Raw genomic sequence first — 461,373 nt, forward strand, 5'->3', positions numbered from 1 at the left:
CATTAATAAGGACCAGGATCTGAATCAGATAAGTCAGAGCCAGAACCTCACTGCCGTATTGTGGGTTGTCCAAAATTGCAATTAAGCGGTAGGCAAGGGTCGTATACTCTGAAAGCAGTGTTTCATCCATTTGCGCGAGATTTTGCTCCCCGGGCTGACGGTTCTGGAAACAAGCGAGCAGATTTGTGGTTGCAGTGCAGAAGGGATATATAAGTGGAGCTTTGAAATGGATTGTTAAGCGTTCATAAGGTTCTGGAGATAAATTGATGATTTTATGTATTTCGTGATTGTTAAATAAGAGCACATTGCCCCGCTGAAGCGGATAGCTGTACTGATCCACAAATCCGTTCACCGTGCCGCCAAGAAACAGGAAGATTTCGTAGTGGTCATGAATGTGAAAATCTCTGGTGGGTGAGATCGGTGAATTGCCGATGCCCGCCAGTATGTCGCCTTCGAAAGGCTGATAATACTGGGCATGTTTCATCCGGATGGCCCCTTTCAGATTGATAGCAATAAACGCAATAAATGATCATTAATCGCAAAGACATTGCAATAATACAACACTAAACTATAGAAGAAGATTACGCAATAAAACAAGATAGAGCTGGTCAGAACAAGAGTAGTAGGAGAGTCTGTACCTGCTGAATAGACGCAATTGGAAGGGTGGATTGTGTATGACTGGTACGAAACACCGTAAATATTGGCTGGATACGATGTTACAGATCGGGAATCCGGTTCTTGACGCTTTATCGCAGAGAAAATTAAAGGAACGGCTGCCTGCGGAGTTTCATGGTGATAGGAGCAAGTTTGCGTATTTGGAAGCGTTTGCTAGATTAGCCTGTGGAATGGCCCCATGGCTAGAGCTTGAAGGGCTGGAGGGTGAAGAGGAAAAGCTTAGAGCCCATTATGCCGTACTGATGCTGGAATGCATTGATGCCGCTGTCGATCCATCTTCGCCTGACTATATGGATTTTAAGTCCGAAGGCCAACCGCTGGTCGATGCGGCATTCCTCGCCCACGCGTTGGTGCGCGCGCCGAAGCAGCTTGCCGGGCGGCTGAATGCGCGGGTCAAAGTTAATTTAATAACAGCCTTGAAGCAAACGCGCCGGACTGCACCGAGCGGCAGCAACTGGCTACTGTTCAGCGCAATGGTGGAAGCGGCTTTGTATATCCTCAACGATCCTGAATATGACCGGATGCGTGTTGGTTATGCGATTCATATGTTTATGGATTGGTATAAAGGCGATGGCATATACGGTGACGGCAAGGACTTTCACTGGGATTATTACAACAGCTTTGTTATTCAGCCGATGCTGGTGGATGTGGTGACACTCTTTGAACGGGAGTCGGAGCAATATTCCCAATTGCGGCCGTTGATACTGGAACGGGCACAGAGATACGCAACTGTTCTGGAACGGATGATTGCACCGGATGGAACTTATCCCTTTATCGGGCGCTCTATTGTCTACCGTTTTGGTGCTTTTCAGCTGTTGTCGCAGGCGGCGCTCCAGCATTTCCTTGAGGAATCGCTTTCTCCTGCGCAGGTACGCTGCGCCTTGACTGCTGTAATTACACGGACTATGGAATTTCCGGGCACCCTGGATGAGAACGGGTGGCTACGTCCGGGAGTATACGGCTACCAGCCAGAGCTTGCTGAGAGCTATATCAATACGGGCAGTCTCTATTTATGCGCATTTGTATTTCTTCCTTTGGGGCTTCTTCCTTCAGATCTTTTCTGGGCAGGAGCAGAATTGAAGTGGACGGCACAAAGGATCGCAGCTGGTGAGGATGTTATGAGAGATCATGCCTTGAGCAATTAGGAAGATCTAAGCTGGTGGGGCAAAAGGAGGAAGAAAGCATGAATAGACAGGAGCTTTTCGGAATGATCGAAAGGATGAAGCCGGTAAATCTGAGCTTGTATTATCCTGATGGAGATTCGGATGTTTTTTGGACACAAGCATCATTATCCGAGCTATTGAAGGAAGATATCTGCGAAATCCGCGCAGAGGCTCAGAGATTAGACGGCCAGCCTATACCGGAGCTGACGGATACGCTTTTTTCAATTTATGCGCGCACGGGTTCGAGGCTGGAATATGAACGGGTCTATTTCGAACGGAGAAGAAGGCTGAACACATATGTATTTATGACCTTGCTTGAGCCGGATAATGTCAGACTTCTGGAGAACCTGGAAAATACACTATGGTCTATATGTGAAGAGTACACTTGGTGCCTACCAGCCCATCTTCCTTCAGATCATAATGCAGAGAATATCGATCAGTTTATTGATCTGTTCTCCTCGGAAACTGCTTTTACACTGAGTGAAATTTCACTACTACTGGGAGAACGACTTCCACAGCTTCTTCGATTTCGAATCAGACATGAAGTAGAGCGGAGAATATTTCGACCATTTATTGAATGTGGTCCTTATGAATGGGAGACTGCAAGGCATAATTGGTCGGCAGTTTGTGCAGGTTCGATTGGGGCAGCTGCCTTGCTGATGTTGGATGATCCTGCTGCGCTAATGGATATCCTGCTGAAGACAGAACGAAGCATGAGTTACTATCTGGAAGGCTTCGGGGATGATGGGGCCTGCCTGGAAGGTCTGAGTTACTGGAACTACGGATTTGGCTATTTTACGTATTATAGTGATCTTCTCCGGGTTAGAAGTGAGGGGAAAGTAGACTGGTTTGCAACAGACAAAGTGCGAAGTATCGCTCAGTTCCAACAAAAAATTTTCATCGGTGGCAATTTTGTCGCCAATTTCTCAGACTCAGAGCCTCAAATTCACATACATATGGGCTTGTCCCATTATTTAGCTGATACCTATCCAGAAGTAGAATGTCCTCCGCCTGTGCTTCGCGCTCCTTACGCTAAGGATCACTGCAGCCGCTGGGCTCCGGCTTTTCGAAATCTCATCTGGAGAAGGACCGGCGATGAGAAACAGGATCAGGATTGGGGAGCCGCCAGTTATTATCTTCCTGATGCGGGATGGCTTGTCTCGCGTTATCGGTCCGGAGGAAGTTCGTTCGGCTTCGCGGCTAAGGGAGGGCATAACGCTGAACCTCATAATCATAATGATCTTGGGCAGTTCATTCTGTTAGGTGAAGGCGAAATCTATGCAGCGGATCTCGGCAGTGGAGAGTATACGTCTGAATATTTTGGGGCTGGCCGTTATCAATATGATTGCAATGGCTCGCAGGGACATTCGGTTCCTATCATCAGCGGCCAGTATCAACAGGCTGGCAAGGAGCATAGTGCTACAGTTCTGTATGCGTCAACTGCTCCGGTGAGGGATGAACTGACGCTGGAGCTGTCTCAGGCTTACGAAGTGGAAGAGCTTCAATCTTTGATTCGTTCTATAGTTTGGTACAAGGAGCGGCGTCCTCGCTTGGAGTTAACGGACGAGTACCGGTTTAACGGTAAGTTAGTGGGCTGGACGGAGCGGTTCGTAACCTGGTGTCGGCCGAAGATCCTTCGTACTGGCGTTGTGTTGCTGCCGGGAACTGATGTCGGCGGAGTTGAAGTGATCTATGATGCCCAGATTGTAGAGCCAGAGATTACCGCTCGTGAGTACAGGGATCATTTCGGCAGGGAAACGGCCTGGTATACTCTCGACTTTCATTTGCTTCAGCCCGGTGCTGTAGGGAAATTAGCATTCACCTTTCAATTTATATAAATGATGAAGGAACTAGAGAACAATTCGAAGAAGGCGGTGTTTGATATGAATATTACGGAAAACCAAACTTGGCTGGATGAAGCTTGGAGCAAGGCTCTTGAAAAGACAAGATGTAACAGTCGAAAGATCGGCGCAGAATTTCCACATGCAAGTCAAGGGGGGAAATATTTGCTGGAGGCGCCGAATTGGTGGACAGCAGGGTTCTGGCCGGGAATGCTCTGGCAGTTTTATTCTGAGAGCGGGGATGAAAGTCTAAAAATGATCGCGGAGCGCTGCGAAGAGAGACTCGACGAGGTGCTGGATGGCTATGTTAAGCTGGATCACGATTTAGGCTTCATGTGGATTCTTACAAGCGTGGCAAATTACAAGTTGACGGGTAGCGAGGCGTCGCGAATTCGGGCATTAAAAGCGGCCAACTACCTGGCAGCCCGCTTCAATCTGAAAGGACATTATATCCGAGCTTGGAATCCATGGAGTGTAGGGGAAGATAACAGCGGAGTTGCTATTATTGACTGCTGCATGAATACCAGTCTGTTGTTCTGGGCTTCTGAGACATCGGGAGATCCACGCTATCATCATATCGCTGAGGCGCATATGGATACTGTTCTTGAGCATTTTATCCGACCGGACGGCTCCGTGTACCACATCGTCAAATTCAACCCGGAGACGGGTGAAGTCGTGGAAAAGCTTGGCGGGCAAGGTTATTCGCCCGAATCTGCTTGGTCGCGCGGCACGGCTTGGGCCATTTACGGTTTAGCGCTTGCCTATCATCATACGAGCAAGCAGAGCTATCTGGATGCAGCCAAGCAGGTAGCACATTTCTTCTTGACCCGTTTGCCGGACGATCATGTTCCGCATTGGGATTTCCGCGCGCCCGGTGAAGTCGGCGAAATTCGTGATAGCTCCGCCGGTTCCTGTGCGGCGAGCGGTTTGCTTCTGCTAGCGGACCAGGTGGATGATTCGGAGTCCCATGTGTACCGGAACGGGGCTATAAGAATCGTGGAATCGCTCTACAGGAATTATGGCAGTTGGGACAATGCGGATGAGGAAGGGTTGCTGCTTCACGGTACGAGTAACTACCCTGAGAACCGGAATATAGATGTTCCTCTTATCTACGGTGACTTTTTCTATGTCGAAGCACTAGCCCGGATTAAGGCCGCAGGTCCGTTCTATTGGGAGTAGGGGGTGATTAGGATGAATACAAATAAGACATCTTTCCGGATTAGTGATAATCCGTTAAAGACTCGGGTGGATCTGGTGATCGCCCTTGAGCAGCTTACGGATCCGCTTCGGGCGCACTACAGCAAAGGCGGCGCAAGGCTTGAAATCGGTAAAACAGGGGCGAGCTATTCGGCAGCAACTGCTGAAATGGAAGGTTTCTCGCGGGTGTTGTGGGGTTTGGTACCCCTGCTCATTGGTGGTGGAGACAGCGAACTCTGGGACATCGTGCTGGATGGCGTTCGGCATGGCACTGATCCTTCTCATGAAGAATATTGGGGAGAGGTGAAGGATTACGACCAGCGTTTGGTCGAAATGGCGGTCTTTGGTTTCGCATTAGCAGCCATTCCGGAAAGGATCTGGTCGCCGCTTGCTCCGAAGGAGCAGGATCAATTATACCGCTGGCTGAATCAAATAAACGCTCATCCTTGCTATGACTGCAATTGGCTGTTCTTTAACGTTCTAGTCAATGTCGGATTCCGCAAAATCGGTCGTCCCTACGACGAAGGGCAGTTAGAGAACAATTTGAAGCGCATGGACGATTTCTATTTGGGCGAGGGCTGGTACAGTGACGGAATTAACGGCCACAGCGATTATTACGTACCTTTTGCTATTCATTACTATGCACTGCTGTACGCAAAGCTGATGGAGCAGGAAGACCCCGAACGTTCCCGTGTGTTCAAAGAACGAGCTCGATTGTTTGCTGCCGATTTCATCAGCTGGTTCGCACCCGACGGATCCGCACTTCCTTATGGGCGCAGTTTGACTTACCGTTTTGCCCAGTCGGCATTTTGGAGCGCCCTTGCCTACGCAGACGTTGAAGGATTCCCTGCCGGTGTGGTAAAAGGTCTGGTGCTGCGGAACCTGCGCTGGTGGTTTAGCCAGCCGATTGTTGACGCCGATGGTGTACTAACCATCGGATACGCTTACCCAAATCTGGTCATGGCGGAGAATTACAATGCTCCCGGATCTCCGTACTGGGCGTTGAAGACTTTCCTGCCGCTGGCTCTCGGCGAAGAGCATCCGTTCTGGAAGGCAGAAGAACTGCCGCTGCCAGTCCTTCCGGATGTCATGATTCAGAAGCCTGCACACCTTGTCATCATCCGCGAGCCTGCTTCCGGTCATGTGGCGGCCTTCAACAGCGGACATTTATATACGAATGAACATACCCACACCTCGGCCAAGTACGAAAAATTCGTGTATTCAACAGGCTTTGGCTTCAGCGTGCCCCGCTCCGAATGGGGGCTCTCTCAGGGAGCATACGATTCTATGCTTGCGCTGAGCGAGCACGGAGACAACTTATATCGGGTAAGACGCCAGAATATAGAATCTGAGATTATGGACAACGTGCTTCGCTCTGTCTGGAAGCCGTGGGCCAATGTCGAGGTTCAGACCTGGGTTGTCGCCGGACTTCCTTGGCATATTCGGATGCATCGAGTCGAAACTGGACGGTCACTGGATACTGCCGAGGGCGGATTCGCACTTGGTCATGACAATGAATTCATATCCAAGAGCGATTTGGCTGGTGTGATGGCCTCCACTGCTTGGGGAACCAGTGCAATCAAGGATTTGCTAGGTTGTCGGAAGGGCGAGTTGGTCTGGCCGAACGCCAATACGAACCTGCTTCGCCCTCGGACGGTGCTGCCAATGCTGACGACTACCCTTCAGCCAGGAATTCATTGGCTCGTTTCGGCCGTATATGGTTCCCCTTCAGAGGGGGCTTTAGATATTCAGGCTGATCAAGCTGATAAGGTCCTCAAGCATTCACCTGAGCAAGATTTGAAAGTTAAGTTCAGCGAGGGAACGGTAACCATTGTTACTCATTCCGGGAGAGAAATCGTCCTGAATTTACAATAAGTTGATTGAATTTGCTCATGCTAATTGAAGAATCGCTGCAACAGCTCTAAAGCAGAACTACTGCATTAGAGCTGTTGTTCGTATGTCAAATTTTATGGTCTCATCTTTTAATTATTGGGTTTTTTATCAAATGTTTTCTTAGATGGACAATTATGCTATAGTACTCTATCTAGTCATTTACAGAAGTATTGATTTATCAGACGATGGACAAACTGACTTGTGGCAAAACTAGAAATACTGACATCAATAATAAGATAAGAAAGGCAGGAACTCCTTATGGATAGCAGCAGCTTGGTAACGACGACTCTTTCACTTGTTATAATAATAAACATATTGCTCTCTGCAGGTTTTTTATTTTTTGAGAGGAGAGATATTGGTTATACATGGGCATGGCTTATGCTTTTTTATTTCATTCCCATTTTGGGATTTATTATTTATCTCTTCCTTGGTCGAAACTTAGCAAAGAAAAATTTCTTTGGTCTATCTTCTGAAGAAAGGAAATATCTACAATCCGCTGTAGATCATCAATTAGCTACATTAAACGATCAGCGCGAGGATCATAACCCTTTGCTCACGAAATATGCTGATTTGATCCATATGAACCTTGTTTCATCGAATGCCCTAATGACAACAGACAACGAAATATCTATTTTCAACGATGGTAATCAAAAATTCGATGCTTTGTTTGATGATATTAGACATGCCAAGAAAGAAGTTAATATTCAATATTACATAATCCAGCCTGACGCCTTGGGAAAAAAATTAAGAGATGAATTAACCATAAAAGCCAAAGAAGGCGTAAAAGTGAGGGTTCTTTACGACGAAATCGGCTCCAAAAGGCTTTCTCTTAAGTTTTTTAAAGAACTACTCTCTGCTGGTGGAGAAGTGGAGGTGTTCTTTCCATCACTGCTTAGACCGATAAATTTCCGTATGAATAATCGAAATCATAGAAAATTATGTATTATCGATGGAGAAGTCGCTTATATTGGTGGATTTAATGTGGGAAATGAGTATTTAGGTATAGATAAAAAGTTTGGGTATTGGCGGGATACACATTTTAGAATGAAGGGAGATTCCGTTAATCAGATTCAAGGAAGATTTATTCTGGATTGGAAACATGCCCGGAAAAATGAGCGCGTAAGCTTCGATCAATTTTCTTTTAATACGGAAGCACATGTCGGATCAAGTCCTGTTCAAATTGTGTCTAGTGGTCCTAACTCGCTAGTGGAGCATCTTAAAAATATGTACATTAAGCTCATCTTGAATGCCAAACGGAGTGTATATATTCAAACGCCATACTTTATTCCTGATAGCAGTTTTATGGATGCTTGTAAAATTGCACTTCTATCAGGTGTTGATGTCCGGATCATGATCCCTAATAAGCCTGATCATCCTTTTGTTTATTGGGCCACTTGGGCATATGCCGGGGAATTATTGAAATATGGAGCGAAGATTCTGTTATATGAAAATGGTTTTTTGCATGCTAAGACGATTGTAGTTGATGATGAAGTAGCGTCCGTAGGAACAATGAATATTGATTCCCGGAGCTTTAGACTCAATTTCGAAGTGAATGCAATTGTGTATGATGAGCAAGTTGCTAAACAACTTCAAAAATTGTTTGATGAAGATAGCCAGTTGAGTACAGAGCTTACCCCTGAACGCTATAAAGAAAGATCCTTAATAATCAAATTTAAAGAGGGCATTTCGCGTCTTTTTTCGTCCATCTTATGAACCCCGAAACTATATCCTCGGTACAAAAGGCGAGCTGTAGATTGTGAATTCACAGTTCGCCGCTGTCTATGGATTCTTCTGCGCTTCACACCATACCCTGTTTTGATTTCATGCACTTGAGATTGTATGTGCGACCGTATACCTTGGCATATCTGACAATTCGGTCAATCATACGGGTATCTTTTAGTTTAGTAAACGGGCACGGATCGGGAGCCGTATTCACTTCCAAGATCCATGGCTTAAGACGTTGATCTAAGGCAATATCCACACCGATTTCCTGAAGTGCGGGATAGACAGTGCTAAGCTGCCTTGCGGACTTCACTCCAATTTGCTTCAGGGATCGGATCAATATTTTACAATTTTCTGCGCTTGTGTAGCCTTTTAATAATTCCTCAATCGGATAAATTGTTCCTCCTTGACTCCCGTTTGTAACCACTTTGCGAGGATACGCAACGCGTCCTGCAACCCCTGTTGCTTCCCACCCACCCTTAGAATTTCGCTGCACCATCACCCGAATATCGAAAGGGCGTCCATCGTAAACCAACAGCCTGATCCCCTTTTGTACTAAATAGGCCTTTCCTTGAGCCTCTCGTAAGATGGCCCGATAGGCCGTGTCGTAATCAGAAAATTTGTGTACGTGGGTACCGGATTGATAGCTGAATTGTGCGCGTGTGAGTTCAACCCGTATTACGCCCTGTCCTAAAGAGCCGCAGCAAGGCTTAATGTACACCATCTTATATTTTTGTAGCATTTCATAGAGCGTGTTCTTATCCATTTTTTTCGTAAGCGGGACATGTTTATTTAACTCTTGGTTTCTAACCAGCACCCTTGTCTTCGTCAGCTTATTGGATATACGGCTTATCTGCTTCATCATTGTGTCCCTCCGTCTCAATAGATCCATAGGCTATATTACGAGTATGCCTCCGCTTTTGATTGGGCGAACATCGAACAGTAGAACACACTGAAAGAAATCTACATATAATTATTGTAGGTATTCATCTATGGGCTGCAGCTTGCGGTCAACAGGAGGCGGCCATCATGCTGCTCGACAAAGAGAAATTAAAGGATAAACTGCTTGAAGTAATCGAGGTATTTCCTTGGTATAAGGAGCTGATCGGTGGCGAAAGAACGAATTATAGCTTAGAGAAGCTTCCGCTAATGACATCAACAACGCTAGATACCTATTATTATAATCAACCCATTGATCCTTCTTGGATCGTATACAGGACGTCGGGCACAAGCACAGGCCGTAGAAAAGCCATACTTTACTCTAAGGAAGACGATAAGCACTATATAAATATTAAAACGAAGCTGTTTGGTGATCTTATTGCGGGAAGCGGATGCGTTAGAGCTTTGGCGGATATGGGGACTGGGCATGCAGCGAATACTGCATTGTCCATTTTTGAGGAATTAGGATTGGAACCTCGTTCAATTCCCTTTGAATTGCCGATTGAACAGCATATTGAACAGCTTGAAACCTTCAAGCCTGACCTACTGTACACAATGCCTTCCATTCTTGATCATATCGTACATGCTGCTGAGAATCCGCGCGCTTTCGGAATCCGCAAGATTATTCTAGTTGGGGAAATCGCTTCACTAGGGTGGCAACGGAATATAGCCGGACTGTTCGGTCTTGAACCACGCGACATTATAGATACGTATGGCTCCATTGAAATGGGTACGATCGCTTATTATTCCCATGATTTTGACAGGTACATTTTTGCCGATGGAATTTTTGCGGAAGGGATCGGGGCACAGGAGATAGGCGAAGAACTAAGTCCACTAAGTAATGACGAAAGTGTTCTTGTTCTAACCTCAACGGTTCGCAAAATGCTGCCAGCTATTCGTTTTGTTACTTACGACGTTATAAGGGACTTTAGATCTGTGATGATAGATGGTGTGGAGAAGCAGAGCTTTAGTTCTATCGTGAAACGAGTAGGCCGGGAACTGAAGCACGGAGAGAAAATCAGCCTGTACGATATCGAGCAGGTTGTTTACCGTCATATAGAAGATGCGATTATCCGGGTCAAAGTAAGGCAAAATGCACTGACCGTTTATCTCAAAAGTAAATCTGCGGATAACACCATTGTCCCGAAAATCAAAGAGGAAATTAGAGAATGCATTCCGGAAATCGGCATGATGATTCGAAACCATCTGTTGGATGATATTGAGGTCATTATAGTAGGCAAAGACGAGCCGATGGACAGCGGAAAGGTTAAGAACAAAAAGCTATATTACCAGAAAGATAAAGATCGCATAGAGATGGACTTCACTGACGGTATTTTGTCGACTATCGGAAATACACCCTTAATCAAGCTGAAGAGCTTGTTCTATAAAAGTGAGTTTGACGTCTATGCAAAAATGGAGCTGATGAACCCGGGGGGGAGCGCCAAAGATCGTCCCGCCCTGCGGATGATCCATGAGGCATGGAAGGAAGGAACCATAGGTCCGGGAAGTATCATCATTGAATCGAGCTCTGGAAATATGGCAATCAGCTTGGCCATGATTTGCAAATATTTAGGAATGCGTTTTATCAGCGTTATTGATCCTAGAACCACAGAAACGAATCTGCAAATTCTGAAGGCGTTGGATGCCAAAATCGATTATGTCGCCAATCCCGATCCTGTAACAGGTGAGTTTCTTCCTGCTAGGCTGAACCGTGTACAGCAGTTATTGACGGAAATACCTGGCAGCTACTGGCCGAATCAGTATGCGAATGCAAATAATTATTTAGCCCATTACCATACGACAATGAAAGAAATCGTGACTGAACTTGAACGAGTGGATTATTTATTTTGCAGTGTTAGTACATGCGGCACCATTCGGGGCCTTGCGGAATACGTAAGAGATCACGGACTTCGGACTAAGATCGTGGCTGTGGATGCAGAGGGAAGCGCGATTTTTGGTGGAAATAAGAGTACACGACGCTTCCCGGGACTGGGTGCCGGCATCGTGCCACCCTTTTGCAGAACAGATCTAATCGATCGTATCGTACATGTCTCGGATTCCGATATCGTAAAAGGTTGCCGGATGTTGGCACAGGAAGAATCTATCCTGGCAGGCGCATCCTCCGGTGGAATCATTGCCGCCGTGAAGCAGATGGAGCCGGATTTGACCCCGGGAGCTGTCTGCGCTGTCATTCTGCATGATAAGGGAGAGCGCTACCTCGATACTGTATACTCAGACTCATGGATTCAGAGCCAGTTCGGCCGGGAGATTTGGACTGAAGTTAGCGATAACGCTGAGTTGTAACAACAAAGAATCTATTTCGCAAGGAGGCGACGGTATGCTGTACTTAAATGATCGAGATATACAATCAGTAGGTGTAGATTGGCCTGCTCTTGTGGAGTCGATAGAAACTGCTGTGGGTATCATCGATTCAGGCGATTATGTGCAGCCGGTAAAGCCGTACCTAAGGTATAAGAATCCACAAAACCGGATTATTGCAATGCCTGCTTACGTAGGGGGAGAGGTGAACACCGCAGGGATAAAGTGGATTTCTAGTTTCCCAGATAATATTCAGGCTGATCTTCCCCGCGCGCATAGCATCATTGTATTGAATGACCCAAGTACAGGTCAGCCTTCAGCCGTCTTGAACTCCCCGCTTCCCAGTATTATAAGGACTGCTTCCCTTAGCGGAGTAATGATCCGTTACTTTTTGCAGGCGCATTCTGTGGAACAGATTCATCTCGGGATTATCGGTTGGGGGCCAATAGGGCAGTATCATTGTCAAATGGTTACGGCTCTGTACGGAGATCGTATCGAGCGTATCCGAATTTTTGATATCAAGGGTGTTGATTTATCAGCGGTCACATCACTTTACAGAGATAGGATGGAAGTGGCAGAGACGTGGACAGACGTTTACCAGCATTCGAATATCTTTATTACTTGTACCGTATCAGAACATCGGTATATCAATCTTCCTCCTGAAAAAGGGAGTCTTCTGCTGAATGTTTCACTGCGTGATTATAAGCCTGAGGCGTTAGCTTTAGTAAAAGCCATAATCGTCGACGATTGGGATGAAGTGTGCCGCGAGAATACTGACATCGAACAGCTCCACCTGGAACAAGGACTGACCCGTGCCGACACCCGGATGATTACCGATGTCGTCTTACGCCACAGCCTGGCTGAATTCGGCGAAGATGAACCGATTCTCTTCTGCCCAATGGGGATGGCCGTCTTCGATATCGCTACAGCGGTGTACTATGTGAATAAAGCGAGAGAAAACGGGATTGGAACTGAGCTAGAGTGAGAGCAATTCTGTCCATATGACAGCGATAACCCGCTTATTGAGCGGGTTTTTCATTATGTTATGCACTAGCATATGGGTTTCATATGGATATGTTTGCAACGTGGATCGCGGTTTATTGTGACTGGTTGATCAAAGGTGCTTTGTTTATTTGACGGTATATCAGTGGGAAATGGACAAAATTCCAAGCGATACAATAAAAACAGCCCCGATGAAGAATACATCGGAGCTGTCTTGTGACTGGTGCAACTGATTAAAGGGTATAACCGAAGCCTAGTATAGTAAAACACTTCTCCTGATCTTCGGGCACCATTCTGATTTCTATCTGATGCTCACCGCTAGCTTCGTTTTGATATAGAATTACCGGATTGCAATGTGTCCAGTTGTTCACGTGAGGATCAGCAGTAACGGCAAGGCTGCCGTCTACGAAAATATCCGCCTTGCCGAATTCGCTGCTGCCGGAATCCTTATATACGAGGATGAGATTTCTACTCGTTATTGTCAGCTTGAAGCTTTGTTCCCCTGATGCCCTTGAATGCATCCAATTATGAGGGAATTCCGGAGTGCCGTGAGAGTCGGTATCCATTTCTACCCGCTGCAAATCGGTATCGATCCCCGAAAATCCGCCTACTTCGATCTTACCTGCGTCAATATAGTTTGTTCGATCCAGCAGGAGGGTTCCGGCAAAATCATTCCCGATGACCGGGCGTTGATCCAATAAGATCTCATCTTCATTCATTAGTGATTTATGGGTTTCGGTGAATAAATAAGCGAGACAATCAGCCATTACCCGGTGCCCCTCATTTGTCGGATGATAGATATCATAGAAAAATTGCCGTTTAGAGATGATGTTGCCTTCAGCTTTACTCAGGCGGAACTGCTCGGATACGGCATCCTTTACACTAACCATAGGAAGATTATAATGTCGGCCAATGGGGGAGAGCCGATCCTGCAGGTTCCAGTCATTCATAAACACACTGAACAGAAGGATTACGGCTGGCTGATGATCGGCGGAAAGTATTTTTAAGCATAGGCTTTCAAAACAATTGCCCTTCGTTTCATCTCCTTCATCGTTTACGGCAAATTCCACGACCACGATATCCGGTGTTACGGAACCGTCTCTAAGAATATCTCTTTCATAACGGATGACGCCAAGCTCGGAGGGTGTTCCGCCGACCCCAGCCTTCACAAAATGGATGTTCTCGCCACCATTTGTGCCGAATAAGTCTTTAAATCTTAAATACGATTGATAGGCATAACATTCTGTGTGTATCGGCTTAGCACCGGCTCCTTGAGTAATGGAACCTCCAATATAAGCGATCGTGACTTCCTCGCCCTTTATAGCTTTATTTATGGCAGTTTTTAATCTTTTATTATTGCCAGCGTGCAGCAAGGATTGTGTAATAATCTTTTGGTACTCATTCGATTCAAAAGCAACTGGTGGTTCAAGGATTAGCTCTGGAACAGAATAACCGTCATGCAAATAAAAAATAACACTCGCAATCGCCAGTTCGCCTGCGAGATTAAATTCAAAAGCAAATTTTCCGAGCACATCATCTTCTTCAGAACCCGGACAATCTGCTAATCTCAAAATAATCTCTGAACCGTCGGCTGGGCAAGGTACACGTAAATAACTGCCGGTTTCATATTTACTAGTTTTGCCCCAGTGCTGCAATAAAAAAGTGACTGGATCTTCCTGCGCGTTAGTCCTTCTTACGGATACACCGATACTGTGGACTAATTTGCGAAAGCCTGCACTGCTCCCCAGAAGCTCCAGAATTGCATCATCTGTGACGCCGCCTATAAATCTGGTCTTGTCGATCAGATAGCTACCTTCCAGATAAACTTCTTGAGACGGTTTGCCTTCAGCTCTTGCTGTTGCTTCAATTGCTGTTTCATACAGTACAAAAAAGCCGTTTCTACGATCAGCCGGGTCCTTTGGAGCCTTCGGACCTTCAATCTGTTCGCTTGCAATGAAATCGTTATTCTTTTCCATATGGATCATCCTCGCTTTGTAAGGTTCACTTATTATGGATGCGCTTGCAAATGAAATGATTGTGCTACAGGGAGATACCTGTTAACAGTAACACCAAATATCTAGATTGTTCAACCAATAAACAAAGTTTCGTTTAATAATTACAAAAACTTGCTAGTTTACACATGGAAGTTGAAATTGCTTACTTATATAATGTGCCTAGTCATACGAAAATAGGATGCTTAAGGGGAGAATAATCATGCCTACGCAGGAATTAAACCTTGTGAAGCAGGGCAAAGCTGCTAAGATTTACTTGGATCCCAAAGGGAAGGATTATGCCGGTTTGCGCCGCGTGGCTCAGTCTTTTGCAGCAGATGTTAAACAGGTAACGGAGGTAGAACCTGAGATATATACACAATTGCAGGAATTGGATGGAACCGTTATAATCGCTGGATCGATCGGCAGTAATGAGCTTATTGATCGTTTAATTGCGGAGGGAACAGTGGACGTGTCCGCCATTCAAGGGAAAAGGGAATGTTATAAAATTCAGGTAGTTGAAGAACCGACAGCAGGAGTGGACAAGGCGCTCGTCATTGTGGGGAGCGATAAACGCGGGACGATGTACGGGATCTATTCCATCTCTGAAAAAATTGGCGTTAGTCCGTGGGAATATTGGGCAGATGTTGTACCAGAGAAGAAAGCAACTTTGATCCTGTCCGATAACCAGCTACATATGATCTCCAAAGAACCTTCGGTTAAATACAGGGGGATTTTTTTGAATGACGACTGGCCGTCCTTGGGCTCTTGGGTAACTCAAAGATTTGGTGATTTTAATGAAGATTTCTATGACAAGGTGTTTGAACTAATTCTTCGATTAAAGGGGAATTATTTATGGCCAGCGATGTGGAGTGCCGAATTCAGCCTTAACGGTAAAAGCAATCCAATCGCCAACGCCCAGCATGCACAGGAATACGGCATTATAATGGGAACCTCCCATCATGAACCTTTATTTCGGGCAGGCAGTGAATGGCAGAAGGTATACAACCAATATGGAACAAGTAACCTATGGGATTTTGCCCGAAACAAACAGGCCATTACAGATTTCTGGGAAGATGGAATCAAACGGAATCGGGACTTTGACAATTTAATCACATTAGGGATGCGGGGAGAAAGTGATTCTGCGCTGGAGGGCTCCGACCAGGAGAATATTGACTTGCTGAAGGACATCATCCTTACGCAAAAAGACTTATTAAAGAAATATAATCTTGAGCACTCGCCCCAAATTCTAGCCGTATACAAGGAAGTGGAGAAGTATTGGTATGGCACTGCTGAGGTTAAAGGCTTAAAGGACTGGGAAGTCCTGAATGATGTTACGATCCTGCTGGCAGATGATAACTTTGGCAATCTCCGCAAAATCCCAACGGAACACGAACGCGATCGGAGTGCAGGGTGGGGGATGTATTATCATTTTGACTATCATGGTGGTCCGCATTCCTATGAATGGTTAAATACGATTCCGCTGGAAAAGGTATGGGAGCAAATGTGTATGGCATTCGACTATGGCATCCGTGATGTATGGATTGTGAACGTCGGGGATTTGAAGCCTATGGAATTGCCCATTTCTTACTTTATGGATTTGGCCTATGACTTTGAAGGTTGGGGTACCGGAGCGATTAATCGGACTGAGGAATATACCAAACGATGGGTAGAGCAGCAGTTCGGATATGCACTGGAACAAGAGACATGCCTGGGCATTGCGCAATTGCTGAGTGATTATACCCGAATGAACGGCCGCCGCAAGCCGGAGATTATTTATCCGTCAACCTTCAGTCCAATCCATTACAATGAGGCACAGACAGTTCTGGAACAGGCGATTAGGATGGAGAATGCCGCTGACCAATACCTTGCTCTTATTCCTGAATCATTAAAAGATGCGTACTACCAGCTTGTATATTTCCCTGCTGCTGCCTCAGCCAATGTGCTCAAAATGCAAATATATGCTGGGCTTAACGAGCTATATACTGGACGAGGCAGTGTATTGGCAAACACTTACGCTACTCTGACTCATGAAGCCATCAATAGGGATAAACATCTGGAGCAGTTTTATAATAACGAAATTTCAGAAGGAAAATGGCAAGGAATGATGAGTTCCCCTCATGTCGGGTATATTCACTGGAATGCAGAAGGGTGGAAATATCCAGAGGTGAGCACGTTGATTCCCGCTAAAGGCTCAATATTGATTGTTGATGTTGAAGGTACGGAGCAAGCGTATGTTGCGGGTACGGCAAAGCTACCGGTATTTACAAATCTGCAAAAAGAAAACTATTGCATTACTATCAGCAACGGTGGAGAAGCGGGCTTTGAATATCAGGCAAGAAGCAGTGTAGCTTGGGTCAAGCTTGAGAAAACATCGGGTTGGATCAAGGCTGGGGAGAGCTTACAGGTTTCTGTAGATTGGGAAAAGGTTCGCGAGACATCGAAGGGTGAAATTACGATCTCTGGTGCCGGGGGCACCGTTAAGGTGAATGTAGCTGTGGACTGGACTGACATTCAGGATATGCCAGCGATGACCTTTATCGAGGCGCATAATAGACTGGCAATTGAAGCGGAGCATACCTCAAGCCGTGTTGCACAATCAGGGGTGGAATGGAAGACCATTGCTAACTATGGGCGTTCTTTATCCTCGGTTAAAATGTTTCCAAATGCTGTATCGTTTGAACAACCGGAGTGTGCACCTTATCTGGAATATCGGGTTTTAGTACAGCAGGCTGCAGATTACAGCTTAACGGCGTACATTGCCCCAACGAACAACCTGTCACAGTCCAGTGGATTAAAATATGCGATAGGCTTCGATGCACAGACACCAGTGATTACGGATGCTCTACCTACGGATTTTGCGGGCGGCAATCATGATAATGAACCGTGGTGCCGCGCAGTTATGAATAATATCCATACCGTGACCACCATTCATGCTTTAACGAAGGGTATCCATACCCTCCGCTTTTACGGATTGGATGCGGGCCTGGTCCTGCAAAAGCTTGTGTTGTCCGCTGCGGAGCTGCCGTATTCCTATTTGGGCCCAGAGGAGAGCTTCTATACTAGGGGGACGCACTAATTCATAGTTAGAGCTAATTAAAGGGTTGAATCCCCGAATGGTTCAGGATCCTCCGTTATTTCAAGGCAGATGACGGAGGATAACCCTTGATATTTTTGAAAACATTACTGAAGTAGGCGACATCTTGATAACCACAATGCTCTGCTACTTCGGACACATTGAAGCCACCTGCGGACAGAATCATCTCGGCATTGTTCACCCGTACTTTATTTATGAATTCTTTATAGGTGGAACCGGTGTTTTGCTTGAACAGCTTGCCAAGATATACTGGGTTTAAGGCAACCAAATCAGCTAGTTCCTTGATCGTAACTTCCTCCGAATAATGATCCATAATATAGGTCATTACTTTTTGGATTCTCAGATCGATCAGAGGTGTCTCTTGATGGTGGGTTATGCTTAACAGACGATACACGATCAGTTGAAAAATGGCTCTGGCCTTCATTTTATAAAAAGGCTGTTTGCCCATCCATACATGCGAGAAATCTTTGATGTCCGCTAGGATCTCTTTAGTTCTCAAGTTTTTGGTTACGGTCTCAAAAGGGAGCCGCACATGATTGTCCTCCCCCTCCCAGAAGAAATTAAACGCAAAAGAACGCATGGGTGCCTCCTTAAAGGTCTGCGCTTCCCGAATACTTCCGGAAGGTGCATAGAGCATATCACCAGCTTCAACCGTAAATTTCTCCCCATTAATAAAATAGTTCGATTTCCCTTCCACAATGAAGGTAAGGTCATGGAAATCAATTTTGCTCCTCGTTATCTCCCAATCCGGGAAGGATCTGCGGTCGACGAACAAAAAAACATTTGGAACTAGATTCTCATATTTGCCAATGTCCATTTCAGCCATTGCTCCTTCCATTAACTAGAGCCGCACTAATACCGATTGGTATATTATACCGAAATGAAACCTATTACGAAAAGACTCTTTTAATCATCGGGAATGCCGTACGCCATGCATAATAAAATCCTTGAATTGTCGGTCCGTTGCCCGGTCTTCCTCCGTAACCACACCACCTCGCTGATGCGTAATAATAACAGCTTTTTGTAAATACATGAAATACAGGTGGGTGGATTTCTGTAGAATACCTAGCCACTTATTTTTTTCCTCGGGAGCCACTGCAGTTGTCTCAAGCAGTATAAGTCGTGAATACCAGCCTTCCATAGCCTTCTTAAAGTCAGGCAGCTCCGCAGGATTCTTAGAAAGGGTGCTGTAGTAAACTCCAAAAATGGCATCATAGTAAATCAGTGACTCCTGATGATCTCTCAGCGCCAAATATTTATCCAGAATGTTCTCAAGTGATTGTACCGGCTGTTCAAAATCAAAATCAAACAGCAGCTGTCCAAACATCCGCTCCAGGTTCTCAACATAAATTTGAGCAGCTAATTCTTCTTTGTCCTTATAATGATGATACAAAGTACGCCGGGAGACACCGGCTTGTTCCGCAATCTGAGCCATATCTGTGCGCTCAATACCTTGAGCACAGAACAAGCTCAGCGCTGCATCCTTAATGATCTCCCTCGTCATTTGCATCTGCTTTTCACGCAAATTCATTAATTTTCTCTCCTGCCTTGTGCGAGTATTTCGCTAATTCTGTGCTATTTCTGAGCTGGCTTCGAAGTCGTGAGGAACTTGCTGCCCACGGAATAGGGTTTCTGCTGTTTGACCGCATCACCGAGCCATTTTAGAAGCTTCACGCCATCCTGCTCAGCCTGAAAGAAGGTCTCTCTGGTGGCAAAAGTGTGCGGAGTTGTACCCGTCTTAGCGTTCAGCCCAAAGTCGGTCAGATAGTAATAATAATTAGGTAAAGTGGCAGCCAAAGAAGATACAGATTGGCGCATTTCCTGTGACCATTCATTAATAATGCGTTGATCTCTAGGCCCCGTGTAATCGTTGATGTTGTTCTGAAAGTGGATCAGAATCTCGTCAAATACCGAGTAGGATTGCAATATTACCGCATTCTCAGGCAGTAGATGACCGTTCGCTTTAAATGCTGCCCCGATGATATCCGCTTCGGGGGTATACCCAAAGTTCTTAACGAAGTCTGCCTGCCATTCCTTATTCACAACATTTGGCCACTTGTCTGATTTCAGGAAGGAACTGTCTGAATATTGGAAGAGCTCGGAGTCTTTGTAATGAGAGGCAATCTCCGGAGCCCAGAAGGCGGACCCGAATCCACCAGCGCTTTCGCCGGCAATCAGTAGTTTGTCGGGTTTATCTACGTTGGTATATATCCAATCAAGGCTGCTTCGCACATTATTGCTGCCGTTATAACGCATAGTAAAGGTGCTGCCGTCTTCTTTTTTATATTCAACTGTGCGGTTGCCGATATGGAAATCACCGGTCGAATAGGGAAGGTAGACCACATTCCAGCCATGAAAAGGATTGTCAGGGTTATCCGTATCCATCATGCCTCTCAGCAATGTCAGCATATAGAAGGGGATGTTCGGGAAATAGTTGCCCGTATCTCCACCTTTAATGAAGTTCATTAGCTTGATGGGGTGCGCGGCGCTTTGGGCATCCCAACTGGCCCCTCCCCCGGAAAAGAAGATGATCCAGTTATTAGTCTCCCCCTTTTTATTCCAGATAAAATACTCTGATCCATCACTTGAAATGACATTTCCGTCCAGCTTGACTTTATTCCACTGATAAGGCTTCACTTCCGTGATTACGGGGGTGGTGGTCACCGGTCTCTTGATCACAAAAGCGCTAATCGCAAGAATAGCAATCAAAGCAAGACTCAATAATCCAATGCCTGTGAATATCGTAATTTTCCCCATTCTTCTCATATACATCTCTCCCTTAATTGGAGTATACGCTACGTTAACTCATTGCGCAACGTGTATACTTAAAATGCGAAAGAAACAATCATACTCGAAAAACGGGGTGTCCTCGCAGCCTTTTATACATGGCTACAGGGACACCCCGATTTTGTATGTTACTTCATTTAATTAGGATCTACACTTCGATTTCAAATGTTCTAATTTCGTAAGGTTCAAGTACAAAGGTAATAACAGGTTCAGTATGAACCTCACCTTCAGGACGTTCCATTAGATTGCACTCTTGCCATGAAATAATGTTCAAGTCGCTCGTCATATCAATTTGCTGGCGGCTTCCGGAATAGTCGTGAACACGAACGATTAATTTGTGTCCATCCTCAGATTTCTTAAGGGCAGATACCATAACCGTATCCGTTGAAAGACGAATCATAGACTTAGCTTCCACTTCAGCTTGCCCCTTGGTGCTACGCAGTGGATTGTTGATGGACCAGGCTTGACGGACTGTGTCACCTTGTAGCCAATCACCAGTATGCGGCAGGATAGAATACATGAATGTGTGCTCGCCTTGATCCGCTTCAGGGTCAGGGTGCGTTGCCGATTTGATTAGGGATAAACGCATCACATTATCCTTGATGTCGTAGCCATATTTGCAGTCATTCAGCAAGCTAACGCCATAACCACGATCAGATAAATCTGCCCACTGGTGACCCACAGTCTCGAATCTAGCGTAATCCCAGCTAGTGTTCCAGTGTGTTGGACGCTTAACATTACCGAACTGGATATCATAAGTGGCTTCGGTAGCTCTTATCGCAACAGGGAAGGCTACTTTCATTAGCTGTTTTTTCTCATGCCAGTCTACGTTCGTCACGAAGTCGATACGACGATGCACAGCGTGTAAGATCATTTGCTGTTTAATCGTGGAATCCATATAGCTCCATGTGAATTGCACAATACAACGCAATGAACCATTTTCTATGACTTCAATGCTAGTGCAGTCGATCACTTCGCGCATTTTTTGCTGATAGTAGATGTCAATGTCCCAAGCTTCATGTGCTAATGGTTTATCCTCAAACACTTGGAACACGTTACCGTGACTTCCATTAGCTAATACTTGACGCTGTTCGTGTTTATCATAGATGGATGACAATTGACCTTGCTCGTTCCACGCTATTTCAAGGTGAGGCGTTGAAATTCCTGATTCATTCAGCTTGAATGGAGAGCTGGATGGCTCAGTAATTACATCTTCTACAAAGGAGATGGTGGTGTATCCGAGAGAAGGAATGTCGGACACTTCAATGATCCAACGGTCACCTTCACGCTGAGCTTTCAACGGTTTACCTTCTATGTTTATCCAATGTCCTGTTTCCATGCCAGGCTCTATAGTAATTTCTACGAGCTCAGTCAATTCCCAAGAAGCATTGTTCCAGATAGTATATTTACCGGCTTCACTTCCGTTCACTAGTGCCTTCGTAGATTGTTCCCATACAGATTGACCAATGGCTTCAGCTTGAGCATATTCAATCGTACTGTCTTCATACACTTCACGAATCGAAGAACCTGGAATAATATCATGGAATTGGTTCCGTAGAATAATTCTCCAGCCTTCATCTAGATCGGTCTGACGATAGTTCGACCAATCTTCAGACACTACACTTTGCAGTGCGTTTAGCCATTCCGCCTCGCGGTATAGCAGTTCAAGCTTGCGGTTCATCCGCTTATTGTAGGCTTGGCTAGTGTACGTGCCACGGTGATATTCTAAGTAAAGCTCGCCATCCCACACATGGACATAACGATCTGTATTTGCAACGGTGTCTTGCAGGTTACGGAAGTAATCTCCCGCTGTTCCTGTTTCAATCTTCGGAAGCCCTGGGAGGTCATTGAGTCTGCGGCGCATCTCTAGCATTTCACGGTTAACCCCGCCGCCGCCATCACCATATCCGTAAGAAAGTAACAGATTACGATTCACTTCTTTATCCCGGTACGTATCCCAAATGCCTTTTACAGTCTTAGGAATGATGCGGCCATTATAAGTATAGAACCAAGAATCTTCTTCAGACCAAGGCTCTGGCGTTGTAATGAAATGGGTTAATACTTCAGTGCCATCAATACCACGCCATTGGAAGGTATCATGTGGCATGCGGTTGTATTGATTCCAGCTAATTTTCGTGGTCATAAACGTATTGATTCCTGATTTTTTTAGAATTTGCGGCAAGGACCAGCTATAGCCAAATACGTCCGGCAACCATAAATAATCACATTCAACACCAAATTCATTACGTAAGAAGCGAGTACCATACAGCAATTGACGGACAAGAGACTCACCTGAGGTCAAGTTACAATCTGCCTCGAGCCACATGCCACCGCCAGCTTCCCAGCGTCCTTCAGCTACACGTTCACGAATCTTCTCATAGATTTCCGGATAATCATTCTTGATGTATTCATAAAGCTGAGGTTGAGTCTGTAAAAAAGTATAGTCCGGGAACATTTCCATCAGACGGAGTACGGTCGAGAAGGAACGCGCACATTTCTCACGGGTATGCTTCAATTGCCATAACCAAGCTACATCAATATGGGTATGACCAATACAGGTAACAGTAACTGGCGAAGACTTCTCCATTTTATTAATTTCATCACGCAAATAATTACGAGCTTCCTCGATGGAAGCGTAGAAGAGCTCTGAACCTGGACGAGACCAGTCAATCAGAAGAAACGAGCGGTCAACTGTACTTAGTAGCTGTGTATACTCTGGTGTTTTGGAATCAAGTACGTTCAGCGTCTCAACTACAGCAAGCGCGGTAAAATAGAAATCATCCGTTGCTTCGTCCAGCCAACAAATTTCAGCCATACGAATGCCATGGGTTTGATCTTTCTTTGGGCCGCCACCTTCTAGTCCAGACCATAACCGGAAGGTCAGTGGAAGCTTCGTACCTACCGTTTCATCTGGCAAAAACACTTCTGTATGATTGGAATCTACACCTTGATAGGGCTTGCCGTTGTAAAAGAACAGGGATTCAAAGCCGGAGTTGTTTCCAGCACCCGTCTCGCCAAAATCAAATCGACCCAGTACCCTGCGTCCTGCCCAAGAGGCGGGTACGTCTATCTGTGTCGTTAGCCATAAATACAAATCGCGGCCTTTCCAGGTATCGCCAACCTGTAGCTTAGACCATTCTCCATCCACAGGTGGTTCCGCCGCAATTTCACCTTGTTCGTCAATCATGGAATTGAAAAAAGGAATGTGTATTCGATCCCGGTAACGATATTCGGAAATCTCGTTTAGTTGGGAGTTGAGTTTACGTTTGGTTAGAAACATGAGTAATAGCCCTCCATAATCTTGATGGGGGACGAGGATGATAAGACTTATAGGGTGATTACAGGTTTGTTTGGGGGGTAGAAACCAACTATAGACGATTTTAAGCGATATGTAAACTCATGATAAAGAAAAAGGTTGCAAGGAGGAAAGATTTACATCTAAAAATGAATGCGCTCCCATTGCACAAAAAGAAAGGTGGTGTTAAGCTTCTAATCCTAAAGGTTAGATTTTGAAGGAAGGTGAATTTGTTGAATATAAAGAAATTTTATCAAAATCATTTACGGAAAAAACTGTTTAATAAAATTTTAGCTATATATTCATCCATCATCATTATTACGCTCATTGCCTCTTCCATTACCGTTTATAAATACTATGAACAGACGATCACGCGTCAACATGTTGATGCTAATCGAGAGGTATTGGATTACGTGAGTTTATATATGAATCAGCAGTACGAAGGGATCCAATTGGCCATTCAGCAAATTTATAGTGATGCTTCTGTAAGTGAGGATTTGTCCTACTTTTTGCAACATGATTATGGAGATTATCTCAAATATCGTTTAGATCAGTTTGCTGAAATTGGGAGCTTTGTACCCCATACGTTCGATACTTATTTCAAAACGTATTTGAATCAAAAAAGCGGCATTTCTGACGTTATCTTATATAGCACTGAAAAAGAATTTTATTATTTATATAAAAATAATACACGACAACTCTACAAGAGAGATATAGATATTTCTGAGCAAAAATCACCCTTACCCAAGAATGGTTGGATTTCGCATGAAAAAAAATTATTACTTAAGGAAATAAGGGAAGACAATAACAATTTGTATACGATGACCAGGGAACTTAAAGATCCGATTTCGTTGAAAACGATAGGTATGCTCATAATTGATTTTGACGCTGAACTTATTTCAAAATGGCTGGGTACGAAAGGCACCGAGAGTAATGGCCAAGTGTTAGTTCTAACACCAAGCGGAGACGTCATATATGATTCCTTAGGCAGGTATATGGGACAGCAGTATCCACATATCGCTGGTCTTTATTCAGACGGCTGGACGGCACTGGATGGCATATCCAAGGTTAACTTAAATACAACGAATAGCTCAGGTCTTATCGTAGCAGGAATCATTCAGAAGTCGCAGGTCAATAAAGAAATGCTTGTTGTACGAAATTGGATTATCGGGATTACGGCCGCATTAATTGTTGCGGCAATGGCGATTACATACGGAATCATTTTACGTTTCTCTAAAAAAGTGAAGATCATTGTCAAATCTATGAAGCGCTTACAGGAAGGCGACTTAAGCACACGGATTCACCTTAATCGGGAGGATGAATTGCAGCTCATTGCAAACAATTTTAACTATATGTGTGAGCGATTAGAGTTATATATTAATAAAGTTTACATTTCAGAAATTACGCAAAAAAATGCAGAGCTTGTGGCTCTCCAGTCGCAGATTAATCCGCATTTTTTATATAACACGCTTGAAGCTATAAGGATGCGGGCCATCTCGCAAGGTGCGAAGGACGTAGGTCAGATGATTTACATTTTATCGACATTATTCCGAACGATGATTAAGAAGAATATGGTTGTTACCATCGCGGATGAAATTGAATACTGCAATCTGTACCTTGAGTTGTTTCAGATTAGACATCAAGATAAGCTTCAAATCGAGTCGCGGATAAGTCCAGTGGCCATGAATTGTTCTATCGTTAAATTGCTCATCCAGCCGGTCATAGAAAATTATATTGTTCACGGATTCAGGCCCGAGCGTTTCGATAACCTAATACGGATTGAAGTTACTGAAGCAGACGGGGAAATTCAAATCGCTATCAGAGATAACGGAAACGGGATTATTCCAAGCAAGCTTATGGAACTACAACAAACGCTTCAAGTCAGTATGCGAATGGATGCACCACCGTCCTCGCTCGGACTATGTAATGTGAATGAGCGGATTAAACTTTATTACGGGACTGAATATGGGTTAACGATTGCTAGTGAACTAGGTGAAGGAACAACAGTCATCATGAATATACCAGTGGTAAGGGAGAGTACTAAATAATGCACAACATACTTATTGTGGATGATGAACCTCTTATTCTTGAAGGATTACGTTCAGTGATCGAATGGGAAGATTATGGACTTAGAATCGCAGGTCAAGCGGGTAATGGGGAAGAAGCTTTAGAATTTCTGCATCGGCATAACGAAGCCATAGACATATTAATTACAGATATTACGATGCCAAAGCTTACGGGTCTTGAGTTGATTCAACAAATCAAGTGTTTTGATTCAAAAATGAGATTTATTATCCTAAGCGGCTATGAGCAATTTGAGTATTTAAAAGCCGGAATGAGTCTAGGCATTGAGAATTATATTCTTAAACCCATTAATATAAAAGAATTGGAATCGACCATCGAACAAATTGTTGAAGTCCTCAATCAAGAGGATGTTGAACAATTTCATGCGAAGGAGGATCAGCAAGTTTTACGTAACAATATTCTAAATCGCTGGGTCACTGGAAATATAGATCGACAGGAGCTTATGCATCGTTCAAAAGTGTTGAATATTTCGCTGGACTGCTCTTTTTTTACGGTGGCTGCGATTCGGCTTATTACGGAGCATGAAGGGGAGGAGGGTCAGCATCAACTGCACCCTAATCAACTTGTGGAAGAATGTTATCGTATCGCTGTGCAGTCCGTATCTAAGCGAGGAACGGTTATTGTATTTATAGATATGGAAGGTGATCTTGTTCTTATTGTTGCGGAGTCAGCTGAAGATGAGAACAAAGAAGAGATGTATTGTATGCTGGAACAGATTCAATCTGAGATTATGCATGAATTAGGAAAGTCTGTCTGGATCACGATAGGAAGTAAGGAATATACGTTTCAAGAAGTGCCACAAAGCTATAACAAAGCGAAGAGTTTATATGTGGATCATCTGATGCTGCCGAGCTACCCGATTATAGATGTGGATAAACTATCGAAGATGATGTTACACGAGGAAAAGCTTGAAATTGATTATGAAGCCTTTACGAAATTGTTGTTATCTGGTGAACGTGAGGCGGCCAATCAATTTATCGCGGAAACCTTCGAAAAGCTATTTGGTTGTGGCATGATCACCCGCATGGATAATTACAACGTGGCGATTGAATTAATGTTGATCGCTAAGAAAATGGAGAAGAACTCTAATTTTAGTGCTGTATTTAATCCTTTACTACGTATCCATACCATTGAGCAGCTGCTTCATCATGTGCAGGAAAGTGTGAATGAAACGCTGGATCAATTATCGTTAGTGAGTGATGAACTAAGCCCGAATATGAGATATATGGTGGATCAAGTAAGCAAACATTATAGAGAAGAGCTATCTCTGAAGACGCTCAGTCAGCGAATGAATATGCATCCTACTTACTTGGGACAGCTATTTCAGAAGGAGATGGGGCGAAGCTTCTCTGATTATGTAAATCAATTCCGAATTGAAAAAGCAAGACAACTGCTGCTTCAAACTACACTATTAACCAATGAGATTGCAGCTGAAGTAGGGTATTTAGATCCAGCATATTTTTATCGCCAATTCAAAAAATCAGTAGGCATATCTCCAACCGAGCTTCGAAAGATGTATATAAAAGAAAAGTCGTAGCATAAAGGAAATGTTCCCGGGTATCACGTTCAAGTGTTGGGTTCACGAACGTTGGTCACGAGAATGTTTCCTTTTTTTTATGTTTAAATTATTAGGAATTTTAAGCCTCGGAATGGTCGTTTATCCTAGCGATCTTTAATTTTTACATATCATTCTGGAGTTTTTCAACTTTATGAAACCGCTTTTATAGCGCAGAATTAAAGATAGTTAAAGGGGCAAGGAAATAAGAACGAAAGGGAATTACGGGGATTGTTTGGGGATAGAGAAGGGGGATGTAGAATAGTGTCTGCATTTTTCAAAAGCTTAAATAAGGATAAAGTGCTGTGGTTTATGGTATTACCAGGGACAATATGGTTCCTAATCTTTTGTTACTTACCTATGTTTGGAACGATCATTGCCTTTAAGGATTTCAAGATTCACCGGGATGGATTTTTTGCAAGCGTTTTAAATAGTAAGTGGGTTGGACTTGAAAATTTCAATTTTCTGTTCTCAACAGAAGACGCCTATCTTATTACAAGAAATACGATTCTTTATAACTTGGCTTTGATCTCTCTCGGTCTTGTTCTTGCGGTGGGCATTGCGATCACCTTGAATGAACTTGTGAACAAACGGATGGCCAAAGCGTATCAAACGGCGATGTTTATGCCTTACTTCCTTTCTTGGGTTATTATTAGTTTCTTTACGTTCAGTTTCCTAAGTGTAGATAAAGGGATCTTGAACCAAGTGATTGTGTACTTCGGAGGCGATCCTGTTTCCTGGTATGGGGATACTCGCTTTTGGCCATATATCCTTATTTTCATGGGGATATGGAAATCTATCGGATATTCGAGTGTGGTTTACTTAGCAGCTATAGCGGGGATCGATAAGTCCTACTATGAAGCAGCTATGATTGATGGGGCTAGCAAATGGCAGCAAATTAAGTTTATTACGCTTCCTCTGCTTAAACCTTTAATGGTTACGCTTACTATTCTAGCGATTGGTGGTATTTTTAGATCGGACTTCGGGTTGTTCTATCAAATTCCTCGAGATTCCGGTGTTCTATACTCCGTAACGAATGTTATCGATACTTATATTTATCGAAGCATGAGTACGACAGGAAATCTAGGAATGAGTACAGCAGCTGGTTTATATCAATCGATCGTTGGATTTATCATGGTGCTTGTAACGAACTCCATTGTGAGAAAGATCAGCAAAGAAAACGCGATATTCTAGAAAGGAGTCATTGACGTTATGGAAGTATTTAAACGTAAGCATAAGGAAATCGACAACAACGCCATTACTCCTTTTTGGAATGTGGTACTCAATATTGTGATTGGAATCTTCGCCTTTACTTGTGTGTTTCCGTTCTTGTTTGTTATAGCTATTTCTTTTACGGATGAGAAAGTCCTTGCTTTAAATGGATTCAGCTTAATTCCAGAAAAATTTAGTTTGGCGGCGTATCAGTTTGTTTTTAACACAGGTGATCAGTTGTTTCGGTCCTTTGGTGTTACCTTAGTGGTTACTGTACTAGGTACGCTCATTAGTTTGTTTCTAATTACAACTTACGCCTATGTTCTTTCTCGAAGATCATTTCGCTATCGTAATTTCTTCAGCTTCTTTGCCTTCTTTACGATGTTATTCTCAGGCGGAATGGTTCCGAACTATATTGTGGCTACGCAGTTTTTACACTTGTACAACACGATTTGGGCTTTGATCTTACCAATCGCAATGAATGCATTCTTTATTCTAGTAATGCGGACCTTCTTCCAGACCACCGTACCTGATGCGCTAATTGAGGCAGCAAAAATAGACGGTTCAGGGGAGTTCCGGACATTCTTACAAATTGTACTTCCGATCTCTTTGCCGGGGATTGCAACGATTGGACTGTTCTGTACGCTGGGTTATTGGAATGATTGGTTTAATGCGCTGCTGTATATTGATGATGCGAGTCTTGTGCCGCTCCAAGCGATGCTGATGCGAATTCAGAATAATATGGAGTTTGTCATTCAGAACAGTATGCAGATGGGATCAAGCTTTGAGATTGCTGCGACCTTGCCGACAGAAACGGTTCGAATGGCGATGGTTGTACTGGCAACCTTGCCTATAGCACTAGCGTATCCGTTCTTCCAAAAGTATTTCGTACAAGGCTTAACCGTAGGTTCTTTGAAAGAGTAACACTACTAAGATGTATTTATTCGAGTCGCTAATATAGGAAACGATATAAATAAAAAGTAAATTAATCTAAAGGGGGAAAATAGAAATGAAAGCGAAAAAAAGTTTAACGCTCGCTCTTGTAGGAACAATGCTTTTGTCTGGCCTTCTTGCTGGATGTGGTTCGAATAATAATACAAATGCTGCTAAAGAAACAAACAATTCAGCGGCAGCGGGGAATTCAGCAGGGAATTCATCGGAATTAAAGCCGTATGAGCTGAAGATGTATTTAATTGGTGGACCTCAAAAGGATCTGGATCTTGTATTAAAAGAGGTTAACAAATATACCAAAGAAAAAATTAATGCGACGTTGAACATTACGATGTTCGATTGGGGTGATTACGATAAGAAGATGCAGGTCATCACCGCTTCTGGTGAGCCTTATGATATTGCCTTTACTTCTTCTTGGACAAATGATTTCCGCCGTAACGCAGCGAACGGTACCTTCTTGGGACTGAATGATCTGCTAGATAAGTATGGAAAGGAAACGAAAGAAGTTTTGGACCCGCGTTTCTTAGAAGGAACTAAGATTAAAGGTGAAATCTATGGTGTGCCTGTAAATAAGGAGCTTGGACAGCAATGGGTATGGCGCTTCAATAAAAAATATGTTGATAAATACAACATGGACATTTCTAATATTCGTACATTGGATGATCTAGAGCCGCTTCTTAAAACGATTAAAGAGAATGAGCCTGCGGATATTACACCGCTAGCTGTTCCTAAAGGCTTTAAACCATTTATGCCATTTGACTATGTACTAGGTGATGAACTACCTATCGGGGTCTACATGGATTCCACAGATGGCAAGGTTGTTAATATTCTGGAGACACCAGAACTTGCAACATCGTTAGATACGATGCGTAGACTTTACACAGCAGGTTACTTACGCCCAGACGTTGCAACACTTGAAGGTATCGATAACATTAAGACCGGTAAATGGTTTGCCGATCGCGAAATTACACAGCCTTATGCAGAAAAAGGTTGGTCTCGTTCAGCAGGTTATGAAATTGTAACTTCGCCTATGCATGAGCCTTATGTGTATACACAGTCCGCCGCAGGTTCGATGCACGCGATTTCCGTAACCTCAGGTGATCCTGAACGGGCTATGATGTTCTTGAATCTTTTGAACACAGATAAGTACTTACGCAATTTGCTCAACTATGGTATTGAAGGCACTCATTATAAGAAAATCTCCGACAATGTCATTGAAGATCTGCCAGCTATGCAAGATAGCTATGCTATGCCAGGCTTCACGCTTGGAAATATGTTACTGACTTATCTGCATGCTGATGACCCTGCTGATAAATGGGATGCTTTTAAGAAGTTTAATGATTCGTCTAAAGAAGCTCCTACCTTCGGTTTTGCATTTGATCCTACACCTGTAAAAACAGAAGTAGCGGCCATCAACAACGTAACTAAAGAATTTATGCCAGCTCTATACACAGGTTCTGTTGATCCTAAAACATATCTGCCAAAAGCAACCAAGAAATTTAAAGAAGCTGGACTGGAAAAAGTCATTGCAGAAGTTCAAAAGCAGCTTGATGAGTGGAACCAGACAAAGAAATAAGGCTTTAAACTTTACAACACGCCTACGATTAATCACTAAAGGATAGCACAAATAGGATTAGTGGAGACGGGCAGCTATGCTGCCCGTCTCTCTATCTATACTCATTTTTATCAAGAGGAGTGAGGATATGGAACAATTCAGACTGCCAGCCATCTCTATGCCGAAGCTGCCACTGCCACAAGCGATTCAAGAAGTATTAAATGAAGCAGAGGAGAAATTAGCTCATCGGCCTAAACTATTACAGCTCTTCAAGAACTGCTTCCCGAATACACTTGAGACAACGACTAAACTCATGGATGATGGAACAACATTCATCATTACTGGTGATATCCCTGCTTCTTGGTTGCGTGACTCTGTGGAACAGGTTATGCACTACGTGCCATTTGCGAAGAATGATCCAGATCTTCAACGTATCATTAGCGGTCTAATTAAACGTCATATTCAGTATATACATATTGATCCGTATGCTAATGCGTTTAATGAAACAGCGAATGACTGGCATTGGAGCACTAGCGATATTACGGAAATGTCCCCTTGGGTGTGGGAACGTAAATTCGAGATCGATTCGCTCTGTTTTTCCATGCGTCTGGCTTATGCCTATTGGAAAGAAACGGGGAAGGCTGATATCTTCGACGCTGGATTTAAGGAAGCAATGGTCAAAATATACAACTTATTTAGAACAGAGCAACGCCATGCTGAATTATCTCCTTACCGCTTTATGCGTAATAACGGGATACCTGAAGATACGTTACGCAACAACGGCCTTGGTATGCCTGTTAATTATACGGGTATGGTCTGGTCCGGGTTCCGATCAAGCGATGATGCGTGCGACTTCCATTACAATATCCCGGGGAATATGTTCGCCGTTGTTGCCTTACGTCATATGCAGGAATTCGCAGAATGGGTATTCCGTGATCTTGAATTTCTAAAAGAGCTTAAAGCATTAGAAGCGGACATTGATCATGGAATCAAGCTATATGGTATTTATCGTCATCCGAAATTTGGACCTATCTACGCCTATGAAACCGACGGCTACGGCAACTACTGCTTGATGGATGATGCGGGAACACCGGGACTCATGTCGATTCCTTATCTCGGCTATGTTACGGCAGAGGATGAGATTTATCAGAATACACGCCGATTTGCACTGAGCCAGGAGAATCCTTTTTACTTTGAAGGAACAGCAGCGAAAGGGATTGGCAGTCCACATACTCCGAAAGATTATATCTGGCATATGGCATTGTCTATGCAAGGTTTGACGGCTTCCACGAAGGAAGAGAAGCTGGAGATGCTTACGATGCTAGAGGCAACGGATGCGGGGACTGGTTTTATGCATGAAGGATTTCATGTCGATGACCCGAATATATTCACTAGAAAATGGTTCGCTTGGTCCAATAGTCTATTCTCACAACTAGTCTATAAATCGATGAAGGAAGGACTACTATGAGCAGGCCTGTAATTATATTCTATGATTCTGATTTTCCAATTTCGAATTCGATTCCTAGCGATGCGATTGTATCCATGCGTGAGTTCGGTACGATCGTGAATGCGAATCAGCTTGCAGCAACGCTTAAGGAAACCGAAGGCGGATGTTTCATTAATCTGCATGCACCCTATTTTCCAAAAGCGGCATGGATAGACATTCATGGATATTTGCAAAGAGGTGGTGGGCTGATCAGCATTGGAGGTGCCCCCTTCAAACAACCCGTTCGCTGGCAAAATGAACAATGGCATGTGGAAGCGGAGCAGACCTCTTATCATCAAGAGCTATATATTCATGAGGCATTACGTGTTGAGTGTTCTCGCAATCAATCCTTGCTAGCATCGGATGTTATTCCTCTGCTTAAGGGTCAAGAAGCTCTTTTTCTAGCGAGTGCAGAGACATGGAACCTTGTGCCACATACGACGAAGACAAGTGATTTACCCCATCAAATGGGATCAGCAGGGCCAATGAGCACAAGGATTTACCCGCTTTTGAAGGGAATTACACATGAGGGTCGGGAAACTGCTGCTCCAGTAGTTCTTTGGGAGAATACGATTGGTTTATTTGCAGGCTCACGCTGGCTGTTCGTAAATACGGCTGCAACGGATTCTTTATGGAAGGACGAAGGGCTGTCCGCGATATCCAAGTGGGCTCTGTTCTGCTGCAAGGGTGTTACGGAGATGTGGATTAAGCCCAATTACGCATCTTATGAGTCTGGCGAACGTGCTTCTCTGACACTTCAGATTCAGCAGCTTGAGAGGGCAAAACCTTCAATAAGTAATGAAGAGACATGGAATTTTACAATTCATGTTGAGCATGAATCAGATTCGTCATTACACTGGTCTCAGGAATTAGAGTTGAAGGCTAATGCTGAGCTTAACATCGTTCGGGTGCCTATTCCTCTGGAAATTAGGAGTGGTCTGTTCCAAGTAGTCTGCGAATCGGAAGCCAGTGATGGTGAGGTCCGCATTCTACGTCAAGGGTTCTGGGGGCATGCCCCTGAACTTCTGGCAGCAGGTGGACCGATAACAAGTGGAAGAGATTATTTCATAAAAGATGGGCGTCCGCTACCTGTTGTGGGGATGACTTATATGACGAGTGATGTGGCACGGAAATTTCTATTTCTGCCGAACGTTGGGGTATGGGATCGCGATATGGGTCAAATGAGGAAGGCAGGGATTAACTGGATCCGAACAGGAATCTGGACTGCTTATCGTAATGTGATGCAAGATGACGGTCATGTTTCAGAAGAGGTACTGCGAGCGATAGATGCCTTTATCATGACAGCGAAGAAGCATGATCTGCAGGTAACCTTTACGTTCTTCTCCTTCACACCGGAAACATGGGGAGGGGTAAATCCTTATTTGGACCCACAAAGTGTAGAAGCACAGAAGCGGTTCATTCGTTCTATTGTATCTCGTCATAAAGCGTCTTCGAATGTAGATTGGGATCTTATTAATGAACCGTCAATGTTTGATCCGGCACGTATTTTCTCGGAGGGTCCGAGTGCATGTCATGATCGTTTTGAGCAACAAGCTTTTGTAGAATGGCTTCAACATAGACATGGTGAAATCGAAGTGCTACAGGAACGCTGGAATATGACACCTGCACAGCTTCCGAACTTTGCATCGGCAAGGCTGCCAGAAGCAAAAGAGATAAACTTCGATGTGCAGGATATGCACAGCGCTAAAAGAGGGACGCGTTGGCTTGATTATTGCTTGTTCTCCATGGATATGCATAACCGGTGGGTGAAGCAGTTATATGACACCATTAAGGAGCAATGTCCAGATCAGATGGTTACGGTTGGGCAGGATGAAGGGCTAGGAGCGCAGCGTCCTTCACCGTTTTTCTATGAAGAAGCGGTAGATTACACCACTGTACATTCCTGGTGGTTTAATGATTATCTGGTGTGGGATGGCATCTTTGCCAAGACGCCTAATAAGCCAAACTTAATTCAAGAGACTGGCGTCATGTATGTAGAAACTCCTGATGGACGAGCCAAACGTTCAGAGCTAGAGCTGCGAAATATTCTTGAACGCAAATATGCCTATGCGTTTGGAACTGCTGGTGCGGGGGCCATACATTGGATCTGGAATACCAACTTCTATATGGATAATGCGAATGAGTCCCATATTGGGGCATTAAGAGCAGATGGAACCGAAAAACCAGAGGCGGATGTCTCCTATGATTTTGGAAAGTTTATAGAAGGCATTCGTGACGTATTTGGAGATAGGAAGCTGGAAGAGATTGCTGTGGTGTATCCGTATTCGAATGATTTCTCTAACCGGAAGCTGGCTTTCGCTGCTACAACAGAGCTTACCCGAATTCTTTCGTATGATCTAAAGATGCCTTTTAGAGGGGCTTCTGAATACCAGCTAGATGATTTGGAGAACCATCCTGCGAGGCTTATTATGCTGCCAAGCGCACATAACTTCGATGATGCAGCGATGGAAAGGTTGTTGCACATCGTTGAAGATACAGGTGCGGTATTACTTGTTACTGGCCCACTTGGTATTGATGCTTATTGGCATTCTTCAGAGCGCTTGAACGATATTCTTGGCAAGCGTGAATTGCGTAATGTGCGCCGTGAAGAAGTGCTTAACCTTCAAGGTCAAGAACTACCTGTCTCCTTCGGTCACCGCCGGATTGCTGAATTATCGAAGGAAATAATGATTCATGAATCTGCTGGAAGCGGAAGTTCAATTATAGATTCGGTCATTAACATTCCGCTTGGTAAGGGACGGCTCATCTGGAGCCCAGTCCCAGTTGAAATGAGCAGTCGAAGTGAAACTACATCCGCACTGTACCGCTACGCATTGAATGCTGCTCATGTGGAATGTGATTTTGAATGGATTAACGGAGGAGACTTAGCGGGTATTTATGGACGGAAATTGAGCTTTGATAAGGGGGCTCTCTTCACCTTCGTGTCGGAATATGCGCAGGATGCGAAGATCGAGGTGAAAGATTTAGTTACTGGCCGGACCTACACATTCCTGTTGGAACAGGAACGTTCTGTCCTCTTCGCTACGGATACTAAAGGTGATCTGCTAGGCGTGTATCGCCAGCAGGAAGTTGAGATTCATGTATCTTATCCGTATCTACTGCATTAAGTATCTTAGTAGAGAGAATGTATTGCATATAAGGAGGTCTTCACCTTGAAAAGTTCAGATCAATCTATTAAACCTCAGACAGCCCATATCATTTCACATACTCACTGGGACCGGGAATGGTATCTTCCATATGAAAAGCATCATGTACGCCTTGTTAAATTGGTCGATGAATTGCTGGATCGATTGGATGAGGATGGTGAATTTAAAAGTTTTTATCTTGACGGGCAGACGATTATTCTGGAAGATTACCTCCAAGTTCGTCCTGAGAATCAAGAGCGTCTACAGAAACATATAACGGAAGGCCGTCTTCTGATCGGGCCTTGGTATATTCTGCAAGATGCTTTCCTTACGAGCGGAGAAGCAAATGTACGTAATATGCAGATTGGTCATCAGGACTCGAAGCGTTACGGTGAACCTTCTAAGATCGGTTATTTTCCGGACACCTTTGGTCTAGTTGGCCAGACTCCACAATTAATGAAGCAATCGGGCATCAATAATGCCTTTTTTGGAAGAGGGGTAAAGCCGACTGGTTTCAACAATACAGTATCGGACGGAGGATATGAATCTTCCTTCTCCGAGCTGATATGGGAAGGTCCAGATGGCTCGAAAGTGCTTGGAATTCTATTTGCGAATTGGTATTCGAACGGAAACGAAGTGCCAGTGAATGAAGCAGAGGCAAAAGAGTTCTGGGAGAAGAAGTTAGCAGATGCACGGAAATTCGCCTCTACTGGCGAGCTGCTATTCATGAACGGCTGCGATCATCAACCAGCTCAACTGAATTTGCCGGAGGCTATCGAAACTGCGAAGCGGCTCTATCCAGATATGGAGTTTATCCATTCGAACTTTCCTGATTACCTTAAAGCTGTTGAGAATGTCATGGATCACAACAAATTGTCGACCGTAAAGGGAGAACTGCGGAGCCAACATACGGATGGATGGGGGACGTTAGTGAATACCGCGTCTGCTCGCGTCTATTTGAAACAGATGAATCAGGAAGGGCAAGTCTTGCTTGAAAAGGTGGCCGAGCCACTCGCTTCATTCGCACATGTATTGGGCAAAGCTTACCCTCATCATCTGTTCACTTATGCTTGGAAGACGCTAATGCAGAATCATCCTCACGACAGCATTTGTGGCTGCAGCGTGGATGAGGTACACCGAGAAATGGTAACCCGGTTTGATAAAAGCCGTCATGTAGCAGAGACCATTGTTGAGGATAGTAAGCGCATGATCGCTGAAGCCGTGGATACGACCGGTTTTGCAGCCTATGGAGAAGAAGTGCTTCCTTTAGTAGTCATGAATATGACAGGTTGGAGTCGTACGGGTACAGTGAGCGTAGAAATTGATGCGGCACGTCTGTATTTGCGAGAGGGTTTCACTCTAGAAGAAACGGCCAGCCGTATGAAGGATATTGACTTAAACGGTCGTGAATTAGTAGACGATCAAGGGAATCCTATTGCATGCCAGATGAAGGATTTAGGTCTTCAGTTTGGCTATGATTTGCCTGACGATAAGTTCCGCCAGCCCTATATGTGTCGCCGAGTAAGACTTACCTTTGAGGCCGCACAAGTTCCGGCACTGGGTCTTCGTGCATATGCGTGGGTTCGCCGTGCAAACGCAGAGTTGCCTATAGCTCCTGAATCTTTGCTTCAAGGGGATCGGGTGCTGGAGAATGAGGCCGTCAAAGTAGTGATCCATGATAATGGTTCGTTTACGCTGAGTGATAAAGCCAGTGGCATGAACTACCGGGATCTTGGTGTATATGAGAACACAGGTGATATCGGGAATGAATACATGTATAAACAACCAGAGGGTGAACAAGCTTTAACGACCAAGGGGCTACAGGCGAACATTTGCGTTCTCGAAAATACACCTTATCGAGCATCTGTGGAAATTAAGCATGACTGGGAGATCCCAGCCTCAGCAGATGAGAAGCTGGATGAGGAACAGCGTGCTCTTGTGTACTACCCAGAACGGAAAGCGCAGCGCAGTAGTGACACAGTCATTCTTAAACTTCGTACCGTAATTAGTCTGGAGCGGGGCGGGAAGGGGCTGCATATCGAAACGACGATAGATAATAAGGCTAAGGACCACCGGATCCGTGCGTTATTTCCGACAGATTTGAACACCGCCACACATCAAGTGGATTCGATGTTCGAGGTTGCGGAGCGGAATATTGAGCCAGCTGCAGAATGGATGAATCCGAGTAACACGCAGCATCAGCAGGCCTTTGTTGATATCAGTAATGAAAAAGCTGGTCTAACCGTCGCTAACTTTGGATTAAATGAATATGAAGTGCTAAGAGACGGTCGTAACACCATTGCGATTACACTACTCCGTAGCGTGGGTGAATTGGGAGACTGGGGTTTGTTCCCAACTCCAGAAGCGCAGTGTCTCGGAGAGCATGTAGTACGTATGGAGCTCATCCCACACACAGGAGATGGTATAACCTCTGGTGCTTTTGCTGAAGCTTATCAATTCCAGATTCCTTGGGTCGTATGTCAGACTGATGTACATGAAGGACCGATTGCTCCGGTGTATACTCCATTCGAATGGGAGAGTCAGGAGCTCGCATTTTCCTCTCTGAAAATGAACGAGCAGACTGGAGACCTACTGCTTCGCTGGTACAACATGAGTCAGCAGAGTACCGATCTGACCATCCGTACAACGATTCCGCAGCAGTATTTCTATAAGACGACAATTCTAGAAGAGAAGAGCGAGCCACTCTCCAATAAGGATAAGGGGAGTGTGTCCTTACCAATTGGTCCATGTGAAATTGTAACGATGGGTATTCGGAGATAGAGTTAACTTGTTTTTTCGTATAATCTAAAAAAAAGGACGATATCCAGAGAGTCGAATGACTTTTGAATATCGTCCTTTTTAAGTTTTAAATTTGAGCTTCAAGAAGTAGATTTACTTCGCGTTGATGAACTGAGACGATCAATCTGCTCTTCTAAAACGTTGCTTGCTTTACCTAAAAATTGCGAAATAAGTGCAAGTTCTTCATCCGTATAGGAAGCAGCCAATTTGACCATAGCGGTATGAAGCGGCTGATAGGTGTCAATAACATCCTCTTTATTTTCATACAACGGAACAATAATCACTTTACGCCGATCATTAGGATCATTTTGTCTGCGAACATAGCCGTTTTTTTCGAGTCGATCTATTAATGCTGTAACGCTGCCTGTGGCTAGTCCAGTTAATTTGGACAGTTCTCCAGCAGTGATAGGTCCCTTTTCACGCAAAATATCCACGGATAAGAAATCATTATTGTATAACCCTAGAGAGGCGGCTACGTTCTGCTGATATACGACCGTTCGGGTACCCAGGCCACGCATGAGTAAGGTGAATTGTTCTTGCTCTGGTGTAGGTTGAGCTTGTTCTTGGCTTGACAAAGAATAACGCCCCTTTTAAAATCTGTATATCTCGTCAATCGAGATATTCGATTATGAAGTTATTAGAAAGTATGTTATTTTACAAATACATTCTATCGAAATCAGTATGCTTTTGCAAAAAGAAAAGTAATACGGCAGTATTGTGATTGGATAAATTGAGAGGGGAATCGTTGTGAAAGAAGCTGTTGTTATTAAAGGTGCACGAGAGAACAATCTAAAGAATGTCTCGCTCACGATTCCAAAGTATAAGCTAGTTGTCCTGACGGGACCTTCGGGATCAGGAAAATCGACGTTAGCGATGGATACACTTCAGCGGGAATGCCAAAGACAGTATTTGGATTCTATGGGCATGACATCAGATACGATCAGCAAACCGAAGGTCGAGTCCATCGTTGGATTGTCCCCATCCATTAGTGTTGGACAGCATGTTACGAATCGTAATCCACGCTCGACAGTCGGGACTGTAACTGACATCTATACGTTTGTCCGGTTTATTTTTTCTAGATTAGGAGAGAGGGTTTGCCCTTCCTGCAGTGGTAGTATTCCACCTTCTTTTGAAGCGAGGGGGCTACTAATAGAGGAAGACGAGGAAATGGATGGCCAGTCGATGGGCTGTCTGCATTGTGGAGCTGAGCTTGAGAAACTGGGTATGTCACACTTTTCCTTCAATAAGCCGGAAGGGGCTTGTGAAGCTTGTGGTGGACTTGGGTCTGTGGCGACTATTAATGAAGCAGCGGTATTTAATCCTGAGCTTAGTATGAAAGAGGGGGGAGTAGCCTCTCTGAATGGCGTTCATCGGGATATACAGATGAGGATATTAGTAGCGGCGGGAAAACATTTTGGATTTGAGTTTGACCCGGATCTGCCGTTGAAGGACTATAGTGAGATACAGCGTGATTTGTTGTACTACGGCGTGGATAATGAGGCATTTAAACGTCATTTCCCTAATATTAAGCCAATCCAAGGAACTAAATTTGAAGGCGTTATACCGGGTTTGTGGCGGCGTTATAAGGAGAAGGAAGGGGAATCCGGTGGGCAGGAGAAAGGTGGAGGATTTTTTCATGAGCAGCAATGCCCGGAATGCCTTGGTGCTCGTCTGAAAAAAGAAGTTCGTCTAGTGCAAGTAGCTGGTGCTTCGATAACGGAAGTATCAGATTGGTCATTAAGCGATGTATATGAGTGGACGAAAGGGCTGGAGGCGGCTTTGCCTGCTGAAGGGCTTCATCTGCTAGAGCCGATCTTACATGATATGCCTACTAGACTAAAGCGGATTATCGATGTTGGTCTGGGTTATCTTTCGATGAACCGGCAGACAGTGTCTCTATCAGGTGGGGAAGCACAGCGGCTGCGTCTAGCATCACTGCTGGGTTCAGGGCTGACCGGTGTGTTATACATTCTGGATGAACCGACGACAGGTCTTCATCCTCGGGATACGGTTGGCCTTATTCGTGTGCTTCAGGAGCTGCGGGATCTGGGGAACACCGTGCTCGTTATTGAACATGATATTGAGATGATGCGTGCTGCGGATCATATTATTGATATGGGTCCGGGTGCTGGATTGCATGGTGGAACCGTTGTGGGTGAAGGTAGCTTGGAAGACTTGATGGCAAGTGAGCTTTCAGTTACTGGAGCTTATCTCAGAGAAGAGCGTCTTGAAGCTCCCGGACGCGTTCGCCGGAAAGGGAACGGAAGGCAGATCACCATCCGGCAGGCACAGTACCGGAACATTGATATTCCGGAAGTCTCCATCCCGCTGGGCTGTCTTGTATCGGTAACAGGGGTTTCGGGTTCAGGTAAATCTACACTTATATTTGATATCCTTGCACAAGGAAGTACTAAAGAACATGAGCAAACAGGCTGTAAGGAGATTACGGGTCTAGATGAGGTCGGAAACATGGTGATCTTTGACCAATCACCCATGGGTAGAATGCAGCGTTCGAATGTGGCGACCTATACCGACGTATTTACACATCTGCGTCAGTTATTTGCGGCTTTGCCGGAGGCGAAGAAAAGAAAACTGACCTCCAAACACTTCTCCTTTAATACACCGGGTGGACGGTGCGAAACCTGTCAGGGACTGGGTGTATTGTCCGTAGACATGAACTTTCTGCCTGATCTAGAAGTGAAGTGTCACGACTGCAAAGGCAGAAGGTTTACGGATGAGGTCTTGCAGGTGAAATATGATGGTTTCTCTATTTCAGATCTATTGGACATGTCTATACAGGAAAGCTTACCGGTCCTTAACTCGGAGGCCAAAATGGCCGGTATTATTGAGACGTTATGTGAGGTGGGTCTTGGGTACCTTAAATGGGGACAATCTGTCAAAACCTTATCAGGCGGCGAGGGACAACGGATCAGGCTGGCCAAAGAGCTGAGCAAACCATCTAAGAATCACACGCTGTATCTGCTCGACGAACCAACGACAGGTCTTCACCCGTCAGACATCAAGAAACTCCATACCTTATTGAGTAAATTGGTGGATACGGGAAATACGGTTGTTGTTGTGGAGCACAGCCTAGAGCTGGTTCGGGAGTCTGACTGGGTGATTGACATTGGCCCTGAAGGGGGGACAGTCGGAGGTAAGCTTGTAGCTGAAGGCACACCAGAGCAGGTCGCAGAAGTGCTGGAATCTTACACGGGGATATTCTTGAAACGAATTCTGGCTGAAGGGCTTTAATAAAAAAGGTGAGAACAGACAATGTTCTCACCTTTATTAATTTAAACGCATCTTAATAATCTAAAAGACGTCCATGATCATGCCATTGACCGAACATTTTATTATCTTTAGTATTTGTTATAAATTTATCTAATTTACTCTTAAATAATTCTGGTTGATGTTTATTGCTTTGTATTGTGTCGATACGGATTCTTCTATAAAGAGCTGGAAAGGCTAAGAAATTTTCGTATATTTGCTGTTCCTCTTTTAGCCTTTCTTCTATAACCTTATCGATTAAAAAAGAATCAGGGTCCATATCAGGAAGCACCCTTCTTCCTTCAGCCGTCATTAATCCTAGCTTTTCGAGGCGGCGGACGCGCTCTTTATTCAACTCTGTCCAAGAGCTTCGTTTGCTTCTGGGAGACAGCCGCTGCGCCAGCTCCGTTTCGGAAATTTTCTTTTTCACACCATCGATCCATCCAAAGCACAAACATTCCTCTACCACGTCTAAATATAGCAATGTTTCTGGGTTTAGCGTCATACTTGCGAGTACCCAACAAGATTTTTCAGTCATACAATTCTCCTGCAGCCAACCCCGTAAATCCGCTCTCGTTTTTACTAGAATTAGATTTTCTATCTCCATAATTAAAATACAATGTCCTTCCCAGGCGTGGAGCATATTGCCCATTAGTGATTAAATAGCTTCCGTAGGCACCTGATACCAAAATAAGGAGTAGTCATTCATGGTGGAAGCGTGACCTAACTGACGTAACATAGTAGATATATTACCTCTATGATAAGTCCCGTGATTGACGGCATGCAACACAATTTCTGATAGACGTGTTTGGCGGATTCCGGCGAATGGATTGTCAAGCAGAATGGTTTGCTCCAAATCGGATTGGTTTTGTAACCATTCTTTATATAGTTCCGATAGCTGGGTAAAGATATTAGCGTATTCATCCACAGAACTTAGAATGCGCATATTTAGCGGGATAGTTTTTTGAAAAGCCTCAGGCATACCAGTGCCTGTTAAAACAAGATACCACATCGTATCAACTGCATAGATATGACTAAGAGCATGAGCGATGGTGGGAAAAGAGTTGTTCACTTCTTGACTCAGCACAGAGGGAGAGAGTTCCCCGATTCTCCCTAAGATGGTATGGTTCGCCCAAGTGTTGTAATTAAACATTTCTACCGGATAATTGGTCATTCGAATAATCTCCTTTTGAGTTGTGATAGGTTATTTTGTAGCTGTTGTTAATATAAAAGAAGAAGTATGACAGCAGACTGTCATACTTCTTCATAAAGTTTCAGGGTATTTTGCAGCTGCTTTTTTAAGATACTTCGCAGTGCAAGAGGCTCTAGGACTTCGGCGCCGCTGCCGAAGCTTAGGAGAATTGACCAAAGCCAGCGGGCTTCCAATGGTCTATACACTGGAATGCGCATCGTCATACTTTCATCGGTATGGAATTCCTTATCCATTTGGTGAAACTGATCCAGCGCTTCTGCCAAAGCCTCGGGTCGCACCCGGATTACCACTTCCTCAACCTGATCTATCCTGTTTGAACAATCCACCTCGATGGGTACCTCATGTTGTGATTGAAAGGTATCTTGAGTCAGAATTAAATTCATCATTCGGGATAACCGGAACTCTCGATATTCCTGACGTGCCCGGCAATAACCATAGATGTACCAGTTGCTATATTTAAAATGAAGCTTTACTGGTTCTAAATCACGGGTTGTGCGTTCATTTTTTACATTGATGTAATCAAAACGGACGATCATTCGTTCCGTAATAGCCGTACGTAAAAGAGAAAGTGCGTCGGGATCCATACGGCGGGTCTCAAAGTCCACAGCTAGACTAGAAGTCTGTTGCTCCGTTCCAATCGTTTGCAACCGTTCAATGGTTCCTTGCGCATGCTCGTCTTCGAACACGGAAGAAAGGCTGTTCAGCACGGTAATCAGAGAAGTGACATCATAAGAACGGAGCAGGCTTTTATCCATTTTATATCCGTCCATGATGCCATATCCGCCTTTAGTTCCCTGATACGATACGACCGGGATACCGGCGGCACAAATGACATCGATATCTCTATAGATAGTTCTCTGGGATACTTGAAACTCTTCAGCCAGCTTGGAGGCAGATAAAACTTCGTGGTTCAACAGCTTGTAGATCATAGAGATCAATCGTTCCAATTTCATTTGTGCATTCCCACCCATTAGTCCTTTTCGTGTTACTGCATGATTATAGCATAGATTTTTTCATGCTAGTTTTGGGAGTGGGGATTATTGTAGTGACGTACTGGGGACAAATGTGTGAAGCTTACAGAAAATTAGATTGACAAAATATGGATTAAAGAGTTATCTTGTGAATATAAAATAAAATTATTCATAAAACCATCAAAAGCGAGATGACTTGTATGCCCAAGAAATTCACGGACCAAGAAAAAGAATGGATCAAACATAAATTGTTGACAGAAGGCCGCCGCTGTTTTGAAATACATGGCATTAAGAAAACAAGCGTTGAAGAATTAACGAAAGCTGCCGGGATTGCGCAAGGTTCGTTCTATATGTTTTTTGGATCGAAAGAGGAATTGTTCTATCACATATTGCTTGAAGAAGAACAACGAATTCGTAGTGCAATGTTCGATTCATTTAGCGTTGGCGTACCTGTTGGCAAGGAAGAGATCAGATTATTTTTACTGAAATCTTTCCGCATGATGGAAGAAAGTCCGATCGTACGTCAGATGTTCGTAAGGAGCGAAATGGAGCAGTTATTAAGAAAGTTACCAAATGAGTTGTTGGAGCAAAATTTTACAGAGGATAAAGACTTTTTTGTCCCTTTCATTAAATCCTGGCAGGCTGAAGGAATCATGGCTGGGATCGACCCGGAATTAATCGTGAGTATGATTCGCTCCATAGTCCTTCTGACTCTGCATAAGGAAGAGATTGGGGATGAACGATATCAGGCAACGATAGAGCTTTTGATCGGGGTTCTGGCTGAGGGGATGACTTCCTTGAAGAACAATAAGATTGGGGGAGCATGAAATGATCGAAGTGAAGGAGCTTCATTTTACTTACCCAAAAATAAAGGAACCAACCCTTAGTGGACTGAATTTTTCCATAACTCCAGGAGAAGTATTTGGCTTTCTCGGTCCTTCGGGAGCAGGTAAAAGCACAACACAAAAAATTCTAATAGGCGTCTTAAAGAATTATTTGGGTAGCGTTAAAGTAATGGGCAAAGAAATAAGAAATACCGGACCGGAGTATTTTGAGCAAATAGGGGTAGCTTTTGAGTTTCCAAATTTCTATTCGAAGTTTACTGCGCTGGAAAATTTGCAATTATTTCGGTCTTTGTATTCAGGGAGAACAGCGGAACCAGGATTTCTGTTAGAGCAAGTAAATCTCACAGAAGCGGCTAATCTGAAGGTCTCCCAGCTATCGAAGGGAATGAAGATGAGACTGAATTTCTGCAGAGCACTCTTAAATAACCCACAAATTCTATTTCTGGATGAACCCACTTCTGGGCTGGACCCCGTTAATGCTAAGAGAATGAAGGATTTAATTCTGGAAAAGAAGGCAACCGGAACAACAGTCATCATAACAACACACAATATGCAGGCCGCGGAGGAGCTCTGCGATAGAGTCGCTTTTATTGTAGACGGTCAAATTAAGTTGATTGATTCTCCTCGTGAGCTTAAGCTTCTAAATGGAAAAAAGCGAGTGCGGCTGGAATATCGCCTTCATAATGAAGTTAGAAATGAGGAATTCTCACTTGCTGATATAGGGGAGAACGAATATTTCTTAAAGCTTGTCCGTGAGCATCCAATAGAAACCATTCATTCGCTGGAGGCGTCTTTGGAACAAATATTCATTGACGTTACTGGGAGGCAGTTAACATGAGATTCAGATCTGCGTTTGCCTTTGACATCCGGTTTCAATGGCGGCATGGGTTTTATTGGATCTACATCATTATCTGTACGTTCTATCTGGTATTGCTACATCTTATTCCTAATCATTATCGGGAACAAACGATGCTGTTATTGACCTTTAGCGATCCTAGTGCCTTGGGGCTTATTCTGGCTGGTGGAATTGTGCTGCTGGAAAGAGACCAGGGTGTCCTTGATCCTTTATTCGTTACTCCGATTCGTGTTAGGGAATATTTACTTTCAAAAGCGGGCTCATTATCTGTACTTTCCCTCTTAGCCGCATGGGTTATTCATGCAGCAGCGAGTGGAGTTCCGCAATCCCCGATAGGATTTTCTATTGGAATCATTCTTACGTCAAGCTTTATGACGCTATTGTCGATTGGAGTAGTGGCTCGTTGCCAGACGATTAATGGTTTCATTTTACTCTCACAAGTATTCGTACTACCTTTCATACTGCCGTTACTTGGTTTTTTTAAGATATGGAACTCCAATGTTTTTCTATTATTACCTACAGAAGGAACACTTCGCTTGTTGAGTTCGGAAACCTCAGCTATGTCACTTGCCAATTACATGTACTCCATATCGATATTACTGCTCTGGAATGTTGTGATATATGTCTGGGCAAAAAGGTCCTTCGAGCAACATGTAATGATGCGCATAGGCAAGGGAGGAGTCAAGAGATGAAGAAGTATCATACGCTTTTTCTAAGCGATATCCGTCATGCTGGGTTGGACCCGGTGCTTATGGTCGGCATCTTTGCTCCTTTAGCACTTTTAGTCGTCTCAAGATTTGGATTTCCAATAGCGGCAGAGTGGCTTACAAACGGTTATGCTTTCGATTTAAATGAATACAGTAGCTTTGCTGCGATTTTTTTAGTAATGACCTTTCCCATGCTGACCGGTATGATGACAGGTCTTTTAATGCTTGATGAACGTGATGAGAACATCATCTCTTATTACGCGGTTACGCCATTAATGCGTAAGGGGTACATGGTGTATCGTCTAGTTCTTCCATCTGTACTTTGTACACTTCTATCACTGGTGTATTTTATAGTTTCAGGCTTATCTAACTTCCAATTGGAGCATATATACATTCTTTTATTATTAGCAATTGAAGCCCCTTGCTTTGCTTTATTTCTTGCTTCTTTTGCTGCAAATAAGGTAGAAGGCTTAGCTTTATCTAAGATAGGTGGTTTGTTTATAGCAGGGCCAATCGTAGCGTATTTTATTCCATCACCATGGCAATTTGCAGGTGCGTGGATTCCTACGTATTGGCCTGCTAAGTTGTTTTTTGCTATAGAAGATGCTAGTGGTTTTAGTATGATTGCATGCTTTATGGTGGGGCTTATATTTCATTTGAGTCTTCTGAGTATTTTGGTCAGGATTTTTATTAAAAGAATCGATTGAATTATTTACAAATCAGATCCGCAGTCTTGTTTGATAACTCATTAACAGAAATAATAGCATCATTCTTTTTCACAGGAGGGGTCCAATATTCCTCATTTCCGGGCAGGTCATCAAACCATTCTGCATCCTTAGGGCAATCTAGAATCATGAACTTTCCGTATTCCTGATCTCTGGATTGATGATATTTAAGATAGGCTTTTCCGTTATCAATGGCGAGAATTTCTATCTTTCCGGAGGTGTGTGACATGGATAGGCGTACTCTTTTGCCAAGTCCTGAGGTTCTGGCTTTGGCTTCTTCTACAATTTGATAGACTTGCTCAAGAGGTAATACAAAATCTCGATTTCCGGCAACGGGACGATTCACGAAGAAGTAGTAAGGTGTTACGCCAGCCCATGAGAGTCGGTCTAGCAATTCTCCCAATATAACGGGATCATCATTGATGCCTTTAAGGACGGGGGTCTGATTTACGACAATTGCCCCAGCGTTGTGGAGGGCTTTAAATGCTTTTTTGGCTTCAGGTGTGATTTCACGAGGATGATTGATATGCGCCATAACATAAATTCGCTTGTCTTCGGTAGAGTAAGTACGAATCAGCTCCAACAGCTCTTCGTCTTCAGAGATCCGCATCGGATTAAATACGGGAATCTTCGAACCTAATCTGATAATCTTGACATGCTCAATGCTTCTTAAGTTTTCAATAATGGATCTTAGCTTTGGTGTGGAGAGAATTAAACTGTCACCGCCCGTAAGAAGAACGTTGTTAATCTCAGGGTGGTTTGCAATATACTCCAGTCCCGGAGAGACATCAGACATCGCTTCTTTCACGTCATTTCGGAACAGGCGTTTACGGAAGCAGTAACGGCAATAGGCTCCGCAGACCTCGGATACAATCAGTAATGCTGTTGTTTTATACTTGTGCTGACAACCCGGCACCACATAATTCGTGTCTTCATCCGAAGCATCCCAACGTCCATATTCCAGCAGTTCACCTTCGTTAGGGATAACCAGTTTACGAATGGGATCATCTGGATCGTCCCAGTTGATCAAAGACAGATAGTAGTCATTCACACGAAAAACAAATTTGTCCGTGATTTCTTTCAAGTTCTCTTTTTCCAGATCAGACAACATAGCAATTTTGTTAATATCCGTGATGTACTTTACCTTTTGCACTTACATCTCTCCTTTGTCCCTTTGTGTGAGAAAAGAGGAAGCCTTAGTGTCAAAGGCCAATCTACTGCCAGCAGGGTCCAAAAAAACACAAAAAGAGACCCTTAGCAAGGGTCTCTGGTTATGTAAATAACATGAAAAGCAGACCCATCCACTGCTGACGAGGTTAGCTGACGGACTCGGGTAAGATGGTACCCTACATTCTAATGCTCAATGATTCGCCCCAATTAACTGGTTCCCCCGCTTTTCAACTGTAAAAGTTGGAAATTAAGCGTAGGTAAAGTATACCCCATGAAGTTTTGAAAAGTCAAAAGAGAATCCTAGATTCACCTTCAATTACTAGGGGGGCTTCCACCGAGCAGTTTAGGTAGCAGCGTTAGCAGCTTCTCCCGAGTTAACGCATCACTAGAGTTCCATTTGCTTCCGTCGAGCAGATAAACATGTCCCTGACGTACTGCTGGAATACTTTTCCAAAGTGAACTGTCTAGTAGTCGCTCCATAGCAGCCCTTGAGTCTGGACGCTCAGGAATGAGCATGAAGATATGATCTCCAGTATAGGCAGGCAATCGCGCTGGATCAACTTCAGCGAACCCTAATTCTTCATCCAGTATGGCTTGAATCTCCTCTGTCGGTTGTAGACCACATGGAGCATAAAGCGCTGTGGAGAATCCGGACATTCCCATAGCATACAGATGATTTCCGTGGTCATAGACCAAAGCAGAGGCAGTCTCTCCGGCTTGGAGACTGGTCTCGTAAAGATGCTGCCACATAGCAGCATTTTTGATTGTAAATGACTCCAGCCACGCTTCGGCTTCGCGTTGTTTACCGAGCCAGCTGCCTAGTGTTCGCATTCGACTTTCGAGTGGTGCAAAGGAATCAAAGGTGAGTGTCGGGGCGATGCCGGAAACGGTTCTATAGGCTCTTTCATCACTATTGGCCAAAATAATCAAATCTGGATTAAGTGAAGCGGTCAGCTGCGGGTCCAGCGGAAAACCAACATTGGCGAGCTTTTTAAGCCGATGTTTATAGACGCTGTTCCGCACGAATGCTTCATCTCCTCCGATGGGCTTCACGCCTAGTGCGAGAAGGTCGCCAAGTGTCTCTCCATGATAGACAATGCGTCTCGCTTGCTCTGGAATCTCCACTTCATGGCCTGTCCAATCTTTGACGGTAAGCTTACGACCTCGCTGATGCGCATATTGTCCGGGGGTAACTCCGGTTTTTTGCCGAAAGCGGCGGCTGAAATAATATTCATCGGAGAAGCCTACCAGTCTGGCGATTTCACGCAGCGGTTCCGTCGATTCCTGCAGGAAGCGCTTGGAATGACTAATGCGCAGATCGGTCAGGTACTCAAGTGGCTTTTTGCCGGTAAGCTGTTGAAAGATCGGTGTATACTGCCAGAACGATATCCCCGCAAGCTCAGCCAACTGCTTCACGCTGATGCTCTCTGTATAATGCTCCTCTATGAATTGTATAGTCATTTCTACGGATTCTGTGGGACTTGGTAGATGCTTGGAAGGATAATTATGCTCAAAAAATAGCAGCATCAATTCCTGGAATTTCAATTGTCGCTTGAATTGCTGCACATCATCGAAGCTATTCTTGTTCATAAGCAAATCTTCCACAAGACGGATTACCTTAGTGAACGGGTGGACAATTAATTCGCGTCTGCCTGAAAGTAGTTCGCCAGAATAACGTTCTGGATGCTCTTTTGTATAAATTGCTGAAAAGGTGATGAGATAATAATACATGGTCATTTCCTGATTGCTCGTACAATAGGAGATTCCGGGAGCTAGTAGATAACATTTATCTGTACTCAGCGTCACGCTCTGATCATCGAGGTTCAGTTGCCCGTTCCCCCCGGTAAATACGAGAAGGGTGTAGTCATGAGTTGTACGTGATACAGGGCTTGAATCGGCAGCTTGAAGTATCAGTTCGGCATCAATCAGCTGAAACAGCAGGGAGTGGAGCGGGGGGCAGGACGATGATGTTTGCAGCATAGGTTCAGCCTCCGTTCTTTTAGTGAGAATGATTATCAATGAACTTATTGTATATAAAACAAAGAAGCATATCAACAGCTGTTGATATGCTTCTTAAAGTTTTCTATCAGCCGTGTGCTAAACACTCGATCATGGAGGGTTATTTCATATTCAATAGCTGAGGAATCTCGCCGAGCAGCCATTCTCTTGTTGTTGCATCACTGGAGGTCTTCATGATGTCCTGCGTATAGACATATCCGTTCTTAACGGCAGGAAGGCTCTTCCAAATAGGGCTCTTTAATAGATTTTCTGTGGATTGTTTTGCTTCATCCGCAACTGGAGTCAAGATGAATATCCGGTCTCCGGCATATTCTTTAAGCACTTCCATAGATACTTCCTGGAAGCCTTTACCTTCATCGAGTATCTTCTGAATAGCTGGAGTTGCCTTGAAGCCATTCTCCCCATAGAGTACCTGTGAAAGTCCAGTCGCCGCCATTATAAACAGTCTGTCTCCCGGATAATAAGTGAAGACCGAAGCTGTCTCACCTTCTTGCATACCAGCGGACTTCAATTGTTTCCACATAGCTTCTTCAGCGGTTTTATATTGAGCTAGCCATGCTTCTGCTTCTGTTGTTTTACCAAGAATTCCACCAATGTCCAGCATACGTTCTTGTAATGGGGCAAAGGTATCAAAAATGATTGTAGGTGCGATTTTGGACAGCTGCTCAAAATCAGCTTCGTCTGTGCCCGCATAGATAATTAGGTCAGGTTGAAGCTCTAATGTTTTCTCCAGATTGATAGGGAAGCCTACATCCTCGACACCTTGTAACTGATCTTCAAAGACCTGGCCTTCACCCATGGATAGAGGATACCCTACCGCTTGCACGCCGAGAGCGAGCAAATCGCCATATGTTTCTCCAGAGTAGATTATTCGCTGTGGTTTCACAGGGATTTCTACAGTATGTCCTATGTAATCCGTGTAGGAGCGGGTAGTCGCTGCGGATTCATTCGTACTGCTGTCGGAGGGCTCCGTTGAAGGTGCCGTGCTCGCAGCAGAAGAATTTCCAGTTGCGTTGGTCGTACTATTACCAGAAGATGATTCCTTTGAGTTTCCGCATGCTAGCAGCAATGTACTCATCAAAAAGAGTACGCATAACACTGCGAAGGACTGTCTTGCCTTGTTCATTTTTTATTGCCTCCCTAAAATATATAACGATTACCAATAATGATAATCATTCTCGATTGAATTCATCATAATTTATAGACTCTTTTTACTCAATGGACAAAACATAATTCAGTCATTAGATTTGTACAATCATGCAAAAAGGTGGTGTTTAAAATTTTTTTTGAATTATTTTCAGATGATTGGAAAAATACTCTAAATACCGGGAATGAGAGAAGAAGGGAGGGCTTGTCTTCATGACAAACATGGAAGGAGAAATCCCTTGAAGCACATAGGATTGTGGTGTTTTTTTGAATCTGATTACTGTTATAGATTAAGTCATTTATGTGATCAAAAAATTCAGGATTGTCCTCATTGATTGTAATCGTTATCATACCGTGGCATGTTATCTACCGCCCTTGACGTCAGTGGAAAGCCTTTGTTATGGTTTTTATAGTCAAACGCAAGCTGAAATGACAATTTGTAGAATTTATAGACGGTTTTGCGTAAGATATTCTAACCAAACATAATACGAGGGAGATGGTTGATTGTGATCAAAGGCATTATTTTTGATTTTGACGGAACGATTATCGACACGGAGACTGCTTGGTACACCGCTTTTAACGAGGCTTATGCTGAATATGGAGTGGATTTGACGCTTGAACAGTACTCCACCTGCATTGGCACAAGCTTAAACAGCTTTAATCCTTATGAGTACTTGATGACTGATCTTAAGCTTGCCATTGATAAAGAGGCTTTCAGTAAGGCTGTTAAACAGAGACATAGCAAACTTATGGAATTGGAAACGATTCGGCCAGGTATACAGCATTATCTGGATTCTGCCAAAAAAGCTGGACTACGCATAGGGCTGGCCTCAAGCTCTTCACTGGAATGGGTGGAGAAATACTTGAATCAATTGGGCATACGCGATTATTTCGAATGTATTCGGACGGCCGATCATGTGGCAAAAGTGAAACCAGATCCAGAGCTATATAACCAAACATTAGCTTGTCTTGGAATCACCTCTAATGAGGCAGTTGCCATTGAGGATTCACCGAATGGTTCTAAGGCAGCGGCAGCAGCTGGTATCCGTTGTATTGTGACTCCTAATGAGATTACCAATTTCCTTGAATTCGATAAACAACATCACAAAATAGATAATCTAAGTCTTCTTGATTTTGACCATGTAATTACTCAGCGTTGCTTCGTATAGAGAAACTGAGAAACAGAGTTAAAATTAAAGGGGGATACCAAATTGAGAGCCGTACATTTTGGAGCGGGCAATATTGGCAGAGGTTTTATTGGACCTATGTTGTCGGACTCCGGTTACAATGTTTGTTTCGTCGGAAGGAATAAGAGCAAGATTGCGCAGTTGCAAAATCGCGGACAATATCCCGTTACCTTGGCTAACAAGGATCGGGACAGCTTTATCGTTGATAATGTTACTGCGATCAATCTGAATGATACTGAGGACGTTACTAAAGCTATAGCAGAGGCTGAGATAGTAACCACTGCAGTTGGAATATCCGCTTTAAAAGATATTGCTGGTACTATCGCGCAGGGAATCGAACGAAGACTTATCAATCACAGGAACCTCAAACCTCTCCATATCATTGCTTGTGAGAACGGTATTGGAAGCAGTCAAAAGTTAAAGAAATCTGTATATCGGCATATGAAGCAATCCTTCAAGGAGCTTGCGGACCGCAATGTCGCTTTTCCAAATGCGATGGTTGATCGGATCGTGCCTGTGCAGAAAAATACAGATTCGCTTGAAATCCTCGTTGAACCCTTCAGTGAGTGGGTGATTCCGCGCAGTGGAATGATTGGTAATTACAACGAAATTAAAGGTGTCCATTATGTGGATTCGCTGGCACCATACCTCGAACGGAAGCTATATACTGTGAATACAGGCCATTGCAGTGCAGCCTATTTCGGATATCTGGAAGGTTATACTAGCATTCAGGAAGCGATGTCTGATCCCGCAATCAGAGCTCGTGTTCGTGGGGTACTCCAGGAAACAGGGACCTTACTGGTACATTTGTATGGCTTCGAGCCCTTAGAACATGCAAGGTATATAGAAAAGATGATGGAACGATTCACTAACCCCAACTTTAACGATAAAATCACACGTGTCGCCCGATCCCCGCTTCGTAAGCTTTCACCTAATGATCGACTGATAAAACCAGCAATGCTTGCCCATGAACTTGGCTTTGAGACTTCACACCTTGTTTTAGCTATAGCTTCAGCGCTTTATTTTGATTATGAAAAAGATCCAGAAGCCGTAGAGCTTCAAGCAGACATCCGAAATCTTGGACTCAGTGAAGTCATTGCGACGCATTTAAAAATCCCCACGGAGCATCCGCTTCATGGTCGTATTATTTTAGAGTACAACACCATGTGTATAAAATATCCCCATTCGAATGGCCAAACCGTCAATTGCAAAACCCCATACTTTTAATATAAATCAGGCGTGACCTCCGGAATTCAGGCAAGAGTAGTGGCGAAATAATAGGAATAAAGGCCGTCACTGATTGGTTTTTTCCAAACAGGACGGCCTTTTCATGTCGTTACTTTAGAGCAAAGTTAAGGTGAAACGGAAAGCATATGGTCGATTAGCCAGCAGAGTGAACTCTTCGTGGGTTGGTGCACCCCAGCTGTCGTCACCCCCAACTCCCATTTGCTTGTAATTGACTCTCAGTACGGTTTTGTTCGAGACTGGCAATTTATATACGTGATCATGTGCTTCCAGTTCCTCGGGTTTCCAAGGCAGAGCATTAATCTCCATAGGGATTGCACTATCAAAATAAAGTCCTGATCTGTCGTTGCCATCTGAAATCGAAGCAAATCTGACATCTGTCTTATTGCCACACTCTTGCGGTCTGAGATAAGGGATGAACTGATCACTGACTTTACCCGTATAGCGGCCAAGTGGTGCTCCGGTCTGTCTGTCCCAATAATTCTCATGGGGTCCACGGCCGTACCATGAAAGGGTATCGAGTCTTCCATCCAGCACGAACATCATTCCGAACTCAGGAATTTCTGGAAGATCGCTACTACCCGGATTCAGTTCTTGCAGAATCTCTAATGACCCGTCAGGGCGAATCTCATACTGAACAAGGAGAGTGGAATACGGATTCGTTGGCAAAAGGTAAGTGGTGGCGACGAAACATAGATTTCCTTCGGTTCTATAGGTCATGTTTACTAGGTTCCGTTCATTAGAGGCTTGCTTCCACACTGCACAACGCTTTGGCAATCCATTGCCAAGATCATTATCTGTGACCGCTCTCCAGAAGTTAGGTCTTACAGGCTCAAGCAGATATTCTTTACCGGAAGCATAGTATGAGCATAACTCACCAGTTGTCGTATTAAAGGTCAGAGTGAAATTTCCACCCTGTACGGTCAATGCACCTTCAAGTTCCTGCACATGTAACGTTCCATCCGTTGTCTTTGGAGCCTTTATCACGATACGCGGGGATAGAATAAACTGTTCCCAAGCGATTTCGTGGTTAGCATCAGCCCAAGAAGTTTCTGAACGCTGAATAAAGGAGAGATTCAGAATAGCTTCATGATCACCTCTATGTGAAATCAGTTCATAAGGGATAGTGCATTCAACGATTTCTCCTGGTGCAGCAGAGATTTGCAGCAAACCTTCTTGCGCAGTTACTCCGTCTAAAGCAACTTCCCATTTAAGTTCGTACTGTTCAATGTCGGTAAATAAAAAGTTATTACGAATCTGAAAGAGACCTTCACGGATATTTAAAGCCGTTACTTTAATGTTTTGATAGCATTTTTTGACCTCAAATAGCTTTGGAGTAACCGAACGATCGGCAAAAAGTAATCCGTTTCCGCTAAAGTTTCCATCATGTGGCGACTCACCAAAGTCACCGCCATATGCTAAATATGGGACACCTTCGGATGTTTTAGTTCGGATAGCCTGATCCACCCAATCCCAAATAAAAGCACCTTGAAATACATCGTACTTGTCAAACATATCGGTGTATAGGTGTAGTCCACCGCAAGAATTCCCCATTGCATGACTGTATTCGCAGATGATATAAGGCTTCTGAGGATGGCCAAGCGCATATTTTTCAACATCGTACGGTTTAGCATACATAGTCGACTCTATATCACTAGCTGCTTCCGACTCTCTGCAATGGAAGATCCCTTCATAATGAACAGGTCGTGTTGGGTCAGCTTCTCTGAGATAGTCATGCATGGCGATGAAATTATCGCCGCCGTAGGACTCATTCCCCAGTGACCAGATGATAACCGAAGGATGGTTCTTGTCTCTTTGCATCATGGAGTTGCAACGGTCAATGACATTGGCCCGCCATTCCGGTTTACTTGCAGGTACATTTCCCTCATGTATTCCTTGTTGCCCATATTGCCAAGTGCCGTGCGTTTCCAGATTAGTTTCATCGATAACATAAAGTCCGTATTCATCACAAAGCTCATACCAAACAGACTGATTCGGGTAGTGAGAGGTCCGAACCGCATTAATATTATGTGTTTTCATCAGTTTGATATCTCGGATCATGTCATCTTTGGATAGCGCACGTCCTGTGTCACAAGAGAACTCGTGCCGGTTAACGCCTTTAAGTACAATTCTTTTGCCGTTGATCTTCATAAGTCCGTCTTTGATCTCAAAGGTGCGGAATCCGACCTTACAGCTGACGGTTTCAGTAGTGTTTCCGTTATTGTCAATCATGGAGAGAGCTAATGTATACAGATACGGTGTCTCAGCACTCCACTTATATGGATCTTCTACATGCTCAGAAAGCTTGAAATGCTGAATACCCTCTTGATCAAAGGAAGTAACTGCAGATACTGGAGCCTCCCATACAGGCTGATCTTCTTTATTGTATAGCTGCATTTGGAGTGTATAAGGGTTTAGCTTCTGATTAAAGTAATTTTCCACTTTGATATCTACGTTTAAATTCGCATGTACGAAATCTTCGTCTAACACGGTATTAACGAAAAAATCGGCAACATGAACAGAAGGGGCGGTGTACAGATAGACCTCCCGAAAAATACCGCTAAGCCGCCAAAAATCTTGATCCTCCAGCCAACTGGCATCACACCAACGATAGACCTCGACAGCTAGTTTATTATCACCGGCAATTAAATAAGGGGTAATATCGAATTCCGAAGGTGTAAAGGTGTCTTCACAGTAACCGACCCGTTCTCCGTTTACCCATACATAGAAAGCGGATTCAACCCCCTGAAAGCTAAGGTATACAGGTTGACCGTTCCAGGATTCAGGTACAGTAAAGGTTCGTATGTACGAGCCTACTGGATTATATTTTGTCGGAGCAAAAGGTGGCTTGAGATCAGGTTCCGATTCTGCCCATGGATATCGCACATTCGTATATTGCGGGTAATCATAGCCCTGGAATTGCCAGTGAGAGGGTACAGGAATCGTAGCCCAAGTACTGCAATCGAAATCTGCTTTATAGAAATCTACGACCCGTTGATCCGGTGTTTCGGAAAAGGAGAACTTCCAAATACCATTTAGCGTTTTGTAATATGGCGAGGCTTCTTTATCCCCCGCCAAGGCTTGCGATAAATGGCTATAAGAAATCATGGAAGCATGGGCATCCAATCGATTTAGTTCAAAAATTTCCGGATTATTATTCCATTCTGGATAACCGTTTGCAGGAGGCTGATAAACAAATTTTGCTCGCATGAGTAAAACTCCTTTATAATAGTGATGTTATTATATTCATATTATAAATTGGAGTAATGTTAAGAGATATAAAAGATTTTTCATCAGATATAACAAAATATGAAACGAGTGATTAAATGGATAGCAAAATAATCTTTTGCCAAACGGAAGATACGATTATGCTGCCGCTGTATGCTACAACCATTGGATTTTGGGAGCATCAGGCAGAAACCCTACGCCCCACCGGATTTCCAGATTATCAATTGCATCAGATCCACGAAGGAAAAGGTGAGCTTGTCATTCAGGAGAAACGATATATTGTGGGCGAAGGGGATGTCTTCTTTTTGTTTCCGAATATTACACATTCGTATGCGCCAATCAGCAGTAAGTGGAAGCTGTCATGGATTTCATTCAATGGTAGAGAAGCTGGACAAATGCTGTTGTACGCAGGAATCCGTGAATCAGGACCAGCAAGATTGAAGGAGGATAGGTGGCTAAATCCTTTAAAGGAAATGCTCCACTTGCCAGATAGTAATGAACTGGAAACGAATCTGGAACGATCCAAACAACTTTATGCGCTGCTGCTAGATTTAAAAAGAAACCTAGTCTCTCCTCTAAATGAGGCTCTTGAATTGGAGCGAATTAAACCTGTGCTTCATCATATAGAAAGCAATTTACATAGGACGCTCCCATTAAAGGAGCTTGCGGAGGTAATCGCGGTATCGCCACAGTATTTATGCAGGCTTTTTCAAAAAACAATCCATGATCGACCTGTAACCTATATCAACAAACAACGTATAAACTTGAGTAAACAACTAATGTTCAATGAACGAGATAAAAAAATGTATGAAATTGCTCAGTTAGTAGGCTTCGAAAATGCCAGCTACTTTTGTTTAGTGTTTAAGCGGTTGACTGGAATGAGTCCAGAGCAATTTAAACAGCTGCATGGTTTGGACTAGAGCCAATAGAGAATGCCTCTAAGCCCTATGCTAAACGCTTACTTGTTAGCGTCTAGCACTCCATGATATAGTTTAATTGAGTTCATATGTTGTTTATTTCACGAATTCTATCATTCTTTTGTATAATTAGTATGTTTACCTGAATTCCATACATAGAACCAAATTCACGATCAGATATCCAGTTGAGCATCAGGAAGGAGTCATCAATTTGAATGAGAAGTTAAAAGAGGCTTACGAACGTTTGGACTTGCCTGAAGACATTACCCGGGAGGAACTGAATAAAAAGTTTGATTTGCTCTTAAAACGCCGTAAATCAAATTCCTCAGAGACTGAGGCTGCAGCCTATGAAGAAGAGTTTCTAGCTTTCAAAACAATCTTAGACGGCTTGGATCAGAAGGAAATTCAGGAGGCAGAGGACAAGCGGCTAGAGAAATGGGGAGCCTTTTCCGGCATAGCGCGTAAATCAGAGAATTTCTTTAGGCTATACAAAGTCCATACTTTTGTATCTATCATCGTGCTGTTGGTACTAATCTTTGGAGGCAATGCACTCTATAATCAATATCAAGCTAAAAAATATGAAGCTTCACTCCCGCCAGTGGATGTAACTATCATGTTCCTAGGAAACTATGAATCCCAAGATCCATCAGGTAAGGATGAAGAGCTTAAACAAGAGATTGTCAATCGTTATCCAGCTTGGAAGCGGGTAAAGACGGAAGTCGTATACCTTCCCTCAACAGGTGGTGAGGGTGGAGGCGCGTTAGACATGACTTATATCCAGCGCGCGATGGCGATGCTGGCGGCGGATCGTCCGAATATTCTTATTTTGGATGATGCTACTTTTGATTGGATTGGGCAGCAACAAGGACTTAAGAATCTGGAGCCGTTCGTAAAATCAGCTGGACTACCTTTAGATGATATTCGTTTGAAACGTATTAAAAATACGGAGAACGGTGAAGAGTGGATCACTGGCGTAGATATTACAGATACGAAGTTTGCTACAGACCTTCCTATTCATTCTCGGAAGATGATCATAGGGGTGTTTGGAGAAGGTGAAGATAAGAACAAATCAACTGACTTTGTCGAGTTCTTAGTAGGGCAAATGACTGCCAAATAAATAAGAGTATTAATGGACCTGTGTTATAAAAGGCTGATGTTGTATGGATTTTCATACAATATCGGCCTTTTTGTTATTCATTCAAAGCATCTGAATTGACGAATGTGAAGTAAACTCACTATAATGATTTATATAGATATGAACTAAGTAATATAAATATAAATTAAATTAATTTGACAAGGAGTGATGAACTAATGAAGACGGAAGGAACTCTGACAATACATACACAGCAGCGTGGTGCAGCATTAGGTGATTTATTCGGGATCTTCTTCGAGGATTTAAATCATGCGGCAGATGGTGGGCTTTATGCTGAGCTGGTTCAGAACCGATCTTTTGAATTTGATCCGATTGATCGGGCGGATTATCATGCGTTAATGGCTTGGGAGCCTGTAGGTCGTGGAGGTGGGAGGGCCGTCATCACGGTGGAGGATAGCAATCCCTTGAATGATCGTAATCCACATTATGTAGCTATTGATATTGTGGCTGAAGGTGACGGCGTTGGGCTGATGAATCTTGGATTCAATAGTGGCATTCCTGTAAAAGAAGGTGAGAATTATAAGTTCTCGGTGTATGCTCGCCGGGAAACAAGCTTTGATATGCCACTTACCATAACCATTGAAAGTATAAATGGCACTATTTATGGTGAAGCGAAAATAGCCGTGAATAACTACGAATGGACTCGATACGAAGCAGTTATTAAGGCTAATGCTACGGATACTAGCTCACGTCTTGTAATCGTTACCAAAGGGAGCGGCAAGGTATATCTGGACATGGTTTCTCTGTTTCCAGAGAAGACCTTTATGAACAGACCTGGGGGCATGCGTGAAGACATTTCACGATTACTCGCCGATTTAAAGCCTAAATTCATGCGGTTTCCGGGAGGCTGTCTGGTGCATGACGGTTCCTTGAATCCAGACGACAGAGATTCCATGTACAGATGGAAAAATACAATCGGGGATGTGGCACAAAGGCCGGCAAGGCGGAATAACTGGTCCTATAATCAGACGCTTGGGTTAGGTTATTTTGAATATTTTCAGTTCTGTGAGGATATTGGAGCCAAGCCGATTCCCGTTATTCCGGGCGGCTACGATCCACATCATAAACGTATGGTGCCGCTGGACGAATTAACGCCCTGGGTAGAGGATGCACTGGATTTGATCGAATTTGCAAATGGGGATTTATCAACGGAATGGGGAAGTATACGTGCGGAGCTTGGTCACCCGGAACCTTTTGGATTAGAGTATATCGGCATCGGCAATGAAGAGGTAGGCGCACCCTTTTTCGAGCGATATCCTTACTTTCATCAAGCCATTAAAGAGAAATATCCGCAAATCAAGGTCATTAATTCGAGCGGTCCATTCTCAGCAGGTAAGGAATATGATCGGGGCTGGACATCGGCAAAAGAGAATAAGTCTGATTTTGTAGACGAGCACTATTACTGTACACCAGAATGGTTCCTGGCGAATCATCACCGTTATGATGACTTTAAGGCTGATGAACCGAAAGTGTTCTTAGGCGAATATGCTTCATGGGGCAATACGTATTACAACGCGCTGGTGGAAGCGGCTTTTATGACGGGGCTTCAGAATAATGCGCATGCGGTTGGCTTGGCATGTTATGCGCCTATGCTCTGCAATGTGGATTATATCAACTGGAAGCCGGATCTAATCTGGTTTAATAATCATGAGGTGTATGGAACTGCGAACTACTATGTTCAAAAGCTATTCATGAACCATCAAGGAGATCAGCTACTCGAGATAGAAGCGAACGACTTCACAGCACCCGAGGAACGTACAGTTGAAGCGATCACTGGGGCGATTAGCTTGGGCGTGGATGCATCCGCTGCCCGGTTCTCCGAGATCACTTTGGTTAACAATGTTACTGGAGAAGTGAAGTCGTATTCTGATCTGTCAGAAGAGATATCAAATCTCCCGGACCCTGCTCAGAACGGAACGACCAAACGAATATTAGACCTTGGTGAGGCTGGGTGGGATAGCTATACCTTGAATATCAAGGCTACTAGAACTGCAGGGAATAAAGGGTTTGTGTTCTATTTTGGCAAAGCGGATGATCAGAATCATTTGTATTGGGAACTAGGCGGCTGGCAGAATCAGGATTCCATAGTGGCTTCTATCATTAACGGGAGAAACTCAGTTCTGACGCATTCGATGTTTTCGGTTGAAACAGACGTAGAATACGATCTGAAGCTAGAAGTATCAGGCAGACATATTCGTACTTACATTAACGGAGAGCTAATCAATGAAACAGAGGACAAACCTCCGGTCATCGAACCGCTGTATTATACAGCAAGTGTGGAGGATGCCACAGGGGATATCATTCTTAAGACAGTGAACGTACAAGAGAACAGCGTTTCTGCTGACATTGTATTTGAAGGGCTGGCAACAAAGGACTTGTCCGTCGAGGTGTATGAACTGTCGGGCTACCAGCTTGAGGACGAAAATAACTTCGAGAATAAGGAGCTTGTCTCCCCTAAGCAATCTATTTTCACAACAGTGGGAAGCACCTTTTCTTATGAGTTTCCAAAGCAATCCGTAACGATTTTTAGAATAAAATAAAACTACAAACGCCCCTCTGAATCTTTAGTGTTACATAGATTCAAGGGGCGTTTATGTGCGCTTATCTAGCTGTTCACCCGGAGACGGATCACGTTCCAGGATGCTTTTGCGAGAAGGGCCTTCACATGTCCACCTTCAAATGTTGCATTTCCTTGGCTAGGTATTACATTATGGGGGTTGGATTTGGTATTTACAGCTTTAATCTCTTCATGTTTCAGCACAATATGCTCTATGATGTTAACGGAATTAAAGCTGCGTAGGTCCACGTCCAGTTCAAGTCCCTCGGATAAATGACGATTTACAGCAAAGACAGTAACTTCATTCTGCTCCTCGTTGTATACACTAATGGCTTCCAAGTATGGCACATCACTAAAATCTTTAGAATCGTATTTAGGGCTGGAGATCAACGGATGAAGCACGGTTCCACGGCCATATAGGGATGCATGCAGATATGGATAATAAGTGGTCTGAAGCCACAGGGGACCGCCATTTTCAGTCATAATAGGGGCAATAACATTAATAAGCTGAGCGATGCAAGCCATCTTTACACGATCCGCATGTTTTAGTAATGTAATGAGACAGCAGCCCACGACCAGTGCATCTTCTAGTGTGTATACATCTTCAAATTCGGGTGGAGCGATCTGCCAATGCTTTTCGGCACGACTGCTACCTTGCGACTTCCACACATTCCACTCATCCAAGGAAAGATTAATTTTCTTCTTGCTCTTTTTCTTAGCTTGAATATAATCACAGGTAGCAGCTACACTGTTGATGAAGTGATCCATATCCATTGAGCGGGCTAGAAAATTAGGAGTATCATCTTCGTTGTTGTTGTAGTAAGTATGCAGTGAGAGGTAGTCTACGTTCTCATAAGAAAGATCTAGCACGGTAGCTTCCCACTCTGCAAAAGTGTCCATACCGCTGCCGGAACTGCCGCATGCCACAAGCTCTAGGGTTGGATCTACCCAGCGCATCGCCTTCGCTGTTTCGTTCGCTAATCGACCATATTCAGCCGCTGTTTTAGCGCCAATCTGCCAAGGGCCGTCCATTTCATTACCCAGACACCAGGTCTTGAAGGCATGAGGTTCTTTATATCCATGGGAAATTCGCAGGTCACTATAGTAGGAGCCGGAAGGATGGTTGCAGTACTCTACTAGGTTTCTAGCTGCGTCAATGCCGCGAGTGCCCAGGTTAACCGCCATCATGACTTCAGAGCCAACGAGTTTAGCCCAATCAGCAAATTCATTAGTGCCCACTTGATTCGTTTCTGTTGTCCACCAAGCTAGTTCTAGGGAATGCTTGCGTTCGTTCTTAGGCCCAACACCGTCTTCCCAGTTGTAACCGGATACAAAATTTCCGCCGGGATAACGAATGATAGGAACATTTAGTGCTCGGATAGCTTCAATGGCATCTCCTCGAAAACCATTGAGATCTGCAGTAGGGTGACCTGGATCATAAATACCACCATATACGGCCCTGCCTAAATGCTCGATGAAGGAGCCGTAGATTCGGGTGTCTACTTCTGATAGTTTAAAATCCTTGTCAATAATCATTGTGGATTTAATCGTCATGAATACATATCTCCCTTAAGTAGAATTAATATTATCATTAACTGATAAAGCGATTTATGATTACATAGTACTTAGAATAAGATATGATAAGCAATCAAATAATTTAGGATTCGTAAAAATACTAATTCAAAGGCATAGGGGATAACGGAATGCACTTAACTACAGATACTGAATCGCTTCGGGTCTACGAAGCACTAGCAAGTGAAGTCAGGCTAAGGATAATCGAACTACTGGACCGCAAAGAAATGCATATTAAAGAGCTGGCAGCCGAACTCTATCTAAGCAGTGCGATAGTTAGCACCCATGTTGCCAAGCTGCAAAAAGCAGGTCTGATTAGCTCTAAAATGAGACGTGTGGATGGAGGGACATATAAGTACTGTTCATTGTCTACCAACTACCTGCAGATTAAATTATCAGGTTCTCGGGGAATCGCTAGAAAGGTTGTTGAGGTTTCGATTCCTGTAGGACAGTATACTGATGTTCAGGCATCACCTACTTGCGGAATTGCAACTACAGACAAGTTAATCGGATATTATGATGATCCACGTTATTTCCTGGACCCAGAGCGAGTGAACGCTGGTATTTTATGGTTTGCTAAAGGGTATATCGAATATAAGGTTCCTAATTATCTGTTTAAGGATCAGGTCGTGCAGGAGATAGAAATTTCTATGGAGATCGGTTCTGAGGCTCCGCATGTAAATGAGAAATGGCCTTCGGATATTGCTTTTTCTATGAATGGACGGGATTTAGGGAAATGGACAAGTCCAGGAGATTTCGGCCTAACTAGAGGACGATTAACCCCTCCTTGGTGGAATTCAGATGTTAACCAATATGGTTTGCTGAAGGTGCTGCGGATTAATGCAGGTGGAACATTTATAGATGGGCAGCAAATATCAGCGGTGACACTTGATGATGTACTTGTAGAACAGGACCAGTGGACATTTCGTTTAAGTGCAGAGGATAGCGGACGTAGAAGAGGTGGATTAACATTATTCGGACGTGGATTTGGGAACTATGAGCAAGATATGGTGTTCAGAGTCTATTATGAATAATTCGAAATAGAAAAATAAAAAAAATAAAAAAACATATTGTAATGAAAACGTTTTTATGTTAATTTAAATCTATAAAAACGTTTTTATTCGTAAAGGAAGATTGAATCATTATGGAAAAGGTAACTATTAAAGATGTTGCCAGAGAGGCAGGAGTCTCCATTTCTACGGTCTCTAACGCATTAAATGACGTAGATGTATTAAACCCGGAGACGAAATCACATGTTCTTAAGGTCGCGAAGCAATTAAATTATGTTCCGAACCTAAATGGCAAGCTCCTAAGGAACGGAAAAACTAAAATGCTAGGTTTTTTTACGACGAGTGTATCGGGTCCATACTTCTATAAGCTGGTGGAGTCCATGTCTCGTGAATGTGATCGGTTAGGTTATGGGCTAAATGTATTTGTTACAAAGGATAAACAAGTCATTATGAGCAATATTCTAGGCCGGCGTGTAGATGGTGTCATTATCTACGAAGAGATGAGAATTGATGAAGAAGAAATAGCTGCAATGGTGAAAGATAAGATCAAAGCAGTGTTTCTGGATCGACCGCTTAAGAATGATACGATGGGAAGCGTGATCTTCGATTCCTTTGAAGCGGGGTACGAAGCAACCAAATATTTAATCAGTCTGGGACATAAGAAAATTGCTTACATATCTGGTGTGGATGAGATGTATGACAGTGTTCAGCGGAAAGAAGGATACTTGGCCGCCTTGCGGCAATATCAGCTTCCAACGAACGAAGAGTATATTATACAAGGATATTTTGAAGAAGAGAGCACCTATAACGCTATCAAGTCTTTAGTTCACTTGAGTCCTGATAAAATACCGGATGCTTTTCTAGCAGGGAATGATTTGAGCGCTATTGGATGTATTCAAGCTTTGAAATCGCATGGATACGAAGTCCCGTTAGAGATAAGCGTTATGGGATTTGATGACATTGATATTGCACAGTATTTCTCACCGCCATTAACTACAGTAAGAAATCAAATTGCCAGACAAGGTATTCTATCCGTTAATCACCTGGTTCGCATGATTCAGAAGAAGGAACAAGGCGAAATGATGAAATTGACAGGCGAATTGATTGTACGTGGTTCTACTCAAGTAAAGATTGATCGGTACTAATGCTTTCAAGAAGGGCAACAAGAGGGTATCCGATCTTTTTTTAAATATAAGAAAGTATAAGTTTGCACCTATACTTTATATCTTATATTTCTCGCTTAAACGCATATCGTCATGATAAAGACGCTCAAGGCGTTTATGCTTGATAATTTTGTTGCTTTTAGGAGGTTTTTTTTTCGAAGAAATAAAAACGTTTTTATTGTTTTGGGGATCATGATTTGGAGGGGAGAAGAAAAACGTGGATAAATTAGCCGTAGTGCCAGTGAACGGGAAGAATCCAATGAGTAGTAAGAAACCTATGGGACAGAGGGTCAAAGAATTTGTGATTGATTATAAGAGACAATGGGAAATCCAGTCCATGATCATTCCAGGAATTATTTTTATGATTATTTTTTGTTTCATTCCTATTTACGGATTGACGATTGCTTTTAAGAGTTACACCGTAATTGATACGCTCGATTCTGCACCATGGGTTGGGCTTGATAATTTCAGAATTATATTATCAGACAAATATTTTTGGGATGCTGTAGTAAATACCTTGGGGATCAGCTTTCTGAAATTAGCCATAGGTTTTATTATTCCTATTATTCTATCCGTTATGATTTACGAGTTGAGCGCTGGACGCTTTAAGAAATTAGTACAAACGATCTCTTATTTACCCCACTTTTTGTCATGGATCGTTCTGGGCGGGATGTTGATTGCTTGGTTCTCTTCATCCGGAATGATTAATGAAATCCTGCTCAATTTAGCAATCATTTCGAAACCGGTAAATATTTTACTCGATGCGAACAAGTATTGGTGGATTGCAACGTTATCGGATATTTGGAAAGAGGCGGGTTGGGGAACGATTTTATACCTAGCCATCATGTCGAAAATTGATCCTACCTATTATGAAGCTGCCAAAATAGATGGGGCCAGTCGTATGAGACAAATTTGGAATATTACCCTCCCTAACATGAAGCCGATTATCAGTTTAAACCTTATTCTGACTGTAAGCGGTTTATTAGGATCGAATCTAGATCAAACCTTGGTCTTGATGAATTCTCAGAACCGTGAAAAAGCAGAAGTAATTAATTCTTATGTGTATCGAATGGGTATGACGCAAGGTGACTTCTCTTATGCAACCGCTGTTGGTTTAGGTGTCTCCATCGTATCAGTGATCCTATTGATTAGTGCCAACAAAGTATCTAGCAAATTAAATGATAATCAATCAGTTCTGTAAAAGGAGGCATTTCTGTGAATCGGACGGTAGCTAAAGAAGATCTCGACAGTCGAATCTTTAATACCATAAACATTATCTTGCTCTGTATTTGTACTGTAATTATCGTTGTTCCTTTATGGAATGTGGTCATATCATCCTTAAGTTCAGGGAAGGCTCTCGCGGAAGGCGGATTTATATTTTGGTCTCCTGAGTTCTCCTTAGAAAATTATCGGGCTGTATTTAAAGACGAGACGATTGGTCTAGCATTCCTGGTCTCGATTGCCAAAACGTTCATCGGTGTCATTACCCACGTATTCTTTTGCGCGATGATCGGTTATGGGTTGAGTAAAAAATACATACGTGGCCGCAAGCTGTACGTTGCCATGGGTGTTGTCACCATGTTCTTCTCGGGTGGTATGATCCCTACGTATTTATTGATTAAGTCACTTGGTCTATTGAACAGCTTTTGGGTTTATATTATCCCGGCCTTATTCAGTTATTATGATGTGGTTATTCTAATGAACTTCTTTAGAAACGTTCCGGATTCACTTGAAGAGTCAGCCAAAATCGATGGTGCAGGTGACTGGCGTATTTTCCTAAAGATATTTATCCCTCTTTCTATGCCGGCTATGGCTACTATTGCGTTATTTAACGGGGTTGGGCAATGGAATGACTTTATGACCACCAAATTATACATTACCGATCAAGCACTCTATCCGCTGCAGATGAAGCTCTATGAAATCATCGTTCAGTCTCAAACGCAATCCATGCAAAATGTCGGTGGATCTGCCATTATCGAAACTACGACTAAAGGGGTTCAACTAGCAACAATTGTCATTACAACTTTGCCGATTGTTGTGATGTATCCAATATTACAAAGGTACTTTATTTCAGGAATGATGATGGGGGCGGTTAAAGAATAGAAAGTTAGGAGGTTTTTTTATAGCAAACACTTATGTGCGAAGTGATCCATCGGAAGTGTAGCTAGCACAATTAGATCTACACTTCCTGTACTTACAAAACTTTTTAGGGGGAAACAAGAAATGAACAAAGCATTTGGGAAAAAAGGACTCAAACTTTGTACTGCGCTTATGGCTGTTGTATTGGTATTTACCGGTTGTGGATCGAAGGGGAGTTCTGATAATTCCAGCAAAGAACTGAGCTCCATTGAAGGTCGTTATACGATTGACCCGGAAACACCGGCTTGGAAGCTGGATACAAAAGAAGAGACTACAGATCTTACTTGGTACGTGAATGCAGATTGGTGGAATACTGATTTCGGCAAGGATCTCGTTACAAAGAAAATTAAAGAGGATTTAAATATCAATATTAAATTTATTACTGGGGACGACACGAAGTTAAATACTATTTTTGCTGGTGGCGAAATGCCTGACTTGTTGACTGTACTTGATTCCAACTCTCCTGTGGTACAAAAAGCTTCAACATGGGCGCTGCCTTTGAATGATCTGGCAGATAAATACGATCCTTATTTCAATAAAGTAGCTGCAAAAGATACAATGAACTGGTTCCAATTAGCTGATGGAAAGACTTATGGCTATCCTAACTACTCGAATACTCAAAACGATTATGACAGCGGTAACATTCCTGCGAAAACAGCATTTGTCATCCGTAAGGATGTTTACGAAGCGATTGGAAAACCAACCATTGGTACTCCGGAAGAATTCAAGAGTGCTATGCAACAAATCAAAAAGCAGTTCCCAGAAATGATTCCGTTTGGATTTAACTCCATTGGTACAGGTACTGGTTCCTTGGGAGATGTACTACAGGACTTCATCGGCGTACCGATGGAAACTGAAAATGGTGAATTCTACAACCGTAACCTGGATGAGGATTACTTGACTTGGTTAAAAACGTTAAATGAAGTCTACAGAAATGGTGACATCAGTGATGACAGTTTTGCTGATGACGGAACAGGCTTTGAAGAAAAATTAAAATCAGGTAAATATGCAACGCTGCTGCTGGATGGAACGCCTCAACAAAGTGGTAACCTGCAGATCTTCATGACTGGAAATCCAGGCAAAGAATATATCGCTATTGATGGACCGCAAAGCACAGTAGGACATGAGCCAACGTTGAATCAGTCAGGAATTACTGGTTGGATGATCAGTTTCATTACTAAAAAGGCTAAAGACCCTGCTAAAGCCATTCAAGTATACACGTATTTGCTTAGTGAAGAAGGACAGAAGCTTATGAACTACGGTATTGAAGGAGAGACCTATAAAGTTAACGAAGCCGGTAAAATTGAATTCTTACCTGAAATCAAAGATCTTCAATTGAACAATGCGGATAAATTTAAAAAAGATTACCGGATGGGCGAATTTATGTTCTTCGGACATGACCGTGATAAAGCATTGAGTAATGATGCATTCGCAGAGTCGATTAAACAAATGCAAGAATGGGGCAAAGGAAAGATGAAACCTCACTTCATTCTGGAAAATATCAACCCTGCTCAAGGCACGCCTGAAGCGCGCAGTCTCACTGCAATTGATGCTACTTGGAATACTACTCTTGTAAGTTTAATTCGTTCAAAGGATGATGCTACATTTGAAAGCACTTTGGCTGCTTATAAAACATTCTTGAATGAAAACAACTGGGATAAGATCGTAGAAATTCGTACTGAAAAAATGAAGAATAACAAAGAAAAATTAGGTCTTAAATAAGCAGCAGTCGGACGGGGCCTCTTTGCCGGGGCCTCATCATTACAGGAGTGATCAACACAGCAAGATATATAGAAAAGTGGAGGGAAACAACATGACAAAACTGAAAATTTATCAATCTACAGGGGAGAACGAATTGTTTGTAGAGCAAACACTAGAACAATTAACTCCAATAGCTTCAGATGAGACAGTCACCACTGTAAACCTTGATGAGAATCAAACCTTTCAGGAAATGGATGGGTTCGGGGCATCCTTTACAGATTCATCCGCCTATTTGATTAACCAAGTGCTAGACAATGAACAGAAAAAAGAAGTCATGAGTAAGCTTTTTCATTCCCAAGATGGAATCGGCTTGTCGGTACTAAGAAATCCAATGGGAGCATCGGATTATGCCAGATCTATTTATAGCTATGACGATATGCCTGCACAGGAAACCGATACGGAATTAACTCGGTTCTCCATCGCACACGATGAAGCTGATATTATCCCTTTGTTACAACAAGCACTGGAACTTAACCCTGAGATTAAGCTGATGGCTTCGCCTTGGAGTGCACCAGGCTGGATGAAGACTAGCGGATCGATGATCGCCGGTGAACTTAAACAAGAATATTACCAGGCTTATGCCGATTATTTTGTACGATACATTCAAGCATTTGAAAAGCACGGTCTGCCAACTTATGCGGTAACCCCGCAGAACGAGCCTCTTTTTGAACCAAAGCACTATCCTAGTATGTTAATGTTGCCAGAGGCGCAAAGAGATTTCATTAAAAACTATCTGAAGCCCAGCTTCGTGAAACATAACATTAACACAAAAATTCTCTGCTATGACCACAACTGGGATCGTCCGGATTATCCACTAACCGTGCTGAATTATGCAAAAGATGAAGTAGACGGTGTAGCTTGGCACTGGTATGGTGGGAATGCGTCAGCACAATCAGAGGTTCTGAAGGCGTTTGCAGATAAAGAAGTGCATTTTACAGAAGGTTCTGGTGGAGAATGGATTCCTCCGTTTGAACAAGCCTTCTCGAATGTAATGAGAACAGGGATTGATATTCTTAGAAACCATAGTAAATCCTTTGTCTTGTGGAATATGGCCTTAGATAAGAAGAACGGTCCAACTGTACCGGGCTTTGGCAAAAGTACCTGTCGCGGTGTTGTGACGGTTAACCAAGAGACTAAAGAACTTACGTATACGCTGGACTACTATGCACTGGCACACTTCAGCAAATTCATTCGTCCTAAGTCTGTGCGTATTGATGCTTCCACTAATCAGGAAGTAATTCGTTCCGTAGCTTTTAAGAATACAGATCACTCAATTGCGGTTGTTCTGTTCAACGATAGTGAGAAGGATGAGAATGTAACAGTGAGCTTGCAAGGTAAAGAAGATTTATCGTTCCGTTTAGCCTCAAAAAGTGCCTTATCGATTTTAATAAAATAATGTGCATGAAGTGCTCGGATTTTAATTCGAGTACTTTTTTTTGTCAAAAAACGTATAAAAAATCAGTGTTCGTAAAATCTTAAACGCATCCCTATAGCGAGGAGACATGAGCATTGAACCGAAAGTTTGTACTGACGCTGCTAGTTCTGTGTTTGATGATTACTGGTGGTTCTAGTATTTTTGCTGTTAAAAGTGTGCTACCTATAAAGAGTGAAACAACCAAATGGGCGGTGGAGCTTCATAAAAGTAAATTGCCTTCTCCACAACCGGAAAAATATAAGAGCTACGAGCTATTAGTCACCAACATAAGTGAAGATACGATGGGTGTAACTTTCGAGTTGTATCGACCCGTGCAAGAGCCTCTTCAAGAACAAATCATCTTAACAGATCCATTTAGCTATGATATGAGACCGAATGAAACGGTTAGTTTTAGCCATTTTTTTGTGAAGAATGGGGCTAAAGAATTGGAAGTCGTACTTTCGTGGAATGATCAGAATGGACGAAAGCATAAGCAGAGTTTTAAGTTTACCAATTTTGAATAATGGATCATAGAAACGCTGAATATTACAGGGCATACTCCAATGGAATGTGCCCTTGTTGGTTTGCTCCAACCCTTGTTTTACTCTATAATGTGCTTTATATAATTGCAGTTGAAAGGGGAGATGGGGCATGAGTACAGCTAATCGTGGAGTGAACATCGGACCTCCCCGTTTTAAAATAGCGGTACATTCGATCGTTTGGCTGGCTAAAAGCGGAAGCATCTTGTCTAGTGCAATGATTGCAAGCCAAGTCAATTCACACGCGACCTTTATGCGTAGAGTGATGCAGTCTTTGGCAACTGCCGGAATCGTAGAGTCCAAAGGTGGAAGAGAAGGTGGGTATGTGCTTCTGAAATCTGCCGATGAGATTACATTAGGTGAGATTTATGAGGCAGTTAGTACAACGGTGGAGGAGCCTGAAGTGGATCTGGCGTGTGGAGCAAGTGCCTTACTCGATGTCGAGTTAGAAAGGATTCTCCAGGAGACGGAGCTACGGACGATTGAGTATTTACGTCAATATACGATTACTAATGTGATGGAGCGGGTAGAGTTTTTTTCTTAATATTTTTATTTAATAATAAAACAGCTGGTTTATTTTTTTATTTAGCTACTATAATTAAGTGAGTTGCAGTCAGCAGCACTGCAATTTTATTTTGTAGGTATTGTGCTTAAGGTAAGCACATATAATAACAAGGGGGAACTAACGAAGCGGAGTAGCATAGGTATCCACTGTCTTATAGCAGGGAATTCTTTTGCATTAATATGTGCTTGTCATTGTTGCAAATATATTTTGGGGAGAGATGACAATGAATATTGTAGCCATCGTTTTGCAAAGCTTGCTGGTACTTGCTTTCGTTATGGCAGGATCGGGAAAAGCAGCGGGTTCAAAAATGCATGTGGACAACTTTAAAAAATGGCGTTTACCACAATGGTTTCGGGTGGTAACAGGACTCGTTGAGCTTGTCGCCGCGGCAGCTTTGGTTGTTGGTTACTGGGAGCCGAGTTGGGCAGCGGCAGGAGCACTTTTACTTGGAGTTACTGCTATTGGTGGAGTTCTGACTCATATTCGCGCAAAAGATTCGTTCAAACAATGCTTTCCGATTATTTTGCTTGGTGTGTTAGCTTTTATCGTATTTTTCATCCGTCTTTCCGATCTGAGTGACTTTCCAGGGTTTAATTAATTATCCTTACACCATAAAAAAATGGCAGTTCAGTGCTGAATTTCAGCATCTGGACTGCCATTTTATGTTTCTGGAGCTTAAGCTCAGAGGTTCTAGCGCTCTAAACGGTAGCCACCATGAAATACAGGTCCTACATATTCATTGAATGCAAATCCATTACGGATGGCTGCAGAGACAAAATCCTTAGCTTTTGCTACAGCTTCATGAACGGATAGACCGTTAGCTAAACCGCCTGTAATGGCTGCGGCGAAGGTACATCCGGCTCCATGATTGTGAGCGGGTTCGATTTTGGCTGTTTGAAATACGGTGTACTCAGAACCGTCAAAGAAGACATCAATCGCTTGATCGCCCCCGAGTGCTTTGCCGCCTTTAACCACGACATTACGTGCACCGAGCTTATGAATCAGACGAGCAGCTTCTTTCATGTCCTCTAGCGTAGAAAGCTTGCCAAGACCTGAAAGAACGCCAGCTTCAAACAGATTTGGAGTAACCACAGTAGCTAGTGGCAGCAGTAAATCGCGAATAGCCTCCGCGCTGTCTGGGTTTAAAACCTCATCTTCGCCTTTGCAGACCATGACCGGATCAATCACTACATTGGTCTGTAGATTTTCTTTAATCGCTTGCTCAGCAACACGCACGATTTCAACGCTTCCCAGCATACCTGTCTTCATGGCATTTACCGGGCCGCCTGCGAAAATAGTTTTTAGCTGCTCAGCAACAATGGAGGCGTCAATTGGATAAACATTATGGTGCCAGCCGTTGTCCGGGTCCATTGTAACGATAGTTGTCAAGGCACTGAAGCCGTAGGTACCATACTCTTCAAATGTTTTTAGATCCGCTTGGATGCCTGCGCCACCACTGGAGTCGCTGCCTGCAATAGTTAGAGTTTTAATAATTTGAGTCATGGTAACGTCCCCTTTATATATGTCTGAATTCATAAACAACGCATTGCTTTGATTATAACAAAAAATAGCACCTACGTCTTTCTAAAAAGCAAGTGTAGGATTCCATTTCACTAACCCTGCATATCAATATAGAAAGAAATCTTTAATAAAACGCTTAGGAGGGCGAGTATGGTCACGATTAGTTTATGTATGATTGTACGAAATGAAGAAAAAAGCTTGCATAGATGTTTATCTAGCGTTGCAAGTCTTGTAGATGAAGTTATTATCGTGGATACAGGCTCGACGGATAAGACAAAAGAGATCGCATTGTCCTTCGGAGCTGTGATTTATGATTTCGAATGGATCGATAACTTTAGTGCCGCGCGTAATTTTGCCTTCAGTAAAGCTACACAGGAATACATTTTGTGGTTGGATGCGGATGACTATATAAAGGTAGCGGATCAGATTCTGTTTAAGAAGCTGAAAGAGATTCTTCCAAAACATATCCATAGTGTGAACATGCAATATAATTTGGCTTTTGACGAGGCGGGAAATGTCACAGCCAGCTTGCGTCGGAACCGGCTTGTTCGCCGGAGCTGTAATTTTCAATGGATTGGCCCAGTACATGAGTATCTAGAGGTAAGTGGCCCTTCCTTTAGTAGTGATGTCTGTATTACCCATGAGAAGGATAAGGAATATACAGACCGTAATTTGCGGATTTACCAAAAAAGAGTGGCTGAGGGTGAAACATTCTCTCCAAGGGATCAGTATTATTATGCGAATGAATTAAGGGATCATGCTATAAATGAAGAGGCTTGCAAATACTACGAGCTGTTTTTGGCGGGTGGACAGGGCTGGATAGAAGATAATTTTCAAGCTTGCTTAAGGCTTGCCGAATGCCGGGAACGGCTGGGGGATAAAGACGGCGCATATGAAGCATTATGCAGAACGTTACAGTACGATAAACCACGTTCAGAGTTCTGCTGCCGACTTGGGGCCCTTCTTTTGGAAAAGGGTCAATTGCAGCCAGCAACATACTGGTATGAGCTTGCGATACAGCTGCCACGGGATAACGATTCGATGGGGATGAAAAATGGGATTTTTTATACCTGGCTGCCGCATCTCCAATTGGCACTCTGTTACGATCGCCTTGGCCAACACGAGTTAGCAAATCATCATAATGAAACGGCGCTTAACTTTTATCCGTCCCATCCTAGCATGTTATATAACCGCACTTATTTTAAAAATTTGCTTGGCGACAAATATGTAGCGTTTCAAGCTTAACAAAAATGCCCCCAGTCGTCATGATTTTGACTCTGGGGGTTTTCGTCGTTAAGACATCCTCTTTTTAATATGCTGGATTGTATTGCTGTTCCTTTTTATAATCGTTGGGAGGAAGACCGACCTCTTGTTTGAACAGCTTGGAGAAATAGGAGTAGTTGTTATAGCCAACCTTGTTCGCGACGGTATAAACTGACATATTTGTAGTTTCTAATAGATGCTTCGCTGCTGCGATTCTGACTTGGATGATGTAGCTGCCTAATGAAACACCTGTTTCTCGTTTGAATATTCTTGCCAGATAATCAGGATTGAGGTAGACAACTTCGGCCAAATCATTTCGGGTCAGATCATCTCCATAATGCGAATGAATGTATGCTTTGATTTCTTCTGCGACGGATTTGGTCTGAGCAGCAAAGTCGCGATATTTCATGGCTGTTGTGACTAGATATTTAAGATATTCTTCCATATCCTCGATCGAGTTTAGAGAGTGCATGGATAATTTATCGTTAGTTTTGCCGGAGTATAATTTGTGCGACCGTATCCCTTTAAGGTTGAGAAATGAATAGACTAGCTGAACAATATCTAAGCGGAACAAGCTAAGGACAGAGGTCTCAAGTGTTCTATTGTTCAGCATAACCTTTAAATATTGCGTAACTTCCTCAAGAAACGTAGTGAATTGATTTTGGTTCAGCAGCTCTTCCAAATGGGCAAGATCCGGTGGCGTGTAGCCTGTTTTATTTTGATAGAGATAGGCTTCCACTAAAAAGGTCTGATTTCTGCATCTCGTAATTTCCTCATCCATGCGCAAGGATTGTTTCAGAACATTCCCTACATTATTCAGTTTATCGTATAGACCGATATTGCAGCAGACATCACATTTTAAATAAGGATTCGCCTTTTGAATAAAGGAAGAGCATAATTCTTCAAGCAACGGAGTGTCCGGTGTCTGGTTCCATTTTAATAAGGCGATCCAATTATAATCTTTATATTCCAGAATGCTCTCGATAGTAAAGCAAGGACTCTGTAACAATTCGTATAATACGTTCAGCAGCGCAAAATCAAAAAGATCCTTCTCTTCTTTTCCCATACTGCCGTTGTAAGGAAATAAGTTGAAGATCAAAGGCTGCAGGGTGTCGCTCATTTGATAGGAGAGGTTCTGTTCTTCAATGGCATGGGTGATGTCCGCTAATTTAATCGGAAATGATGTGCTTCCACTAACCAGCTTACGCCAAAAATGCTCGAGAATCTTCGCCTGGTTTTTTTGCCAAAAGTAACCGCCTTGAATGGCTTTTTCATTTCTTTGCTGCTCTTTTGCCTGTGTGACCGCCTTGTGGATAATCAGCATCAGCTTATCAAATTCGATGGGCTTCAGAAAATATTCAAAGCTTTGCAATTCGATCGCTTTCTGCGCGTAGTTGAAATCTGCATAATTGGTAAGAAGTATAGTCTGAATGCTATAATTCCCTTCGCGAATCCAGGCCAGTAATTCCAGTCCGCTACCCTGCGGCATTTCAATATCCGAAATTAGAATTTGAATAGAATGCTTTTCTATTATTTCACGTGCCTGTGCGACATTATTTGCTGTATAGACCGTATCAATGTGTAACGATTCCCAGTCTATTCTCTTTTGCAATGCGGCAATAACATAAAAGTCATCATCAACAAGCAGTACATTCATAGTTAGCTCTCCATTCCTTTAGATTTTTTTAGGAAGCTCCGGAAGAGATAAAATTACACTAGCGCCGCCGCTCTCCAAATTGGAAAAGGCGATGGTTGCTCTTTTTAAATAAAGGTATTCAAGTCTTTTAAGCGTATTCATAATGCCGATCTGCGTACCTTTGCTTTGATCCAAGGGCTCTCCAAGATTAAGCTTCTCTAACACTTGCGGTGGAAAACCGGGACCGGTGTCGGTGAGCTGAATAACAAGCATGTCTTCCTCTTCAATCCGTAATCGTCGGACTGTAAGCCTAATTTCTACTTCATGTTCTCGTGAAATCGCATATTTAATAGAATTTTCGATGAAGGTTTGCAGCACTAATGGCGGAATTTCCACACAGCTTGCCTGATCCTCTTGCTCAATATTGTAAATAAATGCATCCTGATAACGTTGCTTTTGAATCTCTAGATAGGTTCGGACATGCTCGATTTCATCCTCCAGCCGGACAAAATTCTCACCATTTTGAAAAATATAACGGAAATATTTCGACGTAGACAACGTCATATTCTCAATTTCTTTATACATTTCAATTTGGGCCATGCTATAGATGCTAGTCAGGCAATTTAAGAAAAAGTGGGGCTTGATCTGTAGCTTCATATAATCCAGTTGTATCCGCTGCTTCTCCAGTTCCTGCTCGTACATAGCGATTTTGAAGGTTTTGATTTGTTCAACTAAGTCTTTAAACTGTGTGTTTGCCTGTTCCAGCTCTATAATCTCACTGCTTTTAAAATCTGCGGGCTGCCCTGCCTCATTAATGAAAGCAAGGTTCTCAGAGAAGCTTTGAATCGGGCCCAGTACTCTTTTTTTGAAAAACAGCAGAACGATGCATAAAGTGGAAGTCACAATGAAGAAGAGCAGCATTATAAGCAGCTGAGCAATCATGATTTTTTCAAAGATTCCATATTTAATGACCATTTTGGTGCTGAAATTAGTGTCCGAGAAGGCGCTGTTGATTGTTGTACGCGATTGCAAAAGATTAGAGAATCCCCCATCTTCCGTTACCAGCTTGCCGCTGTTCGATATAGGACTTGATAAAGGCTGTTCATTCTCATCCACTAGAGAAACGTAACCATTGGCACCCAGATTAATTTGGCGTAGAGGGCGGATCAGATTATCAGCGGAGATCAACCCAATTAAATACCGATTGTAATAGGGAACGATATTTATTACATAATAGTGGTTGTTTACAAGGATAGGCGTCCATTTGGAATAAAACTTCTCATACATCTCCTTATCATTAATATAAGAAATAATCTTCGTTTTGAGCATCCTGTAGTCCGTATAGGTTACGCTGATCGGTGCACAGTTTAAAAAATAGTTCTCATTTTTCAAATAATAGAAGAAGTTGTACTCATGTCCGTAGTTTTTTTGCAGCTCGGTAAAGCGCTTATGCAGATTATCATTTGCCTTTAAGAACTCGATGCTGTTGACCCCGTAAGTATTCATCGCAAGCAAGCTCTCATCGTTTCCAAGCGTCCAGCCCATATAGTGATTAATGTAGGCAAAATCATGATTAATACGATTGATGTAGAGTGCCGCGGTATCCTGCAAATTTCGAGTGGACTGCTGCTTAACAATGGAAATGGAAGCGATACTGATCGCTAAATCCAGAATAAGGACTGTGAACGAAACCAACATCATGACTTTAATATAATGACGAATGGGGTAGGTTTTATGTTCCGCTGTTTTTTTGGTCATAGAATCATTATAAAACCTCTGCATGAAAAAAACATAAGAACTGGCCGGTAATTTACCTCAAAGTCCGGAAAGCACATACAGAAGTCGGAATACTGTTATGAAATCTCTTTAAGCGAAGAGTTTTGATTTTGTGTTTTTTGTAAGCGGATTCAAAGGTCTGGATAACCGTCTTAAAGGGTCCGGAATACGAAAAAATAAGACGTTATGATTAAGCTATTCAGATGAACTTTGATTAATTGAAATGGGGGATTAAGAGGATGAGTCAACACAGTAAGAAAAAGACGGCAAAGAAATGGACGGTGGGTCTGCTGGCAGCGGCTATGGTATTTGGTATTGCTGGCTGCGGGGGAAAAGACGGGAATAATGCTGCGACTAGTGAGACGAGCAGTTACAACAAAGAAGGGCTGCCAATTGTTAATGAGCCTGTAACACTAAAGGTACTGACCGTACGTTGGGGAAGCATGGGAGACACGTTTACGCAGAACCAATGGTTGAAGGATCTAGAAAAAAATACAAATGTCAAAATCGAATGGCAAGTGATGTCCTCTAATGACTGGGCCGAACAGAAGTCCATTCTGCTGGCTAGCGGTACACTCCCTGATATTATTCTAGGAAATCAAACCTTCGGTGATTCCGATATCGTTAATAATCTAAGTTTTTTCCGCCCTTTAGATGATTATATTGAGAAAAATATGCCAAATCTTAAAGCAGCAATGGAAGAAACGCCAGAGTTGAAAAAAATCAGCACATTTCCTGACGGAAAAATCTACTCACTGCCAACAAGACTTCCATCGCGTCCAAAAAGCTCACGTCAGCCTGTAATTAACAAGACCTGGCTGGACAAATTGGGCTTGAAGGTGCCTGAGACGATTGACGAGCTCTATAACGTGCTAAAAGCTTTCAAAGAACAAGATCCGAACGGAAATGGAAAACAAGATGAGATTCCATTTATTGAAATCGGTAATGACTTGATCAGTCCCTTCGGAATTGCCGACTTGAATAACAACAATATGATCATCAAGGACGGAAAAGCGATCTATTTCCCTGTTTCGGAGGAGTTCAAAGAAGGTCTTAAATGGGAAAATAAATTGTATGCGGAAGGATTGTTAGATAAAGAGGTATTCACTCAGGATGATACGATGAGATCGGCGAAGTTCCAAAATCCGGATGCTCCAATCGTAGGCTTTACGTATCAGTGGACCCCGGACGCTGTGTTTGGTAAATGGAGCGATCAATATGTGACAATTCCACCGATTGCCGGACCGGATGGTAAGCGTTATACAATCGGTAATCCAATTGGGATGAGTCTTAATCGTAATGAACTGCTGATTACTACTTCTAGTAAGTATCCAGAGGTTGCTGCACGTTGGGCAGATCAGTTCTACACGAACGAAGCGAGCATTCAGAACTTTTGGGGCGCGATTGGAACTGTAATTAAGAAGAATGATGACAGCACCTATACATTGATGGATCCACCGGCTGGAACCAGCGCAGATGCCTGGTATTGGGATCAGTCTCTACGTGATTTCGGACCGAAATATGTGAGCCCGTCCTTTGAACAGAAAATCGTTCTTAATCCTGAAAGTGGTGATGGACTGAAGCTGCAGCTGGATAAGCTGGGTAGTGAATATGTTACAGAGCCTTTCCCTAACGTTATGTACACCTCCGACGAGTTCGAGGAGCTGCCAACCTTGACCACGGATATCGACGGTTATGTGAATACAATGCGCGCTCAATTTATTAGCAAAGGTGGAATTGACGAAGGCTGGGATGATTATGTCAAACAGCTTAATAAAATGGGGCTTGAAAAATTAGTCAAGATTCGCACAGATGCTTACAGTCGTTATATGAGTGTGAAATAACCTATTCGTCTTTCGAAAAAGGTGCTGCCCTACATAAATTTGTGGGGTAGCATTCTCTATTTTTAATAAGGAGGGGATGTTATGAAATCTGATCCAATTCATTTGAGTCGGAAACTCGGACAAATCAAACAAAACTGGGGTCTTTATCTATTGCTTTTTCCAGCTATAGTTCTGACGTTATTATTCGCGTATAAACCCATGTATGGGGTACTCATTGCATTCAAGGATTATAGCCCAGCCTTGGGTATAGGCGGCAGCCCGTGGGCCGGATTCAAATACTTCGAGAAGTTCTTTAATTCCTATCAATTTTCTGCCACGATCAAAAATACGCTAATCATCAGTGTGTACAGTCTGATTACGTTTCCGATTCCGATTATACTTGCGCTGATGGTTAACCAGATGAGACCTAACCGTTTTAGACGGTTTTTCCAGACAGTATCCTATATGCCTCACTTTATCTCTACGGTAGTTATGGTGGGCTTAATGATGATTCTGTTCTCACCTAGCACCGGACTGCTGGGCAATATCTATAGTCTTTTTGGAAAAGAAGCTCCTGATCTAATGGGCTCTGCGGGATTATTCAGCAGTGTGTACGTCTGGTCGGATGTGTGGCAGCATGTCGGCTGGGACAGTATTATCTTTATCGCTGCGCTCTCTGCTGTTGATCCTAGCTTGTACGAGGCTGCAACCGTGGACGGCGCTAGTCGAATGCATAAAGTTCGTTATATCGATATTCCGATGCTGATGCCAACAGCGATAACTTTGCTTATCCTGAGGGTCGGGGGACTGCTTGGGGTTGGATTTGAAAAAGTGTATCTAATGCAAAATGACTTAAACATCACCTCAAGTGAAATTCTCTCTACTTATGTCTACAAAATTGGTCTGCTCAGCAGCCAGTATAGCTTTTCGTCAGCGATCAACCTGTTCAACACGGTCATTAATTTTATTTTATTAATCATGGTCAATCAGATTTCTAAAAAATTAAGTGAAAATAGCTTGTGGTAGAAGGGAGGAGCATTGAAATGGGCGTATTAGAGACAGCGACTAAAGGAAATGTAGGAAAAATAAAGAAGAATCGCTCTTCGGATACTATAATGGAAATTGTGATGTATGTAATCTCGGCAATTTTTCTAATCATCCTGATCTATCCGTTGTATTTTATCGTTATTGCTTCGTTCAGTGATCCTTCCGCAGTGGCAGGCGGGCAGGTTTGGTTATTTCCTAAAGGCTTCACCTTCGATGGTTATAAAGAGCTGCTGCGTCATGAAAATATTTGGATCGGCTACTGGAATACCATCCTGTACACGGTGGTTGGGACTGCAATCGGCTTAGTAGTAAATATCTCAGCAGCCTATGCTTTGTCGAGAAAGGACCTTGTGGGACGGAAATATATTTCGCTGTTTTTCATCTTTACCATGTTCTTTAACGGTGGGTTGATTCCTACTTTTTTAACGGTTCGTGATTTCCATCTCTATGATACTTTCTTGGTTATGGTACTGCCTTTTGCAGTTGGAGTCTTTAATATCATAGTGGCACGAACTTTTTTCCAGACTAGTATTCCGGGCGATTTATGGGAAGCAGCACAGATTGATGGTTGTGGCAATCTCCGTTATTTTGCACAGATAGTTCTACCGTTGTCGAAGGCTATTATTGCAGTGTTAGGTTTATGGATCGCTGTAGGTTATTGGAATTCATATTTTAATGCCTTGATTTATTTGAAAAATCCTAATATGTATCCGCTGCAGCTGATCCTGCGAAATATTCTGATTACCAATCAGATGCAGTCTGGTATGGGGACCGGTGAAGCCGCACAAATCGCGTTACGGCTCGCCAATATGATGCGGTATTCGGTGATTATCGTAGCAACTGTTCCAATTATGTGTGTATACCCATTTGTGCAAAAATACTTTAACCAAGGGGTAATGATCGGCGCAGTGAAGGAATAAGTTCTTCTACTTTTCTACTAACATTTGTGAGGGAGCAAGACCGTAATGAAAAAGCAACCCAAAAACAGTATCAATAGAACAATCACCGTCATTCTTCTAGTGACAACGTTGCTTGCTGGCCTTACAGCCTGTAAAGGGGATAAAGGGGTAAACTCTGTTGAATCTGATCCGGGTCAATTTCATAAAGAAGGTTTGCCAATCGTGGATAAGCCCATGACGCTGAAGGTTCTAACGGTTCGGTGGGGAAGCATGGGAGATAACTTTATCCAGAATCAATGGCTGAAGGATTTGGAAAAAAATACGAATGTCAAAATCGAATGGCAGGTGATGTCTGCTAATGATTGGAGTGAGCGTAAGTCCATTATGCTGGCAAGCGGTACACTTCCAGATATCATTTTAGGGAGTGAGACCTTCGGAGATTCGGATATCGTCAATAATTTAAGCTTATTCAGGCCGCTTGATGACTATATCGAAAGCTATATGCCTAACCTCAAAGCAGCCATGCAGGAAGAGCCTGAATTGAAAAAAATCAGTACTTTTCCTGACGGGAAAATCTACTCTTTGCCTGCAAGATTACCTTTACGTCCTAAAAGCTCGCGCCAACCCGTGATTAACAAAACCTGGCTGGATAAATTGGGATTGAAGGTTCCCGATACGATAGATGATCTATACAACGTGCTAAAAGCATTTAAAGAACGCGACCCTAATGGGAATGGAAGGCTGGATGAGATACCAGTTATCGAAGTAAGTAATGATCTCATCAGTCCCTTCGGAATCACGGATCTGAACAATAACTTTATGGTCGTCCAGGATGGAAATGCGGTATATTACCCTGTTTCAGAGGCGTACAAAGAAGGGCTCAAATGGGAGCATAAATTATTTATCGAAGGTTTGCTTGATAAAGAGTTATTCACGCAAGATGAAACGATGAGATCAGCCAAGTTTCTTAATCCGGATGCTCCTATCGTAGGGTTCTCATATCAGTGGACACCGGATGCCGTGTTTGGCAAATGGAGTGATCAATATGTCACGATTCCCCCGATTGCAGGTCCGGATGGTAAGCGCTACACCATAGGAAATCCGTATGGAATGAATCTGGAGCGTAACGAGCTGCTAATTTCCACTTCTTGCAAATACCCAGAGATTGCTGCCCGCTGGGCTGACCAGTTCTATACCAATGAAGCAAGTATTCAAAATTTCTGGGGAGCGATAGACACCGTTATTAAGAAAAATATTAACGGTTCTTATACATTGATGGACCCACCGATGGGTACCAGTGCTGATGCCTGGTATTGGGATCAATCACTCCGGGATTTCGGGCCGAAATATGTCAGTCCAGTGTTTGAAAAATCCATCTTTCTAAACCCAAAAACCGGAGATGGACTGAAGCTGCAGCTCGATAAGCTGGGTAGTGATTATACAACGCCCCCTTTCCCTGATGTAATGTATACCGCTGAAGAGTTTCAGCTCCTGCCGACTTTGACAACGGATATCGATAGTTACGTCAATACAATGCGTGCTCAGTTTATAATTACAGGTGAAATTGACGAGGGCTGGGCTGATTATGTAAGACAGCTGCGGGGAATGGGACTGGATAAGCTGGTTAAAATTCGTACCGATGCTTACAGTCGTTATGTGAATGTAGAATAGAAAGAAGAGAGGGTCACCCGATGGAACATACGATGAAAGAGCCAAATCCTTTGGCGATCTCATTAAAGCTGCAAGCTGAACCATGCGGTAGAGCTGACGCGATCATTCAGGGGGAGCGCTATCGATTCACTGTACTAACTCCGGAGCTTATCCGGATGGAATACAGTGAGGAGGGGTGTTTCGAAGATCGGGCGTCGCAGACCGTTGTGAATCGCAATTTTCCTGTTCCGAAATTTCGCGTAATTGATCTGGGAAATAAGCTTGAATTGATAACGGATCGTCTTCATTTAACCTATGATAAGAAGCCCTTCTCCCGGCATGGCCTCAGCATTCGAATAAGAAACGAAGCGGGTCACCTAATGAGTGTCTGGAATTACGGTGATCCAGTGCAAGACTTGAGAGGGACGGCACGTACATTGGATAATGCTGATGGTGCTATTCCACTTGAGCACGGACTGCTCTCGCGTTCCGGGTTTACGTTAGTGGATGACAGCAGCTCTCTTATCCTTGAAGAGGATGGACGGGTTGAACTGCGGTTGCAAGAAGCCCTCGACTTTTATTTTTTTGGTTATGGCCATGATTATTTGAAGTGCTTAAAGGATTTCTATCATCTTTGCGGTAGTACCCCTCTATTACCACGTTATGCTCTTGGCAACTGGTGGAGCCGATATTATCCATATTCAGAAGTAGAATATAAAGCTCTAGTGGAACGGTTTGAAAGTGAGCAAATCCCTTTTTCCGTCGCAGTTATGGATATGGATTGGCATCTTGTCCATATTGATCCACAGTACGGCAGCGGATGGACGGGCTATACATGGAACAGAGATCTGTTCCCAGACCCGCAGAGGTTTTTATCATGGCTACATGAAAGAGGACTTCGTGTGACGCTCAACGTGCATCCTGCTGATGGCGTAAGGGCGTTTGAAGATCCTTATCTAGCTATTGCTGCGGAGTTGGGCTTGGACCCGGAAAAAGGTGATGCTGTGGAATTTGATATCACGGATCCGAATTTTTTACGGGCATACTTTAAGTTTCTGCATCATCCGCTTGAGGATGAAGGTGTGGATTTCTGGTGGATTGATTGGCAGCAGGGGGGAGTGACTAAAGTACCGGGACTAGATCCGCTCTGGATGCTGAACCATTATCACTATCTAGACAGCGGTCGGCGAGGGAACAGGAAGCTTACTTTCTCCCGTTATGCAGGTCTTGGCAGCCATCGTTATCCTGTAGGATTCTCTGGCGATACCATTGTCACTTGGGAATCTCTGGATTTCCAGCCTTACTTCACAGCTAACGCCGCAAACGTCGGTTATGGTTGGTGGAGCCATGATATCGGGGGCCACATGAATGGCTACTTAGACGATGAATTGGCGATACGCTGGGTGCAATTCGGTGTGTTTTCGCCTATTCTGCGGTTACATAGCTCCGCAAGTGCCTTCAACAGTAAAGAGCCATGGCGGTTCAATAAGATTGCCGCGGACGTAATGAAGGATTACCTGCGCTTGCGGCACAGTTTACTACCCTATTTGTACACAATGAATCGTTATGCCAGCCGCGATAGTCTTCCGCTAGTCCGGCCCATGTATTATCATCATGCGCAGCGGAATGAAGCCTATGAAGTGCCAAATGAATATTACTTTGGTACTGAAATCATTGTGTGTCCGATTACTCAGCCGGTCAACTCCAAGGTAGGCGTTGCCGAATTTAAGGCTTGGCTACCAAAAGGAATCTGGATAGATTTCTTTAACGGAAGAGTGTATGACGGTGGAAGAAAACTTTCACTCTATCGTAATCTGGAGAATATTCCTGTATTAGCAAAAGCGGGTGCTATCGTTCCTCTGGCGGATCTGACGGAATATACCTCATTAGTGGATAATCCGAGATCTATGGAGGTACGTGTGTTTGCTGGAGGCAGTGGTCATTTTCATCTCTGGGAGGATGAGGGCGATACTGCAGAGGATCGGGATGAGCAATGGTGCGACACGGAAATGATTATGGAGATAGGCGAAAAAGCCAGCTTCAAGATACTCCCTGCTAAGGGAAACACAGAGGCTGTGCCTGAACGACGGTCATGGAAGCTATCCTTTGTCGGCTTTGCGGATACCAAGGTCCAAGTACTCGCTTGCGGCACAGTAATCACAGCAGAAATGGGATACAACGAAGCTACGCATACACTAACGATCATGATCTCGGATCTAGCGGTCGACCAATCACTGGAGGTAATGTTCGCAGATGCTAGGATAGCTGTGAATTCAGTTGATGAAGAGGTGTTCAACCTACTGAATCGTGCGCAAATTCTTTTTCAAATGAAAGAACATATTTACCGCGTAATCCAAGAATCATCAACACCGACGGCAGCATTAAGCGCTCTTAGCTCAATGGATCTTGAACATTCGTTGTATGGAGCGTTATGCGAAATACTGACGGCCAGGTTATAAGCAATTGTTGTCTCTTAATTAAATTAAGGAGGTTCTCTCTATGCGCTTCGCATAAAGAGAACCTCCTTATCTTTTTACTTTATTAGCAGTGTCTGAATGGCATGAGCCGGAATTATGTTCTCAGCTAAGCTGTCATGGAAGCGAAGCGTGAACGGAAGCTCTTGTTCCGTGCGGTTCATAACGATAACAGCAATAGTACCATCAGGATTACGGAAAGCTGTAGTTTCAAGCTTATCAGTATATTTGGAATGTCCAATGCGTTTAGCACCTGGACGAATATATTTACTGAAATGCCCGATGTAATAGAAGGAGCTCTCAAAAGTAATTTCATCGTTTTTTGTATCCCCGATAATTGGAGCATCGCAGTAGTTACCTACATGGTTAGGTCCGCCTTGCTCGTCCAAAACAATATTCCAGTCGGTCCAGCTCGACATCCAGTTGTTCAGATTGCCAATGATATCATGACCGTAACGTTCACCGGTGTTCCACGAGCCGAGATGAACGCCACCTTCTTGGCAGCCCTCGCTGAAGAACAGCTTTTTATCTGGAAAACGATCATGTACGGCTGATAGGGCTTCGAAGTGATCGCCGGAGTACCAGTGGAAGCAAATTCCCCAAATGTACTTGGAAGCCTCTTGATCTTCAAAAGCAACCTTGGCACGATAATAGACGCGTTCCTTGTTATGATCCCAGATCATAACCTTTACATGAGCCAAGCCGGCTTGTTCCAAGGCTGGTCCTAAGTAATCCCGAACAAAATCCTTTTCTTCTTCGGCGGTATAAAGGCAGGAGTCCCATATTTGAACAGCTTTTGCTTCGTTCTGAACACTAACGGCCCAAATATCAATGCCTTCAGCAGCATAAGCCTGAATATATTTAACGAACATGTTGGCCCAAGCCTCACGGTATTCAGGCTTAAGAGCTCCGCCTCCGTTCATTTGCCCGTTTGTCTTCATGAATGCTGGAGGACTCCAAGGAGAAGAGAACAAACGGAAATCTTCACCGACAGCTGCTGCAGCATTTTTAATTAGAGGGATAATTGAGTCTTGATCTCTGGAAATATCGAACGAACGCAGCTCAGCATCGCCTTCTTCTACATAAGCATAGTTGCCCAGTGAGAAGTCGCAGCTTTGGATATGCGAGCGGCATAAAGTATATCCAATGCCATGCTCAGGATCAAAATAAGCTTTGATGATTTCATTCTGTTTGGCTTCACTTAGTTTAGCAATGGTAACAGCAGATGCCTCTGTCAGTGCACCGCCAAAACCTTCAATTTCCTGATACTCCAGATCATCATAGATATTGATGAGCTCTGATTCGACACCCGACGTATCCGGCAGGAAGATCAGAGGGTCTTTTTCTGTTAAACGGTCGGTAGTTTCTTTTGCTGTTTGAATGACGCGAACGATTTTACTCATAAGGGTTGGTAACCTCCTGTACATATAAATTCTGTCTTTATTATAGAAGGAGATCAACCGTTCTTTGAAGAAACTATATGGCTAAGAACCTCAACAATCTGGTCATCGACTACTAAGAGTAGAGGAGTGATGCTATGGAAACTAATAGTGTCCAAATAAGTCTTTGTGGATTTATCCGCCATATTCAGCCTTTTAGGCAATTATATCGCAGTGGGCTTGATACCTATATCATCAGGCTGCAAGCAGAAGGGGAATGTGAGGTTCTCATCGATGGAGACATGGTAACCGTGGTGCCTGGTGATCTGTTATTATTTAAGCCCCAGGATATATATGATCTGAGAATCGGTGAAAAGAAAAGCCCTCTGGGACATAGTGTGGACTATTTTGTAATGTGTACAGGAGAATGGGTGGATCACTGGTGGAACCTGCGCGAAAGACCGAAGAAAGTTAGAATTGCGGATGATGGCAAGCTGCAAAGTATATGGCAACAGCTTGATCTGGAGCATAGAAGACTTGATGGAGGCAGTCCAGAAATACTTGAAGCGTTATTTAAGGCTTTATGTTTACTGCTGGATCGGGCGATTGAAGAGGCGCCTGCTTCATCATCGGCCTCGCTTCTACACGGACTCAAAATGAAGAGTTATGTGGAGGAGCATGCTACATCAGAGATCAGGCTAAAGGACGTAGCTGCTCATGCCGGAATTAGTGTAACGAGGGCCGTGCATTTATTCAAAATTCAATTTGGCTATTCTATTATGCAATATGCAGGGCAAATTCGGCTTGCTATGGCACTGCGGTTAATGGACAACACTAATTACACTTTAGAGCGAATCGCAGAGGAGACCGGGTTCGGAAGCTACACCTATTTCCACAGGGTATTTCGGGATCGTTATGGGGTGTCGCCGGGCATCTATCGAAAGAGAGAGTAGTAAACTCCACTTTTGAGTTAGTCTTTTTTTACAAGAAATCTCTAATCGCTTGTTCAAATAATCGCACACTATTTGCCCAAGTCCATTTATGTGAGGATCTTTCGCCCTGTGCAGCTAATTTAGTTCTTAAGTTTGGGTCTCGGATTAAGCGGATGACATCTTCACCAAGCCGATTCTCATACCGATAGGAGAGCAGACAGTTCTTCTCGTGATTTGCGTATTCCATATTTCCACCTGAATAAACACAGACGAGTGCTGCGCCACACCGCATGGCTTCAAGCCCCGGCAAAGAACCTGTATCAAAAATACTAGAACTAACAAAGATATCTGCACCGTTGTAATGGTAACAGAGTTCCTCATCATTCGCTGGGGTGAAGAATCGATATTTTCCGGTGGCTTTTAACTTTTGTAAAGCTTCTGAGCTGTTGAACTCGTCGGGTGGACTAATAAAGTTAATATTCACATAGGGGTATTGTTCTTTTACATCATCGAGCTGCTCTATAAGATAATCTTGCTCCCGGTGCCAAGAGAAGCCTGGTTCTGTTTTTCTTAATATTGCTGTTATATTTAAAGGCTCCTGAAGACTGTGACGGATTTTCATATTCTTAAAAGAGGAGCTGATACCAACGGGTACAATGTTTCCTGTGATCCCATGATTTAAACGAATCAACTCCTGCTGCCAATGCGATAAAACAATCAGATACTCTGTGACATGATATGAAGGAAACGATAGCGAACTATCCGGTAAGAATGGGGGTTCGTAACATAATGATAATCTTACATGAATTCCTTTTCCTTGGTTGCTCGCTGCTTGCGAAGTAGGAACTGTTGTATGAAAATTAGAAACAATCACATCACCTGAGGGATAGTCTTGTTCCTGAAGATCCATATATGCGGAGCGGATTATGGTGGAACGGATATCATAGGAAACAACGCCATCCACAGGCATGAGGATAGTGACTTGATGCCCCATAGCTGTCAGTCCATTGGTGAGCTCTACCAGCATGCGTTGTGCTCCGCCGTGAGATAAGGTCAGAATAGGGAATGTGAGTCTCATTGATAATCCAGTCCCTTCCAAGTTAGGGCTATAATCGTTAAACGCTGTGATTCAATCGTTATGTTTCTTATTGTATTCAACTCGCATAGAAAGGTACCATTTATCTAGTTTAATATTAAAGTAGGGTGAGGGGTGCTTATGAGTGAAATTATTATTAGCATTATTGTTCCATAGAAGCAAGCTTCTTTAGTAAAGCGACGGTATCATTAATCTCTAAATCTTTGATATCTTCTAATGATATGTCGATCATCGGTTTGAATTCTTGGAGTTTGTTCAAGAAAGCTTCGGTATGAAACTGACCTCCACCAGCCTTTCCGTGGTAAATTGTCCCTCCATTTGAATAGATGTCTTTTAAATGCGCTAAAATAATCCGGTCCCCGAACAACCTAAAGGAGTCATCGACAATTTGATCCTGAATATCTACTGCGTCACCAATAAAATTGCAGGGGTCCAAGACAACACCAATATTGCTTGAGGGGACTTCATCTAGGATGCGGCGCATCTTGTCTGGTGTAGAAAGTGTATGCGTGCAGACTCCCTCCAATCCCAGAAACACCCCCCATTTTTCAGCTTCTTCCACAAGCTCTTGTACAGTGGCTCTTAATATGTCCCAGCCGATAGCTTCGTAATGGAGCGGATCTTGTGCTTGAAAAGTAGTCAGAGCGCCTGTCTCCGTTGCCACCATAGGTGCTCCGAAATGGCGGGCATATCGAAGATGTTCCTTAAATCGATTGATCTCCGCTCTTCGTATAACAGGGTCTGGATGAATAGGATTGATGTAACAGCCTAACACGCCGATACGTATACCTGCTCTGTCAAAATGTTCGCCAATATAGTTTGCGAGGCCTGGACTTAATTTACCTGTGGAGGTATCGATATCCTGAATAGCTTTGGATAAAGCCAGTTGAACAAAATCGATATCATAATTCTGAAGCGTTGCAGTCAACGATTTGAGGGGTAAACAACCAAATGTATGCGCTAATGTTCCGTATCTGATGGTAATCATCTCCTTATCTAAGATGGGTATGTGTAATTACAAACATAATAGTAGCGCTTTCATCTGGATGCAAGTGATTTATCCTTATCGTCTGTCAGGAAATTGATGATCTCAGTGTTTACTCTATCCGGTTGCTCGTGATTAATCCCGTGTCCCGCATGGGGGATGACTTGGTAATGGAACTTTCCATCTTCTAAAATACCTATGAAGTCCTTCGATTGCTTTAACGCGTGCTCACCGATTAAAAAATAGAGCTTGTCTCTGATTGCAACCGCGGCGTTCTTATCGTATGGATGAAGCTTATGCACAAACATAGCTTGCTGATTATGAGTCCGCATTAAAAGGATCAGATGAGCCGCCAATGCTGGATGGTTATCAAATAAAGGGGAGTTAGGTGCGCTTAACTTCTTTAGAACTTTTAGTAAATTACGATCTGTTGGAATTAGAATCTCCGGGAACATCATCATTAAGGTTTGGATCATGGCTTTGATCGGTGCAGTGACCATTCCGCCCTCCAAACAAACGACACGCTTTACTTTGTCCGGTTGCTTAGTTGCATAATTAAAAGCAATATAGGCGCCGTTGGACACTCCCGCGATATGAAAGACGCCTATACTCAAATGCGTCGCTATTTCATTAATCCATTCTATTTGCTCAAACTTCTGTTTGTTAAAATGCTCGTTAGGGATGCTTTTTCCGGGTCCGCCCAAAGTATCAACTGAGATGCAATAAAAATGCTTCGATAGTTCCTCGATGTTTAAGATCCACATGACCGCCGAATTATCACCCACGCCATGGAACAGTAATAAGGGGGGATTATTCTTTTGTCCAGCAAGGATACAATGCGTCAGTCCATATGTGGTTGGAACATCAATCTCCTCAAGCGGAATGGGCCACTGCTCAACTAGCTGCTGATAGGAGTGCCACACTCGTTCTTGCGCTTTTACATTCTTGAAGCTATTTACCATCAGAAACCTCCTTATCCAAAATAAAACATCTGTATCTTATGCCAATAAGTATACTATGAGTGTTCGCAAGGCGGAGAGAGAAATAGAAACATTAGTGTGAAAAAGAGGGTGGGAGCAGATAAGTGTACTATGTACAACTAAAAAGCTACTTTACTCCCACTAATGTGATATAGGTGTACTTTGTGCAACTATATCTCTGGAAATCAGCCGATACAGCTTGATTGGGGGATTTTAGTTGCACAAAGTACACTTAACGATAGACAGGCGTACTGAAGGTGATGTTAGTTGTAGAAAGTGCAATTAAGTAATGCGGTGGGCTCTTTTTTGCGATAGAATTTTTTGATACGGTAAGCAATTTTTATGTTTTAGGGGGGATTATGATGTTAATTGAGCTAAAGGAAGCCAGTTTGTCAGATGGACGCGATATTTTTGAAATGATTATGGAGATAGGCCCTGGGGAGAATGGATTCGTTAACAATGGGTTTGACTTGGCTTACAGTGAATTTCCTGATTTCATCAGAGATCGGATCGCACTATCAAGAGGCGATAATCTCCAACCAAACTATGTCCCGCAAACCAACTATTGGTTATTGATTGACTCTTATCCTGTTGGTGTTGGAAAGCTAAGACATTCCTTAAATGATCAATTAAGAAAATCAGGTGGACACATCGGATATAGCATCAGGCCTAGTGAGCGAGGAAAGGGCTATGGCAAAATTTTTTTGGCAGAGTTGTTAAAAAAAGCTGCGGATCTGGGGATTGATAAGGTCATGCTGACCTGTGAGCCGAGCAATGTATCTTCGAGAAAGGTCATTGAAGCGAACAGAGGAATACTTAGCCGTATTGAGGATGGAAAATGTAGCTACTGGATCAGTCTATGAGTCGGTGAGCTGAATAGTGGAGGTGAAGGAGTTGCTAATTGGCAACTCTTTTTTTGTTTTTGGCAATGTAATTTCAGTTCATCCAAGGAGGATTCGTCTAAATTGTGAAATAAATTTTAAATTTTGTTGAAAACGCTCTATTCAAACACAAACAAATAGATTAAAATCAAAACAAACAAAAATAAACAAAAAAATAAACATTCAAAAACGGAGGTATTCACAAATGGTACAAAGTTTATGGGATTCAGCACGGGAAAAAGACATCCACGGAGGTCTGGATTCACTAGTCTATCGCTCCAATCTGTTGGGTGAAGATCGCAGAGTTTGTAATTTTGGGGGCGGGAATACCTCCAGTAAGACGATAGAATTGGATTTTCGCGGGCGTGAAGTAGAAGTGATGTGGGTGAAGGGTAGCGGTTCGGACCTTGCTACAATGAAAGCAGGCAATTTTACTGGGTTACGTCTTCAGGATATTGCCCCTTTGTTTGATCGGGAGGAAATGCCTGATGAGGAAATGGTGGCTTATCTCGCGAATTGCATGATTGATCCTAAACATCCGCGTGCTTCGATTGAGACACTGCTTCATGCTTTTTTACCATTTAAACATGTAGATCATACGCATCCAGATGCGATTATCAGCTTGTGTTGTGCGCATAACGGTAAAGATATTGCACGAGAAATTTATGGGGACCGCTTCGTGTGGGTGCCTTACATCCGTCCAGGGTTCACTTTATCTAAAATGATTGCTGAAGGAGTACTTGCTAATCCACAAGCAGAGCTGGTGTTGATGGAGAAGCATGGACTGGTGACTTGGGGAGATACACCGGAAGCCTGTTATGCCAAGACGATCTCTATCATTAATGAAGCGGAGCGTTACATCGAAGATCGAATGGAAGATGAGAACCTGTTCGGAGGCCGCAAATCGGAAGCACTTTCGGAAGAAGCACGGCGGGCTGTAGCAGCAGCTGTAATGCCACTGATCAGAGGCGCAGTCAGTGATGAGCGTAAAATGATACTGACCTTCGATGATGCAGAGGATGTTCTGCGTTTTGTAGGTGGAGTTAACTCGGAGAAATTATCCAGTGTAGGTGCAGCTTGCCCAGATCATTTGGTTCATACTAAAATGCTGCCGCTTTTTGTGGCTTGGGAGCCAAATGCCAGTGACATTGATGGTCTGAAGGCTAAGCTGAACGAAGCGATTTCCGCTTATAAAGAGCAGTACAAAGCTTACTTCGACCGCAATAAGCATGAGGGGGATGTAATGTTCGAAGCCGCGCCGCGTGTGATTCTGATTCCCGGAGTGGGAATGATCAATACAGGCAAAAGCTGGAGCAACTCCAAGATCAGCGGAGCCTTGTATCATCGGGCAATTGCAGTTATGCGCGGAGCTACCGCACTGGGAGATTTCGTCTCTCTTAGTGAGAATGAATCTTACAACGTGGAATATTGGCCTTTGGAATTATATAAATTATCGCTTGCACCAGCAGAAGCAGAATTCTCGCGTAAAGTTGCGTTCATTACAGGTGGGGCAGGAGGAATCGGAAGCGAAACCGCTCGCCGTCTAGTGTCCGAAGGGGCGCATGTTGTGCTGGCTGACCTCAATCTAGAGGGTGCACAGAAAATTGCTACGGAGATTAACGATAAATACGGTGAGAATCGTGCGTTCGCTGTTAAAATGGATGTAACGCAGGAGGAGCAGGTTACCGCAGCTTATGCGGATACAGCCCTTTTCTATGGCGGAGTTGATATTATTGTGAATAACGCCGGGCTTGCGACCTCCAGTCCTTTTGACGAGACTTCATTAAAAGAGTGGAACTTGAACATTTCCGTATTAGGCACAGGTTATTTCCTCGTTGCACGCGAAGCCTTTAAGGTGATGAAGGAGCAAAAAATCGGTGGTAGTATGGTATTTATCGGCTCCAAGAACTCCATATTTGCTGGGAAAAGCGTATCGGCTTACAGCTCTGCCAAAGCGCTCGAAGCACATTTAGCTCGCTGTATTGCAGCTGAAGGCGGAGAATTCGGCATTCGCGCCAATACCATTTTGCCGGATGCCATTCTACAAGGTTCTGCCATTTGGAATTCGAACTGGCGGAATGAACGCGCGGCTGCTTACGGCATTGAGCCGGATCAACTAGAGGAGCATTATCGTAAACGCACAACACTGCTGGTAAATATTTATCCACGTGATATTGCTGAAGGCGTTGCCTTTTTCGCTTCATCCAAGTCAGAGAAGACTACGGGCTGCATGCTGACGATTGACGGTGGCGTGCCGGCAGCTTTTACTAGATAACAGGAAGATAGAATATAGATAGGGATAACGGAGGGAAGCCATGCTGATTGCAGACAGATATGAAAGAATCGTAGAACTAGTGAATGAACGCGGCAGCATCCGTGTCTCGGAACTAAGTACCTTATGCCAAGTGACGGAGGAGACCATCCGGCGAGATCTTGATCGCTTGGAAAAGGCGGGGAGGCTGCTACGCTCTCACGGCGGTGCAGTTAGTCTGCGTGAGCGTCAGCCAGAGACACCATATGCCGAACGTGAAATTATGAACGCAGCGGAGAAGCAGCGGATTGCCCGTGAGGCTGTGTTAATGATAAAGCCAGGAGATCGAATTTTGCTGGATGCCAGTACGACTGCATGGTATATGGCCTCACATTTGCCGGATATGCCACTGACTGTACTGACGAACTCTATCAGAGTAGCTGCGGAGTTAAGTGGGAAAGAACGAATAGATGTGATCTCAACAGGGGGGCAGCTGAGCCGCAGATCGATGTCTTTTGTTGGACATTTAGCGGAGCGTTCGCTTGAGTTATATCACGTGGATAAGATGTTTTTTTCCTGCAAAGGATTTCATCTCGAACGCGGCGCCAGTGAATCGAATGAGCTGCAAGCGATGGTGAAGCGAAAGATGATTGCAATAGCGGAGCAGGTAATCCTACTGTGCGATTCTAGTAAGTTTGGAATTCAAGCGTTTACTCATGTTGCCACGACTAGTGAACTGGATGTTGTGATTACGGATTACAGCCCCGAAACAGAACAGGTAAAGCAGCTACAGGAGCTGAACATCGCAATCACAACCGTGTAGAAAATAGTGTTGCAGGAGGTGAAGACATGAAGGTGTCGATGTTTATTACTTGCATCAGTGATGCTGTGTATCCAAAGGTCGGAGAAGCGATGGCACGTCTACTTGCCAGATATGGCGTACAGCTTGAATTTCCTGAAGTGCAGACCTGTTGCGGACAGCCAGCGTATAATAGCGGCTATTGGAATGAGGCACGTCAAGCTGCGCTTACGATTTTGCAGGCCTTCGAAGACAGTGATTTTGTCATTGCTCCTTCCGGTTCTTGCACCGGGATGCTTCATCATTACCCGAAACTGTTTCAGGATGATCCGATTAATTTAGCCAAGGCACAGAATTTACAACTTAAATCCTATGAATTCAGCCAGTTTATGGTACAAGTGCTTGGTGTAACGGATTTAGGGGCAGTGTTTCCGCATAAAGTTACCTATCATCCTTCCTGTCATGGTACCCGAATTCTAGGAATTCGTGATGAACCAATGCAGCTTATGCAGAATGTGAAGGCGATGGAGCTAGTACCACTACCTTTTGCTGAGGACTGCTGTGGGTTTGGCGGAACCTTTGCCGTAAAAATGTCTGATATCTCCGGGGCGATGGTCACCGAGAAGTCTGATCATGTGCTGGAGTCAGAAGCAGAGGTCTTAACGGGTCTGGATATGGGCTGCCTCATGAATATTGCTGGGAATTTGCGTTATCGTCATAAGCCTGTCCGAGTCATGCATTTAGCAGAGCTACTGTATGAAGGGGTGATTGGACAATGAGCCAGAATGCCACTCAGACCAAATCGGAATCGAATCATGTGAAGCCAGCTTCGGTAAAAGAGCGTGCCCACTTGGCGTTGAATAATGATTTTTTGCGTAAGGCGGTCCGCTTCACCACGGAAAGGCTGCGTGACGGGAAACAGAAAGCGGCGAACGACCATGGACACTGGGAGGAATGGCGCGAACGAGGGCGGCAAATTCGCCTGCATACGATCGCTCATCTCGATTATTATTTGAATCTATTTGCGGACAATGCAAGAGCGAACGGCACGCATATTCATTTTGCGGCAACGGGTGAAGAGGCAGTGAAGATTGCATTAGAGATTGCGCAGCGAAAACAAGCGGCTTCCGTGGTCAAATCCAAATCGATGGTGACTGAGGAGCTGCATTTGAATTCGGCGCTTGAGTCCATTGACGTGGAGACGATTGAGACAGATCTTGGCGAGTATATTATCCAGCTTGCCGGAGAAACTCCGTCTCATATCATTATCCCAGCCATCCATAAGAACCGCTATCAGATTGCTGAGCTGTTGTCCAAGGAGGCAGGGGAGGAGCTTTTGCCTGAGACTACAATCCTTGCAGGATTCGTACGGCGCAAGCTACGGGAGAAATTCCTAGAAGCGGATATTGGGATGACGGGATGTAATTTTGCGATTGCAGAGACAGGTTCCATGGTGCTGTTCGAGAATGAGGGCAATGCTCGCATGGTCACCACCTTGCCGAAGACGCAAATCACGTTGATGGGGATGGAGCGGATTATTCCTTCTTGGAGCGACCTTGAGGTGATGGCTACGTTACTGCCTCGTTCAGCAACTGGCCAGAAGCTAACAGTGTATATGTCCGGTATTTCAGGACCCCGTAGAAAAGATGATGGGGACGGGCCGGAAGAGCAGCATATTATTATCCTTGATAATGGTCGATCTGAGCAGCTCGGCGATCCAGAATTTCAGGAGCTGCTGAACTGTATCCGCTGTGGAGCTTGTCTGAATGCCTGCCCTGTCTATCGTCATATTGGCGGTCATGCCTATGGTGGAACTTATAGCGGACCGATCGGAGCGGTGTTGACCCCGGCGCTGAACAAAAATGTAGAGCAATGGGATGATATCGCAGGTGCATCGAGTCTGTGCGGCGCTTGTTATGAAGCTTGTCCAGTCAAAATCCCTCTGCATGATATGCTTATCTATTTACGGCGACGTAAGGTAGAGAGAGGTTATGGAGACAAAGCGGAAGGGCTCGGCATGAAAGGTTTTGGAGCGATTATGGCAAAGTCACAGCGATTTAGTAGTGTGATGAAAGTAGGCAGAATCGGACAAAAGCTGCTTGTGAGAGACGGAGGAATTCCATCAAAGCTTGGGCCGCTGAAAGGCTGGAATAACTACCGGATCGCTCCGAAGCTGGCGGATGAATCCTTCCGTGAGAGCTGGAAAGGGCTGCAGGAGGAGTTAGACAAGAACAGTCGAGAGATGGACCCAGCCATTCAGAAGCGAATGGAAGATTTATTAGCGAAGCGGAAGCGGAAAGAGCTGGAAGGAGGAGCCGGACATGACTGAGGAAACGCACAATGAATGGCTGGATCGTATGGCAAATGAATCACGTGACAAACAGCAGGCGTTCATGAACGATATCGCTCGTCGTTTGAAGCGTCCAAGAACGACTATGGCTCCTGTACATCCTTTTCGCGGTGCTCCAGATTATTGGCAAGAATTCCAGTGGAGTCCAGAAGAACGCATCGATCAATTTACTGCGAATTTTCAAAGTGCAGGTGGACATGTGTTTCGCATGGCAACGATGGATGAAGCTAAAGCTTTTATTGTCAATAAAGCGAGTGATATGCTTGCCCGTTATATTCTTCGGCAGAATGTAGCTGAGCTTGCGGCACTTCGTCTAGAAGAAGAACTTGTAGATACGCAGGTATCTGTCTGGAATACGGATATGCAAGAAGCATGGAAAGCTAGGGCAGCGGAAGCCGATATTGGGATTGTGATCGCGGATTATGCAGTTGCTTATACAGGCTCTATTACAGTGTTATCTTCTGCGGATAAAGGGCGTTCTGTCAGTCTTTTGCCAACCGCATTAATTGCTATCATTCCGCTTGAGCGGCTGAAGACTCGTCTGGGTGAGGTGCTTATTGATTTTGATGAAGCGGGACAATCGGGTCTCCCCGCAGGTATTCACTTTATTTCTGGACCGAGTCGTTCAGCGGATATTGAGAATGATCTGACGATAGGTGTGCATGGCCCAGGAATCGTATTCGCCTTGCTGGTAGGCTGATGAGGAGATAAGGAGTGTTGTTTAAGAATGAATGCTGGGGCACATAAACAGGGTCAGAATCATATTGCTATTGATATTGGAGCCTCTAGTGGGAGAGTCGTTTGTGGAACCTTGCAAGAACCGGAGGAAACCTTATCATTAACAGAAATTCACCGTTTTAGTAATGGATTCACTGAGATGAAGGGTAATCTTTATTGGGACGTCGATTATTTATTTGCTGAAATTGTAAAAGGCTTGCAGAAGGCGAAGTCAAAAGGAATTGAGCATTGTACCGTCGGAATTGATACTTGGGCTGTGGATTACGTACTTCTAGATCAGAAGGGGACACGAATTCATGAAGTTTTTTCTTATCGTGATTCCCGAACGGATGGAGCGGTAGAGAGTTTGCATCGCAATATATCAACTGAAAGCGTTTACGGAAAGACGGGGATACAAGTTCTCCCGATTAATACGCTGTACCAGCTGTATGTGCATGATCAGGTAGAGCTGGAAGCAGCACATTCCATCCTTTTAGTCCCTGATTATCTCTACTATCGGCTTACGGGACGAAGAATTAGCGAAGTCACTAATGCTTCAACCACAGGTCTGCTGAATCTGCAAACTCGGGATTATGACGCTGATCTCCTGGCACTGCTTGGTCTTTCAAAAGAACAATTTCCCCCCTTAACGGAACCTGGGGAACATATTGGCGGATTGACTGATGACTTGACGGCACGCGGTGATCTTCCAGTTTGTGAGTTCATAGCAGTAGCCACTCATGATACAGCATCGGCTGTACTAGGCGTTCCTGCAAGTAGCGATAGTTGGGGATTTCTCAGTAGTGGTACTTGGTCACTCATCGGGGTGGAACGGGATTCAGCAATTACAAGTCCAGAGGCGATGGAGCGCAATTATACAAACGAATGGGGAGCCTTCGGCTCATTTCGTTTTCTTAAGAACATTATGGGGATGTGGCTGATCCAAAAGGTTCGTGAGGAATATGGCGGGCAGTACAGCTTCGGCGAACTGGTGGAATTGGCAGCGCAAGAAATTCCTTTTAGATCCATCATCTACTGCAATGATGAACGATTCATGAATCCATCCAACATGGTTAGCGTGATACAGAGCTATTGTGCGGAAGTCGGACAGTTGGTACCAAAGACACCAGGGGAGATTGCCAGATGTGTGTTTGACAGTCTTGCTCTTTCTTATTATTTCTACGTTCAGGATCTTCAGCTATTGACCGGTGAAAAATGGGAGCGGCTGCATATCGTAGGTGGTGGAGCGAACAACGGATTGCTATGCCAGATTGCGGCCGATTTGCTAGAGATGGAAATTTACGCTGGACCAACGGAATCAACCGCATTAGGTAATGTGGTTATGCAAATGATCAGTGTAGGCGCGGTCGCAGATCTTAAAGAAGCAAGAGAAATTATTTATCGTTCATTTGATGTAACAACTTATCTTCCACAAATGATGGATTCCACCCTGAAAACCGCAGCATTAGCAGAATTTGCTCGGCTACAGGTCGTATAAGAGTAACTAATAAAGTAACCGAGAATATATGGGATGACTATTAGATAGCTATGGATGAGCCAAAGAAGGGTATAAATCCCCCTCATTGAGCGCAAAAAGCGGAAAACGAGCCAAAGAGGGGTATAAATCCCCCTCATTGAGCGCAAAAAGCGGAAAACGAGGAAAAGAGGGGCATAAATCCCCTACATTGAGCTCAAAAAGCGGAAAACGAGCCAAGGAGGGGTATAAATCCCCCACATTGAGCGTAAAAAGCGGAAAACGAGCCAAAGAGGTACAAAAATACCCTACATTGAGCGCAAAAAGCGGAAAACGAGCCAAAGAGGTACAAAAAAGCCCTACATTGAGCGCAAATAGCGGAAAACGAGCCAAAGAGGTACAAAAATCCCCCTAAATGAAATCACTAAGACAAGATCAGGAGGCTTAAGCATGGAGCAGAGTACAGAAAGCTTAAAGAGCATTCAGACGAGCTATAATGAAGCGAAAAAGCTCTACGCACAGCATGGCATTGATGTAGATAAAGTATTAGAACAGCTTGAGGTAATCAAAATTTCATTGCACTGTTGGCAGGGAGACGATGTAAAGGGCTTCATGAATAAGGAAAAGGAACTCAGCGGCGGGATCGCGGTCACGGGCAGTTACCCGGGGCGTGCAAGGAATCCGGAGGAACTACGGCGTGATTTGGAGCGGGCCTTAGCGCTTATCCCAGGCCGTCATAAAGTTAATCTACATGCTATTTATGCCGATACGGAAGAGACAGTAGATCTTGATGCACTAGAGCCTAAGCATTATGAAAGATGGGTGAACTGGGCTAAGGAGCAGGGACTTGGATTAGATTTCAATCCCACTTGCTTCTCTCATGAAAAAGCTAATGATGGCTTCACACTAAGCCACCCGGATCCTGAAATACGCAACTTCTGGATTTCTCATTGCAAGGCTGCACGCCGAATCTCAGAATCTTTCGGTCAGGCACTAGGTCAGCCTTGTGTAACCAACTTCTGGGTTCCAGATGGATATAAAGATACACCGATCGACCGTCTGTCACCGAGAGTGCGACTTCAGCAATCACTGGACGAGATCTTCAGTGAGGAGATCGATCAGCAATATAACATTGATGCTGTAGAAAGCAAGCTGTTCGGAATTGGTTCAGAAAGTTATGTGGTAGGTTCGCATGAATTTTATATGGGTTATGCACTAAGTCGGGGCAAAGCAGTTTGCTTCGATGCTGGGCATTTCCATCCGACCGAGACCATCTCGAATAAACTATCCTCTTGGCTGCTGTTTGGTGATCAATTGTTGCTGCATGTTAGCCGTCCAGTACGCTGGGATAGTGATCATGTGGTGACTATGGATGATGAACTGCTGGAGATTGCTCGTGAACTAGTTAGAGGTCAATTCCTAGAAAGAACTCATATTGGACTCGATTTCTTTGACGGAAGTATTAATCACATTGCCGCTTGGGTGATCGGAACACGTAACACAATCAAAGCCCTGCTACGTGCGATGCTGGAACCTATAGAGCTATTGAAGCAAATTGAACTGGATGGGGATTACACTACTAGACTTGCACTGGTAGAGGAATTGAAATCTTATCCGTTCGGAGCTATTTGGGATTATTATTGTGCGACGAGTGGTGTGCCTGTCCGAGAAAGTTGGCTGAGTGATGTGAAGCAATACGAAGTAGATGTTTTATCAAAGCGATAAAGTAGTTGTAATGGCGGTTACCACACGGTAGCCGCTTTTTATGTTCATGATTCGTACTTATTTGAAAAGGCTTCCGATCTCTGCTATGTTTTATCAAAAAGAGAGAGAGGCGTTACTATGGAGAAATATGGACCGAATCCGAATACACTCTATCCAAATGAACAGATCAAAAGCATCTGTTACATCAAAAATGTGATTACTAGAAACAATATTCTGGTTGGCGATTATACGTATTATGATGATATAGACGGTCCGGAAAAGTTTGAGGAGCATGTGACGCATCATTATGATTTTATTGGCGATAAGCTTATTATCGGGAAGTTCTGCGCGATTGCCAAAGGCGTTGAATTTATCATGAACGGTGCGAACCATCGAATGAATTCGGTTACGACCTATCCTTTTAATATTATGGCTAATGGCTGGGAGCATGCAGCTCCAGAACTATCAGATCTACCTTATAAAGGAGATACAGTGATCGGTAACGATGTGTGGATTGGGCAGAATGTTACGGTTATGCCTGGTGTACATATTGGAAATGGAGCGGTCATCGCGGCTAATTCAACGGTTGTGAAAGATATCCCGGCTTATAGTGTGGCTGGAGGAAATCCCTGTAAAGTGATTAGACAACGCTTTGATGCTGAATTGATCGAATATCTTGAAGGGATTAAGTGGTGGGATTGGGATGCCGAGCGAATCTTTAATAATCTTGAAGCGTTATGCAGCAGTGATTTGAATAAAATTAAAGAAATCAAATGATATTGTGTAAGTTTCATAGAACAAGCTATAGTTTATTTAAGAGATATATATTATAGCTGAGGGTATACTGACAGTATGTACTTCATATGAACCTTACGGAGGGACAATTTAATGAAGAAAGATGATGACATGAACACTGCGGAGCTCACAGCAGAGAGGTTTCCATACAGCAAAAAAAATGAGGAATTGGTAACTCGGAATTTTTGGACAAAAACTAAAAAGTTCGCAGGTAAGATTCCATTTACTAAAGATGCTATCGCGATGTATTATTGTGCTGTCGATGCGAAGACCCCTTTGTGGGCAAAAGGAATTGCTTTCGGTGCATTGGCTTATTTTATTTCTCCTATAGATGCGATACCAGATGCGATTCTCGGCCTTGGATTTACAGATGATGCAGCGATCATTGCAGCAGGTATTAAAGCGATATCCGGTCAAGTAACCAACGAACATAAGGAAAAGGCTGAAGCGTTTTTTAATGATGGAAAATAAAAGGTGCAGCTGTGAGCTACACCGTAATATCTGTACCTTCAGGACAGCTTTCTATGGGAAGCTGTTTTGTTTTGTAAACCTCGCCCCAGTCTTTCATGAGTTTTATAATGGGAATGAGTGTCTCACCAAATTCAGTTAACGAGTATTCAACTTTCGGGGGAACCTGATGGTAAACCTCGCGGTGAACAACCCCATCTTCTTCCAGCTCTCTAAGCTGCAGGGTCAGCATACGTTGAGTAATGCCTGGGCAGATTCGGCGGAATTCGTTAAAACGTTTCGTTCCATCGATCAAGTGATAGATGAGAATGCCCTTCCATTTCCCTCCTATAACATCAAGCGTAAATTCCACAGGGCAAGCTTCCTTATTGCTGTCAGGGTAATTTCCGAAGCCACCTTTTCGGTCACGCATTGTCGCTCAACTCCCATAGTATCATTTTGTATACTACATAACATTAATGTGCGTACTTTTAAAGAAGTAATATATATTCTAATATTAAGCATGTGATCGGCAAACAGTCAAATGGTCGTCGATTCTAACCAAGTAAAGGGAGTGTGACTCATGGATACTTTGTCTTTAAACAAGAATGAAATCCTGTCTGCCTACCAGTTCAGACATGCAACTAAAGAATTTGATAGTCATAAAAAAATAAGTGAGTCAGACTTTCAGTTTATTCTAGAAACAGGACGTCTGTCACCAAGTTCATTCGGATTCGAGCCTTGGCGTTTTGTCGTAGTACAAAGTCCAGAAATTCGCGAGAAATTACGTGCTTATGCTTGGGGAGCACAAAAGCAATTGCCAACCGCAAGTCATTTTGTATTGATTCTTTCACGTCTTCCTAAAGATATGGCTGCTGATTCAGATTATATTAAAGGGGTCATGGAGCATGTACAGGAGCTACCTCCAGAAGTGAGGGAAGGGAAAGGTAATATGTACGATAAGTTCTTGAAGGTTGATTTCGGATTGATGGAGAATGAACGTGCAATGTTCGAATGGAGCTGCCGGCAGAGTTATATAGCCCTTGGTAATATGATGACATCAGCGGCTTTAATCGGAATCGATTCTTGCCCAATGGAAGGTTTTGATAAAACAAAGATTGAGCAGCTCCTTGCAGAAGAGGGGATTATGGCTGCTGAGCATTTCGGAATCTCCTGTATGGTAGCCTTTGGATATCGTTTGAATGAACCACGTGGCAAAACAAGACAAGTCGCTGAACAAGTCGTTCAGTGGGTTTAATTAAACTAGAATCTCATTCTTGAGCTGCAAATGAACAGACCTAACCTGCAAAGTCTCCGGCGTTTTGGAGATCATGCAGGTTATTTTTGTTTATTTCTTACAAGATTCGAAAAGTAATTGAAATTTTCATGAAAACTCTGATACTCTTATTAAGGTGACCTATTTTTAAGCTTTACCGAGTTAATTTAATAATGAAGGGATCCTGCATCATGAAAATCATTCGCATTATTATTCAAGTGTTCGTGCTTTATTTATTCTATTTGGCTGGAGACTTTCTGCAAAAGCAGCTGCATCTCCCCGTTTCCGGGAGTATCGTCGGATTACTGCTGCTCTTTGTTTTATTGTTATTCAAGATCGTACCTGTGAAATGGATTGAAGAGGGTGCAACAACAATATTAGCTTACCTTCCGTTATTTTTTATTCCAGCGACGGCTGGGATCGTGAAGCATATGGATATTTTCAGTGGAAGAGGTTTGCTATTAATCCTGATTCTTATCGTTAGCAGCGTCCTCACAATTGCAGCGGCAGCACATACCAGTCAATGGCTTTCAACCTTGAAAGGCAAGAGCAGAGCGGGCTGGAGCAGCAAGAGCTTAGGCAAAGAGGGGAAGGAAATATAATGTTTTTTATCGCGACAGGAATTGTCCTGCTTAATGTTGCTATTTATTTGATGATGTCCGTAATATATAGACGTTTTCGCTTTCCTGTACTGATTCCCGCGTTAACAGCAACAGCCCTTGTTGTAGCCATACTTTTATATTTTAATATTCCATATGATACATATATGATAGGCGGTCAGTGGATTAATAAGCTGCTCGGTCCAGCTGTTGTAGCGCTAGCTTACCCATTGTATAAGCAACGTAATGTATTAGTGGAGAACCTCCCGGCCATCCTTGGGGGAGCGATTGTAGGTCTGTTATTAGGGATGTTTAGTGGTTTGCTTTTAGCAGCTGGCCTAGGATTCTCTGAAATGTATGTTCTGTCCATATTGCCAAAATCCATCACAACGCCTGTAGCGATACAGATCTCAAATGGTTTAGGTGGGGATTCTTCGCTAACTTCTGTATTTGTAATGATTGCCGGATTTACGGGCGCGATTGGCGGTCCTTTCATCATAAAGCTGTTTAAGATAAGAAGTGAGATCGGCATTGGAATCGGTTTAGGTACTGGCTCTCATGCGCTAGGAACTGCAAAGGCGCTGGAATACGGTGAAAAGTCAGTTTCAATGAGCTCCGTAGCGATGACCGTTTGCGCTATTGTCGGTTCATGTATCGGTCCGCTGGTAGCTTGGATCATGTACCCTTAAATTCATTCATCGTTACTATGTTTGCAAAACACTCCATCGGGTAACTATAACTAAGGAACAAATAAAGCAAAGCACCTGAGGAGGATTTCACATGTCAGATTATTCTCAAGATGAAGCGGAAATCCGCAACAAGGAAAATAAAGACGGCGATTCATTAGCTGAAATTAAGAAGATGGAGAATGGTGTGGACATCGAGCCAGAAGCAGACGATTGGGTAGCCAAGCCTGCAGAGTCCTCGCATCCTGATCCGCTTCCTAACGATTTGGACTAAATGATTCGGAAGACAGGCTGTCCTTCATTGGGCAGTCTGTTTTTCTTGAGATCATTTTAGCAATTATTGTATAATGAATTCAGGTACAACCTCATCAGAGAGTTTTCTCCAAGTTCTTAGTAGCATTTTCGCAAATTTCACAGATCTCAGCCATTCTTGTAGCAGGGAGGAAATGAAATGCGTAGTCGGAATGAGAACAGCCGATATCGGCAAAAACGCGGTGAGGCGCTAGCAGGCAACTTTGAGAAAAAGTATGGTTCAAACTTTGGCGTGCGTAGTGAAATTACGACGGATACGTTAAAGAAACAAGACAACAATCAGCCGCTGATACCGGCTCAGAATCCTGAAGAACAGCTTAAACCATAAGCGTGGAAGGATAGAGAATCCGCTTCACTCTTTATATTTTGTAATGAAGACATAACCCTGGGGTTATGTCTTTTTTGCGTGCATATCTTCTGAAGGATTAAGGCATAATAGGGCCGGATGGATATTTAAGAAAATAATGACAACTAGGAGCGGTGTATAAACATGATGACTTCTATATTTTCTTCAAGCGGAGATACTGCGATGGCAGTGGCGGGTCAGTATTTTTTTTATTTTATGGTCTACTCTTTTTTAGGTTGGGTATTGGAAGGTACATATAACTTATATAGCAATGGAAGCTTTCGCAAAGAGGGGTTTCTAAAAGGTCCCTTTAAGCCCATGTATGGATTCGCACCACTGCTTCTACTGATTGCCAGAGACTTAACTCTGCCTTTCCCAATGTTCCTTCTTCTAGCGTTAGTCATTCCTTCAGCTGTTGAATACATAAGTGGTTGGTTGCTGAAGAGCGTGTTTCAAAAGCAATGGTGGGATTATTCAGGAATGTCTTATCAACTGCAAGGGCATATTTGCCTTCGTTTCTCTCTATATTGGTGGGCGTTATCGGTAGCTTGTGTGTATGGGATTCAGCCGTTTATGGAGCGTTTATATTCTCTTGTCCAAAATGTTTGGGGAATTATATTTCCTTTGGCGGGTCTTTACCTTATGGCGGATTTATTATGGACTTGCTGGAGTCGGTATCGGAGTGAAAAGAGCCCCCAATATCAAGATTAAACTGAGTTCTATATGGACATTGTGAGCATTCTTTTGTGTATGAAGCACAAACATTTCAAGGACAAGCCTCTCAATCTTGCATATCAGTTTTGTGTCGTAAATAATATAGCCATATATTAAATACTAGACGGACTGGTGGAGATAACGATGACAGGGAAGATTCTAGTAAGCGCATGTCTGTTAGGACATAAAGTACGTTATGATAATGGTGATGTGCCGTGTCTAGATGCCCGTTTCCTGAAGTGGTATGAGGAAGGACGTTTTGTCCATATTTGTCCTGAGGTAGTCGGTGGGTTACCAACGCCTCGCCCCGATGCTCAGCGGCAAGGTGAGCGGGTAGTGACGGGTGCAGGTGCAGATGTTACAGAACCCTTTATGAAAGGTGCTCAAGCAACGCTGAAGCTGGCTACAGAACATCAAGTTGCATTAGCGATTTTGAAACAGGATAGTCCTTCTTGTGGTAGTCTGTATATTTATGATGGAACATTTATGGATACGAAGATGTCAGGAGAAGGTACAACTACGGAGTTATTACGGCAGTATGGGTTTAAGGTGTTCGGTGAAGATCAACTAGATGAAGTGGAGAAAGAACTAGCCCGGATGGATGGGTAAGTCATTCTTAAAGTCATAAATGGAACTCATGCTACATAATGTGTATAAGGGAAACGAAGCAGTGTCCTTGGGAGAGGAATTGCCGTCCGAAGAGCCATCCTTTATTTGGGATTGGAGGCGGACGCAGATGAGTATTGATCAGCTCATTTCATTGCTCGTTCTTGTCATCATGATCGTACAGCTTGCCGGCTACAAAGGGAAACATTAAGTTCAAAGTCTCACCTCATTGTAACTGCTTCCGGACCTCAGAAACTATTGAGCCGTTCGGAAGCTTTTTTTGTTCCACGCTAAGCATATTGCCGAATCTAAAGGATTCCATCACAGAGATGTCTAATATATACATAATGTGGGTTTTTGGGAAGCTGGAGGAAAATAGGATGATGTTCTACTAAACGGTGTGAAAGGATGGATGAATAGCGTGCCGATGTCTGAGTATTATCAGGAAATCCGAGGAAAAGTGGGATCAGAGTTATTAATGATGCCCTCCGTAGCTGCAGTAATAAGAAATAAAGAAGATGATATTCTATTTATCCGCAAACCTGAAGAGTCCTTGTGGGGATTGCCAGCAGGAGCCATCGAGCCAGGGGAACGTCCGGGAAGAACTTTGCGCAGAGAAGTATATGAAGAGACTGGATTAATGGTAAATCCTACTTCCATTCTTGGGGTTTTTGGTGGAGGGAAATATAGATACGAATATAACAATGGAGACCAGGTGGAATATACAGTTATCGTATTTGAGTGTTCTATCATCCGTGGAACGCTGAGAGCAATGGATGGAGAAGTCGAAGAATTTAAGTTCTTTAAAGAGAGTGAGCTGCCCGAGATGGCCATTCCCTATCCAGTGGAGATTTTCAAGAAAGACCGTGAGGCAGCAAAAACGATATTTGAATAAGCAGGAGAGGAGTTACTCATGAAGACTTTTATTTATATGATTAGGCACGCAGTATCACCTTTTGTGCTTGGAGATGAGAGGGAACGAGGATTATCTGATAAAGGGCATGAGGATGCTTATAGAATTAAAGAAATATTGGCAGAGGAGGAGATCACACATTTTATCTCCAGTCCTTATAGACGAGCCATAGATACGGTTAAGTATTTGACTGAGGCTTCGGATCATGAGATTGAGCTGTATGAGGAGCTTAGAGAAAGAGCTATCGCAAGCATGGAGATTGAGATCAGTGAACAAGAATATCTTCAGGGAATACGGACCTCATTCACAGACTTACAATATAAAATGCCGGATGGAGAGAGTACTCAGGAAGCTCAAGAGCGTGCGATTCCAATCATAAAAGAATTGATCCGGCAAAATAAAGGCAGTAAAATCGCACTTGGTACGCACGGGAATATCATGACCATTATCCTGAATTACTTCAATAAAGAGTATGGTTATGAGTTCTTTGAACAGACTTCCAAACCAGATATTTATAAGTTGGAATTTGATGAATTAGAGCTTACTAGTGTGGAACGAATGTGGAATCCCGAAGCGCTGAGTAAATGAGATATTTTATTAAGCTCAATGGATTAAGCGCATTTTATGCCTTTATGTTGTTTGTCGTCATAGAGCTACTAGTGAATATTTATCGAATCAGTAGAATTTCGGGCTTGGAGCTGGGTAAAGTAGATAACTTGCTGCTTATCTTCATGCTTGTATTATTTATATTTTCTTCTATAGGGTTTGTTTGGATTACAAAAAAATATTTCAACGGTAAAAAATCCAAATATTTCACTGCGATCCTGTGGTATCCCTATTTGTTTCTGTTCGTTAATTTATTTGCAGCATGGTTCCCAATTACAGAAGCTGCGGATAAACCAGCACCGGTAACTGGACTGATCATAATAGGGGCCATGATTATTTATCCGTTTTATATCGTGATCATTAATATTATCGCAAGCATAAACTTCAAGTCAGACGCTGGATAGAGGATGGAAATGAGAGTTAATGCTCTGAAAGAAAGACTTTTTTATGGATGCATCTGCCTAATTGTTATTGCACTGGGTTTAAGCTCTAGAGTATTCTCGGAACATCTGCCTTTGTTTGTATCGAGACATTTTGGAGACGCACTTTGGGGCAGCATGGTTTACTTTATGTTTCGCGTACTGCTAGTGAACAGGAAGCTGTGGATTGCTTTTATGTGGAGTCTGATTTTTAGCTTCAGCATAGAATTCAGCCAGCTATATCAAGCGGAGTGGATCAACAGCATCCGGGCTACTGTACTCGGCGGATTAATTCTCGGAAAAGGGTTCCTATGGATTGACCTTGTTAGATATGGCGTTGGAATTATACTTTCTTATGGATTGGATCAATACTTTCAGCCAAAACAGTACCAAGTTGATAAATAGCTTTCTCATTGGAGATGAACCTACAAATGGTTAACAGTTTGATTGTAGTATGCTTGCTTACAATGATTATTCATACTGCAGAAACCTTATCGTATTCGGTAAGATACGCCGGAGTGAAGCTGAACAAGATAGCTATTGCTTTGTCTCTGACAGGCATTATTGTTCTCGTGTCAAGAACCGCAAACATGATTCAAGCTCCACTGACGGCTAAATTCGTAGACTATGCCAAATTGCATCCTGATTTTCCGCTTATTAATTATTTGAGAATTATTCTGTTAGCTTCATCATTAGGCACTTTAATTGCAATTGCCGTGTTTCCTACCTTTGTGGGTCTTTTTGGTAGAATCATATCTAAGCTAGAGATCGAAGGTTCTATTCCCAAGCTGCTTACGAGCGTAACCATTGGGCAGTTAAAGAATACAAGAAAATACATAAGAAAACCAAAAGTGAACCTATATAACTTTAGATACCTGGGAATTCCTAAACGGTTTATTGTCATGAATGTTTTTGTTACAGCATTCTATACGGTCGGTGTATTGGCTTCTCTGTATGCTGCCAAGTTAGTTCCTGAATTCAGCACCACTGCCTCTCAAGCTTCTGGACTAATTAACGGATTAGCAACCATATTGCTCACCGTATTTATCGACCCGCAGCTTGGTCTTATTACTCATAAGGCTACTGAAAATATAGAATATCGCAACCAGCTTGGAAAAATATATGTCGTCTTGATGGGCTCCAGATTTCTAGGGACATTGCTAGCCCAATTGCTGATCGAGCCCGCAGCCGGTTTCATCAGTTTACTGGTAAAACTGATTTAAGGAATGGCGAACCGCTCTACTTATGGAAGCTTAGATTCTGCGGCGCGCAAAGCTAGTGCTATCTTCTGCTCCCAGCTGTAAATATTTTGCTGCATGGCATGAACTCGTATCATTTGATCATAGGATGCTCTCAATTCTGTTGCTGCTGTAATCGCATCTCCTTGTTTTACAGCCGATTTGTAGTGTTTATCTGCTTCTGATCGAACTTTCTGTGCTGCAGCGATATTCTTGTTCTCGTCGGTGATTTGCTTCTTCAAAGCTGTGATCGGTGCCAGCGCATCTTTGATAGGTTTGAGCTTAGTAGCGGTTTGCTTACGGGCGGTTGCCAACGCGTCTGTCTTTGCCTTGATTTCAGTTCTAGCGATGGTTACCGCAGCCTTGAGCTTATTGCGTCTCAGGTCAAGGAGAGTGGCGGTCTTAAAGTCTTTAGCTTTCTTCGCTGCAGCAGACTGCTTACTGAGTGTACTGTATTGTTCCAGGAGGGGAGCGTGCTTCTTTTGAACAGTTGTGGCTTCAGAAGATAAACGACTCAGCAGAGCCTTATCTGTTGACTCTATGACAGTGTGAATAGATTTCAGTGTTTCATTGTTCTGCTTGCGCAGTATCTGGATTTTAGAGCTATCAGACTTGAGGGCAGCTTGAAGAGAGGTATAATTACCATGGAGACCGTTAATGTCATTTAACGCAGAATCCCAATCTGTACCTCCAGCAGCCATCGGAAGGTTGCTAATGAGGAGAGCTACTACAAGGATGAATTGGACGAACCTTTTAAAATAACTAAATTTGTGAATTATCAATCGTTTCAGCTCCTTAATTAGTTTATGCGCGCAAAAAAGCACCTCCAAGATAGGCATGATTGCCTGTCTTGCGAGGTGCTTCTCCCGCACAGAATATAAATGATGCAATCACTATAACTTGAAATTAATGGATAGTCAACCCCGAAATAGAACGTTAGTTTGCTTTTTGGAATAATGAAACATGAGGAGAGTCAAATATGAATTCACAACTAGATCGAATGCAGGATCGAGTGGCCTTAATAACCGGAACTTCTAGTGGATTTGGACTGCTCACAGCCCTCAAACTAGCTGGACAGGGATTCAAAGTTGTAGCAACCATGCGCGATTTGAGTCGTAAAGGTGAGCTTGAACAGCAGGCAGAGCAAGCAGGACTCTTAAAGCAGCTTCATTTCATGACTATGGATGTAACTGATAGTGATTCTATAGAGGCGACTATATCCTCAGTGCATGATACATTTGGAAGAATTGATGTTCTGGTTAACAATGCAGGTTTTGCTATAGGCGGCTTCATAGAAGAGATAACTATGGAGGAATGGCGCCAGCAAATGGAGACGAATTTTTTCGGATTAGTGGCGGTGACAAAAGCTGTGCTGCCAGTGATGCGAGAACAGAGAAGTGGTACGATTATTAATGTGGGGAGTATAAGCGGGTTGTCCGGGTTTCCGGGGTATGCTCCATATGCAGCTTCCAAATTTGCAGTAGAAGGATTCAGTGAAAGTCTACGTCATGAAATGTCTCCTTATGGAATACGTGTAGTATTAATTGAACCTGGCTCTTTCCGTACCCCGATTTGGGGAAAGGGAATAGAACAAATCCGTCGAAGCGAGAATTCTCCTTACAGAAAACGTCTGGATGCAGTGCTACGATATTCCAAACATACCGCTGAAACTGCACCAGATCCAAGTCAAGTCGCAGATCTTATCGGTCGTATTACTGAAATGAAGTCACCAAGGCTTCGGTACCCTATCGGCAAAGGCACCCGGATCTTGATCTTAGGCAAAACGCTGCTCCCGTGGAAATGGCTGGAGAGAATTATTGCGAAAGAATTGAGGTGATGGAATGGAGCAATCCATAAACTTAACAATCATTAAACTCATTGGATATGTATCCAGTTTGATGACCGTTTTTTTATGGTTTATATTTATATTCATTAATCCTTATGCTGAGGTTACGAATCAATCCAGTATTATAATGAGTATGGTAATGCTGGTGTTGCCGGCCGGATTACTAGCGATAGGCATCTCTTTAAACAGAAGTCTTCTCATGCTTCTCGCCTTTATTTGGAGTTTTCCCTACAGTCTGTATATGTTTTTGACGCCAGGTATCTTCAGATTGTTTGGGGTTACAAGCTTAATGTATTTATTGTGTTTTGTGTTATTTAGAATCATCAAGATCAGACTTTGATAAGAATTGAGGTGTGCCGATGCTAGATTCGTCAGGACTGCATATTTGTTTCGATCCAGCAGGCCGTGAAATTGAAATCCTTGATGTAACTCCAGTTGGTAAAGATAAATACCGCATCGAAGAGACGCCGATTTTTAATCCAGGTGTTACAATGGGTGATATTATACGAGTGAAGGAAGAACAAGGAATCTTTTATTATCAGGAAACGGTACAGAAATCTCATTTTAAAAGGTACGCCTGGCTCCTCAGTAAAGAAGCTGTTGATTCAGCAGCCATTTCTGCTTTTAAACAACGGATCACGGATAATGAAGGGAAATGTGAACAAATCTTTGGTGGTTTGATAGTCATTCATATTCCTAAGAATACTTTGATTGATGTGGATGGGGAAATGAATCGAATCATTGAGCGGTTTGAGAAGTGAAGGTACGTAAATATAAACGAAGGATGAATAAGAAAAAATACTGCGGCATGAAATGCAAGGTAGCTTGCACATGATGCAGCAGCATGGAGATTAGGTGAAACGGTTTAGACAATCTGAGCGATACAATCTATACTTATTTTATTTCTTTCATAAATGTCTTAAAATTTTCGGCGATTTCTTTTGATTTGGTATGGTGCAGATAATGTCCTGCATCAAGTTTTACCAATTTTCCTTGTACGGAATTTTTGACTTGCTCTTCATGCAATGATATCCAATCTTTTAAGAGAGTATCATCCCCTTGTACAAAGAGCAATAGGGGAATATCCTTTGGAAAAGTTGAATTTAGAGCCCCTTTATAATTAGAAGACATATGTTCCACTTCATTTAAATTAGTGTAATTATAAGTGTTTCTAAGTGTAAGCAATCTCAATTGTTCTTTAGTTTCATCATCAAACGGCAATTCAGCATAGGGATTTCCACTTGATTTAAATAACAATCTGCCCAATCCTGATTTTCTAAGTAGTTTTAATTTTCCTGTTGGTATTTTAACACCTATTCTGTCTTCCGTTGCAATACTATTATCAATCCCGACAAATGCACTCACTTCGTTTGGATATTTGTTCACATAATTCAAACTGTACATACCGGAAATAGAGTGTGCCATTAGAATATAACGGTCAATCTTAAGCTGCTTTACAGCTTCATGAATCTCACTTACAATATTTTCCGTGGTTCGTTCTTTTTCAGTTCTATCACTTAATCCATAACCGAAAGGCTCGATCACGACAACTTTGTAAAATGGAGATAGTTCATCTACTAGCAGCTTAAAATCAAGTCCCGGTGCCACCGTTCCATAACCAGGTAATAGCACGACTGTCTCTTCGCCTTGTCCTTGAATCAAAACATTCATATTTTTACCATCAACGCTTACAGACTGACCATAAGGTTTTATTCTAGCTTGGTCCGATTTATTGAAGAAAATATTAGCGACAAAAACAGTCACTAGAAAAAGTACTATTGCGGTAGCTAAAGCCCCTAAGGAAATAAGTGTAATTCGAAGCGGTTTATTCATCCTTTTTTTCGTAGCTTCTTCTTTTGGTTTCACGCGTATCTTCACCTGTCCTCATCAGTTATTATGGCTATCCTAAAGACTCGCCAAAGAAAGCTTACCCGATGAAGGTGAACCCTACATGACGACAATATGAACTGAATATGAATGAGCGAAAAAAGCTACAGCACCGATCAAAGAGTCTATAAAATGAATATGAGGTGAGCGATTATGTTGAAATTTATCAAACAATATTTGCCTAGTATTGCTATCGCCGTGGTCATTTCTTTGTTTGTAAGAACTTATGTTGCTGAAGCCATGAAGGTTCCCACGGGCTCTATGATCCCTACAATTGAAATTAATGACCGACTAATCGTTGAAAAAATGTTATGGATGACCACACTTGATCATGGAGATATCGTTGTGTTTACGCCGCCGGTAGCAGGCGATGAGAATAAAAGATATGTGAAGCGGTTGATAGGGCTGCCAGGCGATACCATTGAAATTAAAGATGGAGCACTTTACAGAAACGGAACGGAGATCAATGAACCCTATCTTAATGAGCGGATGGACTATACTTTTGGACCCGTTACGGTTCCGGCGGACCATTACTTTTTTCTCGGAGATAACCGGAATATAAGCTATGATGCTCATCTTTGGGCTACTCCTTTTGTAGCGAAGGATCAGTTGATCGGAAAAGTGATCGCGGACTTTAGTATTCCTTTTTAGGTGAAGCCGCAGGGGTCTTTTGAACTAATTATGAGCGTTAATGAGACTTTAACCATATTGTGACTTTGGAAGAATTTAGCTATCCTTAAGGTAAAATATACCTATACATAGGAAGGGTGCTGAATTTTGAAAGCTCATGTCACAGATCTAAAACATGGCGATTGTCTTATGATGGACACTTTCAATAGTGTTGGCCTACATGTGCTCCCGAAGGGGACCATTGTCTACAAAGAAGAAATCACCCTCCTGATGAGACATCGTATCGATTATGTCGATATTGAACCTCGCAGCATAGCGATGGATAATGAAGGGATGAATTTGGAGCAAAGTCTGAATGGAAATTTTGATCTTGTGATCCAAAACTATGAGTCTATTTTTCTAGAAGCACTCAGCAAGGGCAGTTTCACGCAGTCAGATGTAGATCTTACGCTGCAGCCCTTGCTGGAAAAAATGGATGAGCATAAGGATGTAGTGTCCTTATTACTGTTGCTTGAGCGGGAGGACGTTGGTACATACAATCATTCTTTGCAGGTCGGACTGTTATCTTTTTACATAGCGACTTGGTTAGGTTATACCAAAGAAGAACGTTACGAGATTAGCCGGGCTGGGTATCTACACGACATAGGAAAAAGTCAGATCGACCCTTCTATCTTGAATAAGGCAGGAAACTTAACCTCTGAGGAAACGGAAGAACTAAAACGTCATACTACATATGGATACGATATTATTCTTAAATCTATGAATGACGAGAAGACTGCACTGGTGGCGCTTCAGCATCATGAATTTGAGGATGGGACAGGTTATCCTAATATGCTTCGTAAGACGGACCTGCACCCGTATACACTGATCGTGGCTGTCGCTAATGCTTACGTCGGGATGACCTCAACAAGAGCGAATCAACCAAAACAGGGGCTAATAACCGTTCTGCGCAAGGTGCATGAGCTAGGCTTTGGTAAACTGAATGGAAATGCGGTACAAGCTTTGATTGGACATTTATTGCCGAACTTTGTAGGTAAAAATGTTCAGCTTAGCAATGGAGAGCAAGGTACGATTATTATGAATAATCCTTTGGACATTTTTAAGCCGTTAGTGAAAGTAGATGAAACTACGTTTAGGGATTTATCCAAGGAGCGTAATTTGACTGTTGAAGAAGTATTTATTTAATGAATAATTTCGTTGCAAAATTAGGCTATCCACTTGGTCGCTAAGATCGAGAGATAGTCTTTTTGTGTTATAATCGAAGCTGGGTTCAAAACCCATAGTAACGAATAGGAGAGTGCTTATCGTGATTATCAAGTTCATTCGTTTGCGTTAAATCGAGGTACAATTCAATGATACCATCATCCATTTATTTTAAAATGTGACCGGTCTTATTTAAGTGTGCAATCTTTGATTACCAAATTCGAATGAAATGAGGATTAACAATGAGCGAAAAGATATTTAAAGTAAACGGTATTGAACTATGTTCGGAGAGTTTTGGAGACTCCAGCAATCCTGCAATATTACTGATTATGGGTGCCACATGTTCTATGGTTTTTTGGGATGAGGAGTTTTGTCAACGATTAGCGGATACAGGACGATACGTTATTAGATATGATAACCGGGATGTAGGACGTTCTGTTGTTTATGAACCTGGGAGTTCCAATTATACAGTGCTTGATATGGCCGATGATGCTGCTGGGTTACTTGACGCTTATAATATAGAACAGGCAGATATCGTGGGGATGTCCTTAGGGGGTATGATTGCACAAGTTCTTGCTATTCGCCATCCTCAGAAAGTTCTAACCTTAACATTGATCGCATCTAGTATTTTTGAATCTGATGATAATGATCGGAACTTGCCTCCAATGGATGAGAGGATTCTCGCTTTTCATGCGGATGGAGCTACTCTGGATTGGTCAGATGAAGAAGCGGTAGCAGATTACTTGGTTTCCGGTTCGAGCATACTTTGTGGTTCAAAACATAAATTCGATGAGAAAAGAGCGTATAAACAAGTTAGGATGGAAATAAAACGTGCAAATAACTTACTCAGCATGTTTAATCATGCTCTTCTAACAGGGGTAGATGACTACGAAGGTAAGGCGAAAAATATCGTAGTTTCTACATTAGTTATCCACGGTACAGAAGACAGCGTACTTCCTTTAGAGCATGGCTTGGCGCTTGCCGAAGAAATTCCTAATGTGTCACTACTAACCTTAGAAGGAACGGGTCACGAAGTTCACCCTGATGATTGGGAAACCATAATTAAAGCTATTTCGAATCATACTCTAAGCGGTAAAGCTTAACGAGGTTTAAATATATAAAAAGGGTTACAAATCGGTGATGCCGATTGTAGCCCTTTTTCTACATCTACTTAGGAATTAAATCGTTTCACTAATTTTTCTTTATGCGCAGTAAATACCTCTTCTAAAGTGATGCCATACAAATCGGCTAACAATGCGATATTTCCTAGCACATCTCCGATTTCCTCAATCAAGTCGTTTCTCAGTTGCTCTGGTGGAGGGGTAGATTCATCTGGACGATCTCTTCCGATTTCATAGGACCGTACTGCCCGTGCAACCTCACCGGTTTCTTCCATAAGAAATCCAACCCTTATAAAAGGTCCGTAATCGGCCCAGCCTCTTTGCCCATAAAAGCTTTTTATCCATTTCTGCACTTCATTGATCTCCATATTATGTAGCACTCCTTAATCTTTAACATGATTTATTCACCAACATATAGTATATTAGATGTCGGATATTATCAATATATAGTTTGGGGATGAGGATTTGAAATCAATTTGCGTTTTTGCAGGGTCGAATTTAGGGGTACATGAGGAATATAAGGATAAAGCTGTTGAACTTGGAAACTACATGGCGATGAATAATTATCGCTTAATTTACGGGGGGTCCAGAATCGGATTAATGGGTGAAGTCGCCAATGCTGTGTTGAAAGGTGGAGGTGAGGTGATCGGGGTTATGCCTAGGGGGTTGTTTAATGGAGAGATGGTACATAGAGAATTAACGCAGTTGATAGAAGTAGAAGATATGCATGGACGTAAAGCAAAAATGGGAGAATTGGCGGATGGTTTTATTGCATTACCCGGTGGTTTTGGGACGTATGAAGAGCTGTTTGAGGTTTTGTGCTGGTCACAAATTGGTATCCATAAGAAACCGGTGGGTGTTCTAAATATCAGGCATTACTTTGACCCTCTGATGAATTTAATTCAACATAGCATTAACGAGGGATTCTCTAATGCTTCACATCTCAGTCTGCTAAACCTATCAGATGAGCCGCAGGAGCTCTTAACGTTACTGGAGGGTTATATTCCCCAGACGTTAGAACAAAAGTGGAAACAGCTTAACTAGAAAAGTTCAAGCGTATTCTTAAGACAACATGAGTTTGAAAAATGGCGGTAGGTTAATCTTGCTGTCTTCTCTAAATTAATAAGTGAAATCCACTGAATTTGAATTTCACTAGTGGATTGGCTATGATAAATATAGAGAATCGCTACAAGAGGAGAAATGGATTATGACCCCCGAGAATCAAATCGAACAATTTAAAAAGCTAAAGCACGAGGTTACCCGTTTTATGTTGATTTATAAATTTGCATTGGATGAGATGGAGACGAAGATTGAGATCCTGAAACAGGAGTTTCAATCACTTCATGATTACAGCCCGATTGAACATACCAAATCGCGGATCAAGTCTCCAGAGAGTATTATGAACAAAATGCTGCGCAAAAATGGCGAATTATCACTGAACTCAGTGCGAAATTGTATTAAAGACATTGCTGGTTTGCGGATTACCTGTTCTTTTATCTCAGATATTTATCATGTTAGTGAAATGCTTCAAAAGCAGGACGACTTAACGGTTCTTGAAGTGAAGGATTATATTAAGAATCCCAAGCCTAACGGATATCAAAGTTTGCATTTGCTGATTCAGGTACCGGTATTTATGTCAGATCGTCAGGAGCTAGTGTGCGTTGAGGTACAAATTCGTACCATTGCTATGGATTTCTGGGCAAGTCTCGAACATAAAATCTTCTATAAATATAATAAATCGGTACCTGAGAGTATGACACGTGAGCTGAAAAATGCTGCGGATGCCGCTCATGCCCTTGATCTACAAATGGAGCGTCTGCACCGAGATATAAAGGAAATCAAAGACGATGATGAAGATGATCTTAGCTCCTTCGAGGAGGAGCTTCGCCGTATAGTGGTTCATAATAAGCAATTCACACTTCCAGCTAACTTTATTAAATTGCTTGACGGCAAATAAGCTGTGTTTATTTCCTAGGGTTATCCGTTTCGTTTCGGATTAGCTCTAGGTTTTTTCTTGTATACATCATTGCCAGGGATAACTAAAATAGAGTATTCTCAACTTGAAAGAGAGACTTATAACTTGTAATCATCAGCTTCATCAAATTGATATGAAGGAGAATGAAGATGAGCGAGCGTACACTCCGAACCATTACTGTTAATCAAATTGGATATCCGGTGGATGGAGAAAAGATTGCGGTATTTTCTGGTTCTGGACATGACTTTAGGATCGTTAATGTGGACAGTGGTGATGTAGTATTCGAAGGGGTATCGGGTGCAGAACGGTTTGATGAGGCAAGCGGAGTAACTGTACATACAGGTGATTTTTCTGAGGTTAGTGCTACAGGTAGATACCGGATTGAGCAGGGTGAGGGGATAGCTTCGGCATCATTTATAATCTCAGATAAACCTTATCACGAGCTTCAACAGGGCTTGTTGAAGGCCTTTTATTATTATCGTTGCGGGGTTGAGTTGACTGAAGAGTATGCTGGAGATTGGAAGCATAAGGCATGTCATACAGCAGAGGGAATTGTATATGGTGAAACGGAGCGTCGGCTAGATTGTTCTGGAGGCTGGCATGATGCAGGTGATTATGGTAAATATAGTGGACCTGGAGCCAAGGCCATCGCTGATCTATTACTAGCCTATGTGTTATATCCATCTGCTTTTGTAAGCGCTATCCCGATTCCTGAAAGTGGGGGGATAACTCCAGATGTTCTGCTGGAATGCAAAGTGGAGCTGGATTGGTTATTCAAAATGCAAGACTATAGAACAGGTGGAGTGTATCATAAACTGACTACGCTGAGCTTTCCAGATTTGGATGTGATGCCAGAGGCTGATACAGCAGATCTATATTTCTCACCGGTGTCAGCAACCGCCACTGGAGATTTTGCTGGAGTCATGGCCATGGCAGCGCGGATATATGAGCCCTTTGACTCAGCTTATGCGAAGAAATGTCTGGATGCCGCAACACTAGCTTGGGAATGGCTTGTTCAACACCCAGATGCGCCAGGGTTTATAAATCCGCCAGAAATTAGCACCGGTGAATATGGAGATGGGAACGACAAGGATGAGCGGTATTGGGCAGCTGCGGAGCTCTATCGTACGACGGGGAAAGAAGAATACCATCAAGCTGTTCTGCAACTGGTGCAGTTGTCTTTTTCAAAATACAGTCTAGGATGGGCAAATATGGGGGGATACGGCACACTTGCATATCTCTTAAATGGTGAAGATCTAGCAGACCGTGCTTTGTATGCTTCCTTAAGAGAAGGACTTCTGGCTGAAGCGGAACGTTTAGCAGAAGTGAGTCGTAAGGATGGTTTTAGAATCTCCTTGAAAGAGGAGGATTACATTTGGGGAAGTAACATGCTCGTAATGAATAACGCAATGCTGCTGCTTGCAGCTGAATATTTTAGTGGTGATTCGAGTTTTGCGGACTGTGCGCTAGATCATTTACACTATCTGATGGGGCGTAATGTACTTGATATCAGTTATGTTACCGGATATGGCGATCGTCCTGTGAAACATCCTCACCATCGTCCATCTGTTGGTGATCATGTGGCTGATCCAGTCCCGGGTCTAGTGTCTGGGGGGCCAGATCGTGGGCTCCATGATGAATATGTAGTAGAACATCTGCAAGGCAAACCAGCCGCTCAGTGTTTTGTAGATCACGAACTTAGCTACTCTACGAATGAAGTAACGATCTATTGGAATTCACCGGCAGTGTTCGTTACAGCTCGATTTAATCAATAAATTGTAGGGGAAGGCGTGTCTCTTAGAGGAGATGCCTTTCTCTTTTTTTATGTTAAAATGCTATAATACGTGGTGGTATGTAATTTGTACGTGTGGCAATAGGAGGTAAGGCATTGGGCCGTATTTTTGAAATTCAAGGAATTGCAAAACTGAACTGGAAAAGCAGCGAACAGGCTTCGAAATATCTATTCTCGGACATCTCCGCAGAAATAACTGAATCGGACCGGATCGCTTTGATCGGCGCCTCAGGTCAAGGTAAAAGCACACTGCTTAGAATAATGGCTCTGTTGGATGCTCCGGATGAAGGGGATATGCTTGTTAATGGCACTTCATTCAAAAGCATGGATTCAAGGCTGTGGAGAATGAAAGTAGGGTTTGTGGCTCAACAAGCGGTTATGTTGCCTGGCAGTATGGAGGATAACCTAAGAACCGTCAGTAAGCTGCATGACAGACCGTATGACCTTAAACTAGTACAGCGACTATTGGAGCAGCTAGGGCTGGATCAATTGGATTTAAGTAAAAAAGCGGCAGATTGCTCTGGCGGTGAGAAGCAGCGGATTTCCCTAATTCGGTCATTGTTGCTGCGACCTAATGTTCTATTACTCGATGAAATCACAGCATCACTAGACATTGACAGTACTCAAAGGGTTGAGGATCTGCTAGTTCAGTGGCATAAAGAAGAAGGAACTTCAATGATATGGGTGACTCATGACCTTAAACAGGCTAGCCGAATAAGCACTACCACATGGTTTATGGGGAATGGTAAGCTAGAACAACACTTGAGTGAATCTTTTTTTGCTGAATCTGCGGAAGCTTTGGCCAAAAGGTTTATTCGACCGTTAGAAGGAGCGTCATTATTATGAGTTATACTGCACTGAGTTTTACGCTTCTGTTTGTATTAGGAACGATGTTAGTCTCAGTATGGCAAAAGCTCGGACAGGAAAAAGATATTATTGTAGGCACTATAAGGTCGGCGATTCAATTGCTAGCGGTCGGATATGTGCTGCAATTTATTTTTAAAACCGATCAGATGATCTACGTCATTTTGATTATAATCTTCATGATAAGTGTTGCCGCATGGAATGCAGCGAAAAGAGGGAAGGGACTACGTGGATTAGTCTGGAGAATTGGACTTGCGATCGCCTCTATGGAACTTCTCATGATGGGCATTCTGCTTGGCTTACATATTATTGAGGCGACTCCACAATATATCATTCCGATTAGTGGCATGACCATTGGCAGCGCCATGGTTGTCTCGGGGTTGTTCATTAACCACATCAAGCACGAAATACAGCAGAGCAAAGGGGAAATCGAGACCCTGCTGTCACTCGGTGCAACGGTTCCACAGGCGATCCATGAAGTTAGAAAAAGATCTGTGAAATTCAGTATGATCCCAACCATCGACGGAATGAAGACAGTAGGCTTAGTCCAGCTTCCAGGGATGATGACGGGTATGATTATTGCAGGTGCTGATCCAGTAATCGCAGTCCGCTACCAGATTCTGATTGTGTTCTCATTCACCGCTTCTGCGGCCATAACAAGTATACTGCTTAGTGTAATGAGCTACCGGCTCTTTTTCACACCGGACCTACGGCTTAAGCAAACGGTAGAACTATAATAGAATTTTATTTCTCACAAGCGATTCCGTCATTGTCACGGTCGCTTTTTTTGTTGGCATTATAGAGCTCTTTGGATACATAGGGTTTATATTTTGTTTTGCCGCCCTTGTTCTTAGTTGAACTGGAAAGAGCAACACCGCCTTTGTAATCTTTATTTAATTCTGTGCAGTTCTTGTAAGTTTTGGCTTTGGATTCAGCGTTTACCGTGCTCATGGTACCGATGGATAAAGTGAGTAGCAGCCCTGTTGCTATGCATATACTTATCGTTTTTTTCAAGGGAAACATCTCCTTTGGATGAAAAATTCAAGCTAGTACTTTCGTTTATGCACTAGTCCTAGGAATATAATACTATAGAAATGGCACTTGGGAAGTGGAAAGTGACATAATTATTGTTGTTAAGATACATAGAAATTAGCGATAACGGGGAATAATTAGAATTCAATTCACATGAGGTGAAAAGCTTTCTATGAGGTGATTCTGATTAGTAAAAAGAAATTGGCGGCTACTCTGATCGCAGGTGTATTGCTTCTGCCGGGAATCGCAATAGGTGCACCTGACACCGGAACGGTGTTTCATTCTAATGGAAAGCTGCTCTCAGCCATGCCTTTGCCAGCCCCGGAGTCTAAACGGATCTTATTACCAACTGCATTTCAAGCAGCTGAGTTATACGGGTTCGGTTTACAGCACCGGAATGCATCGATTCAATATTCGATCTTTTCCAAAGAACTCAAAAAGGTTATGTATCCGCAGTTTGTTGAACTGAACTGGGTAACTGGCGTATCCAGCCCATGGATCACAAAATACGAGGTTACTAAAGAAACAGTAATTAACCCAAATTCAGAGGTTATAGAAATGCGCATAGATTCCGCGACCTCAAATGGTCCGGAACCATCCATGCTTCTGACGATCTCACTTGTTAAAGATCATAATAGCTGGGTGATTACCGGCGTGAAGCCGAATTCTTAAAAGTATGGAGAATTGGAAAAGAGCAAGCGTAATAGGGAACATTCCCGTACGCTTGCTCTTTTTTATAAGATTCGAAAGCATAAACAATCAGTGTACGCTGGGGGCTATACAAAAAGTATCGCTTCACTCGATCATTGCTGACCGTATAACTCTTATTCTCCTTCAATTCGCATTATTAGAGCAATTTTGGGTGAACAGCTGCATCTGAGTCCGATAGCTTCGCTGATTTGCTATTTTCTAGTCTCTTCCCGCCTTGACCATTAATTCCGCCATCATTTTTGGCTCGGTTCTGACAGTGGTCATATGATCTCCTTTACCCTCTATGAAGCGAAAGACGCCTAAATGACTGGACTGAGTTGGATGAAATCCATATGGACCTTGTGGGATAGCCGTGTCTTCCGTCAGATAAAGATAACTTTTAGGGATTTGGAGACTGTAGAATTTCTTGAGATCTAGCTTTTCGAATAGTGGGGTAGCCGGTTCAGGTGGTGCTTGTTTATAAAAGGCTTGTGCTTGCGCAAGACTTGCAGTGTTGACGAATGTATCCCGGAAGAGCGGGAAAGGGAGTGTGATGGTGTTATTGCCGGATGCGTCTTTAAGCTGTTCAAAGGCTTTAAGCGTATCTGCCGGAAACTGATCCGCCACACTTTGTCCGTCTAGCGGCGCGAAGGCATCGAAGAACACGATCCGTTTGATCCGATCAGGGACTTGCTGGGAAACTGTTTGGATGACTGACCCTCCAAAGCTATGTCCAAGGAGAATAAAATTCTTCAAGTCTTTTTGTTTGATATAGTCGACAACGGACTTTGTGATTTGCTCATGCGTTACGTTATTATTCTTATCCGCACCGTGTCCGGCATATTCCGGCGTGTAGACGGTGTGCCCTAATTTGCGGAGCTCGGCTGTAGTTTCATCCCAAAAGCCTGCTGTAGCCCAAGATCCATGGATCAGAACAAAGGTTAATGGAGTCTGTTTGGAAGAGGATTTGTGGTCAGCGGCTGCAACAGTGGAGAGTTGATTCATAGATTGCATGCCCATCATGGTGAAAAGCGTAATACATAACGCTAAAACTATTTTAGTGTGAATCGATTTCATACTTTGCCTCCTGTGTAGTGTGAGATTTTAACACTATAGAGGGTGCCCTGTTTAACAGTGAAAGATGAATTTTAAATGGAGTCAGTGAATCTCCGGCACCTAGGCATAGGCAAACGCATATCTTGTTGTTAGGGAATTCAAAAAAAATATAGTAACAGAAGGGTAGGAATAATCAGTGACTTCATACATGGACTACACGTCCCCAGATACAGAATTTACTTTTGATGTGAACACTAATACTCTCTTTAAAAAGGATGCCAACAACTTTATTAATTTGCTGTCCGTTAAGCAGTTGAACACACTGGAGAATACTTCGCTCCTTGATATTTTTCTTAGTAAATCGAATGTGGTAGAGCCACATTATCATCAAAATGCGGCAGAGCTTGTCTATTGTATCTGCGGTTCAGCGGTAGTGTCCTTAATCAATCCGTTTACAAATGAACTTTTGCATTTCCCAATTTGTCCAGGTCAAGTGGCAAATGTCCCGCAAGGCTGGTGGCATTATGAAGTAGCAACGGCCGATAATACTCATTTGCTCGCGATTTTTGACGCACCTATTCCTGAGGTTATCTTAGGTTCGGATATTCTAAGCAAAACTCCGGCGAATGTATTAGCTCATACTTACTGTTTGAACGAAGCCTTGGTAAAGGAAGCCTTAGCGCCTATTAAACCTGGAACCTTTATCGGCCCACCTGCCGACTGCTGTGAGGAAGATAAAGTAAAGGGAGTTAGCAATATGGCTCCAAATATGGCTCCAAATATGAATATGCATGCAAATATGAAACCGAACATGCAACCGAATATGCACCCACACATGCATCCGAACATGCAGCCATACGCTCATATGCAAGCTCAACCCATTCCCATCTCTTCACAAATGCCTCCAGCGACGCAAGCATTTAATTACCAGCCTTACCCGATGCAAGGATACTACACGCAAGGCTATGAACAGCACTATCGTCAACAGCCTTATGTACAACAACAACCGAATTATCAATATTCAAATAATCAAGAGTAACTACAAAAGACCTCCCGAGATCATTTCTCGGGAGGTCTACTTGTTATGGCTTAAGAAATACGGACAAGCACTCTTCCTCGTGTGTTTCCTTGCAGAATATCATTCAATGCCTGCGGCAATTCATTTAAGGTTACTTCACGATCTACAAGGTTCTCAAGCTGTGCAGGCTTCAGATCAGTTGCCATCCGTGTCCACACCTTTTCACGAAGCGAAGCAGGGCACTCTACGGAATCAATGCCTAGCAGATTAACTCCCCGAAGAATAAACGGAAGGACAGTAGTCGGAACAGAAGTGCCGCCGGTCAAGCCGCTTGCTGCAACAGAACCTCTGTAGGAGATTTTACTCAAAATCGCGGCAAGTGAGTTACCCCCAACGGAATCTACAGCAGCCTGCCATTGCTGTTTCTCTAAAGGCTTGGTCGAACTGCCAGTAACCTCTTCGCGTGAAATGACTTCTTCCGCACCAAGACCTTTTAGATAATCGTTAGCTTCGGCATTACCAGTACTGGCCACAACGCTATAGCCCTTTGTGCTAAGCATAGCGATAGCAGATCCACCTACACCGCCGGTCGCTCCAGTTACGAGGACTTTACCTTTGTCTGGTACTATGCCGTTGTCCTCCAGTGCTTGAATGGACAAGCCAGCCGTCAGTCCAGCGGTACCATAGATCATAGCTTCTCTTAGTGTAAGTCCTTCCGGGAGCGGGGTGATCCAAGCAGCAGGAATACATGCGTATTCGCTATATCCTCCAAAGTGAGACACGCCAATACCATACCCTGTCGCAATGACTTGCTGACCTTCATGAAACCGCTCGTCTGTGGAAGACACCACAATACCGGATAAGTCGATGCCAGGAATAAAAGGGTAGGATCTTAAAATCTTTCCGTTTGGGATACTGGCTAGTCCGTCTTTATAGTTCACACTGGAGTATGCAACCTTAATTACAACTTCTCCTGCGGGTAGTTCTTCTAAGGTAACCGGCTTAACAGCGACGGAGAATGATGATTCTGTTTTGTCGACAACCAGTGCTTGAAATGATTCTGTCATAATTGTAAGCTCCTTCAACTACGTTATAGGTAAGACATATATATAATATTTATTCTGCCCAGTCAACTTGTCATTGTCTATGATATAACGCAAGTGAGACTCCGTGGATCGCACTTTAATTGTGAATTGTAACATTATAATCAAACTAGATAGAAAGAATCCTGAGCATGACCTATGCAGAAGATTTTGATTATTTTAAGGTGAAAACGGCTTTGTGCCCGTCGCTACGATCCCTGATGTATTTGGTCCTGGTGCCTAAGGGAATACTGTATGAAGAAAAATACTAAGGTGATCTATTCAATAGGATGAAAGTTTGTTTAAATGGTATAGTATAGTGTATTTGAAATCTTAGGATTGCAGAAAGAGAGGCTAATTCATGGCGATTGCAACAACGATGATTGTAAGGCTCGAAATTCGGAAATCGGTTGCTTCTTTTGGTGATGTTGCTTCAGGAATTGCCACTGCTGGCGGAGATATCGTTGCGATTGACGTGATTCGTGCAGGTAAGGACGTAACAACTCGAGATATAACAATAAACGTGCAAGATGCCGCGAATGGAGAAATCATGTCTATACTATCGAAGATGCCAGGGGTCAAAGTAATCAACGTGTCAGATCGAACATTTTTAGCTCATCTAGGCGGGAAGATTGAAATCACACCTAAAATGCCTATCAAGAATCGTGAGGATTTATCGCTGGTGTATACGCCGGGAGTTGCCCGAGTGTGTACGGCAATTGCTGAAGATCCGAACAAAGCCTATTCATTGACGATGAAGCGGAATACTGTAGCTGTAGTTACGGACGGTACGGCTGTGCTTGGACTAGGAGATATTGGTCCGGAAGCGGCTATGCCTGTTATGGAAGGTAAGGCTATGCTGTTTAAACAATTGGCGAACATCGATGCCTTTCCACTATGCTTAAATACCAAAGATCCAGATGAAATTATTAATATTGTAAAAGCAGTATCTCCTGGATTTGGGGGAATAAACTTAGAGGATATCAGTTCTCCGCGTTGTTTCGAGATTGAACGTCGGCTTGCTGAAGAGCTAGATATTCCGGTATTTCATGATGACCAGCATGGTACATCTGTAGTAGTTTTGGCAGGTCTTCTGAATGCTCTTAAAGTAGTAGATAAATCTATTGGAGATGTTCGAATTGTAGTTGTGGGGATAGGTGCAGCAGGGGTATCCATCTGTAATATGCTTCTGGCAGCAGGAGCACGTAAGATCTATGCGGTAGATCGTGAAGGTGTTCTTAGAAAAGATCTTCAGTACGATAATCAGGAATGGCGGAAGCTTGCTGACGCAACGAACCCGGAAGGCATTGAAGGTGGACTGATGGAGGTTATGCAGGGAGCCGATGTCTTTATTGGGGTGTCACGCGGCGGGATTCTATCCGTCGATCATCTCAAGAGCATGGCCAGCGATAACATTGTGTTTGCAATGGCGAATCCGACACCGGAGATTGAACCAGAATTGGCTGAGCCTTTTGTTCGTGTATTAGCGACAGGTAGAAGTGACTATCCGAATCAGATTAACAATGTGCTGTGTTTTCCTGGGATCTTCCGTGGTGCACTGGATTGCAGAGCAAAAACAGTGAATCTTGAAATGAAGCTGGCCGCGGCAAAAGCGATTGCTTCCGTCGTCCATCCGGATGAAGTTAATGAGCAATACGTAATCCCGAGTATTTTTAACGAAAAAGTAGTAGAGCTTGTGCGTTTGGCAGTGATCCACGCAGCTATCGCAACAGATGTTGCCCGCCGGATTCCTAAGGATATTGCTAAGGATTTGGAATAAAGGTTAACTATAAATGGACTGCTTTGCTTAGTGAAAGCAGTCTGTTTTTTTATACATTGACACATAAATGGGTGTCGTATCATAATTAGGGCTAAAAGTACCTATTCCCATTTTAATAAAGTGACTGATATAATTACTATAATGTATAAAATGAATTAAATAAGTTTGATGCAATGATATGTAGAAAGGGCATCCAAGTGGGTGCCCTTAAATTTTTCCTCTAAAAAGGGTGTTTTTCCAAAAGGGTTAAATTAATTTAGAAGTGGTGAATTCATGAAAGAGTTCTACAGTCAGGTGAATCGGAAAATTTATTATATTGTTATGTTATTAATCATTATTCTTATGATATCTGGATTAATACTATCTACAACAGAGTTGAACGGGATTAATTTTGGATACATTGTACATTTTTTGTGTGTGATGATTCTATCCATTAGTTTATGGATCTATCCTAAGTATGAGACATATACCTTTAGAAAGATTATCATTCTTTTTGGATTTGCTTACTTCTATACGCTTTTCTTTTTATATCCGCAAACTTGGACCACCTATATATTGATTTGTCTTATTCCCGCACTTTCTATTCTATTTTTCGATTTAAAACTGTTCTACTTTTCCTTTATCATAAATGGATTGTTAATGGTAATCACTTTTAGTTACGTCATTTTTATTGATAAAGGTGAATTATATACTTATTTACATCATGATATTGTAGGCAACATTATTAATATAATAGCTGTTCAAGCGTTGTTATTTTTCATTTTCCATTTATCATTTAAGCGGGTGAAGAAGCAGCAACTGTATTATGAACAATTACAGCAATCCGAGCGGTTAAAGATGGTAGGACAATTAACAGCTGCTGTTGCGCATGAAATTAGAAATCCAGTAACAGTGGTCAGAGGCTTTTTGCAATTGTTTAAAGAGGACACTTCATTTGATGATCCTATGAAAGGTAAGTTCAACTTGATGATTGATGAATTAAACACAGTAGAACAGATAATCTCTCAATTTCTAACCCTTTCAAAACCAAATGGAGATCAAAGACTAGAGAAAGTAGATGTGAAGGAAGTTCTTCAAAGTGTAACAGGTCTGCTTCATTCCTATGCCATGCTGTCTGATAATCAAATCGATATAAAGGTAGAGGAAGATTGCTTTATTTCTATTAATAAAATAGAGTTTAAGCAGTTACTCATTAATATTATAAAAAATGCACTAGAAGCCTCAGATGTTGGGAAATCCGTCTCAGTCACAGCAAATAGAAATAATCATTTTATCGAGATAACGATCATGGATGAAGGCAGTGGAATGTCCGAAGTAGAGATTAAGTCGCTCGGCACACCTTTTTATTCATTAAAAAGTAATGGAACGGGTTTAGGGTTAATGATTTGCTTTAATATTGTAGAAAAATATGATGGGGAAATCTTTTATAATAGCTCTAAAGGTAAGGGGACTACCGTTACTATTCGCTTTTTAGCTACGAATGATCAATAATATTCCAAAAATGAAAAAGTTAATACTGGAGGGAATATATGCGAAGAATTCACATCATGGGTGCATCTGGAGTAGGAACTAGCACATTAGGTCAGCAATTAGCCAAGGTGTTACCTCATATTCAGTTGGATAGTGATGACTATTTCTGGGAGCATAAGTTCACTAAACAGCGCGAAATCAACGATAGATTAACTAGAATTAAGCAGGATTTAGCCCATAAGGAGCCATGGATTCTGAGCGGTGCAGTTTGCGGCTGGGGGGATGGGCTTCGGCCCTATTTTGACTTGGTCATTTTTTTATGGCTTCCGCAGGAGATCCGTTTGAATCGATTAAGAGTTAGAGAATACGAGAGATATGGTGACGAAATTTTACCTGGTGGAAATAAATACGAAGCGAATCAGACTTTTATGGAGTGGGCCGCTTTATATGATACTGCAGGAGTTGAAGTCAGAAGCAAGGAACTACACGAGGAATGGATGTCCGCGTTGAAATGTCCTATTTTACGAATAGAAGGAGATTTAACTCCTCAAGAACGTGTTGAAGTCGTGCTGAATTATTTAAAGTTTATGGAATCAGGAGGAACTCATGATGATTAAGAATCTGGGTACGCTGTTGCTGGCTGGGATGTTGTCAGTTCTTCTTGTTGCCTGCAATACAACTACATATAAGCATAATTACACCTTTACAGGTGAAGGAGAAGTATGGTCTGCAGCATATGTTCAAAAGGCTACGGAGAAGTTCATCGATAAAAAGGGTGAAAGACCAGATTATGAAACTTCGCAGCAATCTACATTTGAGCTTAAATATAAAGGAGAACAAACGGATCTCGATAAAATAAAAGATTTTAAATATATCTTCAAGGGAACCTCGGGTGAAGAAAGTAAAACCTTAGAAGATGTTAATGGAGTAAGAAGTGAGTTGAAGTCCGAGAGATCCGGGAGTGGGGCGTACGAGCAGGAGGACTCTATCATTAAGGTAGTAGTGGAGTGGGATGGAAAGAAGGAAGAATTTGATCTGGAGGTTCGTAAATAGTGGGGCATATATGAAAATTGGTTTAGTGAGACATTTTAAAGTGGCGCATCAACCGGTGAGTGGGCGAATGTCGGGAAAGCAATTCAACGCGTGGGTTGAGGCGTATAATCAATCTAATATTGAGTCTGGGGTGTTCAGTAATTCAGAGCTTGTTTGGGAGGTATGCCTTAGCAGTGATCTTCCTAGAGCTATTCATACGGCGACTCAGATCTACTCAGGCGATATTATCTATACTCAGCAGCTAAGAGAAATCGAGATCGTCGCAGCCTCGCAGACTGAAATTAAGCTACATCATTCGATTTGGTTAGCGCTGGGACGGATCGCTTGGTACATAGGTCATTCCTCGCAGCGTGAGAGTAGAGGGTCAACGTTACTTCGCACACAAGCAGTTATTGAGCGCTTAGAACGCGACTTTGGATCATCCAATGTACTCATAGTTACTCATGGCGCTTTTATGAAGGTATTAGCACAACAACTGGCCCTCAGAGGTTATATTGGAAAACGGATATTTTATCCACGGAATGGTGAACTGTATTTGTATGAAAAAGATTCTTAAATTAAAGAAGGTAGGTTGAACATTCATGGTTGTTATTAAAGAAATAGAATGGGAGTCTCTCCATGAACTTGGTGATTTATACCAGGAGTTGATGGATCATCCCTCGGATCCTAATAAATTTGAACAAGTATTTAAAGTGATTAAGGCAGATAGTCGGTATATATTGTTGGGCGCTTTTGTGGATGGGGAGTTGATGGGGTCTTTGATGGGGATTGTCTGTCATGACCTAGTAGGGGATTGCAAACCGTTTATGGTGATTGAGAATGTGGTAGTGTCATCGCGTGCCCGTCGTCAAGGTGTGGGCAAAAAACTGATGCTCGCCATCGAAGAAATGGCTCATGAGAGAGGCTGCTTTTATATCATTTTAGTCTCAGGAGAAAAGCGGAAGGAAGCGCATATTTTTTATGAATCCTTAGGGTATAGAGATGAGAAGGTAGAGGGGTACCGGAAACATCTAAGTTCCCATTAAAAGGAGGTTATTGATTTGCAAACATTTTTTCAATATAACTGGATGGTTCGTGAACAATGGTACGAGTGGTGTGAGAGTATTTCTGAGGAAGAGCTACTTGAGGCACGTATTGGCGGTGTAGGCAGTATATTGAAGACACTCTTCCATATTGTTGATGTGGAATGGAGCTGGATTCAAGTATTGCAAGGGAAACCGGATTTTCAGGAGGACTTTGAGCTTTACAAGTCTTTGCAGCAGGTTAGGATGCTGGATGCGAAGTTCCGGCCCGATGTGGAACCCTTTGTACTGTCTTGGCATGAGGGTTTAGAACGGAATATTTTTGAGGATCACTTGGCGGATGGACGGATCGTGACGGATACTTGGGGCGAAGTGATGCGCCATGTGATCGCTCATGAGATTCATCATGTCGGACAGTTGTCCGTTTGGGCAAGGGAAATTGGGAAGGAGCCAGTTTCTGCTAATTTGATTGGGAAAGGGCTCCGATGATTCGTGAATCGAATGGGTATTGTGTATATCATGTAGTGCTGTCACTGGAGAGCAGCGGCGGAAACCACAAATGGCGAAGATCAACCCAGCCTTGACTATTGAAGCTTACGCCTCGGACAGAGGGCAAATAAGCAGTCTGAGTAGGTTTTTCATACAAGATGTACAAATGATGCTCCTCAAGAAGACGGTTCTCGATAATTCTAAAGCTCTCCGATCTAGCTTCAGGATTAGGTTCCCTTGCAATGGTATAGAGCCAGCCTTCAATATCCGCCCGGGTATGCGGTTCTATATGCTGGGAGAGCGTGAGGTATAAATCAAATAAGCGAAGCTGTTCATCCTCGTCGCGAAATAATGAGAAAACAATCAGGTCAGACTCCAGTCGAACCGGGCCTTTGAATTCCTCTGGAGATACAGAAACAACCGTACATGAATAGCCTTGCCGCCCTAGCTTGGTAGCAATAAATTCAGCATCGCTAGCATATTGCGGAATAGTGGATATTTGCAGCGAGATTTCTTGGTCTTCTATTGAATTATGCGATACAGATATTGAATCGTCTATTAAACAGGATACAATCTTTGCCCTAAGAAGGGGGTCGCTAAGCGGTCCTTTTTTTTGTGTATTGCAGGTCACAAATTTACGAATGTAGGACTCCGAATGAATTCGGCTCCAAGACGAAGAGTTGGTAGATGATGGGTTCTGAATCACATGAAAAGCCGAACCTGTATCTGAGGAATCTGTCTCGGTATCCCATGGAACATAGAGTATTTCGACCCGATCTAAATGAGCTCTTCCTTGAAAATAATAAGGAAAAACCTCCAGCACACAGGTGTCCTCGTTCATGTCCACAACCTTGAATGGCCCCGTCCCCACCGGTCTGCGACCAAAGTTAGATTCGTCCATTCCTTCTAAATCACGCGGTACAATAGCGGCTCTGCTCGTACACAAAAATGGGAGAAATAGCTCGTTAGGCTGCTTAAGAGTAATTTGTACGGTAGATGGATTTAGTGCGTGAACCTGCTGGATTTCTTTGAAAATATAACTATAGAGCGTCCGCTTAGAGGTTCGCATTAACCGTCCTAAGGAATAGACTACATCTTTGGCAGTCAGTACTTTTCCGTGATGGAACAAGACTTCCTTGCGCAGAAAAAAAGTCCAGATCGTACGGCTTTCATCCACTTCCCAGGCATGAGCAAGACTAGGTACAATCTTATCCCGTTCCCCGCTGCGTCTCACTAGTCCGTCGAAAACATGACTGGAAACAAAGGACTCCGCCAATAGATTCATATGGAGTGGATCGAAGGTGTGCAGCTGCTGGGTGATGGGAAGTCGAAGGGTATCAATCTGTTTATCACTACGTATTTCGGAATGATGCCCAAAATAGGTCAACAGCCAACCTTGCAATGTATCCTGCAGTGAAGATGAGCTGGCATGGGTTTTGATGCCTTCAATCGCTTTGTGAACATCTTTACGGCTAATGGCCTGCATCATGGATTGCAGTGCAATTTCTTCAGAGGGGACAAGGAACTGTAATAAGGAACGACTTCCCCGTCCTCGCTTAGGTGTCCATTGTACCCATTCGAGCTGTATCATTTTATTCACAATATGCATGGCATTTCGATGTGTACATCCGAAGGTGAATGCTAGTTCATCCATTGTAACTGAGATTTCTGCCGCTCCCCCAAACTGAGAGTGAAGTTTTAAATATTGGTTATGCAGCTTCATGGTTTAGTTCCCTTCAGAAAATAGGAAATTATTAATTAATTCTTTCTCTTTTTTTTCTTATTTTATCATTTAGAATAAGGATAAGAAAGTAAGAATATGGGGGTGTTTACCATGACCGATGAAACGGAGCTTAAGCTTAATCGATCACTTTCCGCTTTAATTGTTGCCTTCTTACTAGCGATTGTTCATCAGTTGTTGTTCTACGGAAAGTTGCCGGGGGTATCTTATCCTATTTTTGTTTGTCTGTTTTATGCATATATGCTTTATTACGCTAAGGCTAAACTGCGTAAACTCACCAAATTCAGTTACTTCTGGTTCGGAGCGATTTTTTTACTTTCGTTGACCTATGTATTCTTTCATAATCTATTTTACTTTGGGTTGAACCTGTTAGTAATCCCGGTGCTGATTTTATTACATATGACTTATCTCCTAAGTGATAAACACCCCTCTTGGAGCAAGTTCAAAGTGCTTTGGGATACACTTGAGCATGTGATTCCACAGAACTTTCGTCACTGGGGTACTGTGTTTAAGGACATCAAAAGTAGCAGTGATCGTAAGGTGAAGGATGAGCGCAAGCAGGTGTTGGGGAAAGTGTTTACTGGGCTTGCGATCTCTTTACCGATACTGCTTGTTGTGATTACCCTGCTTGCCTCGGCCGATGGCGTGTTTCATCATGTGCTAATTTGGCTGCCAAATATGCTCGATCGGATTTCATTTGGTGAAATTATTGTTCGGGCGCTCTGGATATTCCTAATGGGGATGGGGTTTTTCGGGTTAGTATGGGGCTTTGTAGATTCGAAGATCTATGACTGGGAGGTGCAGCCTAAGGAGTATGGCCCCGTGCTTGCGCCTCTCACCTTTAAGGTTGACCCAGTAATTATGACGACAATTCTTATAGCCATTAACACGGTATATGTTCTGTTCGTAATCGTGCAGTTTACTTACTTGTTTGGGGCCTGGGAAGGTATTTTACCAGAGGGGAGTTCCTATGCTGATTACGCTCGTAGTGGATTTTTTGAGCTAATTATGGTGACCGCGATTAATTTCATTATTTTAATGCTGGCATTGGGATCGGAAGGAAAAAGGGGCGGGATGCTCCAAAAAGTCATTAATATCCTATTGTATATCTTGGTCGGTTGTTCAACTGTAATGTTATATTCCGCCTTTACTAGACTGACTTTATATGAAGAGGCGTATGGCTATACTACGATTCGATTCCTAGTACATGCTTTTATGATTTTTATGGGATTGCTGTTGATTCTTGCAGCAATGCGGATAGCTGTTCAGCGTTTGCCACTGGCTAAATGTTATATTGTGCTGGGTATGGTCTCTTATGTTGTAATGAACTATATCGGGATGGACGTTATTATCGCTAATAAGAATATGGAGCGTTATGAGGTAAGCGGTAAGCTGGATGCAAATTATTTGGTGGGCTTATCACCAGAGGTTATTCCTTCACTGATTAAATTCAGCCGTAAGGAAGACGGGATGCTGGATCAATTTTTGAAAAATGAACGCTGGGACGGTGCTCAAAGAGAGCGGAAGTGGCAGTCTTTTAATATCCCGGAATATCGAGCACAGCGCGAGCTGGAAAAATATTTTGCACAGTAAAGGTTATAAGAAGGTGTGAGGACAGTGAGAAGGAAGCCATTTAATAAGGGCTGGTCATTTATCGTCATTTTTATTACGGTAGGTTTAAGTTATGGGATTTATCATATTTATTTATATAATGCACCAAGGCAAAGTCATTACTCTCGCGTATCCAGCAGCAATCTAGAAACGGAATATCTGGGAGATATTCAGCTGCTTCAGAGCCTCAAATCGCTCACCAAGGCCCCTAAACCCCGTGACGATATTGAACGGTATCAATACTATAATTTGGATAACGAGACAACAGTAGCCACAGCACGTGGTGATGATAAAATCATTCTAATCAGCATCTATTCCGAGCTGAAGATGAACACTGCCAGAGGTATTCATGTCGGGTCATCTGCCGACGAAGTGATTGAAGCTTACGGCTCTTCTTATTATAAAAGAGGGGAACAAGGGGCTGATATTATCGGGTATGTGGATAAAATCAATCATCGGAGTTTAGAATTTTGGTTACAAGATCATAAAGTGAATATGATCCGATATAGTGTGGACTCTGTTGTGACGTAAGGTGATGTGAACTTATACTTTCTATATTTTCAAAAAGGACATATGTCCTTTTTTTTGTGGGGTATTCTAAATTACAATTATTTGAGCAAACAATAGAGGGGGCACCACATGCAAACGATAAATGACCGTGAAGCTGTCCGTGCCTTGGCAGTGAAGAACGGTCTGGACGGAATTTTTAGCCCAATGGTAACTCACAAAATGGAACTGAGACGTTATGCAGATGAAGAGAAGCTGTGCTTGGTTGGCGATCAATTAGATGGGATGTTCCTTTTGGTCGAAGGCAAGCTTAAAATTCAAACGCTGCTGCCGAATGGAAAATCTATGCTGGTACGTTTTACAAATCCGATGTCTGTGATCGGGGATGTGGAGCTGCTACACCGATTTCCTGTCAAAAACCAGGTAGAGTCCGTTGGAGAGAGCCTGATTCTTTTTGCCGGGAGGAGACTTCTGCTTAGGGAGCTTGAGGAAAATACAGCATTATTGCGTTTTTTAGTTGGAGAGCTTAGTCATAAGCTGCATACGCTCGGCCAAGCCTCTGCACTTAACCTGTTATACCCAGTGGAGAATCGGTTTGCTAGTTATTTGATGTCTTTATTCGCAGATCATAGCGGAGGACGACGAGTAGAGGAGATTCGGACCTCAAGCCTGATTGAGACAGCTGAGCTGCTAGGAACAAGTTATCGTCATCTTAACCGGATTGTGCGTCGTTTCATTGATGAAGGAATCATTACACGAAATCGTGGGCGCTTAAGCGTACTGGATGAAGGAAAGCTGGCAGAGCTGGCGAACGGGAATTTATACGAATAAACAGATGTTTGAAGACCATTATTTCCTGCTTAGGCCGGAAGTAGGGTCTTTTTGTTTTTTTAAGCGAACATTCAGTTTAAATTCAGAGAAGCTTAAGGGAGCAATAGTAGGATAAAAGTACCAAATAGAGGCCTACTATACATATAGAGATGAGGAACAACGATGTTCAGAAATATTCGTGGAAAAATAGTATTGGGATTTACTGCTGTGATTATAGTCTTTCTAGTGGCAATAGCAGGAAACACTTTGTTTCAGGGAAAGGCTACGATGCTGACAGATCAGGTCAATCGCAACTGGAACAAGCTGTCGCTTGTTCAGGGATTAACGGATAAAATTCGTACAGCAGATGAGCTAGGGGCTCGTTATGTGATGAGCAACACAGATGCTGAACGGAAATCATATCTGTCTAAGTATGAAGAGACGCTTCCATTAATTGAGAATGCTTTTACAGAGCTGGAGAGTGCTAGATTAAGTGAAGAAGACTTAAAGGGTGTAACGGAACTGAAGGGGAAATGGAATGATTATTTGATCGTTTTAAAGGAAGCCTTCGCGTTAGCCAAGGATGGAAACTTCCCGGAAGCGCAGAAGAAATTCACAAATTTATCTTTAGATTCAATGATTGAATCTCAAATTGTGTTTCAGAATATGCTTGTGGAGGAAATACAGATTGGGCAGAGTCAAGCAGAATCCCATCGTAGCAACGCATTGATTACTAGCTTTGGTGTGACCGGATTATCGGTAGCTCTTGCCCTGATCCTTGCGTTAATCATATCAGGACGAATTATTAAACCCCTCCGTGATGTGAACACACAGCTTAGGGAGATTGCAGATGGAGATGCTGATCTAACGCGTAAGTTAAAGGTCCAGTCTAAAGATGAGATCGGAGAACTGGCTTTTAATTTTAATAAAATGACAGAAAATTTGGGATCAATGATTGAACAAGTGAAGCTATCAGCGAATAGTCTCGCGAATTCCTCTACAAATCTTACCTCAGATAGTGGAGTGACAGCAGGTGCCACAGAACGAATATCGGATATTATGGGTGAAGTAGCTTCAGGAACAGCTAAACAGATGAATGATTTACAGACCAATACAATTACAATCTCAGAAATATCGTTAGGAATCGGTCAAATTGCCTCCAGTGTTCAGGATATTTCTGAAGCCTCGCATCGTTCTGCATCTTTTGCTATTGCCGGAGATGAATCACTTCAAGCAGCAGGGCAGCAGATGGAATCCATTAATCGATCCATACAATCTTTGTCACAGCAAGTGCAAGGCTTTGTGAATCGATCACAAGAAATTGGCAGTATTGTTGCTGTCATAAAAGGGATTGCTTCGCAGACGAATATGTTGGCGCTAAATGCGACAATTGAGGCAGCCCGCGCGGGTGAGCAAGGTAGAGGTTTCGCTGTAGTTGCCGATCAAGTTCGTAAACTGGCAGAGCAATCCGCAGAATCTGCGAATCAAATTGCGGAAATGGCGAGCGGAATTCAAAGTGAAGCAGATGATGCCATGAAGGTTATGGTGGGTAGTATGAGTGAAGTTAGGGGAGGCACGGAGATTATTCAGCAGGCTGGACGTTCTTTTAGTGAGATTCGGTTATCTATAGATTCACTGGCCGAACAGGTTCAGGAAGTATCCGGAGCTGTGGAAGAGATCACAGCGGCAACGGAAGAGATTGTGGAATCTCTTCGAAATGTTACGGAAATTGCAGAAACTACTGCAGCAAGTACACAGCATGTGTCGGCAGCATCGCAAGAGCAAATGGCCTCGGTGGAACAAATTGCTTCCTCTGCAAGTGAATTGAACTTAATGGCTCATGGACTACAGGGGTTGGTAGCTAGATTTAATGTATAGTGCGAGCTTCAGAGAGTTAAGAGGGAATTTCCCGCTGCTCTCTGAAGCTTTTTTTGTTTGGTTGAACGTAATATCCCACATACTAAGCATAGAAATCGCCATCGACGTCAACCTACCTATAACTTATATTATTACCATTATTAGTTAGTTAGTGGTCAACCTCTGGATATAGATCGGAGACTTGAAAAGTGAGAGTTAAGGAAACAAGAGGATGACTGGCAGCTAATAATGGTGTGATTGTTAAGTCTCGTCGAAACACTATCAGATCTATTTTAGGAGGCGGATGTCTATAATAATACTATTTTGAAAGCGCATTCTTAATAGCTGCATAGCTTCACAAATCTTTGGGAGGTGGTTCTCTAATGATAGCAGCTTCTAAAAAATTTACAGGTAAACCGACAGTAATGTATTTTTTGATTGTAATCTTATTTTTAGGTCAGTTAGCGTTATATCCCTCAGTGAGTTTAGCTGCGGGAAATTTAGCCCAAGGGAAGAGTATTACTTCAAGCTCATTCGGCGATGTTTATGTAGCAACTAATGCCAATGACGGCAATCAAGGAACATATTGGGAAAGTGTAAGTAACGCATTCCCGCAATGGATTAAAGTGGACTTAGGCGAAGTGAGCAGCGTCAATCAGGTTGTTCTAAAACTGCCGGCGAACTGGGAATCTAGAACCCAAACATTGTCGGTGGAGGGAAGCTCTGATGATTCTACTTACACTAACTTAGCAGCCTCTGCCAATTACACCTTTAATCCAGCAAGCGGTTCTAATACTGTGACCATTAATTTTACAGCTGCGAGTGCTAGATATGTTAAATTGAACTTCACGGCAAATACAGGCTGGCCGGCAGCACAGCTATCGGAATTTGAGATTTATGGTAGTACAACTACACTCCCAACGACAGGATATGAAGCGGAGAACGCTGCCTTATCCGGTGGAGCAAAAGTCAATACAGATCATACTGGTTATACCGGAACCGGATTCGTAGATGGCTATTTGACACAAGGAGCAACGACTGCCTTTAGTGTTAATGTTGCCTCTGCTGGAAACTATGATGCCGCCTTAAAATATGCAAATGCTTCAGGGAGCACTAAAACAATAAGTATTTATGTCAATGGGACTAAAATAAAGCAATCTTCTCTTTTAAATCTGGCCAACTGGAATACATGGTCTACAAAGGTTGAAACGCTAGCCTTGAATGCTGGTGCTAATACGATTACTTATAAATATGATGCAGGTGATACTGGAAACGTGAATCTGGATAACTTGATCCTTACTCCGTCTTCAGCACCGACAGCAACACCGACACCGACACCGACACCGACACCGACACCGACACCGACACCGACACCGACACCGACACCGACACCGACACCGACATCGACACCAACACCAACACCAACAGCAACACAAACACCGACACCAACGCCAACACCAACGCCAACAGCAACGCCAACAGCAACACCGACACCAACGCCGACAGCTACTCCAACACCCGGGACAGGTTCTAATCTGGCATTGAACAAAAGTATAACTGCGTCCTCTTCAGTCTTTACTTTTGTACAGACGAATGCGAATGACGGGGATGTAACCACTTATTGGGAAGGTGCGGGAGGAAGTTATCCGAACACATTAACGGTTAACTTGGGTAGCAATGCTGATGTTACATCAGTAGTTCTAAAGCTGAATCCTTCATCGGCTTGGTCCACACGTACTCAAACCATTCAAGTGCTTGGACATAACCAGAATACAACGGCTTTTACTAGTCTTGTACCCGCTACCGTCTATACCTTTAATCCGGCAAGCGGCAATACAGTGACGATTCCGGTAACGGCTACAGCTAGTGAATTGCAGCTGAAGATCACCACTAACTCTGGTTCAAGTGCTGGACAAATTGCCGAATTTCAGGTAATTGGTACACCATCTGCGAATCCAGACTTGACGGTGACTGGTCTTACATGGACTCCAACATCTCCCATTGAGACGGATGCCATTACTCTTAATGCAACAGTTAAGAATATCGGGACTCTAGCATCTGCTGCAACTAATGTGAATTTTTATTTGGGCACTACACTTGTAGGTACTAGCCCAGTAGGTGCTCTAGCTGCTGGCGCATCAACGAGCGTATCTCTTAATATGGGGGCAAAAGATGCGGCAACCTACTCATTAAGTGCAAAGGTCGATGAGAATAATACTGTTATTGAATCAAATGAGGGAAATAATAGCTTCACTAGCCCGACTTCCCTTGTAGTTGCACCTGTATCGAGTTCTGACCTGGTTGCTTCCTCCGTCAGTTGGACACCTGGAAATCCAGCAGGCGGCAACACTGTAAGCTTCTCTGTTGCCATTAAGAACCAGGGTACAGCAGCTTCCGCGGGTGGGGCGCATAACATAACTTTGACGGTTTTAGATGCTACTACGAATGCGGTAGTTAAAACTCTTACAGGCACCTATAACGGCGTGATATCAAGTGGGGTAACCACAGCACCTGTAGCTCTCGGTAATTGGACAGCAGGAAATGGCAAATATACTGTGAAGAGTGAAATTGCAGTAGATGCTAATGAGCTGCCTGTGAAACGGGCTAATAATATTCAGACGCAGTCACTGTTCATTGGTCGAGGAGCGAATATGCCTTACGACATGTATGAGGCTGAGGATGGGGTGATTGGCGGCGGAGCTGTGAAGCTTTCAGCTAACCGGACCATCGGCGATCCTGCAGGTGAGGCTTCAGGCAGAAGAGCAGTCACGCTGAACACCACAGGCAGCTATGTTGAATTCACGACAAAAGCCAGCACGAACACTCTGGTTACTCGTTTCTCAATTCCTGATTCTGCGAGTGGTGACGGCACAAATGCTACGCTTAACATCTATGTTAATGGTGTCTTTAGCAAAGCTATTAACTTAACTTCTAAATATGCATGGTTGTATGGTTCTGAGACAAGTCCTGGCAATTCGCCAAGCGCAGGTTCTCCACGGCATATTTATGATGAAGCTAACATTATGTTTGACAGCACGATTCCGGCAGGAAGTACGATCCGTTTACAAAAGGATAGCGCTAACACCTCTCAATACGCCATTGATTTCATCAGTCTAGAGCAGGTTTCACCGATCGCTAATCCAGATCCGGCTAAATACACTGTTCCAGCAGGCTTTACGCATCAGGATGTTCAAAATGCACTTGATAAAGTGCGCATGGACACCACAGGAAATCTCGTAGGTGTGTATTTGCCACCAGGTAACTATCAGACCTCTAACAAGTTTCAGGTCTACGGCAAGGCAGTGAAGGTAATCGGTGCGGGTCCTTGGTATACAAGGTTTATTGCTCCAACTAACCAAGAGAATACCGATGTCGGCTTCCGCGCCAGTGATACAGCCAATGGATCTACCTTTGCGAATTTCGCTTATTTCGGAAACTACACATCACGAATCGACGGCCCTGGTAAAGTATTTGATTTCTCCAATGTGGCGAATATTACGATCGATAACATTTGGACCGAACATCAGGTATGTATGTACTGGGGAGCTAACACTGATAATATGGTGATTAAAAACTCCCGTATCCGTAACACCTTCGCTGACGGCATTAATATGACTAATGGCAGCACGAACAACCTCGTGTCTAATATTGAAGCCCGGGCAACCGGTGATGATAGCTTTGCATTGTTCTCGGCGATTGATTCCGGCGGTGCAGATATGAAGGACAACGTCTACGAGAACCTCACTTCAATCTTGACTTGGCGTGCTGCCGGTGTAGCTGTCTATGGCGGATATGCAAATACCTTCCGTAACATTTATATCGCGGATACGCTTTGCTACTCCGGGATTACGATTAGCTCGTTAGACTTTGGATATCCGATGAACGGTTTCGGAGCTTCACCGACTACGAATTTTGAGAATATTTCTATTGTTCGTGCAGGCGGGCATTTCTGGGGCGCGCAGACTTTCCCGGCGATTTGGGTATTCTCGGCCTCCAAGGTCTTCCAAGGTATTCGAGTTAATGATGTGGATATCATTGATCCAACCTATCATGGCATCATGTTCCAGACCAACTATGTAGGTTCCACTCCACAATTCCCAGTAACAGATACCATCTTTAATAACGTTACAATTACCGGTGCACAGAAGAGCGGCGATGCTTTTGATAGCAAATCCGGGGTGGGTATCTGGGTGAATGAAGCTGCTGAGGCAGGTCAAGGTCCAGCCAGAGGCTCAGCAACCTTCAACAATCTGAAGATTACGAACACAGTAACGAATATTAAGAATAATACATCTACCTTTACCATTAACGTGAATCCGTAAGTTGTAGACCAGCATTCAGTTATGATGAAGCCGCCTACCCATAAGTATGGGAGGCGGCTTTTTAAGGTTCTTTAAGTTAGGACTGCAAGTTCCAGAATCGACAGGAGATGCCGCTCAAGTTACAATAATGGGAAGTACAGAAATGAAGGAGGCTCTAGGATGACACCCCTTGTTGTTAACAATATAACAGAGCTTATTGGGAATACACCGGTTGTGCGGCTGAATCGGTTGACCACACCCCAAGATGCAGAACTATATGTGAAGCTGGAACGCTTCAATCCCAGTGGCAGTGTAAAGGATAGAGCAGCTTATAATCTGGTCCTGCAAGCGGAACTAGACGGGCTGCTGAAACCTGGAGGAACCATTATTGAGCCGACAAGCGGAAATACAGGCATTGGATTGGCTATGAATGCCGCTGCAAAAGGCTATAAAGCGATTCTTGTCATGCCTGACAATATGACGAAGGAACGAATCAATATTCTAAAAGCTTATGGAGCTGAAGTTGTGTTGACTCCTGCAGCGGAGCGGATGCCGGGGGCTATAGCAAAAGCAATCGAGCTAGGGAAAGAAGTGGCGAATAGCTTTATTCCACAGCAATTCGAGAATAAAGCGAATCCTGACATTCACCGAACAACGACAGCTCTTGAAATTATGGAGCAAATGGAAGGGAAGCTGGACGTGTTCGTTGCATCTTCGGGAACAGGAGGCACAATTACTGGAACTGGGGAAGTGTTGCGTGAGCAGCTTCCGGATATTCGTATTCTTGTTGTTGAACCGCAAGGCTCGCCAGTGTTATCCGGTGGAAAGCCCGGACCGCATAAGCTGGTTGGAACCAGTCCGGGCTTTATACCCGCCATTCTGAATACGAAGGTCTATGATGAAATTGTTCAAGTTTCGGATGAAGATGCACTGAATACCGTGAGAATGCTGGCAGCACAGGAAGGGATTCTGCTTGGCCCATCAGGTGGCGCCGCAGTATGGACAGCATTGCAGGAAGCACGGCGCCTCGGGGCCGGCAAGCGAGTGCTATGTATTGCACCTGATGCGGGGGAACGTTACCTGAGCATGGGAATATTCTAACTTCGTTTGGAGGAATAAGAATGAATAAGCTCATGGTAAGTTTCTTTATTGTTCTTATGTTGGTGGGTTGTTCTAGCAACAACTCTTTGACCAGTGATGGGGATCATGCTGAGTCTACACCTGAACAAAGTGCGGAAACTGTACTGCCTTCTCCAACTCTTCCTTCAAGCGCAGAGCCATTACCGACTCCAAGCAAGCAGAAGACTGATGCTTATCTAGACACTGATAAGCTTAAGACGAGTTTTGGCTTTGCGGATGCAGAGGGGCGGAATATTCTAGTCACGGGGCATGAACAAGGGCTGGATCAGGAAATGGCACAATTAAATGAAGCCATTGGTGATCAGGGTAAAGTGTTAAAAGTGAAATTTAACAAGTGGCAGGATGGAACAGCGGATAGCAATGGCCGGGAGATGGCGCATAATTTTGTGAATCTGGCGGGGTATCTTTTTACGGTGGAAGAAGCAAGTGCGACCCCGGATGAAACCTATTATTTGACGGATCAAGCAGACTTTAAGGTTGATGCGCTTTTGCCTATTGAATCTATGAAGGGCCAACAAGCTTCCACTGTAGAAGTAAGTGTTCGGCAGCGTATTGTAGATACGAAAAACCGTGAAATTCAGAACATATGGAAGCTTGCAGAGCTGTCTACAGATCGGCAGTTGTATCTTGTTCAATTCGTGAGGCTGGATCAGGATATGTTATTTAGTCTCGTCTGGAAAGAAAAAGATGAATTTACCTTTATGGACTATCCTGCGGTGATTCAAGGGGATGAATATTCAGTCTGGCGGGTGGATGATGGCGGAGAGGTTATGCCTGAAATGTTCTCCATTCTTTTTGCTGCCGAAACCTTAAATGGTCCTCTTCTTGGATTAAATTGGTGGGGATCAGAGGGAGTAAATACTTTTTTTCTGAAAAAAGAAGGAGATTTGTTTAAGGAAATGGACATCCAATATGGACGTTATACTTCTCCAATATAGGTAGGGCTTCACGTAAAAGTAGAAATGATTGGGTACATCGTGAGATGTATCTTTTTTTTGCTACAATATAAGAAAGCTTGCTTGTGATATTATAAATGACAGCATTCACCTTTTAAAATACTTAAATTTGTAACATTAACAGCTTTATATAGCCCGATCGAGTCATGCAGCTGGGATGAGACGGTGATAATGTTAAGCATAAGATGTGCGGGAGGGGACGGCAACGTATAAACGAATAAAGTACATGATCCTGTTACTGCCAACGTTTATGGTAGGAATCTGGGAAGTCGTACGCCATCAGTTTCTAATGCCTTATATTTCAATGGATTTAGGGAACTACTTGACACCGGTTCTCGTGTTTTTAGTCAGTCTTGTATTACTCGTCCCATTGTTCTCTCTTATGGAGAGGAATCAGCGGGAGTTGGAGCAGGAACGTGCGCTTAAGGAAGCAATGAAGGCCCGGGAAGGTCTAGCCAAGGAATTGCATGACGGGATGGCGCAATCTTTATTCCTTTTATCTGTCAAAATCGACCGTCTAGAAGCAAACCGCAAGAACGGTGAAGTCAGTGAGGAAAGTGTGAATCAGATTAAAAAGACGGTCCATGAGGTGAACCGTTATGTGCGGCAAGCCATCGCTAATCTGAAGATTCCGGTCTCTGAGCAGAGTTCTTTTTCATTGGAACAGTCGGTAAAAGACCAGCTAGCCCAGATGGCTAATGAGATTATGATCGAAGCCTCGCTCGATTGGAGTCTGGAAGATGATGCGCTCTCTCCTTCGGAAAAATCAGAATTGTTATCCTGTATCCGTGAAGCGATCATTAATGTTCGTAAGCATACACGAGCGGGGCTGGTTTCAATTACTGGCACTGGCGATGAGAAGAGCTGGAGAGTAGTTGTTGCAGACAACGGAGAAGGATTTCGGCATGATCCATTTGAAGGGAGTGGCAGCTACGGACTTCAGATCATGAAGGAGCGTGTCGAGGGGATGGGATGGAAGCTTAGGCTGATATCCGGTGACACAGGCACCCAGGTTGAAATTACGAAGGGGGATGTCAGTCCATGAGCCGATACCGAGTTTTAGTTGTGGATGATCATGCGCATGCGCGTGAAGCGATGTGTGAGATTTTGTCCATGGATGATAGTTTTGAGGTTATTGGTGTGGTGGAGAGTGGTGCTGAGGCGATCGCTTTCACAGCGCAATGGATGCCTGATCTCATTCTAATCGATATTCAGATGCCGGTGATGGACGGGCTAGAGACGACTCGCCGGATCAAGCAGGAATATCCCTATGTCAAAATCGTTATCGTTACGGTATCGGATGAGATTTCCCATCTCCTCGAAGCGCTGAAGCAAGGAGCACAGGGGTATTTGCTAAAGAATCTGGCACCTTCCACCTGGATTCAATATTTGCAGGCTATTGTTAATGAAGAAGCACCGCTTAGTCGGGAGCTGGCTTTTCAAATCTTGAAGGAGTTCACCGTGCCCTCTGTAACAGATGAAGGGGAGTCGTTGACGGCAAGAGAGAAAGAAATTTTAAGCTGTGTATCTTCTGGATCCAAGAACAAGGAGATTGCCGTGAGCTTGGGGATTTCGGAGCATACCGTAAAAAATCATCTGAAGAACATCCTCCAAAAGCTTCAACTCCAAAATCGAACACAGTTGACGCGTTATGCCTTGGAACAAGGGCTTGCTTCGCGTAAACGGGATTTTCCCAAGGAGATATAGTGGTTTGTTAAATGACGAAATTTATAGGATTACTTATGAGAAGGGGCTAATTATGAACAGATTATCTCGCAAAATAATGACTTTATTCGCACCAGCTGCCGCCACACTATTGTTGTTTGCAGCCGTAGCTAGTGCGCACGTAACTGTGGCACCAGCACAATCCAGTACCGGAGCATGGGAGACCTACACGCTTAAGGTTCCTTCGGAAAAAGATGTGGCAACTGTACAAGTTGATCTGCGCGTTCCAGCAGGTGCAGAGTTTAAACAATATGAGGCTACACCCGGATGGGATGTTACCATTGAAGGGAATAAGGTTAGCTGGATAGCTAATGGTGAGGGCATTCAGAAGGGGCAATTCCAACGCTTCTATTTTACGGCCAAGAACCCTGATGCCGCTGGCGACATTGCATGGGATGCTTATCAGCACTATGCCGATGGAAGCTTGGTGCAATGGTCCGGCGAGGCCGGAACAGAGAATCCACACTCTGTGACCTCGATTGTGCAAGCCGCAGCAGGGGATGAACATTCTCACGGTGCTAGTGCCGTGGGAGATTCCATGAGTATGGAAGAGCACAACGCTATCATGAAAGATGAAGAGAAGTCAAACAGTGTCAACCCAATGGTCTATATCGCAGTCGGGATATCATTACTAGCTTTTTTAATAGCGGCCATTAGTATATTACGTGGGCGGAAAGAGTAAGAACTAGTTGTATTCCGTGATCATTGTTGGAGATTTTGATAAGAAAAAAGTTTGAGATGAAAACCGAGAACAGTTCCGAGCGAGATATGGAACTGTTCTCAGTAGTTTGTATGTGTAGATTTGGAAATATGATCTTTAAGACATGAAAGAAGCCCCCGTCAATTAACGCCGGAGGCTTCTTCATGTCTTTTTTGTTGAGGATAGTTTCTTGCTTTTCTATAACCGTTTGCGTTTATAGAAGGTTACAAAGATTGCGGTTAGTAGCAGAAGCAGGATTGCGACCCCAGTAGTGATGGCTTCACTCGTGCTGCCTTTTTGCTGCATGGCCCCACCGCCACCAAAGTCGCCTCCACCCATACCACCAGGCATGCCGCCACCAAAGCCGCCACCGCCAGGACCGTTTCCGCCTTCAGGGATAGTTGGACCACCCATGGCACCAGGCTCACCGCCTGCGCCTCCATTAAATCCGCCTTGAGCAGCTTGCCCGTCAGTGTTGTCTTGCCCACCTTGAACGGCCTGCCCGTTGGCGTTGGTCTGTCCACCTTGAGCAGCCTGCCCGTTAGTGTTGGTCAGATCACCCTGAGGCGCTTGACCGCCAGCTGCTGCTTGCGTGTTACTGCCAGGACCTGCACCGGCATCAGGAATAGCGGGTCCGCCCATGGCGCCGGGCTCACCGCCTGCACCCTGAGGCGCCTGCCCATCAGTAGCTGCTTGCCCGCTTACGGCGTTCGGCGCAGTAGCGCCATCAACAGTGGTAGTGCTCTCGGTCTCCGCGCCAGCCACTTGCCCGTTACTCGCGGCGTTCGCGCCTTGTCCGGCACCAGTGGCACCTGCAGCTGCACCATTTCTAGCGCCACCGCCAAAGCCGCCGCCGCCCATGCCGCCACCCATACCACTTCCCGATCCGTCACCGGAGGAAGGGATGGTGCCATCGAGCTGCTGCTGGATATTTTTCGCCATATTCGACATGAAGGTCTTAACAGATTTAATCCCTTCTTCATATTGCTCGAAGGTGTAGAAAGCTGAAGGATCCGCTTTGACATAGCTGGAAATCATCATGTCCAGCTGGTCCATCCGAGTTTGGAACGTGTCGTCCGCTAGATAACCATTAATCATCTCGCTGACAATCTCGTGATATTTCGCTTTATATTCATCATTAGCCAGCAGCTTGGCAATCAGTGGCCGTTCTGCCAGTGCGCCTTGAGTAGGCTCATCAATCAGCACATCTGCGCTGCCCATGCCGCCAAAAGCCATATTATAATCCCACGGCAGGATGGAGAAGACCCCATCGTCTTCATATAAGTAATAATTTTGCTTATTACCACCTAGATAACTGTCCATATTAGCTGTTACCGCATTTAGAGCGATATACTTCAGCGACTCCTCTACGTCGATGTATTTTTCATAATCGGTGCCGTTATTAAGCTCATTCAGCATATCGATCAGAATATCATCGTTGGATTTATCCGACTTCATTACCAGTCCAGTATAGAGAGATGGATCATCACCAAGCCAAGTCAAGTCACTGCCTTGACCAGTCATTACTCCTTTATAAAGTGCACCGTAAGAGTTCCCAAAGTTACGTTCCAGATAAGCGTCGCTGATCTGTTCCACCGCGAGGTAGAAGCCCTTCAGTTCATCGTTGACGTACACATTGACGAAGGAGTATTTCGGTGTAGGGAGACCGACACTCTCAGCGAGCTCATAGGTCAGGAATTCACGCATATAAGAAGCATCGCTGTAATTGTTATTTAGGTTGATCTTAGTGATGCCGAATAAATTCTGGTTCACATATTCATCAAAAGAGATTTTGAAGCTGTAGCGATCAGAATCTGTCATCTGTACTACACTTCTCAGGCTAAGATTTCCTTTGGTTCGAACGGCTACGTTATCGAATTTGATCCCGTTATACTCAACAGAAGCCATTTTGTATTCTTCAGCACTGGCATTGTCCAGCATATCCTGAAAATCGTCCGGGTCCAGGGTGATTTTGACATCCACGACCTTATCTTTAGGAAAGACCTGCTCATCTAGATTTTTTTCATCGCTCGAAATGACCTTCTCCTGATTATCAGATGTTGACTCGTTTGTTGCAGATGGACTTGCGTTCTGGCACCCAGCTACAGCGATGACCAGCAGCAGGCAACAAAGAGTCAGCAGGATAGACTTACCTCTTGCTTTCATCTGGGGCACCGCCTTTCATCATATTGTGTTTAGGATACATAGTCGCCGCTATAGCTGATTAGAAGTGCATTTTTGACTCCTTTTAGATCGGAGACTGTATTGACAAAGCCACCTACTTTATCATCCAGACGAAGCTCCAGTGTCAATTCAATATTGTTTGCGGAAACGGTTTTCTGCTTTACATTATAGCGTTTTACTGAGTTGGTGATATGGTTGTGTACTTCGCGTTCACTTTCATCACCATCACAGTTAATAACTAGCAAGTATGGAGTTTCGATAGAAGAATGTTTGATGAACAGGAACAGAATTAGACCGATGATGATTGAACCAACAATTGCTAAAGTGAAGAAGCCTGCTCCGGTTACGATGCCTGCGACTGCTGCCCAGAACAAAAAGATCAAATCAGTTGGATCTTTAATAGGCGTTCTGAAACGAACGATAGACAATGCACCGACCATACCGAGGGACAGCACAAGGTTAGAATTGATCGCGATAATAACAGTGGCAGTAATCATGGTCATGCCTATGAGCGAGACGTTGAAGCTTTTGGAATATAACACTCCGCTAAAAACACGTTTGTAGAGAAGATAAATGAAATATCCGATTAGGAAAGCTACCCCCAAGGTGATGAGCATCTTCGAGATGCTTATGTCGGATACAAAGTTGTCGATCACCGAGCTTTTAATAATATCTGTAAAAGTATTTGTGGTTGTATCTGTTGTTGCGGTTGCTGCTAGCGTTGCTAGTGATGCATTCATAATCAATAATCCTCCCAAGTGTTGGTTTTTAAGAATTTGCGGCAGATTACATATTTTGAAGCGGACTGTCTGTTCAACCCTTCTAACTGCAGCGCAATTTTAATGTACTCCGGAATGTACTCATCGAATTTCACTTCAAAAATAATGAAGTTCTCATCAATCGCTCGAATCGGATGTAAATCCTTATCAAAAATATCCGTCGAATGCAGACCGGTACGTAATTCCTTATCGAATGTAATCCGCACGTTACCGTTCTGACAAACATAAGGCTCACGAACGTAATCGACGATGACCTTAGGCCGCAGTAGGTTGTGACGCATCTGATGGTATAGTTCCATGAACAGCGGACTGTCCGGGACATTCAGGACCTCATAGTTGCCTGCCATGATCTCGTCGTACATTTGACGGGTCAGCGGCTCTTTGATTTTGGCGATATAATCGTCCATTTTGATTTTTTTCTCAAAGTGAATAATGTTGTCTTGAATGTTGTAGATGCGAATACGGTATTTGGCGCGTTCTCTGAGACCACCGAGTTTGTCGGCAAGCGCCGAGTTGTTGATGTCGTCAAAATATAAACTGCGAATATGATATTCGCCACTCTCATTGGCGTGCTCGTCTGTATCAATCAAGCTCTGCAATCGCTGGCGCAATATAAGGTATTGATGATAGTTAATGAAGAATTTCAGCTCATGCCGGAATTGAAGCTTGTTACTCATTTTCCCACCTCGTTTCTATCTCTTTCTCTGTCGTTGGTTGACCTTCTTGCACAACTAATTCTAGGAGACAGACCTTATGCTTAACTTAAAATAGACTGAATGTTAGCTGAATGTTTTACACTGCGTTAACAAAAGTATGGAGGTATAGATTTGACTTCTGACTTTCTGGAAGGCTATCTTAGTTAGAAGACTAGAGAGAGAAATGAAGGAGGAGCCGTGATGAAAGACTATAAATTCGCCATTATCCTAGGGCTAGTAGTGATTGTATTGATCTTGGTGGCTGTTGGGATGGAGTGGTCCAAATCCGGGAGCTCCGCGAAATCATCAACCCCGTATGATCTTGTTACCACCTTTAAAGGAGATGCTGGAACGAGTCGTGCTTTCACTTGGTATACTAACGATTCCAACACCGCAGGAGTTCTGGAGTTGGTCAAGGGACGGAGTTCTTCTTTTGCAAATTCGGATGTATTAAGGGTAGAAGCAGATAGTAGCTCAATAAAAACAGACAATGGTACTAGAGGTGTTCATAAAGCGGAGGTTACGGGACTTGAGCCGGGGGCAATGTATTCTTACAGAGTGGGTAGCGGTGTTGAGGGGGAATGGAGTACAGTTTCGGAATTCACCACGGAAGAGAGAGGACTAGACAGTGCTACATTTATCAACGTTACGGATTCCCAAGGGGATAGTGCGAATGATTTTAAACTGTGGGGGAAGACATTGAGCAAGGCTTTTCAGACCTTTCCAGAGGCCAAGTTTATTGTTCATAATGGTGACATAACGGAGAACCCGGAGGATTCGGCGGGCTGGGATCAATTTTTTGGGAACGTGCAAAGCTTGATTTCTGGAATACCCTTAATGCCTGTTACAGGAAATCATGATGAGGTGGATGGCGATGCGACAGACTTTACTTCCCATTTCAACCTGCCTGATAACGGGGCAAAGGGTTCCATTGCAGGCACTTCTTATTCTTTCGATTATGGTCCTGTGCATGTATCTGTATTGAATACGGAGAGTAATTTAAAAAAGCAAGCCGAGTGGCTGAAGCAAGATTTAAAGGGCACGGATAAGGAATGGAAGATCGTTGCGATGCACCGTCCGGCTTACGGGGGGAATTCATATAAGAAGGTTGAAGATTGGACGGATATTTTTGACGCGTATGAGGTTGATTTGGTACTACAGGGTCATAATCATGAGTACTCCAGATCCTACCCGTTACGGGCTGGAAAAATCATTCCTGAAGGTGAGAATCCGGTAGGTGCTAAAAAAGGTACGGTATATGTGGTAACCAATGCTTCTGCTGGGAAGTTTAATGAGAAAAAAGAAGATCAGTTCTATCATGCGGTGCATTTTCAAAACTACAAGCAAATGTTCGCAGGGATTAGTGTTGCCGGTAATACTCTGACCTATCAGGCTTATGATGTGGATGGGAAGATGCTGGATGAATTTGTGCTCACGCATTAAGCAATAGCAGCTTTCTTCGCCCTTAGGGTGGAGAAGGCTTTTTTTAGATTCTTTTGATTTGAGCGGCTATTCCTTAGTTGGTTTTGAAAGCAAACGTAAGTGAGAAGATGGCTGTGTTTGTGAAATGTAATCTGTAGTGTGAAAATGGTACGATTTTTAAAGACAAACTTCATAAAAATACAACCATTTTCTCTCGATAATGAAAAACATTACCATTATAATGAAAGCGTTATCAGTAAATTTTAAATAGTCATGTTTAGGGGGGAGGGAAGAAGCAGGGATACAGAGTAGGAGGAAAGCAAAAGCAAACCAATAAAATTGTAGGAGGCGTAAAACGTGATTCGTAATCGTATCCGAAAAACTGGATTGTTAATCCTGCTTGGCGCGATGGTAGGCTCTTTATTCTCTGCATTCCCAGCTACTACTCATGCGGCTGCAAGTGAACCTTACAATTGGAAGAGTGTTGTAACGGGGGCAGGCGGTGGCTTTGTACCCGGTATTATTTTTAATCAGTCCGAACCCAATTTAATCTATGCCAGAACAGATATCGGGGGTGCCTATCGCTGGAATCAGGCTACCTCTAGCTGGACTTCAATTAGTGACTCCGTGGGCTGGGTCGATTGGAATAAGAATGGTGTAGATGCCCTTGCTACAGATCCTATTGATCCGAACAAAGTGTATATGGCAACAGGTACTTATACTAACTCTTGGGATAATAACGGTCAGATTATGCGCTCTAATGACCGGGGTAACACTTGGCAAACCACTCCACTGCCTTTTAAAGTAGGTGGAAATATGCCGGGCCGATCTGCGGGTGAACGCCTTGTGATCGACCCGAATAAGAATAATATTTTATTCTTCGGAACAAGAAGTGGTAATGGGCTCTGGAAAAGTACGGACTCCGGTGTTACTTGGTCGAAGGTAACCTCCTTTACGAATGTAGGAACATATATTCAGAACCCGACATTGGATTATGGAAATGATCTCGTCGGCTTATCCTGGATTACATTCGATAAAAGTACAGGAACGCTTGGCAATGCGACTCAAACGATATATGTAGGGGTTGCCGATACAGCAAGCAGCGTATATAGGAGCACTGATGGAGGCGCGACTTGGACAGCTCTGGCTGGACAACCTACAGGATACTTGCCACATCATGGTGTGCTTTCCTCTACAGGTGATCTGTATATAACTTATAGCAATGGTGTAGGTCCTTATGACGGAAGTAAAGGTGAAGTTTGGAAATTCAATAAAACAAGCGGTGCATGGACGAACATCAGCCCTTCAACCGGAACGGATAATTGGTATGGCTTCGGTGGTTTGGCGGTGGATGCTCAGAATCCTAACACAGTGATGGTATCCAGTTTAAACGCTTGGTGGCCTGATGAAGTGATTTTCCGCAGTACGAACGGTGGTGCAACATGGAGCCGAATTTGGGATTGGGGTAATTATCCAGAACGAACTTATAAGTTCAGTATGGATATCACAGCAGCACCTTGGCTCGATCATGGAACGACTTCGACCTCTCTTGATCCATCACCAAAACTGGGCTGGATGATGGGCGACCTGGAAATTGATCCTTTCAACTCTAACCGGATGATGTATGGTACGGGGGCCACTATTTATGGCTCAAACAATTTGACCTCATGGGATACCGGAGGCAAGGTAAATATCTCTGTTATGGCAAAGGGTGTGGAGGAAACTGCAGTATTAGGCCTGATAAGCCCGCCAACTGGAACGTCCCATTTGATCACTGCGCTTGGTGACGTATCTGGTTTCCGGCATGAGGATTTGTCGGTAGCTCCAACTAAATTCCAGACCAGTCCTTCATGGGCAACAACGATGAGTATTGATTATGCTGAGCTGAGCCCCTCCTACATAGTTCGGGTAGGGAGTGCGGATAAAGAAAAATCCCCAAGCATGAAGTCTATCGGTATCTCTAATGATGGTGGAGTGAACTGGTACATGCCAAATTCCGAACCGTCCAATGGAACCAAAACAACGGTGGGGCATGGACAAGTAGCTGTATCTGCGAGTGGTAACTCCATTCTGTGGAGCACCTCGGATATTGGTGTGTACTACTCCAAAACTTCAGGTAATTCTTGGACAGCAAGCGCCGGTTTACCTGCTGGAGCAAAAGTAGCATCTGATCGAGTGAATACAAACAAATTCTACGGATTCTTTGCTGGAATCTTCTATGTTAGTGTGGATGGCGGAGCTACATTTACGGCCACTTCAGCTTCAGGGTTCCCAACCAATGATGTGGCTGGATTACAGCCGAATGAAGCTCAGATCAGCATGAAGGCAGTACCGGGCATTGAAGGCGACATCTGGTTTGCTGGAGGGAACACGACAGAGAATAAATATGGTTTGTGGCACTCCACGAACTCTGGTGCGAGCTTTACGAAATTAACAAATGTACAAGAAGCTGATCTGATCGGTTATGGAAAGGCTGCGCCGGGTCAAACTTACATGGCGCTGTACACGGTAGCGAAGATTGATGGCGTGCGGGGCGTCTTCCGTTCTGATGATGTTGGCGCAACATGGGTTCGTATTAATGACGATGCCCACCAATATGCCAAAATCAATATGGCGATTACTGGTGACCCAAGAATTTATGGACGTGTGTATCTAGGAACGAATGGCCGAGGTACCTTGTATGCAGATCCTGTGAATGCACCCGTTACAGGATCAACCATTACGCCGACAGCAGCAAGCTTCGATAAGAAAACAGCGAATCAAGCAGACGTTGCAGTAACTATGACGCTCAATGGAAATACGCTGAGTACGATCAAGAACGGAACAGCAACATTGGTTGCTGGGACAGATTACACGGTCAGCGGATCGACAGTGACGATTAAGAAGTCTTATCTAGCTACGCAAGCGGTGGGAACGACCACGCTGACGTTCAGCTTTAGCGCGGGAGCTACGCAATCCTTAGGGATTGCGGTATCGGATACAACAACACCTGTATCCAACTCCACGATAACGCCGACAGCAGCAAGCTTCGATAAGAAAACAGCGAATCAAGCAGACGTTGCAGTAACTATGACGCTCAATGGAAATACGCTGAGTACGATCAAGAACGGAACAGCAACATTGGTTGCTGGGACAGATTACACGGTCAGCGGATCGACAGTGACGATTAAGAAGTCTTATCTAGCTACACAAGCGGTGGGAACAACAACGCTGACGTTCAGCTTTAGCGCGGGAGCTACGCAATCCTTAACGATTGCGGTATCGGATACAACAACACCCGTATCCAACTCCACAATAACGCCGACAACAGCAAGCTTTGATAAGAAAACAGCGAATCAAGCAGACGTTGCAGTATCTATGACGCTCAATGGAAATACGCTGAGTACGATCAAGAACGGAACAGCAACATTGGTTGCTGGGACAGATTACACAGTCAGCGGATCGACTGCGACGATTAAAAAGTCGTATCTGGCAACGCAAGCGGTGGGAACGACCACGCTGACGTTTAGCTTTAGCGCAGGGGCTGCACAATCGTTGGCGGTTGCGGTATCGGATACGACAACACCCGTATCCAACTCAACGATAACGCCAACAACCGCAGGCTTTGACAAGAAAACAGCGAATCAAGCAGACGTCGCAGTAACGCTGACGTTGAACGGAAATACGCTGAGCACGATCAAAAATGGAACAGCCAATCTCGTAGCGGGAACTGATTATACGATCAGCGGATCGACTGTGACGATTAAAAAGTCGTATCTGGCAACGCAAGCAGTAGGGACGACTACATTGACTTTTGAGTTTAGTGCAGGGGCCACACAATCCTTGATTGTCACCATTTCAGATACGACAGTAGCTCCGTCAGCAGCACTAAAGGTACAGATGTATAACGGATCATTGTCTGCTTCCGGAAATACGTTGAATCCAAAGTTCAAGCTGGTGAACACGAGCACAAGCGCAGTTACGCTCTCTGATGTGAAATTAAGATACTATTACACAATTGATGAAGAAAAGCCGCAAAGCTTCTTCTGTGATTGGTCGCAGGTCGGAAGCGCGAATGTAACCGGAACGTTTGTGAAGCTGCCAACCGCTAAGTCGGATGCGGATTATTATTTGGAGGTCGGATTCACAAGTGCAGCGGGTTCACTTGCTGCTGGTGCAAGTATCGATATTCAGGTGCGTGTGTCTAAAAATGACTGGACGAATTACACTCAAACCGGTGATTACTCCTTTAATGCGGTGGATACCAATTATGTGGACTGGACTAAAGCGCCAGCTTACGTCTCAGGAAATCTGATTTGGGGTAGTGAACCTAACTAATCTATTTTTTAAATCATTTGAGCAAAGACCGAACAAGTTATTCCTTGTTCGGTCTTTGCGTTTCATTGAACCTTGAACATGCATTATTAGTTCTCCAAATAAAGTAACACCTTACCAGTGCTGTTTCTATTTTCAACGAATTGATGTGCTAAGGATGCTTCGCTTAAAGGGAATCTTGCACTAATTTTAATGTCTAGCTGTCCATTTTCTAACAAGCTGAAGATTTGAACGGCTGTGTCTTTTAAAATTTCAGGACGTTCTTTTCTAATAGTTCCTAAACTAAATCCAAGAACGGAGCGGCAACTTGCATGAAGGTCATTGGTTTGTACTTGTCCATATCTGCCACTAGAATTTCCGAATATAACTAGGCGACCCATAGGGGCAAGGCATTTCAAACTCTGTGCAGTGATATCCCCACCAACTGAATCTAAGATGATGTCTACACCTTTTCCATCTGTTAATTCATTTACCTTTTCAGCAAACTCGCCATTTGCATAACAAATCGTATGGTCTGCTCCTGCATTTAATGCCATGGGTATTTTCTCTTCATTTCCTACGGTTCCAATTATATTTTTTGCACCTAATGCTTTTGCTATTTGGATTGCAGTAGTTCCTACCCCGCCAGAAGCAGAGTGGATGAGAATATTTTCTCCTTTTTGCAACTTAGCAATATCCGCTAGGAGTTTGTAGGATAAGAAAGATACAATTCCACAAGCCCCAGCAATCTCAAAAGGAATACCATCAGGAATTGCGAAAGTTAAGTTCTCGTCGGCAACCACATATTCTGCATACGATCCATGATGAGGAAAAGCTAATACGCGTTGACCTATATAAAAAGACTTCACATCATTGCCGATTTTTTCAATAATGCCGGATGCTTCTAAGCCTAGTATAAATGGTAGTTTTCCTTCTCCCTTATTTCCCAATCTGGCTTTAATATCGGCAAAATTGACACTTGTTGTTTGTACACGAATCAGGATTTGATTCGAGTTTATTGAGGGCATCTCAACATCTGCATACTTCATATTCTCTATTGAACCGAACTTATCGACAATAACTGCTTTCAAAATTCACTCCTCCTTTGTTTCATCTTGTGAAACTTAGTTTTGTTTTATATATAATCATATAACTTAGAGGAAAAAATATCAAAATGAAATATATATCATGCAAAAGACCAAAACTGACGGTTTTCCTTGCTAGACTCGTATAAAAGCCCTTTTAGTTGTTATAACGTTTGACCACTATCTACCGTGATGATCTGTCCGGTCATTGCTTCCTGTTCCAGTGTTGAGCAGACGAATTGAGCGATATCCTCAGTGGATGAAATACGCCGGAGCAGTAAATTAGGCGCTAATTTATGCATTTGTTCTTCTCGACCAGACCACCATCTGGTAGCAACAGCTCCCGGAGCGACACAGTTAACTCTAATATTAGGAGCCAGGGCGTGGGCTAAAGATTTCGTAAGACCATGAACAGCAGCTTTGGAGACCGCGTAAGGAAGGGAAGAGCCTAAGCCAGTTTGTCCGGCGATACTGCCAAGATTGACGATGGCGCCTGACGTACTTTTGTTCATATACGGCGCCACTGCTCTGGCGCAGAAGAACATGCCTTTCACATTTACATCATAGAGTTCATCCCATACCTCTTCCGTAGCTTTTTCCAGATCACCTAGCGCAATATGTTTAGTAATACTAGCGTTATTCACCAGCAGATCTACCGTTCCAAAATGCTGAATGATCAAATTCACCATACTCCGTACTTCCTGATCCTTAGAAACATCAGCTTGTACTGCTATGGCTTGCCCCCCTTGATTTACAATCATATTCACCGTTTCTTTGGCCTCTACCTCGGATTTAGAATAGTTCACTGCCACACGGGCTCCGCGTCGGGCTAATTCCAAGCTTACAGCCTTGCCAATTCCAGTACCTCCACCAGTTACTAATGCTACTTTATTGTTAAGAACCATCTCATTCACTCCTTAGGTTGGCATATGTGTTTGATATAGAGTATTCTATAGTGAATATTGGATTTCGTATAATTGAATTAAATGAAGGTTTGGTTCAATTTATTTGAACTGAATGGCGGGGGTCACTAGAATGGATCTAAAAACAATAAAAACCTTTCAAACCATCGTGATTTCAGGAAGCTTTAACCGTGCAGCAGAAGAATTGAATTATGCCCAATCGACTGTTACGATGCAAATGCAGAGGCTTGAATCCGACTTAGGCTGTCAACTGCTTGAGCGTGGAAAACAAATTAGCTTAACCGATGCGGGTAGATTGTTTTATGAACAGAGCTTACATATTGTTAAGGATATGGAGCGGCTTCAGAGTCAGTTGGCTGATTTAAAAATAGGCGAGGCTGGCAACGTCCGCATAGGGGTAACGGATCCTACGGCGAGCTATCGGTTGCCGCAGCTGTTAAGCAGTTTTATGACGCGGTTTCCGAAAATAAAAGTTTCTGTGGAGATTGCGGGAACCGGAGCACTCAGTGAACTACTTTTGCGAGGCGAAATTGATATGGCAGTTTGTTCCGGACCAGAGCTGGGTAAGGAGCTTTATTTTGAACCCTTATTTGCAGAGGAATTTGTGTTACTTATGCCAGAAGCGCATCCCCTTGCTTCCAAGGAGAGTATCACGCCAGAGGATTTACGGGATCATCGATTACTTATAACGGCAGTGAACTGTCCTTATCGCAAAAAATTAGAAAGTGTGCTGCAGGAATCAGGCGGAGCACCATTAGATACTATGGAGATTGGTAGCATGACGGCTCTGAAATATTTTGTGGAAAGTGGTTTAGGTGTCGCTCTTGTCCCTGAGATTGTGCTGAAACCGGCACTTGCAGGAACGGTGGTACGGAAGCTGGAGGGAAGGGTGATTGATATGACCTGCGGTATCCTATGTAAACTTTCGGATTATCCACTCAAGCTTGCGAGCTCCAGATTGTATCATTTTTTAAAGCAGGAATTAACCTCGACAAGGATATTTTGAATTTTAAACGAATTGTATGTATTAGGAAAAAATAGAAAGGGCGGTGCTTGATGTTTTTAAGGAGAAAATTCAGTTTCTGGTTTTCGATTATTAGTATCATCATCTGTCTGTGCGATTATTTGGGGATTGAGATCGCAAACATCATTCTTGTACGACTTAATCCCATTATAGATACGCTGATTTTTACGAAGCCCTTTGCAAACTGGATGGTTGATGTTAATAATACAGAATGGGCTGCCAGCAGTATATTAATTAGCGTCAGATTTCCCACGTATCTCATTCATTTTGGAACGTTCCTAATTTTAGGACTTCTTATAGATTATCTTATTCATATATTTAAACAGAAGTAAAAAGTGAGCCTATTAGCCGAGATGAGGAAAGGTGAGATGAGATGAGCGGAGCAGAGGGAAAGCTTGAGTTGGAGAGGATTGTTTTTATAGGAAGGACCTTTGAGGAATATTTGCAGATGTTCAATTTGAAAGAGGCGGATCTTATGGGCGGGCGGATTTTGGACTGTCCTGCGGGTGCCTGTTCTTTTACAGCGATATCGAATCAGCTCGGGAGTGAGGTAACGGCTGCCGATATTGCTTATTATTACTCTGCGGATGAGCTTGCAGACAAAGGTATTCAAGATATCGAGCATGCTATGTCTGAACTGGAAAAGGTACAAGGTAACTTTGTGTGGGACTACTTCGGGTCTATAGCGGATCTTACACAAGCGAGGAATAGGGCTTTGAACGATAACACCAATGATCGGAGACAAACCCCGGAGCGATATATTCCTGTGGTTTTACCTGATCTGCCTTTTAATGATGAGGCTTTTGATCTGACGTTGTCTGCACACTTCCTGTTTATGTATAGTGATCGGCTGGACTATGATTTTCATCTAAGGACCGTTAATGAACTTATGCGGGTGACGAGGGGAGAGCTTCGTATTTTCCCTTTAGTTGATCTGTGTTGCAAAAGATATGAGCATTTAGATCGCCTTATCGTTGAGATGGTTCACCAAGGTTTCGCTGTGGAGGAGATGGAGGTTCCTTATGAATTTCAAAAAGGGGCAAATCAGATGCTAAGCATTAGAAGAATGAAGCCACAAGATAATAGATAGCTATAGTTTGTTAAAATAAAAACGAGGGCATCCCTAAGCCATTTTCATCGCTTGGGAGACACCCTCGTTTTTAAATATAGTCCTATAAAAAATTTACGCCATTTTCTCTTTACGTTCTGCTACATAACAAGCAATACCAAGTACCAGACCGAGTCCTACCAGAACCGCACCGACCCATGGCAGCGAAGTAATTGCCAGATGAGAAATGACCCATCCACCAATGAAGGCACCTGTTGCGTTTCCGAGATTCCCTGCCGAGTGGCTGGTTGTAGAAGCAAGTGCAGGAGCGGCTTGAGCCAGACTCATGATTCGTATTTGTAATCCTGGCATGACCGCGAAGGACACCATACCCCAGAAGAATATTGTGATGACCGCAGCTACTGGACTATGCATTGTGAAGGAAAAGATCGTAAGAATGACACTAACCGCGAAATAAAGTCCCACAATAGAAGGCATCAGCTTCCAATCTGCAAGCTTCCCGCCAACGATATTCCCGATGGTAACACCACAGCCGAAGAGAACTAGAATCCATGTCACATTATGCTCGGCAAAGCCGGTAACTTCCATTAGCAGTGGCGCTATATAAGTGAATACCGTGAACAAGCTGGCGTTACCAAGCGCACCGATCAGTAAGAATAGAAGCAATTTAGGATTAGCTAGCGCAGAAATTTGTTGGATTACACTAGCAGGTTTGTCTTGTTTAATCTTTGGTATGAAAATAAGAATGCCGATTAGCGCAGCGACTCCCATGACTGCAATCGCAGCAAATGAGGCGCGCCAGCCCATATTTTGCCCAATAAATGTTCCTAGAGGGACACCGACGATATTAGCAATCGTTAGACCAGCCATCATAATGGATACGGCTCCGGCCCGCCTATTGGGCTTGACCAGATTAGAAGCGATCACTGCCCCAACGCCAAAGAAAGTCCCATGTGTTAAAGCTGTAATGATACGAGCTACCATAAGAACGGCATAGTTTGGAGCAAATACAGAGATTCCGTTGCCTAGAATAAATAATACCATGAGCAGGCATAACAGTTTCTTTTGCGGGATTCGTTGTGTAAGGATGGTTAGGATAGGGGCGCCGACGGCTACCCCAAGGGCATACATCGTGATAAGCTGACCTGCAGTTGAAATACTAACCTGTAAATCCTTGGCTACATTTGGTAAAATACCCATGATGACAAATTCAGTCATTCCAATCGCAAAAGCGCCTACCGTAAGCGAAAGAATAGAGATGGGAAAAGGTTCTTTGCGTGTTTTTTCCACACGGGCTGGTTCCTTGTTGAGGTTTGGAATTGCGTTCATGGTGCCGATGTTCAACCTTTCTTCTGTCTGTAATGAAGCTCCACCCTTATTAAGATGATAGATCCGACATGTAGTACTGCTTTATATTATTTAGTTTTCTGAAAATATTTTCAAGAGAAATATTTATTTCAAATATTTTTCATTTTAAATCATCATTGAAGGGATGGATTATTCATGCTGGTTGAAGGCCAAGTCCGAGTACTCGAATTACCGGAAATGAAGCTGGTGGGTTTAAGTATTACTTCTTCTTTTGTAGGACACGATCCGGAAAGAGTAGAGGCGATGAAGCAAGAATTTAATAGAAGAAAAGATGAAATCAGCCATATCATTCACGCTGAACGTTATCTTAGCCCACATTTTTCTACCGAAAATTTATTTACTTATATGATCTGTATGGAAGTGGAGGAGCTCACAAATGTTCCTGAGGGCATGCTTGGTTTTGCAATCCCGGCTCATCAGTATGCTCATGTAAGATCCAAAGGTGATCCCTATGATGAACTTCATAGTTATGTGAGGAATAATGATTTGCAGAGTAATGATCGTGCATTGGCTATAGAAATCTACCAGTTTGCTAATTCTACGTGGCCTGATGAGGTTGATGTGTACATTCCATTGCGATGAGAAATAATTATAAGCAAGCAGCTTTAATGGCGCTCCAGCACTTTGATCTCGATTGGACGCAGATTCGTTTCAATCAACGATCGGACACTTGCACTTTTGTAATAGAGACTAATAAAGAGGGAACTTTCTTGCTGCGTCTTCATTCGGGGAGGTCAAAAGAGGAAATTAACTCTGAAATCGCGTGGCTGGAGCTTTTGAAGAGCAAAATGGATGTACCTCTGCCAAAAGGCGTGCATGATCGCACAGGTTCTGTCACGTTCAAAGTGGAGCAAGGTAATGGGGACGGCGTATATGCATCGTTAATGCGCTGGGTTGAAGGTGAACATGCGAATGAAGGATTTAATGAAGAACAAATTTATAAAGAAGGTGTATTATTAGCGAAGCTACATAAAGCGGCGCAAGAGCTTGAGTTACCCCCAGGCTTTAATCGTCCTGTTTGGGATGAACATAGTTTTAGAAAAGCAATGCTCCGTTTAAAACTGCACTACCATAGTTTTCTTACAGAGGAAGAGTTCTTGCTGTATCAGTCTGCGGCTGAGAAATTATACGTCTGGTTAAGCAAGCAGCATAAATATAAGAACAGAAGAACTTATGGAGTCATCCATGGTGATTTACATCAAGGGAATATCATTTTTAAAGAGGGGGAACCTCGACCGATTGATTTTGGAAGATGTGGCTGGGGATATTATCTTTATGACGTGGCACACACCATACTAGGACTGTATCCCTTACAAAGAGAGCTGGTCATTAAGGGCTACGAGAGCATTGGCAAGCTTGATGGGGAGTGGTTGCAGACTTTAGAGCATTTTACGGTCATGGTCATGATCGAGAATTATTGCCATCACGCACCCGATCCTAGAGAAACCGAGGGACTGAAAGCAGAACAACCGTATGCACTGGCGATTCTAAGGAATTATCTGAAGGGAGATCCCTTTCTTTTTAATACAATTGAGATTTAACGTATAAAAATAGGGCCTCTTTGGAGAATTTATAAAAAGTTCCCTAAGGAGGCTATTTTGATGAAAAAAAGCTGGATTGCACCTCTTCTTATCGCAGTTTTGCTCTTGCTGGGGCAACAACCTTGCTCCGCTAATGGGTTGGTTCAATCGCAAGCCGAGGCTCCTTCCAGATCTGATTCGGGACCGAAGCTTCCAGATCAGGATTCGCGCGAACTTATGTTTCAAGATATGTTAATGACATTTCTATCACCCTATATTGACAAAAAAATCGCTGAAATTTATGCGCCACTTTTGAGAGAATCGCCAATGGTTTATCCTTACTTTGTGGATGTGACTGAGGTGAAGCGGATCAATGGTTTTCGTGGGTTTGATTTCTTGATTACACTTAACGTATATCCTACAGTAGGTCCACATATTTCAGTTGGAGAAGATACCATGACTTTTAGAATTTCTTCTGGTCCTAAGGTAAAGCTTGAATCGTTCAAGCATCTAAAAGACCCTAATAAGTCAGACTTCCCGCAAAATTATCAGAATATCTTAAGATAGTGCGGTTGTGAGGTAAGATATTATCATGAGTAGGGAGTTCTGGGATAAAGATGATCGGAACAGTAGGGAAGGGAGTCCTTGGGAGATGGTGAGTGAGAGGGAATAAGGTGCTTAGTCACTTTTAGTTGCAGAGAATACACTTACATCGCTCAGGCAGCACAATGTATAAATATAGATGTATAAAGTGCAATTCACACACTCCGATCTTGGGGTGTTTTTTTATGTTTCGAATGATGGTGGAATAAGGGCGATTATGATATTATGAAAATAGCAGGTATATTGATTTAAGTTACTAAAATCAAAAAAAGAAGGTGCGAGGGAATGAGTGATTATAAATTCGAAGATGAGGATAAAGTCAAAGTAGGTATAGCTACAAAAGACGGGCAATTAGGGTTTCTTTTTACAAGGGGAGGTCTTCGGGAAGGAGCAGGTAGAAAAAGCACCGGCATAACTAAAAAGGTATCTTTGACGTTATCTGAGGACGTTTGGCAGGAGATAGAGCAGGCTTGTGAGGAACAGAACGCATCTCGCTCCCAAGTATTTCGGAACATTATTGAGGCGCATTTTGTAAAGGAATCTAAGGAGAGTTAGGTGAAGTCTTTGCTAATCCATGTATCAAAAGATTCTCTTAGTACCGCATTACAGGCAGTATCAAAAGCCATATCCGCGAATAGCTCCTCACGTGTTCTATCAGGAATACTTATTCAGGCGCAAACTCAGGGGCTGATTATAACGGCGAGCAATATAAGAATGACCATTGAATATAAGCTCCCTGTGAAGAGGGATTCGGTGGTTGTACACAACACAGGTGAGATCGTAGTTCCCGCGCGTTATTTTTATGAGATCATTCGTAAGCTTGATCCTGGACTTATTAGGCTGAGAATCGCAGAGTCATTGATGCTAAACATTCAATCTGGGAACACTCAATTTCGTTTATGTGGAATGGATGCGGCAGAGTTTCCGAGAATCCAATACATAGATCATCCAAACATTCAAAGGATAAGTATGAATAACACTCTTTTGAAGCAAATATTTAAAAGAGTGGTTTTTGCGGTCTCTTCATCGGAAACCAGACCTGTGCTCACAGGAGTATCTCTTCAAATTGATAGGCGAAATATTCGTGTAGTCGCCACTGATGGCATCCGTCTCGCCCAGCATGTTGTTGAAAGCGTAGAAGATTACGGTGCAATTCATTTGGATGTTGTAATTCCGGGCAGCACCCTGGAGGATCTTTTAAAAATATTAAACGATGATGCAGGCGGCAGCACCGAATTAGAAATAGGGCCTAAGCAAATCAGATTTATTTCTAATGGATTGAGGGTTCAGTCTGCCCTTCTAGAAGGAACCTATCCCTCTGTCAATAATTTAATCCCGAAAGCATACCTTTCCGAAGTGATTGTTAAGACAGAACGTTTGTTACATGTGGTTGAACGTATTTCTATATTGGCTGGTGAGAGTGTTATGCTGAGCGTACTTCCTTCTCACATGCTAAGTTTAGTGTCCAAGACTGCAGAAATTGGGGATGTAAAAGAAGAGATTCCTTTAGAGTATCTAGATGGTGATCATTTTCGAGCAGCATTTAACGGAAAGTATTTCCGGGAAATCCTTCGGGCGATTGATAGTGAGACGCTTAGAATCAGGTTCGCGGGCAAAGAAAGGCCGCTGGTGATCCTGCCTGTAGACGCATCTACGTCTACACTTTTTTTAATTACTCCTGTGAGGACGCACGATTGAGTATATGATTATGCACTATAATCCCACTTCAACTTCACAGCTTTCTTTGCTGGGGATGAGGTATATTTGCTCTGGGAGGGGATGGCATGCATAATGCGAAGACGGCTATATTTTATTTCTCAGGTACTGGAAATACGGAGATTATTGCTAAGCAATTTACTGAAGCACTCAGAAGTAGCGGACAAGACGTAGATTTGTTTAGAATGGAAGATGTTCTAAAAGGTACTCGTTCTGTCGAATATGAATCCTACGACCTTATTGGGATTGGTCATCCGGTTCTAGGTTTTGGCGCATCCGGATTTGTCGAACGTTTTGTAGAACAGCTACCTGATTGTAATGGAACTCCGGCTTTTGTATTCAAGACAGCCTCTTCTCCACACTATATTAATAACGGTGCTTCGAATACTGTACTTCGTTATTTACGTAAGAAGGGATTTACACCTTTCCACAATTCCATTTTGGCGATGCCATGCAATTTTTATATAAAATATGATGATAGATTGAATAAGCAGTTATATCAGGTCGCTCAGCGTAAGGTGAAGTTATTTGCAGAGGAAATCATGAATCGGATTCCACGGAACCTGCGGATTCATCCTGTGCTGGAGGGAGTTCTGAGAACGGTATATTATTGTGAGGAACATCAAGGGGGGAAATACTTCGCCAAAGGATTGCGAACAACAGACTCTTGCACACGATGTTTGAAATGCGTTAGAAGCTGTCCAACTTCTAATATTAGCAATAGCGCAGATGGGATTATATTCGGTCAAAATTGCTTATTATGTATGCGTTGTGTTTATTCTTGTCCTCAGAAGGCGATCCAAGCGACACGGCTTAAGGCCAGTGTTGTAGATCCCTATACTGGAGGTTCAAAACTTCATAATCTAATGAAGGATTCTGAGAATGATGGACGGTTTATAACTCCAAAGTCCAAGGGTTATTACAAGCATTTTATTAAATACTTGGAGGATTGAATGATGAATCTGTTTAAGATAGGATCGAAACCGCTGGGGATAGAGCTGATGGCTGCATTTTTGGAGGATAATTATGTGAGTATCGGCTACCCGGGAATAGGGGATTTGGAGAACATCAGTATAGAAGAGCTGCGTGAACGGTTGCTTCGTACTTATCAATACAGTGAGCTGGAGCTTACAGAACATTTGCAAGCCATTCACCTGTTCGTAAATACAATGCAGGATGGCGATTATGTGCTGGTGTGTGATGGAGACTGGGTACATCTAGGTGATCTTGGCGATTATTTTTACAACGAATTATATGACACGCCAGACAACGGCACATGCCATCGAAGAGGTGTAACTTGGCTGAATAGTCTTCCGATAATCGACCTAAACGCAGAAGTGAAAGAGTTTCTTAGCGATAGTGGATTAGCTGAGCAGTATAAGGGGCCAATACCTAGCGCTCGTGTGGATCTGTGGATTAAAGGGTCTTATGCTTCAGAGCAAGCGGTGAATCATCAAGTGCTTGTGGATGATGAGACACTCTCTATTGCGCTCGGTATTTTGAAGAAAGCTCTAGTCAGTGAAGATGTAGAACGACAAGAACGAGCTGCGATTGCAATTCTTCAGTACGCTAAGCAGTGAAGAAAGGTTTCAGATCCACAGCCTCATTAAAAAGCGTTCCATCCGTTATTCAAACCTCGGATGGAACGCTTTTGTCATAATATTGTTATGCTTCTATAATACTCAGATAAATTCAACGAATTCATTGACCGGTTTACGATAGCCGCGTGGTCTGATTTTATGTTTCTTGTCTTTGCCGATAGTGATCAGCATAACAGGTACCATATGATCGGGTAGATTTAAAGTGGATTGAATGGCTTCCGGATCAAAGCCGATCATCGGGCAGGTATCCCAGCCTTTATCTTTGGCAATCAGCATGAAGTGCATGGCAGACAGAGAAGCATTCCGTATAGCTTCATCTCTTTGAAAAGCATCATTTCCTGAATAAGCATTGTTAATTGTTTCTATCTCTGCATCATAATCCTCTTGGCTCATCGCCCCTAAAGCTTTGAGTCCTCCGTAAATTTCTGGAGCCTTCAGATAAGCATTCTTATCTCCGAGCACCACAATTACCGCTGAGGAAGAGTGTATTTTATATTGACCGTAAGCTGCCTTACGAATCTCTTCTTTCAAATTCTCATCAGAAACGACTTTATAGTTTGTATGTTGAAGATTATAAGCCGATGGTGCCAATCTGGCGTAAGAGAACATTTCCTCTAGTTCATTCTGAGGGATCTTTACCCCTTCAACAAAATTCATCGCAGACCTACGGGATTCAATCAAATCTGTAAAAGTGCTCATGAGTTATTCCTCCATATGTGTATGTATTTGCTTTTTAATTATAAACAAGTGACATTTATAAATAAACTAACTATTTGTTACTAACTCAAAATAGCACAGTTAATTATTTTCGTCAATGATTAAATTCTCACTTCATGTAGCTTAAGTCTTCTAAGTACTTGGAGTGTATGAAGAATAAATACTATGTTGTAAAATATTAGGATGTAAATTAGGATACTAGGATATGCAAAATGCTTTTATAAATGAAAGGGTGGGAATGTTGAACGATACTAGAGAGCAGTTGATCATAGACCTGCAAAGAATTGAAGAGAACGATTATGAGCTTAGAAGTGGAGAGCAGCTAAGGGATTATGTGAAGCTGATGCTTGAGTACATAGGAGATCCACAGCCGGAGCTGCGAGATAATTTGATCTATTCCACCTTCTACAAATGGACGAACGAGAAACAATGGTTTAGTGATGCAGAGCTTCGTGAACTTCTCTTGATTCTCCTTGACGAGCAGCATTTGTTCTATCACATTGGCAGCAAAGAGGATCAGGCTGTGTTCACAAGAACGTTTTCTGTTCTGGTCGTTGCACTTATTCTTCAGCGGCATAGGGAAAAGGCTTTTTTAGATAGCGCTGAGTTTACAAATGTGAAGGAAGCTCTGATTAGATATTATGAGGAAGAACAGGATTTACGAGGATTTATGCAAGAAGAAGGCTGGGCGCACGCTGCAGCGCATGGTGCAGATGCCTTGGATGAACTGGTATTGTGCTCGGAGAGTGATGCTGCAATCAGGGAAGAGGTTCTGGCGGTCATCCAAAGAATGCTTTACAACAATCATCAGTACATTTTTAGCGATGAAGAAGATGAACGGATGGCTACGATTGTAGCTACAATCATAGATCATCATTTACTTCCGCAGCAGTCAATTGTCGACTGGGTCAGCAGCTTGGAGCAATGTGGTGGGTGGCCAAGAAGTCGCAACAAGTATGTTGCTCGTGTGAATACAAAGAATTTCCTTCGTTCTCTTTACTTTAGGTTGCTTCCAACAATGAAGAATCAGGATATGGTGAACGCTTTATTGAAGTCGGAGATGAAATTAAATGAATTTACACAATAAGTATTTAATCACCTAAGCGTATATAAAAAATATCGAAAATTTTAATCAATCGATTTTAATGTAATAAAAATCACAAAACTTTAGAAAAATTCAAAAACTTTGTGACATTTATAACTTGATAAGTGCTATAATAGAAATATGGCGTTAAAAGTTATTATTTTTTATTACTATTAAGCAGCAAAGCTTATTTGCAGAGGAGATTCGGATATGTCAGAAACAATCACTCAAACAACCCCTGAACAAGAATCACCAAAATTAGTTGTTACTCAAGAACAAATGAATGTTCTTGAGCAGCTATTGAAGCCTGAAGTTCAGGAATCGTTAACTGTCTTAGTAGAACAGTTGCCAAAATTAACAGAGCTTGTCGGCGTGCTCACAAAGTCATATGACTTTGTTCAAACTGTCGCTGCGGATGAAGTCTTGAAAAGTGATACGGTAAGTGCAATTAAAGAGCTTGCTGAACCTGTGGTGCATTCTGCGAAGAATATGGCAGCTACAGTGATCGAAGCGCAAGATCGTGCGAATGAAAGTAGCGATGTGATCGGTGTATTTGGTCTAATGAAGATGATGAAAGATCCACAAGCACAAAAGCTTTTCCGTTTTGTAAATGCTTATCTTCAAGTTGCCGGCGAACGCAGTCAGCAGAAATAATATTTTTTATATCTCATTCGTAAGGACGGAGGAAACATCATGTCTAAACATATTGTCATTCTAGGAGCAGGTTATGGTGGTTTACTAAGCGCCTTGACTGTACGCAAGTACCTAAAGAAAGACGAAGCTAAAATTACAGTCGTTAATCAATATCCTACTCATCAAATTATTACAGAATTGCATCGTCTTGCAGCAGGTAGTGTTGCAGAAGGTGCTGTTGCTATGCCGCTAGCTAAGCTTTTTGCAGGTAAAGATATCGACCTGAAAATTGCAAAAGTTAATTCTTTTTCTGTTGAGAACAAACAAATTACACTATCTGATGGTGTGACATTATCCTACGATGCTTTGGTTGTGGGTCTTGGAAGCACAACAGCTTATTTTGGCATTCCAGGTCTTGAGCAATACAGCATGGTCTTGAAATCTGCAGCGGATGCTAACAGAATTCATCGTCACATTGACGAACGTATCCGTGAATATGCAAAGTCTAAAAATCCAGCGGATGCAAGCATTCTAATCGGCGGCGGTGGCTTAACAGGTGTTGAACTGGTTGGTGAAATCGCTGATGTGTTGCCAACACTCACTAAGAAATATGGTGTGGATCCTAAAGAAATTAAACTGATGCTGGTTGAAGCAGGTCCTAAGATTCTTCCGGTATTGCCAGATGCACTGATCGAACGCGCAGTGGCAAGCTTAGAAAAACGTGGTGTACAATTCTTGACAGGTCTACCTGTGACGAATGTAGCAGATAATGTAATTGACTTGAAAGACGGTCAAAAAATTGTTGCTAACACATTTGTATGGACGGGCGGCGTACAAGGAAATCCACTGATTGGTGAGTCCGGTCTTGAAGTGAACCGTGGTCGTGCAACGGTAAATGAATTCCTGCAATCCACCTCACACAAAGACGTATTCGTTGCTGGTGACAGCGCCGTAGTCTTTGCTGAGGATGGTCGTCCATATCCACCTACTGCACAAATCGCTTGGCAAATGGGTGAATTGATCGGTTACAATCTTTATGCGTACTTGAAGGACAAATCTTTTGAATCCTTTAGTCCGATCAACTCAGGTACTCTTGCGAGCTTAGGCCGTAAAGACGGTGTGGCCATCGTTGGTGCAAGCTCTACTCCGCTAAAAGGATTACCAGCAACCTTGATGAAGGAAGCCAGTAATATTCGTTACTTGTCCCACATTAAAGGATTGTTTAGCTTAGCTTATTAATTTATGATTGGAAAACCTGCTCTGAATTGAGCAGGTTTTTTTGTTGATCTCTAGTGGTTTCTACCATGAATTGTAAACGTTATCCTAGTACGCAGTATTCGTTTTTGCTATAATAGATTGGCTAATATTAACAAAGGGAAATAGAGGAGGATTACGTGATGTTATTCCGGCAAAACGATGTCATTCTGTTTCAAGGCGACAGCATAACGGATTGGGGTCGTAATTATGAAGATGCTTCATCGCTTGGTGTAGGTTATGCATTGATGATCGCCGCTCGTCTGGGGCATTTATATCCTGAGAAGAACCTTACATTCTATAATCGCGGAATTAGCGGCAATCGTGCTGTAGATTTGCAGGAACGCTGGGATAAGGATTGCCTGAATCTAAAGCCGACTTGGGTGTCCATATATATTGGTATTAACGACACTTGGCGCCGCTTTGATTCTGGTCAGGAAACAACGCCTGAACAATTTGAAGCTGCGTATCGTGACCTGATCGAGCGCACGCAGCATTCGCTCGCTGCTAAATTAGTCCTAATAGAGCCATTCGTGTTGCCTGTTCCTGAAGATCGTAAAGCTTGGCGCCAGGATCTGGACCCGAAAATTCACATTGTACGGGAACTGGCGCGTGAATATGGTGCATTGCTTGTTCCACTGGATGGCCTGTTTGCTGCGGCATCTGTAAAAGCAGAACCTGCTTATTGGGCTCCGGATGGAGTACATCCATCACCTGCAGGCCATGCCCTTATTGCAGATGCTTGGCTTAAGACGGTAGGAGCTACCGATAAAGCTTAAGGGTCTGATCGTATTTCTAAATAATTCACTTGATTCTATAAGACTAGAACCACTCATTAAAGGAGCAGGTTATAGTCTTTTTTTATAACTGCTAGGAAAGTCGTTTCGTTATATTTATTGACACTGTTATAATTGGGTTATGTTTCTTTTATTGGAGGCGGTTCGTATTCGGCGTTTATTGTGTGTTGTATCTTTGGTAGTAGTTACGCTGTTAAGCGGATGTAAGAATGACGTGGGATTCATTAATGCTAGGTGGATCACCGGAGTGTCTTTAACTCCTGTAACAACTAGTGATCAGAACCAAGTTGATCGACCCGAACATTTTGAGACCCTAATACTGAAGGACTCTACTCTGATTAAGACGCTTGCGGAGGCTATGAACAAGAGCAATAAATTATCGGGGGAGCTGGATTGGGCCCCTGAATTTAAAATGGAACTTGTTTATGGTGATGGCTACTCGAAGGATTATTACATAGCAATAGGTGATGAGCCCGGCTATAGAGGAGTATTTACTACAGCTGAGAATGGTGGTCAGGGCTACTCTATTCCGGTGAAGAATTCGGACCAATTAAGGAAACTCATTTTTGGGACAGTAGATCAGGCGAACATAGAACAGACGGAGTCGCTGGAGTCTTCTGTTAAGGTTACAGGTCCAGTAACGATATCACATAATGATCTCTATCCCTTAACGAATAGAACTGGATTCTTGAATCTGCAGCTTTTAGATGGAACCTACAGTGAGGATTGGACAATACCAGGTCCGTTGATGGGAAGGAATTGGAGCGGCAGATTTGGGCTTGTTCTTATTGATAATCAAGGGAGAACTTTGAATAGCTTTCCACTCAGTGAACATTTTGAGGATCCCATAATATTTAAAGATTTTTTTCAAATTCAGTTTGAGGACTATAATGGCGACGGCGATCCGGATTTTACTTTGGGGCAGTACGGGTCAAGTAACGGTTACTTCTACAAGTTGTTTACGCTTAGAAAAAATAACGTTATAGAGGAACTACCAATCCAATCCGGTTCTGATTTATTTATCAGCAGTCCTAAGGGGTATTCGATAAAGCTTGATAAAGTGGATGACCATAGCTTCAAGAGAAGTTATTACGATAATGTAGCGGGTAAACAGATGGAAGATATTTTTCAGTGGAATGGAAGTGCATTTCAGAAGTTAGACAAGTGATTCATACCAGAAGTGAGAGGAATGTGTGATAGATGACGAGTGATACCATACAAGATTTAGAAGGACTAAAAGCCATAGGAAAAGTGGTAGGACATACCATCGCCGAGATGAAAAAGAAAGTTACTCCCGGCATGACAACAGCAGAGCTTGATAAGATTGGAGCTGGCATTCTAGCGGAATTCGGAGCATCCTCAGCCCCGATGAAAACGTATAATTTTCCAGGCAGCACCTGCATCAGTGTAAATGAAGAGGTTGCTCATGGGATTCCTGGTCCTAGAGTGATTAATGCCGGTGATTTGATCAATATTGATGTATCTGCTGAGTTGAATGGTTATTATGGGGACGCGGGGGTTTCTTTTCAATTGCCACCCTACAATGAGGATATTTTACGTCTGTGCCGGAGTACTGAGGAAACTATGATGAGCGTAATCAATCATCTGAGAGCTGGGATGAAGGTCAATGAAATTGGCAGAATGATGGAGCTCGAAGCTCGGAAACGCGGCTATAGAGTGGTTCGTAATCTGTGCAGCCACGGGATTGGCAAATCACTGCATGAGAAGCCATTTGAAATCTTACCTTTCTATAATCCTAGAGTGACTACAGTGTTAAAAGAGGGACAGGTGATTACCGTTGAACCTTTCCTCTCTACTGGAGCAGATTACGTGGAGCAGCAGTCGGATGGATGGACACTGAGCGTTGTAGACAATGGCCGGGTAGCGCAGTTTGAGCATACGATTATCGTGACGAAAGGTGAGCCTATTATCCTAACCAAACCATAAAGAGGAGAGTGCGAGTGTGAAAATCGCCTTTATACTTTTTGACGGGATTACGTTCTTAGATTTTGCGGGGTTCTATGATGTTATTTATCGATTAGGGCAATTTGAAATCGGCAAAGGGTTGTCGTGGGATATATGTGCAGCTTCGGAAGAAGTGACGGATGAGTTAGGATTCACTGTAAAAGCAGAGAAAGTGCTGCCTGAGCTTTCGGAGTATGACATGATATTTGTACCTGGAGGGATGGGGACACGGAAACTCCGTTATGATGAAGCATTTGTCTCATGGATTGCGGGTGCCCGCAATGTTCCTTATAAGGTGTCGGTCTGCACTGGATCACTGCTGCTTGGGGCTGCGGGGTTGTTAGAAGGGAAAAAAGCCACTACCCATCCATCTGCCTATGATTTACTAAGACCCTATTGTGAAGAAGTTGTGGAGACCCGTATTGTACATGATGGAAATGTAATTACAGGTGGTGGAGTTTCGACTTCTATTGATCTAGGTTTATATCTGATTTCATCTTTGGCTGGTGAATCAGCAATGAATTCGGTGAAGAAGCAGATTGATTATCCGTATGAGATGCAGGGGATCGTTCGAATCTGAAGATAGATACCGGAGGGACCAGAGATGGCTGGACAAAAAATGACGGTTATGCTGTTTCAACAATGGGTGAGCGATAAGGAACAGTGGGTACAGCTTAGAGATTTACTGATGAAGGAGAGCAACCTTCCCGGGCAACGAGTGAATTTGGAGCTCTCAGGAGATTTTGCCAAACATTTTGCCCATCCTAAACTAACAGAAACAGACTGGGAGTTTCTTAATTCCTGGGCTAATCTTACAGAGGCAGAAGCTGGGGTGAATGATCCCCGTGAGTTTCTGCCGTTTTGTGCGGTTAGAGCGCTGGGCGCTTATTACAGCTACGCTAATGAAGAACAGAAAATTACGATTCAGAGCATTATTAAGACAGCTATGAACGACTCCAGATGGAGGATGCGTGAAGCGTCTGCTATGGCGCTGCAAAGTATAGGGGAGGATGGTTTTGCCATTGTCAGGCAGCTGATCGACTTGTGGGAAGAGGGTGCGAACGGGCTTGAACAAAGAGCTTTTGTAGCAGCGTTAGCGCATCCTCCTCTTTTAAAAAAGAAAGAGAATACGCTTTATTGTCTTCAGTTGGCTACTCGAATCATGGAAAATATGGGTAGTGGGGAAGTGCAATATGAGGACGCTGAGCATTTTCGTGTATTATCTAAGGGGCTTGAATACAGCTTAAGTGTATTTGTGGCGAGTGAACCTGAATCGGGCTTTGCCATGCTGGAGAAATTCGCTAAGAGCCCTGATAAGCGAATTATTAAGATTGTGAAGAGTAATCTTGGTAAGTCACGTTTGAGTAAGAAGTATGCTCTACAGGTTGCTGAGATCCTCAAGAGTTTGACAATACAGGAGAGGACATGAGGATCAGCTTTCCATTGGAATTATGAAGTATAGTTTTACATACATTTAACATGCCACATACGCTTAAGTGATATAACAGAAAGAACTAGGTGAAAAGGTGGCTGTTAGATGAAACTAAGTAAAGAGGAAAAATCATGGATTCTTTATGACTGTGGAAATTCTGCGTATTCGATGGCGGTTACAACGGCATTACTGCCCATTGTTTTTGGAATGTTTACGAATGTGAACAGCAGTATGGATTTGGGGTATTTTAATTCCATTGCGAGTATTTTGGTGGCGATCTTAAGCCCGATTTTAGGGACGATGGCAGATTACAAGGATAAGAAGAAACGCTTCTTCATATTTTTCTCATTGATCGGTGTGATAGCTACAGCTTCACTGGCTTTCGTTGCGCCTGCAAGCGGACAATGGCAGCTATTGATTGTATTTTATATTTTGTCGGTAATAGGTTTTGCGGGAGCTAATATTTTTTATGATTCTTTTTTGGTGGATGTAACCACGGACGAAAGAATGGATAAGGTATCTTCAAAAGGTTTTGCTTTTGGATATATCGCCAGTGTCATTCCCTTCGGTATCAGTCTACTTCTGATTCTGTTTATGGGGATGGACAAATCGATTGGTTATCAGATTGGATTTATAATCACAGCCCTTTGGTGGGGACTGCTGACCATGCCTATGATCAAGGATGTGCAGCAAAGATATTACATAGAACCTGAACCCAAACCGATCATTAATAGCTTTAAAAGATTGGGAGACACGTTTAAAAATGTCAGACAGCATAAAGTAGTATTTGTATTCTTGATCGCCTACTTTCTCTATATTGATGGGGTAGATACGATTATTAAAATGGTAGTGCCATATGCCACATCGGTACTGGGTGCGGATGCTTTTGATACCTTTACTTTACTGGGGATCTTATTAGTTATCCAGATCATCGCATTTCCGTGTGCTATCCTGTATGGTAATCTCGCCAAAAAATACTCAGCTAGAACGATGATCATCGTAGGGATTTTTACATATATCATTTCCTGTATCGCGGCTTACTTTATTACTTCAGTGTGGCATATATTTATTCTGGGAGCGCTAATTGGTTCCGCCCAGGGAGGGATTCAAGCACTCAGCAGATCTTATTATGCGAAGATTATTCCTAAGGAAAAATCCAATGAATTCTTTGGGTTTTACAATATCTTTGGTAAGTTTGCGGCGATTGTTGGTCCTGCTGTAATGTCATTAACAACTACCCTAACAGGCAACGCTAAATTTAGTATTTTAGCCATTATCCCACTATTCATTATTGGATTCTTCGTATTTATAACTTTACCTAAAGAGCAACTTGAACAAGATGAACCGAAGGGACTTATCCTATGAAGTCAAGCAAAGATCAAACGGCAATGGCCAAACATCTGATCGTCATCTCTTACGATGCCTTTTCAGAAGACCAATGGGAAATGGCCAGCCGTCTTCCGAACTTATCGAAATTGATTAAGAACGGAGCGCATAGTAATCAATTAAAAAGTGTATATCCCACGCTCACTTATGTGGTGCATACTACGATAGCAACCGGTGTATATCCAGATAAGCATGGTATCCACCATAACAATCCATTTCAGCCGTTTGTGAAGGAAAAGGAGCAAAGCTGGTTCTGGTTCAGAAATGCGATAAAGGTGCCCACGATTTACGATGCTGCGCGCGAGCATAACATGAGTACCGCTGGAATTCTCTGGCCAGTATCAGGGAAATCCTCAATCCAATACAATATCCCTGAAATCAGAGCTATCAAAAAAGAAAATCAAGCACTGAAGGTGTTAAAAAGCGGGAGCCCATTATATTGTATCGAGATGGAGTTGAAATACGGACGGCTTCGAAAAGGGATTGAGCAGCCCTATCTGGATGACTTCACGACAAAGTGTGCGATAGAAACGATTAAGCGTAAAAAACCTAATCTTCTGATGATGCATTTGATTGATCTGGATGACGCCAAGCATATTTACGGCACTGACAGCGATGAAGTGAAGCAGGTAATCACACGCATGGATAAACGGCTAGGCGATATTATGCAAGCAGTGGATGAAGCCGGAATAAAGGATGACACAGTTTTTTTAGTTTTGGGTGACCATGGCCAGTTCAATGTTAGATACAAAGTGCATTTGAACAACCTTTTACAGGAAAAAGGGCTGATCTATGAAGAAAATGGTGAGATGAAGTGGAGAGCTTACTTTCAGTGCGGGGGCGGAGCCGCTTATCTACATATCAAACAAGGTGATGAAGAAGCTGAACAATTAGCATTAGCTGCGATTCGGGAGGATATGAAAGATGACGCTTCTGGCATAGAGGAATTGTATGCAAGAGAGGAGCTGGATCATCTACATGTGGGCCAATCTACTAGGTATATGCTTGAAGCTAAGAAAGGCTATTGTTTCGATGAAAGCATGGATGAACCAACCATTGTTGATTTGGACAAACAAGGAATTAAATATGCTACTCATGGCTACTCTCCCGAAAAAGAGGATTACAGATGCAACTTGGTGATCTCAGGGACTAAGGTGAAAAGTGATTTTCCCATAGGGGATCTCAGAATGGTAGATATAGCTCCTACGATGGCAAAGATTTTAGGAATTGACTTTAATCCTTGTGACGGAAGACCTTTAGATGAAATTTTCATTTACTAAAGCAAGCTGTGAGAAAAACATTCATTATTTACTAAATAACGCGTTGGTAGAGAAGATTCGTCTCTTGCCAGCGCGTTCTTTGTTTACCTAGAAGGAGGAGGGCTTGTACTTGGTATAGATTAAATATAGATAAAGTCGGAATACTCACTAGAACAAGATCCATATACAATGGAATTAAAATGTATTGTGAGGAAGAGGGGAATTGGATATGGATGCTGATATTAGACAAAAAATTTTAAATAAAAATGACAGACTTATTAGTATGGTTATTGAACGTGCTAAGAGAGATTTTCCTGATGACATTGCAATCATTGGGCTTACAGGTTCTTTCAGTACCGGAGATTTTCATGAAAAAAGCGATCTTGATCTAATCATAATTAATAATACAGCCCAAGGCTGGGGGATATCTTCGTGTTTTATTCTGGAGGATGTTGGATACGACATCTATTGTACGCCATGGGAAACAAGGATAGAAGATCAAGCGAATCTTGAGAGCCCAATGATTTCGTGTCTGATAGATTTAGAACTGTTATATTGTGCGAAACCCGAATATCTGGAAAAGCTAAATTTATATAAACAGAGAGCGCTCGATGCTTTGGCAAAGCCTATTGGGAGTGAATGTATTAGCAGAGCGAAAAAGAATATAGACATAGCAAAACAAGAATATACGAATACATTACTTTCTGAGGATATCGGAGCAGTGAGGTATGCTTCATGCGAAGTAGTGTACAATTTGGTAAATGCTTTAACACATTTGAACAATACCTATTTTAAACGGGGACTTAAGAGATATCTGGAGGAAATAGCTACATATCGTTACATTCCTGATGATTTTGAAATGAAATATATGGCTGTGATCGATGCGAAGACTGTCATTGAAATCAGAAGCGCATCATATAGATTTTTAGAAAACGTTAATGATTTATATAATAAAATGTATAAGGATTTTGTGATTCAACCTGTCCCAACCTATGATAATCTTGGCGGGACCTTTGAGGAACTGTGGTGTAACAGCCGCAATAAGGTTATAGCAAGTGTAGAATTAAATGATAAATCTTATGCTTATTATGTAGCGATGGGCATACAAAATTTTCTTGATGAAATGACAGAATCAAGGGGAACCCAAAAGTTTGATCTTATGCAGTATTTTGATTCTGATAATCTACATTTATTTAAAGAGCAATTTTTGCAGGTCATGGATGAATATCTGGAAGAATACAATAAGTTAGGCAGGAAAGTTGTACGATACGATACTTTTGAGCAATTATATAACGAATATATGAGGGTATAGCTGATTTAGCGGATAATGAAGATTACCAGATTACGAATTTTCGTAGTCTGGTTTTTTCATTTTTTTATGGAGCGATAAGATTATTTTAAGTCATATGGGTAGAATAATAGATATTATACTAGTGGCGTCTGATTTGCCAAAGTGGTGACATTTATTATAGACTATTTTTTGTCGGCTTTTGTCCAGTGAATATTGTTCACTTGTAGTGATATAAAAAAACTAATTTGAAGCGGGGAAATGGAATGCATGGTATGAGACAGCATCAAAAATCAAATAAGCTGAAGATATTTTCAAAAGTCATATTAATTATTATAGGGGCACTAATTACTTCATATGGTCTGGAATCGGTATTAATACCCAACAATGTCTCAGATGGTGGTGTAACAGGGCTGAGTATCGTTGGTTCACAGCTGTTTGGATTGCCGTTAGGACTGCTAATTGTTCTAATTAACATCCCTTTTGTATGGCTAGGATATAAGCAAATTGGTAAAAGCTTTGCTGTTTATTCCATTATCGGTATTGCGTCACTTGCCATTGGTACAAGCCTTATGCATCATGTGCCAACGATTATTGAAGGAGATACATTGTTAATTACTGTTGTCGGCGGGATTATCATCGGTTTTGGTATGGGGTTAGCGTTACGTAATGGCGGGGCGTTAGATGGGATAGATATGTTGGCCGTATTACTTTCAAGAAAAATACCTTTTGGGACTAGTGATCTAATCTTGTTCCTAAACATGTTTGTCTTTATTGTTGTTTCAACAGCGTTTGGTCTACAAGGGGCGATTCTATCCGCACTTGCTTATTTTATTGCTTCTAAAGTGATTCATATTGTTGAAGAAGGATTGAGCGGTTCTAAAACTTTTAAAATCATTACAGTTCAACCGGAAATCATGGTAGAGACGATTCGTGACCGATTGGGTCGTGGGGCAACCTATACAGATGCTTATGGCGGCTACTCTAATGAACAATTCAAAGAAATCACCTGTGTAATTAACCGTCTGGAAGAAAGCAAAATCAAAGATATCATTCATGAAATTGACCCTAACGCTTTTGTTGTAGTATATGATGTAGCAGAAGTTAAGGGCGGTAATTTCAAGAAGCACAATATTCATTAATTGCGATCTTGAAGTTTTATCTCCTCAAGTGTTTGACAAATGCATAAAATGTAACTATTATTGTTGCATCTGAATAATGCACTTGTTACTAGCACGTCAGTAAGGCAGAAGGAGAGATTTCCAATGAACATCAGCACCCGATTTGCGGTAGCTATTCATATATTAACGTTAATCGACAGTAATAAAGAGGGCAAAAGCACCTCGGAGTGGATAGCTGGTAGCGTGAACACAAACCCTGTAGTTATTCGCCGGCTAACGAGTATGCTGCAAAAAGCAGGGCTGGTAACCGCCCGCCCGGGAGTCGCAGGAGCTTCGCTTTCACGTAGCAGCGCTGAGATTACACTACTTCAGATTTATAAGGCAGTAAACGCGGTGGAAGAGGATTCACTGTTCTCGGTTCATGAGCACCCTAACCCGGAATGTCCAGTCGGCAAAAATATTGCCAGCGCTATTGTACCCGTATTCTCGAACGCGCAAAAGGCGATGGAGAATGTCCTTCAGGAGGTTACTTTGGAGCAGATTGTCAATGAAATGCCGGAAATATAATTACTCCATATCTCAACGTAGAATGAAGACCACAACATGTGCTAACGTGATTGTGGTCTTTTTTTTGCAGAGACTAAGGGGTTTTATAAAAAAATAGAAAAGAGGCTGATTTTTTTGAATACTACTATGGTTGATGTCTTAAAGGGTCAGTTTGAGCCAACGTTAGAGATGCTTACTCGATTAGTAGAAGAATGTCCTGATGAGCTTTGGTTTGACCGACAAACGAACTATTGGAAGCATATCTTTCATGCCATTACGGGGATTCAATTTTGGTTTAGAGAAGGAAGTGAAGTATTTCACATACCTACCTTAAATAAAGATATCACACCTGATTTGGATAAGGAATGTACGGAGGATCCGACGAAAGCGGAAATGGGTGCTTATGTGCAAGAAATGATAGAAAAGTCTCACTCTTTTATAGAACCATTAAACGACCAGTCTATTTTCGAACCTTGTGACGTATATAACGAATTCACTAAGGCTGATGTTATTCTAATGCAGATCAGGCACATCCAACATCATGTTGGTTATTGCAATCATATTTTAAATTCTCATAATCATAAGGCTGTTCAATGGCTTGGTTAGGGGACTAATGACTCAAAGAAGGGAAGTAAGACATAATTATAGAATCTGTATTTAGAAGGTAGGTAACAAAAGATAGAGGGTATAATACAATCTATATAGTTTACAAAGCTGAAGTGGAAAAATGAACGGAGGATCTACAGTGGAACAAATCGCATTAATCTCAGATATACATGGAAATATCCCGGCTTTGACAGCCGTACTGGATGATATTAAGCAGCGTGGAATTAGCAGGATATTTTGCCTGGGAGATATTGTTGGAAAAGGGCCGAATTCAGATCTAGCCGTTGATATCATTAAGAACAATTGTGAAATCAGTGTTATGGGAAACTGGGATGATTTAATGAATCAGGATGTTGATTTTGAAATGGCCCGGTGGAGCCGGAAATTGTTAGGGAAAGAACGTCTTGCTTATTTGGGTACATTACCGTTCTCGATTGAGTTTATGATGAGTGGTAAGTTTATTCGGTTATTTCATGCTTCGCCGCGAAGCTACTATGAACGGATTCAGCCTTGGGACGATTACGAGAAACGACTGTCTATGTTTGGTTGTTCCGATCTGTGCCAGGAGAAGCGACAAGCGGATATCGTTGGTTATGGGGACATTCATAATGCTTTTATTCAACATATAGAAGGGAAGACTTTATTTAATGTAGGCAGCGTGGGGAATCCTCTGGATGTCACTCAGGCATCTTATGTGATTTTGGAGGGGGAGTATGGAGGAGTGACAGGAGCTTCTTTGAACATACAATTTGTAAGAGTCCCTTATGATATTGAGTTGGCCATTCAACAAGCCGTAGACGCGGTTATGCCAGCTACAGAGCCATATATACGAGAGCTTAGAACTGCGCAATACAGGGGAAATGTGCGGGGATAGAAATACCAAAAAAGTAACGGAGGGAACAAATTGAAGCTTAGTCACGTATTTGAGCATTTCCCTACTTTAGAAACTGAACACTTAACACTAAAAAAGATTGAAGTTAGTAACCTCGAAGAGGTATTTGGAATTTATAGCAATGATCAAGTGTTTGAGTACTGTGGTATTATTCCGAAGCATAATAAAGATACAGTGAAAAATATGATTGGACATTTTGAGCGGGATTTTAACAAAGGGGTAAGAGTGAAGTGGGGGATTTTCCGCAAAAATAATCCGTACATATTGCTAGGTATCATCGAAGCTATGGATTTTAATCAAAAAGTGGATATGGTTACGATTGGGTATTTTTTAGCGGAATCTTATTGGGGAAAAGGGATTGCAACTCAGGCGATTCAAGCAGTGAAAAAATATTTATTTGAAACTGCAGAGGTCAATCGAATCCAAGCAGAGGTCATGCCTTTTAATGAGCGGTCCAAGCGGGTGCTCCTAAAAAGTGGCTTTATGAAAGAGGGAACGTTAAGGCAAGCTCATGTATGGTCAGGTAAAGGTCTCGTTGATTTGGAGATTTACAGCATCCTTGCAGAGGAATACGGAAAGGGAGAAAGTGGATCCTAGTGAAAGTAGGGGAGATTATGGGGACTATCGTGGTCATAGGTGGGGGAGAGCTAATCGATCTGGAAACGCTAGAAATGGATCGTGAAGTTGTGAAGTTAACCCAAAAAGCTAATCCGAAAGCATTATTTATTCCAACAGCTAGTAGTGATGCTCCAGGTTATTGTGATACGTTCAACAAAGTGTACGGCGAGATTCTAGGCTGTGAGACAAGTCATTTATTACTTGTGAGTCAAACCTATACCCATGAAGAAATCGTTGAGCTTATTACGTCCGCTGATCTGATTTATGTTGGTGGAGGCAATACCCGAAAAATGCTGGAGATTTGGAACAATACCGGTGTGGCTGCTCTTCTAAAAGATGCTTACACCTCTGGGACCGTATTAGCAGGGCTGAGTGCAGGATCTATTTGCTGGTTTGAATATGGGCATAGTGACTCTGAAGCGTTCGACGACCAAGGGGAATGGCAGTATATTAAACTTGAAGCAATGGGTATTCTGCCTGGTATTCATTGTCCGCATTATAATGAGGATATTCGGGTTGAGGATTTTTCGCGTATGGTTAAAGGTGGAGGGTTGCCTGGCATCGCAGTGGATAATAACTGTGCCATCATCTACAAGGATCATGAATTTAAGGTGATGTCGACCAGAGAAGAAGCCAAAGCCTACCGTGTGATGGACACCGAGCAAGGGGTTGTCGTTACGGAAATCGAAGAACATCTAAGCTACAGACCTCTTAAAGAACTGTATGGTGCGCTATGATTATTTTTGAGCAGCAAGAGATCAGGCTAAGAACACTCGAACCGGGTGATGCTGGGTTGCTTATGAAATGGCTCTCAGATCCTGTTGTACTGGAATTTTACGAAGGTCGTGATCGACCGCATGATCTGGAGCTGGTTAGGAAGCATTTTTATGAGGATCGAGATGAAGTCACGCGGTGTATTGTGCAATATAGGGAGCAGGATATAGGATACCTCCAGTTCTATCTGATTGATGAAGAAGAAGTAGAGGAATACGGTTATACAGAATTTAAAGGTAAAATATTCGGGATGGACCAGTTCATTGGTGAGGCGGAGTGGTGGAATCAAGGCATAGGCTCGCAGCTCATCAAAAAAACAGTTAACTATCTTATTGAAAACAAACAGGCTGTTAAAATCGTAATGGACCCGCAAGCTTGGAATAAGAGAGCGCTGAGGGCATATGAGAAAAGTGGCTTTGTAAAGAAGAAATACCTTGAGAAGCATGAAATGCATGAAGGAGAACTAAGAGATTGTTGGTTGATTGAATATGAGGTGTAGAGAGGAGGGGGCCATGAAAACAAATCAGATTTATATCATCCTAGCGAGTTTTATTCTTGGGATTTCATTTATTATTGGATGTTCATTTATTAATGGCGATAAAGAAACGAAAGTCGATCAAGAACAGACTCCATCGATAACAACAGCGGATAAGCTGCTTATGGATATTAAAGAGACGGCCTTATACCTGAATTTGACTGAAGCTCAGGTGATGAATATTATTACAACGGAGCATAACAGTTTAAAGCTTGGGTCTTTTCCTGGTACTCCCTTTCCTTATATAAATGTAGACAATAAATATCTTTTTAACAAAGACTTATTATCAAAATGGGTTGCGGAAGCCTCCTTAAATAGGAGAGTTTATCTGAACGGACAAACAAAATAAGGTTTTACTCGGATAAGGAAGGTGCGCTCTATTAAACTACTGTTCGTCTGCAGCCAGAATCGTTGGCGGAGTCTAACTGCGGAGAAGATATTTCAAGGAATCGACGGTCATGAAGTGAGATCTGCTGGAACAGAGGATCAAGCCAGAATCAAACTTTCTGCGGGGCATGTGGGCTGGGCGGATGTTATTTTTGTGATGGAGAAGAAGCATGTTCGAAGAATTCAAGATAAATTTAGAGACATTGTAATCGGCAAAAGAATAATTTGTCTGAATATATCAGATGATTATAAGTATATGGATGAAGACTTAATTGGACTTCTGGAGTCCAGTGTGTCTGAATATTTACAGGAATAGCTCTTCTAAGGATGTTATGAATCATGTTTGGCTGTGAATCAGTCGGCATGATTTTTTTTATTGGTAATTGACAAACATATAGAAGGTAACTATACTAAAGATAGTTAATTTGTAACTGAACAAGTTACAGGAGATTGGGAGGAAACATTATGACAACTAAAACAACACTTCATCCGGACGTAGCAATTGGTCTGGTACAAATTAGGGTAAGTAATTTAGAGCGTTCGCTCACTTTTTATAAGAACGTTGTGGGACTAAGTGTCTTGCGGCAATCTGGCCGTGAGGTAGAAATGACTGCTGATGGCGAGAATGTGTTATTGATTCTGCGGGAGATTGAGAACGCAAGGGTGCTTCGCCCGAACTCTGTGGCTGGACTGTATCATTTTGCCATCCTTGTTCCGGATCGTCCGAGCCTGGGACTTGTTGTTCGCAACTTGATTGCTTCAGGGATTGAAGTAGGTCAGGGGGATCATTTGGTGAGTGAAGCGCTGTACATTCAGGATCCAGACAACAATGGAATCGAAATTTATCGAGATCGTCCTAAGGATACATGGAAGTATGATGCAGAAGGTCATGTAGTGATGACAACGGATCCAGTAGATGTAGATGGATTGTTGGCAGCTTCTGAAGGTTTACAATGGAACGGGTTGCCTGCTGGAACAGTAATCGGCCATGTGCACTTTCATGTAGGTAATTTAACTAAGGCGAAGGAGTTCTACGTTGGTTTGCTTGGATTTGATCTAGTAGCTAATTATGGCAGTGCGGCAATGTTTATCTCCGCAGGTGGGTATCATCACCATATTGGGTTGAATATTTGGGCGGGGCAAGGTGCACCTGCGGCTCCTGCTGATGCAGTAGGAATTGATTATTTCACCTTACTTTTCCCGAATGAAGAGGAACGTGCGGCTGTCGTTGAGCGTGTTCAGCAGGCTGGCTACACTGTTGTGGAAGAGAACGGGGACCCTACATTCAAAGATCCTTGGAACATTGGGATCAGACTCATCGTGAAGAGTCACACGAAATAACTAATCTTTGGGAAAATAAACCTTTATATGGATAAAAAGAACTATTCATTCTCGTCCATTTATTTTATAATATTTGGAAATAGATGGTCGGAAGGGTGAAGGTTGTTGGAATCATTCAAAATGGCGTATGTGATCCTTTGTCACAAAAATTCTGAACAGATCAATATGCTAATCGATAGTTTAACTAGTGAATCCGTCGAGTTTTTCCTGCATGTCGATCAGAAAAGTGATATTGAAGCTGACATTACCCATCGTGATGATATCCATTTTGTGGAAGATCCTATTGATGTACAGTGGGGACATTATAGTCAGATTGAATGTATTTTGAAGTGTTTTGCGCTGATCAAACAACATGGGAAGTTCAGTTATATTCACATTATAAGTGGTCAGGATATGCCCCTTGCTTCCAATGAGGTTATTCTTGAGTTCTTTAAGGAGAATCAGGGGGATGAATTTGTGAAGTATCTCCAATTACCGAACGTTTCTGAAACGTGGGGATGTTATGAGCGGGTATCGGTTTATTATCCTAGATTCTTGATCTCAAGGACCAGACGTATGGCAGCTATTAGAATGAGGTATATTAAATTAGTAATGAGTGTTCCGTTCCTGCAAAGAAGGTTGGACGCTCTCCCAAAAGCACTATACAAAGGCTCGAACTGGATGTCCATTACAGGTGAATGTATGGAATACATCATGGAGTTCATTTCTACTACTCCGGAGTATGTTAGATTTTTTAAGAACTCACTATGTGGTGATGAAATCTTCTTCCATACGATTATTTTGAATAGTACTTTTAAGAGCAATGTACGGAGTGAAATTAAAAGGTATACAGACTGGGAAACAGGACCGGATTATCCTCGAACGTTAACGCTAGAAGATTATGAACGGATCACTCGTACCGCTGGTACAGAATGCTTTTGGGGTAGGAAGTTTGATCTGGATATTGATAGAGCCATCGTTCAGAATCTCCTTAATATAAATTCTAAAATAAAAATATCGTAAACACATACAGGAGGACAAGCTTATGAAAATCGCAGTTGTTGGAGCAAGTGGAAAAGCCGGAAGCCGAATCACTCAGGAAGCACTAGATAGAGGCCATGAAGTTACAGCCATTGTACGGGATGCATCGAAAGTTACAAATAAGAAGGCAAAAGTTATTGAAAAGGATGTATTTGCGCTTACCGCTGAAGATTTAAAGGGTTTTGATGTGGTGGTAAATGCTTTTGGAGCACCGTTTGGACAAGAGCATCTGCATGTGGAGGCCGGAAATGTGCTTATTGAAGCGTTGAAGGATGCCCCTAACACAAGATTGATTGTAGTTGGAGGTGCGGGAAGTCTATATGTAGATGAAGCTAAGACGCTTAAAGTGATAGATACCCCTGATTTCCCTGACTTTATCAAGCCAACGGCTACGAATCAAGGGAAGAACCTGGAGATTCTGCAAGGTACAGATTCCCTGTCTTGGACTTTCGTTAGCCCATCCGCTAATTTTGCTATAGGGACAAGAACGGGGTCTTACGTAAAAGGTAAAGATAATCTGCTTGTGAATTCCAAGGGTGAGAGCTATGTGAGCTATGAAGATTATGCGATTGCTATTGTAGATGAGATTGAACAACCACAGCATATTCGCGAGCGCTTTACAGTTGTTTCGGAATCTTAAGTGAGTATAACGAGTAGGGATCAACTATGAATAAGAAGGCAGAGCCATCCGGGCTCTGCCTTCTTGTATATACTTATTCTTTTTCTTCAGCAATTTCAGCAATTCGTTTCTTTGCATCACCGCGATAAATCCCGCCATGATAGCAAATGACCTTCTCAATTTCATACTCAGAGAACTTAGCCAGAGAGGATAAGGCTAACTTCATGTCAGGCGTTGCCGAAGGAGTGGGCCCATGCAGCTCACCGTCTTGAACCGTTAGCGCATCCGCGGCAATCAGCGTACGGCTATTATGATGGTACAGACTCAGATGCCCAGGGCTATGTCCTGGTGTATGAATAATCGTAATTCCCCCGGCAAGAGGCAGCATTTCCCCATCCATGAGGGTTTGATCTACTCTTCCCTTAGGGGGATGGGATAACACGGATAGGAAAGCGTGGCGCCATTCCTCTGGTACATGAGGGGGGATCATGGCTTCTGCCGCTGCTAAAGCTTCAGGGGTGTGTTTAAGGAGCATCCGCTCTCCTTCAATATAAGGCTTTTCGATTTCATGAGCCAGAACAGTAAGGCTTAGGCTTTCATCTGATAACAGGGCAGGTAAGCTCCCAATATGATCTAAATCTTGATGTGTGATGATTACAGTACGTAGTTGTTCCCAAGGTACGTGGGCTTCTTTTAGAGCCTCTTTGAACATGGGGAGCAGGCCCGGAAATCCAGTGTCGACGAGTACAGCTGAATTTTGATCCCAGAGCAATGTGGGGTAAATGGTGTCACTGCCACCCATAACCTGTGCTGTAATCTCTAACATTTCTATTCCACTAGCAATATGCATAAGATCCCTCCATGATTGGTAATAAGAGCGATGCCGTTAGGCTAATGCATATAATACTCAAAATAAATTATGATTTCAATAGTGTAATTTATTATTATAACACATAAAAATATTTTTGTCAATATTCATTTGATGTATTTTTTGTGGAATTTCTAGATGAAAATGATCTTTAGGATCGCCTTACGCTTGATTTTGCCCTCAACTAAAAATTTGCGATATAATAATCAAATAAAAATGGGAGCTGATGTGGTTTGGAGACTTTTCTAGTTGTACTCGTCCTACTGGGGCTTATCGCAATATCCAATATCATAAACCGATTCATTCCCTCTGTACCGATACCGTTAATTCAGATTGGTCTGGGTGTAATGGCTGTGTTAATGCCTTTGGGAATACATATGACACTGGAACCGGAGCTGTTCTTCGTGTTATTCATTGCTCCGCTTTTGTTTAATGATGGGAAACGAACACCAAGAAATGAATTATGGAACTTACGTGGCCCGATATTAATGCTGGCACTGGGTTTGGTTTTTGCCACGGTGCTTATTGCTGGTTATTCGATTAACTGGATGATCCCAACGATTCCACTAGCGGCTGCATTTGCTCTGGCAGCAATCTTATCGCCGACAGATGCAGTCGCAGTCAGCGCCATCGCTGGAAGGGTGCATCTTCCGAAGAGTATTCATCGCATTCTAGAGGGTGAATCATTAATGAATGATGCCTCTGGGCTTGTTGCCTTTAATTTCGCCATTGCCGCAGCAGTTACGGGTGTGTTTTCTTTACCGAAAGCCTCCATTAGCTTTGTAGTTATAGCTGTAGGCGGGTTGATTGTCGGGGCATTATTGGCTTTTCTTCTGATCCGGCTAAGTGTAATTATTCGCAGGCTGGGGATGGAGGATATCACGGTGCATGTGCTGCTGCAGATCCTAACCCCTTTTATTATCTATCTGATCAGTGAAGAGATAGGGGTATCTGGCATTTTAGCAGTGGTTGCAGGAGGGATTATTCATGCGGTGGAGAAGGACCGTGCTGTATCTCCGCAGTATAAGCTGCAACTGGTATCCGCCAGTACATGGTCTGTTCTACTCTATATATTGAACGGTCTGGTCTTCCTTATTCTCGGTTTATCTATTCCAGACGTTATTGAAGTAATCTACCGTGATACGGCCGTGGATAATCTTATGGTCGTTGGTTATGTATTAGCCATTACCGTGCTGCTGTTTGTACTACGGTTTCTATGGGTGTATGTGTTCTCTCTAGTGGGATCTCGTCTGCGGAAAATAGAAAAATCGTCAGTTAAGTCACTATTAATCCTCACCATTTCAGGAGTGCGTGGAGCGGTTACCTTAGCAGGTGCTTTCTCGATTCCTTTTGTTCTAGGGGATGGATCGCCATTTCCTGAGCGTGATTTAATCATCTTTATCGCTGCAGGTGTTATTCTTATGTCGCTGCTGATCGCCAGTATCTTTTTGCCAATTCTAGCAGGTAAAGAAGAGCCGGTTGCCGAATCAGGTGATACAGGAGCCGAGCAGGCGGCCAAATCTAAGGTTATTGCTGCCGGTATAACCATGCTGCAAAGTATGATGACAGAAGAGAGCAAGGAATCCGCATTGCCAGCTTTGAGTGAATTTAGAGATAAGGTTTATAGTCTAAACCGTGAGGACCAAGCGAATGATCCAGCACTCGAGGACTTCCGCCGCTTGGGGGTTGAAGCAAGGATTGTAGGTCTGCAAGCCGAGCGCAAAGAGCTGAACCAATTGCTGGAGAACAATGAGATTCCCGCCTCAGTTGCTCAGAAGCTGGAAGAATTCCTGGATCATAGTGAAGTCTTTCTAGCTAGGAGTCTGAATTCTCAAATTAGAATATCGATTACCGAGATTAGACGGCTGTTTGCGGGGATGTTCTCAGGACAGAATGAAGGGGAAGCTAGCCAACAAATGCTGCGACAGGCTGAATGTGCAAGAGAAGCGAAAATTGCTATGGCCCAAGCAGCTATAGCTGCTGTTAATGCGAGTAAGAACGAGAATAACCGAAAAGCAGTAGAGAAGATTGCAAGCAGTTATGAGCAGCTAATCTCACGTCTAGAGCAGGGGAAAGGCTGGACTAAGGATGGTCTTGTGGATGATCAAAAGCTTGAAATGAAGCTGAAAGCCATTCAAGAGCAGCGGGATAAGGTGCAGCAAATGTACCAGGATGGAACCATTAACCGCAAGCTAGCCGGCAAGTTACGCAAGTTCGTAGATCATTTGGAGACATCGATTTGGGAGGATTAGCTGTGTTAAACAAAGTAATGGGAGAGAGCTTGTTATTTACTGAAATTCGTGAAGAACATCTGGCAGATGTACTTGATATTTATAACTATTATGTGCTTAACACCACGGTATCTTTTCACACGGAGCCCTTAGGTTTGGATGAAATGCGTCAATCCGTGATGAATGATGATCCGCGATTCAAATCGTACGTGATTTTATCCTGGGATAATATCATTCAGGGTTATGTACTGATTGCTAGACATAAGAGCAAACCGGCTTATGATACCTCTGGGGAGATCAGTGTGTATTTGAAACCGGCTTGTGTGGGTAATAGAATAGGACAGCATGCCTTACGCTTTATTGAAAAGAGGGCTGCCGAGCTGGATTTTCATGTATTAGTAGCTACTGTATGCGCAGAGAATGAACGCAGTCGCCAGCTTTTTTTGAATAATGGATATGAGCAATGCGCTTACTTTAAGGAGATTGGCTGTAAATTTGGTCGAAAATTAGATATCGCCAGCTATCAGAAAATCTTAGGAGGAATTCAGATATGAAACTCGCGGAAGCGTTAGTGAATCGGAGTGATCTTACCCGTAAAATCGCGCAGCTAAAGCAGCGCCTGGAGCGAGTCGTTAAAGTTCAAGAGGGTGAGGAGCCGGCTGAACAGCCAGAGGTTCTTTTACAGGAGTTAGAAAGAGCTGTGAATGAACAGACGATTTTGATCCGAGCGATTAATCGAACGAATTCATCTGTGGCTTTCAATGAGAACTGGAGTATTGCCGATGCGCTAGCGGAACGGGACAAAATGCTACAGCTGCGGAAGCTACTTAGCGATTTGCTTGAACAGGCTTCCATTACTCAGGACCGTTATAGCCGCTCAGAGGTTCGTTTTCAGAGAACGGTGGATGTCGTTCAGATTCAGAAGCAGATGGATGATCTATCGAAGTCTTACCGTGAGTTGGATTTTAAGATTCAGGAGAAGAACTGGACGGTATCCTTAACTATACCGCAATAAGAAATACCACAGCAGAAGGTAACTGGTCTTCATAAAGGTGAGCGCAACCCGCCAACAGGGGAAGTTGGAAAATTGACAGATGCCGGGCCATATCTGACCAAATGATAATTTAGCCCCGTACTGTAACAAATGTAAAGTGTACCTATTAATGTAACTACCAAGCGCTGATTTATGGAAGAACGGTGAGGGCGGGGACGGGGATATTTTACTGTGGTTTAGCTTTTTCATAACATGAAGTGAGTCTTTTAGGATAGGTATATTTGTCATATATAATGTGAAATAATGTCGAATAATGTTGAAATAAATTGAATAAAATTTGCATGAACGGCCTGTTTTGCCTATATTAACGCTTGTTATCCTGTATAATTTACGAATACGCGGATTACTTAACCGCTGTTCAATTTTCAAGTTGATTATTCAGGATGAGCGTGTGATTCACTGGTCTGAAATTCGTGGCCCTTGTCTCCTCATTCATTCTACTATTCCCTTTATGAAAGAGAGAAGTGACAAGTGACCATGAAATCAATTGCCTGGGTAACCGACAGTACAAGTATAATAGATCCGGAATTCGCCAAGAACAATCATGTGTATATTATTCCGTTACGAATTATTATCAACAACGAATGTTATAAAGAAAATATAGATATTACAATCGATGACTTCTATGAGAAAATGCGTCAGCATGAAAAGGTAGGCAGTTCACAGCCTCCAATCGGTGAGTTTATCGAGCTATACGAACGGTTGAAGGAAGAATACGATGAAATTATCGCTGTACATCTATCGTCAGAACTCAGTGGCACCTACAATGCTTCGATGCAAGGCGCCGAAATAGCGGAGGCCAATGTAATTGGAATTGATGCCAAGGTAGGCGCTTATCCGATCAGAGAAATGATCATGCGCGGTATACATTGGCAGAAGAAGGGCCTTTCTGGACTGGAAATTAAAGCGAAGATTGAAAATATTATTCAGAATATGTCCTTTTACTTAATTCCTGCGAGCTTGACACAGCTTCATCGCAGTGGACGTGTTTCTGGATCACAATTTGTACTTAGTCAATTGCTGCGCATAAACCTGCTGCTTCGTTTTGACGAAGGGAAGGTCGTTGTTGTGGAGAAGATTCGCACGATGAAGAAGACGCAACAGACGCTTTTGGATATATTTAAACAGGATGTAGGGCTTGTTAGTGATGTATGCATCATGCATTCTAATAATTTAGAGATGGCACTTAAGCTGGAAGAGGACATCAAAGCGATGGCCCCTGACTTACGTACAGAGATTATGACATATATTCCTGCTGTGGCTGTTCATGCGGGTGAAGGTACTGTAGGGCTGTCCTGGATCAAGAACACTAGCATCAATAGTATTCATCCGGATGTTACACCCGCAGCCTTTCCGGAAGCAGCACTTGTATAGAGATGGAATCAAGTATAGTGTGAAACTTATACTTTCTTATATTTGAACAAAGAAATCGCTCCTTGGGAGATGGATGGGTGACCACCATTGTACCAAAGGGCGATTTCTTTTTGTTGAAAATATGTTGTTATTTGATTGCGCGGCGCCGGAACATTTGTCCAATTACATCACTTAGCACGAGTCCAGCTGCAATGGCTCCAGAGAGCATTAATGCCCGGACAGCGATTTCTACAGCCAGAGTATAGTCCTCTTCCACAAATTTACGCATAGCATCGTAAGCGAGGCCACCCGGAACAAGTGGGATAATACCACCTACACTAAAAATAATAACCGGCATTTTGAAGGATCGCGCAAAAAACTGGCTGACGATGCCCACTATTACACTAGCTGCAAACGTAGCTACAACAGGTCCGAACTCTACATTAAGAAGCACATACACCATCCAGCCCACCATTCCGGCAAAACCACACTGTAGTAGTGAGCGCTTAGGCGCATTAAATAGAATACAGAAGGTTGCCGCGGCGATAAAACTGGTTATAAGTTGCAAAATCATGAAGGGCTAACCTCTTTCACATGGATATTAAAATAGTGATAGTACAAGCCCGATACCTGTACCGATCGCAAATGCAGTTAGAAAGGCATCGGCACCCTTGGATATGCCTGAGACAAGATGACCGGCCATCAGATCACGAACGGCATTAGTAATGAGTAGTCCGGGTACTAGAGGCATAACGGAGCCGATAATGATTTTGTCCATCTCTTGACCAATTCCCAGCTTTACAGAACAGAAGGCTAGAAGTCCGATCAGGAAGGAAGCAGAAAACTCTGCGAAGAATTTAGTCTGCACTAAACGATGCAGATAAATGACCGCAGCGAAGCCTAGTCCGGAAATCGGCAAGGCGGGGAGAGCATCCCACAAACTGCCTTTAAACATAACGGTGAAGCAAGCACCTGTAAGGGCGGCTGCTAAGATCTGCAACCATACGGGATAGACAGGTGAGGCTTCATCGACTTCTCCTAATTTTGCACGGGCTTCCTCAGCTGTAATCTGACGTTCGCTCAGACGCCGAGAAATGTCATTGACCTCCGATACCTTCTGCAGATCTGTTGTTCGTTCCGCAATCCTGTATAACTTAACAGGCTCTATTCTATTTGTGGTGAACATAATTACGGTTGGCGTCACATAACTGTGTGCTCCCGGGAACCCGAGAGATCCAGCCATTCGCGTCATCGTATCTTCAACTCTGGATGTTTCTGCACCATTCTGCAGCATGATCTTGCCAGCAAGAAGACAGAGATCAACGATTTCATAATAGGTAGTGTTACTCGTACTATCCAACTTCTCCGATCCTCCCCTGGAATGTTATATCTATAATTCCACATATCCGATTGTCGCCTTATTGATTGAAAATATCAAGCCTAAAATAGTATTACCATGAATAAATCTCATACTTAAAATGCTCGAAAAAGATACAATTTAGAAGAGTTGGCATTACATCCAGTTCCTACCAATTGTACATGCATAAAATATAGTGAATAGGACAGGTTGGGCTTGTCTTATATTTTTGCAGGTATAAAGGAGGAGTGATCATGACTTTCGGCATTGGAATAACAACCTTTGTCTTCATAATGGCTATGCTAGTTATTTTTATGAGACCGGGAGGCATTAATGAAGCATGGCCAGCATCAATCGGGGCTGGGATTTTATTGTTAACGGGAATTGTGTCTGGTAGTGATATTGCTGATATTATCGGGAAAATAGGTGGGGCGTCTATCACTATTATGGCCACCATCGTCATGGCGGTAATACTAGAAAGTTTCGGTTTTTTTAACTGGGCGGCTGCACGACTTGTGATTTTGTCAAAAAGATCGGGACATCGTTTATATTGGTATATTCAATTATTATGCTTTTTGATGACTCTTTTATTCAATAATGACGGAAGTATCTTGATCACGACTCCAATCTTAATATTACTCCTAAGAAATCTTCATCTAAAACCTCATCAAAAGTTCAGAAGGTGGAAGAACTTCAATCGCTATAGAGAGGTCTTGAACGACATGGAAAACGCAAAGATCAAAATATGCCAAGGGACTTTTTTAAGAAATTTTCGCTCATTTATAGTGTCCGCCGATCTTTCCAGACCTGTCCTTAAGCTGCCCGGCGTCTGTGAAAGAAGCTGCCCGTCCAATGATCGTCTCCCCGTATTTATTTTTGAGAGCATCGGTGGCCCGCTCGAGTTCACGATAGCGAGGGCGAGACTCAAATAGCGTTAGCTGGTACTGGCTTTCGTCAGATAGATTGGACAAGCTTAAGTGAATTCTGCGTACAGGCTGGCCGTCCCAGTGTAGCTTAAAGAGCGAAAGAGCAGCCTCATATACTAACAGGGTGGCATTCGTAGGGTCACTCATTGTAGTCTGTCTTGAGAAGCCTGTTGGGTCATCAAAGCTGGCACCTTGGCAGCCGACAGACACGACTGCACCATGTACTTTCAATTTGCGGCAACGTCTACATACAAGCTCAGACAGCTCTAGGATGATGGTCTTGATATCTTGCAGCTTATAGTAATCCCGTGGCAGCGTCATTTGGTGCCCAACACTTTTGGGTGCGACTTCATAGGTGCTGGGGCTCACGGGGCTGTCATCGATTCCATTGGCTATCCGCCAATATAGCTCGGCATCGATATCACATTTTTTGTGGAATTTCTCCCGCATGCGCCATTTTAGCTCGCTTAACGGCATCTGTGCCAAATGGCCAATCGTTGTGATACCCATACTCTGGAAGTGAACAGACATGCGGCGGCCTACCATGAATAGCTCGCTAATGGGGAGGGGCCAGAGTACATCGGGAAGTTGTTCTTTAGTGAGGGTGAATATACCCGCTTTGTTCTTCTTGGCCCACAGGTCGCAGGCCATTTTGGCGGTAACCTTGGAGTATCCAATGCCAATGCGCGCACGTACGCCTGTATTTCTGAGAATTAGATCTTGAATGGCGGTGGCAATCTCGCTTGGGCTGCCAAATAAACTGAGGCTACCGCTGACATCTATAAACTGCTCATCGATAGAATAGGGTTCTACCTGGTCACTAAATTTGCGCAGAATGTCTGTGATTTGAGAGGAGACGTCGATATATTGCTGCATATGCGGTCTGACCACGATGACCTCGGGGCATTTCGCCAGCGCTTCTTTCAACGTCTCGGCAGTAGTAATGCCAAAAGATTTGGCTATAGGACAGGCAGCAAGTACAATACCGCTCCGTCGAGCGGGGTCTCCAGCGACGATAAGTGGCTTGTTGCTGTACTGCGGATTAGAGGCTTTCTCCACGGAGGCATAGAAGCTTTGGCAATCGGATAGCATAATGACACGCTCTTTATTCATAGGTTCACACGCTCCAGGTGAGGTAGAGATACATTAGATTTTTTCTTCTTATTATAATACGAACATATGATCGTGTATATTCATATTTATTTCCATTATTTTGTTTCGAGTGTGCACAGACCTGTAGCCACCCCTCCAGAGACAATCGTGAGGATGGAGTGGAAGAAGGTTTCTTTAGAAATCAGGAGTCCCCCAGCGCCGATAATCATAAAGTCAGTTAAGAAGATGATAACTCCAAGGTTGAGCGGTACATACTTTTTAATAAATTGAGCAAGCAGATCGGTTCCACCCGTACTTGCTTTAAACCGCAGCATGATCCCAAGCCCCGTTCCCATCAAAAAACCGCCAATAATGGCGCTAGAAACGGAACCAAACTCAAAATAATACAGAAAGTAATATTGAAAAGGACCAAGAAGTTCGATTAGAAATGATGAGGTCAATAGACCGAGTACACTGTTGTAAAAGATATCGCGTTCCTTTAACCAAGCGAGCAGGAAGATAGGGAAGCTGCAGAGAATTATAGCTACGCCAATTTTAGCGTCGGATAAATAATTGATAATGAGGGCTATCCCTATTATTCCCCCATCCAGGATTTTATATGGGACGAGAAAAAAATTAGTTCCCGTAGCAATGAGTAAGCTTCCTAAAAGAATGATTAGGTATCTTAATGGCTGCATATTTAACATCTCCACATTAAAGGCATGTCTATAAATATGCTTGTCACTTCCAAAAAATTGCAGTTGAACAAAAAAACCTGATTAGAAATCAGGCTTAGAAAGTCTTATGTTACATAGTGTGTGAGGGATAGGGCACCTAATGCTCAATAGATACCAAGTAAAAGTGAGTAATGCAATAGAGTCCGATACGTACAATAGATACCAGTACACGAGACCAAGTAGAAGCTACCAAGTTCACAAGACCAAGTAGTCCGCTTAACGGGAGTAACGCTTGCGGAAGCGAAGCGGAGAGATTCCGATCTGCTGAGCAAACCGACGCGAGAAGTAGGCGGTGCTCTCGAAGCCGGTACGTTCTGCGATTCCGGCTATAGATATCTCTGTCTTGAGCAGCAGCAGCTTGGCTTGTTCCAAACGATAGTCTGTTAAATACTCCATTGGAGTCAGTCCGTATACCCGTTTCATGCAGCGAGCAAGGTAGTTATAGTGAAAATGCAGCACATCCGCCAGTGAGGTATTGGAAAGAGGCTCCGCATAATGATTGCGGATATAAGTCTCCGTCTGCTCGGCGATTTCCACCGCATGACTTTCTGAAGTATCATGCTGTGCTAGATCCATCATCCGCAGCATTTCTTCAAATATACGTTGCTGCTGCCAAACTGCGCTGGAACGCCGACCCGTAGACAGCTGCAATAGCATCTGGGCTTGTCCGCTCCGTTCAAAGGGGTCAGGAAGGGGACCAAACTGTGGCACGCGAATGGTATATGGATGAGTAAGAAACTGCCGAAAATGTGTTTCACGGTTAATATACACGGGTTCACCCTCAGAGCTAGACCAATCTGCAAGGGTATGAAAATGAATCCATATGAATGAAGTGATCTCTTCGCACGGCTTAACGGAATAATGATAGCGATCGGGCAGCAGTAGCAGTGTATGGCCAGCCGAAACCTCCCATTGATTACGCTCTTCGCCGATAAATAGACAGCCCTGTTCTACAATAAGCAGATCAAATACCCCAATATGGCTTCTATTCGGATGCTGATCTCCGGGTTGATAAACGGTGTGATTGCATTCTAGAAAATAAGGAAATGGCGGGGCAGCGAAATGTATAAATGAAGGGCCCACTGTGTAATTTATCGCTCCTTTCTATATTCGTTCAAACTTAAATCAAACTTCGAAAGTGAAGTGTGAAATAGTACAAAAAAGGGGTTGCTTCTGATCGTATTTTTTATCTATTCTACCCTCTATAATTGTAATTAGCGAGTATGAAATAAGATGAGGGGAAGATGAGAATGAACAAAATTATACAAGATCAGCAAGTTGCAAAAGATCAAACGGTTAACATTAAGGATGATTTCTGGGGCGGGTATATTCGGCTGGTTCAGGATGTTGTAATTCCGTATCAATATGAGGCCTTGCACGATAGAGCACCGGGTGCTGAGCCCAGTCATGCCATTGCTAACTTTGAGATTGCTGCGGGCCGGAAGACTGGGGAGTTTTACGGCTGGGTATTTCAAGACAGTGATGTGGCCAAGTGGCTGGAAGCCGTAGGTTATTCTTTAAGCATCAAACGTGATTCCGATCTGGAGCGTCAAGCGGATGAAGTGATTGACCTCGTTGGCGAAGCACAGCAGGAGGATGGATACTTAAATACTTATTTTACGATCAAAGAACCGGGTAAACGCTGGACCAATCTGAACGATTGTCACGAGTTGTACTGCGCGGGACATTTCATTGAGGCCGCTGTTTCTTACTATGAAGCTACCGGAAAAAGAAAACTGCTCGACATCATGTGCCGAATGGTTGATCATATCGATTCTGTGTTTGGCCCGGAAGAAGGTAAAATGCGGGGCTATGATGGACATCAGGAGATTGAACTCGCACTCGTTAAGTTATACCGGCTTACAGGTGAGGAACGATATTTGAAGCTCAGCAGCTTTTTTATTAATGAGCGAGGACAACAACCAAACTTTTTAAAGGAACAATGGGATAATCTGGGGAGTATCAATTTTTTCACGGGTCAGAAGGAGAAATTAGATTTAAAATATTACCAGAGCCATCTTCCGGTAAGAGAGCAGGAAGTGGCTGTAGGGCATGCTGTACGTGCGGTTTATATGTATACTGCTATGGCAGATCTAGCTGCTATTACAGGAGATGCTACACTTCGTGAGGCATGCGAGAGACTGTGGAATAACATAACTAACAAGCAAATGTATATTACTGGCGGGATCGGTTCTACGCATCGAGGTGAGGCGTTCACCTTCGACTATGATTTGCCTAACGATTCGGTGTACGCAGAGACCTGTGCCTCTATTGGATTGATCTTTTTTGCACAGCGTATGCTGAGAATATCGCCGGATGCACGTTATGGCGATGTTATGGAGCGGGCACTTTATAACAATGTGCTGGGCTCGATGGCACAGGATGGCAAGCACTATTTTTATGTGAATCCACTGGAAGTATGGCCACAGGCATGCAGCTGCAACCCGGATAAACATCATGTGAAGTCTGAGCGTCAAGGTTGGTTTGGCTGTGCCTGCTGTCCTCCGAATGTGGCGCGTCTGCTGACTTCGCTCAATCAATACATTTACACGGTTCATGGGGATACGCTCTACACGAATTTGTATATTGGCAGTGAGCTGACAACTAAGCTGGGTGGAGCGGAGGTTACAATTCAGCAAGAGAGTAACTATCCATGGAAAGGTACAGTCTCCATGAAGATTAATCCGGCCGTGGAAGCGGAGTTTGGCATTGCATTGCGGATTCCGTCGTGGAGTCAAGGGATGGAGATCAGAGTCAATGGTGAAGCCTTGAATACAGCTGAGAACATTGAACAGGGGTACCTCGTTATTCGGAGAGAGTGGAGAGCCGGAGATGTCATCGAAATGCATGACCCAATGGAGGCACATCGCGTCTACGCTCATCCAAATTTGCGTGCCGATGCTCAAAAGGTAACAATTCAACGCGGGCCGTTTGTGTATTGTCTTGAAAGTATCGATAATGGTGAGCCTTTAAGCTCTATTTCTTTAAAAGAAGACTGTGAACTTACGGCGGCGTTCAATGAGACTTTGCTTGGCGGCGCGGTTGTTGTCGAGGCAGACGGACTGCGTATTGATCAAGAGGGCTGGAGTGGAGGACTTTACAGCAGAGAGAAAGCACCCCTTCAACCGGTTAAGGTTAAGGCTGTTCCATATTACTTATGGGGGAATCGTGGCAGTGGTGAAATGAAGGTGTGGATTCCTGAAGCCAGCGTTTAAGGTATAGGATAGACATAGACTTCGGGGAATGGTTACTGTTTAGCAATCGGGGCAGCTGGATTATTCAGCCTGTCCCTTTTTTTGATTAAGATGTACGGTGATGCTCGTCGCCCCTATGTCCAGCCAATTTGATCTATTCTTACGCTCGGATTCATACGCCTTAATACTCCTAACAGCATTCCATCCACGCTGTTCACCAAATCAGAGGAATCTGTATTTAGGATAGCTGGGATTTGCGCTTTATTGTATGCTATATTTGATTGATCGGGATAAGGTAGCTGATTATTTTACAGAAAATATTGGAGGCATCACAATGAGCAAACGTTATCGAATTACAAGAGCTATGCAGAATGATGGGGATTCAGTACAAACCATATCTTTAGAAGAGTGTAAGCAATATTTCGCGTCCAAACCTGATTTCACCTATACATCAGTTTATACAGTAGTAGGCGCCACTACGATGTCGATTGAGGGAGAGTTCTTTATGTGGAGCTTTGGCGATGCTACAATCCCGTTTAGGTATTATGAAGGCGATATTTACGTTTCTGGCAGCAATGAAGCTGTGATCCCGAGAATGCTTGAGGTTGCGAGTGATTTAAGAGCAGATATTATCGAAGGGTAAAAAAATGACCCCTGAAGGGTTCAGGGGTCATCTAGTGTTATTTATAGATCCGCCCAATCGTTCAAGCGAACGGTTGAGCGGATTTTTTTTAACCCAGTTCTACAACTACTTGGTGTACAGCACCGTCTCCAACAGGAGCGATGATGTTACCTTCTACAGCTACGCCATCCAAAGTAAGACTAGCTACACCTTTAGATACATGGTTCGGGTTCTTGATTTGAATCACATAAGTATCTCCACGGAAGACACGTGTGATTTCAAAGCTGTCCCACTCTGTAGGAATACAAGGATCGATCTTCAGACCATTGAAGTCGGCTTGAATACCAAGGATAGATTGTGTAATGGCTACATAGTTCCAAGCAGCAGTACCAGTCAACCAGGAGTTTTTAGCTTCCCCGTGACGAACGGCATCTTTACCTGCGATCATTTGGGAGTAGACATAAGGCTCTGTGCGGTGAATTTCGCTGATATCCTCCAAATAAGCCGGAGCAATTTTAGCGTAAATTTCAAACGCTCTGTCGCCATGTCCAAGTACCGTTTCAGCGATCATGATCCAAGGGTTGTTGTGGCAGAAAATACCGGCATTTTCTTTGTAGCCCGGAGGGTACGTAGAAATTTCACCCAGGTTCAGATAGTACTTGGAATATGGTGGTTGTTGCAATACAATACCGTATTTAGTGTCCAAATGTTCTTGAACGGAAGACAGGGCTTTTTCAGCTTGACCATCTTCTACACCGATACCAGCCATAACACAGATTCCTTGTGGCTCGATGAAGATTTTACCTTCTTCGTTTTCTTTGGAACCGATCTTGTCGCCATAGTGGTCATAAGCGCGTAGGAACCAGTCGCCATCGAAGCCGTGAGTCAGTGTGATTTCACGCATGTTGTCAATTTTAGCTTCGGCATCCACAGCTACATCGTCAAGTCCACGCATCCGGCAGATTTCAGCATAGTCCGGTCCAACGAAGACGAACAGACCTGCGATAAATACGGATTCCGCTACGCGACCTTCGATGTTGGCAGTGGTTTGGAAAGATTCACCTGGCTCTGTAGAGAAGCAATTCAGGTTCAAGCAGTCATTCCAGTCCGCACGTCCGATCAGCGGCAAGCCGTGAGGTCCGAGATTGTTAGTTACATGCTCGAAAGAGCGTTTCAAGTGCTCGAACAGAGTAGCCGTGTTATCCGGGTTGCTGTCAAAAGGAACCTGCTCATCGAGAATTGAAGTGTCGCCAGTTTCTTTAATGTAAGCAGCCGTTCCTAGGATCAACCAAAGCGGATCATCGTTAAAGCCGGTGCCGACTTCGTTGTTACCTTTTTTGGTGAGCGGTTGGTACTGGTGATACGCACTGCCATCTTCAAATTGTGTAGCCGCGATATCGAGAATACGTTCTTTAGCACGTTCAGGGATTTGGTGCACAAATCCGAGCAAGTCTTGGTTGGAATCACGGAAGCCCATACCACGGCCAATACCGGATTCAAAGTAAGAAGCGGAACGGGACATATTGAAGGTAACCATACATTGATATGGATTCCAGATGTTAACCATGCGATCTAGTTTCTCGTCGCCGCTTTGGATTTGATATTTAGACAGCAGGTTATCCCAGTGAGCAGCAAGTGCGGCAAGTGCAGCATCTACTTGAGCGTCTGTAGCAAATTGTGCGATCATCGCTTCTGCTGGTTTTTTGTTGATTACGTTCAGGGATTCCCATTTATCTTCTTCAGGGTTCTCGATGTAGCCGAGTACAAAGATGAAGCTTTGTTCTTCGCCTGGTTCAAGTGTAATGTTCAGTGCGTGTGATCCGATAGGGGACCAGCCGCTAGCTACGGAGTTAGTAGGTTCACCTGCAACTACAGCTTGCGGGCTTTCCAGACCGTTGTACATGCCTACGAAGGCTTCACGGTCAGTATCGAAACCAGCGATTTCTTTATTTACGGAGTAGAAAGCATAGTGATTTCTGCGCTCACGGTATTCGGTTTTGTGATAGATAACGGAATCCTTCACTTCAACTTCACCGGTGCTGAGATTGCGTTGGAAGTTGGTCATATCATCTTGTGCATTCCAGAGACAGAACTCTGCAAAAGAGAACAGTTTCACGGATTTTTTAGCGGAGCCAGTATTCTTCACTACAAGACGGTGTACTTCAGCATTATGACCCATAGGTACAAAAGCAAGCTGGTTCACAGAGATGCCATTGCGTTCGCCAGTAATGGAAGTGTAGCCAAGACCGTGACGGCATTCGTAGAAGTCTAGATCACGTTTTACCGGCATCCAGCCTGGGGTCCAGAAATCACCATCGTCATAAAGATAGTAGTAGCGGCCGCCAGTATCCAATGGGATATTGTTATAACGGTAACGGGTCAATCTTCTGAGACGAGCGTCTCTATAGAAGGTGTAACCACCAGCTGTATTAGAAATAAGTCCGAAAAATTGCTCATTACCAAGGTAGTTAATCCAAGGGTAAGGTGTTTTAGGTGTGTTAATTACATACTCTTTACGAGTGTCGTCAAAGGTACCGAATTTCATGTGAGAAAGTCTCCTTTCGATTGTGAACGCGCGTTTATAAGTTTCAGAAAAAATTCCCTCGAGGGAAGGGAGTTTTCTCAATGGTTTTCAAGCAGGATAACTAAAGCAGTAGTTTCGATACCGAATCATAGCAGCTTCACAGAAAAATATGTAGATTTCTTCAGCGAAGGATGATCTTAAGCTACTTCTTCGGTGGTTGACAGGAATCTCTCTCCACTAAACGAGCTGGAAAGCTGATCGTACTAAACGTCGGCTGCTGTGAATCACACAGCTCGATTACTTTTTCGACTGCGGCCTTGGACATTTCATAGATCGGCAAGCGTACAGAGGTCAGCTTAGGCTGAATACGAGATGCTAACTGAATGTCATCAAATCCGGCAATGGAGATATCCTCGGGGATAATAATTCCATGCTCAGAGAACGCTTCCATCGCTGATATAGCCATGTCATCGTTGGAGGAGAAGAAGGCTGTTGGCAATGGCTCGCCAGAAGCGAGAAGCTTCTTAACCTCTTCGTAAGCGGTCTCCTTCAGAAAATCACCCTTCAGGATAAATTTCTCATTCATAGGTAGGCCATGCTTCTTCAGCGTATCCTCATAAGCAGTATAACGCTCTCGACCAGAGTACGTATTCATTTGCCCACAGATGATGCCGATCTCTTGATGACCTTGAGAGATCAAATATTCAATCGCTTCTGTGGTGCCCTCGTAATCCTTGGAGTTCACAATAGCCAGATGATTGCGATCTAGGTGCTCCGACATAATCTCAGAAATATCATAATCAATTAATACGAGAGGAGAGTCTAGCCCTACCATTTCTCGGACGATATTAATATCCTTCTGAGTGCCGACAATTATACCGCCGTCAATCCGTTTCTGAAGAAAAGCTTGCTTTACCTTGATAAAATCGTCGGGAGAGTAAACCGTATGAATCAGTACATAACATCCGCGGGCATTCGAGGTGTCGACTACGGCATCAACGAATGGAGCAAAGTAATTGTTCTGATAAATTCGGGTAGTATTCTCCTTCTCGTTCATACTGATGGCGAAGAGTCCGATTGTATCGGTCTTCTTACCGGCTAAAGCCCTTGCAAAGCTGTTCGGTTCGTACTGATGTTGCTCAATCACCCGCAGCACCTTGGCACGGGTCTCTTCAGGGACGTTGGAATAGTTGTTGATCACGCGGGATACCGTGCTTCGGGAAACCCCGGCCAACTTAGCTATATCTTCGCTGCGCATGTTTCCCCTCTTTTCATAAACGCGCGTTTATGAGTTTATTGTAAGCGAAAGCATTATATAAATCAATCGTAAATAAAAAGAAATTTGAGAAGGCGTGAAGAAACTAGTTAATAGTTTGTATAAGATTTTTACGGAGAAAGTGCATTGAAAGCTATAAAAGTCATGCTACTATTGTGATAATGATTATTGAGAATGATAATCAATGAAAATATAGCATTGGAGTGAAGGGATAATGACAAGATGGGGTCGGAAGTTTTTGTGGGCAGCAGTACTTATTATGGCATTGACCGCGCTGGCGGCGTGCGGAACGAACAATACTGCAAAAGATAACGTTGCTAAAACAGAGAATGCAGGGGAATCAACCTCTGCTAGCAACAGCACGCCAACCGAAGGAAGTGGAAATGCCCAAGAAGAGGGTGCAACTCGGACGATTACAGGGGAATTTGGGGAAGTAGAGATTCCAGTTAGCCCTAAACGGGTGGCCGGGATCTATGTTGAAGACTATTTGAAGGCATTGGGTATTACCCCTGTGGTGCAGTGGTATCATCCAAGCTGGGGTAAACAGGATTATTTAAATCTGGATGTGCCAGAATTTGATATCACCGGAAGCATGGAGGTGTTGCTGGAAAAAGACCCCGATTTGATCATTGCGGACGGAGGCGCTGATGCGGCGAGGTATGAACAGTATTCCAAGGTAGCACCAACCTATCGTCTCCCAGAAGCGGTGCTGCAGGACTCAAGACAAGTGCTTACAGCCATTGCTGATGCGCTCGGGATTCCGGAGAAGGCTGAGGCTGTGCTCACCGAGTATGATCAGAAAGTGACAGATGGAAAAGCTAAATTGCAGCAGGCTCTGGGCCAGGAGAAGGTGGCTGTGATTCGGCTTAATGTAGCGGATAAGACCTTTGCTTTGTTCGGTGTTAAAAACCGTTTTATCGGTGTGATTTATTCTCAATTTGGCCTGACACCCGTGCCTATGGCTGCAGAAATGACCGAATATCAATCTATTATTTCCGAAGAGCTTATTCCTCAGCTCGAAGCGGATCATATCATCGTATTCCCTGACAATGGGGGCTGGGATACTGAAGGAAATCAGGAAGCGATCCAAATTCTTGATGGGCCGCTGTGGAAGAGCCTGCCCGCAGTGAAGAACGGGAATGTTTATAGAATGGAACGTTCCCACTGGCAGACGGGTGCCATCACGGCAAATTCGATGAAGCTTGATGACCTGCTGGAGGCTATGGTGAAATAAACGGCAGCCGCCTATAAGGAATAGCAAAAAGAAGGTCTATCAGCACCCTTGATAGACCTTCTTTTTTGTTTTAAACTGAAGTGAATGAAAATGGTTCTCAATTGGGGGTGGGAGAATGGCAAAAGATTTGCAAGACAGCAATAGAAGGAAGCTATTCTATAGCTTGATAAATATAGAAACCCAATCCGTGTCAGGAAGCGGACAGAGTGAGGTGTTTCAAGATCACACCCTACTCATTGTATCGGAAGGACAGGGGTTTGTTGAGGCTGAGATGAGGCAGTTTCCACTGGAAAAAGGTGCGGGGTTCTTATTCGAACCAGGGCTATTAAGCAAAATCCATGCCGAAGAGCGTGGACTTAGCTTTTATCGGCTTACTTTTGAAATCATCGAAACCGGGGGAAACAGGCAGAGTGAAATAGAAGGAAGGACTAAAGAGGACATCCTTCGATCTGGTTTGCTAAGCTGTAAACCCTTTTCACAATGTAAATTACTGCTAGAGGCTATCAGTCATAGCCGTAGAAGCGCAGATGAGATCGAATGGTTCGCAGGCCATACGCGCTTTCAGGAGCTGCTACTGCTAATCATGCGTGCAAATTCCTCTGTCGTTCAGATCACAGCTGATCATGAGGCCATACAACGTTCCATTCACTATATGGAGGAGCATTATAACCAAGCCGTAACCGTTGATCAGTTGGCTGAAGTTGCAGGCATTACACGTGCTCGCTACACACAAACTTTTAAAGAAGTGACAGGGCGGATTCCCTTGGAGCATTTAAACGGGCTTCGTATTGAAAGAGCGCAGCAGCAGCTACTGCTAACGAATGACCGTATGCATGATATCGCGTTATCAGTCGGATACAGTAATGAGTATTATTTTAATCGGCGTTTTAAAAGATCGGTTGGTGTTACTCCAGGTCAATACAGAAGCTTCCATCAGGAGGGATTGAGGGTGTTTGCTCCTTTTCTGGAAGATTATCTATTGGCTCTGGATATTACGCCTGTGGCGCAATATTCTCACGCCGAGTGGGGGAAACAAGAGTACCTGGCTCTCCACAATGTGCCTGAGGTAGATATTTCGACTCGTAATTGGCAGGAGCTCTCCCAGTATACGCCCGAATTGATCTTGCTGGATAATGGCTTTCATCGTTGGCATCTGGAGGAGTGCAGCCGGATCGCTCCGTTGTTCAAGCTGCCTGTTCATCAAGAGGATTGGCGTGCCACATTGTATTCCGCAGCAGCGGTCTTTGGCAGAACGGAACGTGTCCAGGAAGTGATCGGCAATTATGAGCATCAGGCACAGCAAGCCAAGCAGTTACTTACCCGTTACGTCCATAGTCAGACCGTAGCTTGTTTAAGAATCTCAGTCTACGGAATCACTCTCTATGGATGTGAGCATTTGGGGTATACAGGAAGCGTGCTTCATCATGATTTGGGTTTGCAGCCCCATAGCTTGGTTCGGAAGTTGACCCGTGGAAAGAATCGGGTAAACCTGACAAAAGAAGAGCTTGCAAATCTGACTGCGGATCATTTGTTCATTACTTTTGATCGGCTTGAAGGAGGAGGACGGGAACTGCTGGATACACAACTCTGGCGCAGCTTGCCTGCTGTGCGTAACGGCTGCGTATATGAGGTGGATTTCATGGCTTGGATGAATTATGGTGTATTGTCGCATCAGCGCAAGATTGAGGATGTGCTAAAAGCGTTAGGTTAAATTAGAAGCTGGACCATAAGAAGAATAGGACAACAAGTGCCACTATACTGCTGAAGCGGGTCATTAGTAAATAAGCGTCACTCGGCTCAATATTACCTTTCACCATCCAACCATATCTCATGTACCATCCGAATCGTGGAAAAAAGATGTTAAGCAGTGCTAACAGCACAAAGAGGAACATAAAAAAAACCATGATTTATCACTCCTTTATGTAATGTATACGTGAGACTGAATGGAGGGTGCCCAGCTCAGTGTGAGTTTCCATATATTTATTTAAGCTTAGGCAATATAGACTGATAAAAATGAAAATTGCTTAAGGAGATGATAAATCCTATGGAACATACAGGGCTTTTTTTCGGAGGGGGAGTAGGTGTTATGTTCTTTTTAATTTGGCTTATATCTATTGGATTGGGGATCTACTTTTTCGTCCTGCTTGTAAAATTGGCACGTAGAGGAATAGTGGCCTTAGATTTATACATCTACGCTAAAAATCGTGAGATCCGTACTCGTTATGAGTCGGCGCAAGGCAGGTCAGATGAAATTTAAGGCCATTAAATGATAATGATACATAGAGTATGAAATACCCTAGCTGCCTCAATAGGCGGTTGGGGTATTTTTTGCGGATATATGCAGGACTGTACTTTCGATAAGGTGTGTTTAGCGGTGTACTGTTGTGTTTACATAAAAAAGAGTTCGAAAAATAAAAAAAACGTGTTTCTAAAAAAGGAGGAATTGATCGATGTCTAACCAATATACGATGCAAGATCCTACCACTCAGTACACCAAGGCTGGACCTGAATTTCAACAGCAGCAACAAGAGCCGGGGCTCCAGAAGGAGATGAATCCCGTTCCTGATACAGGTGAAGATACCTATCAAGGCACCGGACGTCTGACTGGACGTAAAGCGATTGTTACCGGGGCGGACAGTGGCATAGGTCGTGCTGTTGCGATTGCTTTTGCTCGTGAAGGCGCAGATGTTGTTCTATCCTACATGCCAGAGGAAGAAGCGGATGCAAAGCAGGTTCTCAAGCTGGTGCAGGAAGCAGGACGTACCGCAATCGCCATCCCGGGCGATCTGAAAGATGAGGAATACTGTGAACAGCTCATCGATACTGCGGTTAAGCAGCTAGGTGGGATTGATATATTAGCTAATATTGCGGGCAAGCAGCAATTCGTCTCAGACATCGCTGATCTTACTACGAAGCATTTTGACGATACATTTAAGACGAATGTGTATGCCATGTTCTGGCTGTGCAAAGCGGCAGTGAAGCATATGCAACCGGGTAGCACCATCATCAACACTTCTTCCATTCAAGCCTATAAGCCCTCGCCGATTCTGTTGGACTATGCGACGACCAAAGCTGCAATAAATACATTCAGTAAATCACTCGCTCAGCAAGTTGCCCATAAGGGGATTCGAGTTAATGTAGTGGCGCCAGGTCCCGTGTGGACACCTCTTCAGGTAGTGGGTGGGCAACCAGAGGAAGTGCTGAAAGAGTTCGGTGCGAGCACACCACTTGGTCGTCCGGGACAGCCTGCAGAGATGGCTCCGGCATATGTATTTCTTGCCAGCCAAGAATCGAGCTATGTCAGCGGCGAGACACTGAATGCTAACGGTGGAACTCCAACTCCATAAAATGCTCGCGGAATATTGATATTGTAAAATATCAGCGAATCCTACAAAAGTACCCTACTAATTTCAGTTGTGGGGTGCTTTTGTTTTTATATAGAGAAAGGAGTATTATAGAATTTGATACTTTTTATCCCATTATTTGCATGGAATATAATCTACAACTGATCAAGATTGTCGAATACATAGATTTCCTGCGATTACCCGAGAAATATTTGAGTTGGAACTAAATTAGAGTTTAGTGTAAACCATAGAAAGAACTAGGAGCTGTGTCATGCGTAAAAAGAAACTAGCAATACTTATCATTTCCTTTGTCCTAATTATAGTGTGTTTTCCATCAGGAGCAGTCTTTGCTGATAAAGAAAATGGAGCTGTAATGGATAGTGGAACAAAGGAAAGGCTGATGGAAAAGTATGATCTTGTAGAGCCTGAACCCGCAAATCCATCATCACATTGGAGTCAAAATGATGTTGGAGTCAGTAACCCTATTGCTATATTTGTTAGTATCAGTAGGTTGTATCTGCATCCATATGTATTTGTAGCACAAGAAATGATTCATCATTTGATGAATCAAAGTGATCAACATAAATGACCCATGAGAGGGTCATTTTTTATAAGGATATAAATTAATCGTTCGTTACCTGTATATCTTTCAAAATATAATCCCAGCTATCATAATCGTTCATATCATCAGGAACTTCTAACACACAAACATTATCAATATCCCATTTAATTTCTCGTATCGATGTTAATTCACGAACGGGATTAAGGATAAGAACATTAAATTCGTTCGGCTTTAATATATCAGACAAAATCGCTTGTAGCTCTACAGCCTGTTCATATGTGGCAGACCATCTAATGAATAAGGTTTTTTTACTGTTGATTAACTTGTCCCAAAATCTTTTAATTCGTAAATCCAGCTTCGCTTTATATGTTGGGTAGGTTGTTGACCAATGTTTACCCATGGTGATTGGAAAATCATGTACAGAGATGATGTTGTAAAATATATCGCGAATAAAATAGGATTGTACTAAAGCATTCTTGTTCTCATTAGGATAGACAGGTAATCCATCCTCCAGAAAAAAATGTGTATCCGCAAGTATTTGCAGGTTTATTAATCCCATGAAGTTTTCAAATCTGTTCTTAAAGAGTTTATTAACATCAGCCAATGAATAAGAAACCATCCAATCAAGTGGCATAGAGAACTTTCTCAAGTTATTTCTTTGCATATTTATAGCAGGAGCACAAGACATACCTAAGCTTACTATTAAATCATAGCTCTCCTTTACATCTTGTAATTTCATGGACTCACCTAATTTCCATCTGGAAAATATTAATGTCGTTGTAACAGCAAATAACCGCTAATCCTTGAAGTTTTTTTACGAAACACCACTCTAAAACCAACATCGTTGTCTAATAAACAAGCTAAGGCGGTGTCAAGTAACCCATTGGGTCTCAAGCTAGGTCTACAAGGCTCGGCATTTCCAATGATGCGGACAGAAATTATTCTACGTGCAGAGCCGCGAACTAAAGGATTTCTGCTCCAAGTGATCAATACTAAATCAGGTTGACGCGTCGCCATTCTGATCTACCCCTTTCTATTAAGCTTCTCTATATTAAATGCACAATAGATTTTAATGTGCTAAACAGAAGCGGAGTATTGAATTCACAAGGATATATTTGAAGAGGGAAATAAAAATGAACACCCTAAGGTGTCCATTGAGAGTCATTATTTTTCAGTTGCTGTATTACCCATTGAGATAGAAATTCTATTCCAGCTGTTGATTTGATTGATGATTAGAACAAGGTCAACATATTGTTTCTCGTCGTAATGTTCACGTACTCGCTTATATAGATCCTCAGGAACTCTTTTGGTAGGGATTAGAGTAATATGTTCAGCTAAATCAAGAGCAACCTTCTCTTCAGGTGTATAAAAGGTACATTCATTCCAAGCATTTAAACAATAAATGCGTTGTTCCGTTTCACCCATTTTACGAGCATCGCTAGTATGCATATCTATACAGAAGGCACACCCGTTAATTTGAGAGACTCTAATTTTGATAAGCTCTCTTGTGGTGCGATTGATTGTAGATTTTTTGGTGTATGTCTCCATATCCATCATAATTTTCATAGCATCTGGAGCAATTTCATAATAAGGAACTCTTTGACTCATAGGGCAAAACTCCTTTGGCTTTAAGTAACTACAATTATACCTCAATGCGAACATTTGTGCTACTTTTTATGTCGAGAGTTGATGCGTATACGACGTTAAAGAGGAATACAAAATGTCTTAAAGGGGATTAGTAGGTAGTATTACCTTATTCCGAAATGCATAGTACGACGCTTCAGGTTCTTGTATAAACGGTTTTGTATAAGAACGATGCCCCTTTTTTAGAAGATAAGAACGAGCCCAATAGCTATAAGAGGGATGATAGTGGAGTTCTTCAATGTAATTCGTATAGGACGGATGGGGTTCGAACCAATGACCTCTACCCTGTCGATACGCCTTGAGTAATCATCAAGGAGTTATCGGCTTCACTAGAGGCGGGAGACTTTGAGCAAGTAGCGTATATCTTCACTAACAGCAAGAGCGAAGCAATAATGTGCTATAGCGATATGAATAAGTTAGATGTGACTGAACTAACTACTTTTCTGAATTCAGACAACATTGTTATTCCTATAGAGATTGAGCCGGGAGTAAAATCACCAATAGTTGGAAAAATTACAAGCAAGATGTTTAATGCTCATGATGGAGAAAAGTCACTCATTGTGTGTATTCAGGAATAGGATATGGGCTGACGCATTAATAACTGCTGATCCTTCAATTAAATAGTTCATTCAAAACCGTAATGATTTTTTCCTTAGTTTGTGGCAAACGGTTTTCAGCTCCATCTGGATGTAACGGTTCACCCCAAGTAAAGCCATCTCCTTCGTATCTTGGTATGAGATGCATGTGATAATGATTTAAATCGTTGAATGTCCCGCCATCTTGACTCACTCTAATACCGTCTGGTTTATATAAGCATTTTAAGACAGTTGATAGCATTTTAGAGGCGTCCATGATGCTGTAAGCCGTTTCTTGGTCAATTTCATCGATATCCAAGTAGTGTTTTTTGGGAAGGATTAGCGTGTGCCCTTCATTAAATGGAGCAATATCAAGAACACAAGTAATTCGTTCGTTTTCAAATATTATATTCAAATTAGGTTCAATTCCATTTGCAATCCTACATCCCAAGCATTCCATAGCATCACCCCGATAAAAAGATTTTGTTGTTATTTACAGATAATTCGATTACCTATTAAATTATCCTCCTACACTTAATACCCTCGACAGTCTAGCACTTTTTTTCTTTTGAGAGAAATGGTTTCGTTAGATGATGCGCAGTACTATGATACGGTGGGGATATCAGGCTACAGGGGATTTGATGTTTGAAATTATCATCAGGCAAGCTTATTCAGGAGCATGACGTTCTGAAGACGAAGATACTGGAGAGATGGCACTAGTTCTACAAGCTAAGAACAAGGCGTGTGTAAGAGGTCTGGCGGTTGAAAATAAGATCATTGGTCTAGGTGATTTGCTGGATGTTTGTCCTGATGGTGTCTGGACTATCGTTGGTAACGCTGGAACTTCAGCGTTGCAGGATTGACGCATGCTGTGCAATAAACAAAGAAAAAAGACTCATAGCGTTGATATATGAGTCGAGTTAATTTAACAAGTCATCAGTCCAATGGAGTTAATAACCCTACTCATTAGGATTTATAATAGCTAACACCTGATGATCTTCCCAAATACCGTTAATTCTAACATTTTTTATTGCTATTCCTTCCTTATGAAAACCTGCTTTTTCTAAAACTCTTATAGAACCGATGTTGTGCGGTTGCACTCCAGCTTCAATTCTGTGTAAATGAAGGGTGTTAAAAGCATAATTGACGATTAACTTAACTGATTGTGTGGCAAAACCATTTCCATTATGTTCTTGATCTAAGAAGTATCCAATGAAAGCACTTTGAAAATCTCCACGCATAACTTGGAATAAACTGATGGTGCCAATGAGTTGAGAGTTGTCTTTATAGATACCAAAATAGTATTCGATATCTTTTTGTTTATTTTGCTCCCGTTTTACTATTAATTCTTGCTGTGCTTCTAAAGACCAGTAGTTATCAGAGCGAGTCGTAGAATAATTTGAAAAAAATGAGCGATTTTTATTTTGCATGAGAAGTAATTCCTCAGCATCCGAGAGAATAAATGGTCTAAGAATAATATTTTCACTTTTTAGCATCTAATCTACCTTTCATTTGTTTAATACTTGACATTATATCAGAAAATATAATGGTGGAAAAATTATTCATAGTATTAATTAATGCACAGTACGAAGATACAGGGGCAGAGTGGCTTATTAACTTGATTGAATACCATGATACTCTAGTAAGTGAAGAAGATGAAAATGCGGAGGTCTTCATGATGAGTTGACAGCAACAGAAGCCCGCGCAGACGCAACAGAAGCACGGGGGCAACAGTTGAAAGAGGCTGTAATAGCCCTATTAACCAGCCTTGAAGACAACACTCCGAATGAACTTAGTGAAGAGATACGAATCAAAGAACTGTTACACACCCTTTACCCAGATACCCCAGCACCCAAGGAGGGCAGCTCATGAACCTAGTGAAATTAAAAGATACTATTGAGACCTTAGATAAGCTAAAGGACAGCTATAATGATGTGCGCTTGTTGATTGCCGACCAAGTTAGAGACAAGCAAATGACTGAAGCGAAAAATAACTTTGAGAAATTGGAGTGCTTAGGGAAAGCGATTGATCAAATGGATGAAAGTCCAAGTATAATGACTGGAACAGAGAAAGAAGCATGCATACGGCTGCAATCTGTATTGCTGGGATTCTGGCATTAGCTGTAGTCGTTGCTTTTTTCATAATACCCAAATTTGAGAGGAGCAATTATAAATGAAAAATCAAATAGCAGCGCACTTCAATAAACAAACGAAGGACTCCAAAAAGGAGCTTGTACAGTTCCACGTAAAGGGCGATGACGAAAAGAAGCCTGAACTTAACACAATGACTAGATCGGTTTTTTGTGTTGAGTAAGACGGTGTAGAACAGGCATTGACCACAGAATTCAGTAAGAGCACGAAGGATGCCAAGGCGATGAAGAAGATCGTGAGGAGCCAAGAAAAGGCGTACGAGACAAGGTTAATCCAGACGGTACGATTGAATTGGAAGACAAGGATCAACTCACTCTGGAGGAGGTAGCTGCTGCAGGGGATAAAATATAGGATATTTAAGTTTTTTGTCTTTTGAGGAGAGAGAGCCAGTGACAACTGCAGCTTGGTCAGACTCCCCAAAAGAATTTACTGGAGTTACAACTGATCAAATCTCCAACATAGCTATTCATAATGTAGATACTCAAGCATACCGCAATAACTTTTGAGGACGGATAGAACAAGTGGTGAATCGCATGCCTAAGATGGAAGGGTTCTTGATTAAAGAACGATATATGACAACAGAGCATGATTATATTACTCATGAGGAAGTGAAGGGTGATTGAACCAATATATAAGACTCCTTCTGATTATCCCTCTGTACTCACAGCGAAGGAAATCCAACAAATACTTGGTATAGGTGAACGTCAAACATATGAACTATTAAACTCAGCTCAAATTCATATCGTGCGGGTCGGAAAGATGATAAAAGTCTCAAAAGATATATTTCTTAAATGGTTATAGGGATAAAGAAAGTGGTGCCGATTAAGGCACCACTTTTGCTTTAGTCTACTACAGGGCGCCATAATGGTACCAATTCGTATTTCACTCAAAACCTAATTATCCCTAAACAAAAGAAAAAGCCTTATATAATAAGGCTTTTTCAGTATAGGACGGATGGGGTTCGAACCCATGACCCCTACCCTGTCAAGATAGTGCTCTCCCGCTGAGCTACCGTCCTGCGACGAAATTCATAATACCATACGATAGAGTAGGAAGGCAATTCTTTTTTTACAATCTATAGGGATGATAGTTTACATAGTCTTTAAAATAATAAGAAAAGGGGATGCCCCTGACATCCCCTCGCACCGTCTCAGATAAAGAACGGGAGTAGAAATATATCGCTTATTCCGAAAAAAGGGATGCGTCGTGGAAAGAAGCGGCGTCTTGGAAAAAAGCCAGGCCGAAAGCCGAATTGTCTATACGCCGATTCGTGTGTAGGCATTCCGTTTAAACGTTCTATCATTTCGTTGCTGGGAACCGCTAGAGTAACATAGTTTTGATCTACATGGGCAATAAAGCCATCGAAGGACTGACCGTCAGTCGTTGTAATACCAACGTACTTGTTCATACAATTCCAACTGACCTGTTGATGTAAATTTGCATTTGTATCCATGAATAACCTCCTCAATTGAATAACCCTGATAACAGTCTATGGTCCGTAGCCTATAACGTTCACGGCGTTAGCCTAGAGGGCAACCATAAAATTCGGGCTATTTTGTGTGAGGAGGTTAATAACGAAGCGGAATCACTGTCCCATCGTATAGATCAAGTCTTTCTTACCCGTAAGCGGGGAGTCATTTAAAAAATACAGCTTATCGCCACTCCGTTTCACGAACTTCAAAGTATCTCCTTTGTAAGGAACATCGTTATTTTCTGCGTACTCCTGATCCTTTGCAGTAAGCAGCTCCTTGTACAAAAGCGTTCGCTCGCCTGTTTTGCGGTCGATTAAGGTAAGCAATCCTTTTTGATTACCACGGAGAAGAAGGATATCGTTATCAATGCCTTCTATATAGTAAGCATCTTCTTCTGTGCCTCCCAATTTCAAAAGATCTAAAGTAGCTGTTATATTACCCGTGCCATCCTGTACGAATCGTAGGGTGTTGCCATCATGCAATAGCAGATTGTCGTCAAACGGTTTGAGAACTGCATCTCCTCTGAACTGGTAGGCGAAAGTAGCCTTGCGTAGTAACGCGCCATTCTTGAATACGAGAGTGACAACGCGTGTATTGATATGGGGTTCTCCAAAAGAGTCAGTAATCGTAATGACAAGCAGTCCACCCGGTGTTTTATCAATCTGCATTCCTGCCCAGTCAAAACTAGTTTGAAGTGAGGTGAGAAGAAGTACTTTATCCTTGCCCTGAGAGACATATAAGTCTCCATTAGCTTTAATGAGCGTATAAGTACGCCCGCCATAGGTTTCTGTAAATACGTTGTAGGTTTTTAGATCGCTCGCTAATAATGTATTAGTTTTGGGATCCAGATGGAGATTACTACCTTCGAATGCTTTAACGATGAAGCGAGCGGGTACATATATGCCGTCTTCTTTAGATTTAAAAGGGGAACCGCCTAGAGCTACGGTTTTCCCGTCAAGAACACCATTTTGACTTCCAACTCGAACCGCGAAGCTTTTGGCCCAGCCTTTGAATAATGCGCGTTTGCCGGACTTATCCCATTCCATCTTCAGACCCGCATTCTCAGCGATCCCTCGAACATCTACGTAGATTACGCCATTTTTGAGTACCGCCGGACCTCCTATGGTTCCACCAGGAATACCGAATTGATAGTAAACCTGCGAAGAGTTCGACGCAGAGGCGAGTGAGACAGTCTGGTGCTCGGAATTAGATTGCAGAGTAGTTGCTGATGCTGAAGTAGGGAGAAGAAGAATAGAGAGCATTACAGCTGATAGCAATGATTTTAAGTATGTAGAGTTCATATTAGTCAGCCCTTTCTTTTAAAAAGAGTAAAAATTATCCATTATCTGTTTGTTTGACGCTGAAACGATTCTAAAAGTTGCGCCGTATATTTAGCCAAATGCTTTTTTATGGAAATACTCCTTAAGCGCTTATGATAAAATGGATAGTAATGTACAGCCGTTGGATAAAAATTGAAAGAAAAAGGAGCTTGAGATCTTGCCGCAAAATGAGCAGAAAAAGGATTCTTCCACGCCATGGAAATGGTTGGGGGGCGGGGCGGCGATGCTCCTGTTTAAAGGAAAGGCGATTTTGTCCCTTCTGAAAATAGGTAAAATAGCAGGGCCGCTAATTTCGATGATAATTTCGATATGGGCGTATGCGTTGATTTATCCGTGGGGGTTTGCCGTGGGTTTTGTTCTGCTCTTGCTAGTCCATGAATTAGGGCATGTAATAGCAGCTAAACGAATTGGGCTTCCAGTTAGCGCTCCACTGTTTATACCGTTTTTGGGAGCATTAATCACAATGAAAAAACAACCGCTGGATGCGAAGACGGAAGCTTATATTGCTTTTGGAGGTCCGATTTTAGGAACCGTTGGGGCTACTGCCGTTTTTGGGGCGGCTTTTTACATGGATAGTCCGCTACTCTATTCCTTGGCTTATATAGGATTTTTGCTTAATCTGATTAACCTGCTGCCGATTCACCCGCTTGACGGCGGCCGTATTGCTACTGCGGTTACGCGTTGGCTGTGGCTTGTGGGACTCGTGGGCGGTTTAGGCATCATCATATATATGCGTTCGATCTTATTTTTTATAATTTGGGCGTTATTTGCTTACGATCTGTATAACAAATATGTTAAGAGACGTTCTAACAATCGTATTTATTCTGTAACGAAGGGGTTCTTAATTCCAGTAGAGCCACTTAGAGATGCAGGCTACATGATTCCAGGGCCAGAGCATAGAAGAGATTTACCTTTTACCACCTACAGTGATTTGGAAAGACAGCAGTATGTAGGGGTGCGATGGGATCAACTAAACTACATTGGTAGAGCTACACTTCCTCAGCAATGCATAATTGAAAAGGTGCGTATCTCGCAGCTGGAGCCTGTGACCCTAGAGAATGGGATGCATCTTAAGATGAATTGCGATATTAGCTATACGGTCTACGAGAATGATAAGTATTACGATGTGCCAGCCAGCTCACGCTGGAAATATGGCATCGCTTATTTTGTATTAGCTGGTTTTCTGGCAGGGATGATGTACATGGTTCATGTCATTGGAAATGTGAATCTTTAAGGATTAGAATCAAAGAATGAAGTTCTTCAATGGTTTATAAAACTCTTGAACCGTCAAAGCTGTAAAGAGAATAACCGCAGTTGAACGGTGAAAGGAGTATGACCATGCCTAAAATTATGAAATGGGAAGTCGGCGTTTGTCTGTTGTTACTGATGGTTTTGGTAGGTTGCTCCGAGGCCAAGCCAACAAAAGTCATGGAAATCAATGAGATGACGAATCTAGATGGAAAGATTAAAGGTCAGTACCCTCCATTGTCACCAGTGATGCAAGACATATACAATCGTTCGATTCCTGAAGAAGTATATACTGTAGATTAGAGCAGAGATAGAAGACGGTTTCTCATGCTCAGGCTTTTCTTTCTAGTCAAATTTTTATATAATAGACAACTATCGTTGGATACATAGAGAGAGGAGTTTGCGACTAACATGGCGGCAGAAATCTTACGGGTTACTACAGAGGAACAGCTTCGGATGGGGCTGGATATTCGTACTAAAGTATTTGTAGAGGAACAAATGGTACCGGTTGAGGAAGAAATTGATGAATACGATGTTATCGGTCCGAATGCGCACCATATTCTAATTATAGATGAAGGAGTGCCTGTCGCTACAGGAAGATTGATTTACTACAAAGCAGGTACAGCCAAAATGCAGCGTATCGCCGTGCTGAAAGATTATCGAGTTAAAGGATACGGACGTGTTCTGTTGCTGGCTATGGAAGAGCTTGCTCGGGAACTTGGACTGGAAGCTTCGATTCTTGATGCACAATGTCAAGCTGAGAATTTCTACAAGAAGCTAGGATATGAAGTGATTTCTACGGAACCTTTTTATGACGCAGGCATTCTACATGTACGGATGCAGAAAACTCTTTAAAATTAGCGCACATAATTTACCGTTCCATGAAGCAAGCTAGGATGTGCCTTATGATGGCAAATTCTACTGCAAGGGGCGGACTAAAGTGCCAAATAACGAACGCGAAAGTTTCGTAGCCGTACAGAAAAATGGAGATGGAGATCTAACCAGTTTCCAGACCTCCACAGGACGTGTCTTGGCGTATGATCAAGCGCTTCAAGAAGTACAGGCCGGAAATATTGCCGGAGTGAATGCTTTTAAAGGTAAAGACGGGGAGACTTATATTCGCGGCGATGCGGATGGGGATCCAACCAACAATTTGGATAATCTTCCGACATTCTCATAGTTCAAAAGGTAAAGACCGTACTAACGTCCTTGGACGTCAATGTACGGTCTTTTTTATATAATAGTCAAAGTTTATAAATTAGATGCTGCTCTATAAACTCCATCTCTCCTGTAAGTCCGACGAATTGCGGTTGTTCATCACTGTAATGCATGAGCTTGATGATACGTCGAACATCCTCGGGTAAAGACAATAACTCCTCCAGCGTGGTGTGAACAACGCCTGATCCACCAAGCTGACAGTCATGCAGAATCATTCGGATGCCCCGCTCACGCACAAGGTTTATAAGTAGATCCGGTTGAAAAGTCATATCCGCACTGTAGAAAATCTCGTTATTTATTAAAAGAGAATAGCTATCTTTACCGGGAATATGCGGTGTATGTATGATCTCGAGCGAAAGAGAAGGAGCAAGCTTGTACGTAATTCCGGGTTTCATAGTTGTAACCTCGAAGATATCGGTAAGGGAAGCTACTGCATCTTGTTGATATAATCCGCCCTTTAATGTGTTGTTCCATAGAGGCTCAACAAGCGTCTCAGGCAAAAGTAATCTCATCTTTTCCCCGTAGACGTGTTTTAGGGTTAGCGCTAGCTCTTCCAGACCTCCAACATGATCCGCATGAATATGCGTAATTAAAGTAGCATTTACGTCTCGGAAAGATTTTTCAATGGTATGCATGGCAAGCGGAGCTGTAATCCCGCAATCAATCAGTAGGGTATAATTATCCGCTAGTAGCAAGCCATTGTTGTTAAAATAGTTTTTTGCAAAAGCATTGCCGGTTCCTAGCATTTGTAGGCTCAGACTCATAAGAAAGTACCCTCCTGAAATCACTGATAGCTAAATATATCAACTTTGAACAAATCCATAATATCATTTTTCGCAAGATGAATGAAATATTTACCTACAATTAGCGCAACTTGCTGAGACAAAGTAAGTATACATTAACAGTATGAATTATTTGGAGGGTTTCAAATGAATAGATGGAAAAAAATCACTTTATGCGTGTTTGCTTTTTCCTTAATGGGCGGTTCATTATTGTTCGCCGATTCCGTTAACCAGAAAATCAGGGTTTGGAACAACGGGAAGGAAATTGTGGACGGCGGTTATTTAATTGATGGGAAAACGTATATTCCCGCTAGAGAAGCAGGCGGGCTTGTTAGTTGGGATGGTTCTGGGAAAGTCTCGATTCTTAAGCCTAATGTTCATATTGTTCTTTTTAAGGATAATACGGTCTTTGGTAACGTCAACGTTGGCAAGCTCAAGATTAAGATATTAACCCAAGTAGATAGCTTAACAGAAGAAGTTTCAGCTGTGAAAGTAGCCATAACGGATCCATCTGGTAATGTTAAGGATATTCAGTCGCAGGAGCTTGAAGGCTCGAAGAAGGATAATTTCTGGTTTCCAACCTCGGAGTTTACGTATGATTTTAAAGAAACCGGGAAATATCGGGTGGGCTTTTATATGAAATCTTCGAAAAATGCAGATTATGTTCTTGTGTCAGAGAAGGTAATTACGGCACTCAATTGAGTGTTCTAAATTGACCTGAACTAATCTAACGTGGTACGATACCAGATGTAGGATAATACAATTCAAAGTGAGGTATTACAATGAGCGATCACAAACATGAGCATGGTGAAGCATGCGGTTGCGGGCATGATCACGACCATGAGCACGAGGAGTTTGTGCTGACCTTGACGAACGAGCAGGGCGAAGATGTAGAAATGGTGTTTGTAGAAACGTTCGACATAGGCGAGAAATTATACGCTCTGTTGTTAGAGCGCGAGAATCCAGAAGCAGACGGCATTATTCTGCGTATGGAAGAAGAAGACGAAGAAATGGTATTGTACAATATCGAAGATGAAGAAGAATGGAAAGCTGTTGAAGAAGCTTACAACAATCTGCTTGCTCAGCAAGAATAGATTTTAGCGACTAAATTAAGCTGTTCTATTGTGTATATGACAGTTGATGTTTATATACAGAAACCCGATACTTATTATGGTATCGGGTTTTTGTATAAATGAATGAAGTTTTTTAGGAAAATGATGGATCTTAGGATATAGGATCGGCTTCAACAATCACTTTTATGTTAGTGATGCTGCGGTCTTCAGGACCTTTAACCGGAAGGCCGATCTCCACATGGTCAATAATATAATCGATGTTATCCTGTGTGATTACTTCGCCAGGGAGAAGAATAGGAATTCCCGGCGGATATACATATATAAATTCTGCAATAATGTAGCCAGCAGATTCACGGAATGGAACTAACTGCGTATCCGCATAAAAAGCGTCTCTTGGAATCAGAGCAAGCTGCGGAATTTCTGGAACCTGAACCTTAAGCTCGTAAATTTCACCCTTGCTATAATGAATAGCGGACAACACCCGAAGTGCAGCTAATAATTTATCTACTGATTCTTGGGTATCACCTGGGGTAATAAGGCAAAGAATATTATACATGTCGCTTAGTTCTACTTCGATGTTGTACTTCTCGCGCAACCAGTTTTCGGTTTCGTATCCTGTGATCCCTAAATGGCGCACATGAATGTTGAGCTTAGTTGGGTCATGATCAAATGTGGCTTCTGTCCCAAGTATTTCTTTTCCAAAGCTGTACAGGCCTTCGATCGTATTAATCGTTTCGCGTGCATAGTTGGACAATCGAATGGTTCTTTCCGCCATTTCATGACCGTTCAGCGCGAGATTACGTCTTGATGTATCCAAGGACGCTAATAAAATATATGAGGTGGATGTTGTAGTCAGCATGCTCATAATGGTCTGTACCCGTTGCGGGTTAATCAGACCCGTCTTAGCATTTAGATTCAGTACCGAGCTTTGCGTCATGGAGCCGCCAAGTTTATGCACACTTGTGGCAGCTATGTCCGCTCCGGCCTGCATGGCCGATACCGGCAGATCCTCGTGAAAATGAATCAGTACTCCATGTGCCTCGTCCACCAATACGGGTACACCGTAACGGTGAGCCAGGTCGACAATCGAACGCAGGTCGGCGCATACACCGAAGTACGTGGGATTGATTACTAGAACTCCTTTGGCGTCTGGATGACGCCTTAACGCTCGTTCCAGCGAACTGGTCGTTATGCCGTGATCTATCCCGAGATTCTCATCCTGAACAGGCGAGACAAACACAGGCTTGGCTCCGGAGAAGATAATGGCCGACATTACAGATTTATGAATGTTACGCGGCACAATTATTTTATCACCCGGTGAGCAGACAGAGAGGATCATCGTCATGATGGCGTTGCTCGTGCCCTGTACGCTAAAATACGTATAGTCGGCGCCGAAAGCCTTCGCAGCCAGCTTCTGAGCCTCCTGGATTACGCCAGTGGGCTGATGTAGATCATCAAGCGGTGCGATGTTGATTAGATCGATGGATAGAGCGTTATCGCCGATAAACTCACGGAATTCGGCATCGGTTCCTAGCCCCTTCTTATGCCCCGGAATATGAAATTGAACGGGATTGCCGGCGGCATGCTTTTTTAAAGCTGTGAAGAGGGGAGTACGGTGTTGATTCATTTAATGCTGTCACAACCTTTCGCGAATATTAAAATTTAAGGCAAGCATCAGTATAACAAAACAATCTACAGAATACTAGGATTTGGATGTGATAGAATGTCCACGAAAGCCGTGCAACGTACACATATCAGTCTGACATCACCATTTATTATGGAGATGTGGGTAATTATTTTTTTAGTTGAATTTGTGAAAGGGTCGCTTCTTGTCGCTTTGTTACCCGTGTATATGGAGAATATTTTGGGTCTATCTGTGACGGTAGTAGGTTTTGCCTTTGCACTCCAGTATTTGGGTGATAATCTATTCCGCAGTCCTTCTGGCTGGGTTATGGAGCGTATAGGATTTCGCTGGACCATGACAAGTGCCTTATTGTTGATCCTAGTAGCTGTTGGCATGATAATATATGCTAAAACAGCAGTTACGTTATCGATTGCTTGTCTTATTCTTGGGATCGGTACGTCCCCGCTTTGGCCTTGTGTGATGACAGGGATCACCGAATTGGCGGGATCTACTAAAAGCGGCAGCAGCGGGGCAGCTATGGGTGCTGTCGAGATGGCCTCGCTGGCAGGTACGGGAATCGGTCCGATCGTAGTGAATTTTTTGATGGATCATGGAGGACAAAGCTATCGTGTAGCCTTTTTGGTCCTGTTAGGTTGTGCAGCTGTTGTAGTTGTGGTGGCCCTATTTCTACCTAAGAGAATCTCGCCAAGTGGAACTCATGCCGTTGTAAGGGACATGCAGGGGCTCGGTGGAGTCATTGAGCGTAAAAAGATTAGTCCGTTAGAAAGTATAAAAAGAACACTGCATCAGGTTAAGACGACGCTTAAGGTCAGTCGATGGTTATATCCTGCTTTATTTCTTCAGGCTTTTGCCATTGGCTTGATGACCCCTGTAGTTACTTTGTTTGCTCGCACAGAGCTTCATGTTAGTCCAAATCAGTTTAGTCTTCTTCTGATTGCAGGTGGGGGGATTACGGTGCTTGCTCTGATTCCAGCTGGTAAGCTGGTGGACCGAATTGGAACAACTGTGTTTCTGAATATCGGCTTTTTGCTCGCGGCCTTTTCCCTTGCTCTGTTCTCACAGGTCCGCTGGCTACCGCTTGCCTTTATCGCGGTGGCTTTGGTCGGTATAAGCTACGCGCTTATTCTCCCGGCTTGGAATGCCTTTCTAGCCAAGCAAGTCCCTAAGGGGGAACGAGGGACTGTATGGGGGCTATTCTTGACGCTGCAAGGCTCTGGGATGGTGGCAGGTCCGGTACTATCAGGGAGACTATGGGACCATGTAGGTCATGGGGTCCCGTTCCTAGTAAGTGCAATTGTAATGCTGATGCTCTTCGGGCTGCATTTGCTCATTGTGCACAGAACGAAGCTGAAATTTAAACCTAGTTGATCTGAAATGTGAAAAGCCGCTGACACCTGAGAATTAGGTTGTCAGCGGCTTTTTTAGAAATTAAAAGACATTCGGTATAGCGTTAAACGATATTTTGTGAATGATAATGCCCCAAAAGGACCGAAAGGAATAAAAAATTCCGATTAGCGTTTGGAGAATGTCTGTTGGGGGTAAAAATAGTCAATAAACCAAGTTACCGCTACATAAACTGAAGTATAAAATAAGACTAAGACGAACGCAAAAAGTAATGCTTACTTGAAGAGGTCCGGCAGCCATAAATACTCTGAAATGGAACGAATGGTGTTGACTTTGCAGATGTGAAGCAGTTAGGGGGGAGTGCCGTGAACAAAAACGACGAGGTGGAGTATTGTAACCTGGAGCTGCGTTTCGACAGACAGCATATCCAGGACCTGATCAAGGATTTGATTCAAAAAGGTTATTCCCTATATTGGAGCGAGAACGATCAGGTCTTTGTAATTTCAGTCCGTACCGGCCGTAAATTGGTGAAATTACGTTTTCAAAGGATCAAAGACGGTTATAAACTCGTGGGTGACTATATGATTCGTGATGCTCGCTTGTCTGAATGGATGGAGAAATTAATTGGGGACATGCGGGGCCATGCCATTGTAAAACGTTTCCGAGACCGTCAGATTATTATTGAAAATATTTTGTTCGGCGAAGTGATACGTCTTGTCGAAATCTCGGGTTATCAGCAGCGGGTCTTATACCAGAAGGGTCCTATGCTCACCGATGAGGAGCTGACCAAGCTCTATTATTCTGTTGAAGGGGAAGAGCGGATTCGCCAGCGTAGAATTGAAGTGGATGAGCAGCTGGATCGATTAAATGATGCACTTAAGGCAGAGGATACGGTTCGCGCGGACAAATGCCGAGCTCAGCTTACTTTTTTGACGAAGGAATTGTATACGTTAGAATGGTAAACAAAGTGTCGGGCAAATGTTGCTTAGGGGCACCCCGAACTTCGGGGTGTCTTAGATTTGTGTGAGAACTTGCAGACAGGGGTTCACTTCTGGCGCTAAAAACGTTAAAATAGTCATTGTGATCATTTTCAGGTTGGCAATGGTTTTGTCAATGAATTTGATCTCTCTTCGCAGGGCAGGCTTTGCTGTCTCTGATAAAGGGTGGTATTCTTATACTGCGAGAAATGGATTTCCCAAAAATATAGGGTGCAAAGGGTGGAGGACCAGATGGCAAAACAACAAATCGGCGTTATTGGCTTGGCGGTAATGGGCAAGAATTTGGCTCTAAATATCGAAAGCAAGGGTTTTTCCGTATCCGTGTTTAACCGCTCACCGGAGAAGACACATGATCTTCTTACTGAGGCGGAAGGTAAAAACCTCGTAGGCACATTTTCCGTTGAGGAATTTGTAGCTTCGCTGGAAACACCGCGCAAAATTCTGATCATGGTTCAAGCTGGTAAAGCTACTGATGCTACCATCGAGCAACTGTTGCCGCATCTTGATCAAGGCGACATTATTATCGACGGAGGAAATGCTTATTTCCCTGATACGGTTCGCCGCAGTAAATATCTGGAAGAAAAAGGCTTCCGCTTTGTCGGAACTGGGGTTTCTGGCGGTGAAGAAGGAGCTCTTAAAGGTCCTTCCATTATGCCTGGCGGTCAAGAAAGCGCGTATAAGCTAGTAGAACCAATCCTAACTGCAATCTCAGCTAAAGTTAACGGTGAGCCTTGCTGTACATATATCGGACCAGACGGTGCGGGACACTATGTTAAAATGGTGCACAACGGTATCGAATATGGTGATATGCAATTGATCTGTGAAGCTTATCAGCTGCTCAAAGACGTACTAGGTCTGGATGCAAAAGAACTTCACAACATTTTCAAAGAGTGGAATAGCGGTGAGCTCGACAGCTACCTGATCGAGATTACTACAGATATTTTTGCTCAGTATGACGAAGAAACTGGTAAACCAATGGTTGACGTGATCCTTGATTCCGCTGGCCAAAAGGGAACTGGTAAATGGACAAGCCAAAGCTCACTGGATCTTGGCGTACCTTTGTCCATGATCACTGAATCCGTATTCTCACGCTTCTTGTCTGCAATGAAGGATGAGCGCGTAGAAGCAAGCAAAGTGCTTAACGGACCAGAAACTACGCCATTTGATGGCGACAAAGCTGAATTCATCGAGAACGTGCGTAAAGCATTGTTCGCAAGTAAAATCGTATCCTATGCTCAAGGTTTCGCTCAACTGCGCGTAGCTTCCGACGAATACGGTTGGGATCTGAAATATGGCGAGTTGGCTAAAATTTGGCGTGGAGGCTGCATTATCCGTTCCCGTTTCCTACAAAACATCACAGATGCTTACGAGAACAATGCAGATCTTAAGAACCTATTGCTTGATCCTTTCTTCAAGGATGTTATGGACAATTACCAATCCGCATGGCGTAAAGTTATCGCTTCAGCTGTAACGATGGGTGTTCCAGTACCTGGTTTCTCCAGCGCATTGGCTTACTATGATAGCTATCGTACAGAAAGACTGCCTGCGAACCTGCTACAGGCTCAACGTGATTACTTCGGCGCTCACACGTTCAAACGTGTAGACAAAGAAGGCGTATTCCACCACAACTGGATGTCAGCAGAATAATCTAGTTTGTTACGGTTATAAGCAAAAACGTTCTCGGCGTCCTAAAGGGCGGTAAGCGTTTATGCGAGAAGTATAAGGATAATGTATAACGTGAAACTTATACTTTCTTATATTTTCAAAAAAAGTGGCCCGAATTGCTTCACCAGAAATGGGAGGCTTTCGGGCCTTTTTTATTGAAAATTTGATGTGTATTTACTATGTGAAGCAGATTGTCTAATGTTTTGACCCTGTGTTATGATATGACAAATATCGCGGTTGGAGGATAGACATGACTGGGGATACAGAAGAATATAAAAAGTTGAACGAAGAGCAAAGAAATAAGAACATTATTTTAGTAGGGATGATGGCAACAGGGAAGTCAACAGTAGGTGCTATTTTAGCTAGGGAACTAGGCTATGAGCTGGTTGATTTAGATCATGTCATTACTGAAACTGAAGGCAGAAGCATTGCGGAAATCTTCGCAGAAGATGGCGAGGAATACTTTCGAAGCGTGGAAACAGCGGTTCTAAAACGTATGCTAGAGTCCGAGAATAAATTAATATCCACAGGTGGGGGCGCAGTATTGGCGCCGGGGAATACAGCGTTAATGCTGAGTAAAGGGCATGTGGTTGCGCTGACGGCAACAGAAGAAGAGATTATTGCCCGCGTTAGTGGAGATCAGAATCGTCCGCTGCTCGCCGGCAATGCAGAAGAACGGGTTAGACGGATTATGGAAGACCGCCATGATGCTTACCTGTTCGCGCATTACACGGTCGATACAACGGGACTGACTGCGGCAGAAGTGTCGCAACATATTTTAATGCATTACCGCGGTTGAGCTTTTAAGAGAGTGTTTCATTCCATTCAATCATACCGCCGCTTAAATTTGTAGCGTTAATGCCAAACTGTTGTAGATATTCGCATACACGCTGGCTTCGTGCACCGGAACGGCAAATAAAGATTACTTTAGCATCGCTTGGAATATCCTCTGTGCGATGTGGAATTTCTCCCATGGGGATATGCTGTGCACCGGGAATCATCCCGAAGGCAACCTCTTCGTCTTCACGAACGTCGATGAGTACAAGGTCTTCCCCTGTCTCTAGACACTGCCGCAATTCTTGCGGTGTGATTTGTGGAACATTATGCATGGTTGTGACCTCTTTTCATCAGAAGAATGGTTTAATGATAACACAAGCATGGATTACCCTGTCAAACAAGCACTACATACAACTATATCTACTAAGGAGAGTTTATATTATGGACGTTATTGTTAGGCCAACGCCATCTTTGCAGGGGGAATTCGGAGCCCTCTCTTCCAAAAACTATACCACTCGTTATTTACTGGTTGCCGCATTGTCAGAAGGTGTAAGTACGATTTATCATCCGGCACATAGTGAAGACAGCGATGCTATCCGTCGTTGTATTGCAGATTTGGGAGCTGTACTCACAGAAGATGATGAGAAAATTGTGATTCAAGGCTTTGGACGCAAACCGAAGGATGTTAAGGAACTTAATGTGGGGAATGCTGGAGCAGTATTACGTTTTCTAATGGCTGTGGCTGCGCTAAGCCCTGAGGTTACATTTGTAAATACGTATCCTGACTCATTGGGCAAACGTCCGCATGACGATCTGATCGTGTCTCTAGAACAGCTTGGTGTGAAGGTAGAGCATAACGAAGGAAAACTGCCGATCACGATCTGTGGAGGTAAACCTGTTGGGGGTAAAATTACAGTTTCCGGTGCAGTCAGCTCCCAATTCCTAAGCGCTCTTCTGTTCCTGACACCATTGCTTGAAGAAGATAGTGAAATTATTGTCCTTGATGATTTGAAATCGAAGGTTGTCGTAGGTCAGACGTTAGAAGTATTGGAGCAGGCGGGAATTGTAGTTCATGCGGCGGATGATTACATGTCCTTTAAAGTGCCGGGTCGTCAAGCCTATGCGGCTAAGACTTATACAGTTCAAGGTGACTATCCTGGCTCCGCGGCTATTCTTGCGGCAGCTGCTGTTACAAAGTCGGATGTTAAGGTTCATCGACTTGTGGAACAGAGTAAACAGGGAGAAAGAGCCATTGTTGATGTACTGCGTATGATGGAAGTACCTCTTACTCATAATGAGGGGACGGTACACGTACAAGGGAACGGTGTTCTGAAAGCCGTTGAATTCGACGGTGATGCTGCAACCGATGCAGTGCTGGCTATGGTAGCTGCTGCTGTATTTGCTGAAGGTACTTCGCGATTCTATAACGTTGAGAATCTGCGATATAAGGAATGTGATCGTATAACTGATTACTTGGCAGAGTTGACTCGTGCCGGAGCCAATGTTGAGGAACGCCGCGATGAAATTATTGTTCACGGCATGCCAGAAGGTGTCGAAGGTGGTGTGACCATCAACGCACATTACGACCACCGTGTAATTATGGCTTTGTCAGTAGTAGGTTTACGTGCTCGTAAACCGCTCTTGATCAAAGATGCTCACCATGTTGCTAAGTCGTATCCGCAATACTTTGATCACCTGCGTGCGCTTGGTGCGAATGTAGAGTGGGTACAATAGAAGTAAGGGGGCTAGTGTAACTAGCTTCAGTCTTCAGTTAAGTAAATCAGGATCATAAAGTGTAACTATGGAAAGGGGCACTATGTATGAGCTTTGAGAATCCAAGCCGGGAGCAGATCGGAGATATCCTTGCTTCTGCCGGTAATATTGCAGTTGTTGGCCTGTCTGACAAAACAGACCGTACCTCCTATATGGTTGCGGGTGCTATGCAAAGTCGGGGATATCGGATTATCCCTGTAAACCCTTTGGTTGACGGTGAAATACTGGGAGAGAAGTGCTATCATACGTTAGCAGAAATTCCAGAGCCGGTGGACATTGTCAATGTGTTCCGTCGTAGTGAACACTGTGCTAAGGTCGCACAGGAAGCCGCTGACATCGGCGCACGTGTGCTCTGGCTCCAGCAGGGGATTATCAGCCAGGAAGCCGCTGAAATCGCCGCTGAGCACGGTATGACGGCGATTATGGACCGCTGCATCAAGGTCGAGGAAGCGATCACGATGCATGGTCGTAGTCGGGCGTAAGTTCGGTCAGAGAGTGTAGTCGAAGTCTGTACAATTTTTAATGCAAATCACTATTTGAACTTGTTATACTGAAGTCAGACGAAGAACGTCCTTTATCCGCATGATTTGCGGTGAAGGGCGTTTTTTTTATTTTTATAGGGGAGGATACCATAATGGAATTTGAAGAAGCACATGGTATGTTCATTAACAAGCACTTGACTGAAAGATCAGGAGAAAGAAGGGGGAGGCTTGTTAGAGGGCATAATTATGCTGAGAAGCTGTTCTTGCAGAATGTATGGTGGCCATTGTTTGAGAGTCTCGATGATTTGCATCCAGAATACGAAGTGTACGACTGGAACCGTAAATCTCAGTTTCTGGACTTCGCTTTTCTTCCGCAGAGCGGCAGCAGCCTAGGAATTGAGTGCGACGGGTTTCAAAGCCATGTGAAGGACATGGACCGCGAGAGATTCAACTATGCAGTGAATCGGGACACTTTTTTGACCGGAATGGGGTGGAAAATGATTCATTTTTCTGTTGATGATCTTCAGCACCGCCCCGAGGTGTGCCGGATGCTATTGCAATTAGTGTTGGCACCTCATTTGGCGCGTAAATCTGCTAGTGTGGATATTTTATCCGAGGAGAAGGAGGTTCTGCGTTTGGCTTGGCGACTGGGGAGGGCGATTCGTCCGAAGGATGTGACCATGCATTTCAGTATTAACTTTCGTACGGCGCGCAGATTGCTACACTCGTTGAGTGAGAAAGGGCTGCTAAAGCCAATGATAGGTAAAAGAGGGGTTAGACATTATGAGTTGCGACCAATGCACCCTGAACAAAAATGGTGATGAGTGAGTGATTTTAGCGTTAGATTGCACTTTGTACAATAGAATCTACGTTTTAGTTTAAAAAAGTTACCTTGATTGCACTTTGTATAATCAAAAAGAGCAGTAGATTCTTAATAAAGTGATTTAAGGAATTTCTATTGTACAAAGTGCAATCAAAACCATTTTTCATCAAAATTAAGTTCATTCTGTTGCACATAATACATTAGAATACGAGAACCTCCTAGGGGTCTTTAATCCGAAGTTATAAAAGTCCCCAGAGATTCTCCAAAAAGTCTCTAAATAGCATCTTGAGAAATGAAAGGTCGATATCTTATACTAGATTCTTCAGCTCATACGACTTGAATTCTTGATGCGGTAAATAGGTTAGAGAAATCAGCCTAATACACCGGAATTTTTTCTTCAGTTTATTTTGACAAAAACACCCGCAGCGCGTACCATTCAATATAGAAAGAAAGGAGAGGGTAGCCTTGAATTGGCTCGGATCATTGCAGCAATTGGGCAGAGCCATAATGCTTCCTACCATGGTACTGCCGGCGGCAGCCATTTTGCTTAGTTTGGGCAGCTTACCTTGGTCTGCATGGGGACTTTCTTCGGTATCCGAAGTGGCTACATACGCTGGGCAGGGAATCTTTTATTTTATGCCTTATTTGTTTGCTGTGGGTGTAGCATGGGGATTATCCAATCAAGCTGGAACGGCGGGTCTTGCAGCGTTGGCTGGGATGTTCACTTACGACCGGATTGTTACCCATATGGGAGACGGGCTTGTACAACCTGCAACACTTATCGGAATTTTGCTGGGTATAGTCGCCGGTATCGCTCAAAACCGGTTTAAAAATATCAAGCTTCCAGAGGCGATCCAGTTTTTTGGAGGGTCGCGTTTTGTTTTGCTGTTCATGGGATTGTTTTCGGCTGGCTTTGCATGGGTGATGTTAGGGATATCTCCACTGCTGCAAAGAGGGCTGGATGATCTTTTTCAAGGAATATTGCAGACGGGCGGATTTGGCGTTTTTATTTATGGGGTACTATATAGAGTACTAACAGCCTTCGGTCTTCACCATATTCTTAATAATGTGTTTTGGTTTCAGTTTGGAAACTTCACAACTCCTGATGGTAGCACTGTCGTTCAGGGGGATTTGCCACGTTTTTTTGCAGGCGATCCTACAGCGGGCATTTTTATGGCAGGTTTGTTTCCGATAATGATGTTCGCACTGCCAGCCATTGCTTTTGCAATTATTCAGGAAGCGCGCGAGGATTTGAAGCCTAAGATTAAAAAGACTTTCATGCGAGCCGCTTTGGTTTGTTTTCTAACTGGGGTTTCGGAGCAGATCGAATTCGCGTTTTTGTTTGCTTCTCCGTATTTATTCGCGGTACATACTGTAATGTCCGGTCTCGCTATGGTGCTGACCTACATGCTTGGAATTCACCACGGGTTCTCTTATTCAGCAGGAGCCATTGACTTCTTTTTAAATTTGCATCTGTCGCAGAGGGCTTGGCTTTTGATTCCGATCGGCATTGGTTATGGGATTGTATATTATAATTTGTTCCGCTGGGCGATTCGCCGTTTTCAGATTCCGACACCAGGACGTGAAGAAGGTTCGGAACTCGGGGATTGGGCAGGTAACATCCCTTATCAGGCACCGCTAATCTTAGAGGCGCTAGGTGGTAAGGAGAATATTGTACAAGTGCAGTCCTGTATCACTCGTTTGCGGCTTACCGTCCACAATGATCGATTTATTGATACCGGGGCGCTTAAAGGTCTTGGTTCTGCTGGGATTATCAAGCTCGGTGGCGGCAATGTTCAGGTAGTATTTGGTACGTATTCAGAGCTGATCCGCGAGGAGATCAACAAGCTGATGCTTCGAGATTTGCCGCAGGTGCTGTTCAGTTCTCCGATGCAGGGTAGAATGATGCCCATTGAGGAAGTGCCGGATCACATCTTTGCAGCGAAGCTGGTGGGTGATGGAGTTGCATTTTTACCCGAAAAAGGGGAGCTTACTTCGCCTGTATTCGGGAAGGTTATGCACGTCTACCCTACAATGCATGCCGTTGGTATTGCTACGCCGGAAGGGCTGGAGGTACTTATGCATATAGGGATTGATACTTCGCAGCTTAAAGGGCCATTTGAGGCGGTTGTAAAAGAGGGTGACAGCGTGGAGCCAGGTCAATTGCTGGTTAAATTCGACCTCGCTTATTTGCGTGAGCATGCGGCTTCACTGGCTACACCAATGGTGATTACGAATCCTGATCGAGTAAAATCATGGAGCTATGCTCCATTTAAAAATGTTAAAAAGGGGCAATCTTCAGTAATGTCCGTAGTCTTACATGAAAGTAACGTTGGAGGGATAGAAGGATGATACAAGGCATAGGCGCAGCAGCAGGTGTAGCTATCGGGAAGGCCTTTGTCTTACCGAACTGGGAGTGGAGCTTACCAGACACACAAGTGAACCCAGTGGATCTAGCTAAGGAGTTTGAGCGTTTATACGAAGGTATCCGTACCTCTAAGGACGAAATTGAATTCATCAAAAAGGAATTCAGAGAAGTGGTCGGTCCAGAGGAATCCAGCATTTTTGATGCTCATCTGGCGATATTGGATGATCCGGTGTTCATGAGTGAAATCCGGGGGATTATTGAACGCCAATATAAGGCGGCGGAAGTAGCTGTTAAGGAAGCGATTGATCATTTTGTAGCGATGTTTGATTTGCTAGATGATGAATACATGAAGGAACGGGCGGTCGACATCAAGGATGTCGGAAATCGTCTGTTAAAGCATCTTTTAGGTGCTCCTGAGGTTACGTTGCCATCCGATACACAGCCGTATATTCTCGTAGCGAAGGAGTTGTCTCCTTCCCAGTTAGCTCACTTGAACCCAACTTATGTTCTAGGTATTGTTACTATGATGGGCGGTAAAACCTCGCATTCCTCCATTATGGCTCGTGCGCTGGGCATTCCGCTCGTAGCAGGTTTGGAGAATAATTTGTCTAACCCTATTCAGACCGGTGATATGCTCGTGATAGACGGCGACACCGGATCTGTGCAAATTCATCCTGATGAGGTAACAATCAATGAATATGTTTCTCTTCGGAATAAGCAGCATAAAAAGAAAGAACAATTGGAATTGCTTGCTACTGTCGATGCCGTCACAAAAGATGGTGTTAACCTGCGGTTAGCCGGTAATATCAGCTCTGTTAAAGAACTGAATTTAGCGCTCAAGTATGGGGCTGAAGGTGTAGGTCTATTCCGCACAGAGTTTCTTTATATGGATCGCAGTTCTTTCCCGACTGAGGATGAACAATTCGAAGTGTATAAACAGGTGGTCGAGAAGGTAGGCAGCAATATGGTTGTGATCCGTTCGCTGGATATAGGCGGGGACAAGCATCTGGATTACTTCCAGCTACCAGAAGAACAGAATCCGTTCCTTGGCTATCGTGCTATTCGAATCAGCTTGAATCGACAAGATATGTTCAAAACTCAACTAACCGCCATTTTGCGGGCGAGTGCATATGGGAATGTAAAGCTAATGTTCCCAATGATATCTTCTGTAGAAGAAGTACAGGCAGCAAAAGCTGTATTGGAAGAAGTGAAGGCTGAACTGGAGCTGCGGGGCATCCCGTTTAATCGGAATATTCCAGTCGGTATTATGATTGAAGTTCCAGCTGCGGTTATGATTGCGGATTTACTGGCTGAGGAAGTTGATTTTTTCAGTATCGGTACGAACGATTTGGTGCAATATGTATTAGCTGTAGACCGTATGAATGAACAAATTGCGCATATGTATCATCCATATCATCCAGCGGTTCTGCGCATGATTCGTATGACTGTAGAAGCAGCACGTAATGCAAAAATAGATATTAGCGTATGTGGTGAAATGGCGGCAGATGAGCGTTCTTTGCCACTTTGGCTAGAGTTAGGGATTAGTGACCTTAGCATGTCGCCACAGGCGCTGCTCAAGGTTAAACACCGTACCCTGAATACACTGGCTATAGATGCTACAAGGGTTGCAAAAGCTTGCTTCCATCATCGTACAAGCTCGGAGACGGAGGAAATCCTAAGTGCTTACGCTAAGAAAAGCGGTATATCGCTTGGAACGAGCGTGGAAACAAAGGAGAAAGCTTCTTCATAGTTATCAAGCGTAACATCATCAAGTCCACATCAAGGTTCGGCATTCTTGCCGGGCCTTTTTCTTTTGTACCAGATCATTTGTAAAAAAAACAAAACCGTTTGCGCTTCGGCGCAGTCTATACATAGAGCGAGTTGCACAGGAATGATTTTTACGTGAAGGCAAGGGGGGAGGACAGAACAAGCATGGAACACATTATTAATGACGAAATGGAAATTGTCGCTACGGATGAAGACATATTTTATGAGCTGGTAGCTGAGCAGAAAAGAAAGCTATATAGCATTGCTTACAGCTATTTGCGAAACGAGGCAGATTCGTTGGAAGTTCTACAAGAGGCAACCTGCCGCGCATGGATTAAACGTAAAAGTTTGAAAAACTCAGAGCGTTTTGCTCCTTGGTTAACACGTATTCTGATCAATTGCTGTAACGATGAGTTGAAGCGCAGAAAGAGGAATACAGTCACAGAAGTTGATCGAAGCGATATAGGAATTATGGAGATGAAAAGCGACCGCAGATTAGACATGGAACATGCGCTGGAAGGAGTAAAGCCGAAGTATCGCCAGGTGCTTGTACTCAAATATTACAAGGATATGACCCTTGCAGAAATTGCGGAGGTGCTCGATAAGCCGGAGGGAACCGTGAAGACATGGCTGAGCAAAGGTCTGAAACAACTGCGTGACAGAATGAAACGGAAAGGGGATCTATTTTATGGCTGAGTCTGAAGAAAAGCTGCTTAACGATTATTTTCAGAGAATCGATGTCGAGGCTGAGGATATCCCGGAAGTTAAACTGGACGCCGCGATTCGCAAGGGGATGCAGTTAGGTAACCGAAAAAGGTCGTCTTTTAGAAAAAGATACACTGTTGTTGCGTTGGCGGTCCTAGCTATAGCCTTATTGATTATTGTCCCTTGGGCAAATCAGATGGCCAATCCAGTACGTGCGCAATTACCTCCAAAAAGCTGGGGGCAGCTTGAAGTGTTTAGACCCATTATTGCTAATAATCTGACCATAACATCAGCACTTGATGCGGGAATAATGAAGGAAGTGAATATTTCTTCTGCTGAGGTGGATGGAATAAAGTGGACGGTTAACGGAATCATCGCTGATCGAAGAGGCATTGCTCTGCTCTATACAATTCAGAATAATACAGATCAGAAAATGCAACTAATGGGCCTGTCTCTGAAAAAAAATTCAGAGGATAATTACGACCTCACAGGATATAGCGGGTTTAGCAATTCTAATGCACAAGAGGCAGGTTCTCCTGGGACGACTCGTATGTTAGAACAAATCGTCTGGAATAAATATCGAGATGATCTGACAGATGAGTTGAATATTACATTATCGCTATATCCAGTATCCAAGGACCCTTCTGGGTCGAGTAGTGATATTAAAAAGCTAATTGTTAACATTCCTTTGGAAGCCAATAACAATTATTTTAAGGGGGAAATTATTGATCTGAAGGAGAGTCTATCTATTGCCGGACAGAAAATCAAAATGGATAATGTCTATATTGGACCTACTGGAATTTATATGCGGGAAAACTTTGACGGAGATAATACAATGAGAATTTTTAATATGCTTTCACCTAAACTGGTCATCGGGAAGGGGGATCACCAAGAGGACTTAATGTGGGCTAGTGGGATGAATAATTATCACAATGACAATATGAGACCTGATGAACCAATCAAATTAGAAATTGAAGGGATCTCAGCACTGGATAAATCTAAGGTGGAGCTTGTGATTAACACGGAAACCCAGCAGATCTTGCAGGCACCAGATAACAATCTAACGATTTCAAATCGGATGGAGAACGAAGAGCAGGGAATTCTGGTATTGGATTACTTTATCCCTAAAGAAGATAAGGAGGCGCTTGGCGGCAGCGGTTTTTCATTGGACGATAATTTTGTGGATAGCGCTGGAAGCGGGCATTGGCTGGGACGGGTCAAAGATGGTTACTCGGGATACAAAGAATTTAACGAAGGTACTAAAGGAACTACAATAACCTTTTTCTTTAACGTAGGCAAAGAAAAGCTACCTCAACCCCTGACCTTCAAATTTAATTCTTATTCAACCGTAATCAAGGAGAAGGCGTCCTTAAGAATTAAGTGAGCAGCCTAGATGTCGTACGAATCAAATCAAAAGCCCTGTTCTTCACAGCATTGTGAGAAACAGGGCTTGTTTTATTTTTAACCAATAGATGTGTATTGTACTTTATTCCCCAGCAAGTGCATCACAAAAGGCTTTGCCATAAGGCGGAAGATCCGGCGGGCGACGAGCGGAGATGATATGTCCATCCGTAACCACTGCTTCATCCTTCCATATAGCTCCGGCATTCTCCATGTCATCCCGGATGCCCGGTGTGGAGGTGACGGTTACACCTTCCAGAATTTTAGCAGAAATTAATACCCAACCTGCGTGGCAGATCTGCCCAATTGGTTTTTTAGCCGCATTAAAATCCTGTACGAGCTTTAGAACGGCACTGTATCTACGGATTTTATCCGGAGCCCAGCCTCCAGGAACTAGAATACCATCATAATCAGCAGCGTTTAAATCATCCCAGGAGTACTCTGCTTTTGCTGGTACACCATATTTGCCGATGTACGTCTTATCTTTTTCCAAACCTGCCAAGTGAACCTCAGCACCTTCTTCTCTCACTCGGTACACGGGATACCAGAGCTCCAAATCTTCAAATTCATCGTCTACGAGTGCAATGACCTTTTTGCCAGCTAGTCTCATTTTGTTAAGCTCCTTTCGTACCACATGATCTTTCATATTCTATCAAATTTAAAATACGAAGTCATCTGGAGAGTTGTAAATAATAGACGAATTGCCAATTTAATCATTATATGCAATTAAGGAGGGTTTTAATCGAGGGAAGTCGAATATAGAAATTGAAAAGTCATACTTTGTACTTATTTTATTTCTTGCAAGAGGTGTAGTAGATGTATACAGATAATTTAATGGACAAGTTGTGCAATTGTGGTGGCCTCATGACCTTACATATGCATTCATTAATTTTTAATACGAAGGTGAAGATTACACATGTTCCTGTTTATACTTGTCCGAAATGTACCAGTTATGAGCCAATGTCGTTTATTAAAGCGGATCTAGGAAGGTTAGTGAAGGAACTGAGCGCGGATGTGCCAAAACAGGATTTTTCATTTACAGAAAGAAATGAATTAGCTAGTGTCTTAAAAGAATCTTTGACAGAGGTTATTGTCGGGGGATTTCATGAATTAGAGGTGGTTATCCGAGAGACAATTCAGGCTAGAGTGGATGTGCTGCTCGATTTATACCGATTAGCTGAAAGGCTCACGGACCAGAATTGGATGGAAGAAACTAGTCGAAGACTGTCTCAATTAACGTTCCAAACGACCAAAAACGCAAATTATTAAAACATTCTGTGAAAATAATGAAAAACTTTCACGGAATGTTGGATTTTTCACTCACTTTTTGTTACGATAGATAGAAGTTACATAATTGTGCTCGTGAATAGGGAAACCTTCACTAGTCATAAATTGTAATTTAGGGTTACGTCTTCATCCTTGAAAGAAATTTTGAAAGGAAAATGAAGCGTTATCATTGCACAATTGTACAAAGTGTCGTATCATATTTTTAATTAGTCGAACGATAAAATTTATCGCAATGGAGAGAGTAATTTGACGGTAACCATTTACGATGTAGCGCGAGAAGCAGGCGTATCTATGGCTACGGTATCACGGGTTGTGAATAATAACCCTAACGTGAAACCGCAGACCCGGAAGAAAGTTTTTGAAGCGATTGAGCGTTTGGGATATCGTCCCAATGCCGTGGCGAGAGGACTTGCCAGTAAGAAAACGACAACCGTTGGGGTTGTCATCCCTGATATTTCAAACTCGATTTTTGCAGAAATTGCACGCGGGATTGAAGATATCGCGAACATGTATCATTACAATATCATATTGTGTAACGCGGATAAGCGCAAAGAAAAGGAAATCCGTGTCATCAATACGCTTTTGGAGAAACAGGTCGATGGTCTGCTCTTCATGGGTGGTACGGTAACTGATGAACATATCCAAGCTTTCCAGACTTCTGCAGTTCCAATTGTCCTATGTGCTACACGGGATGAGAAGGGGACTTATCCTTCCGTTGACATCGATCATGAAACCGCTGCTTTTGATGCAGTGAATACTCTGATTCGTCACGGTCACCGTGAAATCGCAATGATCAGTGGTACACTCCAGGATCCTGCGAATGGATATGCACGTTTTCATGGTTATAAGAAGGCACTTGAACAGGCTGGAATCGAATATCAAGAAGACTTGGTGCGTATCGGTAACTACCGCTATGAATCTGGTGTCGAAGCCATGAAGTATTTCCTTGGACTCAAGAAGAAGCCAACCGCTATTTTTGCTGCAACAGATGAGATGGCTATTGGTGCAATTCACAGTATTCAGGATGAAGGCCTGAAGGTACCGGATGACTTCTCCATTATTAGTGTGGATAACATCCGTATGGCTTCGATGGTTCGTCCATTGTTGACAACTGTAGCCCAGCCTATGTATGACCTAGGTGCGGTAGCAATGAGACTTTTGACGAAACTCATGAAGAAAGAGACGGTTGAGAATCCGCGGGTTATCCTGCCTCATGAAACGATTCTCCGCTTGTCTGTTAATCATCTGAATAAGTAATTTAAGAACTAAACAGTCATTCCGTAGAAAGCTCCTTTTGGAGCTTTTTATGTTTTTTACAGCGAAAATCATCGAAGGAGGCGTTAGTTTTGCATGAAATTATCGGATTAATTGGTGCGATGGATGAAGAGATTAAGCTGCTGCTAGAAGGAATGGAGAATAAAGAGACTAAGGTCAAAGCAGGAATACATTATTACATAGGAGATTTATTAGGGAAGTCAGTAGTGCTTTGTAAATCCGGGGTTGGCAAAGTGAATGCAGCAGCTACGACACAAATTCTGATTGATTCCTTTGGTGTATCACGTGTGTTGTTTACTGGCGTAGCTGGAGCTGTGCATCCTGAATTGAATATTGGAGATATCGTAATATCATCTACTTGTGTCCAGCATGATGTGGATGCAACGGCGCTTGGGTTCTCAAGAGGTGAAATTCCTTATCAGGAAAATTCCGTCTTTCAGGCAGATCATGCACTGGTTCTCCTTGCTGAGAGAGCGTGTAACAAGCTAGGTCAAAAGTACTTGGTCGGCAAGGTGCTTTCAGGTGATCAATTCATTTCTAACGTGGAGATTGTGGCCAAATTAAGAGAGGAGTTAGACGGAGCATGCGTGGAGATGGAAGGAGCGGCGGTTGCACAAGTCTGTGTGATGAACGCCACTCCCTTTGTCATAATTCGTTCGATGTCTGACAAATCTGATGGGTCTGCAAATGTTAATTTTAAGGAATTCACGGTAGAATCCTCAGGGCGCTCACATGCCATATTAGAATATATGTTGCAGCACCTCTGATTTTAGTACATAAAGCGCTGTCTAAAACGTACCCTGTCGAAGGTCTCCTGTGAGGACATAGGCACCTCTTGTCCAATGCGTACCATTAGACAGTTGGCTGGATGGGAGCAGATTTCAGGATCGTCTGTAGCATACCAAACCATATTTACAGTTTTCATTAATCGCTCCATCATTTGGCGATAAGCCCATACATCAAGCCCACTTCCTTTTAAATCCCAGTGCCAATAATACTCAGTTGTAAAGACAATACAATTCTCCAATTGCTCCTGCTCAAAAGCAGTGGAAATCAGAAGCCGGCCAAGTCCGGCTCCCCTGTAATCATTACTCACCTCAATGGCCCCAAGCTCAATTAGATCCATCATTCCACCCTGTGACCAAAGCTCCATTTCATCCGGATAATGAAAGGTGACATAACCTACGATAGTGCCGTTCTCTACAGCTGTAATAATACGTCCTTCTGGCAGGCTAGCAATCTCTACGAGAGCTTCTTGCTGTTCTATTGGCTTGCGGAAGGCATCGAGATCATGGTGCATGTGGAGGGCTTCTAGGTCCTCTGGAGACCGGGGACCGCTTACTGTAATTGTTCTACCTTTATATGAAAGCGTATGGGAAACAGGGATTTTACGATGCTCCATAGCCGTGCTCCTTTCAGATCATAAAATATGGAATGTAAACGTTTGCTATGTTATACTAATTCAGACATAAAAAATTCACATTCATTGCATTGACATCATTATCTAAGAGAAGAGTCTTACCCTTAAAGCTTAAATCAAACGAGTGAGGGAGGCAAGAGTGATGGGTCAAGTCCATAGCGAAATTTTGCCGGGCCGTGTACAGAGCTCCAATATGTCTGATTACACCCAGGCAGTAGCCGATTTTAAGTGGGAGGATGTTGAACGTAACTTCTCATGGTATGACACTGGCAAAGTAAATATGGCACATGAAGCAGTGGATCGCCACGTTCAAGAAGGACGGGGAGCGGCAACGGCCCTGCTCTACAGTGATGCGGTGCGGGATGAATCCTATACATTTGCCGATCTGCAGGAACGGTCGAACCGGTTCGGAAATGTATTGCGTAAATATGGTATCGGTAAGGGAGATCGGGTATTTATTTTTATGCCTCGTCAACCGGAACTATATTTTAGTTTACTAGGCATTTTGAAGATTGGGGCAATAGCAGGCCCTCTGTTCGAAGCCTTCATGGAGACAGCAGTCAAAGACCGGCTAGAGGATAGCGGTGCCGTTGCTTTGGTTACTACGCCTGAACTACTTCATCGTGTAAAGCGAGATGAGCTTCCGAATTTGCGTCATATTTTTTTAGTAGGTGGTACCACTGATATCGAGCAAGGTAACTTAGGTTTCACTGAGGAGATGGCTAACGCATCTTCTGAGCTCGAATTGGAATGGCTTGACCTGGACGATGGCCTTATTATGCATTATACATCTGGTTCTACGGGAAAACCTAAAGGCGTTTATCATGTACAAAGAGCTATGATTCAACATTATTATACAGGTAGAGTGGTGCTGGATCTACGTCCAGATGATATTTACTGGTGTACAGCAGATCCGGGCTGGGTGACGGGAACATCTTACGGAATATTTTCTCCTTGGTTAAATGGGGTTACGAATGTCGTAAGAGGGGGGCGTTTCAGCCCTCAGGATTGGTATAAGACGATTGAACGAAATAAGGTTAGCATTTGGTACAGCGCACCGACAGCATTTCGTATGTTGATGGGTGCAGGAGAGAGTTCAATTCAAGGTATTGATTTGAGTAGTCTGCGACATGTCCTGTCAGTTGGTGAGCCGTTAAATCCTGAAGTGGTGCGGTGGGGTGATAAGTTTTACAATCAGCGCATTCATGATACTTGGTGGATGACAGAGACGGGGGCACAGCTGATCTGCAACTATCCTGGAATGGATATTAAACCAGGTTCAATGGGGCGTCCGTTACCAGGTATTGAAGCGGCGATTCTTGATGATCGAGGCAATGTTCTTCCGCCATTCTCTATGGGGAATCTTGCGATACGGACACCCTGGCCATCCATGATGAACTCGATTTGGAATAATCAGACGAAATATGAGGAATATTTCCGTATTCCTGGTTGGTACATTTCTGGTGATTCCGCTTATATGGATGAGGATGGATATTTCTGGTTCCAAGGACGGATTGATGATGTTATCAATTCATCTGGAGAGCGTATTGGACCATTTGAAGTGGAGAGTAAATTAGTAGAGCATCCAGCTGTAGCTGAAGCGGGCGTAATTGGTAAACCAGACCTTGTGCGTGGGGAAATTATTAAGGCTTTCATCTCGTTGAGAGAAGGTTACATTCCTACTGCTGCTCTCAAAGAGGAGATCGCGGCATTTGTTAAAGCTGGATTGTCTGCACATGCTGCTCCAAGAGAGATCGAATTTAAGGATAAACTACCTAAGACAAGATCTGGTAAAATCATGCGGCGTGTATTAAAGGCTTGGGAGCTTCATCTCCCGACTGGCGATTTATCAACGATAGAGGACTAGAATGGATTATAAAAAACACCGTTCCCTGATGGATTCGAGGGAACGGTGTTTTGCTGTGTGAAGTTATTCTGTTGACTACAGGTTAATGGTTTCCATTCGTACTGCCTGCTGTGCCACTATTACTGTTTCCATTGCCGCTACCTTCGCCAGATGGCAATGAGGTAGGAGTCGGTAGAATGGTTCCTGGAACCTCAATATCCTCTCCTGGTACACTCTCAGAGTCTGTAGGAGGCGTTGTCTCCGGTCCTTGATCAGGAGTTGGCGTTGCTTCCGGAGTTGGTGTAGTGCCACCAGCAACGCTACCAGAAGCGGTCTCATTACCTGCGACATCAACAGCGGTAACATAGAAAGTTGCATTGGCACTCGCAGGTGTTCCTGGCGAGAATACCTTGCTCTCGTCAGCCATAATTACAGCTTGCTTCTGGAAAGACCCACCGTTTAAAGAACGGTATAAGCGGTATCCTACTACATCTGGAGAGCCGCTTGGGGAGAAGGTGATCACAGCTTTACCGGTGCTGTATGACACACTAACATTTCCAGGAGCAGAAGGGGCTGCGCCATCGTCCACGCGTGGATCGACTTCAGTAGGGAAATCTGTCTTAGCATCGGCTGGCATATAATACTCCAACGATTTATGATCCTTCATCTTAGGGAAGGCTGCTAAGAGCTCCTTGACTAAATCCTGAATCGGCTTTTCACGTTTAACAACGATTTTTTCCCTCAGGAAATCCTCTGGTGTTCCTTCCAGCGGAAGGTAATTCACGCCGTTATAAGTTATATACTTAGCTTTGGAAATACCGTCGTCACTCTCTGTAGGCACATATTTCGCATTGAAAAGATCTGTTGTGAATTTGTCAGTTAGAGCCGTTGGCAGTTTACCGCTGTAGGCGGAAACTGTCTTTTTGATGATTCCCTCAGGTTGTGTGAATTTGTCAGTAACAAACAAGTCTGGCTGCTTATCAATCACAGCATTCATGACTTTAGCCCATAAGGTCTGTGCTTGTCGTTTTTGTGTATCTCCCGAAAGGGTATTGATTTGTTCTTTATAACCGACCCACATGCCAAGTGTGACATCAGGGGTGTAGCCCATGAACCAGACATCTCCATAGTTCTGAGTGGAACCGGTCTTACCTACAATCGGAATGTCTTTAAAGTGTTTATAATCTCTTCTCACTGTACTTGCAGTACCTTCTGTGATTACTGTCCGCAGCATATCAGTCATTAGATAAGCAGTTTGCTCAGAGAATACTTGTTCAGGGTTAACCTTGTGCTGATAAACGATCTTGCCTTCCGAATCCACAATCTTCTCGATCATGTAAGCATCATTAAATGCTCCCTGATTGCCGATGGCGGAATAGGCATTGGTTAATTCTTCAACGGATGTACCGTATCGAAGACCACCTATTACCCCTGTCTGCGCTCTGTAATCATCTTCGGTAAGGGTAGTAATCCCTAGCTTTTTAGTAAAGGCCCAAGCATCCTCAATTCCGACTTTCTCGTTAAACAGTTTAAGCGCCGGCAGGTTGAGGGATTTATTAAGTGCATATCGAGCCGTAACTAAGCCTTGATAGCGGTTGTTAGCATTTTTAGGGATATGGAAGCCTTTTCCACCATCCTTCAAAATGATTGGAGCATCATCCAAGATGCCGGCAGGTTGAATCAGTCCTGCATCCAAGGCAGGTAAGTAAGCTGAAATCGGCTTCATTGTTGACCCGGGTTGCCGGACCATTTGGGTTGCATAGTTCATTTGCTCGATATTAAAATCGCGACCCTCAATCATGCCGAGAATGGCTCCGGTCTTGTTGTCGATCATTATGCCAGCCGTCTGTTCGATACCTTTTGTTTTGCTGTCCTTGGTGAAATTACTACTATCTTCGGAAATACTGTGCATTGCACTGTATACTTTCTTGTCAATCGTGGTATAGACTCGGTAACCACCAGTCATTAACTGTTGTCGTGCTTCCTCAAGAAGTACGGCATTATCACTAGAGCTAGCAGTATCAGTTGTACCGTTTTTCTCTTCATTTAGTGACAAAAGAATCTCAGCTGCTTTACGCTCCGTTTCCATCATCAGGTATGGATATGTAGCATAGGCTTTCTTAGTGTGAGGAGCGAGAGAGCTTTTAATATCAAATTTGAGTGCTTCATCATATTGGGAGGTAGTGATCTTGTTCTCCTCAAGCATACGACGCAGTACAAGCTGTTGACGGTCTATAGCTCTCTTGAATGCCTTTTCATTGAATTCTCCAATGCCATTGAATGCCGAATAAGCGGATGGAAGCTGTGGAAGGCCGGCCAAATACGCCGCTTGGGCAATATTCAACTTGTCTAGATCATCTAGACCGAATATACCTTTGGATGCAGCTTTAATCCCAAATACGTTGTAGCCATTCGAGCCATTACCAAACGGAACCTTGTTCAGATAAGCTGTTAGGATCTCTTGCTTGGTCAAGAAGCGCTCCAGTCTTAGTGAGAGCAGAATTTCTTTTGCTTTGCGATCTTCCGTTCGATCCAGATTGAGGAATACACGTCTTGCGAGCTGTTGAGTAAGTGTACTGCCTCCGGTTTGAACGGATTCATTTAATAGCTTTTGCTTGACGGCACGTAAGGTGCCTTTGAAATCCACGCCGTTATGCTCATTGAAATTATTGTCCTCTATAGCGAGAACTGCATCAATAATAATCTGGGGGATGTCGTTGTATTGAATGAGCCTTCGGTCTTCTTCAGTACGAAGCTGGCCGATTGGTGCGCCGTCACGGAAGTATGCGAATCCGGTGATAGCATTTTGTCCGACTTGCTGTTGAATCATTTCCTCGGAGCGAACAGGTTCATCCTTCACCATGGAAGTTACATACCCTGCTGCTGCACCACCGACGAACAGAATGCCTATTATGCCAAGAATAAACATCCACTTTACTACAGAACCAAACCTGCTGAGCCCGGATCTGCGGGGTGAAGGCTTCTTTACGTTTTTTTTCTTGTTCTCTTGAACCATCGACGATAATTCCTCCTTTTAACGGAATTATTATAGCACAAATTGACGATTTTGAATGCAGTCGGAGTGTTCATTACCTATTAGAATAACAAAAAGCCTCCGGATAAATCCGGAGGCTTTGGTCATACTCGCTATAAGCGAGATATTAACGGTTGTAGAACTCGACGATTTGTTTCTCATCGATATCCTGGGAAAGCTCGGAACGTTCTGGCAAACGAATATATTTACCTTCGAAAGATCCTTCAGCATATTCCAGGTAAGCTGGAAGGTGGGAACGGTTAGCAAGAGCTTCTTTGATGGAAGCCATGCTTTGGCTTCTTTCGCGAAGACCGATAACGTCGCCCAAGCTTACACGGTAAGAAGCGATGTCGACTTTTTTGCCGTTAACAGTTACGTGTCCGTGGGATACCAACTGACGTGCACCAGCACGGGAGTTAGCAAATCCAAGACGGTAAACTAGGTTGTCCAAGCGGCTTTCAAGCAAGAACATGAAGTTTTCGCCCGCAAGACCTGGAAGCTTTTGTGCTTTAGTGAAGAGAGTTTTGAATTGTTTCTCTCCCAAACCATACATGTGACGCAGTTTTTGTTTTTCCAAAAGCTGCATTCCGTAGTTACTTACTTTTCTGCGTTGGTTAGCTCCGTGTTGTCCTGGAGGAAAAGGGCGTTTCAAGTCTTTTCCTGTACCGCTAAGGGAAATGCCCAGACGGCGGCTGAGTTTGAATTTAGGTCCGGTGTAACGTGCCATGTTATAGTAGACTCCTTTATAATTGAAATTTCAGGGTAGGGCCTATTTGCGCCGCATTTCGTATCCGTGATTAGCATTAATGGCTTCCACACTGCCAGGGAAGTTCAGCCGCTGCCCTGGCAGTAACGAAATGCGTGAGGGTGACACAACGTTACGCCCAAGTAAGACTTGTTACAGTCTTGTTCAACAATAAATATTATATGAATACAATATATAAAGTCAAGCGATTATTAAAAGATTTTTTGTCAATCTTTGTCGATAGTTCTTTGGTCCTAAAAAAAAGTCCCGGAAATGATGAAAATATAATGCAATACACAAAGAAAGAGAGTAAAATATAGTTAATTAGTAGTTACTAGGGAAGATAGTTTTCTTAATCGAGATGCAAAGGGGATCTTCGTTATGTCAGAGCAGAAAGCATACGTCCATAAAGACAGCCGTATGCTGTTACAGGACAACATAAACGTTAGTAGAGATTCCGAAGATCCCACCGCCTGGCTTAGGGAAACGGAAATAGTAACGCATGACTTCCCTTATCTAGCAAATCTGATTGCAGACAGTTTCAATGAATGGTTTGGTGAGCTCGATGTCCTTCCATTCTCCAGATCCTGGGAATGGTCTGTGCTTAATTTTGAAGGTAAGTATTTAAGCAGCATACGCGATCAACAAGAACTATGGAGACAAAAGTGGGAACAGGCAGCAGCTTCTAGCTTGTTTTCAAGAACAATCTCTGCTGTTGAGTTGACCGTAGAAGGTAAGGATCTGAGCTTTTTTACCATACCGCTATTCACTCGCGTCGACAATGAACTCTTTGCATTTTTGGGCTGTTCTATGCCTACGCAACAATATGAAATGGGTGGACGAGATACCGCAGAAGCAATGTCGCTGCATTACCGTACCTGTTTCTATCATAAGTTTGAACATATATTTGTTGCAGATCTTGCAAGCACCCATATTCATGCTGAACGTGAAAGCAATCGTCGTTCTTTGTTATTTCAGATTGTCCAGCGGATGCATGACAACATAGATGTGAATGCCGTACTTTCGGAAGTCATTGATAGCATCTCTGCGATGTATCCGGGAGCGAGGCTTGAGCTGTTTATGTCTCAAGACCACCGCAGCACGCATCCGCAGGTCAAACCCTTACCATTCCACATGTCCAGTGATGATGTCTGTGCTAGGGCGTTTAAGGATGGACGCGTTGCACTGCACACAAGTGACGAGGATCACCGTAATGTAGAGATTGGTCTTCCGTTAGGTGGCAAGCAGGGGGTTTATGGAGTTTTCCATATGGTAATGGATAATCCAATCTTTCCAGATGTTGATTTGCGGTTTCTTTCAATGGTGGCCGATACAGCAGGAACTGCTTTTGAGAATGCCAAGCTATATGAGCGCTCTAATCAGCTGATCCGTGAGCTCCGCATGAGTAATGAGCTTACCCAACGTCTGAATCAAAGCTTGCGTTTAGGTGATATTTTTCAATTTGCATTTGAAGAGCTGCTTGAAATGTTTGGTGCAGATTACTGCTGTATCTTACATATGAATGAGGAGAAGGGCGGGTTAGAGGTTATTGCCTGCAACCATCCCTCTTTACAGAACGAAATTTTAGAAGTAGGGGCAGGCTTAGGTGGTAAGGTATATTCCACTGGAGAATCACTCATCATGTCTGACTACATAGATAATCCTAAGACAACTTCCCGACTAATGAATGCTACCGGTTCGCAGTCGCTGATCGCTACACCTCTTAGTGTGGGTGGTGAAATACGGGGTGCAATTATGTTAGCACATCGTGATGCACATTATTTTTCATATGATAATTATAGACTGCTGCAAGCGATGGCGGGGCATATTGGTCTAGCGGTAGGTAATGCCAGGCTGCACGCTGAAGTCAGACGACTTGCGAACAGAGACAGCCTAACTGGACTTTATGCTCGACATTATTTGGACGAAGAGATAAAAGAAAGACAGTCTACAGACTTCTGCGGTAGTTTAATAGTTGTGGATATTGACCAGTTCAAGATTGTGAATGATACCTACGGTCATCAAAAAGGAGATAAGATTCTAAAAGAGGTCAGTGAAATCGTGAAATCCTCTATCCGTCAAGGTGATATTGCTGCTAGATGGGGAGGAGAGGAGCTATCCGTTTATTTACCGTTAATGGGAGTGGAACAGGCGGGTTATGTAGCCGAACGTATACGCAAACGCGTCATGGAAGAAACTGAACCTAGTGTAACTGTATCCTGCGGAATAGCGGAATGGAGTTGGATGGACGATCGAGTAAGCGTCGAGTCATTGTTTTATCGAGCGGATATGGCGCTGTATAAAGCTAAGCATAATGGTCGTAACCAAGTTGTCTTTGATATTAAAGAGAATGATAACCATACTAAGAACCCTTGAGGCTCACCTCAGGGGTTCTTTTTTATATACCGGTTATTCAGGCTCTAATAGCGGTATAAGGCTTGCAGGAAGAGAGAACCCTATACGTGGGTTGCAAAAGCAAAATACTCCGAGAAAGGCCTGAGGACCGTGAGAAAGCTATTATTACTTAAGGGTGGAGTCCCTCTAATTCTTACTCTGTACTGTATTTTATGCAGCGGCTGCAGCGTCATAAGAGACAAACCAGCGAAAGAAGATTTAAGTTTGGCATTGGCCGGGATGGCTGGAAGTGATGAGGTAGCTTTTGAAGGGGCGAATATGCTTACAAGAGGGGGAACGACGGTTCCTGAATCCTTATTGTTCTACGGAGGCACAGTGGAGGATCATAAAAAAGTAAAGCTATATACACTTCTTCCAGATAAATCCGCTTCTCAAAAAACAGCTGCTAAAGGTGTTAAAGATTTAAAAAGTAGTACGTATGCTTTGAAACCTTACTACAGTCAGCTGGAGAAAAAAGATGGCAGATGGGAGCTTCTGACTACTGAGAATTCTTCGGAAGAGGGAAACCCATTACCTGCGCTTAATCCGCTGAAACAACTCGAAGAGCTTGACGCCATGGAGAAAAATGTAACCGAAGAGGCTGGGGCAGGCAGAGGGACAAGTGTGCTGAGAATCGAATTGACGCCTTCAGAGGCTAGAAAGCAGTTGTCTGTAGAACTGGAGAAAGAAATGCAGAACCTTCGACCTAAAGGTCTTGAATCTGCTGAGAACAGTACAGCAGCTGATCAGGCAGTGGCGAAAGCTTTGGAGAAGCTGTGGCAAAAGAAAAATAATGAATTACAGGAAAAGCTCAAACAGGCTAATGTAGAAACGGTCTACCACCTAACAATCGATAAGAAGCATAATCTGCCCAGAAGGCTTACCTTGAATCGAAAAGTAAGCTATTCCGGTGAAACGACGAATAAATCTGACAATGAAACATATGTGTCTAAGGTCGATTTTACAGGCTACCGTTGATCTTTACATTGTTTTGCAGGTCTTGCGCTCGATAAAGGGCGTGCTACAATAGAACGGCATGCTTATTTTCAGACAGAGGAAGGAAGAGTACACAATGAAGGATCCCAGAATTCAAAAACTGGCGGCAAATCTTGTAGGTTATTCCGTAGATGTCCAGCCAGGCGAGAACGTGCTTGTAGAAATGATTGGAAACGAAAGAGATTTAATTAAAGCTGTTGTAGAGGAAATCGGCAAGGCCGGCGGTCATGCTTTTGTGCAGTTGACAGATCGTACAGTCCTACGCAGCATGCTTAAATATGCAACACGTGAGAGTCTTCAGACATGGGCTGAAATTGACTTGAACCGGATGAAACAAATGGATTGTTATATCGGCATCCGTGCAGGCGAGAATGTAAATGACCTGTCCGATGTTCCAGAAGAAAATATGAAATTGTATAATTCTTTGTATTCCCATCCAGTGCATAGTGAACAACGCGTGAAGCATACGAAGTGGGTAGTTTTACGTTATCCCAATGCGAGTATGGCTCAGCTTGCAAATATTAGTACAGAAGCATTTGAGGACTTTTATTTCGAAGTATGTAATTTAGATTATGCCAAAATGGACAAGGCTCAGGATGCATTGGCCGATCTTATGCGCAGAACAGATAAGGTACATATTTCGGGTCCTGGAACAGATCTTAAGTTCTCTATCAAAGGAATCGGTGCAGAGAAATGTTCTGGTCAAAAAAATATCCCGGATGGCGAGGTTTACAGCGCCCCTGTTCGTGATTCTGTAAATGGAACGATCAGCTATAATGCACCATCTGTATACAACGGAGTAACCTTCGAAAATATCAAATTCAAATTCGAGAACGGGAAAATTGTTGAAGCAATCAGCAACGACTCCGCTCGCTTGAACGAAATCCTGAATTCAGATGACGGCGCACGTCACATCGGTGAATTTGCCATAGGCTTTAACCCGTACATCTTGCACCCTATGAATGATATTCTGTTCGATGAGAAAATTGCAGGCAGCCTGCACTTTACACCGGGGCAAGCTTATGATGTTACAGATAACGGAAATCGTTCCTCCATTCACTGGGATCTTGTATTAATCCAACGTCCAGATTATGGCGGAGGAGAGATTTATTTTGACGATATATTGATCCGTAAGGATGGAATCTTCGTGTTACCAGAACTAGAAGGTCTGAATCCTGAAAACTTGAAATAAAAATGTAAAAGTACGAAAACACCTTGCACAAGTAAGCGGATTCAAGGTATCATAAGAATGGATTACAAAGACTTATGTTTCATAATCAAGTTGCGGAGGGATTTCTATGTCCAGTAACAATGCGGCAATCGTTGATATTGCTCAAACGGCAGGTCAGTTCAACTCTTCAATCGTTCTTCAAGCGGACAACAAGTACATTGATGTTAAGAGTATCCTTGGTTTGTTCACGACTTTGGTATCAAGCCAAAGCTACGAGCTTCATGTTCACGGAACAGATGCAGAAGAAGCTAAGAAGGCAATGAGTGAAGTTTTTGCTAAACACGGTTTGAACTTTACAGTTGTAGCTGAGTAATAGTTGTATGTAAAGACGTCCTACCGATTTACGGTGGGGCGTTTTTTCTAGAAATAGATGCGGAATTAACTCCGTCCCATATAAATAACTTAGCTGCTTCTTTCAAATAAATGGTTAGTATAAACAGAATTGTTGTATTGATATCCGATTTCGACTAATATTAAGTAAAATAGTAAAAGCAGCTTAACTTTTGGACATGGGGGGGAAGAGGCATGACTTCGTCGGAATTACAGGAACAGTTTAATCTTAAAGCGATCAATCTTCTACAAGAAGATGCCGATAAAATTCAGCAACTTATTGAAGTGCAGATGGAAAATCTGGCAACACGCTACTGCCCTCTCTATGAGGAAGTGCTGGATACCCAAATGTACGGTTTCTCAAGAGAGGTCGATTTTGCGGTTAGAGCAGGTTTGGTGCCAGAGATTACCGGTAAAATGGTGCTGAGTAAGCTGGAGCGGAATTTAGCAGTACTCTATGAGGCTTTGAATAACAAAGCAAAAGAAGAATAATTTCGATTTTAAAGTATTCATAGAAACGCACATGAGGACAGATCGTCTCTCATGTGCGTTTTTTTTGAAAAGATTAAGATGTTTAGGGAAGTATTTATACTAGATAAAAGGAGACGCCCAGAATGAGGTAGACCGTTAACAGTAAGAGACCCTCATACCAGTTGGTCGAACCATCCTGAGTTATCGATTTGGCAATGAATACGGCGACACCAATGGCGACAATTTCGATCGTTGTAAACACAATATCCATAGTATCACCCATGAAATAACTGGCGAAGATAAGTACAGGTGCAACGAATAGTGCTATTTGAAGACTGCTACCGACAGCTATTTCTACTGCTGCACCGATTTTGTTCTTCATGGCCAGCATAATGGCTGCGCTATGTTCTGCGGCATTACCGATGATTGCCACTAGAAAGGCACCTACAAACAGTTCGCTAAATCCAAAGCGCTCAGTTAATGTTTCTAGCGTTCCTACCAGCCACTCACTAACAAAGGCTACCATCACGGTTGCAACCAGCAGATATAGGATGGATCTGTTTCTAGACCAAGCAGGCGCATGTTCAGTTGCTGATTCATCCTTACCGGCTTCTGTAACGTCCTCTAAATGTTTCTTGTGCGTTATCATGGAGAAGATTAGCCAAGCCATGTAAGAGGCGATGAGCAGCCCGGCAACGATTAAACTGAGTACGTCTGTATCTTTTTCAGTTATGGAATGAGTATTGAAGAACATAGCCGGAACAAATAAGGCGATAACCGCTACGATCATTAGGGAACCGTTCATACCAGCAAGGGTTACGTTGAAATTCTGCACTTTGAACTTCATACCGCCAGCGAAAATACTTAAACCTAGGACGAGCAGCAAATTGCCTATAATGGAACCGGTAAGACTGGCTTTTACCATGTCGAACAGTCCTTCCTTAACCAGGAAAAAGGCAATGATTAGCTCTGCGGCATTACCGAAGGTAGCGTTTAGGAAGCCGCCTAACCGTTGTCCGGCATAATGAGCCACACTTTCTGTGGCGCGGCCCAGAAAGCCAGCCACAAACACAACGGCTACTGCAGAGAGAACGAACTGAAGCGTGTGGTCCCAATCTGCATAATGTCCTATGGCACTAAGGATAAAGGTGATAGCCAGCAAAGCTGGTGAAATCCATTTTTTCAATGTAAAGTACACTCCAATCTATGTATTCAGGATCAATTCATAATCAATATACCCAAATTATTCCTAAGTGTAAACGAGAAAGCGAGAAACTGATTTGCTTTTTAGCCTGTTTAGGAATTACAATAATTGATAATGAGTTAAGGGGGGATATGGCATGGCAGAACAACTTCAATTGGAAATGGGAAATATACGAATTTCAAATGACGTCGTCTCGAAAATTGCCGGATTGGCTGCCTTGGAGACTCCAGGTATTGCAGCCATGTCAGGTGGCCTATCAGAGGGCTGGGCGAAGCGTCTTAGTGGTAAGAACGTCCAAAAGGGCGTTACCGTTGAAGTGGGACAGCTAGAAGCAGCAGTAGACCTGCGTATTATAGTTCTCTATGAAACTCCGATACATGAAGTGTGCCGGATGCTTCAACAGAACGTACGCGAAGCTGTGGAGAGCATGACTGGACTTCATATTGTTGAAGTGAATGTCAAAGTTGAAGGCGTAGCCTTTAAGAACGATGAAATTGCTTAATGCAAAAAAGCTTGTACACAAAAAAGCAGTCCAAGATATTTAACTTGGACTGCTTTTTTATATATTCCATCACATCCGGATTTATGAATCTCACCGGGAACGAACTTGTCTAACTGTAGTTACAGATTTCGTTACTTCCTCTTTAGCTGGAAGATTAGTTTCTCTGGAAATACTCAGGATAATTCCCATGGACAGCATGCTCACGAGAAGTGAAGAGCCGCCATAGCTGATAAATGGTAAAGTTACTCCGGTAAGCGGAATCGTCTTCGTTACACCGCCAATATTGACAAAGGCCTGAATGGCTATGAGACCCATAATCCCAATGCCGACAAGTGTGCCAAAGGGGTCTTTGCACCTTAATGAGATTAAAATCCCTCGCCAGATAAAATACAGGTATAACATCAGAAATAATGCTGTGCCTACAAAGCCGAACTCTTCACCAATCACGGGGAAAATAAAGTCCGTATACGGGTATTTAAGATAATCCAGCTTTTGAATGCTTTTGCCAAACCCAGAGCCGCTGACTCCACCTTGTCCGAGAGCGGTCAAAGACTGAATAATATTATACCCTTCACCCTCAGCATCCTGATAGGGATCTATGAAAGCTTGAATACGACCTTTTCTGTAGTCCTGATTGGCGGCTACTTTGTCAGTTGCAGGGGAAAGGGAATCAATCGCTGCCTTAGCCCCCATAACAATTCCTACTCCGAGCACCAAGAGTGCAATAGAGCCTAGGATATGCTTCATGCTGGCACCGCCTGCATAAATGACAAGTCCACTGGTAGCTACTAGAATAAGGCATGAGCCCAAATCTGGCTGCATCATAATAAGTCCGGCAACGATACCCACAATGACCATTACAGGGATATATCCTGTGCGGAAATCTCTAAACCGTTCACCTTTTTTGGTAATCAGCGCGGAGAGATACAGGATAATCGATATTTTGGCTAGTTCGGTAGGCTGGATCCCTAGCTTCCCGATACTTAACCAGCTCTTGGCGCCATTGATTCTTTCAGAGAAGGCTACAATTAGCAGGAGAATAACGGTGATGATGAAGATAGGGACATACCACTTCTTGAATTTACTGTAGGGAATATTCATGGCTGTAAACATAACAACAATTCCAAGTACGATCCAGATCATTTGGCGTTTCATGAAATATAGAGGGTCATTACCGAACTTCGAGCTCGCTAAAGTCAAACTGGAGCTAGCACTGAAGACCATGACTAGACCGAAACCCACAAGTAGTAGTGTTAAGATAAGTAGTTGGAAATCGGGTGTTCCTCTTTTGGGCAGGCTGACATTTTGTTTCGTCTTTCCCTTTCTGTTACTCAAGCCTCCAACAGCTGCTTTAATTCGAGAATCCGAGTAGCAGCAGTGTCCAATACTGGTTTAGGGACCGGAGAGTCATACTCCAGACCATGGGGGAATGTTGCTTTCCCTAAGTATACGGCTTCAATTGCAAGTACGGCATCAGCCTTCTCTAGCTTCCCCTCGATTGCGCGAGTGTTGATGCGTAGAAAGTATTCGCCACCATCCTGTGGGTCTTCAATTTTGCAGTCGTAAGTGGCACGATAGTATTCCCATTGCCAGCGGATAAAGCCAGCCTTTGTAGCACTCTCGTCCAGATAGAGAAGATCACTCTTCAATCCTACGAGGCCCGTGTTCTCAAAAATCATAGCACGCATATCCCCCTTATGAAGTATAATGATGAATTCATGATCCGTTTGCTGATGTTCTACCTCATGATAGTATGTTTCTAAACGTTGTGCAAGAGTAGGTACCTCCTAACGATACCCAGTTTTTTGCGTTTCTGCTACAATAAAAGAATTATAGACGTGTGATGCTAGATCAAAGTGAACAGGACTGCTGTCGCATGCTATTGATGCGGGTTTATGAAGAAGGGGATGGAAAACGTATGAAGAGCTTAGCGGTTGATTCGCTCATGCCGGAGATCGTGGAATGGAGACGCCATTTACACCGTCATCCGGAGTTGTCTTTTCATGAAAAGGAAACATCGGCATTTATAGCAAACAAGTTAGCAGAATTCGGTATTGAAGTTAGAAGAAGCACATCAGGGTATGGTGTAACAGGTATATTGCGAGGACAACGGCCGGGGAAAACGGTAGTCCTTCGCGCGGATATGGATGCACTACCTATTAAAGAGGAAAACAAGAATGACTACGTTTCGCAAAATGAAGGGGTTATGCATGCCTGTGGGCATGATGGACATACTTCAATCCTACTGGGTGTAGCCTCTTACTATAGCAGCCGCCTTGATGAGATCGAAGGGGAGCTGCGTTTTCTTTTTCAACCTGCGGAGGAAGTCTGTCCTGGCGGTGCACAGGGGATGATTGCTGAAGGCGTATTGGAAGGGGCGGATGCAATATATGGTCTACATTTGTGGACCCCGCTGCCAATGGGAACTGTCGGCAGTGCACCAGGACCGCTTATGGCATCTGCGGATGAATTTTTTATTGATATCATCGGTAAAGGTGGTCACGGCGGCATGCCTAACCGCACGATTGACAGCATTGTGGCAGGGGCGGCACTTGTGACTCAGCTCCAGAGCATCGTAAGCCGCTCTGTGAACCCGCTGGAGCCCGCTGTTCTCAGTGTAGGAACCATTCAAGGGGGATTCGCCCAGAATGTCATTGCTGAGCATTGCCGGATTACAGGAACCGTGCGGGCATTCGACGAGGAGACCCGCCATCTGATCCGCAGCAGGATCGAAGAAATGACAGTTTCAATTGCTGGTGCATACGGTGCAGAAGCTAAGATAGACTATGTCATGGGTTATCCACCACTCGTAAATCATGAAGGTGAATACCAGCGTTTTTCTGAGGTGGCACCAGGAGCATTTGGGGAGCCCGTTCAGGTGATTGTGATGGAAAAGCTGATGCCAGCCGAGGATTTTGCCTATTATGTTAAAGAGATTCCTGGCTGCTTTATGTTCGTAGGTGCTGGGAATCCAGATAAAGATGCAGTCTACCCGCATCATCATAGTAAATTTGATTTTGACGAAGATGCTATGCTGCATGGGATGAAATTGTTGATCGCTATGGCTAATTCCTGTTTGGAAGAGAAGATAATCGTATAATTTCGTTTCATAGAGGAGAACCTATTCCATAACATGGAGATCATGATTAGGAGGGTTCGTTCTTGAAGACAGTGAAAGAAGTTATGACGATGGAGCCTGTAACAGTCACATTACAGGATAATGTGTATGAAGTCGCTGTTAAGATGAGAGACAATGACACCGGATTTATTCCTGTAATCAATAATGAAGTAGATAAGACTCTGCTCGGAGTAATTACAGATCGTGATCTTGTGATTAGAGGTTATGCGGCTAAGCACCCTGGATCAACTTCTGTAGAAAAGGTGATGAGTAGAGAAATTCAGACCGTCTCAGAAGATACTTCTGTAGATGAGGCTGCAGAACTGATGTCGAACTGGCAAATTCGCAGATTAGCCGTGACCAGTGGCCAGAAGCTGATTGGTGTTGTTTCCATCGGCGACTTGGCGGTGCGCAACATTTTTGCGGATGAGGCTGGAGAAGCTCTTCATGATATTTCGCAGCAGCATTTACATTAAATAGTTTGATAGGGAAGCTCATGACCGTTATACGGGGATGAGCTTTTTCCTGTTCAAATATAAGAGAATGTAGATTTCACGCTATACATTATCCTTATATTTCTCGCATCAACGCTTACCGCCCTTTAGGGAGGCTGAAGGCGTTTTTGCTTATATGAATGTAAGCAGATTACATAGCGCAAACTTAAATGAAATGAATGATTGCGGAGGTGACGTTATGAACGAAACAGGGGCTTGCATTGTGCGCAGGGATCGGACGATTCTACTGGAATGCGCACATCCTGGTTTTGAGAAGGCGAGGAAGGAGCTAGGAACCTTTGCAGAGCTTGTAAAGAGTCCTCCGGCTTACCACACCTATAGAATCACTCCATTATCACTATGGAATGCTGCAGCGCTTAATTATACAGCTGAGGCAATTATCTCAAGTCTGCATCATCTCGCACGCTGGGGTGTTCCTGCAGGGCTGGAGGAAGAGATCGGAACGCTTCTCTCTAGGTATGGGAAGCTGACTCTTCACGGACAGAAGACTTCGAATGAGATCATTACGCTTAAGGCTGACTCAGCTGAAATACTGGATGAACTAGGGAATGAATCTGTTCTAAAGGCATTAGGTTTACAGAGGATAAATCCACTAGAAAGCACATGCCGTGCAAAGAACAGAGGGCTTTTAAAGCAAGAGCTGATGAGACTAGGCTATCCTGTACTGGATTATGCGGGTTACCATGTCGGACAAGAGCTAAACTTGGCATGGAAGGAGAACGGAAATAACGCAAAGGATGGAGCGAAAGGTGAAGCTTTTGGACTGCGTGAATATCAGCAGGAGGCCGTTCAGATGTTTCAAGGCATAGAAGGGCAGGGAGGCAGCGGGGTAGTTGTATTGCCTTGCGGAGCGGGTAAGACGTTAGTCGGATTAGCCGTTCTTGAAAGTCTACAATGCGAAACACTGATCTTAACTTCAAATACGACTTCTGTAAGACAATGGGTAGATGAGCTGCTTGAGCGAACCGATTTGGATGATGAGTCTATTGGTGAATATTCCGGTGAAAAAAGAGAAGTGCGGCCTGTTACTATAGCTACCTATCAGATACTAACGCACCGTCAATCCAAAGGCGGTCCTTTTCTCCATATGAAGCTGTTCAACGAACGCAACTGGGGTTTGATTATTTATGATGAGGTCCATCTGCTTCCAGCCCCAGTCTTCCGGGCTACAGCAGATATTCAGGCTACTAGAAGACTAGGTCTCACTGCAACTCTGGTTAGAGAAGACGGGAAGGAAGGGGACGTATTCTCATTGATCGGGCCTAAGCGTTACGACATGCCTTGGAAGGAGCTGGAGCAGCAGGGCTGGATTGCAGAGGTTGAATGTGTCGAGATGATCGTACCGATGTGTTCTGAGTTAAGGCAGAAATACTTGTATGCGGAAGCGAAAGAGAAATTTCGTATGGCCTCATGCAATCCTGCCAAAGTTGAGGTTGTAATTGAGCTTTTAAAAGCCCATCAGGGATCATCAGTTCTGGTTATCGGACAGTATCTTGATCAATTAACGGAATTAGCGGATAAGTTAGATGCACCGTTGATTACTGGCAAAACGAAGCAGCGAGAAAGAGATGAGTTGTATGCAGCTTTTAACGAGGGAATAATACAGGTGCTTGTTGTCTCTAAAGTAGCGAATTTTGCGGTTAATTTGCCAGATGCGTCGATAGCTATTGAGGTTTCAGGAGCTTTTGGATCCAGACAGGAGGAGGCTCAGCGTTTAGGACGAATCTTGCGTCCGAAAGCTGGTGAGAATAAAGCGTACTTCTATTCGCTGGTATCTGAAGATAGTCGGGAGCAGGATTTCGCTATGCGCCGCCGGATGTTTTTGACAGAACAGGGCTATGAATATGTCGTTAAAATGGTGCCGAGCGGAAAGGAGCGAACGATCCATTGAACCAGCTATCAGCAGAAGCATTAGAGGTCTTAAAGCGATTATGTGCTGCTTATGCAGCCCAACCCTTTGACGAAGGGAAAGAAGAGCGTTTGCGCCCAACGAAGCTCTGCCGTGCCGAACAAAAGCTTGCAATGAATGAACTGCGACGTGCGGGGCTGTTAACTGCGAGGCATAAAATATTGGGTGAGAAGCTGTACCAGATACCGGTTGAACAACTATTAGCGCTAGAACAAGAATTCTTCCCACACCAACCAAAGTTTATAGAGGGGCATTCAGTGAATCTATCCATGGAGGCAGGCGCTGGACTGGCAGTAGATCTGTTTCGGGCATTGCAGTTCATTACACGTGAAGGCCTACCACTGACCGCTAAGGGAATCATTCATAAAAAAAATCTAAACCGCTTAGCGGCTCAGCTTTCTTTTCACGATAAACATTTACTGGGGCTCACTATGGGCACTCCTTCGGATGAATTGAATGTTCTGTCAGCCACTCTAGTAGTAGACATCATGTTGTGTCTTGGGCTTATTACCAGACTGAAAACAGGTTATAGACTTAACCAGGATATGCTGGAGCGTTGGTTGCAGCTTCCTGAGACAAGGATGACAGACATCCTGTATGGGATTGTTATTCATCGTTGTGGAAGCATTGGGCCTGCTGATCAGCATTTTCGTTATTTGATATCCGGCAAAGCTTTTGTACCAGAGAAATGGACAGCGCTGCCTGAGCTACTGGACTGGATGACTGATATGAATCTAACCGGAACGGTCACCCGAGATGAGCTGGAACAATCAAGCTTGCGCTGGCTTCAATGTTTAACAGGCTTTGGATGGTGTGAATTGGGGTGCACATCTGAGGGTATCCAGTGTTTTCGCTGGACTGCTGTAAAACCGATGTTGATGACGGGTAACGAGTCCGTCCCTGATTCTGAGACAGATATTTCGAATGAGATGTTTATTGTACAGCCCGATTTTGAAGTCCTGATTCCACCGGAGGTGTCCTATACCGTTCGCTGGATTTTAGCTGGATGCGCAGAACTGCTGCAAACGGATACGATGTGGAGTTTTCGGCTGACCCGAGAGATGCTTGTACATGCATCAGAGAGACGGATGCCTCCAGAAGAAGCAATTGCTTGGATAAGAAATCATGCACGGGGCGGTCTGCCATCTGTGGTGGAGCTGTCTTTAGAGCAATGGGGAAAAAGCATTGGCCGAACATCACTCTCGGAGGTCATCCTGTTGACTTGCCAGACGGAAGAGGATGGAGCGGCAATCGCAGCCCATCCGCGACTACAAGATAGCCTTAAGCGTATCGGTCCGCTTCATTTCCTAGTATCTCCAGAGTCTGTAGAGCAGATGCGTAAGGAATTGTTTTTAGCAGGATTGGCTCCTTCCAGGATGATTGGAGGACGTGAGGAGGAGGACACGAACACTGTTTGGACTTCGTTTAATCAAGAAGCAGAAACCGAGCAAGAGTTGTATTCACTTCCAGTACTAACTTCTGAACTAAGGCTACTCCACCGCGGTAATCCCTTTTTAAACCTACCTGTTATTTCTCCTGAGCAGGAGGAGAATATCTTATTAGATGGGGATAATGTACCCCAGATCTGGAGCAAGGAATGGCGACATTATCATAGCTCAACCGCTCAGAAAGTAATGGAGCAGGGATTGAAGTGGGGAATTAAGGTGCGTTTTTCCTTGAAGGATCAAATGTTAGATTTCATCCCCTCCAGAATAAAAGGGAATCCTTGGAAAGTGGAGGGGCATCTCTTATATAACGATGGTGAAACGGTTGAAGAAATAGAGCTGACCCCTGAGGACTGGAAGGAAATGAAGTTAGTTATTCCCAAAAGGCGAAGAAATTCCTCTTCTGCTGAAGCGAGTGATTATGTTATGATAGAAAAGTCTACTGAATTCGGTAGAACATTAACGTAGAAAAGAGCTGAGTTCATGAGCGTAGCGGAATTAAATACGGTCGATATGGCTGAAGTGCTGACATACGCCTATGAATTAGGCGATATGATTAATCAATCCGCCGAGGTGTCGGATTACTTATACTGGAAAGGACGGGTTGATACGAACCCGGAAATTCAGGCCATGGTCAAACGACTTCAAGCTAAGAAGGAGTTGTTTGAAGAAACACAACGATTCGGACATTTTCATCCGAACTATCATTCAGCGAAGGATGAGGTTTCAGCAGTAGAAGCGGAACTGGAGCAGTTCGAGGAGGTTGTTCGTTTCAAACTGGCAGAGAAGACACTTGACGACATTCTGCACTCCATGTCGGAAGCGATTGCTTTTTCAGTATCGGATAGCATTAAAGTACCAAGTAATGATCCTTCCCCTAAAGGTGGATGCGGCAGCGGGGGAAAATGCTCCTGCGGATAAGCTTCCTTTAGGATTTAGAGAGAGAAAGGCGGTTAAGCTTATGTTTGCGGAACGGACAGGATACATCATTTGGGTAAGTGACGTTAAAGCGGCACGTAACCTTGAGAAATACGGAACATTACATTATGTTTCTCGGAAAATGCATTACGCAGTGATGTATGTAAATGCAGAACGTGCCGAGGAAGTTATGAAGAATGTCCGCAGACTCTCCTACGTTCGTAAGATCGAAAGATCCTATCGTAACGAAATTAAGACAGAGTATACCAGTAATGGGCCGGACAAGTCCCGTAATTACGGTATGTAATTTTTGGAGATGAACAGGCGCTTAAGCAGCGCCTGTTTTTTTATGCGCAGATCTAGAGTAAACGGCTTCTCCTGTGGTCTGAACTTGTACAACTTTCAGCAATGAGGTAAGATGACAACATTAAGTACATACAAAGACCCTTATGGTGGAGTGTGATGATGATGCGCAACAAAGGGACGGATTGGCCCAGCACTTACGAGCCCTTCCACATCATGCTGAACGACTACAGGGTCGCTGACATCGTTATAACAAATCATGCGAAGAGTCGTTATTTGGACCGGATCAGTAAAGGTGTAAGCAATGACGAAGAGGTCGCCGCATGGATGTGGCAGTGCCTGATGCAGAATCGGCTCAAGCCTTTTTCAGACAGTGATTTTAACGCGTATTTAATTGACGATGACTCTGTAGTAATCGCTGAGTTCACGGAATTGACAGGAGAAAAAGATATTTCAGGTCAGCCATTATATTCTATGATCATCGTTTCGTTTCTTGGGAGAATCTCTTCAACACCACAATTGAGAGATTTAAAGACTTACTTTTCGCTGCTGCGCAATTCCCGCCGCACTAAGCTAACGAAGAAGAAGCGTAAACGCAAATAGTGTATAAAGTTCGGACTGAAGGCATGCAGCGGTGGCTGCATGTCCTTTTTAAAAATATAAGAAAGCATAAGTTTCATACCATACATAATCCTTAAGTTTCTTCTAAAGATAGCACAAGGAGTTGCAGCACATGAACTTTCATCAGTTACATATCTTTTATACGGTCTCAGAACGAGGGAGCTTCTCAGCGGCGGCGCAGACACTACATATGACTCAACCAGCAGTGACCATGCAAGTGCAGGCGCTAGAGGATTATTTTGGAACCAAGCTTTTTAATCGTTCTACCAAAAAAATCATGCTCTCCGAAGCAGGGCATACCCTTATGCCATACGCGCTGCGCAGCATTCAATTGATGCGTGAGACAGATCAAGCGATGTCGGCGTTTACACATATGCTGGAGGGACGTCTGCAGCTTGGGGCAAGCCTTACCATTGGGGAGTATGTGCTGCCGCGGCTGTTAGGTCCTTTTGGAAAGCAATATCCGAACATTTCAATTATGATGAAAGTCATGAATACCTCGCAAATTATGGAGGAAATCCTAAAGCATCAGTTGAATTTCGGTTTAATTGAAGCACCGGTGACACATCCTGATATGGTGATTGAGCCGGTGATGGGGGATGAGCTGAAATTGATTGTACCCCATGGTCATCCACTTGCAGAGCAGCAGGAGGTTTCTCTGGAAGATGTGCTTCAGCACCCTTTCGTATTGCGTGAACAGGGTTCAGGAACGCGGCGTGTGATGGAAGAGCAGCTGTTCTCGAAGGGACTTGATCCGGGAGCCATGAAAATAGTGATGGAGCTTGGTAGCACGGGTGCTGTGAAGTCGGCAGTGGAGGCTGGGCTTGGAATTACAATTATCTCAACTTCTTCTGTTAAGCATGAGGTGGCGCTTGGACTTCTGAAAATCGTGAATATCTCGGATGCCTCTTTTAAAAGACAGTTCTACGCTATTCATTTAAAATCGACACTGCTGCCGATTTCTGCAGTGACATTCTTGACTTTTTTACGTGAGCATTCGAATGATAACTAAAGCTTGAATGGCTAAAAGACAGAAACTTAGAAACTAGCGTTAGAGGTGATAGAAATAGAGAATGAAACTAGACTGGATGAACTGAAGGGCGACAGATCGGAGCATGTTAACGTCGATCGATGCGATCTCCACACGCATACTCAAGCCTCGGATGGCATGCAGCCACCGGATGAAAATGTACGTCTCGCTAAAGAGAAAGGCTTAACCGCTGTTGCCATTACGGATCATGACACGGTGGCCGGTGTGAAGGAAGCCTGCGAAGCTGGAGAGAAGTACGGAATTACTGTTGTACCGGGTGTAGAGATCAGCACTCGTGCTGGAGGTAAAGATATTCATGTTCTTGGTTACTACGTAGATCCAACAAATGAATTGTTTCTATCCCGATTGGAAGGGCTAAGGGATACTAGGGCACTAAGGAATGAAGCGATAATCTCTAAGCTACGTGGGCTAGGAATTAAGATAACACTGGAGTCAGTGGTCGCTGGGATTGGGCGGGAACTGAAGCCTGATGAGAGTATTGGCCGGCCACATATTGCTGATGAGCTGGTTCGTCTTGGAGTCGCTACAGATATGAGAGATGCCTTTAACAAATTTTTAGCCGAAGGTGCAGCAGCCTACGTGTCCCCTCCACGAATCACGCCCGAGGAAGCCTGTGATTGGATTATCGAGGCCGGTGGCTCTCCAGTATTGGCGCATCCAGTACTATACGGTGACGACCAGTTGGTGCGTGAGATATTGAAGCAGGGTGCTTTTAAAGGGATTGAGGCCTATCATTCGGATCACAAGTCCGCTGATTCAGAGCGTTACCTAACCATGGCTGAAGAATATGGCTTGATTGTAACCGGTGGCTCGGATTTTCATGGTGCCCGTCAAGGTTTTATATTTCATGGAGATATCGGTAGTGTTACGGTTCCTGTAAGTGTGCTGGAACAGTTGAAGAACTTAATAAGTAATTAGAGGTCATGCACTCTTGCAAAATAAAAAAATCGGCTGTCATCCATACAAGGACGACAACCGGTTTTTTTATGATTTAGCTTCTTAACGTATTAGGGAGACTTTTAATACGATCCTCATCCGGTGTGACAAACAACGTCTTCTGATGATCATAGATCACAAATCCGGGTTTGGAACCACTCGGTTTACGTACATGGCGGATCAGTGTGCAGTCGACAGGAACACTGCTTGATTGCTTCGCTTGACTGAAATAAGCGGCAAGCTGGGCGGCTTCTTCTAATGTGGCATCTCCAAACTCCTCACTTCGGATGACCACATGAGAACCAGGGATATCCTTGGTATGCAGCCAAGTGTCATTAGGCGAAGCTAGTCGATTGGTGACGTATTCGTTCTGTAAATTGTTTTTTCCGACATAAATGTCGATGCCTTCTGAAGAGGTGAAGACTTGCAATGTAGGTCTGGTTGCTTTTTTCTTCTTTTTACCCTTTTTGCTTCGGTCACGTAGGTATCCTTGGCTTACAAGTTCATCACGGATTTCCTCTATGTCATTCAATGAAGCATGGGCAAGCTGCTGGAGTAAACTTTCCATGTAGGAAATTTCCTCATGTGTCTTAATCAACTGCTCATTAATAACAAGAAGGCTGTTCTTATACTTGTTGTACTTTTTAAAATAACGTTGTGCGTTATCTGATGGGCTTAATAAAGGGTCAAGCGGGATGACCATTTCAGCCTGATTTTCGTCATAATAATTGACCAAAGAGGCTTCTTTATCTCCTTTGGACACGGCATGTAACGATGCGAATAACAATTCACCCCAAATGCGATAACGATCTGCGTCTTGGGCTTCGTCTAGATCCTTCTGAAGATTGGCGAGCTTCTTTACGTTTTTGCTTCGTTCGTTGCTTAGGAAACGGATCAAATCACTTACCCGTTGCTTCACCGTATCACGTTCAGCTTTATCCCCGTAATAATCCTCCATACACTCGCTTATCGAGTTATATTGCTTCGCGTGTTCACCTAATAGGGTTAACGGAATCGCGGAAAAAATCATTTTCCCTTTTGCATTCGCACCTGAAACAGGTGAGAATTCGCAATTATACACAGGTCCCATTACAGACTGGAAGGCGTCCCATAATTTTATTGGAAATTCTGCTGCAGACCCCTGTGTATCACCTATCGCAAGGTTATTTCTGAGACGAAGAGCGATCTCTCCTGCAACAAGTGGACTCATTCCACTGAAGGCATGCACCATCCAGCCAACGGGATCAGCAGATGGAGAGGGACCACCTGATCCGTCTGGTTTCTGCTCAACTTCTTCTTTTGTAATCAGATTAGCGAGCTCACCTTCTATGATTTCTTCTGGTTTGGTCTCCTTCTCATCTTCTTTCAGTAGAGCGGCTTCTTCAGCTGCTGAGATCAAATGTAGAAATTGCTCTTTGTCGATTTCCAGAGGGTTGAGCTTGTGTTGCTGAGGAGGCTCTGTGTAAGCGACTCCGGGCATTACGATCCGGTAGCTACTGATTGATGGAGTAACGTGATGAATGCCGTCTATGATCGTTCCAGTGCTGAGATCTGTAAGGATGATATTACTATGACGTCCCATGAGCTCTATGATGATCTTTTTGGCAGAGACGTCTCCAAGCTCATCTCTAGTCCTAACATTTATGTGAATAATTCGTTCCATGCCTACCTGAGCGATACTCTCGATCGTCCCACCTTCACAATGCTTACGCATGAGCATGCAGAACATAGGTGCTTCTGAAGGATTTATGCTGTTTCTTTCTGTAAGATGCAGACGGGGATATGTTGGATTAGCGGAGAGTAATAGCTTGCCACCGCCGCCGGCGCCCCGTAGGTTGAAGATAAGATCGTGGTTGTTCGGTTGATATATTTTGCCTATGCGTGCACCGATGAATGATTGCAGTTCGTGCACGATAGCTCGGGTAACAATGCCGTCTAATGCCATGATAAAGCTCTCCTGTCGACGTGAAATGAATTTCTGAAAATATAAGAAAGTATAAGTTGTACACCATACTTTAGGTCTTATATTCTTCGCTTAAACGCTTACCGCCCTTATTAGAACACCGAAGACGTTAAAGCTTACCTCTCTATGATGCCATACTTTGGGACATTCGCGCAAAAGGGGAATTAGATAGGCGGTGATATTATTGGACGACCTTGAATACACTTGGTCATGAACAGGTGGAAAAGCTGTGCGCCGCCGGAAGTCAAGAAACGACCGGGAGGGAAAGAAAAGTCATGGAACAAAACAGTTGGCACCGGCTCGGTGCAGAAGAGCTGCAGAAAATGTTCAATGTCCATCCGAGGACGGGCCTCAGTGGAGAGGATGCCGCGGAGCGACGGAAGCAAAATGGGTATAACGAGCTTTCCGAAGGAAAGACCGTATCCCCGTTTACCCTGCTGTTGAACCAGTTTAAGGATTTCATGGTGCTTGTGCTTATGGGTGCGACGCTCGTATCCGGTTTGCTTGGCGAATATTTGGATGCCATCACGATCATCGCGATTATCCTTTTAAACGGAGCCCTTGGGTTTGTTCAAGAGTTCCGCGCCGAACGTTCGCTAAGAGCTTTAAAGCAGCTCTCCGCACCTTCTGCCAAAGTTCTGCGTGGGGGGAACAGCGAGGTTATTCCAGCAAAGATGTTAGTACCAGGTGATATTGTCTTGCTGGAGAGTGGTGATCGAATACCCGCGGATATACGATGGCTGGATTGCAGTTCTCTATATGTGGAGGAATCCGCGCTAACTGGGGAATCGCTGCCTGTCTCGAAGCATTCGGATGTGATCCGCGCGGAGGAGATTCCGCTCGGTGATCAGAAGAATCTTGGATTCATGGGCACAATGGTAACCAGAGGTACTGGTAAAGCTATCGTAATTCGAACGGGTATGGACACAGAGATGGGTAAGATTGCAGACCTGATCCAGAATACAGAATCTCAGGAAACTCCGCTTCAGCATCGTCTCGAGCAGTTAGGGAAAATTTTAATCTATGTATCACTAGGTTTAACTATTGTAGTTGTAGCAGCCGGTATTTTACATGGACAGCCTGCCACAGCAATGTTCTTGGCCGGGGTAAGCTTGGCGGTCGCTGCGATTCCGGAAGGGCTTCCGGCCATTGTGACCATCGCACTTGCGCTGGGCGTGCAGAGGATGATCAAACGAAAGGCCATCGTTCGTAAATTACCTTCAGTGGAAACCTTGGGCTGCGCATCCGTCATCTGTTCGGACAAGACGGGTACATTGACTCAGAATAAAATGACGGTGACCAGATTATGGACGGGCGGACGTGGCCTTGAAGTAACAGGTGAAGGTTATGCTCCGAACGGACAGGTTCTGGAGAAAGGTAAACCGGTAGATCTCAAAAATGATCAAAGTTTAAGACGGATGCTACAGGTGGGTGCCTTGTGCAGTAATGCGGAGATCATCGAGACCTTTCCGACTGAAGTACGGGGTAAGCGTAAAGGGAAGGATAAGGACATCGTAGTTGATAAGTCATCTGACAGCTCATCCATCTGGGAGCTTAAAGGAGATCCGACCGAAGGAGCCCTCGTGGCACTTTCAGGGAAGATGGGTTTGACTGCCCAGACACTAGCAGTAACATATGCCCGTGAGAAGGAATTTCCATTCGATTCTGAGCGGAAGTTAATGTCAGTTATCATTGGTCATCCCGGAGGACGGATGGTATGTACGAAAGGTGCGCCTGATATTCTGCTTAATCGCTGTTCATATATGCTCTGGGAGGGCGGTGTTGTGCCTTTAACGCCAACATTGCGGCAGAAAGTTCTCGATGCTAATGAGCAAATGGCATCAGGTGCTCTTCGTGTCCTAGGTATGGCTTATCGTGATATTCGTCCAAGTGAAAATATGGACAGTGAAAAGGATGCGGAATCCCAGCTCGTCTTTATCGGATTGGCGGGGATGATTGATCCGCCAAGACGTGAAGTCCGCGATGCCATTAGCGTCACACGTAGAGCAGGAATTAAGACTGTAATGATTACTGGGGACCACGGAACGACTGCAGAGGCCATTGCGCATCAATTAGGAATTCTGCAACGTGGAGGCACGGTACTAACAGGGGCTCAACTAACTCGGATGGATGATGATGAGCTGGATAAAGTATCGGACAATGTGTATGTATTCGCCCGCGTATCTCCTGAGCATAAGCTTCGTATCGTGAAATCCTTGCAGCGCCGTGGTCATGTAGTGGCTATGACCGGGGACGGAGTCAATGACGCTCCAGCCATTAAAGCGGCAGATATAGGAATATCTATGGGGATCACTGGTACAGATGTGACCAAGGAAGCCTCTTCTCTAGTCCTAGGGGACGACAATTTCTCAACCATTGTTGCTGCCATTGAAGAGGGTAGAAACATTTATGAGAACATTCGTAAATTCATTCGTTACCTACTAGCATCAAATGTGGGAGAGATCTTGACCATGTTCTTCGCTATGATGCTTGGTCTGCCTCTGCCACTCGTGCCTATCCAAATCTTATGGGTGAATCTGGTGACAGACGGACTGCCAGCGATGGCGCTTGGTGTTGACCAACCCGAAAAGGATTTGATGGAGCATAAACCGCGTGGGGCGAAGGAAAATATTTTTGCCCGCCGTTTAGGGTGGAAGATCATAAGCCGTGGATTTTTAATCGGTTTATGTACGTTAGGTGCATTTTGGCTAACCTTACGTGTGGCACCAGAGAATCCAGCGCAGCTGATTCGAGCTCAGTCCGTAGCTTTTGCGACACTCGTTATGGCTCAGTTGATTCATGTCTTCGATTGCCGCAGTTCACGTTCGGTGTTCCATCGAAATCCGTTTCAGAATAAGTACCTAGTTCTTGCTGTATTGTCATCCGTGATTCTGATGCTGGCTGTTATGTATATTCCGTTTCTACAACCTGTCTTCAAAACAGTGCCGCTTAATTTCCGTGAGTGGTGCCTTGTATTTGTAACAGCGGGGATTCCGACCTTCCTGATGGGCGCTGGCAGTGTTTGGGGTGGAAAACGTAATCGTGGTCGTAGCGGAAGCAATTCGATGATAAAAAGTACAAAAATTTCGGCATAAAGTTAATAGTATTGCTCCATTCCTAAAGGTATACTTGTTGCAGTTAACAGCTCGTATACTTGTGAAGGGCTACATTACACAGAATATTAAGCTTAAGCGATTGCTAACATAACATAACCTTTAGGAGTGGACTTTCAATGGAATTCACAAAAATGCACGGGCTCGGCAATGACTTTATCGTAGTTTTTGGCGAGCAAGAACTACCAAGCAATGCAGCAGAGCTTGCTGTAACCCTATGCAATCGGTTCTTCGGTATTGGCGCGGACGGACTTGTATACATCCTACCGTCTGAACGTGGTGATTACATGATGCGAATTATGAATTCTGATGGTTCGGAGGCGGAGCAGTGCGGAAATGCTATTCGCTGTGTATCTAAATATGTATATGATCATGGCCTGGTAAACTCCGAGCAGATTGTAATTGAAACGATTGGTGCCGGAGAGCAAAGGGTTACCTTGAATGTGAAAGACGGTGTGGTGGAAACTGTAACGGTTGATATGGGCGAACCTATATTGTCCGGTCTTCAAATTCCGGTAGCTATTGATGCAGAACCAGTACTCTCAGAGTCGATTGAATCGGACGGAACCGAATTTAAGTTTACAGCAGTATCAATGGGTAATCCTCATTGCGTTATTTATGTAGACGATGCCGTATCTTTTGATCTTGCGACATGGGGACCTAAGTTAGAAGTACATCCGTTGTTCCCAAGAAAGGTAAACGTCGAGTTCGCAACGGTTCTGGATCGAGGTAGAGTAGATATGCGGGTATGGGAACGTGGGGCTGGACCCACACTTGCTTGTGGGACTGGAGCTTGCGCAACCTTAGTGTCTTCAGTGCTGAATGGCCTGACAGATCGAGCGGCTTGGATTAGTCTAAAGGGTGGCAATCTCTTCATTGAATGGAATGAAGATGATAACCACGTGTATATGACAGGTCCTGCTGAGGTTGCATTCACAGGTAGTGTAGTGCTATAAAAAATAATGATTCGAATCGTATTACTGAATAAAGGGCAATTCAAGAGCTCATTCTTGGATTGCTTTTTTTTGTTTCGATGTCGTGCTGCATTTCAATCCGAATAATGGAAGACCTAACCGAAAATAATAGTCTTAATTATGAGAAAGAGGTGAACTTGCTGAACATGAAAGGATGGAATAAAAGAAATAAGTCCGGCAATGGCCTGCAAGGGAATCCTTCACAGTCAGGCAGACTAACAATAAATCTTACGCAGTCGATAGAACATATAATTACTGAGCTAGGTGATAGTCCTGATCTCAAAATAAGACAGGTAAAGCTAGGTGAACACAGTCCTGTCCATGCAGCGGCTCTTCATCTTAGCGGTTTGGTTCAACCGGAGGCCGTTGACGAATTTATTGTCGGTTCTTTGCTCGGTGTTACTAATGAGATGTTAAACGAGCAAATCCCTGCCACAGGAAATGTGATGGATTTTATACTGAATCGTACCCTAGAAATTGGTGATGCTAAGGTACAGGACGAATGGAAAGAAATTCTGCTGGCAATCCTTTCGGGAGATACGGTGATTTTAATTGAGGGATATGCCAGTGCGATTGTATGTGATACCCAAGGCGGGGAGACACGTTCGGTCACTGAGCCTACTTCTCAGCTTGTTGTTCGGGGACCCAAGGACAGCTTTGTGGAATCGCTTGCCACGAATATTTCCTTAATCCGTCGAAGACTAAAAACTCCTAATTTAAGATTGGAGTATATGAGAATTGGTGAGGTATCTCAGACGATTGTGGCGTTGATGTTCATTAAAGGCATTGTTGACGAAAAGCTGGTCGATGAAGTGAGGAAACGGCTGGGAGAGATTAAGATCGATGCGATTCTGGAATCCGGTTATATCGAAGAGCTGATTCAGGATAAAACCTTCACTCCATTTCCAACAATCAATAACAGTGAGCGACCAGATGTCGCGGCGTCAAATCTTTTAGAGGGAAGAATAGTACTTGTTGTAGATGGAACTCCCTTTATTTTGATTTTGCCGGCCGTTTTCACACTTTTTTTTCAATCCTCATCGGATTATGCTGAAAGGTTCGATATCTCATTTTTTATGCTGCTTATCCGGTATATCAGCTTTATAGTTCTAATCTTGGGACCTTCTATCTATATAGCATTAACCACGTTTCACTATGAAATGATCCCAACAACCTTATTAATCAACCTGTTATCGCAACGAGAAAATGTTCCATTTCCGGCTTTTGTGGAGGCGATATTAATGGAGGGGGCGTTTGAAATTATCAGAGAAGCTGGAGTGCGAATGCCCCGTGCGGTGGGGCAAACCGTATCCGTTGTGGGTGCTTTGATTCTGGGGCAGGCTGTGGTAGAGGCTGGGATCATCACGCCGGTTATGGTTATTGTTGTGGCACTAACAGGTATTGCGAGTTTTGCAATTCCCTCCTATAACATGGCAATTTCAGGGCGGATTATTCGATTTGCTTTTTTGATACTTGCAGGTATGTTTGGATTTTACGGCATTACACTTGGCTTAATCGTACTGGTTGCACATATGAACAGTCTGCGTTCATTTGGTATCCCTTACTTGTCACCCGTAGTTCCTCTATCGGTCAAGAGGCAAAAAGATACCTTTTTAAGGTTACCTGTATGGATTCATAATAAGGGACGTTCTACTTCTCCCGGTGAACACGGGGATAGTCCGGCGGGTGAGAAAATTAACACTGGACATGAAGCTAACCTTTCACCTGTCATCAATGGGATAGACGATGGTGGGGGTTCTAATAAGAAAGGAGCTTCTGATGAAAGTTAAAGGGAATGTTCTAATTCGTTCTGCGTGGCCTCTTATACTGCTTCTCGTGCTCACTGGCTGCTGGGACAGCGTTGAATTAAACAGAAGAGCGATTGTTACAGGTGTGGCCGTTGATAGAGGCTCTACGGAGGAGGAAAAATATGTCCTTACCTTTCAAGTCATTATTGCAGACGAAATTTCAGGAGAAAATGCCAGAGGGACCTCACCTGTTGCAGTTTATACAGGAAAAGGTCGCAGCATGTTTGAAGCATTGGCTGACGGCTCCCGTCAGACCGCCCGCTTTTTGTCACTTGGTCATATTCGAGTAGTCGTAATTTCGGAAAAATTTGCCCGTGAAGGAATCAAGGACATTATGGATGTATTGGAAAGAGAAAGTGAAACGAGATTAACCAGTCTTCTCTTTATATCTAAGAGACAACCAGCAAGCGACAGTATGACTACGATGACTGTTTTCGGAAGAATTCCTGCGAATGATTTGGTGGAAAAGCTTGAGACGACCTCCAAACAGTTTGGCTACAATTACCGAATGGAGGTAGATGATGTCGTACGCGGGATTCAAATTCCTAGTGGGGGGCCGATGATTAATGGGGTCGAAGTTACTGGTGATGTGGAGCGAAGAGACTCGAATGAAAATATTAAAACGATCAAACCGAAGGCTGCGCTGCGGGTTACAGAGCTGGCTGTTTTTAAAAATGACAAGCTGATCGGGTGGCTACACGGAGATCAAGCCATTGGGTCCGCCCTGTTAAAAAATAAAATCACACAAATGCCTGCAGTGGTTGCTATCGGTAAGAACGAATATGTGTCTTTTAATGTGTATCTCTCGCAGGTTCAAGTCAAGGTGAACGCAAAAGATGCAGAGAATCCAATATTTACCATAAGTATTACTCAACAAGCGGGTTTAAAAGAGTCGCCCAATAATTTGAATCTGAGGGACCCCAATGTGTTAAATGATCTGTCCAGGCTTATGGAGAAGCATACACGAGATCAAGTATGGGAAGCGATAAATGAATCAAGAGCGCTAAAGAGTGACTATTTGGGTTTTGGAGAAGTGGTAGAACGTGAGAATCCTCGTGGATGGAAAAAAGTCAAAGATCATTGGGAGGATATATTTGCGACCTGTGAGATTAAGATTGATGAGGATGTCGTGATTAGGCATACCGATATGCGAAGCGATTCTTTTCAGGTCAATAAGAAATAACGTTTAAGGAGGAGCGGGTATGAATAAAGGCAGTATAAAAATTGGTGTACTCCAAATCTTCTCCTTAACATTGTTGTTCGAACTTGGGACAGCTTTGGTGGTGAATCTAGGGATGGAAGCGGGAAAAGATGCATGGATTTCCATTATGATCGGTGATTTTATTGGAGTAGCTGTTTTCGCGGGATATACCTTTCTCTATCGAAAGTTTCCTGATTTACCGCTAACGGCTTATGTCCGAAAGGTACTAGGCAGATATTTGGGATCGGTAATAGCGTTAGGTTACATCATCCTATTTCTGAATTTAGCGGGAAGGGATTTGCGAGATGGCAGCACCATGCTTGTTATGGCAACCATGCATCGGACTCCGTTATTCATTATAGCCATGCTGATGGTCTTATCAAGCGCTTATGTATTGCATAAGGGAATAGAGGTATTAGCCAGAACTTCGATGGTTTTCTTAACGCTTGTATTAATGATAGGTCTTTTTAGCTCGATGATGCTGATGTTTTCGGGTTCAATTAATCTCCATTTTCTTCAGCCCGTTTTCGAGAATGGATTCGAGCCCATCCTCGCCTCTGTAGTCAAACAAAATTATATGTTTCCTTTTGGTGAAATGGTCTGTTTTACTATGCTGATGCCTTATCTTGATAACGCAAAAAAAGGGCCCTGGATCATTGCAACGGGTATATTTGTATCAGGCATACTATTGAGTCTGACTATGGTCTTAAACATATCTGTTCTTGGATCTGATATTGTTAAAAGATCGCTACTTCCACTGATGCCTACGATTAGCAAAATTTCTATTTCTGATTTTGTTCAACGGCTAGATATTTTAGTTGTTATGGTGCTTATCATTGGTGTTTTTTTTAAAATGGCAGTTTTTTTTGCAGCAGCCCTGATCGGTATATCAGAGTTATTTAAAATTCCTTATCGGAGGATGGTCTATCCGACAGCTTTGATTATCTTGTTTAGTTCTATGCTGGATGCACGAAGCTTCACCGAGCATATAGATGAGGGTGGAAAACTGCTGTATACGGTGTATCCCTTCTTTATGGTGTTAATCCCGCTGATCCTTATCCTTGTTACAGCGTTAAAGAGTCACTTTTCAGCTCCGCGTTCAGGTTGACGTCCGGTCTTCCAGGCCAGAATATCAGGACCAAGCAGACATAACAGCAAGATGATGGCCGCGGTTTTCTCAGAGGCAGTGTATAGTAAGTAATTTAGAATGTACTGGATGTTGCCCACTCCATAACCAAATAGCCAATCCCCCAAATACAGATATGATAAACACAAAATGCTTAAGAGTAGGATAATTGCGTATTTTCGGATCAGAAGTTTTCTAGTTTTTTTCTTCACTGGATTTGCTCCTTTTCGCTAATTTAACGTTAGTATGAAGCTTTTAATACCCGATCATGCATACCCGGACCGGGTGTCTGATTGCTTTTCTTTTGAAAGCTTATCATCCATACCGATTTATGATACATTAGTATGAAACTAATGAGTCAGGGGAGGATTTTGCAGTGAAGCCGGATCTACGTTCCGCATGGGGAAACAAAGTATTGGTCGGAGACGGAGCGATGGGTACCTATTTATATCAGAAGGGTTTCCCTGTCGGCATTTCCTACGAAGAATTAAATTTGACCTCTCCAGGGGTTATCGAAGATGTACATCGCAGCTATATAGATGCAGGGGCAGTGCTGCTAGAAAGCAACACCTTCTCAGCGAATTTTGACAGGCTGTCCAAATATGGTTTGGAGTCCAAGGTTGAAGAAATTAATCGTGCCGGAGTAAGAATCGCTCGTAAAGCTGCTGGAGATACTGGTTATGTATTAGGTGCTGTAGGCTCCATTCGCGCCGGTAAGCGTGCAAATCTCTCATCAACAGAGTTGAAGAAGTATTTTACGCAGCAGATCACAGCATTGTTAGAAGAAGAAGTAGACGGCATTATGCTAGAAACCTTCTACGATGTCGAGGAACTTCACCTTGCACTAAGAACTGTACGTAAACATAGTACTCTCCCAGTCATTTGCCAATTTGCTGTCGATGAATCAGCTCGTACGTTGGATGGACTGACGCTGCCAGAGGCTTTTCGCATTCTTGAAGGTGACGGAGCAGATATCATCGGATTTAACTGTAATACGGGTCCAAATGGAATTAAGAGAGCGCTGAAAGCTGTACAGGGTAATCTGGTTCTACCGACCTCGGTCTATCCGAATGCAGGTGTTGCCGATTATGTAGACGGAGAATACCGGTATGGGGCTTCACCGGAATATTTCGGGCAGATGGCAGTAACTTTTGCAGAAATGGGTTGCAGAATTATCGGCGGCTGCTGTGGTACTACACCGCAGCATATTGCTGAAATTTCTTCCGCATTAAAAGGTTACGAACCTCAGCCACTTCCAAAACCGTCGCTTGTGACGGTGGAACGTGTATCGCTGCAAGAGCATTTTGGCGAAGATGAGGGAAGAGATGGCAGAGAGCCGAACCTGGTTGATCTAGTAAAAGAACGCCATACGGTTATCGTTGAGCTGGATCCTCCCCGTGATTTGGATATCGCCAAGTTTATGCAGGGTGCAGAAGCGCTGAGAAGAGCGGGTGCGGATGCGTTGACACTCGCCGATAACTCACTGGCTGTTACACGGATGAGCAATATGGCTTTAGGCCATTTGGTGCACGCTAAAACTGGACTTCGTCCGCTGGTGCATGTTGCTTGTCGGGACCGTAATCTGATCGGTACTCAATCGCATTTGATGGGTTTTGATGCGCTTGGCATTGATCATGTGTTGGCGGTGACTGGAGACCCCGCAAAATTCGGAGATCTTCCTGGCTCAAGTTCGGTTTATGATTTAACCTCTTTTGAGATTATTCGAATGATTAAGCAATTGAATGATGGCATTTCCTTCTCGGGTAAACCTTTGAAGCAGAAAGCGAATTTTGTAATCGGTGCTGCCTTTAACCCGAATGTTAAACATTTAGATAAGGCTGTACAGCGACTGGAGAAGAAAATTGCCTCTGGTGCGGATTATATTATGACCCAGCCTGTCTATGATCAGGAACTTATCGTGAAGATCGCAGAGGCCACTGCACATCTGGAAATCCCCGTGTTTATTGGTGTGATGCCACTGGCTAGTGGACGTAATGCAGAGTTCCTTCATAATGAGGTTCCAGGCATCCAGCTTACCGATGAAGTCCGGAATCGTATGAAAGGACTTGAAGGGGAAGCAGGAAGAGCTGAAGGTGTCGCCATCGCTAAGGAGCTGTTAGATGTTGCTACAGCTCATTTCAATGGGATCTATTTGATGACGCCGTTCATGTTCTATGATATGAGTGCACAGCTGATGGAGTATGTATGGGAGAAATCAGGACGTAAATTATCCCCCTTGTTTCGCTAGTAATAATCAATTACAATAGTGTAATGGATGTGATTCCGTTGTCATTTAGCATGACCGGATACGGTCAATCGTCCCTGCAATTCGGCGGCTACAAGATTATGTTCGAAGTGAAATCGGTGAATCACCGGTACTGCGAAGTTGTACTGCGGATGCCCCGGGATTGGACGGGTTATGAGGATGTGCTGAGAAGAAAGGTTCAACAGCACGTCAAACGGGGAAGGATAGATGTTACCATCAATAGAGAGCATGATGAGTCGTCTTCCGGACCGGTTCTGAATCGCTCTGCTGTCATGACTTATCTTAAGGCAGCAGATCAGCTTAAGAACGAGTATGGTTTGTCCGGTGAGTTGACTCTTCGTGATATACTTTCTATACCCGGTATTATGGAAAGCAAAGATGAGGCTGCGGGTGCCGTGTCCGCGGCCTTAGAAGACTACTCTGAAATGTTGGAGACGGGACTTGAGCAGAGTTTGCAGTCTCTGCTGGAGATGCGCGCCCGTGAAGGCAGTTTTCTAGTCGCTGATCTTGAACAGCGTCTCACCTATCTTGAGACCATGCATGCTGAAATGGTTGAACTTGCTCCTGTTGTAGTCATTGAATATCGTGACAAGCTACGTCATCGATTGAATGAGCTGAATGATGGGACGTTCGCTTTTGATGAGCATAAATTCGGGATGGAAATCGCTATTTTTGCTGATCGCTGTAATATTGATGAAGAGTTGACCCGGTTGTATAGTCATTTCGAACAATGCAGAACCCTCCTGAAGGGGAAAGGGCCGGTAGGACGCAAGCTGGATTTTCTCATTCAGGAGATGAACCGGGAGACGAATACAATCGGGTCGAAATGCAATCATTTAACTCTCGTGGGTCTTGTGCTAGACATGAAAGCAGAGCTAGAGAAGATTCGCGAACAAGCGGCAAACATAGAGTAACCGGGAACAGGTAATAGCATAGAACTTTATGGGGGGAACTACCGGAACATGGCAATTAAACTTATCAACATTGGCTTTGGGAATATTGTGTCCGCCAATCGCATTATTTCCATCGTCAGTCCGGAATCTGCACCAATCAAACGTATTATCCAGGAGGCTCGTGATCGACATATGTTGATCGACGCCACCTATGGCCGACGGACTCGTGCCGTAATCATTACAGATAGTGATCATGTCATTTTGTCGGCTGTACAGCCGGAGACTGTGGCGCATCGCTTATCCAGTAAAGATGACGACAACGACGAATAACAACTAAATGGAGTGTATTATGTCAAAAGGATTGCTCATCATATTATCCGGACCTTCCGGCGTAGGTAAAGGTACTGTATGTACTGCGCTACGTCCGAAGATGCCCGAACTTGTCTACTCAGTATCAGCTACTACTCGTAGTCCGCGTGCGGGTGAGGAAGACGGTGTGAACTATTTTTTCAAAAGCAAAGAGCAGTTTGCGGCTATGATAGAAGCCGATCAACTGCTTGAATATGCGGAGTACGTAGGTAATTTTTACGGTACTCCACGTGATTTTGTAGAGAGAACTCTCAATAGCGGCAAAGACATTATTCTCGAAATTGAGGTTCAGGGAGCTCTCAAAGTCAAAGAGAAATTTCCTGAAGGTATTTTTGTGTTCCTTCTTCCACCTTCTATGGACGAGTTGAAGGACCGCATACGCGGACGGGGTACGGAACATCCAGATGTGATCGATCACCGCATGACCGTAGCGGAGGATGAGATAAATCTAATGCAGCATTATGATTATGCTGTTGTGAATGATGAGATTGATCTGGCTTGTAAGAGAATAGAAAGCATCATTATCGCCGAACATTGTAAAGTCAGATAATGTATGCTGAAAGATTGAATGTATTACCAGTAAACTATGAAGAGGTGTCCCTGTGCTATATCCATCCATTGATGAAATGATGACCAAGGTTGACAGTAAGTATTCGCTCGTTGTAGCCGCAGCACGTCGTGCTAGACAATTGCGTGAGGGTGGTAAGACAGATGTGAAGAACCCTAGATCGCATAAATTCGTTGGTGTTGCTCTTGAAGAAATTTACGAAGATCGCATTACGCTTACCCGCGGTGAAGAGTAGTCGCAAGCCTATTTAGATATTCCCTTTTGTAGAAACGGATACCGCCTAGTTGTAATTAGGCGATGCCGTTTCTTCTTGGGTTATGGAGCATTTATGGATCTTTAATGAATGATGATAGCCCAAAACCGGGCTGTTTCTGACAACCGGAAGGTTGTTATTTTTTTCTCAAAATATAAGAAGTAAAGTAATAGATCATTCGTTGTAAGAGTAGGGAACAGGGGGGAGATCATGTTGAAGAGCTTGAAGGGGAAGACTATTTTACTTGGGATTACAGGAGGTATTGCGGCCTACAAAGCAGCGTCCCTGACCAGTAAGCTTGTCCAAAAAGGAGCCGAGGTTCATGTCATTATGACAGCATCGGCAAAGCAGTTCATTACAGAATTAACTCTACAGTCACTGTCGAAGCAACGAGTTTATAGTGATACATTTCAGGAACGTGACCCATCTTCCATCTCGCATATTGATTTGGCCGATTCAGCGGATCTTGTAATAGTAGCGCCAGCAACTGCGAATATGATTGCCAAGATGGCGCATGGAATTGCGGATGATATGTTATCTACTACGTTACTCGCTACTACTGCACCTGTAATGGTGGCACCAGCTATGAATGTCCATATGTATCAGCATCCCGCTGTACTTAGCAATTTGGATACCCTGGCTAAACGTGGTATTCAGTTTATTGAACCTGGGGAAGGTCTGCTGGCATGCGGTTACGTAGGTAAAGGCCGTTTAGAGGAGCCTGAGACAATCGTAAGTTATGTGGAGGATTTTTTTGCAATGCAAGAAAGTGCGAAGTCTAGTGCACTCAAGGGTAAAAAGATTGTCATCACAGCTGGCGGTACAGTTGAACGGATTGATCCGGTACGCTATATCTCCAATGATTCCTCTGGTAAAATGGGGTTTGCTGTGGCACGTGCTGCACGTGCTATGGGGGCAGATGTTACCTTGATTGCTGCGCGAACAGATGAAGCGCCTCCGCAGGACCCGGATATTTCTGTTATTCGTGTTCAATCCGCACAAGAAATGTATGAAGCAGTTACTGCCCATTGGGATAGCTGCGATATCATGATTAAGGCAGCGGCTGTATCGGATTACCGTCCGAAGCATAGCGAGCAATCCAAAATTAAAAAAAGTGGAGATACGCTGACTCTTGAGCTTATAAAAACAACGGATATCCTCGAAACGCTAGGTAAGAACAAGGATAAGCAGTTCTTGATCGGTTTTGCAGCGGAGACGGGAAACACAGAATTTTATGCAAAGGACAAGCTGGTCCGAAAAAACTGCGATCTCATCGTTGCTAACAACGTAGCGGCTGCAGGAGCCGGATTTGGATCGGATACGAATATTGTATCGATTTATGATGCAGATGGATTGGTGCTTGAATTGCCACAATTGTCTAAGGATGAGGTCGCACGCCGTTTGCTGACACTTGTGGCAGAGCGCATTTCTGGAGCTTCATTATAATGGATATTGCCAAGGTCATTGTGGATGTGCCTGTACGCAGCACTGACCGGCCATTTGATTATAGTATTCCAGAATCACTGAAATTATGGATTGAAGTGGGCAGCCGAGTAGCAGTCCCGTTTGGACACCGTACGGTGCAAGGGTTTGTTGTTTCGTTAGAGTCAGGAGAAACAGTAGTGAATCCTGCACTTAAGCCTATTCAAGAAGTACTTGATCTGCTTCCACCGTTATCCCCTGAATTAGTTGAGTTAGCAGACTGGATGAGTAAAAGATATGCCTGCAGACGAATTTCTGCCCTTCAAGCGATGCTGCCCACCGCTCTTAAGGGGAAGGCAGAACGACTGATTTCATTAGGAGTTGTGGAAGAAGAGACAGCATTCCCTGATGATGAATTATTCCCTATGTTTGCTGAGACAGAGAATGAGGAACGACTAATCACTGAATTTATTGGACGTAATGGCGAAGTTTCCATGAAGCAACTTACCCGTGCGTTTCCGGAGGCTGCGGAAACGGTGAAGTTCATGCTGCGGCGCGGAGTTCTTGTAGAGAGCCAATCAATCAAAGATAAAATGGGCAAGAAAAAGCTGAAAGCGGTAGATCTGGCGATAGGCATTACGGCTGCGCGTGAGGCGTTGAGTAAGTTTCCTAAAAAATCTGCGCGACAGAAGGAAGTGCTAAGCTTTCTAATCGAAAGAGAAGCTACACTCCCTATGGCGCTTAAGGAAGTCTTGTCAGCCCTTCAAGTCACGGCAAGTACGGTAAAGGGTTTAGAGGAAAAAGGCTTCATCGAAATCAGCGAGATTGAAGTCTATCGCGACCCTTATCAAGGACGTGACTTTAAGCCTACTACGCCTCTGCCACTTACTGCAGAGCAAGAGATTGTATACACTCGAATTTCACGAACACTAGAAGAGCAACTACATGAAGTATTTCTGGTACATGGCGTTACGGGGAGCGGCAAGACAGAAATCTACTTGCAATGTATCAAACGTTGCTTGGATCAGGGCAGACAGGCCGTAGTGCTCGTTCCAGAAATTGCATTAACACCGCAGATGGTGGAACGTTTTAAAGGACGTTTTGGAAGTGGTGTTGCGGTAATGCATAGCCGATTGTCTGTAGGTGAGCGTTACGATGAGTGGCGCAAAATCCGCGAAGGAAAGGCTACGGTTGCCGTTGGTGCCCGATCAGCAGTGTTTGCTCCGTTCTCTAACCTGGGTTTGATTATTATGGATGAAGAACATGAGACCTCATATAAGCAGGAGGAAAATCCGAAATATCATGCCCGTGATGCTGCGATTCGCAGAGCCGAGCAGTGTGGGGCAGCTGTGATTTTAGGCTCCGCCACGCCTTCGTTAGAAAGCTATCATGCTGCCAGAGCACAGAGTGATATTCATTTTTCACCAGTACTTTTAGAAATGCCTACTCGCGCACTTGGCAACGAGCTTCCCAAGGTGAATGTAGTGGATATGCGGGAAGAGCTTAAAGAAGGTAATCGCTCCATGTTTAGTCGGAAGCTGCATTCTGCACTAGCTGAAAGACTGGAACGTGGAGAACAGACGGTTTTATTGCTTAACCGCAGAGGGTTCTCAACGTTTGTCATGTGCCGAAGTTGCGGATATGTGGCAGGTTGCCCGGAGTGTGATATTTCGTTAACGTATCATAGCCGTAGTGACAATTTGCGATGTCATTATTGTGGTCATGCCGAGCCAGCACCTAAGCTTTGTCCAGAGTGCGCAAGTGAGCATATCCGATTCTTCGGAACAGGAACTCAGCGAGTGGAAGAAGAGCTTGGCAAGTTGTTTCCTGGTATACGGGTGATACGTATGGATGTTGATACAACGACAGAAAAGGGTTCACACGAGAAATTACTCAACCAATTCAGAGACAAAAAAGCGGATGTTCTGCTAGGCACACAGATGGTAGCGAAGGGATTGGATTTTCCCGACGTAACTCTTGTTGGCGTAATAACTGCAGATTCAGCGTTGAACTTGCCCGATTTTCGTGCAGCTGAAAAGACCTTCCAATTGCTTACACAAGTTGCTGGAAGAGCAGGCCGGCATCAGCTTCCGGGTGAGGTAGTTGTTCAGTCCTATACACCGGAGCATTATTCTATTGTTCATGCTAGCGGGCATGACTATCTCTCTTTTGTAAGGGAGGAGTTAAAGCATCGTAGAGGGTTACATTATCCACCTTATTGCAGATTGATACTCGTTACATTATCCCATGAGCAATTACCGCTATTACTCCGGATGGCAGAGAATTACGCTATGAATCTTCAGGGGAAGGCCAGACAGCTTAGATGGTATGGGAGTCTGGATAAGTTAACTAACGATGTACTCGATCTGTTAGGTCCAGTAGCTTCACCAATCCCTCGCTTGAAGGGTAGATATAGATTCCAGTGTATGATAAAATGGCGCGGCGCCATCGATGTGATTGGGCTTGTTCGGCAAGTGGCTGAGGAGTTGGAGGATTCTGTTCGGGATACAGGGCTCCAAATCAGCATTGATGTAGATCCGCAAATGTTGATGTAAATCGTTATCATGTTACAATGTAAAAAAAGAGCTAGATCAATAAACTCTAAATATAGAGATGTACAGAACGGGAAGGTGTTTGTAATGGCGATACGTATGATCGTTAAGGAACCGGATGAAGTGTTGCACAAAATAGCAAAAGAAGTAACTGTAGTTACACCTAATGTCAAAAAATTGTTAGATGATATGGCTGATACGATGTATGACGCTGAAGGTGTAGGGCTGGCAGCTCCACAAGTTGGTATTTTGAAGCGCCTAATTGTGGTGGATGCAGATGAAGAGCACGGGCTGATCAAAATGATTAATCCGGAAATCATCGGTACAGAAGGGGAGCAGCTAGGACCTGAAGGATGTCTTAGTATTCCCGGATTGAATGGTGATGTACGCCGTGCAGAGACAGTAACCGTACGTGGTCTTAACCGTGAGGGAAAAGAAATTACCATTACCGGCAGTGGTTTACTTGCTCGGGCTTTTCAACATGAGATTGACCATCTGAACGGAGTACTGTTTACCGATATCGCTGAAAAAGTATACGAGATGACAGCTGAACGCAATGAGACTGAGGAGTGAAGATATGAAGATTGTATTCATGGGAACCCCGGCCTTTGCGGTACCAAGCTTGCAAATGCTGATGGATGAAGGCTATGAAGTTGTAGCAGTCGTCACCCAACCAGATCGACCGCAAGGACGTAAAAAGATCTTGGCTCCTTCACCAGTTAAAGAAGCCGCATTATCTCTCGGTTTACCTGTGCTCCAGCCTGAACGGATGCGCAAACCTGAGGCTGTTGCAGAGTTAGCTGCATATGAGCCTGACCTGATTGTTACAGCTGCTTATGGTCAAATTTTGCCTAAAGCTGTATTGGATTTGCCGCGTAATGGTTGTGTGAATGTTCATGGTTCATTACTTCCTAAATACCGGGGGGGTGCACCGATTCAACGTAGTATCATTAACGGTGAGAAGGTTACCGGCGTTACTTTGATGTATATGGCTGAAGGACTTGACACTGGAGATATGATCTCGCGCGTCGAGGTGGCTATCGAGGATGAGGATACTTCCGGCACGATGTTCGAGAAGCTGAGCCTTGCTGGACGTGATCTCTTGAAGTCTGAAATGCCGCGATTAGTAAACGGTCGTGTTCAAGCTACCCCGCAAGACGATAGTCAAGCAACCTTCGCACCCAACCTAAATCGTGAGGATGAGCGTTTGGATTGGAACGCTGGTTCTCGTGATAGCTATAATAGAATCCGTGGGCTGGTTCCTTTTTCAGGTGCGTTTACACTCTGGAATGGAGAGACCTTTAAAGTTTGGTCTTCAAAAATTCCCGCTGAACAGAAATCAACTGACAGTGCGCCAGGAACGGTGCTTTCGGTTACTGAACAAGGTGTCGAGGTTAAGACTGGAGACGGAAGTCTGCTGCTAACTACTGTTCAGCCTTCTGGTAAGAAAGCTATGAGTGCTGCGGACTTTAGCCGTGGCGGTGTCATGAAACCAGGGACGGTGCTAGGTTGAGCGCGGGCGGTAAAAAGGGCGGTGCCGGAAACAAAGGTAAAGCTAATACAGCCTCTGCCCGGGATATCGCACTCGATATTCTGGTAAAGGTCGAACAGCAAGGTGCATACAGCAACCTACTCTTGAACAGCAGTCTGCAGAAGTCTGCTCTTAGCAGAGAAGATGCTGGACTAGTTACTGAGCTTGTCTATGGCACCATCTCTCGTATGAACACACTTGATTATGTGCTAGAGGAATTTGTTAGCAAAGGGATCGCTAAATTGCAGCCCTGGGTGCGTAATTTATTGCGACTAAGCTTATATCAAATTATGTATCTGGACCGCATACCGTCTCATGCAGCTGTGAACGAGGCTGTTAATATAGCTAAGAAAAAGGGCCATCAAGGAATCTCGGGTATGGTTAATGGCGTGCTTCGTAGTGTGCTTCGCGCTGGAGATCTACCGGTTATACCTGATGAATTGAGCCCGGCGAAACGGATATCCATTCAGTATTCCCATCCTTTATGGTTAGTGGAGCGCTGGATTACCGAGTATGGTGTTGACACTGCGGAAGCTATCTGCACCGCTAATAATGAGCCACCTGCTGTCAGTGTACGTGTAAATACAACAATGATTAGCCGTGAAGCGCTACTGAGTCAGATGGTTGAACAAGGTTTGCAAGCTTCTGCTTCTGAAGTTAGTCCATATGGTATTGTTGTAAAAGGCGGCGGTAATCTCGCTCTTTCTTCTTGGTATCGGGATGGATTTATATCTGTTCAGGATGAAAGCTCCATGCTTGTAGCTGAAGCTGTTGCACCTGAGCCTGGAATGCGAGTTCTTGATTGCTGTGCCGCACCTGGGGGCAAAACAGCGCATATGGGCGAGCTGATGAAAGATGAAGGGTCTATTCTTGCTAACGATCTGCATCCGCATAAAGCTAAGCTTATCTCGGATCAAGCTGCGCGACTAGGTCTCGAAAGTGTAGTAACAGGCAGTGCAGATGCGCTGGAGCTAGAGCATACCTTAGAGCATCATTCCTTCGATAGAATTCTATTGGACGCTCCTTGCTCTGGGCTTGGGGTAATCCGCCGTAAGCCAGATCTCAAATGGCGTAAGCAGCCTGAGGACGTTACAAGCGTAGCGTCACTACAAGGTCAGCTCCTGCAGTCGGTCTCCAAACTGTTGAAGCCGGGTGGGGTTCTGGTTTATAGTACCTGTACGACTGAACAAGCGGAAAACCGTGAAGTTGTAGCTGCCTTTTTGAAGCAGAATCCTGATTTCACTTCTATAACGTTTGCTTCCCCGTTATGGGATAGATTGGAAGGTACTGCACTGGCTGAAGGTGAGGGAATTCAATTATTGCCGCATCACTATGGCAGCGACGGATTCTATATCTCTAAGCTTCAAAGAGTCTTGTAATATAGTAAATTTACTGACAATTGTTGTATCTTTTGCCCGCCGGGCTACCGTACGGCGGGCTATTTCTTTTACCGTCTCTGAAATTTGTGTTAAAATAGGAAGAATGAGAAATAATACGCATATCCTTATGAAAGAACAGGTGCTAATAATAATGAAACCTTTAATATATGATTTTTCTTTAGAAGAGTTACAGCAGTGGGCGAAAGATAACGGTGAGCCTGCTTTTCGTGGTGGACAGATTTTTGATTGGTTGTATGTAAAACGTGTAAGTGACTTCGAAGCCATGAGCAATTTGTCTAAAGGACTTCGTCAGAAGCTTAATGATCAATTCTCCATTGCAGCGCTCACTGAGATTACTAAAATGGAATCGAAAGATGGAACAGTAAAATTCCTGTTTGGATTGCATGATGATCATGCGATTGAGACAGTTATCATGAAACATAATTACGGTAATAGCGTCTGTGTAACTACCCAAGTAGGCTGCCGAATCGGTTGTACATTCTGCGCCTCTACGCTTGGTGGGTTGAAGAGAGATTTGACTGCGGGTGAAATTGTAGCCCAAGTGGTACGTTCCCAACAGATCTTGGATGCGCGCGGTGAACGTGTCAGCAGTATTGTTATCATGGGTACTGGCGAGCCGTTTGAGAACTATGATGCAACCATGAGATTCTTGCGTCTTATGATTCATGAGAAAGGCTTGAATATCGGACAACGGCATATTACTGTTTCCACTAGCGGTATTGTGCCGAGCATTTATAAATTTGCAGAAGAAGATACACAGATAAATTTGGCGATTTCGATTCATGCACCTAACGATAAACTTCGTTCAAAGCTAATGCCGGTTAACCGCCGCTTTCCTTTTGATGATGTGATTGAATCTTTACGCTATTATCAAGCTAAGACGGGACGACGTGTCAGCTTTGAGTATGCTTTGATCGGTGGGGTGAATGATCAGCCGGAGCATGCTGAGGAATTAGCAGGTGTGCTTAAAAACATGCTGTGCCACGTCAATTTGATTCCAGTAAACCACGTGCCAGAGCGGAAATATGTACGTACTTCACGCAATGATATCTTTGAGTTTCAACGTATTTTGGCTGACAACGGTGTGAATGTTACCATTCGCCGTGAGCAAGGCCATGATATCGCGGCCGCATGCGGACAGCTGCGTGCCAAACATATGGAGTTGGGGTGAGGATATTTGATCAGAACAGTTCATGCCAGCGATATTGGCCGAGTGCGCTCTGTCAATGAGGATTCGGTCTGGATCGGCACGACGCGCCACGGTTATACACTCGGCATAATTGCCGATGGGATGGGTGGACATCAGGCTGGTGAAACCGCGAGCAGGCTCGCTTTGGAGACGATGAGGAATACCCTGGAGGGGCTCCTGCCTGAGCTTCAAGACGAAGCCCTGCGTGATGCGTTATCAGCTGCTATTTTGGAAGCTAACAGCACTGTTTTTAAGGAGGCTTCCAGCGACGATAAGTATCACAATATGGGTACCACTGTCGTTGCTGCCTTGATGAATGGCTCAAGTGGTTATATTGGCCATATCGGGGACAGCAGAGCCTATTTAATAAAGGACAGTGCAGCAGTTCAATTAACCGAGGATCACACGCTAGTCAATGAGCTGTTCAAGAACGGTCAGATCAGTGTGGAGGAATTAGATAATCATCCGCGACGTAATGTGCTGACGAGAGCACTTGGAACAGATGCGGAGGTGGTAGCTGATTTAACTCCTGTTACTCTGCTACCCGGGGAACTTTTGCTTCTGTGCAGTGATGGTTTAAGTAATTTTGTTACCAATGAGCATTTGGGCAAGGTAGCGGGTATACATGAGATACCGTTAGAGGAAAGAGCGGACCGCTTACTTCAGTTGGCACTGCTTGCTGGCGGCGGCGATAATATTAGCGTCGCTTTGTTAGAACATCATGGAGAGGCCGCTGTGCCCGAAACAAAGGAGTGGGATTGATGATCGGTCACGAACTGGGCGGCCGTTACCAAGTCATCGAACGGATCGGCGGAGGTGGAATGGCGCTCGTCTATAGAGCACATGACATTCTTTTAAACCGAAACGTCGCCATTAAAGTATTGCGCAATCAATTTGTACATGATGAGGAATTTATCCGCCGTTTTAGGCGGGAGGCGCAATCAGCTGCATCTTTGTCTCATCCGAATGTAGTTAGTATTTACGATGTAGGACAAGAAGACGAAATTCATTATATTGTCATGGAATATATTGAGGGCAAGAATCTTAATGAAATTATTAAAGAACGAGCGCCATTACAAGTTGACGAATCCGTACGGATCGCTTCACAAATCTGTGATGCCCTCGATCACGCTCATCAGAATCAAATTATTCATCGGGATATTAAACCACATAATATATTGATTGGGCGCAATGGCCGGGTGAAGGTAACGGATTTCGGTATTGCTCGTGCGGTTACATCTACAACCATTACTCAGACAGGATCTGTAGTGGGCTCCGTGCATTATTTCTCACCAGAGCATGCAAAAGGTGTCTCTACAGGAGAGAAGTCCGATCTCTATTCATTAGGGATTGTACTCTATCAAATGCTTACAGGGAGTCTTCCATTCTTAGGGGAGAGTCCGATTAGCGTAGCTCTAAAGCATCTTCAAGAAGAGTTTGAAGAGCCAAGGCTCTTGAATCCACTTATCCCGCAAAGTGTCGAGAATGTAATTCTGAGATCGATGCGTAAGAATCCGGAGGAGCGCTATCAGTCTGCAAAGCAAATGCTGCAGGATTTAGAAACCTGCTTGTTGCCTGAGCGGCGTAGTGAAGCCAAGGTTCTTTTTAACGATGAAGAAGACGAGGATCGAACGCGGGTGATACCGGCGATTAAACCGATCCAAAGAAGCAATGGAAATCGTAATCATCGCCACGACCGGATGGATAATGATGAAGATGATGATGACGATCCGGTGCCTGTGAAAAAAGGTAAGAAACAATGGACAAAACCTGCATTATGGATTGGTTTAACTTTAGTGTTACTGCTGGCTATGGCCAGTCTCGTGTGGTACGTTAAATCCCAATTAGTTGTTCCTGAAGTATCGGTTCCATACGTGGTCGGTAAACAGCTGGAACAAGCGAAGACTGAACTTGAGGATTTGGGGCTTGAGGTTGCTGATCCTATACTGTATGACTACAGTCCGAATTTCGAAGAGAATGTGGTCATGAAGCAAAGTAGGGAAAAGGACGCCAAAGTGAAAAAGGGCGCCTCCCTAATTCTAACTGTGAATACGGCGAAACCTTTAACTAAGATGCCAGATGTAACGAATTACACTTTCGACGAAGCGGTTAAAATGCTGATGGCAAAGGGTGTACCCCAGACTCAAATTAAGAATGAACCTCTCTTCGATGAAAATACGGCGGTGGGTAAGGTTGTAAAATCAGACCCAGCCCTTGACAGCGAGTTTGATCCTGAGACGGTTTCAATCATCCTCTACGTCAGCAAAGGGGAAGAAAGTGTCACGATGCCAGATCTCATCGGTATGACGGAGAGTGAAGCAAAGGCAGCCCTCGAAGCCGCTAAGCTGGTACTTGGTGATGTGAAAGAAGAATCCAGCTTCACGGTTGAAGAAGGTAAAGTAACGAAGACTTGGGCTTATGAAAAAGGTATCCCTGTTCCTCCTGGAACTGCGATTACGATTTACTTAAGTACAGGTTATCCACCTGAAGCCCTGAATTATACCTTTAATGTGCCGGTAGCTCCTGCACAGGACGGGAAAAAGAGCAAAATTCGGATTGAGTATGTAGATGCGCGGAATAATGGAGAGAAACAGGATTGGGGAACGCGTACCATTGGAAAGAGTCAAGTATTGTCCGTTAATTTGGTGCTTGCTCCGAATAAAGATGGTTCTGTTATTGTTACCCGGGACGGTGTGCTTTTAGACACTTATGTGATTCCATATATTGATGCGAAGAATGGCACGGTGCAAGAACCTGAACCACCAACGGTTCCCACTCCGCAGCCGACTGAGACACCAATAGAACCGACTCCTACTGCTGAACCGACCATTGAACCAGAGATCCTGCCTCCAAGTTCAGACAACGAAGGTTCTACTAATACTGGATCAGCCAACCAGACGGGATTCCTTACAAACAGTTCACTGAATAATGAATCGACCAATAATGGCAACAACAAGAACAATAATAAAAATAATGATAAGCACAATAATAAAAACAACAATAAATCTAAAGATAAAAGCGATAACTAATCAGGGGAGAAGTGCTTGAACAGTTGTAGCAGCGAAGTGACCCGGGGATTTCAAACTTGGGTCATTTTCGCAAAATCAGGAGAGGAAGGCTCACTATGTATGCCTGAAGGAATAATAGTAAAGGCGTTAAGCGGGTATTATTACGTAAAACCGCTTCGTGAAGGATTAATAGCGGCAGAGGAAGATTCTGTCCAATGCAGAGGAAGAGGCATACTTAAGAAAAAGGGGATCGCTCCCCTTGTGGGTGATCGCGTAATCTATATGCTGACTGAGCATGGAGAAGGGATGGTGGATGAGCTTCTTCCAAGAGAATCTGAGCTAATCCGTCCACCTGTAGCGAATGTAAGTCTTGCCGTTCTGCTATTTTCTGTGCGGGAGCCTGATATGAACCTGAACCTATTGGACAAGTTTCTGGTTCATATTGAGCATTCAGGACTAGAACCCTTAATTGTTCTGACCAAACAGGATTTGGCTAATGATGATGGTGAAGCTACTAAGTATGTTAAAGAGCTCTATGAGGACATTGGTTATGAAGTGATGGTTACAAGCTCGCTTACAGGAGCAGGCAGTGATGAACTAAGAAAGCGACTTACGGGCGGCATCAGTGTATTTGCGGGTCAATCTGGGGTAGGAAAGTCGACCTTATTGAATCGTATTGTTCCAGGTCTTAAGCTGGAGACAGGCGAGATCAGTCTACGGCTAGGCCGTGGCCGTCATACTACTCGCCATGTAGAATTGATGGATATTGGCGGGGGCGGCTTTGTGGCGGATACCCCTGGGTTTAGTCAGCTTGATTTTCTTGAGCTTGGTGTTGAAGAGCTCTCTACTTGTTTCCGTGAATTTTCCAACTACGCAGGAGATTGTAAATTCCGTGGTTGTAGTCATCAGCATGAACCAGGCTGTAGAGTCATCGAGGCATGGAAAGCTGGGAAAATCGCCGATAGCCGGTACGAGCATTACAAATTATTTTTTAATGAAATGAAAGATAAAAAGCGGAGGTACTAAGTCATGATACGAATAGCACCATCTATATTGTCAGCCGATTTCGCAAGTTTAGGCTCAGAGGTTGCAGAAGCTGAGATCAGTGGTGGAGATTGGATCCACGTGGATGTAATGGACGGTCATTTTGTTCCGAATATAACGCTTGGTCCACCCATCGTAAAAGCGGTCTCGGTACATACCAAGCTTCCACTTGATGTTCATTTGATGATTGAGTCTCCAGAACGATATATTTCTGATTTTGCTGCCGCAGGCGCTAGTGTAATCACTGTACATGCTGAGGCATGCGTTCATTTACACCGTGTGGTGCATCAGATCAAGGAATTGGGTCTTAAGGCAGGAGTAGCTATTAATCCTGGCACTCCGGCATCAGCGGTGCGTGAGGTGCTTGAGGATGTGGATATGGTTCTCGTGATGACCGTCAATCCAGGCTTTGGAGGTCAAGCATTCATTCCTAACACTTTGCGCAAAATCACTCAAATTAGAGAATGGGCAAATGAAGTCAATCCGAATTTGCTTATTGAAGTTGACGGTGGCGTTTCGGAAGCTACAGCGCCATTGGTTGTCAGTGCAGGGGCAGATGTTTTGGTTGCAGGAAATGCAGTTTTTGGCCGGAGTGATCGTGCTGCAGCCATCCTTGAAATTCGTGAAGCAGCGGAAGCGGCACTTCGTTAAAAAAAATAGGCTGTTACGACTAAAGGTATAGGCCAAGTCCTTGACGCATAAATATGGTTACATGAGCAGAAATCTCATGTAGCCTTTTTTTGTTTTGGCAGGGAGGACTGCAGTACGTTAACGATAGAACAAGAAGAAAGTCTCCTGCGTACGGCATGAATTGATGGGAGGGTAAACCATGAAATTTTACACGTTTAAGCTGCCTAGGTTTTTAGGAGGTTTTGTTAAAGCGATTTTGAACACATTTCAGAAGAGTTGAGCTTGAAACAGAACAGCAAACATGAAAAAAAGCACCTTACAAATGTAAAGGGTGCTTTTTGCTTCATATGAGTGATCGCTCGGTCTTTAAAATTGCAAAAGACTAAACGCGTTCAACTTTACCGGCTTTCAAAGCACGGGTGCTGACGTACACGCGTTTTGGTTTACCGTTCACGAGGATACGGACCTTCTGAACGTTAACTCCCCAAGAACGACGGTTGCGGTTATTGGCGTGAGACACGTGGTTGCCGCTGCTCGGTTTCTTGCCTGTTACTGCACATTTGCGGGACATAGATTACACCTCCTTATTCCTAACACCTGCATAAACAATACTTATCTATAATATCACAGCAAATTTTGCTACGTCAACCGATTCAAAAACATTTATTTCTTTTAATACTTATAGTACAATGTAAATTAGTGCATTATGTCCTGTTAATCATAGAATGATTAGGCATGAAGTTAGGAAGGGGAATTCTCAATTGAGTAAGCGTTCTATAAACGGAACAGATTTTACCGCTATGGTATTGGCTGGAGCGGATAAGCTGCAACAGCATGCAGAACACGTCAATTCCCTAAATGTTTTTCCGGTTCCAGACGGAGATACCGGAACAAACATGAATTTGACGATGACCGCAGGTGCGAATGAATTGAAGAAAAATAATACTACGTCTGTTGGTCAATGTGCAGGTGTACTCTCTAAGGGCTTATTAATGGGCGCTCGGGGGAACTCCGGTGTTATTTTGTCCCAGTTGTTCAGAGGTTTTAGCAGATCTGCAGCTCAACATGATGAGCTGAACACACAGCAATTCGCTGCTGCACTGCAAAACGGAGTGGACGCAGCCTATAAAGCGGTTGTGAAGCCTGTAGAGGGAACTATTCTTACAGTGGCTAAAGAGGCTGCAAGACATGCTGTCTACTTTGCTCGCCGAACCACGGATGTTACAGAGCTTATGACAGAGGTATTGGCCAAAGCAAAAGAAGCCTTAGCCTATACACCTGAACAATTGCCTGTCTTGAAGCAAGTCGGTGTAGTAGATTCAGGCGGTCAAGGTCTGGTCTACATTTATGAAGGGTTTCATCAGCATCTAACGAGCGGAAGCTCCAGTGTGTCTGAACCTGTAAAAGGACAACCTCAGGCACCAGTTGTGCCAGCATCTATACCGGTGTTAAAGAAACCTGAAAGTGAACTGTCTTCTGTACAGTCTTCTGCGCAATCTCAGCTTTCTACAGAGGACATAGAATTTCTATATGATATGGAGTTCTTCATTAATCGTCAGTTAGGCGGCAACGTGAGAACGGATTTTGATGAGGAAACCTTTAGGAAAGCGTTGTCAGTAAATGGTGATTCCATCATTGTAATTTCGGACGATGAAACGATTAAAGTGCATGTGCATTCCAAGTCTCCAGGTGAAGTCTTGAATCTGGCACTCCTCTATGGGGAGATTACGCAGATTCACATTCTTAACATGCGTGAGCAACACCGTGACTTGCTAACCGCAGGCATGGATATTGCACCTATGCCCGATGTTTTTGCTGATATGCCGGATGAGAAGAGTCGAGTGCATTCATCTCCAGCTGAACCACCAGCAGATGATTTAGCCCCTTACGGCTTCATCGCAGTATCATCAGGCGCTGGGATTGCCGATATTTTCAAGAGCCTCGGTGTGGACGTTGTCCTTGCTGGAGGTCAGACTATGAATCCTAGTACAGAGGATTTCGTGAACGCGATCTCTTCTATATCTGCAAAGCATGTTTACATTCTTCCGAATAACTCCAACATTGTGCTTGCCGCTCAGCAAGCTAAAGATCTCTTGGAGGGCGAACGTGAGATTACAGTTATTCCAAGTAAAAGCATTCCTCAAGGCATTGCTGCAGCCTTCGCATTCCAAGAAGAGGATTCCGTGGAGACTAATTCAGGGAATATGCTAGAAGCAATTACTCATGTTAAATCTGGACAAGTAACGAATGCTGTCCGTGACACAAGCTTCGATGATCTGGAGATTAAATCCGGACAATTTATCGGGATTTCTAACTCCAAAATTGTCGCGGCCGCAGATGATCTCTTGGCTGCAAGTCAGGCACTGCTGTCCAATATGCTTGAGAATGGTGATGAAATTGTTACGATCCTTATTGGAGCTGAGACCGATTCTGAGGTCACAGATTCATTAAGTGAGTGGCTGGAAGAGACTTACCCTAATGTGGAAGTAGAGATTCATGAGGGTGGCCAACCCCTTTATTATTATCTTTTCTCCGTAGAGCCATAGATAGTTACTGAGGGCTCTATAATTGATCAAGGGCAATCTGTTAATTACGTAGTTGGCAAAATTATAGTATGGGGGAGATAATCCATGAATCGTACCATCATCGTCACCGACAGCACATCTGATATCCCGCCAGCAATGGCGGAAACGTATGGCATTGAGGTCGTCCCTTTGACCTTAATGTTCGGCGAAGAGGCTTTCCGGGACAATCTGGATATGACTCCGGAGCAGTTCTATGAGCGCCTTCCCCGCTCGTCACAGTTGCCGACTACTTCTCAACCTTCACCGGTTGAATACATGAATGTGTACCGTGATATTCTGGTACGTTATCCGGGAAGTCCTATTCTTTCGTTTCATATTTCTTCAGGACTGAGCGGTACGTACCAATCTGCACTTTTAGCTAAATCGATGTTGGAGGAAGAGGGAGAAGGAATCACAGTGGTTGATTCTCTCTCCGCTTCTTATGGTTTTGGATTTATGGTGGTGGAAGCCGCCAGATTGGCTGCAGAGGACAAGAGTCCAGAAGAGATTCTTGAAGCTGTAGAGAGTTTACGCCAATCGCGCAAGCTTTACTTCTTGGTAGATACACTTGAATATTTACAAAAAGGCGGGAGAATTGGAAAAGCCTCGGCCATTCTGGGAACGCTTCTTAATATTAAACCGATCCTGTCTATTGATGCAGAAGGAATAATTTATGCAGTCGAGAAAGTTAGAGGCCGTAAGAAAGCAATTGCCCGTATGATTGAACTGTTCAAGAAGGATATTCAAGGCGTAGACAAAATCAATGTGGCCGTGGGTCATACGGCTGAACCGGCTTCCGGTGAAGAGTTCTTGCAAGAGCTGTCAGGACACTTCACATTAGAAGAGAAAGTGCTGACGAACGTTGGCCCTGTCGTGGGTAGTCATGTCGGAAACGGTACGTTAGCTGTATTCATTTGGCCTGCAAAATGAGGGATGGATATGACACTGTCATTAAATCAAATTGAAGTAAAAAACATAACTGGCGTGAGTGCTCAAAAGCAAAGCGAGCTTCACGCCTTTGGCGTCTTTACGGTAAAGGATTTGTTAGAATATTATCCGTTCCGTTATGAGGATTATCGACCACGATCGCTGAGTGAAACCAAACATGGGGATAAAGTGACTACAGAGGCTAAAGTGATCGGTATCCCTGTGCTGCAGCGTTTTGGAGGCAAATCACGACTAAGTTGTAAAATGGTTGCGGAGCCTTGGATGTTCACAGCAACATGGTTTAATCGTCATTACGTGCGAGAGCAGCTTACTGTGGGGAGAGAAATTGTACTCACAGGTAAATGGGACCAGAAGCGAAATCAAATTACAGTGACGGATTATGAATTCCCCGATCGCGGGGAAGGGAAGACAGGAACACTGCAACCTGTTTATTCTGTCGGTGGCAAGATCACGCAGTCTTGGATCCGGAAAAGCATTAATCAGGCACTTCAGCAATATGGAGACCTAATTCCCGAAATATTACCGCATTCTATTATGAGACAATATGATTTTATGCCCCGTAAACGGGCGATTGCTACCATTCATAGGCCAGAGGACACACGTGAAGGCCAGCAGGGACGCCGCAGGATGGTGTATGAGGAGTTATTTCTGTTCCAGTTGAAGATGCAGGCATTCCGGGTACTCAATCGCGGTAGGATGGATGGTGTAGTTCATACTGTGGATAACGCAACCGTTCGTCAGTTTGTTCGCAGCTTACCTTTTGAGCTTACAGATGCTCAGAAACGTGTGGAGCTGGAGATTTTACATGACCTGCGATCGCCATATTGTATGAATCGACTGCTTCAAGGTGATGTGGGTTCTGGTAAAACGGTGCTAGCGGCCGTGGCGCTTTTTGCTACCGTACGATCCGGATTTCAGGGGGCGCTTATGGTGCCTACTGAGATATTAGCGGAACAGCATATGCGCTCTCTCACAAAGATGTTTGAGCCGTTTGGCATTACGGTTGGGCTCTTGACGGGTAGTGTAACTGGACGGAAACGTAAAGAATTGCTAGCTTCTCTTCAAATGGGGATGCTCGATATCGTTGTAGGTACGCATGCTTTGATTCAGGAGGATGTATTTTTCCGTGATCTGGGTCTCGTAGTAACGGACGAGCAGCATCGGTTTGGTGTAAACCAGCGAGGTGTATTGCGGCGTAAAGGATATAATCCGGATGTACTTACGATGACTGCAACGCCTATTCCGCGTACACTTGCGATTTCAGTTTTTGGAGATATGGATGTTTCTACTCTATCGGAAAGACCGAAAGGCCGAGTGCCAATAACCAGTTATTGGGTCAAGCATGATCTCATGGATCGTGTCTTGAATCTGATTAAGCGTGAAATAGAGCTGGGACGCCAAGCTTATCTAATCTGTCCGCTCATTGAAGAATCGGAAAAACTGGATGTGCAAAATGCGATTGATTTGCATATTCAGATGAGCCAAGCTTTTCCTAACTATAAAGTTGGTCTCTTGCATGGGAAAATGTCTCCTGCTGAAAAAGATGAAGTGATGAGAGCATTCTATAACAATGAATTGCAGCTCCTAGTGTCCACAACAGTTGTAGAGGTGGGCGTAGACGTTCCTAATGCCACGCTGATGATTATTATGGATGCAGACCGGTTCGGATTATCTCAGCTACACCAGCTGCGTGGACGGGTTGGAAGAGGGCAGCATGCCTCTTATTGCGTACTGGTAGCTGATCCGAAATCTGAAATCGGGCGTGAACGAATGACAGCGATGACCGATACAGATGATGGATTTGAGATTTCTCGGAGAGATTTGGAGCTGCGAGGTCCTGGTGACTTCTTCGGAACCAAGCAGAGTGGATTACCGGAATTCCGCCTGGCGGATATGACGGCTGACTTTGAAGTGCTGGAGCAGGCGCGTGATGATGTGGCTGAACTGCTTAAGGATGAGAAGTTCTGGACATCTCCTGAATATGCTCCGCTACGGCTTTATTTACAAGGTGAGCAAATATTCCAAGGGGAATTAATTGACTAAGTAGGCACATCTAGCACCTCAGCCTCATATACTGTGAAAGATTGGATATGACGGGAGGTGCTACACTTGGGTTATCAACAATTCGGAATTAGCCCTCAGCTCGTGGAACGCATCAAGCTGAAGATGAAAAATTCGACTGTCAAAGATCGTATCAAAAATATGATTAACGGCATCTCGAAACAGGAGTTACAGGACCCGGCGGTTGTCCGCAGGCTGGTACGGAATGCGTCAGGTGTACTGAGCGAGAAATTGACCTCGACGCAGGAAGACCAAATTGTGAAATTTATAATCGCTCAGAAAATTGATCCGAACAACACCTTCCATTTGATCCGTTTGTGGGGAATGTTCCGTTAGGAAAGTCACTAACGAGTATAGGGTAGATTTGAGGTTGATCCCCAGCGTACTAAAGGAGGAGAAACTGTCTCAAAAGTAGTGAATGCTACTTATGGGCAGTTTCTTTTTTTGCTGCTAAAGTCTTGAGAGTAATTAGGGAAAAGCTCTCTGAAAATAACCGATAATTACTCAAAATGAATTAAATCAGGGAATTCCTCCCTATAAATCGGAGTAATATCTATATTTACCACCAAATCAGGTGAATTATAGGGAGGAATTCTCTAATTATTGATCTGGTGAGCAATAATGACTGAATTATAAGGAGATTTTCCCTAATTGTTTATGAGAGCCCGATCCGGTATCCAAACCCAGCCTAGAACATAAAAAGAAGCGCTTCTCAGGTTATTGGGAAGCGCTTCTTCACTTACGCGGCTCTTAGAATAATAAAGGCTGTCTTCGAACAAAGAAGATAAACTTATAGAATAGCTCTATATGTTATTAGTGCTGGTTAACCTGTCTTTGATCAACAGTAGCTGATTTGAACACAATTTGGCTGTCGGGATCACAATCAAGGACGATCGTCCGCAGCTGATGTTCTTCCATTCTGTTGATCAGACAGAATAATGTACTAAGCTCTCCATTTTCCCCTGAGCCTTCAGCAAGCCCAACTTCTCGACCTAGTGAAGTTTCGAGCGCTTCTTGGATATCCATACAACGACTGCTGGTAATCCATGCAGCGCGAGAAGCGGATAATCCTCGGAGTGAGAATCTCACACCTTCGAAGGCTAATAAGTAAGCCAGAATGGAATACATTGCTTGCTCCCAGCCAAATAACGTGCCTGCAATAAGCAAGATAGCACAGTTCAGAATCATGATGACGATTTCAGTTGACTTTGGCGGTCCGCCACTCAGAAGTGAATATCCTTGGTCACTGGCATGTTTGTTCAAACCACCGAATCGGACAGATATTCCGATACCAAGCCCTAAACAGATCCCGCCTGCCATTGCAGCAGGTAAAGGATCGCTAATGACTGCAGGAAAACGGTGAAGAGCAAGTGAAGCAATGGTCAAGCAAGTTAATCCTAGTACGGTATACAGCGCAAAGCGAACATTCACTTGCTTTCGAGACATAAATATAAAAGGGAGATTGAATAGAAACAGAAACAATCCAAGCCGCATTTCAGTGGTATGAGCGAATAATGCTGATAAACCTGTGATTCCTCCAACCACAAGCCCATGTGGTATAAGAAATAATTCTAATCCTACAGCGGCAAGTAGTGCTCCCGCAATAACAGTGAGAACTCGTAATATAGAATTGTTACGTAGCTGTTGATGTTGCTTTGTCTTGATTTTCAATTTTTTCCCTCCTTTAACAGGGGAAACAACTTTATTCATGTATGCATGCTACGTCAGTCTTTTTGGACATTTTTGCAGCATATCGTTTCTCGAATTTGAATATTATATCCAATATTTTATAATCCATATAGATTCCTTCGTTAGAAGGGGTCCGAAGATAGCAAGAATAAGTACATATATAGCTCAAATGGCTGTAGGATAGCCGGTAGTCCGCCTGCTTTATCCAAATTGGCCATAGTAATCGAGAAATATCCATGTGAGACTATACTTAAACTGATAAAAGGTGAAGCACGCGGGCTGAGACCGGCACTGCGCCCGGCTAACAAGCCTGCGACAAAGTTCCTGATTAGTGTATCAAAGACTGCTGCGAGAGAGAAACAGAGCGCCTCAATACCCAAGGTGAGTGGATCTATTGTCAGTCCGAAGCTAAAGAAGATAGCCCCAGAGAAATCACAATAAATGTAGTCGTTTAATATTCACGAAATGAGAAGTGAATTTTAGCACGTACAGCCGCAGTCGAAGCATGAATTTATAAATTACCGGACGAAATATAATTGAAAGTAAAGGGAGCATTGCGGTTAATGCTATGGAGCGCTGTCCCCACTGTTCAATTATTTTGATAGCTCCAATTTGTGGAATGATTTTGGGAGCTGTCCGCACAGGAGGTATAGATTTGCGTTCATAGTGTTCAATTTCGGGAGTTGTATGTTCTTGTTTTGTAGTCGTTAAGCTTCCAGACCAAGTGATTGGAAATGAGGAAATCAAACCCAAAACTAAAAAGATCCGAAGAAGCCAAAGTAAGAACATACGCGCTATATATTGCACTAAAATAACACCTCCCAACTGCATATAGTATAAAAAGCATAACATACCTTTTTACATGAATCCAAATTTTTTTGTGAAAAATCTTCTTTAAAAGGTAAAGAAAATAAGAAACTGACGGGGATAATTGAAGTAATTCGCAGTAAATATATCTTTTATTATCAAGTTTAAGTCAGCAGGGATAAATTTGAGCAAATCGCGGGATTTTAACGGTTTTTTCTAGCGCAGTCCTATATGATCATTCTATTCGAAAAATGCATCGATTTGTGAGCAGCGACCAGTTATTTTGTTACGTTCCAGATTGATGAAGGTAATCGTTTGGAACTACATGTAATAGAGCTTGAAGTCTGAACAACCGAATTTCTAAAAATGTACATAACGTTCTAGAATCACCATGCCTTTTTTGGGTAAGACTCATATGAGAGGTTTTACCAGAATCTCAATCCCGGAAGGAGGCAATGGTCTTGAATTCAAATGAAACAAAATCGCAGGGTCAGGTTCCTTTTCATACACTGAGCGAGGAAGAAGTGCTCAAAAGGCTGGAAACTCGGAAAGATGGCTTGTCTTCCGGTGAAGCCGCTAAACTTCAGGAGAAGTATGGGAAGAACGTACTTCAAGAGGCAAAGACCAAATCACTGTTAGGAAAATTTATTGAGCAATTTAAAAATGTCATGATCTTTATTTTGCTCGTGGCAGCTGTATTGTCTGGGATTTTAGGAGAATGGACAGATACAATCATTATTTTGTTAGTAGTAGTCCTGAATGCGGTGCTTGGCGTTATTCAGGAAAATAAAGCAGAGCAAGCTTTAGATGCCCTAAAAAGTATGTCCTCTCCGCATGCCAGGGTGCGGCGTGGAGGTCAGGTTTCTGAGATTAAAAGTGAGGACCTCGTGCCAGGGGATATTGTGTTGCTGGAAGCTGGAAACGTGGTTCCGGCAGATATTAGGCTGTTAGAAGCTGCTTCTTTGAAAACAGAGGAGGCCGCATTAACCGGAGAATCATTACCTTCAGAAAAAAAGGTAGGTGTGCTTGAGGGAAGCGATATTGTTATCGGGGATCGTACCAATATGGCTTATATGAGCAGTAATGTAACTTACGGTAGAGCGGTTGGTGTAGTCACATCTACAGGAATGCAGACTGAAGTCGGCAGGATCGCCGGATTTATCTCGGAAGAAGAGAATGATGTCACACCGCTGCAAAAGAAACTGGACGAACTAGGAAAATATTTTACTTTTATTATTCTTGGTGTTTGTGTAGTCATCTTTGCCGTCGGCATATTTGAGGGTAGAGAACTGCTGGATATGCTTCTCACCTCAATCTCACTTGCAGTAGCGGCGATTCCTGAAGGGCTGCCAGCCATTGTTACCATTATCTTAGCACTCGGAGTGCAGCGGATGGCTAAACGTAAAGCGATCATTCGCAAGCTCCCCGCTGTAGAGACGCTTGGAAGCACCGAAATTATATGCTCTGACAAGACCGGTACATTGACACTGAACAAGATGACTGTCGAAAAAGTGCATGTCAATGGAACTACGAAAGAAGCTGTAGAAGGGCTTGAGGGGACGCCAGGCGGCGAACTTCTGCTTCAGGCCATGACGCTTTGTAATGATTCCAGTATTGACGAAGGGAAGTCTCCTAAGGATTCTGGAGGGAATGAAGGAGCCAAGGACCCGCAAACCAAGAGTGGTAAAGCGATTATTGGCGATCCCACGGAAACTGCATTAGTGGACTACGCACTCAGTATTGGTACTGACAAAAGGGATTTAGAAAAGAAATTCCCGCGTAAAAACGAACTGCCATTTGACTCCGATCGCAAGTTGATGACGACGATTCATGAAGTTGAAAATGGGCGTTATCGTGTACTAACGAAAGGTGCTCCAGATGTACTTTTATCCAAATGCAGCCATATCTTTGTGGATGGAGAAATCGTCCCTTTTAAAGAGGAACATTCACGACAAATCATGGAAAGTAATAAAATGCTTGCGAACGATGCACTCCGGGTTTTGGCATTTGCTTACAGAGATGAAGAGCAGCTACCGTCCAATATCTCACCGGATACTACAGAGAAAGAACTAGTATTTATCGGTTTAGTCGGTATGATTGATCCGCCGCGTGAGGAAGTGCGGGATGCGGTAGCCATCTGTCGAAAAGCAGGGATAAGACCTGTAATGATTACAGGAGATCATCGAGATACAGCAGCGGCCATAGCCAAAAGATTAGGGATTATCGAAGATGAAACAGGTGTATTAACTGGGAGTGAGCTGGATAAATTTAGTGAAGAGGAATTTGCTGAGAAAGTCATTGATTATTCGGTTTATGCTCGGGTATCTCCTGAACATAAAGTTCGGATTGTGAAGGCGTGGAGGAAAAAAGGAAAGATTGTTGCCATGACTGGTGATGGAGTGAATGATGCTCCTGCGCTTAAGTCATCAGATATCGGTGTGGGAATGGGAATCACAGGAACAGATGTGGCTAAGGGCGTATCTGACATGGTGCTCGCAGATGATAACTTCACGACCATAGTTGTTGCTGTTGAAGAAGGACGGAAAGTATATAGCAATATCCGTAAGGCAATCCAGTTCCTGCTCTCTGCCAATCTTGGTGAGGTTCTTACGCTATTCATTGCGACAATGATCGGTTGGCGTATTCTTGAGCCGATTCATATCCTGTGGATTAATCTTGTTACTGACACCCTACCTGCGCTTGCCCTAGGGCTTGAAAAAGCGGGGGACGATCTGATGTCGAAAAAACCACGAAAAGCCAGCAGCAGTATCTTTGCTGGTGGTGTGGGAATCGGGATCATCTACCAGGGTATATTAGAGGCTGCGCTTACACTGTTCGTATACCAATGGGCACATACGCATTACAATGAGGGAATTGCGGTTACGATGGCATTCGCCACATTAGGATTACTGCAAATCTCTCATGCGTTTAACGTCAGATCCAATACGAAATCGTTGTTTCAGATTGGCTGGTTCAGCAACCGGTATATGCTGTGGGCATCACTGATCTCTACATTAATGTTGGTGCTGGTAATCATCATCCCTGGACTGAATGATTGGTTTGGTGTCTCGCATTTAAGCGGATCACAGTGGGGAATCGTCGTTGCTGCAGCATTGGCGATTATATTGATCGTAGAGCTTGTAAAACTGTTTGTACGTTTAAGCGGTAGAGGCAAGAACTGGGACTAAAAATCCCACTTTTTGTAGCAACAAAAAAAGCCTGAACCCTCCAGAACGGAGGATTCAGGCTTTCTCAATATGTGGCCTTTTGACTGTAAATGCGGATTACAGAATGCGCTGCATATGCAGGATTACGTTGCTCCAATACCCTGAGTCGAGCTCACTGATCTGAACCCCGGGATCTCCCCATGTGTGAATGAATTTCCCATCCCCAATGTAAATACCGACATGTCCAGGGATAGCGTCACTTTCAAAGCGACCTGGGACAGTGAAGAAGATCAGATCGCCCACATCTAGTGCACTGCGTTGAACGCGATTACCTAAATTATCTTGATCCTTGGCTAGGCGTGGTAAGTTTACTCCGAATTTTTTGAATACATGCCTTGTAAAAGAAGAGCAATCAAATTTCTTGGTTTCTTCATAAGGTCCGGTGCCGAATTCATAAGGCACACCCAAAAATTTTTTGGCAAAAGAAACTAATTCCTTCTTGTCAGCTTCAGAAATACTTTGGATGCGAATGGGTTTAGATCCATTCTTTGTTTTAGCAGATGGTGATTTTATAATACTTTCATGATCGGTCGGTGTGGCAATGTTGATTTCCCCAGACTGTGGATTCCAACCCACTTCTGTTTGAAGAAATTTAGATAATGCTAAAGGTGTGATATAGATTTGTCCTTCTTGTCGTCTAGGTGCCTGCGGTAGCGTGATTTTTTCACCTAAGGAGAAGACCTGAGTAGAGCCAGGACGTAGCATATACATAACATCACTGTAGCCAATCTTGGTGTATCCTCCATGAGTAGCATCATCTTTCATTCGATATCCGAGTGAAGCAATTGCAGGTTTGAGTGGAATCCAGTACTTTCCTTGAGCATCTGTGATGGAGGACTTTTCATAATAACTAGAGGCTTGCATGCCATCAGGTGTTACAGCGTTTATCTTGGGTTTTTGTGATTGTGATGAGTAACTACACGCAGTACTTGATAAAACAACAGCAAGCAATACAGTAGCAGTGGACAGTATTTTTTTGTGGTTACCAGGCATATGACACGCTCCATATTCAAACTGTAGGTTAAGTTTGTGCAGGGGACTTTTTTTTATGTAATGCGGCTCAAGGCAATCACTGTAAGACACAACCAAGTCCTTCCTATATTGGTGAGTAATGCGCTATGAAATTTGTAATCTATGGAAGTTGGATAAGTGATTGACGGATAAACAACCTCCATATAATATAGGTTTAATAGATTTCTATCATTATTGTGAGGTACGTGTAAGCTTATGCTTTAATGCTTTTATCAATAAAAGTGATAATGCTGAGTCGCTCACTTTGATGCACGCGTTAATAATCTAATGAAATGGGGTACTTTAATGAAAAAGAGAAACATTTTGGCGGGTTTAAGCTTATGCTTCATGCTGGTAGCTGCTGGCTGTGGTAACAATAATGCTGCAGTAGACTCAGGCAATGCAACAAACACCGGAAATAAGTCAACAAATGCTGGAACCGCAGATTCTAAAACTTACAAAATCGCAATTTCGCAATATGTAGAACATCCGTCACTTGATGCTACACGCGAAGGAATTCTCGCTGCTTTGAAGGATGCAGGACTTGTTGAAGGAGAGAACTTGAAGGTTGATCTTGAGAATGCTCAAGCTGACCAAGCGAATAACTTGTCAATTGCTCAAAAGATTGCCGCAGACACGAATGATTTGGTATTGGCGATTGCGACACCTTCCGCTCAATCCGTTGTTCAAGCGCTTAGCAAATCAAGTAAGGATACTCCGATTCTGTTCGCAGCGGTGACTGATCCTATCGATGCAAAAATCGTTACTGATCTTGAGCATCCTGGTGGCAATGTCTCTGGTGTATCTGATACGAATCCTGAAGCTATCAATAGATTAATGCAATTCATCGCTACTCAATTTCCTAATGTGAAGAAGCTCGGCATTGTTATCAATGAAGGTGAACCGAATGCTGTAATTATGGCGGATATTGCCAAGAAAGAGCTGGATAAACATGGTATTGAACTTGTGAAGGCAGCTATCACGAATACTTCTGAAGTTAAGCAAGCTGCTGAGTCACTTGCTGGTCGTGTAGATGCATTCTACATCACTTTGGATAACACTGTAGTGAGTGCTGTGGATACCATTATTCAAACGGCTAATGATAAGAAAATTCCGTTCTTCTCCAGTGATCGAGATACCGTTGAAAAAGGCGCATTTGCTACCGTGGGCTTCAAATACTTCGATCATGGTTACCAAGTTGGACAAATGGCAGTGGATATTCTGAAAAATGGTAAAAAACCAGGAGATATGAAAGTTACAATGCAAGAAAAACTCGATCTTATCCTAAACCTCAAAGCTGCTGCTGCACAAGGCATAGAAGTAACAGATGCAATGAAAGCAGAAGTAGCCGATCAAGCTAACAATATTATTCAATAAGACATTATATTGGGGCGATTCCGTAAGGACGCCCCTTGCCGCTTGAAGGAGGAAAACTTCTATGTATGATTCAATGCTTGGGGCCGTGGAAATGGGTCTGCTTTACGCATTTATGGCTTTAGGGGTATATATTACTTTTCGCATTTTGGATTTTCCTGATTTGACTGTGGATGGTAGCTTTACTACAGGCGGTGCCATTGCCGCTGTTATGATTACTAATGGCTATGCACCGTGGTTGGCCACACTCGCTGCTATTGCTGGTGGGATGTTGGCAGGAATGTGTACGGGTCTACTACATACGAAAGGCAAGATTAATGGATTGTTATCCGGGATTCTAATGATGATTGCACTTTATTCCATTAATTTGCGAATATTTGGCGGTAAGCCTAACTGGTCACTTATGGGTGATACTACGTTGTTCTCGTCCATTAATCCACTTCTTGTTCTTCCTTTTGTTGTTTTATTTGTGAAAATCCTAATGGATTTATTCTTGCGTACAGATCTTGGGCTTGCTTTGAGGGCTACCGGAGATAATGCAAGAATGATCCGCAGTCTGGGTGTAAACACGGATAATACAACCATTCTCGGTGTCAGTCTATCTAATGGAATGGTGGCACTCTCGGGTGCGCTGATTACTCAGTATTCTACTTTTGCGGATTCCTCAATGGGCATAGGGATGATTGTTATCGGCTTAGCTTCGGTAATCATAGGTGAAGCTATTTTCGGGGCTGGAAATGTATTCCGTGCAACTTTGGCAGTTGTTCTGGGATCTATTGTTTACCGAATCGTAGTTGCACTTGCTTTGTATGTTCCTTGGTTGAGACCTTCGGATCTTAAACTGATCACAGCAATTATCGTTATTTTCGCACTTGTATTCCCATCGATTCAGCGTTTCTTGAAGCAGAAGAATTTAGCGCGCAAGCGTTCAGTGGAATTAGCTGAACAAGCGCTTAGCAGCAAGAGAGGAGGCACTATCGATGCTTAAGCTTGATAACGTATCTAAGCTGTTCAATCCTGGCACTCCGGATGAGAAGATTGCGCTGCTCGGTATTGATTTGGAGCTTCGCCCCGGCGATTTTGTCACCATTATTGGCAGCAACGGCGCAGGTAAATCTACACTGATGAATATCATTTCTGGTGTAATGAAGCCGGATCTCGGTTCAGTTAGCATTGAAGGGAATTCTATAAGCCATTTAGCAGAGTATCAGCGCAGTCGCTGGATCGGACGGGTCTTCCAGGACCCTATGGCAGGTACGGCTCCACGGATGACGATTGAAGAGAATTTAGCGATGGCATATAAAAGAGGAAAGAACAGAGGATTATCCTTCGGTGTAAATACAGTGAGACGGGCGAAGTTTCGCGAGGAGTTAAGCCGGCTCGGGATCGGATTGGAAAACCGTCTACGGGCTAAGGTGGGGTTATTATCTGGCGGGGAAAGACAAGCGTTGAGTTTGCTAATGGCAACCTTCACCCAACCGCAGATTTTGCTACTAGATGAACATACAGCTGCACTTGATCCGTCACGTGCGGAGCTGATAACTAAACTGACAGAGTCAATCGTCCGCGAGATGAAGCTGACTACACTTATGGTTACCCATAACATGGAGCAGGCAATTCGCCTTGGGAATCGTCTTATCATGATGGATAAGGGACGTATTATCCTTGATATTGACGAAACACGCAAACAGGATCTTACGGTAGAACGCTTACTGGGAGAATTTGAGGCCATCAGTGGTCATAAACTGGCAGATGATCGAATGGTGCTTGGTTAGTCTTTTGTAAATGTGACATAGGCTCATGATAAGGGCTTAAAGTGAAGTCTGACTTTGGATTTCACTTTAAGTCCTTTTTGTTGCAGTTTTTCCCAAATGCTTCAATATCATTTATGATAGGATAGAGTGATGATAAATATTACTTCCCATAATAAGGGTTTGGAGTGAATTGGAGGATGCTTATGTTTTGGAAAAATGTCAGCGCTTACAGAAGTTCGGGTATTTTTAATAAAATGATATTGATCATTTCCTTTTTACTGCTGTTGTCCTTTCTATTCTCTTTAACCGTCCTGCAGTATGTTTATCGAATTTATGACAAGCAAATCTATGAAAAGGCATCCGAAGTGCTGGGGATGTCATCGATCAGTATAGAAAGTACTTTAAGAGAGTTGGAACAACTTTCTTTTAACGTGGTCTCTGATGAGCAAATACAGGAATGCCTTCGTCAGTTGCAGGATGATCCTCAGCCGTATGAAAGACAGGTTCTACATAACAAGATCATTAACAGGTTAGTTGCCTTTGCAGGAGCTGAGAAATATGTCTATTCTATGATGCTGTTGGATACGAATGGCGGTGCTATGACCGCAGGAAATCGTGAGGGTGTATCACAGGATCTTCAGGATCAATTAAAACCTCTGGCTAAGGAAGCTGGGGGTAGCATAGTGTGGTATCCCCAAGGAAATAAAAATTCACTCTTGGCTGTTCGGCAGATTAAATCTTATACAGGGTCAACCTTTACGCTGGCCGATCTAGGGACGTTAGTTATCCGTATTCGAATTGATCGCATTATAGCCGATAGCACAAGTAATACTTCGGATGGCGATCAGTTGATTGTTGTTGATGCGATGTCAGGGCAGGCGGTTTATCCTCAAGCTCCAATATTACTGCCAACGGAGCTTAAAGAGGAAACGGAACGTTCTGAGCTCTATCGGACAGCCAAGTATGAAGAAGGAACTTATTTTATCACGAAGACTAAATCATCTTATATGGAATGGATGTATATCAATGCGACCCCATTCAATGAGATGTTCAAACATATTACTTTTGTTAAAAAACTGGTCGTCATCATTTTCGCGCTCATACTATTAATTGGACTGCTCTTAGGTTATCGATTAGCTCGAAGTATTGTACGTCCGATTTCAAAGCTGACCAAAAAAATGAAACAAATCGAAAAGGGAGATCTGGATAATCTGGAGGAACAATCTCTAGGTGTAGTTTCGCAAACTGCGCAGGACGAGGTAAGTCAGCTTAACCGTACCTTTAAAATGATGATCCGCAGAATTAGAGAACTCATCGATGAGAATTACGCGAAGCAGCTCATTATTAGAGAGACCGAGCTTAAAGCGCTGCAGGCACAGATTAATCCGCATTTTTTATACAATACCCTTGAATCGATCAATTGGTTAGCGAAGATGAACAAGCAAGCGAAAATCTCTGAAATGGTTGAGGCTCTTGGGTACTTGTTCCGCAGTTCGATCGGTCTTAAAGACCCTTTGATTACGATTGAAAAAGAGCTTACTATCGTGCGTAATTATGTCATTATCCAAAAAACACGGTTTGACGATAGACTTGATTTCCGGATGGATTTTCCTGAGCATTTACATGACGCTTTAATCCCGAAGCTGACACTCCAACCATTGATCGAGAATGCGATCCGATATGCATTAGAACCTAATATTGAACCCTGTACTATTTCTATAACCGTGAGTGAGGAGGAGCATGGACTTGATATTCGTGTTAGTGATAATGGGCCGGGAATGAGTGCGGAGTTCATCAAAGATTTGCAGCAGGGTAGAGTCAAGACACGTGGCGAAGGGATCGGGTTAGCGAACATCGCAGAGCGTATTCAAATCGTGTTTGGTTCAGAATGGGGTACAGTGATTGAAAGTGAGCCAGGCCAAGGAACGATAATACATGTACGTATACCCTATTTAAAAGGAGTGCTAGAGAATGTATAAGTTACTGCTGGTTGATGATGAACGGTTGATACTAGAAGGCATATCGCAGGTAGTAGACTGGGCACAGGCAGGAACTGAGCTGGTGGGTACGGCGCGAAACGGGATAGAAGCCTTGGAGAAAATAGAGGAGCTTCGTCCTGACATAGTGATCACTGATATTTCTATGCCCGGTTTGGATGGATTAGGCTTGGTACAGAAATGTAGTGAACGATTTCCTGATTTGAAGTTCGTTATGTTGACGGGGTATAAAGATTTTGACTACGCCTGTATCGCTATGCAGCACGGCGTTAAACATTACTTGCTAAAGCCTTGCAACGAAAATCAAATTCATGATGCACTAATTGAACTGGTAGCAGAGCTCGATGAACTAAAGGGCCGGACAGATTTTGTAAATGACATGAAACAACGGTTTACCAAAGTTCTACCCCATGTGAAGGAACAATTTTTGAAGGAATGGATCTCTAACAAAACATACGGAAGTCAAGATCTTGAGTACTATCAGGAGCTGCTAGGCATCGAATTAAATGACAAAATGGTGCGTTTGATCTTGTTCAGACTGGAAGGTTCTTATGAATATGAACAACTTTTTGCTTTGCAAAATATTGCACAGGATATGCTTCAAGAAACGCTACTTAGTACAAGGATCGGCGGATTTATTCTGATCCTAATGGAAGTCGAAGGAGAGACCGCGCTGAATAATACAATGCTTGAGCGAATTTCAGAAGTAAGGAAAATGTTCTACAAGTTTTACAAAGTGGATGTAACCATTGCGATTAGTGACGCGGACTTCATGATACATTCACGGCGATTGTATCGTCAGACCCTGCAGTACATTAACCACTGTTTTTATATGGAAGAGGGAGGTCTGATCACAGGTAGTGATCTACCTAGTGATGAACTAAGCGGAAGAAATGATATCGAACTAGACGAAGAGCAAATCTGTCTGCTGATTAAGGCGGGCGAACAAAGTGCAGTAGAGTTAGAATTAGAGCGCTTATTTAACCTGCTTGCTGAACAGCGTGTGGATATAAATGTAACGCGATCTTATGTTTTGCAATTGTATTCTGCGATGATAAGGTTAGCCGTCCCTGAAGAAAGAAATAACTTTACTTCAAGTATGGCAGAATTAGCGGAGATCAGGACCTTAGGTGGCCTTAAAGCCTATGTAAAAGATGCGGCGGTTCGTCTGACAGCGATGTACGATCGTCATTTCCGCTGTCGCCAATCCTTAATCGTAGATAAAATGTTCAAAATTATTGCGGATGATTACAAGAATGCGGAGCTGTCACTTAGCTCAGTCGCTGCTGAGATGTTATATATGAATCCTGATTATCTTGGAAAAATATTTAAGAAAATCACTGGGGAGAAGTTCTCTAATTACGTTACCAATTACCGGATTACTAAAGCATCGGAACACATTTTGCATAGTGGTGATGTAAGAGTATTTGAACTCGCTGAAATGTTCGGCTTTGGTGGGAATGCACAGTATTTCAGTCAAGTGTTCAAAAAAGTAACTGGGCAGACACCCACTGAATTTATGAAACCCTCACAAGGGAACTGATTATTGAACAAACAAGACGGTTTTTTGTATTCATAAATCACTAAATATTTGAGAAAATTTAACCATGAAAGCGCTACCTAAAGGGATCAGAGCCTTTACACTATTATAGGAAAAGGGGACATGAATTTGAAAAAGAGATTCGCTTTACTAGCCGTACCATTGTTGCTGTCATCTATATTAGCGGGTTGTGGTGGAGGTAACAACAATAACAGCGCTGCCGCTACGGACTCAGCTACAAATGCTCCTTCGGAAACGAAGCCTGCAGCTACGACCTCAGCAGAACCTGTAACCCTGCGTATTGCTTGGTGGGGTGGAGATACACGACATTCCTATACACAACAAGTGATTGATATGTATGAAGCCAAATACCCGAATGTAACGATTGAACCAGAATATGCGTCCTTTGATGATTACTGGAAAAAACTTGCTCCGCAAGCAGCAGCAAATAGACTTCCTGATATCGTTCAAATGGATATTTCTTATATTAATCAATATGGATCTAACGGACAGCTCGAAGATTTGAAGCCTTATTTGAACTCTCAGATACAAGTCGGCGATGTGAATGAGAACGTACTTAGTACCGGGGTGATCAATGAGAAGCAATATGGAATTCCACTAGGTGTTAACGTACTTGGTTTTCAATATGATCCAGAATTGCTAAAGAAGGCAGGAGTGGATTCTATTCCAGGGAACTGGACTTGGGATCAATACAAAGAAATCGCTGCGAAAGCTAAATCGGCTGGACTATACATCGACGGTTCCATGGCAGCTGACGTATTCTTCAACTATTATCTTCGCACAAAAGGGCTGGCGTTATATAACAATGATGGTTCAGCGCTTGGATATGAGGACGATGCTTTATTCACTGACTTTTTCGGAATGCTGTCTGGTTTAATTAAAGATGGTGCGGTTCCAACCCAAGATAAACTGAGCCAAAACAAAGGCGTTATCGAAGAGTCGGATATTGTTAAAGGCACAGGTATCGGTGTATGGCAATGGTCGAACCAATATGTTGCTTTGCAAATCGCTGTAAATCGTCCTATGGCACTGGCACAAATGCCTGGTCCAGATATGGAAAAAGGTCTTTACATGCAGCCTAGTATGTACTGGTCGGTTACTTCTAATTCCAAAGTGAAGGAAGAAGCAGCGAAGTTTGTTGATTTCTGGATTAATGATCCTGAAGCCAATAACCTGATCAAAGGTGAACGTGGTGTGCCAATTTCAAGTAAGATTAAGGAATCTGTTTCTTCACAATTAACGGATTCTGGTAAACAAGTATTCAAGTTCGTTGCTGACATGGAGCCTACAACTTCTCCAATGAGTCCGCCAGTGGGATCGCCAGAGGTGGTAGCACTCCTTACAGACCTTGCTGAACAAATGAACTTCGGCAAAATTGACCCAGCAGCTGCAGCAGCGCAGTTCCGAAAAGAAGCGAACGCCATTCTCTCCAGCCGGTAGTAGTAAAGTAACAGATAACTATACTGCGTCTAACATGGGAAACGGCATGCCATTTAGTTAGGCGGCAGCCCGTTTCCCTTATTATTCACATAAAAAGGAGTTGGAGACCCTTGGCATCCACGAATCCCCTTCCTTCGAATCCGCTGGCTTTTAAGAAAAAGAAGCTAACAGGCCGGAGTTTGCGAAGCAACCTTACAGGATATGCCTTCATCAGTCCGTTCGTCATTGGTTTTCTTTGCTTCACACTGATTCCGATGATCATTTCTCTTTATCTTTCTTTTACTAAATATAATTTATTCGCTCCACCTAAATGGATCGGATTTGATAACTACATCAAAATGTTCTCGAATGACCCGAAATATTTACATTCACTTAAGGTGACGCTGCTTTATGTATTTATTGGTGTGCCTTTACGGCTCACCTTTGCATTATTTGTGGCTATGATTCTAAATACAAAATCGCGTATGATCGGAGCCTATCGTACAACTTATTATTTACCTTCTATTATAGGTGGCAGTGTGGCGGTATCCATCATGTGGCGTAATATTTTTAGTGATACTGGAATTATTAATGGCATGCTCGGTTTTTTCGGCCTTGGTCCAGTAAGCTGGTTCGGTAATCCGAGCGCTGCGCTTATTATGTTGATCACCTTATCCGTGTGGCAGTTTGGTTCATCCATGTTGATTTTTCTGGCAGGTCTAAAAAATATTCCTGGTGAAATGTACGAGGCAGCTAGTGTAGATGGAGCAGGTTTTTTCAGAAAGTTTTTTAAGATTACAATGCCCCTCCTAAGCTCAGTTATTCTGTTCAATCTAGTCATGCAGACGATCAGTGCATTTATGACCTTTGTTCCAGCTTATATTATCTCTAAAGGTGAAGGCGGACCAATGGACGGTACGATGTTGTATTCTCTATATCTATTCCGTCAGGCCTTTATGTTTAATAACATGGGTTATGCTTCGGCTATGGCGTGGGTAATGTTGTTGCTAGTTGGCATCATGACCGGAATTTTGTTCAAGACATCCAAATCGTGGGTCTTCTACGAATCGGAAGGAGGAAAATAATCCATGGCGAAAATGAAACTGAAATGGCCGCTGTATCATATTCTTATCGGTGGCCTCGCTATCATTATGCTGTATCCGATTTTGTGGATGATCATGAGCTCTTTTAAAGAGAGCCGGCTTGTATTTGTTACCGCTCAGCAGCTTCTTCCCGATCCTTGGGTATGGGGGAATTATGCTAAAGGCTGGGAAGGGATTGCAGGATACTCCTTTGGTGTCTTTATAAAGAATTCATTAATTATCGTCGTTGTAGCCACTCTAGGAGCGGTGGTTTCTTCTTCACTGGTAGCCTTCGGATTTGCACGTAATAAGTTTGTAGGGCATGGATTATGGTTCGGTATCATGATGATGACACTTATGCTTCCTTCAGATGTAGTGCTTGTCCCGCAATATATTATTTATGCAAAATTGGAATGGCTCGATAGTATCAAGCCGATCGTGGTTCCACAGTTCTTCGGAGTTCCGTTCTTTATTTTCCTAATGCTGCAGTTTATTCGGACAATTCCTGTTGAACTTGACGAAGCGGCTACGATTGATGGTTGCGGGAAATTTGGTCTATACTTCAGAATCATTCTCCCACTCATCCGTCCATCTATGGCTACTGCAGCGATTTTTTCCTTCTATTGGCGCTGGGAAGACCTGCTTGGGCCAGTGTTGTACCTGAACTCTCCATCTAAATATACAGTTTCTATGGGACTAAAAATGTTCCTCGACAGTGAGTCCGTGTCCAACTGGGGACCTATGTTCGCTATGTCCGTTCTTAGCTTGGCACCTGTCATGATTATTTTCTTTATCTTCCAAAAGCAGATTGTTGAAGGAATCAGCACCAGTGGTTTGAAAGGATAATATCTCTAATGAAGAAAGGTGCGGCTGAATTTGGATAGCTATCATTTTGACTTTGGGATTAAAGATACAGAGCCTGGCTACACCAAAATTCGGCCGGATACAAGGTACTCTCCGGAGACGAGATTTGGGTTTACTTCAGACTCGACAGTATTCGGACGTTCCAGAGGAGGAACGGATACATTACGAAGTGATTTCTGCATTCCGCAGAGAGCTGTCCTCCTATTGGATATTCCTGATGGGATTTACCGCATTTCTTTGTTACTCGGTGACGCTTTAGCAGATACCAGTACAGTAATTCGAGCAGGTGATGGTAAGTACGTATTAGATACTTTAAACGTCCCGGCAGGTCAATATGTACGAGAATCATTTGCGATGCGAATCATGGGTGGTCAGCTAAAGCTCACGTTCTCGGGTGCTGCACCTCGAATAAATGCAATGGACATTGAGCCTGATAACGAACCACTCGTCTTATATTTGGCCGGTGATTCTACGGTAACCGATCAAGGAGAAGCGGGTTATCCTTATGCTGGCTGGGGGCAGTTACTGCCACGCTGCTTCAAAGCAGGACTTGTTGTGGATAATCGGGCTATTTCTGGACATAGCTCCAAGAGCTTTATTGAGGAAGGGCATTTGGATAATCTTGCCGCAGCTATCAGACCTAGAGATTATATGTTCATTCAATTTGGACATAACGATTCTAAGGGTGATGATCTAAGACACACCGACCCCTTTACTACATATAAAGAGTATTTACTAAGGATGATTACAGTTGCTAGGGAAGCGGGAGCCTACCCAGTATTGGTGACCGCTGTACATAGGCGGAGATTTGATATTAATGAAGCAATCGTAGACACCCATGGGGATTATTTAGTAGCTATGCGGGAGCTCTCAGAGACTGAGCAGATCCCTCTGATCGATTTGGCAGAGAAGAGTCGTAAGCTTTTTGAAACCTATGGAGTGGAAGGAACGAAGGATTTGTTCATGTGGAGCTATCCCGGAGAATATATCTTGCATCCAGTTGGCGTACAGGACAACACGCATTTTCAGATTCTAGGTGCAAGACTTCTAGCTGAACTCATTATTGAAGGTATTCGTGAAGCCGGATTAAATGATCTCATGATTCATCTTCGGCATGGAGAATAGACACGCCCTTGGGAAAAGTAAATATCTGTCGATTCAACTTCAGTATGCGAGGTTAAGGTTAGGGAAAGAACTTAACTGTAAGGCTTGCATGACAAGAAGGAGGATATTTAGACATGGCAGATAAGAAGCTGGAAGGCAAGGTAGCAATTGTAACAGGAGGAGGTTCCGGTATTGGACGAGCGACCGTGCTTGAGTTCGCCCGAAACGGGGCCAAAGTTGTATTACTAGATAGAACGGTTGAGAACGCAGAAAAGGTTAGAAAACAAGTTGAGAAAGAAGGCGGAGAAGCCCTCGTAATAGAATGCGACGTTGCTGAACCCCCGCAAGTGGAAGCAGCAATAAACAAGGCTGCCGCGAAATGGGGGCGTCTTGATATTGTTTTTGCTAACGCAGGGATCAATGGAGCCATGACGCCCATTGAAACGATGGATATTGAATCTTGGGATCAGACCATTCATATTAATTTGCGTGGAACCTTCGCGACTGTTAAATATGCGATACCGCATCTAAAAGATAGCGGGGGCAGCATCCTGATTAACAGCTCCATTAACGGAAACCGTGTATTTTCCAACGTCGGTTTTTCCGCATACAGTACGACAAAGGCAGGCCAGGTTGCTTTTATGAAAATGGCAGCATTAGAGCTGGCACAATTTCAAATTCGCGTAAATGCGATCTGTCCCGGGGCTATAAAAACCAATATAGATGACAACACTTTTCCATCTGAAGATCTCAAAGAGGTAAAGATCCCTGTTGAATTTCCAGAGGGGGATCAACCGCTGGAGGAAGGACCTGGGCGTCCTGATCAAGTTGCAAAGCTGGCACTATTTCTGGCATCCGAGGATTCAGATCATATTACAGGAACTGAGATCTATTGTGACGGTGCAGAATCGTTGCTCCATGGTTAAATTTTCGTAAATCATCTCTTCCATTAAAACGGATTCTATCCTCTTTGTTATGCGGGATCAAATTGATCTTGAGCGCATATACATTGAGGATAAGAATGCCGTTTTTTTGATGTAAAATAAAGCTAATCATTATCTCTGTTTTCCGTTATAATGGAGTATCTCTGGGAAAGGAGAATAAACGATGGATTTTCATATTGAATCATTAATTAAGCTATTAGTGGCCATGCTGTTCGGGCTGTTCATCGGGATTGACCGACAGATCAAGCAGAAACCGCTGGGGATTCGGACCAGTATGGTCATAAGCATCGCCTCTTGTCTTGTAACAGTAGTGTCTATTCATGCCTTTGATAAGTTTGCAGGACCAGAGCATCCGAATATGGATCCGATGCGACTGGCTGCACAGATTGTCAGTGGGATAGGGTTCTTGGGTGCTGGTGTTATATTACGAAGAGGCGGAGATGCGATATCAGGTCTCACTTCGGCAGCACTTATCTGGACAGCTTCTGGAATTGGTATAGCTGTGGGCGCAGGCTTCTATATTGAAGCAGCCTATGCGGTTATTCTTCTGATGTTTGCGGTGAATTTGGTTCCTCATTTAATTCGCTCCATTGGTCCTGAAGTACTTAATAAGCACGAAGTTTCGGTTAGAATCATCATGGAAGCCAATTTTGTGCTTACTGAAGTGATCCAAAAAATCGAGCGGCCTCAAGTTAGTACTCAACGAAGTACTAGAAGTCCATCTCGGGCAATCCGCAGAATGAAAATTAAGGATTTGGAAGATGGAAGACAAATGATCGATATGGTGATTTCAGCACCGGATAAAGATTATGCAACAGAGATCTATTATGATGTGAAGAAAATTGATCATGTCATGAGCGTTGAAGTGGAACAGCTGTAAAAAAGGACATGTCACGTCATGACCAGATGTGGTAATCTATCAAGTAGAGACAATTATCAGACACTGGAAGGGAGAACACATTATTATGTCTATCACAGCATATGAAGGGCAATATGAAGGAGAAGCAGCCATCTGGTTGAAAGCTGGCCGTTATGAGGCAGCTATACTACCAGGTATCGGCGGCAATTTGATCTGTTTCCGAGATACCGAAAACGGTTACCGGTTCTTGCATGAACCGGGCGCAGAGGAAATGGAAGCCTTCAAGGCAAGTCCAGGCATCCATGGTATTCCTGTATTATTTCCTCCGAATCGTTATGAAGATGGTAAATTTCCATGGAATGGTCAAACTTATCAACTCCCAGTAAATGAAGTCGCAACGGGCAACCATTTACACGGATTTTTACATACGGCAGCTTGGGAAGTGGAAGAGTTTGGTAGCGGGAAGACGGAAAGCTTCGTAACCGTATTCATCAAAGTGGATGAGAATCATCCTTCTTATCAATATTTGCCGTTTAAATACACAATGAAACTACGTTATACCCTTGGTGAAGGTGGCTTATCTCAACAGGTGCAAGTGCACAATGATGGTGATGATGTGATGCCTTGCTTGCTGGCATTCCATACCGCAATTAATGCACCATTCGCACCGGGTAGCACTCCACAAGATTATCTTGTAAAAGCTACCATCGGTAATCGCTGGGAACTGAATGACCGTATGCTTCCGACTGGTAAATTCCAAGAGCTGGAGCCGGGAGAAACTCAGCTTCGTGATGAAGGTGTGAATCCTTATTTTGCTTCGATGGACAACCATTACACGGCTGTTGCTCAGAACGGGCGTAACCGGATGGAGCTTACGGACAGCAAAGCTGGTGTAACTTTAGTTTATGATGTAGGGACTTCGTACAAGCAGTGGATGATCTGGAATAATGGTGCTTCTGAACAGTTCTTCTGCCCTGAACCGCAAATCAACCTGGTGAATGCGCCAATGGTAGATCTGCCAGCAGATGAGATCGGCTTGTTCAGCCTCAAACCAGGCGAATATTGGGAAGAAAGCAGTCGTCTGTATGTGAAATAGGATAATCGTGAATCATCAGATGTGATAAAGAAAGGGCAGTCTAATCGTAGTTTTCTACGAATAGACTGCCCTTTAACCTTTGAATTAGGAGCTGGACTTTATTTTTTGCTAGCTATTTCTTCATTAATCTGCTCGATAATATCTAGTATACTCTTGGAGCCAAGATCTCCTTCGCCGCGTTTTCTTACGGATACATTGCCAGAGTTCTTCTCATTCTCACCAAGTACGAGCATGTAAGGAGCTTTTTCCAGCTGAGCTTCACGAATTTTGTATCCTAGCTTCTCATTTCGGATATCAACCTCTACACGAATCCCAGCTTGTTCTAAAGATTGTTTCACCTGAAATGCATAATCAACGTAGTTCTCAGAGACGGGCAATAACTTCGCTTGAACCGGTGCCAGCCATAGCGGGAATGCTCCTGCATAATGCTCCGTAATAATCCCCATAAAACGATCAATCGACCCATAAACAGCGCGATGAATTACGACCGGGCGGTGCTTAAGATTATCTTCCCCGATGTAAGTAAGATCGAATTTCTCTGGCATTTGCCAATCTAGTTGGATGGTCCCACATTGCCAGCTTCGTTTTAGCGCATCTAAGATATGAAAATCAATCTTAGGTCCGTAGAACGCGCCATCACCTTCATTCACACGATACTCGATCCCGAGATTGTTTAATACATTTTGCAGAGATTGTTCAGCCTGATCCCATAATTCTTCAGATCCCATATAATCTGCCGGACGAGTTGATAATTCAATTCTATACTCAAAGCCAAACACTCCATAAATATGGTCAATCAGTGAGATTACCCGGCTTATTTCATCCTCAATTTGCTCTGGTAAAACGAAGAGGTGGGCATCATCCTGACAGAAAGTACGAACTCTCATCATCCCGTTAAGTGCGCCAGAATATTCGTGGCGATGTACTTGACCGAATTCCGCAATACGGATAGGCAGCTCTCGGTAGGAATGCAGATTATTTTTGTAGATCAACATATGTCCCGGGCAGTTCATCGGTTTAAGGGCAAATGTTGTTTCGTCTACATTTGTGAAGTACATATTGTCTTTGTAGTGATCCCAGTGCCCGGATTGTTCCCAAAGCCGATTGTTCATCATCAGCGGTGTACGAACTTCATCGTACTCTCTCTGTCTTTGTAATTCACGGGCAAAGTTTTCAAGCTCTGTACGGATTGTCATTCCCTTGGGAAGATAGAAGGGCATACCTGGTGCTTCTTCAGAGAACATGAACAATTCCAGTTCCTTGCCGAGCTTACGATGATCACGTTTTTTAGCTTCTTCAAGAAAGAGCAAGTGGTCTTCAAGCTGAGCTTTCTTAGGAAAAGCAGTTCCGTAAATGCGTTGCAGCATTTTATTATTGGAATCTCCACGCCAGTAGGCTCCAGCTACATTTAACAGCTTAAAGGCTTTGATCAAGCCAGTAGAGGGAAGATGTGGACCTCGGCATAGATCCGAGAATTCACCTTGATCATAAATAGATAATACTGTGTCTTCCGGCAGATCACGAATAAGCTCCAGCTTTAAGGGCTCGTTCATCTCTTCAAAAAGCTTGATTGCTTCAGTGCGTGAAACGACACGGCGGACAATCGGGTGATTCTCTTGAATAATTCTCGCCATCTCTTGTTCGATTGCAACAAGGTCATCCGTGGATAAAGGTGACTCAATATCAATGTCATAATAGAAACCGTCTTCGATTACTGGCCCTATGCCAAGCCGGACACCCTTATCTCCATATATACGTTTTATGGCTTGTGCCATGATATGTGCTGTACTGTGTCTATAAATTTCCAGGCCGTCTTTGCTATCCAACGTAACAATTTCGAGCTGGCAATCATGTTCGATCGGTTGGTTTAAGTCAACGGATCTGCCATCAATTTTTCCAGCTACAGCACTTTTTTTCAGACTGGTACTTATGGCACCTGCTGCTTCTTTAATCGTCGTTCCTTGCAGTACCTCTCTAATTGTTCCGTTTTGCAGTGTTACCTTGATCTCCATGATTGTTAGCCTCCATTTCTCAAAAATTGTTAGTGGTGAACGCAAAAAAACGCATCTCTCCCAGAAAGGGACGAGTGCGTTCAGCTCGTGGTTCCACCCTAATTTGACCTATCACAAGGATAGGACCTCATTGGTATCCGATATCGGGGATAAATCGGTGTCACATACTACCGCGAAATTTGGATCAACGGATTCAGCGCCACAGCTACAAAGGGGTAACTTCACAATCGTTTACTGGAGAAGCTTTCAGCCTGGACCTCTCTCTCTGGACAGTTCGTATAGGAAATCATGTCTTTGATCATTGCCATATGATGTTGCTCGTTCATAGTACTCAATTGCACACCATAAAGTCAAGAGGGAAAAACCCAGAAGTAGAGGATCTTTTTATTTATGGTCATCATTTGCGTATTGGCAAAGGAGATGAAGTACTCATTGGCGAAAGTATGATATCAACCCATTTAAGGAGGTTTGATATGCAGATTCTCGCTATGCTGACTATGCTAATCGACCATATTGGCTATATCTTTTTTCCAGAGGATATTGCTTGGAGATATGTAGGGAGAATAGCCTTTCCCATTTACTGTTACGGACTTGTGCAGGGACATATCCATACTTCATCCAGACCAAAATATTTGTTCCGACTGCTCATAATCGCTATTATTGCTCAGATTCCATACAATTTTGCAATTAATCCTGGCGGATGGAATGTTGTATTTACACTTCTGTTATCGGCAATCGTTTTGGTTATTTTGGATAAGCTTCCCACTCTATGGCTTGGTATACCTGTTGTCATTGGGGCTATCGCGTTAATGGATTATTTCCCTATAGACTATAATGCGTATGGTCTCCTATTAGTATTAATCTTCCGTTATACGAAGTCATACTGGCTTGTCGGAGCTCATTTAGCACTGAATGTATTCTATATGTTCTATAATTTTTGGACAGTGCAAATGCTTAGTATTATACCTACGCTGTTGATTGCTTTGACGCCTGCACTATGGGGATATTTAGAGCGTCACCGGGTGCCACGCTGGGTGTGGTGGTCTTTTTATCCAGCACATTTATTGATTTTGGGCATATTCAAGGGTCTGATTTACAATGATTGGCTTTCTATTGAATGGCGAAGTTTGTTGAATTTATAGTATTTTTACAATAATTAATACTTTGATTTACAAATGTTACCTTTGCTGAGATAATGGATTGATTTCAAAAAAATCTTAAAAAAGGAGACTTGCTATGAGGAGAATGAAAGCTAAGGCAAAATGGTTTATTCCTTTTGTCGCACTGCTGCTTGTTCTGGCCGGTTGTCAATCGGTTGGAGGTTTCGATGTTAATAAGGCATTGATCGGGGATGTCGATGTTAAATCATCAGAATCCAGCATGACGTTTTCTATGAACGCTGAGCCTTCAGAAGGAATTAGCGCAGAAGATAAGGAAATGGTCGATCTCATAAATTCTTTTTCCGTGAGTATCAGTAATGCAAAGTTACAAGAGAATGGTAATGTATCTGCAAATGGAACGATCGGCTATAAACAATTGAATATTCCTTTCGCATTGTTTATGGACAAACAAACTTTAGTCTTTACTGTTGAAGGAGCAAAACAACCGTTTTACTTCCCAATTCAAGGCTATGATGAGGTTTTTGCTGAAGTCGGTTTGGATCTGACTAAAGCTGAGGATCTTAGTAAGCTGCTAACGAAGTTTGTGGTGAAGAATCTTCCGAATCCAAGCGCAATTAGCGTAACACCAGTTAGTGAGGCTGTGTATGGTCAGCAAGTGAATATGACGAAGTTACATACCGAAGTGACGGGTGATGAGCTTCCAGCTTTGTTAAAAGGATTCCTGAAATCGATCTCTAAAGATACTGAAGGCTTTACAGAATTGGTTGGTGGTCTGTACGACTATCTGTACCCAGTGATCAAAGCTATGGACGAAAAAGGCTCCGGTGATTTGCGGAATCTTGGTTTTGGAGATATCCCTTTAGATGATAAAGAAGCAGTAGTTACCGTACTTCATGATGCAGCAAAATTGGCTGTCGATGCGGTACTTCTGGTATATGACAATCAACTGGATAGTCTTTACAAATCCACCCCTGAGCTTAAGACAGTGCTGAGTAAGGATACGAAGCTTGCTGTCGACATTTTTGTTGATAGCAGTCTACATGTTCGTAAACAGAATGTTGATCTGAAAGTGGCACTTCCAGGTACTGAAGATATGCCGTTAAAGAGTTTCTCCCTTAAGGCTTCCAGTCAGGTTTGGAACATTGGTGGTGCTGTAACCGCAGATCCAATCAGTACAAAAGGGGCACTTGATGTTTCTTCCGGTAGTTTAACGCCTGCAGAGACTTTGAACAATTTCGACCCGAATTCTAACGTTTATCGTATATTGAAAGACGATCTTGGTATCACCAAGAGAACGATTGTCATCGAGCCTGACGACGAATATTATTATCCGATCGTAGACAATTATACGACCTACATTCCACTGCGATACCTGGCAGAAGATTTAGATGCTACTGTGGAATGGGATACAGTCAATCGTGCCATTATCGTAACGGATGGTGTGTACGGTGATAAGCTGGTATTCAAAATCGGTTCTTCCGAAGCAGTAATTAACGGTGAAAAAGTGAAGCTTGCTGAGCCTGTATTTGTTGACGAATATGGTGATGCCTATGTATCACTGCGTGTGCTTGCTGAAGCACTTCATGCTTCTGTGTATGTAGATGATGAGGGTTGGATTACTATTACTCGGAAATAGTTGTTCGATCTTCATCAATCAAATAACACATCCAAACCCAGCTTCTTATTTCGCAGAAATGCGAGTGGGAGCTGGGTTTTTCCTTATAGTTTTTCCTTATAGAATATGCCATTCTTTTATTGCTTCGTTAAAACCACCTCTAAGTCGACATTACTTAACGCTTTTTCTTCAGCCATACTTTGAACATAACCTCCCAAGAAACCGTCCTGCTGTCCCTCCCAAAGCCTGTAGCCCGGCAACGCTTTAATATCTTTAGCGAATGTACCCGCAGTTCCTGCGAAGTATCGTACATTCAACATGGACATTACCTTCGCCATGGATTCTTTTTCAGCTTCTGTTAAAGGACTTTCCTTAAGACTATCCATAGCTTTGTCATAGGAGTTAGAAGCAAAGGCTTCTTCGGCATATGCTTTGAAGTTTAAGAGATTGTGATCTGTAATCTGGTTAGCTTCAGCCCAACCTTCAACGTTTAAGGCTGCTGTTTTATAATTTACGGCCCGCGTGACGGGATCGAAGGTCATGGCACCATATTGATGTGGATTGACGGCCATTGCACTCGTAGCGATATCAAAGATTGGCATTTGTTCAGTGGATTCTGTGTCTTGATTCGTGTTTGCTGGATCTACTTGAATGTCCTGCATATGAATATGTCCTGAAAGGACTAGATTCAGCCCATTCTTCCGTAGGGATTGTATAGCTTCCTGACTGTTATTAAGCTTAAATCCTGAAACAGACATAGAAGTATGGCTAAGTAAGTTATGGTGCATCACCGTAATCACTGAAGCGTGTTCTTTGGCTGCAAGCTTAACAGATTCGTCCATCCATGAAAGAGTAGAGGAAGCAATACGTCCATCCGTCTGAGGGAATCCGTATTTCAGATTATTAAGATATTGGCTGCTGTCTATCATGAGAATCCATAAGTTGGGGGCGGCCTTGACGATATAGCTTAATGATTCCTTATCACGTGATACAGCCTCTTTGTAGCCGAAATCCGCATACATTTTGACGAAGTCTTTGTCCGTAATTGAATCCGTAAGGAGCTGTTTATCGCCGCTGAAGGATCTAGCCCAAGGATTGAATATGTCGTGATTGCCAGGAATGACATAAACAGAGGTTCCTTGTTGTTCAATTCGTTTTAACTTTTCGGTTAACTTTTGATGGCTGCTGCGTTCCCCATTATTAGTTAAATCACCACTGAGGATGATAAACGCAGGCTTTTTCTGTTCAGCTTCATAGACCATAGCTTCAGCCATTTCATCACTGTAAGGCAGCATTTTCCCGTCACCGCCCGTGACATAGGTCTGAAAAGCCTGACCACCGTCCTGAAGATCCTTATCTAAAAAGTGAGTATCTGTAGCTACCCAGAAAGATACAGGTTTAAGTTCAGTCTGATCAAGTTCTACAGCATTTAAATTAGACGATTTTGTGTCTTTACAGCCAGTAAGCGCCAAGCTAAGGCAAAGGAGCATCATACAAGAGAATATGACCGTTTTTTTATGTAGGATGAGCGCTTTATCTGTTGTGAATTTCATATAAATAACCTTCCTTCTGTACTTTTGCTGCACTATTGTAGCTTATTTTCAGCAGTTATGTATATCGGAAAAGTGAAGAGGAGATGTTACTTACCGGGAGCCTTTTATATCCGACAATATTAGTTGTGAATAAATGTTGTGTTTTTAGAAAAAAGGTGATAAGATGTACAAAAGTAAGTTACTTAAATAAATGGAGGTAGTTATTTTATGTCTAACAATTTTCTAGAAGCGGTTAAAGGAAGACGTTCTATTTATGCTATTAGCAAAGAATCCACGGTAACAGATGCTCAAATTATTGAAATCGTTGAACAAGCGGTTTTGCATAGCCCTACATCATTCAACTCCCAAAGCTCCAGAGCGGTTGTTCTTTTAGGTGAACAGCATGATAAATTATGGGATATCACGACAGAAACTTTGCGCAAAATCGTTCCAGCTGAACAATTTGAAGGAACAGCGCAAAAACTAGCATCTTTCAAAGCAGGATACGGTTCCGTATTGTTCTTTGAAGACCAAGCGGTAGTGAAGAACCTTCAAGAAAACTTTGCATTGTATGCGGAGAACTTCCCAGTTTGGTCCAACCAATCTTCAGGCATTCTGCAATTCGTAGTATGGACTGCACTTTCTGAAGTAGGTTTAGGCGCATCCCTGCAGCACTATAACCCACTGATTGATGACGAAGTGAAAGAAGCATGGGGCATCCCGCAAGAATGGAAGCTGATTGCACAATTGCCGTTTGGTAAGACAGTAACTCCAGCAGGTGAGAAACAATTCCAACCGATTGAAGATCGCGTTAAAGTCTTTAAATAAGCTTAAAAGAGTGTTTAAAACCTTCTTGACCTGGCTAAGTGAAGTATACAGGTTAAGGAGGTTTTTGTATGCCGTGGAACAAAGATGATTATCCAGATTCACTGAAGAACTTCACAGCACCAGTTCGTAATAAAGCGATAGATATTGCTAATGCACTGCTAGAAGATGGATATGAAGAGGGAAGGGCGATCTCTATTGCTACCTCGCAAGCGAAAGAGTGGGGAGAGAACCGTGATAAGCAGATTCGAAAAAAAGGACACTAATCAGTTCGGAAATTGGTACAAAAAAAGCAGGACAGCGTCTTATAACGCTTGTCCTGCTTTTTACTGTCGTATTATTTAGCGGATTCAGTTCCTGCTTCTGCGCTTGCAGATGGTTCAGGAGAAGCTGTTGCTTCTTTTTTGGCATCCGTAAGTGAATTTGTGATTTTAGCTTTTGCAGTTGTATCTGACAACCAAGAAGTGGAAAGGGTGGAAACCTTTTGAGACACAAGCGTCTTTTTGATTTCATCTTTCTTTTCTTCCAAGGTGTAGTTTTTAGCATCTTTGTGGTCGGTTACTTTAATGATGTGATAACCATAATCGGATTTCACAGCATCACTTGTTTCCCCGACTTTAAGCTTAAATGCTACATCAGAGAATTCAGCTACCATATCTCCACGTTTGAAGAAGTCTAGATCTCCGCCATTATCTTTTGAACCAGTGTCCGAAGATTTTTCTTTGGCTAGTTCAGCGAAATCTGCTCCATCTTTCAATTGCTTCAGAATTGCATCAGCTTCTTCTTTAGTCTCAACGAGAATGTGGGAAGCGCGAACTTGTTCTTCTTCGTTAAAAGAAGCTTTATTTGCATCATAATATTCCTTGATTTCTTCATCGGTTACAGTTACTTGCGGCTCAAGAATCTTACGCAGTTTAACTTGCAGTGGCATTTGTTTCTTCAAGTCATCAACGGTCATTGAGCTTTGTTGCAATGCAGCATTAAATGCAGCTTCTCCGCCGAATTGAGCTTTAAGATCTTCTAATTCAGCATTGATGTCTTCATCAGTAACGGTTACGTTAGCTTTTTTAGCTTCTTGATCAACGAGTTCTGTAGTAATCATAGCTTGCAGCGTGCTTTCTCCACCAGCTTCGATCAATTTATCATAAAGTTGTTCTTTAGTAATGTTAGTTCCGTTAACGGTAGCAACAGCTGTGTTGCTGTCGTCCTTTTGGAACGGAGGCTTAATCAGTACAATGATAAGTGCCGCAGCCAGAACCACCGAGGCAATCATCCAGCCCTTGTTACCTTTAGGAGAAGCTGGTGGAGCAGGTGGGGTTGTATTGTTGTTACTGCCGACTTTGTTCATTACCGGAATACTTTCTTGTTTTACTGTATTCACAGGTTCTTCAGCAGCTACGACCTCCACTTCATTTACTTCATTGGTATTCTCGGAAGTGTTCAACTCTTCCTCCGTAGTACCGTTGTTTTCTAAGTTCTCATTTCCATTCAGATCTTTTTTGTCCATTATGAGTAATGACTCCCTTCAATATAGGTGTTGCTTGTCTATTAACAACTTTAACAGAAATCCAGATCCTAAACCTTAAGAAAGTATAAAAAAAGATAGGATCTTTTTAAGTTTCTATTAATAAAAAGCAAAAAGCCGGAATTGGCATCGGTAACATGCCCTTCCGGCTTATGGGAATAAGATGTTTACTTCAGTCCTTTCAATAGATGACGAATACTTTCTTGTTTCCGTCTTGGGACACGAACGTTTTTAGCGAATAGTCCCTTTTCTCCGAAATAAATGCAGTCGTCTTCGATAGAACTGATCTTGTTCAGATTGACATAACAGCCACCGTACACATGATAGTAAGTTGAATTGGATAACAATCGTTTTAATTGCTCGGCAGTCATTCTCTTTTTTATGTTGTAGTTTCTGCCGTGAAAAATGACCAAATCATGGTCTCCGACCTTAAAGAACAGAATGTCTGTTTCCACCTCGAAGTCCTCGTATACATTTCTGGCTTCCAGCAGGATGCTACTCATTCATGTTCCCCCTTTGTACTTAATAAAAGACTAATGTTAGCGCTTTCATTATAACACACTCCCTAATCCTTGGAAAGCCTTATTTTTGAACTATTTGTCACACTTTTTACTTTATAGTTTGTCATTAACGTTTAAAAACTGTAAATTATATAATAGCAATACTTTGAAGGAGGAATATAGTGATGGAAAAGCAGACTAAGTTATTGCTGTTTACGGGTTCTTATGCAAGTGCCACGGAAAGCGGTGTGCAGGTATTTGAATTCGATGGCGAAGCAGGAGGTACGTTAAAATTAATCGACTCGGTTCAGGGCTTAACTAACCCTACCTTTGTTAATGTGGATGCTACAGCGCTGCGTTTATATGCCATAGGAGAAAAGCCGAATGGTGAGGGTGGAAAAGAGGGCGAAGTCGTTACCTTTGCAATCGATGCTAAGAGTGGGAAATTGAGCGAATTGAACCGAATAGCCACAATGCCTGCTTCAGGTAATGGCCAAACGACCACATGTCATATTTCTAGAGACCTAAACAATGAATACGTTGTTGTATGTAGTTATCATGGTGGCACTGTAGGCTTGATTACATTAGATGAAGAAAAAGTTGCTAGTCAACTTTCGGATGTCGCCATTCATTCCGGCCACGGTCAACACCCTGAACGTCAGGATCGCCCGCATCCCCATTCAGCTATCTTCAGTCCGGACGGGCAGTATCTGTTTGTTTCTGATCTTGGTCTGGATATCATTCGGTCCTACAGAATCAACAGAGATTTGAACAAACTAGAAGTTCACGCTGATACGGTGCTTCATCCGGGAGCGGGACCTCGTCATTTTACTTTTCATCCAGATGGAAAGTCAGCTTATGTAATAAACGAAGTGGATTCCACGATAACATCGTTTACATATGACAGTGCTAGAGGTACTCTTCACACTGTAGATACAGTTTCTACTTTGCCTGAGGATTTTAAGGAAGAGAATACTTGTGCCGAAATTGCTACTTCAATAGATGGAAAATATCTTTACGCATCTAACCGTGGAGCAGATAATATCGCAGTATTTGCGGTGGATCCCGCTACTGCCAAGCTTACATTAATTGAATATGTATCCACTCGTGGAGGGCATCCTCGACACTTCTCTTTAACTCCGGATGGGGCTTATCTGATTGTTGCGAATCGTGACGCTAATAACTTGGTTGTATTCTCTATTGAAGCAGCTAGTGGTCGTCTCGTATTTACTGGAAATACAGCCGAGGTATCTAAGCCGGTATGTGTGAAGCCTGTGATTTTCCCTGTATAAAAGAAGCTCATTAACAAGAGTGAATTAGACAATTTAAGAAATAATAAAGGGAACACCGGAAATGTTGTCCGGTGTTCCCTTTATTATTGAAAAGAGGATGAAGAAATGAAATGAGCTTGTGAGCTATTTGAGTGAGACGGGCTTAAGAGGTACAATAGTGGATACTGCAGATTTAAATAGCACATTCTGTCTGCCATCACCTTGACCCTGTAAAGTGATTGTGAATGCATCATACGAGGTTACGACGCCTTGCATTTTCACACCATTCGTTGTGAAAATCGTCACGGGCACCTTTGTGGAAATAAACTGGTTCAACAAACGTTCCTGTAATTTTAGACTCTCCACTTTGGCAGCACTCCATCTTTTTGTATATTTATTTCTCTATAATTATAGCACGGGTTAGAGCTTCACTGGAAATGCGATCGACAGGCACAAAATTAGACACGGAGGTATTTATGCTTTATTATCAGAACTGGTCTAGAGGTTTTCGTTATTTTATAGGGTTTGCTGCTTGTTTCGTCGTTATTGCGATTCTAGTTCATATGAATAAGGTATCATCATTTGATAACTATATGATTCATTTGGTTCAATCCGCTGAATCACCTGGGCTGACCTCATTTGCGAAAGGATTATCTCTGATTGGTTCCTCTAAGGTAGCGATTGGAATATCTATCGGTACGATGGCTCTGCTCTATTTTCTGCTGAAACATCGGCTTGAGCTAATTCTATTCCTATGGGTTGGACTAGGCTCACAGCTATTGAATACACTTATGAAGTTGTGGTTTCAAAGGGAACGCCCGAATTTCCATCGTATTGTCCAAGAGATTGGGTATAGTTTCCCAAGTGGACACTCTATGGCAGCCTTCTCCTTGTATGGGGTAATTGCCTATTTACTGTGGCGGCATTTGCCGCGAAGAAGTGAACGGATCCTGTTAATAATGTTTGCAGTATTCATGATCGTAGGCATTGGCTGGAGTCGTATTTATTTGGGAGTCCATTATCCTAGCGACGTTATTGGAGGTTTTGCTGCGAGTGGCGCATGGCTGATGTTATCCGTCGGTCTATTTGAAGCCTATAAAAAACGGATATCTTCATAAGGAATGGAGATACCCGTCGATTAGTTAAGGATTCAGTGGGATATTTTAAGGGTTCATCACATGATGTTCCGAAGATTTTCGATCCTGGAAATGACCCATTTTACCTATTTTTTTCTTCAGCATAGAAGGAAGTCCAGCCTTTAGCTTTTGGGCTTCTTCTTTCGTGAGCCGTCCCTCGGTGATGGCTTGATCCAGCCGCTTACTTGCGGATTCGCTGAGCTTCTGAATATATTGCTCCTCTGTCCAGCCTTTTTTCTCACGGGCTAGCTCGGGGAGGGTTTTGCCTGATTTAAGGCTATTGATTAGCTCTGTTCGATCCATCTCAAGCAGCTTGGCTGTTTCGAAAATAATGAAATGTCCGCCGGCTCTGAATTTCCCGTCTTTCCCTGGAGGGGGTCTATGACCTTTTTCCAAGGGTCCAGAATCAGGTGCAGCGGAAGTTACATTCTCAGCTGACGCATGCCCAATAGGAGCAAGAGCTGAAGACAGACTGAGGAAAAGAACCGCTGTAATAGTCGCGAATTTTTTGATGTTGTTATTCATTCACTCACCTCGTATGTTATATGTGATAGGTACTTACTTGAATTAGTATTCCCTGAAAGCTGAAAGAATCATGAGTGAGAGCTTAAATGATCTTAAAATTCATCAACTCTAGGCTTGGGTAATTAGAGGAATGAGGGATTAACAGATGTCCATATTGCAGAGTGGGCCAATTTTTAGGGGGGATATTTTTGGCTTTTGGAGCTCGCATATTTAAAACAGGAATGGCAGTCACGCTTGCCTTGTATCTAGCCGAACTGTTACATTTCCCATCTTCTGTGGGCGCTGCAATCGCAGCAATTTTCGCTATGCAGCCATCGATTTATCGCTCTTGGCGTTATTTTCTTGATCAGCTGACAACGACTACTATGGGCGCGATACTCGCTCTTCTGGGAGGAATGCTGTTATCTAATAGTCCAATTGCGGTTGGGTTAGTCTGTATTCTTGTCATAATGATCAGTATGAAAATTAACCGAGCGGATACAATTAGCCTGACGCTAGTCACAGTTATCACAGTGATGGAGGCTTCTGGAGAATGGCAGTTCGCACTGAATCGTTTCTTATTGACATTGACAGGGATTGTTTCTGCATTTCTAATCAATATTATAGTAGTTCCTCCGAAACCACGTAAACAGTACATCAAGCAGATTGAGAACGTCTTTGCCAGCCTATCCTTGCTGCTAAGAACGGCAGTATCTCATGAGATGAAGGAAAGTGTGTTTCGTGATGAAAAGCTTGCACTGGAGTCATCCATTAAATCTTTAGCGGATAAGTATGCTTTGTTTGAAGAGGAGCAGAAACAGCTAAAGCGGGCGAAGTACAGTCAGACTAGACAGATGGTTGTCTATAAGAACCTGTTATCATCTTTACAAAAAGGCTTCGATGTTCTTGAGGCTGTGGACCGGCATTATTTTCAAGCGGATCGAAGCGAAGAGACTGATGCATTGTTTGACAGTCATTTGGAGCAGTTAATCAAATATCATCAACTGATCTTGTTGAAATTTGAAGATAAACTTAAACCGAACACCAATGAATCAGAACCCTTGGGAGACGAGAATGATGGATTTTTGAATTCAACGATCCTAGGGTATAATGCGGAGAAAATAGGTCAACTACGTTTGTATGTTGTAGCCGCAGCTATTTACGATTACGGGTATCAATTAGAACGCCTGGATAAAGTGGCAGATCAAATGAATCGTATAGCGACTGAGGAAAAAGAAACGGATCGTGAAGCATAGAACATAACCTTTTGATGTGCAACATATAAGCTTAAGGATTATGTTCAGAGTGAAACTTATACTTCTTATTTTTATTAACAAATCCGGTCCCAGAGGGGCCGGATTCATCTATTAAGAGTATCCTCACTTGAAATATCAACCTTCCAAAAGGGGATGAAATGTAGTGGAGAATCATGAAATTGAATGGAAAGAAGAACAGCAGCGAGTAGACGGAGTGACCAAGCTTTTGTCTGCCCATATCCGGCGTTTATCTGAGGAGCTCGGACTTCATCGTAGTGATGTGGTAGATATGCGGAAAGACTTCTGGGAAGAGGTTACGGTAAACTTCAGTAGTCCAGATGATTTAGGGGAAACTTCAACAAGTCTTCGCCAACAATCCCAAATCTTGAATGAACGCGAACGCCATCATTTACAGTCAAGCAAGGCACTGAAAAAATATAAAAAGCTGCTCGTCTCTCCATACTTTGGGCGTATTGACTTTACAGAAGCACCAAATGGAGAAACTGAAAAGATATATCTAGGAATTGGATCTTTGATGGAGGATGATGGCACCTTCTTGATCTATGACTGGCGGGCACCCATATCGAGCTTATATTATGACGGAGCACCTGGTCCTGCAGCTTATGAAACGCCTGGTGGACTAGTTTCAGGCACAATGAATCTTAAGCGGCAATTTGTAATAGCTGATGGTGTTATTGAAGTGATGTTTGATACTGGTGTTACGATCGGTGACGAGCTTTTGCAGCAGGTGCTTAGCCATAGTGCCGATGATCGAATGAAGAGTATTGTAGCTACCATTCAGAAAGAGCAAAATGCGATTATCCGTAACGATAAAAGCCGGATGCTGGTTGTACAGGGTGCAGCAGGGAGCGGGAAAACCTCAGCTGCACTGCAACGGGTAGCTTATCTTTTGTATAAATACCGTGAAGTTCTGCAGGCAGATCAAATGCTTTTGTTCTCGCCAAACCCACTGTTTAATAGCTATGTATCTACCGTACTCCCAGAGCTAGGTGAAGAAAATATGCAGCAAACCACCTTCCAGATGTATTTGGAGCACCGTCTGGGACATGAATTTCAGCTTGAAGATGTCTTTAGTCAAACAGAAAGCCTATTGAATGCCCCTGACGGCCCTGAGGTGGCTATACGCAGAGAAGGCATCGCTTATAAATCATCCGTACCTTTTCTCGATGCAATTCGTCGATATGCTACGATGCTTGAGCATGAGGGCATGATGTTCAAACCCTTAATGTTTCAAGGAAGGGCAGTCGTCAGTAAGGAAGAGATGGAACGTCACTTCTATGCTTATGATCCAGCCATTAAGCTAGCGAACCGTGTAGACCTGATGACACGTTGGCTGCTGAAGAAGATCGCTGATTTTAGTCATGAGGAAAGAAATGCTTCATGGGTGGAAGATCAAATTGAGCTATTGGACTCCAGTGATTATCATCGTGCTTATCAGATGTTGCGACGTAAGAAGAAAGCTACGCAGGATAGCTTTGATGATTTTGATACGGAAAAAGAAGTGTTATCCCGGTATGTAGTCAGCCAACGCTTAAAACCACTGCGCGGGTGGACTAAACGAGGCCGTTTTGTGGATGTTAAGGGGTTGTACAGTACGCTGTTTACTGATCGTGAGCTTATGGAACGTCTAAATGGTGTTAATTCTCTACCGGAAATCTGGGATGAGATCTGTGAGCAAACGCTAAAATCTATCGCAGTGAACGAGCTGGCTTATGAAGATGCCACTCCATTCCTGTATTTAAAGGAGCTAAGCCAAGGCTTCCGTACCAACACGTTGATTCGTCATGTGATTGTGGATGAAGTACAAGACTACTCCCCTTTCCAATTAGAGTTCATGCGCCGTTTATTTCCAAGGGCTAAAATGACCGTATTGGGTGATCTGAATCAGGCGATTTATGCACAAGGTGAAGTGCTAGGCGATTTGTCTAGTTTAGTTAGCATCTATGGTGAAGAAAATACAGAAGTGATCTCATTAACCCGTAGCTACCGCTCCACTTATGAGATTGTGGAATTTACCCGGGCAATGATTCCTGGCGGAGAACGTATTGTGCCGTTTAATCGGCGCGGAGAAGAACCTCAATTAAATGTAGTATCTAGCGAGGATGAGCTTCTAAATGCAGTTGAAAAGGATATCCGGAATTTGCAATCAAAGGGGTATCATTATGTGGCTGTCATCTGTAAAACAGCAGAGGAAAGCGCACGGGTTCACGATGAACTACATAGTAAGCTACCGGTAAGGCTCGTTACGAAGGAAACACCGAATTTCCAGAAGGGAACACTGGTGCTACCTGCTTACTTAGCCAAAGGTGTGGAGTTTGATGCTGTTATCATCTACGATGGTTCAGCTGAACGATATGGCAGAGAAAGTGAGCGTAAATTGTTCTATACAGCTTGCACTAGGGCTATGCACTTGCTTCATATTTTTAGTCTGGGGGAACCGAACCGATTCCTTCCAAACGTAAATGCGAAGACCATGATTGCAAATTCGCTGTAAAGCCTAATCTTTTAAACGTAAGATCGTCCTTTCGCTTTGGCGGGGGACGGTCTTTTTGTATGGATGAATAAAGAGGGATGAACAAACCACAATATAGAGAGTCGCAAACAATGCAAAGGTGGTCAGTTCATGAAGGAAAGAAAATGGGATCTGTTTGCACTAGCATCCATTCCACTTATTATGACCCTCGGTAACTCCATGTTGTTGCCTATTTTGCCGCAGATTTCTAAAGAACTCGGCATTAGCTCTTTTCAGGTGAGTATGCTGATTACTGTCTATGGATTGATGGCTATTGTGATGATCCCTATTGCAGGGTACCTGTCTGATACGTATGGACGAAAAAAGGTGATTCTTCCGAGCCTGATCATTGCTGCTATTGGTGGTATCATCTGTGTGGTGGCGGCTTGGCTTATGAAGGGCATTAGTGCTTATTGGGTCATTCTGGCCGGTCGTTTGTTACAAGGCATAGGCGCGGCCGGTGCTTTTCCGATTGTGCTGCCCTTTGTTGGTGATTTGTTCAAGAAAGAAGAGGATGTAAGCAAAAGTCTGGGAATCATTGAGACCTCTAATACGTTTGGTAAAGTACTCAGCCCGATTCTTGGCGCTTATCTCGGTTTATGGCTCTGGTTCGCACCTTTTATCGCAATTCCTGTTCTATGTCTAATCTCATTTGGCTTAGTTTTGTTTCTGGTTCGAAAGCCGGAAGCAAAGGAACAGCCTGAGAAACAGAGTATACGAGAATTTTTAAATGGAATTGTGAGTATTTTGCGTAAAAAGGGACGATGGCTGTATGCTATTTTTGCCATAGGTGGTATCTGTATGTTTGTGACCTTTGGCGTTCAATTCTATTTATCAGAGATACTGGAATCTAAGTATAAAATGCATGGGGCGATGAAGGGGTATGTACTGGGGGTCCCGTTAGCCTTGTTATGTTTGTCCTCGTATGGAACAGGAAAGATTATTGGTCAGAACAAAACGCTAATGAAATGGCTTGGCTTTGGGGGGATGGTATTACTAACTGCAGCAATGATCTTTGCAGGGTTCAATAAAGGCATTTATTTCTTAGTTGGATTTATGGGTTTAGGCTGTGTTGGAATTGGGATTGTTCTGCCTTGCATGGATGCATTGATAACAGAAGGGATTGAAAAGGAGAATAGTGGAACTATAACCTCTCTCTATAGCAGTATGCGGTTCATCGGGGTATCTTTGGGGCCGCCGGTGGTATCGCTGCTGATGAGCAGTGGACATTGGGTATTGTTTGCTTTGATGGCTACAGTTGGCGCTATCGGTGGTTTGCTGACCTTATTTGCAGTTACGCCAAGCAAAGGAAGCAAGGGGGAATCCGGTGTGAAAGAAACAGAGAAGATCAATCCCCGCCTTTTGTCAAAGCGTGTTCGTCAGACTTCGGCGATGTCCATTGATGGAAAAAAGAGCTATCCTTAAGCTACGTTGCCATAGCTTCTGGGATAGCCCTCTTGATAAAAGAATAAAAGACTCTTCTTATGCCTGTGGTACGGATTCCCAATCCTTCAGGAAGCGTTCAATACCGTTATCTGTCAGCGGATGCTTCCAGAGGGTTGGCAGGAGCGAACCTGGGATGGTAGCAATGTGAGCACCAGCAAGCGCTGCTTGCTCTACATGTGCAATGTTACGAATGGATGCTGCAATAATTTCGGAAGTCATGCCGTAGTTGGTCAGGATAGTCTTTAGATCCTTGATCAGCTTCATTCCGTCAACACCGATATCATCCAGACGTCCTACAAAAGGAGAGATATAAGTTGCGCCTGCTTTTGCAGCCATCAAGCCTTGAGCCGCTGAGAAGACAAGCGTTACGTTAGTTTTGATACCTTTTTTAGTAAGCTCATAACAAGCTTCCAAGCCATCTTCAGTCATAGGGAGTTTAATGACAACGTTTGGAGCCCATTCAGCAATTTCGTATGCTTCTTTCAGCATTTCTTCTGCTGTCAAACCGATTACTTCTGCGCTAACAGGACCTGGAACGATGGCTACGATTTCTTTGATAACATCTTTAAACAATCTTCCTTCTTTAGCGATGAGCGACGGGTTAGTCGTTACGCCATCCACTAATCCGAGGCGAGTAATACGTTTGATCTCTTCAATATTTCCGGTGTCCAAGAAAAACTTCATTTTAAGTTTCCTCCCTTGATTTCCATATGGATTGACAAACAATATTCATATTTTCATTATGAGACATGTCAAACGAAGTTTCAACTGTTATTTTGAATATTTCAAAATAACTTTATAGATTGAGGGCCTTTTACACTTGTTAAATCGAAGATAATATAAGATTGGTCTATGCATCTATCCATGATAATATATAATCGGTATTGTTATTATGGCGTATTGGGTGGGACGTGATGAAATGTACTCAGTATTAGTTATTTCGCTTGTGCTCGTGTTGTCAGTTGCCGGATTCTTGGCCTATCAAAACAGCAAATTGGTATCTAATCAGAAGAAATTAGGAACTTTATCACGTAATCCTGCACTAATGTATTCTATTTTTGACCAATCTTGCACTGCTAGTGTGGAAGATCCAGATGTAATTCCTTTAATTCAATACACAGTTTTTGTGGAGTCCAGTGGACAGGTAGTTGTGAATAAGCCTTTGGCTATCATTAATCTATGTAGAGTTAGCGCGGGTAAAGGGGAATTAGTTCTGGCTGATGTCGAACGTAATGTGCTAGAGTACATTAAATCGGCAGCTCCCTCGGATTCATTCATTGCGCATAAAGCTTACTTACATAGGGCTGCTAACCACGCTGAAAAAGAGATGATCCTAAATTTAGAGGATGTAGTGAAATTACAATATACATAAGGCAGAATGAAGATTATTGATTTTTTCGGCTGCAAGAAGGATAATACGAAATTGGATACAAGAAATGAGGGAAATAGAGTGCCGCCCGTTACAGAAGTGAATTTTGAAGTGGTTGACCCAGAGAATGCTGCTTTAAGAGAGCTTATTACGTTTCTGGATGAGGAACTGAAGATGCGTTATCCGCACGAGACGATCTATGTCGTCGATTTCGAGGATCCCAAAGTAAAAGAAATGACTTTTGTAGTAGCCTACTTGAACGGTAAACCAGTGGGTTGCGGCGGGCTTCGTCCATTGGATTATATCGGCACTGAGAAGGCTGCGATGGAGTTGAAGCGTTTTTATGTAGATTCTTGTTATCGCAAAATGGGCATAGCTACTAATATGCTGTTATTCCTTGAGGCACAGGCAATTGCTGCCGGCTTTAGGGAGATCCGATTGGAGACTGGAATCAAACAGCCTGAAGCGATTGCGCTTTACGTCAAACACGGCTACCAACCGATAGATTTGTTTGGACCCTATATCGGTGATCCGGATAGTCTCTGTTACGGCAAAATATTGGATGTCGGTGCTTAACCGGAATCCTACTGATTATGGGAATTTCAAGTTTACTATAAATCTTTATAACGGATAACATGGGGGTATTTATATGAGCATCAATGTTAAACAATTAGCAGCAGAAAAAGCAGTAGAATACGTAGAAGATGGAATGAAGGTAGGTCTGGGTACGGGATCAACTGCTTACTGGGCGATCCGTAAGCTTGGCGAACGCGTCAGTGAAGGTCTAAAGATTACCGCAGTTGCTACTTCACGCGCTTCCGAGGAACAAGCACGAGAGCTAGGGATTCCACTGGTAGCTTTTGGTGATATTGATAGTCTGGACCTGACCATTGACGGAGCGGACGAGCTGGACAACAGCTTGCAACTAATTAAAGGCGGCGGCGGCGCTTTGCTTCGTGAAAAGATTGTAGCTAGTAATAGTACTCGGATGATCGTGATTGCCGATGAGGGTAAAGTTGTAAGCACGCTAGGCAAATTTCCACTGCCAGTGGAAATCGTTCCTTTCGCCTGGGAGTGGACTGTGGCGGAGCTTGCTAAACTGGGTTGCCAACCCGAGTTGCGCCGTAACGGAGAAGAGTTGTACAAGACGGATAATGGCAACTACATAGCGGACTGCCGATTTGAAGAGATAGAATCTGCGCCAAAGCTTGCATTGACCATCCAAAGTATCCCGGGTGTTGTAGATCACGGCCTATTTATTGGAATTGCAGCGATGGCTATTGTCGGTAAACATGACGGAAGCATCGAAATAATAGAAGCTCAATCTAAGAATTGATTAACCGCAGACTTAGAGAAACTAGCCGTTCATGGCCGCTAAAAGGATTGACACGGGTAGTACTAACTCTGTATAGTGCTACTGTTATCTATTGGATGTTTCTCGGATTTGGACGTGAAGTTCACACTGGAGGTCCTCTTCAGTACAATCTGGTTCCATTACGTACGGTGTCACTTTATTTCAACTTGGATAACGGGTTATCACTGATCAACCGGCTAGTGAATCTGCTAGGGAATGTTGTGGTTTTTATTCCATTTGGTTTTCTTTGGCCATTAGTAAAGACACGTTCGATTTCTTGGCTTAGGATCTCGTTATATGCTGTCCCTTGCATACTGCTTTTGGAGTGCTTACAAATGCTGCTGCATGTGGGAAGCTTCGATATTGATGATTTACTATTAAACATGCTAGGTGTGTGGATAGGCTACGGATTGTTTCGAGTGATTAGCTTTAAAAGTAACAAAGAAGGAGAAATGTGAAGAATGTTGATTGATCTTAAACCCCTCATTGGTACACCTGAGGTGAATGAGCTGTTGACCTATGCGGTCATTGATGATCCGAGTGCCCTACAGCAGACCTCGTCTGAGTATAGCGAACAAGCCGGGTTTAAACTATACGGGTGGGAAGAGGAAGAATTACTGCTTGGTCTCGTGGGCTTTGAAGAAACAGAAGATGGCTCTTTGGATATTCGGCATATTGCTGTATTGCCAGAGAACAGAGGAAAAGGTTATGCACGGGGGATGATTCTGGAGCTGCTTACTACGCGGCAGCCGCGTTATCTTGTAGCAGAAACTGAGGATGAGATCGCTGCAGATTTCTACCGTAGTCTTGGTTTCATGGTGTACAGCCTCGGTGAAAATGCAGCAGGTATTGAGACGCTGAGATGTGTCTATGAAGTGGATGAGATCGAGGATGAGGAATAAAAAATATGTAGAAGACATAAAATGGCAGGTCGAGATGAATTCTCGGCCTGTTTTTTTTGTTGTGCAGATCATAAATTATTCAGCAGAATTGTAAGTTGACTTTTGAAAAAAATGGGATTATAGTTTGACAATAAAACTGTTCTACAGTCGAACTATATTTTTGGAGGTAGGAAGCTTTGGAGGATGAGGTTCAGCATTGGATTAACCGTTATATGGATGCATACATGATGGTGACAAGACAAGTAGCGGCAAGAATTAAGGATAGTATTGCTGCGGATACAACGAATGATCAGTATCAAATTCTGCGTCTGATTAATGCTCAGGAACAATGTACGTCTACATATCTAGCAGAAACCTTTTGCGTGGGTAAAAGCTCCATTACAGCGATAATCAACAGACTGGTGCAAGCGGGCATTATCGAGCGAACCCGAGACGAGAATGATCGTCGTCAGGTGTATTTATCGATGTCTGAGCATGGCAAAAGAGTATTTGAAGCAGCAGAGTCGCAAGTACATGAAGTGGTGGCCCCGTATTTGTTTCATTTTGAAAAGAAGGATATTGAAATGTTCATCATGATGTTTGAGAAACTGGCGAATTTAATTCAGAATGATAATGGAGGGAAGAGCCAATGAAGACGATTCTAAAAGCAAGATGGGCGGTCATCGCAATCTGGCTCGCTGTAGCGGTTGTGCTAATGATGACGGCCCCATCGTTCTCAGATCTTGTCCGTGAGAAGGGGCAGGTCACGGTTCCAGAGGGATACCCTTCATCAAGAGCAGCAGAAATCATGAAGAAAGCGGCAAGTGACAAGGGTGGCGAATCACTTCATCAGGTAGCTCTTGTATTCAATAACCCGAAGGGGATCGGAGCAGAAGAAACAGCAAGTATTCAACAGGGCGTTGAGAAGCTGGCTGCGAATAAGGAAGCTCTACAATTAGATTCTATCACCGATCCTTTTTCACAAAGCGAGCTTAAGGATACGCTGATTGCCAAAGATGGCAAGACCATTATGGTGGCGTTGTCCGTAAAAGGTGAAGGAGAGGCTGTTACTGCGCTGCCAGATAAAGTGGATGAATTGCTTACAGATGTTAAAGCAGATCATTATTTGACCAGTGAAGGTCTCATTACAGAAGATATGATCGCAAGCTCAGAAGCAGGGCTAAAGAAGTCGGAGTATATTACAGTTGTATTTATTCTACTTATTCTATTCGTCGTTTTTCGTTCATTTGTAGCGCCTTTTGTACCGCTGCTGACAGTAGGTCTCAGCTATATTGTATCCCAGTCTGTCGTGGCTTTTTTGGTTGATCGTTATGATTTTCCATTATCTACGTTTACTCAAATCTTTATGGTCGCCGTCATGTTCGGGATCGGTACGGATTATTGTATTCTGCTGATCAGCCGTTTTAAGGAAGAAATGATGACCGCAGAAGATACCAAAAGTGCTATTATTGCAACTTATCGTAAAGCTGGAGGAACGGTTTTCTATTCAGGCTTAGCGGTGTTCGTAGGTTTTGTAGCGATTGGATTATCGAAATTCATTCTTTATCGTTCAGCAGTAGCTGTTGCAGTTGGAATTGCCGTTATGCTATTGGCACTTGTGACGATTGTTCCGTTCTTCATGGCGGTGCTTGGCAAAAAGCTATTCTGGCCTTCCCGTGGCAAGCTGGAGCATAGTGAGAGCCGGATTTGGGGATGGGCAGGTTCTTTTTCTTTAAAAAGACCGTGGGCCGCTCTTCTAATTGTTGCAGTAATCGTATCCCCCTTCTTACTCACTTATAGCGGTAAGCTGTCCTTTAACAGCTTGGAGGAAATCGGCTCGGAATATGCTTCGGTAAAAGGGTTCAATATTATTTCGGAGAGCTTCGGACCAGGGGAATCAATGCCTGGCAAGATCGTAATCAAGAATGATGATCGCATGGACAATTCAGAATACCTGGGTCTTGCGGAGAAAATCAGCCGTGAGCTGGAAAAAGTGGATAGCGTAAAATCTGTTCGCAGCATGTCACGTCCAACAGGTGAGCTAATTAGTGATTTCTTGATTCCTAATCAAGTTGGTACACTTTCTGATGGATTGGATCAGAGTAACGATGGACTGACCAAGATCCAAACCGGATTGTCTGAAGCAAGTAAACAGCTTAGCGATAATGCTCCCAAACTGACAGAGGCTGTTGCGGGAAGTGCTAAACTGACAGAGGGCACAGCAGACCTCAAAGACGGAATCGTTGCTTTAGGCACCGGGCTAGCCCGGATTGAGAGCGGGATAAAGAGTGGCTCAGCGGGTGCCGGAGAAATCAAAGCCGGTCTTCAGCAGGCAGCAACAAGTGCTAAACAGTTAGCAGATGCTAATACGAAGTTACTTGAGGGCTATAAAAAAATCGGCGGCGGCTTAACCCAGCTGGATGAAGGACTAGGGCAGCTTCCGAAGCAGCTACAAGGCGCTGCAGAGGCATTAAAAGGACTGGACGGTTCCTTCGCTGGCTTAGAGAGCAGTTATCCGGAAATTGTTCAGGATGTAAATTATTTGACGATCAAAGGCACAGTAGCACAAAGTGGTACGGGTGTAGCGCAGCTAGCAGCCGGTCTTGGTCAGGTTTCAGAACAGCTTAAAGGTGCAGCTACTGGTTTAAATGAAGCGAATGCCGGTTATGCCAAAGCTGCGGCTGGGCAAACCGCGCTCGCGCAAGGTTTAGCTAAGCTTGTAGCTGGAATCGGCCAACTGCAATCTGGGCTCGATCAGGCGGCAGCAGGTCAAGGACAGATCGTAGATAAGATTCCATCTATCACAAGTGGTCTTGATCAATTGCAAGGCGGACAGAAGCAGTTAGCGGACGGCTTTGGTGAATTGACAGGGCAAATTGGAGCCTTAACCACTGGACTAAGCGATAGTGCTGATGGATTGAAGCAAATTACAAGCGGTCTGGGCTCGGCACAAGAATACTTGAATCAGATTCAAGCGGCTAAGGATGAAGAGCTGAGCGGATTCTTTGTACCAGCTGAGGCACTTAAAGCTGAAGGTATAAAGCAGGTATTTGATACTTACTTATCTGATGACCGTAAGGTGATGACATTGGACGTGGTATTCACCGAGAATCCTTACAGCTCAGAGGCTATAGATAGTGTGGGTGATATTCAAGCAGCAGTAGATCGTGCAGTAAAAGGAACGAAGCTTGAAAATGCTGAAACAGCTATTAGCGGGGTTACAAGCAGTCAAAGCGATTTGCGGAATATTTCCAATGAAGACTACTCGCGTACAGTAATCTTAATGTTGAGCGGTATTTTCATCATATTAGTGTTACTGCTTCGTTCAATCGTAATGCCGATATACCTTATTATTTCACTTTTGATCACTTACTTTTCAGCGCTGGGTGTTACGGAGGCTATTTTCGTTAATCTACTGCACTATGAGGGGATTACCTGGACGACGCCATTCTTTAGTTTTGTTATGCTGATTGCACTAGGTGTGGATTATAGCATTTTCTTAATGGCCCGGTTTAACGAAAATAAAACTTGGGATGTAAAAGAAGCGATTCTACACGCCATGCGCAATATGGGTACAGTTATCCTATCTGCTGTAGTTATTTTGGGAGGGACCTTCGCTTCGATGTATCCTTCAGGGGTACTGTCGATGATGCAGATTGCAACAGTAGTGCTCGTGGGATTGGCCCTGTATGCTCTAATATTCTTGCCATTCTTTGTCCCTGTTATGGTACGGATCTTTGGCCGAGGAAATTGGTGGCCATTCTCAGTTAAAGAGAGCGGAGAAGCTAACAAACAGGATTTAAATATGTAAATGGGGACTATATCCCATTTATGAAAATCAGAAGTCATAACAAGTTGTTTTTTGCAGCCAGTCACCGATCAATGAATCGGTGACTGGCTTTTTATTTGAGTAGAATGAATCGCTTCGATGGGGCATTATTAGCGGGGAGAACTACTAATCTGTTCAATTGTCATGGGTCTTTTATCCATTGTTGTCTGGTTCTTTAGGTTATTGTTATTATGTTTTCAGAAAATTATAATAACTCTGGATTCGTTTTCAAAGTCTCCAAATTACAACTAGAAAGCGAGATGATGAATGATGAAAGTAAACATGAAGACCAGCAGTATCGCAAAAAAGGCTGCTCCAATTATAATTACAGCTGGGGTTATTGCCGGAGTTGGACTTATTATCGATACCGATAAAGCATTTGGACACGGTTATGTATCCGAACCTGCAAGTCGTGCGAAGCTTGGTGCAGCGAATAATGTGGGTTCTGTTCAATATGAGCCACAGAGTCTAGAGGCGCCAAAAGGCTTCCCATTGGCGGGTCCTGCGGACGGGAAGATAGCATCAGCGGGTGGCATGTTCGGAGGAATTCTGGATCAACAAACAAGTGATCGCTGGATTAAACATGATATGGTTGGCGGATTAAATGACATCACTTGGTATATTACAGCACAACATAGAACAACAAAATGGCATTACTATATTACGAAAAAAGGTTGGAATCCTAATGCACCGATTAAACGTTCTGACTTAGAGCTTATTGGAACTTTTGAGAATGGCGGTAAACAGCCTGAGCGTTCTGTGACACATAAAGTAAATGTCCCAACTGACCGCAGTGGATATCATGTTATTTTGGCTGTGTGGGATATTGATGATACAGCAAATGCCTTCTACCAAGTGATTGATGTGAATCTAAAAAACGGTGATTTAGGACCTGGGGTACAACCAGATACAGAGAAGCCGTCGACGGTAACAGGGTTACACACGATGAGTGTAGAATCGAGCACTGTAGACCTTATGTGGGATGCTGCAACAGATAACGTAGGCGTAGATCATTACTTGATTTACCGCGGTGAGAACATTGGTAATGCGAAACAAGTTGGTATTTCCTCAACAACGAGCTATAAAGACATAACTGTAGGATCCGGCAAAATCTATACATATTACATCGTAGCTGTGGATCGTGCAGGAAACACGTCAGGCTCAAGTAATATTATTGTTGTTAGCACACCAAACCCGGAAGAGGTTATCCCTCCAGTGGAAACAGCAGATACTGTGAAGCCTTCGATGGTTGAGGGGCTGCATACCATGTCAGTGAAACACAATAGTGTTAATCTAATGTGGAACGTCGCCCGAGATAATGTAGGTGTTGATCATTATGTTGTATATCGGGATGGTGTTAAACTGACCCAAACCAAGGAAACTTCCTATACGGATTTAACGGTACAAGCTTCCACTACGTACAATTATTATGTGAGAGCTGTGGACGCTGCTGGTAATATTTCAGACAAGAGCTCTTTGTATACAGTCACAACCCTTGTGAAACCCGTATTACCAGATGTAGCAGCTTGGAATGCATCCGGGTTGTATATTGTTGGAACAAAAGTTGAATACAAGGGTAACCTTTATGAAGCTCGAGTGACATTTAGAAGTTATGGTGATAATAACTGGAATCCGGAGTCGGCATTATCACTCTGGAAATTAGTAACGAAATAACGAATAACATCAATACACCGTCTAATTTCAAATAGATTATAAAAAAAACGGAAATCATTTCTGGTCATTAGAAATGGTTTCCGTATTTTTAGGTTAAGAAGCCTTTAAAGTTTATTTCATCTTGGCGAAAAAGCTGCGTAACGCCCAACCGCGTTCTTGCCGTTTTTTATATTTCGGCAGTGAACGATAAACAGCGGTGGATTCTTCGAACGCTCGTTTCGCATCTTCTGATCTGCCAAGTGCTTTATACATAGAGCCGGCTAGATAATACGCCTCAGAGGAAGAAGACTGGATTTCTTGATACTGAGTAACGTAATGTAATGCTTTATCATGATCCGTATGGCGAAAAGTTTCAGCTAACCAAAGATAAGGCTGTCCATATCGGGCCTTACTGTTGATCTCCAGACCTCGAAGCATCTGTGCCTCGCCTTCCTCCAAAGCGCCCAGCTTTAGATTCACATGTCCAAGCTCTACCCAATATTCAGCAGATTGTTCATAACGGTCCTCGATTTGGAGTAGGAGATCCTTTGATTCCCTGTATTTTTTACGTTCAGCCAAACTCCGAGCTAAATCAAATTTGGATGAGACATCATTAGGATTCAAAGAAATGGTTGTACGCAGCTTGGAAATTTGACGCATTCTTTTGAAGGGCTTTGTAATACTGGGGAAGATGCCCACATATCGTCGATCCAAGAAATATAAGATAAGAAGCAGGATGAATATAGCCAGAAAAGGGTTGCCCACTAATCTGAAGAGCAGTAAAACACCAATAAATTTAAGCATAACTTCCCTCCATAATCATTTGGTTCCGGTATTGCGATTGAAAAGACTAGATCTAAAGCAGCGTAATTATAACATAAATCAAAGCAATCTGAATCCCGGGATTTAAAAATAATACAACTTTGAACAGCTTTATACCGTCTTAGTGTAAGATGAATAATAATTACAATAATATCATAAGAAGGGAAAAACAAGATGAACTTATTTGCAAGGAAGATACGACTGTTTAGTTTGGTTGTTTGTTCTGCTTTAATGGCTACAGTGTCAGTTCCACAAGCGAATGCAGCTCCATCATCTGCTAAGCTGAGCGGAATTAAGGAAATTGTTGCTGCGCCTGGTTTTTGGGGTGGCAGCTCCTTTGCATTAGGAAAGGACGGAACCGTTTGGGCCTGGGGAAGTAATATGTTTGGACAGTTTGCGAATGGAACAGCAGGACCAGAGGGATGGACGATTACTCCACACAGTATAGCAGCGCTTGAACATACGAAGCAGCTAGAGATCGGTGGGGCTTATTTTGTAGCGTTGAAGGAAGATGGAACGGTTACGGCTTGGGGAGATTATCAGGACAAGAGTGCAGCGGAAGCTGGAAATGGGGCAAGCTCCAAACAACATAGGGTTATGCTGCCTCAGGTGATCTCGGGGATGACGGATGTAGTTAGTGTAACCTCAGGACTATACAATACTTTAGCTTTAAAAAAGGATGGGAGCGTACTCCAGTGGAGTCCTCCAGACGCTTCTAATGTAGGGTACACAGAGCTGCCTGCTGCCACGAAGGTGCAGGGCTTAAGTGAGGTGAAGTGGATCGGGAACAGTATTTATCAGGCCGAGATTCGAACTAACGGTACCCTGTGGACTTGGAGCGCTAACCCGCAAATAGAGAATACACAAGCGGTGAAGAAACCGATCGCAGTTAAGGATTTATACCATGTGAAGTCCGTTTCAATGAGTGATCGCAGCATACTGGCTTTAACCGAAAGTGGAAGCGTCTGGGGAACGATTGACAGCAATAATTATAATGAAATTACGATGAAAAAGATGCCAGGTCTTTCGAATATTGTATCCGTTCAGACGAAAAATGGATTCAATCTTGTTGCTAATAAAAAAGGAGAATACTGGGTATGGGAAGCTGGTACCTTGATGCACGGCCTACAAAAGATCACAACCTTAAAGCAGATATCTAAACTTACGCTGGATTTAGGCGGCTTTGCAGCGGTTAAGAAAGATGGTACCGTGTGGACATGGAGTACTAATAATGTAACCGACAGCAAATGGGTCTTCACTCAGCCAAAGCAAATTAAAGGCTTGAGCAATCCGGTTTCTTTTGTTAGCGGTGAGAATAGTAAGTATGCAGTCTTGAAGGATGGAACTGCCGTGGCTTGGGGGACGAATATGTTTGGACAACTCGGAATAAGCGCTGTTGATTCACGTCCTTTTACTTTATCTCCTATTTTGAAACCTGTTACGGTAATTGTTGATGGGAAGAAAATCGACTCCGTACAGTCTGCTATTTTTATAGATGGAAGTGTAAAAGTACCGATTAGGGAAGTAGCGGAAAGTCTTGGCTACACACTCTCATGGGAGGGAGAAATGACGCTCTCGAAAGAAGGGAAGAAAATCACTTTTAAAGAAGAGGGAGCCATTAAAGTAAGTTATACTTCACTTGTTCCAGCGGCAGCTTTGGCTAAGGCACTAGGTGTTACTGCTGAGTGGAATAGTACACTGTACCAATTAACGTTACATACAAAAAGATGACTTTCATTTAACACTTTATTTAATTTATTGATGTACAATAAGTGAATTAATCTGTATTGAACCATAATAACCAGTCTGGAGTGATAGGTATGGCATTTACAGTATGTGTGTTCGCCGGATCGAATCCAGGTCTTAACTCAGAATATACGGAAATGGCTAGAGAATTGGGTTATCATATAGCTGCACAAGGATGTAGGCTGGTTTACGGAGGTTCAAGAAATGGCCTTATGGGACAGGTGGCGGACGGAGTGTTGGCAAATGGTGGTGAAGTCGTCGGTATCATGCCCGTGGATCTTTTTAAAGATGAAATCAGGCATTCTGGGCTGACGAAATTGATTGAGGTTTCTAGTATGCATGAACGTAAGGCGATAATGAGCGGTATGGCCGATGCATTTATTGCCCTGCCGGGTGGTCTTGGAACCTTTGATGAGTTATTTGAGATCCTATGCTGGATGCAGATTGGGATTCATCAGAAGCCTATTGGACTGCTGAATATTAGAGGTTATTTTAATCCGCTGCTAGCCATGATCTCTCATAGTGTAAGTGAAGGGTTTGCTCCAAAAAATGCGTTGAAAATGTTAGATATGAACTCTGATCCCGAATATTTGCTTGAACTGATGAGAGGTCAAGTTGATCATAGTAATAAAGGGAATGGGAACGCTAGATTTCCTTCACAGCGTTGAGAAAATGAGTAGGAATTTAACAACCTCCAGCTGTTTTATACAGCTTGGAGGTTGTTTTCATATGATCATGTGATAAACTTGTTTCGGTCTATATGTTGCTGGGTAATTAACTTTTAATAAGTAGTAGTGGTTACTCCGAGTAACTCAGGAAATGATTACCTAAGGAGGTTGGAATTCAATGAATGTGATGGTACATAATCTTATGGCTTACAATCATCAGTTTTTTAGACCTCAGCCCGTGGTCAATCCTAAGCAAGAGAGATCTAATAAGAAGAAGCAGAGTTTTCAGGAAGTCTTAGATGAGAAAATGAAAGTGTATGGCAAATACAGAATCATTAAGTAAAAGCTACTACATATGCCTGTTGAAAAAATCCGGAATGCAGTGATCTTAGGGTCACTGCATTCCGGATTTTTTTTTTAGGGTCTAACCTCAAAAAATTGGCAGCTCTTACGGGAGTAGTAAGTCAGATCACTAACTCTGGACTGAATAACGACATCGAAATCAGTGAAGCGGACAACGGTTGCTCCTGAATTCACCAAATGATCGTCCTGAAAGACTCGGACAGGTAATTTTCGGTCAACGGCTTCTTGGAAATCACTGTCTGTAAACAGCGGGCGGTTAATCGGCATAGATATTAAACTCCTTTTGATCATGTAATGAAGTTAGAAATAAAAATAGTATACCTGTGGAAGCAAGAGAAATCCAATATAAGTGATGATAATGAACAATTTATGAGCAACATATTTGGACAAAATTCTATGCGCCCACTGCAGACATAACATAGTTATGACTGTACTAAGGGGGTTTAAATATGCACTGGCTTTCCATCATTATTATTGGTCTGGCTTCAAATTTGGATAACTTAGGAATAGGCGTTTCCTTTGGCGCACGGTCCACAAGAATTACCCCATTTTCAAATCTGATCATTGCTATTCTGTCGATGCTGGCTACATATATCTCAATAACCTCAGGTGAGTATGTTTCAGAATATTTTTCTGAAGCGAACGGAAATGCCATCGGTGGCTGCTTGATTCTGTTTATGGGAATCTGGAGCATTAGAGCGGTGTATAAGAAGCCAACTTCAAGTGTAAGCATGGATATAGAGAGCAACGTCCTCAGCACATCTTCTACAGATACTGGCTATCGTCATGTTTTAAGATGGCAAGAATCGGTGTGGTTGGGTGTGGCGCTGGCTATCAATTGTATTGCTACAGGCTTTGGAGCAGGGATCAGCGGCGTGAACGCAACATTCACAGCGATCTCAGTAGGTGCCTTTTCATTTATTACTGTTGCTGCCGGAATGAAAATCGGGAATCGAATGTCCAAAACTTGGCTAGGCAAACATTCTGATCTTATCGGTGGATTGTTATTAGTAGGCATAGGTCTGTATGAAATATTTATTTAAGGAGGACCTGAGGTCAAAGATACGAAGTAAATGTTAAGACCACATTCTATTGGATGTGGTTTGTTAGCTGTAGCGGACACATTCGTAGTCTCTTAACAATGTCCTACCCTGGTGGGGAAAACAAATTTGATGGTAATGAACTTTGAGTCCTCTTATGAGGGCTTTTTTTATTGAATCAGAAGTATTTCCACCATAAATCGGAAGTTTGCCTCCTCAAAAAAAGAATATAAACCCTGTAGACTAAATCTTGTAAGAGAAACCTTTGAAAGGGGTACAGGGGAATGAATAAAGTAAAACACTTGGCGCTTTCGTTAGTCGCTATCATGCTCGTAGGTTCACTGGCAGCATGCGGAGGCAACAACGCCGAGAACAACGCATCAAGTAAAAATACAGGTAACAACGCAGCAAGCACAAGTGAACCAACAAAAGATGAGGGTACTGAGCCTGCTGAGAAAATCGAACTCTCTTTCTGGACACTCGGAAACGTGAACTATGAGGATCTAGCGAAGGAGTACACGAAGGAACATCCTAACGTTACGATCAAGGTTCAAAATACGGGTGACCAAACGGCTCATCATAATAATTTGACCACTGCATTGTCTGCTGGATCGGGAGCACCTGATATTTTCCAACTTGAAATCGGTTTCATGGAGCGTTTTATCAATGCACAGGATAAATTCTATAACCTGAATGATCTTGGTGCTAAAGATATTCAAGCGAACTATTTGGATTGGAAATGGAAACAAGCCTCTTCCGTAGATGGCAGCTTCCAGTTGGGTTTACCTACAGATATCGGTCCGACCGTTGTTTATTACAGAACAGATTTGGCGGAAGCAGCAGGATTACCAAGTGACCCGGAAGGATTCGGCGGAGCCATTGATACATGGGACAAGTTCGCTGCTGTAGCCAAAACATTTAAAGAAAAGACAGGTAAGCCTTTTGTAGATCTTACAGATCTTACCTTTAACGCATTGCGTGACCAATCCGCGGATGAAATCTACTTCAGCAAAGCGGATGGCAGCTTTATCGGAGACACCAACCTGCAAGTTCGCAAAGCTTATGATTTTACGGTTAAAGGTATCCAAGAAGGTTGGATCAGCAATCTAATGCTTTGGTCTCCAGAATGGGGCCAAGGAATGAACGATGGATCTTTTGCAGTCGTCATGGGACCGGCTTGGATGGCGGGAAATGTTAAGAGTAATGCTCCAGATACTACTGGAAAATGGAAAATCGCCCAGCTTCCTGAAGGTGCCGGTAACTGGGGTGGTTCGTTCCTGACACTGCCTAAAGAGGGCAAACACTCGAAAGAAGCTTATGATTTCATCGCTTGGATGGATAACAAGGATAATCAACTGGAATCTTTCAAGACAAAAGGGCTGATGCCTTCCATTCCTGCCCTGTACGAAGATCCTGCATTCGTAGATTTCAAGGATGAATTCTTCGGTGGTCAACAAACCGCAGTTGAATTTGGTAAAGCGGCTAATCGTGTAAAACCTGTGTACTACGGTCCACTTCATGACCAAACCGATACCTTCTTCAAAAATGCACTGAAAAACGTGTTGGAGAAAAAGGCTGATCCGGCCAAAGAGTGGGGTGAAGCTGTTAAACAAGCGAAGAAACTGGCTGAACGCAGCTAAGACTTCCAACAGAAAGAGTGCAATGCCTGAAAGGTCCGGATTCATGGAGAACAGCATTCTCTGTGAATTCGGACTAAACGTTTACCGTCCTTATAAGGACGCCGAAGACGTTTTTGCTTGATACGTTCGATTACCTGGAGGTGTGACATGGCACAACCTGTTATCTCGAGTCCGCATGCCGAGAGCAAACGCCCGTTTTTAACTGAACAAAGAAGGAGCCGCATCACTGCGTATACTTTCATTTCTCCTTTTTTTATTCTGTTCTTGATATTTGGACTATATCCGATCTTCTTTACGATCTACCTCTCATTCTTTAAATGGGATGCCTTGAACCCTATGAAATTCGTAGGGATGAAAAACTATGAACTGGTCACAAGTGATCCTACCTTTTGGATTTCTTTTAGCAACACCTTAATAATGGGGCTGATCGGAACGGTTCCGCAGATTCTATTGGCGCTTTTGATTGCCGTTTTGTTGAATTCCGGAATGACTCGGTTTAAGAAAACATTCCGGGTACTCTTTTTCATGCCGAATATTACGTCTATCGTTGCAGTTACCCTGGTGTTTAGTACGTTGTTTGGGAACAACGGAATGATCAACTGGATACTTAACGGACTAGGGCTTGATAGTATGGCCTTCAACTCTGGCTGGTGGGGAGTAAAAATTGCGATCTCAACCATGGTGATGTGGCGCTGGACAGGGTACAATGCCATTATTTTTCTATCAGGGCTTCAAAGTATTCCTACAGATTTATATGAAGCGGCTCGAATTGATGGGGCGAACAGAAGACAACAATTCACCTTCATTACAATGCCACTCCTGAAACCTTTTATCGTATTCGTCACTTTACTGTCGACCATAGGTGCGTTGCAGTTGTTTACTGAGCCTTATGTATTCCTGGGCCAATCAGGTACGGGATCTACTCGTCAGGAAGGTATTACTATGGTTACTTATTTGTACAGTGAGGCATTCCGCAATGGATTCTTCGGTACGGCGGCGGCTACGGCAGTTCTGCTGTTTGTGGTCACGATTATATTCTCTGTCCTTAATATGCTGGTTTCAAGCCGCATGGGTGGAGATACAGGAGGGGGTAAAGCGTGAGTACTGTGCGTCTATTAAAAAAAGATCCGGATGATCTTGGGATTTTCGGCAAAGCTTTATTTTATCTCATTCTGATTCTTGGTGCGCTCGTGTCCATCTTTCCTTTTTACTGGATGTTTGTAGTTGGCACAAATGATAGGGGCGCAGTATTCCATGTACCTCCTTTGCTTACGGTTGGGAACCAGTTTTTTGACAATTTCCAGCGGGTACTGGATAAAACAGATTTCTTTCAAGCACTAGGAAACTCATTATTCGTCTCGTCGATGGTAACTATATCGGTCGTGTTTTTCTGTACACTTGCTGGTTATGCTTTTGCTAAATATGAATTCCCGTTTAAAAATATTCTGTTTTACTTTGTAATTGCCACTCTATTTGTACCGCAGCAGCTTGGTGTGTTACCTACTTATGTAATTATGGCCAAGCTCCACTGGATCGACTCTTTCAAGGCGCTGATTGTACCAGCTATGGTTAATGCCTTCGGAATCTTTTGGATGCGGCAGTATATTTCTACAGCTGTACATACGGAACTGATCGAAGCTGGACGGATTGATGGCGGCGGACATTTCCGGATTTTTTGGAACATCGCCATTCCAGTTATCACTCCTGCGATGGCTACACTAGGCATACTGAATTTTATGACCGTATGGAATGACTTCTTCTGGCCTTTGGTCGTGTTGAAGAATCAAGAACACTTTACAATACAAATCGCGCTCCAGCAGTTATTCTCCAATCGCGACGGTCTCGATTATGGAATGATCATGTCAGCTACATTCACGGCAACCTTGCCACTGCTGATCGTATTCCTGTTGTTTAGTCGCTGGGTGATTGCGGGTCTTACTTCAGGAGCTATCAAGAGCTGATCTTACTTTTTGTCTTTACAAGGGAATAGGCGGTTTCGTGAAGAATACTAGAGGACAGAGACAGCTGGGGGAAGGGGAATACCATGAAGCTCCGCCGTAAAATCTTGTTCGCTATTATTCTTCTCGTCTTTATTCCGGTGATACTAATGGGGATCGTAACATACGTTAATTTCTCTAACGCTATGGAGAAAAAATCAAGTAATTTCTACTGGGTTTCATTGCTTGAAACAGATCGAAAGCTCAAATTCGCACTTAGTGAAATCTCCTCGATCACAAATGCTGCGATCACACAACCGGTTATTCAACAATCGCTTAAGCAGACTAACTTTGTGCTCACCTATGACCGCAAACAGGAACTCAACAATTTACTCATTAATCATCCGATGATTACTTCATTTAGTTTATATAGTAAAGATCGGCTGCTTTATCAATACAATGCGCCGATGTCTTTTGAGGAGATGAAGAAGCAGAGTTGGTTTAATGCGATGGAAAGCGCCGAGGGGCGCCCTGTATGGTCTGGCCCCGGTGAGAATGGTTCGGCATTATCCGGTCACCCGGTACTAGTACAAGCCAGAGTGATTAAAGATTATTATTCTCTTGAAGATATAGGCTATTTGGTCGTTAATGTTAAACCTGATTTACTGGATCAGATTTTTTGGGAAGCAGCAACTCTGAAGAAGGGTGATATTTTACTAGTGAACAAGATAGGGAATATCGTTTTTAACAAATCGGGTGAACATATTGGGCAGCGCACCGAGTTCCCTTTTTTAGAAAATGATTATGCCAAGGAACAAAACTATTACATCGACAACTATCAGGGGGAAAAATCACTCATCACTTTCCTTCCTTCACATAATAAAGACTGGTATTTGGCAGCGATTACACCGATGAATCTAATCTCTTCGGAATCTATATCGATTCGTAACATTGCGATTATTTTGGGTACGGTTTCATTGTTATCCGCTATTTTATTTGACCGATATTTTGTAAGAAGACTCGTTTATAGCATTAACAGCGCGGTCAACGGGATGAAGCGGGTGAAGCAGGGGATTTTTACACCTATCACTACACGATACCGTGCGGACGATGAAAGTGATTTGTTGATTGATGGTTTTAACCGGATGAGTACACAGATCAACGAGTTGATTGTGCAGGTGCAGACGGAGCAGGGCCGCAAAAAGGAAGCGGAAATGAAGGCATTAATGGCGCAAATTAATCCTCATTTTATTTATAATTCACTAGAATCGATTAATTCGATGGCCGTGCTGCAAGGTAATAAAGACATTAGTAAAATGGTCATTTCACTCGGCAAGCTGCTGCGAATCAGTATTAGTCAGAATCAAGAGCTGATACCGCTGCAAATGGAGTTCGAGCATGTTCGCCATTATCTGGATATTCAGAAGTTCCGTTTTGAAGATAAATTCTCATACATTATAAATCTTTCGGAAGGTCTTAGAACGTTTATGACTCAAAAGCTGATCGTTCAGCCCATTGTAGAGAATGCATTGTATCATGCGATTGAGCCGATGGAGGACCCTGGAATCATTGAAATCACAGCCTATGAAATGGGTACGGATATGATCATTATCGTAAAAGATAACGGCCCGGGATTCGACTTAGCGAAAATGATGAATCTATGGGATAACGAGGGAAGCGGACATAAAAAATATAGTGATAGCGGTGTAGGGCTTAAGAATGTACATGAACGCCTGAATATCCGATTTGGCAGCCCATACGGCTTACTTGTGTGTTCTTCCCCTGGATTTGGTTCGACGATTCGAATCCGAATTCCAAAAATACTGCCATAATCGATCATCAGATGGAAATAGGGGGAGATTGACATGAAATGGGTGTTGAAGTGGGGCTGGATGTGGATTTATCTAGTGCTGATAACTGGCGCGGTTTTATTTATTACTTTAGTAGATCACGAACCGATTGAAGATAATTCACCAGAAAAAATAACGCTGACTTTCCGTCATTTCTGGATCAAAGAGCATGATCGGCCACTGCTGGCTATCTTTGAAGAGATTGTGGATAAATACCAAATTGCACATCCGAATGTGAAGGTTAATTTTGAAGGACTTGACCAGACGATACACCGTGAGCAAAAGCTGAAAAGCGAGATGGTTACAGGCACGCCACCTGATATGTTTGTCTTATTTGGCGGAGCCGAAATAGAACCATATGTGCGTTCTAATCGCCTGGTTGATCTGACTGATTTTGTCCGAGAGAACGGTCTATCCAATCAATTTAAGGATCTGCATCTTTGGACCTTTAATAACCATATTTATGGATTGCCCATCGAAGGGAATGCTGAACCGCTATACTTCAATAAAACTATATTCAACAAACTTGGTCTCGAGGCGCCTACAACGCTTCAAGAACTCGATAATGTCATACTGAAGCTCAAAGACGGAGGATACATTCCGTTTGCACTCGGGAACGAGGATCGTTGGCCTGCCGGGATTTTTGCACATTATTTAATGGATCGTTATGCTGGCTCCGAATTGATCCAGAAGCTGATCACAGGTGAAGATCAAGCCAGCTTTCAGAATGAGTCCTATTTAAAAGCGTTTGAGCATTTGGATCAATGGATAAAAGAGGGTGCTTTTAGTCCCCTGTCTAATGATCTTTCGACAGAAAATGCAGTCGGTTTGTTTACAAGCGGCAAGGCTGCGATGTATTTAAACGGGAACTGGGATATCAATTTATTTTCTGGTAGTGCGGCTCCAGCTGATTTTCAGAATGAGGTAGGTGTTATTCCATTTCCTGCCTTGAAGCAAGGCGAGGAGCCTTCAATTGCGGGAGGCTACACCATAGGCATTGGTCTTTCGTCCGAATTAAATGGAGCTAAACGGGATGCCGCTTTGGATCTTTTGAAGGCTTTTTACACACAGGAAATTCAGACTCGAATTGTATATGAGGGACTAAGAATTCCGTCTATTCGTATTGCTTTTGATCCGGAGAAGACCGGTCCGGTATTCGCGCAAGTGATGGATATGATGGAAGAGAACCGTAAAAGCTTTGTGCCTTACGATAACGTGTTATCACCTGAGGTTAAGAAAACGTTCCTAAGTGTCATCGAAAAAATGATTAACGAAGAAATGTCTGCGGATCAAGCCTTAAAGCAAGTGCAGGGATCATCGATGCAATACTGGAATCTGATCCAAAGCTCAAATGTTCAATAAGCATGGAGGTGCTGAAATGGATGAGATGCAAGAGAAATATAAAGTACTTCTCGTAGATGATGAGCCGATTATTCTTCGTAGTCTTAAGGTGGCTATTCCATGGGATGATCTGCAGATGGAGATTGTGGGAGAGGCTCGAAATGGAGAATTAGCCCTCCGCCTAATAGATGAAATTACGCCGCATATTATAATCAGTGATATCCGCATGCCTGTGATTGACGGCATCACTTTGATGAAGGAAGTATTACCAAGGAATTCTAAGCTGGTATTTATTTTTATAAGTGGGTATGGGGAGTTCGAATATGCGAGAGAAGCTTTGCGTCAAGGAGCCTTTGATTATTTACTGAAACCCATCGATCATGACGAACTGGTTGAAATGCTGCACCGAGCGAAAACGAGGCTGGATGAGCAAAAAGAGAACGATCAGATGATTCATTCCGTGCAGATGCTGTCTGTGCTCGCTCGTGAACGGATGTTTGCTGAAATCACTTTGGGAAATGCAAGGCCGCTGGAGCACCTGAAATGGCTGGAGAACAGTGAACTTGAGAGCGGATATTTTATGGCGGTTGTTCAATTGGATGATTATTCTGTGCTTACCGGGCAGTGGAGTGTGGAAGAAAAACGACTGTGGCTGTTTGCAATCCGTAATATTGTTGAAGAGTGGTCGCTGGAGCATGGCGTGCTTACGGTCTTCCCTTTTCATAACGGAGAGTGGGTTTTGCTCTTTCCTGGATCTTTAAGTGCGAGTAGAAGAGAACTTGGTGAACAATTGATTTCTGGGATCAAAAGGTACTCCAAGCTAAGCTGCTCTGTAGGAATCAGTCGCTGTACACAAGGTATTGATCAATTAAGTACGGTATATCCTTTGGCTGCGAAGGCTTTGTATCAACGTTTCTATTCTGGTCTTGCCGGGGTGTTTATAGATGAGGAAACAACATTTCCAGGCAATAAAGAAGTAAAGTATCCTAAAGAGCTGGAGACCTCCCTGATAGAGAGCATTCGTACTTTAAATAGAAACCGAATGTCATCTTTGTTCGATGATATGGCACTATATATTGAATCACAAGTCATTCCTAAAGAGATTGCAGAACGTCTTCTTGTGGAGTTGGTTGTTGTGCTATACAGGCATTTTGAACATTTGAATCTAAACTCGGATTGGTCTTTACATGGATTACTAAGCAAGCTGCACCATTTCGGTACCTTGAGTGAAATGATATCTGCTCTGAAGGAAGAATTTGTGGAGCGATTGGATCAAGGAAGTAAACCCGTGAATCGAGATGACACACGCAGCGCCATCGAGAAGACGAAACGTTACATCGAGAGTAATTACCATATGGATTTAAGTATTGAAGAAGTATCGGAGCTTGCCGATCTTAGTGTCAGTCATTTTTGTACTTTATTCAAACAACTCACAGGCTATACCTTCTTGGAGTATGTGACTCACTGTCGAATGGAGAAGGCGAAATATATTTTGCAGAGCAGTAATGTAAAGGTGTATCAAATTGCTCCGCTTGTTGGTTATCAGGACCCAAGATATTTTACTCAGGTCTTTAAGAAAGCTAGTGGTCAGACACCTACGGAATATCGAGAAGAGCATACGAGGCAAGTTAATTAACGAAAAAGCACATGGATATATAGTAAAAGGGGGAAATTCAGGGCATAAGTATGACATTTATCATACTCTTCACTTGATGTTTATGACTTATAGGATGACACTTTATCTTCTATACTGAGATTAGATGAAAAGATCCTTAGCCAGACACATCAAGGAGGAAACGATAAAAGATGACTACAAAACAGACATCACAGCTCTCCAGTCTTAAAAAGAGTGTAGCCCCTTACGAAAAAAACGACCGCAATGCGAGCATAAGACAGCTCATTAATACTTTAGGGCCACTTGTGCTGTTATGGGGCGGAGCTTATTTCTCTTTATCCGTTTCCTACTGGCTTACTCTTTTGTTGGCCATTCCTGCAGCAGGATTTGTAATTCGAACTTTTATTATTTTCCATGACTGTACACATGGTTCGTTCTTTAAGAATCGTAGAGCGAATGACATTATCGGAACGATCACAGGTGTATTAACGCTTGTTCCCTATCGGCAGTGGAAGCATAGTCATTCCATTCATCACGCCAGCTCCAGCAACCTCGATAAAAGAGGGATCGGTGATATATGGATTATGACTGTCGACGAATATGAAGCAGCTTCATTCTGGAAACGCCTGTATTACCGGATTTACCGTAATCCGATCGTGATGTTCGGAATTGGACCTATTGCTGTGTTTATGATTCAGTATCGCTTTAATGCTAAAGGCGCTAGACGTAAAGAACGGATGAATACTTATTTAACAAATGTATCTATTGCAGCGCTCTATGCTTTGCTTATTTGGGCGATCGGCTGGCAAGCCTTTATCATGGTGCAATTGCCAATAGCTTTTGTATCCGGCTTTCTCGGAATATGGTTGTTCTATGTGCAGCATCAGTTCGAGGATTCTTACTTCGAGAATGAATCGGAGTGGAGTTATGTTATGGCTGCAGTAGAGGGAAGCTCATATTACAAGCTACCTAAGCTATTGCAATGGATTACAGGGAACATCGGGTTCCACCATGTCCATCATTTAAGTCCAAAGGTACCCAACTATAATTTAGAAAAAGCACATAATGCTACGCCGCCATTGCAAAAAGCAACGACTATAACACTTAGTTCTAGCCTGAAGGCTCTACACTTCCGTCTTTGGGATGAAGAGAATAAGAGCTTTATCAGCTTTAAACAGATGAAGTCGAGACTAAACAAACCTAAGGTAGCAGCAGAAGTCTTGCAAGTTCATAAGACTAGACTCCAAGGCGAATAATAACTATCGGTTCGAACAAAATAGGAGTACAGAGCAAGGTTAGAGCCGGAGAAATCATTCGTGGCTCTAATCTTTTTCTATTTAGGATAGTGGATCAACAGATTTTCACTGAATTTGTGCTAGAATAAGGAGAGTAATGTATGGTAAAAAGGAGAGCGGTCATGCAAAAGTGGCATCATATTTTTCATAAAAGCACAGGTCTATCCCCTTATGTATGGGTCGTTTTTTACATTCTACCGTTTTATTTTATATTTCGCTCCTCCTCTACCTATCAAGTCGTTTCGGGAATCTTGATGATTGCTGTATTTTTTGTATGTTATGTACTTTCTTTTGTTTCTAAAGGCTGGCTGGTGTATTTCTGGACGAGTGTTCAAATTATAGTATCTATAACGATGACGCTTTTGTTCGGATATATGTATTTTGCGCTTTTCCTAGCCTTTTTTATTGGGAACATACAGAATCGAGTAGGTTTCTTCACGCTGTATTCTATCCATCTGTTAACTACTATCATTACAATCAATTATGAGCTGCTTTCGCGTAATTCAGTGTTTATTAGTCAACTTCCGTTCGTGCTTGTAAGTATGATTGCAGTGATTCTACTTCCAATTAGTACCTATAACCGAAATAATCAAGGTAAGTTACAAGATCAATTGGAAGATGCGAATAAGCGGATCTCCGAACTCGTTAAGATTGAAGAACGCCAACGGATTTCGCGGGATCTTCATGATACTTTAGGTCAGAAGCTCTCTTTAATTGGTCTTAAGAGTGACTTGGCGGGGAAGCTAATTGATTCAAATCCTACGCAAGCTAAAGCTGAGATTGATGATGTACGACAGACAGCGAGAAGTGCGCTGAAAGAGGTTCGGGAAATGGTTACGCGAATGCGAGGCATTCGGCTTGAAGATGAACTTATTCATATTCAGCAGTTTCTTGCAGCTGCTGAGATTGATTTTATTTTGGAGGGGAATCCGAAGCTAACAAACACCTCATTGATTACGGAGAATGTCCTCAGCATGTGTATAAAGGAAGCTGTCACTAATGTTGTGAAGCACAGTGGGGCAAAGTCTTGCTCTATTCTGATTAAACCCTCACGGACGGATCTAGTCATTAAAGTGAAAGATGATGGGACCGGTATACCTGGGAATGATCTTTATTTTAAAGGTCATGGGCTGCAAGGCATGAGAGAGCGTCTTGAATTCGTAAATGGCTGTATGGACATCGTGAGAGATAGCGGGACTACAATTGTAATTAAAGTACCCAATGCATTCAAACATCAGGAACAGGAGGTCATCCTATAATGATTAAAATTGTAATCGCTGAGGATCAACGAATGCTCCTTGGGGCGCTGGCTTCTTTACTCGACTTAGAAGAGGATATGAAGGTCGTAGGCCGAGCAAGCAATGGGGAAGAAGCTGTAGCTATGGTTCAGCAGCTTAAACCGGATATCTGTATTATGGATATTGAGATGCCGGCGATGAGCGGTCTTGACGCTGCAGAAGCCCTGAAGAATAGCGGCTGCAAAACGATGATATTAACGACCTTTGCTCGGGCGGGATATTTCGAACGTGCGCTCAAGGCGGGGGTTCACGCTTATTTACTGAAGGACAGCCCTAGTGAAGAGCTGGCCCTTTCTATCCGGAATGTAATGGCAGGCAGACGTATGTATGCACCAGAGCTGATGGATGAAGCTTACAGCGGTGAAGTGAATCCATTGACTCAGCGGGAGAAGGAAGTGCTCGGACTGATCGCTGATGGTAAAAATACGAAAGAAATTGCCAGCGAGCTGTACATTACCACCGGTACAGTACGGAATTACATTTCGGTTATTCTTGATAAGCTAGACGTTGGGAATCGGATTGAAGCGATCACTCGATTTAAGGAAAAAGGCTGGTTTAAATGAATATCTTAAATTTTTTAATGTTATTTTGATGTTAACACTCGCCAAATGTTCTCCAGCCGTATATCATTAATTATCGGCCTATTATTCACTAATAGGACAGTTAATCAAAAGGAAGTGTATTTTCTGATGTCAAGAAAGCTAAGAGCCGGCATAGTTGGCGGCACAGGAATGGTAGGTCAGCGTTTTATTGCCCTTCTAGAGAATCATCCTTGGTTTGAAGTAACTGCGATTGCTGCCAGTGCGAGATCTGCTGGGAAAACGTATGAAGAATCGGCCAAGGGCAGATGGAAGCTATCTACACCAATGCCTGAGAACGTGAAGAATATTATGGTCCAAGATGCTTCTAAGGTAGAAGAAGTAGCTGCGGACGTGGATTTGATCTTTTGCGCAGTAGACATGAAGAAAGAGGAGATTAAAGCGCTCGAGGAGGCTTATGCTCGTACGGGTACTCCAGTAATCTCTAATAACTCAGCGCATCGCTGGACACCTGACGTGCCTATGGTTATTCCTGAAATTAACCCGGAGCATCTTGAGGTTATAGCGCAGCAAAGAAAACGTTTGGGAACAGAGACCGGGTTCATTGCTGTTAAACCTAACTGCTCCATTCAAAGTTATGTGCCTGCACTACATGCACTTAAAGAATTCAACCCTTCTAAAGTTGTCGTTACAACCTACCAAGCGATTTCCGGTGCAGGTAAGACTTTTGCTGACTGGCCGGAAATGCTGGACAACGTGATTCCTTATATTGGTGGGGAGGAAGAGAAGAGCGAGCAGGAACCTTTACGGATCTGGGGAAGTGTTCAAGAGGAAGGCATCGTAAAAAGTGAAGCGCCAACCATTACTTCGCAGTGTATCCGTGTGCCTGTAGCCGATGGTCATATGGCTGCTGTATTTGTTTCTTTTGAGAAGAAACCATCTAAAGAAGAGATTCTGAACCTCTGGAATAGCTTCAAAGGACGCCCTCAAGAGCTTGAGCTGCCTAGCGCACCTAAACAGTTCATTACCTATTTCGAAGAGGAGAACCGTCCTCAGACCAAACTGGATCGTGATATCGAGAACGGAATGGGCGTATCAACAGGCAGACTTCGGGAAGATGCCATCTATGATTACAAGTTCGTAGGTCTCTCCCATAACACCTTGCGCGGAGCTGCTGGCGGGGCTGTATTGATCGCTGAGCTTCTGAAAGCAGAAGGTTATATTCAGCCTAAATAAGATATACAGGCTCTAAAACGGTTCTGAAATAGACACCTCATCAAAGCTTAGTCTTTGGTGGGGTGTTTTTTATTGAACGCATTTGGTGAAATAAGTTAGGAAGGAGCTGATATATTTGTATAAATATTTATTAGCTTTTATATTATTACCGTTAATACTATTCAATAGCGGATGCACATCATCAACTCAAGAAGTACAAGAGTATGGAGTGTCTTCCATTAATGAGGGGATTCCTATTCCGATAAATGCTAAAGAAATCGAAGTGACGACAACTTCCAATAACCCCAATATAAAAATAGGAGTAAAGTATGAATTGAAAAATATAGGGGGAGAACTAGGTATGTATCCACCTGAAAGCTATTTCAATAAATTAAGGGATTCAGGGTGGGTGGAGTTGAAGGATAAGCGTTTGGGGCATGTGCAATTTTTCGAAAAAGAGGATACCGTAATTGCCATTGAAATACACGAAGATACCTTTAGTATTTATGAAATGAATAAAGATGCTTAAACAGAAACAAGAAGAGTGTGGTAAGATAGGTTAAGTGTATAAACTATACGAATTCTGAATGACTGACGGAGTGATATGATGGGTGCAAAAAGTAAAGGTGGCGGCACGGGCAGAGGTACGGGGAGTAAGGGCTGGACACGCTGGAACAAAACAGCAAAACCAGTTAAACCTGCAAAAGGTGCCCCAACCACGGGTCCAGGCGCTAAAGATGCAAATGGAAGCAAGGGCAATAACGTGAAAAAAAGTGGAAGCACGAAATAGCTCCCTTAAACTAGGTTATTCCTGAAAGTTAACATCTGATTTTGATCGTTAAAATCAGGTGTTTTTTTATGGATATAAGCAAGTGTCAGTATCAGATGGAAAGTAGGATCATTAGTGAGAATTGATAAATATATAAGCGAAACAGGCTTCTGTTCCAGAAGGGAAATTAAACGATTAATTGCTGCAGGCCGGATCAGTGTGAATGGCGTCGTCTGTGAGGCAAATATTCTTATAGAGCCAGAAGACATCGTATGGATTGATGGAGAGCCCATAACAACCAGCAAAGGGGAGCCGGTATATCTCGCTCTGAACAAGCCGATCGGTATCACCTGTACAGCTGCCCCAAATGTAGAAGGGAATATTATAGATTTTGTAGGATATCCTTCAAGGATTTTTGCGATCGGGAGATTAGATAAAAACTCGGAAGGCCTCATTCTGTTAACCAACGATGGAGATATCGTAAACAAAATGATGCGTTCCGAGAATGGACACGAAAAAGAGTATGTAGTTCATGTTGACAAGCCGATAACGCCAGAATTCGTAAATGCAATGTCTAGTGGTGTGGACATTCTTGGCGTTACAACTAAACCTTGCGAGGTCTTTCGGATCGCGGAATGTCAGTTTAGAATTATCCTAACTCAAGGCCTTAATCTGCAAATACGCAGAATGTGCAAGGAGTTAGGATATAGAGTACTTAAACTAGAGCGAATAAGAATTATGAATATAACGATTGATGGTTTGGAGCGAGGACAGTGGCGTCCTTTGAGCGGAGAAGAGCTAAGTGAGCTTATGTCCCGCTTAAATTAACTTCGTGAACAAATCCTCTGGCTGCTAAGGCGATGTCTTCAGCGCCTGCAATCGCTGAGATCACGGAGATACCGTCCGCACCTGCAGCTAATACCGGAGCTGCATTGTGCTCCGTGATGCCTCCTATACCGACCAAAGGAATCGTAATGCCGCTGTTTCTTATTTCCTCAATAACTAATGTGCCTCGAACAGCTTGGGCATCGTCTTTGGAAGAGGTAGGATAAATAGGTCCAATGCCTAGATAATCGGCTCCATCTGCTATGGCCTGCTGCGCTTCGCTGAGCGAATGAGCGGACACACCAATGATCTTATCTTCTCCAAGCAGTTGCCTAATCGCTAGGGCAGGGGTGTCCTCTTGTCCTACATGAATGCCGTCCGCATCAAGGGCGATGGCTAGATCAATATCGTCATTAACGATAAAAGGAACTCCGTTAGTACGACATATTTTTTGGAGCCGTCTTCCTAAATTAAATTTAACTTGAGCAGTTAATGCCCCGGTACCTTTTTCACGAAATTGAAACATCGTTATGCCTCCAGCGACGGCTTCTTTTAGTACTTTGGCTGGGGCTATCTGACAATTCACGCTACCCATAATGAAATAGATTTTTAATAAATCCCGTAGTTGATCACTGTCTATTCGCTTCAAGGTTCATCCCTCGCAATCTATTCTGATAAGCAAAATGATTCGTCGGACCATGTCCAACCCCTATGCCCAGCTCGTCTTCAATCGCTGCTTGTATAAAAGCCTTTGCTATGTTTATAGCTTCAGGAACAGATTTACCCTTAGCAAGCTCGGCAGTAACTGCTGCTGAATAAGTACAGCCTGTACCATGTGTGTGCCTGGTCTGAATTCGTTCACTCTCCATAAAGATGAACTCGTGACCATCATATAGGAGATCTACAACAGCTTTAGTTGCGGTATCATGCCCACCTTTTAGCACTACATAACTAGAGCCCATGGCATGGATGATTGTGGCCGCTTCTTTACGATCGTCGATTGTAGTGATGCTCATGTTAGTAATCATTTCAGCCTCTGGAATATTAGGCGTCGTCACTAAGGCTAGCGGGAGAAGATGTTTGATTAAGGACTGGACAGCTTCTTGTTGTAATAGCGTAGAGCCGCCTTTAGCAACCATGACTGGATCAACTACAAGATTACGCCAGCCGTATTGCTGAACCTTCTCTGCTACGACTCGAATGATGTCACTGTTAAAAAGCATCCCTGTCTTCACAGCATCGGGCTTCAGATCAAGCCCAATGGAATCAAGCTGCTGAGTAATAGCTTGCAGTGATAACGGAAATACGCCTTGAACACCTAATGTGTTCTGGGCTGTCACAGCTGTTAGTGCGGACATACCGTATACAGCAAGTTCTTGAAAGGTTTTTAGATCTGCCTGAATCCCTGCTCCGCCGCCGCTATCCGAGCCGGCTATGGTTAAAGCTTTGGATATCATGATTACGTTCACTCCTTTGTATGTCGTTATCTGAGTTGCTTGATTATTGATTTATCTTTATACGTTTCAGGTGTGACCAAACTCAATTGATTGAGAAACTCCATTTGAAAGCTCCCCGGACCTTTGCCAGTAGTTAGTTCAGCGGAAATCTCAGCAGCTACTCCATAGAATGAGATGGCTTCCACTGAGGCTGCAAGAGATGCCCCTTCACTTACCGCTAGAAATGCCCCGACTACTGCACTGAGCAGACATCCGGTTCCCGTTACTTTCGTTAGAATAGGGTGACCGTTGCTAGTAATGTAGGTGTTAACTCCATTGGTGATAACATCGTCTTTTCCGGTGATGATCACTACACAACCTAACTTCCGCGCGGCAGTCTCAGCTAAGACGACTACATCGCCATCCCCTTCGCCTGCATCCACCCCTTTAATAGACCAGCTTTCACCAATAACATTGGCAACTTCAGCCACATTCCCACGTAGTGCGGTAATTTGCATCTCATTCACTAGCTTTTGAGTGACAGCTGTTCGATATGAAGTTGCTCCCGCACCTACTGGATCAAGAACTAAGGGAACCCCTTGCTTATTCGCAGATTGTCCTGCGAGCACCATGGATTGAATGGCATAGTCATTCAGTGTGCCGATATTTAGTACCACTGCAGCTGAAAATGCGGCGATATCCACCACTTCTTCGTGAGCATCCGCCATAAAGGGGGAGGCACCGAGCGCCAAAAGCCCGTTTGCTGAGAAGTTGGCTACGACGATATTGGTTATATTGTGGACCAGTGGATTGGATTCCCGTACTTTGGATAGATAACTCATGATATTTCCTCCTCAAGTTTAATGAGCAAATAGCTAATGGTTAAAGATTGATAAAAGCATCCTCTGCCTTGATGTCGTTAGACAGTAAATCATTGTCGGATAGCCACTGTCGTACCTTTTCCCAAGACGCTGGCTCTTGATAACCAAAATTTTGGTCACCTGCATTCATTAGAGGCAGAAGAATCTGCAAGCTCTTTTCTTCTATTTCCTTATCTAGTGGAGAGGTCGCATCTTCGTGTGCAAGCAGTAACTTTAACGCGTTTTCCGGATTTTCCTGGACAAATTGTTGTCCTTTTGTAATGGCGCTTAGAAACTTTTTGAAGTAGGACTCGGAATTTTGTACCCCTTGCTCACTGGCGACAAGGACTAGCTCGTAATAATCGGGTACTCCGAAGTCTGTGGGATTAAACGAGTGAACGGGATGCCCTTCTTTTTCGAGAATTAATTGTTCGTGGTTAATGAACCCGCCCATAATGGCATCTACCTGCCCGGTCGCAATTGCTGGAATAAGGTCGAAGCCTACATCAATTAGTTTACTGGCGTTGGGGTCACCCCCGTCGCTCTGGATCATTGTACGAATCATGGCTTCATAAAGTGGGATGGAAGAATACCCAATTTGTTTACCTGTAAGGTCTTTAGGACTTTGGATATCTCCGGAATGAGGCACCATTAAATGATTAAGCGGATGCCTTACAATCGCTGCAATCGAACGTACTGGAATCTTTTCACTACGTGCCATAAGCACCTGAGGCTGATAACTAAGTGCTAAATCAACTTGATTCGCTGCTACAAGCTTTAGTGCATCATTGGTGTCTGCCGGCATTTGGATCTCTACATCCAGACCTTCCTCTTGGAAATAACCATTTTGCTCAGCCGCATATAAAAATGAGTGAACGGCGTTGGGATACCAATCGAGCATGATTGTCAGCTTGTGCGTTTGTTTGTTTTCGCTATTTGAAGCATTACTTACTTTGGATGTATTTCCGCAGCTGCTTAAGATTAGGACAAAACAGATGAGATATAAGGGTAAAAGCCATTTTTTTTGAATGATTAAAGTATTCATCGATTAGATCCTCTTTTCTTTAAAAATAATGCTTCTAGCAGAGCTATCATCAGAAACAGCATTACACCGAGCGCGGACAACAGAAATACTGCGGCGAACATTTCGTCACTTTGCATATTCCCAGCCATTCTTCGGCTAAAGTAACCAAGCCCTTTGCTGCCGCCGAGCCATTCGCCGATGGTTGCTCCAATTACACAGTACACAATGGATAGCTTTAGTCCTGAGAAAAAAGAGGGCAGCGCCAGCGGGATTTGTGTTTTTGTAAGCAGTTGCCAGCGGTTTGCACTAAAGGTTAATAATAGATCCTTATATGCCTGACCACTTGTACGAAGCCCATCATATGTACTCACAACGACTGGAAAAAAAGCAGTTAGAAAAACTACAGCGACTTTGCTCCACAGCGTATATCCGAACCACATAATAAAAATGGGAGATAGCGCAATTAATGGGATCGTCTGACTGATAATAAGGAAAGGATAGATGGCCTTTTCAAGCGGTCGAAATAAGAACATTCCAGTACCCAGCAATGCACCACAGATAACCGAAAGTACAAAACCTACTAATATTTCCTGCAGCGTTGCCAATAAATGCTGTCCGAGTAATTGCCTATGCTCGATCAATGCGATACCTATTGCTGAAGGAGCAGGGAGGATAAAAGCTGGAATCCAGTAAAGACGAACAGCAGATTCCCAGATCGCAACAACGAACAACACTAGTAAAATGAAGGGGCCATAATTGTCTAGTTGTTTTTTAAAAGGTATGGGCTGCATACAGTCTCCGCTCCAACTCTTCCCGCAATGCTATAAAACGGGGTTCATAGTTCATTTTGTAATGTCTTGGCCTCGGCAAATCAACAACGATCTCCTGTAATTCGCTATGTGCGCCTCCAGACATTAAATAAATCCGATCGCTTAGTAATAGTGCTTCTTCGAGATCATGGGTGATGAGCATCACTGTTTGATTCAGTTCATCCCAAAGCTCTAACAACCAGCGGTGTATCTCACGTTTGGTCATAGCGTCGAGCGCTCCAAACGGTTCATCTAGCAGCATAAGACTTCCACCGCCGCCAGACACTAGCGTGCGAAGAAATGCGACCCGCTGTTTCATACCACCGGATAGCTCATGAGGGTATGCCTTCTCAACATCACCTAAACCGAAGCGTGACAGCAGGTCTCGAATGTGTGAAATTGTCTGTTGTTTAGTGGACCTTGGCTTAATTTCCCAGGGTAAAAGGCAGTTGTCGAGCACCGTTCTCCACGGTAATAGCAAATCCTGCTGCGGCATGTATGCGATCTGACCTAAGCGATTAGATGCCGCTGGCCGACCCGAATGAATCATTATTTTTCCATGAGTGGGTTCTAGCAAGCCTGCTATGGTTTTGAAAAGCGTACTTTTTCCGCATCCGCTAGCCCCGATAACAGCGACAAACTCACCTTGCTTAATATCCATGGTTAAGTTTGCAAATACAGGGAGCTGTTTAGACTCAGGAAAAGAGTAGGCTAAGTCTTGAATGGATAGGATTGTCGTGATGATAGAACCTCCTAAAAGTTTTGTATAGCATAGCTTCTTGAGGAACTTCGTACAAAACTTGCTTCGGAAGCATATGCCTAAGTTTTGTATAGCATAGCTACTTGAGGAACTTCGTACAAAACTTGCTTCGGAAGCATATGCCTAAGTTTTGTAATTGAAAGTAAACAAATAAAGACCCATTCATTTCCGGAGGGAAACAAATGGGTCAAAAAGTTCATTCTGCATAGGAACACTAAAAAATGCATGGGATGAAAATTCTGCTCCACTTCCCTCCGCTGGTATGATCCAGATCAGGTTCCAAGGGTCCGAAGCATAAAGCTCCGTCTCAGTCGGCCGACTCCCCTAGTGAAATAACAGGTCCATATTTAATTTGTTTATAAATATACCATAACTTTCTGAGATGTAAAGAGAGGATCTTATGAAGAATTATTATAAGAATGGGCAATATAAGGGTAAAGAGAGGGGATTCTATAATGAAAAAACTCAGTTTAACTATTCTATTGGTGTTAACCGTGGTGTTTGTAGCGGGGTGCGGCAATAATTCGAATACCGATAATACCGATACTTCCAACAACTCTTCAGCTGGAACGAATGGCGGAACTGCTGCAACTGCGAAAAATAGCTTGGAAGCTGTTAAAGCGAGCGGCAAATTACGGATAGGAACCGAAGGAACCTATGCACCCTTTACGTATCACGATGCATCGGGAAAACTGACTGGTTTTGACGTAGAAATTGCTGAGGAAGTAGCAAAGCGTCTCGGTGCTGACCCTGAATTTTCTGAGACACAGTGGGACGGTCTCTTTGCCGGATTGGACGCTAAGCGGTTTGATGTTATTTTTAACGAAGTATCCATTAATGAAGAGCGTAAAGCGAAATATGATTTCTCTGAGCCATACATCGTATCTAAAGCGGTATTGATTGTGAGTGAAAACAATGAGGATATTAAAGCATTTGCGGATCTTAAGGGTAAAAAATCAGGACAATCTCTGACCAGTAATCTATCCGAAATCGCTCGTGAGAACGGCGCTGAAATCGTTGCTGTAGACGGCTTCAATCAAGCGGTGGATTTACTGACCTCAGGCCGCATTGATGCAACGGTAAATGATGGATTGTCTTATCTGGACCTGAAAAAGCAGAAGCCTGATGTGAAAATTAAAGTGGTGGATGAGATTCCTAATGGTTCGGAAAGTGCCGCTGTATTCCTAAAAGGAAACGACGACTTGGTAAAAGCAGTTAGTGATGCAATTATTGAAATGAAGAGCGATGGAACTTATTTAAAGATTTCTGAGAAATACTTTGGTGCTGACGTTTCAAAATAATTCAAGGTTTCAGAAGCTAAACTAGCCTGGAGCTAAAAAGGATGTCTGAAAATGGATGACCGAAAAATACAAATTTTTTTAGATTCACTGCTACCCCTGCTAAAAGCGGGGGTGGCTTTTACCATTCCTTTAGCATTGATATCCTTTGTGCTGGGACTGATAATAGCGATTTTGACTGCACTGGCTCGTCTCTCCCCATGGGTACTACCGATGCTAATCGCTCGTTTTTATGTATGGGTCATTCGCGGAACTCCTTTGTTAGTACAATTATTTATTATTTTCTATGGTTTGCCTGCAGTTGGAATTGTACTAGACCCATTTATAGCCGCGACCATTGGGTTTACACTTAGTGTTGGGGCTTATTCATCTGAAATTGTACGTGCTGCTATCCTGTCGATACATAAAGGTCAGTGGGAAGCGGCCTTCTCCGTTGGGATGACTCGTGCGCAAGCGCTTCGACGCATTATTCTTCCACAAGCTGCCCGTGTCTCTGTACCGCCGTTATCGAATTCCTTTATTAGCTTGGTCAAAGACACTTCTCTGGCAGCGACTATTACTTATACGGAGATGTTCAGAACAGCACAGCAGGTTGCTTCCACCACCTATGAGCCACTGTTGATCTACTGCGAAGCAGGGTTGTTCTACTTACTATTTTGCTCAGTGTTGTCAGCACTTCAAAATTACTTGGAGAAACGACTGAGTCGTTTCTCTGCGAGCTAAAGGAGGGACTATGATGATTGAAATACTTAATTTGCATAAATCCTTCGGTGAGCTGCAGGTATTAAAGGGTCTTGATCTCAGGATGGAACTTGGTAAGGTTCTGGTCATTATAGGCCCATCTGGCTCTGGTAAAACAACGCTTTTACGCTGTTTTAATCTACTTGAAGTCCCTGATCAAGGAAGCTTATCACTCAGCGATATTAAAATTAATTTCTCGGAAAACAAGAAAATCCCGCAGAAGTCCATTTTGGCGTTACGTCAAAAAACAGGCATGGTCTTTCAATCCTATAATCTTTTTCCGCATATGACTGCACTCGGCAATGTGATGGAGGGACAAGTGACTGTCCAGAAACGATCCAAGGATGAAGCACGCGGACGTGCCCTTCAGTTGTTAGGTAAAGTAGGTTTGGCAGACAAAGCGGATGCTTATCCGCACCAACTGTCAGGTGGCCAGCAGCAACGGGTTGCCATCGCTCGTGCTATGGCAGTAGATCCAGAGGTGCTATTGTTCGATGAACCCACCTCGGCGCTCGATCCTGAGTTGGTGGGGGAAGTGCTTAAAGTTATTAAACAGTTGGCAGCAGAAGGAATGACAATGGTGATTGTGACTCATGAAATGAAATTTGCTGCCGATGTGGCTGACCGGATCATTCTGATGGATGGAGGCCATATTCTAGAGCAAGGGACTCCGCAAGAAGTTCTTGAGCACCCGAAACATCCCCGTGCGCTGCAATTTCTGAATAGAATTAGTGGTGAAGAAGGATAGAAGAAGATCAACACGCAAAAAAAAAGCAGTTCAGGTTTATACCTGGGCTGCTTTTTCGTATACATCATTCAGATCAGTGAAGTGCCGCGAATTGATTAGGATTTAATACCGGTCTTAAGAAATTCCAAAGCGTTATAGAGCATAATGGCAGCTTCGGCACGCGTAATTTCGCTCTTCGGATTAAACTTCCCGTTAGCGTCTAAGCTATTGATCTTGTATTTAAGCGATCGTTGAACACTGCCTTGATAGGAAGGGTTGAGCGCAGTATCGTCAGTGATATCTACTGGCACAATATTTATCATTGGCAGATTACCAATGCCTTCGACTCCTTGTACTAAGTAATTAGTGAACTCTTCTTTGGTCATTGTTTTGGTAGGGTCAATATCTTTGGGAAGCTCGACATGGTTGTAGTAAGCATTGATAAAAGCTTCAGCATACCATGCTTTATCTTTGACTTTAGTGAACAAGCCGCTGGCAATAGGAGCTTTGTTGAAATCGATGGCCGCGAGACTAAGCTGGAGACCCCCTGAGATGAATTGAATTCCTTGAGCTGTTGTTACTTTGGAGCTAGGCATGAATTGGGATTCACTAACCCCTTTAATTAAGCCTTGATTCTTTAAAGAAATGATCTTTTCTTTACCGTTTATGTTATCAATATCCTTAAAGGTATTTCCGGCTGCAAATATTTGGCCACCCAAAGAGAAGGAGAGAATGGTAACAGTTGTAATCGCGGCTAACGTTCTTTTTTTCATATTCATGGTCATTTCACCTCGTTGTATGGATAGGCCTCGTGGCCGCTATCAAATAATTAAACGCAGAAAAATATGGAAAGGTTGCGGTCAAACCTATATAATTTCACGAAAAAGTAGAATTTGGCAGAAAAATAGGCAGGAATGAATGAAAGAACTTTGGATAAGAGAGCTAGAATGTTATAATGATGTCAGGCTCTATTCATTCGTGATTATTTTTGATATGATTATATCGTAACGATTACTATTTACGTTTAATATTTTGATGCATAAATGGGTACGTCTCAGTGGATACGGATGTTAAATCATTCCGGGAAGGTAGGAGATCAAATGGATCAAATTTCAAATATCAGTCAGCTGTTTGCGGCGCAAAAGTATAAATTAACGCCCCAGCGTGAAGCTATAGTGAAAATATTGCTCGACAATGAGAAAGATCATCTTAGTGTAGAAGAAGTATATATGCTTGTTAAGAACAGCTATCCGCATTTAGGGCTGGCAACGGTATACCGTACACTCGAGCTCTTATGCGAGCTTCACATTGTTGAAAAGATGAATTTCGGAGATGGAGTTGCTCGATACGATCTGCGCGGGAACGATCATTCCCACATGCATCATCATTTGATATGCAGCGTGTGCGGCAGGTTGGAGGAAATTAAGGATGACTGGCTGGTGGAGCTGGAGAAAAGAGTGGAACGTGAATATGGCTTTAACGTCACGGATCACCGTCTTGATTTCAAAGGTACTTATGGCACATGTAAACGAACAGGCTGCAAAAAAGAAAAAGCAAACAAAGCGGTCTCTTAAGCCGCTATCTAACTAAAAGAAGAAGCTGTCTCAGAAGTAGTAAATACTGCTTAGGGGGCAGCTTCTTTTTCGGAAAGTGATATGAATGGAAATGGGGAAATCCTCCCTATAAATCGGCAAAATATCTATATGTCACAACAAATCAGTTGATTTATAGGGAGATATTCCTTAATTTGCACGCAAACAGCGCTTCTTAAAAAACGGAGAAGCGCTACGTTGCGTTTTAATCAGTTAAGGAGATCCTACTTATGGGAAAGGCTATGTCATTTTTATTAGCTTCGTGTGGGCACGAAGGATTTAATCCATGTTCCAAAGCTTCCAGGGTTACGGCTTTGCACGAGGATCACACCTTCTCCGCGGAATCGGCAGACAAGCGCTTCACCACTGGTTAAACTGTTTAACCAGCCAGAGGCTGCTTTTTCTACCTTGTAGTCCATATAATCTGGCCAAGCGACAAGATGCCCATTGTCGATAATCATCTCTTCACCAGGTGCTAAGTTAATGGCGTGGATGGCTCCGAAGGAGGACAGGAATACAGTTCCTCTACCACTGATTTCTACAATGAAAAAGCCTTCACCAGAGAAGAGACCGCGCGTTAAATTTTGCATTTTGGTATTGACTTGAATGCCTTCCGTTCCGGCTAAGAAACCATCCTTTTGAACTAACAACTTATATGAACCATCTAATTCGATAGCTTGGATATCACCCAATGATCCAGGAGACAGTAGTACCTCACTTTGACCACGGATAGCTCTGAGCTCCTGGAAGAAGAATTTTTCTCCGCTGAGCATTCTTCCCAGACCTCGCATAACTCCGCCATCAGCGGTTCCTTTTAATTCGACGTTGGGAGACATTGCAACCATAGCGCCCATTTCAGCTTTAACGCTTTCGCCTGGATCTAGATATACCTTCAGCATTGCAAATGCACCTTCGTACAAAACATCATATCTCATCACTAAAACCTCCGAATCTATTTAAATAAGTTAGAACACTAGCAGTGATCTCATTGTAACGGAATTCCGGCTGCGCTCATAGTCTGAATTATGTTAAAATATAGTTGTCTTACAGTTCACTAATGAATAGGAGAGTGGTGCCATATGGCACGAACCAAAACACAAAAAGCCTTGTTAAAGGCAGAGCGCTCAGGCACCTGGTGCGCAGCTCAAAGTCGAAGATCCAATGGGGATTATGGCGCCATTTCACAGCATGTACGATTAACGCCGAGCAAGCAACAGCAACTGAATAAGAATAAACACAAGGAGCGGATCTTCCAAGATGATGCTCCTTTTCATTTGGCAATTTGATAAGGTGATGTAACTAAGAATATACTGATAGAAGACATAGATGGATAGGAGATATGTAACTAATGAAACAAAACAAATATGACGATACGAATTTCTTCTCAGCGTATAAGCAAATGCCACGTTCCATTGGGGGACTTGAAGCCGCAGGAGAATGGCATGTACTAAAGTCACTCCTCCCAGATTTACATAATAAAAGTGTTCTTGATTTAGGCTGCGGATTTGGCTGGCACTGTTTGTATGCACGTGAGCAGCAGGCAAGTTCAGTCATTGGCGTAGATATCTCTGAAAAAATGCTTCAAGAAGCGCGTGAAAAAACAAACGACCCAGCAATCTCTTATATCCAGATGCCGATTGAGGATATTGATTTTGCGAGCGAACAATTTGATGTGGTCATTAGTTCACTGGCCTTTCATTATATCGAGTCCTTTGAAGCTATTTGCCGAAAGGTACATACTTACCTAAAGCCAGGCGGCAGTTTTATATTTTCAGTGGAACATCCCATCTTTACTTCTCGAAATGAACAAGACTGGTATGTGGATGACCAAGGAAAACGTCTACATTGGCCTGTCGATCATTATCAGACTGAGGGATTGCGTGAGACCACTTTCTTAACAGAAAATGTGATTAAGTATCACCGCACCATCTCAACCTATTTCAATGACTTGATTGAAGCCGGGTTTGCTATCAAAGCAGTTAGAGAGCCTAAGCCTTCAGAAGAAATGAAAAACGATCCGTGGATGAAGGACGAGGATCGAAGACCAATGTTCCTAATTATTTCAGCTGAAAAACAATAATCTCACCAACCAGAGTTTTGTATGAGTATTGAAGCAAGGGCTATGCCTGAAGTAGTTTATCTACTAAAGGGACAGCCCTGTTTTCATTTATGCGGCGTATCTTTAATCATACTTGTGCTCTGCTGTGTACACGGTACTGTCTAGGAGACATGCCGAATCGACTTCGGAATACGCGGTGAAAATAAGTGTAATTTGCAAAACCACAGGTTTCTGCTACTTGCTCCAGCGGCATTGGACTGAAGGTTATTCGTTCTCTTGCCATCTCTAACCGGACATCATTTACATATTTAATAATGCTGGTACCGAAGGCTTCCTTAAACAAATGAACGGCACGGGAGACAGATATATCTACATGCGCTGCAACATCCTCTAAGAGAAAAGGCAAGGTTGCATGTTCCTCTACATATTGCTTCATGCGGTAAGCTAGGTAACCTTTTGGTGAAATGGCTGGCTGATCTGTAATGAGGCGGTCGATTTCCATACATAGGATTTGTAAATAACAGGCAGATATCGCTGGTGAGAAATCCGAAAGACGTCTATGCTCAAGAATCAGCTGGCGAAACAAGCCGAGAAAATTCTCACTTAAAGGCACACTTAAGAGTGAGGGTCTCTGAGCACGTTCCCACCATTCAGCAATCCATGTTCCTTCACAAAAAATATGATAATCTCCGCTTTCAATCCGCGGCTTACCTACAGGATACTCTTCCTTATCAATGATTAAATAATAAGGATCATTAGGAGCGAAGAGCATGATATCGCCGCTCTCCACTGGAGTCATCACACCGTCGATCATTGCTCTGCTTCGACCCTCTGTTTGCAGACGAATTAAATAGTTCTGATTTCCATGACTGTGAGACATATGAAAAGGTTTGCGGTGAAAAGAAAATCCGGCGGATAATACGTGACAGGTAGTTGATTGAGTCATGGTTCCTCCTTGATGTTCAGAAATGATAATCAGATTGTTCATGTTTTAATCATATTATTCATTTTATTATATACGCTTTCATATTACTATGTACCTAAGCAATAAAGAAAGAAATCGACCATCTACGCTATACGGAGTCGATATTAGCTATGCAAACAAGAATGGCAGTTAAAGGAAACTAATGGGAATCAGATTAGTCAATTCTGCAACAGCATTATTGTTCAAGTGATTGCTGCTATTGATCTCTTTGGGGACGAGCAGCGGAAAGAAGTTTAAACGAATTAGTAAGCTAACCCTAAACCCATTGGAGTGATTAGAACATGCTGAAGATAGGTCTGCAATTGTACACACTTAGAGAAGAACTGGAACAGGATTTCGAAGGAACACTGCGCAAGGTAGCAGCCCTTGGATATAAAGGTGTAGAGTTTTTTCACTTTTTCGGTCGTACTGCAGCAGAAGTTAAACAATTGCTAAATGAGCTTGGATTGGTCGCGCTCGGCGCACATCGTCCTTATGACGCATTGTTGAATGATACAGAAGCAGAGATTTCTTACAATCTTGAGATTGGAAATCCTCATTTGATTGTTCCTTATCTGTCAGAAGAACAACGTAACTATGAAGAAGTTGCCGCGAACCTGAAGATTATTGGAGAAAAATGCAAAGCGGGCGGAGCGGTTCTTCTGTATCACAATCATGATTTCGAATTAACGGATAAATATGGGGATAGTGACCGAACTGCTTTTGATGGATTGTTTGAAGAGGTGCCGGCTGACCTGCTACAAGTGGAAATGGATACTTGCTGGGTACATCATGCGGGCTATGATGCGGTTGAATATATCAACAAGTACGCAGGTCGACTGCCGATCATCCATCTGAAGGATCTGAAGAAACACGAAGACGGTTCACCGGAAACGGTTGTACTAGGTGAAGGTGAAGTGAACCTTACTGCAATTTTAGATGCAGCTGTTCAGGCAAATGTGGAGTGGGCGGTAGTAGAACAGGATTTCTGCAGTCGTTCACCATTAGAAAGTGTAGAAGATAGTTTGAAATGGGTAAAAGCATACGCAAATCAAGGAGGAAAAGTTCATGTCTAATAAGTTGAGAATTGCTATTGTAGGTTGCGGTGGGATCGCAAATGGAAAACATATGCCAAGTTTGTCACGTCAAAAGGATGCTGAAATGGTAGCTTTCTGCGATATCGTTGAAGAACGTGCTCAGGAAGCAGCTAAGACCTATGGTGCTGAGGGTGCTGCTGTTTACACAGATTACACCGAGCTATTGAAAGCTGGCGGTTTTGATATTGTTCATGTTTGCACACCGAATGACAGTCACTCCGTGATTACTATTGCTGCATTGGAAGCAGGTAACCATGTAATGTGCGAGAAACCAATGGCTAAAACCACTGCCCAAGCACAAGAAATGTTGGACGCTGCGAAGCGTACGGGGATGAAGTTGTCTGTCGCTTACCAGAACCGTTATCGTTCGGATAGTGAATACCTTAAAGCACTCTGCGAAAACGGCGAACTAGGTGATATCTATTATGCAAAAGCAATTGCCCTTCGTCGTCGTGCGGTTCCTACTTGGGGCGTGTTCCTGGATGAAGAAAAGCAAGGCGGCGGCCCACTGATCGATATCGGTACGCATGCACTTGATCTTACTTTATGGATGATGGATAATTATAAACCACGCAGTGTTATGGGCTCGTCTTTCCATAAGCTGAGTAACCGAAAGAACGCTGGAAATGCCTTTGGTCCTTGGGATCCTGAGCAATTTAAGGTGGAAGATTCTGCTTTTGGATTTATTACCATGGAAAATGGTGCTACAATTGTACTTGAATCCAGCTGGGCACTAAATGTATCTGAGTATCGAGAAGCTCAAACGCTTCTTGCAGGTACAGAAGGTGGTGCAGATATGAAGGATGGTCTGCGCCTAAACGGTGACCGTGGTGGACGTCTGTATGAGACCAAAGTAGACTTGTCTGCTGGTGGAGTAGCGTTCTTTGATGGAGGACAGGAAAATGAATCTGATCGTGAAGCTCGCTTGTGGCTTGAGGCGGTTAGAGAAGACAAGGAACCTGTAGTTAAACCTGAGCAGGCCCTCGTTGTTACTCAAATCTTGGAAGCTATTTATGAATCTTCACGTACAGGTCGCGCTGTGTATTTTGACGGCACATCAGATAATTAATAGAGAATCAGGAGTGGAAGTCATGAGCTCAAACATACATTCCGTAGTCATCGTTGGCTTTGGAGGAATGGGGAAATATCACGCAGAATTAATTAAGGAGAATAATTCCTTAGAAGTGGTAGGAACATACGACTTGCTTGAAGCACGTCGTACGGACTCCATCAAAGCTGGCTACAAGGTATTTGAAAGTTATGAAGAAGTATTAGCAGATCCTTCAGTTGAGATCGTTCTTATTGCTACACCAAATGATGTGCACAAAGAAATTGCAGTACGTGCGCTCCAAGCCGGAAAACATGTTATTTGTGAGAAGCCGGTGGCTATGTCGAAGGAAGAGCTTCAAGAAATGCTGGCCGCTGCGGATGCAGCAGGACGTGTGTTCATGGTTCACCAGAATAGACGTTGGGATGAAGATTTCTTAACGATCAAGAAAATGTATGATCAAGAGACAATCGGCTCGTTGTTCCAGATTGAATCCCGTGTACATGGAGCGAATGGTATTCCTGGGGACTGGCGTCATGTCAAGGCACAAGGTGGAGGTATGCTGCTGGATTGGGGCGTTCATTTATTGGACCAGCTTTTATTTATGATCGACAGCAAAGTTACCAGTGTGAGCAGCAGCCTGAGCTTTATTCTAGGCAATGATGTAGATGATGGTTTTGAAGCCATCCTACAATTTGAAAATGGGATAAAAGCTATCGTTGAGGTTGGTACAACCAACTTCATCACATTGCCTAGATGGTATGTGAAGGGTATTGAAGGCACGGGCATTATCGAGGATTGGTCTTTAACAGGTCGTTTAGTCACTAGAAACACTGAAGGTGAAAAGATCGAACCTAAGCCTATTCGTGCAGGTGTTGGATTAACTAAAACGATGGCACCTCCTTCTGAAGGGGCTACCATTACAGAAGCTTTACCTCAACCAGCCGATATAGGTTCTAGCTTCTATGACAATTTCGCAGCCGTAATTGAGGGTACAGCCGAACCAATCGTTAAGAATGCCGAAGTAATGCGTGTTCAGAATTTGATTGAGGCTATTTTTGAATCTGCTGAGAAGAATCAAGTGCTGAAAGACTTCGATATGTATGGTGAAGGTAAGTAAACTATTTGCAAAAGAGGTGACTTACATTGAAACTTGGAGTATTTATGGTCTTGTTTGGCGGTCGTAAGCTGGAGGATGCTCTTGATTATGTAGTGTCCAAAGGACTTAAGGCGGTAGAGATTGGTACAGGGGGTAATCCTGGTAACAGTCACTGCAATCCAAAGATGCTTCTCGAGAATGAGACAGCATTGAAAGAATTTAAACATGCTGTGGAATCCCGTGGATTGACGATCAGTGCACTGAGCTGTCACGGAAATCCGCTACACCCACAAAAAGAGCTTGCTCAGAAGGATCATGAGGACTTTGTGAACTCGGTCAAATTGGCGCAGAAACTAGGCATTCCAGTCGTTAATACGTTTTCTGGATGTCCAGGTGATCATGAGGGTGCCAAGTACCCGAACTGGCCGGTAGCTCCATGGCCAAATGATTATCAAGAGATTCTGGATTGGCAATGGGAGAATAAAGTGATTCCTTACTGGACCGAATGGGGAGCTTTTGCCGCAGAGCACGATGTGAAAGTCGGTCTTGAGCTCCATGGCGGATTCTCCGTCCACACACCGGGTACTCTTCTGCGCTTGAGAGAAGCTGCGGGTGAGGTTATCGGAGCTAACCTTGATCCGAGTCATATGTGGTGGCAAGGAATTGATCCGGTACAGGCGATTCATATTTTGGGCCGCCAAGGTGCGATCCATCATTTCCATGCTAAAGATACTGTTATTGATCCGGTTAATGTTAATATGCATGGCTTAACAGATATGCAATCCTATACCAAGATGCTTGACCGTGCATGGCAATTCCGTTCGGTTGGCTTTGGACATGATCTTAAGACTTGGGCTGATATTATAAGTGCTCTTCGTTTAGTCGGTTATGATTATGTAGTTAGTATTGAGCATGAGGATGGACTGATGTCTGTAGAAGAAGGCTTCTCCAAAGCTGTAAGTAATCTTCAACAAGTATTGATTGAGGAGCCACTAACAGAAATGTGGTGGGTTTAAAATCAATTGTATAGACATAAGAAATGACGTGCGCAAGCACGTCATTTTTCCTGTATTAATAATCTGAATTTTAAACCTAAAAATTGGAGGACGAGCATGCAGCCGATAAAAATACAGAGAGAACATAAACTTCAGATTACATCCAGTATTCAGGATTATTTTGATACCGAGCTATCTAGCGAAATTGGTCAATTAGCAAGTGAGAATCTTCTGGATTTTATGCTCAAAGAACTCTCACCTTATATTTACAACCAAGCACTGGCAGACGCCCGTAAAGTGATTGAGCAAAAGATGATTTCTGTAGAAGAAGAATTGTATGCACTTGAGCAACCATTAACACTTGGCAAAAGATAGTCCGAACAAGATGTTGTTTACCGCAGATTGGTAATCGTTACGTCTGGATCAGTCTCTGCTTCGTAATCTACACCTTCAGTCTCGAAACCAAATAACTGGAAGAACTCCTGTTTGTAGCTTTCTAGATCTGTTAATTCATAGATGTTGTCTGTACTGAGTTCATCCCAGATTTGACTCACTTGATGCTGTACAGCCGGAGACAGCTCCCAGTCGTCTATTCGGATACGGCCTTCTTCGTCCACAGGAGTTCCTTCGACTGCGTAGAGACGTTCTGTGAATAAGCGATAGGTTTGTTCAATACAACCTTCATGAAGCCCTTTTTCTTTCATGACTTTGTATAGCGCAGAAGTGTAGAGAGGGACGACAGGAATTGCCGAGCTAGACTGTGTGACAAGACCTTTCGTAACTGCTACATAGGCCCGACCGCCAATACTAGATAGTTCTTCGTTAAGCGTATGTGCTGTGGATTCGAGATGATCTTTTGCACGTCCAATCGTTCCTTTACGATAAACGGATTGGGTGATTTCTGGTCCGATATAAGAGAAAGCGATTGTGGTGGCATGATCGGCCAAAGCGCCGGCTTGCTGGAGTGCTTCAATCCAAAGCTGCCAATCGTCACCACCCATGACACGAATGGTATCATCGATTTCCTTCTCGGCTGCAGGCTCGATAGAAATTTGGCTGACCTCACCCGTATGAAAGTTTACGGTTTTATTCGTGTAGGTATCTCCTATAGGTTTAATTACGGAGTTATAAACTTCACCAGTTACAGGATCTGTTCGGCGAGCTGAAGCAACGCTGTAGATGACGAGATCAACTTGTCCCAACTCACTGCGGATCAGTTGTATAGTTCTTTCCTTCGTCTCCTTGGAGAAGGCATCACCAGTTACACTGAAGGATTGAAGCCCGGCTTTCTCTGCAAGCTCTTCAAAAGCTGCTGAATTGTACCATCCAGCAGACGCTGTACGGGCTCCGTTGCTGCTGCTCTGACGGTAGACGCCTATTGTGCTAGCTCCAGCCCCAAAGGCGGCTGTAATCCGTGAGGCGAGGCCGTATCCTGTAGAGGCACCAATGACAAGCACCTTGCGCGGTCCTTTAATCTCGGGTTGTGTCTGAATATATTCGATTTGCCGCTCTACTTGACGAGCGCATCCTTGCGGATGTGCGGTAGTACAGATAAAGCCGCGTGTTCTAGGTTTGATAATCATGATAATGGTTTCCTCTCTTTCATGAAAAGCAGGCTAATGATACTCGGTAGTTCTAATTTTAACAATTTTCATTCAAATGGAGAAGGCTTGTTTATTGTGTGTAACTTATTTCTTAATGGTGGTGAGACCTTGGAAAGTTTTACTAAAACGAAAATATCAACAGAGCAACAGAATGATCTGGTCGGTGCCGCTTTTGGAAGTCATGTGAGCATTGATCGAAGTACCGAGCTGACGGGAGGTTATTTTAACGCAGCCTATGATCTTCTTTTATCAGACGGAAGAGCTATGATTCTTAAGATAGCGCCATCCGATGAAACAGACACCCTAAGTTATGAGCACGATATTATGGCTGTCGAGGTTGCGGCAATGCGATTGATGAAGTCAAAAGGAACAGTACCTGTGCCTGAGGTATACGCTTATGATAACAGTAAAAAATTGATTTCGAGTGAGTTTTTTTTCATGGAGAAAATAGTTGGTCAGCCCTATAATGAGATTAAGGAAGAACTAAGTCCGCAGCAGAGAATAAGTATTGAGACAGAGTTAGGTCATTATTGTCAGTTAATTAATGAGATTCATGGTGAACGTTTCGGATTATATAGTGCGTCCACACCAGTAAAGGGAACTTCATGGCGGGAAACATTTCAGCTTTTGATAACGAACTTGCTTGAAGATGCACGTCGTTTAAAGGCAGAGATGCCCATTCCGATTGAAACCATTGAGGCAGAGATCATAAGCCGCTTACATGTTATGGATGTAGTCACTGAGCCTCGTCTTGTACACTGGGACTTATGGGATGGCAATGTATTCGTGCGAGAGGGCCGCATTGTTGCATTGATTGATTGGGAACGGGCACTTTGGGGCGATCCGCTTATGGAGTATTATTTTCGCTATATAGAGAATTCAGAGCATTTTTGCAGAGGTTACGGAAATAGCTTCGACAACCCGAATGAATGTGCCCGCAAAAAACTCTACGATTTATATATCGACTTAATTTACTTTATCGAGTGTTATTCGCGTAACTACGATAGCCAAGGTCACTTTAAGTGGGCGCATGAAAATTTGCTGGAGGGCTGGAAGAGATTCATGGCTTAACACAATTTTGACACATTTACAGCGTAGAAGAGAAGGAGGAAGAGCGGGAGGAGAGGGACGCTAGTGTTTGAATGGCTGAGTGTACATATTAATGAAGTGAGTTTGCTGTGGCTGCTGCCGATACTATTTATGTTTCACGATTTTGAAGAAATTTTAGTTATCGAAGCTTGGAGTGCCAAATATGGAACCAGAGTCAAAGCAGCTATACCACCATTTATGCGGAAAATGTATACCTCGATGATGCACATGACTACACGTAACTTTGCTTTGGATGTATTATTCGTGTATATTTTGATAGTGGCTGTAACCTGCATCGCAGTATTCTTTTCATACTATTTATTGTATTTGGCTGTTCTTGCAGTGTTCTTCTTCCATGTATTTACTCATCTAGGACAGACTATTTATTTGAAAATGTATACACCTGGAGTTGTTACAGCAGTACTAGTAGTTCTTCCTTATTCTCTTTATGCGTATTATCGACTGTTGGATGACGGCGTGGTATCTATTGCAGATATCGGGCTGTCCTTGGTAGTTGTACTTCTTTTACTTCCACCTTTGATGTGGTTGCTTGTGAAGAATAGAACACGAAATAAACAGAACTAGTACTAAAGTCTGCTGCTAGACGTATTTTTTTCAGAAAAATCTTGACTAGAACCCTTAAAACTAGATAAAATAATACTTATTGCTTACAACATGCTGAGAATCATTATCATAATTGACGAGGAAATGAGAGGGTGACAAGATGGAGCGCCTTTTAGAGGTAAAAGACTTAGCGATATCATTCAAAACACACGGTGGAGAGGTACAAGCGATCCGTGGTGTTAGCTTCCATGTAGATAAAGGTGAAACTCTAGCGATTGTTGGGGAGTCAGGTTCCGGTAAAAGTGTAACCTCACAAGCGGTTATGAAGCTAGTTCCTACACCACCAGGAGAATATAAACGCGGACAGATTCTGTTTGATGGACAAGATTTGATTGGCAAGACTGAGAAGCAAATGCAGAAAATTCGTGGTAAAGAGATCGGTATGATTTTTCAGGATCCAATGACCTCATTGAATCCAATGATGAAGGTCGGCAGACAAATTACTGAAGTGCTTCTCAAACACGAGAACATCTCCAAGGCTGATGCGAATAAACGTGGGGTTGAGCTTCTCAATCTTGTAGGTATTCCATCACCGGAACGCCGCTTTAATCAATATCCACATGAATTCAGTGGTGGTATGCGTCAACGTGTTGTTATTGCAATGGCACTTGCTGCGAACCCTAAGCTTCTGATTGCGGATGAGCCGACTACAGCGCTTGACGTAACGATTCAAGCACAAATCCTTGATTTGATGAAGGAATTGCAGAAGAAGATTGATACGGCTATTATTTTTATCACCCATGATCTCGGGGTTGTAGCAAGAATGGCAGATCGTGTAGCAGTAATGTATGCTGGACAAATTGTCGAAATGGGAACAGCGGAAGAGATCTTCTACGATCCAAGACACCCATACACTTGGGGCTTGCTGGCTTCCATGCCAAGTCTAGAGAGCAAAGGATCTTTGCTTACAGCGATTCCAGGTACACCACCCGATCTGATCAAACCGCCTAAGGGTGATGCTTTCGCACTACGTAGCACTTACGCTATGCAGATTGACATGGAGAAAGAGCCGCCTATGTATAAAGTTTCAGATACACATATGGTGAAGTCATGGCTAATGCATCCGATGGCTCCTAAGGTAGAGCCGCCGGCAGTTGTTAAGAACAGACAACGTGTGCTTAAGAATGCTTATCCAGAGCCAGTTTTGGTGGAAAATAACGCTTAATAAGCGGTTAACTTATTAGAATTTAAATTAATAACGTCAGGCCATTTCGATGGCTTGGCGTTTTTTTATGTCCAAAAGTTCACTATTATTTAAATAAATATGAATTAATACGTGTTTACTTAAATAAAAGGATTGACTATTGCACGTTTTCGTTTCAAAATGAAAAGGCATACATAGGGGGTATAACGATGAGAAAAGCCATTATGACTACAATGATTAGCGTTTCATTATTAGTAGTAACAGCGTGTAATGACAATTCAGCTAGTTCCAGCAATTCAAATCACTTAACTGACTCTGCCCAGCCTGTCTTTAAAAATGTATCTGTACATGATCCGTCGATCATTATGGCAGATAATAAATACTATGTGTTTGGTTCTCATTTAGCATCTGCTAAATCAAATGATCTGATGTCTTGGTCTCAGTTGTCCTCAGGAGTGGTAGCAGGAAATGTACTCATTCCTAATGTTAAAGAGGAGTTTGCTGAAGCATTAGAATGGGCACAGACGGATACCTTATGGGCACCGGATGTTATCCAATTGGCGGACGGTAAATATTATATGTATTACAATGCTTGTAAAGGGGATTCCCCGTTGTCTGCCCTCGGCATAGCCGTGTCGGATAATATTGAAGGACCCTATAAGAATAAGGGTGTCATTCTGAAGTCAGGTATGATGGGCATGGGTGATGATGGAGAAATATATGATGCCACTCAAAAGCCAAATGTAGTAGACCCGGATGTGTTCTTTGATAAAGAAGGGAAGCTGTGGATGGTCTACGGTTCTTATTCCGGTGGTATTTTCATTATGGAACTAGATGCTAATACAGGCTTCCCGCTGCCGGATCAAGGCTATGGCAAAAAGCTTCTGGGTGCGAATCATGCTCGGATAGAAGCCCCATATATGCTGTATAGTCCGGAAACGGATTACTACTATCTGTTCCTATCATATGGAGGGTTGGCAGCTGATGGTGGCTATAACATCCGTGTAGCTCGCTCAAAGGCGCCTGATGGACCATTCGAGGATTCTCAGGGTCAGGATATGATTCATGCACAAGGATCGCCTACGGTATTGTTCGATGATCCTGCATATGCGCCATACGGAATGAAGCTAATGGGGAATTTCGAATTCCTGAATACGGATGATGAGCTGCCAGTGAGTGGAGAAGGATATGTATCACCAGGTCATAACTCTGCATTTTATGATGAAGAGAATGGCAAGTATTATCTGATCTTCCATACACGGTTACCAAATCGTGGTGAAAAGCATGAGGTGAGAGTTCATCAGATGTTTATGAATAGTGAGGGGTGGCCAGTTGTAGCCCCACACCGTTATGGAGGAGAGACCATTGAGAAATACACGAAAGAGCAAATTTCAGGTGAATACAAATATTTGAACCATAACAAAGAGATAACGGCTGATATCGTGCAGTCAGAACTGATTGAATTGACTAAGAGCGGAAAGATTAAAGGAGCGGTAAAAGGAAAGTGGAAGCTTATCGATGAGCATACGGCTGAACTTACCATTGACGGTGCTACTTATAATGGGGTGTTCCTGAGAGAGTGGAATGAAGCTACTGCCAGTAACGTTATGACGTTTACTGCAGTTTCCAAAGAGGGGATCTCTATTTGGGGGAGCCATGTATCAGCAATGGAATAATAGAATTTAATAAAAAATAGGAAGTGGAAACGGGGTTCCAATTAGTCCTAACGACTAAGCTGGAGCCCCGTTTTGTGGATGAATGGTCAGTCTTCAAACTTACGAATCACAATGACAGCATTATGCCCGCCGAAACCAAAGGAGTTAGACATGCCTATAGTAAGATCGGTTTTTCTAGCCATGTTCGGGACATAATCAAGATCACAAATGGAATCTTTGACCTCCTGATTAATGGTAGGGGGGATGATTCCTTCTTGAATGCTCTTAATTAGGGCTATGGCTTCTAGACCACCGGCCGCGCCTAAGGCATGTCCTGTCATGGACTTATTAGCGGTTACGGGGATCTGGTAGGCTTGATCGCCGAATAACTTCTTTATCGCAAAGGTCTCGGAGCGGTCACCTACTACTGTACTAGTGGCATGGGCGCTGATTACATCCACCTCCTCCGGCTGGAGATTTGCTTCATTCAGTGCCAATTTCATTGCTTGATAAGCACCGATTCCTTCTGGATGCGTGGCGACCATATGGTAAGCATCAGAGCTGGCTCCATAGCCGATAACTTCTCCGTGGATCTTGGCATTTCTACGCTTAGCGTGGGAGAGTGACTCTAGAATAACTATTCCACCGCCTTCACCGATAACAAATCCATCACGCTCCCCATCAAAGGGGCGACTCGCCTTAACCGGCTCCTCATTTCGAGTGGATAAGGAGGTGGCATTGCCGAAACTGGCTAAGGATATTTCAGTAATGGCTGCTTCTGAACCACCAGCAATTACAATGTCGGCACCTCCGTAACGGATCAACCGGAAGGCTTCACCGATCGCCGTATTCCCAATAGAACACGCAGTTACTGGAGACATTGTAGGTCCCATGGCGCCTAATTTAATGCTGATCATCGCTGCAGCCATATTAGAGATCATCATGGGAATTAATGTGGGACTTACCCGATCCGGTCCACGACCTTTAAGCACGCTCCCTTGCTCCATCAAGGTCTGAATTCCACCAACGCCTGATCCTACGTAAACTCCGAGGCGCTCCTTGTCAATCTTATCAAGCTGTAGACCGGAATGTGTCCATGCATCTTCAGCGGCGGCGAGGGCGAACTGACTAAATCTATCCATTCTGCGTGCTTCTTTACGACCGAATCTGCCTTCTGCATCGAAGTCATGCACGATTCCCGCGATTTTGGTCTTAAAGTTAGAAGTATCAAATGAAGTGATTGGGGATATACCCGACTCACCAGAAACTAGACGATCCCAGAATTGCTCTATTGTATTTCCAAGGGGCGAGATTAAGCCCATACCTGTAATAACTACGCGCTCCATAGTGAACCTCCTCAACTAGTGTATATAGGTATTTTTCCACTAATTTTATCCTATTACAAGTTATCGTTTATCCTAGTATAATTTGTACTATACTAATGATTGCAACAGAGAGGAGAGTAAGCGTATGGGTAATCAGACGAGATTACAGGCATTATCAGATTTCTTAAAAGCACGTCGTGCAGCGATCTCACCCAGCTCTGTTGGATTGCCAGAAGGTACACGCAGGAGAACGCCTGGGCTTCGAAGGGAAGAAGTTGCACAGCTAGCGGGGGTAAGCAGTACCTGGTATACATGGCTAGAGCAGGGTAGGGATATTAAAGTATCTTCATCTGTTCTAGATTGTATCGCAACAGCTCTAAAGCTGACTCCTGATGAGCGGAAGTATCTTTTTGCACTGGCATTAGAGACTGGAACAGGAAACGTTCTATTTCAGCAAGAAGAATCCTCTGTAATCAGTCCTTCTCTACAGAAGATTTTACAGGAGCTTAAGACCTGTCCTACGATTATTTCAGACCGACGTTGCGGGATTGTAGGTTGGAATGAGGCGGCAGCACATGTGTTTCTTGATTTCTCCAAGCTGCCCATTGAGGAGAGAAACATGATTCGGTTGTTATTTGTTCGCAAGGAGTTCAGACGTTTAGCTGTAAATTGGGAACAGTTCGTAAGCGGTTATCTATCCATCTTCAGGGCTTATTACGGACAATATGTTGAGGATCGCTGGTACGATGAATTTATAGAGGAATTAAAGGGACTACACCCAGCGTTTAATGAAATGTGGGAACAAAGCCGTGTAAGCTCCGCTCCGGATGTCCTACTGGAGTTCAGACATGCCAAAGCTGGGAAAATGTTATTTCATTTAACCTCGCTACAGGTTCAAGGCAGCACAGATTTACGCTGTAGTATTTATACACCTGCCGCTGATTCGAATACTGAAATCAAGCTGAAGCAGCTTATGGAGCAGCATAAAGAATGACCAAGTTCCAGCCTGCAAGGTTTTCTTAAAGGCTAATACGCTTATTCATAGAAAACGAGAGTGTCCGCCAGCCATTTACGTGGCTATGGACACTCCCGTTTAAACATTGGAAGATTAATTAGTGGTTATATTCTTTTTATTGCCGGTTTTCTTTCCATAGATTCGGAACAATATTAATCCAAACAGCATGCCGATAAATGACATCACGGATATTGTTAAGTAAAGGGCCTTACCGCCGAAGGCTTCATATAAGGCTCCTCCAGCATAAGAAGCGAGAATGCCTGATACCCCGAAGAACAATAGCGCCAGTACTGTTTGACCCGTAGCCCGCCACTCCTCAGGCACAATACTATACAGATACTGAATAGCTGCGGAGTAGAATACTGGAAAGGTAAGGATTTGTAGTATCTGTAGATAAGCTAGCAAATGCGGATCAGTAATCCAAGCGGAAATAAAGAATCGAAGAAAATAAAAGGCTCCGGAAATCGAAATAATGATCAGCTCTTTTCCTTTGCGAAGCCACCAAAAGCTTAAAGCAAAGACAATAATCTCACTCATTGCGGCGATAAAGAACGATTGACCTACTAATTCAGGACTGCCACCAAGCTCACGGATATAAACACCAAGGAAGGTATCGTTCATTCGCGCAGGAACGGAGCTGATAAAGATAAGCACTAGAAACAACAGCGTTTCTTTGTTGCTTAGAAAATGCTTTAAGCTGTCAAGAGTAACCGGTTTACCCGTGACTGGAGCATCAGGCATGAACCAGCTGACGATGAAGCTTGTAAGGCTAATACCAACGAACAGCATGGCCATCCCATGAGAGCCGAAGTAACTCAGCACATAACCTGTGAGCAAGGCCATTACACCGTACCCTAAGGCACCGTATGTGCGTATCGACCCATAGCTAATTCCAGCTGCTTCGGAAACCCGGAAATTCAAGCTTTCAGCTAGCGGATCGATAGGCATCAAGAAGAAATATAGCAGCATAGCAAAAAGAATAAGTCCCACATAGCTATTGGAATCGAATAAAAAGTATCCCGTCACCGCAGAGCATAACAACAGAACTAAAAGTACCTTGCGGATCGTTCTTGTTTTGTCGCTGATCATCCCCCATAAGGGTTGAGCAATAATGGTAACAAAACCTCCAGTACCAATAATGAATCCAATTTGCGCCGGATTTAAACCTTGCTCTCCTAGATAGACTGGCAGAAAAGGAATGAACATCGCCAGCAATGCAAAATACAAAAAGTTAAATCCTCGTAATAGTGTTGGTGCCTTCATAAGTTTCTTTACCTCACGTATTAAATATTATTTAGATAGAGTCAATTTTGTTATTGTAACATGGATGGTGAATGATTAGGATATAAAACTATGATAAACTGAGAATAATTAAAGCAAAATGCAAGGAGAAAAGTCGATGATCAAGCTGGTATCATGGAATGTTAATGGCCTTCGGGCATGTGTCAAAAAAGGGTTTAATGACTATTTCAAAGAAGTAGATGCTGATATCTTTTGTGTTCAAGAGACAAAGCTTCAGGAAGGGCAAATTACACTGGAGCATGGTGAAGAATACGATCAATACTGGAATTACGCAGTGAAGAAGGGCTATTCCGGTACGGCTATATTTACTAAAATCAAGCCGATCTCTGCAAGATATGGAATGGAAGAAGATGAGGAAGCAGAAGGTCGTATCATAACATTAGAGTTTGAACATTTTTATCTGGTCAACGTCTATACGCCTAATGCCAAACGAGATCTGTCTCGATTGGATTACAGAATGGAATGGGAGGACCGTTTCCGAAAATATCTCTTAGAACTGGACAAGAGTAAACCGGTAGTTGTCTGTGGAGACCTAAATGTAGCCCATGAGGATATCGATATCAAGAATGCAAAGGCTAACCGTGGGAACTCTGGTTTTACAGATGAAGAGAGAGGCAAAATGAGTACGCTGCTAGAATCGGGCTTCATTGATACTTTCAGATATCTCCACCCGGAGCTAGAGGGAGTGTATTCATGGTGGTCTTATATGCCGAAGGTGAGAGAGCGGAATGTGGGTTGGCGGATTGATTATTTCTTAGCTTCTTCTAGACTTGCGCCTAATGTACTTGATGCTCAAATTGATTGTCAGATTATGGGCAGTGATCATTGTCCAGTCATTTTGAAGCTTGCAGATTTTTGAGATCAAAATAAATGATTGAAGGCCGCTAAGTTCCTGTGTAAGGGAGAGCGGCCTTTATTTTACGGGTGTGAATACTAAATTCTGCCAATCATATCATCGAATTCAAGCGGACCCATGTTTACATTAATCTTCGATTTAAGCAATAACATGTTCTCTAATATTTTAATCTCAAGAGTGATATAGAAGGGCATTTCAACAAACAGCAAGGACAACTGAAGTTGATCTTCTGCTAACCAAGTAAAGCTGGACATAATCCGGTTCATGGAAGGCTCAAGAATTAGCGCAAAGCTTTCGAGCCATTGTCCTCGGCCTAATCGAATGACATTGCTCTCACCAAGCTTACTTATTAAAGTAACCTCAGCGTCTTCATTGTTGAAGGAGATCGAGAAGGTAGCTAGTGAGAATTGGTTGTTTTCGAGTGTATAGGTCATATCATTTATTTGATCTTCCAGAATGGAGGACTGTTGCAATTGTGGAGGATTTATCGATAAATTCTTTAATTGGTCTACCAAGGCTGCAGATGAAGACTGATCTTCAGGAAGAGGTGCATCCTTCATATTGGGTAGTAGATGCTCCCACACTGCATTTAATATTCCTTCTGTGCTAGATGATGCGCTTGTAATAGCTATTACAGCGTCTTGGCCTGGTAGAACAATACAGAGTTGTCCGAATGCGCCATCTGCCCGGTAGGCTCCATGCTGGCATCTCCAAAATTGAAAACCATATCCATGCGCCCAGTCATGATCGCCTTCGCCATTCGAGATGTGTTTGGAAGTGGCCTCATCTATCCACTCTTCAGGTAAAAGACGCTGATTATTCCAGATGCCTTTCTGTAAGAAGAGCTGGCCGAATTTAGCGATATCCTCTGTGGTTATGTTTAAACCGTATCCGCCAGTGTTAATTCCACGGGGACAGGATTCCCAAGTGGCACTACGGATACCAAGAGGCGTGAAGAGACGTGGTTCTAAGTATTCAAGCAGCGTTTGTCCGGTGACCTTTTGAATAATCGCAGATAGCATGTAAGTAGCGCCGGTATTATAGAGAAAATGCGTTCCAGGTTCTTTTTCTACAGGGACCGTGAAGAAGGCTTTCACCCAATTCCCGTCCGCACTTTGTTTAAGGGGATCCATCGTGTCCACGACTTGTCCTGTACCCATTATCAATAGATGCTTAATGCTCATTTTGGATAAATTGCTTGTAATCTCCTCAGGTGAATCCTCAGGAAAGAACGAAATAACCGAATCATCAAGAGTGATGAGTTTCTCTGTCACAGCAAAACCGATAGCAGTTGAAGTGAAGCTTTTGCTCAGGGAAAAAAGCATATGCGGAAGGTCGGGCTTATAAGGAGACCACCAGCCTTCCGAGATTACATATCCATGACGAAGGAGCATAAAGCTGTGCAGACCTAAGCTTTGCGCCTCTACTGCATCAATAAAGCTGGAAATTGCGGCTGATGAAATGCCCTGCTCTTCTGGAAGACTTCTAGACAACTGCAAGCTACTTGTAGTTTCCATTCATTCATCTCCTAAATTTTGAGAATCCGTACCTTCCTATTTTATAATAAATTCCATGGTATAAATACTAGATATAAGGGAGGATTTTTCAATTCTCTATAGAACTACTGATTGAGGCATCGGTATGCGGTCTTTTCTCTGGCCATGAAATCACATGCGAGGTTCGGCTTAATTTCTCATAGATTAGCTGGTCATCTTTTTTGAATACCTTAATGATTAAATGAATAAAGAAAGCTAAATCGACCAGTAGAACAAAGAGATAAGCTACCGTTCTCAATGGTGAAGATAGAAGCCCCGTCACATCAGAATCGATAACAATAGCGTGAAGTCCAAGGATTACCCAATATAACAGACCATATCGGATCATAAGCGCCCAGAAAGAAGCCCGATTACCACTGTTCGTTACCCGAATCCGTACAATCCATTTGCCTAAGGTCCGCCCACCGGTGAAAGCTGGAATCAGGATGAAGTACATCCCTGTTACAATCCAGAAAGCACTTTTTATATCGAATCCATAAAGTACACCAAACCCAATGATCCACACCATACTATCGATGAAAAAAGCAATCCCTCTGCGGGTATAGGAGACTCTTTTGGCGGAACGATCGATATTCGTATCCAGTTGTTCTATGCGTGGCAGTAACCCGTTTATCCAGATAGCAATTCGGAATCCAAAGATCCCTCCCAGCGTGTTGGTAATAAGATCATCGACATCAAATAGACGGTAGGGATGATCAAAAAAGCCGTAGATGCCTGTAACCTGAGTGACCTCAAAAGATAACGAAAGCATGAAAGACAAGAGAATACACATTCCCCAGCGCGTTCGAAAATAGTAGCCCAGAAACAATCCAAACGGCACTGTCAGAGCGATGTTAAATATCACCTGTAAAAAAGCGGGCTCTCGTAGTAAAGACCAATACGTTGAAATCTGATCAGGTATGATCTTAGAGCCGTCTATAATATCTTGTATGAACTGAAGAGGGATGAGCTGCATGATACTCCCTGAAGGCGTCATATTATGTCTTGAGGAAGGCATCGGAAGCAATACGAGAAAATAAGCGTTCATCAGATAGAGCAAGAGTAAGTATAGGATTAAAGCTCTAAGCTTATGAATGTAGCCGTGTCTACGGTATTGAACGATTAGAAAAGGGAGCGTGAAGATCAATGCCGCTATAGGAAACATCATAAAGGCATAAGAAATTGGGAAAAAGTAAGAATGAAACATAAGTCACCTGCCGAATCATTGTTTTTGTGGAAGAAAAGGAGTCTGCTGCAAACTAGCGTTCCCGGCTCATTATAAAATTTTATGATAGGGAACTCAACTTATTTATTTAGCGCTTCCGGCATACATATGTTTATAGAGGAGCGTGAAGTGATGGAGAAAAAGGTACAGCAGTATTATCGTCTGAAGCAAAAACAAAAGGAAATCGAAAAAGAACTGGGGGAGCTTCGCCAGGAAATTCTAAGCTATTGTAGTGAGCAGGGGGCAACTGAGACTGAAATTGGAAGCTACAAGGTGAAGCTAGTGATGCAGAACCGCAAAGAATATGATGATCTGAAGCTTTATGAAACCTTATCAGACCCTGAAGTGTGGCGTATGCTCTCTAAATCAGACCCAGCGAAGGTAGCAAGTTTGACCAAGCTTAACGTAATCTCTGAAGACAAGATTATGCATACCTATTCTTTAAAGACCGTAACTTTGCTGCAGGTGGATAAAAAATAAGGATTTTTACGTGAGCGGTTCCCTTCATGGGGGCCGCTTTCTTATAACGAATCGCAACTCTTAGCATTTTGCGTTAAAATAAGAAGTGAAGCTGACCGTCTGCTGTTAAGGAGCTCCGGTGCTTTGGTGCGACAGTAAAGCAACCATAGAGATGGAGGAAGAGAATTCATGAAAGATTTTGATGTCATGTTAGAGAAATATGCGAACCTGGTTGTAAAGGTTGGGGTAAATGTACAGCCTGGACAAGTCTTAATGGTGCATGCGCCTATTGAAACTGCTGAGCTTACTCGCTTGATTGTAGGTAAAGCCTATGAAGCAGGTGCTAAATATGTAATTGTTGAATGGGACGATGAAGCGACTACACGGATTCGTTATGAAAAAGCTCCGGAAGATTCCTTTGATTATTATCCACAGTGGCAAGCAGAAATGATGGAGAAGTTTGCGGAAGAGAACGGCGCCATCTTACATATTAAAGTACCTGATCCGGAATTGTTCAATGGTATTGATTCTTCCAAAGTATCAAGAGCAGTTAAAGCGGCAGCTGTTGCTCGCAAAAACTACTCCAAATATACCCGCAATAGCAAAATCAGCTGGTCTCTCGTTAAGGCTCCGACGCGTGCTTGGGCAAACAAAGTGTTTGCCGATCTCCCTGAGGAAGATCGAGTAGAAGCGATGTGGGAAGCCGTATTCCAGATGAATCGTGTAGGTAGCGAGGATCCTGTTGCCGCGTGGAGAGAACATATCGGTCATTTAAAAGAGAGTCAGGATAGAATGAACGCTAAGCGTTATAAAAGCCTGCATTACCGTGCACCGGGAACGGACCTACATGTGGAGCTTCCGGAAGGTCATCTGTGGCGCGGAGGCGGTGGAGAGAATGATAAAGGTGTGTATTTCGTGGCAAATATGCCAACCGAAGAAATCTATTCGATGCCCCATCGTACAGGTGTGAATGGTACAGTTAGAAGTACACTCCCTTTGAATCTGAATGGACGTTTGGTAGAAGGTCTTTCATTCACCTTTAAAGATGGAAAAGTAGTAGCATATGAAGCTGAATCTGGACGTGAGCATCTGACTTCGCTGCTGGCAACGGATGAAGGTGCATCCTATTTAGGAGAAGTGGCTTTAGTGCAGCATGATTCTCCAATCTCTCGCTTGAACCGAATTTTCTACAATACAGGGATTGATGAGAATGCCTCCTGCCATTTCGCGTTGGGAAGTGCCTATCCTGTCAATATTGAAGGCGGCACAAAGCTTACGAATCAAGAGCTTGTCGCACGAGGTGCTAATGTCAGCTTAACACATGTCGATTTTATGATCGGTTCGGCAGAACTGGATATTGATGGAGAACTGGCGGATGGTACGATTGAACCGGTATTCCGTAGGGGAAATTGGGTGCTGTAAGTGAAAATAAGGCCGTAATGATCCCTTTGGGGGAGGGTTACGGCCTTTTCTTTTGAGAATATTTATAAATTTATTACAGCGTTTATTTCGCGCAAAGCGTCTTCCAGATCTTCGCCTCTTTCATTCATGCGGTTTGCTAGCTGCTTACAATCATCAAGTTGTTCCTCTGTTAGCGGTCCTGCAAAATGCAGCGCTTCTATATAGTAATAAATGAAGTAATAATTCTCAATTTCAATGATCTCCAAATCTATTAAGGGATTTAAACGTTGGATGCATTCCTGAGCCAGTGCATTTCCAAGATGCTCCATTTGTATGAACACTTCTAGGTCAGACTTCCCGTAAATATATGGAATCGTGTCACTGTAGCTGCTAAGAACTGCGTCGGTCCAATAATCTAAATATTCAGTGACTGAGAAATGTTGATTCTGCAACATCAGCTCTCGAAATTGTAAATCTTTTGCATGATCAAATGGGAAAATCTTTGCGAATAAAGCAGGTTCGATGGTTTTTGGCATCACAATACTGTAATCTAAGTCATTGTTCCCTGTGGAGGCAAAGGCAATAAAGTCTTCAGTTGTATTTAATGACTGAAGCTCACCCTCAGTGATCAAACGCTGCATTGCTTTTAGCGTCAGCAGATAATACCCCATTTTAATAATCCCTGCTTCAAAGGCGATGATAGGTTGATCCTCCGTGTTAAAGAGAAAATCTTCTTCTGGATAAGTTGTCAGATCTGCTAGTTGGGTAAAATAATTCACGATCTTATCGTCTTCAAGCCATAAGTGGTACCGAAAATCCCCCTGATTATATTTCAACCAGTTTATTGAACGTTCATCTCGATCCTTTGGATTTCTCTCTAAAGCTCGCTGGAAACCTTCAAGGGTATTTAGATAAATGTTGATGTTATAAAACTCATCAGCTTGAAGATTAAAAACATAGACATCTTTATTGTCAGGTCCACTCGCGAAAGAAGAAATGACTGCTTTACTGTTCTTAACGAGAGTATTTACAAAACTTTCAGCTGTAACAATTTCGATATGATTAGGTTTAGTGGGACTAAATTTTGCTCTGTTTCCATCATATAAAAGATAGTAACCTTCTTGGTGGAACGGAGTTCTCTCTTCAAGCACACGTCCAAGCTGTGAATAAAATGTATTCATGTCCATTCTTCTTTCTACTATGATTTAAATGAATGATTCGACAATTTCTTCTTTTTTCCTCTAAGAGCCGCTGTCCAATGTGACGCTGGATCTAAAAAAACGCCGGAGCTCTCTCCAATAGAGAGTCCAGCGTTTTTTTATTGCCCATACGGATCAGATTTATTTTGAAAAATAATTAAGGCCCATGGCCTCGCGTACTTCGGACATCGTTTCTTGAGCAATGTTGCGGGCACGTTTAGTTCCGGATAATAAGATATCCTTAACAACCTTGGGTCTGGCTGCATAATAGGAGCGCCGCTCACGCATCGGTTCAATTAATTGGTCTAGAGCTGTCGTGATAAGCTGCTTACAGGCAGAACAACTTATACAGCCATTTTCGCAGCTCTCGTGAATTTCACTGGCGCCGTGGGAACGAAAAGCGCGATGATAAGCATAAATGGGACAAATATCTGGATGCCCAGGATCATTTTTATGAACACGGGCTGGATCAGTTGTGGCTTTGCGGATTTTGAAGGTGATCTCTTCCTTCGTGGAGTCCAGCTCGATGGCATTACCTAAGCTTTTGCTCATTTTTGCATTGCCGTCTGTTCCCACTAGTCTTGGGGTCTCGCTGATAAGCGCTCTCGGCTCCACAAGGATGGGGCTGTACAGCTCGTTGAATCTACGTACGATTTTGCGGGTCAACTCCAGATGGGGAAGCTGGTCTTCGCCTACAGGAATAATCGTCGCTTTACAAAAGGTTATATCGGCAGTCTGGCTTACTGGATACCCAAGAAAACCATAGTATAGTTCATCTAAGCTGGAATTTTTCGATTCGGCTTTAATGGTAGGATTGTGCCGCAAAGAATTCACAGTGACGAACATGGAGAACAGAACAGTCAGTTCGGCAATCTCTGGAATCATAGATTGAATGAATATAGTGGCTTTATCTGGATCTATACCCGCTGATAAATAGTCGAGTGTGATTTCATTCAAGTTTTGACCCAGTAGTTGAGGCCGATCAAAGTGAGTCGTTAGGGCTTGAATATCTGCTAGAAACACAAAAGTATCATATTGCTCCTGTAGAGCCACTCGGTTCTGCAAGCTGCCCACGTAATGGCCAAGGTGCAGCTTTCCGGTCACTCGATCTCCAGTTAATACACGTTCTTTTATCATTTAAATTCCTCCTGTTTTGTCGCTTTTGATTAACATTGAATCGCCACCACCAGCCATCATCCATGGCCATCACCTCCTTAAATGACAAAAAAACCTCATCCAATAAGGACGAAGTTGTCGTGGTACCACCTTAATTGATCGCGCCACCAAGTTTCGTTAGCATTACGATCTTCTCTTACCTGTACGGAGAGTGTTAAAAACAATCTAGATACAGGTCCCTTGATAACGGCGGGAACCCCGGCTTCTCCTACAGCATCTAGTTAGATGGTTCGGAAGAGCAACTCTAAAGGCCATTCGATCAAACGCTGGACACCGGTTCGCAGCAACCACCGGCTCTCTGAAGTCCATGTTCATTTGTCTACTTACCCTTTTTCAACGTTGTTCATGATATTTGGGTAATTGTAATTCTGATAAGTGAGTTTGTCAATAGGTGGAAATTAGAGGATGATATTCGAAGTATCTAGGTTTTATAATCTAGTAAAAGTATAACTTAAATGTATATAATCATCAGGAATTAAGTCCAATCTATCATTGCGGATTCACAATATACTATTCTATAACCTTGAAATGGAGTGATTAAAAATGGCGACAATTATAAGTTATGGGTCACAGGCAAAAATCCCGTTAGACCCGTTTACTACTGCTATAACGGTTGCAGGGATTCCTGGAGCTGGAGCGGGTCTAGCCACAGCGCAAGTAAATATTAGTCCGGCTAATCCGGCCTCTTTCTCCAGCAGAGTCGAGTTAAATGGTAGTTTTAGTCTTACTGCACTTGCTAACAGCCAATTTCTTGTTTTAATCCGACGTGCTGGAGTCGATATTTATAGATCCTTTTTTCGTTTTACTACAACTACTGATATTCAATTAAATGTTCAGTGGGTTGATGGTCCTTATATTGGAATCCATAACTATGAATTGGTAATTCAAAATGATAGCAACTTGCCTATCAATCTATTTGGACCCATATCATTCACAGCAACTGCTATAGGAGGAGATGGCGTAATTTAAGTTACGGGACAGTTAAATCGATCTGATTTAGCTGTCCTTTTTTTCATGGGCGTATAATTAAAACCTCAACTTTTGCAGCATAAATATCAAGCAAACTCCAACCAATAAGGAAGGGGTTCTTAGAAGATTGAAGTTATGGTTTCTCTCGTTATTTATTTAAAATGTTATCCTCTAAAACAGCATATTTATCACCGTACTGCTTAATGATATGTTGTTCTCCCCAGTTACAGAGCGAAGTTAAAATGTCGCTTAGACTATTACCATATTCACTAAGTTCATATTCCACTTTTGGTGGAACCTGATTGTATACGATCCGGTTGATGATTCCATCGGCTTCCAACTCTCGAAGCTGTTGTGTTAACATCTTTTGAGTAATCCCCGGCATCAATTGTTTTAATTCTGATGTGCGTTTTTTACCATGAGTTAAATGACAGAGAATCACACACTTCCATTTTCCTCCAATAACTTCGAGTGTAGCCTCAACGGAAATATTGTATTTTTTCTTAATCGTTGTCATAATATCCTCCAATGCATAGGTACTTTTTAGTGCCTATGGTACTTTTAAGTGCGTACTATTGATTATGTCCTATTTTATCTATCATAACATTTATCGTTCATTTTTTATAGAATGTTATAATCTTAAAGTGCTCAGCCTCAAAAAAAGTTAATACAAATAAAACCGTTTCGATACGCTCCCCGTCTTAATCTATGAGAGGTTTAGGAGAGGGGGATAAGGAAGGATATGTCAATGACTAATGCAGAAATGAAGAAAGTAACGGTTCTTGATACTCGGAGCGAGACGGATTTCTACGATTCCATATTGGTACATAGAGAACAACTGTACAGTATAGCTTATAGCTATTTACGTAACCGGAATGATGCGCTTGAAGCGATGCAGGAAATGACTTGCCGCGCTTGGATTAAAAGAAAAACATTAAAGGATCCCAAAGCATTCAAATCATGGATCATTCGGATCCTGATTTATGTCTGCATAGATGAACAAAGACGCAGAAAACGTTCCATGCCGCTTGTAGATGAGAGAATGGGAGAGCAAATTACGCATATTGGCTATCATCGAATGGAAATGCTGTGGGCACTCGAACAGGTTAAGCCCAAGTATCGCCATGTGCTGTTACTTAAATACTACAATGATATGACCTTGAGCGAGATTGCGAACATTCTGGATAAACCTGAGGGAACGGTCAAGACGTGGCAGCATAAAGGATTAAAGCAGTTAAGAACGATCATTAAGAATCGGGGTGATTGGAACAATGAGTAGCCAGGAGGAGCTTGCCATGTTAATCGATGCCGAAAGGATCCCGCAGGAGCACAAAATGGAGAGTGCCGCCGCACAAATCTATGCCATACAAGCAGGACTCGAGCTAGGTAAGAAACGCGGTAAAAATTTAATGTTCGCAAAAAGCGCGATGGCTGTTCTGACTGCTGCAATGATGGTCGCAGGATTACTATTCTTCAATCCATCCCAACTGCTGCCTCAACAAGCCTCTACTAGTATTGAATCAAGTGATTGGGGTGTACTGGAACCTTTTAAGAAGTTGGCTGATGCTGATGTTGATGCCCTTACGTTAGAATCTGCTATTCGAAATGATTATGTGCAAATCGTCAATAAAAGCGCTGAGAAAGACGGGTATAAAATCACACTGAATGCTGTGATCGCTGACGAAAATAAAATTATGCTGCTGTATACAGGGACTTCAAGTGGTGGTCAGGAAATTTACAACGTAAATAGTGTGTGGCTGACAGATGCTGCAGGACAAAGTGTTGTGGATAAAAATGGTAATAGAAGTGGGATGGGTTTACATGCTGAGGATAGTATTTATAAATGGCTCGGAAAAACTATCTATCCACTAGATAAGAATAAAGCATTTCCAAAAGAGGTTGTGGCCAATTTTCAGATCGCTTCAGTGGATCCCGGCATGCTAGCAAAACCGAATACGGGAACGAATCTAGCTGATATGCGTTATTCTGATCGTTTAAAGGTGAGCTTCGCTATTGATTCAAAATTCTGGGAGCAGAAGACGGAGACAATAGTTCTTAATCAGCCGTTTATGATTGACGGGAATAAAGTGAATCTTGCACAGGTAGAGCTGTCTCCGTTAAGTATAGTAGTCAAATATACGCTAAGTGAGGATTTAAAAACTAATTGGGAGATCAGAAATGAGTTATTTGGAAAGACTCCTAGTGAGTTGACATCGCGAGTTGGGAAGCGTGAATTGAAAAATAACTCGATTGGCGGAAGTGGCAGTGAGGATGGATTTATAAGCAACTTTAGCAGCAACGTATTGGATCATCCGAAATCCATTCGATTGAAGCTCAATGCGGGACCTGATCGCGAGAAGGATGCGTATATTGATATACTGAAAAAATGAGCAGTAGATATGAGCTAAATGTACAAAAATATGAATTCGCTATACAGACAAAAGGCCGCTAACAGTGGCCTTTTTTTGACCGGTAATATGATTTTAAAGTCCTCTTTTTAAATAGTGCTATAATAGCTCTTTGAGTGTCTTGAGTTGAATTCTGATCTAGATAAACTAGGGGTGGTAGATTTGAGCGTAATCCGTATGGAGAATGTAACTAAGAAATACGAGAATACATTGATTTTTCGAGATATTTATTTTCGAGTTAGCAAGGGCGAACGGATTGGATTAATCGGACGAAATGGTGCGGGGAAGTCAACTGTGTTTAAACTGATGATGGGAAAAGAGGAGCCAACAGCGGGAAAAGTGGAGTTAGATCCTAACGTGAAGATCAGCTACTTCTCTCAATTCTCTGAGCTTTCCGGGTCCTTGTCTGTACAGCAAGAGTTAGAGTTATGCTTCGAGCAGGTAGCGCTCATCGAACAAGAGCTTAACCAAATCGGGGAACAGCTTGGGAAAGTGACAGATGATGATCAGATGAATACTCTTTTAGAGCGACAAGCGGCGCTTTTTGAACAAATGGACCATTTGGATGGCTGGAATGTATCCGTCGAAATCAACACTGTTCTGACTAAATTGGGCTTCAATGAAAGATCACGGCATCAACCTGTTGATGAGCTGTCTGGAGGCTGGAGAAACCGCGCAGCACTGGCTAAAGTCTTAATTGAAATGCCCGATGTCGTATTGCTTGATGAGCCTACTAACTTTTTGGATATCGAAGGGATCGTATGGTTGGAGCAGTGGCTGCACCGTTTTAATGGCGCGATGATTCTAATCTCTCATGACCGGCAATTTATTGACAGAGTAGTTACGCGGACGATAGAAATCGAGAATTATCATTTTCAGGAATATGAAGGCAACTACACCGATTATGTCCGGAAAAAGAAGATGCGTAAAAAGGTGCTTGACCGACAGTTTGAGTGGGAGGAAGAGCTTCTGCTTATGGAGTCGGAGGCTATTGAAACCCGTGGGAACAAAAAGTCCTCTAAGGATCGCCTGTCACGTAAGCTGACAGATATGAAAAAGCGTGTGGAGCCTCATCCAGTGAACGTTTTGATCACCGATATTTACAGCAATTTACGTTTTCCGGACAAGCTTGGTGAAGTCAAAGGAATTGGACAGAGCTATGACGGTCGGACGATATTCCAGAACATAAGCTTTGATATTCAAAAGGAAGATCGGATAGCTATTGTGGGGCCTAACGGCAGCGGGAAGTCGACACTCATAAAGATATTGACTGGGCAAGAGGAGCCTGAGACGGGTGATGTGACTTGGGAACGTGGGGTCAGCTACGCGTATTTTAATCGAATGTGGGATGAACTTGATCCTAAGGATACTGTCAGTCATGCCGTAAATGTATATGGGCTGGGGCTCGATGCTCCCCGAAAAAAAGTGAACAAATTCTTATCGATGCTGCAATTCTCGGAAATGGATTTAAGCAAAACGATCGGCAGTCTGTCGGGAGGGCAGCAGGCCAGAGTAGCGTTAGCGAAATGCCTTCTCTCTGGCGCGGCTGTCATTATTTTGGATGAGCCAACCAATCATTTGGATTTAACAAGTATTCAGGTGATGGAACAGGCACTCATCCATTTTCCTGGAGCTGTTGTTACTGTTAGTCATGACCGCTTTTTCATCGATAAAATAGCAACAAAATTGCTTACTTTCGATCCTCAAATAGGAATCATTGAGCAAGATGTCTAGGATTTTGCTGGGAGTCGGATGATCACAGTCGTTCCTTCTCCTACTTGACTGGTGACTTCAATCCCATACGATTCACCAAAATGAAATTGAATACGATCATGAACATTTTTTATACCAATATGATCTTCATCCAGGGTATCTGATGGTTGAGAGAGACGGAAACGTAACTGTTTAAGTTTCTCTTCATCGATGCCAATTCCGTTATCCTTAACGATAATCAGCATGTCATCCCCCGAAATCATAGAAGACACCTCAAGAAGCCCTGGCTCACTTCGACATTCCAGTCCGTGGACAATAGCATTCTCTACGATAGGTTGAAGGGAAAAGTGCATGACTTTAATTTTTTCGGTATTAGGTTCTAGCTGTTCAACATATTGAATTTTATCCCCGAAACGTAATTGTTGAATCTTTACATACAACCGGACATGCTCAAGTTCTTCTCGCAGGGTTACGGTTATCTTTCCGGTCTGGATATGAATCCGAAATAATCTTCCTACAATTCCCACCATTTCGCCAATCTCACGCTGCCCATTGATGATGGCTTTCATTTGAATAGATTCAAGTACATTCGCTAGGAAATGTGGATTGATTTGGCTTTTGAGAGCGCCGTACTGGGCTACTTTTTGTTGTGCTTTGGCCATAGAAGACCGCTCAATATAATTTTGCAGATCTTTCACCATTTTACGGATTCCATTATAGAGAACCCCAAACTCATCTTGACGCTCACTATACAAATCCACATCGAAGTTCCCCATCCCCACCAGCTTGACCTTTCGGCTTAAGAGAATAATAGGCTTAGTGACTCGCTCCGATAGGATATACATGAATAAGATTGCGGTGACAAGCGACAAGAGCGCTAATGTTAAAATGATTTTCCCGAGAAAAGCAGCCTGCTTAGTCATCTCTTTCTCATCAATGTACTGAATGACCTTCCAGTTGGAATAGGGAGACGTTACAAAGTTAATGTACGAATCCTTTTCATCAAAAGTACCATAAAAGCTCCCCGTATCATTGTTCATAAACGTATTAAGCGCTTGAGTTCCTATAGGGATAGGTTGTAAAGGTGAGGTTTCCATGTTATCAGAGCTATATACACTGCCACCCTTATCGTCTAAAATAATGAATTTTCGTTTACTATTCTCAGAAAGCTTTAAGATTTCACGTAATGAGTCCAATCGGATGTCGATTAACATAACACCTATGGGCTGCTTGCTGCCTTTTTTATTTATGACGCGGGCGATAGAAATGACGGATTGTTTGGAATTGGTGCGATAGAAGGGGGTATGGCTCCCAAATAGGATCACTCCGCCTTTTTTCTGTTGGGTCTGCAAATACCAATCCTCATGGGTATAATCCTTCACATCATAATCCGCACGATTGAAATTCGCAGAGTAGAACACACGTGATCCCGCAAAAATCTGCACACTATCAACATTTTTAATTGTCATCTCAATTCCGCTGATGAAATGTTCAATTGTGTTCCCATACTGAATATTCTGGTCATTCCCGATGTCGTCTTTATGGATCGTCCAGTGTTCAAGTGCGGCTTGGAGCTGGCTATCTACTTGAGCGTTGAGTGTGCCTTTATCAATGCTTTGAAGATATTGGTCAATATTGAACGAGAGGTTATTAAGGATCAGATTAGAGCTGCTCTGGTATTCATTTTTGACGGCTTGGTTTGAAAAGATATAGATGATTGCCGATATGATTAGAAGTGGAATGGTAATAGTCAGGATCATCAGCACGAAAATCTGACGATTGACATGTCTCATTCGGTATCGTTTTTTTGGTTGCTCTATCTGCATCATTTTGGGTCACCAGCCTGACTGTTTTCTGTAGTCCGATGGAGTCATGTTTGTGATGCTTCGGAATGTTTTAACGAAATGCTTATAGCTTTTGTAACCACACATCGTACAGACATCGGTCACTAGAAACTCTGGTTTTTTTAAGCATTCCTGCGCATATTCCATCCGAATTTCGGTTACAAATCGCATGTAGTTCTTATCAAGTTTTCGCTTAAATAATCGACTTAAATAAGACGGATTATAGAAGAATCGATCTGCTACCATCTGTAGAGTCACATCTTGATCAATATTCTCTTTTATGAAGGATTTAATATGCTCGAATATGATCACATCCTGTTGGTTGTTGTGGGTCAGCCCTTCGGAATAAACAGTTCCTAAATGAACCATCCATCTGCCAAGCCAGTCAAAAAGGTTCTCAATTGAATCAAATTCATCTACAAAGGTTAGATTCAGGAGCTTTTCGCTGTACACGCCTTCGATATGGATGTGGTTCTTATTAGCGAAGCGGAGAATGGTACTTATAATTTCCTGAAGAAATGCAAGCCAAAAATCTGGAGAAGAGACATCAGCTTTACTCAAAATATCTTGAGACAGCCGGTGCATCAGCTGGAGCGTCTCTATTTCGTTAGCACTTTCGATGCAGGAGATCATCCGTTTCTTATCATTTTCATCGAGTTGAATTAGGGATGGTTTAATAGAATTGGAGCCTTCTATCCATTGTGGCACGTAGATAAACCTACAATCTCTCTTGTAGAAGCGTTGATATAACATTCTATCGTTCTCATGCAGCAATGAATTTATTTGTGTAGGATTCTCCGTCGTCTTACCTATAACTAAATAGAGGCCTAGGTGATGTTCTAGCGTAAGCAGCTTCAGATATTGATCGATTCGTGTCTGAACTTTAGTCTGAAGAGGAAAATTATCAATAGAAGCTGGAGATCCCAATACAATAAGTCCATAGAGCTTAGTTTTAGATGAATATGTAAAAACAGTGTGCGGTGTAGAGGCATCGAGATACTCGTCTACAGCATCATGAATGAACTTCTCCGCATATTCTCTCATCCAGAGCGTAGATTGAGCGCGCTTTCCTCTCATAGGAATTCCTGTCAAAACAAAGGGCAGATAAAGATAGTAGTTACTGTTGAAATTACATAGTTCACGGACAATTGAATCATCTATTACAGGTTGTTCTTCCTCCAGTAATAGCTTTACAAGCTGTGCCCCCTCCAAATTAGAACGTTTCAATCGATCTTGCCGCTTAAGATGAAGCTTGTTCATACATTCTTGTATCACAAGGAGACTTTCCTCGTATTCCAAAGGCTTGAGCAAAAACGCATGTACATTCCCTAGTTTTATAGCCTTCTGAGCATATTCGAAATCGTTGAATCCAGTCAAAATGATAAATAATGTATCAGGAAGCAGATTGCGAATCTGCTCAATCATTTGTAGACCATCCATTTGGGGCATCCGGATATCAGTGATCACCAAATCGGGCTTCTCACGCAGTGCAGTGGCCATTCCTTCTTTTCCATTCTCTGCTTCAATAATGTTGTGAACCCCAAGCTCTTCCCAAGCAAAGTAATGTTTTAAGCCCGTTCTTATTAATGGTTCATCCTCTACAATCATTAGTTTGTACATGAAATCCCTCCGGAAGACTAGAATTATAGTGGATCGTTCGTAAGGAAATACCATTAGATGTAAGATTAAAAGGGTTACATTAAGGCGGAAAAGTGAAGAAATATAAATTTAATTGTTAATAGGTGGAATATGTAATGTATTATAACATTGAAGAGGGGTGGATTGAAGGGATATGTCAGAAAAGAGCCCTAAAAGTAAAAGGAGTGGGATTCTCCTAAATTTACAATTGATTTATGATTAGCGCAAGGAATGAGAGCAGTACTTATTCCACAAAAAAATAATTGGGGGTAGCACATGAAAGCAATGAAAAAAGGGCTAATGAGTATTGTTGGTGTCGCACTTTTAGGTACACAGTTAGTTGCATGTGGAAATACGAACACGGCGAATTCAGCAGTTACACCAAGTAATAACGCTGACAAGACTGAGCCCGCAGCAACTGAGGCTGCTGCTAAGCCAGTAGAGATTACATGGTGGAATTTTCCGAGCTTTCAAGCTTTAGATGGTGAAGTTGGCAAATATGAAAAGGAAATCATTGCAGCTTTTAATGAGAAGAATCCTGAAATTAAAGTCAACCTTGAGATGATCACCTTTGAAGGCGGCCCTGAAAAACTGAATGTCGCAATAGCTTCTAATACTGCGCCTGATGTGATCTATGATGCACCTGGACGGATTATCGATTGGGGTAAAAAGGATTTGCTTGCACCGCTTAACGACATGGTAACTGATGAAGTGAAGAATGATATTTCAGAAGCTTTTTGGAAGCAGTCAAGTGTAGGCGACAACATCTTTATGTACCCGATCAATACAGCACCATTTATGATGGCGGTTAATAAGACTATTTTTGAAAAGATAGGCGCTCTAGATTTACTTCCTCTGGATAAGGAAGATAGAACTTGGACGTTTGAAGAATATAAAAAGGCATTGGAAGCTGTGAAAGAAAAGGCTCCGGATGTTATTCCAACAGGGTTCTTCGCGAAGAGCCAAGCCGGAGACCAAGGCACTCGTGCTTATCTTGCTAACTTAGGCGTTTCAAGATTCCTAAATGAAGACAATTCCGCAGTCGCTATCAATACAGATAATGCTGCAAAAGCGCTGGATTGGATTGTCCAAGCTACGAAAGATAAACTCAGTGTCTCTGGTGCAGCATCGCTAGCTGCTGCTGATGTGAACGATTTGTTCCTGCAAGGAAAATTGGCCTTTACACTTAACTATTCCGCTGTGCTAAAAGCACAGAACGTATCCAAGAAGATGGTTCAATTCGAAGATATTCTTCTTCCATTCCCTACTTTAGATGGTTCGGAACCGAAGCTTGAACCTTATCTGGGCGGTATGGCTGTATTTAATAATGGTGATGAAGCTAAGATTGCAGCTTCCAAGAAGCTGATTGATTTCATTGCTAATGATCCAGTATGGGGTAAGAAAAACTTGATTCAAACAGGTGGTCTTTCGGTTCGTAATTCGATTACTGGACTATATGACGATCCGGAGTACAAATACGCCGAATATGCTCGTAAATTTACGACAGATGCACCAACAATTGCAGATGGATATGCAGATATCCGTACCTTCTGGTTCCCTGAATTACAACGTGCTTTAACTGGAGGCGCTACCGGCAAGGAAGCTTTGGATAGTTTTGCTACAAAGGCTAACGAAGCTATTACTAAAGCCAAAGCAGCTATGAAATAAAAAGTGAATGGCGTTCAAAAGAATAGAGTGCGGGAAGCACTCTATTCTTTTTAAAAAAATTCAAGCTACACACCTATAAATATCATAATTTTTCTCGCTTAAACGCTCACCGTCCTTATAAGGACGCCAAAGTCGTTTATGCTTGATCATCAGAGAAATGGGGAGAAGGTTGTGGGGACAACGGTACGCAAAATTAAAGGTTATGTGATACGTGACTGGATGATGAGTTATCTTTTCTTATTACCAGCGTTTGGATTCTTTCTTCTGTTTGTAGCCTACCCGATGGTAAAAGGAGTCTATATTAGTTTCTTTGATTACTCTTTGAGAGATTTTAGTTTTATTGGTCTCGATAATTATATTTCATTATTTAAAGACGATAATTTCATAAAGTCCATGGGAAATACTTTATTGCTTGTTGTGATCACCGTACCGATCGTGATTATCTTTTCACTGTTTGTTTCAATGAATATCTATAAGAAAAAAGAGTTTGCTAGATCATTTTTCCGCGGTGTGTTCTACCTGCCAGCCGTATCATCGGTTGTAAGTATCACGGTCGTGTGGGGCTGGATTTACCATCCCAACTACGGAATTCTGAATTATTTGACGGGTTTGTTTGGAATGGAGCCTGTTTCATGGCTAGGGGATACAAGAACAGCATTACTTGCAATTATCGTGGTTTTAATAACGACTTCTGTAGGTCAACCGATCATTTTATATGTGGCCTCTATTGGTAACATTCCTACCTCTTATATTGAAGCCGCAGAGATAGATCGAGCAACCCCTTGGCAAATTTTCCGGAAAATATTATGGCCGATGCTGATGCCAACGAACTTATATATTATCGTGATAACCACGATTAATACCTTTCAGTGTTTCGCACTGATTCAACTCCTTACCTCAGGCGGGCCTGTATATAGCACATCTACCGTTATGTATGGTGTTTATGAACAAGCCTTTATGTTAGGTCATTTCGGATATGCCTCAGCAATGGGCGTCATACTCGCAATAGTAATTGGGATTATTTCTATCATTCAATTCAAATACTTTGGCAGCGATGTTGAGTATTAAGGAGGGGACATCATGAATTCTACGAATCCATTACAACTGAAAGCACCTATAACCCAGTCTAAGAAAGTAAGCGCATGGAAAAAAGAATTAACGATTCCAAAAATAATAGCTACCATTCTATTGATCTTGGCTACATTATTTTTTATCTTTCCTTTTTATTGGGTAGTTTCGGGAGCCTTTAAGCTTCAAACTGTGGCAACGACCATCCCACCGGAGTGGTTTCCGCTAAAGCCGACGCTACAGAACTGGACAGAATTATTTAAGAATCCGGTAGAACGCTGGATGTTTAATAGCTTTATTATTGCTTTTGCAGAGATGGCAGCCATCTGTATTGTCTCCTCCTGTGCCGGTTATGTTCTTGCAAAGAAATCATTTCCCGGACGAGGAATTATCTTCACAATGTTTGTTGCCGCCATGGCATTGCCTAAGCAAGTTATTCTTGTACCGTTGTTTACGATGTTAGCTGACTTTGGTTGGGTCAATACGTATAAAGGGCTTATTTTACCGGCGATTGGCTGGCCTTTTGGAGTCTTTCTGATGAAACAGTTCGCGCAGACGATTCCGGGAGAGTTGATTGAAGCGGCGAAAATTGACGGTAGCTCAGAGATTCGATTGTTTGGAACGATCGTTTTACCGTTATTGAAACCAGCAGTGGGTGCACTGGCTATATTCACCTTCATAACTTCATGGAACGATTATTTCAGCCAGCTAATTATGACGCGATCCACTTCGATGATGACCTTGCCACTTGGGGTAGCGACACTACGCGGCGAATTCACAACCAACTATGGACTGCTTATGGCAGGTGCTGCGTTAGCTTCGATTCCTATGATTGCAATCTTCCTAATGTTTCAAAAGGCATTCACACAAGGGATCACTATGGGTGCTGTTAAGGGTTAAAAATTCATATAACAACGCAAATGAATATATTTGGCTTTAGCGATGGAGGCTATTATCTATGAAATCATATGATCTTGAAGCTTTTAAAGGCATTATTATCGCTTTGTACTCCAGTTATGATGCTGAGGGGAATATAGATAAAGAAGCGGCACAGAAATTAGCTCGTCATTATGCTTCTACTGGTGTGAAAGGTCTTTATGTTGGAGGAAGCTCAGGAGAAGGCATGCTGCAATCTGTAGAGGAACGCAAACAAATGCTCGAAGCCGTTATAGCGGAAGTAGGAGAGGAGCTAACGATCATTGCTCACGTTGGTGCTCCATCTACACGGGATAGTGTTGAGCTTGCGGTACATGCTGAATTCGTAGGCGCACACGCGGTATCGGCTGTTCCAGCAATTTATTACCGTTTGTCTCCGGACAGTGTTGAAAGCCATTGGCAGGCGATCATTGATAGTACATCGCTTCCATTTATTATCTACCATATCCCGCAAACGACTGGTTTTCAATTATCAAAAAGCTTGTTAATTAAGATGGCTGCGCAGGATAAAGTGATTGGCGTGAAGATTTCAGCAGAAAGTACATTTGAGCTTCAGCAGTTTAAGGCAGCAGGTGGAAATGATTTTCTTGTATTGAATGGACCGGATGAGCAGTACTTGGCTGGCCGCAGTATCGGGGCGGATGGTGGGATTGGTGGAACCTATGGGGTTATGCCCGAGCTATTTTTAAAAGTAGAACAATGTTATGGGCAAGGTGATATGGCTGAGGCGCAGAAATGGCAGTTCATTATCAATGATCTCATTGTAGAATTATTATCCTTTCCATCATTATATGGTGCATGTAAAGCAATCCTGAGTCTGCGTGGATTTGAAACGGGTACACCAAGAATGCCACTTCTACCTATCAAAGACTCCGATCAGGATCGGGTGGAAGCTCTCAACAATAGAATATTAGATTATATTCTTGAAGCGAAGGGATAGGGTTAATGATGACTCGAATGAGCGATATCTTTCCGATGAAAGGTCTGATCGTATCATGTCAGGCACTTGAGCATGAGCCGCTTCATGGTGGGGATACAATGGCAAAAATGGCAAGAGCAGCGGTTCAATCAGGGGCAATAGGTATCCGGACGAATGGAGTTCCAGATATTGTAGCGATCAAAGAAGAGGTAAATGTACCGGTTATTGGACTAATTAAACGGGATATTCCCGGATCAGCCATATTTATTACGCCAACTCTTGAAGAAGTGAAAGCAATTATCTCCGCAAAAGCGGATATTGTTGCATTAGATGTTACGAATCGGGAAGGTCGCTTTGAGTCGGTTAAGCCTTTAATCGCATATGCCCACCAAATGGGTGTGCTTGTAATGGCAGATATATCGACTTTGGAGGAAGGATTGGCAGCGGAAGAACTAGGTGTAGATTTCATTGGCACAACACTTTCCGGCTATACACCTTACAGTACACAGCAAGAAGGACCAGATTTTATTTTACTTCAGCAATTATGCGAGTTCGTGAATATTCCCGTTGTTGCAGAAGGGCGGATATGGACACCGGAGGATGCGGCGAGAGCTAAGAAGGCTGGCGCAGCTTATGTTGTGGTAGGAAGTGCGATTACAAGGCCACAGTTAATCACTTCACGATATGTCAAAGCCGTGAGTGATTGCTGAGACTTAAGGAGGAGAGTCCGTGTCAGAAGGTTATGATCCTCATATGGAATATGTTGTTGGAGTAGATATCGGGGGAACGAAAATTAATGCTGGGCTCGTTACATCATATGGGTACGTAGTACATACTGTAAGTCTGAGCACAATGGCTGGGTTCACGAAGACCGTGGACCGAGCTATTCAGGCTATTCAAAAGTTAATGAATGAAGTTACAGCGATACATTCAGGGGTAAAGATTAAGGGGATTGGCGTAGGAACGGCAGGACAAGTCGCTTGGGAGGAAGGGAGTATTCGCTCGGCCTCAGAGCTTATTCCTGGGTATGCTGGGACAGCTTTGAAAGCGTTGCTTCAGACTCAGTTCCAGGTTCCAGTGATCGTTGATAACGACGTGAATGTACTAGCATTAAGCGAGAAATATTTAGGCGCTTGTATAGGTGTAGAAGACTTTATTTGTCTTGCACTTGGAACGGGTGTTGGTGGGGCAATTGTTGTAGAGGGTCACCTTGTCCATGGTTCTTGGGGTGGGGCCGGAGAGTTAGGCCATATGTCTGTAGATTTCAAAGGACCGGAATGCGTTTGTGGCGGGAGAGGTTGTTTAGAACATTATGCTTCGGGTACAAGCATTGCTCGTCGAATGCGGGAACAACTAACTTTAAACAATCTGCCACTGGATAACTTAGACTCGCGAGACGTGATCGCAAGATGGAGAGAAGGAGACCCTCTAGCTACAGAAGTAATGGAAGAAACAATCGCAGCACTTGGATCTGCTATCGCTTCTTTTATTCATATTTTTAACCCTAAAGTTATTGTTATTGGTGGTGGAGTGGCTGAAGCAGGGGAGATATTATTCGAAGGAATAAGAAGAGAAGTAGCAACGAGAACGATGCCCTCGATGTTGGAAGGCGTTCGAATTGAAGCAGCCTATCGTGGCAATTTCTGTGGAATGATCGGTGCGGCATTACAGATCTGGGAGTACGGGGGTCCACCCCTTCCTTCTGGTAATGAAGGCTTTATCTAAATCTCTTGATTAAATAGAATAATTTACCGATAATGTTAAAGGGGATGAGAATGAAGGTCAAATCTTTCGGGAGTCCCTAATCCGTTTATAAGGAGTGATGATGTTTGAGTACGAACAACATCACAATGAAGTCCGAGAGAGGTCAGTATTCGTAAGGGAAGAACACCTCTCAATGACTACGGGAGGCACTATCGGAAATGATGACGTTAATGAACATGGTACGGGGAACAGAGAACGATCTACCTGCCAATGAAATGATCAAGTATTGGAATCATGAGCTTGGATCTATGAAGTTTGTAAGAGCTAGCAGCAATTTTATTTATACGTTTCAATCGAATAATAAGCATTATTATTTAAGGTTTACTAACGAAGAAGATAATACTGCTGAGAATATCCAGGCAGAACTAGATTTTATGATGTACTTATTGGACCAGGGCTATGATACTGTATCACCAGTACGCTCCAAGCAAGGGAATTGGATAGAGACTCTTTTAACTGAAAATGGTAGATATCACGGGGTTGTTTTTGAACAAGCCGCAGGGGATTATGTTCCGCTTGAAGAGATGTCGGAGCTGCAGTTCCAACATTGGGGTCAAACACTCGCGCGATTGCATCATTTATCCGAAACTTATGCTCCGAGCACGCCCTCGCGTAAAAGTTGGGTTGATTCACTTCAGTTTATTTTATCTGTATTAAAAAGACACCCTGAGGAGTATAAAGCGCTTAAGGAATATGAGCGAATTGAAGCGTGGCTAAGTAAGCTCTCTTTTGGCGTAGGACATACGGGACTCATCCATTATGACTTTGAGACAGACAATATTTTTTATATGAAAGAAAAATCACGTTTTAATGCGATTGACTTCGATGACTCTATGTATCACTGGTTTGCGATGGATATCTCATCAGCCTTAAGAGATCTATCCAAGCAGAATGATGAGGAGAGTATGAGGAACATCGATTTTTTTGTTAGTGGTTATAGATCCGTAAAACATTTAGATGATGAATATGTCAAGTTATTACCAGAATTTCAAAGGTTCTCTGACTTATATGGATTCGCCAGGCTGCTTCGGAGTTTAGAGGCGTTTGACGTTTCTACTAGCCCTGAATGGGCACTACAGCTTAAATCTAAATTAGAAGCCGTCTGTGATCGTATTCGGGATGGTTTTCATCCTCATGTCGAGCTGAAGACAATCCATGAGAATAACTGGTATGCCTGTACTCAATTAGAGGTGTCCAATGAGCAAAAGACGGTTTTTCCTGTACCTGTTGTTTATTGGTTGGCAGAATCGGCTTATTGCGGAATGACTCCATTAGCTTTATATGCAGATGAAGAATTGATAGGTTTCTCTGTGTATAGTGTTGATCCTGAGGACGGAAGTTATTGGGTAATGGCTTTTATGATTGATCAGAAGTATCAGAATAGAGGATTCGGTAGAACGGGAATGGATGCCTTGATTCGATATATAAAAGCCGAACATCACTGCGATAAAATCGTTATTGGTCATCGAATTGAGAACGAACGTGCTTCGAATTTGTATGAATCTCTGGGGTTCGTTGAAGTAAGCAGAGATGAGGTTGAAGTTGTACGAGAGTTGGTAGTGTAAAGCAGAGAAGGCCGCTCCAAAAGTAGTTTTTTTAACTACTTGGGAGCGGCTCTCTTCTTGTTATCTTGTAAATCAAGCCCCAATTGATGATCCAAGAGAAGCTTCAATTGAATAATTAGGGAATTTCTCCCTGGAATTATGAGATTATTGGTCAGTAGATTGATAATTAGGGAAAACCTCCCCTAAATTCGTCTGATTTGATGAAAATCAAAGGGATTAGCATGATTTATAGGGAGGAATTCCCTAATTTCATTCATAATCAGCGAATATGGACTATTTATAGGGAGTTTTTCCCTAATTAGTTTTTAACCATCAAATATTAGCCCACTCCTGCTCCAAAGAGGAATAGATAATCTCGTTGCACCATTGTTGATTACAGAATCTAGTCTCCCTAAGAACCCCGTCCTTAATCATTCCCGCTCTAATCATTACTTTCTCTGATTGAAGATTCTCTGCATTGGCATAAGCAACAATTCTATGTGCATTTAGGAATTTAAAGGCGTAATCTATCAGAGACTTCACGGCTTCAGTTGCATATCCCATCTTCCAATATTCCGGTAGTAGGACCCAGCCGATTTCCCATTCTCTGATATCTTCCCAGTTTAACTTTATACTGACATTACCGATGGGCTTCATATCCAGCTTTGTACATATTGCGAGATCATAATTTTCCCGTGGATCGCTGGTTACTTGAGACAAAATCGAAAGGAAGTCATCTTTAATTTGTTTTGCATCAGGTGCGGTGTTTTCATATTTGTAGGACAAAGGATTTTCTTCTAGTTCTTCGTAAAAGGAAGAATCATTGCTTGTATAATCTCTTAAGATTAATCTGTCGGATATTATTTCCACGAATATAACACTCCTAGTCTAAGTCTTTGATTTGTGGCTTATATACAATGATTATTAATGGTTATCTCAGATGATCACTCCCAATTTAAGTTTATAAATGGTAGACTCTGTAATGCTTGCTCTGTAACTTCTTGTAGATTCATCTGATTCCCTTTATTTTTCATAATATTTACACATTATAAAATATAAGCTTAACAACCTTCCATTTTTATCTACTAAAATAGTGAAATTGTGATAAAGTAATATTGGTTTATTTACTAGAGGGGGATTTTGGAAAATGAAAGCTATTAAATGGAGTATTGCAGCAGTGTTAGCAGTATCTATGTATGGTCCAATTCATACAGCGGAGGCAGCAAATGCGAATAGCACAAATGTAGTGAACGAACAGTCGATTTCCAGCACGGATGATTTGATTTTTCAAATGGATTATACGGATATGACCGTTGGAGATAAGGTTCCAGTGCAGATTTTTGCAAAAGGGCCAGATGGCTCATCCGAACGTGTTCCTTTGTCTCAAGCAGATATGGTGATCGAGAAGCCTTACTTATTGCAAAAGCTGCCAGATGGCTCTATGAAAGCATTAGCCGTTGGCGAAACAAATGTAACCGTGCGTTCAGGAGCTGCTTCCAAAACGTTAAAGGTCTCTATTAGTTCTAATAAGGACATCGATCAAGGTGTATTAATCAGTGGCACGATGTATTTGCCTGTACAATCAACGTTTAAGCTCTTGGGTGCTACTGTTCAGGCGAACACAGCCACTAAGACCTTTAGCATTCGTCTGGGAGATTTGCCTATCCAACTTCAGCTAGGCAGTGATATTGCTATGGTGAATGGGAATAAGGTGAAAATGAGTGGTAAAGTACAAACCGTGGATGGAGGAGCTGTATTCCCTGCAACCCTCTTAAAAACTTCATTGGGAGCAGTGTTGGACTTTGGTGCTCATTATGAGTCTTTGAACATCAATTTCGGTAAAGCGGAGTTATTTGCGTATACGAAAAATACGTTAAAAATAGCTAAAAGAGAATCTCAAGGGGATCTCGCTAAGCTAATCGGAAAGACTTATTGGTTCAACCAGTTTGACTCCGACTATAAATTCCAAAAAGCAACGATTGTTGATATTCTAGTGAACGACGATAATGAGTTTGCGATTTCTTTTAAATTGGCATCAGGTAAAGTTGTGGAGACTTATGATATGGAATATGATCAGGTCACTCGCGTTCTAGCAAACAAAGAGTATTTCTTTACGTCTGATCCTACCAAAATCTATAAATGGTCTAATGCGATTTGGGCCAAAATCAAGGCGGGTACAATTTCGACAGGGATGACGAAGCAGCAAGTAGAATTAAGCTGGGGCACTCCAATTGATAAATCAAGTCTATCCGGCAGTGGAATTACAGTTGAGACTTGGCAATATAGAAATTATAATTACGTAACCTTTACAAATGGTGTTGTCTCTATGATTTACACAAATTAAGTAATCAATGTATATTGAATTCTAAACAATAGGACGTCTTCATTCTAGAAGGCGTCTTTTTTATATTCTACAGGAACTTTTGAATGTCATTAATCATACAACCTGTCCTTGCAGCATATCTTTTGGAAGAAGCACTTTCAGAATGAAGTGTTGACTATTGTTGACCGAAATGAGGGGTTCATTCATGGCAAAGTCAAAACGCGGACATGCACTATGGAGTTTACCATCCAGAGGAAGAGGCACTTGTCCGGTCTGTCAGAGCACACGGATTAAGCTGCTTTATCCAAAAAGAAAAACGGACGGAACAGTTGTTAAGGTTTGTAAGCGTTGTGACAAGGCGCCACAGATGAAAGTGGATGCAGTGTTGGTGTAAAAGAGTAACGCAAGGATGCCTAGTTGCAGCTATATGCAAATTGCATGTAGGTACAACTAGGCATCCTTATTTTAAAAATATATAAAAGTACCGGCCTTATAAGGACACCGAAGGCGTTTAGGCTTGTGATAAGATTATTTCAGCGTACGATGAATGACCTGATCACGTCTAGGTCCCACAGAAACAGTAGAAATACGTATTCCAATAGACGTTTCAATAAAGTCTACGTAACTTTTTGCTTGCTCCGGCAGCTCATCGAAGTTAGTGATATGTGAAATATCGCAGTTCCAGCCAGATAAATGCGTTACTATCGGTTTTGCTGTGTAAAGCTTATTTGTGGCTGGAAACTTGTCGGTGATTTCTCCATTTTCAAGCTCATAAGCAACGCAAACCGGAATCTCATCTAAATAACCAAAAACATCCAGATTGGTCAACACAACCTCTGTTGCACCTTGCATCAAGCAACCATAGCGCGTAGCTACGGCATCAAACCAGCCCATACGTCTAGGACGACCGGTCGTTGCTCCAAATTCCCCAGCATCGCCACCTCGTGTGCGAAGTTCATCCGCTACTGGACCTTCCAGTTCAGATACAAAAGGTCCGGCGCCTACACAGCTGGAATAGGCCTTCGTTACAGCAATGACATTCGTGATGGCAGCCGCAGGAAGACCTGCTCCGACAGGTGCGTAACCAGCAAGTGTCGATGAAGAGGTGGAGTAAGGATATATACCGTGATCAGGATCACGCAGAGCGCCTAATTGCCCTTCAAGTAGAATTGTTTCTCCTTTCGTATAAGCTTCTTGCAGTATTTCTGTTGTATTGGCAACGTATGGTGCCAATTGCGCAGCTTCCTTTTGCAACTGAGCCAGTAATTCCGAGACTTGGATAGGGGATTTCTTATATAAATGCTCCAGTAATACATTTTTTGAAGCAAGTAATTGTTTAAGACGTTTCTCCAGTTGTGCTGGATTAAATAGATCCGCAACCTGTATGCCGAGCTTCGCATATTTATCCGCGTAGAATGGCGCTATTCCTCGCTTGGTTGAACCAAACCCTTGTGATCCCAGACGTTCCTCTTCCAGCTCATCAAATAAACGATGAACCGAGAGCACGATTTGAGCACGCTCAGATACGTATAACTTCGGCTTTGGAACTCCTCTTTCTGCTAATGCTTGTAATTCCTTTATTAATACTTCAGTATCAAGGGCTGTTCCTGGTCCAATAATGTTTATTACTGAAGGGTTAAATACACCAGAGGGCAGCATATGGAGTGAGAATTTTCCGTACTGGTTAATGATAGTATGACCAGCATTACTTCCACCTTGAAAACGAACTACATAGGAGGATTGAGCGGCTAGGACATCCGTCATTTTTCCTTTGCCTTCATCTCCCCAGTTAGCTCCTACAATTGCGATTACGGTCACGCGATTACCTCCCAAGCTTGTGATTGCCTACAGGTCTAAGTATAATGCTAGATAGAACATTAGAAAAATTGATATATGTTATATCTATTATAAGGTGAGGTAATGACTTGGGAATGGACATCAACTTGGAATGGTATCGCTCTTTTTATTGGGTAGCACAAACAGGCAGCTTAACTGCGGCAGCAGAACGGCTGAATATCACACAACCAGCGGTGAGTCACACGATTAAGCAATTGGAAGAAAAGATGGGTGGTTCCTTATTTTTTCGCACCTCAAGAGGGGTGGATCTAACGACAGAAGGCAAAGTACTGCTTCGGTTTATTGAACAAGCCTTTCAGAATGTGGAGATGGGTGAGCGAGCGATTGCTGAAATGAACAATTTAAATAGCGGTGAGATTCATATTGGAGCAAGTGATACACTTTGCAAATATTACTTATTGTCTTATCTGGAGCAATATCACGAACAATACCCCAATGTCCGTATTCATATTACGAATCGAACAACACCGGAGACCCTTGCGCTTCTAAAAGAAGGGAAGATTGATTTCGGCATCGTTAGTTTACCGGCATCTGACAAACAGATCGAATTTCGAAAAAGTAAACGGCTTCAAGATTGTCTTGTAGGTGGCAAAGGCTTTCGTCATTTGGCAGACAAGACGATGCCGCTTTCAGATATCAAGCAGTACCCATTGTTGTTCCTAGAGCCGGGAGGCAGCACAAGAAAGTATATAGATGGGTTTCTAGCCTCCAATCATGTGACAATAACACCAGAGTTTGAATTAGGCAGTGTTGATCTTCTTGTTCAATTCGCTTTGCGTGGCTTTGGTCTTGCTTTTGTTATTCGTGATTATGTTACGGAAGAATTAAAGAGTGGAGAACTTGTAGAAATCCCTTTAGACCCACCGTTTCCAGAGCGTAATATTGGAATTGCGACCCTTCGAGGCGTTCCACTCTCTGCTGCGTCAAAGTCTTTTCTAACCTTATTGGACTAAATTAAATCTGGTGCAGAATCTTTCACATGAGGAGGAGGATAGGTTATGAGCGGTATGCTTGGTCGGTTACGTAAAGGGTACGGGAAAAAACTGCGGGCACTTCACACCTGGAACGGCTGGATCGTCGTAATTTTAGCTTTGACGGGACTTGTGCTAGTAGGCGGTTTCTGGCGGGGGTTCCTTGGTGAAGGCAGGGTATGGATTAAAGGCTTGCACATCGTGGTAGGTATCGTCTCGATCCTACCTGTTATATATTATCTTCTGCTGGCAAGTAAACATTGGAAGCAGTTAAAGGAGAAACCTTGGCAGCGATTCAATGTACTTGTCGTACTCTTTCTGTTGCTTGGCTGGTTCGTTTCCGGCGTGTTATTATGGCAATTCCGTAGAGTTGGACCGCAAGTCTCTAATCTTGCTTTGGTCATTCATGATGTACTGACCTGGGTTGGACTGCCTTATATTATCTATCACTCGCTTACTCGTGTGAAATGGCTAAAGGAGCCGAATCGTCGGACCATCAAGAGTGAGAGTATAGGGAGTACCGATTCTACCTCTCAGGATACCCCCCAACCAGTCTATACGCGTAGGGCGTTCATTCGCGGGACGATCGGTGTAGGGCTTGCTCTTACAATCGGCCCCTCATTTGTAAAATGGCTAGGTAGCTCAATTGGAAACATCGGAGGCAGTGAAACGATCGATAAACTAATCGAGAATGATCGCAACCTGCTGTTACCAGCACCGCAGCCACTGGAGGCATCCTCACCACCTCTTGGGGGTGGGTCACAGGGTCAATTCCGTGTTTATACCGTAACCCCAATTCCGGAGTTCACGAACGATAATTGGTCCTTTAAGGTAGATGGTCTTGTGGAGCAGAGCTTTACTTGGAACTGGGAGCAATTCGTTCAATTACAGCGGACGGTTCAAGTAAGTGATTTTCATTGTGTAACAGGTTGGTCCGTCTACAAGAATACCTGGGAAGGCATTAAACTAAAGGATCTTCTACAACAGGCTGGGGTGAAGTCAACTGCAAAGACGGTGAAATTCTACTCCGGGGATGGGGTATATACAGATACGCTTACGCTGGATCAAGCGGATATGGACGATGTTATGGTTGCAGTTATGCATGATGGAAAACCGATTCCAAGCGATCTCGGTGGACCGGTTCGGTTAATTGTCCCCAAAATGTTCGCTTACAAATCAGTGAAATGGCTGAACCGGATTGAACTGATCGAAGGAGAGCATACAGGCTATTGGGAGCAACGTGGATATTCGAATGACGCTTGGGTATAAATGAGATGAATAACCTTAATGGGCTTTAGGCCTGTTAAGGTTTTTTTGTGATTATGGACGTAATCACAGAAATATTTCCATATATATAGAAGTGAATCAACGAGGGTCCAGAGATAATCCGTGGATAATTAGTATTTTTGTAATAAAAAGGAGTTTGATCCGTTATTTTCTGATAAAATGAAGAAAGTAATGGAAAAAGTTACCGGATCAGTTAGGGAGGTGTCTTTGTTGAACGTTGCGAGATCCGCAAAGCTATTAGGGCTTATCGTTGGCGTGGTGTTCTTGAATATTTTTGTATTGTCTCCAGGACTTTTAGGGGTAGAAATCGGCGGAGTAAGTGTCTTTGAGACAGCCTCCGGTGTGACATTAGTAGTGATCAGTCTACTTGTTGTTCTTTATGGAAGTTATAGTTTGCTTTTTAAACCTTCGCTGGTTCCACCTGTCAAAGAGATACAGACGCATGAGGACTACATATCAGCGCTCACACAATACAGAAATGTAAAGGTGCTGAAGAAGGATATTACTCTGGCTTTGGATCAACTAACCCGATTAGAGAAGAAGAAAAATACGTTAGTGGATGTTCTTAGTCAACGTTTTGAGCAATCGGAGTTAAGCTTCAAGAAGTTTAATGCGGTTAGTTTTGAAGTAGAGAAGCTCTTCTATTTGAATATCCGAGGGATCCTTAATAAGTTGAGTGTATTTGACGCTTCGGAATTCTCTCTTTTTTCCGGTCAACAAAGACCAGCGCAGTTCTCAGATAAACTGGTGCAGAAAAAAACGGCTCTGTACAATGAGTATTTGGCTTATGTGACCGGGTATCTCGGAGCAAACGAAGAAATTTTGCTGAAATTAGATCAACTGCTACTCGAAATATCCCTACTAGACAGCACGAATTATAAAGATGTTGAAGATATGCCTTGTATGAAGGAGATCGATGAATTGATCAAACAGACGAAATTCTATAAGCAATGAAAGGAAGATGCGAATGGCTAGGAAAGGGAGAACTTTTGTAGTGCTCGGGGTTATAACAGTGGTCGTTTTTGCACTTGTATACTTTGGAATTACCTTAACAACTAATTTAGGTAAAACCACTAGTGAGGTCTCATCGGAAGATGCAGGCAAACAGCTGGATAAACTTTATAAAAAAATTAATGTGAATACCGCGGAGCAGGTCAAAGGACAAATCGATCTAGATCCTGTAGCTATTGGTGACTCCTTGCCGGATATTTCTAAATTTCCTATATCAGTGACCAATACAACGGATAGCTTTGTTGAAATTTTTTCATCGACAGAGAAATCAGGAACGGGTAATGATGGATGGCTTAATGAAGTGGCGACAGATTTTAATAATGCCAATGTAGAGCTGAATGGGATCCCTGTTTCAGTTAAGATTCGCAATATAGCTTCAGGCACAGCGACGGATTACATAAGGTCTGGAAAGTATATACCTGATGCGTTTACACCATCCAATGAATTATGGGGCGAGATGGTAAAAGCGAACGGGATTAATACGCAGCTTATAACCAATCGTCTGATTGGCAATGTAGCCGGTATTGTTACGAATAAAACGAAATATGATGAGTTAGTCGAGAAGTACGGTTCTTTAAACGTCAAGACGATTACAGATGCGATAGCGAATAATGAATTGTCTATGGGTTACACAGATCCATTTGCCAGTTCAACAGGGTTGAACTTTCTTGTGACTGCACTTGGGACGTTTGACAGCTCTGATTTGCTTGGAGAGCAAGCGGTTCAGGGCTTTGAGAAATTCCAAGCGAATGTTCCATTTATCGCATCAACTACTTTACAAATGCGTGATGCGGCTAAAACTGGGAAGCTGGATGCTTTTGTGTTAGAGCACCAAATTTACGCAAATGCTCCCGAACTAAAGGGCAGCTATGTATTTACTCCTTTTGGTGTAAGACATGATAGTCCGCTTTACGCATTAGGTGATCTACCACAAGAGAAGCTGGACATTATCAAGAAATTTGCAGAGTTTGTAGAACAGGATAAATATCAGCGTTTGGGTGAGAAAAAAGGTTTTAACGGACTGAATGACTATCATTCAGAGGTTAATCCAGTGGATGGCAGTCTTTTATCCTCGGCACAAAAGCTATGGAAGGAGAAGAAAAACGGCAATAAACCCATTGCGGCAGTATTTGTAGCTGATGTCTCAGGTAGTATGAACGGGGAGCCTTTAAATCGCTTAAAGCAATCATTATTAACGGGACAGAAGTACTTGGGCAAGGATAATAGTATTGGTTTTGTTTCCTACTCCGACAACGTTACGATAAATCTTCCAATTGGCAAATACGACACGAATCAGCAGTCGATGTTTGTTGGGGCGATAGATAGTCTTCAGGCGAATGGGGGTACAGCGACTTTTGACGGAATTGTAGTGGCACTCAAAATGCTTCAAGACGAAATGAAGATAAATCCGGAAATCAAACCTTTGATCTTTGTATTAAGTGATGGGGAGACCAATGAAGGTCATTCACTGAATGATATCAGGGGTTTAATTGAAACCTATAAAATTCCGATTTACACCATTGGCTACAACGCAAATATTAAAGCGCTGGAGAGCATTTCAAGTATTAATGAAGCGGCTAACATCAATGCGGATACAGACGACGTAGTCTATAAAATCGGTAATCTGCTCAATGTCCAAATGTAAGCTAAACTTGTTAGGAGGGGTTCTATGTCTTTTACGATGGAAGTGGTAAGTCCGGAGAAATTGAAATCAGCGATTGAAGAACAGGTTAAACCTGAGCCACAGGAAGTAACGCAATTGAAGGAAATGGCAATAACCAATGTCTCGACGATCTTGGAGCTGGATTTAGAATCCTTGGAGAAGCGAAAAGAAGTGCTGCAATCCATAGACAGCTTCGGGATGAGCACCATGAGATCGTCTTCAGATAAGAACTCTCTTTTGCAAGTATCTGTAGGGAATTTATCGAAAACAGGGGATGAAGGCGGGCAAGTAGCTAAAGGTTTAACGGAGCTGAACCTCCAGTTGAAAGATTTAGACCCAAGCGCAGTGGATTTTGCTAAAAGCGGTCTGTTAGGGAAGTTTTTTAACCCATTGCGGAGTTATTTTGCGAAGTATCAAAAAGCAGATGCTGTAATCTCAGATATTATCATTTCTTTAGATAAAGGCAAAACCGTATTGAAAAACGATAACACTACGTTAGAGTTCGAGCAGCAATCGCTTAGGGAGCTTACTAAGAAGCTACAAAAAGAGATTCAACTAGGAATGCTGATGGATCAGGAGATCGAATCTCAACTGGAAGCAGCTAAGCTACGTAATGAGTCCGAAGAAAGAGTAAAGTTCATAACGGAGGAGGTACTATTTCCTCTACGGCAGCGTGTGATGGATTTGCAACAGATGCTGGTTGTGAATCAGCAGGGAATTATGGCGATTGAAGTGGTCATACGAAATAATAAAGAGCTGATCAGGGGGGTGGACAGAGCTAGAAATGTTACGGTTTCGGCCCTGAAAATCTCTGTTACGGTGGCAAGTGCACTCTACAATCAACGAATCGTATTGAAAAAGATTGAACTCCTAAATCAAACGACCAATACGCTAATAAGCGGTACCTCAAAAATGTTAAAAGATCAGGGGGCGGCGATCCATAAGCAATCCCTTGAATCAAGTATTTCTGTAGATACTTTAAAACAAGCCTTCACAGATGTGCTGTCTGCTTTAGATTCGATAAGTACGTATAAGCAGGAAGCTCTTCCTAAAATGCGTGAAACCATTAACCAGTTCAGAGAGCTGGCAGACAGCGGTGAACAGCAGATCGTGCGGCTGGAGAAGGGGAATAAGCTTGGTTTGTAGCTGTTGCAGTCTAAATCCATCCTAGCCTTTAGTCTGGTAAGACTCCGGTCCTAAGACTGTTTTTAGCCTTCTCTTTCTCACGTATAATGAGATTAATTGATAACGTGAGAGGAAGGACATAAGAAATGAACGATAAGTTGTACACAATGCCGATGGGAGCGTTAGATTCCATGCAGATTCCAGCAGAAGCGAAATCACAATCTAAACCCGGCAAACGTCGATCAAGTCCCAAGACCTATCGGAGTATTTTGTATTTTATAATCTCATTACCGATTACGATAGTATATTTCGTATTTATGGTGACAGGGTTAGCATTATCCATTGGATTAACCCCCATTTTCATCGGTATTCCTTTATTTTTTGCAGTAGCCAAAGGATTGGATTACATCGTACGATTTGAGCAAGAGTTAGTAAGATCATTGCTGGATATTCCTAGACCGAATGAAGAGCGTAGAACGGATATGAAGCAAGAAGGAGCAGGCTTCTTGCAACGAATGAAGTTAGGTTTTGATGGTGCAAAGTTCGCGCGTAACATCATGCTAATTATGGGACGGTTTGTATCCAGTATTATCTTCTTTTCATTAACCATAACCGTGGTAGCAGCTGCGCTTGGTCTAATTACACTACCTGTGCTTCATCAGATTTTTCTGCAAACGATGGATTTGAACATTTTGGAGAACAGTGTGTTTGCCTTATTTAATATCGACTGGACATTATCTCAGCAATACATTTCTTATGTTGTAGCGGGACTCGTTGTTGCCGTGATCGCAACATGGGTAATTAAGTCGTTGATGGATGTACAGCGTAGAATGTTGTTTGTATCTTACGAGGAAGAACGTCAGTATTAAACGGAAAGAAGCGTAGCTCTTCAAGAGCTACGCTTTTTATATTTACTATCTCTATCTTAATGAATTAGTTCATCGCTAAACAAGTTATTAAGCTTCTAAACAGTAGGCTTGTAGCTGCTTGCGCTTGTCTGCAGTCATGCCGAATTCCTGTTCGAGAAAAACCTCTACACTTTTATATCGCGCGTCGATGGCAGAGAAAATGGCTTCCATGAATTCTCTGCGTAATATAAGCGCAGCCATAACAGTATCTACTTCCTTCGGTGATAGATGTTGTGAGGCTTGCTTTTTTATTTGTTCATTCATAGGACCGAGTGTCTGATTGGAGAGCAAATAGTCTTCAATAATCGTCTCTCTCGGAACTCCGAGTGCTAGGAAGATGAATGCTGATCCAACGCCAGTACGATCTCTTCCACCGGCACAATGATGCAGGATACTAAATTCATCTGGAAGCATAATGGTTGCCATAAGTCGCTTAAAGGAAGGGTTATTAAAGGCCATGTCCAAATACATATTAACCAAGAAGTCTGTCGTAAAATGTTCAAGGAACCCAGAACGAACCACATCTCTCATGTCTCCAGGAACCTCTTGCTTTAGCGCTGGTACACAAATGTTATTAACTCCTGGAATGACTGGATCTGGCTTTAAACGAACCTCTTCTATCCCTCGATAATCAAATATGGTCTTAATTCCAAGTGATTTAAAGAGCTTTATATCTTGATCGGTCATTCCTGTTAATTCGGCTGATCGAAAAAACAAACCGTATTTGACCTTACGGCCATCCGAGGTGGTGTATCCGCCCATATCTCGGAAATTGAGAACGCCTTTAAAGGGGAGTACACGATGCTTAGAATCTGTTTTTTCTAGTTTCTGGTTCATTTTCGTACCACCTTTGGTTGGTTATTGAATAGGCTATTCTAAAATGTAGAAAGGGTGTCGCTTAATAATAAAAGTGTGCAATTATTACTATATATAGTACCATGTTAAGTGCCAACAATCCGAAAGGATAGTGTGACATTTTACAAACTAATGTTATTACGCTGCATACGGAAAATTTCTAGTAGGAGTGTGTAAAATGAATTTAAAAGAAAAGTTGATATTAATAAAAGAAAATGACTACCAAGCAACTCCCGATACATTCCAGTTGATACAAGAAATGATACATAACATCGGTTCAGTGGATGCCGAGCTACGTGATGAGCTAATTTATACAACCTTATCATACTGGATTCCTGGAAATTCTCTTACTGAAAACGAACTAGAACAACTACTGCCCGTTATTTTGGATAACAACCATTTGCTTTTTAAGCTTGGCGAACTAAATACAGACTCTGTCTTCACTCGTTCTTTCTCCATGCTAGTCATACCCCTCCTTTTTATGAGGCATAAAGAATCGCCATTTCTCTCAAGAGAGCAAATTCATCAGATAAAAGATAAGGTATTTTACAATATACAAAAAGAACGAGATTACCGTGGGTATGACGAAGAAAAAGGCTGGGCTCATGCCATAGCTCATGGAGCAGATGCTTTAGATGATTTGGCTCAATGTTCCGAACTGGATGAAAATGACCTCTTAACCATCCTCGATTTGGTTTACGATAAGGTGACCATAACAGATCGAATATACTCTGATGGGGAAGATGAGAGAATGGTAAGATCCATAATTAGTGTTTTAAATAGAAAAATACTTAGTCAGACTTATGTAGAGCGATGGATTCAAAGTTTTGGTGATGTGGAGAAAAATTCAGAATTTCTTCCTGCCTTTAGGCAAAAAAATAATATAAAGAACTTTTTGAAAAGCTTATACTTTCGAGTTAAGTTTTATAAAGTAGATGCCAATCTCTGCCCAACGATCGAGCAAACTTTATATAAAGTTGAGAAAGTATACTACTCCTAAGTGAACAATCCACTTGTGAAAAAATGTTCATAATCCCATATAAATCCTGTATAATGAGAAGTGTGAAAACGTTTGAACAATAATCAGGAGGGGTTCTATGCATTCAAGTGGATTATTTAAATGGAGCTTTTGGGGATTTGCTGTATTATTTTTGTTAGCGCTTTCGGGATGTTCCAGTAACGGAAATGTAAATGAAAAAGTTGCTACTTCACCAACCCCCACTCCAACGATAAGCAATACTTCTAATGCATCGGATAGCCCAACCAGTGTGGAGGTGGCAAAAGGTACCGTGCACATCGAAAATATAGGTGAGCGGAGAATATTTGTTTATTTGCCTGCAGGATATGAAACTGACAACGAGCGTTATCCCGTTGTGTATATGCACGATGGGCAGAATGTTTTTAATACAAATACCAGCTCTTTAGGCAAAGAATGGAGAGTTGAGGAGATCATTGATCAGCTTGTTGCTGATGGAACTATGGAGAAGGTTATCGTGATAGGAGTCGCTTCAAGTGATGGATCAGAACGGGGAATGGAGTATGTTCCATTTCCGGATGAGTCTATTCCTTCGGATGGAACGAGTGCAGAGAAATTTACCCAATATTTTATCAATACAGTTATTCCTTATGTCGACGATGCTTATCGGACCATTCCCGATCGGGATCACCGTATGATTATGGGATCGTCATTCGGTGCTATTCAGGCATTGTGGATGGGTTATCAACATCCGGAGACCTTCTCAGCGATAGGGGCTTTATCCCCTGCCACTTGGGTAAGCAATGGGCGTATATTGGATGAGCTGGCGAAAGAGACAGGGAAGCCTGCATTGAAGATTTGGCTCGACATGGGTGTAACTGAAGGAATGCCAATTGATCCGCTTGTGAATGTATTAAAGTCGAAGGGATTTGTATTAGGCAAGGACCTATTCTTTCAGATGGACCCTCTGGGTACACATGAAGAGAAGTCATGGAATAGACGTGTACATAGTCCATTGATTATGTTCGCCGGGAAAGAGGCTGTACAAAAGAGCAAGCTTGAAGTAAGCGACTATCTGACATTACTCTCACCGGAAGCACTCGATGTACGCCTTAATTTAATAGCCACTATGGATAATGGGATGGATTATACAATCCTTGACGGAGTTGGATATGAAGTGTTGAATCCTGAAGTGGGGCAAATAGATATGGCAGGTAAGGTGAGCTTCCTGAAACCGGAATCCTTGAAAGTTAATGTTTCATTTCAAGGTGCTACTGAAGAACATTTGGTTAACTATGAGCATTATGTAAAGGTATTTAAAGTTTATGTGAAATCTCTTGATGTTGACGAGAACAGGAATGAGTTCTCCATTAACCTTAAAGCCTCAGCTCGAAAAATTAATTCAACTCCTGAATATATTACAGCGCTAGTGAGGGCCGCTGAAAAAATCGGTATATATAAAATTAAGGAGATTCAGGAGGATGTAATTCGTATAATCTTTAATACGAAGTAGTCATAGAAATTCATATTTAAATTTCATATCATACTAACTAAGGGAAAAGGATTCCCCGGCTGATAATCAAGGAATTTCTCTCTAATTCTTTAAACTAAAAGGAGCTGATCCCATAAGTAGCATTTCCTACTTATGGGGTCAGCTATTTTTATCGTAAAATATACCCTCCATCCGGAAATAGGGTGCTTCCCGTAGTATAGTTATTTGTCATCAAATAAATGGTTGTATGTGCTGCTTCGTCGGCATGGCCAATCCTGCCAAGGATATTCATATTCGTATATTCATCGTAAGCTTTATCTCTAGTTTCCTGCTCTGCACCTTCCCAATTAAAGTTGGTATGAATGGTCCCTGGGGAAATGACATTTACCCGAATCGGAGCTAATTCTACAGCCAATGCTTTTCCCAGACTCTCAATCGCGCCGTTACAAGCTGCATAAGATGCGCCGTCTGCAAGTGGTCTTTGACTGAATGCGCCAGACATGAGAACAATGGAGCCTTTAGGATTAATATATGGGATCGCGTATTTCACAGCATTATATTGAGGCCAGAACTTTGCATTAAAGCAGCTATGAGCAATCTCTAAGCTTGAAGTAATGGGTCCTCTAACATAGGAGGCGCCCGGAGTAAACAAATGATCGAAGTTACCGATTTTTTCGAAAAAAGACTTTAAATCTTTTTCATTTTGATTATCAAGCGAATGAATTTCGGTAGATTCGAGCCCTAGAAATTGTTGAGCGTTAGCTAGTTTATCTTGAGAACGACCGGCGATAATGACCTTTGCACCTTGATCAACAGCTTGTTTGGCGGTAGCTAGACCGATCCCTGAACTTCCACCGATGATGACTACGCGTTGATTTTTTAATGAAATAGTAGACATGTGTATCTTCTCCGTTCATAGTGAAATGGACTTATTAATTTCTGTTTTTTATTATTAGATATAAAAGAGAATCTGCACAGTACGCACTTTGTTCGTACTAGGTACGATTGTTCGTACTAGCTGATTAGAAAATACAGCATATGGCTATCGAAAGAGGGGATCACATGGATTTACTGGAACCGAGATTGACCGGAGTGCTAACAACGCTTGAAAAGATCGGTGGAAAGTGGAAGCCGCTTATTTTGTTTATTTTATTGATAGATGGCACGAAACGATTTGGTGAACTGAGGAGAATCATCCCAGCTGTCTCACAGGGAACATTAACTAAGCAACTTAGGGAGCTTGAAGAGGATCAACTTATCGATCGAGTTAGTTTTCATGAGCTTCCACTGAGAGTGGAGTACAGTATTTCAGAACATGGCAAATCGCTGATTACTGTTTTGGATAGCATGTGCGGCTGGGGAAGGATGCATCAGGAGTATCTAAATAATACAAATAAGTAGGAGGGCGGACCTTATAATAAATACTATTTTGCAGGAACCAACGGGTCAGACCTACAAGACATTGATACAGATTGCTATGGAAGTGTGTGATGAATTTATTTTGGTTAAACGTGATCAGATGGAGTTAGAGCCAGAAGGATATGAACTATTGGAACAGCTTCAACCTTTTCTCAAAAAGATCATTAAAGATGATTATTGGCCGGGGACTCGGCTTATGGGGCATTATGCAGATATTTATTTTTTTCATTGTTCTCCTGAGGCGGTTGATTTTCTACTATCCTATTCCACCAGCTTATATTCATGGGTGCAGACCAGGCTGCCCGATGACCTTTGTTTTCTAAAACAGGGACTGCCTTGGTTAATCAATACAGCCCATGAGAGAGAAAGTCATGTTGTAACTGACGTAGAAGAGGAGCTTAACCGACTAGAAGAAAGCGGACTATTGTTCCGTGATTTATCTGTGTTTTACAATTAAAAAAAGAAATCAAAGAGGCGATGTTTGCAAAGACATGGTCTTTTTGTTGTACTGAAAAATCTTTTATAGACAAAAAAATCTACAAGTTGTAAAATATTTCCAAACGGGAGGTCTAGAAATTGTAGACCGGCGGGAGGAGTATGGATGAAGGATCTCAGGCTGACCGAAATGGAAGGAAAATTTGCGGAATTAATTTGGAAGCATGAACCGATCCCGTCAGGGAATTTGGTGAAGTTATGTGAATCCGAGCTGAACTGGAAGAAATCAACGACATACACAATGTTAAAACGACTTGAAGCAAAAGAGATATTTATTAATGATAATGGTATTGTAGGTTCTCTTATCAAAAAGGATGACTTTTATGCGGAGCAGAGTAAGGAGTTTGTGCAGGAAACCTTCGGCGGTTCGTTACCTAAATTTTTGGCTGCTTTTACAAAGAGTCGGAAATTAAGCGACACCGAAATAGAGGATGTTCTAAGACTAATCCACGAGCATAAGGAGGAGTAACGGTGGATCAGCTGTTTGGACATATTTTAAACATGAGCATTACGGGAAGTTATGTGATTGTGTTTATCATCGTGGCACGGCTGTTCTTAAGAAAAGTTCCCAAGATTTTCTCCTATGCCTTATGGTCTGTAGTTTTGTTCCGACTTCTATGTCCGTTCTCTATTGAGAGTATATTTAGTTTTATCCCATCTGAAGTACAGAACACACCTCTGAATAAGCAATTTACACAAATGCCCCAAATCCAAGAAGTAATAAATACATCTGACCAAGTCGTAAATCATATATCAACCGTACTTGTACCCACTGAACCTGCTACCTCAGCTGTTATAACCCCTGCAAACTCAACAGACGCATGGATTAACATAGGCGACTTTATTTGGTTGATCGGAATTGCACTGCTGTTCATCTACAGCATTGTTGTAACTGTTCGGCTCTCACGAAACATAAGAACGGCAACACTTCTTTTTGAAAATATATACGAGCATAGCGGCATTACCACACCATTTGTATTCGGCTTACTTAAGCCTAGAATTTATCTTCCGAGCGGACTCTCCGCTAATGAAAAAGCTTATATCATCAAACATGAGCAAGTGCATATTCAAAGGTACGATCATATTATAAAACCTGTCGCGTTCGCGGTTCTGTGTTTACATTGGTTTAATCCATTGGTATGGCTTTCTTTTTATCTGATGAGTGATGATATGGAGAAGTCCTGTGATGAAAGCGTCATAAGACAGATGGGCAGTGGTATCAAAAAGGAATATTCGATCTCACTTTTGAACTTATCTACCGGAAAACGATTTATTGGCGGTTCACCGCTCACCTTTGGCGATAGCAACACGAAAGGGCGTATTAAGAATATTTTAAATTACAAAAAGCCTGCTTTTTGGGTTGTTCTAGTCGCAATCATTGTCGTGGCAGCACTGTATGTGGGATTATTAAGCAATCCGAAAAATGATTCATTAACCGTAAAAGACTATGCCAAGCAATTTATGGAGAAGAACATTACGAGTTATGAGAACAATTCAAATATTAAAGTGATTGACAGTAAAATTACTAAGCTTGAAAAAATTGCGTCGTTCGACGATCTGCTTGCCACATCTTTAGAAATTTGGAGTTTAGAATATCGCTTGAAGCCGGATGATCCAAGTAAGCTGACGATGATAGAAAATATGGTCGATGGTTTTATAACCGAAGAAGGAAGCATGGGCAAGCCAATTCTTTTATTCTCCATTCTGAATTCGACACCACATTACTTGGGCGTAATCAAGAGCGGAGAGAATGATATGTCAACACCAGCCGGTCAGGAAATGGCAGTGCGTGTATTTCTTGAAGCAAACAATCAGCTTCCACATGAAACCTATAGAGGAATTCACATCCTAGTGAAATTCCCCTTAACGACAGGTGAAACAAGCCAATTGTTGTTATCCCAGCCTGTTGTTCAAGGAGATTCAGGGATTTGGTGCGTGGAACGTTGGAAGGATACGAATGGGAATGAATATTACTATACCCCCCAAACCGATGGTACGATCGCTGAATATTATGCCCGTCTGCAGGCATTGGCTGATCAAGGGGAGGAGCCAGCTCTTCTTGATCCTTTACAGGTCGCTATGAATTATATAAGCAATGATATTGGAATGGGTCAGCATATAAAGCTGGATCAGCTAGTAGTGGATAATGAGGCTACAGCTGATGATTTTGCGATCACCCCCGAGAGTACGTTAAATGGATATGTTTTAAATCTTAGTTTGGAGAATAATTCCTTCGATTTTGATAACATTGAATGGCTGACGATGAAGGATTCTGCTCGTTTTAAAGGGCTGAATATTAATCCAGACGACGATATGCCTAATGGATTTTATATTCTCAACAAATATACGTTTACCGATCCATTAAAGGTTACAGATGAGACGAAATACTCCATAGTGGATGCTAATGTAGGTGCTCACAAAGAGGTTAGCAAGCAGGAGTTTATTGAATATTTCAAGCGGTATACTGATTTTGTACCACCGTGTGTGATAACTACAAGAGACGGATATGTAACGAGTATCACTGAGAGATATGTACCGTGAAATAGCTATGTATGAAAAAAGTTGAACTTATATTTATAGCGTAGAAGAACCCGCATTTGTTGCGGGTTCTTTTGCATGTTCTTCAGCATGTGTATCGGCACTGGCTCGTTTACGTTGCCTTCGGCACAATGTATTCGGTTTTTCACATACATTTGGCTCGTTTACGTTTCCTTCGGCACATTGTATTCGGTATTTCGCATACATTTGGCTCGTTTACGTTATCTTCGGCACAATGTATTCGGTTTTTCACATACATTTGGCTCGTTTACGTTATCTTCGGCACATTGTATTCGGTATTTCGCATACATTTGGCTCGTTTACGTTATCTTCGGCACAATGTATTCGGTTTTTCACATACATTTGGCTCGTTTACGTTATCTTCGGCACAATGTATTCGGTTTTTCACATACATTTGGCTCGTTTACGTTACCTTCGGCACATTGTATTCGGTTTTTCGCATACATTTGTCCGTAAGCTCGACTAAAACATGTATTCTAAGGATTTATGGTCCGCTCGGTCCGTCATCCCAAAGAGGTGTGTGCTTAATTGAAAACAGGGCTCCCCATGGTCAACAGCTGAATATAGACCCATACCTTGAGTTCATTTCACATTTCTCCGCAATCTAGAAAATTTGAGAATTCTATTATAGCAAGCATAAATACCTTCGATGTTCTTAATAGGACGGTAGAGTATAGGCCATTGCCAGACCCAATATTTACGAAACTTATTCCGAACCACGACAGAGAGTGCATCTAGCTCGACAAGCTCTGCCAGAGCGTACGCCTCTTGAAGACCAACCTGCATTAGATGCAGTACATGTGACACGAATGCACCGCCAGTTCCATTTTCTTTTTTAATAATTACTTCACCTCCGGAAAGTTCTCCCTTTATACTGATCTAACAATTTACAAAATTTCATAGATTTAAAGAAACCTATTGATAATTATTCTCACATGAATTATTATGATAACGATTCTCATTATCATTACTTTGTTGTGAAGAATGATAAATAAAATATAGATAGGGAGAGAGACATGAATCAGAAAAAAGTTTTATTAGCAGGGGTATCAGCAGTTTTAGCTTTGAGTTTAGCCGCTTGCGGTAACAACGAGAAGGATAATGCAGTTTCAGAAAAAAGTGCAAATAATGCTGCAGTAGCAGCAGAGGGAAATGCAAATAGCAAAGGAAATGCGGCTCAGGAAGCAGTTGCCACTGAACAAACTATTACATATTTAGGCAAGGTTTATGTAGTACCTGCAGAGATTCATAATATCGTAGCTGCTAGCCTTGAATCTATGGAAGATGCTGCAATTCTAGGCGTGAAACCAGTAGGGGTACTTGCTATAGCTGATGCCATTCCAGGTTATCTGTCAACGGAGTTAGCTGGCGCATCCTTAGTAGGGGATAAGTTTGCTCCAAGTAATGAAGCGATCCTGCAGTTAGATCCAGATGTTATTTTAGGGTCTTCCAAGTTTGGTGAAGATGTGTCAGGCGCACTTAATAAAATTCAAACGATGATTCCTTATTCACATATTTCAACAAACTGGAAAGATAATTTGCTCTTATTAGGCCAATTATCCGGTAAAACCGCAGATGCGGAAAAGATTATCAGCGATTACGAATCTAAAGCCGCTGGTGCTAAGGCTGAAATTGGAGAAAAGCTGAAGGATCAATCCATTCTAGTGATTCGTATACGTCAGGGCAGTATGTGCGTATATCCCGCGGGCGTTTATCTGAATCCGGTTATATATGAAGATTTGGGCGCTGCCATTCCTGAAGTGATCTCCTCTACAGAGGCTCAAGCGGAGCTTTCTTTAGAAGCTTTGGCGGATATTAATCCGGACTATATTTTCTTGCAGTTTGAGACCAGTGAAAACACTGATAATGCAACAGCACTTGATGAATTGCTCAAGAACCCGATCTTCAAAAGTGTAAATGCAGCCAAAAACAATCATGTCTTTGTAAACGCAATTGATCCGTTGGCACAAGGTGGCACGGCATGGTCTAAAGTTAGATTCCTGGATGCTGCAATTGAAAACCTGTTGAAGTAAACCCGAAGGTGCGATGAATGAGATGAATACGAAAAATTGGAAAGTTATATTGATCCTATCAACTTCTCCATTATTCATCGTATTAGCAATGGTTGTATCCGTCTTATATGGTGTTAAGGATATTAGCATAGTAACAATTTGGCAGGCGATTACACACTTCGATGCGAATAATGTGGACCATAACATTATTATGACATCTAGATTTCCGCGTGTAATCGCTGCTTTATTAATTGGAGCGGCCCTGGCTGTTTCGGGGGCGTTAATGCAAGGCGTAACACGTAATTATCTTGCATCACCATCGATTATGGGAGTAAATGACGGATCGGCATTTGTTATTACGTTGGCTATGGTGTTTTATCCTGGATTATCGAATGTTCAGATGATTCTTTTATCTATGGTGGGTTCAGCCATTGGAGCAGGTTTGGTTTTCGGATTTGGCTCTCTGGTGAAAAACGGCTTATCTCCAGTCAGACTAGCCATTATTGGTACAGTAATTGGCACTTTTTTAAGTAGTATTGCCTCAGCGGTAGCGATGTTTTTTCAAGTTTCACAAAATGTTAGCATTTGGTATAGCTCGAAAATACATACCGTAAATCCAGATATGCTAATGTTATCAATTCCTTTTATTATCGTTGGATTGCTCTTAGCGGTTAGTATTTCTAAATCTGTAACGGTTGCCTCCCTAGGGGATGAAACGGCGGTTAGCTTAGGTCAACGGACAAAATGGGTAAAAATCATCAGTATTCTATCTGTTGTATGTCTAACAGGAACAGCGGTGGCTGTAGTAGGTAAGATTGCCTTTGTAGGTCTAATCATTCCTCATATTACACGTTTTATCGTAGGTATCGACTACCGCTTCATCATTCCTTGCTCGGCAGTGATTGGGGCTGTTTTTTTAGCATTTTGTGATGTCATAAGCCGGTATATTAATTTTCCGTTTGAGACGCCAATTGGCGTTGTAACAGCCTTTATTGGAATCCCGTTCTTCCTTTATTTAATTCGGGTTAAAGGGGGAGAGCAACGTGGATAGAGGAAGGATACAGTTTAGTCGCTATCTATTGACGCTGTTGGCTTTTATCTTGCTAACACTTGTGGCGGGGTATTTTCATCTTACGAATGGTGCTTTTGATATGTCTGTCATGGATGTGATAAAAACACTGCTGCGAATAGATCCCAATCCTAAATTTGACCTCGTTATTTTTCAATTTCGACTACCACGGATCATTATTGCGTCATTAGTAGGCATAGGTCTGGGGATAGCTGGAACGGTCATTCAAGGCATTACCCGAAACGGGCTGGCTGATCCAGGTATCCTCGGAATTAATGCAGGTGCGGGAGCTGCCATCGTTGCGTTTATGTTTTTCTTTCAAATGTCGGGGGTAACTTTTTTTAAAGAAAGCTGGTTCTCGATACTAGCCATGCCGCTCTTTGGTTTTGTGGGGGGGCTTGCTGCAGTTGCTGTGATCTTTATTTTCTCATGGAGAAATGGTGCACTTGATATGCAACGTTTGATATTGACGGGGATTGCGATTAGCAGTGGTTTTGGTGCGTTGTCGTTGTATCTTTCTCTAAAAATGAATGCAAGTGATTATGAAATGGCCGCGGTTTGGAGTGTTGGAAGTATTTACAGCGCGAACTGGACTTATATCATTATGATCGCACCTTGGGTGCTTATTTTAGGATTTGTGATGTATCGAAAAAGCTATTTGCTCAATTATTTTCAATTGGAAGACTCCAGTACAAAAAGCTTGGGAATTTCCGTAGAAAAAGAAAAGCTGATCTTTCTGTTATGCAGTGTGGGGATCGTAAGTGTCTGTGTATCTGTATCCGGTTCTATAGGTTTTATAGGATTGATGGCTCCTCATATCGCCAGAAGATTAGTAGGGAATAATCACCGTTATATTATGTTATCCAGTGCAGTGGTTGGAATGTTTTTGCTGGTGATTTCGGATTATTTTGCCAAAACGTTATTTCAGCCAGCAGAGTTACCTGTGGGGATAGTCGTTTCGATTATTGGTATTCCTTATTTCTTATATTTATTAGCAAAGTCAAGAGTGTAGGGGAGAGTGAGCAGAACAAATGTCAACACAAGTGGAGCTCGAACGCACAGAATCATGGAAACTAGAATCTCAGTATATGGGATACACATATGATATAAAGGTCTCACTTCCGAGGGAAGAAGCTCCCGATAATGGATTTCCCGTCTATTACATGCTCGATGGTAATTCATATTTTCAATTGGGCCGGGATGTCGTGAAATTGCAATCCAGAAATGCTCCAAAAACTTTGATAGCACCGGCAATCGTGATTGGCATTGGACATTATGGTTCAGATGAAGAAGTCTCTAAAAGAAGATTTTATGATTTCACGCCGTCTGCAAAGCAGTATATATATCCAGATCGATTAAAAAATGCTGATATAGGGCCACATGGGGGTGCTGAAAAGTTCCTATCTTTTTTAGAGTTAGAATTAATGCCACGTGTCTATGAAAAATATAATGTCGATCAACAGAAGCAAGCCTTGTTTGGTCACTCACTAAGCGGGTTATTTGTTCTCTGGACGCTATTTACTCGAGCGGAGCTATTTCAATATTATTTGGCTTCCAGCCCTTCGATTTGGTGGAATAATCATGAAATTCTGGCGTATGCGGACCAGTTCTATAACAAGGCTCAATCGATAAGAACCGTGAACCGAAAGCTACTGATCACAGTAGGCAGTGAAGAGGCGTTTATGGTCGATGACGCTAAGATATTATTTTCAAAAATGAGTGAGTTTGCTTTGCCTAATTTACAGGTTGAGCATTACGTAGCGCCAGATGAAAACCACGCGTCAGTAGTGCCGACCATCATGAGCAGAGCGTTCCGTATGTTGAACCGTTAAGGAGGGGGATATGACGAAAATGATGTTAGGAGAACTTACTACTTTCGAACATATAGGGCGACAAATTACCATGTATCTCCCTAAAGCATATCATTTGTTTCCTGAACGAAACTTCCCGGCGGTTTTCTTACAGGATGGAGATTTCTTGTTCAAAGAGTCGATTGCTGATATAGAAAGGGATGTGGAGGAGGGGATTACAGAACCGGTTATTTTTATCGGAATTGATCCTCAGCTTCGTAATGATGAATATACACCTTGGGAAATGCCCGCTCTTTTTAAGGATTGGTCCTTTGGGGGGAAGGGTGATGATTATCTGAATTACGTCTATCAGGATCTTGTACCCTATATAAAAAGTTTATTTCGCATCTCCAATGAGTCGAAGAAATTAGCTTTAGGCGGTGTCTCACTAGGTGGATTAATAAGTCTGTACGCGATGTATAAAAATGAGGATGTTTTTAATAATTTTATACTCATATCTGCATCTGTGTGGTTTAAAGATTTTATACATTACATGGAGAAAGCAAGGCTAGATAGGGAGTTCTGCGTCTATATGTATGTTGGTGAACAGGAAGGTATCCTCAAGACGAATGTGCAGAAGGACATGGTGCCTAATAGCAAACGTGCTTATGATATTATAAAAGGGAAGATAGATGGAGCGGATCAACGGGTGAAGTTTGAGACAGATCCGTTGGGGACACATCATGATACGTTTTTCCTGCAATATTTTCCGAATAGCATCAGGTACTTGTTTCCCGCAAAATGAATAAAGGGAAGAGCATAGGGAGTAACCTTGCGTTCACCTATTTATCTTTTTAATTTACAAAATATATTTTTAATGGCAATATAATCAAGAGAGCGTGTGTGAACGATCCTGTTTCACTATTTCATGAGTACTTAGCGATCTTACTGATATGTTTCGAAAAATGGAGGATGAGCCATGCAGAAGTATAGGTATTGGGTCGCTGGTATTCTGATAATATTGGCAGGTGTGTTTATTATTTATTTTAGTAAAGAAAATGAGATAAAAACAGTAACTGTGAATGAAAATGCTGCTCAGACAACGGAGATTACAGAAGCTTCTACAAATGAACCTAGCATTATTCCTGATGATGACAAGGTAGCTATAACAGATTTATCTGCCAAGTACAAAGAACTGGGTTTAATTGATGCGCATAATCATGATGCCAGTGCTCTGAAATATTTGGGCATGTTGAGGACGTGGAAAGATAAAGGGGTGCAGCAGGTTGTTATGTTTGGAGATGTATCGGAGCCTAGCGCCATCCTTACAGATAAATTTGCATGGAAGGCTTATCAGAAATATCCCAATATAATTATTCCGTATTTTTCGGGGTTTGATTTGCATGATCCGGAAAGTCTAACAGTCGTGAGGAATAATTTAGAAATGGGTTTTTTTGGTCTGGGTGAAGTGGTAGGCGCTTCTACGATGTCTCCGGTGGTATCCAAGGTGGCATGGAAAGCTAATGATCCTATGGATGGTTATCTTCCGCAAATCTATGATATTATCGCTGAATATAAAGCACCGATCTTATTGCATATTGATCCGCCAAACGGTGTTGCTGTCGCCAAACTTGAGCAAGCGTTGGAGGAACATCCGAAGACTATCATTATTTTTGGACATATCAATGCCTATAATACTCCTGAAGAGATTGACCGGTTGTTGTCCAAGCATCCCAATCTTTACGCTGATTTTTTTGCTGGGTTTTCCGTTTACAACGTTGAGGGTGGAAATAATCCCGAGCAATTTATTCCAGTTATGAAGAAGTTTCCGGATCGATTCATGCTCAGCACAGATTCCGGTTATGGGATTGGCAGTGAGAAAACTGCAATTGATGCGATGTACCAAATGCTTGATTTGCTCGATGATCCTGGGCTTGCCCGAAAAATAGCTCATGACAATTTGGATGCGGTCATCAAGGCTCAACCGGCTACGGATACTCAGCTTGAGTTAATCCGGAAGCTAAAACAAGAAACGGGAACGATCTATCATGTAGAGAATTTGTCAAAGGCTGAAGCTGGACAAATTTTAGCAGAAACCAATTAGATGTGAGTATACACAGGGATAAAATAGCAATAGGACGAAGTAGCAATAAGCACTCTGCATCGTCCTATTTTTTACCTATATATTAGATAACCAACTTATTTAAGCTGCTGATGCTCCGTTCATGTCTTCTTTAGTTGCTCTTTTGTAAATTCTCAAGATGTACATCAAGATTATCAAAGGTTTGTGAAATACCCGGTAGCATACCCATATCGATCACTTGTTGTAGCGCTTCTGGAGAGGCGTATTTCCCGGTGTTAACCAACTTCGTTTGACCATCCAGTTCGATAAAATCTAGTTGGACTAGTGTTTCAGGCAGATCTTTTGAAATATTACCTTCTGCATCTGAGAACCAGTCTGTGTAAATAATTTGCTCCGGGATCGTAATTTCCCGATAAAGCGCCTTGCCCCAAGACTCCATGCCGTAGAAATCACCTTGATTCTTATCCTCACATTTCATGCAATAATGCCAAGTGCCTCCTGGACGAAAATCGACATGGCATACAGGAAGCGTCCAACCTTTTGGCCCCCACCAATGCTTCAAATGCTCAGCCTCAGAAAAAGCCTTAAAAACTAGCTCACGCGGAGCTTTGAAAATACGCTCTAATATTAAAGTGCTGCCTTCAACTTTGGATACTAGTTGGTTAGTTGGGTTAGAATTTGTCATTGGATAGATCCTCCTCGTTTATATTTCATTATCTAATTCCTTGCTTTGTAGCTTCTGCAAGTAATCATCCAGTCGATCATAGCGTTCCTCCCACATATGGCGGTAGGATTCTAACCAAGTGTCTAATTCCTTAAAAGGGTCTGGGCGGAGCTTGCAAATGCGCCGATTAGCAACAGCTTGAACTTCAATAAGTCCCGCTTCGCTGAGAACTCGCAAATGCTTGGATGCTTGAGGCTGCCGTAGCTGAAGACTATCCGCGATTTCTCCAACGGTTAAGGGATTGTCGCGTAATAGATCAACGATCTGCATACGATTAGGCTCAGCTAAAGCACTCATTACGTTAGTATTCATAAACAAGTATCACTTCGATTCATTGAATTCATCCGCCAATTTAATATACCATATGGAGAATATTCTCGTAAAGGAATATTTAAAAAATCTATATTTCTATAAGGGATTACGAAGTTTATGTTGTTAGAAATTTGAAATAATACAGTGAATGAGAACTTCAATAGAAGGGCATAGTACAAGCATTACGAAGAAATAAGTTCCATGACAACCATCAAACTTTACAATAAACATAGGAATAGATATAATTAAGTATAACTTATCAGGTTTTGAATTACGTAAGGGGCCTAACGCCAGTAGGCTCCTTTTGTTTTTCTTAGCCTTGTAACAGGAGGGTGAAGGTCATACACAATGAAAAAATCATGGTTTGTGTTCATTATGGTCCGCATGGGGAACGTTTAATCCGGCGTGGTGTCCAATTGTCTGAAATAATAGGGGCGCCATTGTTTGTATTAAATGTCGATAGTTCGGACATTGATGAATATAATCAGAGCAAAGAAATGTATATGACGGTCTGGAAACGTCTTGCCGATGAAGCTGGCGCAGAATTTATCATTCGGAAACGTGAAGGCCGGAAAACAACAGATATTATTGTAGAAGTTGCTGAAATGAATGAGGTTACACAGATCGTCATCGGACAATCTGCTCAAACTCGATGGCAGGAGCTTACCAAACGCAATTTCGTCAATGAACTCATTGGTAAAATGAAAATGATGGATCTGCACGTCGTGGCCGTTCAGCGGATGCGCGCCGGTCTGGAAGAAACCCATGAGGAAGGCGTTATCGCCTACCTGGTCAAAAATGGGGATGAGTATCAGCTCAGTGATGAACCCAAGGGAGAGTATTCGCTTAAAGGGAAGTTCTTTCACGAACTACACACCGAATTTGAGAACGGTTTATTCAGAATTGAGCAAGAAGATGGAAAGGCTAGATATTTGCATATTTGTGATGGCACATTAACCGATACTTTATAATCGGGAGTGCTCTTATCACATGAGGGCCTTTACTTTAGGCCCTTCCAATCATATGATCTTTGGCTTTTGGTAAAAAAGTAAGTACTAAAGTTCACAACTTGATAAGCTCAAGTGGAAAAGGAGGACTGCCTTTGCTGCATGTAATCATACTTGTTCCGTTTCTAATGGCCTTAGTAATCGCACTTTTGACCAAGAGGGCATCCAACCTTCATAGAGGATGGTTTGTTTTCCCCGGTTCGCTCGCATTGTTTATTTATTTTTTAACCCGGATTCCCGTTATTAAGGGTGGGGAATTGGGTTATGAAACGATTTCTTGGATTCCTTCACTAGGAATTGATTTGGTTTTCCATCTGGATGGATTAAGTTTACTGTTTGCTTTGTTAATCACTGGAATGGGTAGCCTTGTAATTATCTATTCAATTTTTTATCTGGACCGACGAAAAGAAGCGTTGACACCTTTTTATATTTATCTAATGTTGTTTATGGGTGCGATGCTTGGCGTTGTACTTTCGGATAACTTGATGGTGTTATACGGTTTTTGGGAATTAACAAGTGTTTCGTCATTTCTGTTAATTGCTTTTTGGCATCGGAGGCAAAAATCGCGGTATGGTGCTCTGAAATCAATGCTGATTACCGTATTCGGTGGTTTAGCGATGTTTGCCGGTTTTTTGATGCTGTATGTAATGACAGGCACCTTTAGTATTCGGGAAATTTGGAGTGAGGTTGGCGATATCAGTGGGCATGCGTTGTTTATTCCAGCGATGCTACTAATTCTGTTAGGCGCATTCACTAAATCAGCTCAGTTCCCGTTCCATATCTGGCTGCCGGATGCCATGGAGGCACCGACACCCGTTAGCGCGTATCTTCACTCGGCAACGATGGTTAAAGCCGGATTGTATCTTGTCGCCCGTTTCAGCCCTATTTTTGCGGGGCAATATGAGTGGTTCTGGATTGTGTCAGGCGTCGGTTTGATCACCTTGATTTATGGTTCTATCCAGGCGATGAAGCAGACGGACCTGAAGGCTCTATTAGCCTATTCAACAATTAGTCAACTTGGACTGATTATGGGATTGCTGGGAATGGGATCGGCAGCGGCATTTTATATAGGAGAAGAAGCTGTCTTTTATACTGCTGCAACAACAGCGGCTATCTTTCATCTTATTAACCATGCCATCTTTAAAGGCTCGTTGTTTATGATGGTCGGTATAGTTGACCATGAGACAGGTACCCGGGACCTGCGAAAGCTAGGCGGACTGATTTCCATTATGCCGGTTACCTTTACGATAGCGATGATCGGCAGTTTCTCCATGGCTGGTTTGCCGCCATTTTCGGGTTTTTTAAGTAAAGAGATGTTTTTTACAGCTGTCCTGAATATCCGTAACTTGGATATATTCTCTATTCCCTCGTTGTTTACGCTCTTCCCGGTTTTGGCCTGGATTGCCAGCGTCTTTACTTTTGCATACAGTATGATTTTGGTATTTCACACCTTTTTCGGAAAATATCAGCCTGAGAAGCTGGACAAAAAACCGCATGAAGCCCCATTTGGACTTCTGCTTGCCCCGTGCCTGCTTGCAGTGCTGTCTATATTTATCGGTTTTTTCCCGAATATATTATCTAAAACTCTTATTATCCCTGCAATGAATGCTATTCACCCCATCTTGCAGACCGGAGAGCCCTTTGTAGTGAATATCCATTTCTGGCACGGCTTTACACCAGAAGTATGGATGACACTTGGCGTTGTGATTCTTGGTATTACTGTATACCGAATCTATGGCCGCTTAAGTCTGGTCGATAAAGAATGGGGCAGTGGCTACACTTTAAATCATGTCTATGACGGAGTAATCCGGCTGGTTGAGAAATTCTCTAGATGGGTGACTGGTTCTTACATGACTGGTTCCATGAGACATTATTTAATGTATATTTTTTCCTTCTTGATCGTAACGATTTGTGGAGTCGTATGGTATTCAGATGGAATCACACTAGGTACGACTGAGTATACTCCGTTTTCTTTGTTTGAAGTTATTGCTGTAATGGTTCTGCTTCTAGGTGCTTTGGCTATTCCATTTGTACGCTCCAGAATAACAGCCATTTTGTTAACAGGAATGGTTGGTTATATGGTTACTTTGCTCTTTGTTCTGTTCCGAGCTCCTGATCTGGCGCTTACGCAGATGATAGTTGAAGTGGTATCTGTTACCTTGTTCCTGCTATGTTTCCGGCATTTGCCTAGGTTGGAAAAAGAGAAGCTCAAACCTCGTGCGCACTTGCTTAAACTAATTATTTCCATCGGGATGGGCGTAACAATGACCTTGGTTGCACTTGCTGCTTTAGGTAGTAGTCCATTTGAATCCATTTCGAAATATTATGTGGAGAATAGCTATACTCTGGGTGGCGGTAAAAATATTGTTAATGTTCTGCTCGTTGATTTCCGCGGCTTTGATACCATGTTTGAAATAACGGTACTAGGCCTCGCCTCACTTGCTATTTATTCCATGATCAAGCTGCAGTTGGATGCAGATTCAGCTGCTGAACAACTGAAGAGAGCTGTTAAATATAATAAGCCACGTTATTCTCGAAGTGATGATGTGTTGCTGCAATCAGTAGCTAAAGTAGCATTCGTTATCATTCTAATATTTTCGCTATATCTGTTTTTTGCCGGTCATAATAATCCGGGAGGCGGATTTATTGGAGCTTTGATGGCTTCTGCTGGTTTGGTACTACTCGCAATTACTTTTGGAATGGATATGGTTGAGAAGGTGCTGCCTATTAATTACCGTAAGTTAATCGCGATCGGGATTTCCATTGCTTTTCTTACCGGTGTAGGCTCATTTATATTCGACGTACCCTTTCTGAGCCAAACCTTTGGATATTTCCAATTGCCGCTTATGGGCAAAACAGAACTAACCACTGCAATGTTCTTTGATCTCGGTGTTTTTCTAGCTGTAATTGGTGTCACAATGAATATCATATTTACGATCGGGAGGGATAGCTAATGGAGCTTATTGTTGCCTTGGCGATCGGCGTATTGTTTTCTGTAGGTGTTTATCTAGTCCTTTCCAAAAGCTTGCTGCGCATCCTACTGGGTACTAACTTAATTACCCATGGTGTTCATTTATTGCTGCTGACGATGTCGGGTCTCAAGACAGGTGCTCCACCATTGCTAGGTGAAAAAGCGGAGGCATATGTAGATCCGTTACCGCAGGCGCTTATTTTGACCTCCATTGTAATTAGTTTTGGAGTAACAGCATTCTTCATTGTTTTGGCATATCGGACTTACCGTTCGACGGGTACGGATGATGTGGAAGGCACCAAGGAGGAGAGACAATGAACAACTTGCTAGTGCTGCCTCTGCTGATTCCGGCCTTTACGGCAGTTATACTGATTTTTCTAAAAGAACGAGTGGATCTGCAACGTATTATCAGTGCGGTTAGTGTATTTATAAATATCTTGGTTGCTGGAATCATTGTGTACCAGGTAAGTACAAAAGGCATCCAGACCCTATATATGGGTGGATGGCTTCCGCCTTATGGCATTGTGTTTGTTGCTGATATGTTTGCAGCACTACTTGTGCTAATTGGTGCCATTGTTGGTGCGGCTTGTCTGTTTTTTTCCTTCGCGAGCATTGGGGAAGAAAGAGAACGGTTTTATTACTATCCGTTTTTCCATTTTCTATTAACTGGGGTGTTCGGCTCGTTTCTCACCGGAGATCTGTTTAACTTATTCGTTTGCTTTGAGGTGCTGTTAGTTGCCTCGTACGCACTAATTGTACTTGGTGGCTCCAAAGGTCAACTGAGAGAGACGTTAAAATATGTGTTAGTAAACGTAATTTCCTCTTCCTTGTTCGTAGCGACGCTTGCTTATTTATATGCCGCGACAGGAACACTGAATATGGCGCATCTATCTATGCGTGTAGCTGAGGCGGGACAAGGCGGAGTAATGAATGTCATTGCGGTCCTGCTGCTGATCGTATTTTCGATAAAGGCAGGGTTGCTGCTCTTTTTCTGGCTTCCGGACTCTTATAGCGCGCCACCTGTGGCTGTTAGGGCACTGTTTGGGGCATTGTTAACGAAAGTGGGATTGTATGCAATTACACGTACCTTTACATTGATTTTTGTTCAAGATCCGGGTCTCACCCATACACTGATTGCCTGGATGGCGGGAGCGACGATGATACTTGGTGCAATCGGTGCATTGGCTTACAATGATCTGAGCCGAATATTTAATTATAATATCATCATCAGTGTTGGATTTATCGCTTTTGGGATTTCTGTTGCGACTCAGGATTCGTTAAATGGTGTAGTGTTTTATTTAATGCATGACATGGTTGCTAAAGCATTATTATTCTTCCTGGGTGGGTTGATTATCTCAGCATCGGGCACCGACCGTTTAAAAGAAATGGGTGGTTTAATCCGACGTTATCCGTGGACCGGCTGGATGTTTTTTGTACTGACTTTGGCGTTGGTTGGTGTTCCACCACTTAGTGGTTTCGCTGGAAAAGTGATGATGGTACGTAGTGGATTTGGACAGAATCACGTAGTTCTGGCGCTTATTGCACTTGCATCCAGCTTTATCGTGTTATATTCCTTGATCAAGGTATTCCAGCAGGTATTTTGGGGTGGAGAGAAAAGGGAAGAACAAGTCAAACCGCTTCATTATAAAGCTATGATGGCACCGGCAGCTGTTCTGTTCGCGATTGTAATTCTGATGGGTGTAGGTGCTGAGACGGTAAACGGATATGTCAGTCAAGCCGGAGCTGTACTGGCTGATCCAGCATTATACATTAACGCTGTCATGAAGGAGTAGATACTATGGCTTTTCAACTATTATTGAATTTCATGATAGCATTCCTGTGGATGTTTCTGCACAATGACTGGACTGGACCGCGTTTCGTCATTGGTTTCCTGCTCGGTATACTCATTCTACTCGGAATGCGGCGCTTCTGGCCCAGGTTATATCTTGGTAAAGTGTGGGCGATTATTAAGCTAATCCTGTTGCTGCTGCGGGAGCTGGTCGTTTCTAGTTATGTAGTGGTAAAAGCCGTTCTAAGACCGGAGCTTAATATACGTCCAGCTATCCTCAAATATACTACAGAGCTGAAATCGGATTGGGAAGTGGCAACGTTAATCACGATGCTCTGCCTGACTCCCGGATCGGTAGTGCTTGAAGTTTCGGATGATAATCGGACTTTGTATATTCATGCTATGGATGTTGATGACCCTGCACAGTTCAGAGCCAATATCCGTGATACCTTTGAGCGTGCGATACAGGAGGTGACCCGCTAATGATCCATTTTATTCTTATGATATCCATTACGATCATGGCTCTAGCTATCGGCGTATGTGCTTGGCGTTTGGTGAAAGGACCTTCTTTACCTGACCGGGTGGCTGCACTGGATACGATCGGAATTAATCTGCTAGCCATGGTAGCCGTTTTATCTGTTTTTCTCGAAACGCAGGCCTTTATAGAAATTATTTTGTTGATTGGAATTCTTTCCTTTATCGGAACGACAGCCTTTGCTAGATATATCGAAAGGGGAGTGGTGCTAGAACATGGAAATGATCAAGACTGCAGGTGAGCTGCTGTTTGCCTTGTTAATTCTAATGGGGGCATTGCTTAGCGCCGTAAGTGCTATTGGTTTGATTCGGCTCCCTGATGTTTATCTAAGATCACATGCTGCCGCCAAAAGTGCGACTCTCGGTGTTTTATGTGTCTTGGTCGGGGCGTTTCTATATTTTGCATTATTTCAGGATCATATTAGTGCAAAGCTATTACTAGGGATTGTCTTCGTATTTATAACTGCACCTTTATCCGCCCACCTAACAGGCAGAGCGGCGTATCGTTCCGGTGTTCCTCATTGGGATCGAAGAATTCAGGATGATTTAAAAGAGGTGCTGGAGAAAGAGGAAGTTATACCAGCAACCCCTGAACAGGATATACCTCAAGAACAAAGGTAGAAGACCTAGGAATGAATCTTGATTTTCAATAACAACAGCAATAACTGTAACAAACCCGCGTTTGCACGCGGGTTTGTTTTTTTATTCATGGAGTATTATTCTTTTGTTAACATCTCAACGTACTGATATTTTACCCTCTCCAGCAAGCCTGCGCAGCACCCTCGGAAGACACTCAATATCTGCTTCAGGAATGTCTAATTGAATACCATAATGGAAACCGTCTTGCTGTTCTCTATTCCATTTCAAGATTCCCTCTAAGTAAATAGATTCATCTGTAAGATCCATTTCCATACCAATCCGAACCAGATTATTTTCTGGATTAATGTTGAGGGGTAACGATAGGTGGCAGCCTGTTCGACTGATGTTAAATAGTACAGCTCTTACAGGCTTAGAAGGAACCTGAATTCCGTTAATACTAAGAATATGAAGATCAAGGGTTACAGGTTCTTTAAGGGTATATCGAAAAGGTTCATTTCTGCGATTAGTGTTCATATGCTCCTCCATACTTTTCCATCTCATTTAAATTATCGACAGAAAAGCAGGATTTGTGAAGAGCTATTAAACATAATTACGTTTAGAAGTTACAGAATTGCCTACCTGATTATTTGATTTTATCGTAATAATGTAAGTATTTCTTTTACAGAATTATCTACAAATGATCTTTCAGGACGAGATTTCATGATTACAGTAAGTCCAATTAAGGATATGACTAGGGTCTGCGCTAAACTCTTTGCATTAATAGTGGGATCAAGCTCACCTGAGCGCAAACCTCGATCAATCGTTTCTTGAAATATTACCGAGAGATACATCTGGTGTTCTCTTGTTAGGACCTCGAATTTCTCATCATGGGGTGAAAGTTCAACCATCGAATTAATGCAAAAGCATCCCCAGTTCGGATTTTGCCCATATTCTTTTTCTACCATATTTTCAAAGAAGGCACGGAAAGCTTCTTTAACAGAAGAACTGTTTTGAAGTTTGTTCCGAATATAGGCTGCATGAGAACTTGTATATTTCCGCAACGCAGCTTCAAATAGTCCTTTTTTGTCTCCGAAGGTTGAGTAGATGCTTGGCCGCTGGATACCCATTCTTGATGTCAGGTCGCTCAAAGAGGTAGCTTCAAACCCTTTTTCCCAAAATACTTGCATAGCTGCATCCAATGCTTTTTCCTCATCAAATTCGCGTGGTCGAGCCATAGTAACTTCCTCTTTTCATATCGAACGGTATGATATGATTTTATGGTGTGAAAACCATTATGTCAATATGAAATGGAAGTATAAACAGTTAAGTTTTAATAAATTCTCTTGCCCTATAAAGTATCTATTGACAGTTATCTTTTTTTAGAGTTATATTTGGCAAACATAATTACGTACCGTTTAGTATGTAATTTAAAAATTTGATAAACGTTAATCAGGAGGCGTTATTTTTGGGGGAATCTGTTGAGGAATCGAAAGCTATTATAGCGGATCAAACAGTCAAAAAAGCTGAAAAAGTACAAGGAGGGTTTAGAGCGTCGGAACAAGTGCCTGTATCAATAATATCTCGTAATGTGGCACTTTTATTTTCCATCGCCTGCGGAATAGTTGTTGCTAACATATATTATGCGCAACCTTTACTGGACGCTATTTCGAACGAGTTTGGTATTTCTCATTCATTCGTTGGACTTGTTATTACAATCACTCAAATTTTTTATGCACTTGGACTGTTATTACTAGTGCCTCTGGGTGATCTATTAAATCGGCGTTGGCTGATCGCTGGACAGATGCTCCTATCCGTATTGGCTTTAATTGTCGTTGGTACTGCCACCAGCAGTATTGTGTTATTCATAGGTATAGCAGCGGTTGGGTTTCTTGCCGTAGTGACACAGACGCTCGTTGCATTCGCGGCAACTTTGGCTGCTCCAGCTGAACGTGGGCGTGTCGTTGGTGTTGTGACAAGTGGAATCGTAATTGGTATTCTACTGGCGCGAACTTTCGCTGGCATATTAATGGATTTAGCAGGTTGGCGTTCTGTCTACCTTGTTTCCGCTGTATTAACACTAATCATGGCATGTGTATTGTTTCGGGTGCTGCCACATTATGAGCACAAAAGAGAATCATTATCTTACCTACAGTTGATTCGTTCAATGTTCACGTTGTTTGCTCAGGAACGAACTTTTAGAATCCGTGCTGCACTAGGCATGATGATTTTTACCGCTTTCAGTATATTATGGACGTCTCTAGTATTACCTCTCAGCGCCCCACCGTTTTCCCTTTCACATACAGCGATTGGAGCGTTTGGTCTCGCAGGTGTTGCAGGCGCTTTAGCAGCAGCGCGAGCAGGTCGTCTCGCCGATCGAGGTTTAGGGCAGAAGACCACCGGTGTAGCCTTGATTCTTTTGCTCATATCATGGTTGCCCATAAGTTATGTTCAACATTCACTTCTTGCATTAATCGTTGGTATTATCCTTCTTGATCTTGCAGTACAAGCCGTACATGTCACCAATCAGAGCATGATTCTTACTCTGCGGCCTGAGGCACGCAGTAGGCTTACTGCCGGCTATATGATTTTCTATTCCATTGGCAGCGCCACTGGGTCGATTGCATCAACCAGTATCTATGTTTACTTTGGCTGGAACGGAGTGAGTTTATTAGGTGCAATTGTGAGTGCTTTGGCTCTTCTATTTTGGTCATTAACAAAGGAGTAACCCGTAGGGATGAATAGTAACGCTGATCTCGCGAGGGTAGTTGGGAAGACTTGATTTATTAATAGGTACAATTTCTAAGCTTAACGCTCCAGCCAAGGCTATACTGGTTCATATCGCCTGGCTGTGGAGCATTCGAAAAGGGCAATTCAACATGAAGAATAAACACAAGCTCAATTAGATCTATTGATGAATGAATTCGTGAATAATCTGACGGAAGTATTCGTGATTATCATAGCTGTTGTACATACGCCAGGCCATTGTTTCTGAATTTCCGAAAAATAACCGTTCAAACTGGGTTTGACGACCGCCGAATGCACCCGCTCCTAGTTCCCATGCGAGCCGGAATAAGGCATTTCGATACCATGCATCCGAGACATTACCCTTCAAATACTGATGGAGATACGAACCGGCATTTGAAGTGAAGTCGGATTCTGAGGTGATCATGATGAGACCGCTTGAACTGAGATTTTGAACCATCTCAATCATCTTTGGATAAAGCTCTGAAAAGTGAATGGTTGAAGCCAGTAGGGGGCCTTTATCAGGTACGAGATATCCAAAACGATCATGGGATGCCCCTAATTCAGAAGCAAGTCTTAATGCTTTGAATGTTTCTAGAAATGTTATTATTCTGGAAATCGGCAGGAGAGTGTAGGGCTCGAGGACAGCATTTTGTTCTTCTGCCAAAGATTCTAGCAGACCGAGAAAGAACTCAGTTTTAGCAATATAGCGGGTGATGATTTGGTGGGCCATATGCGTATGAAAGTGACTCTCGCTAAACAATCGGGCGCAGTAAACCTCATCGCCGTAATAAAATATTCGATCATGAGGGATAAGCACGCGGTCAAATATAACAAGCGTATCCATTTCTTCATATCTTGAACTTACCGGATGGTCGTAGGTAGATGTGGCTGCGTAACTTTCACGGCAAACAAAAGTCATCCCAGGTAAATCATTAGGCACTGCAAAGGCAAACGCAAAGGGATTATCATCATCCACAAGAGATGGTGAAGGGGTGGGGAATACAAGCATTTCATCGCATGTAGCCCCTTGTGTTGCCATCATAAAAGCACCGGTTACAACCATCCCTTCATCATTGATTTCTACAACTTTAGCTGCAATAGAATCCTCAGTAGCATCAATTTGACCGGATATTTTACTCGCTTGAGGCTGGATGAAGGCATGGGATAATGTAATGTCATGATCTCGGCAGTAGGCATAGTATTTCCTGAGGTTCTCAGCGTATTTCGGATTAAGATCCTCAAGGATATCGGCAGCAGTGAACAGAGACATGATCGCCGTGTTCATATAATCTGGGGAACGTCCTAAAAAACCGTGATGTCTGCTCGACCAGAGTTCAATCATTTTTCTTCGACGTTCTAAATCTTCAACACTTTTGGGCGGGAGAAAAGATAGACCAACAAGCTCTCCAGTATCAGGCGAAGGGTAGGTCATCTGTGCTAAATAACGTTCGTCACACTGCATGTTGTACATTTCGGCTTGTGTTTGTATGAGGCCTTGAAATGCAGGATGTTTGGATAAGGGCCCTTCTATACGCGTTCCTTTGTACCAGATATTGATATTTTGCCGATCGATTCGTTCGATGTATTGATTACCATTTTTAATAGGCACACGTTCCACCTCTTTGGAGAGCTGTATTAATATTTTTAATGTACGTAATCATAATTCTTCTTGTACATTGTCCATACACCGAGTCAGTGAAGGGGCCAACCTTAATTTAAACTATAAAAAGAGGATATTCACAATTATTTCCCCTAATATTATGTTCTGCACTATGGATCAAGCGAATCACAGCTGTTCGAACGGGAAGTGTCCCTCTCGTGACTTTTTAAGGTTGACATAAACGAGACTTACTTGTATATTTTTGACATTGGATTACAAGTGTAGTCATACGGTAGAAAGAAAGGCGGATAGGATGATGTCTACGGAAATTCCAAAAATCTCGGATGCCGAGTGGGAAGTAATGAAGGTGCTGTGGACTGGAGCCCCGCGCACAGCAGGAGAGATTGTTGAAGCTTTGGAGGGCAGCCGGGACTGGAACCCAAAAACGGTGCGGACGTTGATAAAGCGTCTGACGGAGAAAGGGGCTATCGGTTACAACCAGACAGGAAGGGTGTATTCGTATTATCCTCTGGTGCGGGAAGAGGAATGTGTCCAATCGGAAACACAATCTTTTCTGAAGCGGATTTACGGTGGAACGCTGCGTCCGATGCTAGTCAACTTTTTACAGGATGAGAAGCTGTCCCGAGAAGATATTGAAGAATTGAAGAGAATTTTGGATGAGCGAAAGGACTGAGTCGCTTGCTGGAAGCTGCATACAATCTGTTCGTTAAGATATTGTCACTATCCGCTATGGCGAGCGTCCTGGTGTTGCTGATCCTGGTAACCCGTTTCTTGTTCAAGAATCGATTGAAACCGACCTGGACGTATCTTCTGTGGATACCGCTGATCGTGAGGTTAGCCGTCCCTTGGACACCGGAAAGTGCATTCAGCATTTTTAATTTGTTGCCGCTGGAGACAGAATCAGCTCAGACTTTCTATATTCCTTCTGTGCAGACGAATGTAGGTGATTTACCTGTGTCCGGGATGAATACTCAAGAGGTGGACTCAACCACGGTCGCTGAAAAAACAGGAACAGGAACTTCAAAGCAAGCTGAGAAATCGGAGAGTATGACACCTGTGACTACGGAAATCTACGCTCCTTCTGAGACATCAAATGCAGGCTGGACGTCGATACATTTACTGGTTCTGATATGGCTTAGCGGAGCCGTGGTAATGATAAGTCTGTCGGTTCGTGAACAGCTGCGATTCACGGCACGGGTTCGAGGGGAACCGGAGATCCGTTCCGCAGATATCCTGCGGTTATTCGAAATGTGCAAACGAGAGATGAAGGTAAGGCGCTCAGTGAAGCTGGTTGAGACAAAGCAGATTGCTGTGCCCACACTACTTGGTGTTATGCGCCCCAAGCTGCTGCTGCCGACAGCTATGTTGAACACGCTGGAGGCAAATGAGCTGCGTCATATATTTCTGCATGAGCTGGCGCATGTGAAACGTCGTGATATTTCGCTGAATCTGCTGACAGGACTGCTGCTGGCCCTACATTGGTTCAATCCGTTGCTTTGGTATGCCGTTAGCCAAATGAAACGAGATCAAGAGGTCGCCTGTGATGCGCTGGCTTTAAAGCATCTTGCATCGGAGCACCACAAAGACTACGCACGGACTCTTCTTAAACTATTGGAAACATTGACCGATCCCATCCGAGTGGCTGGTGCAGCCGGCATTTCAAGCAGCAAAAAGGAAATGAAAAGAAGGATAACCATGATCACCAGGCATAAAAAGATCACAGCACAAAACACGGTGTTAGGGTTAGCAGTAATTATGGTTTTAAGTGGCTGTACCTTGACTGGGGCAAAGCTGAGTTCTACATCAGCCCCGGAGAAGAGTGTTGTTATCCCGTCAGCTTCTCAGGCTAAAGATACAACTGTAATCGATCCCAAAGGAACGCTATTAGCGGAGAAGAACGGAATTACTGTAACTGCAAAGCCCACGGCTGAGCATGCACTTTTGCATGAAGTCACGGTAGATGTACGCGGTGAATTTAACCGAACGTTTTTGTGGAATGCTGGTGAAGATGAAACACGGCCTCCTTCCATTGAAGAAGCCGATCTTAACGGGGATGGTATTAAAGAAATCTTTATTCGTATTACTACCGGCACTGGAACTGGGCTCTCAATGAGTGAGATTCATGTGCTCCAGCCTGTCACTCTGGAAGAGCTTGTGGTAGAGGACCCGGTCGAGACGCTAAATCGGAGGCTGAAATCTTCCATTACACACCGGAATAACCATACCTACGTATCCGCTGAACTAGACGGAAAGCATTTGACTAAAGTGTATGATTACACTGAGGGGGCTTGGGGTGAGAAGATTGGATTTGGTGCCGTAGTTTCGTATGAGCTGGAAGGGGACCGTATTGTAGCTCGTTTGGCAGGTGCAGCATCGATCTCTGAGTTTCCGCTTGAAGTTATTGTCGTTTACGGCAAGGAACTGACCATTGAAAGTGTACAGATGTACTATGGCTCGTTTATTTCTCCTCCGCTCAGTGAACAGGATATTAAGTCCTTGTTGGAAAAAAAGCTTCCAGCTAGCGGCTGGACCTTTGGTAAAAAAGGCGATCAATACACGATTAATTTTATGGATCCACCGAATGGCGTAGGGGAAGGCCTTAGCTATAAAATTAATCCGCTTACCGGTACGGTTCATGATACAACTTCTGGCAGTCCAGTGAGAAGCCTTGTGAATCGAGAAGCGATAGATCTGTGGGACATATCTAACGGTACGGAATACAAAAAGGAGCTGTATAAGTTACTTCATCCAATCTTTGATACAGAAGGCTTCGAGCCAATAGATGACGATTGGATTTCCGGCTTTATTGGAGATGGTTATTTGTTCAGTAATGTTAGGCAAGGCGGCAGGGAGTTCACGATAAAAGTGGATGTCTTCACCGGTCAATGGGAAGAAATTGATGACCCGTATAAATAGTTATGTCGATGTGGAAGAACCTTGTAACAATAAAGAAAGCCCGTGCACAGCGCGGGCTTTCTTTATTGTTACTGACTTAAAGCGAATGCTTTCCACTCACACCAAATCCAGTCTCTGCTACTGTCGTATTTATTTTCAGCAATCCGCTTTTCCTCCTATTTACAATTCAGCTACTCGGTGATACTATATAGTGGTACTAAGCAATACAGAGTAGCATTGGAGGATTTAAATGGATAACCTAACAGAAATGCTGAAAGGAGTTTTGGAAGGCTGCGTACTTGAAATCATCAGCCGGAAAGAAACCTATGGATACGAAATCGTAAAAACGCTAAATGCGCTCGGTTTCGAAGATGTTGTTGAAGGAACGGTATACACCATCTTGATACGGCTAGAAAAAAATAAACTCGTTGATACCGAGAAAAAACCGTCCGAAATAGGACCGCCAAGGAAATTTTATAGTCTGAATGAAGCTGGATTGCGTGAACTGTCCATGTTCTGGGAGAAATGGGGATATGTAACGACAAGACTTACACAACTTAAGGAGGATAGCCGTGTATAAGACCATATTAACTAAGTATAAAGATTTGCGTGATCAAAAAAGAGCGTATAAAGAGTGCGTGAAACGTTCAAAAGCGCTTCCTAACGACTACCGTGAAGTTTACAATATCGCATCGCAATACATGCTGAACTTTTCAACTTCCGATTCCAGCGTTATCAATCTGTTCCCCGAAATACTTGACATGTTTGAGTTGGGAGCTGCCGAAGGCAGAGATGTTCTAGAGATCGTAGGAAATGATGTTATGGCGTTTTGCGATGGTTTGCTCGAAGGCGTTGCTGCTCAGACTTGGACAGGGAAAATGCGAGCTAAAATGAATGAGTCCATTCATAAAAAACTAGGCAGATAGGAGGGAAATAGGATGACATCGAATAATTTGGCAATTGAAGTAATAGGCCTGAAGAAATCCTATAAGAAGGTGGAAGTGCTCCGAGGGGTGGACTTCACTGTGCAGAAAGGTTCAACCTTTGCACTTCTCGGGTCCAACGGTGCGGGTAAAACCACTATGATCAAAATTCTTTCCACTCTGCTCCAGCCAGACAACGGAATTGCGAAGATTAATGGAGACGACGTAACCAAGCAACCAGAGCAAGTACGTAAGGAAATTAGCCTGACAGGACAAAGCGTCACCGCAGATTATATCCTGACTGGCCGCGAGAACTTGCGAATGATGGCTAAACTCCGCCATTTGCCCGACCCTGATAAACAAGCCGAGGAGTTGTTGCGTCGCTTTGACTTGCTTGATGCTGCGGATCGCCGAATCTCCACTTATTCCGGAGGGATGTGTCGGCGCTTGGATTTGGCCATGAGCTTATTGGGTAACCCTTCGGTCATTTTTCTCGATGAACCAACCACCGGACTTGACCCGCAAGCCCGTCTTGCTATGTGGGATATGATCAAGGATCTAGCGAGATCGGGTGTTACTGTTTTTTTAACGACGCAGTATTTAGAGGAAGCCGACCATCTAGCCGATCAAATCGCGATCCTACACGAAGGTCATATCGTGGCAAGCGGCAGTCCGGCGGAACTTAAAAATAGATTGCCTAAGGGTCATATCGAGCTTCGATTTGACAATGAAACAACACTAAATCAAGCACAAGATCTGTTAAAGGAATTTAACGCGACCTCAGATTCGAACAATCTCACGCTCTCCGTCATTACAGACGGAAGTACGAGACAGATGATGCGACTGCTAACGAAAGCGGCGGAAGCTGACATAGAAATTGCTGAGTTTGCCCAGAAGCTGCCCTCGCTTGAGGATGTCTTTCTCGCGATCGTCACTAGCAAAAAGGAGGACTCCCGATGAAATTCATTCATTTTCTAAGCGATACTGCTGTCATGAGTGGGCGTGTCATTCGCCATTCCACACGTAGCATCGACACGATTATTACCGTCATCGCCATGCCGATCATGATCATGCTGCTCTTTGTTTACATCTTTGGCGGAGCGATGAACACTGGTGATGTAAGCTATATCAATTATATTGTGCCCGGAATATTGCTCTTTTGCATTGCCAGTGGCGTGGCTTATTCTTCACTTCGTATCAATAACGATCTCACGAAAGGCATTTTCGAGCGTTTCCACTCCATGCCGATTGCAAAAGCTTCTATTCTAGGCGGACATGTGGTTGCTTCATTAGTTTTTAACGTCATTTCATTGCTTGCCATTTTCCTTGTTGCCTTCGGAATGGGATTTCGGCCAAAAGCGGATGTGCTCGGTTGGGCATTAGCCATTGGTATTTTATTGCTTAGCGTACTTGCGTTTACTTGGATTGCCGTCACCTTCGGCTTGCTTGCTAAATCATTCGAAGGAGCAGGCGTATTTTCTTACATTTTGATGTTGCTTTTATTCGTTAGCTCTGCCTTTGCGCCGACCGACAGCATGCCTTCGGCTATCCGCTTATTCGCGGAATATCAGCCCATGACACCGCTTATCGAGAGCATTCGTTCTCTTTTACTTGGAGGAACGGCAGATAAAACTACGCTTGTGGCGGTATTATGGAGTTTAGCAATACTTGCGTTTTTCTGGGCTACGGCTATGCGAGTGTATAAACGGAGAATGAAATAGACGTAAAAAAGAGCCGGTGGCTTCTCGAAAGAGGGGGATACCGGCTCTTTGTGTGCACAGGCTATTTTTAAAGTGCTGGCTGAATGGTGGGGTGAATATTTCTGTGCTATTCTAGAAATGTGATTTATATAAAATTTTTGTACATAGAATTAGAAGTGCCGGATTTGGTAATTAATTTTAATAGGCGAATGGGGAATGAATGATATTTTTTTAAAATGGGGGAGTAAGTTATAGTGATACCAACCGAAGCACAAAACAAAAAACATTGGAAACGGGATATAATTATCTTTTTAAGTAGTCAGACATTTTCGTTATTCGGTTCTGCTTTAGTTCAATATGCTATTATGTGGTACGTTACGCTTACAACAAAATCAGGTATGATGATGACATTATTTATTATTTGTGGATTCATTCCTACCTTTTTATTATCACCGTTTGCAGGTGTATGGGCGGACCGTTTCAACCGGAAATATCTTATTATGATAGCAGATGCCATGATTGCCTTTGTTACACTGGTTTTAGCCATTACATTTTTGCTTGGTTATGATGAGATATGGTTGTTGTTCGCCATTGCTGCAGTTCGTGCGCTCGGAGCTGGGGTTCAATCGCCTGCGGTTGGGGCAATATTACCTCAAATTGTACCAGAGGATAAGCTGACGAAAGTAAATGGGATTAACGGAAGTCTTCAAGCACTAATGATGTTTGTTGCACCTATCGTTAGCGCGTCATTGCTTTCATTGGCAACCATTGAGGTCATTTTCTTTATCGATGTTATCACAGCAGCGATAGCGATCTTTACATTATTTTTCTTTTTGAAAATACCGTTGCATAAAAAAGCGACGGATAAACAAACGACAAGCTATTTGGACGATTTTAAACAGGGTTTAAGCTATATTAAAAACCATAGCTTTCTCAAAACCTTTTTCATTTTTTTCGCCTTTTTCTTTGTATTGATGGCACCGGCTGCATTTTTAACACCGCTACAAGTGACACGCAGCTTCGGAGATGATTATTGGCGATTAACAGCCATTGAAATTGCTTTTTCTATCGGTATGATGGCTGGCGGAGCAATTATTGCTTCATGGGGCGGATTTCGAAACAAATTATATACGATGACTTTTGCTAGCTTAATTATGGGTGTATGCACGTTAGCTTTAGGTATTGTACCTGTTTTTTGGATCTACTTGGTTATGATGGCTATTTTCGGCGTAGCTATGCCCGTCTTTAATACACCGACAACCGTAATGCTACAAGAGAAGGTAGATCCGGATTACATGGGACGCATATTCGGAGTCTTTGGTATGATATCGACTTCCATGATGCCCATCGGAATGCTGATATTTGGTCCTCTTGCGGATGTAATTGAGATTGAGTGGCTTCTTGTTGGAACAGGATTGTTTATTGTGATATTGTCCGTTTTCTTCATTCGTAACAAGCGTTTGGTAGAAGCAGGGATGCCGATAATAAAGGAAACATCACAATAGCAGGATTTTGCTTAGAATTGTGAACTTGGGACCCATGTGTAGAGAAAAAAGAAGCTCTCCTGAAGTTCAAATGAACTTTGTGGAAGCTTCTCTTAATTTGAAAAAGGAGGTTGGTTATGACTTATTCACAGATCTGGAACAACTCAGGAAATGAAGCTGAAATCGTCTTTTTGGAACAGCAGATTGAGGCTGTCAAAAAAGAAATAAAACGAGCAAAAGCCGCAGAACAACAGGAGATATTGGATCAAGCGAATCGCAGGCTGGCTGAATTGGAAGCAAAGCTGGATGAGCTAGAGGAGTAGCGGCTAACTACCTCTTCGTTGCATCAATATTTTGACAGCTTGAATATCGGCCTCGCAACCGTGCGAAGCCAATAAGCAAATACGGTAGTTCCGGTCCATGAGGTTCGCTTATTCTGCAGGTATTGATCGTTGATAATATAAGTCCGGGTGGAAGCAGGGCTTTTCAGGCCGAACTTTTCCCACTCTGCCGGATCATTTGAACCTCCGAGCTTTTCAAGCATATTTTCCGACGCGATATCTATTTTAGAAGTAATTTGCTCGTAGGCTTCAGTGATTTGCGCATGAAATTCGTCGATTGGATTGCGGCTGGCAAGGCTCTCCAAGTGAATGCCTTCGCGAAGATAAGAAACGTATGCAAGATGGTCAGCCCAGAATTCGTCGATATAAAAAAGCCGTACCCTCTGCTCCGCTGGGCTCAACGGCTGCTCGCCTTTCAAAATTCGGAGCCGCTCCGCGTATAGAATTCGCCTCTGATCCTCCACCATATCCGAATAACAGTTCAGTTCCTTGTGGATATCGAAGTT

Annotated in this window: 427 protein-coding genes, 1 tRNA gene, 5 pseudogenes, 2 riboswitches and 1 other annotated feature (2 of these 436 only partly in view); of the genes and pseudogenes, 323 read left to right on the forward strand and 110 right to left on the reverse strand. The window is 43.1% G+C overall.

Annotation, left to right across the window (positions count from 1 at the left end; genetic code table 11):
* Nucleotides 1–484, reverse strand: the 5' portion of a protein-coding gene (locus tag R50345_RS10900; RefSeq protein ID WP_052414558.1) for a helix-turn-helix domain-containing protein. The gene continues 353 nt to the left of window position 1, outside the view; the window shows 484 of its 837 coding nt (coding positions 1–484); its start codon is at nucleotides 482–484; its stop codon lies off the left edge, out of view.
* Between the two features lie 190 nt (nucleotides 485–674).
* Between R50345_RS10900 and R50345_RS10905 the strand changes: the two genes are divergently transcribed.
* The 5 genes from R50345_RS10905 (at nucleotide 675) to cls (ending at nucleotide 8,482) form a co-directional block, all read left to right on the forward strand.
* Nucleotides 675–1,820 (forward strand): DUF2264 domain-containing protein, encoded by a 1,146-nt coding sequence (locus tag R50345_RS10905; protein WP_042126450.1) that lies wholly within the window; start codon nucleotides 675–677, stop codon nucleotides 1,818–1,820.
* 38 nt (nucleotides 1,821–1,858) lie between these two features.
* Nucleotides 1,859–3,676: a hypothetical protein gene (locus tag R50345_RS10910; RefSeq protein WP_042126452.1), complete on the forward strand. Its 1,818-nt coding sequence runs from the start codon at nucleotides 1,859–1,861 to the stop codon at nucleotides 3,674–3,676.
* A 45-nt stretch (nucleotides 3,677–3,721) separates the two neighbouring features.
* Entirely contained in the window at nucleotides 3,722–4,858 is a 1,137-nt protein-coding gene (locus R50345_RS10915; protein ID WP_042132071.1) for a glycoside hydrolase family 88 protein, read from the forward strand.
* Between the two features lie 12 nt (nucleotides 4,859–4,870).
* The gene (locus R50345_RS10920) at nucleotides 4,871–6,751 is read left to right on the forward strand and encodes a DUF2264 domain-containing protein (protein WP_042126454.1); all 1,881 of its coding nucleotides are present in this window, start codon (nucleotides 4,871–4,873) and stop codon (nucleotides 6,749–6,751) included.
* 276 nt (nucleotides 6,752–7,027) lie between these two features.
* On the forward strand, nucleotides 7,028–8,482 hold the full coding sequence (gene cls, locus R50345_RS10925) for a cardiolipin synthase (RefSeq protein WP_042126457.1): 1,455 nt from the start codon (nucleotides 7,028–7,030) through the stop codon (nucleotides 8,480–8,482).
* Between the two features lie 85 nt (nucleotides 8,483–8,567).
* Here the strand turns inward: cls and R50345_RS10930 are convergent, their stop codons facing one another.
* The gene (locus tag R50345_RS10930) at nucleotides 8,568–9,356 is read right to left on the reverse strand and encodes a YheC/YheD family protein (RefSeq protein ID WP_052414559.1); all 789 of its coding nucleotides are present in this window, start codon (nucleotides 9,354–9,356) and stop codon (nucleotides 8,568–8,570) included.
* A gap of 59 nt (nucleotides 9,357–9,415) precedes the next feature.
* Between R50345_RS10930 and sbnA the strand changes: the two genes are divergently transcribed.
* Both sbnA and R50345_RS10945 read left to right on the forward strand, forming a co-directional pair.
* Nucleotides 9,416–11,734, forward strand: a complete 2,319-nt coding sequence (gene sbnA, locus R50345_RS32330) for a 2,3-diaminopropionate biosynthesis protein SbnA (protein WP_331281365.1) — start codon at nucleotides 9,416–9,418, stop codon at nucleotides 11,732–11,734.
* A gap of 34 nt (nucleotides 11,735–11,768) precedes the next feature.
* Nucleotides 11,769–12,734: an ornithine cyclodeaminase gene (locus R50345_RS10945; RefSeq protein WP_042126459.1), complete on the forward strand. Its 966-nt coding sequence runs from the start codon at nucleotides 11,769–11,771 to the stop codon at nucleotides 12,732–12,734.
* A 250-nt stretch (nucleotides 12,735–12,984) separates the two neighbouring features.
* On the opposite strand, the gene R50345_RS10950 is transcribed toward R50345_RS10945, so the two are convergent.
* The gene (locus R50345_RS10950; RefSeq protein ID WP_042126461.1) at nucleotides 12,985–14,727 is read right to left on the reverse strand and encodes an SGNH/GDSL hydrolase family protein; all 1,743 of its coding nucleotides are present in this window, start codon (nucleotides 14,725–14,727) and stop codon (nucleotides 12,985–12,987) included.
* A 238-nt stretch (nucleotides 14,728–14,965) separates the two neighbouring features.
* Here R50345_RS10950 and R50345_RS10955 point away from each other — a divergent pair, with 238 nt between their 5' ends.
* Entirely contained in the window at nucleotides 14,966–17,821 is a 2,856-nt protein-coding gene (locus tag R50345_RS10955; protein ID WP_042126463.1) for a glycosyl hydrolase 115 family protein, read from the forward strand.
* 55 nt (nucleotides 17,822–17,876) lie between these two features.
* Here R50345_RS10955 and R50345_RS10960 read toward each other — a convergent pair whose 3' ends face one another.
* From R50345_RS10960 to R50345_RS10975, 4 genes are all read right to left on the reverse strand, one after another.
* Nucleotides 17,877–18,656, reverse strand: coding sequence for an AraC family transcriptional regulator (locus tag R50345_RS10960; protein WP_042126465.1), 780 nt, complete (start codon nucleotides 18,654–18,656; stop codon nucleotides 17,877–17,879).
* Between the two features lie 93 nt (nucleotides 18,657–18,749).
* The gene (locus R50345_RS30260) at nucleotides 18,750–19,370 is read right to left on the reverse strand and encodes a TetR/AcrR family transcriptional regulator (protein ID WP_052414560.1); all 621 of its coding nucleotides are present in this window, start codon (nucleotides 19,368–19,370) and stop codon (nucleotides 18,750–18,752) included.
* A 44-nt stretch (nucleotides 19,371–19,414) separates the two neighbouring features.
* Nucleotides 19,415–20,605, reverse strand: a complete 1,191-nt coding sequence (locus R50345_RS10970; RefSeq protein WP_052414561.1) for a pectin acetylesterase-family hydrolase — start codon at nucleotides 20,603–20,605, stop codon at nucleotides 19,415–19,417.
* Between the two features lie 169 nt (nucleotides 20,606–20,774).
* Complete coding sequence (locus R50345_RS10975) at nucleotides 20,775–23,906, reverse strand: alpha-mannosidase (RefSeq protein WP_042126469.1); 3,132 nt, start codon at nucleotides 23,904–23,906, stop codon at nucleotides 20,775–20,777.
* Nucleotides 23,907–24,154: 248 nt separating this feature from the next.
* Between R50345_RS10975 and R50345_RS10980 the strand changes: the two genes are divergently transcribed.
* From R50345_RS10980 to R50345_RS11015, 8 genes are all read left to right on the forward strand, one after another.
* On the forward strand, nucleotides 24,155–25,969 hold the full coding sequence (locus R50345_RS10980) for a sensor histidine kinase (RefSeq protein WP_052414562.1): 1,815 nt from the start codon (nucleotides 24,155–24,157) through the stop codon (nucleotides 25,967–25,969).
* Nucleotides 25,969–27,543 carry a response regulator transcription factor gene (locus tag R50345_RS10985; RefSeq protein WP_042126474.1) on the forward strand — a complete coding sequence of 525 codons (1,575 nt, stop codon included), beginning with the start codon at nucleotides 25,969–25,971 and terminating at the stop codon, nucleotides 27,541–27,543. Before R50345_RS10980 ends, R50345_RS10985 begins: the two co-directional genes overlap by 1 nt.
* Nucleotides 27,544–27,873: 330 nt before the next feature.
* Nucleotides 27,874–28,755: an ABC transporter permease gene (locus tag R50345_RS10990; RefSeq protein WP_042132076.1), complete on the forward strand. Its 882-nt coding sequence runs from the start codon at nucleotides 27,874–27,876 to the stop codon at nucleotides 28,753–28,755.
* An 18-nt stretch (nucleotides 28,756–28,773) separates the two neighbouring features.
* Complete coding sequence (locus tag R50345_RS10995) at nucleotides 28,774–29,697, forward strand: carbohydrate ABC transporter permease (RefSeq protein WP_042126475.1); 924 nt, start codon at nucleotides 28,774–28,776, stop codon at nucleotides 29,695–29,697.
* A gap of 85 nt (nucleotides 29,698–29,782) precedes the next feature.
* On the forward strand, nucleotides 29,783–31,300 hold the full coding sequence (locus tag R50345_RS11000; protein ID WP_042126477.1) for an ABC transporter substrate-binding protein: 1,518 nt from the start codon (nucleotides 29,783–29,785) through the stop codon (nucleotides 31,298–31,300).
* Between the two features lie 127 nt (nucleotides 31,301–31,427).
* Nucleotides 31,428–32,747, forward strand: a complete 1,320-nt coding sequence (locus R50345_RS11005; RefSeq protein ID WP_042126480.1) for a glycoside hydrolase family 125 protein — start codon at nucleotides 31,428–31,430, stop codon at nucleotides 32,745–32,747.
* Nucleotides 32,744–35,893 (forward strand): beta-galactosidase, encoded by a 3,150-nt coding sequence (locus R50345_RS11010; protein WP_042126482.1) that lies wholly within the window; start codon nucleotides 32,744–32,746, stop codon nucleotides 35,891–35,893. The genes R50345_RS11005 and R50345_RS11010 overlap by 4 nt, the downstream gene beginning before the upstream one ends.
* 45 nt (nucleotides 35,894–35,938) lie before the next feature.
* Nucleotides 35,939–38,692, forward strand: coding sequence for an alpha-mannosidase (locus R50345_RS11015; RefSeq protein ID WP_042126484.1), 2,754 nt, complete (start codon nucleotides 35,939–35,941; stop codon nucleotides 38,690–38,692).
* Nucleotides 38,693–38,790: 98 nt separating this feature from the next.
* On the opposite strand, the gene R50345_RS11020 is transcribed toward R50345_RS11015, so the two are convergent.
* On the reverse strand, nucleotides 38,791–39,228 hold the full coding sequence (locus R50345_RS11020) for a MarR family transcriptional regulator (protein ID WP_197069803.1): 438 nt from the start codon (nucleotides 39,226–39,228) through the stop codon (nucleotides 38,791–38,793).
* Between the two features lie 229 nt (nucleotides 39,229–39,457).
* Here R50345_RS11020 and uvrA point away from each other — a divergent pair, with 229 nt between their 5' ends.
* Nucleotides 39,458–41,962 carry an excinuclease ABC subunit UvrA gene (gene uvrA, locus R50345_RS11025; protein WP_042126487.1) on the forward strand — a complete coding sequence of 835 codons (2,505 nt, stop codon included), beginning with the start codon at nucleotides 39,458–39,460 and terminating at the stop codon, nucleotides 41,960–41,962.
* A gap of 52 nt (nucleotides 41,963–42,014) precedes the next feature.
* Here uvrA and R50345_RS11030 read toward each other — a convergent pair whose 3' ends face one another.
* The 3 genes from R50345_RS11030 to R50345_RS11040 all read right to left on the reverse strand — a co-directional run bounded on the left by R50345_RS11030 (nucleotide 42,015) and on the right by R50345_RS11040 (nucleotide 44,143).
* Entirely contained in the window at nucleotides 42,015–42,584 is a 570-nt protein-coding gene (locus tag R50345_RS11030) for a YdeI/OmpD-associated family protein (RefSeq protein ID WP_042132077.1), read from the reverse strand.
* Nucleotides 42,585–42,635: 51 nt separating this feature from the next.
* Entirely contained in the window at nucleotides 42,636–43,151 is a 516-nt protein-coding gene (locus R50345_RS11035; protein ID WP_042126489.1) for a DinB family protein, read from the reverse strand.
* Between the two features lie 80 nt (nucleotides 43,152–43,231).
* The gene (locus R50345_RS11040; RefSeq protein ID WP_042126491.1) at nucleotides 43,232–44,143 is read right to left on the reverse strand and encodes a helix-turn-helix transcriptional regulator; all 912 of its coding nucleotides are present in this window, start codon (nucleotides 44,141–44,143) and stop codon (nucleotides 43,232–43,234) included.
* A 218-nt stretch (nucleotides 44,144–44,361) separates the two neighbouring features.
* On the opposite strand from R50345_RS11040, the gene R50345_RS11045 reads away from it, so the two are divergent.
* Genes R50345_RS11045 through R50345_RS11060 form a run of 4 tightly spaced genes read left to right on the forward strand, consistent with a single transcriptional unit; the run spans nucleotide 44,362 to nucleotide 47,276 of the window.
* A complete protein-coding gene (locus tag R50345_RS11045) occupies nucleotides 44,362–44,988 on the forward strand; it encodes a TetR/AcrR family transcriptional regulator (RefSeq protein WP_042126493.1) in 627 nt (208 codons plus the stop codon).
* A 1-nt stretch (nucleotide 44,989) separates the two neighbouring features.
* Nucleotides 44,990–45,844 carry an ABC transporter ATP-binding protein gene (locus tag R50345_RS11050; protein ID WP_042126495.1) on the forward strand — a complete coding sequence of 285 codons (855 nt, stop codon included), beginning with the start codon at nucleotides 44,990–44,992 and terminating at the stop codon, nucleotides 45,842–45,844.
* Nucleotides 45,841–46,554 (forward strand): fluoroquinolone export ABC transporter permease subunit, encoded by a 714-nt coding sequence (locus tag R50345_RS11055; protein WP_042126497.1) that lies wholly within the window; start codon nucleotides 45,841–45,843, stop codon nucleotides 46,552–46,554. The genes R50345_RS11050 and R50345_RS11055 overlap by 4 nt, the downstream gene beginning before the upstream one ends.
* Nucleotides 46,551–47,276 carry a hypothetical protein gene (locus tag R50345_RS11060; RefSeq protein WP_042126500.1) on the forward strand — a complete coding sequence of 242 codons (726 nt, stop codon included), beginning with the start codon at nucleotides 46,551–46,553 and terminating at the stop codon, nucleotides 47,274–47,276. Before R50345_RS11055 ends, R50345_RS11060 begins: the two co-directional genes overlap by 4 nt.
* 1 nt (nucleotide 47,277) lies before the next feature.
* On the opposite strand, the gene R50345_RS11065 is transcribed toward R50345_RS11060, so the two are convergent.
* The 3 genes from R50345_RS11065 to R50345_RS11075 form a co-directional block, all read right to left on the reverse strand.
* Nucleotides 47,278–48,447 (reverse strand): KamA family radical SAM protein, encoded by a 1,170-nt coding sequence (locus R50345_RS11065; RefSeq protein ID WP_042126502.1) that lies wholly within the window; start codon nucleotides 48,445–48,447, stop codon nucleotides 47,278–47,280.
* 137 nt (nucleotides 48,448–48,584) lie between these two features.
* Nucleotides 48,585–48,728: riboswitch (cyclic di-AMP (ydaO/yuaA leader) on the reverse strand.
* A 48-nt stretch (nucleotides 48,729–48,776) separates the two neighbouring features.
* Nucleotides 48,777–50,444: an AraC family transcriptional regulator gene (locus tag R50345_RS11070; RefSeq protein WP_042126504.1), complete on the reverse strand. Its 1,668-nt coding sequence runs from the start codon at nucleotides 50,442–50,444 to the stop codon at nucleotides 48,777–48,779.
* Nucleotides 50,445–50,583: 139 nt separating this feature from the next.
* Nucleotides 50,584–51,609: an ABC transporter substrate-binding protein gene (locus R50345_RS11075; protein WP_042126506.1), complete on the reverse strand. Its 1,026-nt coding sequence runs from the start codon at nucleotides 51,607–51,609 to the stop codon at nucleotides 50,584–50,586.
* A 526-nt stretch (nucleotides 51,610–52,135) separates the two neighbouring features.
* Here R50345_RS11075 and R50345_RS11080 point away from each other — a divergent pair.
* Both R50345_RS11080 and R50345_RS11085 read left to right on the forward strand, forming a co-directional pair.
* Nucleotides 52,136–52,798, forward strand: coding sequence for an HAD family hydrolase (locus R50345_RS11080; RefSeq protein ID WP_042126508.1), 663 nt, complete (start codon nucleotides 52,136–52,138; stop codon nucleotides 52,796–52,798).
* Nucleotides 52,799–52,840: 42 nt separating this feature from the next.
* The gene (locus tag R50345_RS11085; protein ID WP_042126510.1) at nucleotides 52,841–54,043 is read left to right on the forward strand and encodes a mannitol-1-phosphate 5-dehydrogenase; all 1,203 of its coding nucleotides are present in this window, start codon (nucleotides 52,841–52,843) and stop codon (nucleotides 54,041–54,043) included.
* A 114-nt stretch (nucleotides 54,044–54,157) separates the two neighbouring features.
* On the opposite strand, the gene R50345_RS11090 is transcribed toward R50345_RS11085, so the two are convergent.
* Nucleotides 54,158–57,271 carry a beta-galactosidase, LacZ type gene (locus R50345_RS11090; protein ID WP_042126512.1) on the reverse strand — a complete coding sequence of 1,038 codons (3,114 nt, stop codon included), beginning with the start codon at nucleotides 57,269–57,271 and terminating at the stop codon, nucleotides 54,158–54,160.
* Nucleotides 57,272–57,387: 116 nt separating this feature from the next.
* On the opposite strand from R50345_RS11090, the gene R50345_RS11095 reads away from it, so the two are divergent.
* From R50345_RS11095 to R50345_RS11105, 3 genes are all read left to right on the forward strand, one after another.
* Entirely contained in the window at nucleotides 57,388–58,209 is an 822-nt protein-coding gene (locus R50345_RS11095) for an AraC family transcriptional regulator (protein WP_042126514.1), read from the forward strand.
* 208 nt (nucleotides 58,210–58,417) lie between these two features.
* Entirely contained in the window at nucleotides 58,418–59,323 is a 906-nt protein-coding gene (locus tag R50345_RS11100) for a hypothetical protein (RefSeq protein WP_042126516.1), read from the forward strand.
* Between the two features lie 194 nt (nucleotides 59,324–59,517).
* Complete coding sequence (locus tag R50345_RS11105; protein WP_042126518.1) at nucleotides 59,518–61,899, forward strand: alpha-L-arabinofuranosidase C-terminal domain-containing protein; 2,382 nt, start codon at nucleotides 59,518–59,520, stop codon at nucleotides 61,897–61,899.
* 65 nt (nucleotides 61,900–61,964) lie between these two features.
* Here the strand turns inward: R50345_RS11105 and arfA are convergent, their stop codons facing one another.
* The gene (gene arfA, locus R50345_RS11110; RefSeq protein WP_042126521.1) at nucleotides 61,965–63,470 is read right to left on the reverse strand and encodes an arabinosylfuranosidase ArfA; all 1,506 of its coding nucleotides are present in this window, start codon (nucleotides 63,468–63,470) and stop codon (nucleotides 61,965–61,967) included.
* Between the two features lie 149 nt (nucleotides 63,471–63,619).
* Here arfA and R50345_RS11115 point away from each other — a divergent pair, with 149 nt between their 5' ends.
* The 9 genes from R50345_RS11115 (at nucleotide 63,620) to R50345_RS11155 (ending at nucleotide 72,677) form a co-directional block, all read left to right on the forward strand.
* A complete protein-coding gene (locus R50345_RS11115; protein ID WP_042126522.1) occupies nucleotides 63,620–64,522 on the forward strand; it encodes an ArsR/SmtB family transcription factor in 903 nt (300 codons plus the stop codon).
* A 110-nt stretch (nucleotides 64,523–64,632) separates the two neighbouring features.
* On the forward strand, nucleotides 64,633–65,643 hold the full coding sequence (locus R50345_RS11120; RefSeq protein WP_042126523.1) for a LacI family DNA-binding transcriptional regulator: 1,011 nt from the start codon (nucleotides 64,633–64,635) through the stop codon (nucleotides 65,641–65,643).
* A gap of 277 nt (nucleotides 65,644–65,920) precedes the next feature.
* A complete protein-coding gene (locus R50345_RS11125; protein ID WP_042132078.1) occupies nucleotides 65,921–66,862 on the forward strand; it encodes an ABC transporter permease in 942 nt (313 codons plus the stop codon).
* A 14-nt stretch (nucleotides 66,863–66,876) separates the two neighbouring features.
* Nucleotides 66,877–67,764 (forward strand): carbohydrate ABC transporter permease, encoded by an 888-nt coding sequence (locus tag R50345_RS11130; RefSeq protein ID WP_042126526.1) that lies wholly within the window; start codon nucleotides 66,877–66,879, stop codon nucleotides 67,762–67,764.
* A gap of 120 nt (nucleotides 67,765–67,884) precedes the next feature.
* Entirely contained in the window at nucleotides 67,885–69,522 is a 1,638-nt protein-coding gene (locus R50345_RS11135) for a type 2 periplasmic-binding domain-containing protein (RefSeq protein WP_042126527.1), read from the forward strand.
* Between the two features lie 91 nt (nucleotides 69,523–69,613).
* On the forward strand, nucleotides 69,614–70,957 hold the full coding sequence (locus R50345_RS11140) for a glycoside hydrolase family 30 protein (RefSeq protein WP_042126529.1): 1,344 nt from the start codon (nucleotides 69,614–69,616) through the stop codon (nucleotides 70,955–70,957).
* Nucleotides 70,958–71,070: 113 nt separating this feature from the next.
* Nucleotides 71,071–71,499 (forward strand): hypothetical protein, encoded by a 429-nt coding sequence (locus tag R50345_RS11145; protein ID WP_042126531.1) that lies wholly within the window; start codon nucleotides 71,071–71,073, stop codon nucleotides 71,497–71,499.
* A 127-nt stretch (nucleotides 71,500–71,626) separates the two neighbouring features.
* A complete protein-coding gene (locus tag R50345_RS11150) occupies nucleotides 71,627–72,058 on the forward strand; it encodes an RrF2 family transcriptional regulator (protein WP_042126534.1) in 432 nt (143 codons plus the stop codon).
* Nucleotides 72,059–72,302: 244 nt separating this feature from the next.
* Nucleotides 72,303–72,677 (forward strand): DoxX family protein, encoded by a 375-nt coding sequence (locus R50345_RS11155; RefSeq protein ID WP_042126535.1) that lies wholly within the window; start codon nucleotides 72,303–72,305, stop codon nucleotides 72,675–72,677.
* A gap of 92 nt (nucleotides 72,678–72,769) precedes the next feature.
* Here R50345_RS11155 and thiD (R50345_RS11160) read toward each other — a convergent pair whose 3' ends face one another.
* Nucleotides 72,770–73,582 carry a bifunctional hydroxymethylpyrimidine kinase/phosphomethylpyrimidine kinase gene (gene thiD, locus R50345_RS11160; RefSeq protein WP_042126537.1) on the reverse strand — a complete coding sequence of 271 codons (813 nt, stop codon included), beginning with the start codon at nucleotides 73,580–73,582 and terminating at the stop codon, nucleotides 72,770–72,772.
* A 168-nt stretch (nucleotides 73,583–73,750) separates the two neighbouring features.
* Here thiD (R50345_RS11160) and R50345_RS11165 point away from each other — a divergent pair, with 168 nt between their 5' ends.
* A complete protein-coding gene (locus R50345_RS11165) occupies nucleotides 73,751–74,845 on the forward strand; it encodes a glycosyltransferase family 2 protein (RefSeq protein ID WP_042126539.1) in 1,095 nt (364 codons plus the stop codon).
* 64 nt (nucleotides 74,846–74,909) lie between these two features.
* On the opposite strand, the gene R50345_RS11170 is transcribed toward R50345_RS11165, so the two are convergent.
* Both R50345_RS11170 and R50345_RS11175 read right to left on the reverse strand, forming a co-directional pair.
* Nucleotides 74,910–76,520 (reverse strand): response regulator transcription factor, encoded by a 1,611-nt coding sequence (locus R50345_RS11170; RefSeq protein WP_042126541.1) that lies wholly within the window; start codon nucleotides 76,518–76,520, stop codon nucleotides 74,910–74,912.
* Between the two features lie 18 nt (nucleotides 76,521–76,538).
* Nucleotides 76,539–78,257 carry a sensor histidine kinase gene (locus tag R50345_RS11175; RefSeq protein WP_042126543.1) on the reverse strand — a complete coding sequence of 573 codons (1,719 nt, stop codon included), beginning with the start codon at nucleotides 78,255–78,257 and terminating at the stop codon, nucleotides 76,539–76,541.
* A gap of 257 nt (nucleotides 78,258–78,514) precedes the next feature.
* On the opposite strand from R50345_RS11175, the gene R50345_RS11180 reads away from it, so the two are divergent.
* The 5 genes from R50345_RS11180 (at nucleotide 78,515) to R50345_RS11200 (ending at nucleotide 86,153) form a co-directional block, all read left to right on the forward strand.
* Nucleotides 78,515–80,119 carry an extracellular solute-binding protein gene (locus R50345_RS11180; protein WP_042126545.1) on the forward strand — a complete coding sequence of 535 codons (1,605 nt, stop codon included), beginning with the start codon at nucleotides 78,515–78,517 and terminating at the stop codon, nucleotides 80,117–80,119.
* A gap of 81 nt (nucleotides 80,120–80,200) precedes the next feature.
* The gene (locus tag R50345_RS11185; protein ID WP_042126547.1) at nucleotides 80,201–81,124 is read left to right on the forward strand and encodes an ABC transporter permease; all 924 of its coding nucleotides are present in this window, start codon (nucleotides 80,201–80,203) and stop codon (nucleotides 81,122–81,124) included.
* Nucleotides 81,125–81,141: 17 nt separating this feature from the next.
* Entirely contained in the window at nucleotides 81,142–82,065 is a 924-nt protein-coding gene (locus R50345_RS11190) for a carbohydrate ABC transporter permease (protein WP_042126549.1), read from the forward strand.
* Between the two features lie 45 nt (nucleotides 82,066–82,110).
* Complete coding sequence (locus R50345_RS11195) at nucleotides 82,111–83,715, forward strand: extracellular solute-binding protein (protein ID WP_042126552.1); 1,605 nt, start codon at nucleotides 82,111–82,113, stop codon at nucleotides 83,713–83,715.
* Between the two features lie 20 nt (nucleotides 83,716–83,735).
* Entirely contained in the window at nucleotides 83,736–86,153 is a 2,418-nt protein-coding gene (locus R50345_RS11200; RefSeq protein WP_231574151.1) for a glycoside hydrolase family 31 protein, read from the forward strand.
* A gap of 74 nt (nucleotides 86,154–86,227) precedes the next feature.
* Here the strand turns inward: R50345_RS11200 and R50345_RS11205 are convergent, their stop codons facing one another.
* Nucleotides 86,228–87,571: a glycoside hydrolase family 30 protein gene (locus tag R50345_RS11205; RefSeq protein WP_042126554.1), complete on the reverse strand. Its 1,344-nt coding sequence runs from the start codon at nucleotides 87,569–87,571 to the stop codon at nucleotides 86,228–86,230.
* 134 nt (nucleotides 87,572–87,705) lie between these two features.
* On the opposite strand from R50345_RS11205, the gene R50345_RS11210 reads away from it, so the two are divergent.
* Nucleotides 87,706–88,500: a helix-turn-helix domain-containing protein gene (locus R50345_RS11210; RefSeq protein ID WP_042126556.1), complete on the forward strand. Its 795-nt coding sequence runs from the start codon at nucleotides 87,706–87,708 to the stop codon at nucleotides 88,498–88,500.
* 28 nt (nucleotides 88,501–88,528) lie between these two features.
* Here R50345_RS11210 and R50345_RS11215 read toward each other — a convergent pair whose 3' ends face one another.
* The 3 genes from R50345_RS11215 to R50345_RS11225 all read right to left on the reverse strand — a co-directional run bounded on the left by R50345_RS11215 (nucleotide 88,529) and on the right by R50345_RS11225 (nucleotide 91,522).
* A complete protein-coding gene (locus R50345_RS11215) occupies nucleotides 88,529–89,557 on the reverse strand; it encodes a glycosyltransferase family 4 protein (RefSeq protein ID WP_042126558.1) in 1,029 nt (342 codons plus the stop codon).
* A 160-nt stretch (nucleotides 89,558–89,717) separates the two neighbouring features.
* Nucleotides 89,718–90,563, reverse strand: coding sequence for a sugar phosphate isomerase/epimerase family protein (locus tag R50345_RS11220; RefSeq protein ID WP_042126559.1), 846 nt, complete (start codon nucleotides 90,561–90,563; stop codon nucleotides 89,718–89,720).
* 50 nt (nucleotides 90,564–90,613) lie between these two features.
* On the reverse strand, nucleotides 90,614–91,522 hold the full coding sequence (locus tag R50345_RS11225; protein WP_042126561.1) for an alpha/beta fold hydrolase: 909 nt from the start codon (nucleotides 91,520–91,522) through the stop codon (nucleotides 90,614–90,616).
* 380 nt (nucleotides 91,523–91,902) lie between these two features.
* Between R50345_RS11225 and R50345_RS11230 the strand changes: the two genes are divergently transcribed.
* From R50345_RS11230 to rhaB, 7 genes are all read left to right on the forward strand, one after another.
* Nucleotides 91,903–92,403: a GNAT family N-acetyltransferase gene (locus R50345_RS11230; protein ID WP_042126563.1), complete on the forward strand. Its 501-nt coding sequence runs from the start codon at nucleotides 91,903–91,905 to the stop codon at nucleotides 92,401–92,403.
* Nucleotides 92,404–92,626: 223 nt separating this feature from the next.
* The gene (locus R50345_RS11235; protein ID WP_042126565.1) at nucleotides 92,627–94,696 is read left to right on the forward strand and encodes a bifunctional rhamnulose-1-phosphate aldolase/short-chain dehydrogenase; all 2,070 of its coding nucleotides are present in this window, start codon (nucleotides 92,627–92,629) and stop codon (nucleotides 94,694–94,696) included.
* 40 nt (nucleotides 94,697–94,736) lie between these two features.
* Nucleotides 94,737–95,495 (forward strand): DeoR/GlpR family DNA-binding transcription regulator, encoded by a 759-nt coding sequence (locus R50345_RS11240; RefSeq protein WP_042126566.1) that lies wholly within the window; start codon nucleotides 94,737–94,739, stop codon nucleotides 95,493–95,495.
* A gap of 26 nt (nucleotides 95,496–95,521) precedes the next feature.
* Nucleotides 95,522–96,250: a (Fe-S)-binding protein gene (locus tag R50345_RS11245; RefSeq protein ID WP_042126569.1), complete on the forward strand. Its 729-nt coding sequence runs from the start codon at nucleotides 95,522–95,524 to the stop codon at nucleotides 96,248–96,250.
* Nucleotides 96,247–97,800, forward strand: a complete 1,554-nt coding sequence (locus tag R50345_RS11250) for a LutB/LldF family L-lactate oxidation iron-sulfur protein (protein ID WP_042126570.1) — start codon at nucleotides 96,247–96,249, stop codon at nucleotides 97,798–97,800. The genes R50345_RS11245 and R50345_RS11250 overlap by 4 nt, the downstream gene beginning before the upstream one ends.
* A complete protein-coding gene (locus tag R50345_RS11255; RefSeq protein ID WP_042126572.1) occupies nucleotides 97,793–98,521 on the forward strand; it encodes a LutC/YkgG family protein in 729 nt (242 codons plus the stop codon). Before R50345_RS11250 ends, R50345_RS11255 begins: the two co-directional genes overlap by 8 nt.
* A gap of 27 nt (nucleotides 98,522–98,548) precedes the next feature.
* The gene (rhaB, locus tag R50345_RS11260; protein ID WP_042126574.1) at nucleotides 98,549–100,036 is read left to right on the forward strand and encodes a rhamnulokinase; all 1,488 of its coding nucleotides are present in this window, start codon (nucleotides 98,549–98,551) and stop codon (nucleotides 100,034–100,036) included.
* Between the two features lie 48 nt (nucleotides 100,037–100,084).
* On the opposite strand, the gene R50345_RS11265 is transcribed toward rhaB, so the two are convergent.
* Nucleotides 100,085–100,405, reverse strand: a complete 321-nt coding sequence (locus tag R50345_RS11265; RefSeq protein ID WP_042126575.1) for a hypothetical protein — start codon at nucleotides 100,403–100,405, stop codon at nucleotides 100,085–100,087.
* Between the two features lie 57 nt (nucleotides 100,406–100,462).
* Here R50345_RS11265 and rhaA point away from each other — a divergent pair, with 57 nt between their 5' ends.
* From rhaA to R50345_RS11280, 3 genes are all read left to right on the forward strand, one after another.
* Entirely contained in the window at nucleotides 100,463–101,737 is a 1,275-nt protein-coding gene (rhaA, locus tag R50345_RS11270; protein ID WP_042126577.1) for an L-rhamnose isomerase, read from the forward strand.
* 117 nt (nucleotides 101,738–101,854) lie between these two features.
* On the forward strand, nucleotides 101,855–102,493 hold the full coding sequence (locus R50345_RS11275) for a Vat family streptogramin A O-acetyltransferase (RefSeq protein WP_042126579.1): 639 nt from the start codon (nucleotides 101,855–101,857) through the stop codon (nucleotides 102,491–102,493).
* A gap of 111 nt (nucleotides 102,494–102,604) precedes the next feature.
* Nucleotides 102,605–102,982 carry a YkvA family protein gene (locus R50345_RS11280; RefSeq protein ID WP_042126581.1) on the forward strand — a complete coding sequence of 126 codons (378 nt, stop codon included), beginning with the start codon at nucleotides 102,605–102,607 and terminating at the stop codon, nucleotides 102,980–102,982.
* Nucleotides 102,983–102,998: 16 nt separating this feature from the next.
* Here R50345_RS11280 and R50345_RS11285 read toward each other — a convergent pair whose 3' ends face one another.
* Entirely contained in the window at nucleotides 102,999–103,391 is a 393-nt protein-coding gene (locus tag R50345_RS11285) for a winged helix-turn-helix transcriptional regulator (RefSeq protein ID WP_042126583.1), read from the reverse strand.
* A gap of 150 nt (nucleotides 103,392–103,541) precedes the next feature.
* On the opposite strand from R50345_RS11285, the gene R50345_RS11290 reads away from it, so the two are divergent.
* The 13 genes from R50345_RS11290 to R50345_RS11345 all read left to right on the forward strand — a co-directional run bounded on the left by R50345_RS11290 (nucleotide 103,542) and on the right by R50345_RS11345 (nucleotide 110,658).
* Nucleotides 103,542–104,216: an NAD(P)H-dependent oxidoreductase gene (locus tag R50345_RS11290; protein WP_042126584.1), complete on the forward strand. Its 675-nt coding sequence runs from the start codon at nucleotides 103,542–103,544 to the stop codon at nucleotides 104,214–104,216.
* Between the two features lie 209 nt (nucleotides 104,217–104,425).
* Nucleotides 104,426–104,836 (forward strand): CidA/LrgA family holin-like protein, encoded by a 411-nt coding sequence (locus tag R50345_RS11295; protein WP_042126587.1) that lies wholly within the window; start codon nucleotides 104,426–104,428, stop codon nucleotides 104,834–104,836.
* Nucleotides 104,836–105,522 (forward strand): LrgB family protein, encoded by a 687-nt coding sequence (locus R50345_RS11300; protein WP_042126588.1) that lies wholly within the window; start codon nucleotides 104,836–104,838, stop codon nucleotides 105,520–105,522. The genes R50345_RS11295 and R50345_RS11300 overlap by 1 nt, the downstream gene beginning before the upstream one ends.
* 91 nt (nucleotides 105,523–105,613) lie before the next feature.
* A complete protein-coding gene (locus R50345_RS11305; RefSeq protein ID WP_042126589.1) occupies nucleotides 105,614–105,793 on the forward strand; it encodes a hypothetical protein in 180 nt (59 codons plus the stop codon).
* A 177-nt stretch (nucleotides 105,794–105,970) separates the two neighbouring features.
* A complete protein-coding gene (locus tag R50345_RS11310; RefSeq protein WP_042126591.1) occupies nucleotides 105,971–106,159 on the forward strand; it encodes a hypothetical protein in 189 nt (62 codons plus the stop codon).
* 162 nt (nucleotides 106,160–106,321) lie between these two features.
* Nucleotides 106,322–106,888 (forward strand): putative ABC transporter permease, encoded by a 567-nt coding sequence (locus R50345_RS11315; protein ID WP_231574153.1) that lies wholly within the window; start codon nucleotides 106,322–106,324, stop codon nucleotides 106,886–106,888.
* Nucleotides 106,889–107,035: 147 nt separating this feature from the next.
* A complete protein-coding gene (locus R50345_RS11320) occupies nucleotides 107,036–107,500 on the forward strand; it encodes a 2-thiouracil desulfurase family protein (protein WP_042126593.1) in 465 nt (154 codons plus the stop codon).
* A 19-nt stretch (nucleotides 107,501–107,519) separates the two neighbouring features.
* Nucleotides 107,520–107,708 carry a hypothetical protein gene (locus R50345_RS31270; RefSeq protein ID WP_156114777.1) on the forward strand — a complete coding sequence of 63 codons (189 nt, stop codon included), beginning with the start codon at nucleotides 107,520–107,522 and terminating at the stop codon, nucleotides 107,706–107,708.
* A gap of 210 nt (nucleotides 107,709–107,918) precedes the next feature.
* Entirely contained in the window at nucleotides 107,919–108,392 is a 474-nt protein-coding gene (locus R50345_RS11325) for an NUDIX domain-containing protein (RefSeq protein WP_042132081.1), read from the forward strand.
* Between the two features lie 18 nt (nucleotides 108,393–108,410).
* Complete coding sequence (locus tag R50345_RS11330) at nucleotides 108,411–108,998, forward strand: histidine phosphatase family protein (protein WP_042126594.1); 588 nt, start codon at nucleotides 108,411–108,413, stop codon at nucleotides 108,996–108,998.
* Nucleotides 108,995–109,420 (forward strand): hypothetical protein, encoded by a 426-nt coding sequence (locus tag R50345_RS11335; protein WP_042126596.1) that lies wholly within the window; start codon nucleotides 108,995–108,997, stop codon nucleotides 109,418–109,420. The genes R50345_RS11330 and R50345_RS11335 overlap by 4 nt, the downstream gene beginning before the upstream one ends.
* Before the next feature lie 9 nt (nucleotides 109,421–109,429).
* Nucleotides 109,430–109,840, forward strand: coding sequence for a ribosomal maturation YjgA family protein (locus R50345_RS11340; protein WP_231574155.1), 411 nt, complete (start codon nucleotides 109,430–109,432; stop codon nucleotides 109,838–109,840).
* A gap of 26 nt (nucleotides 109,841–109,866) precedes the next feature.
* Nucleotides 109,867–110,658, forward strand: a complete 792-nt coding sequence (locus tag R50345_RS11345; protein WP_042126599.1) for a lipid II flippase Amj family protein — start codon at nucleotides 109,867–109,869, stop codon at nucleotides 110,656–110,658.
* A gap of 20 nt (nucleotides 110,659–110,678) precedes the next feature.
* On the opposite strand, the gene R50345_RS11350 is transcribed toward R50345_RS11345, so the two are convergent.
* The gene (locus R50345_RS11350) at nucleotides 110,679–111,455 is read right to left on the reverse strand and encodes a hypothetical protein (RefSeq protein WP_156114778.1); all 777 of its coding nucleotides are present in this window, start codon (nucleotides 111,453–111,455) and stop codon (nucleotides 110,679–110,681) included.
* A 197-nt stretch (nucleotides 111,456–111,652) separates the two neighbouring features.
* On the opposite strand from R50345_RS11350, the gene R50345_RS11355 reads away from it, so the two are divergent.
* Genes R50345_RS11355 through R50345_RS11365 form a run of 3 tightly spaced genes read left to right on the forward strand, consistent with a single transcriptional unit; the run spans nucleotide 111,653 to nucleotide 113,280 of the window.
* Nucleotides 111,653–112,510 (forward strand): SDR family oxidoreductase, encoded by an 858-nt coding sequence (locus tag R50345_RS11355; protein WP_042126601.1) that lies wholly within the window; start codon nucleotides 111,653–111,655, stop codon nucleotides 112,508–112,510.
* A gap of 4 nt (nucleotides 112,511–112,514) precedes the next feature.
* On the forward strand, nucleotides 112,515–112,859 hold the full coding sequence (locus R50345_RS11360; RefSeq protein WP_042126602.1) for a hypothetical protein: 345 nt from the start codon (nucleotides 112,515–112,517) through the stop codon (nucleotides 112,857–112,859).
* Nucleotides 112,860–112,878: 19 nt separating this feature from the next.
* Nucleotides 112,879–113,280, forward strand: coding sequence for a DUF4265 domain-containing protein (locus R50345_RS11365; RefSeq protein ID WP_042126603.1), 402 nt, complete (start codon nucleotides 112,879–112,881; stop codon nucleotides 113,278–113,280).
* A 133-nt stretch (nucleotides 113,281–113,413) separates the two neighbouring features.
* On the opposite strand, the gene R50345_RS11370 is transcribed toward R50345_RS11365, so the two are convergent.
* Nucleotides 113,414–114,352, reverse strand: coding sequence for an alpha/beta hydrolase (locus R50345_RS11370; protein WP_042132083.1), 939 nt, complete (start codon nucleotides 114,350–114,352; stop codon nucleotides 113,414–113,416).
* A 207-nt stretch (nucleotides 114,353–114,559) separates the two neighbouring features.
* On the opposite strand from R50345_RS11370, the gene lepB reads away from it, so the two are divergent.
* The 3 genes from lepB (at nucleotide 114,560) to R50345_RS11385 (ending at nucleotide 117,342) form a co-directional block, all read left to right on the forward strand.
* Complete coding sequence (gene lepB / locus R50345_RS11375) at nucleotides 114,560–115,057, forward strand: signal peptidase I (protein WP_042126605.1); 498 nt, start codon at nucleotides 114,560–114,562, stop codon at nucleotides 115,055–115,057.
* Between the two features lie 126 nt (nucleotides 115,058–115,183).
* Nucleotides 115,184–116,221: an HD-GYP domain-containing protein gene (locus R50345_RS11380; RefSeq protein WP_042126607.1), complete on the forward strand. Its 1,038-nt coding sequence runs from the start codon at nucleotides 115,184–115,186 to the stop codon at nucleotides 116,219–116,221.
* Nucleotides 116,222–116,481: 260 nt separating this feature from the next.
* The gene (locus R50345_RS11385) at nucleotides 116,482–117,342 is read left to right on the forward strand and encodes an alpha/beta fold macrolide esterase (protein ID WP_042126609.1); all 861 of its coding nucleotides are present in this window, start codon (nucleotides 116,482–116,484) and stop codon (nucleotides 117,340–117,342) included.
* A gap of 68 nt (nucleotides 117,343–117,410) precedes the next feature.
* Here R50345_RS11385 and R50345_RS11390 read toward each other — a convergent pair whose 3' ends face one another.
* Nucleotides 117,411–117,728, reverse strand: coding sequence for a MazG nucleotide pyrophosphohydrolase domain-containing protein (locus R50345_RS11390; protein ID WP_042126613.1), 318 nt, complete (start codon nucleotides 117,726–117,728; stop codon nucleotides 117,411–117,413).
* 97 nt (nucleotides 117,729–117,825) lie between these two features.
* Between R50345_RS11390 and R50345_RS11395 the strand changes: the two genes are divergently transcribed.
* From R50345_RS11395 to R50345_RS11415, 5 genes are all read left to right on the forward strand, one after another.
* On the forward strand, nucleotides 117,826–118,404 hold the full coding sequence (locus R50345_RS11395; protein ID WP_042126615.1) for an LOG family protein: 579 nt from the start codon (nucleotides 117,826–117,828) through the stop codon (nucleotides 118,402–118,404).
* A 163-nt stretch (nucleotides 118,405–118,567) separates the two neighbouring features.
* Nucleotides 118,568–119,317: a GTP pyrophosphokinase gene (locus R50345_RS11400; protein ID WP_042126617.1), complete on the forward strand. Its 750-nt coding sequence runs from the start codon at nucleotides 118,568–118,570 to the stop codon at nucleotides 119,315–119,317.
* Nucleotides 119,318–119,484: 167 nt separating this feature from the next.
* Nucleotides 119,485–121,110 carry a glycoside hydrolase family 9 protein gene (locus R50345_RS11405; protein ID WP_042126619.1) on the forward strand — a complete coding sequence of 542 codons (1,626 nt, stop codon included), beginning with the start codon at nucleotides 119,485–119,487 and terminating at the stop codon, nucleotides 121,108–121,110.
* A 113-nt stretch (nucleotides 121,111–121,223) separates the two neighbouring features.
* The gene (locus R50345_RS11410) at nucleotides 121,224–121,973 is read left to right on the forward strand and encodes an ABC transporter ATP-binding protein (RefSeq protein WP_081954056.1); all 750 of its coding nucleotides are present in this window, start codon (nucleotides 121,224–121,226) and stop codon (nucleotides 121,971–121,973) included.
* Nucleotides 121,970–122,728, forward strand: a complete 759-nt coding sequence (locus R50345_RS11415) for an ABC transporter permease (protein ID WP_042126621.1) — start codon at nucleotides 121,970–121,972, stop codon at nucleotides 122,726–122,728. Before R50345_RS11410 ends, R50345_RS11415 begins: the two co-directional genes overlap by 4 nt.
* Nucleotides 122,729–122,735: 7 nt before the next feature.
* On the opposite strand, the gene R50345_RS11420 is transcribed toward R50345_RS11415, so the two are convergent.
* A complete protein-coding gene (locus R50345_RS11420; RefSeq protein WP_231574261.1) occupies nucleotides 122,736–122,942 on the reverse strand; it encodes an excalibur calcium-binding domain-containing protein in 207 nt (68 codons plus the stop codon).
* 282 nt (nucleotides 122,943–123,224) lie between these two features.
* Here R50345_RS11420 and R50345_RS30265 point away from each other — a divergent pair, with 282 nt between their 5' ends.
* Nucleotides 123,225–123,695, forward strand: coding sequence for a hypothetical protein (locus tag R50345_RS30265; protein ID WP_197069774.1), 471 nt, complete (start codon nucleotides 123,225–123,227; stop codon nucleotides 123,693–123,695).
* 237 nt (nucleotides 123,696–123,932) lie between these two features.
* On the opposite strand, the gene R50345_RS11430 is transcribed toward R50345_RS30265, so the two are convergent.
* Nucleotides 123,933–124,790: an alpha/beta hydrolase gene (locus R50345_RS11430; protein ID WP_042126624.1), complete on the reverse strand. Its 858-nt coding sequence runs from the start codon at nucleotides 124,788–124,790 to the stop codon at nucleotides 123,933–123,935.
* 175 nt (nucleotides 124,791–124,965) lie between these two features.
* On the opposite strand from R50345_RS11430, the pseudogene R50345_RS30765 reads away from it, so the two are divergent.
* A pseudogene (locus R50345_RS30765) lies at nucleotides 124,966–125,553 on the forward strand (cupin domain-containing protein); the annotation flags it as partial.
* 305 nt (nucleotides 125,554–125,858) lie between these two features.
* Here the strand turns inward: R50345_RS30765 and R50345_RS11440 are convergent.
* The gene (locus tag R50345_RS11440; protein WP_042126626.1) at nucleotides 125,859–126,854 is read right to left on the reverse strand and encodes an acrylyl-CoA reductase family protein; all 996 of its coding nucleotides are present in this window, start codon (nucleotides 126,852–126,854) and stop codon (nucleotides 125,859–125,861) included.
* Between the two features lie 376 nt (nucleotides 126,855–127,230).
* On the opposite strand from R50345_RS11440, the gene R50345_RS11445 reads away from it, so the two are divergent.
* The 7 genes from R50345_RS11445 (at nucleotide 127,231) to R50345_RS11475 (ending at nucleotide 132,683) form a co-directional block, all read left to right on the forward strand.
* Entirely contained in the window at nucleotides 127,231–128,649 is a 1,419-nt protein-coding gene (locus tag R50345_RS11445; RefSeq protein WP_042126628.1) for an NAD-dependent malic enzyme, read from the forward strand.
* 639 nt (nucleotides 128,650–129,288) lie between these two features.
* Entirely contained in the window at nucleotides 129,289–130,140 is an 852-nt protein-coding gene (locus R50345_RS11450) for a sensor histidine kinase (protein WP_231574157.1), read from the forward strand.
* A gap of 38 nt (nucleotides 130,141–130,178) precedes the next feature.
* Nucleotides 130,179–130,736, forward strand: a complete 558-nt coding sequence (locus tag R50345_RS11455; protein ID WP_042126632.1) for an ATP-binding protein — start codon at nucleotides 130,179–130,181, stop codon at nucleotides 130,734–130,736.
* Nucleotides 130,729–131,172, forward strand: coding sequence for a hypothetical protein (locus R50345_RS11460; RefSeq protein WP_042126634.1), 444 nt, complete (start codon nucleotides 130,729–130,731; stop codon nucleotides 131,170–131,172). Before R50345_RS11455 ends, R50345_RS11460 begins: the two co-directional genes overlap by 8 nt.
* Nucleotides 131,173–131,239: 67 nt before the next feature.
* Nucleotides 131,240–131,728: a histidine phosphatase family protein gene (locus R50345_RS11465; protein ID WP_231574159.1), complete on the forward strand. Its 489-nt coding sequence runs from the start codon at nucleotides 131,240–131,242 to the stop codon at nucleotides 131,726–131,728.
* A gap of 25 nt (nucleotides 131,729–131,753) precedes the next feature.
* Nucleotides 131,754–132,197, forward strand: coding sequence for a GNAT family N-acetyltransferase (locus R50345_RS11470; RefSeq protein ID WP_042126638.1), 444 nt, complete (start codon nucleotides 131,754–131,756; stop codon nucleotides 132,195–132,197).
* Between the two features lie 15 nt (nucleotides 132,198–132,212).
* The gene (locus R50345_RS11475) at nucleotides 132,213–132,683 is read left to right on the forward strand and encodes a DinB family protein (protein ID WP_042126640.1); all 471 of its coding nucleotides are present in this window, start codon (nucleotides 132,213–132,215) and stop codon (nucleotides 132,681–132,683) included.
* A 28-nt stretch (nucleotides 132,684–132,711) separates the two neighbouring features.
* On the opposite strand, the gene R50345_RS11480 is transcribed toward R50345_RS11475, so the two are convergent.
* Nucleotides 132,712–134,406, reverse strand: coding sequence for an ABC transporter substrate-binding protein (locus R50345_RS11480; protein WP_042126641.1), 1,695 nt, complete (start codon nucleotides 134,404–134,406; stop codon nucleotides 132,712–132,714).
* A gap of 111 nt (nucleotides 134,407–134,517) precedes the next feature.
* Between R50345_RS11480 and R50345_RS11485 the strand changes: the two genes are divergently transcribed.
* The 10 genes from R50345_RS11485 to R50345_RS11530 all read left to right on the forward strand — a co-directional run bounded on the left by R50345_RS11485 (nucleotide 134,518) and on the right by R50345_RS11530 (nucleotide 148,013).
* A complete protein-coding gene (locus R50345_RS11485; RefSeq protein WP_042126643.1) occupies nucleotides 134,518–136,017 on the forward strand; it encodes a DUF4153 domain-containing protein in 1,500 nt (499 codons plus the stop codon).
* A 24-nt stretch (nucleotides 136,018–136,041) separates the two neighbouring features.
* Entirely contained in the window at nucleotides 136,042–136,566 is a 525-nt protein-coding gene (locus R50345_RS30270; protein WP_052414565.1) for a hypothetical protein, read from the forward strand.
* A gap of 108 nt (nucleotides 136,567–136,674) precedes the next feature.
* Nucleotides 136,675–137,373 carry a Crp/Fnr family transcriptional regulator gene (locus R50345_RS11495; RefSeq protein WP_042126645.1) on the forward strand — a complete coding sequence of 233 codons (699 nt, stop codon included), beginning with the start codon at nucleotides 136,675–136,677 and terminating at the stop codon, nucleotides 137,371–137,373.
* Nucleotides 137,374–137,535: 162 nt separating this feature from the next.
* Nucleotides 137,536–139,230 carry a methyl-accepting chemotaxis protein gene (locus R50345_RS11500; protein ID WP_052414566.1) on the forward strand — a complete coding sequence of 565 codons (1,695 nt, stop codon included), beginning with the start codon at nucleotides 137,536–137,538 and terminating at the stop codon, nucleotides 139,228–139,230.
* Between the two features lie 362 nt (nucleotides 139,231–139,592).
* On the forward strand, nucleotides 139,593–143,531 hold the full coding sequence (locus R50345_RS11505; RefSeq protein WP_042126647.1) for a galactose-binding domain-containing protein: 3,939 nt from the start codon (nucleotides 139,593–139,595) through the stop codon (nucleotides 143,529–143,531).
* A 159-nt stretch (nucleotides 143,532–143,690) separates the two neighbouring features.
* Complete coding sequence (gene cysK / locus R50345_RS11510) at nucleotides 143,691–144,611, forward strand: cysteine synthase A (protein WP_042126649.1); 921 nt, start codon at nucleotides 143,691–143,693, stop codon at nucleotides 144,609–144,611.
* A 20-nt stretch (nucleotides 144,612–144,631) separates the two neighbouring features.
* The gene (locus R50345_RS11515) at nucleotides 144,632–145,588 is read left to right on the forward strand and encodes a hypothetical protein (protein WP_042126651.1); all 957 of its coding nucleotides are present in this window, start codon (nucleotides 144,632–144,634) and stop codon (nucleotides 145,586–145,588) included.
* Nucleotides 145,589–145,832: 244 nt separating this feature from the next.
* The gene (locus R50345_RS11520; protein WP_042126653.1) at nucleotides 145,833–146,651 is read left to right on the forward strand and encodes a sensor histidine kinase; all 819 of its coding nucleotides are present in this window, start codon (nucleotides 145,833–145,835) and stop codon (nucleotides 146,649–146,651) included.
* Complete coding sequence (locus tag R50345_RS11525) at nucleotides 146,648–147,313, forward strand: response regulator (RefSeq protein ID WP_042126655.1); 666 nt, start codon at nucleotides 146,648–146,650, stop codon at nucleotides 147,311–147,313. The genes R50345_RS11520 and R50345_RS11525 overlap by 4 nt, the downstream gene beginning before the upstream one ends.
* 52 nt (nucleotides 147,314–147,365) lie before the next feature.
* Nucleotides 147,366–148,013 carry a DUF1775 domain-containing protein gene (locus tag R50345_RS11530; protein WP_076117857.1) on the forward strand — a complete coding sequence of 216 codons (648 nt, stop codon included), beginning with the start codon at nucleotides 147,366–147,368 and terminating at the stop codon, nucleotides 148,011–148,013.
* Between the two features lie 216 nt (nucleotides 148,014–148,229).
* Here the strand turns inward: R50345_RS11530 and R50345_RS11535 are convergent, their stop codons facing one another.
* The 3 genes from R50345_RS11535 to R50345_RS11545 are packed head-to-tail and all read right to left on the reverse strand — an operon-like array spanning nucleotide 148,230 to nucleotide 151,671.
* Nucleotides 148,230–150,197, reverse strand: coding sequence for a CotH kinase family protein (locus R50345_RS11535; RefSeq protein ID WP_042126657.1), 1,968 nt, complete (start codon nucleotides 150,195–150,197; stop codon nucleotides 148,230–148,232).
* Nucleotides 150,198–150,226: 29 nt separating this feature from the next.
* Nucleotides 150,227–150,955 carry a DUF4956 domain-containing protein gene (locus R50345_RS11540; protein WP_042126659.1) on the reverse strand — a complete coding sequence of 243 codons (729 nt, stop codon included), beginning with the start codon at nucleotides 150,953–150,955 and terminating at the stop codon, nucleotides 150,227–150,229.
* Nucleotides 150,956–150,957: 2 nt separating this feature from the next.
* Nucleotides 150,958–151,671, reverse strand: a complete 714-nt coding sequence (locus R50345_RS11545; RefSeq protein ID WP_042126661.1) for a polyphosphate polymerase domain-containing protein — start codon at nucleotides 151,669–151,671, stop codon at nucleotides 150,958–150,960.
* A gap of 219 nt (nucleotides 151,672–151,890) precedes the next feature.
* Here R50345_RS11545 and R50345_RS11550 point away from each other — a divergent pair, with 219 nt between their 5' ends.
* The 3 genes and pseudogenes from R50345_RS11550 to R50345_RS31920 form a co-directional block, all read left to right on the forward strand.
* Nucleotides 151,891–153,132, forward strand: a complete 1,242-nt coding sequence (locus R50345_RS11550; RefSeq protein WP_042126663.1) for a purple acid phosphatase family protein — start codon at nucleotides 151,891–151,893, stop codon at nucleotides 153,130–153,132.
* Between the two features lie 387 nt (nucleotides 153,133–153,519).
* A pseudogene (locus R50345_RS11555) lies at nucleotides 153,520–156,642 on the forward strand (X2-like carbohydrate binding domain-containing protein); the annotation flags it as partial.
* A gap of 63 nt (nucleotides 156,643–156,705) precedes the next feature.
* Nucleotides 156,706–157,428: pseudogene (locus tag R50345_RS31920) on the forward strand (X2-like carbohydrate binding domain-containing protein); the annotation flags it as partial.
* Nucleotides 157,429–157,514: 86 nt separating this feature from the next.
* On the opposite strand, the gene R50345_RS11560 reads toward R50345_RS31920, so the two are convergent.
* Together R50345_RS11560 and R50345_RS11565 are read right to left on the reverse strand one after the other, a co-directional pair.
* Nucleotides 157,515–158,495, reverse strand: a complete 981-nt coding sequence (locus R50345_RS11560) for a quinone oxidoreductase family protein (protein WP_042126665.1) — start codon at nucleotides 158,493–158,495, stop codon at nucleotides 157,515–157,517.
* A 158-nt stretch (nucleotides 158,496–158,653) separates the two neighbouring features.
* Entirely contained in the window at nucleotides 158,654–159,394 is a 741-nt protein-coding gene (locus tag R50345_RS11565; RefSeq protein ID WP_042126667.1) for an SDR family NAD(P)-dependent oxidoreductase, read from the reverse strand.
* Between the two features lie 130 nt (nucleotides 159,395–159,524).
* Between R50345_RS11565 and R50345_RS11570 the strand changes: the two genes are divergently transcribed.
* Together R50345_RS11570 and R50345_RS11580 are read left to right on the forward strand one after the other, a co-directional pair.
* Nucleotides 159,525–160,418: a LysR family transcriptional regulator gene (locus R50345_RS11570; RefSeq protein WP_042126669.1), complete on the forward strand. Its 894-nt coding sequence runs from the start codon at nucleotides 159,525–159,527 to the stop codon at nucleotides 160,416–160,418.
* A 391-nt stretch (nucleotides 160,419–160,809) separates the two neighbouring features.
* Entirely contained in the window at nucleotides 160,810–161,526 is a 717-nt protein-coding gene (locus R50345_RS11580; RefSeq protein WP_042126673.1) for an SAM-dependent methyltransferase, read from the forward strand.
* Between the two features lie 93 nt (nucleotides 161,527–161,619).
* On the opposite strand, the gene R50345_RS11585 is transcribed toward R50345_RS11580, so the two are convergent.
* Nucleotides 161,620–162,834, reverse strand: coding sequence for an MFS transporter (locus tag R50345_RS11585; RefSeq protein WP_042132091.1), 1,215 nt, complete (start codon nucleotides 162,832–162,834; stop codon nucleotides 161,620–161,622).
* Nucleotides 162,835–163,008: 174 nt separating this feature from the next.
* Here R50345_RS11585 and R50345_RS11590 point away from each other — a divergent pair, with 174 nt between their 5' ends.
* The 7 genes from R50345_RS11590 (at nucleotide 163,009) to R50345_RS30275 (ending at nucleotide 168,292) form a co-directional block, all read left to right on the forward strand.
* Entirely contained in the window at nucleotides 163,009–163,455 is a 447-nt protein-coding gene (locus tag R50345_RS11590) for a GyrI-like domain-containing protein (protein ID WP_042126675.1), read from the forward strand.
* Entirely contained in the window at nucleotides 163,452–164,414 is a 963-nt protein-coding gene (locus R50345_RS11595) for a phosphotransferase enzyme family protein (RefSeq protein WP_042126676.1), read from the forward strand. Before R50345_RS11590 ends, R50345_RS11595 begins: the two co-directional genes overlap by 4 nt.
* Before the next feature lie 60 nt (nucleotides 164,415–164,474).
* Complete coding sequence (locus tag R50345_RS11600) at nucleotides 164,475–164,960, forward strand: DUF3888 domain-containing protein (protein ID WP_042126680.1); 486 nt, start codon at nucleotides 164,475–164,477, stop codon at nucleotides 164,958–164,960.
* A 321-nt stretch (nucleotides 164,961–165,281) separates the two neighbouring features.
* Nucleotides 165,282–165,551 (forward strand): hypothetical protein, encoded by a 270-nt coding sequence (locus R50345_RS11605; RefSeq protein WP_042126682.1) that lies wholly within the window; start codon nucleotides 165,282–165,284, stop codon nucleotides 165,549–165,551.
* Nucleotides 165,552–166,694: a DNA polymerase III subunit beta gene (dnaN, locus tag R50345_RS11610; RefSeq protein ID WP_042126684.1), complete on the forward strand. Its 1,143-nt coding sequence runs from the start codon at nucleotides 165,552–165,554 to the stop codon at nucleotides 166,692–166,694.
* Between the two features lie 86 nt (nucleotides 166,695–166,780).
* Nucleotides 166,781–167,665, forward strand: coding sequence for an EFR1 family ferrodoxin (locus R50345_RS11615; protein ID WP_042126686.1), 885 nt, complete (start codon nucleotides 166,781–166,783; stop codon nucleotides 167,663–167,665).
* 3 nt (nucleotides 167,666–167,668) lie between these two features.
* A complete protein-coding gene (locus R50345_RS30275; protein ID WP_156114779.1) occupies nucleotides 167,669–168,292 on the forward strand; it encodes a hypothetical protein in 624 nt (207 codons plus the stop codon).
* A gap of 102 nt (nucleotides 168,293–168,394) precedes the next feature.
* Here R50345_RS30275 and R50345_RS11625 read toward each other — a convergent pair whose 3' ends face one another.
* Nucleotides 168,395–169,012: a nitroreductase family protein gene (locus R50345_RS11625; RefSeq protein WP_042126687.1), complete on the reverse strand. Its 618-nt coding sequence runs from the start codon at nucleotides 169,010–169,012 to the stop codon at nucleotides 168,395–168,397.
* Between the two features lie 259 nt (nucleotides 169,013–169,271).
* On the opposite strand from R50345_RS11625, the gene R50345_RS11630 reads away from it, so the two are divergent.
* The 23 genes from R50345_RS11630 (at nucleotide 169,272) to R50345_RS11740 (ending at nucleotide 188,608) form a co-directional block, all read left to right on the forward strand.
* Nucleotides 169,272–170,117: a DUF2785 domain-containing protein gene (locus R50345_RS11630; RefSeq protein ID WP_042132093.1), complete on the forward strand. Its 846-nt coding sequence runs from the start codon at nucleotides 169,272–169,274 to the stop codon at nucleotides 170,115–170,117.
* Between the two features lie 207 nt (nucleotides 170,118–170,324).
* The gene (locus R50345_RS11635) at nucleotides 170,325–170,768 is read left to right on the forward strand and encodes a helical membrane plugin domain-containing protein (protein WP_042126688.1); all 444 of its coding nucleotides are present in this window, start codon (nucleotides 170,325–170,327) and stop codon (nucleotides 170,766–170,768) included.
* A 39-nt stretch (nucleotides 170,769–170,807) separates the two neighbouring features.
* Nucleotides 170,808–171,986, forward strand: a complete 1,179-nt coding sequence (locus tag R50345_RS11640) for an NAD(P)/FAD-dependent oxidoreductase (protein WP_042126690.1) — start codon at nucleotides 170,808–170,810, stop codon at nucleotides 171,984–171,986.
* A 158-nt stretch (nucleotides 171,987–172,144) separates the two neighbouring features.
* A complete protein-coding gene (locus R50345_RS11645) occupies nucleotides 172,145–172,780 on the forward strand; it encodes an SGNH/GDSL hydrolase family protein (protein WP_042126692.1) in 636 nt (211 codons plus the stop codon).
* A 139-nt stretch (nucleotides 172,781–172,919) separates the two neighbouring features.
* Complete coding sequence (locus R50345_RS11650; RefSeq protein ID WP_156114780.1) at nucleotides 172,920–173,966, forward strand: YhfM domain-containing protein; 1,047 nt, start codon at nucleotides 172,920–172,922, stop codon at nucleotides 173,964–173,966.
* Between the two features lie 32 nt (nucleotides 173,967–173,998).
* A complete protein-coding gene (map, locus tag R50345_RS11655) occupies nucleotides 173,999–174,745 on the forward strand; it encodes a type I methionyl aminopeptidase (RefSeq protein WP_042126696.1) in 747 nt (248 codons plus the stop codon).
* Between the two features lie 16 nt (nucleotides 174,746–174,761).
* On the forward strand, nucleotides 174,762–175,343 hold the full coding sequence (locus R50345_RS11660; RefSeq protein ID WP_042126698.1) for a DJ-1/PfpI family protein: 582 nt from the start codon (nucleotides 174,762–174,764) through the stop codon (nucleotides 175,341–175,343).
* A 24-nt stretch (nucleotides 175,344–175,367) separates the two neighbouring features.
* Entirely contained in the window at nucleotides 175,368–176,192 is an 825-nt protein-coding gene (locus tag R50345_RS11665) for a LisH domain-containing protein (protein WP_052414569.1), read from the forward strand.
* A 108-nt stretch (nucleotides 176,193–176,300) separates the two neighbouring features.
* A complete protein-coding gene (locus R50345_RS11670; protein WP_042126700.1) occupies nucleotides 176,301–177,560 on the forward strand; it encodes an MFS transporter in 1,260 nt (419 codons plus the stop codon).
* On the forward strand, nucleotides 177,557–178,861 hold the full coding sequence (locus tag R50345_RS11675) for an alkaline phosphatase family protein (RefSeq protein ID WP_042126702.1): 1,305 nt from the start codon (nucleotides 177,557–177,559) through the stop codon (nucleotides 178,859–178,861). The genes R50345_RS11670 and R50345_RS11675 overlap by 4 nt, the downstream gene beginning before the upstream one ends.
* Nucleotides 178,862–179,069: 208 nt before the next feature.
* Nucleotides 179,070–180,152 (forward strand): nucleotidyltransferase domain-containing protein, encoded by a 1,083-nt coding sequence (locus R50345_RS11680; RefSeq protein ID WP_042126704.1) that lies wholly within the window; start codon nucleotides 179,070–179,072, stop codon nucleotides 180,150–180,152.
* Between the two features lie 242 nt (nucleotides 180,153–180,394).
* Nucleotides 180,395–181,270 carry a YitT family protein gene (locus tag R50345_RS11685; RefSeq protein ID WP_197069775.1) on the forward strand — a complete coding sequence of 292 codons (876 nt, stop codon included), beginning with the start codon at nucleotides 180,395–180,397 and terminating at the stop codon, nucleotides 181,268–181,270.
* A 123-nt stretch (nucleotides 181,271–181,393) separates the two neighbouring features.
* On the forward strand, nucleotides 181,394–181,816 hold the full coding sequence (locus R50345_RS11690) for an Rrf2 family transcriptional regulator (RefSeq protein WP_042126709.1): 423 nt from the start codon (nucleotides 181,394–181,396) through the stop codon (nucleotides 181,814–181,816).
* Between the two features lie 114 nt (nucleotides 181,817–181,930).
* Entirely contained in the window at nucleotides 181,931–182,401 is a 471-nt protein-coding gene (locus R50345_RS11695; protein ID WP_042126711.1) for a DinB family protein, read from the forward strand.
* Nucleotides 182,402–182,540: 139 nt separating this feature from the next.
* On the forward strand, nucleotides 182,541–183,275 hold the full coding sequence (locus R50345_RS11700) for a metallophosphoesterase family protein (protein ID WP_042126713.1): 735 nt from the start codon (nucleotides 182,541–182,543) through the stop codon (nucleotides 183,273–183,275).
* A gap of 30 nt (nucleotides 183,276–183,305) precedes the next feature.
* Nucleotides 183,306–183,890 carry a GNAT family N-acetyltransferase gene (locus R50345_RS11705; RefSeq protein ID WP_042126715.1) on the forward strand — a complete coding sequence of 195 codons (585 nt, stop codon included), beginning with the start codon at nucleotides 183,306–183,308 and terminating at the stop codon, nucleotides 183,888–183,890.
* A 17-nt stretch (nucleotides 183,891–183,907) separates the two neighbouring features.
* Nucleotides 183,908–184,648, forward strand: coding sequence for a Type 1 glutamine amidotransferase-like domain-containing protein (locus tag R50345_RS11710; protein ID WP_042132096.1), 741 nt, complete (start codon nucleotides 183,908–183,910; stop codon nucleotides 184,646–184,648).
* Nucleotides 184,645–185,184 carry a GNAT family N-acetyltransferase gene (locus tag R50345_RS11715; RefSeq protein ID WP_042126717.1) on the forward strand — a complete coding sequence of 180 codons (540 nt, stop codon included), beginning with the start codon at nucleotides 184,645–184,647 and terminating at the stop codon, nucleotides 185,182–185,184. The genes R50345_RS11710 and R50345_RS11715 overlap by 4 nt, the downstream gene beginning before the upstream one ends.
* A gap of 13 nt (nucleotides 185,185–185,197) precedes the next feature.
* On the forward strand, nucleotides 185,198–185,569 hold the full coding sequence (locus tag R50345_RS11720) for a hypothetical protein (protein ID WP_052414570.1): 372 nt from the start codon (nucleotides 185,198–185,200) through the stop codon (nucleotides 185,567–185,569).
* A gap of 30 nt (nucleotides 185,570–185,599) precedes the next feature.
* Complete coding sequence (locus R50345_RS11725) at nucleotides 185,600–185,923, forward strand: low molecular weight protein tyrosine phosphatase family protein (protein ID WP_042132098.1); 324 nt, start codon at nucleotides 185,600–185,602, stop codon at nucleotides 185,921–185,923.
* A 149-nt stretch (nucleotides 185,924–186,072) separates the two neighbouring features.
* Nucleotides 186,073–186,948 carry a VOC family protein gene (locus R50345_RS11730; RefSeq protein WP_042126719.1) on the forward strand — a complete coding sequence of 292 codons (876 nt, stop codon included), beginning with the start codon at nucleotides 186,073–186,075 and terminating at the stop codon, nucleotides 186,946–186,948.
* A 105-nt stretch (nucleotides 186,949–187,053) separates the two neighbouring features.
* Nucleotides 187,054–187,950: a beta-1,6-N-acetylglucosaminyltransferase gene (locus R50345_RS11735; RefSeq protein ID WP_197069776.1), complete on the forward strand. Its 897-nt coding sequence runs from the start codon at nucleotides 187,054–187,056 to the stop codon at nucleotides 187,948–187,950.
* 22 nt (nucleotides 187,951–187,972) lie between these two features.
* Nucleotides 187,973–188,608: an NAD(P)-dependent oxidoreductase gene (locus tag R50345_RS11740; protein ID WP_042126721.1), complete on the forward strand. Its 636-nt coding sequence runs from the start codon at nucleotides 187,973–187,975 to the stop codon at nucleotides 188,606–188,608.
* Nucleotides 188,609–188,681: 73 nt separating this feature from the next.
* Here the strand turns inward: R50345_RS11740 and R50345_RS11745 are convergent, their stop codons facing one another.
* Nucleotides 188,682–189,437: an MBL fold metallo-hydrolase gene (locus R50345_RS11745; RefSeq protein WP_042126722.1), complete on the reverse strand. Its 756-nt coding sequence runs from the start codon at nucleotides 189,435–189,437 to the stop codon at nucleotides 188,682–188,684.
* A gap of 251 nt (nucleotides 189,438–189,688) precedes the next feature.
* Between R50345_RS11745 and R50345_RS11750 the strand changes: the two genes are divergently transcribed.
* From R50345_RS11750 to R50345_RS11765, 4 genes are all read left to right on the forward strand, one after another.
* Nucleotides 189,689–191,707 (forward strand): Na+/H+ antiporter, encoded by a 2,019-nt coding sequence (locus tag R50345_RS11750; RefSeq protein ID WP_042126724.1) that lies wholly within the window; start codon nucleotides 189,689–189,691, stop codon nucleotides 191,705–191,707.
* 2 nt (nucleotides 191,708–191,709) lie between these two features.
* A complete protein-coding gene (locus R50345_RS11755; RefSeq protein WP_231574162.1) occupies nucleotides 191,710–192,240 on the forward strand; it encodes a GNAT family N-acetyltransferase in 531 nt (176 codons plus the stop codon).
* The gene (locus R50345_RS11760; protein ID WP_042126725.1) at nucleotides 192,237–192,701 is read left to right on the forward strand and encodes a DIP1984 family protein; all 465 of its coding nucleotides are present in this window, start codon (nucleotides 192,237–192,239) and stop codon (nucleotides 192,699–192,701) included. The genes R50345_RS11755 and R50345_RS11760 overlap by 4 nt, the downstream gene beginning before the upstream one ends.
* Before the next feature lie 516 nt (nucleotides 192,702–193,217).
* On the forward strand, nucleotides 193,218–194,114 hold the full coding sequence (locus tag R50345_RS11765; protein ID WP_042132101.1) for a DegV family protein: 897 nt from the start codon (nucleotides 193,218–193,220) through the stop codon (nucleotides 194,112–194,114).
* 127 nt (nucleotides 194,115–194,241) lie between these two features.
* Here R50345_RS11765 and R50345_RS11770 read toward each other — a convergent pair whose 3' ends face one another.
* Entirely contained in the window at nucleotides 194,242–194,667 is a 426-nt protein-coding gene (locus tag R50345_RS11770) for a threonine/serine exporter family protein (RefSeq protein WP_042126727.1), read from the reverse strand.
* Between the two features lie 27 nt (nucleotides 194,668–194,694).
* The gene (locus R50345_RS11775) at nucleotides 194,695–195,453 is read right to left on the reverse strand and encodes a threonine/serine exporter family protein (RefSeq protein ID WP_042126730.1); all 759 of its coding nucleotides are present in this window, start codon (nucleotides 195,451–195,453) and stop codon (nucleotides 194,695–194,697) included.
* 251 nt (nucleotides 195,454–195,704) lie between these two features.
* On the opposite strand from R50345_RS11775, the pseudogene R50345_RS30770 reads away from it, so the two are divergent.
* Nucleotides 195,705–196,124, forward strand: a pseudogene (locus R50345_RS30770) (ArsB/NhaD family transporter); the annotation flags it as partial.
* Between the two features lie 102 nt (nucleotides 196,125–196,226).
* Here R50345_RS30770 and R50345_RS11785 read toward each other — a convergent pair.
* The 3 genes from R50345_RS11785 to R50345_RS11795 all read right to left on the reverse strand — a co-directional run bounded on the left by R50345_RS11785 (nucleotide 196,227) and on the right by R50345_RS11795 (nucleotide 199,288).
* Entirely contained in the window at nucleotides 196,227–197,489 is a 1,263-nt protein-coding gene (locus R50345_RS11785; protein WP_042126734.1) for a DNA polymerase IV, read from the reverse strand.
* A 95-nt stretch (nucleotides 197,490–197,584) separates the two neighbouring features.
* Nucleotides 197,585–198,166, reverse strand: coding sequence for a YitT family protein (locus R50345_RS11790; RefSeq protein WP_375102668.1), 582 nt, complete (start codon nucleotides 198,164–198,166; stop codon nucleotides 197,585–197,587).
* Nucleotides 198,167–198,421: 255 nt separating this feature from the next.
* Nucleotides 198,422–199,288: a helix-turn-helix transcriptional regulator gene (locus R50345_RS11795; protein WP_042126736.1), complete on the reverse strand. Its 867-nt coding sequence runs from the start codon at nucleotides 199,286–199,288 to the stop codon at nucleotides 198,422–198,424.
* Between the two features lie 167 nt (nucleotides 199,289–199,455).
* Between R50345_RS11795 and R50345_RS11800 the strand changes: the two genes are divergently transcribed.
* A complete protein-coding gene (locus tag R50345_RS11800; RefSeq protein ID WP_042126738.1) occupies nucleotides 199,456–201,420 on the forward strand; it encodes a glycoside hydrolase family 127 protein in 1,965 nt (654 codons plus the stop codon).
* Between the two features lie 313 nt (nucleotides 201,421–201,733).
* Entirely contained in the window at nucleotides 201,734–202,042 is a 309-nt protein-coding gene (locus tag R50345_RS11805) for a hypothetical protein (protein ID WP_042126740.1), read from the forward strand.
* A gap of 88 nt (nucleotides 202,043–202,130) precedes the next feature.
* Here R50345_RS11805 and R50345_RS11810 read toward each other — a convergent pair whose 3' ends face one another.
* Together R50345_RS11810 and R50345_RS11815 are read right to left on the reverse strand one after the other, a co-directional pair.
* Nucleotides 202,131–204,566: a glycoside hydrolase family 94 protein gene (locus R50345_RS11810; RefSeq protein ID WP_042126742.1), complete on the reverse strand. Its 2,436-nt coding sequence runs from the start codon at nucleotides 204,564–204,566 to the stop codon at nucleotides 202,131–202,133.
* A 181-nt stretch (nucleotides 204,567–204,747) separates the two neighbouring features.
* Nucleotides 204,748–205,803: a LacI family DNA-binding transcriptional regulator gene (locus R50345_RS11815; RefSeq protein WP_042126745.1), complete on the reverse strand. Its 1,056-nt coding sequence runs from the start codon at nucleotides 205,801–205,803 to the stop codon at nucleotides 204,748–204,750.
* Nucleotides 205,804–206,035: 232 nt separating this feature from the next.
* On the opposite strand from R50345_RS11815, the gene R50345_RS11820 reads away from it, so the two are divergent.
* Nucleotides 206,036–207,055, forward strand: a complete 1,020-nt coding sequence (locus tag R50345_RS11820; RefSeq protein ID WP_042126747.1) for an ABC transporter substrate-binding protein — start codon at nucleotides 206,036–206,038, stop codon at nucleotides 207,053–207,055.
* Between the two features lie 115 nt (nucleotides 207,056–207,170).
* Nucleotides 207,171–208,766 (forward strand): helix-turn-helix domain-containing protein, encoded by a 1,596-nt coding sequence (locus R50345_RS11825; RefSeq protein ID WP_042126749.1) that lies wholly within the window; start codon nucleotides 207,171–207,173, stop codon nucleotides 208,764–208,766.
* 1 nt (nucleotide 208,767) lies between these two features.
* Here R50345_RS11825 and R50345_RS11830 read toward each other — a convergent pair whose 3' ends face one another.
* Nucleotides 208,768–208,959 carry a DUF6199 family natural product biosynthesis protein gene (locus R50345_RS11830; RefSeq protein ID WP_042126750.1) on the reverse strand — a complete coding sequence of 64 codons (192 nt, stop codon included), beginning with the start codon at nucleotides 208,957–208,959 and terminating at the stop codon, nucleotides 208,768–208,770.
* Nucleotides 208,960–209,099: 140 nt separating this feature from the next.
* On the opposite strand from R50345_RS11830, the gene R50345_RS11835 reads away from it, so the two are divergent.
* From R50345_RS11835 to R50345_RS11845, 3 genes are all read left to right on the forward strand, one after another.
* A complete protein-coding gene (locus tag R50345_RS11835) occupies nucleotides 209,100–209,312 on the forward strand; it encodes a hypothetical protein (RefSeq protein WP_042126752.1) in 213 nt (70 codons plus the stop codon).
* A 193-nt stretch (nucleotides 209,313–209,505) separates the two neighbouring features.
* The gene (locus tag R50345_RS11840; protein WP_042126754.1) at nucleotides 209,506–210,402 is read left to right on the forward strand and encodes an SDR family oxidoreductase; all 897 of its coding nucleotides are present in this window, start codon (nucleotides 209,506–209,508) and stop codon (nucleotides 210,400–210,402) included.
* Nucleotides 210,403–210,670: 268 nt separating this feature from the next.
* Nucleotides 210,671–210,988, forward strand: a complete 318-nt coding sequence (locus R50345_RS11845; protein ID WP_042126756.1) for a hypothetical protein — start codon at nucleotides 210,671–210,673, stop codon at nucleotides 210,986–210,988.
* 34 nt (nucleotides 210,989–211,022) lie between these two features.
* Here R50345_RS11845 and R50345_RS11850 read toward each other — a convergent pair whose 3' ends face one another.
* The gene (locus R50345_RS11850; protein WP_042126757.1) at nucleotides 211,023–211,700 is read right to left on the reverse strand and encodes a DUF1796 family putative cysteine peptidase; all 678 of its coding nucleotides are present in this window, start codon (nucleotides 211,698–211,700) and stop codon (nucleotides 211,023–211,025) included.
* Between the two features lie 105 nt (nucleotides 211,701–211,805).
* Here R50345_RS11850 and R50345_RS31275 point away from each other — a divergent pair, with 105 nt between their 5' ends.
* Nucleotides 211,806–211,967: a hypothetical protein gene (locus R50345_RS31275; RefSeq protein ID WP_170880239.1), complete on the forward strand. Its 162-nt coding sequence runs from the start codon at nucleotides 211,806–211,808 to the stop codon at nucleotides 211,965–211,967.
* A gap of 158 nt (nucleotides 211,968–212,125) precedes the next feature.
* Here R50345_RS31275 and R50345_RS11855 read toward each other — a convergent pair whose 3' ends face one another.
* Nucleotides 212,126–212,569 (reverse strand): carboxymuconolactone decarboxylase family protein, encoded by a 444-nt coding sequence (locus tag R50345_RS11855; RefSeq protein ID WP_042126759.1) that lies wholly within the window; start codon nucleotides 212,567–212,569, stop codon nucleotides 212,126–212,128.
* A gap of 443 nt (nucleotides 212,570–213,012) precedes the next feature.
* Between R50345_RS11855 and R50345_RS11860 the strand changes: the two genes are divergently transcribed.
* Complete coding sequence (locus tag R50345_RS11860; RefSeq protein ID WP_156114782.1) at nucleotides 213,013–213,183, forward strand: hypothetical protein; 171 nt, start codon at nucleotides 213,013–213,015, stop codon at nucleotides 213,181–213,183.
* A 34-nt stretch (nucleotides 213,184–213,217) separates the two neighbouring features.
* On the opposite strand, the gene R50345_RS11865 is transcribed toward R50345_RS11860, so the two are convergent.
* Nucleotides 213,218–213,640: an HIT family protein gene (locus R50345_RS11865; protein ID WP_042126762.1), complete on the reverse strand. Its 423-nt coding sequence runs from the start codon at nucleotides 213,638–213,640 to the stop codon at nucleotides 213,218–213,220.
* 250 nt (nucleotides 213,641–213,890) lie between these two features.
* On the opposite strand from R50345_RS11865, the gene R50345_RS31280 reads away from it, so the two are divergent.
* Nucleotides 213,891–214,043 (forward strand): hypothetical protein, encoded by a 153-nt coding sequence (locus R50345_RS31280; RefSeq protein ID WP_156114783.1) that lies wholly within the window; start codon nucleotides 213,891–213,893, stop codon nucleotides 214,041–214,043.
* Nucleotides 214,044–214,139: 96 nt separating this feature from the next.
* Here the strand turns inward: R50345_RS31280 and R50345_RS11870 are convergent, their stop codons facing one another.
* Nucleotides 214,140–214,676: a GNAT family N-acetyltransferase gene (locus R50345_RS11870; protein ID WP_042126764.1), complete on the reverse strand. Its 537-nt coding sequence runs from the start codon at nucleotides 214,674–214,676 to the stop codon at nucleotides 214,140–214,142.
* A 187-nt stretch (nucleotides 214,677–214,863) separates the two neighbouring features.
* Here R50345_RS11870 and R50345_RS11875 point away from each other — a divergent pair, with 187 nt between their 5' ends.
* From R50345_RS11875 to R50345_RS11885, 4 genes are all read left to right on the forward strand, one after another.
* Nucleotides 214,864–215,052 (forward strand): hypothetical protein, encoded by a 189-nt coding sequence (locus tag R50345_RS11875; RefSeq protein ID WP_042126766.1) that lies wholly within the window; start codon nucleotides 214,864–214,866, stop codon nucleotides 215,050–215,052.
* Complete coding sequence (locus R50345_RS11880) at nucleotides 215,049–215,300, forward strand: hypothetical protein (protein WP_042126768.1); 252 nt, start codon at nucleotides 215,049–215,051, stop codon at nucleotides 215,298–215,300. The genes R50345_RS11875 and R50345_RS11880 overlap by 4 nt, the downstream gene beginning before the upstream one ends.
* A gap of 52 nt (nucleotides 215,301–215,352) precedes the next feature.
* Complete coding sequence (locus tag R50345_RS31285) at nucleotides 215,353–215,493, forward strand: hypothetical protein (RefSeq protein ID WP_156114784.1); 141 nt, start codon at nucleotides 215,353–215,355, stop codon at nucleotides 215,491–215,493.
* Nucleotides 215,494–215,945: 452 nt separating this feature from the next.
* A complete protein-coding gene (locus tag R50345_RS11885) occupies nucleotides 215,946–216,131 on the forward strand; it encodes a helix-turn-helix domain-containing protein (RefSeq protein ID WP_042126770.1) in 186 nt (61 codons plus the stop codon).
* Nucleotides 216,132–216,276: 145 nt separating this feature from the next.
* Here R50345_RS11885 and R50345_RS11890 read toward each other — a convergent pair.
* From R50345_RS11890 to R50345_RS11900, 3 genes are all read right to left on the reverse strand, one after another.
* Nucleotides 216,277–216,348, reverse strand: a tRNA-Val gene (locus R50345_RS11890).
* Between the two features lie 132 nt (nucleotides 216,349–216,480).
* Entirely contained in the window at nucleotides 216,481–216,783 is a 303-nt protein-coding gene (locus R50345_RS11895; protein ID WP_042126772.1) for a hypothetical protein, read from the reverse strand.
* A gap of 132 nt (nucleotides 216,784–216,915) precedes the next feature.
* Complete coding sequence (locus R50345_RS11900; RefSeq protein ID WP_042126774.1) at nucleotides 216,916–218,103, reverse strand: copper amine oxidase N-terminal domain-containing protein; 1,188 nt, start codon at nucleotides 218,101–218,103, stop codon at nucleotides 216,916–216,918.
* 196 nt (nucleotides 218,104–218,299) lie between these two features.
* Here R50345_RS11900 and R50345_RS11905 point away from each other — a divergent pair, with 196 nt between their 5' ends.
* The 4 genes from R50345_RS11905 (at nucleotide 218,300) to R50345_RS11920 (ending at nucleotide 220,570) form a co-directional block, all read left to right on the forward strand.
* A complete protein-coding gene (locus R50345_RS11905) occupies nucleotides 218,300–219,376 on the forward strand; it encodes a site-2 protease family protein (protein WP_042126775.1) in 1,077 nt (358 codons plus the stop codon).
* A gap of 104 nt (nucleotides 219,377–219,480) precedes the next feature.
* Nucleotides 219,481–219,693, forward strand: coding sequence for a hypothetical protein (locus R50345_RS11910; protein WP_042126777.1), 213 nt, complete (start codon nucleotides 219,481–219,483; stop codon nucleotides 219,691–219,693).
* Between the two features lie 108 nt (nucleotides 219,694–219,801).
* Complete coding sequence (locus tag R50345_RS11915) at nucleotides 219,802–220,245, forward strand: GNAT family N-acetyltransferase (protein WP_042126779.1); 444 nt, start codon at nucleotides 219,802–219,804, stop codon at nucleotides 220,243–220,245.
* Nucleotides 220,246–220,330: 85 nt separating this feature from the next.
* Nucleotides 220,331–220,570 carry a DUF3892 domain-containing protein gene (locus R50345_RS11920; protein ID WP_036686113.1) on the forward strand — a complete coding sequence of 80 codons (240 nt, stop codon included), beginning with the start codon at nucleotides 220,331–220,333 and terminating at the stop codon, nucleotides 220,568–220,570.
* A gap of 64 nt (nucleotides 220,571–220,634) precedes the next feature.
* Here R50345_RS11920 and R50345_RS11925 read toward each other — a convergent pair whose 3' ends face one another.
* A complete protein-coding gene (locus R50345_RS11925) occupies nucleotides 220,635–221,372 on the reverse strand; it encodes an MBL fold metallo-hydrolase (protein WP_042126783.1) in 738 nt (245 codons plus the stop codon).
* 165 nt (nucleotides 221,373–221,537) lie between these two features.
* Between R50345_RS11925 and R50345_RS11930 the strand changes: the two genes are divergently transcribed.
* Nucleotides 221,538–222,092 carry a hypothetical protein gene (locus R50345_RS11930; RefSeq protein WP_042126785.1) on the forward strand — a complete coding sequence of 185 codons (555 nt, stop codon included), beginning with the start codon at nucleotides 221,538–221,540 and terminating at the stop codon, nucleotides 222,090–222,092.
* An 80-nt stretch (nucleotides 222,093–222,172) separates the two neighbouring features.
* The gene (locus R50345_RS11935; protein WP_042126787.1) at nucleotides 222,173–222,484 is read left to right on the forward strand and encodes a DUF1292 domain-containing protein; all 312 of its coding nucleotides are present in this window, start codon (nucleotides 222,173–222,175) and stop codon (nucleotides 222,482–222,484) included.
* Between the two features lie 130 nt (nucleotides 222,485–222,614).
* Here R50345_RS11935 and R50345_RS11940 read toward each other — a convergent pair whose 3' ends face one another.
* On the reverse strand, nucleotides 222,615–224,090 hold the full coding sequence (locus tag R50345_RS11940; protein WP_042126789.1) for an aminotransferase class I/II-fold pyridoxal phosphate-dependent enzyme: 1,476 nt from the start codon (nucleotides 224,088–224,090) through the stop codon (nucleotides 222,615–222,617).
* Between the two features lie 96 nt (nucleotides 224,091–224,186).
* Between R50345_RS11940 and R50345_RS11945 the strand changes: the two genes are divergently transcribed.
* The 4 genes from R50345_RS11945 to R50345_RS11960 all read left to right on the forward strand — a co-directional run bounded on the left by R50345_RS11945 (nucleotide 224,187) and on the right by R50345_RS11960 (nucleotide 228,914).
* On the forward strand, nucleotides 224,187–225,476 hold the full coding sequence (locus R50345_RS11945; protein WP_042126791.1) for an MFS transporter: 1,290 nt from the start codon (nucleotides 224,187–224,189) through the stop codon (nucleotides 225,474–225,476).
* Between the two features lie 341 nt (nucleotides 225,477–225,817).
* Entirely contained in the window at nucleotides 225,818–226,414 is a 597-nt protein-coding gene (locus R50345_RS11950; RefSeq protein ID WP_042126793.1) for a hypothetical protein, read from the forward strand.
* 267 nt (nucleotides 226,415–226,681) lie between these two features.
* Entirely contained in the window at nucleotides 226,682–228,097 is a 1,416-nt protein-coding gene (gene gndA / locus R50345_RS11955) for an NADP-dependent phosphogluconate dehydrogenase (RefSeq protein WP_042126795.1), read from the forward strand.
* Nucleotides 228,098–228,365: 268 nt separating this feature from the next.
* Entirely contained in the window at nucleotides 228,366–228,914 is a 549-nt protein-coding gene (locus R50345_RS11960) for a shikimate kinase (RefSeq protein WP_042126797.1), read from the forward strand.
* A 4-nt stretch (nucleotides 228,915–228,918) separates the two neighbouring features.
* Here R50345_RS11960 and R50345_RS11965 read toward each other — a convergent pair whose 3' ends face one another.
* Nucleotides 228,919–229,224: a rhodanese-like domain-containing protein gene (locus tag R50345_RS11965; RefSeq protein WP_042126799.1), complete on the reverse strand. Its 306-nt coding sequence runs from the start codon at nucleotides 229,222–229,224 to the stop codon at nucleotides 228,919–228,921.
* Nucleotides 229,225–229,333: 109 nt separating this feature from the next.
* Between R50345_RS11965 and aroA the strand changes: the two genes are divergently transcribed.
* The 7 genes from aroA (at nucleotide 229,334) to R50345_RS12000 (ending at nucleotide 238,194) form a co-directional block, all read left to right on the forward strand.
* The gene (gene aroA / locus R50345_RS11970; RefSeq protein ID WP_042126800.1) at nucleotides 229,334–230,626 is read left to right on the forward strand and encodes a 3-phosphoshikimate 1-carboxyvinyltransferase; all 1,293 of its coding nucleotides are present in this window, start codon (nucleotides 229,334–229,336) and stop codon (nucleotides 230,624–230,626) included.
* An 86-nt stretch (nucleotides 230,627–230,712) separates the two neighbouring features.
* The gene (locus R50345_RS11975; RefSeq protein WP_042126802.1) at nucleotides 230,713–231,147 is read left to right on the forward strand and encodes a CoA-binding protein; all 435 of its coding nucleotides are present in this window, start codon (nucleotides 230,713–230,715) and stop codon (nucleotides 231,145–231,147) included.
* A 152-nt stretch (nucleotides 231,148–231,299) separates the two neighbouring features.
* Entirely contained in the window at nucleotides 231,300–231,968 is a 669-nt protein-coding gene (locus tag R50345_RS11980; RefSeq protein ID WP_042126804.1) for a PDDEXK family nuclease, read from the forward strand.
* Nucleotides 231,969–232,435: 467 nt separating this feature from the next.
* On the forward strand, nucleotides 232,436–234,322 hold the full coding sequence (locus R50345_RS11985) for a glucose PTS transporter subunit IIA (protein ID WP_042126806.1): 1,887 nt from the start codon (nucleotides 232,436–232,438) through the stop codon (nucleotides 234,320–234,322).
* Complete coding sequence (ptsP, locus tag R50345_RS11990; RefSeq protein WP_042126808.1) at nucleotides 234,319–236,088, forward strand: phosphoenolpyruvate--protein phosphotransferase; 1,770 nt, start codon at nucleotides 234,319–234,321, stop codon at nucleotides 236,086–236,088. Before R50345_RS11985 ends, ptsP begins: the two co-directional genes overlap by 4 nt.
* A gap of 182 nt (nucleotides 236,089–236,270) precedes the next feature.
* On the forward strand, nucleotides 236,271–236,801 hold the full coding sequence (locus R50345_RS11995; protein WP_042126809.1) for a sigma-70 family RNA polymerase sigma factor: 531 nt from the start codon (nucleotides 236,271–236,273) through the stop codon (nucleotides 236,799–236,801).
* Nucleotides 236,794–238,194: a DUF4179 domain-containing protein gene (locus tag R50345_RS12000; RefSeq protein ID WP_042126811.1), complete on the forward strand. Its 1,401-nt coding sequence runs from the start codon at nucleotides 236,794–236,796 to the stop codon at nucleotides 238,192–238,194. The genes R50345_RS11995 and R50345_RS12000 overlap by 8 nt, the downstream gene beginning before the upstream one ends.
* Before the next feature lie 102 nt (nucleotides 238,195–238,296).
* Here the strand turns inward: R50345_RS12000 and R50345_RS12005 are convergent, their stop codons facing one another.
* Nucleotides 238,297–238,821: a type 1 glutamine amidotransferase domain-containing protein gene (locus R50345_RS12005; RefSeq protein ID WP_042126813.1), complete on the reverse strand. Its 525-nt coding sequence runs from the start codon at nucleotides 238,819–238,821 to the stop codon at nucleotides 238,297–238,299.
* A gap of 206 nt (nucleotides 238,822–239,027) precedes the next feature.
* Here R50345_RS12005 and R50345_RS12010 point away from each other — a divergent pair, with 206 nt between their 5' ends.
* From R50345_RS12010 to R50345_RS12020, 3 genes are all read left to right on the forward strand, one after another.
* A complete protein-coding gene (locus R50345_RS12010) occupies nucleotides 239,028–239,480 on the forward strand; it encodes a hypothetical protein (protein ID WP_042126815.1) in 453 nt (150 codons plus the stop codon).
* Nucleotides 239,481–239,744: 264 nt separating this feature from the next.
* On the forward strand, nucleotides 239,745–240,755 hold the full coding sequence (ccpA, locus tag R50345_RS12015; RefSeq protein WP_036686140.1) for a catabolite control protein A: 1,011 nt from the start codon (nucleotides 239,745–239,747) through the stop codon (nucleotides 240,753–240,755).
* A gap of 89 nt (nucleotides 240,756–240,844) precedes the next feature.
* A complete protein-coding gene (locus tag R50345_RS12020) occupies nucleotides 240,845–241,540 on the forward strand; it encodes a 5'-methylthioadenosine/adenosylhomocysteine nucleosidase (RefSeq protein ID WP_081954059.1) in 696 nt (231 codons plus the stop codon).
* Nucleotides 241,541–241,542: 2 nt separating this feature from the next.
* Here the strand turns inward: R50345_RS12020 and R50345_RS12025 are convergent, their stop codons facing one another.
* Nucleotides 241,543–242,175, reverse strand: coding sequence for a GNAT family N-acetyltransferase (locus tag R50345_RS12025; protein WP_042126817.1), 633 nt, complete (start codon nucleotides 242,173–242,175; stop codon nucleotides 241,543–241,545).
* A 160-nt stretch (nucleotides 242,176–242,335) separates the two neighbouring features.
* Between R50345_RS12025 and acsA the strand changes: the two genes are divergently transcribed.
* On the forward strand, nucleotides 242,336–244,060 hold the full coding sequence (acsA, locus tag R50345_RS12030) for an acetate--CoA ligase (RefSeq protein ID WP_042126819.1): 1,725 nt from the start codon (nucleotides 242,336–242,338) through the stop codon (nucleotides 244,058–244,060).
* Between the two features lie 82 nt (nucleotides 244,061–244,142).
* Here the strand turns inward: acsA and R50345_RS12035 are convergent, their stop codons facing one another.
* Both R50345_RS12035 and rpsD read right to left on the reverse strand, forming a co-directional pair.
* The gene (locus R50345_RS12035; RefSeq protein ID WP_042126821.1) at nucleotides 244,143–247,055 is read right to left on the reverse strand and encodes a transglycosylase domain-containing protein; all 2,913 of its coding nucleotides are present in this window, start codon (nucleotides 247,053–247,055) and stop codon (nucleotides 244,143–244,145) included.
* A 145-nt stretch (nucleotides 247,056–247,200) separates the two neighbouring features.
* On the reverse strand, nucleotides 247,201–247,800 hold the full coding sequence (gene rpsD, locus R50345_RS12040; RefSeq protein ID WP_042126823.1) for a 30S ribosomal protein S4: 600 nt from the start codon (nucleotides 247,798–247,800) through the stop codon (nucleotides 247,201–247,203).
* A gap of 399 nt (nucleotides 247,801–248,199) precedes the next feature.
* Between rpsD and R50345_RS12045 the strand changes: the two genes are divergently transcribed.
* The 5 genes from R50345_RS12045 to R50345_RS12065 all read left to right on the forward strand — a co-directional run bounded on the left by R50345_RS12045 (nucleotide 248,200) and on the right by R50345_RS12065 (nucleotide 253,261).
* Nucleotides 248,200–250,194, forward strand: coding sequence for a sensor domain-containing diguanylate cyclase (locus R50345_RS12045; RefSeq protein ID WP_042126825.1), 1,995 nt, complete (start codon nucleotides 248,200–248,202; stop codon nucleotides 250,192–250,194).
* A gap of 129 nt (nucleotides 250,195–250,323) precedes the next feature.
* A complete protein-coding gene (locus tag R50345_RS12050) occupies nucleotides 250,324–251,190 on the forward strand; it encodes a hypothetical protein (RefSeq protein WP_156114785.1) in 867 nt (288 codons plus the stop codon).
* Nucleotides 251,191–251,284: 94 nt separating this feature from the next.
* A complete protein-coding gene (locus tag R50345_RS12055) occupies nucleotides 251,285–252,400 on the forward strand; it encodes an aminopeptidase (RefSeq protein WP_042126829.1) in 1,116 nt (371 codons plus the stop codon).
* Between the two features lie 106 nt (nucleotides 252,401–252,506).
* Nucleotides 252,507–252,752, forward strand: coding sequence for an HPr family phosphocarrier protein (locus tag R50345_RS12060; protein ID WP_042126831.1), 246 nt, complete (start codon nucleotides 252,507–252,509; stop codon nucleotides 252,750–252,752).
* A 212-nt stretch (nucleotides 252,753–252,964) separates the two neighbouring features.
* The gene (locus R50345_RS12065) at nucleotides 252,965–253,261 is read left to right on the forward strand and encodes an Fpa/YlaN family protein (RefSeq protein WP_042126833.1); all 297 of its coding nucleotides are present in this window, start codon (nucleotides 252,965–252,967) and stop codon (nucleotides 253,259–253,261) included.
* A gap of 94 nt (nucleotides 253,262–253,355) precedes the next feature.
* Here R50345_RS12065 and cax read toward each other — a convergent pair whose 3' ends face one another.
* On the reverse strand, nucleotides 253,356–254,426 hold the full coding sequence (cax, locus tag R50345_RS12070; protein WP_042126835.1) for a calcium/proton exchanger: 1,071 nt from the start codon (nucleotides 254,424–254,426) through the stop codon (nucleotides 253,356–253,358).
* A gap of 154 nt (nucleotides 254,427–254,580) precedes the next feature.
* On the opposite strand from cax, the gene R50345_RS12075 reads away from it, so the two are divergent.
* On the forward strand, nucleotides 254,581–254,946 hold the full coding sequence (locus R50345_RS12075) for an Asp23/Gls24 family envelope stress response protein (RefSeq protein ID WP_042126837.1): 366 nt from the start codon (nucleotides 254,581–254,583) through the stop codon (nucleotides 254,944–254,946).
* Between the two features lie 90 nt (nucleotides 254,947–255,036).
* On the opposite strand, the gene ftsW is transcribed toward R50345_RS12075, so the two are convergent.
* Entirely contained in the window at nucleotides 255,037–256,281 is a 1,245-nt protein-coding gene (gene ftsW, locus R50345_RS12080; RefSeq protein WP_042126839.1) for a putative lipid II flippase FtsW, read from the reverse strand.
* On the reverse strand, nucleotides 256,278–256,625 hold the full coding sequence (locus R50345_RS12085) for a YugN family protein (RefSeq protein WP_042126841.1): 348 nt from the start codon (nucleotides 256,623–256,625) through the stop codon (nucleotides 256,278–256,280). The genes ftsW and R50345_RS12085 overlap by 4 nt, the downstream gene beginning before the upstream one ends.
* A gap of 239 nt (nucleotides 256,626–256,864) precedes the next feature.
* On the opposite strand from R50345_RS12085, the gene R50345_RS12090 reads away from it, so the two are divergent.
* From R50345_RS12090 to R50345_RS12130, 9 genes are all read left to right on the forward strand, one after another.
* On the forward strand, nucleotides 256,865–258,046 hold the full coding sequence (locus tag R50345_RS12090; protein WP_042126843.1) for a M20 family metallopeptidase: 1,182 nt from the start codon (nucleotides 256,865–256,867) through the stop codon (nucleotides 258,044–258,046).
* A 62-nt stretch (nucleotides 258,047–258,108) separates the two neighbouring features.
* The gene (locus R50345_RS12095; RefSeq protein ID WP_042126845.1) at nucleotides 258,109–258,540 is read left to right on the forward strand and encodes a CBS domain-containing protein; all 432 of its coding nucleotides are present in this window, start codon (nucleotides 258,109–258,111) and stop codon (nucleotides 258,538–258,540) included.
* A 217-nt stretch (nucleotides 258,541–258,757) separates the two neighbouring features.
* Complete coding sequence (locus tag R50345_RS12100; protein ID WP_042126847.1) at nucleotides 258,758–260,470, forward strand: DNA repair helicase XPB; 1,713 nt, start codon at nucleotides 258,758–258,760, stop codon at nucleotides 260,468–260,470.
* Nucleotides 260,467–262,401: a helicase-associated domain-containing protein gene (locus R50345_RS12105; protein ID WP_042126849.1), complete on the forward strand. Its 1,935-nt coding sequence runs from the start codon at nucleotides 260,467–260,469 to the stop codon at nucleotides 262,399–262,401. The genes R50345_RS12100 and R50345_RS12105 overlap by 4 nt, the downstream gene beginning before the upstream one ends.
* 15 nt (nucleotides 262,402–262,416) lie before the next feature.
* Nucleotides 262,417–262,854 (forward strand): YlbF/YmcA family competence regulator, encoded by a 438-nt coding sequence (locus tag R50345_RS12110; RefSeq protein ID WP_042126851.1) that lies wholly within the window; start codon nucleotides 262,417–262,419, stop codon nucleotides 262,852–262,854.
* Nucleotides 262,855–262,894: 40 nt separating this feature from the next.
* Nucleotides 262,895–263,158: a YlbG family protein gene (locus R50345_RS12115; RefSeq protein ID WP_042126853.1), complete on the forward strand. Its 264-nt coding sequence runs from the start codon at nucleotides 262,895–262,897 to the stop codon at nucleotides 263,156–263,158.
* A gap of 161 nt (nucleotides 263,159–263,319) precedes the next feature.
* Nucleotides 263,320–263,757: a hypothetical protein gene (locus R50345_RS12120; protein ID WP_042132104.1), complete on the forward strand. Its 438-nt coding sequence runs from the start codon at nucleotides 263,320–263,322 to the stop codon at nucleotides 263,755–263,757.
* A 130-nt stretch (nucleotides 263,758–263,887) separates the two neighbouring features.
* Nucleotides 263,888–264,787, forward strand: coding sequence for a selenium metabolism-associated LysR family transcriptional regulator (locus tag R50345_RS12125; RefSeq protein ID WP_042126855.1), 900 nt, complete (start codon nucleotides 263,888–263,890; stop codon nucleotides 264,785–264,787).
* Nucleotides 264,788–264,868: 81 nt separating this feature from the next.
* Nucleotides 264,869–265,744 carry a PHP domain-containing protein gene (locus R50345_RS12130; protein ID WP_042132105.1) on the forward strand — a complete coding sequence of 292 codons (876 nt, stop codon included), beginning with the start codon at nucleotides 264,869–264,871 and terminating at the stop codon, nucleotides 265,742–265,744.
* A 73-nt stretch (nucleotides 265,745–265,817) separates the two neighbouring features.
* Here R50345_RS12130 and R50345_RS12135 read toward each other — a convergent pair whose 3' ends face one another.
* A complete protein-coding gene (locus R50345_RS12135) occupies nucleotides 265,818–267,707 on the reverse strand; it encodes an Rqc2 family fibronectin-binding protein (RefSeq protein WP_042126857.1) in 1,890 nt (629 codons plus the stop codon).
* 293 nt (nucleotides 267,708–268,000) lie between these two features.
* On the opposite strand from R50345_RS12135, the gene R50345_RS12140 reads away from it, so the two are divergent.
* From R50345_RS12140 to R50345_RS12160, 5 genes are all read left to right on the forward strand, one after another.
* Complete coding sequence (locus tag R50345_RS12140; RefSeq protein WP_042126859.1) at nucleotides 268,001–270,820, forward strand: calcium-translocating P-type ATPase, SERCA-type; 2,820 nt, start codon at nucleotides 268,001–268,003, stop codon at nucleotides 270,818–270,820.
* A 137-nt stretch (nucleotides 270,821–270,957) separates the two neighbouring features.
* Entirely contained in the window at nucleotides 270,958–271,794 is an 837-nt protein-coding gene (gene dapF / locus R50345_RS12145) for a diaminopimelate epimerase (protein ID WP_042126861.1), read from the forward strand.
* 164 nt (nucleotides 271,795–271,958) lie between these two features.
* On the forward strand, nucleotides 271,959–273,602 hold the full coding sequence (locus R50345_RS12150; protein ID WP_081954256.1) for a spore germination protein: 1,644 nt from the start codon (nucleotides 271,959–271,961) through the stop codon (nucleotides 273,600–273,602).
* Nucleotides 273,592–274,803 carry a Ger(x)C family spore germination protein gene (locus tag R50345_RS12155; protein ID WP_042126863.1) on the forward strand — a complete coding sequence of 404 codons (1,212 nt, stop codon included), beginning with the start codon at nucleotides 273,592–273,594 and terminating at the stop codon, nucleotides 274,801–274,803. Before R50345_RS12150 ends, R50345_RS12155 begins: the two co-directional genes overlap by 11 nt.
* 19 nt (nucleotides 274,804–274,822) lie before the next feature.
* Nucleotides 274,823–275,929 carry a GerAB/ArcD/ProY family transporter gene (locus R50345_RS12160; RefSeq protein ID WP_042126866.1) on the forward strand — a complete coding sequence of 369 codons (1,107 nt, stop codon included), beginning with the start codon at nucleotides 274,823–274,825 and terminating at the stop codon, nucleotides 275,927–275,929.
* Here R50345_RS12160 and R50345_RS12165 read toward each other — a convergent pair.
* Nucleotides 275,902–276,159, reverse strand: coding sequence for a hypothetical protein (locus R50345_RS12165; RefSeq protein ID WP_042126868.1), 258 nt, complete (start codon nucleotides 276,157–276,159; stop codon nucleotides 275,902–275,904). The two genes, R50345_RS12160 and R50345_RS12165, sit on opposite strands and share 28 nt — an antisense overlap.
* A gap of 164 nt (nucleotides 276,160–276,323) precedes the next feature.
* Here R50345_RS12165 and R50345_RS12170 point away from each other — a divergent pair, with 164 nt between their 5' ends.
* The 16 genes from R50345_RS12170 to spoVM all read left to right on the forward strand — a co-directional run bounded on the left by R50345_RS12170 (nucleotide 276,324) and on the right by spoVM (nucleotide 293,352).
* Nucleotides 276,324–278,195, forward strand: a complete 1,872-nt coding sequence (locus tag R50345_RS12170; RefSeq protein ID WP_042126870.1) for a bifunctional homocysteine S-methyltransferase/methylenetetrahydrofolate reductase — start codon at nucleotides 276,324–276,326, stop codon at nucleotides 278,193–278,195.
* A gap of 38 nt (nucleotides 278,196–278,233) precedes the next feature.
* Nucleotides 278,234–279,127 (forward strand): YicC/YloC family endoribonuclease, encoded by an 894-nt coding sequence (locus R50345_RS12175; protein WP_042126872.1) that lies wholly within the window; start codon nucleotides 278,234–278,236, stop codon nucleotides 279,125–279,127.
* Between the two features lie 48 nt (nucleotides 279,128–279,175).
* Entirely contained in the window at nucleotides 279,176–279,436 is a 261-nt protein-coding gene (remA, locus tag R50345_RS12180) for an extracellular matrix/biofilm regulator RemA (protein ID WP_006209218.1), read from the forward strand.
* Nucleotides 279,437–279,455: 19 nt separating this feature from the next.
* A complete protein-coding gene (gmk, locus tag R50345_RS12185; protein WP_042126879.1) occupies nucleotides 279,456–280,025 on the forward strand; it encodes a guanylate kinase in 570 nt (189 codons plus the stop codon).
* A 52-nt stretch (nucleotides 280,026–280,077) separates the two neighbouring features.
* Entirely contained in the window at nucleotides 280,078–280,278 is a 201-nt protein-coding gene (gene rpoZ / locus R50345_RS12190; protein ID WP_036686188.1) for a DNA-directed RNA polymerase subunit omega, read from the forward strand.
* A gap of 228 nt (nucleotides 280,279–280,506) precedes the next feature.
* A complete protein-coding gene (gene coaBC / locus R50345_RS12195; protein WP_042126881.1) occupies nucleotides 280,507–281,742 on the forward strand; it encodes a bifunctional phosphopantothenoylcysteine decarboxylase/phosphopantothenate--cysteine ligase CoaBC in 1,236 nt (411 codons plus the stop codon).
* A complete protein-coding gene (gene priA, locus R50345_RS12200; RefSeq protein WP_042126882.1) occupies nucleotides 281,742–284,273 on the forward strand; it encodes a primosomal protein N' in 2,532 nt (843 codons plus the stop codon). Before coaBC ends, priA begins: the two co-directional genes overlap by 1 nt.
* 84 nt (nucleotides 284,274–284,357) lie before the next feature.
* Nucleotides 284,358–284,843: a peptide deformylase gene (gene def / locus R50345_RS12205; protein ID WP_042126884.1), complete on the forward strand. Its 486-nt coding sequence runs from the start codon at nucleotides 284,358–284,360 to the stop codon at nucleotides 284,841–284,843.
* A gap of 4 nt (nucleotides 284,844–284,847) precedes the next feature.
* The gene (gene fmt / locus R50345_RS12210) at nucleotides 284,848–285,783 is read left to right on the forward strand and encodes a methionyl-tRNA formyltransferase (protein ID WP_042126886.1); all 936 of its coding nucleotides are present in this window, start codon (nucleotides 284,848–284,850) and stop codon (nucleotides 285,781–285,783) included.
* Nucleotides 285,780–287,180, forward strand: coding sequence for a 16S rRNA (cytosine(967)-C(5))-methyltransferase RsmB (rsmB, locus tag R50345_RS12215; RefSeq protein ID WP_081954061.1), 1,401 nt, complete (start codon nucleotides 285,780–285,782; stop codon nucleotides 287,178–287,180). The genes fmt and rsmB overlap by 4 nt, the downstream gene beginning before the upstream one ends.
* 151 nt (nucleotides 287,181–287,331) lie before the next feature.
* Nucleotides 287,332–288,372, forward strand: coding sequence for a dual-specificity RNA methyltransferase RlmN (gene rlmN, locus R50345_RS12220; protein WP_042126887.1), 1,041 nt, complete (start codon nucleotides 287,332–287,334; stop codon nucleotides 288,370–288,372).
* A 6-nt stretch (nucleotides 288,373–288,378) separates the two neighbouring features.
* The gene (locus R50345_RS12225; RefSeq protein ID WP_042126889.1) at nucleotides 288,379–289,152 is read left to right on the forward strand and encodes a Stp1/IreP family PP2C-type Ser/Thr phosphatase; all 774 of its coding nucleotides are present in this window, start codon (nucleotides 288,379–288,381) and stop codon (nucleotides 289,150–289,152) included.
* Nucleotides 289,152–291,419, forward strand: a complete 2,268-nt coding sequence (gene pknB, locus R50345_RS12230; protein ID WP_042126891.1) for a Stk1 family PASTA domain-containing Ser/Thr kinase — start codon at nucleotides 289,152–289,154, stop codon at nucleotides 291,417–291,419. Before R50345_RS12225 ends, pknB begins: the two co-directional genes overlap by 1 nt.
* A gap of 99 nt (nucleotides 291,420–291,518) precedes the next feature.
* Entirely contained in the window at nucleotides 291,519–292,424 is a 906-nt protein-coding gene (gene rsgA, locus R50345_RS12235) for a ribosome small subunit-dependent GTPase A (RefSeq protein WP_042126893.1), read from the forward strand.
* Between the two features lie 3 nt (nucleotides 292,425–292,427).
* Complete coding sequence (gene rpe, locus R50345_RS12240; RefSeq protein ID WP_042126895.1) at nucleotides 292,428–293,093, forward strand: ribulose-phosphate 3-epimerase; 666 nt, start codon at nucleotides 292,428–292,430, stop codon at nucleotides 293,091–293,093.
* 178 nt (nucleotides 293,094–293,271) lie between these two features.
* Entirely contained in the window at nucleotides 293,272–293,352 is an 81-nt protein-coding gene (spoVM, locus tag R50345_RS12245; RefSeq protein ID WP_020431362.1) for a stage V sporulation protein SpoVM, read from the forward strand.
* A gap of 102 nt (nucleotides 293,353–293,454) precedes the next feature.
* Here spoVM and rpmB read toward each other — a convergent pair whose 3' ends face one another.
* Complete coding sequence (gene rpmB / locus R50345_RS12250) at nucleotides 293,455–293,643, reverse strand: 50S ribosomal protein L28 (protein ID WP_036686205.1); 189 nt, start codon at nucleotides 293,641–293,643, stop codon at nucleotides 293,455–293,457.
* Nucleotides 293,644–293,833: 190 nt separating this feature from the next.
* Between rpmB and R50345_RS12255 the strand changes: the two genes are divergently transcribed.
* From R50345_RS12255 to R50345_RS12270, 4 genes are all read left to right on the forward strand, one after another.
* Nucleotides 293,834–295,618 (forward strand): DAK2 domain-containing protein, encoded by a 1,785-nt coding sequence (locus tag R50345_RS12255; RefSeq protein WP_042126898.1) that lies wholly within the window; start codon nucleotides 293,834–293,836, stop codon nucleotides 295,616–295,618.
* Nucleotides 295,619–295,702: 84 nt separating this feature from the next.
* On the forward strand, nucleotides 295,703–296,566 hold the full coding sequence (locus R50345_RS12260; protein WP_042126899.1) for a DegV family protein: 864 nt from the start codon (nucleotides 295,703–295,705) through the stop codon (nucleotides 296,564–296,566).
* Nucleotides 296,567–296,575: 9 nt separating this feature from the next.
* Nucleotides 296,576–298,627 (forward strand): ATP-dependent DNA helicase RecG, encoded by a 2,052-nt coding sequence (gene recG, locus R50345_RS12265; RefSeq protein WP_042126901.1) that lies wholly within the window; start codon nucleotides 296,576–296,578, stop codon nucleotides 298,625–298,627.
* 66 nt (nucleotides 298,628–298,693) lie between these two features.
* The gene (locus tag R50345_RS12270) at nucleotides 298,694–298,981 is read left to right on the forward strand and encodes a stage VI sporulation protein F (RefSeq protein ID WP_042126904.1); all 288 of its coding nucleotides are present in this window, start codon (nucleotides 298,694–298,696) and stop codon (nucleotides 298,979–298,981) included.
* A 477-nt stretch (nucleotides 298,982–299,458) separates the two neighbouring features.
* On the opposite strand, the gene R50345_RS12275 is transcribed toward R50345_RS12270, so the two are convergent.
* Entirely contained in the window at nucleotides 299,459–300,316 is an 858-nt protein-coding gene (locus tag R50345_RS12275) for a YitT family protein (protein WP_052414574.1), read from the reverse strand.
* Nucleotides 300,317–300,347: 31 nt separating this feature from the next.
* Nucleotides 300,348–300,768, reverse strand: a pseudogene (locus R50345_RS31925) (cation/H(+) antiporter); the annotation flags it as partial.
* A gap of 834 nt (nucleotides 300,769–301,602) precedes the next feature.
* Here R50345_RS31925 and R50345_RS12290 point away from each other — a divergent pair.
* Nucleotides 301,603–304,329 carry a calcium-translocating P-type ATPase, SERCA-type gene (locus R50345_RS12290; RefSeq protein WP_042126913.1) on the forward strand — a complete coding sequence of 909 codons (2,727 nt, stop codon included), beginning with the start codon at nucleotides 301,603–301,605 and terminating at the stop codon, nucleotides 304,327–304,329.
* A 96-nt stretch (nucleotides 304,330–304,425) separates the two neighbouring features.
* Here the strand turns inward: R50345_RS12290 and R50345_RS12295 are convergent, their stop codons facing one another.
* Nucleotides 304,426–305,361 carry a C40 family peptidase gene (locus tag R50345_RS12295; protein WP_042126914.1) on the reverse strand — a complete coding sequence of 312 codons (936 nt, stop codon included), beginning with the start codon at nucleotides 305,359–305,361 and terminating at the stop codon, nucleotides 304,426–304,428.
* A gap of 324 nt (nucleotides 305,362–305,685) precedes the next feature.
* Between R50345_RS12295 and R50345_RS12300 the strand changes: the two genes are divergently transcribed.
* The 12 genes from R50345_RS12300 (at nucleotide 305,686) to R50345_RS12355 (ending at nucleotide 319,433) form a co-directional block, all read left to right on the forward strand.
* Nucleotides 305,686–306,756 carry an ABC transporter substrate-binding protein gene (locus tag R50345_RS12300; protein ID WP_042126915.1) on the forward strand — a complete coding sequence of 357 codons (1,071 nt, stop codon included), beginning with the start codon at nucleotides 305,686–305,688 and terminating at the stop codon, nucleotides 306,754–306,756.
* Nucleotides 306,757–306,817: 61 nt separating this feature from the next.
* Nucleotides 306,818–307,741, forward strand: coding sequence for an ABC transporter permease (locus R50345_RS12305; protein ID WP_042126916.1), 924 nt, complete (start codon nucleotides 306,818–306,820; stop codon nucleotides 307,739–307,741).
* Nucleotides 307,734–308,528, forward strand: coding sequence for an ABC transporter ATP-binding protein (locus R50345_RS12310; protein WP_042126919.1), 795 nt, complete (start codon nucleotides 307,734–307,736; stop codon nucleotides 308,526–308,528). The genes R50345_RS12305 and R50345_RS12310 overlap by 8 nt, the downstream gene beginning before the upstream one ends.
* 182 nt (nucleotides 308,529–308,710) lie before the next feature.
* On the forward strand, nucleotides 308,711–310,486 hold the full coding sequence (locus R50345_RS12315; protein WP_081389742.1) for a sensor histidine kinase: 1,776 nt from the start codon (nucleotides 308,711–308,713) through the stop codon (nucleotides 310,484–310,486).
* The gene (locus R50345_RS12320) at nucleotides 310,479–312,047 is read left to right on the forward strand and encodes a response regulator transcription factor (RefSeq protein WP_042126923.1); all 1,569 of its coding nucleotides are present in this window, start codon (nucleotides 310,479–310,481) and stop codon (nucleotides 312,045–312,047) included. Before R50345_RS12315 ends, R50345_RS12320 begins: the two co-directional genes overlap by 8 nt.
* Nucleotides 312,048–312,167: 120 nt before the next feature.
* Entirely contained in the window at nucleotides 312,168–313,505 is a 1,338-nt protein-coding gene (locus R50345_RS12325; RefSeq protein WP_042126925.1) for an extracellular solute-binding protein, read from the forward strand.
* 143 nt (nucleotides 313,506–313,648) lie between these two features.
* Nucleotides 313,649–314,569, forward strand: coding sequence for a carbohydrate ABC transporter permease (locus tag R50345_RS12330; RefSeq protein ID WP_042132108.1), 921 nt, complete (start codon nucleotides 313,649–313,651; stop codon nucleotides 314,567–314,569).
* A gap of 3 nt (nucleotides 314,570–314,572) precedes the next feature.
* A complete protein-coding gene (locus R50345_RS12335; protein WP_042126927.1) occupies nucleotides 314,573–315,412 on the forward strand; it encodes a carbohydrate ABC transporter permease in 840 nt (279 codons plus the stop codon).
* Between the two features lie 30 nt (nucleotides 315,413–315,442).
* Nucleotides 315,443–316,555, forward strand: coding sequence for a rhamnogalacturonan acetylesterase (locus R50345_RS12340; RefSeq protein ID WP_042126929.1), 1,113 nt, complete (start codon nucleotides 315,443–315,445; stop codon nucleotides 316,553–316,555).
* Nucleotides 316,556–316,668: 113 nt separating this feature from the next.
* Nucleotides 316,669–317,460, forward strand: a complete 792-nt coding sequence (locus R50345_RS12345; RefSeq protein WP_042126931.1) for an SDR family oxidoreductase — start codon at nucleotides 316,669–316,671, stop codon at nucleotides 317,458–317,460.
* A 181-nt stretch (nucleotides 317,461–317,641) separates the two neighbouring features.
* Entirely contained in the window at nucleotides 317,642–318,358 is a 717-nt protein-coding gene (locus R50345_RS12350; RefSeq protein ID WP_042126933.1) for an MgtC/SapB family protein, read from the forward strand.
* 85 nt (nucleotides 318,359–318,443) lie between these two features.
* On the forward strand, nucleotides 318,444–319,433 hold the full coding sequence (locus tag R50345_RS12355; protein WP_042126935.1) for an aldose 1-epimerase: 990 nt from the start codon (nucleotides 318,444–318,446) through the stop codon (nucleotides 319,431–319,433).
* A 98-nt stretch (nucleotides 319,434–319,531) separates the two neighbouring features.
* Here the strand turns inward: R50345_RS12355 and thrS are convergent, their stop codons facing one another.
* Entirely contained in the window at nucleotides 319,532–321,445 is a 1,914-nt protein-coding gene (thrS, locus tag R50345_RS12360; protein ID WP_042126937.1) for a threonine--tRNA ligase, read from the reverse strand.
* Nucleotides 321,446–321,624: 179 nt separating this feature from the next.
* Here thrS and R50345_RS12365 point away from each other — a divergent pair, with 179 nt between their 5' ends.
* The gene (locus R50345_RS12365; RefSeq protein ID WP_231574164.1) at nucleotides 321,625–322,587 is read left to right on the forward strand and encodes a TraX family protein; all 963 of its coding nucleotides are present in this window, start codon (nucleotides 321,625–321,627) and stop codon (nucleotides 322,585–322,587) included.
* 94 nt (nucleotides 322,588–322,681) lie between these two features.
* Nucleotides 322,682–324,202, forward strand: a complete 1,521-nt coding sequence (locus tag R50345_RS12370) for a copper amine oxidase N-terminal domain-containing protein (RefSeq protein WP_052414575.1) — start codon at nucleotides 322,682–322,684, stop codon at nucleotides 324,200–324,202.
* 116 nt (nucleotides 324,203–324,318) lie between these two features.
* Here R50345_RS12370 and R50345_RS12375 read toward each other — a convergent pair whose 3' ends face one another.
* Nucleotides 324,319–325,734: a metallophosphoesterase gene (locus R50345_RS12375; RefSeq protein ID WP_052414576.1), complete on the reverse strand. Its 1,416-nt coding sequence runs from the start codon at nucleotides 325,732–325,734 to the stop codon at nucleotides 324,319–324,321.
* A 207-nt stretch (nucleotides 325,735–325,941) separates the two neighbouring features.
* Here R50345_RS12375 and R50345_RS12380 point away from each other — a divergent pair, with 207 nt between their 5' ends.
* Together R50345_RS12380 and R50345_RS12385 are read left to right on the forward strand one after the other, a co-directional pair.
* Nucleotides 325,942–326,541 (forward strand): nitroreductase family protein, encoded by a 600-nt coding sequence (locus tag R50345_RS12380; RefSeq protein ID WP_042126941.1) that lies wholly within the window; start codon nucleotides 325,942–325,944, stop codon nucleotides 326,539–326,541.
* A 68-nt stretch (nucleotides 326,542–326,609) separates the two neighbouring features.
* Entirely contained in the window at nucleotides 326,610–326,804 is a 195-nt protein-coding gene (locus tag R50345_RS12385; protein ID WP_042126943.1) for a DUF2188 domain-containing protein, read from the forward strand.
* Nucleotides 326,805–326,875: 71 nt separating this feature from the next.
* On the opposite strand, the gene R50345_RS12390 is transcribed toward R50345_RS12385, so the two are convergent.
* Nucleotides 326,876–328,045 carry a peptidylprolyl isomerase gene (locus tag R50345_RS12390; protein WP_042126945.1) on the reverse strand — a complete coding sequence of 390 codons (1,170 nt, stop codon included), beginning with the start codon at nucleotides 328,043–328,045 and terminating at the stop codon, nucleotides 326,876–326,878.
* Nucleotides 328,046–328,230: 185 nt separating this feature from the next.
* Nucleotides 328,231–328,566 carry a hypothetical protein gene (locus R50345_RS12395; protein WP_042126947.1) on the reverse strand — a complete coding sequence of 112 codons (336 nt, stop codon included), beginning with the start codon at nucleotides 328,564–328,566 and terminating at the stop codon, nucleotides 328,231–328,233.
* 182 nt (nucleotides 328,567–328,748) lie between these two features.
* On the opposite strand from R50345_RS12395, the gene R50345_RS12400 reads away from it, so the two are divergent.
* Nucleotides 328,749–329,855, forward strand: a complete 1,107-nt coding sequence (locus R50345_RS12400; protein ID WP_042126950.1) for a lactonase family protein — start codon at nucleotides 328,749–328,751, stop codon at nucleotides 329,853–329,855.
* A gap of 123 nt (nucleotides 329,856–329,978) precedes the next feature.
* Here the strand turns inward: R50345_RS12400 and hfq are convergent, their stop codons facing one another.
* The gene (hfq, locus tag R50345_RS12405; protein ID WP_042126951.1) at nucleotides 329,979–330,200 is read right to left on the reverse strand and encodes an RNA chaperone Hfq; all 222 of its coding nucleotides are present in this window, start codon (nucleotides 330,198–330,200) and stop codon (nucleotides 329,979–329,981) included.
* A 110-nt stretch (nucleotides 330,201–330,310) separates the two neighbouring features.
* Here hfq and R50345_RS12410 point away from each other — a divergent pair, with 110 nt between their 5' ends.
* Complete coding sequence (locus tag R50345_RS12410) at nucleotides 330,311–330,952, forward strand: phosphatase PAP2 family protein (protein WP_052414577.1); 642 nt, start codon at nucleotides 330,311–330,313, stop codon at nucleotides 330,950–330,952.
* Nucleotides 330,953–330,997: 45 nt separating this feature from the next.
* Here R50345_RS12410 and R50345_RS30280 read toward each other — a convergent pair whose 3' ends face one another.
* Nucleotides 330,998–331,495 carry a hypothetical protein gene (locus R50345_RS30280; protein WP_052414578.1) on the reverse strand — a complete coding sequence of 166 codons (498 nt, stop codon included), beginning with the start codon at nucleotides 331,493–331,495 and terminating at the stop codon, nucleotides 330,998–331,000.
* A gap of 188 nt (nucleotides 331,496–331,683) precedes the next feature.
* On the opposite strand from R50345_RS30280, the gene R50345_RS12420 reads away from it, so the two are divergent.
* From R50345_RS12420 to R50345_RS12430, 3 genes are all read left to right on the forward strand, one after another.
* Entirely contained in the window at nucleotides 331,684–332,730 is a 1,047-nt protein-coding gene (locus R50345_RS12420) for an FUSC family protein (RefSeq protein ID WP_042126955.1), read from the forward strand.
* A gap of 163 nt (nucleotides 332,731–332,893) precedes the next feature.
* Nucleotides 332,894–335,245: an RNA polymerase recycling motor HelD gene (helD, locus tag R50345_RS12425; RefSeq protein ID WP_042126957.1), complete on the forward strand. Its 2,352-nt coding sequence runs from the start codon at nucleotides 332,894–332,896 to the stop codon at nucleotides 335,243–335,245.
* A 129-nt stretch (nucleotides 335,246–335,374) separates the two neighbouring features.
* Nucleotides 335,375–336,688: a bacillibactin exporter BcbE gene (locus tag R50345_RS12430; protein ID WP_081954063.1), complete on the forward strand. Its 1,314-nt coding sequence runs from the start codon at nucleotides 335,375–335,377 to the stop codon at nucleotides 336,686–336,688.
* 57 nt (nucleotides 336,689–336,745) lie between these two features.
* Here the strand turns inward: R50345_RS12430 and fsa are convergent, their stop codons facing one another.
* Nucleotides 336,746–337,393, reverse strand: a complete 648-nt coding sequence (gene fsa, locus R50345_RS12435) for a fructose-6-phosphate aldolase (protein WP_042126959.1) — start codon at nucleotides 337,391–337,393, stop codon at nucleotides 336,746–336,748.
* Nucleotides 337,394–337,628: 235 nt separating this feature from the next.
* Here fsa and R50345_RS12440 point away from each other — a divergent pair, with 235 nt between their 5' ends.
* The 8 genes from R50345_RS12440 to R50345_RS12475 all read left to right on the forward strand — a co-directional run bounded on the left by R50345_RS12440 (nucleotide 337,629) and on the right by R50345_RS12475 (nucleotide 345,816).
* A complete protein-coding gene (locus R50345_RS12440; RefSeq protein WP_042126960.1) occupies nucleotides 337,629–338,081 on the forward strand; it encodes a hypothetical protein in 453 nt (150 codons plus the stop codon).
* A 6-nt stretch (nucleotides 338,082–338,087) separates the two neighbouring features.
* Nucleotides 338,088–338,654 carry a GNAT family N-acetyltransferase gene (locus R50345_RS12445; protein WP_081954064.1) on the forward strand — a complete coding sequence of 189 codons (567 nt, stop codon included), beginning with the start codon at nucleotides 338,088–338,090 and terminating at the stop codon, nucleotides 338,652–338,654.
* Between the two features lie 79 nt (nucleotides 338,655–338,733).
* Nucleotides 338,734–339,414 (forward strand): ribose-5-phosphate isomerase RpiA, encoded by a 681-nt coding sequence (gene rpiA / locus R50345_RS12450; RefSeq protein ID WP_139328475.1) that lies wholly within the window; start codon nucleotides 338,734–338,736, stop codon nucleotides 339,412–339,414.
* Complete coding sequence (locus R50345_RS12455) at nucleotides 339,411–339,890, forward strand: VanZ family protein (protein ID WP_052414579.1); 480 nt, start codon at nucleotides 339,411–339,413, stop codon at nucleotides 339,888–339,890. Before rpiA ends, R50345_RS12455 begins: the two co-directional genes overlap by 4 nt.
* A 3-nt stretch (nucleotides 339,891–339,893) precedes the next feature.
* Nucleotides 339,894–340,334, forward strand: a complete 441-nt coding sequence (locus R50345_RS12460; RefSeq protein ID WP_042126964.1) for a GNAT family N-acetyltransferase — start codon at nucleotides 339,894–339,896, stop codon at nucleotides 340,332–340,334.
* 176 nt (nucleotides 340,335–340,510) lie between these two features.
* Entirely contained in the window at nucleotides 340,511–340,966 is a 456-nt protein-coding gene (locus tag R50345_RS12465) for a MarR family winged helix-turn-helix transcriptional regulator (RefSeq protein WP_042126966.1), read from the forward strand.
* Complete coding sequence (locus tag R50345_RS12470) at nucleotides 340,963–344,124, forward strand: MMPL family transporter (protein ID WP_042126968.1); 3,162 nt, start codon at nucleotides 340,963–340,965, stop codon at nucleotides 344,122–344,124. Before R50345_RS12465 ends, R50345_RS12470 begins: the two co-directional genes overlap by 4 nt.
* Nucleotides 344,125–344,409: 285 nt before the next feature.
* Nucleotides 344,410–345,816, forward strand: coding sequence for a lytic polysaccharide monooxygenase (locus tag R50345_RS12475; protein ID WP_052414580.1), 1,407 nt, complete (start codon nucleotides 344,410–344,412; stop codon nucleotides 345,814–345,816).
* A gap of 111 nt (nucleotides 345,817–345,927) precedes the next feature.
* On the opposite strand, the gene R50345_RS12480 is transcribed toward R50345_RS12475, so the two are convergent.
* A complete protein-coding gene (locus tag R50345_RS12480; protein ID WP_042126970.1) occupies nucleotides 345,928–346,599 on the reverse strand; it encodes a tetratricopeptide repeat protein in 672 nt (223 codons plus the stop codon).
* 249 nt (nucleotides 346,600–346,848) lie between these two features.
* Here R50345_RS12480 and R50345_RS12485 point away from each other — a divergent pair, with 249 nt between their 5' ends.
* The 3 genes from R50345_RS12485 (at nucleotide 346,849) to R50345_RS31675 (ending at nucleotide 349,374) form a co-directional block, all read left to right on the forward strand.
* Complete coding sequence (locus R50345_RS12485) at nucleotides 346,849–348,348, forward strand: stalk domain-containing protein (protein ID WP_197069777.1); 1,500 nt, start codon at nucleotides 346,849–346,851, stop codon at nucleotides 348,346–348,348.
* Nucleotides 348,349–348,437: 89 nt separating this feature from the next.
* The gene (locus tag R50345_RS12490; protein ID WP_042126974.1) at nucleotides 348,438–349,031 is read left to right on the forward strand and encodes an LOG family protein; all 594 of its coding nucleotides are present in this window, start codon (nucleotides 348,438–348,440) and stop codon (nucleotides 349,029–349,031) included.
* A gap of 178 nt (nucleotides 349,032–349,209) precedes the next feature.
* The gene (locus tag R50345_RS31675) at nucleotides 349,210–349,374 is read left to right on the forward strand and encodes a hypothetical protein (protein WP_170880233.1); all 165 of its coding nucleotides are present in this window, start codon (nucleotides 349,210–349,212) and stop codon (nucleotides 349,372–349,374) included.
* A gap of 74 nt (nucleotides 349,375–349,448) precedes the next feature.
* Here R50345_RS31675 and R50345_RS12495 read toward each other — a convergent pair whose 3' ends face one another.
* Nucleotides 349,449–349,661 (reverse strand): hypothetical protein, encoded by a 213-nt coding sequence (locus R50345_RS12495; protein ID WP_042126976.1) that lies wholly within the window; start codon nucleotides 349,659–349,661, stop codon nucleotides 349,449–349,451.
* A gap of 182 nt (nucleotides 349,662–349,843) precedes the next feature.
* On the opposite strand from R50345_RS12495, the gene R50345_RS12500 reads away from it, so the two are divergent.
* From R50345_RS12500 to R50345_RS12565, 14 genes are all read left to right on the forward strand, one after another.
* On the forward strand, nucleotides 349,844–350,437 hold the full coding sequence (locus R50345_RS12500; RefSeq protein ID WP_042126977.1) for a manganese efflux pump: 594 nt from the start codon (nucleotides 349,844–349,846) through the stop codon (nucleotides 350,435–350,437).
* A gap of 281 nt (nucleotides 350,438–350,718) precedes the next feature.
* Nucleotides 350,719–352,074: an ABC transporter substrate-binding protein gene (locus R50345_RS12505; protein WP_042126979.1), complete on the forward strand. Its 1,356-nt coding sequence runs from the start codon at nucleotides 350,719–350,721 to the stop codon at nucleotides 352,072–352,074.
* A 147-nt stretch (nucleotides 352,075–352,221) separates the two neighbouring features.
* Entirely contained in the window at nucleotides 352,222–353,175 is a 954-nt protein-coding gene (locus R50345_RS12510) for a carbohydrate ABC transporter permease (RefSeq protein ID WP_042126981.1), read from the forward strand.
* Entirely contained in the window at nucleotides 353,172–354,035 is an 864-nt protein-coding gene (locus R50345_RS12515; RefSeq protein ID WP_042126982.1) for a carbohydrate ABC transporter permease, read from the forward strand. The genes R50345_RS12510 and R50345_RS12515 overlap by 4 nt, the downstream gene beginning before the upstream one ends.
* Nucleotides 354,036–354,118: 83 nt before the next feature.
* Nucleotides 354,119–355,843, forward strand: a complete 1,725-nt coding sequence (locus R50345_RS12520; protein WP_042126984.1) for a cache domain-containing sensor histidine kinase — start codon at nucleotides 354,119–354,121, stop codon at nucleotides 355,841–355,843.
* 33 nt (nucleotides 355,844–355,876) lie between these two features.
* Nucleotides 355,877–357,223 carry an ABC transporter substrate-binding protein gene (locus R50345_RS12525; protein WP_042126986.1) on the forward strand — a complete coding sequence of 449 codons (1,347 nt, stop codon included), beginning with the start codon at nucleotides 355,877–355,879 and terminating at the stop codon, nucleotides 357,221–357,223.
* 16 nt (nucleotides 357,224–357,239) lie between these two features.
* The gene (locus R50345_RS12530; protein WP_042126988.1) at nucleotides 357,240–358,838 is read left to right on the forward strand and encodes a response regulator; all 1,599 of its coding nucleotides are present in this window, start codon (nucleotides 357,240–357,242) and stop codon (nucleotides 358,836–358,838) included.
* A gap of 170 nt (nucleotides 358,839–359,008) precedes the next feature.
* Nucleotides 359,009–360,073: a Delta(5) desaturase DesA gene (locus R50345_RS12535; RefSeq protein ID WP_042126991.1), complete on the forward strand. Its 1,065-nt coding sequence runs from the start codon at nucleotides 359,009–359,011 to the stop codon at nucleotides 360,071–360,073.
* Nucleotides 360,074–360,234: 161 nt separating this feature from the next.
* Entirely contained in the window at nucleotides 360,235–361,371 is a 1,137-nt protein-coding gene (locus tag R50345_RS12540) for a sensor histidine kinase (protein WP_042126993.1), read from the forward strand.
* Nucleotides 361,371–361,973, forward strand: coding sequence for a response regulator transcription factor (locus R50345_RS12545; protein ID WP_042126995.1), 603 nt, complete (start codon nucleotides 361,371–361,373; stop codon nucleotides 361,971–361,973). Before R50345_RS12540 ends, R50345_RS12545 begins: the two co-directional genes overlap by 1 nt.
* Before the next feature lie 126 nt (nucleotides 361,974–362,099).
* Nucleotides 362,100–363,185, forward strand: coding sequence for an aspartate-semialdehyde dehydrogenase (gene asd, locus R50345_RS12550; protein WP_042126997.1), 1,086 nt, complete (start codon nucleotides 362,100–362,102; stop codon nucleotides 363,183–363,185).
* A gap of 115 nt (nucleotides 363,186–363,300) precedes the next feature.
* Complete coding sequence (locus R50345_RS12555; RefSeq protein ID WP_042126999.1) at nucleotides 363,301–363,693, forward strand: hypothetical protein; 393 nt, start codon at nucleotides 363,301–363,303, stop codon at nucleotides 363,691–363,693.
* 78 nt (nucleotides 363,694–363,771) lie between these two features.
* On the forward strand, nucleotides 363,772–363,954 hold the full coding sequence (locus tag R50345_RS12560) for a DUF3934 family protein (RefSeq protein ID WP_042127002.1): 183 nt from the start codon (nucleotides 363,772–363,774) through the stop codon (nucleotides 363,952–363,954).
* 114 nt (nucleotides 363,955–364,068) lie between these two features.
* Nucleotides 364,069–364,761 (forward strand): pseudouridine synthase, encoded by a 693-nt coding sequence (locus tag R50345_RS12565; RefSeq protein ID WP_042127004.1) that lies wholly within the window; start codon nucleotides 364,069–364,071, stop codon nucleotides 364,759–364,761.
* Here the strand turns inward: R50345_RS12565 and thiE are convergent.
* Genes thiE through R50345_RS12595 form a run of 6 tightly spaced genes read right to left on the reverse strand, consistent with a single transcriptional unit; the run spans nucleotide 364,742 to nucleotide 369,548 of the window.
* Nucleotides 364,742–365,398 (reverse strand): thiamine phosphate synthase, encoded by a 657-nt coding sequence (thiE, locus tag R50345_RS12570; protein ID WP_156114924.1) that lies wholly within the window; start codon nucleotides 365,396–365,398, stop codon nucleotides 364,742–364,744. The two genes, R50345_RS12565 and thiE, sit on opposite strands and share 20 nt — an antisense overlap.
* A complete protein-coding gene (thiD, locus tag R50345_RS12575; RefSeq protein ID WP_042127006.1) occupies nucleotides 365,388–366,215 on the reverse strand; it encodes a bifunctional hydroxymethylpyrimidine kinase/phosphomethylpyrimidine kinase in 828 nt (275 codons plus the stop codon). The genes thiE and thiD (R50345_RS12575) overlap by 11 nt, the downstream gene beginning before the upstream one ends.
* A 26-nt stretch (nucleotides 366,216–366,241) precedes the next feature.
* Nucleotides 366,242–367,036: a hydroxyethylthiazole kinase gene (gene thiM / locus R50345_RS12580; protein WP_042127008.1), complete on the reverse strand. Its 795-nt coding sequence runs from the start codon at nucleotides 367,034–367,036 to the stop codon at nucleotides 366,242–366,244.
* 40 nt (nucleotides 367,037–367,076) lie between these two features.
* Nucleotides 367,077–368,099, reverse strand: a complete 1,023-nt coding sequence (locus tag R50345_RS12585) for an ABC transporter substrate-binding protein (RefSeq protein ID WP_156114787.1) — start codon at nucleotides 368,097–368,099, stop codon at nucleotides 367,077–367,079.
* Entirely contained in the window at nucleotides 368,096–368,869 is a 774-nt protein-coding gene (locus R50345_RS12590) for an ABC transporter permease (protein ID WP_042127010.1), read from the reverse strand. The genes R50345_RS12585 and R50345_RS12590 overlap by 4 nt, the downstream gene beginning before the upstream one ends.
* The gene (locus tag R50345_RS12595) at nucleotides 368,850–369,548 is read right to left on the reverse strand and encodes an ABC transporter ATP-binding protein (protein ID WP_197069778.1); all 699 of its coding nucleotides are present in this window, start codon (nucleotides 369,546–369,548) and stop codon (nucleotides 368,850–368,852) included. The genes R50345_RS12590 and R50345_RS12595 overlap by 20 nt, the downstream gene beginning before the upstream one ends.
* Nucleotides 369,549–369,879: 331 nt before the next feature.
* Nucleotides 369,880–369,983: riboswitch (TPP riboswitch) on the reverse strand.
* A 119-nt stretch (nucleotides 369,984–370,102) separates the two neighbouring features.
* On the opposite strand from R50345_RS12595, the gene R50345_RS12600 reads away from it, so the two are divergent.
* Genes R50345_RS12600 through R50345_RS12610 form a run of 3 tightly spaced genes read left to right on the forward strand, consistent with a single transcriptional unit; the run spans nucleotide 370,103 to nucleotide 372,434 of the window.
* Nucleotides 370,103–370,948 (forward strand): amino acid ABC transporter substrate-binding protein, encoded by an 846-nt coding sequence (locus R50345_RS12600; protein WP_042127014.1) that lies wholly within the window; start codon nucleotides 370,103–370,105, stop codon nucleotides 370,946–370,948.
* A 51-nt stretch (nucleotides 370,949–370,999) separates the two neighbouring features.
* Nucleotides 371,000–371,668: an amino acid ABC transporter permease gene (locus tag R50345_RS12605; RefSeq protein WP_042127015.1), complete on the forward strand. Its 669-nt coding sequence runs from the start codon at nucleotides 371,000–371,002 to the stop codon at nucleotides 371,666–371,668.
* 13 nt (nucleotides 371,669–371,681) lie between these two features.
* Complete coding sequence (locus tag R50345_RS12610; protein WP_042127017.1) at nucleotides 371,682–372,434, forward strand: amino acid ABC transporter ATP-binding protein; 753 nt, start codon at nucleotides 371,682–371,684, stop codon at nucleotides 372,432–372,434.
* A 95-nt stretch (nucleotides 372,435–372,529) separates the two neighbouring features.
* On the opposite strand, the gene R50345_RS12615 is transcribed toward R50345_RS12610, so the two are convergent.
* Nucleotides 372,530–373,192 (reverse strand): S-layer homology domain-containing protein, encoded by a 663-nt coding sequence (locus R50345_RS12615; protein ID WP_042127019.1) that lies wholly within the window; start codon nucleotides 373,190–373,192, stop codon nucleotides 372,530–372,532.
* Nucleotides 373,193–373,513: 321 nt separating this feature from the next.
* Here R50345_RS12615 and R50345_RS12620 point away from each other — a divergent pair, with 321 nt between their 5' ends.
* Nucleotides 373,514–373,987, forward strand: coding sequence for a Fur family transcriptional regulator (locus tag R50345_RS12620; RefSeq protein ID WP_042127021.1), 474 nt, complete (start codon nucleotides 373,514–373,516; stop codon nucleotides 373,985–373,987).
* Nucleotides 373,988–374,259: 272 nt separating this feature from the next.
* On the opposite strand, the gene R50345_RS12625 is transcribed toward R50345_RS12620, so the two are convergent.
* Nucleotides 374,260–374,940 carry a TIGR00266 family protein gene (locus tag R50345_RS12625; protein ID WP_042127023.1) on the reverse strand — a complete coding sequence of 227 codons (681 nt, stop codon included), beginning with the start codon at nucleotides 374,938–374,940 and terminating at the stop codon, nucleotides 374,260–374,262.
* A gap of 144 nt (nucleotides 374,941–375,084) precedes the next feature.
* On the opposite strand from R50345_RS12625, the gene R50345_RS12630 reads away from it, so the two are divergent.
* Nucleotides 375,085–375,291: a hypothetical protein gene (locus tag R50345_RS12630; protein ID WP_042127025.1), complete on the forward strand. Its 207-nt coding sequence runs from the start codon at nucleotides 375,085–375,087 to the stop codon at nucleotides 375,289–375,291.
* A 62-nt stretch (nucleotides 375,292–375,353) separates the two neighbouring features.
* Nucleotides 375,354–376,085 carry a class I SAM-dependent methyltransferase gene (locus tag R50345_RS12635; protein ID WP_042127026.1) on the forward strand — a complete coding sequence of 244 codons (732 nt, stop codon included), beginning with the start codon at nucleotides 375,354–375,356 and terminating at the stop codon, nucleotides 376,083–376,085.
* A 106-nt stretch (nucleotides 376,086–376,191) separates the two neighbouring features.
* On the opposite strand, the gene R50345_RS12640 is transcribed toward R50345_RS12635, so the two are convergent.
* The gene (locus R50345_RS12640; protein WP_042127028.1) at nucleotides 376,192–377,010 is read right to left on the reverse strand and encodes an AraC family transcriptional regulator; all 819 of its coding nucleotides are present in this window, start codon (nucleotides 377,008–377,010) and stop codon (nucleotides 376,192–376,194) included.
* 320 nt (nucleotides 377,011–377,330) lie between these two features.
* Between R50345_RS12640 and R50345_RS12645 the strand changes: the two genes are divergently transcribed.
* The 5 genes from R50345_RS12645 to R50345_RS12665 all read left to right on the forward strand — a co-directional run bounded on the left by R50345_RS12645 (nucleotide 377,331) and on the right by R50345_RS12665 (nucleotide 381,642).
* Complete coding sequence (locus tag R50345_RS12645; RefSeq protein ID WP_042127031.1) at nucleotides 377,331–378,104, forward strand: sugar phosphate isomerase/epimerase family protein; 774 nt, start codon at nucleotides 377,331–377,333, stop codon at nucleotides 378,102–378,104.
* A complete protein-coding gene (locus R50345_RS12650; protein WP_042127033.1) occupies nucleotides 378,097–379,194 on the forward strand; it encodes a Gfo/Idh/MocA family protein in 1,098 nt (365 codons plus the stop codon). The genes R50345_RS12645 and R50345_RS12650 overlap by 8 nt, the downstream gene beginning before the upstream one ends.
* A gap of 22 nt (nucleotides 379,195–379,216) precedes the next feature.
* Nucleotides 379,217–380,293: a Gfo/Idh/MocA family protein gene (locus R50345_RS12655; protein ID WP_042127034.1), complete on the forward strand. Its 1,077-nt coding sequence runs from the start codon at nucleotides 379,217–379,219 to the stop codon at nucleotides 380,291–380,293.
* Nucleotides 380,294–380,319: 26 nt separating this feature from the next.
* Entirely contained in the window at nucleotides 380,320–381,288 is a 969-nt protein-coding gene (locus R50345_RS12660; protein WP_042127036.1) for a sugar phosphate isomerase/epimerase family protein, read from the forward strand.
* Between the two features lie 96 nt (nucleotides 381,289–381,384).
* Nucleotides 381,385–381,642: a DUF2164 domain-containing protein gene (locus R50345_RS12665; protein ID WP_042127038.1), complete on the forward strand. Its 258-nt coding sequence runs from the start codon at nucleotides 381,385–381,387 to the stop codon at nucleotides 381,640–381,642.
* A gap of 17 nt (nucleotides 381,643–381,659) precedes the next feature.
* On the opposite strand, the gene fabV is transcribed toward R50345_RS12665, so the two are convergent.
* Nucleotides 381,660–382,850, reverse strand: a complete 1,191-nt coding sequence (gene fabV / locus R50345_RS12670) for an enoyl-ACP reductase FabV (RefSeq protein WP_042127041.1) — start codon at nucleotides 382,848–382,850, stop codon at nucleotides 381,660–381,662.
* Nucleotides 382,851–382,979: 129 nt separating this feature from the next.
* On the opposite strand from fabV, the gene R50345_RS12675 reads away from it, so the two are divergent.
* The 4 genes from R50345_RS12675 (at nucleotide 382,980) to R50345_RS12690 (ending at nucleotide 387,404) form a co-directional block, all read left to right on the forward strand.
* Complete coding sequence (locus tag R50345_RS12675) at nucleotides 382,980–383,942, forward strand: phosphotransferase family protein (protein WP_231574167.1); 963 nt, start codon at nucleotides 382,980–382,982, stop codon at nucleotides 383,940–383,942.
* A 63-nt stretch (nucleotides 383,943–384,005) separates the two neighbouring features.
* Nucleotides 384,006–384,545, forward strand: a complete 540-nt coding sequence (locus R50345_RS12680) for an HXXEE domain-containing protein (RefSeq protein ID WP_042127042.1) — start codon at nucleotides 384,006–384,008, stop codon at nucleotides 384,543–384,545.
* Between the two features lie 139 nt (nucleotides 384,546–384,684).
* The gene (locus R50345_RS12685; protein ID WP_042127043.1) at nucleotides 384,685–385,749 is read left to right on the forward strand and encodes an ABC transporter ATP-binding protein; all 1,065 of its coding nucleotides are present in this window, start codon (nucleotides 384,685–384,687) and stop codon (nucleotides 385,747–385,749) included.
* Between the two features lie 188 nt (nucleotides 385,750–385,937).
* Complete coding sequence (locus R50345_RS12690; protein WP_081389735.1) at nucleotides 385,938–387,404, forward strand: arabinan endo-1,5-alpha-L-arabinosidase AbnB; 1,467 nt, start codon at nucleotides 385,938–385,940, stop codon at nucleotides 387,402–387,404.
* An 86-nt stretch (nucleotides 387,405–387,490) separates the two neighbouring features.
* Here R50345_RS12690 and fabF read toward each other — a convergent pair whose 3' ends face one another.
* On the reverse strand, nucleotides 387,491–388,729 hold the full coding sequence (gene fabF, locus R50345_RS12695; protein ID WP_042127045.1) for a beta-ketoacyl-ACP synthase II: 1,239 nt from the start codon (nucleotides 388,727–388,729) through the stop codon (nucleotides 387,491–387,493).
* A 124-nt stretch (nucleotides 388,730–388,853) separates the two neighbouring features.
* Between fabF and R50345_RS12700 the strand changes: the two genes are divergently transcribed.
* Nucleotides 388,854–389,702, forward strand: coding sequence for a helix-turn-helix transcriptional regulator (locus tag R50345_RS12700; RefSeq protein ID WP_042127047.1), 849 nt, complete (start codon nucleotides 388,854–388,856; stop codon nucleotides 389,700–389,702).
* 114 nt (nucleotides 389,703–389,816) lie between these two features.
* On the opposite strand, the gene R50345_RS12705 is transcribed toward R50345_RS12700, so the two are convergent.
* Nucleotides 389,817–390,986, reverse strand: coding sequence for an MFS transporter (locus R50345_RS12705; protein ID WP_042127049.1), 1,170 nt, complete (start codon nucleotides 390,984–390,986; stop codon nucleotides 389,817–389,819).
* A gap of 139 nt (nucleotides 390,987–391,125) precedes the next feature.
* Between R50345_RS12705 and R50345_RS12710 the strand changes: the two genes are divergently transcribed.
* Nucleotides 391,126–391,884 carry an exodeoxyribonuclease III gene (locus R50345_RS12710; protein ID WP_042132123.1) on the forward strand — a complete coding sequence of 253 codons (759 nt, stop codon included), beginning with the start codon at nucleotides 391,126–391,128 and terminating at the stop codon, nucleotides 391,882–391,884.
* A gap of 74 nt (nucleotides 391,885–391,958) precedes the next feature.
* Here the strand turns inward: R50345_RS12710 and R50345_RS12715 are convergent, their stop codons facing one another.
* The gene (locus tag R50345_RS12715) at nucleotides 391,959–393,398 is read right to left on the reverse strand and encodes a serine hydrolase domain-containing protein (RefSeq protein WP_042127051.1); all 1,440 of its coding nucleotides are present in this window, start codon (nucleotides 393,396–393,398) and stop codon (nucleotides 391,959–391,961) included.
* Nucleotides 393,399–393,486: 88 nt separating this feature from the next.
* A complete protein-coding gene (locus tag R50345_RS12720) occupies nucleotides 393,487–394,584 on the reverse strand; it encodes a VanZ family protein (RefSeq protein WP_231574169.1) in 1,098 nt (365 codons plus the stop codon).
* Nucleotides 394,585–394,773: 189 nt separating this feature from the next.
* Here R50345_RS12720 and R50345_RS12725 point away from each other — a divergent pair, with 189 nt between their 5' ends.
* Both R50345_RS12725 and R50345_RS12730 read left to right on the forward strand, forming a co-directional pair.
* Complete coding sequence (locus R50345_RS12725) at nucleotides 394,774–395,121, forward strand: hypothetical protein (protein ID WP_042127055.1); 348 nt, start codon at nucleotides 394,774–394,776, stop codon at nucleotides 395,119–395,121.
* Nucleotides 395,122–395,289: 168 nt separating this feature from the next.
* Nucleotides 395,290–396,522, forward strand: a complete 1,233-nt coding sequence (locus R50345_RS12730) for an aminopeptidase (RefSeq protein ID WP_042127056.1) — start codon at nucleotides 395,290–395,292, stop codon at nucleotides 396,520–396,522.
* Between the two features lie 62 nt (nucleotides 396,523–396,584).
* On the opposite strand, the gene R50345_RS12735 is transcribed toward R50345_RS12730, so the two are convergent.
* Nucleotides 396,585–397,682, reverse strand: coding sequence for a DUF4303 domain-containing protein (locus tag R50345_RS12735; protein ID WP_042127058.1), 1,098 nt, complete (start codon nucleotides 397,680–397,682; stop codon nucleotides 396,585–396,587).
* A gap of 159 nt (nucleotides 397,683–397,841) precedes the next feature.
* Nucleotides 397,842–398,837, reverse strand: coding sequence for a tryptophan--tRNA ligase (trpS, locus tag R50345_RS12740; RefSeq protein ID WP_042127061.1), 996 nt, complete (start codon nucleotides 398,835–398,837; stop codon nucleotides 397,842–397,844).
* Between the two features lie 101 nt (nucleotides 398,838–398,938).
* Nucleotides 398,939–399,222: a binding site (T-box leader), on the reverse strand.
* A gap of 197 nt (nucleotides 399,223–399,419) precedes the next feature.
* On the opposite strand from trpS, the gene R50345_RS12745 reads away from it, so the two are divergent.
* Nucleotides 399,420–399,845, forward strand: coding sequence for a hypothetical protein (locus R50345_RS12745; RefSeq protein ID WP_042127063.1), 426 nt, complete (start codon nucleotides 399,420–399,422; stop codon nucleotides 399,843–399,845).
* Nucleotides 399,846–399,993: 148 nt separating this feature from the next.
* On the opposite strand, the gene R50345_RS12750 is transcribed toward R50345_RS12745, so the two are convergent.
* Nucleotides 399,994–400,362: a winged helix-turn-helix transcriptional regulator gene (locus tag R50345_RS12750; protein ID WP_042127064.1), complete on the reverse strand. Its 369-nt coding sequence runs from the start codon at nucleotides 400,360–400,362 to the stop codon at nucleotides 399,994–399,996.
* Between the two features lie 225 nt (nucleotides 400,363–400,587).
* On the opposite strand from R50345_RS12750, the gene R50345_RS12755 reads away from it, so the two are divergent.
* From R50345_RS12755 to R50345_RS12765, 3 genes are all read left to right on the forward strand, one after another.
* Nucleotides 400,588–401,124 carry a sigma-70 family RNA polymerase sigma factor gene (locus R50345_RS12755; protein WP_081954069.1) on the forward strand — a complete coding sequence of 179 codons (537 nt, stop codon included), beginning with the start codon at nucleotides 400,588–400,590 and terminating at the stop codon, nucleotides 401,122–401,124.
* The gene (locus tag R50345_RS12760; RefSeq protein WP_081954070.1) at nucleotides 401,117–402,235 is read left to right on the forward strand and encodes a DUF4179 domain-containing protein; all 1,119 of its coding nucleotides are present in this window, start codon (nucleotides 401,117–401,119) and stop codon (nucleotides 402,233–402,235) included. The genes R50345_RS12755 and R50345_RS12760 overlap by 8 nt, the downstream gene beginning before the upstream one ends.
* A gap of 180 nt (nucleotides 402,236–402,415) precedes the next feature.
* Nucleotides 402,416–403,987 (forward strand): ABC-F family ATP-binding cassette domain-containing protein, encoded by a 1,572-nt coding sequence (locus R50345_RS12765; protein ID WP_042127072.1) that lies wholly within the window; start codon nucleotides 402,416–402,418, stop codon nucleotides 403,985–403,987.
* Here R50345_RS12765 and R50345_RS12770 read toward each other — a convergent pair.
* On the reverse strand, nucleotides 403,984–405,759 hold the full coding sequence (locus tag R50345_RS12770; RefSeq protein WP_197069779.1) for a cache domain-containing sensor histidine kinase: 1,776 nt from the start codon (nucleotides 405,757–405,759) through the stop codon (nucleotides 403,984–403,986). The two genes, R50345_RS12765 and R50345_RS12770, sit on opposite strands and share 4 nt — an antisense overlap.
* 42 nt (nucleotides 405,760–405,801) lie before the next feature.
* Complete coding sequence (locus tag R50345_RS12775) at nucleotides 405,802–407,430, reverse strand: response regulator transcription factor (RefSeq protein ID WP_042127076.1); 1,629 nt, start codon at nucleotides 407,428–407,430, stop codon at nucleotides 405,802–405,804.
* A gap of 294 nt (nucleotides 407,431–407,724) precedes the next feature.
* Here R50345_RS12775 and R50345_RS12780 point away from each other — a divergent pair, with 294 nt between their 5' ends.
* The 7 genes from R50345_RS12780 (at nucleotide 407,725) to R50345_RS30785 (ending at nucleotide 415,368) form a co-directional block, all read left to right on the forward strand.
* Nucleotides 407,725–409,116, forward strand: coding sequence for an extracellular solute-binding protein (locus R50345_RS12780; RefSeq protein WP_042127077.1), 1,392 nt, complete (start codon nucleotides 407,725–407,727; stop codon nucleotides 409,114–409,116).
* 138 nt (nucleotides 409,117–409,254) lie between these two features.
* A complete protein-coding gene (locus R50345_RS12785) occupies nucleotides 409,255–410,184 on the forward strand; it encodes a carbohydrate ABC transporter permease (protein ID WP_081390056.1) in 930 nt (309 codons plus the stop codon).
* Between the two features lie 12 nt (nucleotides 410,185–410,196).
* On the forward strand, nucleotides 410,197–411,084 hold the full coding sequence (locus R50345_RS12790) for a carbohydrate ABC transporter permease (RefSeq protein WP_081390057.1): 888 nt from the start codon (nucleotides 410,197–410,199) through the stop codon (nucleotides 411,082–411,084).
* Nucleotides 411,085–411,142: 58 nt separating this feature from the next.
* The gene (locus R50345_RS12795; RefSeq protein WP_042127079.1) at nucleotides 411,143–412,060 is read left to right on the forward strand and encodes a dihydrodipicolinate synthase family protein; all 918 of its coding nucleotides are present in this window, start codon (nucleotides 411,143–411,145) and stop codon (nucleotides 412,058–412,060) included.
* Nucleotides 412,061–412,065: 5 nt separating this feature from the next.
* On the forward strand, nucleotides 412,066–412,749 hold the full coding sequence (locus R50345_RS12800) for an N-acetylmannosamine-6-phosphate 2-epimerase (RefSeq protein WP_156114788.1): 684 nt from the start codon (nucleotides 412,066–412,068) through the stop codon (nucleotides 412,747–412,749).
* A 19-nt stretch (nucleotides 412,750–412,768) separates the two neighbouring features.
* Nucleotides 412,769–413,764, forward strand: coding sequence for an ROK family protein (locus R50345_RS12805; protein ID WP_052414582.1), 996 nt, complete (start codon nucleotides 412,769–412,771; stop codon nucleotides 413,762–413,764).
* Between the two features lie 197 nt (nucleotides 413,765–413,961).
* The gene (locus R50345_RS30785) at nucleotides 413,962–415,368 is read left to right on the forward strand and encodes a GNAT family N-acetyltransferase (RefSeq protein WP_081954072.1); all 1,407 of its coding nucleotides are present in this window, start codon (nucleotides 413,962–413,964) and stop codon (nucleotides 415,366–415,368) included.
* 312 nt (nucleotides 415,369–415,680) lie between these two features.
* Here the strand turns inward: R50345_RS30785 and R50345_RS12820 are convergent, their stop codons facing one another.
* The gene (locus R50345_RS12820) at nucleotides 415,681–416,217 is read right to left on the reverse strand and encodes a GNAT family N-acetyltransferase (protein ID WP_052414583.1); all 537 of its coding nucleotides are present in this window, start codon (nucleotides 416,215–416,217) and stop codon (nucleotides 415,681–415,683) included.
* A gap of 277 nt (nucleotides 416,218–416,494) precedes the next feature.
* Here R50345_RS12820 and R50345_RS12825 point away from each other — a divergent pair, with 277 nt between their 5' ends.
* Nucleotides 416,495–417,691 (forward strand): stalk domain-containing protein, encoded by a 1,197-nt coding sequence (locus R50345_RS12825; RefSeq protein ID WP_042127081.1) that lies wholly within the window; start codon nucleotides 416,495–416,497, stop codon nucleotides 417,689–417,691.
* A gap of 184 nt (nucleotides 417,692–417,875) precedes the next feature.
* Complete coding sequence (locus R50345_RS30790) at nucleotides 417,876–418,064, forward strand: hypothetical protein (protein ID WP_081954073.1); 189 nt, start codon at nucleotides 417,876–417,878, stop codon at nucleotides 418,062–418,064.
* Between the two features lie 134 nt (nucleotides 418,065–418,198).
* Here R50345_RS30790 and R50345_RS12830 read toward each other — a convergent pair whose 3' ends face one another.
* Complete coding sequence (locus tag R50345_RS12830) at nucleotides 418,199–419,488, reverse strand: adenylosuccinate synthase (protein ID WP_042127083.1); 1,290 nt, start codon at nucleotides 419,486–419,488, stop codon at nucleotides 418,199–418,201.
* A 113-nt stretch (nucleotides 419,489–419,601) separates the two neighbouring features.
* On the opposite strand from R50345_RS12830, the gene R50345_RS12835 reads away from it, so the two are divergent.
* From R50345_RS12835 to R50345_RS12860, 6 genes are all read left to right on the forward strand, one after another.
* Entirely contained in the window at nucleotides 419,602–420,480 is an 879-nt protein-coding gene (locus R50345_RS12835) for a LysR family transcriptional regulator (RefSeq protein ID WP_042132132.1), read from the forward strand.
* 45 nt (nucleotides 420,481–420,525) lie between these two features.
* Nucleotides 420,526–421,767, forward strand: coding sequence for a molybdopterin-dependent oxidoreductase (locus R50345_RS12840; protein ID WP_042127084.1), 1,242 nt, complete (start codon nucleotides 420,526–420,528; stop codon nucleotides 421,765–421,767).
* A 177-nt stretch (nucleotides 421,768–421,944) separates the two neighbouring features.
* Nucleotides 421,945–422,739, forward strand: coding sequence for a hypothetical protein (locus R50345_RS12845; protein ID WP_231574172.1), 795 nt, complete (start codon nucleotides 421,945–421,947; stop codon nucleotides 422,737–422,739).
* 13 nt (nucleotides 422,740–422,752) lie between these two features.
* The gene (locus tag R50345_RS12850) at nucleotides 422,753–424,441 is read left to right on the forward strand and encodes a vWA domain-containing protein (RefSeq protein ID WP_042127088.1); all 1,689 of its coding nucleotides are present in this window, start codon (nucleotides 422,753–422,755) and stop codon (nucleotides 424,439–424,441) included.
* Between the two features lie 24 nt (nucleotides 424,442–424,465).
* A complete protein-coding gene (locus R50345_RS12855; protein WP_042127090.1) occupies nucleotides 424,466–425,605 on the forward strand; it encodes a toxic anion resistance protein in 1,140 nt (379 codons plus the stop codon).
* Between the two features lie 125 nt (nucleotides 425,606–425,730).
* Complete coding sequence (locus tag R50345_RS12860; protein ID WP_052414584.1) at nucleotides 425,731–426,453, forward strand: sensor domain-containing protein; 723 nt, start codon at nucleotides 425,731–425,733, stop codon at nucleotides 426,451–426,453.
* An 87-nt stretch (nucleotides 426,454–426,540) separates the two neighbouring features.
* Here the strand turns inward: R50345_RS12860 and R50345_RS12865 are convergent, their stop codons facing one another.
* Entirely contained in the window at nucleotides 426,541–427,329 is a 789-nt protein-coding gene (locus R50345_RS12865; protein WP_042127092.1) for a tyrosine-protein phosphatase, read from the reverse strand.
* A 196-nt stretch (nucleotides 427,330–427,525) separates the two neighbouring features.
* On the opposite strand from R50345_RS12865, the gene R50345_RS12870 reads away from it, so the two are divergent.
* Entirely contained in the window at nucleotides 427,526–428,347 is an 822-nt protein-coding gene (locus R50345_RS12870; RefSeq protein WP_042127095.1) for a DUF2785 domain-containing protein, read from the forward strand.
* A gap of 97 nt (nucleotides 428,348–428,444) precedes the next feature.
* Nucleotides 428,445–429,836 (forward strand): alpha/beta hydrolase, encoded by a 1,392-nt coding sequence (locus R50345_RS12875; RefSeq protein ID WP_042127096.1) that lies wholly within the window; start codon nucleotides 428,445–428,447, stop codon nucleotides 429,834–429,836.
* 148 nt (nucleotides 429,837–429,984) lie between these two features.
* On the opposite strand, the gene R50345_RS12880 is transcribed toward R50345_RS12875, so the two are convergent.
* On the reverse strand, nucleotides 429,985–430,713 hold the full coding sequence (locus tag R50345_RS12880; protein WP_042127098.1) for an SDR family oxidoreductase: 729 nt from the start codon (nucleotides 430,711–430,713) through the stop codon (nucleotides 429,985–429,987).
* Nucleotides 430,714–430,877: 164 nt separating this feature from the next.
* Here R50345_RS12880 and R50345_RS12885 point away from each other — a divergent pair, with 164 nt between their 5' ends.
* The 4 genes from R50345_RS12885 (at nucleotide 430,878) to R50345_RS30285 (ending at nucleotide 434,270) form a co-directional block, all read left to right on the forward strand.
* Complete coding sequence (locus R50345_RS12885; protein WP_042127099.1) at nucleotides 430,878–431,216, forward strand: winged helix-turn-helix transcriptional regulator; 339 nt, start codon at nucleotides 430,878–430,880, stop codon at nucleotides 431,214–431,216.
* A 28-nt stretch (nucleotides 431,217–431,244) separates the two neighbouring features.
* Nucleotides 431,245–431,691 (forward strand): hypothetical protein, encoded by a 447-nt coding sequence (locus tag R50345_RS12890; RefSeq protein WP_052414585.1) that lies wholly within the window; start codon nucleotides 431,245–431,247, stop codon nucleotides 431,689–431,691.
* Nucleotides 431,692–431,835: 144 nt separating this feature from the next.
* The gene (locus R50345_RS12895; RefSeq protein ID WP_042127103.1) at nucleotides 431,836–432,198 is read left to right on the forward strand and encodes a BlaI/MecI/CopY family transcriptional regulator; all 363 of its coding nucleotides are present in this window, start codon (nucleotides 431,836–431,838) and stop codon (nucleotides 432,196–432,198) included.
* A 2-nt stretch (nucleotides 432,199–432,200) separates the two neighbouring features.
* Complete coding sequence (locus tag R50345_RS30285; protein WP_052414586.1) at nucleotides 432,201–434,270, forward strand: M56 family metallopeptidase; 2,070 nt, start codon at nucleotides 432,201–432,203, stop codon at nucleotides 434,268–434,270.
* Between the two features lie 600 nt (nucleotides 434,271–434,870).
* Here the strand turns inward: R50345_RS30285 and R50345_RS12905 are convergent.
* On the reverse strand, nucleotides 434,871–435,095 hold the full coding sequence (locus R50345_RS12905) for a hypothetical protein (protein ID WP_042127105.1): 225 nt from the start codon (nucleotides 435,093–435,095) through the stop codon (nucleotides 434,871–434,873).
* A 209-nt stretch (nucleotides 435,096–435,304) separates the two neighbouring features.
* Between R50345_RS12905 and R50345_RS12910 the strand changes: the two genes are divergently transcribed.
* The 6 genes from R50345_RS12910 to R50345_RS12935 all read left to right on the forward strand — a co-directional run bounded on the left by R50345_RS12910 (nucleotide 435,305) and on the right by R50345_RS12935 (nucleotide 441,263).
* On the forward strand, nucleotides 435,305–436,321 hold the full coding sequence (locus R50345_RS12910) for an ABC transporter substrate-binding protein (protein WP_042127107.1): 1,017 nt from the start codon (nucleotides 435,305–435,307) through the stop codon (nucleotides 436,319–436,321).
* 13 nt (nucleotides 436,322–436,334) lie between these two features.
* Nucleotides 436,335–437,351, forward strand: a complete 1,017-nt coding sequence (locus R50345_RS12915; protein ID WP_156114789.1) for a FecCD family ABC transporter permease — start codon at nucleotides 436,335–436,337, stop codon at nucleotides 437,349–437,351.
* Nucleotides 437,344–438,381 carry a FecCD family ABC transporter permease gene (locus tag R50345_RS12920; protein WP_231574174.1) on the forward strand — a complete coding sequence of 346 codons (1,038 nt, stop codon included), beginning with the start codon at nucleotides 437,344–437,346 and terminating at the stop codon, nucleotides 438,379–438,381. The genes R50345_RS12915 and R50345_RS12920 overlap by 8 nt, the downstream gene beginning before the upstream one ends.
* A 19-nt stretch (nucleotides 438,382–438,400) precedes the next feature.
* Nucleotides 438,401–439,201, forward strand: coding sequence for an alpha/beta hydrolase (locus R50345_RS12925; protein ID WP_042127111.1), 801 nt, complete (start codon nucleotides 438,401–438,403; stop codon nucleotides 439,199–439,201).
* A gap of 10 nt (nucleotides 439,202–439,211) precedes the next feature.
* Nucleotides 439,212–439,964, forward strand: a complete 753-nt coding sequence (locus R50345_RS12930) for an alpha/beta hydrolase (protein WP_042127113.1) — start codon at nucleotides 439,212–439,214, stop codon at nucleotides 439,962–439,964.
* Nucleotides 439,965–440,138: 174 nt separating this feature from the next.
* Nucleotides 440,139–441,263: an amidohydrolase family protein gene (locus R50345_RS12935; RefSeq protein WP_042127115.1), complete on the forward strand. Its 1,125-nt coding sequence runs from the start codon at nucleotides 440,139–440,141 to the stop codon at nucleotides 441,261–441,263.
* Nucleotides 441,264–441,393: 130 nt separating this feature from the next.
* Here R50345_RS12935 and R50345_RS12940 read toward each other — a convergent pair whose 3' ends face one another.
* Complete coding sequence (locus tag R50345_RS12940) at nucleotides 441,394–441,927, reverse strand: SRPBCC domain-containing protein (protein WP_042127117.1); 534 nt, start codon at nucleotides 441,925–441,927, stop codon at nucleotides 441,394–441,396.
* A gap of 18 nt (nucleotides 441,928–441,945) precedes the next feature.
* On the reverse strand, nucleotides 441,946–442,278 hold the full coding sequence (locus R50345_RS12945) for an ArsR/SmtB family transcription factor (RefSeq protein WP_042127118.1): 333 nt from the start codon (nucleotides 442,276–442,278) through the stop codon (nucleotides 441,946–441,948).
* 332 nt (nucleotides 442,279–442,610) lie between these two features.
* Here R50345_RS12945 and R50345_RS12950 point away from each other — a divergent pair, with 332 nt between their 5' ends.
* The 7 genes from R50345_RS12950 (at nucleotide 442,611) to mnhG (ending at nucleotide 449,200) form a co-directional block, all read left to right on the forward strand.
* Nucleotides 442,611–443,249: an adenine nucleotide alpha hydrolase family protein gene (locus R50345_RS12950; RefSeq protein ID WP_231574176.1), complete on the forward strand. Its 639-nt coding sequence runs from the start codon at nucleotides 442,611–442,613 to the stop codon at nucleotides 443,247–443,249.
* A 125-nt stretch (nucleotides 443,250–443,374) separates the two neighbouring features.
* Nucleotides 443,375–446,239, forward strand: coding sequence for a Na+/H+ antiporter subunit A (locus R50345_RS12955; RefSeq protein WP_042132136.1), 2,865 nt, complete (start codon nucleotides 443,375–443,377; stop codon nucleotides 446,237–446,239).
* Entirely contained in the window at nucleotides 446,239–446,574 is a 336-nt protein-coding gene (locus tag R50345_RS12960) for a Na(+)/H(+) antiporter subunit C (protein ID WP_042127122.1), read from the forward strand. Before R50345_RS12955 ends, R50345_RS12960 begins: the two co-directional genes overlap by 1 nt.
* Nucleotides 446,571–448,049 (forward strand): Na+/H+ antiporter subunit D, encoded by a 1,479-nt coding sequence (locus R50345_RS12965; protein WP_042127124.1) that lies wholly within the window; start codon nucleotides 446,571–446,573, stop codon nucleotides 448,047–448,049. The genes R50345_RS12960 and R50345_RS12965 overlap by 4 nt, the downstream gene beginning before the upstream one ends.
* A gap of 5 nt (nucleotides 448,050–448,054) precedes the next feature.
* Entirely contained in the window at nucleotides 448,055–448,528 is a 474-nt protein-coding gene (locus R50345_RS12970) for a Na+/H+ antiporter subunit E (protein WP_042127126.1), read from the forward strand.
* A complete protein-coding gene (locus tag R50345_RS12975; RefSeq protein ID WP_042127128.1) occupies nucleotides 448,528–448,821 on the forward strand; it encodes a Na(+)/H(+) antiporter subunit F1 in 294 nt (97 codons plus the stop codon). The genes R50345_RS12970 and R50345_RS12975 overlap by 1 nt, the downstream gene beginning before the upstream one ends.
* Entirely contained in the window at nucleotides 448,796–449,200 is a 405-nt protein-coding gene (gene mnhG, locus R50345_RS12980; RefSeq protein WP_042127130.1) for a monovalent cation/H(+) antiporter subunit G, read from the forward strand. The genes R50345_RS12975 and mnhG overlap by 26 nt, the downstream gene beginning before the upstream one ends.
* A gap of 114 nt (nucleotides 449,201–449,314) precedes the next feature.
* On the opposite strand, the gene R50345_RS12985 is transcribed toward mnhG, so the two are convergent.
* Both R50345_RS12985 and R50345_RS12990 read right to left on the reverse strand, forming a co-directional pair.
* Nucleotides 449,315–449,692, reverse strand: a complete 378-nt coding sequence (locus R50345_RS12985; protein WP_042127133.1) for a PilZ domain-containing protein — start codon at nucleotides 449,690–449,692, stop codon at nucleotides 449,315–449,317.
* A 119-nt stretch (nucleotides 449,693–449,811) separates the two neighbouring features.
* On the reverse strand, nucleotides 449,812–450,393 hold the full coding sequence (locus R50345_RS12990; RefSeq protein ID WP_042127134.1) for a TetR/AcrR family transcriptional regulator: 582 nt from the start codon (nucleotides 450,391–450,393) through the stop codon (nucleotides 449,812–449,814).
* A gap of 230 nt (nucleotides 450,394–450,623) precedes the next feature.
* On the opposite strand from R50345_RS12990, the gene R50345_RS12995 reads away from it, so the two are divergent.
* Nucleotides 450,624–451,883: an MFS transporter gene (locus R50345_RS12995; RefSeq protein ID WP_081954074.1), complete on the forward strand. Its 1,260-nt coding sequence runs from the start codon at nucleotides 450,624–450,626 to the stop codon at nucleotides 451,881–451,883.
* Nucleotides 451,884–452,063: 180 nt separating this feature from the next.
* Here R50345_RS12995 and R50345_RS13000 read toward each other — a convergent pair whose 3' ends face one another.
* Nucleotides 452,064–453,512, reverse strand: a complete 1,449-nt coding sequence (locus tag R50345_RS13000) for a 4-hydroxyphenylacetate 3-hydroxylase family protein (protein ID WP_042127136.1) — start codon at nucleotides 453,510–453,512, stop codon at nucleotides 452,064–452,066.
* 307 nt (nucleotides 453,513–453,819) lie between these two features.
* Here R50345_RS13000 and R50345_RS13005 point away from each other — a divergent pair, with 307 nt between their 5' ends.
* The 8 genes from R50345_RS13005 (at nucleotide 453,820) to R50345_RS13040 (ending at nucleotide 460,849) form a co-directional block, all read left to right on the forward strand.
* Nucleotides 453,820–454,197, forward strand: coding sequence for a BlaI/MecI/CopY family transcriptional regulator (locus R50345_RS13005; protein WP_156114790.1), 378 nt, complete (start codon nucleotides 453,820–453,822; stop codon nucleotides 454,195–454,197).
* A 5-nt stretch (nucleotides 454,198–454,202) separates the two neighbouring features.
* Nucleotides 454,203–456,440 carry a M56 family metallopeptidase gene (locus R50345_RS13010; RefSeq protein ID WP_042127140.1) on the forward strand — a complete coding sequence of 746 codons (2,238 nt, stop codon included), beginning with the start codon at nucleotides 454,203–454,205 and terminating at the stop codon, nucleotides 456,438–456,440.
* Nucleotides 456,441–456,669: 229 nt separating this feature from the next.
* Nucleotides 456,670–456,999, forward strand: a complete 330-nt coding sequence (locus R50345_RS13015; RefSeq protein ID WP_042127142.1) for a PadR family transcriptional regulator — start codon at nucleotides 456,670–456,672, stop codon at nucleotides 456,997–456,999.
* Entirely contained in the window at nucleotides 456,992–457,345 is a 354-nt protein-coding gene (locus R50345_RS13020; protein WP_170880381.1) for a DUF1048 domain-containing protein, read from the forward strand. The genes R50345_RS13015 and R50345_RS13020 overlap by 8 nt, the downstream gene beginning before the upstream one ends.
* 12 nt (nucleotides 457,346–457,357) lie before the next feature.
* The gene (locus R50345_RS13025) at nucleotides 457,358–458,302 is read left to right on the forward strand and encodes a daunorubicin resistance protein DrrA family ABC transporter ATP-binding protein (RefSeq protein WP_042127144.1); all 945 of its coding nucleotides are present in this window, start codon (nucleotides 457,358–457,360) and stop codon (nucleotides 458,300–458,302) included.
* Nucleotides 458,299–459,063, forward strand: coding sequence for an ABC transporter permease (locus tag R50345_RS13030; RefSeq protein ID WP_042127146.1), 765 nt, complete (start codon nucleotides 458,299–458,301; stop codon nucleotides 459,061–459,063). The genes R50345_RS13025 and R50345_RS13030 overlap by 4 nt, the downstream gene beginning before the upstream one ends.
* 236 nt (nucleotides 459,064–459,299) lie before the next feature.
* Nucleotides 459,300–460,547, forward strand: a complete 1,248-nt coding sequence (locus R50345_RS13035) for an MFS transporter (protein ID WP_042132139.1) — start codon at nucleotides 459,300–459,302, stop codon at nucleotides 460,545–460,547.
* A gap of 116 nt (nucleotides 460,548–460,663) precedes the next feature.
* Nucleotides 460,664–460,849 (forward strand): hypothetical protein, encoded by a 186-nt coding sequence (locus tag R50345_RS13040; protein WP_042127148.1) that lies wholly within the window; start codon nucleotides 460,664–460,666, stop codon nucleotides 460,847–460,849.
* Nucleotides 460,850–460,872: 23 nt separating this feature from the next.
* Here the strand turns inward: R50345_RS13040 and R50345_RS13045 are convergent, their stop codons facing one another.
* Nucleotides 460,873–461,373, reverse strand: partial view of a preprotein translocase subunit SecA gene (locus R50345_RS13045; protein WP_042127149.1) — the end only. The gene runs 1,776 nt beyond the window's last position; 501 of the gene's 2,277 nt are visible here — the last part of the coding sequence; its start codon lies off the right edge, out of view; the stop codon is at nucleotides 460,873–460,875.

It is taken from the genome of Paenibacillus sp. FSL R5-0345, assembly GCF_000758585.1.
In the GTDB taxonomy this organism is placed as follows: Bacteria; Bacillota; Bacilli; order Paenibacillales; family Paenibacillaceae; genus Paenibacillus_AQ.

Excerpts from the sequence above, each read along its gene's own strand:
- R50345_RS10905 (WP_042126450.1), top strand. The coding sequence starts at position 675 with ATGACTGGTACGAAACACCGTAAATATTGGCTGGATACGATGTTACAG.
- R50345_RS10910 (WP_042126452.1), top strand. The coding sequence starts at position 1,859 with ATGAATAGACAGGAGCTTTTCGGAATGATCGAAAGGATGAAGCCGGTA.
- R50345_RS10915 (WP_042132071.1), top strand. The coding sequence starts at position 3,722 with ATGAATATTACGGAAAACCAAACTTGGCTGGATGAAGCTTGGAGCAAG.
- R50345_RS10920 (WP_042126454.1), top strand. The coding sequence starts at position 4,871 with ATGAATACAAATAAGACATCTTTCCGGATTAGTGATAATCCGTTAAAG.
- cls (WP_042126457.1), top strand. The coding sequence starts at position 7,028 with ATGGATAGCAGCAGCTTGGTAACGACGACTCTTTCACTTGTTATAATA.
- R50345_RS10930 (WP_052414559.1), bottom strand. The coding sequence starts at position 9,356 with ATGATGAAGCAGATAAGCCGTATATCCAATAAGCTGACGAAGACAAGG.
- R50345_RS10945 (WP_042126459.1), top strand. The coding sequence starts at position 11,769 with ATGCTGTACTTAAATGATCGAGATATACAATCAGTAGGTGTAGATTGG.
- R50345_RS10950 (WP_042126461.1), bottom strand. The coding sequence starts at position 14,727 with ATGGAAAAGAATAACGATTTCATTGCAAGCGAACAGATTGAAGGTCCG.
- R50345_RS10955 (WP_042126463.1), top strand. The coding sequence starts at position 14,966 with ATGCCTACGCAGGAATTAAACCTTGTGAAGCAGGGCAAAGCTGCTAAG.
- R50345_RS10960 (WP_042126465.1), bottom strand. The coding sequence starts at position 18,656 with ATGGACATTGGCAAATATGAGAATCTAGTTCCAAATGTTTTTTTGTTC.
- R50345_RS30260 (WP_052414560.1), bottom strand. The coding sequence starts at position 19,370 with ATGAATTTGCGTGAAAAGCAGATGCAAATGACGAGGGAGATCATTAAG.
- R50345_RS10970 (WP_052414561.1), bottom strand. The coding sequence starts at position 20,605 with ATGAGAAGAATGGGGAAAATTACGATATTCACAGGCATTGGATTATTG.
- R50345_RS10975 (WP_042126469.1), bottom strand. The coding sequence starts at position 23,906 with ATGTTTCTAACCAAACGTAAACTCAACTCCCAACTAAACGAGATTTCC.
- R50345_RS10985 (WP_042126474.1), top strand. The coding sequence starts at position 25,969 with ATGCACAACATACTTATTGTGGATGATGAACCTCTTATTCTTGAAGGA.
- R50345_RS10990 (WP_042132076.1), top strand. The coding sequence starts at position 27,874 with ATGGTATTACCAGGGACAATATGGTTCCTAATCTTTTGTTACTTACCT.
- R50345_RS10995 (WP_042126475.1), top strand. The coding sequence starts at position 28,774 with ATGGAAGTATTTAAACGTAAGCATAAGGAAATCGACAACAACGCCATT.
- R50345_RS11000 (WP_042126477.1), top strand. The coding sequence starts at position 29,783 with ATGAAAGCGAAAAAAAGTTTAACGCTCGCTCTTGTAGGAACAATGCTT.
- R50345_RS11005 (WP_042126480.1), top strand. The coding sequence starts at position 31,428 with ATGGAACAATTCAGACTGCCAGCCATCTCTATGCCGAAGCTGCCACTG.
- R50345_RS11010 (WP_042126482.1), top strand. The coding sequence starts at position 32,744 with ATGAGCAGGCCTGTAATTATATTCTATGATTCTGATTTTCCAATTTCG.
- R50345_RS11020 (WP_197069803.1), bottom strand. The coding sequence starts at position 39,228 with ATGCGTGGCCTGGGTACCCGAACGGTCGTATATCAGCAGAACGTAGCC.
- R50345_RS11030 (WP_042132077.1), bottom strand. The coding sequence starts at position 42,584 with ATGGAGATAGAAAATCTAATTCTAGTAAAAACGAGAGCGGATTTACGG.
- R50345_RS11035 (WP_042126489.1), bottom strand. The coding sequence starts at position 43,151 with ATGACCAATTATCCGGTAGAAATGTTTAATTACAACACTTGGGCGAAC.
- R50345_RS11040 (WP_042126491.1), bottom strand. The coding sequence starts at position 44,143 with ATGAAATTGGAACGATTGATCTCTATGATCTACAAGCTGTTGAACCAC.
- R50345_RS11045 (WP_042126493.1), top strand. The coding sequence starts at position 44,362 with ATGCCCAAGAAATTCACGGACCAAGAAAAAGAATGGATCAAACATAAA.
- R50345_RS11050 (WP_042126495.1), top strand. The coding sequence starts at position 44,990 with ATGATCGAAGTGAAGGAGCTTCATTTTACTTACCCAAAAATAAAGGAA.
- R50345_RS11055 (WP_042126497.1), top strand. The coding sequence starts at position 45,841 with ATGAGATTCAGATCTGCGTTTGCCTTTGACATCCGGTTTCAATGGCGG.
- R50345_RS11060 (WP_042126500.1), top strand. The coding sequence starts at position 46,551 with ATGAAGAAGTATCATACGCTTTTTCTAAGCGATATCCGTCATGCTGGG.
- R50345_RS11070 (WP_042126504.1), bottom strand. The coding sequence starts at position 50,444 with ATGCTGCAAACATCATCGTCCTGCCCCCCGCTCCACTCCCTGCTGTTT.
- R50345_RS11075 (WP_042126506.1), bottom strand. The coding sequence starts at position 51,609 with ATGAACAAGGCAAGACAGTCCTTCGCAGTGTTATGCGTACTCTTTTTG.
- R50345_RS11090 (WP_042126512.1), bottom strand. The coding sequence starts at position 57,271 with ATGCGAGCAAAATTTGTTTATCAGCCTCCTGCAAACGGTTATCCAGAA.
- R50345_RS11095 (WP_042126514.1), top strand. The coding sequence starts at position 57,388 with ATGGATAGCAAAATAATCTTTTGCCAAACGGAAGATACGATTATGCTG.
- R50345_RS11105 (WP_042126518.1), top strand. The coding sequence starts at position 59,518 with ATGAAGACGGAAGGAACTCTGACAATACATACACAGCAGCGTGGTGCA.
- arfA (WP_042126521.1), bottom strand. The coding sequence starts at position 63,470 with ATGACGATTAAATCCACAATGATTATTGACAAGGATTTTAAACTATCA.
- R50345_RS11115 (WP_042126522.1), top strand. The coding sequence starts at position 63,620 with ATGCACTTAACTACAGATACTGAATCGCTTCGGGTCTACGAAGCACTA.
- R50345_RS11120 (WP_042126523.1), top strand. The coding sequence starts at position 64,633 with ATGGAAAAGGTAACTATTAAAGATGTTGCCAGAGAGGCAGGAGTCTCC.
- R50345_RS11125 (WP_042132078.1), top strand. The coding sequence starts at position 65,921 with ATGAGTAGTAAGAAACCTATGGGACAGAGGGTCAAAGAATTTGTGATT.
- R50345_RS11135 (WP_042126527.1), top strand. The coding sequence starts at position 67,885 with ATGAACAAAGCATTTGGGAAAAAAGGACTCAAACTTTGTACTGCGCTT.
- R50345_RS11140 (WP_042126529.1), top strand. The coding sequence starts at position 69,614 with ATGACAAAACTGAAAATTTATCAATCTACAGGGGAGAACGAATTGTTT.
- R50345_RS11150 (WP_042126534.1), top strand. The coding sequence starts at position 71,627 with ATGAGTACAGCTAATCGTGGAGTGAACATCGGACCTCCCCGTTTTAAA.
- R50345_RS11155 (WP_042126535.1), top strand. The coding sequence starts at position 72,303 with ATGAATATTGTAGCCATCGTTTTGCAAAGCTTGCTGGTACTTGCTTTC.
- thiD (WP_042126537.1), bottom strand. The coding sequence starts at position 73,582 with ATGACTCAAATTATTAAAACTCTAACTATTGCAGGCAGCGACTCCAGT.
- R50345_RS11165 (WP_042126539.1), top strand. The coding sequence starts at position 73,751 with ATGGTCACGATTAGTTTATGTATGATTGTACGAAATGAAGAAAAAAGC.
- R50345_RS11170 (WP_042126541.1), bottom strand. The coding sequence starts at position 76,520 with ATGAATGTACTGCTTGTTGATGATGACTTTTATGTTATTGCCGCATTG.
- R50345_RS11175 (WP_042126543.1), bottom strand. The coding sequence starts at position 78,257 with ATGACCAAAAAAACAGCGGAACATAAAACCTACCCCATTCGTCATTAT.
- R50345_RS11180 (WP_042126545.1), top strand. The coding sequence starts at position 78,515 with ATGAGTCAACACAGTAAGAAAAAGACGGCAAAGAAATGGACGGTGGGT.
- R50345_RS11185 (WP_042126547.1), top strand. The coding sequence starts at position 80,201 with ATGAAATCTGATCCAATTCATTTGAGTCGGAAACTCGGACAAATCAAA.
- R50345_RS11190 (WP_042126549.1), top strand. The coding sequence starts at position 81,142 with ATGGGCGTATTAGAGACAGCGACTAAAGGAAATGTAGGAAAAATAAAG.
- R50345_RS11195 (WP_042126552.1), top strand. The coding sequence starts at position 82,111 with ATGAAAAAGCAACCCAAAAACAGTATCAATAGAACAATCACCGTCATT.
- R50345_RS11200 (WP_231574151.1), top strand. The coding sequence starts at position 83,736 with ATGGAACATACGATGAAAGAGCCAAATCCTTTGGCGATCTCATTAAAG.
- R50345_RS11205 (WP_042126554.1), bottom strand. The coding sequence starts at position 87,571 with ATGAGTAAAATCGTTCGCGTCATTCAAACAGCAAAAGAAACTACCGAC.
- R50345_RS11210 (WP_042126556.1), top strand. The coding sequence starts at position 87,706 with ATGGAAACTAATAGTGTCCAAATAAGTCTTTGTGGATTTATCCGCCAT.
- R50345_RS11215 (WP_042126558.1), bottom strand. The coding sequence starts at position 89,557 with ATGAGACTCACATTCCCTATTCTGACCTTATCTCACGGCGGAGCACAA.
- R50345_RS11220 (WP_042126559.1), bottom strand. The coding sequence starts at position 90,563 with ATGATTACCATCAGATACGGAACATTAGCGCATACATTTGGTTGTTTA.
- R50345_RS11225 (WP_042126561.1), bottom strand. The coding sequence starts at position 91,522 with ATGGTAAATAGCTTCAAGAATGTAAAAGCGCAAGAACGAGTGTGGCAC.
- R50345_RS11230 (WP_042126563.1), top strand. The coding sequence starts at position 91,903 with ATGTTAATTGAGCTAAAGGAAGCCAGTTTGTCAGATGGACGCGATATT.
- R50345_RS11235 (WP_042126565.1), top strand. The coding sequence starts at position 92,627 with ATGGTACAAAGTTTATGGGATTCAGCACGGGAAAAAGACATCCACGGA.
- R50345_RS11240 (WP_042126566.1), top strand. The coding sequence starts at position 94,737 with ATGCTGATTGCAGACAGATATGAAAGAATCGTAGAACTAGTGAATGAA.
- R50345_RS11245 (WP_042126569.1), top strand. The coding sequence starts at position 95,522 with ATGAAGGTGTCGATGTTTATTACTTGCATCAGTGATGCTGTGTATCCA.
- R50345_RS11250 (WP_042126570.1), top strand. The coding sequence starts at position 96,247 with ATGAGCCAGAATGCCACTCAGACCAAATCGGAATCGAATCATGTGAAG.
- R50345_RS11255 (WP_042126572.1), top strand. The coding sequence starts at position 97,793 with ATGACTGAGGAAACGCACAATGAATGGCTGGATCGTATGGCAAATGAA.
- rhaB (WP_042126574.1), top strand. The coding sequence starts at position 98,549 with ATGAATGCTGGGGCACATAAACAGGGTCAGAATCATATTGCTATTGAT.
- rhaA (WP_042126577.1), top strand. The coding sequence starts at position 100,463 with ATGGAGCAGAGTACAGAAAGCTTAAAGAGCATTCAGACGAGCTATAAT.
- R50345_RS11275 (WP_042126579.1), top strand. The coding sequence starts at position 101,855 with ATGGAGAAATATGGACCGAATCCGAATACACTCTATCCAAATGAACAG.
- R50345_RS11280 (WP_042126581.1), top strand. The coding sequence starts at position 102,605 with ATGAAGAAAGATGATGACATGAACACTGCGGAGCTCACAGCAGAGAGG.
- R50345_RS11285 (WP_042126583.1), bottom strand. The coding sequence starts at position 103,391 with ATGCGTGACCGAAAAGGTGGCTTCGGAAATTACCCTGACAGCAATAAG.
- R50345_RS11290 (WP_042126584.1), top strand. The coding sequence starts at position 103,542 with ATGGATACTTTGTCTTTAAACAAGAATGAAATCCTGTCTGCCTACCAG.
- R50345_RS11295 (WP_042126587.1), top strand. The coding sequence starts at position 104,426 with ATGAAAATCATTCGCATTATTATTCAAGTGTTCGTGCTTTATTTATTC.
- R50345_RS11300 (WP_042126588.1), top strand. The coding sequence starts at position 104,836 with ATGTTTTTTATCGCGACAGGAATTGTCCTGCTTAATGTTGCTATTTAT.
- R50345_RS11305 (WP_042126589.1), top strand. The coding sequence starts at position 105,614 with ATGTCAGATTATTCTCAAGATGAAGCGGAAATCCGCAACAAGGAAAAT.
- R50345_RS11310 (WP_042126591.1), top strand. The coding sequence starts at position 105,971 with ATGCGTAGTCGGAATGAGAACAGCCGATATCGGCAAAAACGCGGTGAG.
- R50345_RS11315 (WP_231574153.1), top strand. The coding sequence starts at position 106,322 with ATGATGACTTCTATATTTTCTTCAAGCGGAGATACTGCGATGGCAGTG.
- R50345_RS11320 (WP_042126593.1), top strand. The coding sequence starts at position 107,036 with ATGACAGGGAAGATTCTAGTAAGCGCATGTCTGTTAGGACATAAAGTA.
- R50345_RS31270 (WP_156114777.1), top strand. The coding sequence starts at position 107,520 with ATGGAACTCATGCTACATAATGTGTATAAGGGAAACGAAGCAGTGTCC.
- R50345_RS11330 (WP_042126594.1), top strand. The coding sequence starts at position 108,411 with ATGAAGACTTTTATTTATATGATTAGGCACGCAGTATCACCTTTTGTG.
- R50345_RS11335 (WP_042126596.1), top strand. The coding sequence starts at position 108,995 with ATGAGATATTTTATTAAGCTCAATGGATTAAGCGCATTTTATGCCTTT.
- R50345_RS11340 (WP_231574155.1), top strand. The coding sequence starts at position 109,430 with ATGAGAGTTAATGCTCTGAAAGAAAGACTTTTTTATGGATGCATCTGC.
- R50345_RS11345 (WP_042126599.1), top strand. The coding sequence starts at position 109,867 with ATGGTTAACAGTTTGATTGTAGTATGCTTGCTTACAATGATTATTCAT.
- R50345_RS11355 (WP_042126601.1), top strand. The coding sequence starts at position 111,653 with ATGAATTCACAACTAGATCGAATGCAGGATCGAGTGGCCTTAATAACC.
- R50345_RS11360 (WP_042126602.1), top strand. The coding sequence starts at position 112,515 with ATGGAGCAATCCATAAACTTAACAATCATTAAACTCATTGGATATGTA.
- R50345_RS11365 (WP_042126603.1), top strand. The coding sequence starts at position 112,879 with ATGCTAGATTCGTCAGGACTGCATATTTGTTTCGATCCAGCAGGCCGT.
- R50345_RS11370 (WP_042132083.1), bottom strand. The coding sequence starts at position 114,352 with ATGAATAAACCGCTTCGAATTACACTTATTTCCTTAGGGGCTTTAGCT.
- lepB (WP_042126605.1), top strand. The coding sequence starts at position 114,560 with ATGTTGAAATTTATCAAACAATATTTGCCTAGTATTGCTATCGCCGTG.
- R50345_RS11385 (WP_042126609.1), top strand. The coding sequence starts at position 116,482 with ATGAGCGAAAAGATATTTAAAGTAAACGGTATTGAACTATGTTCGGAG.
- R50345_RS11390 (WP_042126613.1), bottom strand. The coding sequence starts at position 117,728 with ATGGAGATCAATGAAGTGCAGAAATGGATAAAAAGCTTTTATGGGCAA.
- R50345_RS11400 (WP_042126617.1), top strand. The coding sequence starts at position 118,568 with ATGACCCCCGAGAATCAAATCGAACAATTTAAAAAGCTAAAGCACGAG.
- R50345_RS11405 (WP_042126619.1), top strand. The coding sequence starts at position 119,485 with ATGAGCGAGCGTACACTCCGAACCATTACTGTTAATCAAATTGGATAT.
- R50345_RS11415 (WP_042126621.1), top strand. The coding sequence starts at position 121,970 with ATGAGTTATACTGCACTGAGTTTTACGCTTCTGTTTGTATTAGGAACG.
- R50345_RS11420 (WP_231574261.1), bottom strand. The coding sequence starts at position 122,942 with ATGAGCACGGTAAACGCTGAATCCAAAGCCAAAACTTACAAGAACTGC.
- R50345_RS11430 (WP_042126624.1), bottom strand. The coding sequence starts at position 124,790 with ATGAAATCGATTCACACTAAAATAGTTTTAGCGTTATGTATTACGCTT.
- R50345_RS11440 (WP_042126626.1), bottom strand. The coding sequence starts at position 126,854 with ATGACAGAATCATTTCAAGCACTGGTTGTCGACAAAACAGAATCATCA.
- R50345_RS11445 (WP_042126628.1), top strand. The coding sequence starts at position 127,231 with ATGGCGATTGCAACAACGATGATTGTAAGGCTCGAAATTCGGAAATCG.
- R50345_RS11450 (WP_231574157.1), top strand. The coding sequence starts at position 129,289 with ATGGTAATCACTTTTAGTTACGTCATTTTTATTGATAAAGGTGAATTA.
- R50345_RS11455 (WP_042126632.1), top strand. The coding sequence starts at position 130,179 with ATGCGAAGAATTCACATCATGGGTGCATCTGGAGTAGGAACTAGCACA.
- R50345_RS11460 (WP_042126634.1), top strand. The coding sequence starts at position 130,729 with ATGATTAAGAATCTGGGTACGCTGTTGCTGGCTGGGATGTTGTCAGTT.
- R50345_RS11465 (WP_231574159.1), top strand. The coding sequence starts at position 131,240 with ATGTCGGGAAAGCAATTCAACGCGTGGGTTGAGGCGTATAATCAATCT.
- R50345_RS11470 (WP_042126638.1), top strand. The coding sequence starts at position 131,754 with ATGGTTGTTATTAAAGAAATAGAATGGGAGTCTCTCCATGAACTTGGT.
- R50345_RS11480 (WP_042126641.1), bottom strand. The coding sequence starts at position 134,406 with ATGAAGCTGCATAACCAATATTTAAAACTTCACTCTCAGTTTGGGGGA.
- R50345_RS11485 (WP_042126643.1), top strand. The coding sequence starts at position 134,518 with ATGACCGATGAAACGGAGCTTAAGCTTAATCGATCACTTTCCGCTTTA.
- R50345_RS11495 (WP_042126645.1), top strand. The coding sequence starts at position 136,675 with ATGCAAACGATAAATGACCGTGAAGCTGTCCGTGCCTTGGCAGTGAAG.
- R50345_RS11500 (WP_052414566.1), top strand. The coding sequence starts at position 137,536 with ATGTTCAGAAATATTCGTGGAAAAATAGTATTGGGATTTACTGCTGTG.
- R50345_RS11505 (WP_042126647.1), top strand. The coding sequence starts at position 139,593 with ATGATAGCAGCTTCTAAAAAATTTACAGGTAAACCGACAGTAATGTAT.
- cysK (WP_042126649.1), top strand. The coding sequence starts at position 143,691 with ATGACACCCCTTGTTGTTAACAATATAACAGAGCTTATTGGGAATACA.
- R50345_RS11515 (WP_042126651.1), top strand. The coding sequence starts at position 144,632 with ATGAATAAGCTCATGGTAAGTTTCTTTATTGTTCTTATGTTGGTGGGT.
- R50345_RS11520 (WP_042126653.1), top strand. The coding sequence starts at position 145,833 with ATGATCCTGTTACTGCCAACGTTTATGGTAGGAATCTGGGAAGTCGTA.
- R50345_RS11525 (WP_042126655.1), top strand. The coding sequence starts at position 146,648 with ATGAGCCGATACCGAGTTTTAGTTGTGGATGATCATGCGCATGCGCGT.
- R50345_RS11530 (WP_076117857.1), top strand. The coding sequence starts at position 147,366 with ATGAACAGATTATCTCGCAAAATAATGACTTTATTCGCACCAGCTGCC.
- R50345_RS11535 (WP_042126657.1), bottom strand. The coding sequence starts at position 150,197 with ATGAAAGCAAGAGGTAAGTCTATCCTGCTGACTCTTTGTTGCCTGCTG.
- R50345_RS11540 (WP_042126659.1), bottom strand. The coding sequence starts at position 150,955 with ATGAATGCATCACTAGCAACGCTAGCAGCAACCGCAACAACAGATACA.
- R50345_RS11545 (WP_042126661.1), bottom strand. The coding sequence starts at position 151,671 with ATGAGTAACAAGCTTCAATTCCGGCATGAGCTGAAATTCTTCATTAAC.
- R50345_RS11550 (WP_042126663.1), top strand. The coding sequence starts at position 151,891 with ATGAAAGACTATAAATTCGCCATTATCCTAGGGCTAGTAGTGATTGTA.
- R50345_RS11565 (WP_042126667.1), bottom strand. The coding sequence starts at position 159,394 with ATGGTTCTTAACAATAAAGTAGCATTAGTAACTGGTGGAGGTACTGGA.
- R50345_RS11570 (WP_042126669.1), top strand. The coding sequence starts at position 159,525 with ATGGATCTAAAAACAATAAAAACCTTTCAAACCATCGTGATTTCAGGA.
- R50345_RS11580 (WP_042126673.1), top strand. The coding sequence starts at position 160,810 with ATGAGCGGAGCAGAGGGAAAGCTTGAGTTGGAGAGGATTGTTTTTATA.
- R50345_RS11585 (WP_042132091.1), bottom strand. The coding sequence starts at position 162,834 with ATGAACGCAATTCCAAACCTCAACAAGGAACCAGCCCGTGTGGAAAAA.
- R50345_RS11590 (WP_042126675.1), top strand. The coding sequence starts at position 163,009 with ATGCTGGTTGAAGGCCAAGTCCGAGTACTCGAATTACCGGAAATGAAG.
- R50345_RS11595 (WP_042126676.1), top strand. The coding sequence starts at position 163,452 with ATGAGAAATAATTATAAGCAAGCAGCTTTAATGGCGCTCCAGCACTTT.
- R50345_RS11600 (WP_042126680.1), top strand. The coding sequence starts at position 164,475 with ATGAAAAAAAGCTGGATTGCACCTCTTCTTATCGCAGTTTTGCTCTTG.
- R50345_RS11605 (WP_042126682.1), top strand. The coding sequence starts at position 165,282 with ATGAGTGATTATAAATTCGAAGATGAGGATAAAGTCAAAGTAGGTATA.
- R50345_RS11615 (WP_042126686.1), top strand. The coding sequence starts at position 166,781 with ATGCATAATGCGAAGACGGCTATATTTTATTTCTCAGGTACTGGAAAT.
- R50345_RS30275 (WP_156114779.1), top strand. The coding sequence starts at position 167,669 with ATGAATCTGTTTAAGATAGGATCGAAACCGCTGGGGATAGAGCTGATG.
- R50345_RS11625 (WP_042126687.1), bottom strand. The coding sequence starts at position 169,012 with ATGAGCACTTTTACAGATTTGATTGAATCCCGTAGGTCTGCGATGAAT.
- R50345_RS11635 (WP_042126688.1), top strand. The coding sequence starts at position 170,325 with ATGTCAGAAACAATCACTCAAACAACCCCTGAACAAGAATCACCAAAA.
- R50345_RS11640 (WP_042126690.1), top strand. The coding sequence starts at position 170,808 with ATGTCTAAACATATTGTCATTCTAGGAGCAGGTTATGGTGGTTTACTA.
- R50345_RS11645 (WP_042126692.1), top strand. The coding sequence starts at position 172,145 with ATGTTATTCCGGCAAAACGATGTCATTCTGTTTCAAGGCGACAGCATA.
- R50345_RS11650 (WP_156114780.1), top strand. The coding sequence starts at position 172,920 with ATGTTTCTTTTATTGGAGGCGGTTCGTATTCGGCGTTTATTGTGTGTT.
- map (WP_042126696.1), top strand. The coding sequence starts at position 173,999 with ATGACGAGTGATACCATACAAGATTTAGAAGGACTAAAAGCCATAGGA.
- R50345_RS11665 (WP_052414569.1), top strand. The coding sequence starts at position 175,368 with ATGGCTGGACAAAAAATGACGGTTATGCTGTTTCAACAATGGGTGAGC.
- R50345_RS11670 (WP_042126700.1), top strand. The coding sequence starts at position 176,301 with ATGAAACTAAGTAAAGAGGAAAAATCATGGATTCTTTATGACTGTGGA.
- R50345_RS11675 (WP_042126702.1), top strand. The coding sequence starts at position 177,557 with ATGAAGTCAAGCAAAGATCAAACGGCAATGGCCAAACATCTGATCGTC.
- R50345_RS11680 (WP_042126704.1), top strand. The coding sequence starts at position 179,070 with ATGGATGCTGATATTAGACAAAAAATTTTAAATAAAAATGACAGACTT.
- R50345_RS11685 (WP_197069775.1), top strand. The coding sequence starts at position 180,395 with ATGCATGGTATGAGACAGCATCAAAAATCAAATAAGCTGAAGATATTT.
- R50345_RS11690 (WP_042126709.1), top strand. The coding sequence starts at position 181,394 with ATGAACATCAGCACCCGATTTGCGGTAGCTATTCATATATTAACGTTA.
- R50345_RS11710 (WP_042132096.1), top strand. The coding sequence starts at position 183,908 with ATGGGGACTATCGTGGTCATAGGTGGGGGAGAGCTAATCGATCTGGAA.
- R50345_RS11715 (WP_042126717.1), top strand. The coding sequence starts at position 184,645 with ATGATTATTTTTGAGCAGCAAGAGATCAGGCTAAGAACACTCGAACCG.
- R50345_RS11720 (WP_052414570.1), top strand. The coding sequence starts at position 185,198 with ATGAAAACAAATCAGATTTATATCATCCTAGCGAGTTTTATTCTTGGG.
- R50345_RS11730 (WP_042126719.1), top strand. The coding sequence starts at position 186,073 with ATGACAACTAAAACAACACTTCATCCGGACGTAGCAATTGGTCTGGTA.
- R50345_RS11740 (WP_042126721.1), top strand. The coding sequence starts at position 187,973 with ATGAAAATCGCAGTTGTTGGAGCAAGTGGAAAAGCCGGAAGCCGAATC.
- R50345_RS11745 (WP_042126722.1), bottom strand. The coding sequence starts at position 189,437 with ATGCATATTGCTAGTGGAATAGAAATGTTAGAGATTACAGCACAGGTT.
- R50345_RS11760 (WP_042126725.1), top strand. The coding sequence starts at position 192,237 with ATGAAACTCGCGGAAGCGTTAGTGAATCGGAGTGATCTTACCCGTAAA.
- R50345_RS11765 (WP_042132101.1), top strand. The coding sequence starts at position 193,218 with ATGAAATCAATTGCCTGGGTAACCGACAGTACAAGTATAATAGATCCG.
- R50345_RS11770 (WP_042126727.1), bottom strand. The coding sequence starts at position 194,667 with ATGATTTTGCAACTTATAACCAGTTTTATCGCCGCGGCAACCTTCTGT.
- R50345_RS11785 (WP_042126734.1), bottom strand. The coding sequence starts at position 197,489 with ATGAATAAAGAGCGTGTCATTATGCTATCCGATTGCCAAAGCTTCTAT.
- R50345_RS11790 (WP_375102668.1), bottom strand. The coding sequence starts at position 198,166 with ATGCAGCCATTAAGATACCTAATCATTCTTTTAGGAAGCTTACTCATT.
- R50345_RS11800 (WP_042126738.1), top strand. The coding sequence starts at position 199,456 with ATGAACAAAATTATACAAGATCAGCAAGTTGCAAAAGATCAAACGGTT.
- R50345_RS11805 (WP_042126740.1), top strand. The coding sequence starts at position 201,734 with ATGAGCAAACGTTATCGAATTACAAGAGCTATGCAGAATGATGGGGAT.
- R50345_RS11810 (WP_042126742.1), bottom strand. The coding sequence starts at position 204,566 with ATGAAATTCGGTACCTTTGACGACACTCGTAAAGAGTATGTAATTAAC.
- R50345_RS11815 (WP_042126745.1), bottom strand. The coding sequence starts at position 205,803 with ATGCGCAGCGAAGATATAGCTAAGTTGGCCGGGGTTTCCCGAAGCACG.
- R50345_RS11820 (WP_042126747.1), top strand. The coding sequence starts at position 206,036 with ATGACAAGATGGGGTCGGAAGTTTTTGTGGGCAGCAGTACTTATTATG.
- R50345_RS11825 (WP_042126749.1), top strand. The coding sequence starts at position 207,171 with ATGGCAAAAGATTTGCAAGACAGCAATAGAAGGAAGCTATTCTATAGC.
- R50345_RS11830 (WP_042126750.1), bottom strand. The coding sequence starts at position 208,959 with ATGGTTTTTTTTATGTTCCTCTTTGTGCTGTTAGCACTGCTTAACATC.
- R50345_RS11835 (WP_042126752.1), top strand. The coding sequence starts at position 209,100 with ATGGAACATACAGGGCTTTTTTTCGGAGGGGGAGTAGGTGTTATGTTC.
- R50345_RS11840 (WP_042126754.1), top strand. The coding sequence starts at position 209,506 with ATGTCTAACCAATATACGATGCAAGATCCTACCACTCAGTACACCAAG.
- R50345_RS11845 (WP_042126756.1), top strand. The coding sequence starts at position 210,671 with ATGCGTAAAAAGAAACTAGCAATACTTATCATTTCCTTTGTCCTAATT.
- R50345_RS11850 (WP_042126757.1), bottom strand. The coding sequence starts at position 211,700 with ATGAAATTACAAGATGTAAAGGAGAGCTATGATTTAATAGTAAGCTTA.
- R50345_RS11855 (WP_042126759.1), bottom strand. The coding sequence starts at position 212,569 with ATGAGTCAAAGAGTTCCTTATTATGAAATTGCTCCAGATGCTATGAAA.
- R50345_RS11860 (WP_156114782.1), top strand. The coding sequence starts at position 213,013 with ATGAATAAGTTAGATGTGACTGAACTAACTACTTTTCTGAATTCAGAC.
- R50345_RS11865 (WP_042126762.1), bottom strand. The coding sequence starts at position 213,640 with ATGGAATGCTTGGGATGTAGGATTGCAAATGGAATTGAACCTAATTTG.
- R50345_RS31280 (WP_156114783.1), top strand. The coding sequence starts at position 213,891 with ATGGCACTAGTTCTACAAGCTAAGAACAAGGCGTGTGTAAGAGGTCTG.
- R50345_RS11870 (WP_042126764.1), bottom strand. The coding sequence starts at position 214,676 with ATGCTAAAAAGTGAAAATATTATTCTTAGACCATTTATTCTCTCGGAT.
- R50345_RS11880 (WP_042126768.1), top strand. The coding sequence starts at position 215,049 with ATGAACCTAGTGAAATTAAAAGATACTATTGAGACCTTAGATAAGCTA.
- R50345_RS31285 (WP_156114784.1), top strand. The coding sequence starts at position 215,353 with ATGAAAAATCAAATAGCAGCGCACTTCAATAAACAAACGAAGGACTCC.
- R50345_RS11895 (WP_042126772.1), bottom strand. The coding sequence starts at position 216,783 with ATGGATACAAATGCAAATTTACATCAACAGGTCAGTTGGAATTGTATG.
- R50345_RS11900 (WP_042126774.1), bottom strand. The coding sequence starts at position 218,103 with ATGAACTCTACATACTTAAAATCATTGCTATCAGCTGTAATGCTCTCT.
- R50345_RS11910 (WP_042126777.1), top strand. The coding sequence starts at position 219,481 with ATGCCTAAAATTATGAAATGGGAAGTCGGCGTTTGTCTGTTGTTACTG.
- R50345_RS11915 (WP_042126779.1), top strand. The coding sequence starts at position 219,802 with ATGGCGGCAGAAATCTTACGGGTTACTACAGAGGAACAGCTTCGGATG.
- R50345_RS11925 (WP_042126783.1), bottom strand. The coding sequence starts at position 221,372 with ATGAGTCTGAGCCTACAAATGCTAGGAACCGGCAATGCTTTTGCAAAA.
- R50345_RS11930 (WP_042126785.1), top strand. The coding sequence starts at position 221,538 with ATGAATAGATGGAAAAAAATCACTTTATGCGTGTTTGCTTTTTCCTTA.
- R50345_RS11935 (WP_042126787.1), top strand. The coding sequence starts at position 222,173 with ATGAGCGATCACAAACATGAGCATGGTGAAGCATGCGGTTGCGGGCAT.
- R50345_RS11940 (WP_042126789.1), bottom strand. The coding sequence starts at position 224,090 with ATGAATCAACACCGTACTCCCCTCTTCACAGCTTTAAAAAAGCATGCC.
- R50345_RS11945 (WP_042126791.1), top strand. The coding sequence starts at position 224,187 with ATGTCCACGAAAGCCGTGCAACGTACACATATCAGTCTGACATCACCA.
- gndA (WP_042126795.1), top strand. The coding sequence starts at position 226,682 with ATGGCAAAACAACAAATCGGCGTTATTGGCTTGGCGGTAATGGGCAAG.
- R50345_RS11960 (WP_042126797.1), top strand. The coding sequence starts at position 228,366 with ATGACTGGGGATACAGAAGAATATAAAAAGTTGAACGAAGAGCAAAGA.
- R50345_RS11965 (WP_042126799.1), bottom strand. The coding sequence starts at position 229,224 with ATGCATAATGTTCCACAAATCACACCGCAAGAATTGCGGCAGTGTCTA.
- aroA (WP_042126800.1), top strand. The coding sequence starts at position 229,334 with ATGGACGTTATTGTTAGGCCAACGCCATCTTTGCAGGGGGAATTCGGA.
- R50345_RS11975 (WP_042126802.1), top strand. The coding sequence starts at position 230,713 with ATGAGCTTTGAGAATCCAAGCCGGGAGCAGATCGGAGATATCCTTGCT.
- R50345_RS11980 (WP_042126804.1), top strand. The coding sequence starts at position 231,300 with ATGGAATTTGAAGAAGCACATGGTATGTTCATTAACAAGCACTTGACT.
- ptsP (WP_042126808.1), top strand. The coding sequence starts at position 234,319 with ATGATACAAGGCATAGGCGCAGCAGCAGGTGTAGCTATCGGGAAGGCC.
- R50345_RS11995 (WP_042126809.1), top strand. The coding sequence starts at position 236,271 with ATGGAACACATTATTAATGACGAAATGGAAATTGTCGCTACGGATGAA.
- R50345_RS12000 (WP_042126811.1), top strand. The coding sequence starts at position 236,794 with ATGGCTGAGTCTGAAGAAAAGCTGCTTAACGATTATTTTCAGAGAATC.
- R50345_RS12005 (WP_042126813.1), bottom strand. The coding sequence starts at position 238,821 with ATGAGACTAGCTGGCAAAAAGGTCATTGCACTCGTAGACGATGAATTT.
- R50345_RS12010 (WP_042126815.1), top strand. The coding sequence starts at position 239,028 with ATGTATACAGATAATTTAATGGACAAGTTGTGCAATTGTGGTGGCCTC.
- R50345_RS12025 (WP_042126817.1), bottom strand. The coding sequence starts at position 242,175 with ATGGAGCATCGTAAAATCCCTGTTTCCCATACGCTTTCATATAAAGGT.
- acsA (WP_042126819.1), top strand. The coding sequence starts at position 242,336 with ATGGGTCAAGTCCATAGCGAAATTTTGCCGGGCCGTGTACAGAGCTCC.
- R50345_RS12035 (WP_042126821.1), bottom strand. The coding sequence starts at position 247,055 with ATGGTTCAAGAGAACAAGAAAAAAAACGTAAAGAAGCCTTCACCCCGC.
- rpsD (WP_042126823.1), bottom strand. The coding sequence starts at position 247,800 with ATGGCACGTTACACCGGACCTAAATTCAAACTCAGCCGCCGTCTGGGC.
- R50345_RS12045 (WP_042126825.1), top strand. The coding sequence starts at position 248,200 with ATGTCAGAGCAGAAAGCATACGTCCATAAAGACAGCCGTATGCTGTTA.
- R50345_RS12055 (WP_042126829.1), top strand. The coding sequence starts at position 251,285 with ATGAAGGATCCCAGAATTCAAAAACTGGCGGCAAATCTTGTAGGTTAT.
- R50345_RS12060 (WP_042126831.1), top strand. The coding sequence starts at position 252,507 with ATGTCCAGTAACAATGCGGCAATCGTTGATATTGCTCAAACGGCAGGT.
- R50345_RS12065 (WP_042126833.1), top strand. The coding sequence starts at position 252,965 with ATGACTTCGTCGGAATTACAGGAACAGTTTAATCTTAAAGCGATCAAT.
- R50345_RS12075 (WP_042126837.1), top strand. The coding sequence starts at position 254,581 with ATGGCAGAACAACTTCAATTGGAAATGGGAAATATACGAATTTCAAAT.
- R50345_RS12085 (WP_042126841.1), bottom strand. The coding sequence starts at position 256,625 with ATGATTTTTGAGAACACGGGCCTCGTAGGATTGAAGAGTGATCTTCTC.
- R50345_RS12090 (WP_042126843.1), top strand. The coding sequence starts at position 256,865 with ATGAAGAGCTTAGCGGTTGATTCGCTCATGCCGGAGATCGTGGAATGG.
- R50345_RS12100 (WP_042126847.1), top strand. The coding sequence starts at position 258,758 with ATGAACGAAACAGGGGCTTGCATTGTGCGCAGGGATCGGACGATTCTA.
- R50345_RS12110 (WP_042126851.1), top strand. The coding sequence starts at position 262,417 with ATGAGCGTAGCGGAATTAAATACGGTCGATATGGCTGAAGTGCTGACA.
- R50345_RS12115 (WP_042126853.1), top strand. The coding sequence starts at position 262,895 with ATGTTTGCGGAACGGACAGGATACATCATTTGGGTAAGTGACGTTAAA.
- R50345_RS12120 (WP_042132104.1), top strand. The coding sequence starts at position 263,320 with ATGCGCAACAAAGGGACGGATTGGCCCAGCACTTACGAGCCCTTCCAC.
- R50345_RS12125 (WP_042126855.1), top strand. The coding sequence starts at position 263,888 with ATGAACTTTCATCAGTTACATATCTTTTATACGGTCTCAGAACGAGGG.
- R50345_RS12135 (WP_042126857.1), bottom strand. The coding sequence starts at position 267,707 with ATGGCATTAGACGGCATTGTTACCCGAGCTATCGTGCACGAACTGCAA.
- R50345_RS12140 (WP_042126859.1), top strand. The coding sequence starts at position 268,001 with ATGGAACAAAACAGTTGGCACCGGCTCGGTGCAGAAGAGCTGCAGAAA.
- dapF (WP_042126861.1), top strand. The coding sequence starts at position 270,958 with ATGGAATTCACAAAAATGCACGGGCTCGGCAATGACTTTATCGTAGTT.
- R50345_RS12150 (WP_081954256.1), top strand. The coding sequence starts at position 271,959 with ATGAAAGGATGGAATAAAAGAAATAAGTCCGGCAATGGCCTGCAAGGG.
- R50345_RS12155 (WP_042126863.1), top strand. The coding sequence starts at position 273,592 with ATGAAAGTTAAAGGGAATGTTCTAATTCGTTCTGCGTGGCCTCTTATA.
- R50345_RS12160 (WP_042126866.1), top strand. The coding sequence starts at position 274,823 with ATGAATAAAGGCAGTATAAAAATTGGTGTACTCCAAATCTTCTCCTTA.
- remA (WP_006209218.1), top strand. The coding sequence starts at position 279,176 with ATGGCAATTAAACTTATCAACATTGGCTTTGGGAATATTGTGTCCGCC.
- gmk (WP_042126879.1), top strand. The coding sequence starts at position 279,456 with ATGTCAAAAGGATTGCTCATCATATTATCCGGACCTTCCGGCGTAGGT.
- coaBC (WP_042126881.1), top strand. The coding sequence starts at position 280,507 with ATGTTGAAGAGCTTGAAGGGGAAGACTATTTTACTTGGGATTACAGGA.
- priA (WP_042126882.1), top strand. The coding sequence starts at position 281,742 with ATGGATATTGCCAAGGTCATTGTGGATGTGCCTGTACGCAGCACTGAC.
- def (WP_042126884.1), top strand. The coding sequence starts at position 284,358 with ATGGCGATACGTATGATCGTTAAGGAACCGGATGAAGTGTTGCACAAA.
- fmt (WP_042126886.1), top strand. The coding sequence starts at position 284,848 with ATGAAGATTGTATTCATGGGAACCCCGGCCTTTGCGGTACCAAGCTTG.
- rlmN (WP_042126887.1), top strand. The coding sequence starts at position 287,332 with ATGAAACCTTTAATATATGATTTTTCTTTAGAAGAGTTACAGCAGTGG.
- pknB (WP_042126891.1), top strand. The coding sequence starts at position 289,152 with ATGATCGGTCACGAACTGGGCGGCCGTTACCAAGTCATCGAACGGATC.
- rsgA (WP_042126893.1), top strand. The coding sequence starts at position 291,519 with ATGCCTGAAGGAATAATAGTAAAGGCGTTAAGCGGGTATTATTACGTA.
- rpe (WP_042126895.1), top strand. The coding sequence starts at position 292,428 with ATGATACGAATAGCACCATCTATATTGTCAGCCGATTTCGCAAGTTTA.
- spoVM (WP_020431362.1), top strand. The coding sequence starts at position 293,272 with ATGAAATTTTACACGTTTAAGCTGCCTAGGTTTTTAGGAGGTTTTGTT.
- rpmB (WP_036686205.1), bottom strand. The coding sequence starts at position 293,643 with ATGTCCCGCAAATGTGCAGTAACAGGCAAGAAACCGAGCAGCGGCAAC.
- R50345_RS12260 (WP_042126899.1), top strand. The coding sequence starts at position 295,703 with ATGAATCGTACCATCATCGTCACCGACAGCACATCTGATATCCCGCCA.
- recG (WP_042126901.1), top strand. The coding sequence starts at position 296,576 with ATGACACTGTCATTAAATCAAATTGAAGTAAAAAACATAACTGGCGTG.
- R50345_RS12295 (WP_042126914.1), bottom strand. The coding sequence starts at position 305,361 with ATGCCTGGTAACCACAAAAAAATACTGTCCACTGCTACTGTATTGCTT.
- R50345_RS12300 (WP_042126915.1), top strand. The coding sequence starts at position 305,686 with ATGAAAAAGAGAAACATTTTGGCGGGTTTAAGCTTATGCTTCATGCTG.
- R50345_RS12305 (WP_042126916.1), top strand. The coding sequence starts at position 306,818 with ATGTATGATTCAATGCTTGGGGCCGTGGAAATGGGTCTGCTTTACGCA.
- R50345_RS12310 (WP_042126919.1), top strand. The coding sequence starts at position 307,734 with ATGCTTAAGCTTGATAACGTATCTAAGCTGTTCAATCCTGGCACTCCG.
- R50345_RS12315 (WP_081389742.1), top strand. The coding sequence starts at position 308,711 with ATGTTTTGGAAAAATGTCAGCGCTTACAGAAGTTCGGGTATTTTTAAT.
- R50345_RS12320 (WP_042126923.1), top strand. The coding sequence starts at position 310,479 with ATGTATAAGTTACTGCTGGTTGATGATGAACGGTTGATACTAGAAGGC.
- R50345_RS12325 (WP_042126925.1), top strand. The coding sequence starts at position 312,168 with ATGAATTTGAAAAAGAGATTCGCTTTACTAGCCGTACCATTGTTGCTG.
- R50345_RS12335 (WP_042126927.1), top strand. The coding sequence starts at position 314,573 with ATGGCGAAAATGAAACTGAAATGGCCGCTGTATCATATTCTTATCGGT.
- R50345_RS12345 (WP_042126931.1), top strand. The coding sequence starts at position 316,669 with ATGGCAGATAAGAAGCTGGAAGGCAAGGTAGCAATTGTAACAGGAGGA.
- R50345_RS12350 (WP_042126933.1), top strand. The coding sequence starts at position 317,642 with ATGGATTTTCATATTGAATCATTAATTAAGCTATTAGTGGCCATGCTG.
- R50345_RS12355 (WP_042126935.1), top strand. The coding sequence starts at position 318,444 with ATGTCTATCACAGCATATGAAGGGCAATATGAAGGAGAAGCAGCCATC.
- thrS (WP_042126937.1), bottom strand. The coding sequence starts at position 321,445 with ATGGAGATCAAGGTAACACTGCAAAACGGAACAATTAGAGAGGTACTG.
- R50345_RS12370 (WP_052414575.1), top strand. The coding sequence starts at position 322,682 with ATGAGGAGAATGAAAGCTAAGGCAAAATGGTTTATTCCTTTTGTCGCA.
- R50345_RS12375 (WP_052414576.1), bottom strand. The coding sequence starts at position 325,734 with ATGAAATTCACAACAGATAAAGCGCTCATCCTACATAAAAAAACGGTC.
- R50345_RS12380 (WP_042126941.1), top strand. The coding sequence starts at position 325,942 with ATGTCTAACAATTTTCTAGAAGCGGTTAAAGGAAGACGTTCTATTTAT.
- R50345_RS12385 (WP_042126943.1), top strand. The coding sequence starts at position 326,610 with ATGCCGTGGAACAAAGATGATTATCCAGATTCACTGAAGAACTTCACA.
- R50345_RS12390 (WP_042126945.1), bottom strand. The coding sequence starts at position 328,045 with ATGGACAAAAAAGATCTGAATGGAAATGAGAACTTAGAAAACAACGGT.
- R50345_RS12395 (WP_042126947.1), bottom strand. The coding sequence starts at position 328,566 with ATGAGTAGCATCCTGCTGGAAGCCAGAAATGTATACGAGGACTTCGAG.
- R50345_RS12400 (WP_042126950.1), top strand. The coding sequence starts at position 328,749 with ATGGAAAAGCAGACTAAGTTATTGCTGTTTACGGGTTCTTATGCAAGT.
- R50345_RS12410 (WP_052414577.1), top strand. The coding sequence starts at position 330,311 with ATGCTTTATTATCAGAACTGGTCTAGAGGTTTTCGTTATTTTATAGGG.
- R50345_RS30280 (WP_052414578.1), bottom strand. The coding sequence starts at position 331,495 with ATGAATAACAACATCAAAAAATTCGCGACTATTACAGCGGTTCTTTTC.
- R50345_RS12430 (WP_081954063.1), top strand. The coding sequence starts at position 335,375 with ATGAAGGAAAGAAAATGGGATCTGTTTGCACTAGCATCCATTCCACTT.
- fsa (WP_042126959.1), bottom strand. The coding sequence starts at position 337,393 with ATGAAGTTTTTCTTGGACACCGGAAATATTGAAGAGATCAAACGTATT.
- R50345_RS12440 (WP_042126960.1), top strand. The coding sequence starts at position 337,629 with ATGTACTCAGTATTAGTTATTTCGCTTGTGCTCGTGTTGTCAGTTGCC.
- R50345_RS12445 (WP_081954064.1), top strand. The coding sequence starts at position 338,088 with ATGAAGATTATTGATTTTTTCGGCTGCAAGAAGGATAATACGAAATTG.
- R50345_RS12460 (WP_042126964.1), top strand. The coding sequence starts at position 339,894 with ATGTTGATTGATCTTAAACCCCTCATTGGTACACCTGAGGTGAATGAG.
- R50345_RS12470 (WP_042126968.1), top strand. The coding sequence starts at position 340,963 with ATGAAGACGATTCTAAAAGCAAGATGGGCGGTCATCGCAATCTGGCTC.
- R50345_RS12475 (WP_052414580.1), top strand. The coding sequence starts at position 344,410 with ATGATGAAAGTAAACATGAAGACCAGCAGTATCGCAAAAAAGGCTGCT.
- R50345_RS12480 (WP_042126970.1), bottom strand. The coding sequence starts at position 346,599 with ATGCTTAAATTTATTGGTGTTTTACTGCTCTTCAGATTAGTGGGCAAC.
- R50345_RS12485 (WP_197069777.1), top strand. The coding sequence starts at position 346,849 with ATGGCTACAGTGTCAGTTCCACAAGCGAATGCAGCTCCATCATCTGCT.
- R50345_RS12490 (WP_042126974.1), top strand. The coding sequence starts at position 348,438 with ATGGCATTTACAGTATGTGTGTTCGCCGGATCGAATCCAGGTCTTAAC.
- R50345_RS31675 (WP_170880233.1), top strand. The coding sequence starts at position 349,210 with ATGAATGTGATGGTACATAATCTTATGGCTTACAATCATCAGTTTTTT.
- R50345_RS12495 (WP_042126976.1), bottom strand. The coding sequence starts at position 349,661 with ATGCCGATTAACCGCCCGCTGTTTACAGACAGTGATTTCCAAGAAGCC.
- R50345_RS12500 (WP_042126977.1), top strand. The coding sequence starts at position 349,844 with ATGCACTGGCTTTCCATCATTATTATTGGTCTGGCTTCAAATTTGGAT.
- R50345_RS12505 (WP_042126979.1), top strand. The coding sequence starts at position 350,719 with ATGAATAAAGTAAAACACTTGGCGCTTTCGTTAGTCGCTATCATGCTC.
- R50345_RS12510 (WP_042126981.1), top strand. The coding sequence starts at position 352,222 with ATGGCACAACCTGTTATCTCGAGTCCGCATGCCGAGAGCAAACGCCCG.
- R50345_RS12520 (WP_042126984.1), top strand. The coding sequence starts at position 354,119 with ATGAAGCTCCGCCGTAAAATCTTGTTCGCTATTATTCTTCTCGTCTTT.
- R50345_RS12525 (WP_042126986.1), top strand. The coding sequence starts at position 355,877 with ATGAAATGGGTGTTGAAGTGGGGCTGGATGTGGATTTATCTAGTGCTG.
- R50345_RS12530 (WP_042126988.1), top strand. The coding sequence starts at position 357,240 with ATGGATGAGATGCAAGAGAAATATAAAGTACTTCTCGTAGATGATGAG.
- R50345_RS12535 (WP_042126991.1), top strand. The coding sequence starts at position 359,009 with ATGACTACAAAACAGACATCACAGCTCTCCAGTCTTAAAAAGAGTGTA.
- R50345_RS12540 (WP_042126993.1), top strand. The coding sequence starts at position 360,235 with ATGCAAAAGTGGCATCATATTTTTCATAAAAGCACAGGTCTATCCCCT.
- R50345_RS12545 (WP_042126995.1), top strand. The coding sequence starts at position 361,371 with ATGATTAAAATTGTAATCGCTGAGGATCAACGAATGCTCCTTGGGGCG.
- asd (WP_042126997.1), top strand. The coding sequence starts at position 362,100 with ATGTCAAGAAAGCTAAGAGCCGGCATAGTTGGCGGCACAGGAATGGTA.
- R50345_RS12560 (WP_042127002.1), top strand. The coding sequence starts at position 363,772 with ATGGGTGCAAAAAGTAAAGGTGGCGGCACGGGCAGAGGTACGGGGAGT.
- thiD (WP_042127006.1), bottom strand. The coding sequence starts at position 366,215 with ATGATATCCAAAGCTTTAACCATAGCCGGCTCGGATAGCGGCGGCGGA.
- thiM (WP_042127008.1), bottom strand. The coding sequence starts at position 367,036 with ATGAGTTATCTATCCAAAGTACGGGAATCCAATCCACTGGTCCACAAT.
- R50345_RS12585 (WP_156114787.1), bottom strand. The coding sequence starts at position 368,099 with ATGAATACTTTAATCATTCAAAAAAAATGGCTTTTACCCTTATATCTC.
- R50345_RS12590 (WP_042127010.1), bottom strand. The coding sequence starts at position 368,869 with ATGCAGCCCATACCTTTTAAAAAACAACTAGACAATTATGGCCCCTTC.
- R50345_RS12595 (WP_197069778.1), bottom strand. The coding sequence starts at position 369,548 with ATGGATATTAAGCAAGGTGAGTTTGTCGCTGTTATCGGGGCTAGCGGA.
- R50345_RS12600 (WP_042127014.1), top strand. The coding sequence starts at position 370,103 with ATGAAAAAACTCAGTTTAACTATTCTATTGGTGTTAACCGTGGTGTTT.
- R50345_RS12605 (WP_042127015.1), top strand. The coding sequence starts at position 371,000 with ATGGATGACCGAAAAATACAAATTTTTTTAGATTCACTGCTACCCCTG.
- R50345_RS12610 (WP_042127017.1), top strand. The coding sequence starts at position 371,682 with ATGATTGAAATACTTAATTTGCATAAATCCTTCGGTGAGCTGCAGGTA.
- R50345_RS12615 (WP_042127019.1), bottom strand. The coding sequence starts at position 373,192 with ATGAATATGAAAAAAAGAACGTTAGCCGCGATTACAACTGTTACCATT.
- R50345_RS12620 (WP_042127021.1), top strand. The coding sequence starts at position 373,514 with ATGGATCAAATTTCAAATATCAGTCAGCTGTTTGCGGCGCAAAAGTAT.
- R50345_RS12625 (WP_042127023.1), bottom strand. The coding sequence starts at position 374,940 with ATGAGATATGATGTTTTGTACGAAGGTGCATTTGCAATGCTGAAGGTA.
- R50345_RS12630 (WP_042127025.1), top strand. The coding sequence starts at position 375,085 with ATGGCACGAACCAAAACACAAAAAGCCTTGTTAAAGGCAGAGCGCTCA.
- R50345_RS12635 (WP_042127026.1), top strand. The coding sequence starts at position 375,354 with ATGAAACAAAACAAATATGACGATACGAATTTCTTCTCAGCGTATAAG.
- R50345_RS12640 (WP_042127028.1), bottom strand. The coding sequence starts at position 377,010 with ATGACTCAATCAACTACCTGTCACGTATTATCCGCCGGATTTTCTTTT.
- R50345_RS12645 (WP_042127031.1), top strand. The coding sequence starts at position 377,331 with ATGCTGAAGATAGGTCTGCAATTGTACACACTTAGAGAAGAACTGGAA.
- R50345_RS12650 (WP_042127033.1), top strand. The coding sequence starts at position 378,097 with ATGTCTAATAAGTTGAGAATTGCTATTGTAGGTTGCGGTGGGATCGCA.
- R50345_RS12655 (WP_042127034.1), top strand. The coding sequence starts at position 379,217 with ATGAGCTCAAACATACATTCCGTAGTCATCGTTGGCTTTGGAGGAATG.
- R50345_RS12665 (WP_042127038.1), top strand. The coding sequence starts at position 381,385 with ATGCAGCCGATAAAAATACAGAGAGAACATAAACTTCAGATTACATCC.
- fabV (WP_042127041.1), bottom strand. The coding sequence starts at position 382,850 with ATGATTATCAAACCTAGAACACGCGGCTTTATCTGTACTACCGCACAT.
- R50345_RS12685 (WP_042127043.1), top strand. The coding sequence starts at position 384,685 with ATGGAGCGCCTTTTAGAGGTAAAAGACTTAGCGATATCATTCAAAACA.
- R50345_RS12690 (WP_081389735.1), top strand. The coding sequence starts at position 385,938 with ATGAGAAAAGCCATTATGACTACAATGATTAGCGTTTCATTATTAGTA.
- fabF (WP_042127045.1), bottom strand. The coding sequence starts at position 388,729 with ATGGAGCGCGTAGTTATTACAGGTATGGGCTTAATCTCGCCCCTTGGA.
- R50345_RS12700 (WP_042127047.1), top strand. The coding sequence starts at position 388,854 with ATGGGTAATCAGACGAGATTACAGGCATTATCAGATTTCTTAAAAGCA.
- R50345_RS12705 (WP_042127049.1), bottom strand. The coding sequence starts at position 390,986 with ATGAAGGCACCAACACTATTACGAGGATTTAACTTTTTGTATTTTGCA.
- R50345_RS12715 (WP_042127051.1), bottom strand. The coding sequence starts at position 393,398 with ATGGAAACTACAAGTAGCTTGCAGTTGTCTAGAAGTCTTCCAGAAGAG.
- R50345_RS12720 (WP_231574169.1), bottom strand. The coding sequence starts at position 394,584 with ATGATGTTTCCTATAGCGGCATTGATCTTCACGCTCCCTTTTCTAATC.
- R50345_RS12725 (WP_042127055.1), top strand. The coding sequence starts at position 394,774 with ATGGAGAAAAAGGTACAGCAGTATTATCGTCTGAAGCAAAAACAAAAG.
- R50345_RS12730 (WP_042127056.1), top strand. The coding sequence starts at position 395,290 with ATGAAAGATTTTGATGTCATGTTAGAGAAATATGCGAACCTGGTTGTA.
- R50345_RS12735 (WP_042127058.1), bottom strand. The coding sequence starts at position 397,682 with ATGAATACATTTTATTCACAGCTTGGACGTGTGCTTGAAGAGAGAACT.
- trpS (WP_042127061.1), bottom strand. The coding sequence starts at position 398,837 with ATGATAAAAGAACGTGTATTAACTGGAGATCGAGTGACCGGAAAGCTG.
- R50345_RS12745 (WP_042127063.1), top strand. The coding sequence starts at position 399,420 with ATGGCGACAATTATAAGTTATGGGTCACAGGCAAAAATCCCGTTAGAC.
- R50345_RS12750 (WP_042127064.1), bottom strand. The coding sequence starts at position 400,362 with ATGACAACGATTAAGAAAAAATACAATATTTCCGTTGAGGCTACACTC.
- R50345_RS12755 (WP_081954069.1), top strand. The coding sequence starts at position 400,588 with ATGTCAATGACTAATGCAGAAATGAAGAAAGTAACGGTTCTTGATACT.
- R50345_RS12760 (WP_081954070.1), top strand. The coding sequence starts at position 401,117 with ATGAGTAGCCAGGAGGAGCTTGCCATGTTAATCGATGCCGAAAGGATC.
- R50345_RS12770 (WP_197069779.1), bottom strand. The coding sequence starts at position 405,759 with ATGAGACATGTCAATCGTCAGATTTTCGTGCTGATGATCCTGACTATT.
- R50345_RS12775 (WP_042127076.1), bottom strand. The coding sequence starts at position 407,430 with ATGTACAAACTAATGATTGTAGAGGATGAACCATTAATAAGAACGGGC.
- R50345_RS12780 (WP_042127077.1), top strand. The coding sequence starts at position 407,725 with ATGAAAGCAATGAAAAAAGGGCTAATGAGTATTGTTGGTGTCGCACTT.
- R50345_RS12785 (WP_081390056.1), top strand. The coding sequence starts at position 409,255 with ATGCTTGATCATCAGAGAAATGGGGAGAAGGTTGTGGGGACAACGGTA.
- R50345_RS12790 (WP_081390057.1), top strand. The coding sequence starts at position 410,197 with ATGAATTCTACGAATCCATTACAACTGAAAGCACCTATAACCCAGTCT.
- R50345_RS12795 (WP_042127079.1), top strand. The coding sequence starts at position 411,143 with ATGAAATCATATGATCTTGAAGCTTTTAAAGGCATTATTATCGCTTTG.
- R50345_RS12800 (WP_156114788.1), top strand. The coding sequence starts at position 412,066 with ATGATGACTCGAATGAGCGATATCTTTCCGATGAAAGGTCTGATCGTA.
- R50345_RS30785 (WP_081954072.1), top strand. The coding sequence starts at position 413,962 with ATGATGACGTTAATGAACATGGTACGGGGAACAGAGAACGATCTACCT.
- R50345_RS12825 (WP_042127081.1), top strand. The coding sequence starts at position 416,495 with ATGAAAGCTATTAAATGGAGTATTGCAGCAGTGTTAGCAGTATCTATG.
- R50345_RS30790 (WP_081954073.1), top strand. The coding sequence starts at position 417,876 with ATGGCAAAGTCAAAACGCGGACATGCACTATGGAGTTTACCATCCAGA.
- R50345_RS12835 (WP_042132132.1), top strand. The coding sequence starts at position 419,602 with ATGGACATCAACTTGGAATGGTATCGCTCTTTTTATTGGGTAGCACAA.
- R50345_RS12840 (WP_042127084.1), top strand. The coding sequence starts at position 420,526 with ATGAGCGGTATGCTTGGTCGGTTACGTAAAGGGTACGGGAAAAAACTG.
- R50345_RS12845 (WP_231574172.1), top strand. The coding sequence starts at position 421,945 with ATGAAGAAAGTAATGGAAAAAGTTACCGGATCAGTTAGGGAGGTGTCT.
- R50345_RS12850 (WP_042127088.1), top strand. The coding sequence starts at position 422,753 with ATGGCTAGGAAAGGGAGAACTTTTGTAGTGCTCGGGGTTATAACAGTG.
- R50345_RS12855 (WP_042127090.1), top strand. The coding sequence starts at position 424,466 with ATGTCTTTTACGATGGAAGTGGTAAGTCCGGAGAAATTGAAATCAGCG.
- R50345_RS12860 (WP_052414584.1), top strand. The coding sequence starts at position 425,731 with ATGAACGATAAGTTGTACACAATGCCGATGGGAGCGTTAGATTCCATG.
- R50345_RS12865 (WP_042127092.1), bottom strand. The coding sequence starts at position 427,329 with ATGAACCAGAAACTAGAAAAAACAGATTCTAAGCATCGTGTACTCCCC.
- R50345_RS12870 (WP_042127095.1), top strand. The coding sequence starts at position 427,526 with ATGAATTTAAAAGAAAAGTTGATATTAATAAAAGAAAATGACTACCAA.
- R50345_RS12875 (WP_042127096.1), top strand. The coding sequence starts at position 428,445 with ATGCATTCAAGTGGATTATTTAAATGGAGCTTTTGGGGATTTGCTGTA.
- R50345_RS12880 (WP_042127098.1), bottom strand. The coding sequence starts at position 430,713 with ATGTCTACTATTTCATTAAAAAATCAACGCGTAGTCATCATCGGTGGA.
- R50345_RS12885 (WP_042127099.1), top strand. The coding sequence starts at position 430,878 with ATGGATTTACTGGAACCGAGATTGACCGGAGTGCTAACAACGCTTGAA.
- R50345_RS12895 (WP_042127103.1), top strand. The coding sequence starts at position 431,836 with ATGAAGGATCTCAGGCTGACCGAAATGGAAGGAAAATTTGCGGAATTA.
- R50345_RS12910 (WP_042127107.1), top strand. The coding sequence starts at position 435,305 with ATGAATCAGAAAAAAGTTTTATTAGCAGGGGTATCAGCAGTTTTAGCT.
- R50345_RS12915 (WP_156114789.1), top strand. The coding sequence starts at position 436,335 with ATGAATGAGATGAATACGAAAAATTGGAAAGTTATATTGATCCTATCA.
- R50345_RS12925 (WP_042127111.1), top strand. The coding sequence starts at position 438,401 with ATGTCAACACAAGTGGAGCTCGAACGCACAGAATCATGGAAACTAGAA.
- R50345_RS12930 (WP_042127113.1), top strand. The coding sequence starts at position 439,212 with ATGACGAAAATGATGTTAGGAGAACTTACTACTTTCGAACATATAGGG.
- R50345_RS12935 (WP_042127115.1), top strand. The coding sequence starts at position 440,139 with ATGCAGAAGTATAGGTATTGGGTCGCTGGTATTCTGATAATATTGGCA.
- R50345_RS12940 (WP_042127117.1), bottom strand. The coding sequence starts at position 441,927 with ATGACAAATTCTAACCCAACTAACCAACTAGTATCCAAAGTTGAAGGC.
- R50345_RS12945 (WP_042127118.1), bottom strand. The coding sequence starts at position 442,278 with ATGAATACTAACGTAATGAGTGCTTTAGCTGAGCCTAATCGTATGCAG.
- R50345_RS12960 (WP_042127122.1), top strand. The coding sequence starts at position 446,239 with ATGGAGCTTATTGTTGCCTTGGCGATCGGCGTATTGTTTTCTGTAGGT.
- R50345_RS12965 (WP_042127124.1), top strand. The coding sequence starts at position 446,571 with ATGAACAACTTGCTAGTGCTGCCTCTGCTGATTCCGGCCTTTACGGCA.
- R50345_RS12970 (WP_042127126.1), top strand. The coding sequence starts at position 448,055 with ATGGCTTTTCAACTATTATTGAATTTCATGATAGCATTCCTGTGGATG.
- R50345_RS12975 (WP_042127128.1), top strand. The coding sequence starts at position 448,528 with ATGATCCATTTTATTCTTATGATATCCATTACGATCATGGCTCTAGCT.
- mnhG (WP_042127130.1), top strand. The coding sequence starts at position 448,796 with ATGGAAATGATCAAGACTGCAGGTGAGCTGCTGTTTGCCTTGTTAATT.
- R50345_RS12985 (WP_042127133.1), bottom strand. The coding sequence starts at position 449,692 with ATGAACACTAATCGCAGAAATGAACCTTTTCGATATACCCTTAAAGAA.
- R50345_RS12990 (WP_042127134.1), bottom strand. The coding sequence starts at position 450,393 with ATGGCTCGACCACGCGAATTTGATGAGGAAAAAGCATTGGATGCAGCT.
- R50345_RS13005 (WP_156114790.1), top strand. The coding sequence starts at position 453,820 with ATGTCTACGGAAATTCCAAAAATCTCGGATGCCGAGTGGGAAGTAATG.
- R50345_RS13015 (WP_042127142.1), top strand. The coding sequence starts at position 456,670 with ATGGATAACCTAACAGAAATGCTGAAAGGAGTTTTGGAAGGCTGCGTA.
- R50345_RS13025 (WP_042127144.1), top strand. The coding sequence starts at position 457,358 with ATGACATCGAATAATTTGGCAATTGAAGTAATAGGCCTGAAGAAATCC.
- R50345_RS13030 (WP_042127146.1), top strand. The coding sequence starts at position 458,299 with ATGAAATTCATTCATTTTCTAAGCGATACTGCTGTCATGAGTGGGCGT.
- R50345_RS13040 (WP_042127148.1), top strand. The coding sequence starts at position 460,664 with ATGACTTATTCACAGATCTGGAACAACTCAGGAAATGAAGCTGAAATC.